At 43.4% G+C, this 461,373-nt stretch carries 362 protein-coding genes, 3 tRNA genes, 1 other RNA gene and 3 pseudogenes; 189 read left to right on the forward strand and 180 right to left on the reverse strand.

Translation table 11 applies throughout. The features are described 5' to 3' along the window. Nucleotides 1–348: 348 nt before the first annotated feature. Both AC58CZ_RS05105 and murU read left to right on the forward strand, forming a co-directional pair. Complete coding sequence (locus AC58CZ_RS05105) at nucleotides 349–1,464, forward strand: phosphotransferase (RefSeq protein WP_494223861.1); 1,116 nt, start codon at nucleotides 349–351, stop codon at nucleotides 1,462–1,464. 49 nt (nucleotides 1,465–1,513) lie between these two features. Continuing rightward, the gene (gene murU / locus AC58CZ_RS05110; RefSeq protein ID WP_494223860.1) at nucleotides 1,514–2,257 is read left to right on the forward strand and encodes an N-acetylmuramate alpha-1-phosphate uridylyltransferase MurU; all 744 of its coding nucleotides are present in this window, start codon (nucleotides 1,514–1,516) and stop codon (nucleotides 2,255–2,257) included. A 178-nt stretch (nucleotides 2,258–2,435) separates the two neighbouring features. Here murU and AC58CZ_RS05115 read toward each other — a convergent pair whose 3' ends face one another. From AC58CZ_RS05115 to AC58CZ_RS05145, 7 genes are all read right to left on the reverse strand, one after another. Then, a complete protein-coding gene (locus tag AC58CZ_RS05115) occupies nucleotides 2,436–2,567 on the reverse strand; it encodes a hypothetical protein (protein WP_263281220.1) in 132 nt (43 codons plus the stop codon). A 44-nt stretch (nucleotides 2,568–2,611) separates the two neighbouring features. After that, on the reverse strand, nucleotides 2,612–3,628 hold the full coding sequence (cydB, locus tag AC58CZ_RS05120) for a cytochrome d ubiquinol oxidase subunit II (RefSeq protein WP_494223859.1): 1,017 nt from the start codon (nucleotides 3,626–3,628) through the stop codon (nucleotides 2,612–2,614). Further along, nucleotides 3,628–5,127, reverse strand: a complete 1,500-nt coding sequence (locus AC58CZ_RS05125) for a cytochrome ubiquinol oxidase subunit I (protein WP_494223858.1) — start codon at nucleotides 5,125–5,127, stop codon at nucleotides 3,628–3,630. The genes cydB and AC58CZ_RS05125 overlap by 1 nt, the downstream gene beginning before the upstream one ends. Before the next feature lie 452 nt (nucleotides 5,128–5,579). Beyond that, entirely contained in the window at nucleotides 5,580–8,051 is a 2,472-nt protein-coding gene (locus tag AC58CZ_RS05130; protein WP_494223857.1) for an esterase/lipase family protein, read from the reverse strand. A 385-nt stretch (nucleotides 8,052–8,436) separates the two neighbouring features. Next, nucleotides 8,437–9,615, reverse strand: a complete 1,179-nt coding sequence (locus AC58CZ_RS05135; protein ID WP_494223856.1) for a tetratricopeptide repeat protein — start codon at nucleotides 9,613–9,615, stop codon at nucleotides 8,437–8,439. A gap of 198 nt (nucleotides 9,616–9,813) precedes the next feature. Beyond that, the gene (gene coq7 / locus AC58CZ_RS05140; RefSeq protein WP_494223961.1) at nucleotides 9,814–10,452 is read right to left on the reverse strand and encodes a 2-polyprenyl-3-methyl-6-methoxy-1,4-benzoquinone monooxygenase; all 639 of its coding nucleotides are present in this window, start codon (nucleotides 10,450–10,452) and stop codon (nucleotides 9,814–9,816) included. A gap of 189 nt (nucleotides 10,453–10,641) precedes the next feature. Next, nucleotides 10,642–11,973 (reverse strand): MFS transporter, encoded by a 1,332-nt coding sequence (locus tag AC58CZ_RS05145; protein WP_494223855.1) that lies wholly within the window; start codon nucleotides 11,971–11,973, stop codon nucleotides 10,642–10,644. Between the two features lie 455 nt (nucleotides 11,974–12,428). Here AC58CZ_RS05145 and AC58CZ_RS05150 point away from each other — a divergent pair, with 455 nt between their 5' ends. Both AC58CZ_RS05150 and AC58CZ_RS05155 read left to right on the forward strand, forming a co-directional pair. After that, complete coding sequence (locus AC58CZ_RS05150; protein ID WP_494223854.1) at nucleotides 12,429–15,860, forward strand: BamA/TamA family outer membrane protein; 3,432 nt, start codon at nucleotides 12,429–12,431, stop codon at nucleotides 15,858–15,860. A 100-nt stretch (nucleotides 15,861–15,960) separates the two neighbouring features. Then, nucleotides 15,961–20,955 carry a translocation/assembly module TamB domain-containing protein gene (locus AC58CZ_RS05155; RefSeq protein WP_494223853.1) on the forward strand — a complete coding sequence of 1,665 codons (4,995 nt, stop codon included), beginning with the start codon at nucleotides 15,961–15,963 and terminating at the stop codon, nucleotides 20,953–20,955. A gap of 133 nt (nucleotides 20,956–21,088) precedes the next feature. Here the strand turns inward: AC58CZ_RS05155 and hemP are convergent, their stop codons facing one another. Continuing rightward, nucleotides 21,089–21,247, reverse strand: a complete 159-nt coding sequence (gene hemP / locus AC58CZ_RS05160) for a hemin uptake protein HemP (RefSeq protein ID WP_379542873.1) — start codon at nucleotides 21,245–21,247, stop codon at nucleotides 21,089–21,091. Nucleotides 21,248–21,576: 329 nt separating this feature from the next. Here hemP and AC58CZ_RS05165 point away from each other — a divergent pair, with 329 nt between their 5' ends. The 19 genes from AC58CZ_RS05165 to AC58CZ_RS05255 all read left to right on the forward strand — a co-directional run bounded on the left by AC58CZ_RS05165 (nucleotide 21,577) and on the right by AC58CZ_RS05255 (nucleotide 44,327). Continuing rightward, nucleotides 21,577–22,689, forward strand: coding sequence for an NUDIX domain-containing protein (locus AC58CZ_RS05165; RefSeq protein ID WP_494223852.1), 1,113 nt, complete (start codon nucleotides 21,577–21,579; stop codon nucleotides 22,687–22,689). A gap of 433 nt (nucleotides 22,690–23,122) precedes the next feature. Continuing rightward, nucleotides 23,123–24,316 (forward strand): lipocalin family protein, encoded by a 1,194-nt coding sequence (locus AC58CZ_RS05170; protein ID WP_494223851.1) that lies wholly within the window; start codon nucleotides 23,123–23,125, stop codon nucleotides 24,314–24,316. Between the two features lie 343 nt (nucleotides 24,317–24,659). Continuing rightward, nucleotides 24,660–26,102: a glyceraldehyde-3-phosphate dehydrogenase gene (locus AC58CZ_RS05175; protein ID WP_494223850.1), complete on the forward strand. Its 1,443-nt coding sequence runs from the start codon at nucleotides 24,660–24,662 to the stop codon at nucleotides 26,100–26,102. Between the two features lie 288 nt (nucleotides 26,103–26,390). After that, nucleotides 26,391–27,593 (forward strand): Obg family GTPase CgtA, encoded by a 1,203-nt coding sequence (cgtA, locus tag AC58CZ_RS05180; RefSeq protein ID WP_494223849.1) that lies wholly within the window; start codon nucleotides 26,391–26,393, stop codon nucleotides 27,591–27,593. 78 nt (nucleotides 27,594–27,671) lie between these two features. Beyond that, entirely contained in the window at nucleotides 27,672–28,844 is a 1,173-nt protein-coding gene (proB, locus tag AC58CZ_RS05185) for a glutamate 5-kinase (RefSeq protein ID WP_058024204.1), read from the forward strand. Nucleotides 28,845–28,973: 129 nt separating this feature from the next. Next, nucleotides 28,974–30,110, forward strand: a complete 1,137-nt coding sequence (gene hemE / locus AC58CZ_RS05190; RefSeq protein WP_494223848.1) for a uroporphyrinogen decarboxylase — start codon at nucleotides 28,974–28,976, stop codon at nucleotides 30,108–30,110. A 155-nt stretch (nucleotides 30,111–30,265) separates the two neighbouring features. Beyond that, on the forward strand, nucleotides 30,266–31,333 hold the full coding sequence (argC, locus tag AC58CZ_RS05195; RefSeq protein ID WP_494223847.1) for an N-acetyl-gamma-glutamyl-phosphate reductase: 1,068 nt from the start codon (nucleotides 30,266–30,268) through the stop codon (nucleotides 31,331–31,333). A 103-nt stretch (nucleotides 31,334–31,436) separates the two neighbouring features. Further along, on the forward strand, nucleotides 31,437–32,303 hold the full coding sequence (locus AC58CZ_RS05200) for a hypothetical protein (protein WP_494223846.1): 867 nt from the start codon (nucleotides 31,437–31,439) through the stop codon (nucleotides 32,301–32,303). Between the two features lie 160 nt (nucleotides 32,304–32,463). Then, nucleotides 32,464–32,859, forward strand: a complete 396-nt coding sequence (locus AC58CZ_RS05205) for an ATP-dependent Clp protease adaptor ClpS (protein WP_083328960.1) — start codon at nucleotides 32,464–32,466, stop codon at nucleotides 32,857–32,859. Nucleotides 32,860–33,486: 627 nt separating this feature from the next. Continuing rightward, on the forward strand, nucleotides 33,487–36,033 hold the full coding sequence (clpA, locus tag AC58CZ_RS05210) for an ATP-dependent Clp protease ATP-binding subunit ClpA (protein WP_494223845.1): 2,547 nt from the start codon (nucleotides 33,487–33,489) through the stop codon (nucleotides 36,031–36,033). 168 nt (nucleotides 36,034–36,201) lie between these two features. Continuing rightward, entirely contained in the window at nucleotides 36,202–36,939 is a 738-nt protein-coding gene (locus tag AC58CZ_RS05215; protein WP_494223844.1) for a uracil-DNA glycosylase, read from the forward strand. An 81-nt stretch (nucleotides 36,940–37,020) separates the two neighbouring features. Further along, complete coding sequence (gene tadA / locus AC58CZ_RS05220; protein WP_494223960.1) at nucleotides 37,021–37,512, forward strand: tRNA adenosine(34) deaminase TadA; 492 nt, start codon at nucleotides 37,021–37,023, stop codon at nucleotides 37,510–37,512. A 188-nt stretch (nucleotides 37,513–37,700) separates the two neighbouring features. Then, on the forward strand, nucleotides 37,701–38,468 hold the full coding sequence (cmk, locus tag AC58CZ_RS05225) for a (d)CMP kinase (protein WP_494223843.1): 768 nt from the start codon (nucleotides 37,701–37,703) through the stop codon (nucleotides 38,466–38,468). A gap of 300 nt (nucleotides 38,469–38,768) precedes the next feature. Beyond that, nucleotides 38,769–40,457, forward strand: coding sequence for a 30S ribosomal protein S1 (gene rpsA, locus AC58CZ_RS05230; protein ID WP_058024196.1), 1,689 nt, complete (start codon nucleotides 38,769–38,771; stop codon nucleotides 40,455–40,457). Between the two features lie 324 nt (nucleotides 40,458–40,781). Then, on the forward strand, nucleotides 40,782–41,087 hold the full coding sequence (locus AC58CZ_RS05235; RefSeq protein ID WP_058024195.1) for an integration host factor subunit beta: 306 nt from the start codon (nucleotides 40,782–40,784) through the stop codon (nucleotides 41,085–41,087). 57 nt (nucleotides 41,088–41,144) lie between these two features. Then, complete coding sequence (locus tag AC58CZ_RS05240) at nucleotides 41,145–41,552, forward strand: lipopolysaccharide assembly protein LapA domain-containing protein (RefSeq protein ID WP_494223842.1); 408 nt, start codon at nucleotides 41,145–41,147, stop codon at nucleotides 41,550–41,552. Between the two features lie 73 nt (nucleotides 41,553–41,625). Further along, nucleotides 41,626–42,324 (forward strand): orotidine-5'-phosphate decarboxylase, encoded by a 699-nt coding sequence (gene pyrF, locus AC58CZ_RS05245; RefSeq protein ID WP_494223841.1) that lies wholly within the window; start codon nucleotides 41,626–41,628, stop codon nucleotides 42,322–42,324. 214 nt (nucleotides 42,325–42,538) lie between these two features. Then, nucleotides 42,539–43,336 carry a metallophosphoesterase gene (locus tag AC58CZ_RS05250; RefSeq protein ID WP_494223840.1) on the forward strand — a complete coding sequence of 266 codons (798 nt, stop codon included), beginning with the start codon at nucleotides 42,539–42,541 and terminating at the stop codon, nucleotides 43,334–43,336. 154 nt (nucleotides 43,337–43,490) lie between these two features. After that, the gene (locus AC58CZ_RS05255; protein WP_494223839.1) at nucleotides 43,491–44,327 is read left to right on the forward strand and encodes a histidine phosphatase family protein; all 837 of its coding nucleotides are present in this window, start codon (nucleotides 43,491–43,493) and stop codon (nucleotides 44,325–44,327) included. Nucleotides 44,328–44,469: 142 nt separating this feature from the next. On the opposite strand, the gene rpsT is transcribed toward AC58CZ_RS05255, so the two are convergent. After that, nucleotides 44,470–44,736 (reverse strand): 30S ribosomal protein S20, encoded by a 267-nt coding sequence (gene rpsT, locus AC58CZ_RS05260; protein WP_071003512.1) that lies wholly within the window; start codon nucleotides 44,734–44,736, stop codon nucleotides 44,470–44,472. 464 nt (nucleotides 44,737–45,200) lie between these two features. On the opposite strand from rpsT, the gene AC58CZ_RS05265 reads away from it, so the two are divergent. The 5 genes from AC58CZ_RS05265 (at nucleotide 45,201) to AC58CZ_RS05285 (ending at nucleotide 52,790) form a co-directional block, all read left to right on the forward strand. After that, on the forward strand, nucleotides 45,201–45,902 hold the full coding sequence (locus AC58CZ_RS05265) for an NAD-dependent epimerase/dehydratase family protein (protein WP_071003513.1): 702 nt from the start codon (nucleotides 45,201–45,203) through the stop codon (nucleotides 45,900–45,902). Nucleotides 45,903–45,998: 96 nt separating this feature from the next. Next, a complete protein-coding gene (rraA, locus tag AC58CZ_RS05270; protein WP_494223959.1) occupies nucleotides 45,999–46,514 on the forward strand; it encodes a ribonuclease E activity regulator RraA in 516 nt (171 codons plus the stop codon). Between the two features lie 206 nt (nucleotides 46,515–46,720). Next, complete coding sequence (gene mfd / locus AC58CZ_RS05275) at nucleotides 46,721–50,431, forward strand: transcription-repair coupling factor (protein ID WP_494223838.1); 3,711 nt, start codon at nucleotides 46,721–46,723, stop codon at nucleotides 50,429–50,431. Between the two features lie 168 nt (nucleotides 50,432–50,599). Continuing rightward, a complete protein-coding gene (locus AC58CZ_RS05280; RefSeq protein ID WP_057759208.1) occupies nucleotides 50,600–51,031 on the forward strand; it encodes an HIT domain-containing protein in 432 nt (143 codons plus the stop codon). Nucleotides 51,032–51,590: 559 nt separating this feature from the next. Further along, a complete protein-coding gene (locus AC58CZ_RS05285; RefSeq protein ID WP_494223837.1) occupies nucleotides 51,591–52,790 on the forward strand; it encodes an adenylate/guanylate cyclase domain-containing protein in 1,200 nt (399 codons plus the stop codon). 101 nt (nucleotides 52,791–52,891) lie between these two features. On the opposite strand, the gene fdx is transcribed toward AC58CZ_RS05285, so the two are convergent. The 8 genes from fdx to AC58CZ_RS05325 all read right to left on the reverse strand — a co-directional run bounded on the left by fdx (nucleotide 52,892) and on the right by AC58CZ_RS05325 (nucleotide 60,105). Further along, nucleotides 52,892–53,230, reverse strand: coding sequence for an ISC system 2Fe-2S type ferredoxin (fdx, locus tag AC58CZ_RS05290; protein WP_058024187.1), 339 nt, complete (start codon nucleotides 53,228–53,230; stop codon nucleotides 52,892–52,894). A gap of 86 nt (nucleotides 53,231–53,316) precedes the next feature. Next, entirely contained in the window at nucleotides 53,317–55,197 is a 1,881-nt protein-coding gene (gene hscA, locus AC58CZ_RS05295) for a Fe-S protein assembly chaperone HscA (protein WP_494223836.1), read from the reverse strand. Nucleotides 55,198–55,430: 233 nt separating this feature from the next. Next, nucleotides 55,431–56,000, reverse strand: coding sequence for a Fe-S protein assembly co-chaperone HscB (hscB, locus tag AC58CZ_RS05300; protein WP_494223835.1), 570 nt, complete (start codon nucleotides 55,998–56,000; stop codon nucleotides 55,431–55,433). A 135-nt stretch (nucleotides 56,001–56,135) separates the two neighbouring features. Then, a complete protein-coding gene (iscA, locus tag AC58CZ_RS05305) occupies nucleotides 56,136–56,456 on the reverse strand; it encodes an iron-sulfur cluster assembly protein IscA (RefSeq protein WP_058024184.1) in 321 nt (106 codons plus the stop codon). A gap of 223 nt (nucleotides 56,457–56,679) precedes the next feature. Further along, on the reverse strand, nucleotides 56,680–57,090 hold the full coding sequence (gene iscU, locus AC58CZ_RS05310; RefSeq protein WP_494223834.1) for a Fe-S cluster assembly scaffold IscU: 411 nt from the start codon (nucleotides 57,088–57,090) through the stop codon (nucleotides 56,680–56,682). A 168-nt stretch (nucleotides 57,091–57,258) separates the two neighbouring features. Then, the gene (locus AC58CZ_RS05315; RefSeq protein WP_494223833.1) at nucleotides 57,259–58,485 is read right to left on the reverse strand and encodes an IscS subfamily cysteine desulfurase; all 1,227 of its coding nucleotides are present in this window, start codon (nucleotides 58,483–58,485) and stop codon (nucleotides 57,259–57,261) included. Further along, the gene (locus AC58CZ_RS05320) at nucleotides 58,482–58,991 is read right to left on the reverse strand and encodes an Rrf2 family transcriptional regulator (protein WP_071003521.1); all 510 of its coding nucleotides are present in this window, start codon (nucleotides 58,989–58,991) and stop codon (nucleotides 58,482–58,484) included. The genes AC58CZ_RS05315 and AC58CZ_RS05320 overlap by 4 nt, the downstream gene beginning before the upstream one ends. A 469-nt stretch (nucleotides 58,992–59,460) precedes the next feature. Continuing rightward, nucleotides 59,461–60,105, reverse strand: a complete 645-nt coding sequence (locus AC58CZ_RS05325; RefSeq protein ID WP_494223832.1) for a hypothetical protein — start codon at nucleotides 60,103–60,105, stop codon at nucleotides 59,461–59,463. Between the two features lie 456 nt (nucleotides 60,106–60,561). On the opposite strand from AC58CZ_RS05325, the gene AC58CZ_RS05330 reads away from it, so the two are divergent. Both AC58CZ_RS05330 and AC58CZ_RS05335 read left to right on the forward strand, forming a co-directional pair. Next, nucleotides 60,562–60,882, forward strand: coding sequence for an HU family DNA-binding protein (locus AC58CZ_RS05330; protein WP_161808411.1), 321 nt, complete (start codon nucleotides 60,562–60,564; stop codon nucleotides 60,880–60,882). A 338-nt stretch (nucleotides 60,883–61,220) separates the two neighbouring features. Beyond that, nucleotides 61,221–63,095: a SurA N-terminal domain-containing protein gene (locus AC58CZ_RS05335; RefSeq protein ID WP_494223831.1), complete on the forward strand. Its 1,875-nt coding sequence runs from the start codon at nucleotides 61,221–61,223 to the stop codon at nucleotides 63,093–63,095. A 184-nt stretch (nucleotides 63,096–63,279) separates the two neighbouring features. Here the strand turns inward: AC58CZ_RS05335 and purH are convergent, their stop codons facing one another. The 6 genes from purH to mrcB form a co-directional block, all read right to left on the reverse strand. Further along, entirely contained in the window at nucleotides 63,280–64,860 is a 1,581-nt protein-coding gene (gene purH / locus AC58CZ_RS05340; RefSeq protein ID WP_494223830.1) for a bifunctional phosphoribosylaminoimidazolecarboxamide formyltransferase/IMP cyclohydrolase, read from the reverse strand. Between the two features lie 149 nt (nucleotides 64,861–65,009). Next, nucleotides 65,010–65,372 (reverse strand): DNA-binding transcriptional regulator Fis, encoded by a 363-nt coding sequence (gene fis, locus AC58CZ_RS05345; protein ID WP_494223829.1) that lies wholly within the window; start codon nucleotides 65,370–65,372, stop codon nucleotides 65,010–65,012. Nucleotides 65,373–65,520: 148 nt separating this feature from the next. After that, nucleotides 65,521–66,777: an MJ0042-type zinc finger domain-containing protein gene (locus AC58CZ_RS05350; RefSeq protein ID WP_494223828.1), complete on the reverse strand. Its 1,257-nt coding sequence runs from the start codon at nucleotides 66,775–66,777 to the stop codon at nucleotides 65,521–65,523. Between the two features lie 159 nt (nucleotides 66,778–66,936). After that, nucleotides 66,937–67,863 (reverse strand): 50S ribosomal protein L11 methyltransferase, encoded by a 927-nt coding sequence (prmA, locus tag AC58CZ_RS05355; RefSeq protein ID WP_071003526.1) that lies wholly within the window; start codon nucleotides 67,861–67,863, stop codon nucleotides 66,937–66,939. A 68-nt stretch (nucleotides 67,864–67,931) separates the two neighbouring features. Beyond that, the gene (locus tag AC58CZ_RS05360) at nucleotides 67,932–68,744 is read right to left on the reverse strand and encodes a tetratricopeptide repeat protein (protein ID WP_494223827.1); all 813 of its coding nucleotides are present in this window, start codon (nucleotides 68,742–68,744) and stop codon (nucleotides 67,932–67,934) included. A gap of 46 nt (nucleotides 68,745–68,790) precedes the next feature. Next, nucleotides 68,791–71,295, reverse strand: coding sequence for a penicillin-binding protein 1B (gene mrcB, locus AC58CZ_RS05365; protein WP_494223826.1), 2,505 nt, complete (start codon nucleotides 71,293–71,295; stop codon nucleotides 68,791–68,793). Between the two features lie 437 nt (nucleotides 71,296–71,732). Between mrcB and AC58CZ_RS05370 the strand changes: the two genes are divergently transcribed. After that, nucleotides 71,733–74,531, forward strand: coding sequence for a heavy metal translocating P-type ATPase metal-binding domain-containing protein (locus AC58CZ_RS05370; RefSeq protein WP_494223825.1), 2,799 nt, complete (start codon nucleotides 71,733–71,735; stop codon nucleotides 74,529–74,531). A 98-nt stretch (nucleotides 74,532–74,629) separates the two neighbouring features. On the opposite strand, the gene AC58CZ_RS05375 is transcribed toward AC58CZ_RS05370, so the two are convergent. Further along, on the reverse strand, nucleotides 74,630–75,352 hold the full coding sequence (locus tag AC58CZ_RS05375; protein WP_494223824.1) for a Bax inhibitor-1/YccA family membrane protein: 723 nt from the start codon (nucleotides 75,350–75,352) through the stop codon (nucleotides 74,630–74,632). 272 nt (nucleotides 75,353–75,624) lie between these two features. On the opposite strand from AC58CZ_RS05375, the gene AC58CZ_RS05380 reads away from it, so the two are divergent. After that, nucleotides 75,625–76,629, forward strand: a complete 1,005-nt coding sequence (locus AC58CZ_RS05380; protein ID WP_494223823.1) for an NAD(+) kinase — start codon at nucleotides 75,625–75,627, stop codon at nucleotides 76,627–76,629. Between the two features lie 83 nt (nucleotides 76,630–76,712). Further along, the gene (locus AC58CZ_RS05385) at nucleotides 76,713–77,024 is read left to right on the forward strand and encodes a YeaC family protein (RefSeq protein WP_423725548.1); all 312 of its coding nucleotides are present in this window, start codon (nucleotides 76,713–76,715) and stop codon (nucleotides 77,022–77,024) included. A gap of 81 nt (nucleotides 77,025–77,105) precedes the next feature. On the opposite strand, the gene AC58CZ_RS05390 is transcribed toward AC58CZ_RS05385, so the two are convergent. The 5 genes and pseudogenes from AC58CZ_RS05390 to AC58CZ_RS05410 form a co-directional block, all read right to left on the reverse strand. Then, nucleotides 77,106–77,480: a HopJ type III effector protein gene (locus AC58CZ_RS05390; protein ID WP_058024168.1), complete on the reverse strand. Its 375-nt coding sequence runs from the start codon at nucleotides 77,478–77,480 to the stop codon at nucleotides 77,106–77,108. A 164-nt stretch (nucleotides 77,481–77,644) separates the two neighbouring features. After that, nucleotides 77,645–77,812 (reverse strand): annotated as a pseudogene (gene csrA / locus AC58CZ_RS05395) (carbon storage regulator CsrA); the annotation flags it as partial. A 412-nt stretch (nucleotides 77,813–78,224) separates the two neighbouring features. Further along, nucleotides 78,225–79,511 (reverse strand): aspartate kinase, encoded by a 1,287-nt coding sequence (locus AC58CZ_RS05400; protein WP_058024167.1) that lies wholly within the window; start codon nucleotides 79,509–79,511, stop codon nucleotides 78,225–78,227. A 316-nt stretch (nucleotides 79,512–79,827) separates the two neighbouring features. Continuing rightward, a complete protein-coding gene (gene alaS, locus AC58CZ_RS05405; protein ID WP_494223822.1) occupies nucleotides 79,828–82,500 on the reverse strand; it encodes an alanine--tRNA ligase in 2,673 nt (890 codons plus the stop codon). A 146-nt stretch (nucleotides 82,501–82,646) separates the two neighbouring features. Beyond that, nucleotides 82,647–84,314 carry a DUF389 domain-containing protein gene (locus AC58CZ_RS05410; RefSeq protein WP_494223821.1) on the reverse strand — a complete coding sequence of 556 codons (1,668 nt, stop codon included), beginning with the start codon at nucleotides 84,312–84,314 and terminating at the stop codon, nucleotides 82,647–82,649. Between the two features lie 364 nt (nucleotides 84,315–84,678). Between AC58CZ_RS05410 and AC58CZ_RS05415 the strand changes: the two genes are divergently transcribed. Next, nucleotides 84,679–84,891, forward strand: a complete 213-nt coding sequence (locus tag AC58CZ_RS05415; protein WP_058024164.1) for a hypothetical protein — start codon at nucleotides 84,679–84,681, stop codon at nucleotides 84,889–84,891. A gap of 159 nt (nucleotides 84,892–85,050) precedes the next feature. On the opposite strand, the gene AC58CZ_RS05420 is transcribed toward AC58CZ_RS05415, so the two are convergent. Beyond that, nucleotides 85,051–86,454: a L,D-transpeptidase family protein gene (locus AC58CZ_RS05420; RefSeq protein ID WP_494223820.1), complete on the reverse strand. Its 1,404-nt coding sequence runs from the start codon at nucleotides 86,452–86,454 to the stop codon at nucleotides 85,051–85,053. A gap of 341 nt (nucleotides 86,455–86,795) precedes the next feature. Here AC58CZ_RS05420 and prmB point away from each other — a divergent pair, with 341 nt between their 5' ends. Next, nucleotides 86,796–87,971 carry a 50S ribosomal protein L3 N(5)-glutamine methyltransferase gene (gene prmB, locus AC58CZ_RS05425; protein ID WP_494223819.1) on the forward strand — a complete coding sequence of 392 codons (1,176 nt, stop codon included), beginning with the start codon at nucleotides 86,796–86,798 and terminating at the stop codon, nucleotides 87,969–87,971. Between the two features lie 103 nt (nucleotides 87,972–88,074). Continuing rightward, the gene (gene aroC, locus AC58CZ_RS05430; RefSeq protein ID WP_114700845.1) at nucleotides 88,075–89,178 is read left to right on the forward strand and encodes a chorismate synthase; all 1,104 of its coding nucleotides are present in this window, start codon (nucleotides 88,075–88,077) and stop codon (nucleotides 89,176–89,178) included. Between the two features lie 134 nt (nucleotides 89,179–89,312). Here the strand turns inward: aroC and AC58CZ_RS05435 are convergent, their stop codons facing one another. The 4 genes from AC58CZ_RS05435 to AC58CZ_RS05450 all read right to left on the reverse strand — a co-directional run bounded on the left by AC58CZ_RS05435 (nucleotide 89,313) and on the right by AC58CZ_RS05450 (nucleotide 93,809). Then, nucleotides 89,313–89,513 (reverse strand): hypothetical protein, encoded by a 201-nt coding sequence (locus AC58CZ_RS05435; protein WP_494223818.1) that lies wholly within the window; start codon nucleotides 89,511–89,513, stop codon nucleotides 89,313–89,315. Between the two features lie 130 nt (nucleotides 89,514–89,643). Further along, the gene (gene creC / locus AC58CZ_RS05440) at nucleotides 89,644–91,416 is read right to left on the reverse strand and encodes a two-component system sensor histidine kinase CreC (protein ID WP_494223817.1); all 1,773 of its coding nucleotides are present in this window, start codon (nucleotides 91,414–91,416) and stop codon (nucleotides 89,644–89,646) included. Nucleotides 91,417–91,432: 16 nt separating this feature from the next. Beyond that, nucleotides 91,433–92,212 (reverse strand): response regulator, encoded by a 780-nt coding sequence (locus tag AC58CZ_RS05445; RefSeq protein ID WP_494223816.1) that lies wholly within the window; start codon nucleotides 92,210–92,212, stop codon nucleotides 91,433–91,435. Nucleotides 92,213–92,438: 226 nt separating this feature from the next. After that, nucleotides 92,439–93,809 carry a glycerophosphodiester phosphodiesterase family protein gene (locus tag AC58CZ_RS05450; protein ID WP_494223815.1) on the reverse strand — a complete coding sequence of 457 codons (1,371 nt, stop codon included), beginning with the start codon at nucleotides 93,807–93,809 and terminating at the stop codon, nucleotides 92,439–92,441. Nucleotides 93,810–94,241: 432 nt separating this feature from the next. Between AC58CZ_RS05450 and AC58CZ_RS05455 the strand changes: the two genes are divergently transcribed. The 5 genes from AC58CZ_RS05455 (at nucleotide 94,242) to AC58CZ_RS05475 (ending at nucleotide 98,324) form a co-directional block, all read left to right on the forward strand. After that, nucleotides 94,242–94,913: a dienelactone hydrolase family protein gene (locus AC58CZ_RS05455; protein ID WP_494223814.1), complete on the forward strand. Its 672-nt coding sequence runs from the start codon at nucleotides 94,242–94,244 to the stop codon at nucleotides 94,911–94,913. Between the two features lie 85 nt (nucleotides 94,914–94,998). After that, nucleotides 94,999–95,357: a transfer-messenger RNA gene (gene ssrA, locus AC58CZ_RS05460) on the forward strand. A gap of 376 nt (nucleotides 95,358–95,733) precedes the next feature. After that, nucleotides 95,734–95,985 (forward strand): hypothetical protein, encoded by a 252-nt coding sequence (locus AC58CZ_RS05465; RefSeq protein ID WP_058024156.1) that lies wholly within the window; start codon nucleotides 95,734–95,736, stop codon nucleotides 95,983–95,985. Between the two features lie 76 nt (nucleotides 95,986–96,061). Next, nucleotides 96,062–96,307: a hypothetical protein gene (locus tag AC58CZ_RS05470; protein WP_494223813.1), complete on the forward strand. Its 246-nt coding sequence runs from the start codon at nucleotides 96,062–96,064 to the stop codon at nucleotides 96,305–96,307. Between the two features lie 388 nt (nucleotides 96,308–96,695). Beyond that, complete coding sequence (locus AC58CZ_RS05475) at nucleotides 96,696–98,324, forward strand: long-chain-fatty-acid--CoA ligase (RefSeq protein WP_494223812.1); 1,629 nt, start codon at nucleotides 96,696–96,698, stop codon at nucleotides 98,322–98,324. 425 nt (nucleotides 98,325–98,749) lie between these two features. Here AC58CZ_RS05475 and AC58CZ_RS05480 read toward each other — a convergent pair. Both AC58CZ_RS05480 and AC58CZ_RS05485 read right to left on the reverse strand, forming a co-directional pair. Continuing rightward, a pseudogene (locus AC58CZ_RS05480) lies at nucleotides 98,750–99,147 on the reverse strand (transposase); the annotation flags it as partial. A 128-nt stretch (nucleotides 99,148–99,275) separates the two neighbouring features. Continuing rightward, nucleotides 99,276–100,568, reverse strand: a complete 1,293-nt coding sequence (locus AC58CZ_RS05485; protein WP_494223811.1) for a hypothetical protein — start codon at nucleotides 100,566–100,568, stop codon at nucleotides 99,276–99,278. Between the two features lie 693 nt (nucleotides 100,569–101,261). Between AC58CZ_RS05485 and AC58CZ_RS05490 the strand changes: the two genes are divergently transcribed. From AC58CZ_RS05490 to AC58CZ_RS05515, 6 genes are all read left to right on the forward strand, one after another. After that, entirely contained in the window at nucleotides 101,262–102,176 is a 915-nt protein-coding gene (locus AC58CZ_RS05490) for a YagK/YfjJ domain-containing protein (protein WP_494223810.1), read from the forward strand. Between the two features lie 133 nt (nucleotides 102,177–102,309). After that, a complete protein-coding gene (locus AC58CZ_RS05495; protein ID WP_494223809.1) occupies nucleotides 102,310–102,597 on the forward strand; it encodes a hypothetical protein in 288 nt (95 codons plus the stop codon). Between the two features lie 47 nt (nucleotides 102,598–102,644). Continuing rightward, nucleotides 102,645–103,637 (forward strand): DUF932 domain-containing protein, encoded by a 993-nt coding sequence (locus AC58CZ_RS05500; protein ID WP_494223808.1) that lies wholly within the window; start codon nucleotides 102,645–102,647, stop codon nucleotides 103,635–103,637. Nucleotides 103,638–103,733: 96 nt separating this feature from the next. Further along, on the forward strand, nucleotides 103,734–104,846 hold the full coding sequence (locus AC58CZ_RS05505; RefSeq protein ID WP_494223807.1) for a lambda-exonuclease family protein: 1,113 nt from the start codon (nucleotides 103,734–103,736) through the stop codon (nucleotides 104,844–104,846). A 132-nt stretch (nucleotides 104,847–104,978) separates the two neighbouring features. After that, nucleotides 104,979–105,887, forward strand: a complete 909-nt coding sequence (locus AC58CZ_RS05510) for a recombination directionality factor (protein WP_494223806.1) — start codon at nucleotides 104,979–104,981, stop codon at nucleotides 105,885–105,887. A gap of 150 nt (nucleotides 105,888–106,037) precedes the next feature. Beyond that, on the forward strand, nucleotides 106,038–106,289 hold the full coding sequence (locus AC58CZ_RS05515) for a helix-turn-helix transcriptional regulator (RefSeq protein ID WP_227674238.1): 252 nt from the start codon (nucleotides 106,038–106,040) through the stop codon (nucleotides 106,287–106,289). 101 nt (nucleotides 106,290–106,390) lie between these two features. Here the strand turns inward: AC58CZ_RS05515 and AC58CZ_RS05520 are convergent, their stop codons facing one another. Both AC58CZ_RS05520 and AC58CZ_RS05525 read right to left on the reverse strand, forming a co-directional pair. Continuing rightward, nucleotides 106,391–106,573 carry a hypothetical protein gene (locus AC58CZ_RS05520; RefSeq protein WP_093068959.1) on the reverse strand — a complete coding sequence of 61 codons (183 nt, stop codon included), beginning with the start codon at nucleotides 106,571–106,573 and terminating at the stop codon, nucleotides 106,391–106,393. Nucleotides 106,574–106,688: 115 nt separating this feature from the next. Continuing rightward, complete coding sequence (locus AC58CZ_RS05525; protein ID WP_227674239.1) at nucleotides 106,689–107,114, reverse strand: hypothetical protein; 426 nt, start codon at nucleotides 107,112–107,114, stop codon at nucleotides 106,689–106,691. Between the two features lie 98 nt (nucleotides 107,115–107,212). On the opposite strand from AC58CZ_RS05525, the gene AC58CZ_RS05530 reads away from it, so the two are divergent. From AC58CZ_RS05530 to AC58CZ_RS05540, 3 genes are all read left to right on the forward strand, one after another. After that, nucleotides 107,213–107,875 (forward strand): SOS response-associated peptidase family protein, encoded by a 663-nt coding sequence (locus tag AC58CZ_RS05530; RefSeq protein WP_494223805.1) that lies wholly within the window; start codon nucleotides 107,213–107,215, stop codon nucleotides 107,873–107,875. A 182-nt stretch (nucleotides 107,876–108,057) separates the two neighbouring features. Further along, on the forward strand, nucleotides 108,058–109,368 hold the full coding sequence (locus AC58CZ_RS05535) for a Y-family DNA polymerase (RefSeq protein ID WP_497413140.1): 1,311 nt from the start codon (nucleotides 108,058–108,060) through the stop codon (nucleotides 109,366–109,368). Between the two features lie 16 nt (nucleotides 109,369–109,384). Next, on the forward strand, nucleotides 109,385–109,810 hold the full coding sequence (locus AC58CZ_RS05540) for a translesion error-prone DNA polymerase V autoproteolytic subunit (RefSeq protein ID WP_494223803.1): 426 nt from the start codon (nucleotides 109,385–109,387) through the stop codon (nucleotides 109,808–109,810). A 368-nt stretch (nucleotides 109,811–110,178) separates the two neighbouring features. On the opposite strand, the gene AC58CZ_RS05545 is transcribed toward AC58CZ_RS05540, so the two are convergent. Continuing rightward, nucleotides 110,179–111,198, reverse strand: a complete 1,020-nt coding sequence (locus AC58CZ_RS05545) for an AraC family transcriptional regulator (RefSeq protein WP_339340759.1) — start codon at nucleotides 111,196–111,198, stop codon at nucleotides 110,179–110,181. Between the two features lie 173 nt (nucleotides 111,199–111,371). On the opposite strand from AC58CZ_RS05545, the gene AC58CZ_RS05550 reads away from it, so the two are divergent. The 3 genes from AC58CZ_RS05550 to AC58CZ_RS05560 all read left to right on the forward strand — a co-directional run bounded on the left by AC58CZ_RS05550 (nucleotide 111,372) and on the right by AC58CZ_RS05560 (nucleotide 116,643). After that, nucleotides 111,372–112,805, forward strand: coding sequence for an aldehyde dehydrogenase family protein (locus AC58CZ_RS05550; protein ID WP_494223802.1), 1,434 nt, complete (start codon nucleotides 111,372–111,374; stop codon nucleotides 112,803–112,805). A 110-nt stretch (nucleotides 112,806–112,915) separates the two neighbouring features. Then, complete coding sequence (locus AC58CZ_RS05555) at nucleotides 112,916–114,676, forward strand: GMC oxidoreductase (RefSeq protein ID WP_093068975.1); 1,761 nt, start codon at nucleotides 112,916–112,918, stop codon at nucleotides 114,674–114,676. After that, nucleotides 114,676–116,643, forward strand: coding sequence for an alkyl sulfatase dimerization domain-containing protein (locus AC58CZ_RS05560; protein ID WP_494223801.1), 1,968 nt, complete (start codon nucleotides 114,676–114,678; stop codon nucleotides 116,641–116,643). Before AC58CZ_RS05555 ends, AC58CZ_RS05560 begins: the two co-directional genes overlap by 1 nt. Before the next feature lie 250 nt (nucleotides 116,644–116,893). Here AC58CZ_RS05560 and AC58CZ_RS05565 read toward each other — a convergent pair whose 3' ends face one another. From AC58CZ_RS05565 to AC58CZ_RS05635, 15 genes are all read right to left on the reverse strand, one after another. Further along, nucleotides 116,894–119,995, reverse strand: a complete 3,102-nt coding sequence (locus AC58CZ_RS05565) for a type I restriction endonuclease subunit R, EcoR124 family (RefSeq protein WP_494223800.1) — start codon at nucleotides 119,993–119,995, stop codon at nucleotides 116,894–116,896. Beyond that, nucleotides 119,988–121,160: an AAA family ATPase gene (locus AC58CZ_RS05570; protein ID WP_494223799.1), complete on the reverse strand. Its 1,173-nt coding sequence runs from the start codon at nucleotides 121,158–121,160 to the stop codon at nucleotides 119,988–119,990. The genes AC58CZ_RS05565 and AC58CZ_RS05570 overlap by 8 nt, the downstream gene beginning before the upstream one ends. A 1-nt stretch (nucleotide 121,161) precedes the next feature. After that, on the reverse strand, nucleotides 121,162–122,364 hold the full coding sequence (locus AC58CZ_RS05575) for a restriction endonuclease subunit S (protein WP_494223798.1): 1,203 nt from the start codon (nucleotides 122,362–122,364) through the stop codon (nucleotides 121,162–121,164). Further along, nucleotides 122,361–123,920 carry a type I restriction-modification system subunit M gene (locus AC58CZ_RS05580; RefSeq protein ID WP_494223797.1) on the reverse strand — a complete coding sequence of 520 codons (1,560 nt, stop codon included), beginning with the start codon at nucleotides 123,918–123,920 and terminating at the stop codon, nucleotides 122,361–122,363. The genes AC58CZ_RS05575 and AC58CZ_RS05580 overlap by 4 nt, the downstream gene beginning before the upstream one ends. A 251-nt stretch (nucleotides 123,921–124,171) precedes the next feature. Beyond that, the gene (locus AC58CZ_RS05585; protein WP_494223796.1) at nucleotides 124,172–125,536 is read right to left on the reverse strand and encodes a tyrosine-type recombinase/integrase; all 1,365 of its coding nucleotides are present in this window, start codon (nucleotides 125,534–125,536) and stop codon (nucleotides 124,172–124,174) included. A 164-nt stretch (nucleotides 125,537–125,700) separates the two neighbouring features. Next, nucleotides 125,701–125,787 (reverse strand) — tRNA-Leu (locus tag AC58CZ_RS05590). Nucleotides 125,788–125,911: 124 nt separating this feature from the next. Next, a tRNA-Cys gene (locus AC58CZ_RS05595) sits at nucleotides 125,912–125,985 on the reverse strand. Nucleotides 125,986–126,162: 177 nt separating this feature from the next. After that, nucleotides 126,163–126,297, reverse strand: a complete 135-nt coding sequence (locus AC58CZ_RS05600) for a putative transporter small subunit (protein WP_208855952.1) — start codon at nucleotides 126,295–126,297, stop codon at nucleotides 126,163–126,165. Nucleotides 126,298–126,391: 94 nt separating this feature from the next. Next, nucleotides 126,392–128,059: a sodium:solute symporter family transporter gene (locus tag AC58CZ_RS05605; RefSeq protein WP_494223795.1), complete on the reverse strand. Its 1,668-nt coding sequence runs from the start codon at nucleotides 128,057–128,059 to the stop codon at nucleotides 126,392–126,394. Between the two features lie 908 nt (nucleotides 128,060–128,967). Next, nucleotides 128,968–129,930 (reverse strand): formate dehydrogenase accessory sulfurtransferase FdhD, encoded by a 963-nt coding sequence (fdhD, locus tag AC58CZ_RS05610; RefSeq protein WP_494223794.1) that lies wholly within the window; start codon nucleotides 129,928–129,930, stop codon nucleotides 128,968–128,970. Nucleotides 129,931–130,020: 90 nt separating this feature from the next. Continuing rightward, nucleotides 130,021–132,351 (reverse strand): FdhF/YdeP family oxidoreductase, encoded by a 2,331-nt coding sequence (locus AC58CZ_RS05615; protein ID WP_494223793.1) that lies wholly within the window; start codon nucleotides 132,349–132,351, stop codon nucleotides 130,021–130,023. 188 nt (nucleotides 132,352–132,539) lie between these two features. Next, nucleotides 132,540–133,334: an ABC transporter ATP-binding protein gene (locus AC58CZ_RS05620; protein WP_286707739.1), complete on the reverse strand. Its 795-nt coding sequence runs from the start codon at nucleotides 133,332–133,334 to the stop codon at nucleotides 132,540–132,542. Nucleotides 133,335–133,398: 64 nt separating this feature from the next. Beyond that, nucleotides 133,399–134,298 (reverse strand): ABC transporter permease subunit, encoded by a 900-nt coding sequence (locus tag AC58CZ_RS05625; RefSeq protein ID WP_494223792.1) that lies wholly within the window; start codon nucleotides 134,296–134,298, stop codon nucleotides 133,399–133,401. Between the two features lie 442 nt (nucleotides 134,299–134,740). After that, nucleotides 134,741–135,772: an ABC transporter substrate binding protein gene (locus AC58CZ_RS05630; protein ID WP_494223791.1), complete on the reverse strand. Its 1,032-nt coding sequence runs from the start codon at nucleotides 135,770–135,772 to the stop codon at nucleotides 134,741–134,743. A gap of 133 nt (nucleotides 135,773–135,905) precedes the next feature. After that, the gene (locus AC58CZ_RS05635) at nucleotides 135,906–136,970 is read right to left on the reverse strand and encodes an ABC transporter substrate binding protein (protein ID WP_494223790.1); all 1,065 of its coding nucleotides are present in this window, start codon (nucleotides 136,968–136,970) and stop codon (nucleotides 135,906–135,908) included. A 737-nt stretch (nucleotides 136,971–137,707) separates the two neighbouring features. Here AC58CZ_RS05635 and AC58CZ_RS05640 point away from each other — a divergent pair. Then, entirely contained in the window at nucleotides 137,708–138,118 is a 411-nt protein-coding gene (locus AC58CZ_RS05640) for a hypothetical protein (RefSeq protein WP_071001267.1), read from the forward strand. Nucleotides 138,119–138,225: 107 nt separating this feature from the next. Here the strand turns inward: AC58CZ_RS05640 and metG are convergent, their stop codons facing one another. Both metG and AC58CZ_RS05650 read right to left on the reverse strand, forming a co-directional pair. Beyond that, nucleotides 138,226–140,325, reverse strand: a complete 2,100-nt coding sequence (metG, locus tag AC58CZ_RS05645; RefSeq protein ID WP_494223789.1) for a methionine--tRNA ligase — start codon at nucleotides 140,323–140,325, stop codon at nucleotides 138,226–138,228. A 363-nt stretch (nucleotides 140,326–140,688) separates the two neighbouring features. Continuing rightward, entirely contained in the window at nucleotides 140,689–142,104 is a 1,416-nt protein-coding gene (locus tag AC58CZ_RS05650) for a GntT/GntP/DsdX family permease (protein WP_494223788.1), read from the reverse strand. A gap of 391 nt (nucleotides 142,105–142,495) precedes the next feature. Between AC58CZ_RS05650 and AC58CZ_RS05655 the strand changes: the two genes are divergently transcribed. The 8 genes from AC58CZ_RS05655 (at nucleotide 142,496) to dcd (ending at nucleotide 150,179) form a co-directional block, all read left to right on the forward strand. Further along, nucleotides 142,496–143,836 carry a TIGR00366 family protein gene (locus AC58CZ_RS05655; protein ID WP_494223787.1) on the forward strand — a complete coding sequence of 447 codons (1,341 nt, stop codon included), beginning with the start codon at nucleotides 142,496–142,498 and terminating at the stop codon, nucleotides 143,834–143,836. Nucleotides 143,837–143,975: 139 nt separating this feature from the next. Continuing rightward, on the forward strand, nucleotides 143,976–144,689 hold the full coding sequence (locus tag AC58CZ_RS05660; protein ID WP_443524441.1) for a CoA transferase subunit A: 714 nt from the start codon (nucleotides 143,976–143,978) through the stop codon (nucleotides 144,687–144,689). Nucleotides 144,690–144,815: 126 nt separating this feature from the next. Continuing rightward, the gene (locus AC58CZ_RS05665; protein ID WP_494223786.1) at nucleotides 144,816–145,445 is read left to right on the forward strand and encodes a 3-oxoacid CoA-transferase subunit B; all 630 of its coding nucleotides are present in this window, start codon (nucleotides 144,816–144,818) and stop codon (nucleotides 145,443–145,445) included. A gap of 42 nt (nucleotides 145,446–145,487) precedes the next feature. Further along, nucleotides 145,488–146,288 (forward strand): 3-hydroxybutyrate dehydrogenase, encoded by an 801-nt coding sequence (locus AC58CZ_RS05670; protein WP_423609128.1) that lies wholly within the window; start codon nucleotides 145,488–145,490, stop codon nucleotides 146,286–146,288. Between the two features lie 303 nt (nucleotides 146,289–146,591). After that, complete coding sequence (gene apbC, locus AC58CZ_RS05675) at nucleotides 146,592–147,824, forward strand: iron-sulfur cluster carrier protein ApbC (RefSeq protein WP_212563670.1); 1,233 nt, start codon at nucleotides 146,592–146,594, stop codon at nucleotides 147,822–147,824. A gap of 170 nt (nucleotides 147,825–147,994) precedes the next feature. Beyond that, complete coding sequence (locus tag AC58CZ_RS05680; RefSeq protein WP_494223785.1) at nucleotides 147,995–148,342, forward strand: hypothetical protein; 348 nt, start codon at nucleotides 147,995–147,997, stop codon at nucleotides 148,340–148,342. Between the two features lie 27 nt (nucleotides 148,343–148,369). Beyond that, nucleotides 148,370–149,491: a DUF2804 family protein gene (locus AC58CZ_RS05685; protein WP_494223784.1), complete on the forward strand. Its 1,122-nt coding sequence runs from the start codon at nucleotides 148,370–148,372 to the stop codon at nucleotides 149,489–149,491. A gap of 112 nt (nucleotides 149,492–149,603) precedes the next feature. Further along, nucleotides 149,604–150,179, forward strand: coding sequence for a dCTP deaminase (dcd, locus tag AC58CZ_RS05690; RefSeq protein WP_186474772.1), 576 nt, complete (start codon nucleotides 149,604–149,606; stop codon nucleotides 150,177–150,179). Nucleotides 150,180–150,282: 103 nt separating this feature from the next. On the opposite strand, the gene AC58CZ_RS05695 is transcribed toward dcd, so the two are convergent. The 6 genes from AC58CZ_RS05695 to AC58CZ_RS05720 form a co-directional block, all read right to left on the reverse strand. Continuing rightward, nucleotides 150,283–150,717 carry a ClpXP protease specificity-enhancing factor gene (locus tag AC58CZ_RS05695; protein WP_186474771.1) on the reverse strand — a complete coding sequence of 145 codons (435 nt, stop codon included), beginning with the start codon at nucleotides 150,715–150,717 and terminating at the stop codon, nucleotides 150,283–150,285. 132 nt (nucleotides 150,718–150,849) lie between these two features. Then, nucleotides 150,850–151,464: a glutathione S-transferase N-terminal domain-containing protein gene (locus tag AC58CZ_RS05700; protein ID WP_058024136.1), complete on the reverse strand. Its 615-nt coding sequence runs from the start codon at nucleotides 151,462–151,464 to the stop codon at nucleotides 150,850–150,852. Nucleotides 151,465–151,661: 197 nt separating this feature from the next. Then, nucleotides 151,662–152,375, reverse strand: coding sequence for a cytochrome c1 (locus AC58CZ_RS05705; RefSeq protein WP_071001276.1), 714 nt, complete (start codon nucleotides 152,373–152,375; stop codon nucleotides 151,662–151,664). Beyond that, complete coding sequence (locus tag AC58CZ_RS05710; RefSeq protein WP_193006695.1) at nucleotides 152,375–153,580, reverse strand: cytochrome b; 1,206 nt, start codon at nucleotides 153,578–153,580, stop codon at nucleotides 152,375–152,377. The genes AC58CZ_RS05705 and AC58CZ_RS05710 overlap by 1 nt, the downstream gene beginning before the upstream one ends. Nucleotides 153,581–153,602: 22 nt before the next feature. Further along, nucleotides 153,603–154,187 (reverse strand): ubiquinol-cytochrome c reductase iron-sulfur subunit, encoded by a 585-nt coding sequence (gene petA / locus AC58CZ_RS05715; RefSeq protein WP_494223783.1) that lies wholly within the window; start codon nucleotides 154,185–154,187, stop codon nucleotides 153,603–153,605. A gap of 525 nt (nucleotides 154,188–154,712) precedes the next feature. Next, nucleotides 154,713–156,656 (reverse strand): ATP-binding cassette domain-containing protein, encoded by a 1,944-nt coding sequence (locus AC58CZ_RS05720; RefSeq protein WP_494223782.1) that lies wholly within the window; start codon nucleotides 156,654–156,656, stop codon nucleotides 154,713–154,715. 239 nt (nucleotides 156,657–156,895) lie between these two features. On the opposite strand from AC58CZ_RS05720, the gene AC58CZ_RS05725 reads away from it, so the two are divergent. From AC58CZ_RS05725 to AC58CZ_RS05735, 3 genes are all read left to right on the forward strand, one after another. Continuing rightward, nucleotides 156,896–157,153 carry a SlyX family protein gene (locus AC58CZ_RS05725; RefSeq protein ID WP_186474767.1) on the forward strand — a complete coding sequence of 86 codons (258 nt, stop codon included), beginning with the start codon at nucleotides 156,896–156,898 and terminating at the stop codon, nucleotides 157,151–157,153. Nucleotides 157,154–157,371: 218 nt separating this feature from the next. Then, nucleotides 157,372–158,583: an OmpP1/FadL family transporter gene (locus AC58CZ_RS05730; protein WP_277077339.1), complete on the forward strand. Its 1,212-nt coding sequence runs from the start codon at nucleotides 157,372–157,374 to the stop codon at nucleotides 158,581–158,583. 371 nt (nucleotides 158,584–158,954) lie between these two features. After that, nucleotides 158,955–160,379 carry an outer membrane protein transport protein gene (locus tag AC58CZ_RS05735; RefSeq protein ID WP_494223781.1) on the forward strand — a complete coding sequence of 475 codons (1,425 nt, stop codon included), beginning with the start codon at nucleotides 158,955–158,957 and terminating at the stop codon, nucleotides 160,377–160,379. A gap of 464 nt (nucleotides 160,380–160,843) precedes the next feature. Here the strand turns inward: AC58CZ_RS05735 and putP are convergent, their stop codons facing one another. Both putP and AC58CZ_RS05745 read right to left on the reverse strand, forming a co-directional pair. Continuing rightward, entirely contained in the window at nucleotides 160,844–162,343 is a 1,500-nt protein-coding gene (putP, locus tag AC58CZ_RS05740; protein ID WP_071001285.1) for a sodium/proline symporter PutP, read from the reverse strand. Between the two features lie 475 nt (nucleotides 162,344–162,818). Further along, on the reverse strand, nucleotides 162,819–163,691 hold the full coding sequence (locus tag AC58CZ_RS05745; protein WP_071001286.1) for a LysR family transcriptional regulator: 873 nt from the start codon (nucleotides 163,689–163,691) through the stop codon (nucleotides 162,819–162,821). 473 nt (nucleotides 163,692–164,164) lie between these two features. On the opposite strand from AC58CZ_RS05745, the gene leuC reads away from it, so the two are divergent. The 5 genes from leuC (at nucleotide 164,165) to AC58CZ_RS05770 (ending at nucleotide 169,953) form a co-directional block, all read left to right on the forward strand. After that, nucleotides 164,165–165,583 carry a 3-isopropylmalate dehydratase large subunit gene (gene leuC, locus AC58CZ_RS05750; RefSeq protein WP_186474764.1) on the forward strand — a complete coding sequence of 473 codons (1,419 nt, stop codon included), beginning with the start codon at nucleotides 164,165–164,167 and terminating at the stop codon, nucleotides 165,581–165,583. A 141-nt stretch (nucleotides 165,584–165,724) separates the two neighbouring features. Beyond that, on the forward strand, nucleotides 165,725–166,375 hold the full coding sequence (leuD, locus tag AC58CZ_RS05755; protein WP_071001288.1) for a 3-isopropylmalate dehydratase small subunit: 651 nt from the start codon (nucleotides 165,725–165,727) through the stop codon (nucleotides 166,373–166,375). Between the two features lie 155 nt (nucleotides 166,376–166,530). Then, the gene (locus tag AC58CZ_RS05760; RefSeq protein WP_494223780.1) at nucleotides 166,531–167,250 is read left to right on the forward strand and encodes a hypothetical protein; all 720 of its coding nucleotides are present in this window, start codon (nucleotides 166,531–166,533) and stop codon (nucleotides 167,248–167,250) included. A gap of 39 nt (nucleotides 167,251–167,289) precedes the next feature. Next, entirely contained in the window at nucleotides 167,290–168,393 is a 1,104-nt protein-coding gene (gene leuB / locus AC58CZ_RS05765; RefSeq protein WP_494223779.1) for a 3-isopropylmalate dehydrogenase, read from the forward strand. A gap of 294 nt (nucleotides 168,394–168,687) precedes the next feature. After that, nucleotides 168,688–169,953: a L,D-transpeptidase family protein gene (locus tag AC58CZ_RS05770; RefSeq protein ID WP_494223778.1), complete on the forward strand. Its 1,266-nt coding sequence runs from the start codon at nucleotides 168,688–168,690 to the stop codon at nucleotides 169,951–169,953. A gap of 256 nt (nucleotides 169,954–170,209) precedes the next feature. Here the strand turns inward: AC58CZ_RS05770 and infA are convergent, their stop codons facing one another. The 7 genes from infA to dinB all read right to left on the reverse strand — a co-directional run bounded on the left by infA (nucleotide 170,210) and on the right by dinB (nucleotide 178,811). Beyond that, nucleotides 170,210–170,431 carry a translation initiation factor IF-1 gene (gene infA, locus AC58CZ_RS05775; RefSeq protein ID WP_021814850.1) on the reverse strand — a complete coding sequence of 74 codons (222 nt, stop codon included), beginning with the start codon at nucleotides 170,429–170,431 and terminating at the stop codon, nucleotides 170,210–170,212. A gap of 121 nt (nucleotides 170,432–170,552) precedes the next feature. Continuing rightward, nucleotides 170,553–171,392 carry a tRNA pseudouridine(38-40) synthase TruA gene (gene truA / locus AC58CZ_RS05780; protein WP_494223777.1) on the reverse strand — a complete coding sequence of 280 codons (840 nt, stop codon included), beginning with the start codon at nucleotides 171,390–171,392 and terminating at the stop codon, nucleotides 170,553–170,555. A gap of 43 nt (nucleotides 171,393–171,435) precedes the next feature. Then, the gene (locus tag AC58CZ_RS05785) at nucleotides 171,436–172,521 is read right to left on the reverse strand and encodes an asparaginase domain-containing protein (protein WP_494223776.1); all 1,086 of its coding nucleotides are present in this window, start codon (nucleotides 172,519–172,521) and stop codon (nucleotides 171,436–171,438) included. Nucleotides 172,522–172,694: 173 nt separating this feature from the next. Beyond that, a complete protein-coding gene (locus AC58CZ_RS05790; protein WP_494223775.1) occupies nucleotides 172,695–174,377 on the reverse strand; it encodes a FimV/HubP family polar landmark protein in 1,683 nt (560 codons plus the stop codon). 51 nt (nucleotides 174,378–174,428) lie between these two features. Further along, the gene (locus AC58CZ_RS05795; RefSeq protein WP_494223774.1) at nucleotides 174,429–176,219 is read right to left on the reverse strand and encodes a FimV/HubP-related protein; all 1,791 of its coding nucleotides are present in this window, start codon (nucleotides 176,217–176,219) and stop codon (nucleotides 174,429–174,431) included. A gap of 113 nt (nucleotides 176,220–176,332) precedes the next feature. Then, on the reverse strand, nucleotides 176,333–177,535 hold the full coding sequence (gene queA / locus AC58CZ_RS05800) for a tRNA preQ1(34) S-adenosylmethionine ribosyltransferase-isomerase QueA (protein ID WP_494223773.1): 1,203 nt from the start codon (nucleotides 177,533–177,535) through the stop codon (nucleotides 176,333–176,335). Between the two features lie 190 nt (nucleotides 177,536–177,725). Further along, entirely contained in the window at nucleotides 177,726–178,811 is a 1,086-nt protein-coding gene (dinB, locus tag AC58CZ_RS05805; protein ID WP_494223772.1) for a DNA polymerase IV, read from the reverse strand. A gap of 507 nt (nucleotides 178,812–179,318) precedes the next feature. Here dinB and AC58CZ_RS05810 point away from each other — a divergent pair. Continuing rightward, nucleotides 179,319–179,564, forward strand: a complete 246-nt coding sequence (locus tag AC58CZ_RS05810) for a hypothetical protein (protein WP_058023809.1) — start codon at nucleotides 179,319–179,321, stop codon at nucleotides 179,562–179,564. A gap of 780 nt (nucleotides 179,565–180,344) precedes the next feature. Here the strand turns inward: AC58CZ_RS05810 and AC58CZ_RS05815 are convergent. After that, the gene (locus AC58CZ_RS05815; RefSeq protein ID WP_494223771.1) at nucleotides 180,345–181,244 is read right to left on the reverse strand and encodes a helix-turn-helix domain-containing protein; all 900 of its coding nucleotides are present in this window, start codon (nucleotides 181,242–181,244) and stop codon (nucleotides 180,345–180,347) included. Nucleotides 181,245–181,490: 246 nt separating this feature from the next. Between AC58CZ_RS05815 and AC58CZ_RS05820 the strand changes: the two genes are divergently transcribed. The 6 genes from AC58CZ_RS05820 to AC58CZ_RS05845 all read left to right on the forward strand — a co-directional run bounded on the left by AC58CZ_RS05820 (nucleotide 181,491) and on the right by AC58CZ_RS05845 (nucleotide 189,929). Beyond that, entirely contained in the window at nucleotides 181,491–181,754 is a 264-nt protein-coding gene (locus AC58CZ_RS05820) for a helix-turn-helix domain-containing protein (protein ID WP_201582887.1), read from the forward strand. A 56-nt stretch (nucleotides 181,755–181,810) separates the two neighbouring features. After that, the gene (locus AC58CZ_RS05825) at nucleotides 181,811–183,133 is read left to right on the forward strand and encodes a DUF1376 domain-containing protein (RefSeq protein WP_494223770.1); all 1,323 of its coding nucleotides are present in this window, start codon (nucleotides 181,811–181,813) and stop codon (nucleotides 183,131–183,133) included. Further along, complete coding sequence (locus AC58CZ_RS05830) at nucleotides 183,130–183,684, forward strand: hypothetical protein (RefSeq protein WP_201582891.1); 555 nt, start codon at nucleotides 183,130–183,132, stop codon at nucleotides 183,682–183,684. Before AC58CZ_RS05825 ends, AC58CZ_RS05830 begins: the two co-directional genes overlap by 4 nt. A gap of 2 nt (nucleotides 183,685–183,686) precedes the next feature. After that, nucleotides 183,687–186,005, forward strand: coding sequence for a hypothetical protein (locus AC58CZ_RS05835; RefSeq protein ID WP_494223769.1), 2,319 nt, complete (start codon nucleotides 183,687–183,689; stop codon nucleotides 186,003–186,005). Further along, the gene (locus tag AC58CZ_RS05840; RefSeq protein ID WP_494223768.1) at nucleotides 185,998–189,150 is read left to right on the forward strand and encodes a tyrosine-type recombinase/integrase; all 3,153 of its coding nucleotides are present in this window, start codon (nucleotides 185,998–186,000) and stop codon (nucleotides 189,148–189,150) included. The genes AC58CZ_RS05835 and AC58CZ_RS05840 overlap by 8 nt, the downstream gene beginning before the upstream one ends. Nucleotides 189,151–189,458: 308 nt before the next feature. After that, complete coding sequence (locus AC58CZ_RS05845) at nucleotides 189,459–189,929, forward strand: hypothetical protein (protein ID WP_201582897.1); 471 nt, start codon at nucleotides 189,459–189,461, stop codon at nucleotides 189,927–189,929. Nucleotides 189,930–190,052: 123 nt separating this feature from the next. Here the strand turns inward: AC58CZ_RS05845 and AC58CZ_RS05850 are convergent, their stop codons facing one another. Together AC58CZ_RS05850 and AC58CZ_RS05855 are read right to left on the reverse strand one after the other, a co-directional pair. Further along, nucleotides 190,053–190,661 (reverse strand): Nmad2 family putative nucleotide modification protein, encoded by a 609-nt coding sequence (locus AC58CZ_RS05850; RefSeq protein ID WP_494223767.1) that lies wholly within the window; start codon nucleotides 190,659–190,661, stop codon nucleotides 190,053–190,055. Between the two features lie 2 nt (nucleotides 190,662–190,663). Continuing rightward, nucleotides 190,664–191,149, reverse strand: a complete 486-nt coding sequence (locus AC58CZ_RS05855; protein ID WP_201582902.1) for a TIR domain-containing protein — start codon at nucleotides 191,147–191,149, stop codon at nucleotides 190,664–190,666. 175 nt (nucleotides 191,150–191,324) lie between these two features. Between AC58CZ_RS05855 and AC58CZ_RS05860 the strand changes: the two genes are divergently transcribed. Continuing rightward, a complete protein-coding gene (locus tag AC58CZ_RS05860) occupies nucleotides 191,325–191,951 on the forward strand; it encodes a dCTP deaminase domain-containing protein (protein WP_494223766.1) in 627 nt (208 codons plus the stop codon). 13 nt (nucleotides 191,952–191,964) lie between these two features. Here AC58CZ_RS05860 and AC58CZ_RS05865 read toward each other — a convergent pair whose 3' ends face one another. Together AC58CZ_RS05865 and AC58CZ_RS05870 are read right to left on the reverse strand one after the other, a co-directional pair. Then, nucleotides 191,965–192,969, reverse strand: coding sequence for a nucleotide kinase domain-containing protein (locus AC58CZ_RS05865; protein WP_494223765.1), 1,005 nt, complete (start codon nucleotides 192,967–192,969; stop codon nucleotides 191,965–191,967). 60 nt (nucleotides 192,970–193,029) lie between these two features. Further along, nucleotides 193,030–194,160, reverse strand: coding sequence for a MazG C-terminal domain-containing protein (locus AC58CZ_RS05870; RefSeq protein WP_201582907.1), 1,131 nt, complete (start codon nucleotides 194,158–194,160; stop codon nucleotides 193,030–193,032). Between the two features lie 144 nt (nucleotides 194,161–194,304). Here AC58CZ_RS05870 and AC58CZ_RS05875 point away from each other — a divergent pair, with 144 nt between their 5' ends. Further along, the gene (locus tag AC58CZ_RS05875; RefSeq protein ID WP_201582909.1) at nucleotides 194,305–194,901 is read left to right on the forward strand and encodes a TIR domain-containing protein; all 597 of its coding nucleotides are present in this window, start codon (nucleotides 194,305–194,307) and stop codon (nucleotides 194,899–194,901) included. A gap of 33 nt (nucleotides 194,902–194,934) precedes the next feature. Further along, nucleotides 194,935–196,986 carry a TIR domain-containing protein gene (locus tag AC58CZ_RS05880; RefSeq protein ID WP_494223764.1) on the forward strand — a complete coding sequence of 684 codons (2,052 nt, stop codon included), beginning with the start codon at nucleotides 194,935–194,937 and terminating at the stop codon, nucleotides 196,984–196,986. A gap of 198 nt (nucleotides 196,987–197,184) precedes the next feature. Here the strand turns inward: AC58CZ_RS05880 and AC58CZ_RS05885 are convergent, their stop codons facing one another. Further along, nucleotides 197,185–198,738: an ATP-binding protein gene (locus tag AC58CZ_RS05885; protein ID WP_284719440.1), complete on the reverse strand. Its 1,554-nt coding sequence runs from the start codon at nucleotides 198,736–198,738 to the stop codon at nucleotides 197,185–197,187. Next, nucleotides 198,728–199,462 carry a heavy metal response regulator transcription factor gene (locus tag AC58CZ_RS05890; protein ID WP_025645672.1) on the reverse strand — a complete coding sequence of 245 codons (735 nt, stop codon included), beginning with the start codon at nucleotides 199,460–199,462 and terminating at the stop codon, nucleotides 198,728–198,730. Before AC58CZ_RS05890 ends, AC58CZ_RS05885 begins: the two co-directional genes overlap by 11 nt. A 227-nt stretch (nucleotides 199,463–199,689) precedes the next feature. On the opposite strand from AC58CZ_RS05890, the gene AC58CZ_RS05895 reads away from it, so the two are divergent. From AC58CZ_RS05895 to AC58CZ_RS05960, 14 genes are all read left to right on the forward strand, one after another. Next, nucleotides 199,690–200,016: a hypothetical protein gene (locus AC58CZ_RS05895; RefSeq protein WP_071001784.1), complete on the forward strand. Its 327-nt coding sequence runs from the start codon at nucleotides 199,690–199,692 to the stop codon at nucleotides 200,014–200,016. A 134-nt stretch (nucleotides 200,017–200,150) separates the two neighbouring features. After that, entirely contained in the window at nucleotides 200,151–200,429 is a 279-nt protein-coding gene (locus AC58CZ_RS05900) for a hypothetical protein (RefSeq protein ID WP_071001783.1), read from the forward strand. 125 nt (nucleotides 200,430–200,554) lie between these two features. Then, on the forward strand, nucleotides 200,555–201,124 hold the full coding sequence (locus tag AC58CZ_RS05905) for a c-type cytochrome (RefSeq protein WP_199508202.1): 570 nt from the start codon (nucleotides 200,555–200,557) through the stop codon (nucleotides 201,122–201,124). 139 nt (nucleotides 201,125–201,263) lie between these two features. Further along, complete coding sequence (locus tag AC58CZ_RS05910) at nucleotides 201,264–201,893, forward strand: DUF411 domain-containing protein (RefSeq protein ID WP_071001781.1); 630 nt, start codon at nucleotides 201,264–201,266, stop codon at nucleotides 201,891–201,893. A 67-nt stretch (nucleotides 201,894–201,960) separates the two neighbouring features. Further along, on the forward strand, nucleotides 201,961–203,658 hold the full coding sequence (locus tag AC58CZ_RS05915; protein ID WP_296237446.1) for a copper resistance system multicopper oxidase: 1,698 nt from the start codon (nucleotides 201,961–201,963) through the stop codon (nucleotides 203,656–203,658). 22 nt (nucleotides 203,659–203,680) lie between these two features. After that, nucleotides 203,681–204,739, forward strand: coding sequence for a copper resistance protein B (locus AC58CZ_RS05920; RefSeq protein WP_497413141.1), 1,059 nt, complete (start codon nucleotides 203,681–203,683; stop codon nucleotides 204,737–204,739). A gap of 57 nt (nucleotides 204,740–204,796) precedes the next feature. Further along, nucleotides 204,797–205,261, forward strand: coding sequence for a DUF305 domain-containing protein (locus AC58CZ_RS05925; RefSeq protein WP_226945083.1), 465 nt, complete (start codon nucleotides 204,797–204,799; stop codon nucleotides 205,259–205,261). Nucleotides 205,262–205,551: 290 nt separating this feature from the next. Continuing rightward, nucleotides 205,552–208,188, forward strand: coding sequence for a copper-transporting P-type ATPase (locus tag AC58CZ_RS05930; protein ID WP_198334101.1), 2,637 nt, complete (start codon nucleotides 205,552–205,554; stop codon nucleotides 208,186–208,188). An 84-nt stretch (nucleotides 208,189–208,272) separates the two neighbouring features. Then, the gene (gene tatA, locus AC58CZ_RS05935; protein WP_494223762.1) at nucleotides 208,273–208,587 is read left to right on the forward strand and encodes a Sec-independent protein translocase subunit TatA; all 315 of its coding nucleotides are present in this window, start codon (nucleotides 208,273–208,275) and stop codon (nucleotides 208,585–208,587) included. Nucleotides 208,588–208,646: 59 nt separating this feature from the next. Continuing rightward, entirely contained in the window at nucleotides 208,647–209,033 is a 387-nt protein-coding gene (gene tatB, locus AC58CZ_RS05940) for a Sec-independent protein translocase protein TatB (protein WP_494223761.1), read from the forward strand. Next, complete coding sequence (tatC, locus tag AC58CZ_RS05945) at nucleotides 209,030–209,863, forward strand: twin-arginine translocase subunit TatC (RefSeq protein WP_198336786.1); 834 nt, start codon at nucleotides 209,030–209,032, stop codon at nucleotides 209,861–209,863. Before tatB ends, tatC begins: the two co-directional genes overlap by 4 nt. Before the next feature lie 175 nt (nucleotides 209,864–210,038). Further along, entirely contained in the window at nucleotides 210,039–211,331 is a 1,293-nt protein-coding gene (locus AC58CZ_RS05950) for an ATP-grasp domain-containing protein (RefSeq protein ID WP_494223760.1), read from the forward strand. Between the two features lie 104 nt (nucleotides 211,332–211,435). Next, nucleotides 211,436–214,789: a DEAD/DEAH box helicase family protein gene (locus AC58CZ_RS05955; protein WP_494223759.1), complete on the forward strand. Its 3,354-nt coding sequence runs from the start codon at nucleotides 211,436–211,438 to the stop codon at nucleotides 214,787–214,789. Between the two features lie 98 nt (nucleotides 214,790–214,887). Beyond that, the gene (locus AC58CZ_RS05960) at nucleotides 214,888–216,102 is read left to right on the forward strand and encodes a competence protein CoiA (RefSeq protein ID WP_201582950.1); all 1,215 of its coding nucleotides are present in this window, start codon (nucleotides 214,888–214,890) and stop codon (nucleotides 216,100–216,102) included. Between the two features lie 97 nt (nucleotides 216,103–216,199). Here the strand turns inward: AC58CZ_RS05960 and AC58CZ_RS05965 are convergent, their stop codons facing one another. The 4 genes from AC58CZ_RS05965 to AC58CZ_RS05980 all read right to left on the reverse strand — a co-directional run bounded on the left by AC58CZ_RS05965 (nucleotide 216,200) and on the right by AC58CZ_RS05980 (nucleotide 219,052). After that, on the reverse strand, nucleotides 216,200–216,514 hold the full coding sequence (locus AC58CZ_RS05965) for a hypothetical protein (RefSeq protein ID WP_201582951.1): 315 nt from the start codon (nucleotides 216,512–216,514) through the stop codon (nucleotides 216,200–216,202). Nucleotides 216,515–216,593: 79 nt separating this feature from the next. Then, on the reverse strand, nucleotides 216,594–217,871 hold the full coding sequence (locus AC58CZ_RS05970) for a site-specific integrase (protein WP_296237495.1): 1,278 nt from the start codon (nucleotides 217,869–217,871) through the stop codon (nucleotides 216,594–216,596). Nucleotides 217,872–218,053: 182 nt separating this feature from the next. Beyond that, nucleotides 218,054–218,140, reverse strand: a tRNA-Leu gene (locus tag AC58CZ_RS05975). Nucleotides 218,141–218,278: 138 nt separating this feature from the next. Then, nucleotides 218,279–219,052 (reverse strand): ferredoxin--NADP reductase, encoded by a 774-nt coding sequence (locus AC58CZ_RS05980; protein ID WP_427647947.1) that lies wholly within the window; start codon nucleotides 219,050–219,052, stop codon nucleotides 218,279–218,281. 427 nt (nucleotides 219,053–219,479) lie between these two features. Here AC58CZ_RS05980 and tsaA point away from each other — a divergent pair, with 427 nt between their 5' ends. From tsaA to gspK, 8 genes are all read left to right on the forward strand, one after another. Continuing rightward, the gene (gene tsaA / locus AC58CZ_RS05985) at nucleotides 219,480–220,337 is read left to right on the forward strand and encodes a tRNA (N6-threonylcarbamoyladenosine(37)-N6)-methyltransferase TrmO (RefSeq protein ID WP_494223758.1); all 858 of its coding nucleotides are present in this window, start codon (nucleotides 219,480–219,482) and stop codon (nucleotides 220,335–220,337) included. 58 nt (nucleotides 220,338–220,395) lie between these two features. Beyond that, nucleotides 220,396–222,183, forward strand: a complete 1,788-nt coding sequence (gene tfpB / locus AC58CZ_RS05990) for a type IV pilus assembly ATPase TfpB (protein WP_494223757.1) — start codon at nucleotides 220,396–220,398, stop codon at nucleotides 222,181–222,183. Between the two features lie 174 nt (nucleotides 222,184–222,357). Then, a complete protein-coding gene (locus AC58CZ_RS05995; RefSeq protein ID WP_494223756.1) occupies nucleotides 222,358–223,146 on the forward strand; it encodes a YchF/TatD family DNA exonuclease in 789 nt (262 codons plus the stop codon). Nucleotides 223,147–223,380: 234 nt separating this feature from the next. Continuing rightward, complete coding sequence (locus tag AC58CZ_RS06000) at nucleotides 223,381–224,064, forward strand: TetR/AcrR family transcriptional regulator (RefSeq protein ID WP_201599651.1); 684 nt, start codon at nucleotides 223,381–223,383, stop codon at nucleotides 224,062–224,064. A gap of 166 nt (nucleotides 224,065–224,230) precedes the next feature. Then, nucleotides 224,231–225,055: a prepilin-type N-terminal cleavage/methylation domain-containing protein gene (locus AC58CZ_RS06005; RefSeq protein WP_494223755.1), complete on the forward strand. Its 825-nt coding sequence runs from the start codon at nucleotides 224,231–224,233 to the stop codon at nucleotides 225,053–225,055. Further along, nucleotides 225,055–225,558: a type II secretion system minor pseudopilin GspI gene (gspI, locus tag AC58CZ_RS06010; RefSeq protein WP_227517161.1), complete on the forward strand. Its 504-nt coding sequence runs from the start codon at nucleotides 225,055–225,057 to the stop codon at nucleotides 225,556–225,558. Before AC58CZ_RS06005 ends, gspI begins: the two co-directional genes overlap by 1 nt. Before the next feature lie 2 nt (nucleotides 225,559–225,560). Beyond that, the gene (gspJ, locus tag AC58CZ_RS06015) at nucleotides 225,561–226,409 is read left to right on the forward strand and encodes a type II secretion system minor pseudopilin GspJ (protein WP_494223958.1); all 849 of its coding nucleotides are present in this window, start codon (nucleotides 225,561–225,563) and stop codon (nucleotides 226,407–226,409) included. Nucleotides 226,410–226,457: 48 nt separating this feature from the next. Next, nucleotides 226,458–227,504, forward strand: coding sequence for a type II secretion system minor pseudopilin GspK (gene gspK / locus AC58CZ_RS06020; RefSeq protein WP_494223754.1), 1,047 nt, complete (start codon nucleotides 226,458–226,460; stop codon nucleotides 227,502–227,504). A gap of 21 nt (nucleotides 227,505–227,525) precedes the next feature. Here gspK and AC58CZ_RS06025 read toward each other — a convergent pair whose 3' ends face one another. The 4 genes from AC58CZ_RS06025 to ychF form a co-directional block, all read right to left on the reverse strand. Further along, nucleotides 227,526–228,206, reverse strand: a complete 681-nt coding sequence (locus AC58CZ_RS06025; RefSeq protein WP_058023818.1) for a TetR family transcriptional regulator — start codon at nucleotides 228,204–228,206, stop codon at nucleotides 227,526–227,528. Nucleotides 228,207–228,594: 388 nt separating this feature from the next. Beyond that, nucleotides 228,595–230,010, reverse strand: a complete 1,416-nt coding sequence (locus AC58CZ_RS06030; protein ID WP_494224324.1) for a deoxyguanosinetriphosphate triphosphohydrolase — start codon at nucleotides 230,008–230,010, stop codon at nucleotides 228,595–228,597. Between the two features lie 78 nt (nucleotides 230,011–230,088). Continuing rightward, complete coding sequence (locus AC58CZ_RS06035; protein WP_494224325.1) at nucleotides 230,089–230,625, reverse strand: hypothetical protein; 537 nt, start codon at nucleotides 230,623–230,625, stop codon at nucleotides 230,089–230,091. Nucleotides 230,626–230,810: 185 nt separating this feature from the next. Further along, on the reverse strand, nucleotides 230,811–231,902 hold the full coding sequence (gene ychF, locus AC58CZ_RS06040) for a redox-regulated ATPase YchF (protein ID WP_071001307.1): 1,092 nt from the start codon (nucleotides 231,900–231,902) through the stop codon (nucleotides 230,811–230,813). Nucleotides 231,903–232,347: 445 nt separating this feature from the next. On the opposite strand from ychF, the gene AC58CZ_RS06045 reads away from it, so the two are divergent. The 3 genes from AC58CZ_RS06045 (at nucleotide 232,348) to AC58CZ_RS06055 (ending at nucleotide 236,451) form a co-directional block, all read left to right on the forward strand. Continuing rightward, the gene (locus tag AC58CZ_RS06045; protein WP_494224326.1) at nucleotides 232,348–234,546 is read left to right on the forward strand and encodes a UvrD-helicase domain-containing protein; all 2,199 of its coding nucleotides are present in this window, start codon (nucleotides 232,348–232,350) and stop codon (nucleotides 234,544–234,546) included. Nucleotides 234,547–234,810: 264 nt separating this feature from the next. Next, nucleotides 234,811–236,058: an FAD-dependent oxidoreductase gene (locus tag AC58CZ_RS06050; protein ID WP_494224327.1), complete on the forward strand. Its 1,248-nt coding sequence runs from the start codon at nucleotides 234,811–234,813 to the stop codon at nucleotides 236,056–236,058. Between the two features lie 54 nt (nucleotides 236,059–236,112). Beyond that, nucleotides 236,113–236,451, forward strand: a complete 339-nt coding sequence (locus AC58CZ_RS06055; protein ID WP_055124581.1) for a RidA family protein — start codon at nucleotides 236,113–236,115, stop codon at nucleotides 236,449–236,451. A 118-nt stretch (nucleotides 236,452–236,569) separates the two neighbouring features. Here the strand turns inward: AC58CZ_RS06055 and AC58CZ_RS06060 are convergent, their stop codons facing one another. After that, nucleotides 236,570–236,716 carry a hypothetical protein gene (locus AC58CZ_RS06060; protein WP_494224328.1) on the reverse strand — a complete coding sequence of 49 codons (147 nt, stop codon included), beginning with the start codon at nucleotides 236,714–236,716 and terminating at the stop codon, nucleotides 236,570–236,572. Nucleotides 236,717–236,953: 237 nt separating this feature from the next. After that, nucleotides 236,954–237,454: a lactoylglutathione lyase family protein gene (locus AC58CZ_RS06065; protein ID WP_494224329.1), complete on the reverse strand. Its 501-nt coding sequence runs from the start codon at nucleotides 237,452–237,454 to the stop codon at nucleotides 236,954–236,956. A gap of 107 nt (nucleotides 237,455–237,561) precedes the next feature. On the opposite strand from AC58CZ_RS06065, the gene AC58CZ_RS06070 reads away from it, so the two are divergent. Beyond that, a complete protein-coding gene (locus AC58CZ_RS06070; protein ID WP_494224330.1) occupies nucleotides 237,562–238,431 on the forward strand; it encodes a LysR substrate-binding domain-containing protein in 870 nt (289 codons plus the stop codon). 66 nt (nucleotides 238,432–238,497) lie between these two features. Here the strand turns inward: AC58CZ_RS06070 and AC58CZ_RS06075 are convergent, their stop codons facing one another. The 8 genes from AC58CZ_RS06075 to ppsA form a co-directional block, all read right to left on the reverse strand. Next, on the reverse strand, nucleotides 238,498–239,634 hold the full coding sequence (locus tag AC58CZ_RS06075; protein WP_494224331.1) for a glycerate kinase: 1,137 nt from the start codon (nucleotides 239,632–239,634) through the stop codon (nucleotides 238,498–238,500). Nucleotides 239,635–239,746: 112 nt separating this feature from the next. Beyond that, nucleotides 239,747–241,105 carry a GntP family permease gene (locus AC58CZ_RS06080; RefSeq protein ID WP_143506589.1) on the reverse strand — a complete coding sequence of 453 codons (1,359 nt, stop codon included), beginning with the start codon at nucleotides 241,103–241,105 and terminating at the stop codon, nucleotides 239,747–239,749. 332 nt (nucleotides 241,106–241,437) lie between these two features. Next, entirely contained in the window at nucleotides 241,438–241,677 is a 240-nt protein-coding gene (locus tag AC58CZ_RS06085; protein ID WP_494224332.1) for a hypothetical protein, read from the reverse strand. A gap of 321 nt (nucleotides 241,678–241,998) precedes the next feature. Next, nucleotides 241,999–242,505, reverse strand: a complete 507-nt coding sequence (gene rplI / locus AC58CZ_RS06090; RefSeq protein WP_494224333.1) for a 50S ribosomal protein L9 — start codon at nucleotides 242,503–242,505, stop codon at nucleotides 241,999–242,001. Nucleotides 242,506–242,525: 20 nt separating this feature from the next. Continuing rightward, complete coding sequence (gene rpsR / locus AC58CZ_RS06095) at nucleotides 242,526–242,756, reverse strand: 30S ribosomal protein S18 (RefSeq protein ID WP_010198808.1); 231 nt, start codon at nucleotides 242,754–242,756, stop codon at nucleotides 242,526–242,528. Nucleotides 242,757–242,772: 16 nt separating this feature from the next. Continuing rightward, the gene (gene rpsF / locus AC58CZ_RS06100; RefSeq protein WP_058023829.1) at nucleotides 242,773–243,177 is read right to left on the reverse strand and encodes a 30S ribosomal protein S6; all 405 of its coding nucleotides are present in this window, start codon (nucleotides 243,175–243,177) and stop codon (nucleotides 242,773–242,775) included. Between the two features lie 284 nt (nucleotides 243,178–243,461). Then, nucleotides 243,462–244,430 (reverse strand): RDD family protein, encoded by a 969-nt coding sequence (locus tag AC58CZ_RS06105; protein ID WP_494224334.1) that lies wholly within the window; start codon nucleotides 244,428–244,430, stop codon nucleotides 243,462–243,464. Nucleotides 244,431–244,556: 126 nt separating this feature from the next. Continuing rightward, complete coding sequence (gene ppsA, locus AC58CZ_RS06110) at nucleotides 244,557–246,938, reverse strand: phosphoenolpyruvate synthase (protein WP_494224335.1); 2,382 nt, start codon at nucleotides 246,936–246,938, stop codon at nucleotides 244,557–244,559. A gap of 596 nt (nucleotides 246,939–247,534) precedes the next feature. Here ppsA and ppsR point away from each other — a divergent pair. Then, nucleotides 247,535–248,431, forward strand: a complete 897-nt coding sequence (gene ppsR / locus AC58CZ_RS06115) for a posphoenolpyruvate synthetase regulatory kinase/phosphorylase PpsR (RefSeq protein ID WP_075107362.1) — start codon at nucleotides 247,535–247,537, stop codon at nucleotides 248,429–248,431. 158 nt (nucleotides 248,432–248,589) lie between these two features. Next, a complete protein-coding gene (sthA, locus tag AC58CZ_RS06120; RefSeq protein WP_494224336.1) occupies nucleotides 248,590–250,239 on the forward strand; it encodes a Si-specific NAD(P)(+) transhydrogenase in 1,650 nt (549 codons plus the stop codon). 109 nt (nucleotides 250,240–250,348) lie between these two features. Here sthA and AC58CZ_RS06125 read toward each other — a convergent pair whose 3' ends face one another. From AC58CZ_RS06125 to AC58CZ_RS06145, 5 genes are all read right to left on the reverse strand, one after another. Next, nucleotides 250,349–251,533, reverse strand: a complete 1,185-nt coding sequence (locus AC58CZ_RS06125) for an ABC transporter permease (protein WP_494224337.1) — start codon at nucleotides 251,531–251,533, stop codon at nucleotides 250,349–250,351. Continuing rightward, nucleotides 251,533–252,843, reverse strand: a complete 1,311-nt coding sequence (locus AC58CZ_RS06130; RefSeq protein ID WP_494224338.1) for an ABC transporter permease — start codon at nucleotides 252,841–252,843, stop codon at nucleotides 251,533–251,535. Before AC58CZ_RS06130 ends, AC58CZ_RS06125 begins: the two co-directional genes overlap by 1 nt. A gap of 3 nt (nucleotides 252,844–252,846) precedes the next feature. Next, a complete protein-coding gene (locus AC58CZ_RS06135) occupies nucleotides 252,847–254,046 on the reverse strand; it encodes an HlyD family secretion protein (protein ID WP_494224339.1) in 1,200 nt (399 codons plus the stop codon). 48 nt (nucleotides 254,047–254,094) lie between these two features. After that, complete coding sequence (locus AC58CZ_RS06140; protein WP_423609172.1) at nucleotides 254,095–254,961, reverse strand: YihY/virulence factor BrkB family protein; 867 nt, start codon at nucleotides 254,959–254,961, stop codon at nucleotides 254,095–254,097. Nucleotides 254,962–255,127: 166 nt separating this feature from the next. Next, complete coding sequence (locus AC58CZ_RS06145) at nucleotides 255,128–256,795, reverse strand: TolC family protein (RefSeq protein ID WP_494224340.1); 1,668 nt, start codon at nucleotides 256,793–256,795, stop codon at nucleotides 255,128–255,130. A gap of 806 nt (nucleotides 256,796–257,601) precedes the next feature. Here AC58CZ_RS06145 and glpK point away from each other — a divergent pair. From glpK to AC58CZ_RS06165, 4 genes are all read left to right on the forward strand, one after another. Further along, a complete protein-coding gene (glpK, locus tag AC58CZ_RS06150) occupies nucleotides 257,602–259,248 on the forward strand; it encodes a glycerol kinase GlpK (protein ID WP_494224341.1) in 1,647 nt (548 codons plus the stop codon). Between the two features lie 248 nt (nucleotides 259,249–259,496). Continuing rightward, the gene (locus tag AC58CZ_RS06155; RefSeq protein WP_071001334.1) at nucleotides 259,497–260,009 is read left to right on the forward strand and encodes a hypothetical protein; all 513 of its coding nucleotides are present in this window, start codon (nucleotides 259,497–259,499) and stop codon (nucleotides 260,007–260,009) included. A 298-nt stretch (nucleotides 260,010–260,307) separates the two neighbouring features. Then, nucleotides 260,308–261,327, forward strand: a complete 1,020-nt coding sequence (locus tag AC58CZ_RS06160; protein ID WP_494224342.1) for an endonuclease/exonuclease/phosphatase family protein — start codon at nucleotides 260,308–260,310, stop codon at nucleotides 261,325–261,327. A 237-nt stretch (nucleotides 261,328–261,564) separates the two neighbouring features. Further along, a complete protein-coding gene (locus AC58CZ_RS06165; RefSeq protein WP_071001337.1) occupies nucleotides 261,565–262,257 on the forward strand; it encodes a TetR/AcrR family transcriptional regulator in 693 nt (230 codons plus the stop codon). 73 nt (nucleotides 262,258–262,330) lie between these two features. Here the strand turns inward: AC58CZ_RS06165 and AC58CZ_RS06170 are convergent, their stop codons facing one another. From AC58CZ_RS06170 to AC58CZ_RS06190, 5 genes are all read right to left on the reverse strand, one after another. Further along, on the reverse strand, nucleotides 262,331–263,116 hold the full coding sequence (locus tag AC58CZ_RS06170) for a hypothetical protein (protein WP_494224343.1): 786 nt from the start codon (nucleotides 263,114–263,116) through the stop codon (nucleotides 262,331–262,333). Nucleotides 263,117–263,239: 123 nt separating this feature from the next. Next, the gene (locus AC58CZ_RS06175) at nucleotides 263,240–268,576 is read right to left on the reverse strand and encodes a hypothetical protein (RefSeq protein WP_494224344.1); all 5,337 of its coding nucleotides are present in this window, start codon (nucleotides 268,574–268,576) and stop codon (nucleotides 263,240–263,242) included. A 139-nt stretch (nucleotides 268,577–268,715) separates the two neighbouring features. Beyond that, entirely contained in the window at nucleotides 268,716–270,821 is a 2,106-nt protein-coding gene (locus AC58CZ_RS06180; RefSeq protein WP_494224345.1) for a beta strand repeat-containing protein, read from the reverse strand. Nucleotides 270,822–270,887: 66 nt separating this feature from the next. Then, on the reverse strand, nucleotides 270,888–271,352 hold the full coding sequence (locus AC58CZ_RS06185; protein ID WP_494224346.1) for a hypothetical protein: 465 nt from the start codon (nucleotides 271,350–271,352) through the stop codon (nucleotides 270,888–270,890). A 268-nt stretch (nucleotides 271,353–271,620) separates the two neighbouring features. Beyond that, on the reverse strand, nucleotides 271,621–273,147 hold the full coding sequence (locus AC58CZ_RS06190; RefSeq protein WP_494224347.1) for a hypothetical protein: 1,527 nt from the start codon (nucleotides 273,145–273,147) through the stop codon (nucleotides 271,621–271,623). A gap of 668 nt (nucleotides 273,148–273,815) precedes the next feature. Here AC58CZ_RS06190 and aceE point away from each other — a divergent pair. Both aceE and AC58CZ_RS06200 read left to right on the forward strand, forming a co-directional pair. After that, nucleotides 273,816–276,629 carry a pyruvate dehydrogenase (acetyl-transferring), homodimeric type gene (gene aceE, locus AC58CZ_RS06195; RefSeq protein WP_494224348.1) on the forward strand — a complete coding sequence of 938 codons (2,814 nt, stop codon included), beginning with the start codon at nucleotides 273,816–273,818 and terminating at the stop codon, nucleotides 276,627–276,629. Between the two features lie 25 nt (nucleotides 276,630–276,654). Next, on the forward strand, nucleotides 276,655–278,352 hold the full coding sequence (locus AC58CZ_RS06200; protein WP_494224349.1) for a 2-oxo acid dehydrogenase subunit E2: 1,698 nt from the start codon (nucleotides 276,655–276,657) through the stop codon (nucleotides 278,350–278,352). Nucleotides 278,353–278,514: 162 nt separating this feature from the next. On the opposite strand, the gene AC58CZ_RS06205 is transcribed toward AC58CZ_RS06200, so the two are convergent. Beyond that, complete coding sequence (locus AC58CZ_RS06205) at nucleotides 278,515–279,141, reverse strand: OmpW family outer membrane protein (RefSeq protein WP_494224350.1); 627 nt, start codon at nucleotides 279,139–279,141, stop codon at nucleotides 278,515–278,517. A 487-nt stretch (nucleotides 279,142–279,628) separates the two neighbouring features. Between AC58CZ_RS06205 and AC58CZ_RS06210 the strand changes: the two genes are divergently transcribed. Further along, nucleotides 279,629–279,856 (forward strand): hypothetical protein, encoded by a 228-nt coding sequence (locus AC58CZ_RS06210; RefSeq protein ID WP_143506625.1) that lies wholly within the window; start codon nucleotides 279,629–279,631, stop codon nucleotides 279,854–279,856. Between the two features lie 189 nt (nucleotides 279,857–280,045). After that, nucleotides 280,046–281,029, forward strand: coding sequence for an ion transporter (locus AC58CZ_RS06215; protein ID WP_494224351.1), 984 nt, complete (start codon nucleotides 280,046–280,048; stop codon nucleotides 281,027–281,029). Between the two features lie 133 nt (nucleotides 281,030–281,162). On the opposite strand, the gene AC58CZ_RS06220 is transcribed toward AC58CZ_RS06215, so the two are convergent. The 3 genes from AC58CZ_RS06220 to AC58CZ_RS06230 all read right to left on the reverse strand — a co-directional run bounded on the left by AC58CZ_RS06220 (nucleotide 281,163) and on the right by AC58CZ_RS06230 (nucleotide 285,907). Continuing rightward, the gene (locus AC58CZ_RS06220) at nucleotides 281,163–281,810 is read right to left on the reverse strand and encodes a TerD family protein (RefSeq protein WP_277077880.1); all 648 of its coding nucleotides are present in this window, start codon (nucleotides 281,808–281,810) and stop codon (nucleotides 281,163–281,165) included. Nucleotides 281,811–281,860: 50 nt separating this feature from the next. Continuing rightward, nucleotides 281,861–282,988: a WYL domain-containing protein gene (locus AC58CZ_RS06225; RefSeq protein WP_494224352.1), complete on the reverse strand. Its 1,128-nt coding sequence runs from the start codon at nucleotides 282,986–282,988 to the stop codon at nucleotides 281,861–281,863. A gap of 183 nt (nucleotides 282,989–283,171) precedes the next feature. After that, the gene (locus AC58CZ_RS06230; RefSeq protein ID WP_494224353.1) at nucleotides 283,172–285,907 is read right to left on the reverse strand and encodes an AAA family ATPase; all 2,736 of its coding nucleotides are present in this window, start codon (nucleotides 285,905–285,907) and stop codon (nucleotides 283,172–283,174) included. A gap of 688 nt (nucleotides 285,908–286,595) precedes the next feature. On the opposite strand from AC58CZ_RS06230, the gene rsmG reads away from it, so the two are divergent. From rsmG to AC58CZ_RS06280, 10 genes are all read left to right on the forward strand, one after another. Then, nucleotides 286,596–287,312 carry a 16S rRNA (guanine(527)-N(7))-methyltransferase RsmG gene (gene rsmG / locus AC58CZ_RS06235; protein WP_494224354.1) on the forward strand — a complete coding sequence of 239 codons (717 nt, stop codon included), beginning with the start codon at nucleotides 286,596–286,598 and terminating at the stop codon, nucleotides 287,310–287,312. Nucleotides 287,313–287,584: 272 nt separating this feature from the next. Next, a complete protein-coding gene (locus tag AC58CZ_RS06240) occupies nucleotides 287,585–288,364 on the forward strand; it encodes an AAA family ATPase (RefSeq protein WP_494224355.1) in 780 nt (259 codons plus the stop codon). 104 nt (nucleotides 288,365–288,468) lie between these two features. Next, complete coding sequence (locus AC58CZ_RS06245) at nucleotides 288,469–289,611, forward strand: ParB/RepB/Spo0J family partition protein (RefSeq protein WP_494224356.1); 1,143 nt, start codon at nucleotides 288,469–288,471, stop codon at nucleotides 289,609–289,611. A 101-nt stretch (nucleotides 289,612–289,712) separates the two neighbouring features. Then, nucleotides 289,713–290,426 carry a MotA/TolQ/ExbB proton channel family protein gene (locus AC58CZ_RS06250; RefSeq protein WP_494224357.1) on the forward strand — a complete coding sequence of 238 codons (714 nt, stop codon included), beginning with the start codon at nucleotides 289,713–289,715 and terminating at the stop codon, nucleotides 290,424–290,426. Nucleotides 290,427–290,496: 70 nt separating this feature from the next. After that, nucleotides 290,497–290,928 carry an ExbD/TolR family protein gene (locus AC58CZ_RS06255; protein ID WP_058024949.1) on the forward strand — a complete coding sequence of 144 codons (432 nt, stop codon included), beginning with the start codon at nucleotides 290,497–290,499 and terminating at the stop codon, nucleotides 290,926–290,928. A gap of 76 nt (nucleotides 290,929–291,004) precedes the next feature. Beyond that, a complete protein-coding gene (gene msbA, locus AC58CZ_RS06260) occupies nucleotides 291,005–292,792 on the forward strand; it encodes a lipid A export permease/ATP-binding protein MsbA (RefSeq protein WP_494224358.1) in 1,788 nt (595 codons plus the stop codon). A gap of 66 nt (nucleotides 292,793–292,858) precedes the next feature. Then, on the forward strand, nucleotides 292,859–293,980 hold the full coding sequence (gene lpxK, locus AC58CZ_RS06265; RefSeq protein ID WP_494224359.1) for a tetraacyldisaccharide 4'-kinase: 1,122 nt from the start codon (nucleotides 292,859–292,861) through the stop codon (nucleotides 293,978–293,980). A 45-nt stretch (nucleotides 293,981–294,025) separates the two neighbouring features. Beyond that, the gene (gene kdsB, locus AC58CZ_RS06270) at nucleotides 294,026–294,838 is read left to right on the forward strand and encodes a 3-deoxy-manno-octulosonate cytidylyltransferase (RefSeq protein WP_494224360.1); all 813 of its coding nucleotides are present in this window, start codon (nucleotides 294,026–294,028) and stop codon (nucleotides 294,836–294,838) included. An 86-nt stretch (nucleotides 294,839–294,924) separates the two neighbouring features. Then, nucleotides 294,925–296,055: a DNA polymerase III delta subunit-related protein gene (locus tag AC58CZ_RS06275; RefSeq protein WP_494224361.1), complete on the forward strand. Its 1,131-nt coding sequence runs from the start codon at nucleotides 294,925–294,927 to the stop codon at nucleotides 296,053–296,055. Nucleotides 296,056–296,172: 117 nt separating this feature from the next. Then, nucleotides 296,173–296,520, forward strand: a complete 348-nt coding sequence (locus tag AC58CZ_RS06280) for a PilZ domain-containing protein (protein WP_058024954.1) — start codon at nucleotides 296,173–296,175, stop codon at nucleotides 296,518–296,520. Nucleotides 296,521–296,649: 129 nt separating this feature from the next. On the opposite strand, the gene ppk2 is transcribed toward AC58CZ_RS06280, so the two are convergent. Both ppk2 and AC58CZ_RS06290 read right to left on the reverse strand, forming a co-directional pair. Further along, nucleotides 296,650–297,747 (reverse strand): polyphosphate kinase 2, encoded by a 1,098-nt coding sequence (gene ppk2 / locus AC58CZ_RS06285; RefSeq protein WP_494224362.1) that lies wholly within the window; start codon nucleotides 297,745–297,747, stop codon nucleotides 296,650–296,652. Between the two features lie 184 nt (nucleotides 297,748–297,931). After that, on the reverse strand, nucleotides 297,932–299,560 hold the full coding sequence (locus AC58CZ_RS06290) for an acetyl-CoA C-acetyltransferase (RefSeq protein ID WP_494224363.1): 1,629 nt from the start codon (nucleotides 299,558–299,560) through the stop codon (nucleotides 297,932–297,934). Nucleotides 299,561–300,143: 583 nt separating this feature from the next. On the opposite strand from AC58CZ_RS06290, the gene AC58CZ_RS06295 reads away from it, so the two are divergent. From AC58CZ_RS06295 to AC58CZ_RS06310, 4 genes are all read left to right on the forward strand, one after another. After that, nucleotides 300,144–301,544 (forward strand): 3-oxoacyl-ACP reductase, encoded by a 1,401-nt coding sequence (locus AC58CZ_RS06295; RefSeq protein ID WP_494224364.1) that lies wholly within the window; start codon nucleotides 300,144–300,146, stop codon nucleotides 301,542–301,544. A gap of 306 nt (nucleotides 301,545–301,850) precedes the next feature. Then, nucleotides 301,851–302,762, forward strand: coding sequence for a MaoC/PaaZ C-terminal domain-containing protein (locus tag AC58CZ_RS06300; protein ID WP_494224365.1), 912 nt, complete (start codon nucleotides 301,851–301,853; stop codon nucleotides 302,760–302,762). A gap of 129 nt (nucleotides 302,763–302,891) precedes the next feature. Continuing rightward, nucleotides 302,892–303,416 (forward strand): protein tyrosine phosphatase family protein, encoded by a 525-nt coding sequence (locus tag AC58CZ_RS06305; RefSeq protein ID WP_494224464.1) that lies wholly within the window; start codon nucleotides 302,892–302,894, stop codon nucleotides 303,414–303,416. Between the two features lie 211 nt (nucleotides 303,417–303,627). Next, nucleotides 303,628–305,016 carry a serine hydrolase gene (locus AC58CZ_RS06310; RefSeq protein WP_494224366.1) on the forward strand — a complete coding sequence of 463 codons (1,389 nt, stop codon included), beginning with the start codon at nucleotides 303,628–303,630 and terminating at the stop codon, nucleotides 305,014–305,016. A 60-nt stretch (nucleotides 305,017–305,076) separates the two neighbouring features. Here AC58CZ_RS06310 and AC58CZ_RS06315 read toward each other — a convergent pair whose 3' ends face one another. From AC58CZ_RS06315 to AC58CZ_RS06325, 3 genes are all read right to left on the reverse strand, one after another. After that, nucleotides 305,077–306,324 (reverse strand): cation:proton antiporter domain-containing protein, encoded by a 1,248-nt coding sequence (locus AC58CZ_RS06315; protein WP_494224367.1) that lies wholly within the window; start codon nucleotides 306,322–306,324, stop codon nucleotides 305,077–305,079. A gap of 255 nt (nucleotides 306,325–306,579) precedes the next feature. Further along, on the reverse strand, nucleotides 306,580–308,466 hold the full coding sequence (gene ilvD / locus AC58CZ_RS06320; protein ID WP_212563651.1) for a dihydroxy-acid dehydratase: 1,887 nt from the start codon (nucleotides 308,464–308,466) through the stop codon (nucleotides 306,580–306,582). A 191-nt stretch (nucleotides 308,467–308,657) separates the two neighbouring features. Beyond that, nucleotides 308,658–309,413 carry a hypothetical protein gene (locus AC58CZ_RS06325; RefSeq protein ID WP_494224368.1) on the reverse strand — a complete coding sequence of 252 codons (756 nt, stop codon included), beginning with the start codon at nucleotides 309,411–309,413 and terminating at the stop codon, nucleotides 308,658–308,660. Between the two features lie 223 nt (nucleotides 309,414–309,636). Here AC58CZ_RS06325 and AC58CZ_RS06330 point away from each other — a divergent pair, with 223 nt between their 5' ends. From AC58CZ_RS06330 to dusB, 3 genes are all read left to right on the forward strand, one after another. After that, nucleotides 309,637–310,080 carry an HIT family protein gene (locus AC58CZ_RS06330; protein ID WP_186474719.1) on the forward strand — a complete coding sequence of 148 codons (444 nt, stop codon included), beginning with the start codon at nucleotides 309,637–309,639 and terminating at the stop codon, nucleotides 310,078–310,080. A 334-nt stretch (nucleotides 310,081–310,414) separates the two neighbouring features. After that, nucleotides 310,415–312,460, forward strand: coding sequence for a BCCT family transporter (locus tag AC58CZ_RS06335; protein WP_494224369.1), 2,046 nt, complete (start codon nucleotides 310,415–310,417; stop codon nucleotides 312,458–312,460). A gap of 121 nt (nucleotides 312,461–312,581) precedes the next feature. After that, nucleotides 312,582–313,613 (forward strand): tRNA dihydrouridine synthase DusB, encoded by a 1,032-nt coding sequence (gene dusB, locus AC58CZ_RS06340; RefSeq protein WP_083499640.1) that lies wholly within the window; start codon nucleotides 312,582–312,584, stop codon nucleotides 313,611–313,613. A gap of 76 nt (nucleotides 313,614–313,689) precedes the next feature. On the opposite strand, the gene AC58CZ_RS06345 is transcribed toward dusB, so the two are convergent. Continuing rightward, the gene (locus AC58CZ_RS06345; RefSeq protein WP_494224370.1) at nucleotides 313,690–314,097 is read right to left on the reverse strand and encodes a DUF1622 domain-containing protein; all 408 of its coding nucleotides are present in this window, start codon (nucleotides 314,095–314,097) and stop codon (nucleotides 313,690–313,692) included. A 199-nt stretch (nucleotides 314,098–314,296) separates the two neighbouring features. On the opposite strand from AC58CZ_RS06345, the gene AC58CZ_RS06350 reads away from it, so the two are divergent. Continuing rightward, nucleotides 314,297–315,184, forward strand: coding sequence for an SDR family NAD(P)-dependent oxidoreductase (locus AC58CZ_RS06350; protein ID WP_494224371.1), 888 nt, complete (start codon nucleotides 314,297–314,299; stop codon nucleotides 315,182–315,184). A 335-nt stretch (nucleotides 315,185–315,519) separates the two neighbouring features. Here AC58CZ_RS06350 and AC58CZ_RS06355 read toward each other — a convergent pair whose 3' ends face one another. Further along, complete coding sequence (locus tag AC58CZ_RS06355; protein ID WP_494224372.1) at nucleotides 315,520–316,023, reverse strand: hypothetical protein; 504 nt, start codon at nucleotides 316,021–316,023, stop codon at nucleotides 315,520–315,522. A gap of 169 nt (nucleotides 316,024–316,192) precedes the next feature. Between AC58CZ_RS06355 and AC58CZ_RS06360 the strand changes: the two genes are divergently transcribed. After that, a complete protein-coding gene (locus AC58CZ_RS06360; RefSeq protein WP_494224373.1) occupies nucleotides 316,193–316,849 on the forward strand; it encodes a tetratricopeptide repeat protein in 657 nt (218 codons plus the stop codon). 172 nt (nucleotides 316,850–317,021) lie between these two features. Here AC58CZ_RS06360 and AC58CZ_RS06365 read toward each other — a convergent pair whose 3' ends face one another. The 3 genes from AC58CZ_RS06365 to lipB form a co-directional block, all read right to left on the reverse strand. Next, entirely contained in the window at nucleotides 317,022–317,489 is a 468-nt protein-coding gene (locus AC58CZ_RS06365; protein WP_301450387.1) for a hypothetical protein, read from the reverse strand. A 178-nt stretch (nucleotides 317,490–317,667) separates the two neighbouring features. After that, entirely contained in the window at nucleotides 317,668–318,198 is a 531-nt protein-coding gene (locus AC58CZ_RS06370) for an inorganic diphosphatase (RefSeq protein ID WP_075106090.1), read from the reverse strand. Nucleotides 318,199–318,391: 193 nt separating this feature from the next. Continuing rightward, nucleotides 318,392–319,246: a lipoyl(octanoyl) transferase LipB gene (gene lipB, locus AC58CZ_RS06375; protein WP_494224374.1), complete on the reverse strand. Its 855-nt coding sequence runs from the start codon at nucleotides 319,244–319,246 to the stop codon at nucleotides 318,392–318,394. A gap of 395 nt (nucleotides 319,247–319,641) precedes the next feature. Here lipB and AC58CZ_RS06380 point away from each other — a divergent pair, with 395 nt between their 5' ends. The 5 genes from AC58CZ_RS06380 (at nucleotide 319,642) to pncB (ending at nucleotide 327,945) form a co-directional block, all read left to right on the forward strand. After that, entirely contained in the window at nucleotides 319,642–321,126 is a 1,485-nt protein-coding gene (locus AC58CZ_RS06380; protein WP_494224375.1) for an aldehyde dehydrogenase family protein, read from the forward strand. A gap of 346 nt (nucleotides 321,127–321,472) precedes the next feature. Next, a complete protein-coding gene (locus AC58CZ_RS06385) occupies nucleotides 321,473–323,404 on the forward strand; it encodes a glycine betaine ABC transporter substrate-binding protein (RefSeq protein ID WP_494224376.1) in 1,932 nt (643 codons plus the stop codon). Between the two features lie 63 nt (nucleotides 323,405–323,467). Beyond that, nucleotides 323,468–324,361, forward strand: coding sequence for an ATP-binding cassette domain-containing protein (locus AC58CZ_RS06390; RefSeq protein WP_494224377.1), 894 nt, complete (start codon nucleotides 323,468–323,470; stop codon nucleotides 324,359–324,361). A gap of 316 nt (nucleotides 324,362–324,677) precedes the next feature. Beyond that, nucleotides 324,678–326,423: a bifunctional peptide-methionine (S)-S-oxide reductase MsrA/peptide-methionine (R)-S-oxide reductase MsrB gene (gene msrAB / locus AC58CZ_RS06395; RefSeq protein ID WP_494224465.1), complete on the forward strand. Its 1,746-nt coding sequence runs from the start codon at nucleotides 324,678–324,680 to the stop codon at nucleotides 326,421–326,423. A 295-nt stretch (nucleotides 326,424–326,718) separates the two neighbouring features. Further along, a complete protein-coding gene (pncB, locus tag AC58CZ_RS06400; protein WP_186474708.1) occupies nucleotides 326,719–327,945 on the forward strand; it encodes a nicotinate phosphoribosyltransferase in 1,227 nt (408 codons plus the stop codon). Between the two features lies 1 nt (nucleotide 327,946). On the opposite strand, the gene xseB is transcribed toward pncB, so the two are convergent. From xseB to AC58CZ_RS06415, 3 genes are all read right to left on the reverse strand, one after another. Beyond that, nucleotides 327,947–328,192 carry an exodeoxyribonuclease VII small subunit gene (gene xseB, locus AC58CZ_RS06405; RefSeq protein ID WP_071001376.1) on the reverse strand — a complete coding sequence of 82 codons (246 nt, stop codon included), beginning with the start codon at nucleotides 328,190–328,192 and terminating at the stop codon, nucleotides 327,947–327,949. Between the two features lie 58 nt (nucleotides 328,193–328,250). Next, on the reverse strand, nucleotides 328,251–329,783 hold the full coding sequence (gene xseA, locus AC58CZ_RS06410) for an exodeoxyribonuclease VII large subunit (protein WP_494224378.1): 1,533 nt from the start codon (nucleotides 329,781–329,783) through the stop codon (nucleotides 328,251–328,253). A 213-nt stretch (nucleotides 329,784–329,996) separates the two neighbouring features. Next, nucleotides 329,997–330,365: a hypothetical protein gene (locus tag AC58CZ_RS06415; protein WP_071001377.1), complete on the reverse strand. Its 369-nt coding sequence runs from the start codon at nucleotides 330,363–330,365 to the stop codon at nucleotides 329,997–329,999. Nucleotides 330,366–330,655: 290 nt separating this feature from the next. Between AC58CZ_RS06415 and AC58CZ_RS06420 the strand changes: the two genes are divergently transcribed. From AC58CZ_RS06420 to purF, 11 genes are all read left to right on the forward strand, one after another. Beyond that, complete coding sequence (locus AC58CZ_RS06420; RefSeq protein WP_494224379.1) at nucleotides 330,656–331,306, forward strand: alpha/beta fold hydrolase; 651 nt, start codon at nucleotides 330,656–330,658, stop codon at nucleotides 331,304–331,306. Between the two features lie 90 nt (nucleotides 331,307–331,396). Further along, nucleotides 331,397–332,503, forward strand: coding sequence for a cell division protein ZapE (zapE, locus tag AC58CZ_RS06425; RefSeq protein WP_494224380.1), 1,107 nt, complete (start codon nucleotides 331,397–331,399; stop codon nucleotides 332,501–332,503). A gap of 89 nt (nucleotides 332,504–332,592) precedes the next feature. Further along, nucleotides 332,593–333,252: a nitroreductase family protein gene (locus AC58CZ_RS06430; protein ID WP_494224381.1), complete on the forward strand. Its 660-nt coding sequence runs from the start codon at nucleotides 332,593–332,595 to the stop codon at nucleotides 333,250–333,252. Between the two features lie 123 nt (nucleotides 333,253–333,375). Next, nucleotides 333,376–334,692: an NAD(P)H-dependent glycerol-3-phosphate dehydrogenase gene (locus AC58CZ_RS06435; RefSeq protein WP_075106101.1), complete on the forward strand. Its 1,317-nt coding sequence runs from the start codon at nucleotides 333,376–333,378 to the stop codon at nucleotides 334,690–334,692. Nucleotides 334,693–334,752: 60 nt separating this feature from the next. After that, the gene (locus AC58CZ_RS06440; RefSeq protein WP_494224382.1) at nucleotides 334,753–335,211 is read left to right on the forward strand and encodes a histidine phosphatase family protein; all 459 of its coding nucleotides are present in this window, start codon (nucleotides 334,753–334,755) and stop codon (nucleotides 335,209–335,211) included. Nucleotides 335,212–335,371: 160 nt separating this feature from the next. Continuing rightward, nucleotides 335,372–336,667 carry a type II secretion system protein GspL gene (gspL, locus tag AC58CZ_RS06445; RefSeq protein ID WP_494224383.1) on the forward strand — a complete coding sequence of 432 codons (1,296 nt, stop codon included), beginning with the start codon at nucleotides 335,372–335,374 and terminating at the stop codon, nucleotides 336,665–336,667. 33 nt (nucleotides 336,668–336,700) lie between these two features. Then, a complete protein-coding gene (locus AC58CZ_RS06450) occupies nucleotides 336,701–337,270 on the forward strand; it encodes a type II secretion system protein M (protein ID WP_186474699.1) in 570 nt (189 codons plus the stop codon). Between the two features lie 281 nt (nucleotides 337,271–337,551). Further along, on the forward strand, nucleotides 337,552–337,953 hold the full coding sequence (locus AC58CZ_RS06455) for a DUF4870 family protein (protein WP_494224384.1): 402 nt from the start codon (nucleotides 337,552–337,554) through the stop codon (nucleotides 337,951–337,953). 224 nt (nucleotides 337,954–338,177) lie between these two features. Beyond that, nucleotides 338,178–339,212: a quinone-dependent dihydroorotate dehydrogenase gene (locus AC58CZ_RS06460; protein WP_058024983.1), complete on the forward strand. Its 1,035-nt coding sequence runs from the start codon at nucleotides 338,178–338,180 to the stop codon at nucleotides 339,210–339,212. Nucleotides 339,213–339,242: 30 nt separating this feature from the next. Continuing rightward, nucleotides 339,243–339,740, forward strand: coding sequence for a CvpA family protein (locus AC58CZ_RS06465; protein ID WP_075106103.1), 498 nt, complete (start codon nucleotides 339,243–339,245; stop codon nucleotides 339,738–339,740). 206 nt (nucleotides 339,741–339,946) lie between these two features. Next, nucleotides 339,947–341,482, forward strand: coding sequence for an amidophosphoribosyltransferase (purF, locus tag AC58CZ_RS06470; protein ID WP_093070936.1), 1,536 nt, complete (start codon nucleotides 339,947–339,949; stop codon nucleotides 341,480–341,482). 122 nt (nucleotides 341,483–341,604) lie between these two features. Here the strand turns inward: purF and AC58CZ_RS06475 are convergent, their stop codons facing one another. The 6 genes from AC58CZ_RS06475 to yajC form a co-directional block, all read right to left on the reverse strand. After that, nucleotides 341,605–341,964 (reverse strand): AzlD domain-containing protein, encoded by a 360-nt coding sequence (locus AC58CZ_RS06475; RefSeq protein ID WP_093070939.1) that lies wholly within the window; start codon nucleotides 341,962–341,964, stop codon nucleotides 341,605–341,607. Continuing rightward, the gene (locus AC58CZ_RS06480; protein ID WP_494224385.1) at nucleotides 341,954–342,685 is read right to left on the reverse strand and encodes an AzlC family ABC transporter permease; all 732 of its coding nucleotides are present in this window, start codon (nucleotides 342,683–342,685) and stop codon (nucleotides 341,954–341,956) included. The genes AC58CZ_RS06475 and AC58CZ_RS06480 overlap by 11 nt, the downstream gene beginning before the upstream one ends. A 141-nt stretch (nucleotides 342,686–342,826) precedes the next feature. After that, entirely contained in the window at nucleotides 342,827–344,236 is a 1,410-nt protein-coding gene (locus AC58CZ_RS06485) for an MATE family efflux transporter (RefSeq protein WP_494224386.1), read from the reverse strand. Nucleotides 344,237–344,470: 234 nt separating this feature from the next. After that, nucleotides 344,471–345,733 (reverse strand): protein translocase subunit SecF, encoded by a 1,263-nt coding sequence (secF, locus tag AC58CZ_RS06490; protein ID WP_494224387.1) that lies wholly within the window; start codon nucleotides 345,731–345,733, stop codon nucleotides 344,471–344,473. A gap of 9 nt (nucleotides 345,734–345,742) precedes the next feature. Beyond that, on the reverse strand, nucleotides 345,743–347,620 hold the full coding sequence (gene secD, locus AC58CZ_RS06495) for a protein translocase subunit SecD (protein WP_494224388.1): 1,878 nt from the start codon (nucleotides 347,618–347,620) through the stop codon (nucleotides 345,743–345,745). A 390-nt stretch (nucleotides 347,621–348,010) separates the two neighbouring features. Beyond that, a complete protein-coding gene (gene yajC / locus AC58CZ_RS06500) occupies nucleotides 348,011–348,340 on the reverse strand; it encodes a preprotein translocase subunit YajC (protein ID WP_494224389.1) in 330 nt (109 codons plus the stop codon). A gap of 499 nt (nucleotides 348,341–348,839) precedes the next feature. Here yajC and AC58CZ_RS06505 point away from each other — a divergent pair, with 499 nt between their 5' ends. The 3 genes from AC58CZ_RS06505 to AC58CZ_RS06515 all read left to right on the forward strand — a co-directional run bounded on the left by AC58CZ_RS06505 (nucleotide 348,840) and on the right by AC58CZ_RS06515 (nucleotide 354,076). Continuing rightward, entirely contained in the window at nucleotides 348,840–350,135 is a 1,296-nt protein-coding gene (locus AC58CZ_RS06505; protein WP_075106108.1) for a hemolysin family protein, read from the forward strand. 322 nt (nucleotides 350,136–350,457) lie between these two features. After that, nucleotides 350,458–350,925, forward strand: coding sequence for a nuclear transport factor 2 family protein (locus tag AC58CZ_RS06510; RefSeq protein ID WP_227511612.1), 468 nt, complete (start codon nucleotides 350,458–350,460; stop codon nucleotides 350,923–350,925). Between the two features lie 145 nt (nucleotides 350,926–351,070). Next, entirely contained in the window at nucleotides 351,071–354,076 is a 3,006-nt protein-coding gene (locus AC58CZ_RS06515) for a LysM peptidoglycan-binding domain-containing protein (protein WP_494224390.1), read from the forward strand. A gap of 152 nt (nucleotides 354,077–354,228) precedes the next feature. Here AC58CZ_RS06515 and AC58CZ_RS06520 read toward each other — a convergent pair whose 3' ends face one another. Both AC58CZ_RS06520 and AC58CZ_RS06525 read right to left on the reverse strand, forming a co-directional pair. Continuing rightward, complete coding sequence (locus tag AC58CZ_RS06520) at nucleotides 354,229–355,434, reverse strand: transglycosylase SLT domain-containing protein (protein ID WP_223332941.1); 1,206 nt, start codon at nucleotides 355,432–355,434, stop codon at nucleotides 354,229–354,231. Nucleotides 355,435–356,432: 998 nt separating this feature from the next. Next, nucleotides 356,433–357,269 (reverse strand): Nif3-like dinuclear metal center hexameric protein, encoded by an 837-nt coding sequence (locus tag AC58CZ_RS06525; protein ID WP_494224391.1) that lies wholly within the window; start codon nucleotides 357,267–357,269, stop codon nucleotides 356,433–356,435. 368 nt (nucleotides 357,270–357,637) lie between these two features. On the opposite strand from AC58CZ_RS06525, the gene AC58CZ_RS06530 reads away from it, so the two are divergent. Further along, a complete protein-coding gene (locus tag AC58CZ_RS06530; RefSeq protein ID WP_494224392.1) occupies nucleotides 357,638–358,969 on the forward strand; it encodes a trypsin-like peptidase domain-containing protein in 1,332 nt (443 codons plus the stop codon). 119 nt (nucleotides 358,970–359,088) lie between these two features. Here the strand turns inward: AC58CZ_RS06530 and yfaE are convergent, their stop codons facing one another. The 8 genes from yfaE to AC58CZ_RS06570 form a co-directional block, all read right to left on the reverse strand. Then, the gene (gene yfaE / locus AC58CZ_RS06535) at nucleotides 359,089–359,358 is read right to left on the reverse strand and encodes a class I ribonucleotide reductase maintenance protein YfaE (protein ID WP_494224393.1); all 270 of its coding nucleotides are present in this window, start codon (nucleotides 359,356–359,358) and stop codon (nucleotides 359,089–359,091) included. Nucleotides 359,359–359,464: 106 nt separating this feature from the next. Then, nucleotides 359,465–360,598 (reverse strand): class Ia ribonucleoside-diphosphate reductase subunit beta, encoded by a 1,134-nt coding sequence (gene nrdB, locus AC58CZ_RS06540; protein ID WP_494224394.1) that lies wholly within the window; start codon nucleotides 360,596–360,598, stop codon nucleotides 359,465–359,467. Nucleotides 360,599–360,684: 86 nt separating this feature from the next. Further along, on the reverse strand, nucleotides 360,685–361,056 hold the full coding sequence (locus AC58CZ_RS06545) for a hypothetical protein (RefSeq protein ID WP_494224395.1): 372 nt from the start codon (nucleotides 361,054–361,056) through the stop codon (nucleotides 360,685–360,687). Nucleotides 361,057–361,273: 217 nt separating this feature from the next. After that, a complete protein-coding gene (locus AC58CZ_RS06550) occupies nucleotides 361,274–361,948 on the reverse strand; it encodes a hypothetical protein (protein WP_494224396.1) in 675 nt (224 codons plus the stop codon). 143 nt (nucleotides 361,949–362,091) lie between these two features. After that, complete coding sequence (locus AC58CZ_RS06555) at nucleotides 362,092–362,859, reverse strand: DUF1883 domain-containing protein (protein WP_494224397.1); 768 nt, start codon at nucleotides 362,857–362,859, stop codon at nucleotides 362,092–362,094. Nucleotides 362,860–363,007: 148 nt separating this feature from the next. Further along, nucleotides 363,008–365,284, reverse strand: a complete 2,277-nt coding sequence (gene nrdA / locus AC58CZ_RS06560; RefSeq protein ID WP_494224398.1) for a class 1a ribonucleoside-diphosphate reductase subunit alpha — start codon at nucleotides 365,282–365,284, stop codon at nucleotides 363,008–363,010. 499 nt (nucleotides 365,285–365,783) lie between these two features. Beyond that, nucleotides 365,784–366,104: a DUF493 family protein gene (locus tag AC58CZ_RS06565; RefSeq protein ID WP_494224466.1), complete on the reverse strand. Its 321-nt coding sequence runs from the start codon at nucleotides 366,102–366,104 to the stop codon at nucleotides 365,784–365,786. A gap of 246 nt (nucleotides 366,105–366,350) precedes the next feature. Beyond that, on the reverse strand, nucleotides 366,351–367,277 hold the full coding sequence (locus tag AC58CZ_RS06570) for a bestrophin family protein (protein WP_494224399.1): 927 nt from the start codon (nucleotides 367,275–367,277) through the stop codon (nucleotides 366,351–366,353). 493 nt (nucleotides 367,278–367,770) lie between these two features. On the opposite strand from AC58CZ_RS06570, the pseudogene AC58CZ_RS06575 reads away from it, so the two are divergent. Continuing rightward, nucleotides 367,771–367,983: pseudogene (locus AC58CZ_RS06575) on the forward strand (STAS domain-containing protein); the annotation flags it as partial. A 68-nt stretch (nucleotides 367,984–368,051) separates the two neighbouring features. On the opposite strand, the gene rpoD reads toward AC58CZ_RS06575, so the two are convergent. The 3 genes from rpoD to AC58CZ_RS06590 form a co-directional block, all read right to left on the reverse strand. Beyond that, nucleotides 368,052–369,977, reverse strand: a complete 1,926-nt coding sequence (rpoD, locus tag AC58CZ_RS06580) for an RNA polymerase sigma factor RpoD (protein ID WP_075106119.1) — start codon at nucleotides 369,975–369,977, stop codon at nucleotides 368,052–368,054. A 529-nt stretch (nucleotides 369,978–370,506) separates the two neighbouring features. Then, nucleotides 370,507–372,711, reverse strand: coding sequence for a CHC2 zinc finger domain-containing protein (locus AC58CZ_RS06585; protein ID WP_494224400.1), 2,205 nt, complete (start codon nucleotides 372,709–372,711; stop codon nucleotides 370,507–370,509). Nucleotides 372,712–372,850: 139 nt separating this feature from the next. Then, a complete protein-coding gene (locus AC58CZ_RS06590) occupies nucleotides 372,851–374,032 on the reverse strand; it encodes an outer membrane protein assembly factor BamD (protein WP_494224401.1) in 1,182 nt (393 codons plus the stop codon). 728 nt (nucleotides 374,033–374,760) lie between these two features. On the opposite strand from AC58CZ_RS06590, the gene AC58CZ_RS06595 reads away from it, so the two are divergent. The 7 genes from AC58CZ_RS06595 (at nucleotide 374,761) to guaD (ending at nucleotide 385,639) form a co-directional block, all read left to right on the forward strand. Further along, nucleotides 374,761–376,002, forward strand: coding sequence for an RluA family pseudouridine synthase (locus AC58CZ_RS06595; protein ID WP_494224402.1), 1,242 nt, complete (start codon nucleotides 374,761–374,763; stop codon nucleotides 376,000–376,002). A gap of 114 nt (nucleotides 376,003–376,116) precedes the next feature. After that, complete coding sequence (locus AC58CZ_RS06600) at nucleotides 376,117–377,112, forward strand: laccase domain-containing protein (RefSeq protein ID WP_494224403.1); 996 nt, start codon at nucleotides 376,117–376,119, stop codon at nucleotides 377,110–377,112. A gap of 103 nt (nucleotides 377,113–377,215) precedes the next feature. Then, nucleotides 377,216–377,827, forward strand: a complete 612-nt coding sequence (locus tag AC58CZ_RS06605; protein ID WP_071001407.1) for a flavodoxin family protein — start codon at nucleotides 377,216–377,218, stop codon at nucleotides 377,825–377,827. Nucleotides 377,828–378,699: 872 nt separating this feature from the next. Then, entirely contained in the window at nucleotides 378,700–380,388 is a 1,689-nt protein-coding gene (locus AC58CZ_RS06610) for an FAD binding domain-containing protein (protein ID WP_494224404.1), read from the forward strand. A 97-nt stretch (nucleotides 380,389–380,485) separates the two neighbouring features. Then, nucleotides 380,486–383,059 carry a xanthine dehydrogenase molybdopterin binding subunit gene (gene xdhB / locus AC58CZ_RS06615; protein ID WP_494224405.1) on the forward strand — a complete coding sequence of 858 codons (2,574 nt, stop codon included), beginning with the start codon at nucleotides 380,486–380,488 and terminating at the stop codon, nucleotides 383,057–383,059. Continuing rightward, nucleotides 383,052–384,071, forward strand: a complete 1,020-nt coding sequence (locus AC58CZ_RS06620) for an XdhC family protein (protein WP_494224406.1) — start codon at nucleotides 383,052–383,054, stop codon at nucleotides 384,069–384,071. The genes xdhB and AC58CZ_RS06620 overlap by 8 nt, the downstream gene beginning before the upstream one ends. Nucleotides 384,072–384,208: 137 nt before the next feature. Next, nucleotides 384,209–385,639 (forward strand): guanine deaminase, encoded by a 1,431-nt coding sequence (gene guaD / locus AC58CZ_RS06625; protein ID WP_494224407.1) that lies wholly within the window; start codon nucleotides 384,209–384,211, stop codon nucleotides 385,637–385,639. A 162-nt stretch (nucleotides 385,640–385,801) separates the two neighbouring features. On the opposite strand, the gene AC58CZ_RS06630 is transcribed toward guaD, so the two are convergent. The 6 genes from AC58CZ_RS06630 to uraD form a co-directional block, all read right to left on the reverse strand. Then, nucleotides 385,802–386,329 carry an ureidoglycolate lyase gene (locus tag AC58CZ_RS06630; protein WP_494224408.1) on the reverse strand — a complete coding sequence of 176 codons (528 nt, stop codon included), beginning with the start codon at nucleotides 386,327–386,329 and terminating at the stop codon, nucleotides 385,802–385,804. Beyond that, nucleotides 386,329–387,447, reverse strand: coding sequence for an allantoicase (alc, locus tag AC58CZ_RS06635; RefSeq protein WP_494224409.1), 1,119 nt, complete (start codon nucleotides 387,445–387,447; stop codon nucleotides 386,329–386,331). Before alc ends, AC58CZ_RS06630 begins: the two co-directional genes overlap by 1 nt. A gap of 103 nt (nucleotides 387,448–387,550) precedes the next feature. After that, entirely contained in the window at nucleotides 387,551–388,531 is a 981-nt protein-coding gene (puuE, locus tag AC58CZ_RS06640) for an allantoinase PuuE (protein ID WP_494224410.1), read from the reverse strand. A gap of 82 nt (nucleotides 388,532–388,613) precedes the next feature. Continuing rightward, nucleotides 388,614–389,948: a urate hydroxylase PuuD gene (locus AC58CZ_RS06645; RefSeq protein WP_494224411.1), complete on the reverse strand. Its 1,335-nt coding sequence runs from the start codon at nucleotides 389,946–389,948 to the stop codon at nucleotides 388,614–388,616. Between the two features lie 93 nt (nucleotides 389,949–390,041). Further along, nucleotides 390,042–390,410: a hydroxyisourate hydrolase gene (uraH, locus tag AC58CZ_RS06650; RefSeq protein ID WP_427617527.1), complete on the reverse strand. Its 369-nt coding sequence runs from the start codon at nucleotides 390,408–390,410 to the stop codon at nucleotides 390,042–390,044. Nucleotides 390,411–390,527: 117 nt separating this feature from the next. Next, nucleotides 390,528–391,049 (reverse strand): 2-oxo-4-hydroxy-4-carboxy-5-ureidoimidazoline decarboxylase, encoded by a 522-nt coding sequence (gene uraD, locus AC58CZ_RS06655; RefSeq protein WP_494224412.1) that lies wholly within the window; start codon nucleotides 391,047–391,049, stop codon nucleotides 390,528–390,530. 467 nt (nucleotides 391,050–391,516) lie between these two features. Here uraD and AC58CZ_RS06660 point away from each other — a divergent pair, with 467 nt between their 5' ends. Next, complete coding sequence (locus tag AC58CZ_RS06660) at nucleotides 391,517–392,182, forward strand: TetR family transcriptional regulator C-terminal domain-containing protein (RefSeq protein ID WP_494224413.1); 666 nt, start codon at nucleotides 391,517–391,519, stop codon at nucleotides 392,180–392,182. A 106-nt stretch (nucleotides 392,183–392,288) separates the two neighbouring features. Here the strand turns inward: AC58CZ_RS06660 and AC58CZ_RS06665 are convergent, their stop codons facing one another. From AC58CZ_RS06665 to tolQ, 5 genes are all read right to left on the reverse strand, one after another. Beyond that, the gene (locus tag AC58CZ_RS06665; protein ID WP_423608543.1) at nucleotides 392,289–393,695 is read right to left on the reverse strand and encodes a nucleobase:cation symporter-2 family protein; all 1,407 of its coding nucleotides are present in this window, start codon (nucleotides 393,693–393,695) and stop codon (nucleotides 392,289–392,291) included. 489 nt (nucleotides 393,696–394,184) lie between these two features. After that, on the reverse strand, nucleotides 394,185–395,477 hold the full coding sequence (locus tag AC58CZ_RS06670) for a translocation protein TolB (RefSeq protein ID WP_494224414.1): 1,293 nt from the start codon (nucleotides 395,475–395,477) through the stop codon (nucleotides 394,185–394,187). Between the two features lie 133 nt (nucleotides 395,478–395,610). After that, entirely contained in the window at nucleotides 395,611–396,636 is a 1,026-nt protein-coding gene (locus AC58CZ_RS06675; RefSeq protein ID WP_494224415.1) for a cell envelope integrity TolA family protein, read from the reverse strand. 57 nt (nucleotides 396,637–396,693) lie between these two features. Beyond that, a complete protein-coding gene (tolR, locus tag AC58CZ_RS06680) occupies nucleotides 396,694–397,155 on the reverse strand; it encodes a protein TolR (protein ID WP_494224416.1) in 462 nt (153 codons plus the stop codon). After that, nucleotides 397,152–397,874 (reverse strand): protein TolQ, encoded by a 723-nt coding sequence (gene tolQ / locus AC58CZ_RS06685; protein ID WP_494224417.1) that lies wholly within the window; start codon nucleotides 397,872–397,874, stop codon nucleotides 397,152–397,154. The genes tolR and tolQ overlap by 4 nt, the downstream gene beginning before the upstream one ends. A gap of 547 nt (nucleotides 397,875–398,421) precedes the next feature. Here tolQ and AC58CZ_RS06690 point away from each other — a divergent pair. The 3 genes from AC58CZ_RS06690 to AC58CZ_RS06700 all read left to right on the forward strand — a co-directional run bounded on the left by AC58CZ_RS06690 (nucleotide 398,422) and on the right by AC58CZ_RS06700 (nucleotide 404,379). Then, a complete protein-coding gene (locus AC58CZ_RS06690) occupies nucleotides 398,422–399,717 on the forward strand; it encodes an NCS2 family permease (RefSeq protein WP_093069039.1) in 1,296 nt (431 codons plus the stop codon). Nucleotides 399,718–400,426: 709 nt separating this feature from the next. Beyond that, on the forward strand, nucleotides 400,427–403,675 hold the full coding sequence (putA, locus tag AC58CZ_RS06695) for a bifunctional proline dehydrogenase/L-glutamate gamma-semialdehyde dehydrogenase PutA (protein ID WP_494224418.1): 3,249 nt from the start codon (nucleotides 400,427–400,429) through the stop codon (nucleotides 403,673–403,675). An 11-nt stretch (nucleotides 403,676–403,686) separates the two neighbouring features. Then, nucleotides 403,687–404,379, forward strand: coding sequence for a 1-pyrroline-5-carboxylate dehydrogenase (locus AC58CZ_RS06700; protein ID WP_494224419.1), 693 nt, complete (start codon nucleotides 403,687–403,689; stop codon nucleotides 404,377–404,379). A 189-nt stretch (nucleotides 404,380–404,568) separates the two neighbouring features. Here AC58CZ_RS06700 and AC58CZ_RS06705 read toward each other — a convergent pair whose 3' ends face one another. Beyond that, nucleotides 404,569–405,741, reverse strand: coding sequence for a JmjC domain-containing protein (locus tag AC58CZ_RS06705; RefSeq protein WP_494224420.1), 1,173 nt, complete (start codon nucleotides 405,739–405,741; stop codon nucleotides 404,569–404,571). A gap of 130 nt (nucleotides 405,742–405,871) precedes the next feature. Here AC58CZ_RS06705 and AC58CZ_RS06710 point away from each other — a divergent pair, with 130 nt between their 5' ends. Further along, on the forward strand, nucleotides 405,872–406,057 hold the full coding sequence (locus tag AC58CZ_RS06710) for an NF038104 family lipoprotein (RefSeq protein ID WP_494224421.1): 186 nt from the start codon (nucleotides 405,872–405,874) through the stop codon (nucleotides 406,055–406,057). Between the two features lie 4 nt (nucleotides 406,058–406,061). Here AC58CZ_RS06710 and AC58CZ_RS06715 read toward each other — a convergent pair whose 3' ends face one another. From AC58CZ_RS06715 to mnmA, 3 genes are all read right to left on the reverse strand, one after another. Further along, nucleotides 406,062–406,703 (reverse strand): DUF2238 domain-containing protein, encoded by a 642-nt coding sequence (locus tag AC58CZ_RS06715; protein WP_494224422.1) that lies wholly within the window; start codon nucleotides 406,701–406,703, stop codon nucleotides 406,062–406,064. A gap of 31 nt (nucleotides 406,704–406,734) precedes the next feature. After that, nucleotides 406,735–408,126, reverse strand: coding sequence for an adenylosuccinate lyase (gene purB, locus AC58CZ_RS06720; RefSeq protein WP_494224423.1), 1,392 nt, complete (start codon nucleotides 408,124–408,126; stop codon nucleotides 406,735–406,737). 213 nt (nucleotides 408,127–408,339) lie between these two features. Then, on the reverse strand, nucleotides 408,340–409,566 hold the full coding sequence (gene mnmA / locus AC58CZ_RS06725) for a tRNA 2-thiouridine(34) synthase MnmA (RefSeq protein ID WP_494224424.1): 1,227 nt from the start codon (nucleotides 409,564–409,566) through the stop codon (nucleotides 408,340–408,342). 260 nt (nucleotides 409,567–409,826) lie between these two features. Here mnmA and ispF point away from each other — a divergent pair, with 260 nt between their 5' ends. The 5 genes from ispF to AC58CZ_RS06750 all read left to right on the forward strand — a co-directional run bounded on the left by ispF (nucleotide 409,827) and on the right by AC58CZ_RS06750 (nucleotide 414,968). Further along, nucleotides 409,827–410,330: a 2-C-methyl-D-erythritol 2,4-cyclodiphosphate synthase gene (gene ispF, locus AC58CZ_RS06730; protein WP_134292172.1), complete on the forward strand. Its 504-nt coding sequence runs from the start codon at nucleotides 409,827–409,829 to the stop codon at nucleotides 410,328–410,330. Between the two features lie 116 nt (nucleotides 410,331–410,446). Further along, nucleotides 410,447–410,797: a Grx4 family monothiol glutaredoxin gene (grxD, locus tag AC58CZ_RS06735; RefSeq protein WP_071001428.1), complete on the forward strand. Its 351-nt coding sequence runs from the start codon at nucleotides 410,447–410,449 to the stop codon at nucleotides 410,795–410,797. 279 nt (nucleotides 410,798–411,076) lie between these two features. Beyond that, on the forward strand, nucleotides 411,077–411,616 hold the full coding sequence (locus AC58CZ_RS06740) for a hypothetical protein (protein ID WP_075106145.1): 540 nt from the start codon (nucleotides 411,077–411,079) through the stop codon (nucleotides 411,614–411,616). Between the two features lie 260 nt (nucleotides 411,617–411,876). Continuing rightward, nucleotides 411,877–413,772, forward strand: coding sequence for a tRNA uridine-5-carboxymethylaminomethyl(34) synthesis enzyme MnmG (gene mnmG, locus AC58CZ_RS06745; RefSeq protein ID WP_494224425.1), 1,896 nt, complete (start codon nucleotides 411,877–411,879; stop codon nucleotides 413,770–413,772). Between the two features lie 236 nt (nucleotides 413,773–414,008). Next, the gene (locus tag AC58CZ_RS06750; RefSeq protein ID WP_494224426.1) at nucleotides 414,009–414,968 is read left to right on the forward strand and encodes an AEC family transporter; all 960 of its coding nucleotides are present in this window, start codon (nucleotides 414,009–414,011) and stop codon (nucleotides 414,966–414,968) included. Between the two features lie 97 nt (nucleotides 414,969–415,065). Here AC58CZ_RS06750 and AC58CZ_RS06755 read toward each other — a convergent pair whose 3' ends face one another. The 5 genes from AC58CZ_RS06755 to katG form a co-directional block, all read right to left on the reverse strand. Next, the gene (locus AC58CZ_RS06755; RefSeq protein WP_186474658.1) at nucleotides 415,066–415,236 is read right to left on the reverse strand and encodes a hypothetical protein; all 171 of its coding nucleotides are present in this window, start codon (nucleotides 415,234–415,236) and stop codon (nucleotides 415,066–415,068) included. Nucleotides 415,237–415,266: 30 nt separating this feature from the next. After that, complete coding sequence (locus AC58CZ_RS06760) at nucleotides 415,267–416,286, reverse strand: MsnO8 family LLM class oxidoreductase (RefSeq protein WP_494224427.1); 1,020 nt, start codon at nucleotides 416,284–416,286, stop codon at nucleotides 415,267–415,269. Nucleotides 416,287–416,566: 280 nt separating this feature from the next. After that, a complete protein-coding gene (locus AC58CZ_RS06765) occupies nucleotides 416,567–419,107 on the reverse strand; it encodes a membrane-bound PQQ-dependent dehydrogenase, glucose/quinate/shikimate family (RefSeq protein WP_494224428.1) in 2,541 nt (846 codons plus the stop codon). A 192-nt stretch (nucleotides 419,108–419,299) separates the two neighbouring features. Beyond that, a complete protein-coding gene (locus tag AC58CZ_RS06770; RefSeq protein ID WP_071001434.1) occupies nucleotides 419,300–420,229 on the reverse strand; it encodes a LysR substrate-binding domain-containing protein in 930 nt (309 codons plus the stop codon). 354 nt (nucleotides 420,230–420,583) lie between these two features. After that, entirely contained in the window at nucleotides 420,584–422,776 is a 2,193-nt protein-coding gene (gene katG / locus AC58CZ_RS06775) for a catalase/peroxidase HPI (protein WP_494224467.1), read from the reverse strand. 766 nt (nucleotides 422,777–423,542) lie between these two features. Here katG and AC58CZ_RS06780 point away from each other — a divergent pair. From AC58CZ_RS06780 to AC58CZ_RS06800, 5 genes are all read left to right on the forward strand, one after another. Beyond that, nucleotides 423,543–425,168: an AmpG family muropeptide MFS transporter gene (locus tag AC58CZ_RS06780; RefSeq protein WP_494224429.1), complete on the forward strand. Its 1,626-nt coding sequence runs from the start codon at nucleotides 423,543–423,545 to the stop codon at nucleotides 425,166–425,168. A gap of 48 nt (nucleotides 425,169–425,216) precedes the next feature. Further along, nucleotides 425,217–426,089, forward strand: a complete 873-nt coding sequence (gene prmC, locus AC58CZ_RS06785) for a peptide chain release factor N(5)-glutamine methyltransferase (protein WP_494224430.1) — start codon at nucleotides 425,217–425,219, stop codon at nucleotides 426,087–426,089. Nucleotides 426,090–426,134: 45 nt separating this feature from the next. Further along, a complete protein-coding gene (locus AC58CZ_RS06790) occupies nucleotides 426,135–426,926 on the forward strand; it encodes a ThiF family adenylyltransferase (protein ID WP_494224431.1) in 792 nt (263 codons plus the stop codon). A gap of 81 nt (nucleotides 426,927–427,007) precedes the next feature. Then, the gene (locus AC58CZ_RS06795) at nucleotides 427,008–428,351 is read left to right on the forward strand and encodes an AarF/UbiB family protein (protein WP_494224432.1); all 1,344 of its coding nucleotides are present in this window, start codon (nucleotides 427,008–427,010) and stop codon (nucleotides 428,349–428,351) included. Between the two features lie 126 nt (nucleotides 428,352–428,477). After that, nucleotides 428,478–429,734 (forward strand): YbfB/YjiJ family MFS transporter, encoded by a 1,257-nt coding sequence (locus AC58CZ_RS06800; RefSeq protein ID WP_494224433.1) that lies wholly within the window; start codon nucleotides 428,478–428,480, stop codon nucleotides 429,732–429,734. Nucleotides 429,735–429,756: 22 nt separating this feature from the next. On the opposite strand, the gene AC58CZ_RS06805 is transcribed toward AC58CZ_RS06800, so the two are convergent. Further along, nucleotides 429,757–430,245, reverse strand: coding sequence for an Lrp/AsnC family transcriptional regulator (locus tag AC58CZ_RS06805; protein WP_058023877.1), 489 nt, complete (start codon nucleotides 430,243–430,245; stop codon nucleotides 429,757–429,759). A gap of 221 nt (nucleotides 430,246–430,466) precedes the next feature. Between AC58CZ_RS06805 and leuA the strand changes: the two genes are divergently transcribed. Both leuA and AC58CZ_RS06815 read left to right on the forward strand, forming a co-directional pair. After that, the gene (leuA, locus tag AC58CZ_RS06810; protein ID WP_494224434.1) at nucleotides 430,467–432,251 is read left to right on the forward strand and encodes a 2-isopropylmalate synthase; all 1,785 of its coding nucleotides are present in this window, start codon (nucleotides 430,467–430,469) and stop codon (nucleotides 432,249–432,251) included. A 307-nt stretch (nucleotides 432,252–432,558) separates the two neighbouring features. Further along, a complete protein-coding gene (locus AC58CZ_RS06815) occupies nucleotides 432,559–433,179 on the forward strand; it encodes a hypothetical protein (protein WP_494224435.1) in 621 nt (206 codons plus the stop codon). Between the two features lie 194 nt (nucleotides 433,180–433,373). On the opposite strand, the gene accC is transcribed toward AC58CZ_RS06815, so the two are convergent. From accC to AC58CZ_RS06835, 4 genes are all read right to left on the reverse strand, one after another. Then, a complete protein-coding gene (gene accC, locus AC58CZ_RS06820; RefSeq protein WP_301450186.1) occupies nucleotides 433,374–434,735 on the reverse strand; it encodes an acetyl-CoA carboxylase biotin carboxylase subunit in 1,362 nt (453 codons plus the stop codon). A gap of 125 nt (nucleotides 434,736–434,860) precedes the next feature. After that, a complete protein-coding gene (gene accB, locus AC58CZ_RS06825; RefSeq protein WP_075106157.1) occupies nucleotides 434,861–435,289 on the reverse strand; it encodes an acetyl-CoA carboxylase biotin carboxyl carrier protein in 429 nt (142 codons plus the stop codon). A gap of 240 nt (nucleotides 435,290–435,529) precedes the next feature. Further along, a complete protein-coding gene (locus AC58CZ_RS06830; RefSeq protein WP_494224436.1) occupies nucleotides 435,530–436,897 on the reverse strand; it encodes an MATE family efflux transporter in 1,368 nt (455 codons plus the stop codon). A 354-nt stretch (nucleotides 436,898–437,251) separates the two neighbouring features. Next, nucleotides 437,252–437,740 carry an EVE domain-containing protein gene (locus tag AC58CZ_RS06835; RefSeq protein WP_494224437.1) on the reverse strand — a complete coding sequence of 163 codons (489 nt, stop codon included), beginning with the start codon at nucleotides 437,738–437,740 and terminating at the stop codon, nucleotides 437,252–437,254. 508 nt (nucleotides 437,741–438,248) lie between these two features. Between AC58CZ_RS06835 and hemW the strand changes: the two genes are divergently transcribed. Then, on the forward strand, nucleotides 438,249–439,514 hold the full coding sequence (hemW, locus tag AC58CZ_RS06840) for a radical SAM family heme chaperone HemW (RefSeq protein ID WP_494224468.1): 1,266 nt from the start codon (nucleotides 438,249–438,251) through the stop codon (nucleotides 439,512–439,514). 108 nt (nucleotides 439,515–439,622) lie between these two features. Here the strand turns inward: hemW and AC58CZ_RS06845 are convergent, their stop codons facing one another. Further along, nucleotides 439,623–439,763, reverse strand: coding sequence for an entericidin A/B family lipoprotein (locus AC58CZ_RS06845; RefSeq protein ID WP_058023870.1), 141 nt, complete (start codon nucleotides 439,761–439,763; stop codon nucleotides 439,623–439,625). Nucleotides 439,764–440,024: 261 nt separating this feature from the next. Here AC58CZ_RS06845 and AC58CZ_RS06850 point away from each other — a divergent pair, with 261 nt between their 5' ends. Next, a complete protein-coding gene (locus tag AC58CZ_RS06850; RefSeq protein WP_494224438.1) occupies nucleotides 440,025–440,585 on the forward strand; it encodes a TrmH family RNA methyltransferase in 561 nt (186 codons plus the stop codon). Between the two features lie 79 nt (nucleotides 440,586–440,664). Here the strand turns inward: AC58CZ_RS06850 and AC58CZ_RS06855 are convergent, their stop codons facing one another. From AC58CZ_RS06855 to tusD, 4 genes are read right to left on the reverse strand one after another with little or no spacing between them, the layout of a single operon-like run. After that, nucleotides 440,665–441,024, reverse strand: a complete 360-nt coding sequence (locus AC58CZ_RS06855; protein WP_102092846.1) for a TusE/DsrC/DsvC family sulfur relay protein — start codon at nucleotides 441,022–441,024, stop codon at nucleotides 440,665–440,667. Then, the gene (locus AC58CZ_RS06860; RefSeq protein ID WP_134292185.1) at nucleotides 441,021–441,350 is read right to left on the reverse strand and encodes a hypothetical protein; all 330 of its coding nucleotides are present in this window, start codon (nucleotides 441,348–441,350) and stop codon (nucleotides 441,021–441,023) included. Before AC58CZ_RS06860 ends, AC58CZ_RS06855 begins: the two co-directional genes overlap by 4 nt. Before the next feature lie 53 nt (nucleotides 441,351–441,403). After that, nucleotides 441,404–441,727 carry a hypothetical protein gene (locus AC58CZ_RS06865; protein ID WP_494224439.1) on the reverse strand — a complete coding sequence of 108 codons (324 nt, stop codon included), beginning with the start codon at nucleotides 441,725–441,727 and terminating at the stop codon, nucleotides 441,404–441,406. 52 nt (nucleotides 441,728–441,779) lie between these two features. After that, entirely contained in the window at nucleotides 441,780–442,244 is a 465-nt protein-coding gene (gene tusD, locus AC58CZ_RS06870) for a sulfurtransferase complex subunit TusD (RefSeq protein WP_058023865.1), read from the reverse strand. Nucleotides 442,245–442,643: 399 nt separating this feature from the next. Between tusD and glnE the strand changes: the two genes are divergently transcribed. From glnE to AC58CZ_RS06900, 6 genes are all read left to right on the forward strand, one after another. Next, entirely contained in the window at nucleotides 442,644–445,508 is a 2,865-nt protein-coding gene (gene glnE, locus AC58CZ_RS06875; protein WP_494224440.1) for a bifunctional [glutamate--ammonia ligase]-adenylyl-L-tyrosine phosphorylase/[glutamate--ammonia-ligase] adenylyltransferase, read from the forward strand. 310 nt (nucleotides 445,509–445,818) lie between these two features. Beyond that, nucleotides 445,819–446,748, forward strand: a complete 930-nt coding sequence (locus tag AC58CZ_RS06880; protein ID WP_494224441.1) for a branched-chain amino acid transaminase — start codon at nucleotides 445,819–445,821, stop codon at nucleotides 446,746–446,748. 107 nt (nucleotides 446,749–446,855) lie between these two features. After that, a complete protein-coding gene (locus AC58CZ_RS06885) occupies nucleotides 446,856–447,695 on the forward strand; it encodes a glycosyl transferase (RefSeq protein WP_494224442.1) in 840 nt (279 codons plus the stop codon). Nucleotides 447,696–447,768: 73 nt separating this feature from the next. Continuing rightward, nucleotides 447,769–448,635 carry a glycosyltransferase gene (locus AC58CZ_RS06890; protein WP_494224443.1) on the forward strand — a complete coding sequence of 289 codons (867 nt, stop codon included), beginning with the start codon at nucleotides 447,769–447,771 and terminating at the stop codon, nucleotides 448,633–448,635. Between the two features lie 65 nt (nucleotides 448,636–448,700). Further along, nucleotides 448,701–449,780, forward strand: coding sequence for a glycosyltransferase (locus AC58CZ_RS06895; protein WP_494224444.1), 1,080 nt, complete (start codon nucleotides 448,701–448,703; stop codon nucleotides 449,778–449,780). A gap of 65 nt (nucleotides 449,781–449,845) precedes the next feature. Then, nucleotides 449,846–450,955: a glycosyltransferase gene (locus AC58CZ_RS06900; protein WP_238063347.1), complete on the forward strand. Its 1,110-nt coding sequence runs from the start codon at nucleotides 449,846–449,848 to the stop codon at nucleotides 450,953–450,955. A 66-nt stretch (nucleotides 450,956–451,021) separates the two neighbouring features. Here AC58CZ_RS06900 and AC58CZ_RS06905 read toward each other — a convergent pair whose 3' ends face one another. The 4 genes from AC58CZ_RS06905 to AC58CZ_RS06920 all read right to left on the reverse strand — a co-directional run bounded on the left by AC58CZ_RS06905 (nucleotide 451,022) and on the right by AC58CZ_RS06920 (nucleotide 455,137). Next, nucleotides 451,022–451,789 carry a hypothetical protein gene (locus AC58CZ_RS06905; protein ID WP_494224445.1) on the reverse strand — a complete coding sequence of 256 codons (768 nt, stop codon included), beginning with the start codon at nucleotides 451,787–451,789 and terminating at the stop codon, nucleotides 451,022–451,024. A gap of 83 nt (nucleotides 451,790–451,872) precedes the next feature. Further along, nucleotides 451,873–452,886, reverse strand: a complete 1,014-nt coding sequence (locus AC58CZ_RS06910; protein WP_494224446.1) for an NAD-dependent epimerase/dehydratase family protein — start codon at nucleotides 452,884–452,886, stop codon at nucleotides 451,873–451,875. Further along, nucleotides 452,886–454,052 (reverse strand): nucleotide sugar dehydrogenase, encoded by a 1,167-nt coding sequence (locus AC58CZ_RS06915; protein WP_494224447.1) that lies wholly within the window; start codon nucleotides 454,050–454,052, stop codon nucleotides 452,886–452,888. Before AC58CZ_RS06915 ends, AC58CZ_RS06910 begins: the two co-directional genes overlap by 1 nt. Before the next feature lie 83 nt (nucleotides 454,053–454,135). Continuing rightward, nucleotides 454,136–455,137 (reverse strand): stealth family protein, encoded by a 1,002-nt coding sequence (locus AC58CZ_RS06920; RefSeq protein WP_494224448.1) that lies wholly within the window; start codon nucleotides 455,135–455,137, stop codon nucleotides 454,136–454,138. 289 nt (nucleotides 455,138–455,426) lie between these two features. Between AC58CZ_RS06920 and AC58CZ_RS06925 the strand changes: the two genes are divergently transcribed. Then, entirely contained in the window at nucleotides 455,427–456,548 is a 1,122-nt protein-coding gene (locus AC58CZ_RS06925) for a glycosyltransferase (RefSeq protein WP_494224449.1), read from the forward strand. Between the two features lie 10 nt (nucleotides 456,549–456,558). On the opposite strand, the gene AC58CZ_RS06930 is transcribed toward AC58CZ_RS06925, so the two are convergent. The 4 genes from AC58CZ_RS06930 to aspS form a co-directional block, all read right to left on the reverse strand. Next, nucleotides 456,559–457,416 (reverse strand): WaaZ-like lipopolysaccharide core biosynthesis protein, encoded by an 858-nt coding sequence (locus tag AC58CZ_RS06930; protein ID WP_494224450.1) that lies wholly within the window; start codon nucleotides 457,414–457,416, stop codon nucleotides 456,559–456,561. 105 nt (nucleotides 457,417–457,521) lie between these two features. After that, complete coding sequence (locus AC58CZ_RS06935; protein WP_423725428.1) at nucleotides 457,522–458,316, reverse strand: glycosyltransferase; 795 nt, start codon at nucleotides 458,314–458,316, stop codon at nucleotides 457,522–457,524. 130 nt (nucleotides 458,317–458,446) lie between these two features. Then, on the reverse strand, nucleotides 458,447–459,427 hold the full coding sequence (locus AC58CZ_RS06940; protein ID WP_494224451.1) for an LpxL/LpxP family acyltransferase: 981 nt from the start codon (nucleotides 459,425–459,427) through the stop codon (nucleotides 458,447–458,449). Nucleotides 459,428–459,494: 67 nt separating this feature from the next. Then, on the reverse strand, nucleotides 459,495–461,321 hold the full coding sequence (gene aspS / locus AC58CZ_RS06945) for an aspartate--tRNA ligase (RefSeq protein WP_494224469.1): 1,827 nt from the start codon (nucleotides 461,319–461,321) through the stop codon (nucleotides 459,495–459,497). Nucleotides 461,322–461,373: the final 52 nt, after the last annotated feature.

Below are 461,373 nucleotides of genomic sequence, written 5' to 3' on the forward strand. Positions count from 1 at the left end.
TTGCGATACTGAATTGCATAGTCGTATTATTCAACAAGACAGAGTTGTTAATGAACGGCTAAAAAATCACTCATCGATAGCGTCATCTCAAGAATTTGGCTGTTTTACATATAATGACGACTAATCATAGTCAAAAAAAACCAAATCAGCTACACTATTTACCAAAATTTATAATATAGCCAAGCTACTTTTAAATGAGCTAAAAATTTCAGCTTATCGTTAAATTACTGAATGATATCTTGATATGTCTACTAACGCAGTTGTTGCGGCTTAAGATATGACCATTTTAGCAAGTATTTGCCTGACTTATCACTACTTTAATTATTTATGATTTATATTTAACCTGTGATGCCCATTATGACTGATAAAACCACTATAGAGCCTGACATGACCGATAACAATAACGACAATCGCCAACAACAACTCGAGCATTGGTTGCAGCAAGTATTTGTAGACAAGCCCTTTGATCTAGACAGTTTACCGGGTGATGCGAGTGCGCGCCGCTATCATCGCATTCAATTGCTAGAGGCTGATGGGTCAGGAGATACGCGTTATATCGTCATGGATTCTGCTGATGAGCAGGATGCCATGCGGCAGTTCATCAATGTTGCCAAGCTCATGTCGCCTGCAATCAATGTGCCGACGCTCATCGCACAAAATCTAGAAAAAGGTTTTTTGGTGCTACAAGACTTTGGTGCAGTAGAGTTTGCTCATTTGCTGAATGATGCAACACCAGAGCAAATCAATGACTATTATCAACTTGCCATGCAGACGTTAGTAGCGCTGCAAACGGTACCAGTCGAGACTGCAAAATCTCAGTATCAGCTCCCAGATTACGATACGGCGTTATTAGATCGCGAAATGAACCTGTTTAGTGAGTGGTTTATCCCTTATATCGGCGTAGAGCTGAATGAGGAGGTGTGGGAAAACTTAAAATCGGCACTCATCAATGAAATCCTGCTACAGCCACAAGTCATTGTGCATCGCGACTATCATAGTCGTAACCTCATGCAAGACCAAGCGGACACATCGCGCTTAGGTGTGATTGATTTTCAGGATGCCGTCATCGGCTCTTATGCTTATGATTTAGTATCATTGGTACGCGATGCTTATGTTGAATGGCCAGAGCACCAAGTATCTGCATGGATTAACGACTTTTGGCAGCTACAAAAGCAACAATTGCTAACCACAGCCGATAATGTGGTTCAGCTTGAAAACGACGTTAATGTAATGGGCGTACAGCGTCATTTAAAAGTACTAGGGATTTTTATTCGATTATCTGAACGCGATGGCAAAGATCGCTATTTGGGTGATATTCCCAAAGTCATGCGTGATTTAATTATTGAATTAAACTGGCTGGCTGAACAAGGTAATGACGCGATCAAGCATGCCGTCCTACCTTTTAATCAATGGCTAAAAGATGCTATTCTACCTGCATACAAAGGTAAGTTTGCTTCAGCCTAGATGATGCTTAATCAAATCGATAAACTAAATAATAAAAATAGGAGTAAGCATGTCTAACTCGACGATTACACAAGCCATGATTTTGGCTGCTGGTAAGGGCACACGTCTGCGACCATTGACATTAGAAACGCCCAAGCCTTTGGTCGAAGTGGGCGGTCAGCCACTTATTGTCTGGCATATTAAGGCACTACAAGCCGCAGGTATTACCGATATCACGATCAATGCGTCATGGCTGGCGGATAAGCTGATGGATACCTTGGGCGACGGTGCGCAATATGGAGTCAAACTACATTGGTCAGTAGAAGGTGATGAGCCGTTAGAGACGGCAGGTGGCATTTTTCAGGCATTACAGTCAGGCAAGCTGCGAGACGAGCCATTTATTCTAGTCAACTCTGATGTTTGGACGACCTATGATTTTGCTCAGTTGCGAGACTATACATTAGGCGCGGATCAGCGCGCGCACCTGTTGTTGATTGACAATCCAGAGCACAATGATGGTGGTGATTTCGCTATTAATAACGGTCTTGCCAGCGAGCAGCCAGTTGGCGATGCGGACAAGTTTACTTTCGCTGGTATTAGCGTGATGTCTCCTACGTTGGTAGAGGGATTGGTATCAGGACAACCTGCCGCATTGGCGCCACTACTTAAGCAAGCGATGATCAAATTCCAGATTACTGCTGAAGTGATTACTGATAACTGGATCGACGTCGGTACAGCCGAGCGCTTGGCACAAGTGAATGAATTTATTGAAAAAAACGATATCGATAATCATCAAGGTCGAATAAATTCATAAGATAAGCAAAAATACACTGGTAAACACAAAAAAGCAGCGTTGATCGTTCAACGCTGCTTTTTTACACAGATGATTTCTATATCTTGTTCAATCTTTACTAATAGAAATGAAGAGTGAATACAAGGGCTGGTAAATTGAGCGCGTAGCACATAGGTAACGACATTGTCTGATAACCGTGTTAAACGCCCATTGCCAGCTTAATCAATTGGGCAATCGTAAAGATCGTCAAAAATCCTGCGGCATATAAGCCCAGAAACCAAGCCCATTGTCTTTGCTTTTTACTCAAATGTTTTTTACTGAGATTTTTCATAAAGACCTCTTATCTAACTACTAGCTGCTTGTCATTTACAATGACTAGTACATATGTTCGTGATCAGTTTTACCCTTGAACACATAGTATGCATAAGCAGTATAACTTAAGATGATAGGTAACATGATTACCGCACCCACCAGCATAAATGATAGCGATGTATCGGCAGCCGCCGCTTCATGTAGCGTCATCTGATAGGGCACAATATAAGGGAAAATCGCCACACACACCCCAATATAGCCCATCAAAAATAGCGCGACAGTCAATAAGAAAGGACGATATTCACGCTCTGTGGTCAAATCTTTACGCATGATAAAGAACAATATGAGAGCAATAATCGGCATCGGCGCTAAGTAAGGCAAGCGTGCTAGTGTGAACCAATTCTCAAGCGCTTCAATGTCTGAGAAGTACATAAAGATCGTCACGATAATCATTGCGACAACCAGCGCTGACAATAACCACCCTGAGATTTTTCTTGCCCAAACCTGCAAGTCATGCTCCGTTTTTAAGATCAGCCACGTCGAGCCTAATAGCGCATAACCAATGATGACCGCAATACCACTAACAATCGAAAAGGTCGTGAGCCAGTCAAAGGGGCCACCCGTGAACAGACGGTTACTGGCGTCAAGACCATGTACCAACGAGCCAAGCATCACCCCTTGAAAGAAGGCTGCAGTGATTGAACCGACAAAAAACAAAGAGTCCCATATGTAGCGATGCGTGCTAGATTTGAAACGAAACTCAAACGCCACGCCACGCAAGATCAGACCAACCAGCATCAAAAACACAGGCAAGTACAGCCCTGTCATGATGATGCCGTAAGCGACTGGGAAAGCTGCGAATAGACCGCCGCCACCCAATACCAGCCACGTCTCGTTACCATCCCAGAATGGGGCGATAGAGTTCATCATGCGACTACGGTTTTTGTCTGAGCCTGCAAACGGAAATAAAATACCACAGCCTAAATCAAAGCCATCAAGCAGGACATAAACGAAGACTGCAAGCGCAATCAATCCACCCCAAATTAAGGGTAAGTCTAATACATCACCGAAATTAAACATTAGCGTAACCCTCCATCATCGATGTCATCTGCTGGTGTGTCGATATCTTGCTTGGTCGTGTGACCAGCAGGATCATTATCTCCGCTCAGCGTACGACCTTGACCTTCGGTTACTGAATGCTCGTAGAAATTGTCTTCGGCAGGATCGGTATAAGGTTTTGGCCCTTGACCAATCAAGCGCAAGATATAAAAGCTACCTGCACCAAAAACAAAGGTATAGACGATAATAAAGCCGATCAATGTAGTGGCAACCTGTTGGGCTGCTAAGGGTGACATACTTTCAGCTGTACGGATTACACCATAGACTGTCCATGGCTGACGCCCTGTTTCGGTGACAAACCAACCGGCAAGTAGCGCGATAAAGCCAAGCGGCGTCATCATCATCCATGCACGGTGGAACAGCTTGCTGTCAGGATTGAACTGCTGTTTTTTGAAGTATTTATAGACACTAAATAGACCCACAAGCACCATTAACATACCAATGCCAACCATAATACGGAAGGCCCAAAACACAATAATAACGTGTGGTTGGTCTTCTGGTGCCCAGTTTTTGAGACCCTTCACTTCACCATCTAACGAATGGGTGAGGATCAAACCTGTGACATAAGGGATTTTTACTTCGTATTTATTGGTTTGATTTTCTTGATCAGGAATCGCAAAGAGACGTAATGCTGCCCCGCGCTCATCTTCCCAGATACCTTCCATGGCTGCGACTTTGGCAGGCTGATGCTCAAGCGTATTTAGCCCGTGCTCATCACCGATTAATACCTGCGCAGGTGCCACAAAAATCGCCATGATCATCGCCATGCCCAACATCACGCGGCCATGTTTTCGGTGTTCGATGTGCTTTTTGGATTGTAGATAATAAGCACCAATACCACCAACCACAAAAGCAGTCGTCAAGAAAGCAGCGGTCATCATGTGTGCGTAGCGGTAGGGAAATGAGGGATTAAAAATAATCTCAAGCCAGTTGGTTGGATAAAGCAGACCATCAGCACCGACCATGAAGCCTTGCGGCGTCTGCATAAAGCTGTTGGCGGCCAAGATCCAAAACCCTGAGATCAACGTACCGATAGCGACGGTTGCAGTGGCGACAAAGTGCATGCGCTTACTAACGCGGCCCCAACCGAAGAGCATGATACCCAAAAAGGAAGCTTCTAAGAAAAATGCAGTCAGTACTTCATAAGCGAGTAGTGGGCCTAAGACGTTACCCGCCTTATCTGAAAAGACTGCCCAGTTGGTCCCAAACTGGTAAGACATTACCACCCCTGAAACCACACCCATACCAAACACCACGGCAAATATTTTTACCCAGTGTTTGTAAACTTCCGCAAAAACAGGATTGCCTGTTCTTAACCAGCGAAACTCAAGTACGGTCAGCCAGCTGGCAAGTCCAATAGAAAAAGCGGGAAAGACAATATGAAAGGAGACAACAAAAGCAAACTGGATACGCGCAAGCGTCAGCGCATCCATTTGATCGATCATAAACGTAGCAAACATAAATGGTTACTCTTATCTGTTAGCTTCATAGCGCTGTCTTCCGTACAACGCTCAAGTAACTGTCCGTAACGGTACATAAATCAAGGTGACAATGATTACGGGCAATGGCTCTTAGTGGCGTAAAACTTTAACGACATCAGGCATAAATTGTGGCTAAGGTTACGACTCACTGTTTAGCTGAATTGAATAATTTATGTCCCTATAAACTCATATACTACAGGTATGTGCTATGCATATATTATGCGCTTCCCTAGATAGTGACGCAACCCGTGCGGTTAGACAGCTGCATACCTAGGAGTCAGAAAAACAATCATAAAACACCCTTGAAAATAAAATTAACTTTATGAATAACAATGACTTGGGAATAGCGAGTATTTTTTCATAAAACATCTGTTCTGTTTATTACTTGCTTTCCCATGCATTAAAATGTTCCCCAATAACAAAAACATACATCATTCTTGTAACTGTTTATGCAAAATCCGTCGCAGTGTCAAAATAGTTTGTGGATTGGTTTGTATACTATGACCGCCATTGATAACTGTTTCAGAGGCGGCGCCATCTAGGTGAGCACTGGTATAGGGAACAATGCCGTCTGATAAACGTTGGGTTAGGGCCTGACTGATATTTTTATCAACAGTGACGGCAGCGACCAGTGGCTCAGGAGGCAGCTCTGATGTGTCATCTGACACGCTGACACTTGCGCGCTCGTCTTTAGCATCTTCTTCTAGCGCTTGCGATAAATCAATTTTGGCACCGTCAGGCTGTGCTTGAGCCAGTCCTTTGGTGATATCAGCATCATTGTTGGCAATAATTGAATGATAAGTCACACGGCTATTAATCGTTAGGTCTTTGGTTAATTCGATAAAAGAAGATTTGTCACTGAGCTGACTGGCACCGTTTTGCAAATACAAAGCGCCCAACGGGTTTTGTGCCAGATCGCCTTGCGTGGCAATCGTTGCCAAGTTGTCAGTCACTGTTTTTACCAAACCGACTGGCAGATAGACAATGCGGCGTAGCGCCCGCGTAAACCAGCGATCGGCATAATCTGTGCCACGAAATGGCGCAGACAAAAATACGGCAGTGTCTACTTGGGGCAATGAGTGAAGCTCAAACCGTTTTCTTAATTCCTTTTCGCCAAAAGACTGTTTGAGGGCGTCGCGTATTTGCCGCTTTTCACTGTTTGAGAGAATGTCTTGGTCATCCAGTCGGTCTAAGTCTTCAACCAGATTTTCATCGGATAGCATCATACGCGCGATGAGCGCGCCCATACTGTGGCTGACAATCACGCTATTTTTGCTGGCGCGATTTTGTCCTGTTGGGTCCGTCTGCTCGTAGGTAGTATTGATTAATTGCTGAATCTGATAGCGGTTTTCTAAAATAGGCAAATTGGTTGGATAAAATATTTGCCAAACCTGGTAATTGTCGCGCAGTTTGTCATCATTGAGAATATCGTTGGTGAGATTGACCCATGTGGCTGGGCTAGAGGCCAAACCATGTAGCATAATGATGACACGCTTGTCAGGGTCATAAGGTTCGAGCATAAACAGTTTGGGTAGACGAGCATCTGGCTGGCGCGTGATGAGGTTCAAATAACCCACACTATCCAACTGGTTTTCTGCCAGCCACATTCCATAACCTGCTGAGAAATTGGCTGCTAACGGATAGTTATCGTTAAGAATATTGACGGTTTCAGTTTGATATGGATTGTATAGATGGATATCGAGCTGGCGACTGCTCAGCACATCCAGTACGCTATCACCACTTGGTTTGATCAAGCCAGTCAGCAGTAGATGACCAGTAGGATAAATGCGTGAGCTTGGCTCGCTATCCTTTGTATTGTCACTTTCATTGGCGAAGCGACCCGATAGTGATGATGATAATAATTGGCGAATCGTGGTGGTATAGCGATCATCGAGAGACGCAACTAAGCTGATACCTAAACCGGGACGTTTGCTAACAGAGTTCAGCCCAGAGAGACGTAGCTCGTAAGTAGAAACTAAGTCAGCAAGCGCAGAGTCTTGCTTATGAGCATTTTGCAAATAGTTGTTTTCATTGGGCAAATAGATGCCGAGGTCATAATCATCTACTTGTACTTTCATGACTTTGACTTGGTCAATCGCTTTACCTTTTAGCGGGGCTCGGTTGGCAATCGCTGCTTGATCGCTACTATCGCGCCTAGCAGAAGGGATGGTTAAGTATTCTACTTTTTTGCCATTCATCAATTTATCTGAGTTTTCGGTCGATCGATAAAGCTGCGTGATGACATCATTGCTGGCAGCGTTATAGATATCTTGGGTCTGAATATCGTTGTCAGTTGGGATGCGGGTTTGCGTGTGAGCACTACTATAGCTTTCATCAGCACCCTCAAAATCATGAGTCAGACTGTCATAAAACAAATAAGTATAGCTATATTTAATCGCATCAAACAGTCTGTCCTGATAATTGTTTAAGCAAAGGTCGGTCTCTTCTTGCTGCGTTTTGGCATCGTCGTCGCTCAAAGGCGCATTGGCATAGTATGGGTCAAGTGGTGGACGGGCAAGTGCATTGCGGCAGTTTTGTGAGTCAGCAAGCTGGCGCGCTTTTGCGTAGTGCAGTTCTGCAAAAATTGCCAGTGCAGGTCGATAGTGTTTATTTAAAATACTGTCCGTGAGCTGAGTCAAGCACAAGTCGAATTGCTGCATACAAGCTTGCTCATTAAGACCTGCCGATAGCAAGGCAGATGCCGTATCGCTACTTAATTGATTATCAGTGACGATATTACCGCGCTGTGCTGAGATGGTCTTGGCCGATGCTTGTTTTTCCACCGAGACGACACTACAGGCTGGTAACAGCATTGCCGCTGTCAATAATACGACTGAGGCGATAGGTCGCATTTTTTTATTGGCTTGCGTTACCGTGTTTTTGCTAGGGCTAGCAGAAGTCATAAGTCAGTCCGGTAAAAAAGTAGTTATGAGAAAATCAGCAATGGAAGTACTTTTGGTTATGGTAGAGTTTAGCGTAACTTTTGATATTAGACTATTTTATTTGAAAGGTTATAACCAAGCGCTATATATCGAATGACTTTTTCAAGTGATGGTTATTGTTTTTAGATACACTTAAATTTTTGGTTAAAAAGGGCATTTATTTAGACAAAGAAAAAAGAGGTAAAGTAGAAAAAGATGAGGCTCTGTGCAGGCAGGTTTCTATTAGGCACAAAAAAGCCAGACACAAAAAAGCGCCTTTGCTTTATATTCATAAAAACAAAGGCGCTAAGTATTCTAAGGCTACAAAATTATTTGTTTATCTTTAGTATAGACAAACAGTGCCAATTTAGGCACCTGGTTTGACATTGATATCTGGTGCAGGGATGTCCCAAATGTAGAATTTGCCATCTTCCACCAGTTTGATTTGTTGAGGAATCACGGTGTTGTTAGGGTATTTTTCTTCAAGACGACGTAGGCGCTCTAGGGCGCTGGCACGGCGATCACTGAGTAGATCTGACTGTGCCAAGCTTTGCTCTGCTTCGGTATAACCTAGCGATACGGCGCGGTCTAGATATTTTTGGCCTTCTTTAAACCCGCCACCTTCTGATAACATCATGCCATATAAGAAGTTGGCTTCACCGCTATCTGGTTGAATTTTGATGGCACGGTCAACATACTGCCCGCCGCGTACCGTGTAGTCTGAGCCCAAGTCCAGATTACGGCCCATACCATTGAGTTTGGCTGCACGAATTAATACATCGTAAGACGCATTTGGTGATTTGGCATAAGGCTCGATCCAATCAGCCAATACTTTGATTTTTTCGCGAGTATAATGGCGCTGAGTGCGGTTAGGGAAGTTTGGTGGATAGTGACGAGCATTCGGTGAGACGTCTGCGATGAAATCATCAAGCAAGCTGACATCAAGTTTATCAGTACCTAGGCCTTTTTGTTGTGGGATCAAGACGGTTTTAATAAAGCTCACATCTGAAAGCTGTACTTGTGGCGTTGGAATATTTGAGAGCTGACCACTGCGCAGATCAATACCAGTCGCAGTCATCGGGCCTGGCTCATACACGCGTGTGGTACCGCTGAACACAGGGGCGTTAGCTGGATTCATCATTTGCGATGCCGGTGGCTGAGCGGCGCTGACAGGTACACGATTTGGTTGAGTACTGTTTGATTGCATCATCTGCGTTGCCTGTGCCGTGCTCAAAGGCGTACGGTTAGGCTGAGTGTTGCTTGACGGCATCATTGGCTGAGTATTAACTGACTGAGCGCTATTAGCAGGCGTAGCATCTGTTGTGCTTTGAGCTGTGCTGGTCGTTGCACCTGGCCTTGCTAGACGAATCACGCGTTTACTGGAATCTATAGCGCTCGGTACAGCAGGTGCTGATGTAGCAGCAGTGTCAGCTTCTGCAGCATTCACAGGCGCAGAAAGCATCATTGCACAGGCGGCCGCGAGCGCAGTCAAGGTTGCAAGCTTTGGCGACTTGGAAGACGCGCTATTAGAGAGAGTTGCTTTCATAAAAATCATTACCTTATTTAGTCGTTATTTATTTATTAATCGGTTGATAATCAGGATATATGTTTGCTGCAAAATCGTACAAATTTTTAATACCCTAGCAAATTAAGCTTTGCGCTATCTGTGGTAGGATTGTTACTCGCTAGCGCTGAGCAAATCGAGTATTGCTCGTCATCTCAGACATCAAATTGCTATTTGCCTTTATAAATGATAAGCGGTCGCCTTCATACGGTTGGCCATCCAGCGCATTGTCTGACGCACAGGGGACGACAGTGCCGTCCCGCCATTTGCTAGTGCCAGCTCGCGATGATGTTGCTCTTCGATATCCATTTGTGCCAGTATTTCTCTTGAGCGTTGATCATGTTCGGGTAGTTGATTGATATGATCTTGCAGGTGCTCGCTAACTTGTGCTTCTGTCTCCGCGACAAACCCCAAACTAAACTCATTTGAGATGGCGCCTGCGACTGCACCTAGGCCAAAAGACATCCCATACCAAAGCGGGGTAAACACACTCGCATGGCTACCCAGCTCATTTAAGCGCGTCTCGCACCAGACCAGATGATCGACTTCTTCTTCAGCAGAGTTTTGCATGGCTTGCTTGACGCCACTGTCTTTGGCAGCAAATGCTTGTCCATGGTAGAGACCTTGCGCGCACACTTCACCGGTATGATTGATACGCATCAGCCCTGCGACATGGCGCGCCTCTGTGATAGTCAGTTCAGGAATCTCGTCACTACTCACTGGCAATGGGCGCGTACTGGGGTTTGAGTTTGGCACGACAGCTCGTAATGCTTTGTCGACCCCAAGCAATAGCTGATCGATTTTGGATAAAGGACGCAGGGCCATGGTTCACTCCTGATGGCGTTAAATTCTATCAATAAAATAAGACTAGTGACTGCTCTAGGATAATAATCCTGTGCACAGCTCTTATGTACATTACTATAGCAAACAATCCAAATTATCGGCATCAATATTATTACCTTGATAACCTATCGATTGCTATCGTTATTTGAGCTCAATATGGCTCATTTATATAACCACTTCATCATTGGTTTGGATAACCGCCTGTTTAATATGCCTATTTAGCTTAAGGTATAAGAAGATACCAAAAACAATATTGAGCACACCTGTTACCAAAAATAGCTGCGGTAGACTTAGCCCTAATGCATTTAAGATGACAATCGCAAAAATCGCTGATGTGACCATAAATATCGCATTGAATATATTGTTGGCACCCACGATACGCGCGCGATGGCTCTTCGGCGCATAGGCCTGCATTGAGGCATATAAAGGCACAATATATAAACCGCCACTGAATCCCAATAAGAACAAATCAGCAAAAACGCGCCAGCTCCCACTGACACCGAATAAATCACTGATGCCAAGCAATGTGTCATTATTCACATTTATGTTTAGGCTTGAAAGTGAAAAGTACAAATCAATAGCAAAGATACTCAATCCAGCAATACCAAAAGGCAATAGGCGCAGGCTGACTTGGTTTTTGGTCAATGATTTGCATAGGAGCGAACCTATCGATACCCCTACTGAAAATAGCGTCAATAGAAAAATCACCACCGACTCATCACCGTGCAAAATGACTTTGCTGAACTCTGGCACTTGAGTCAAAAACGTCGCCCCATAGAACCAAAACCAGCTGTTGCCAAGAATGACAAAAAACAAGAATGGCAGAGAGTAGAGATAGCGTACCGTAGACAAGCTGATGGTGATAATATTCCAGTTAATCTTAAGATCAGGCTGCATGGCTGGCATGTTAGGGATATAGCGCGCTGCCAGATAACCCAGCACAGCAACGACCAATACGGTAGCGCTAATCCAATATAAGGAGTGTGACAGCTGAGTTAAGATACCAGCGACAATCATACCAACAAGAATGGCTAGAGAAGTGCCCATTTGAAACAGACCGTTGGCACCGACCAGCTCATCTTCTTTCATCGCCTGTGGTAGATAGGCGTACTTAATCGGTCCAAAAAAGGTCGAATGCGTGCCCATCAAAAACAACGCGACAAATAAAAGGGTGTACCATTCAAAAACAAAACCAACCGCAGCGATTGCCATGATGACCAGCTCAAGCACTTTGATAAACTGCGTGAGCTTAGATTTTTCATACTTATCAGCGATTTGTCCTGCCAACGCCGAAAACAAAAAGTAGGGCAATATGAATAACATCGCGGCCAAATTGTTTAAAATACTGACTTCGACGCCCAATTGACTGGCAGCGGTATAAGTCAGAACCAGTATGAGTGCTTGTTTAAAGATATTGTCATTAAACGCACCCAAAAACTGGGTGAAAAACATGGCGCTAAAACGGCGGCGCTTAAATAGCTGAAACTGATTGGACATGAACGTTCCTACAGATGAGACGCGGCTGATAAAGTAAGAAGAGGCGCTGAACGCAGCTTATAATGCGATAGCAATCATCAATATTATCAAAAACTTATCGAAATACAGCATAGGTTTTATCAATATTAAGCCGTATAATAGCAAGGCTTAGGTAAAAATACATGAAACCTGCGCTATGATTTCATAATTAACTAAGTTATGATTTGTAAATTTTATATGGTTGCATTAAAAGGTGCGAGCGACGGTAAAGGTGAAGGCTTGCTATCAATTAAGACAGTTTGTATGGTGTCACCCATCGAGTGCTGAGATTTAATATGCGCTAGAGACTTCCATCATGACAAGCAACGTAGTAAACCATTAATTTCAGCCCACTGCTATAAGTTTATTCACCGGTCAGACTTGGCGATCATCAATCGTTAATAATAGTATGCCGCGTGAAGGGATAGGACGTAAACATGACCCAGCCGCCTTCAACTCGAGCACGCAACATATTAATGAGGCAGCGTGACAGCGTGAGTATTCAGAATGATATCAGCATCCAAAGCACTCATGTCGGTACTCCCCGTATTCACTTTAAGCGCTCAGCGCTCTGTACCGCGCTAGCTACTAGTCTAGTCAGTGTCGCACCTGCGGCATTGGCTGAGACAACCAACACAAATATCACCAATCCATCGACCAGCAATCAAGTCGCTAAGACTCAATCAGCTAACAATCAAACGGCCAATAATACATCAGGCACACTATCAGACGATGATACCCAGCTCGATGCTGCCCTAGATGCACTACGTCTAAAAAAGGCAGTAGAGCAAGGTATTATTGATCAGTCGGTCTTGGATGACTATAGCGAGCAAAATTTGGGCATCAAAAAATCTGATGCTAACTTGTCATCGTCTCAGAATGACAGTGCCCGAAATAATAATCAGAATAGTGGCCTGCAAGATTCAAATCGTTTCGACGAGGATATGTACGCAGAAGGCATGCAGGCAGATCTATCTAACGATGATTTGTTGCAGCAAGCAGCTGCCATACAGCAGCAAGGCTATCAGATGATGACGCCTGAGCAAATTGACCATGAGTTGGCGGCGCTCGATTTACAAAATGCTCAAGATATCGACAGCATTAATAACAACAGTGCCTTTGATGCGCCAATTGCCACATTGAACGACACAGCGCCGCCCATCGGCTTAGATGTTGACTTAGATGCGACCAACTTGCCTATGCCTAGCAATCTTGACACACTGGGTAGAAGTGAGGCCGCAGCAGAACAGGCAGCCACAGCTGAAATTATGTCACGTCCCATTAACGTGAGTGACTCTGTCAGTAGTGGCAATGTCAATGCGGCAAATGGCATTAATGATGAGATAATAGCAGGTAATAGCGATATAACCGATGGCGGTAACATGCCCTCAGATGTGATTGATCCTGAAGACTACCTACCGGATTATCAGAATGATACTCAGGCCGTCAATCAAAGCATCGAGCAAGCTGACCAGTCAAAACCACTTGCACGTAATAAAAGCAACATTGTCAAGCGTCTCTATAATCGCTTTTTCAATGGTGGTGTGATGGCTTTACCAAGTGTGGAGACCACAGTTTATATACAACAAGCTGGCGCCGAAGACACGGCTAATGGTCAACCAAAACTCATCAAAGCTGACGACGATATTCAGCCAATGAAGAATATTAAAGCGGCCCTCGATGATACGACAGTGCAGTCGGTCATTGATTTTACCGCAGCGCTACCACGTTTGCGTCAAACGGCATTGGATGCTGCCAAAGCAGTGGGTTATTATGATGTCACTCTCAGCCTGCGTCAGCCTACGCGTGATACGATCAATGTGGTGATCGAAGAGCTGGGCGAGCCTGTTATTGTAGACAGCCGTATCGTTGATATCCGCGGTGAGGGCGGTGAGCAAGCAGAGTTTGTCGCGCTTGAAAAAGACTTACCGCCGCAAGAAGGGGATGTCTTTAATCATCGTGTCTACAAGAGTAGCAAAGCGGCGCTTGAGTCTTTGAGTAATACTTATGGATATTTTGATCAGTATTGGTTGAACAAATCTGTCGATATTATCTTACCAGACAACAAAGCGGATATGTCTTTGGTCTACAACACAGGCGACCGCTACGAGTTTGATGATGTTGTTTTCTTTACCTATGACAAAGAAACCAACACGCTGACACAAGACCCTGACAAACTCCCAGTAGAATTGTCCTTATTGCAGCAGTTGTATGAGTTTGCGCCGGGCGATCCTTTCTATCGTCCGTCAGTGACAAAGTTTAGTAATGACTTATCAGCGACTCGCTATTTCAACACTGTCAACGTTGAATCAATATTACCGCCAGATGACCGTAGTGAGACAAGTACACTGGCATTTGACAACGCGCCTGCCAATAGCAATGCTATATTGGATGAGGATGTTGATAATGATGGCATCTCAGATATGACTGGAGATAATGCTACTCTAGCAGCATCCAATAATCGTTTGGCTAGTACAGAAGATACGGGTAGTAGTACTGGCGTAGAGCGTGAAAGTGCGCTTGGCAATGGTAGTGGAGAGACGGTCAATGAAGCTGATATTGCTGCTATCGAGTTTGAGGTTGATGAAGAAACGCTTGATAAGCTACAAGCCGTTAAGCAAAAAGCAGAGCGTCTAAGCCGCCTGCCGGATGACCGCGTGTTGGATGAAAAAGACCAAGAAGCGGATAACTTATTAGGCAAAATTAGTGATTCAATTAGCAATGTTGCCAAAAAAATATTCCCTGATGAAGAAAATCTACTGGCTGATGAAAACTTTGTGCCGCCAACTTTAGCAGGGCGTAAAACACCGCAAGACGTTGCCACAAGCAAAAAAGTACCGTTGTATGTCTTTGTATACGCTGATAAGCCGCGTGATGCTCAGGTTGGTTTGGGTTATGGTACTGACACAGGCGTGCGAGCAACCGCCAAGATCGATTATAATTTGCTTAACCGTCAGGGCTATCAAGCAGGCGCAGAAACCGAAGTGTCTAGAATCAGCAAAAATGTCGCTGTCTACGCGAGCCGCCCTTGGAATCACCCACTCAATGATAAATTAGATGGGCGTCTAACTTATGAAGAAGAGGTCATTGACCAAGGCAAAGGTAATTTTGATTTGTCTACCACCACATTAAAAGCCGCTCTGGCCCGCAACATCCGTCGTGACAATGGCTGGAATCGTAGCTACTCTGTACGGTATCGTTTGGATGAGCTAGAAACGGGCGTTGACGGCGCCGCGCGTGATGATTTACCTATCCGCTTTACTTCCTCAAATCCTAAGCAGCAAGCATTGCTGTTTGGCTATGGTATGAATAAAACCGACACGGATAGTGCGACCAATCCAACGCGCGGTATGCGTCAGTATTATTCGATTGAAGCAGGTGCTGACAAAGCGCTGAGTGATACTGATTTGGCCATCGTGCGTGCTGGCGTGAGTGGACTTTATAGCTTTGGCGATGACGAAAAACATCAAGTGCTTGGTAGTTTGAATGGTGGTTATATTTGGGCAGATGATTTCTATGATGTGCCTTACAAATTGCGCTTTTTCGCAGGTGGCGACCAAAGCATCCGTGGCTATGATTACGAGAGCTTATCGCCACTAAATGATAAAGGCTATCTGACAGGCGGGCAAGTACTAGCGGTTGGTAGTGCAGAGTATAACTATGAGTTCAAACCGGGCTTTCGTGGCGCATTTTTTACCGATGTTGGTAATGCGTACGACAAAGACTTTGATGCTGAAACCAAAGTTGGCGTCGGCGTCGGTGTGCGCTGGGCCTCTCCTGTCGGAATGGTGCGTGTCGATGTCGCTGCAGGGGTGACAGAAGACAATATTCCTGTGCGATTACATTTCTTTATTGGCTCGCCATTGTAAAAGCTTACTTCCTACATATGAACACAGATCGCTTGAACCGTTTTATTCATTACTTATCGTACCGATTGCTGGTCATTACTTTTTAACGTAGTTGAGTGTCATGCAGACAAAAAATACCCCGCCTAACAATGCACCAGATGAAGACCCAGCACAGCGCGATGCTCGTGCCGTTAGGCGCTGGTATCCGCTATCATTTTTACTCAAGCTACTGGTACTGATTATTATCGTACTAGCGATTATGTTTGCGATATTTTTTTATGCTGCAGGCACGGACTCTGGCACCAAGTTTATTTTAGAAAAAATCAGTGCTGAGACGGGTATCGATTTCAAATATGGGCGCGGTAATTTGCGTGACGGTATTTGGGTGACAGATATCGATATTAAAGCCACTGAAGACCTTGAGGTATTAGTAGACAAAGCTTATGTCAAGATAGGCTGGCGTGCGGTATTTGCAAAAGAAGTACATCTAAGCGATGCTGACATTCAAACCATCGAGATCCTCAATAAAAAACCACCGACTGGTGAACCGTTTGATTATAAAACCCTAAAGTTACCAGTCAATCTACGTTTCGATCACGCAAAAATCAATAAAATTATTTATAAACAAGTAACCAAAGATCCTATTGTCATCAACAATACTACGGCTCGCGATCTCACATGGGTTGGCAGTACAGTGACGGTCGGTCGCGGCAGCTTGCAATATGCTGATATTGTAAAAGTCAGTGCCTTACAAGGTGAGGCAGATTTACAAGGCGACTACCCACTGGATCTGAGCGCGATTGTAGAGGTGAGTGCGCTTGAAAAAGCTTATATCGATCCATTGAATATCACGGCAACAGGCTCGCTAAAACGTACGGTTGGGCAGGTGCGTAGCCGCTATAACGACAGCGACGTTAGCGGCGATTTTGTGGTTCAAGGCCTAGATGCAGGCGCACCGTTTCAGGCAAAACTGAAGTGGGATGATATTTTGGTCCCTTATGCAGACGACCAAAATATTCATCTAAAAAGCGGTATGGCTACGGCATCAGGCGTTATCTCTGAGATAAGGCTGCGCATCAATACAGAGCTGACCTCTAAAGATATTCCTTCGGGACATTATCAAGGGCGCGGCGTCATTGCAGACAGTCAATTGCGTATTGACCGCTTAGAAGCCGACGTTCCCTCTGGACGTTTGCTGCTTCAGGGCATCTTAGGCTGGAAAGAGAGCTTTAATGCGACAGTGCGTGCGGCTGGTAGTAACTTTGACATTCGACGTGCGATTCCTGATGAGTATGCTGATTTTAAAGCGTATGCTCCGCAAACGCTCAATGGTAGATTATCGTTACGTTATCAGCAGCAAAACAGTACAGGTAATACAGAGATTGATGTAGACCTACGTCAGCGTGATGGCGAATATGTCAATGCCAACCTAGTGCGCGGCAAGACGTCTGCTAAATCTCAACAGACAGCGCCTTGGTATATTGATGCAAGATGGAAAAACTTGACCCGCCGTGATGTGCCTAATATTGGTAACATCAATAGTCCGCGTGGTCAGGCCGATGTGATCGTCCGTGGTTCAAACCTATCCGTTGATGCCAATGCAGTGATCAATGAGCTCAATGCGGCGCCCAAAGGCAACTATGATGTGCGCTTGCGTAAAGCAGGTGACGTCATTGATATCAACCGCCTCAATTATGATGGCATCGTAGGCGACCTATCAGGAACTGGGCAGATTCGGCTAGCAAATAAAAACCGCCCACTGACGTGGAAAATCGATGCAGTGACCAAAGGTTTATTGCCTAAAGAGTACCGTAGTGACTTACCACTTGAGCGTCTAAGAGGGCGTGTGAGTGCTCGTGGTCGCCTGTTAAATATCACCAAAAATGGCGTTAGCGGTCAGCGCCATGTGATTACTGTCAATAATACCGACTTACAGGCACAGCTTGATGCCACGCAAAACGGTCGCGCGATCGGTATAACAGGTAGCGGTGATGCCAGTGTCGATATCGTGGGTGGTGAGTTGTCTGTATTTGACGCACGTTTTGATGGTCAGATCGATACAGCAGATGTACCAAAAGGTCGTCTATCAATCGACGCAGCGGGTACGCCAAAATTAATTAGTATCCGTAAATTGAATTATGATGGCGAAGCTGGTGCGGTGAATGCCAAAGGTGTCATTGACTTGCGCAATAACATCGGCTGGACCGTCGATGGTCGCTTTGACAACTTTAATTTGGGTTACTTTTTACCTAATAACCCAGCAATCATCACAGGTGATCTAAAAACCAGTGGCGAGTGGCAGGCTGCGCCTAAAAACAGCCCAAATACCGCAGGTAAATTACAGCGTTTTGCTGTGAATTTCGATGGGGTTTTGGATGCCGAGCAGTTACCAGCAGGTAAGCTGAATATTAACGCGAGCGGCGATAGTCAGCTGATCCGTATCAACCGTCTGCGGCATGTGGGCGCGGCAGGTAGTATTGATGCCAAAGGAACGGTTGATGTGCGTCAAGGCATTGCATGGGACATTAGTGCCGTGATGGATCGCTTCAATATCGGCTATTTCCTAAAAGATACCCCAAGCCGTATCACGGGTACCATCGATACGGATGGACGTTGGGGCGATACGCAGCAGACCGTCAATATCAGACAAGTCAATCTGAGCGGTATGCTAAAAGGACAGCCGCTCAGTGCCAAAGGTAGTTTGGCTGCAAAACTGCGCTTGCCAAAAGACTTAGCCAGCTATTTCAAACGTCTACAAACACAAGATGCCCAAGCACAGTATAAGCAAGTGAATGCATTGATCGATAGTTTAAATGCTGACAACTTGATACTACGCTGGGGTGACAACTATGTCACTGCTAATGGCAATGCCAAACAGCTACAGACCAAAATCAATATCACAAGCTTAGATCAACTGTCAGATAAGCTTGCTGGCAAAGTAACTGGTGGAGCGACTTTGTCTCAACCAGCAGGTCAGGCACTACCGACGATCTATATCGACTTGGTGGGTGAGCGAATTGCATTACCGGGCTTTATTTTGCGTCAAGGTCGTATACGTGGCAAGTTGGTTAATCTAGCCAATAGTCCAAGCCAGCTTATCGTCAGCGCTGAAGGTCTGGATGCTGCGGGACAAAGCTTCGATAGTGTAAAAGCCTCCTTTAATGGGACTGAGCAATCTCATATCGTTGATCTAAATGTAGCCAATCAGCAGCTTGATGTTGGCGCTAGGCTTAAAGGTGGGTTTGATCGCGACAAGCTTCGTTGGTCAGGGGTCATCGGTAAAGGCCGCGTTAAATCCAGATACGCTACCTTAAATCAATTACAGCCAGCACAGCTGATTGTGAATTTGCCTAATAATCAAAATGGCAATAATACAGATCTCAAAGTACAGTTGGCTGCATATTGTTGGCAAGCCACGGACCAAACGGGCAAGCTATGCTTACGCAAGAACTTAGTGGCTTCTCCAGCCAGTGGTGAAGTCGATGTGGCATTGCAGAATTTAGATACGTCGCTATTCTCAGTATTTTTACCAAAGGATATTGATTGGCACGGCAAGATTAATGGTAAAGCCATTGTCGGTTGGCAACGTGGTCGTCCGCCAACTATTAACACGACACTCTATTCAGACAATGGCAAAATCGGCTTGATTCAAGACGGGGATAGCACGCCTGTGACACTGCCTTATAAGCGTGTTTCACTAATCGCCTTGTCGGTGCCAGAAGGTCTCAAGCTGCGTACCGACATCAATACGGGTCGCGGTGCTCGCGGTTATGCTGAAGTCGTTGTTGATCCTTACAAAACACCGAAACCAATCTCTGGTGCACTCGTGTTAAATGAGCTTGATTTGGCGATATTTAAGCCTTTCTTCCCAGGTATGAGAGTACTAAAAGGCAACGTTACAATGGCAGGAGGACTGGGCGGTACGCTAGATAAGCCGCAGTTCTATGGTGATGTGAAACTCTCTGATGGCCGTATCGCTATGCTGGATTTGCCAGTGAATCTGACCAATGTCAATACACAGGCCAAAATTCGGGGTACGCAAGCGACTATCGATGGTACGTTCAAAAGCGGCACAGGAACAGGCACACTGACCGGTACGGTCAATTGGCAGCAAAAGCTACAAGCCAAATTGAGTATCGTTGGTGAAGGATTGGTTGTGACGCAGCCGCCACTACTCGTGGCTGAGATCAATCCTGATATCGACATCATCGTACGCCCAACGGATCGCTATGTGGATATTAAAGGCGCTATCAGCGTGCCAATCGCTACCATTCGTCCACCAGAGGCCAGCGAAGACATTGTGACTCAATCAGAAGATGTGGTAGTGCTGGATCGGCGTTTGATCGGCAACATCGATGAGGTATTGGCAATATCAAAACCTTGGTCTATCAATGCCGATATCGGTGTTGATTTGGGTGATGATATCAATTTCCGTGGTTTTGGTGCCGTTATTCCATTGGCTGGTGCAATTAACATCAACCAAAATGGCACGGGCATCATGCGTGCCAAAGGAGTGGTTCAAGTATCACGTCGTACCAATATCAATGCTTTTGGTCAAAGCCTAGAGCTAAATTATGGTCAAGTGCGTTTTAATGGCGATGTCATGAAGCCTAGCTTGAGTATTGAAGCGGCAAAAACCATCAACGGTAAAACAGTGGGTCTACGCGTAAAAGGCAATACCGAAAACCCCAACATCATCGTCTTTAATAATGCAGGATTGACCCAGCAGCAAGCGATGAATGCGCTGGTGACAGGGCGAATCGATAATAAGAGCGCCACTCAAATCAGTGAGCAAGGGTTCAAATCACAAGTGACCAATAACCTAGCCGCTGCTGGACTAAGCTTTGGTCTGAGTGGTACGCGCAGTCTGACCAATCAAATCGGACAGGCCTTTGGTTTACAGAGCTTGACGGTGGATGCCTCAGGTAGTAGTGAAGATACCAATGTCAATGTCACCGGTTACGTGACCCCTGACTTGTATATCCGCTACGGCGTGGGTGTCTTTAATGCTCAAAATAGCTTATCTGTTCGCTATCAATTGACTCGTCGTATTTACGTAGAAGCCAGCTCGGCTGCTGAAAATGCGGTAGACGTGGTCTATAGTTGGCAATTCTAACGCTCTTACTTGACCGAGTGGGTGTCTGATTAGCGGTATGGATTGAGACGGATTCTTATAATTATTGCTTTACAAAAAAAACGCCTTCATTACGAGGCGTTTTTTTTGTAAAAAATGTAGTCTATTCATACAGTTATTTGGTCAGAATCAATCGGTTGTTACGAGTCAAACGTAGTCGATACTCTTCGCCTTGATGCTCGATACGTACTTCTTTGGTCAGGGCAAATAGATGCTGCGACTGTAGCGTTGGCAGACGGTTTTCACGGCAGTTTAGATAACGAGAGATAACCATACTCATGGTAAATTCCTTTTGATAAGAAGTGGCTTAATAAATTAGCTATGTACTAATGAACCTTAACGATAATAATTATCATTTAGATTGAATGAATTTGCAAGGTAATTGATAAAATAAAATGCAGTTATTGTGTAAATTTATCTAAGGCTACTGTCACAAAGTGAGAATAGGGGGGCTTTCTCCTTGTAGAAACACAGAATTTATAAGATGCATAAAAACGATAGGGACCATAAAGACAGTCGCCACGTTATTACAGCTGCCAAGTTATATACGCAGAATCAGGCGATTAAAAAGTCATAATGAAGAGAGAAGCGAAAGGTAGAGTTATGCCAAATGAGATGAGCGGCCAATCAAAAACGAAAAACATCACCACCGTCAATGTTGCGGTTGCGGTTATTCATTATGAAGTCAAGTATTTGCTTGGATTCCGAGATGCAGCTCAGCATCAAGGCAGTCGCTATGAATTTGTAGGCGGCAAAATAGAGGCTGATGAGTCAGCAGAGCAGGCATTGATTCGGGAGGTTGCTGAAGAAACAGGTATTAGTATTGCTCAAAATATTATCGTCAAGCTTGGGCGTTTGCATCATGACTACGGTGATAAGCAAGTGAGTTTGCAGGTGTATAAAATTGAGCTAAACGCACAGCAGTATGAGCAGCACAAAGACTGTGAATATGGCCTAGAGGGGCAGGCAATGACTTGGGCTGATAAGTCTAAGTTACTAGCAGGAGAGTATCATCTGCCCGCTGCCAATAAAACTATTTTGGAGTGGCTAAAGCTTCCTACAAAAATAGCGATTACGTATCCACTTGCGCATTTTTCTGCCCAGCCAAATTCAGCAGCAGCATGGGTGCACTATCATCGAGAACAGTTGGCAACAGAGTCTTGGGTTTATATCCGACTAAAAGCATCTGAGTTAGAATATATTGCCCAGCAGCTAATGGATGTGCGTCCAGATATTCTAGCGATTTTGCCGTACGACAATGACTGTCAGCGCTCCAAGACGACAATTACAGAGGCAATGATAGAAGCAAAAACGACTGGTTCGATTGTCGCTAGACACCTGACGCATTCGGTATTAATGGCATGGTTCAATGGTACTCAAGATATTACAGAGTCTGAGCAATTGGCCGACATCTCGAGTGAGCATCCACTAATAGTCAGCTGTCATGATATTGCCAGCATTCTTGCCGCTAATAAACTTGCGAGTATGCGCATACAGCAGCAGTTGTCGCCAGTGATTGGCGCTTTTTTGTCTCCTGTACTTACAACTCAGACGCATCCTGACACGGTGCCACTTGGCTGGGAGGCGTGGTCAGCTTTGGCACAGTTAGCTGACATGCCAGTCATTGGTCTGGGCGGCTTGGCACCTGTCATGATTGACCAGACATTAGCGCACGGCGGTGTCAGTGTCGCAGGCATTCGTCAGTTCCACGAATAAAAAACTAGAAAATGAGTGCTCATTAAGCAGCAATATCATTCACTTGACTATGTTTGCTTATTAAGATAGGTAAGTATAAATAACTGATTTTTAAGTTATTTATCCAGTCAGTAACTATGTGATTATGATGTGTGCATACCAATGCATAAACCCATCGTTATTTACAAACCGTTGCGTTTCCCTACATTGCACCACTGTTTTAATAGTCCAGCTGACCTTAATATATATTGCATATCTACAGCGCATTGATTCTGGTTTTTATCAGTAAATTAACTATTAACGCATCTATCAAAACTTATAATAAAAAAGAGCGTTTGTAGCAGTAGAGTTTGGGTCGATAATTAACTCTGAAACTCAGGCTCATTATAAAATCAATTCGGATAAATGATGCAGATAAAGTATTTTAACAGTCACTATTAATAACGGTATCCCTATGAAAACCAATAAGTTACCTGAGTCAGCATGGACTGACTCACAGGCAGCTGGTTCTCAATCTCAGCAGACTATACAGTCAAACAGCTATAACAATGGTCGTCATGCGCAACAAGCAATAAATGCCAGTAATGATGCAAACTATAGCCATAAAAAACTGAGCAATGAAAACCTAAAAAGCGAATATTCACATCATCTGGCAGAAGCTATGCCTTCACAAGACAGCTATTTTGGATACAAAAGCGCCGACAAAAGCCTTACTAAGGCAAAAGAGTCCGCTATGAGTAACAGTAAAAACAGTCAACATCTGAAAAATAGTGATAAAGAACAATTCAACATTGCTAATGGATACAAGCGATCAGCAACATTGAATAAAGACGAGCCGCTAATCTCTGAGCTTGTAGATGACCAAGCAAGTAATTTGCAAGACAGCACCAAGAAAATCCTTCATACTTCATCAACCACTATCAACTCGTCATACAAAGACATACCGGAGCGTATATTTATGAATGGACTTATCAAGCATACAGGTATTGCGTTAGCGATCATCATACCGCTGGCGGCATTTTCAGCCTATGCTGCAACGCCGCCCATTAATATGGCTACTACCAGTAATATGCAAGATAATGTGATGAGCGAGAAGATTACGACCGATATGCTATCAGTTAAGCCAAGCGATATTATCTATAAGCCTGCAAGCACACCAACGACAGTAGACAGTGTAGATCTCAATGAATACGCTGGGACATGGTATGAGATTGGACGTCTACCTATGTATTTCCAGCGTAAATGTGCAGGCGATGTCACGGCAAACTATACGCAAAAGACCGATGGGTCAGGCATTGTCGTCACTAACAAATGCGTGAGCGAGGGTGGTTCAGGTATTACGGCAGAAGGTTTGGCTAAGCCAGTCGATGAAAATGGTAGCAAACTAAAAGTGACGTTTTTACCGAAGTGGATTCGCTGGATCCCAGTCGGCCGTGCTGATTATTGGGTACTAGCACGTGATGCAGATTATAAAACTGCGCTAGTAGGGACACCTGATAAAAAATACTTATGGCTCCTAGCACGGTCGCCGAATATCAGTCAGGAAACGTATACTAAATATCGTCAGGTTGCTCAGCAGCAAGGATATGATTTGAAAGAGTTTACATTGACGTCGCAGAGCAGCCAAACAGTGAATCTAGCACCATAATAGATATAATGAAAATTATTGCTTCAATTAATTAAGTACTATGGTAATTATCATGTAAACGACGTCCTAATAAGGCAGCATATATGGCTGCCTTTATTTTTATCCTTATTTATATATGAGTCTGTATATGACGACAAAACCTATTATGCACACTAGCTAATCGGTTATTACTGGCAAAATGAGGCATTTTAGGCTAAAATCTAGGCGATTTGAATACTCTGACGTCAAGAACTGATATTGATAGTGGTTGATTATCCTATTACAGTCACCACCTAGAGCATACACGACCTATCTTATTTATATCTCTTCATATTTTATCGATCATACATTACTGACCATAAGGATGTTTCTCGTGAGCAACGCTGATACCTTACGCCAATTACATCAAGACCACTTAAAAAACTACAACAATCAAGAGCAACAAGCCATTGAGCTTATGGGGCTATTGAGCAAGCTCTATAATGAGCAAGACGTACAAGTGACTTTGTTTGGCGAAACGCTAGACGCTACTTCAGTTGGTCAAATACTTGGACTACATCAAAAAGCAGCATTACGCGACAACGATGCCAACGCTATCGATATCGCTGACACGTTGGCAATGGTAAAAGTCATCGCCGAAAACAAAGAGATTCAAGCGACTCGTATCGACGTTGGCCAATTGATTGCTAATGATACCGATGTACAAGCCGCTCTACAGTCTATAAACAACGCTGGTGCCGTGAATGGCGCAACGGACGTTGTACTATATGGCTTTGGTCGTATCGGTCGTATTTTGACTCGTCTGCTATTGTCACAAGCATCAAGCGCAAAAGGTTTGCAGCTAAAGGCAATCGTCGTACGTCCAGCCGCTGCTGGTGACTTGGCTAAGCGTATCTCATTGCTTGAGCGCGACTCAATTCATGGTAGATTCTTAGGTGGCATCAGTATCGATGAAGACAATAACGGCATGATCGTTAATGGTCGTTTCGTACAAGTCATCTATGCCAAAGACCCAAGCGAAATCGATTATACTGCTTATGGTATTGACAATGCGCTAGTTATCGATAACACCGGTATTTGGAAAGACGAAGCGGGCCTTGGTAAGCACCTACAGTCTACTGGCGTGAAAAAAGTACTCCTAACAGCACCTGCTGGTGGCGATATCAAAAACGTCGTTTATGGTGTGAATAACGACACCGTTGGTGATGACACAATCGTGAGTGCTGCGAGTTGTACGACCAATGCCATTACCCCGACCTTAAACGTACTAAACGACGAATACGGTATCGTAAACGGTCATGTAGAGACTATTCACTCATTTACCAATGATCAGAACTTGGTTGATAACTATCACAAAGCAGACCGCCGTGGTCGTAGTGCGGTGATGAACATGGTTATCACCAGTACTGGCGCAGCAAAAGCCGTTGGTAAAGCATTACCAGAATTGAACGGTAAGCTAACGGGTAATGCTATCCGTGTACCGACACCAAATGTCAGCCTAGCAATCTTGAACTTGAATCTAAAGACCGCACCAGCAAGCGCTGATGCGTTGAATGAGTTCTTGCGTAAGATTGCTAACAGCAGCACGTGGCAGTCGCAAATTGCTTATACCGATTCTACAGAAGCCGTATCTACTGACTTTGTTGGTACGACCCATGTTGGTATCGTTGATGCCCAAGCGACTATTTTGACTGACAACCAAGCTATTGTTTATGTTTGGTATGATAATGAAGTCGGTTATAGTACTCAGGTATTGCGTTTGGCGACGCAGATGGCAGGAATCAGCTACGCTCAGATTCCAGCATAGATTACTAAATACAGTAGCGCAATAACGTTATACTAAGCCTCTCAAAGCATGGTCACTTTAAAGATTATGCTGCAATAGACTCTACTTTGCATAGCTTGGTATCACTTTAACTGTCATACTTAAACACCCGATAGTCCGATTGATTATCGGGTGTTATTGTCATAATGGGCATGACGTAACATAGCTTCTATAGATTGCTCATTTTGTCAGAACGATATAGCAAAACCTCAAAATACAACCGCTGGTTGTCACCAGTCATAGACTGGATTGTAAATTAAGGAACGTAAGATGCGATTTATTGATGAAGCCGTCGTAACGGTAAAAGCAGGTGACGGTGGTAACGGAATCGCCAGTTTTCGCCGAGAAAAATATGTGCCACGTGGTGGACCTGATGGTGGCGATGGCGGTAAAGGCGGTGACGTCTATGTCATTGCAGAGGACAACACCAACACTCTAGTTGACTATCGCTATACCCGTCGTCATGATGCCATGCGCGCTGAAAACGGTCATAGCAGAAACTGCTCAGGCAAAGGATCAGATGATTTGTATTTACCAGTACCAGTTGGTACAACGGTCGTGGATACCGAAACTGATGAAGTACTCGGTGATTTGATTGAGATTGGCCAGACGCTATTGGTCGCTAAAGGTGGTGACGGTGGTCTGGGTAATACCCATTTCAAAAGCTCAACCAACCAAGCACCACGTAAAGCCACGTCTGGTTTTGAGGGTGAGTTAAAAGTTCTTAAGTTTGAGCTAAAAGTTGTGGCTGATGTTGGCTTGATTGGTTTGCCTAATGCTGGTAAATCGACCTTTATCCGTCAAGTCTCTGCTGCTAGACCAAAAGTGGCTGATTATCCGTTTACCACGCTAGTACCAAACTTGGGTGTGGTCGATATTGGTCGTCATCGTTCGTTCGTGATGGCAGATATTCCTGGTCTTATTGAAGGCGCATCAGAAGGCGCAGGACTTGGTATTCGCTTCTTAAAACATGTTGCGCGTACGCGTCGTCTGTTACACTTAGTTGATGTCAAGCCTGTTGATGGTAGCGACCCGGTCGAGAACGCCCGCGTTATCCTAAATGAGCTTGAGCGTTTTTCACCTGAATTGGCCAACTTACCGCAAATTTTGGTATTAAACAAAATCGATCAGGTCAATGATGAAGACTTGAACGCGCTTTGTACACACATCGTGGCAGAGCTTGGTTGGACAGGTATGGTTTTCCGTACAGCAACGCTGACTGGTGAAGGTGTTGATGCAGTAAAATATCATTTAATGAATGATATTGAACTTGAGCGCGAGCGTGAAATAGAAGATCCTATATTCGCTGAAGCACAAAAAGAACGTTTTGAGCGTTTAGAAGCCGAAGTGCGTCTAAACACTGAAGCACAGCGTGAAGCATATCGTGCAGCTCGTAAAGCCGCGCGTGAAGGCTTAGATTTGTCCGATTTGGATGATGACGACGATGGTGTTGAGGTAATGTACGTTCCTTAAGCTAGTATGCTTAAGCGGTTATACTTGAATTGTGAATTTAATCCCTACAATCAATTGATATGAAAAAAAGGAGTTTATATGGCAGATGACATAGCAAACACGACCGAAGAAGCAAGATTTGTTAAACAATCTCGCAACTTTGATATTCAGCGCGTTATTGTCAAGATTGGCTCATCATTATTGACAAATAATGGTCGAGGGTTGGATCGTACTGCCATATATGAGTGGGCAAAGCAGATTGCTAAGCTGCACAAAAAAGGTGTTGAAGTGCTGCTGGTATCGTCAGGTGCCGTTGCTGAAGGTGTGGTACGTATGGACCTTGAGGAACGCCCTAAAAAACTGGCAGCATTACAAGCCTGCGCTTCTATTGGTCAAATGGGACTGATTGAAACATGGTGGTCAGCACTGATTCAGCATGGAATTCAAAGCTCACAGCTCTTATTGACTCATGATGACTTGTCCAATCGTAGCCGTTATCTCAATACTACAGGCGCGCTCACGCAACTATTAGAATGGCGTGTGCTACCGGTCATTAACGAAAATGACACCATTACCATTGATGAGATTAAATTTGGCGATAATGACACGTTAGGTGCGATGGCAGCCGCGATGGTTAATGCAGATTTGTACATTATTTTAACGGATCAAGAAGGTGTGTTCACTGATAACCCACGTGACAATCCTGATGCCAAGATGATTCGTCAAGAACGTGCCATGGCCGATTATTTATTTGATATTGCAGGTGACGGTGGCAAGCTTGGGCGCGGTGGTATGTTAACTAAAATTCGTGCTGGTCGTCTTGCAGCAATGGGTGGTTGTCCTACTGTGATTGTGAGCGGTGCTATCGATGATGTGATCACTCGTGTTGTCTCAGGTGAGGCAGTCGGTACACTACTGACGACTAATGAAGAAGATAAAATCATCGCTCGGAAACAATGGCTTGCTGCGCATTTGCGTATGTCAGGTAGCTTGGTCGTTGATGCAGGTGCCGCAAAAGCATTGACTGAGCATAACAGAAGCCTGCTACCTGTGGGCGTTGTAGAAGTTCGTGGCGGCTTTGATGAAGGTGATGTGGTAGAAATTGTTCATCAAGATACAGGCGAGCGTATAGCCGTTGGGCAAGTAAACTTCTCATCGCATGAGGCGCACCGTGTTGCCCGTGAGCGTACAGAGAAGTTTGACAAAATCTTCGGTAGTAACGAAGACCGTGTGGTGATGGTGCATCGTGACAATCTTGCGATAACTGTATAACGTATTCATGATATAGCACGGCTGTTTTTTATAGCTTATAAATATTTATTGTTATTTTATTCAACCTATTTTATCCAGCACAGTATCTATTTATAAATATGGATACTATGTTGTTTTGGAGATTTGTACATGAGTGCTTCAGACAAGAATGACTCGATTCACCAGCAATTTGCACCACTAAAAAATGACAGGCTGCTACGTGCATTACGCTTTGAGCCCATCGATACCACGCCAGTTTGGATGATGCGCCAAGCTGGTCGTTACTTACCAGAGTACAAAGCCACTCGTGCTGAAGCCGGCGACTTTATGAGCCTGTGCAAAGATACAGATCGTGCTACTGAAGTGACGCTCCAACCGTTACGTCGTTATGACTTAGATGCCGCGATCTTATTTAGTGACATTTTGACCATTCCTGATGCCATGGGATTGGGTTTGTATTTTGAGACTGGCGAAGGTCCTAAGTTTAAGCATCCGATTCGCAAGCAGGCTGATCTTGATAGATTGCCAGTACTTGAGCCTAATGATTCTCTTGACTATGTAATGCGCGCCGTGACCAGCATTCGCAAAGCGCTAAATGGTCAAGTGCCTTTATTTGGGTTTTCTGGTAGTCCATGGACGCTCGCTACATATATGATAGAAGGTGGTAGTTCAAAGGATTATCGTTATACCAAAGGCTTTTTGTATAGCGATCCCAGCTTTTTACATCAGTTATTAGACAAGCTTGCGACTTCGGTCATTGACTATCTCGATGCACAAATTGTGGCCGGAGCTCAGATCGTACAAATATTTGACAGTTGGGGCGGGGCGCTTGGTCATCGTCAATTTATCGAGTTTTCGCACAATTACAACAAGCGTATCGTGGCTGAACTAAAGCAACGCCATCCACAAGTACCAGTGGTATTATTTACCAAAGGTGGCGGGTTATGGCTTGATATTCAGGCTGATAGCGAAGCTGACGCTTTAGGTCTCGACTGGACGATGCCGCTTGACCGCGCGCGTCAAGTACTGACTGAGAGCCAGCGTGAGTTGACCAAAAAGCATAAGAAGCTACAAAGCAGCAAAGCCATTCAAGGCAATTTAGATCCGGCAACGTTATACGGATCACCCGCCACTATCCGCTCTGAAGTGAATGCGATGCTTGATCGCGCCTATGCTAATGGCGAAAAAACTGGCTACATTGCAAACTTAGGTCATGGTATTACCCAGTGGGTGAATCCTGACAATGCCAAAGTCTTTGTTGATGCGGTACATGACTACAAGATCTAAAAGCCACGGTATTCAAAGCTATGGTATTCAAAGCCATAATATTCAGAGACGGTAGGATTGACAGACTGGTTTTATGTCTATATGGCTTTGTAAGCTAGATAAAAATATAGAATTTATTAGATATAATGAGTGCTTACTAAGAATAAGGATAATTTATGATTTCAGCAGCGATTGTCGGTGGTACAGGTTACACAGGTATTGAGCTTATTCGCTTACTATCTGCTCACCCTGAAGTGTCTATTGATTTGCTAACCTCGCGTAGCGAAGCTGGCACTCGCGCTGATGAAATCTTCCCAAGCTTACGCGGTATCTCAGATATTGTTTTTAGCGACTTAGGTGACAGTACGCTTGGGGCATTGCAAAAATGTGATGTTGTATTTTTTGCGACGCCGCATGGTGTTGCGATGAAGCAAGCAGAAGCGCTGACCCAAGCTGGCGTAAAAGTCATCGATTTGGCAGCTGATTTTCGCCTGCAATCATTGACGGAGTTTGAGCACTGGTACAAACAATCTCATGCTTGTCCTGATCTGTTGAAGACAGCAGTTTACGGTTTGCCTGAAATCAATCGTGATAAGCTTGCCAGCGCTTTATTGGTCGGTAACCCTGGCTGCTATCCGACTACTGCGATTTTGGGTTTAAAACCTGTTATCGAAGCACAAAATGAGCAAGCAGAAAGACTAGTCGAGTCTCGTATTGTCATTGATGCCAAATCTGGTGTATCGGGTGCTGGTCGTCAAGCGTCACTGGCACTTAATTATGCGGAAACTACGGATAATTTTAAAGCCTATAGCGTTGAAGGTCATCGCCATTTGCCAGAGATTGAACAGGGTGTGGCGCAGTTACTAGACAGTCAGTTTACACATCGCATTCGCTTTTTACCGCACTTAGTGCCTATGATACGCGGTATGCTGAGCTCAATTCACATGGAGCTGACCGATGCAGGTGCGGCTATCGATTGGCAGCAAGTGTTTGAGGACAGCTATGCATCAGAAGGTTTTGTTGATGTCATGCCAAAAGGTGTTTATCCAGACACGCGCAGTGTGCGTGCTAGTAATCGTCTACGTATCGCAGTACATCAAGATAACGAGCGTGCTGAGCTGACGGTCATTGTGGTGCAAGACAATTTGGTAAAAGGTGCCGCAGGGCAAGCTGTCCAGAATATGAATGTGATGTTCGGCTTTGATGAGTCGATGGGACTCAATTTTGCACCTATCGTACCTTAATGCTGGCTTTTTTGTCGCTAAGTCATTCATATTTATGGTACTAGGTATTGATTATAAATTCCGCTATAATAACTTGCCTTTACTCTTAAGAGATACCATCTAAATGCATGTTAAGCTTGAACGACGCTTTTTTTTAAAGTCATCACGTCTATCGTGTCAAGATTCTGTTCTATATGGTTTGGCGTGCAAAACGCATTCCGATAAAAATAGTAATGGTTTTATAAGTGATATCGGTAGCACTCAACGAGGCGCGTCTACATTAGTATTGGCTTTATTTGTAGTAGTGATATTAGTGACTGCCGTGGCTGGATTGCTATTCGGACATAAGCTGGGCTATCAGCGTGGTTTTCATTCGATGGAAACGCAAGCCCAGCAAGCGATTATCGATGGTACAGAAGCGACAAAAGCGCTAGAAGATTTGCGTCTTAGTAATAAAATCGCGACCAATCAAGCCGCGACAGCCAAGCAAGAGCTGGCCATAAGTCTCGCAAATCTAAAAGAGCTGCGTGAAAACCAGCAATCATTGACAGTAGAAAACAGGCAGGTCTCACAGCTTAATGAGATATATGCTGATGTGATTGCTGAGAAAGGTGGCATGCCGCTACAAATATTGGGCGCTAAGATTGAGCCGCTGCCCGAAAATGCTTTTGAGTATGGTTTTGATATTGGTATGCTCAGTAGCGACGGTCAAGCCAAACGACTCCAGCCAACCTTGACGTTACTCAATAATGATGACTTTGTAGAAGTGCCCTTAGATCCTGCAAGCTATGCGATCGAAGGTATTGTTCGTATACGCGGTCGTTTTATGATGCCCTCAGGTTTTAAACCTTTACAAGCAAAATTGAGCTTGCAAGCAGGTGGCCAAACAGTAGAGCAATTGTACGATTGGAAGCTCGGTGATAAGGTTGATAACATGCTACCATCACTTTTAGACTTGCCAGAAGTTGATGAAAGCCCGATTGTTCCCTAGTAAATACAAGTCTTAATAAATACCAAACAGCGATGATATAGTTGAAAACAAAGCACCATGTCTATATATAGTCATAGTGCTTGATATTTCATCGCCTGCCTAGCTAACCTCTCTTATTCCAAACTTACCTTATAATTATACTTTGATTATGATGAAAAAAATGATATTACAAGCTACGCCAACGGTTGCTGATTGGCATTTTCCAAATATGCCTGCCCATCGCGCACAGGACGGTGACACAGAAGGTGAAACGTCACCGCAAGCAGATGTGCTGGTTGCTGAGCCAGAAATTGCTAAACCGCCTATGTATGCGGTGGTTATGTATAATGACAATTACACGCCAATGGAGTTTGTCGTCTATATTTTGCAGTCAGAGTTCCGCCATAGTATGGACTCTGCGGTCGAAATTATGCTAACGATTCACAATAGTAGCAAAGGTATTGCTGGTATTTATCCCAAGGATATCGCTGAGACCAAGGCCAAAAAAGTAAATAGTCTGGCACATCGTGAGGGCTATCCACTATTAACCCAAATTGAGCCACATCAAGGCGAGTAAAAGGATAGCAAGACACTATATCTTATTCTCACATCAGCTCTCACTGCCATACCTAATCGTTTTTTGTTCTCATCCAGTCGTTATAGCAGCTCACTCTCAAAGTGAGCTAAGCCAGCTATTTTTACAGCCTCGCTTTAGATACCCATATTTGATTAAGCATGTCAGTGAGTATATCGCTCTTATAGTCTTGATTTTATTGTGATATATCCTTATATACTAACTAGGCTTCTCAATAATTTTTACAACCTTTCGATCACTCGTTATTAATATCCTCGTTCATCTACTTACCTTTTATCCACATTAGCTCTTTAAGCTTCTCGTCGCTCTCACATTCTTCGTTATGTACTCGTAGTATGCTTTGATACACTTTAGTCTGCGTTAATAGATTGACTCTGTCGAAGTATCGTGTTGATATAAAGAAAAGCGACTATGAATTATCACAATCACTGCTAACTGATAGATAGATTACAGCATTCGTCACACAGTCTATGGTCCAAATGATATATCCATGATTTTTTAATTATACGAATCTTACCCTTGAACAATCGATCTATCGCCCTGATTTACTTACTAACTCATTCATAAAACTATCAATTATAAAGATAGATATAACCGTAGGAAGTTGTTATGTTAAGTCGTCATCTTGAAGTTTCTCTACGTTTAGCAATGACGCTTGCGCGCCAAAAATCGCATGAGTATCTTACTGTTGAACATTTATTATTGGCGCTATTAGAAAATACTCACGCTGCCAATACCCTGACTGCCTGTAATGCCAATATATCGGCACTGCGTACTGAGCTTGAAGCTTATATTAATAAGCACACGCCAACCGTCGATGTAGACACGGAGCAGTCACCGCAGCCAACGCAAAGCTTTGATCGTATTTTGCAACGCGCTATTTTTCATGTGCAGTCTATAGGCGGTGGTCGATTGGTAGAAGGCTCTGATATTTTGGTTTCTATGTTCTCAGAGCATGATACTTATGCCGTTTATCTGCTCAAAAAACAAGGTATTAGCCGTCTTGAGCTGACCCAATATTTATCACATGGTCAAGACAAAGAAGAGCCATCTGAGCAACGTGCTTCTATGACTGGTGAGCGCCGCAGTGCGTCTGAAAAAACCAGCAAAGATCCACTGGTTGAGTTTGCAACCAATTTAAATCAGCGTGCTGCTGAAGGCGAAACAGACCCATTGATTGGACGCGCTTCTGAAATTGAACGTGCCGCTCAAGTTTTATGCCGCCGCCGCAAAAACAATCCATTATTAGTGGGTGAGCCTGGCGTTGGTAAAACCTCTATCGCCGAAGGTTTGGCGTGGTTGATTATCAATGATAAGGCGCCCAAGCCACTTAATGGTTGCGTGATTTATAGCCTTGATATCGGCTCGCTTATTGCTGGGACGAAATATCGTGGTGATTTTGAAAAGCGTATGAAGTCATTGCTTGATGCGCTGAAGAAAAAGCCCAATGCTATTTTATTTATTGATGAGATTCATATGATCATTGGCGCAGGGTCGTCAATGAGCAGCAATATGGACGTATCTAACCTTATCAAACCTGCCTTGGCTAATGGTGAGCTGCGCTGCATTGGTTCAACGACCTTTACTGAATATCGTCAAGTGTTTGAAAAAGACCATGCACTATCGCGTCGTTTCCAAAAAATCGATGTAAGAGAGCCAAGTGTGGATGATACCGTCGATATCTTGCGTGGCCTCAAGCCTCGCTATGAGGAATTCCACAATGTTGAATATACAGATGAAGCTTTGGTCACGGCAGTACAATTATCAGCCAAGCACATACACGAGCGTTTTTTACCTGATAAAGCCATTGATGTGATTGATGAAGCAGGTGCATATAAGCGTTTAGGCGTCGTTCCTGATGTAGAGGATATTGAAGCTGAAGAGAGCTTTATTGCAGATTTAGAGCAAGACTTTGATGTACAGATTGATGCTGATGTCGAAGGTATCGATAGCGATGCAGACAGTGATAATGAGATGCAAGACGAAGCAGAGACGGCAAAGGCAAACGACCGTGCTCAGTCTGCCGATGGCCTAAAATCTGCTAAAGCGCAAAAGCCACCGATGAAAATCGATGTTGCTGATATCGAAGCCATTATCGCTAAACTGGCACGCATTCCGCCCAAATCGGTATCGAGTGATGACAAGAGCATTCTTGAGCACTTGGATCGTGATCTTAAGCACTTAGTGTTTGGTCAAGATGAAGCGATTGCCACGCTTGCTGATGCAATTAAGCTGTCTCGTGCAGGACTAAAAGCACCAGATAAACCGATTGGCTCGTTTATGTTTGCAGGGCCGACAGGGGTGGGTAAAACGGAGGTCTCTCGTCAGCTGGCCAATCTATTAGGCGTAGAGCTGGTACGCTTTGATATGTCAGAGTACATGGAAGCGCATACGGCATCACGTCTGATCGGTGCGCCTCCGGGCTACGTTGGTTACGATCAAGGTGGATTGTTGACTGAAAAGATCAATCAACATCCGCATTGCGTACTGCTACTTGATGAGATTGAAAAAGCGCATCCTGATGTCTTCAACTTGCTATTGCAGGTGATGGATCATGGTACATTAACTGATAACAATGGCCGTGTTGCTATCTTTAAGCAAGTCATTATTATTATGACGACGAACGTTGGTGCTGATAGTATCAGTCGCTCTTCTATGGGCTTTACTCAGCAAGATCATAGCCGCGACAACACTGAGGCGCTCAAGCGCGTCTTTACGCCAGAGTTCCGAAATCGTCTAGACGCGATTATTCAGTTCAATCCACTAGATACTTCAGTGGTTGTGTCAGTTGTTGACAAGTTCTTGGTTGAGCTACAAGTACAGCTTGATGATAAGCAAGTGACGTTAGAGATTGATGATGATGTGCGTGATTATCTGGCTGATAAAGGATACGATCGCCTTATGGGTGCACGTCCAATGCAGCGCCTGATTCAGGATGAGATCAAAAAGCCACTGGCAAGTATGATTTTATTCGGTGACTTGGTAAATGGGGGCGTTGTTCATTTGACTTTAGCCCCTAAAGCCGACAATACGCAAGACGATGATACAGTGAAGTTAGATAAATCTTCGCAAAAAGGTTCACCGGATAGTCGGATTGTTTTGACTGTGGTCGAGACTCATGAGCCACGTTCAGACTCTGAGTCAGTGGCTAGCTAAAACATTTAGTTTGAATATAAGAGTAACGGCTATCGTAACATTACGGTAGCCGTTTTTTTGTTGCTATAATTCATCAACAAAGCTCATACGGTTTTTTGTTACTATTAGTCTTTAAAATAAGCCAATCACTGAGCTATCATTTCATAACAAATATAAAAAGGATGTACTATGGAGCTGTTTGACGAGCAGACAACCAAAACACCAGAGCAAAAACAAGCCATTTTAGACAATGTCCGTCTGCCAGAGGACTGGAAGGCGGCATTAGCAGATGAGTTAACGTCCGAAAATATGGACAATCTACGCGCATTTTTGAAAGAAGCTTATCAGTCAGGGGATAGCATTTATCCGCCCGCGCCGTTGATGTTTAATGCGCTTAATCTCACGCCTTTATCGCAAGTTAAAGTGGTGATTTTAGGTCAGGACCCTTATCATGGGCCAGGGCAGGCCATGGGATTGTCATTCTCTGTTCCTAAAGCGATTCCTAAGCCGCCATCATTAAACAACTTGCTTAAGGAGATGGCAGATGACATCGGTATCGCACCCTCAAAACATGGTGACCTAACTTACTGGGCGCAGCAAGGTGTTTTGCTACTAAACAGCTCACTAACTGTGCGAGAAGGCGAGCCAAACAGTCATCAAAATAGAGGCTGGGAGCAGTTTACCGATGCAGTCATTGACGCGGTCAACGAGCAGACAGAACATACCGTATTTATTTTGTGGGGCAGTAAAGCACAAAAGAAAGGTAAGTATATCGATACCGACAAACATCTTATTTTGACCGCCGTGCATCCTTCGCCGTTGGCTGCGAACCGCGGTGGATTTTTTGGGACAAAGCCATTTTCTAAAACCAATGACTACTTGTTGCAGTATGGTCAAACGCCCATTGACTGGCAGCTACCGCAATAAATGCTAAATACTATGAATACAGGTTTAGCATCTTATTTTTTAGCGCTGAGCGAACTTGAGGGTATACCATTTGCATCCCTTATGTTTTGGACACTGCAAGATGGTAAATGGATGCAAGAAGCGCTTAGACTAGCAAGCCAAGGCGCTAAACTGGGTGAAGTGCCAGTAGGCGCTATATTGGTGCATGATCAGCAGATCATTGGTCAAGGGTTCAATCAACCGATTGGCTGTCATGATGCGACGGCACATGCTGAGATAGTTGCGTTAAGAGAGGCCTGTCAGCGTCTACAAAATTATCGTCTGCCACTACAGACAACTTTGTACGTGACACTAGAGCCTTGTACGATGTGTATTGGCGCGCTCATTCACGCACGTGTTGATAGGCTAGTATATGCGACGAGTGAGCCACGTGCTGGCATGGTAGGCAGCCAGATGGACTTATCAATGCAGCCTTTTTATAATCATAATATCCAAGTTCATAGAGGATTGTGCAGTGAGCATAGTAGTCAATTGCTAAAGACGTTTTTTCGTGAGCGTAGGCGATTAGCGAAACAGAATAAAAACAGCGTTTAATCCAAAATGATTAATAAATAAGATATCAGTTTGGGCGCTAGTGGTAGCGATGATTTTTTGCTATAATATCGCCCTATTTGGTAGCGAATTTTTTAGCCTGCTATCAAGCATTTGATATACCAGTAAATATTGCTTCATTGCTACTGCATGACAGCTATACGGGTAACAACTATTATTGAGTAAGTATTATGACCGTCTCCGTATCTGATAACGATCTACTCAATAAAAACGATAGTGTAAACCATTCAGCACGCTATCCGGTTATCTGTATCGATGGGCCTAGTGGCGCTGGTAAAGGTACGGTCACATGGCGTTTAGCTCAAGTGTTGGGCTATCAGCTATTAGACTCTGGGGCGCTATATAGAATCGTAGGACTCAAAGCATTCGAAGCTGGATTGATCACAGCAGATGCCAGCCATCCAATCGATGAGTCGGCGGTCTTAGCGCTTACTAAGAGCTTAAAGATAGCTTTTGTCCCAAATAATGAGTCAGGGCGCGTAGATATCATCGTAAATGGACAAGCGGTAGGTGATCAGGTACGTAACGAGACCGTAGGCGGCTATGCGTCGCAGATCGCAGTATTTCCAAAAGTTCGTGAGGCTTTGCTCACATTACAACAGGATATGGCGACACGTTCAGGACTCGTCGCTGATGGTCGCGATATGGGGACGGTTGTATTCCCAGATGCGGATGTGAAAGTATATTTGACGGCGAGCGCGGAAGCGCGTGCTGAGCGCCGCGTGACCCAGCTAGTTAACGCTGGGCAAGCAGCAGATTTTGACTCGATTTTGGCGACGATTAAAGAACGTGATGATCGTGATGAGAACCGTAGCACCGCACCATCGAAACCTGCAGCAGATGCTTTGTTACTTGATAGCTCAATGCTCGATGCTGATGCGGTTTACGAGCAAGTAAAAAGACATTGCCAAGATCAAGGGCTGTTTTTTAATAGTTAATAAAAACAACATATTAAGTACTAAAAAATTTCCTATAGTCCCTATTTTTAATGTAGAATTGTACAGTTGGAAGTTAGTGTTTTTTAACGATTAATTATTTATTAGGTTGGGTTGATAAAATTTTGTTTGATAGAATAAAGTAAGACAGTTGTTGTTAGTAAGTTTAAATATGCGCTTATTAACAACAAACGTTTTTATATATGATTGCATAAGATATAAAACCAGTATTCTCGTTTTATGCAATCATAAATTTGATCCGTACTGTGCTGGACAGGATACGGCTATACAAAGGTAGACATAATGGAATCATTTGCTGAACTATTTGAAGCGAGCATCGAAGAAACAGGCCTAGATATCGAGCGTGGCTCGGTGATTAACGGTACTGTTGTGGCCATCGATAGCGATTGGATCACAGTAGATACTGGTCTGAAATCTGAAGGTATCGTCGCTCGTGAAGAGTTTTTAAGCGAAGAAGGCGAACTTGAAGTTGAAGTTGGCGATAGTGTTGATGTCGTAGTTGAAGCGGTTGATAACGGCATGGGTCAAACCTTGCTGTCACGTGAAAAAGCTAAGCGTGTTGAAACTTGGAACTTCCTTGAAAAAATTGCTGACAATGATGAGATCGTAAAAGGTATCATCTCAAGCAAAGTTAAAGGCGGTTTCACTGTAGATATCGGTTCAGTACGCGCGTTCTTACCAGGTTCATTGGTAGATGTACGTCCTATCCGTGATACGACTCATCTTGAAGGCAAAGAGCTAGAATTCAAAGTCATCAAACTTGATCAAAAGCGTAATAACGTTGTTGTTAGCCGCCGTGCAGTTATGGAAGCTGAAAACTCAGCTGAGCGCGAAGAGCTATTGAACAAGCTTGAAGAAGGCATCGAGATCGAAGGTATCGTTAAGAACCTTACTGATTACGGCGCGTTCGTTGATCTAGGTGGTATCGATGGTCTATTGCACATCACTGACATGGCATGGCGCCGTATCAAGCATCCATCTGAAGTTGTTGAAGTTGGTCAAGACCTAAAAGTTAAAGTATTGAAGTTTGACCGTGAACGCAATCGCGTAAGCCTGGGTCTAAAACAACTTGGTACTGATCCTTGGGACAACGTTAGCGGTACTTACCCAGTGGGTAGTGTTGTTAAAGCTCGCGTAACCAACTTGACTGATTATGGTTGTTTCGCTGAGATTTCTGAAGGTATTGAAGGTCTAGTACACGTATCAGAAATGGATCACACCAACAAAAACATCCACCCATCTAAAGTAGTTCAAGTGGGCGATGAAGTTGAAGTAATGATCCTTGATATCGATGAAGAACGTCGTCGTATTAGCCTAGGTATCAAACAGACTCTAGCTAACCCATGGGATGAGTTTGATAAGAAACATGAGCGCGGTGATAAAATCACTGGTACGATCAAATCAATCACTGACTTCGGTATCTTTATCGGTCTAGACGGTGGTATCGATGGTCTGGTTCATTTATCTGATATCTCTTGGAACGAAACTGGCGAAGATGCTATCCGTAACTACAACAAAGGCGACACCGTTGAAGCAATGGTATTGTCTGTAGATGCAGAAGCTAACCGTATCAGCCTGGGTGTTAAGCAGTTGAGCTCTGACCCATTCAACGAATACCTAGTCGCTAATGACCGCGGTGCTATCGTTAATGGTAAAGTGAAAGAAGTAGACGCTAAAGGCGCTACTATTGAGCTTGCTGACGAAGTTGAAGCTTATCTACGCGCTTCTGAAATTCAACGTGACCGCGTTGAAGATGCAACTAAGCATCTGTCTGTTGGTGATGACGTTGAAGCAAAAATCATCAGTGTTGATCGTAAAACACGCAACATCAACTTGTCTATCAAAGCGAAAGACGAAGCTGAAGAGCGTCAAGCGATTAAAGATCTTGGTAGCACGAACACAACTGCCGCTGCAGGTTCTGATGCACAGCCAAAAACGATTGGTGATTTGATCAAAGAGCAAATGCAGTAAGTTGTAAGTTATTGATATAAAAGTAATATAAAAAAAGCGACTTCGGTCGCTTTTTTTATGGTTAAGTTTTGATATTTGTATTAATAGGTAAGGTTTTTGGCTAAATAAGGAAACTCTTATTCCTATTTTCCTCAATATCCGCTATCATTTGCAACATTGAGTAACGAGATGTGAGCGACAGTGTATTTAGAGTTGCGATATGACTCTTGTAAATAGACTATTATTGATTTAGCTATTATTGATTTAGCTATTAGAGTATTCTGTTGATAATACTGTTTTGACTTATTATCAGTTTATCCATCAATCAACAAGGCAAGCGTAATAATGCAGCAAGCGATTAACAAATCCGAATTTATCAGTAATTTGAGTGCGAATTGTGACAACATGGCAGATACCATCGTTGATGACGCCGTTCGCGAAATATTAAATTTGATGACCCATACTTTAGCCAATGATGGCCGAGTCGAGGTTCGTGGGTTTGGCAGTTTTTGTCTACATCATCGCCGCGCTCGTGTCGGACGCAATCCTAAAACGGGGGAGAGCGTACCAGTTCCTGCTAAAGCGATTCCACACTTTAAGCCAGGTAAAGCATTACGTGAAGCAGTCAATGATAAAGTAGCACACAGCTAATATTCATTAATGATTGACTGACTAAAAACTATCATTCCAACCTGAGGTAATTGTCTCATGCGCTTTTTATTATTCGTATTGCTGTTTTTGAGCTTTGCTTACTCGCTTGGTCTGGTATTGGCAAATAATACCGAGGTCGGGGTCAATTTACTGTTTTCGCAAGCACCTACAATGAATTTGGGGCTACTGCTCATTCTATGTCTAATACTCGGCATCATTATTGGTATTCTATTATCATTGCTTATATTCCGCGTACTACAGAATAAGTGGGAAATCTCACGTTTGCAAAAGGCAAATGCAAATCTACAAGAGCAATTGAATCAAGCCAATGTGGTGATTGACCGTCAGGCCAGTGCGCCAACCGTAGATGAGGCTGTCTATGGTGCTAGATCGATTGATATGCAAGACAATACAGACACACATATAAATGAAGGTGGTACGTTGTCTAAGCGCAAACGAGATTAAATTGCTCGGCCATAGAAATGGTTGTTGATTTTGAAAATACAGTGCTCTAATAATTCTGATATGCGGCAAAACCATGAATAATATGATTAACTCTCCCGTCATTGTTGCTTTAGACAATATGACTCTGCAAGCATCGTTGGCATTAGCGGATCAATTGGATCCAGCGTTATGCCGGCTCAAAGTAGGTAAAGAGCTATTTACGCGCTGTGGTCCCGATATTGTAAAGGCACTGCATCAGCGTAACTTTGAGGTATTCTTAGACCTGAAGTTTCACGATATTCCTAACACTACTGCTCAAGCGGTACTAGCTGCTGCCGAGCTTGGTGTATGGATGGTCAATGTTCATGCTAGTGCAGGTCTAGAGGCTATGTCTTTGGCAAAACAGCGTTTAATAGATAAAGACCTTAATACATTACTCATCGCGGTGACTGTATTGACCTCTATGGACAGTGACGCATTGATGCAAACGGGTATCACTGATAGCTTAGACGTACAGGTGAGCCGATTGGCACAATTGACCAAGCAAGCTGGGTTAGATGGGGTAGTGTGCTCTGCTCAAGAAGCGAAAACGCTTAAAGCGTTATGCGGTCAAGATTTTAAATTGGTCACGCCAGGCATTCGACTAGCAGACGACAATGCTGATGATCAAAAGCGTATCTGTACGCCAAGTCAAGCATTGTTAGATGGTTCTGATTATTTGGTGATTGGACGCTCAATCACTCAAGCCAAAAACCCTGCCGAGAAGCTAAATAGAATATTACAAAGCATTTAAGTTTTAATAGCAATACAATAAAAAAGACAGCCTAAATCGCTGTCTTTTTTTACTTTTTTCAGACAGAAAAAAGCTGTTACACTACCTGAGAGGTTTTATAAGTAGGCTGATCTGCAACCAATTATGCAGTCTATTAAAAGGAGTGCTGGCCTATTAAAATACGCTAACGTTACCGATTGGCTGATAATGATACTATTGGACGATATTGAATTATATGAAATTACAAATACTAAGTGACTTACATATTGATAGTTATGCACGCCAGTCACACCCTATTGGGCATATTCCTAAAACTGACGCAGATATCGTGTTAGTAGCGGGAGACACCGCCAACAGCGATAGAGGGATGCCGTGGTTACAAGAGCAGGCAGCACGCTTACAAATTCCTCTGATCACGATCTCAGGTAATCACGAATATTTTGACGAAGATGTGCTAAGTTTTGACCAAAAGTTGGCGACTTGGGACAATTATGATGCTGCCTCTAACAAAGGGGTTTGTGTCTTACAGTGCCAGCATATTGATATTGGTGATATACGAATCTTAGGTTGCACACTGTGGACGGATTATCAGTATCATGCCAATGAAGATACTATGGCTGCTGCTAGGCATTTTATGCGTGATTATAAGCAGATATATGCAGGTAAAGAGATGTTCTCACCTGAAGTTTCCATGCAAATTCACTCAGAGCATCGTCAGTGGTTGCAGCAAGCACTAATCACAACGAAAGAATTGGGTAAAAAAACCGTGGTGATGAGCCATCATAGTGTCAGTGCATTATCGGTGTCTGAAAAATATGCTAATTCACCAAGCAATGCTGCCTTTGTCAGTGACTTGTCTGGATGGATGCATGAGGACTGGGCACCAACGCTATGGGTACATGGTCATACCCATGAAGCATTCGATTATCGATTAGGTAATACGCGAGTGATTGTCAATCCTAGGGCTTACCCTAACGAGATTAGCAGTACGGCGTTGGCATTTGCGTGGGATAAAGTTATTGATATCGGTTAGTTGAGGATCTATGTAGATAAGCCATGTTACTTATCTTCGCTTAGTTCTTTTAAAAACAAGCTCACTCCTTGTATGACAAGATATTTACAAGATATAGTGCAACTAGACTTGTCAGTTGTTCATTCCTATCAAAAAATCTGCTACGCTTGCTACTATGAGTAAATATCTTAATAGTACCTTATCAAAAGTCTCTGCTGACAAGCTTGCGAGTCACACACCAAGTGCGCCTGCGCCTTCACATCTGCCAGATAGTATGATTTCTTCGGTCAGACTATTACCTGAAAATGAGCGGCTGATTTTATTTACCAGACACTCTTTGCGTGAGCGTTCTGACGGCAATGGTTTTGCCAGCTATCAGTTGCCGCTGACGCCTAAAGGCCGCGTACTAGCTAAGTCTTGGGGTCGTTGGTTAGCAGGTCACCTCCCATACTCACTCGATGTTGATAGCATCTCAAGCCCCATTAAACGCTGTATTGATACGGCGCAGCTCATGCAGGAAGGAGCAGGTCTAAAGCGTGATATTACGCATCAGTCACTGCTGGTTGAGCCTGGTAGCCTCGTTACTGAACCTGAAATAGCGAACCCAATATTTAAAGAGATTGGTGTACTCAATTTTATCAATCGCTTTTTGCAAGGCAATCTTGAAGGCACCAAAAATGCTTATCAAGGTGGCCTTGATATTCTCTCGCTCTTTTATCAAAACCAGCCGCAGCATGGGCATCTAATGCTGGCTGTCAGTCATGATACTTTGTTGTCTGCATTCTTAGCCGTGATGTTCGATGTGGAAGAGATCGATTGGAATGATTGGCCAAAAATGATGGAAGGGGTGTTTTTGTGGTTTGATGATAAACCTTTTGATCAGGCAAATGCGCATTTTATCTGGCGTGGTAAAGTATATACACGTCCGATTAGTTCATTGTTGAATGGGTATCGTGCAGCAGGGTATCACCCAAGTAAACTGCTATTACCACCAGGGGTGCAATGGACATAAGATTTCATCAAAAAATGGTAATGACGATCCACTAGATATATATCGAGTAGGCATAAAAAAACCTTGCCCCAGTATCAGAACCAGTAGCAAGGTTTTAGTCATTATGCTATAGAAGCATAATGCGGTCTAGACAATACAAATCTTAAGCTTGTAGGCCTTTGATTGTTTTGTTTAGGCGGCTCTTACGACGAGCAGCTTTATTCTTATGAATAATACCTTTGTCAGCCATACGATCAATAACTGGTACCGCTCTGTTGTAAGCTTCGGTAGCCGCGTCATAATCTTTAGCTTCGATAGCCGCATCAACACGTTTTAAGTAAGTACGAACCATAGAGCGTTGTGACGCAGAGTTCTGACGACGTTTGGTGTTTTGACGGGCGCGTTTACGAGCTTGTGCAGTATTAGCCACGCGTATCTCCTTGATAAAGACAGATAAAAATATGAATGTTGATTGCAATAATGGGTTTAACAATCATCGGTGACGAGCAGCCGTCTCGTCAAACATGATGTCGATGTCTAATATTAAAGTATCTAATATTAATGGATCATCGCAAGCGCCAGAACTGTTTGGAATAATTAAACAGCGTTGACGTGTAAAGCCGGTTATTTTAGCAAATTATTGCACTAAGGACAATATATTTGATTATCAATACCCAAAGAAGTAACGTAAACTTATAGAGGTGGACTCAATAGGGCATCTAATGCCCTGTCAGATACCAAAAGACATAGACAGCGGTTAAAATCTCTTACAATATATCATACATAATAGCGTCAGTTATTCATGAACTTAGGTATGATATCCTAATGGTAGGCCTTGATATAGGTTACTTTTCATCAATATAGAACCTCTAACGTTATATAAGTGGATAGGGTATGCAGCGAAAAGCAATTGTGATTGGCGCAACAGGATTGGTAGGGCAGCATTTGGTAAAACAGCTGAGTGAGCTCTATGATACATTGATTGTGATCGCTCGGCGCCCGCCACGTTATATTAATGCCAGCATGCGTTTTTATCAGGTTAATGACTTTGATAATCTCTCTGAAGTGTTTGCGAGCGTTGGTGCGGATCGAACGACAGATGCCTTTAGTTGTCTTGGCACCACCAAAAAACAAGCGGGCAGTGATGAGGCTTTTCGAAAGATAGACCATGATTACAATGTTAACTTTGCTAAGCTATGCCGTGATAAAGGGGTAGAAAACTTTTTTCTACTTTCATCCATGAATGCCGATATTGACAGCCGCTTTTTGTACAATCGAGTCAAGGCAGAGACGGAGCAATCTATTACGGCACTAGGCTTTGGTCAACTGGTGATATTTCGACCGTCGTTATTACTAGGCAAGCATAAAGGGCGTCCACTCGAGAGCATTGGTCAAAAAGCTTTTAAGCTTATCTCGCCTTTAGTCTCAGAGTCACTCTCATTACATCCTATCTCGGCTAAGCGCGTCGCTAGTGCAATGGCGATGAGTGCTCATGACATTTATCATCGTCGTAAATACCGTACAGAACCCCAGATTGAACATACAGAGATCATTGAAAATAAGAAGATGCTTGCAATGACTCGCGTGAAAAAATAAAGTATTATTTTTGAGTCAAGACTACAGCCAAGTATGACCATGTATTACAAGATCAAGCAGCTTAATCACTCATAATAAGGAGTAAAAAGGATGGAGATGAATAAAGAGAACTTTGTCACATGTGATTTACTGGACGCCAATCCTGTGTCGCAAGTATGTCTACCAAATATTGAAGGTAAGGCATTTCGTCATTTTGGTGCAAAAGATAAATTCTGCGGTGAAATCGTGACGGTGAAGTGCTTTGAAGACAATAGCCGCGTCAAATCACTATTGAATAGTGATGGCAAAGACAAAGCTGGCGATGGTAAGGTGTTGGTCGTCGATGGTGGCGGCTCTATGCGCTGTGCCTTGCTCGGCGATATGATTGCACAGTCGGCCATCGACAATGGCTGGGCAGGTGTTATCGTATATGGCTGTGTCCGAGATGTTGATGACATGGCAGCGATGGATCTTGGTGTGATGGCACTTGGTTGCATCCCGCGCAAATCAACTCGCCGTGATGAAGGTCAAACGGATATCGAAATCCGCTTTGGTGATTTGACATTGAACTCGGGAATGTTTGTCTATGCTGACAACAATGGCATTATCGCTAGTGATAAACCGTTAATTTGAACTTGGTTTAACCAGTGTGAATGAGAACCTCAGCTTATCAGTTGGGGTTTTTTATGTAATGATAGTTAAAGCTTAATAATCGTTATCAATCCTCGATCATGAATGAGTGAACTTTTACGTGACAAACCGTTACGGCATAAGTTTTGGTAATTGCTCAAATATTCGTATAATAGCTTTCTGACTTCTTAACTGTGATCCTATTCTTTATGCCTATCACTGCTTTGACTGACGCGTTTGATCCCATTAACCAGCAGTTGTTCCCCATCCAAAATGCCGAGCGGCGTTGGCTTGCGCCTGTCCATGGTGCGGTCAGTAGCTTATGGCTGGCAAGCTTGGTTCAAACGCCTATGTGGAATGTTGCCAAGCGCCTAAAGGTCGTGGTGGCACGTGACCAAAACCAACTCAATCAGATAGAGACCGAGCTGGCATTTTGCGGTGTGGATGCCTACGTATTCCCTGACTGGGAGACACTGACATATGATGAGCTGTCTCCGCACCAAGACATCGTTAGTGAACGCATCAATCTATTGACAGATATGCCGAGATCAGGCGTGCTACTCATCTCAATACAGACATTGATGCAACGCGTCGCACCGCCCAGTTGGTTGATCGGACAGCATTTTGATTTGAGCGTTGGTGATCGATTCGATATCAATACGCAACGTGGGCTTTTGGCAAAGGCGGGTTATAGAGCGGTTGATAATGTCTTTGAGCCCGGTGAGTTCGCTGTACGTGGCAGCATTATCGATATCTTTGCTATGGGTCAGCCTTTTCCGCTGCGTTTAGACTTATTTGACGATGAAATTGAGACGATTCGTTTTTTTCATCCGCAAACCCAGCGCACGTTGACCGCTGATGACCTCAAAGCGATGTTGACAGGCAATGATACCAGCATGGGCAAAGAGTCACTGTCGCTGCTGCACAAATTGCCAGATATCTCTAAACCTATCGAACAGTTCCAAATATTACCAGCAAAGGAGTTTCCGCTGGATGAAGGGCGAGAGACATTTCGCACGAATTTTGCGGCGATGTTCCCTAATGCCAGTAGCCGCAAGTCTGAGTTGCATAAAGATGTAATGGCAGGTATCGCGAGTAGCGGACTGGAGTATTATCAGCCACTATTTTTTGACTTAAAAGATTGGCAAGAAGAAAGTACATTGTTTTCTTATTTGCCAAGCGATGCGTTGTTTATCACGGATGAGCTGATCCACGAAAAACAGGCGGACTATTGGTCACAAATCCAGCGCCGCTATGAAGAGCGTCGCCATGATATTGACAAGCCTATCGTCGAACCTGCGCTCTTATACTTATTATCCAACGCACTTAACGAGCAGCTCAATCAATATCCACGAGTGATATTAAGTGCTCGTGATGAGTTGGCTACGACAAATGACGTTGTAGCAAAAGAAGGTAAAGATTCATCTCAGCCGCAACTGCCATTAACGCCTACTAAGCAGCAAGGGTTGGTGACATTAAGCGCCGAAGAACCGCCAGAGCTGGCAGTCAATCATCAGAAATCTGAGCCATTAACGGCATTGCTCGACTTTTTAAACGTTCAACAACAAACAGCAACGCCAGTACTAGTTGTGGCAGAGACTGCTGGCCGTCGTGAGATTCTTATCGAGCTGTTTAAGGGTAAGATTGATATCAAAGCATATGATAGCTTTGAAGCATTTTTAGCAGCAGATAAGACGAGCGCTATGAATAATGCTCGACTACCACATGTCGGTCTGACTGTGGCACCAATTGAGCGCGGCGTATACGTGCCTGAACGTTTGGTGTTGATTAGTGAAACGCAGCTGTTTGGTCGTCAAGTCTTGCAGACGCGTCGTCGTCGCCAAAGCGGTGTATCAGAGGAGTTCTTGGTTAAGAGCGTCACTGAGATAACAGATGGCAGCCCAGTCGTTCATATCGAGCATGGTATTGGTCGTTATAACGGCCTAATCACGCTAGATGTGGGCGATGGTGAGCAAGAGTTCATTCATTTAAAATATGACGATGATGCCAGTATCTATGTGCCAGTCGCCAATCTACAAATGATCAGTCGCTATAGTGGCGGCGATCCAGCGTTAGCGCCATTACATAAGATCGGCAGTGGCAAATGGGATAGAGCCAAACAAAAGGCCTTGGAGCAAATTCACGATGTTGCCGCAGAGCTGCTCAATATGCAAGCGCGTCGTGAGGCCAAAGTTGGTATTCATTTTAAAATAGATCCGTCGCAATACGAGCTGTTTGCCAGTCAGTTTGCGTTTGAAGAGACCGCTGACCAAGCCAATGCCATTCATGCGGTTATGGAAGATATGAGACAAAACCAGCCAATGGATCGCCTCATCTGCGGTGATGTTGGCTTTGGTAAAACAGAAGTAGCGATGCGAGCGGCCTTTATTGCCGTCAGTGCTGGCTATCAAGTGGCTGTGTTGGTACCTACTACCTTGCTTGCTGGACAACACGAAGACAATTTCCGCGATCGATTTGCTGATTGGCCAGTGCGTATTGAGAGCCTGTCTCGCTTTGGTGGTAAAAAGCATCAAGACATGGTCTTGACGGACTTGGCTGATGGCAAAGTCGATATTGTGATCGGTACTCATAAACTATTGCAGCCTGACGTGAAGTTTGCAAATCTTGGGCTAATGATTGTCGATGAGGAGCACCGCTTTGGAGTACGTCATAAAGAGCGTATCAAGGCGATTCAGACAGATGTAGACAGTATGTCTATGACCGCGACGCCTATCCCTAGAACGCTTAATATGGCGCTCTCAGGCATGCGTGATATGTCAATCATTGCCACACCGCCTGCACGCCGGTTGGCTATTAAAACCTTTGTCATGCAAAAGACAGATGCCTTGATGAAAGAAGCTATCTTGCGCGAGCTATTACGTGGTGGGCAGGTTTATCTGCTCCACAATGATGTGGCTAGTATTGAGCGTATGGCAGAGACTATTCGTGACCTCGTACCAGAAGCGCGAGTAGGGGTCGCCCATGGGCAGATGCAAGAGCGCCAGCTTGAGCAAATCATGCAGCAGTTTTATCATAAAAAATTCAACGTGTTGGTGTGCTCTACTATTATTGAGACAGGTATCGACGTACCGAATGCCAATACTATTATCATTGAGCGTGCGGATAAGTTTGGTCTGGCGCAACTGCATCAGCTACGAGGCCGAGTAGGTCGCAGTCATCATCAGGCATATTGTTACCTATTGGTGCCTTCTCTCAAAGGTCTCAAAGGCGATGCCAAGCGTCGTCTACATGCAATTGAACGCGCCAATACACTGGGCGCAGGTTTTATGCTGGCGAGTGAAGATCTAGAGATTCGCGGTGCAGGTGAGATACTGGGTAAGCAGCAAAGTGGTAATATGCAGGCGATTGGCTTTAGCTTATATATGGATATGCTGGAGCGTGCAACTAAGGCGATCAAGGCCGGTAAAGAGCCTGACTTGAATACGCCACTATCGCTAACCAGTGAGATTAACTTGCATAGCTCTGCTCTTATTCCAGAAGACTATCTACATGACGTACATCAGCGCCTATTGTTTTACAAACGTATAAGTAATACAGATGATAAAGAAGCGTTGACGGATATTCGTACCGAAATGTTAGACCGTTTCGGTGCATTGCCAGACCAGACCAAGCAGCTATTTGCCATTCACGGACTACGCTTGCAAGCAGAACCATTGAAGATCAACAAAATCGATGCCAATAGTAATAGTATGACGTTGGAGTTTGCACCTGATACCCCCGTCGATGCCTTGGCGATTATTAAGCTGATTCAGTCAGATGGGCAGCATTATCGTATGAATGGGGCATCTGGTATTCGTTATCAACATAGCGAGAAGTTGGCAACGCCTCAACAGCGAGTCTCTGTTATCCAAGATCTTCTACGTTATTTTAGTGAGCATATGGTGACAGAAGCTGCCTAGAGTCGATCAGTGAGAGCCATCATCGGGGTTGCTAAGACAATCAACACAAACGCAATAGTGTATGGTGCTATTTTATCGCAGGGATAACTGATAAAATAACCGGATTGCTTCTTCTTCGATATTTTTTACGTACTTTTATTTGCATTAAACAACAAGAGAACCGTCATTATGTTCCAACTTCATCATAAACTTGCTGCTGATAGTTTCTTAGTGGGTGATTTTCCATTATCTACTTGCCGTTTGATCAATGACTGTCAATTCCCTTGGTTGATATTAGTACCGCGCGTATCGGGTATCAAAGAGCTTTATGAGTTGTCTGAGGCAGACCAAACGCAGTTCTTGCGTGAGTCAAGCTGGTTATCGAGTCAGCTAGCCAAAACCTTTCAAGCAGATAAAATGAATGTGGCCGCGCTTGGTAATCAAGTCCCGCAGCTTCATTTTCATCATATTGTTCGTTATCAAAATGATATGCAATGGCCAAATCCAGTATGGGGAGTTCCTGCGGTTCCTTATACCAAAGAAGTCTTGGCACAAATGCAGCAGACGTTAATGATGGCGCTACGTGGTCATCATCAAATGCCTTTTGATTGGCAGATGTAATCCGTTTTTAACTTTGAATTGCTTTACCTCATCTATAAAGCATTATTTATGAAGCCTCTCTCATAAACTATTGCGACAGAAAAAAGCCAGATACTCGTCATATCTGGCTTTTTTCTGTAACAATCAAACATTGTCAGTTGTTTATCCAGAAGATTTGTCATCTTGATAAATGATAGATGGTATTTTTTTAGCTACCACTGACCTAGGTTTCATTTAATTTAGAAAGTATAATATATTTTTGTAATTATTTATCATTAAGATAGGTGATTTGCGTGTGTTGTTCTTATATATCTTTATCTCTCTGATAGCTTATCTCATTTAAGTGAAATTCAATATGCCTTTTATAGGGATGTTAAAGCCAAAACTATTGTCAAAAGGTAGTGGAATCTGTCAATTCGACTATCCAGAAGTTTTTGTTTTAATTCTTACTGTCATATTACTCGCCCCGCATTACAATTTTCGTCCTACCTCAATGGCATTATTGGTTGTCGTTCTATTACCTAGCCTAATGATTCTGATTTATAACTATCGACGCCAAACCAGTCTTTGGACGTCTAATATGGTCGTTATTTTATTTGCGGTCGTTATTGGGTCAATACAGTTTTGTACGGTGATATCGCTCAGTTTGGTAGCCTTAATCGGCGTACGTATGATCGTCAGTGGTGTCGATAACGGTCTAAGATTATTTACTGTAGCATTGGTGACATCTATTGTCTTTTATTATGTCAGTACAATACTAGACAACGAAGGATTGAACTGTAATGAAGGTTGGGTGCCTCCCACCGTATTGCTAGCAAGCATAATGGTTATTTTGTATCAGTTTCGCAGTACGTATCAAGAGTATATTGGTTATAAAGAAAGTGCCTCTAAAGCCGGAGGACGTTTGAGTACCATGGTGTCGGTCATCAATAAGTTGACTCGCTTTGTACCACCGCAAATTTGGGAGCCAATTGTTAGATCTGATAGCCCTGTTAGTGTGTCGAAGAAACGTGCCAAGCTGACTATTATGTTTTCAGATATTGTGGGCTTTACCGATCTGTCTGATAGCCTGAGTCCTGACAACTTGGCTGATATTTTGAACACTTATATGCATTGTATGACATTAATTGCTGACAGACATGGTGCCGTACTTGATAAATTTATTGGTGATGGCATGGTGTGCTTTTTCGGTGAGCCTAATAGCCGTGGCTCACGTCAAGATGCTCTGGATTGCGTGGCAATGGCGATAGATATGCGCCGCGAGATGCGTACATTGCGTCAAAAATGGCGGCTGATGGGGTTTGAGGGGTTATATATACGTATTGGTATCACAACTGGTTATTGCCACGTGGGCAATTTTGGTAGCAACAATCGTCTTAGTTACACACTGATTGGTAAAGAGGCTAATCTGGCGTCAAGACTCGAATCGAATGCTGGCAAAGATGAGATATTGGTCAGTGAAAGCACTTATGATTATGTTTGCCATAACTATGAGTGTCAACATGTTGGAGCGCTTCAGCTAAAAGGCTTTGATGACAAGGTAAATGCATGGCAAGTACTTGACCCTGATGCTAATAAAGGTCATTTGTCTAAATGGGTAGATCACACCTTGCCAGGGTTTAACTTGCATCTAAATTTTAAAGACATGAAAGACAATGACTATCAAGATATCAGGAGTCGTCTAAACTTTGCGCTTGAGCGTATCGAACAAGAAGAAGAAAAGTTGGCACAGAGCATCGCTGAAGAAAGCAAACGTCATAGTGCTAACAAAAAGTCATGATTTGGGAAGTCATATCGTGAAATATTGAATATAAAAAAACCAGCTATTATATTTTAATAGCTGGCTTTTTTGTAACTTATAAGTAGTTTGTACTGATCATATTAATGATTTTCTTTTGCATGATTCAATGTGTATTTTGGAACCTCGATGGTTAGATCTTCATCATCAAGCATGACCTGACAAGACAGACGTGAGTCAGGCTCTAAGCCCCAAGCACGATCAAGTAGATCAGCTTCTACATCATCCATCTCATCTAGACTATTGAACCCTTTGCGTACGACAACGTGACAAGTAGTGCAAGCTTTTGACATCTCACAGGCATGCTCAATTTTAATGCCTTTTTCTAACAACGCTTTGCACAAATTCTGACCAGCTTGTAGCTCAACTTCTGCGCCCTCTGGGCAGATTTCGTGATGGGGTAGTACGGTAACTTTTGGCATAAATTATTTGTCCAATGCTAATCAATCTAAAAAATAAGAGAAAGTAGCTTAGTATCATAACTAAGCTATCATTTTGAGTATGGATTTTACCAATCTTGTGCGCTGGTACCTGCCATGCTGGTTTGAACGCTTTGATTCATAATGCGAGCAGCAAAGGCATCACTATGCGGCTTAAGCTGTGCTTGCTGTGCTTCGATAAGTGCCAAGTCATTAGTGCTAAGAGCAGAATGCAGGGCTTGTATGTGCTCCGCTAAAGTGTGCTGCTCATCAGAAGAAAGCAGTGCTGCAAACTCGTTCAGCGCAGATTCTAAAGCCAACACTTCACGCTCGGCTTCTACTTTTGTTTCGATTAAAGAGCGTGCGTTTTTATCTTCCTCTGCATGTTTAAATCCGGCAACAAGCAACTGCTCTTTTTGCTCATCAGACAAACCATAAGAAGGCACGATCTCGATCTTGCTTTCTGTTTTGGTCGTGGTTTCTTGTGCACTAACAGTCAGCTGACCATTGGCATCGATACTAAAAGTGACCTCGATACGAGCAAACCCAGCTTTCATTGGCGGAATACCGTACAGCTCAAAGCGGCCAAGCGAGCGACAGTTTTCTACTGTTTCGCGCTCACCTTGCACGACGTGTATCACCATGCCTGTTTGACCATCTTGATAGGTGGTAAACACTTGACGTTTTTTGACAGGGATAGGCGTGTTGCGTGGGATGAGTACTTCAACCAAACCACCCATGGTCTCAAGACCTAATGATAATGGCGTTACGTCCAATAACAACAAATTGTTGTTACTATCACCATTCACCAGTTGATGAGCAGTTTGAGCAGCACCTAAGGCAACAACCTCATCTGGATTCAAACGGCAAAGAGGCTGCTTGGCAAAAAATTCAGTCACGACTTGTTGTATGGCAGGCATACGCGTTGAGCCGCCTACTAAGATCACTTCGTCTAAATCTGTAGCAGTCAGCTTGGCATCACGCAGGACTTGTTCACATACGCTTAACGTGCGACGACTAACAGGTTCTACGATAGTAAGGATGTCTTCACGGCGCAATACACCTTGATAAGACTGACCATTGACAGTGACGTTGATATCCACTTGCTCAGCATCAGTCAACGCTTGCTTGTAAGCTTTAGCTTCTTGTGCGAGTACTGATTTGTCATGCAGGTTTACGTCTTTTGGATCTATATTTAACTGTTTAATGATCCAGTTGGTAATCAGACGATCAATATCATCGCCGCCCAGTGCGCTATTACCGCCAGTTGCCAATACTTCAAAGACACCATCATTCAACTTTAGAATAGATACATCAAAAGTACCGCCGCCCAAATCATAAATAAGATAGTAATTTTCTTTATTGTTGTTTTCTGATGATTGGTCAAGACCGTAAGCGACCGCCGCCGCCGTTGGTTCATTCAATAGACGAAGTACGTTGATACCAGCCGCTTGCGCAGCATCTTTAGTGGCTTGGCGCTGTGCCTCATCAAAATAAGCTGGCACAGTAATGACGGCACCCTCAATGCTGTCTGCAGGCAGTGCGCTCGCTGCACGTTGCTCAAGCGCGGCTAATATACGCGCTGATACTTCGACAGGTGACACTTCACCTTGAGCCGTGACAAATGCTGGCATATCATCTGTACTACCAGACAACTCATAAGGATGCGAGAATTTAATATCCGCTTGGCTACGACCCATAAAACGCTTAGCCGAGACGATCGTATTTTTTGGATCGTCTGCTAAATGCGCTAGGGCATCATAGCCGACCGATGGATTACCTGTCGCTGGATAATAAACCACAGAAGGCAGCAAGGTATCTGATGCTGCGCCTGCTTCTAAGACTTGCGCCTTGCCTGAACGTACTACAGCGACCAGTGAGCGTGTCGTACCAAGGTCAATACCTAGGCCAAAACGATGTTGATGAGGTTGAGCGCTTTGATTGGGTTCGGCAATTTGCATTAAAGACATAAGAATAACTCAGAGATAAAATGAATAAGTGTAATGAGGCAAATATGGCATGTTCAGTATGACTGCTTAACCGCTATCTCTTTATTCTCAAAATAGAGGGATTTGGCAGTTAAGCATGCTCAAAATCAGAGATTGTACGGTATAGTTGATACTAATTTAACCAAATATTTAGAATCTAGCTTTCAAGATATTTAGAATCTAGCTTTCAAGTAAGATACATCATGCACAGCTATCTAGACGTATAGGTCATCGTCATCTGAATGTGCAGCAGTGGCGATTTCATCAAGCCCCGTTGTAACATCAGCATTCAATTTGACCAAAAACTTCAATTTCTGTGTCGCATCAATCGCCGTTGGCCAATCTTGCTCTTGGTAAGCAGTTTCAAAACGTTGAGACTGGTTTGCCAAGCGCTCTGTAATCTGAGGATGTAGCTGCTGCAAGGCTAAAAGGTCTTTGCCTACAATAGCGTCATCTAAATCCATACGCATGTCCATCGCATCTTCTAAAAAATCCAAGTCTGCGATGGAGTGTTCTAGATTTTGCGCTTGATCGGCCATACCTAGTAGGTAACCAGCACGGCTATCAGGTGCACTCAATGTTTGGTAGGCTTGATTGATGACGGCAGAATACTGCTCTGCTTGCTTGGTATCTGCTAGATTCTTTGCAACATTATCAGGATGATAACGTTTTTGTAGCAGACGTAGATGCTGATCGAGACTGTCTTGATTGACTTCAAATTGTACAGGTTGCTCAAATAGGGCAAAGAAGTTATCAAATTGTGTTTCTGGAATCGTATCTGTCATATCTTACGCCTTGCTTTTTTATTTGTTTTTAAAGTCTTAATCTGGTGCTTCAGCTAAATATATTAGTGCATTGATATCTTTTGTATTGATTCATCACAATGGGTGCATCAACCTGAAAGTCAGTTGATTAAACCATTAGACAGTAAAAGACTCACCGCAGCCACATTCACCTTTTTGGTTAGGGTTAGTGAACTTGAAACCTTCGTTTAGACCTTCTTTTTCATAATCCATCAACAGGCCATCTAAATAGACCAAGCTTTTAGGATCAATAAAAATGCTAACGCCGCGGCTTTCATAGCGCGTGTCATTTTCATCAGGTATATCTACAAACTCTAAAACATAAGCAAGGCCTGAGCAACCCGCTGTACGGATACCAACTCGAATACCTTCACCTTTGCCGCGATTGTCCAAAAAGTCTCGAACATGCTGAGCGGCGCGTTCTGTCATTTCAATCATGCCAACTCCCATTGACTATTAATCGTAAATATCAATAAATAAACTATGTAAACTGGCAAGCGAAATTACGAGTTTGCCAAAATAATATGCTAATAGTTTTTAGAAAATAAAAGGTGACAATTACATAAGTGTCATTGTCACCTTTTTAGCGTTAGTAGCTATTTGATGTATTACTACTTTAGCATTGCTAACAAAACACAGCGCAGACGCTAGTAGGTTTGGCTTAGATAGTGGCTTCTTCTGCCGCTGTTGCTACGCCATGCTTACCTTTATAGTCGCTAATAGCGGCTTTAATGGCATCTTCTGCAAGTACAGAGCAATGCACTTTTACTGGTGGTAACGCTAGTTCTTTAGCGATATCGTTGTTTTTGATTTCGCCAGCTTGATCCAAGCTTTTGCCTTTTAGCCACTCAGTAACGAGCGAGCTTGAAGCAATTGCTGAACCGCAGCCATAAGTTTTAAAGCGTGCATCTTCGATAATACCGTTATCGTCGACTTGGATTTGTAGACGCATTACATCGCCACAGGCTGGGGCACCGACCATACCGGTACCAACGTTTTTGGCGTTTTTGTCAAGATTACCAACGTTGCGTGGGTTTTCGTAATGATCAATAACTTGGTCACTATAGGCCATGGGGTTTTCTCCTAGTTAGATGATGAGTAGTCGCGTATTAACTTTAAATATCTAACTACTCATCGATAATTGGGGTCAAACATTTAGTTAATAAAAACTGGATTTATAATTGTCTGATCAATCGTTTAATAAATATATTTGAAGCTGTATTACTGTCTGTGCTTGATTTTAGTGCTCAGCCCATTCAACTGAATTCAAATCAACACCTTCTTGGTACATATCCCAAAGTGGTGATAGGGCACGTAGTTTATCAACAGCTTCATGCAGTTGCTTGATAACAGTGTCGATGTCTTCTTCAGTCGTATAACGACCAAAGCTGAAGCGGATTGAGCTATGCGCCAATTCGTCTGGGCGACCGATAGCACGTAGTACATATGATGGCTCAAGCGTCGCTGATGTACAGGCTGACCCTGATGATACCGCTAAGTCTTTTAGCGACATCATCAATGACTCACCTTCAACAAAGTTAAAGCTGATGTTCACAATGTTTGGTACGCTGTTCTCAAGATCGCCGTTTAGGTAGATCTCTTCGATATCTTGTAGACCATCCCAGAGTTTTTGACGCAGTTTTGCAACATGGGCATGATCTGCTTCAAAGCTCTCATTGGCTAAAGCAAACGCTGCGCCAAGACCAACGATCTGATGCGTAGGTAATGTACCTGAACGCATACCGCGCTCATGACCACCGCCGTGTTGCTCAGCTTTTAAACGAATACGTGGCTTACGGCGAACAAATAAGGCACCGATACCTTTAGGACCGTACGCTTTATGACCTGAGAAACTCATCAAATCAATCTTCATTTCTTCAAGATTGATTTTTACTTTACCAACAGACTGTGCACCATCAACATGGAAAACCACACCGGCTTCACGAGTGATTTCACCAATCGCCGTCACATCTGTGATCGTACCAAGCTCGTTATTTACCATCATAAGCGATACCAAAATAGTATCCTCACGTAGGGCTACTTTTACCTGCTCTGGCAAGATAAGACCTGTGCTTGGTTGCGGCTCAAGATACGTAATTTCAAAACCTTCTTGCTCAAGCTCACGGCACGTATCTAGCACGGCTTTGTGCTCAATTTTGCTGGTGATGATGTGTTTACCACGAGACTGATAAAAGTGAGCTGCGCCTTTAATGGCTAGGTTGTCAGATTCAGTTGCACCAGAAGTAAAGACGATTTCGCGTGGATCAGCGTTGATGACTTCAGAAACTTGTCCGCGAGCAGTTTCTACGGCTTCTTCTGCTTGCCAGCCATAGCCGTGCGAGCGCGAGGCTGGATTACCAAAGATGCCATCTACTGTCAGATATTCGCTCATCTTAGCAGCTACTGATTTGGCAACTGGTGTGGTGGCGGCATAATCTAAGTATATAAGGTTGTTATGTTGGCTCATGCTGGGTTTGCCTCGCTGTTCGATAGAGTAATGGTATTGATGTCTTTTATGGAAATATCTTTTGTAGAGGTGTGCTGACGTTCTGATACTGACTGCACATTTTCCATATCTAATAATTGCGCTAATGTTATATTTTTCAAGTACTGTTCAATATGATTTGATAGTGCACACCATAGGTCATGGGTCAGGCACATTGTACCACCTTGGCAGTCACCGCGTCCTTCACACTGCATCGCATTAACGGATTCATCGACAGCAGATATGATGCTCATCACATCTATCTCGTTCAATGGCTTGGCTAGGTTATAACCACCAGCTGCACCGCGAATACTGGTCACAAGGCCACGTTTGCGTAGCTTGGAGAATAACTGTTCGAGGTAGGAGATAGAAATTGACTGCCGTTTAGCGATATCAGATAGAGATACTGCGCTCTCTTGTTGACTGGTCTGTAATGCCAAGTCTAGTAAAGCAGTAACGGCATATCTGCCTCGAGTAGTTAAACGCATGTGTTATCTCCAAACTTTTATGTCATTTTTATTTAATAACGATCTTGGAAAGGGATAGATACAGTCAATAATAGATCAATATAAAAGCTGTCAATCATATCCGTTCAAGTTGTGTCTTATCGTTATTAAACAACAGATGGTTAACCCGATGTGTGCAACGATTAGGTCAATTATACTTAATCCTGAGTAATTTGGTCAAGATTAAAGTGTGATTAAATGGTTAATCGAGCTTATCGCTATGATTGATAAAAACAATGGTGGTTAAAAAGGGGGGATAAATGGGAAAACAGGTGGGATGTGATATATAAACGACAGATGTAGGGGCGCTGAATACAGATTATAGTTATATGGTGTGACTCATATACTGTGATCCATATGAATAGTCGCTAAGCGTGCAACACCTATGGTAAATGTCACACACTTATCTATGACTGGTAGCACCGTTAAATAAAACCAAATCTAGCACCAATTAATTCATTAAGAGGGCTATGATCGAGACTACCGCGACGACCAATGCTACTACGGTCACAATCATAAAGGTTTTTTGTTTGCTCTGTAATTCTTTAACCGTGGTTTCAAGCTCACGGTTTTTGATGGTCAAAGTATTGATTTGGGCCTGCTGTTCTTTGATACGCTCTTTATAATGGTCTTTCTTTTCCGCCATTTCAGCATCGGTCGGTTTGGTTTTACCTTTACCACCTTTGATTTTTCTGATCAGACCCTGAATCAGGCTACCAAGACCAAGCTGCATAATGAATTGTTTGACCAATTGCACTTGGACAGACTCTCCGCGCATCTGTAATTTTTCGGTCGTCTCTCTATCGTGAGTGGTGATGGCATTAATCACTTGAATGCTATAAGCATTGATAACGACATCAGGTTCGCTACGACCAACAGGCAACTCGGCATCCAAGAGTACGCCTTTGGTACTAAAGGTGGCAAAAACCTCAACATGAGGCAAATATAAGCGCAACGCTACGACCGTACCTTGCTTGGCAAGTGGATAAGCGGCTTTACGTAGTTCAGGATCCAAACGTAACAATAGTGTCAGCGCCGACTCGATGAACACCAGAATAATATTAAGAAGAGAGTGAGACAACGTAGAACGCTTCATGTAAATAATCCATTTTTTTATTTAGCAAATCAAAGTTATTTAATAAACTTAAGTTTATTTTTATCCGAAATTTGCAGTGGTATTTTGCTTATAGTAACGCCTTTATAATAAAAAGTAACGCTAGTTTCTGTCAGTGGTAAAATTATTACAGTACAATCTAGCAGTTGATAAAGATATTAAAATTTATGACTGGTAATGCACAGACACCTACTGACAACTGTTTTAAAGAGTAAACAAATAAGTTGATTCATTGTTTGAATGAGGACAGTTTGCCTGTATATAGGTTGCAGATGTTTTGCGTAACATTGGGTGTCAAATAAGTAGTTGATGGCACAAAAAGATGTAAAATCGCTTGCACTCCTTATGCTGCCTTGATATAAAGACGATAACAAAGCGAAACCTGTTAATACGCCAGTCAGGTAGTTTTTATTGCGTAAGTACCACGAGAGCGTTACAATGCTTGGCGTGAGCGTTTATTACCCCCTTAAACTTGAAGGAAATTTTATGAATAAGTCAGAATTAATTGATAGCATCGCAGACAAAAGTGGTCTAAATAAGACTCAAGCTGGTGATGCTTTGAATGCTGTTATGGAAAGTGTTGGCGAAGCTTTAGAAGCTGGCGATAGCATCTCTTTGGTTGGTTTCGGTACTTTTAGCGTAAAAGACCGCAAAGCACGTACTGGCCGTAACCCTAAGACTGGTGAAGAGCTAAGCATCCCTGCAAGCAAAGTACCAAGCTTCAAAGCTGGTAAAAACCTAAAAGAGCGTTTGAACTAAGCCACTCTATGGTAGATGGTCGCTTTGGCTGATGTCATAAGCTAAGCACTGAAAAAGCACCTAAATATTAGGTGCTTTTTTTTGTCGCTATAGTTTATCTCATACAACGTGAATATTTTGAGTATATACGAAAAATCACGTATCATAGGGCGCGCGATAGATGCGTTGTTTAAATAAGGTATTGTCACTGAACCTTGTTTTCCCTAATAAAATGTACACGTTCTTCCTCTTACCATTGCCGGCTTAAATAGCATTGATATTAGCAGGTCGCACTCAACAGCTCCTAACAGTATTACAATGGTTTTTCATCAATATAGGTTAATAAAGCAGAGATAACTATGGATAAATTGCGCGATTTCTTAAAAAGCTGGCCAGGTCGCATTTTATTGATTTTATGCCTATCGCCACTGGCTCTATTGGGTGTCGAAAGCTATTTTGGCGGCGGGGTTGATCCCAACCAAATCGCTCAGGTGGGTGAGGCAAGCGTAGGGTTGTCCGAGTATCAGACTGCCGTCAATAACCGTCGTAGCGAAATACTAGAGCAAGTTGATGATGCCAGTTTATTGAATGAAGACGTACTGCACGAGCAGGTACTAAAAGGTCTGATTGACCGTACATTACTAGAGCAGCAAGCAGGTAAGCTTGGTATGACAGTCTCTGATGACACGATCAATCGTTTGCTGCGTGAAGAAGAAATATTCAAAGATGCTGATGGAAACTTTTCTAACGATCAGTTTGCAAACTTTTTGCGTCAGCGTGGCATGACCAAAAATCAGTTGTTTGCAGAGTTTCGCAATCAGTTAAGCTTGGATCAATTGAATGCGAGCATCGTTGGTACAGCCGTCTATCCAATGCAGGCAGTTAGCCAATTGATCGACTTGCAACTAGAATCACGCAACGTCTGGGTACATCGTTTTGATTGGCAGGACTATGCTGATCAGGTCAAACTGAGCAAAAATGATATTCAAGCATATTATGATGCCAATAAAGACACGCTAAAAAGCGCGGCAATGGTCAACTTGGCTTATATTCAGCTTAGCCCGCAGACCATCAAAGTCGATGATGTGACAACAGAAGAGTTGCAGCAGCAGTACGAAGCGTATAAGCAAAGTCTGGCTGCTGATGATGAGCGTAGAGTGAGTCAAATACTGTTAACAGGTGATGATGCTAAGGCAAGAGCAGATAAAGTTAAAGCTCGCTTGGCTAAAGGTGAGTCTTTTGCTGCTGTGGCCAAAGCAGAATCGGATGATCCTTCAGGAGAAACAGGCGGTGACATTGGTCGCTTTAATCCGTCAGTATTTGGTGGTGACGCCGATGCTGTTGAAAAAGCACTAGAAGGCTTGAGCGTTGGAGATGTGACAGCCCCTATCAAGACCAGCTTTGGCTATCAGATATTCACAGTCACCGAAGATAATGGCAAAAAGATTCCAAGTCTCGAGAGTATGCGTGCAGAGCTGACGGCTAAGGCAAAAGAGTACAAGCGTCAAGAAATCTACGCGGATAAAGTAACCTCGATTAATGATTTGGCAGCAGATGGCTTTAGTATCGAAGATATTGCGCAGCAAGAGAATGTCACGCTAAAACGTATCAAAGATTATCGTAAAGAAAATAACAAATCAGTATTATCGCAACCAGCAGTGATCAAACAGGCCTTTGACGAATTTACGATTCAAGATCAGGCCGTGACGGCAGGTATAGAAGTTGGTAACGGTACGGTATGGGTACAACCAAGCAACTATCGTCCTACGACCACACTGAGCTTATCTAGTGCAACGCCAAGAATCACTCAGATATTGCGTCAGCAAAAAGCCACAGCCTTGGCGCTAAAAGAAGCGAAAGCTGTCGCTGCTGGTATCAAAACGCCAGCTGATATTGCTAAGCAGTCAGTAAGTTTGCAATCTTTGGGTGAGATCAATCGTCAAACAACGTTGCTAACTGATAAAGAGCGTGGATTGGCCTTTAGCAAGCAAGCTGCCAATGATGGCGTAGTCGCGCTCGCTAGTAAGACTGAAGCAGGTGCAACGCTATTGGTTGGTGATCGCATCAAGACTGAGCAGCAGTCACCACTATCTGATATGCAAAGAGCGCAAACGGCCAGCATCATTCGTGACAATTTAGGTCAAGATCAGCTGCAAGACTACTTAGATTATTTACGTATGGTCTATCAAGTTGAGATTAACGAAGCCAACATGGCAAATGCACAAGGGCGCTAAGCGTTCGCTGTATGGTTACTCTTAATTATTAAACGCAAAAAAGCCACTGTAGCGATGCAGTGGCTTTTTTATTGGGTAATACTTTAACTGTAGTGACCACGAATACGATAGAAGCTGAAAATTAGTTGCAGTAATAAATACAATTGCTGCGACTAATTCCAGTCTTAAACTAATAGATGATTGTTTAGTGGCGGAAATGACGCATGCCAGTGAATACCATCGCAATACCGTGCTCATTAGCGGCTGCAATGGTCTCATCATCACGCATAGAACCACCTGGCTGAATGATGGCTGAGATACCCACTTCAGCAGCATTATCGATGCCATCACGGAATGGGAAGAAGGCATCTGAGGCCATAACGGCACCTTCAGTGGCCAGCCCAGCATGCTCTGCTTTGATAGCAGCGATACGTGCTGAGTTAACGCGGCTCATTTGACCTGCACCAACACCGATAGTACGTTGACCTTTCGCATAAACAATGGCATTCGATTTGACGTATTTTGCCACGTTCCAGCTGAACAACAGATCTGCCACTTGCGCTTCAGTTGGTTGTACGTCAGTGACGACTTTTAGATCGTTTGCCGTAATCAAACCAAGGTCTTGCTCTTGTACGAGTAGGCCGCCATTGACGCGTTTGTAATCAAGCTGACTATCACGCTGATCTGGTGCTGGTAGTTCACCACATATTAATACGCGTACGTTTTTCTTAGTAGCAGTCGCTTCAAGTACACCCTCTTCAATGCTGGGTGCAATGATGACTTCTACAAATTGATTATCGATAATGGCTTTTGCAGTAGCAAGCGTCAGTGGACGGTTGAAGGCGATAATGCCGCCAAAAGATGACTCAGGATCGGTGCTAAAAGCAGTGCGATAAGCAGCTACTTGGTCATTATCTACCGCGACACCGCAAGGATTGGCATGCTTAACGATAACGCAAGCTGGTGCAGTAAAGGCTTTAACACACTCAAGGGCTGCGTCAGTATCAGCGATATTATTGTATGATAGCGCCTTACCTTGCAGTTGCTTAGCCGTTGCAATAGAAGCTTGCTGGCTTTTTAAAGGATGATTTTCAGTGTAGAAAGCAGCGTTTTGATGTGGGTTTTCGCCATAGCGAAGATCTTGCGCTTTTTCTAGCTGTACATTGAATGTACGTGGGAAGTTTTCTGGCTCTTGCGTCTCATTGACACGGCTGCCTAGGAAGTTGGCAATCATACCATCGTACTGCGCAGTATGCTCAAAGGCCTTCACTGCCAAATCGTAACGCAAGGCAGTGGTCAGTTCAGTACCACCGTTTAAAGCAGTCAGTACGCGGTCATAATCAGCAGGATCGGTCACGATGCCGACATGAGCGTGGTTCTTTGCGGCTGAGCGTACCATGGTAGGACCACCGATATCGATATTTTCGATAGCATCGTTCATCGTCACGTCAGCACGCGCAATCGTTTCAGCAAATGGATATAAATTCACAACAACCAAGTCAATACGCTCGATTGCGTGCTCATTCATGACAGCATCGTCTGTACCACGACGTCCCAAGATACCACCATGAATTTTAGGATGCAGGGTCTTAACACGGCCATCCATCATCTCAGGAAAGCCCGTATAGTCAGACACTTCCGTCACAGCGACATTATTTTCTGTAAGTAATCGATAGGTACCGCCAGTAGAGAGTAAGCCAAAACCTGCTTTAATAAGGCCTTGAGCAAACTCAACGATATTGGATTTATCAGAGACCGAGAGTAGGGCAAGTGGGGTTGTACTCATAAAAAATCTTCCATAAAAAAAGCCTGACGTAAACGTCTGGCAAGGTGATGATGGCAACAACGGTAGACTATATCGCGATAGATAAAGCCATGCACATTGAATTGCCATGCATGATGATTAGTAATAATGGGTGAGCACATATAGCAGTGCTACATTAAGTCGTAAGTTTTGAGTTTTTTGCGTAAAGTGCCACGATTGAGGCCTAAGATTTGTGCACACTTGGTTTGATTGCCGCGAGTTTTTTCTAGAACCACTGACAATAGAGGCTCTTCGACTTGCTTTAAGATAAGCTCGTACAAGTCGGTAGGCATCTCATCACCTAGCATAGCGAAATACTGGCGAACGACGCGCTCAACCTGTACACGTAAAGGCTGCTGTGCGCTACTCGCAGCACTTTCTAACGGGAACTCAACATCGTGAGCGACATGGTGATGATCTTCTTTATTATAGTCGGCAGGATGCTCAGAGCTCTTAGCAAAATGATGAGCATGATGCTGTGCATGAGGTGCCATAAGATAATATCCTTGAAATGAAAAAAGAGTCAAACCATAAGATGTCAGAATAATAGTATATCAAATTAATATCGTCTAGCGCTGACAGATTGACGGCTATCTTAAAGGCAGCGATATGTCAGGCTCATTCTATTGCTAAAAATAGCATTCAATAAAGTGGTGTCATCGTAATTTCGCGAATTTGTGCATTGTCAATGGGTATGGTAAATAGTAGTTGTCTGTTATTACTAGCAGCTAGCTGACTTGGCTTACCCAATAAATAGTCGTCAGGCGCTGCTATAAACTCTCCAATGAGGTTGTCTGTCCCATAAACACTGACTTTTATATTTGGATAGAGCTGTGCTTTTGTGCTTTGGTTGTTCAATATCGCGCTGATATCGCTAAATGTACCTGTGGTTTTAATTTGACTTGACCGATGACTTGGATTGGTAATAGTCAAAGCTGTCAGATCAGCGCTTGGTAAGCTACAAGCCGCAATAGAGCATACCGTTTGGAGGCGCTGCGCATTGGCAGGGTTTTTGACTAACGTCTCTAGGTTAAACATAACATACTGCGCGGCAAGTAATAGTGCTAATACTAAGCATCCAAGTATCCAGAGAATAGATGCAATTGAATGTGTTGTGGCTGTTGGCGCAAACTGTGCTTGCGCCTTGTTTGCACGTTCTGTAACAGAATTTTCTTCGTCCCTAAGAGGTATACCCATATCTATCAGTAGTTGTGATAAATCTGTGCTATCTACTGATTTGGCTTCGCGTTTATTTTGTTCCTCAAGAAGTGCTTCTAGCCATGAGTCATCAGCTGTGTCGTTGATGCTCGCATGAATGTCATTGGCAGCAGTTGAGCTCAGTACTTCTTGAGCCATTGATGAATGTTCTGTTGTAGTATGCTCGGTAGGGGATGCTACAAATTGCTCTTGGCTTTTATTATTGGTTTTAGAAAGTGTGTTTGTCGAGTTGTCAGTTGCCGTCGCAGAATTGGTATCGCTCACTTGCGTCAACCAAGCATCCATGCTGTCTAGTGAGTCGTATTCTACAATGCTGTCTTCTGGCTCATCGATATCCATATCATCATAGATTAAGTCATCATGAATCAATATATCAGCTGAACGTTTTTTATGGAGTGAGGACTTTGCAGTATTTGATATATTAGATGCTTGATTACGACTATTGGTGGAGCTTTCAGGTCGATTACTCAGCTTGGATTGCGCATTTTGATGTGATGTAGCAGTATGTTGAGTGGAGGAGCTGTTGGGGGTATCAGGGGTTACGATAAGGTGTTGATTGACCGAAAAACTTTTTTGGCACTGAGTACAGTTAATAGTAGCATTGGCTTTATTTAGTTGATTCTGTTGCACTTTAAAGCAAGCTTGGCAATGAGGGCACTGGGTTTTCATTGGGGTGGTCATAGGGTCGAATCCAAAAAAGTATGGTTATCTATACCGCTTAGCCACTCACCAACAGCTACCATGCTTTTTGAAATTCTATAAATCATGAGCAACGACAGAGTGGCGCCAAACCTGTGACGTTTGACTGCCCTCTATCGTAACAGATGTAATTAAATGTTGCTAGCTAGTAAATGTACCAGATAAACGCTGCCAATGCTGGTCCTCTTGCGCGGTAAAGGCATGCTTTGGATCGAGTGCAAAATAGGGTTGATAAGCTTCCATGACTTGTTCAGTCTGTGACTCGATTAAACCTGCCAATACGATGCGACCTTTCGATGCAATCAATGTCGAAAAGTAAGGTGCTAAGCCAATTAAGGGTTTGGCCAAAATATTGGCGACAATCACTTCTACAGGCAAAACATCATGTTGTGAGCAGTAATCTGTGAACTCTTCGGGCAAGAACGCTTGCAGACGGTCACCGACATGATTACGCACTGCATTTTGATTGGTTGCGAGTACAGCTTGTGGATCGATATCGACTGCATACACTTGGCGTGCACCTAATAATAGAGCGGCGATACCCAAGATGCCTGAGCCGCAGCCATAGTCGATGACCACTTTATCTGTCAGGTCTTGCTCTGTTAACCAGTCAAGACAAAGACGAGTCGTGGCATGATAGCCAGTACCGAAAGCTAAGCCTGGATCCATAATGATATTGGTCGCCTCTGGGTTGGGCGGTGTGAGCCAGTCTGGCACAATCCACAAGTCATTAGCGCATTCGATAGGATGGTAGTTACTCATCCATTCGCGCTCCCAATCCTTGTCATCAACAGCCGTTAGCCAGATACGAGTAGCCTGTACTTGTGCGGCAATTTCATGACTCAGCTGCTCAACTGCTTGACGGCTACCATCATCAGTGGTGGCATCAAATAGCCCTGTCAGTATGACTTCATCCCATAGCGGTGACTCACCGGGAAGTGGTTCAAACAAAGGCTGATCACCTGCATCATCTAAGGCAATAGCTAGTGCGCCAGCTTCTAATAAAAGCGCTTCAGCCAAATCGACGTTTGATTTTTCACATTGTAAATGCAGTTGTTGCCATGCCATAACGATAACCCTAAGCTAAAAAAAATAAATGTATGTTTTGGATAAATGATAACTGTAGTGAGCGGTTATTAGCGTAAAGCTCGTCTTGCTTCACTAACGACGCGTGAGTTACCTTGAGCTTGCCCTGATTGTAAAATGATTTGCCACAGCGCTCGTCTGCGACTGGCATTTTTAGAAACACTAAGGCCACGACGTGCCATCGCTTCTGCCTTACGAGGTTGGTTCTTTTTCAATGCCACTTGCGCCAGATAAAAATATACGGCAGACGACTTGGGGGCCAAGCGCTGTGCACGGGTAAAGCTGTTTTCAGCATTCGTTAATTGTCCTGATTTCAGTTGATTAACGCCTACCTGCATCAAGTTACGAAATGCAGGCAAGTTACTGTTATTACTTGCTGATTGTTGAGAGCGTTGCTGTGAGTTTTTTCTTGCCTGCTCTAGTAGATCATTGTGTGACGGTACGGCCGGCTCAGAGATGATATAGTCATTGCGCGATGGTATGGCAATACCCAGATTAGGCTCTGTCACCACTGGAGTAGGCGGCTCAAATACAGGCGTTTCTTGGGTCAATGGGTTCGGCGACTCGAGCTTTTCGGGTGGAGTATAAGGCTCAATAGGGTATTCGTTCTCATCATCTGCTTCAACGATGGGTGCCTGAGTCACAGTGGTGGTCGATGTCACTGGCGGCTGTGATGATGGGGTTGTTTGAATAGGCGTTGTTTTCATCGCAGCTGAGCTATCTGGCGCAGTCTGGCATGCGCTGAGGCTTAGCATACTACAAACAATGCCACCTACAACTAGAGTATTCACTGACGCAAATTTTTTCTGCCACCAAGACATTGTTTGTGTCACAGAGGCAGACTGCTGTAGAAATGAGACCATATTGAGACCTTTTTTAAATATCAGACGCTACATATTAAAAATAATGTTAAAACCATTCAATAGCACGGTCATACCATGTGTCAGCACGATTTTGACCTTCATTACTTTGTCCATTACTGTCTTCTGAATCACCAGCATCAACTGTTTCACCATTTGGGATATCTAAACCTTCGCGACGACGTTGGTCATTGATTGAACTCTGCTGATTTTGGAATTGCGATTGCTCACGAGCACGATCTTGTTGATACAAGCTAAGCGCGCAGCTACTGGCTTCCTCTGGTAAATGTGCTGACATGACAGGTAAGTAGCGAGCATTGGCACAACGTTCGTTAGACAGCTTGCCTGAGTTGTTCTCGAGCCACAACCATTCGATACCTTCTGGCTCTGGTAGCGCCACTGGAGTGAGTTTGAGGCGTTTCATATAATCGACCCAAACCGGTAGAGCACCAGTACCACCACTCAAGCCAATGGGCTTGTTGTCATCACGACCAACCCAAACAACACTGACGTAGTTGCCACTGTAGCCTGCAAACCAAGCATCACGGTAGTCGTTTGTCGTGCCCGTTTTGCCGGCGAGATTCAGATTGCTGCCAAGTGATTGAGCCCGTCTGGCGCTACCGTTTGACACCACTTGTTGTAGCGCATAGTTGGTCAAAAAGTTGGTCTCAGGTGGAATACTGCGCTGAGTATTGAGTCCGGTACGCTGCAAAATACGACCGCGATCATCAATAACCGTGCGAATACTATGAATAGGCGTGCGGAAACCGCCAGTCGCAAAGACTTGGTAAATACCTAACATGTCCATCGGGCTCAGATTGACAGACCCTAATAGCGCCGATGGGTATGCTGGTATTTCTTCTTTAACCCCCATGCGTTTTAGCTGTTTGGCAAAAGTATCAACCCCAAATTCCATACCTAAGCGTACCGCCGCTTGGTTATAAGATTGCGACAGTCCTGTGGTCAGTGGTACATAGCCATGATCACGGTTGTCATAATTCTTAGGACTCCAATCGGTACCATCATTCAGATTGACTGTGATAGGTGAGTCATCCACCGAGCTTGCTAAGTTATAACGACCACTCTCAAGCGCGGTCATATAAATGATTGGCTTCAATAAAGAGCCGACTTGACGCTTGGCATCGACAGCACGGTTAAAGCCCGTGAACTCACTGCCACTACCGACGACAGACACCAATTCGCCAGTTTCAGGGTTGGCACTGACGAGCGCGCCTTGTAAGTCTTTGGTTTTGCTACCGCTACGGCGCAGCTCGCCCAGTTTTCTATCAACCGCCTTATCTGCTGCCAACTGAGCAATAGGGTCTAGGGTACTAATGATGATTAGACCTTCATTTTTGAGATCATCAGAGTAATAGACATCATTGAGCTCACGTTTGACGATGTCCAAAAAGTCAGGGAACTGGCTCTTGCCCTCAGCAGGCTTGTCCACGATACCGAGCGGCTGTTTTAGGGCTTTGTCATAGTCTTCTTGACTTAGCGTGCCCATTGCGAGCATGTTACCAAGCACCACGTCACGACGAGCTTTTGAATCATTTGGATTACGACGTGGGTTGTAAATACTTGGGCCTTTTGCCATACCAACTAGCATGGCTTGCTGATCTATACGCAGCTCGTTAAGTGGTTTATCAAAATAGAACTGTGAGGCCAAACCAAAACCATTGATAGAGCGATTGCCGTTTTGACCCAGATAAATTTCGTTCAAATAAGTCTGTAAAATTTCATCTTTACTATAATGCAGCTCAAGCAGTACCGCCATCAACGCCTCATTGGCTTTGCGTTTGAGGGTGCGATCAGAGTTGAGGTAAAAGTTTTTGATCAGCTGCTGGGTGATGGTCGAGCCACCTTGTCTAGCACCACCAGTAAAGTTATTGATTACGGCACGGGCGATACCGCGTATCGAGACGCCTTTATGCTCATAAAACGCGCGATCCTCAGTGGCAATCAATGCATCAATCAGTGGCTGAGGCACGTCATCTAAAGAGACAACCATTCGATCTTCGTTACTGTCTGGATAGATACCACCGATACTCACTGGCTCTAGACGAATGATGCCACTTTTGGCAGGTAAGGTGCTTTGAATAGAGTCAACTTTATTGCCAGCAAGGGTCATTTTGATGACTTGCTCAGCATCTATATCGCTTGAGCTATAGGTAAAGCCGCGCGTATGGATAAAATAAGTATTACCCGATCTATGATAAGTGCCAGTACGATCATAAGACTTGTTGCTTTGATAATTAAGCAACTCTAGCCACGTTTTCATCGTATCTCTATCGATATTGGCACCCTGATATAGCTCAAGTGGCTGTGAGTACACTTTAGCTGGAATGTCCCAGCGCTTGCCTTCAAACTTATGGGTAATGGTGCGATCAAGCTTGACCAAATACAGTGCAAATAGCACCATGCCAGCGATGATGGTAATTAAGAGAAGACTACTAAATACCAAGCCGCGCTGCTGTGAAGGTAAGGCATTCATAGCAGGCTTAGATGATGGTGATAGCTTGGTATTTGGTAACTTAAAATTGGATTTTTGCACGGATGTCGCACCATTTTTGGATAAAAAACTGCCTCATAATGACGCAAATTGACAAATTTTTCAATCTATCATCGTTAGCGAGGGCATTCATTGGTATTAGACCATAAGCAATGGTACTGCCTAGGGTGATTGCTTGTAGTATAATCTCTACTAAAATACTGATACTTGTAATCAAGTATCAGCATCTTTCAATTGGGTTAATAAACGCCATGTAAGATAACAATCTATGATAAGTACCATGATGTATTTTGTATGAATCCGCCGTTGCTAGTTATTTGCTATTAGCCATTTGTTATCAATATTGTGCTACTAACAATAGTGATATTCATGTGATGAAAAGTGGCTCTGTTGCACGACGTACAGTACAGTCAATCAGAGCAAGTTTGCCTTAAATGAATGCATTTTGAGCAAGCCTGTCAAAGGAAGTAAGCGCGACTATGTCTAGTATCCCATCATCAGTATCATCTGCTACCAATCATCCTTATAAAGACAACTCCATCACTGATGGCTTGGTGCTACCCCTTGCTGATCACTGCTTCCATTGCGGTGATCCAGTGCCTCAGCCGCCGTTTCATACTGAGATTCTAGGCAAGTCGCGTGAGATGTGTTGTATGGGCTGTCAGCTGGCAGCTCAGAGCATCGTAGAGGCTGGTCTTGAGCAATATTATCTTGACCGTTCGGAGATTAACCGTACAGCAAGCTTACCGACCCAGCTGACGCGTCTTGAGGTATATGATCATGACGAGATAAAGTCGCAGTTCGTATATGCGCAAGATGGGCTGTCGGTGGCGGAGCTGTCTGTTAATAATTTGCGCTGTGCGGCCTGCACATGGTTGATTGAGTCGCGTCTCGATGAGCTAGAAGGCATTAGTAAGTGTCAGGTGAATTTGACCAACCAGCGTATGCGGGTCATTTGGCATGAAGATAAGTTACCGATTAGCCGCATTTTAGCGGTCATCAATGAGATTGGCTATGATGCCAAGCCTTATCGGCAAGATACCCATGAAGCCATGCTGGCGCGTCATAACAACCAAATGCTATTGCGTCTTGGTATCGCGGCACTCGGTTCAATGCAGGCAATGATGTATGCCGTTGCGCTTTATTTTGGTGAATATAGCGACATGTTGATATTTCAGCGTGACTTTTTGCGTTGGGTGTCTTTATTTGTTAGTACGCCTGTTTTCTTTTATGCCGGTATTCCTTTCTTTACCTCCGCATGGTCAGCGATTCGTGCGCGCCAGGTCAATATGGATGTGCCTGTTAGCCTTGCTTTGATTATCACATTCTTTGCCAGTCTATACGCCACAATCACTGGACAAGGGGAGACATACTATGACTCGGTTAGCATGTTTATTTTCTTTTTGCTGGCAGGACGCTATATCGAGCACAATGCCCGTCTAAAAGCCGCGACCATGGCCAATGATCTGGTCGTGGTAGAGCCTGTACTGGTACAAAAAGTGGCTGAAGATAAAACAGCGGCAGAGCGCATCTTGCAGCAGCTCAAAGACCATGAATCTCAGCAAAGTGACAACGCTGAAGGTGGGGCTCAACAGGCATCAGGTGCGACGGCAGACACCATGCCTAACTTTATGAAGGGTATGGATACCAACGTCTATCAGTTCACGTTACGTATTGCTCAAGATTGGCAGCAGTCACGTCATCAACAGAATGTGACAGCACAGTTAGCAGGTGATGCAGCATCAAAGCAAATGGTGACGGCGCATAGCTTGCAAGTGGGTGATATTATTTTGGTTGAAGCGGGTTCGGAGATTATCAGTGATGGTATTTTGTTAAGTCCTACTGCAACAGTCTCGCAAAGCCTACTGACAGGTGAGGGCGATTTGATTATCAAATCCCAAGGCGATTATATTGTCGGCGGCGCACAAAACGATAGCCAGCCGTTTGAGATGTTGGTGACGGCATTACCAAAAGACAGTCAAATAGGGCTGATTGATAGACTGATGAACCGCGCCATGAGCGAAAAGCCCAAACTTGCACAGCAAGCAGATAAACTGGCACGTTGGTTTGTGGCGCGTATCTTAGTGCTATCAGTTTTAGTGTTTGTTGGCTGGTATATCGTTGACCCAAGCCAAGCTATTTGGGCAACGGTGGCAGTATTGGTTGCTACTTGTCCGTGTGCACTATCGTTGGCGACGCCAATTGCTTTGACTGTCTCGACCAATCGTCTGGCAAGCTATGGTTTTTTGACGACGCGCGGGCATACGCTGCAAACATTGGCTGAAATTACACATGTTGCTTTTGATAAAACAGGTACGCTTACTTATGGGAAGCCAAATTTATTAAATATTGAGATAATCGAGCCAGTAAACCAGACTGATTCTGATAACTTAGCATCAACAACACAAAAAGATAAACTATTGGCAATCGCAGCTGCCCTAGAAGTAGGGAGTCGTCATCCGATTGCACACGCGCTGCTTACCGCTGCCTATCAGTTACATCTGCCACCGACGAGGGCCATGCAGCATTATCCCGCAGGCGGGGTGGAAGCCATGATTGATGGCATGGTATATCGCATTGGTCATGTGAATTTTGCGTTAGATAAAACCAGTGGCAGTGCCAATGAGGTCAATACGAACAATGATTTGAACATTGATTTGGTAGCTCAGCGTGCCAGCTCAGTGGTTGTCTTATCGAGCCAGAAACCTGATACAAAGGAATGGCAAGCACTTGCATGTTTTTATTTCAATGATAAAGTGCGAGACAGCACGCAGGCTATGCTTGATACACTAAAAGGGCTAGGCATTGAGTCTGTGATGTTGACGGGTGACCCAAGCCCGCAAGCGCTCGTGATGGCTGAGAATTTAGGGATACAGTCAGCTTATAATGGTCTATCACCGACTGATAAAGTCAATCATATTCAGCAGTTGCAATCTAAAGGCGCTGTCGTACTGATGGTGGGTGATGGCATCAATGATGCACCAGTGTTAGCAGCGGCTGATGTGTCCACCTCGATTGCTGGTGCCGCAGATTTGGCACAAGTATCTAGCGACAGCATTATTTTGAATGGACAGATCGAAGCCATCACTGCTGCCAAACGTATCTCTGATAAAACCGAACGTATTATCAAGCAAAACTTCCGCTGGGCCTTGGCTTATAATAGTATCGTGCTGATACCAGCGGCTTTAGGGTATGTACCACCTTGGCTTGCTGCCATCGGCATGTCACTTAGCTCATTGTTTGTGGTGTTAAACGCGCTACGCCTAAAACGGGCTTAGTTGAACTATAGCTCTCAAAGTTTGCCCATAAAAAACCGCCTGCAACTATCAATAGCTCAGGCGGTTTTTTTATACAGATTTACTATCGAATTATTTGATTAGTCTTGTAGATAGCTGAGCAGACGCATAAATTCGATATACATCCAGACTAGCGTGGCAAGAATACCAATGCTGAACAACCATTCGTAGTCTTCTGAGATACCCATAGCAACACCGCGATCGATATTGTCAAAATCCAATAACAGCGTAAAAGAAGCAATAACAATCACAAACAAGCTAAAGCCGATAGCGATAGCACCACCTTCAAACAAAAACGGCAAAGTTGAGCTAAATACTAAAGACAGTACCCACTGTGCTACATAAACTAGCATGATAGCGATAACGGCTGAGGTCACGATAGAACGGAACTTTTCAGTAACCTTTACCAAACCTGAGCGATACAGTCCTAGCATGACTGCTGCTGTGACGAAGGTCGCACACATTGCCGTGACTGGTACCGTTGGGTACATCCTCATAAAGAACAGTGAAATACCGCCCAAAAAGATACCTTCTAGCAAGGCATAAGGCACCGCCAACGTCTTTGCTTTTTGTGGCTTAAAGGTGATAAAAAGAGCAAGAACAAACGCAGCAATCATGCTACCAAAGGCCGCCATCGTAATAAAACCTTGCGATAAACCTGCCATAAGCGAATAAAAGAAAAAGCCCACACCAGTAATCGCTGATAACCCAAGTAACAGGCTGGTCTTTTGAATAACGCCTTTGACCGTCATTGGATTACCGCCGATCGCAAGTTCTGCGCGACTGACAATAGGATTGGCCATACATAAGTCCTTAATAATAAAATATAAAAATAGAGATGCTGCTACTTTAGCAAAACCGCCGTTATTGTCAACTGTGTTTGCGTGACAGCCGTTACAGCTCAACCTAGTAGTCTCAAAACCTAAGCAGACAAGCAAGCATGAGTAAGGCATCTGATATATTTTATATGGGGCCAGTTACGACAGTTAACAACGATAATTCATAAACATGCTAGTCTAAGCGCGCATTTATCGCTATTATTACCCTGTACTTCACCGTTATACCGAGTCGTTTTATGGAAAACTCAGCGCAGTCAGCAAGATTGCCACACTTACACGAGTCAGAGCTGTTCCACGCTATCAAAAATCCTGCTTTTAGGCGTATTGGTTTGATGGGCCGTGCTGGTAAACGCAGCGTCACGCGAAGTCTGGTACAGATTGCGCAAACCATCAATGAGATGAACTTGACGTTGATCATGGATGTACAAACAGCCAACTTACCAACGCTTAACCTCACAGAAATAGAAAGAGTCAAAATCGTTAAACGTGGCTTGATTGGTGAGATTTGTGATTTGGTCATCGTTGTTGGTGGTGATGGGTCGATATTGCATGCTGCTGAAGCATTGGCACGCTACCGTGTCCCAGTATTAGGGGTTAACCGTGGTCGTCTCGGGTTCTTGGCAGATGTAAAGCCCAACGAAGCGGCTTTTAAATTACGCCAAGTATTGATGGGCGATTATCAGCTGGATCATCGGTTTTTATTGACGATGGAGATAAGAGAAGGGCGCAAAATCATTCATGAAGACATGGCGCTAAACGACATCGTATTGCACGCTGGTAAATCGGTACATATGATCGATTTTCAGATGAAGATTGATGGACATGATGTTTATAGGCAGCATAGTGATGGCCTGATAGCAGCGACACCGACTGGTTCAACCGCTTATGCTCTATCTGGTGGTGGCCCCATCATCCATCCAAGTATGGATGCCATCTGTCTGGTGCCCATGCACCCACATACGTTATCTAGTCGCCCGATTGTTGTCAGTGGTAATAGTGAGGTCTGTATTCGTATTCACGAAGACAATCGCACGCAGCCGATGGTCAGCGCAGATGGCAAACCAAGCGTACCGCTTGAGCAAGAGCAGCGCTTATATATTCGTAAGCACCCTGATAAGCTCACTTTACTGCATCCGCCTGGATTTGACTTTTATGAAGCCTGTCGTACCAAGCTGCACTGGAACGTACATGCCGAAGAATTCAGTCTGGATGTCGATGATGATATTATAGATGTTGAATGAGTGTATCTATTAGAGCATGTTTTCAAATCGTCCAATAGCCATCAAAAAATATGATGAAAAAATAGTAGTGGAGAGTAGGCAAGATGGATAAACAAACAATACTAGCGAGTCTAACACCGGAAGTGGTTGATAAATTCCGCATGGCGATTGAGTTAGGTAAGTGGCCTGATGGTCGCAAAATTACCGCTGAGCAGCGAGAAACTTGCATGCAAGCAGTGATGGTATGGGAGCACGAGCACCTACCACCTGCTGAGCGTACGGGTTATATCCACAAACCAGTGAAAGAGAATGGCGCTATCGTTGGCGATGAATGTGACGTCGAGCACGAACATCATTATCCTAATATGCCGAACCCGAAAGGGGCGGTACAACCTGTAAAGTTTCGTAATAAATAGGACTATAAACAGCCAATAAAAAAGCCACGCTCATTAGCGTGGCTTTTTTTACTTTATTAATTATTCAATCACGACACATATTTAAATTGCAGTTGTGTCGACACTAGGACGAACCGTTAGCGGATTTTTTTGCATTAAAAATCCTTGCCAGCCCCAATGCAAAAAGTTGCGAATATTAGCATGGTCAGTACCGTTAGGCGTTGCTTGCACTTTGGCATAATGTTCGCCGAATAGCTTTAGCGTGTCCAGTTGATTCAAACCGTGATGCTTAGCGAACCCAAAAATCTTTGCACTACCTTCATTTTCGCCAGCTGCATTATGTACCATACCGTTGACAAATGGGGCAGGAGAATAGCGATAAAAATCATCGATAAAGCTGATGACATCATTGAATCCAATGGCTTTTTTATTCAAACCATTAAGTAGAGCCGATACATCTGATTGGCGGATACTCATAAATAAATGACCTCAGAGCAGTTTAAAAAATAAAAAATATAATGCTTATGTATGCTCATTAGTCGTTGAGCATTAAGTATTATAGATTAGCGATTGAAGTAGTCTTCGTCATCGAACGACGGCGAAAAATTGCCTTGCTCAAGATGTTGCATTTGCGACTGTACAGAGCGCTCATGCTGGATACGTTGATAAATCTCTTCGCGGTGTACGGCAATATCTTTAGGTGCATTCACACCGATACGTACTTGATTGCCCTTGACGCCCAATACCGTCACACTGACTTCATCGCCGATCATTAGCGTTTCGCCCACACGGCGTGTCAAAATTAACATGCGTCACACTCCTTATGTCGCATTAACAGATTATTACTCATCAGATTACTTCTCAATTGCAGAACATCACCGCAGCACTCAGTAAGTAATATATCAACAATTACCATACTCGACATTGTGCAAACCACGGCAATGATAGGTAGATTCATTTAGCCCAAATGAAAGCCCCATTATAGGTGGCATAACAGATACTGTCACGGTTTTTCACAAAACTATTAGGTAAATGCTCATTTCAACTATGCTAAAAAATAAAATAGGATCTAAAAAGATCCTATTTTATTTAAGTACTGTTTTTATTTGGAGGCTATTTGTTTAAACGAAACGCTATTTATTTACATACGATGCAAAGTTGTCAATAGCGGTTAATAGATAACCATCAATGCTAAAGCTGTATTTTAACAGTTTTTTGGCATTATAGCCCAGCGATTTTGCTCTCGCCGTCTTCACGGTCAAGACCAAAGGCAGTATGCAATGATTTGACCGCTTTTTCTAAGTGTTGGTCTTGAATCAAAACAGACACTTTGATTTCGCTGGTCGATATCATTTGGATATTGATATTGTTCTCAGCCAATGTTTGGAACATGAGGCTGGCAACCCCTGCGTGTGAGCGCATACCAACACCAACTAGTGAGACTTTGACCACTTCGCTGTTGCCTGATATTTCTTTGGCACCAATCTCGTCTTTGACTTCCTCGTTAAGCACTTTTAGCGTCTTGTCCAAGTCAGTACGATTGACGGTGAAAGTAAAGTCAGTGGTACCATTATCCGAAAGGTTTTGGACAATCATATCGATTTCGATATTGGCGCGGCCAATTGGGCTTAAGATAGCAGAGGCGATACCAGGATGATCGGGTACACCGCGCACTAAGATTTTTGCTTCGTCTCGGTTGAATGCGATACCTGAGATGATTGCCTGTTCCATATTGTCTCCTTCGTCTATCGTAATTAGGGTGCCCACGTTGTTTTGAAACTCTTGGTCAAAGCTACCGTCAGTGTTTTCATCAAAGCTAGATAGGACGCGTAGGGGTACGCCGTATTTGCCAGCGAATTCTACTGAGCGAATCTGTAGGATTTTGGAGCCAAGACTTGCCATCTCAAGCATTTCTTCAAAGGTGATTTTTTCAAGCTTTTTGGCTTTTGAGGTCACGCGAGGGTCAGTGGTATAAACGCCATCGACATCAGTATAAATTTGACATTCATCAGCACCCAAAGCCGCTGCAATCGCAACGCCTGTCGTATCAGAACCGCCGCGCCCCAATGTGGTTGCATTGCCTTCTTCATCAATACCTTGAAAGCCTGCCACAATGACGATATTGCCGGCATCTAGCTGCTCGCGTATGTTTTTATCATCGATGCTTTCGATACGGGCTTTATTATGGGCGTTATCGGTTTTGATCGCAACTTGACGACCAGTCATTGAACGCGCACCAATACCAAGCTCTTTTATCGCCATCGCGAGTAGTGAGATAGAAACCTGCTCACCGGTTGAGACCATCTGATCGTATTCACGTGGGTCAGGGTTGTTACTGATTTGGCGTGCTAGATCAATCAAACGGTTGGTTTCGCCGCTCATGGCTGAGACCACGACCACGACTTGATGACCATTGTCATGCCAGCGTTTGACGCGTTTGGCGACGTTTTTGATGCGGTCGATACTGCCCATCGAGGTGCCGCCGTATTTCTGTACTATTAACGCCATAAAAATCTACCTATTATTCATTAATGACCTTTTATTATCATGGATCAGTCTCAATGCGACACGTGTCCATGCGTGTATAGATAAAGCCAGATTGTAAGAGTTATGCCCTATATGTGTCTTTCGTTTATTGGTACTGCATCAACTGTCATGAATGAGCAATATTGTCAAACGTTGACCTTTATACCATATCTACCGCATAACTTTAAGTATCAGTACCGCTTAGATGTATGGCGATTGGTTATAGTTGCTATAACCAATCACGTATCTTATACCCAGTAAACCAGAGTAAGGCGCTGAGTTACTGGGCTTTTTATGATTAGCTAAGCTGGGTTTCAATCCAAGCAGGTAGGGCATTGATGACCGCAGTACTGTTATCAGACTTTGGTGCGCCGCCCTGTGCGTAGTCAGGTTTACCGCCACCTTTACCACCAAGCTCACTGGCTAAATGACGAATGATATCACCCGCTTTGATTTTAGCAGTAACAGATTTTGCGACACTCGCGGCTAGTGCTAATTGGTCATCTTTATCACCAATCAATACAATCACACTATCAGGCAGTTTTGATTTGATATCATCCATCAGCGTGCGGATGGATTTACCATCGATACCGCTTAAGGTGCTGAGAAGTACGGGCGTATCTGCAATAGTCTGCACATCATCGAGTAAGTTGGCTGCTTGAGCGCTGGCGATTTTTTGCTCTAAGCGCTCAAGCTGTTTTTCAAGCTCACGTTGCTTATCTGCCATGGTACGCACACGCTGGGCAACTTCAGGACGTTTGACCTTTAGCTGGCTTGCCAACTCGCTTAGTTGCTGCTCGCTTTGCTGAATGTTTTTGACCGCGTTCATGCCCGTGACGGCTTCAATACGGCGAATCCCCGCAGCGATACCTGACTCGCTGGTGATTTTTAGCATACCGATATCACCAGTGCGCTGTACATGTAAACCGCCGCAAAGCTCGATAGAGAAAGGCTTGCGCTGACCATCGACGATACGATCTGTACCCATGGTTAGTACGCGAACGTCAGTGCCGTACTTTTCGCCAAATAATGCCATCGCGCCTTGATTCATGGCTTCATCAATCGACATGTGTTCAATACGAGCAGGAGTGTTGGCTTGTATTTGCTCATTGACGAGACGCTCTACTCGCATGATTTCAGCAGCACTGACAGGCTTGTCATAAGCAAAGTCAAAACGCAGTACGTCGCTTGAGACTAATGAGCCTTTCTGCGTGACTTCATCACCCAAGACTTCTCTTAGCGCTGCATGTAATAGGTGAGTGGCAGAGTGGTTTTTGGCACTGGCGGCACGGATACTTGAGAGTACTTTGGCGTCAGCTATTTGTTTGGGGTTGATATCACCCATGGTCACCACACCATAATGAATAATGGCTTGACCTGATTTTTTGGTATCTTGTACTTCAAAGACACCTGATTCGGTACGGATTTCACCAAGCTCACCCACTTGACCGCCGCCTTCGGCGTAAAATGGCGTACGATCAAGTACCACAACGCCTTCTGTGCCTTCAGTTAAGCTATCTGCTGGGTTGCCATCTTGGTAAAGCGCGTCGATGGTCACGTCTTCTTCTTCAAGCTGCTCATAACCAACAAAGACGGTTGGCGTCTCGACTTGGATGACGCTGCTGTAATCGACATCGAACTTACCTGCATCACGAGCACGTTCACGTTGTGCTTGCATGTGCTCATCAAACTCCGCTTCATCGATGACAATACCGCGCTCACGCGTGATATCCGCGGTCAAATCGATCGGGAAGCCATAGGTGTCGTAGAGTTTAAAGGCCGCTTCGCCAGATAGCGTATCGCCATCTTTTAGACCTTCAAGCTCGCTGGCAAGCAAACGCAGACCTTGTGCCAATGTTTTGGCAAACTGCGCTTCTTCTTTTTGAATCGCATTTTCGATCACGTTTTGTTTTTCTACTAGCTCTGGATAAGCACTGCCCATTTCAGCCACGAGTGGCTCAACCATTTTATAGAAAAACTCACTATCAGCGCCAAGCTTGTTGCCATGACGTACCGCACGGCGAATGATACGGCGCAATACATAGCCACGACCTTCATTACTCGGCGTGACGCCATCAGCAATCAAAAAGGCCACAGCACGGATATGGTCAGCGATGACTTTTAGTGAAGACTGCTGTTCATTGTCAATCTCTAAGATCTCAGCTGCCGCATCCATTAAATGGGTAAACAGATCGATCTCATAGTTACCATGGACGCCTTGCATGATAGCGCTAATACGCTCAAGCCCCATGCCAGTATCGACACTGGGCGCAGGTAGCGGCAATAGCGTGCCGTCTTTTTGGCGATTGAACTGCATAAAGACGCAGTTCCAAATCTCGATGTAGCGATCGCCATCTTCTTCTGGCGTACCGGGCAAGCCGCCTTCGATCTCAGCGCCATGGTCATAAAACACTTCGGTGCAAGGGCCACAAGGACCGGTGTCGCCCATGGTCCAAAAATTGTCTGAGGCGTACGGTGCCCCTTTGTTATCACCGATACGAATGATGCGCTCACTTGGCAGACCAATGGTTTTGTGCCAAATGTCAAAGGCTTCGTCATCAGTCTCATAAATGGTGACATACAGACGATCTTTATCAATCGCGAGCCACTGATCTGAGGTCAAAAACTCCCAGATATACTCGATACCTGCTTGCTTGAAGTAATCGCCAAACGAGAAGTTACCAAGCATCTCAAAAAACGTATGATGGCGGGCAGTGTAGCCAACATTGTCCAAGTCATTGTGCTTACCACCAGCACGGACACATTTCTGCGAGGTCACAGCACGTGTGTAGTCACGTGGCTCCATGCCCAAAAAGGTTTCTTTAAACTGATTCATGCCGGCATTGGTGAATAACAATGTCGGATCATTATGCGGAATCAAGCTAGACGATGAAACTTGAGTGTGCTGCTTGCTTATAAAAAAATCGATAAAGGCTTGGCGAATATCGGCTGAGCGAAATGGCTGGCTCACAGCGGCTCCTTACTGACGGATAGAATTGAGTAAATGACATAAAATAATTTTGCAAGCGATTTTAGCACAAACGCCTAAGCTCTTGGTACAAGAGTTACAACTGCTCGTTATAGTCCATTCATGATTTGCCGCTCATATAGGGTGCATCATGGTGAATTGGTCAAAATTGCCGCATCAGTCTCATCAAGCTTGTCTTTGATTAATGGATCAGACTCAATGACCTGCACTGGCAAGTAGCGCAATTGCAATTTAATAGGCAAGTATTTGGGGAAGTTTTCTGCCATATCTTTGGTAATCACATCCTCGATCTGCTGTACATCTTGTGAATTTGGACTGGTCTCACCGCGTACCACGGCACGAATGATTTGAAACGCATTATTCTTATCAAATTGTATGTTGGTTAGTACGTTACCTTGATCGATAAAATGTTCATTAATTGCTTCTTTGACATTGTTTTCAAAGGTCTGCTGCTTGGCATTGCTATTGAGGTTTAGAGTAAGATAAATGCCCAAGCCGACCAGTAACAATAGTGTGACGGCATTTCGACGGAAAAATATCAAATAGGTGCCCGATTCATAATCATCATCGACCAAGCGCCTGAAGCCTAAAAACCACAGTACCATGGCATTAGTAAACTGAATGGCAATGATGTTGGTCAGGGCCAATAAGGCAGCACCTAGCCCCATCTGTATCTCGCCATTGGCAAATAAAATGCCACTGGCCGCGAGTGGCGGCACCAAGGCGGTGGCTACAGCAACCCCAACAACGGCGACGGACAGGTGCGGAGACACCATCGCATATGCACCAGCCGTACCGCCAGCCAGTGCAATCATCAAGTCCATAGACGTGGGCTGGGTACGAGACAAAATCTCATTGGTCAGCGGTTGACCTTGATGCAATAGACCCACCACAAAGCCGACCAATATCACCAAAAATACCCCCGCTAACACGGTGAGCAACGACTTACGCAACAGTGGCATACGGTAGTCAATAATCGCTAGGGCGACACCTGTAATCGGACCGAGCATCATGGCGACCAACATCGCGCCAATAACCACTGCGGCTGAATTGGTCACCAAGCCATAACTGGCAATAATGGCTGATAGCGTATTCATTACAAAGTACATTTTACTTGGTAGGGCGTTCGCCTCAATGGTTACGCGGACTTCGGGATAGTCTATCTTTTGATCGCTAAACTGCTCGGCAACGAATTGCTTGTAGGATTCTAGCTTGGCTTCTTTCTCCTCTTTGACGGCCTCTTCCTCTTCTTTTTTCTCGTTGTTATCGTCTTCTATCTCTTCTTCATTTGATTTGGCAGGCATGGACGGTATCAGATCAGAGTCTTCTGCCTCTTCGATGGCAGGATCATTCGCATGAATACTGTGATCAATGGCGATAGGCTCGACCGGTTGACTGACATGATTATTAGGTGCTTCAGAATCAGCATTGGAATTAGACTTAGCATCTAACGTTTCCTGCGCCATCTCTGACTGAGTTTGGGAGTCCTTAATCTGGTCTTCTGATGACACACTGGCTTGCGTTTGTGAGGCCGATTCAGTCAATTCAGTATCAGTTGTATCTACTGTGGCAATGACCACATCAGGTTCTGGTGAGGTGATGACAACTTTTGGTTCGGCGGCCTGCGCTTCTTCACTTCCTGCCCTTTTATGCTCGTCAGAATGCTGCGCATCATCGCTCGCGCCGTTGATATTTTTGTCAGAGTCGGATGTATTCTCTGTGATATCGTCGGTTTTGCGTACCATTGTGGCGGCATCTGGTTTTTTCGGTTCTAACGTATTATCAGAAGAGGTCATAGCAATTGTGCTTTATTAGTCAGATGAAATAAAACCATTATTGTAATGAAAAATCAGCGACAAGCTGTCTTTTTTTTGTGCAAAAGCAAAGTGCTAGACATGACATTGGGCAAAATAGAAAGAGGTATCTTAGTAAGGGTATGATCGAGGGGCTGAATGTAAAGTGGAATCGGAGTAAAAATTTATAGGAAATGAGTATTAATGAAGATAGCGAAATATGAGTGAGAAATACCCTTATATTAACATGGGTTTTAGAATAAGTCAGCCAAAATGTATGAGGCTGGCGTCTATATTAAATACTTACCTTTAGTAGGGATATGGCGTATAAAGTAACTATACCCACACATAAAGTAAGGATTAAGTCATGAACTGGCCATTATTTGCTGTCATTTACATCATAGCAGGCACTGTCACCACAGGGATTGTCATCATCGGTACGCTCATTATGGGTTTCGATGAGATCGCGCATATGCAAATAGCGGTCGCAGTGGGTGCAGCGGCGTCTATTCCCATCACCATGTTCTTTGCCAAAAAAATCGGCAGCATCACTGGTAACGAAGATGGTCATAAAGTATAACGGATGATCAGATCTTGGCTTGATGCTCAGATGATGTTGGTTTTAGTAGTAAAAACGCTAAAGCGTCGCCAAACGTAAAAAAGACCTCAATAGTGAGGTCTTTTTTGGTAGTAAGTGCTGACTTGATAATAAATGCTGATAGCGATATAGGTTAAAGCGTTATTTAAGCTCAACGGTTGCGCCATTTTCGATATTGGCATAAACCTCAAGCACATCCCAGTTGGTCAAGCGGATACAGCCATGTGAGGCTTGGCGACTGATACCTTCAGGTTTTGGTGAGCCATGTAGGCCATATGACGGTTTAGATAAGCCCATCCATACCACACCGACTGGATTGTTTGGTCCTGGTGGCAACATATGCACTTTTTTCTGAGCGCCTTCACCGACTGTGGCTTTATACCACGGCATTTTGACTTTATTGACAATCTTATAAGTACCATGTGGTGACGGCGTGTCATCACTACCAACGGTCGTTGGGTAAGTCGCTACCAGTTGGTTACCATCATAAGCATATAACGTTTTATCAGCTTTGTTAGCGACCACGCGGTTGATTCGCTTGTTTAACGCACCACGGGTATTCAGTACAGTGATGGTCTCACCAGCTTTGTATTCTTTGTTCTTATTGAGTTTATCCAAGTAGCGCACATCCATATGGAAGCGCTCACCAAGCATCTCTTTGATATCTTGATAATACAGCCCTTTCATTTTTGACTTGGCTTCTGCGCCAGCAGGTGTGGTCGCAAAATTGGTATTGATATCATCATCAGTCAACGTATAAGTGACGAGCACAGGCTTGGTCGCAGGAATGTTCTTAACCAAGGCATCCCACGTTTTTTGATCCATTTTGCCAGTCGTTGGCAGGCCTTTCATTGCTTGGAAGTTAGTAAGGGCCTTTTTACTGTTCATCCCCCAGCCACCATCGATAGGACCAGGGGAGGCATGGTTCCAATCGAGCAACGCTTGCATTTTGATCGTCATGGCTGAGTTGACTTTCATGTTAGGCGACCAGACAGCGTTATTGACTTGTTGCGCGTAATTTGACAAGTTTAATGTGGTATATCTCTTACCATCTTTGTCTTCGATATTTTTGATGGTTGGATCATCACTGAAGTCTTGACGCTTTTCACTCTCCGGTAACTCAAAGGCGAGTGGATCAGATGAGTCGATAGAGGAGACATCGCTGGGTGCAGCGACCGCTTGGCCTTCGCTGATATCATCAGTGCTATCAGATTGCTCATCTTTGAGGGTCAACTCAGCAGCGCTCATGTTGTCAGCAGCAGGTGCTGGCGTGCTATTTTGATCGTCTTGCTTAGTGTTGATCAGCTGGTTCATGCTATCAACGGGTTCTGCGTTCTCTGTATTTAACTGTACAGTAGCAGCACCATCTGAGCGACTACGATTTTCTTGCACATTAAGGCTCACCTTTTGAGCAAGGCCTGGCATGGCGTTTGCCGTTCTTACTGGCAATGTGCGAGTATTATCGGCAGTGGCGGCAAGTGCGCCAACGCTGGCACTCATGGCAGCGATAGATATAGCAGTAATAATAGGCTTTATTTTCATCATATTGAATCACTTGTGGTTGCTACTAATGCGGCTATTATGCGCATAATTTGGTTGCTTCGCAAACTTTTGGTCTATCTTTTTGCATTTAGAGTGGGTTAAACGTCAACTGCTGACGTATTCGCTACAGTTGAGTAATATTTTAGCCAAAATGTGTACGGCGACAGGCAGGCTGCTTACGCAAACTCCTCATTATTTTCACTATTTTTTGTTTTAGTAAAAACGACAGTGATTGGCGCTATTTGGCGTTTACGTCTATAATGTATGATTAATTTTTTCATTAATAGATCGATTGTTAGCAAAAAGCCATTTAACCCGCTAATAGTTAATCCATAAGGTGCGATATGTCAGAAGACCAAACAATGAGTGCAGAAGAGTTTCAAAACCAATACTTCAGTGATGATGAGTCTAAGGGCTTAGAAGGTGAGATGGAGTATGATCTAGAAACTGGACTTCTTGGTGAGGATGGCGAACTTGCTAACTTACATGCCGAGTTAGAAGAAGCACGCGAGCAGCTAGTGAGTATTCGCGACTTTATTCGTTTTTCCGTCACACAATTGCGTAACTATGATGTGGTTGTCGCGCAAGGCACGACCGATGAGTTTGCAGAAGCCTCAGCCATTGTGTTGCATTCGTTGTCTTTAGATTGGTCAGCCAATGAGCAAATTTTAGACTGCCGTTTGACCACGTCAGAGAAGCAGGCAGTGCTAGGACTATTAGAAGAGCGCATCGCTGAACGTAAGCCGCTGAGCTATCTGATTAACTTGTCATACTTCTGTGATTTGCCTTTTTATGTGGATGAGCGCGTGCTTATCCCGCGCTCGCCAATCGCAGAGTTGATTCGTCAGCAGTTCCATCCGTATTTTGATGTGACTGAACTCGCCAAACCACTGGGTGTCAGCCCGAACGAAAAGTCAGCGGTATTTTATGATCATGGCTTGGATGTGAAGCAGTTGTCGCAGCCTGAGCGTATCTTAGACTTGTGTACTGGCTCTGGTTGTATCGCAATCGCGCTTGCTACCCGTTTCGTTGATGCCTTGGTCGATGCTGTCGATATCGATAAAGGCGCGCTGGACGTGGCAATGGTCAATGTCGATCATCATGACCTTGGCCATCAAGTGAACGTAATCGAGTCTGATTTGTTTGCCAAGATACCTGCTGAGAACCAGTATGAGCTTATCGTCACCAATCCACCGTATGTCGATGCGGCTATCATGGCAGATTTGCCACCTGAGTTTTTATATGAGCCTGAGCATGCATTAGCCGCGGGTCAAGACGGCTTGGATTTGGTACATCGTATTTTATTTGAAGCGTCAGATTACCTTAGCCCAGATGGTTTGCTGGTCTGTGAAGTGGGCGACAGCGAATGGGCATTAAAGCAAGCCTATCCTGAGATTCAGTTTGATTGGTTGAAGTTTGCACATGGCGGACATGGGGTTTTTGCGATTACTTATGATGAATTGGTAGCCAATCGTCAACTGTTTGCCGCTTATGTTCAGCTATTAGATAGCATGCAATAGCTGAGTGTGGGTCACAAAATCGATCATATAAAAACTGATCAGCGATAATCATAAAAGGTTGGTCGAACAACCATCAGTCGCGTTTACTTGTTTAAGGACAATTATGGCAGGCAATAGTATTGGGCAGGTTTTTACGGTCACCACTTGCGGTGAGTCACATGGCGCAGGACTGATGGCCATCGTTGATGGCGTACCACCAGGTTTAGCATTATCGGCAGACGATTTACAAGTAGATCTGGATCGTCGCAAACCGGGTACGTCTAAGTATTCAACCCAGCGCCGTGAGTCTGATGAAGTTGAGATTATCTCTGGCGTATTTGAAGGCAAAACCACAGGGACGTCTATCGGTCTATTGATTCGCAATACCAATCAAAAATCAAAAGACTATAGCGATATTAAAGACACCTTCCGTCCTGGACATGCCGATTATACTTATAGCATGAAATACGGCTTTCGTGATTATCGCGGTGGTGGTCGCTCGTCAGCGCGTGAGACGGCTATGCGAGTGGCTGCTGGTGCTATCGCTAAGAAGTACTTACAAGAACGGCTGGGCGTACAAATTCGTGGTCATGTGACCCAAATCGGCAATGAGCATAGCAATGTACTAGACCCGAACCAGATCGATTGGGAATTTGTCAATAGTAATCCGTTCTTCTGCGCAGACAAAGAAGCGATTGGCCGTTTTGAGACCTTGATTGACAACTTGCGCCGCGAAGGCACCAGTTGCGGTGCACGCCTTGATATCATTGCGAGCGGTGTACCCGTAGGTCTGGGCGAGCCAGTATTTGATCGTTTAGATGCCGATATCGCTCATGCGATGATGAGTATCAATGCGGTCAAAGGGGTTGAGATTGGCGATGGTATGGCAGTGGCAGGTCAATTTGGACATAGCGCTCGTGATGAGCTGACCCCAGATGGGTTTGCAGCCAATCATGCGGGCGGTGTCTTGGGCGGTATCTCATCAGGACAAGATATCCGTGTCAGTATCGCGCTAAAACCAACGTCTAGCATCACAACTGCAGGTAAAAGTATCAACACCCAAGGTGAAGCAGTCGATATGCTGACCAAAGGTCGTCATGATCCTTGCGTCGGTGTGCGTGCCACGCCTATTGCCGAAGCGATGCTAGCGATTGTAGTGCTCGATCACTATCTGCGTCACCGTGGTCAGAACGCGGATGTGAAGCCGCCAGTACAATCGATTACTTAGTATTTTTGCTCTAAAGTAATCAGCCCTTTGTTGTTTCCAGTAGTTTGATACTAGAAATGATAAAGGGCTTTTTTATGTCCCAATAAAATACAGGTGTTACCTAAAAACAATCAACGTGCTGAGCGAGCAAGATATCAGGCTGCCAATCGATATTCATCAATAGCTACACATTGCTGATGCCGAAACACCAGTAATAATTGCTGACTAGGAATCGCTAGCCAATGTCCAAACTCAATACTACCGACACCTTGGCTGGATAGTATCTGCACGCATTGATGACGACTGAGGCCGATTAGGTGCTTGATCATAGGATCATCAGTTAATTGACGTGACATAAATGTTCTCCTTCTAATCTGCTTTACGAATTTGATGGTTCAATAGATCTTAGTGCTATCGTAAAATAAAGAAGTAGAAATCCTGTGCAGTCATGATGGAAAATTGATGAACTGTTATCAATGCTTATTCTTAAGCTAGTGGCAGGGTAATACTAACCATCACACCAGAACGCTGATTTTTACCAGTATCAGTTTTATCAGCGCCAATTTTATTATCATTAGCATGGATATTATCAATAGTTACCTGACCGCCATGATGCTCAATGACTTGCTTCACTAAAGTGAGTCCAAGACCGGTACCTTTTTTGAGAATACTATCGGACTGTTTTGAGTCAGCTTTGTGATGTGCTGAACCTGTATCTAGCGTATAGGTTGTATTCTGATTTTTCACTTGCTGAACAGAATGGCTTTGATGAGATAGGCTAAAATAACGCTCAAAAGCTTTTTCAATAGCATAATCAGGCAATAGCTTTCCATCATTAAATATATCGATGATTACCGTTCGCGCTGTGCTGTGCAACGAGATATCAACAGTGTTATCAGCAAAATGAATGGCATTATCCAGCACATTTTGTAAGACTTGTACCAACCAAAATTGGTCAGCAAACACACTGGTAGAGGCCAATAATTCTGCTGGTAAGTTTGTAGTGTTTGTCATGTGCTGATCATCGATGTATATATCGATAGGTTGTAGATTCTGCTGTTGCTGCTTAGCGGTATTGTCTTTTATTAGACTCTGTAATAATGGCAGTAGCGGCGTTAGCTGACGATTGAGCTTAAAAGTAGGCTGTTCAACTTTCGCAAGTAACAGTAGTCTGTCGATGAGCTGCTGCATTTTGATGCTTTGCTCACCAACCGTCTCAATGAGCATCTGCCGATCATCCTGATCAAGCATATGACCATCTAGTCCATCATCTTCTAACAGCTCACTACTGGCGCGAATGGCGGTTAAAGGGCTTTTTAACTCGTGAGTGAGCGTATGCACATAATCGGTGACATAAGCACGATTCTCTAGTCGATGCTTCATAGTCTCAATGGTATCTGTCAGGCTGTTTAGCTCATGACCCAGATAAAAATAGGGTTTTTTGGTGTCTTCTGCCAGCGCACTGGTATATTGAGTCACCAAGGTAATACTTTGCTTGAGCCACCATGCGATGAGACCTGCTAAAATGAGGGCAGCCGTGCTGATAAATAGCACTGTGATCAGCATGCGGTTACGTGTGTCGTCCAAATAAGGTAGCACGCTGGCGACAGGTTTGCCGACGCTGACCACGCCGATAATCTTGCCAGACATATTCTTTATTGGCTGTGCGACATACATGACCGATCCATCACGCTGCTGGTTATCCCGCAGCGTACTTCTGGCACCGTACTGACCTCTTAATGTGAGATAGACATCATTCCAGCGCCCATAGTTTTGCCCTTCATTATTGTCAGGTTGGGGTAGCGAATCATAAATGACCCTGCCGCTGCTGTCTGTTACATATACCCGAAAGCTGCTATAGCTTTTGGTTTGATAGACGGGACCTAAATTATCGTTAATCGCTGGTATGCCTACAAAGGCTGCATCAAGTTGCGCTTGATAAGCCTCATCGTATAGTTGCCCTGTAGATAATGGTATCTGGAGACTGGCCGCAAGTAACTTACTGGTGTCTAGGAGCGTGTCTTCGATGACTTGCTGCGCGGTTGGCTTGACGTAGCCAAACAACTGGGTAAATACAACCACGCCGCAAATGATGAGTACCAAAGCAACTGCAAGCCAAATCCTAAAAAATATACTTAAATTGAGCAGTCGTTTACGTTTAGGAGTTTGCTGCACAGTACCAATGGGATGCAATTTGGCATACCAATTGTTTTGGTCGTTATGAGTATCGCTCTCAGCATTATTGGCATTATGATTCATAAATTAGCAGCTATTATTAAGCTGGACATAATGCGTATCCCAGTCCACGATGTGTATGAATGACTTCAATACTCGTATCAACAGTCGCAAGTTGCTTACGAATCGACTTGATATGGCTGTCTATCGTGCGTGCTAGGCGATGATCAGGATAATCACTAACTGCGTTAAGCAGCTGCTCACGGCTAAAGACTTGATTCGGTGCTTGTAATAATGTGAGTAAAATTTTGCGCTCAGTATTACTAAGTTCCAGCTTTTGCTCTTGCCACGTTAATGAATAATTAAGCGGTTGATAGTGCCAAACGCCAGATTGGCTTTCAAACGTTAATGCTTGTCCTGATAGATTATTCGAGGAGGTGCTTTCAGTGCTGTCATTTGAATTTGGGGTATGAGAGCCTGACTGTTGAATCAGCTGTTCACGTCGCCAAATGGCTTTTAGGCGTGCGACCAATTCACGTGGACTAAAGGGTTTGGCGCAATAATCATCGCCACCCATCTCCAACCCCAAAATACGATCGACCTCATCGCTACGTGCAGTCAAAAATACAATAGGCAAGTCTTTTAAGGCGTCGATATCAGGTGTATGACGTATTTGTTGGCACAGACTCAGACCATCACCATCTGGCAGACCGACATCCATAATGATCGCCGATAGATCTTGTGCTTCATGACTATGCAGCATGGGTAACACACTACTGGCATTATCCAACCAAGTCATCTGCCAGCCTTCGCGCTTGCAGGTAACCTTGAGTGACATGGCAATCGCAGGATCATCTTCTACCAGTAAAATATGGGTCATAGTCTCTACATCATCTTATAATCTTAGTAAATTATCGTAGCACAAAACAGCAGACTGCTCTTGCTGCTACGAGTCAAATGGTGTGAAAAATTAATGGAAAAGTAGGGTGCGAAATAGATGGTTTGCGGTGTAATTATTTCAATACATTCAACAAAAAGGCCAGCTCAATGGATAAGCTAGCCTCGGTAATACAAACTAAGCGTGATTATCTATTAATAGACTAAATCTATTTAAGACCTTTGCAATTGGCATAGTAGCTCACCGTAGCGGGCCAATCTGAAAAAATGCCTTGGACACCGACATCCTGCGCTAGTACGTCAATATAATTCATCATATCACCATCATTGTTGATAGCATCTCCAAGACCGCTATAGTACCAATCGCCACCATCGGTTAATGGTCCTGAACGCTCTATCGACCACGTAATGATTTTTAGACCATTGGCTTTGGCTTGTTTTGCGTATTCTGATGGTTGCATATTTCCCTTACCATCAGTAGTGACTAACAACCAAAGTGCTGGAGCAATGGTATTGATACCGCGTGCTTTGATATCAGCCAATGAATGCCTCCAAGTGCTTGCGTCGTTTTTATTAAAGGTTTTATTGTCAGCGGTCTCATTGCTGTCATCAATAAGGTAAACGGCATTAGCCCCATAAGCTGGCTCGTTTTTGATCCAGTAATCCAGATCTTCTATATTAAATGACTGGGCAAATACATCACTTGCAGGCACGCCCGCTGCCTTATAAGTATCTATCAGCTGTTGGCGATAATCGTCTAAACGATAGCCATTAAACGGCATGGTCACTACAGGTGCTTTTAGCTCAGGCGTGTGCTTCATGCCTAGCTTACGAGCCAATGCGATATGCTCTTTTAACGTCAACACCTTACCATTTTGTGAATACAAGTCCGTTCGCCACGGTGCGGTTGCATTCATATACTCGCTAATACTGGTTGCTTTTTTATTGGCAGCATCCATCTTACCCGTCAAGGTTTTAAACTGAGCGGCACTGATATCTGAGGTACGGCATTCGATACTATCGGCATTAGTAAGTTTGCCTTTAGCATCCAATATGGGCGGTACAGTGCATTGCTTGGCTAGCGGCGTGGTTAAAATATTAGTAGTGGTGTGTAAATCGTTTTGGGCATGACGACAGACAAGCTCTCCATCATTGGTAAAAGCGACATCACATTCCAAGATTCCAGCACCCATTTGTGCTGCCGCCACGTAGCTATCATAAGTATGTTCAGGTAGCTGTAATGGCGCACCTCGATGTGCAATAGAGAAATCAGTCTTACTTGGTAGTTGCCCTTTGCACGCCTGTAACTCTTCTTTTAATGGTCCCTCGTCCATATCATTTATCAGGTAAAACGGACGCACTCCATAGGTATATGCGACAGGTGAGGACGGTTGTGGCTGTGATTGCAGTTGCGCTGTTGATGAAGAGGCTTTTGATGTGAGCATTGAGCGGCTATCAGTAGTGCAGCCTACTATCAATAATGAGCTGATCAGCGTTAAAGGTAAGGCGAGATGAGTCTTATTAACCTTAGTCGGCGTCTGCTTACTCAGCTCAAGCGCTGATTTATTAGAAATTGTCATGTAAAATGTTCCTGCAAAATTATAAAAAATCCCATCGGACGTAGGGATAGGAATCAAAAGATTAACGTTTGACTATTGGTTGTTGTTTGCTAAAAGTAACTAGAGGTCATGACATACTTGTATGAGCTTAGCTTTGTAAGAACTTAACATTAATGCAGATACAATTGTAGGCACATGTACTAAAGAATAGACAGTTGACAGTATTTGAGCTTGATAGTACTGGGCTTATCGGTCATAAAATTTTACGTGCCTTCTTATACTGTTCTCATTTTTGCTATTGTCCATTTAGTGCCTCACTATTGATTAGTACCTCGCTATTGACCATATTCTCAAACTAACAGATGATATTGACCATATAATGACACATACATTATTTTGACAAAAAACATAGAAATGCTTAGGGCATATCTCACTACATTATTAAGGATAACTATGAGTAACTATTTAGACGCCGTCGTCGTTGAGCATAATCCCTCTCAAAAAAAGATAGATCGCGCGGTGATTTGGCTACACGGCTTAGGTGCTAGCGGTCATGATTTTGAGCCAGTGGTACCGCAGCTTGGCTTGGCTGATGATATGGCAGTACGTTTTATCTTTCCGCATGCACCTAAACGCCCAGTCACAGTAAATGGCGGCATGGTGATGCCAGCATGGTACGACATCATAGAGATGAGTCTGGAGCGAAAAGTAGATGTGGCTCAGATTGAAGAGTCTGCTCAGCAGATACAAGATTTGATTAGCCGTGAGATTGAGCGCGGCGTATCACCAGAGCACATCGTTATTGCCGGATTTTCGCAGGGCGGGGCGGTGGCGTATCACGTGGCACTTGGTTACCCAGAGCGCTTAGCTGGCTTGATGACGCTCTCTACCTACTTAGCGACCAATGACAATATTGAGTATAGTGCCGCGAACAAAGACATGCCGATTCTGATTGAGCATGGTACGCATGATCCAGTCGTGCCTGTCATCCTAGGTGAGCAAGCACATCAGCTATTATCAGCAAAAGACTATAATGTGTCTTATAATACGTATCCGATGGCACATCAAGTCTGTATGCCGCAGATTCAAAATATTGGTCAGTGGTTAAATACCGTTTTGGCGTAAATTATTAAGCTGTAACGTAATGTAATGCAAGTCTACTATAGGTTGAAAACTTGCCTAATTTTCCTATATAATAAGCGACCTTATTGGGGATGTTCTGGCTTCGACGCTGGTGGTGAAACTCAATGATGCATGTCGAGAGTGTATGTCCTCTCGTTAATCAAACATATATTGTTATAGTCGCAAACGACGAAACTTACGCTCTAGCAGCTTAAACCCTGCTTACTGCGCTGCCGATTACCTATAGTTGGTTAGCCCAGTTGAAGCGTCCGCATATAGGTTCGCCACAAGGGATTGTCTCAATCGCTTGGGTTCAAAAGTAGAGAATCGTCCAATCCATCCTGACTGTCGGATCGGTGCGGACTAAAATTAAAGACAGAAACTAAACATGTAGATTCATGAGCGTAATGCTGGCGGACGCGGGTTCAACTCCCGCCATCTCCACCAAATATTGATAAAGGGCTGACCGTCATAGATTGTCAGCCCTTTATTTTGCGTGCTTTTTGACTTTTTCTTACCTTATAAAGTGATGGCTAACATATAGGATGTTGGGGTTATTGTTGGTATTGAAGCTTTTCCAGCTGTTCAATATTAACAAAAAATACTCTGATATCCTTGACCTATATCACGTTACGTAGCATAGATTTCACCATGAAATATCTCGTGCTTATCATCGTCATAATTAGCTAAAACGCTACTCAAGGCAAGCTAGAATTGCTTTTCAGTATGTCTATTTGTAACCTTCAAGTCGAAGAAATATATTGTAGAAAGTGAATTTATCTGTAAAGTATAAAAATAACAGACTAAAAATGAGGGATTAGACATGCTTATCGAACTACAGGGTAGTAGATTGACTCAGGCAATATTAGAGCGGGATGATAATCAGGTATGGTGTGCTGTGAGCAATGTCAGTGACGATCATGCTATGACAGCTATCGATAATGGTTATTACGAATTATTAGTGTCTATCGTGTCTTTGGGTGATGATGGCTTTGTTTGTGATAAAGGCCATCTATGGCAGTACGCTGTACCCGTTAAAAAGGTCGAGCTTACTCAAGATGACGTAGGCTTATAGTTGAACGAACACGGATGTAACCTGATTGTTTGCCTAAATTGCCTAAATAATCATCTTCATTGTAGGAGTCAGTGGTATGGATAGTGGAATGATGGGGAGTAAATTGACGCGCTCAATGCTTGAAAGTGGGCATCAAGAAATATGGTGTGCCGTGAGTGATGTGAGCGATGAAGACGCTATGGAAGATCAAGTAGGAAACGACTTTACAGCGTGTATCGTAGATTTTAGGGACGGGCAGTTTTATTGCACCGCAGATAATGGTTGGTTTCATGCAGTACCGATTGAGGTACGTGCACTAACGCAAAGTGAAGTTGGTTTTTAAAAAAACTTATCAAAGTATTTAGGGCGTGTCCCTAGTTCTTGCTATCCCACCACGAACAAAAAACCGATCATTTAATTTGATCGGTTTTTTTGCATTATGTGGTATTGCTCAAAGTACCTAAGAAATTTGATGAGTTTAGAGCAATTCAACGATTTTTTATTGATGATTAATGTAGTTAGCTGTTTGGTAAATTAGTAGGAAAAGGAAAAATAGAGTATTAGCAGCAATATATAAATAATGAACAGCCGTTTATTTTAATGGAGGGCGATCATAATATTATCTTGTCTTGACACACAATTCTGATTATTCTTAATTGTGGTTTATTTTTAGTATTAGAGGATACATGAATAAAAATAAGCGAACTTTTAACAACGACAGGGAATGTACTATGTTAGGAAAAATGATGTATCAGCCATTGCTGATCAGTGGTCTAATCGAACACGCTGCCCGCTATCATGGCGATACGGCAGTTTTGTCCAAAGAAGTCGATGGACAAATGACTCATACTGATTGGCTTACGATTTCGAATAACTCAAAACGGTTGGCCAATGCCTTAGCTGCCCTCGGACTTAAATCATCAGAGCGCTTAGCCACATTGGCTTGGAACAATCGCCGTCACTTAGAAGCTTGGTATGCGATTTCAGGCAGTGGCATGGTTTGCCACACTATCAATCCACGTCTATTTCCTGAGCAGCTTAGTTACATTATCAATGATGCTGATGACCGCGTGCTATTTTTTGATGTCACATTCCTACCGCTTATCATGGCGATTAAAGAAGATATTAAAGGGATTGAGCACTTTATCTGCTTGAGTGCTCGAGAGGACAGTGTCGTCGCAAAACTGCCTGAGGTATTATTCTTTGATGAGTTATTAGCAGAGCATAATGCTGACTTTGATTGGCCTCAGTTTGATGAAGCCACTGCCAGCTCGCTTTGCTATACCTCAGGAACGACAGGCAATCCTAAAGGGATTTTATATACGCACCGCTCTTCTGTGCTTCATGCGATGGCATTGTGTATGCCGGACGTATCGGGTTTATCTGCGCAAGACGTCCTACTCCCTGTAGTACCGATGTTCCATGTCAACGCGTGGGGAACCCCTTATGCGGCTGCATTAACTGGCTGCTCTCTGATGCTCCCAGGTCCCAATCTGGATGGTGATAGCTTAGTATCTCTCATTGATGATTATAAGGTGACGGTTGCGTTAGGCGTTCCCACGATTTGGCAAAGCCTATTGACCGCCGCTAAAGCCAGAGGCAGTAAGCTTGATAGTATGACGCGGACCATTGTCGGTGGCGCCGCTTGTCCACCATCAGTGATTAAAACGTTTAGAGAAGACTTTAATTGCGATGCGGTACACGGCTGGGGTATGACGGAGACCAGTCCACTTGGAACGATGAATCAAATAAAAGCTAAGCATAAATCACTGAGTAAAGATGAGATTGACGAGCTACGTAACTCTCAAGGACGTCCACCGTATGGTGTTCAGTTACGTCTCATAGACACTGATGAGCCACTTAAGCCAGTCAAAGAGGATGGAGTGTCTCAGGGCCGCTTGCAGATCAAAGGTCACTGGATTATCAACGATTATTATACAGAGAATCCTGATGCCATTACAGAAGATGGCTGGTTTGACACGGGTGATATTGCAACCATTGATGCTGATGGTTATATGAATATTCGTGACCGATCAAAAGATTTAATTAAGTCTGGTGGAGAATGGATCTCCTCAGTAGAGCTTGAAAATATCGCTGCCGGCCATCCACAGATAAAAATGGCAGCTGCTATCGCCGCAAAACATAAAAAATGGGGAGAACGTCCGGTACTGATTGTGGTAAAAGAAGAGAATGCAGAACTCGATGAGTCACAAGTGCTAAGTTTTTATGAAGATAAAATTGCTAGCTGGCAGATACCTGACAAAGTTATTTTTGTAGAGAACATCTTACTAAACGGTGCCGGAAAAATGGTGAAAAAAGACTTGCGTGATGAGTATGGTGATGCGCTATTAGAGATGTGATGGCATGTTCTTAGACCATAATATCAGCATCATCTTAAAAGGCTCAAGTATGACAATGACATAGGTTTTGCTAAGTGTAGTGGTGCAAGTCAGAATATTTAAAGGGCTCTTTAAATGTTTTCTGACTTGTACCGCAACTCTAATTGCTATGGCAATGGCGCATGGAAAATTAATGGACGGTGTTTTTGAATAAACTTCGATAGAGCAGGACAGTATAGAACGCCAGATACAGCAAAGCCCCTGATATCAGGGGCTTTGGCTACTCTATAAGATAGTATAGAACTATGTAATGGTACCCGGAGCCGGAACGATATTTTATGGATAAGTATTTGATTTATATAATTATTTTATTAATATAATATTCTGGTATACTTGAGAGTATACTTAACATTATAGTTTGAATTTTACACTGTTTATAAGTAACACATTATGTGTAAGACACACAGCTGAACCTGAGCATTGGGGTAGACGGTGTTAATAGCATCAGGGAAGCCCTTAAACCATCGACACAGGTAATAAGGATATCTTGCACTCCGCGGCTTTGTAGTTCCGTGAGAACGCTCAGCCAGGACTTAACATCCTCATTCTCTGATAGCCACATGTCAGGCAGCTCTTTTGTAGCGTTAAGAGCGACACCTAGCGCTAGATAGCCTGTGTAACTGCGGACGGACTTTTTAGTGTGACCGTTGCGCTTATTGGGCCTGTCCGCTTTCTAATGTTTGGGATAGCCGAGATGGTCTTCCATCTCAGCTGCTAGGGCAGTATCAATAAATGATTGCTTGAGCTACTTCTTGAAGTCTTCAGTGTCATCAAAGCTATTCATGTTACCAGCCACCTGTTCGGTCAGTTTCTTGATATCAGCTTGCTTGGTCGTTGTTTATTTTCCTGTTGGGGAATTATAAGCAGTTACATAGTTTTTAGGAAATTTCCGATTCACAAGCAATATTAATTTTAGTCTCTACTTTTTTCTTTGTATTTTAGTGACTCTGAATGTAACCTGCCACTTTGATTAGTCACTCGGGCAGTAGGTGTTGCTCTAGATTTGAGTGGTATTCGTCTCTTACTTTGGTTAATTGCTGAAGTTGACTTCGTATGAGTAGTGTCTGCACCAGAAGTAGATCCTGAGGTTTTATCTTTGCCTTTTACATTATTATCTTCATTAGAAGTATGTTGGTCTAACTCTTGAGCACCTTCTAAGCAATTAGCTGTATAATTTTCATAAGCATCTTCAATAAACTTGTTCACTAGTTTATTTGTTGCGACCTTATTGTACTTAACAAGCTCTTTTAATTTAGACTGGTTCTTCTTATAGATCTTGATATTGCCGTTACTAGCTTGAACTTTAGAGTCATAGTTTTTTCGACCATCCCAAGCTTTTTTCATTTTGTATAGTGTATAGCTTCTTAAAGAAAAGCCTTTGTTGTTTTTCGTTCCTATTTGAGGAGTTTCTATATTCGAAAGTGTATCTAGATGAGCAAGTATTAGATCATATTTGTCTTCAATATTTTCAGGAAAAAATATTCCTTGAAGAATTATAGGTCGATCTTTATCGTTATCTAAGTAGCTATATGCCCATTCAATTTGATCAATATTAGATGCATCAAGCCATTTTAACTCCTTATCTTGAGTACGCCCTTTTAGGTACGTGGATTTAAATGATAACAAGAATGAAACTCGCCAATCCCCATCTTTTGATATTTTTTCCGAATAGAGCAGATCAGTATTTACATTGCTATTAAACTTAATAATATCATAGCGTAGTAAATTAGTTATTCCATCTATCAGCTCATACCTACCTTTATAAGCTTCGGCATTCAATAAATGACTAACCAGACTTGTCAAGAAAAGCGAGCAACGCAGATCATTTTTAAACCACTCAAGATACTTCTCAGGTATTTGATTTTTAGCTTTACATTCAATTAAAAAGTTGTATCTTCCAATAGGGCTCGGCCAATTAATGAGATGACTGATCAGTATATTCTTATAGTCATCATCATCATAATCTAAATTTTCCAAACTATTGCCTGATAAAATATTATCTATGAACAGTAGCGATCTTGCGTCATGAACGCTCAGACCATTCAAGCTTTTGAGGAAATTTTCAATTGTTCTCCTGTCAGATTTTACCTCCTTAATATGTTCATCTGTGACTAATTTTAATACTTGTGATTGACTGTACAACATTGAAGCTTGATCAAATGGATAGTTCTGATTGTTATACATACTAGTTGACTGTTCGTTCACCGTGTCGTTCCCTCATAAATTATTATGGAAAAAATATGGTACAAAACGTAGTTGTTATTAGTTCTATACTATATTTATTATAGTTTATTTCTAGCAAAAAATCCATGTAGCCCATAATTTAGAAGCTATAAGCAGCATATAGTTAATATATAATTATTTGTAACTAAAGTCTATGTTTTTATTGTATATAAAACGATAGGACGACTAGTGCTGCAATGGGTATTGCCAGTCTATACTGAATTGGCATAAATGGAGCTAAGCTACTATTGTGTTAGAATTGGCTTGAGGTAATAATGAGTAGTCTTAATCGAAAGTGCTGGAAAAATATCGAAAGTATGCTTATAGACTCTAGTCTTAACGCAGAGTTTATAGCTTTACTAACTTGGAGTCTCTACCTATATTCAAGATGTTAAAGTGAAAAATTGTTCAGGTTGATTGGTGTTACCGTTTAGCTAACTCCATCATGACCATCCGCCTATAGTACAAAGCGATTTCTAGCTGCTCAACTAGTCATCCTTCAATGCCAGTTGAAAATAGCTGCACTACGGCAGCTCATGCTTAGTAGGTTATTTATATTATTATCTAATTAAGTAACCCGTTTCATTAATGCTGAGAGCCTACCTCTCAGCGATCATTATTATAAAAATACAGACCCACCTTACCCTATGAATTCAAATCCATAGGAATACCATAATGTCTTACTCACACCTTAACCAACCATTAGTCGTTGCAAAAGTACACAGTTTAGTTATAAGCGTATTAGCGAACGCTATTACATTTAATAAGACCATGAGTAAATTGAACGAGATTTATTTCTCGTTCATGACTCACCTTAATTCTGAGCTATTTTATTCACAACCGATTGTCGCATTTATTTATAGCACCAATGCTATTGTTGGTGATGATTATCCAGAAAACGTTATTTGGAATCATGATAAAACCCAACGATTTATCACTACGCTGTCATGCTATAAGAATGATATTGACAATGAGCGTCTAGCGTTCATTTATCAGGAGAGACAAAACCAAGAAAAGTTAGGTCACTATGCTAATAATCTTATTAGCCATTATTCAAGGCTTTTATTTGTACGTATAGATTTAAAGTACGCGCAAGCTACTAGCCATCTTGTGAATATTGAGGACTTCAATTGTCATATGAGGAATCTTCGGGATCTTATCGGTAATAAGAAAACGTGCTTTAAGCACTTGCAAGGCAATGCTTGGGCTATTGAACAAGGAGAGAGCAATGGTGGACTACACTGTCATCTACTGCTTATGTACGATGGAGCAAAACGACAGAACGACTGGCATCTTGCTAAAGAGGTCGGTAAGAAGTGGAAGATGATTACTGGTGGACTAGGAGAGTACTATAGCTATCACGATACAGAGCGTAAGCAGAACTATGCACGAAACGGCAAATTAGGTATTGGCATGATTCATCAAAATAATGCTCAGGAGGTTGAAAACGCAGTACGATCAGCTCTTTATTTAACGGAGCCAAATAAATATGAGCAGCGATTGAAATTATGGCTACCAAATATGCGTACTTTCGGTCATGGTGTTTATCGTACGAAAAAACGTAGAGGCTTACCGCCCATATCAAAATAATTTCAAATATATAGTATTCCAATGAAATAAGGCAAGGAGCCACTTCTAATTTGTCTATTAACCTTAATCCATCTTAATTAAAGGTCTGCTTAATCGCAGACCTTTTTTTATGCGCAAAATAATAGGAGTCATCATGCAAACAATTTGTCCTCACTGCCATTCATCGCGAGTAACGAAAAACATTAATGTTGATAGCCCCTTTAGTATTATCGAGCAGCTATGCTCGTCAACGACTTTATCGGGACTTGGCGCTAGCGTCTGTAAGTACTACAAGGTAAATCCTGCTATCGGAATAATCGCAGGTAGTGCTATTGCTTCAGCGATTAGCTTAGCTAGAGATAAGCTACAGCCACCTCTTTTAGTTGTCGCTACTAAACCTAGCTATTTATGTAATACCTGTCTAAAAACATTCACTATCTAACTCTCTTATTGAACTACCAACTCAATCAATTTAAAAGGAATACTCTTATGGCACATTTAATCGAAAACATGGCGTACGTCGGCGACACCCCTTGGCACGGCCTTGGTAACCAGCTTCCTAAGAATCAGCCTATCGAGGTCTGGGCACGTGAGGCCGGTATGGACTGGCGTATTGAATCGTCCGATGTCAGCTACATGGCAAACAACGATAAAGGGCAAAGCTTGATCATGCCCTTTGATACCAATAAGGTCTTATATCGCTCAGATACGCTTGAGCCGTTATCGGTAGTCAGTCAACGCTACCAAGAAGTACAACCGCGTGAGATCTTGGAGTTCTACCGCGACTTAACAGAGCATTCACACTTTGAGCTTGAAACAGCGGGCATCTTAAAGGGTGGCCGTAAGATGTGGGCTCTCGCTCGTACTGGTCAGTCTATGACTTTAAAAGGCGGCGACGTGAGTAATGGCTACCTGCTCTTAGCAACGGCTTGTGACGGAACGCTAGCAACCACAGCGCAGTTCACCAATATACGTGTGGTGTGTAATAACACTCTAGCGGTAAGCCTTGCTGATGGTAGTGGCGGTATGGTGAAAGTACCGCATTCTACATCCTTTGATGCCGATCGCGTCAAGCAGCAGCTAGGTGTCTCAGTCAAGCAGTGGAACGAGCACATGTATGAGATGAAGCAGCTGACCCAGCGCCGCGTTACTCAAGCAGAAGCGGCGAACTATCTGAATCGAGTCTTTAACGATCAAGATAACGACATCATTTTGTTTAACAGCGCTAAGAAAGAAAAGGACGCCGTGCCGAATGCTCGCGCTATGAATCAGGTGATGAATATGTTTAACGGTCAAGGTCGCGGAGCGGATCTCGACTCAGCACGTGATACCGCTTATGGCCTGCTGTCTGCTATGACCGAGTATGTGGATCATGAGCGCCGTGCTATGTCTACCGATCACAGACTAGACTCTGCTTGGTTTGGCGCAGGCGCTAAGCTTAAAGACAAGAGCCTAGAGGAAGCCTTTAGTCTTATTGCCTAAAGTCTATTGGTACACTTAATAATTAGACCACGCCTAAGCGCGTGGTTTTTTTATGCCTGTTATTTCATTTCAATCAATTTATCGAAGGAGTTCACTATGAACATGATCGGATTAAACACCAGCACACCAGTAAGGCGCACTAAGCGTTTAAGCGCTAAGGTTACAGCGCCTGTAACTGACAAAGCTAAGAGTGAAAATAAGCGGATCGATTCCTCTGCTACTGAGTCTAATACAACGCTAACCCCTAAGCGCCTAGTTAGTACTAAAGACTTAAGCCATGACGAGTGGCTTGAGGTACGTAAGCAAGGCATAGGCAGTAGTGATGCCGCCGCTGCTTGCGGTATTCATCCTTACTTGTCTATGCTAGAGCTATGGCTGATTAAGACGGGACGTATGACCTCAGACTTAAATGAGAGCTTAGAGGGATATGCGCCACTGTATTGGGGTAACACCTTAGAGCCTATGGTGGCTAAATACTACCAAGAAAAGACAGGCAATAAGGTACGCCGCGTCAATGCTATCTTGCAACACCCTGAGGCTGACAAAGCCTTTATGCTTGCCAATCTTGACTATGCAGTGACAGGTAGCGAGGAAGTGCAAGTACTTGAATGCAAAACCGCTGGAGAGCATGGCGCGAAGTTATGGCGAGACGGCGTGCCGCTATACGTGACTTGCCAAGTACAGCATCAACTAGCAGTGACAGGCAAACAAGCTGCTCATATCTGTGTGCTGCTATGCGGACACGAAGCGAAGATCTACAAGGTTGAGCGTGATGAGCGCTTGATTGCATCGATTACCCAGCAAGAGCGTCTGTTCTGGCAGTACGTAGAAACGGACACACCGCCAACCCCTGATCATAGCGAGTCGGCAGCCAAAGCGCTTAAGCTGCTTTATCCAACGCCTAAGCCCTCAAGTAAGGTTGATCTACGAGAGGACAAAGGCGCTAACAAGCTGTTCGATAAATTGCTTGGCTATCGCGCGTCAATGGAAGATCTTGAGCAGCGTCATGATCAAGTGAAGCATCAACTGCAAACGCTGATCAAAGACAATGAAGTCGCTGTATTCAATCAAGGCGCGATCTCGTGGAAGCGCTCTAAAGACAGCATTGGCCTCGATAGTAAAGCAGTCGTTAAGGCGCATCCTGAGCTATTAGCCAAGTTTAGTAAAACCAAGCAAGGCAGTCGCCGCTTTGTGGTCTTGACTGACTAAACGTTAATTCGACTAATTCATTGACCGCTTACTAAATAAACCTACTAACCAAAGCACATGCATAAACGCCCACCCTTACAGGTGGGCTTTTTATTTGCTTTACCCGTTCTATTAAGCACAAGGAATACCACTATGATTAAAGGTCTAACCATCACCCCGCCCGTACTCGGTCGTATTAGCATTGGACGTGTCATCAACAAAGATGGCAAGCGTCTGCCTGCGAAAGACGATCAATTCACCATTACCAGCCAAGTGCAGAATAAAGACGGCTGGATCAATCATCCCTTAGACGAGGTGCTACGTAAAAGTAAAACCGATAAGCTTCGTCAAATACCCGTACGTATGTTGTTCAATGATCCTGAGCTTAATTTGCGAGCAGAATATACCCTGTTCGATAGGCAAACAGGCAGGCCGCTGTGTGTCGGTGATGGTGAACAGTGCCAACGTCGAACCAACAATGGTGTGGAGCAGCTGCCGTGTCCATCGCCTGATCGCTGTCCCTTAGCTCAAGGCGGAGCCTGTAAACCATACGGTCGTCTGTATGTGAATCTAAGTGAAGACGATGAGCTTGGCACTTTTGTCTTTCGCACCACTGGCTTTAATAGTATTCGTACGCTTGCGGCAAGGCTGCGCTACTTTGCCGCCGTGTCCGGTAACAAGCTGTCATGTTTACCATTGCAATTGACGCTACGTGGTAAAAGCACGACACAAAGCTATCGTACGCCGATCTACTTTGTGGATTTAACGCTGCGCGATGGGGTAACGCTTAAGGAGGCGGTATCAGATGCGCAAGCGATTGATCATGAGCTGATTGAACACGGCTTTGATCAAGCGGCTCTAGAGACTACAGCAAAGCAAGGCTACGTCGATTCATGCTTTGAGATCGATAGCGATGGCTTACTAGATGTTGCTGAAGAGTTTTATCCAATGAATACCGACCAAAGTGATAGTCAAATACAGAGTACTAATGATCACCTATCTACTCATGATGTGACCAGCATTGAGAGAGGGCTACGACAAAGTGTGACAGTGGTGAGCTAGCTGAAAGCCACGGCATAAAAAAGGAGCTGATCCGTCAGCTCTTTTTAATGTGTCAGCCAGATACTGGACAGCATAGGACGCCGTAAAAAAATATAGGACTCGCTAAGTATATGAGAGGAGATGCTCTCATTCACTTATAAGGAGAAAATCATGGACAATTTAAATTCAACACTACCAGTAATCGAGCCATGCAATCATATTCCCCAGCTTTTAAGCATTAAAGATGTCAGTAACTACACTGGTCTTAGTCGTTCTACGATTTATGAGCTGGTCAACGAAGAATCCAATCGCTATGATCCAAGCTTTCCTAAAAAGGTAAAGCTTACTGAGGTGAGGGTAGTGTGGGTAGCAAGTGAGATTGCAGAGTGGATTAATGAAAAAATTAGTGAAAGAGTTTCTTGATATTTTAGTTTAAGTAGGTGAGTCAAGATCACCTACTTTTTTTATAGATTGTAAGAATATTTATACCAGACCTTGGTGACGAGCTATAACCGAAGAATTTTTTACCATTTTGGATATTTTTGATTGCTATCAACAAATGCACTATCTGGTATATCTTCTTCTGAATCGCTATCAAAACGTCCCTGTTTAGCTTTTTCTTGAGCTATATCGTTTCTCTTTTGTTGTTCATGATCATCAAGCTCTTCATTATCGATGTCATCAATAGAATTCTTAAAATTACTCATACCGTTCTACTTTTAAATGTTAATGAAAGTATAGTATCGATTGATCTCATTATTATTTCAAGAATTTTATTTCTAGATGTAATTGAATAGCTTTTGTAGAGTAGGTTAGGTACTGTTAGTGATAGTCTGCTCTATTTAAAAGCTCTTTTTGCTCATCACACACCCTAAGACCGATCTGTATCGCTTCGCTCAGATCAGCGCCTTCTTTAATTGAGTAAGGTACATTGGGCTCAAGTCCGGCTTGCTTTAACGAATCTGATGCTGCCTTATTAAGCGGCGTACCTATATAAGACTCATCCGTGAGATTTTCAGGCAAAAAGAATACCTGACGCCCAATACCTGCGTGAGGTTGACCACAAACAATTTCACCGTACTCAACGGTAAATGGATAAGGCTTATCGTTATCTACTGGCCAAGAAGAGTCTCTCACCGAAATGAATCCTGCACCATAGAGCTCGCCATTTGGTTCTGGTGCAGGAGTACAACCAACTTGCCCCATTAAAGACAAAGCAAACGCAAAAAGTGTTATCTTATAATGCATGCTATACCATCTTTATTTTATTGAATGAGCTGTCACTATACCTAAATTCAACCAAATAATATCGGCTTTTAAATTAAAGCTTTAAAAGGTATCACTAAATGTGCGCCAACTTCCAGCCTATAAGCGGCAATCAAGCCAAGCTATTCACCAGTCATCAGCTCGACTTTGACTTCAAAGAAGATGTCTATCCAAACTATGATACGCCTTTGCTATTTGCCAACGTTGATGATGAACAGATGCAATGGCGACAAGCACGCTTTGGTATGGTGCCAAAATGGGCAGATAGTCTTAACATCACGCGCTACACCTATAACGCGAGAAATGAGACGGTACATACCAAGCCAAGCTTTCGTGATGCATGGTTAGGTAGTCAGTTTGCTCTCATACCAGTACAGACTATCTTTGAGCCGAAATACGTAGATGGTCAAGTACAGCGCTGGGGTATTCAGCGAGCTGATCAAGCGCCCTTTACGATAGCCGCAATCTATCAAGCAGCTAAAATAGAGGGCGAGATTATCCGCTCAATGTCACTACTGACTATCAATGCTGATGACCATCCGTTCATGTCACAGTTTCATAAGCCTGACGATGAGAAGCGATCTATTGTCGTTATTGCGCCTGAGAAGCATATGGACTGGCTACACTGTCATCATAGTCAAGCTCACAAGTTCTTGCAGCCCATGAGTGATCAGTTCACCGCAAAGCTTATGCTTCGTCAAACTGGCAAACTTCAAACTCAGCAGCAAAACACTCTATTCTAATCCTTCAAATATCACCCACTGTCGCCACTCTTCAAAACCCTCACGACAACCATCGTCGTCTATAGTTTATGTGCTCTTGAATTTTCAAGCACGCTATCTCTACAATCAAAGGCATCTCTGATCACGTAAATACTCGTGGTTGGTTATGCTTTTTTTTATGCCATCCACCTACTGAGACCACCATGTATGCGCTTGTTGATTGCAATAACTTTTATGCCAACTGTGAGAAGCTTTTTCGCCCTGATCTAAGAGACAAGCCTGTGGTTGTGCTCTCTAACAATGATGGCTGCGTGGTGGCGCGCTCCAGTGAGGCAAAACAGCTTGGTATCAAGATGGGTGTGCCGTACTTTAAGGTCAAAGAGTTTTGTGCGCAGAACGACGTTACCGTCTTTAGTTCAAACTACACTTTATATGCCGATATGTCTCACAGAGTCATGAGCACCCTCGAGAAACTGTGTCCTACCGTTGAAGTCTATTCTATCGATGAGGCTTTTTTATATTTAGCCGATTATCCTACTGCGATGACTGATCTTGATAGCTATGGGCGTAAGCTCAAAAGCATCGTTGAGCAGTACACCGGCATTCCAGTATGTGTGGGTATGGGCAGTACTAAGACCATGGCGAAGCTTGCCAATTACGCTGCTAAAAAACACCCCGCTACTAAAGGCGTCTGCGTGCTAGATAATCTTCGATGGATCAGACGTATCATGCAGATCACCGATGTCGGTGAGGTATGGGGCGTGGGTCGTCGTTACAAGGTCAGACTCAATAAGATAGGTATTCATACGGTTTATCAGCTCGCCGTCTGTGAGCCTGCGAAAATAAGACAGCACTTCGGGGTGGTACTCGAGCGCACCTGCTTAGAGCTTAATGGTCAAAGCTGTCTTGGTATTGAGGCAGTAGAGGCTAAGAAGCAGATCATCTCCTCCCGTTCTTTCTCCACTCGCATTAGCTGCCCTGATGAGCTGAGTCAAGCAGTCTGTAGTCATGCGGCAAAAGCAGCCAGCAAACTACGTAAACAAGACAGCGTTTGTCATTACTTAAGCGTCTTTGCTAAGAATAGTCCGTTTAGTCAGACAGAGAGTTATACCTCTATATCCGGACAATGTCAGTTTATAACCCCAACCGCTGATACCAGAGTGATGGTAGCCGCTGCTCGGCAGATACTGACTCAGATCTTTGCCAAGGACATACGCTACGCTAAAGCTGGCGTCATGCTGTTTGATATCTGCCAGCACCATGAAGTACAGCCTGACTTGTTTGCAGACGATAGTAGCGACAATCAAACCAACCAACAAAGCACATCCAAGAGCGCAGAGGTTATTGCCGTTATGGATCAGCTTAATAAAAGATATGGTCAAAACAGTAATCAGCAGTCTGCTGTGTTTATCGCAAGCGAAGGTATAAAAGATAAGCAGTCATGGCGGATGAGCCGAGACATGCTATCGCCTTGCTATACCACAAATATTAACCAAATACCCAAAGTAGATTAAACCACAGGTGGACTCAATGACGGTTAAGATAATAGGAAGGCTCACTGATGAAGGTGAGACGGTATTGCTCTCGCTTTATAGCGATAGAGTTAAAGCAGGCTTTCCAAGCCCAGCAACAGACTATGTGCAAAACCGCATTGATCTAAACACACTACTTATTCATAGCCCAACGACAACCTACTTGGTAGAGGTGGAAGGCGACAGCATGATTGATATTGGTATCTACCCCAATGATATCTTGATTGTAGATCGCTCATTAAGCGCTAGAAACAAAGATATTGTGATTGCACTAGTCGATGACGGCTTTACCGCCAAACAGCTGATACTCGGTGAGCATATTATCTTACGAGCCCATAATGAGAATTATGCAGATATCATGGTGAAAGGATCGCTTGAGCTGTTTGGGGTGGTGGTGAGTAGTGTTAGGCGGTTTAAGAGGTGAGGTCTATGCAAACAATAATACGACTAATACAGTCTCTCTAATATCTCGTAATGGGAAACTTTAATAGATCTGAGATCTGATCTTTATGTTTTTTAATAGAGCACAATTTAAACAAATGATAGTGTGGATAGCTAGCGAAATAGCATCATGGATTAATGAAAAAATTGAAGCAAGATCTGCTCAGTCAGTGGATAGCCGTATTACCTAAAAGTGAGACGGATAGTAATTTAATGTATTTATTCATTATATCAATAGCGCTAACTTACTTTTTGTCAGTGATATTTGTAACAATTTTTTAAAGTTGATAGATAAGACTTAAGACACTCAGTTAGCTTAGCAGTCTAACTAAAGGATTAAGCTATAATGGACTACGTTACTAACTCCTTAGAACTATTCATCCATTCTGTTGGCGTCATACCGAACCAAGTTTTAAATTGTCGGCTAAATATAGAGAGCTCAGCGTAACCCAACTGATAAGCGACATCCGTTAAGCTAATACTGTCAGTACTCATGATTCTTAAGGCTTCTTTTTTTCTTACCTCTTCTAACAACTCTCTATAAGTTGTCCCTTCGCTTTTCAGCTGGCGTTGGACTTTTTTTGGGTGCTGTCCTACGCATAATGCAACGTTTGCCATACTACAATCAGCAGTAGCCAGTAGCATCTTCATAGAGCTTTCTATTAAAAACATGCCGCCGCGCGCAGTGGTATTACTTTCATTCTCTAACTGCTGCACAATAAGCTGATTTACCAAATCGTCTTCAGAGTAGTAGGGTTTATAGCTTAAATAAACAGTAGAAAAATATATCGCATTCTTTTCGCTATTGAATTCGACCGGGCACCGTAATATGTCGATCAATAACTGTTTTGATTGAGGCGATGGATTTTGTTTTAATTTTATTTTTTCTGGACGCCATGTTGGGCTAATTAAATCTGTTAGAACATTGCAAATCAAACATATAGACAGCTGTGATTTCTGCGCTCTATCTATATTCTGTGTGTTTTGACGTACGACATCAAGCTCGCACAATTTATCAGAGACCTCATTTACTTGAAAGATAAAACTTTCAGCATGAATATAAATATATTTTTGTGCCACAAGTAAAGCTTGCGCTATGTCTCGTTGTTTGGACATATAGACACCAATTAATCCTATCGTCTGGATACTCTGCTTAGCCCCAAGCTTTAAACCGAAGCACTCCTCATTACAGACAATACCTGCTAGCTCTAATAAATTAGTATATCTATCATGATCAATCAGAGAGTTTGGTTCGCGTATCATAGACGGTTTAAAGCCTACTTTATCTAAAATATTTATAGGATCCTGTCCATAGCTACGGACCAATTCTTCAAAACCATTTAGACCTGCCACTCTGATGTAACTACCCATACTATTCTCAATTTTGTCTCAAATTATTAAATCAATGTCCTACATAATCAATTTTTTGTCCTAAAATGTCAAGAAGTTATGAGAAAACCTTGTTAAAGTAAAATGTATAAAGATTCAATTTAGCTATTAAAGCCTTGTGAATCATCATGATAGCAGTGGAAAAGGGATTTTTTATGAAAACCAACTTTGATTTTATAGACTTAGAGGATCAACTACACGGCTGCCTACAACAGCAGAAAAACTATGCAGAAGCACAAGGTATCGAAAGTATTGCGGTTAGAAAAGAATATTTGTTGAGTTTAAAAGCTATCATTAACGATCACCGTGAAGCTTTGATTGAGGCTATCAATCAAGACTATGGTAATCGTTCAAGACATGAGACCTTGTTAGCCGAAATTATTACCGCAACAGATGATATAAATAGCAGTATCAAAAATCTAAAAAAATGGACGAAGGTACAAAAGCGTAAAGTAGATATGAGTATGTACTTTGGCGCAAAAAACCGTCTGATTCCGCAGCCTTTAGGGGTGGTAGGTTTAATCGTGCCATGGAACTTTCCTATCAATTTACTATTTTCTCAGCTGTCAGCCGTTTTTGCCGCAGGTAATAAAGCAATGGTGAAACTGTCTGAGAACTCACGTCACCTAGCCGCTTTATTGATTCAATTGATTCCACAGTATTTTGAACCTGAAAAATTACAGATCTTTGATGAAACGGGCGGGGTAGGTGTTGCTTTTTCTAAGCTGCCTTTCGATCATCTGATGTTTACAGGCTCTGGCGCGACTGGTAAAAAAGTCATGGCAGCAGCGGCAGAGAATTTAACAGCAGTTACTTTAGAGCTAGGTGGCAAATCACCTGCAGTTATTGATCCCAATTATTCTTTGGCAAAAGCAGTCGAGCGCATCATGTTCGTCAAGCAGTTCAATGCGGGACAAATCTGTACCAATATTGATTATTTATTTGTACATGAGTCACAAAAAAATCGCTTTATCCAAGCGACTAGCGAATGGGTGGCACAGCATGTCCCTGATATTCATCATAAAGACTATACCTCAATCATTGATGATCGCGCGTTTCAGCGTTTGGTTCATTGCGTAGAGGAAGCGCAAAATAAGGGCGCCACAGTAATCAATTTAAATAATCAACAAGCGGATGCCGCAGCCCGTAAATTTCCGCTGACTTTGATTTTTGATAGTACTGATGCGATGGAAATAGACACTCGAGAAACCTTTGGACCGATTTTGATGGTTAAGACTTATGACCAACCTGAAGAAGTCGTTCGTTACATCGCTCAGCGCGATCGTCCATTGGCGTTCTATCCATTTAGTAAAGATAAAGCTTTAGTGAATTACTATATCAATCATGTGATGTCTGGCGGCGTGTCGGTAAATGATGCTTTATTTCATGTAGGACAGCACGATTTGCCGTTTGGCGGGGTTGGCGCTAGCGGTATGGGGCATTATCACGGTTATGAAGGGTTTTTGAACTTCTCAAAGATGCGGCCTGTGTTTTATCAAGCTAATTTCTCAAGCTTAAAATTTTTGGCGCCGCCCTACGGCAATTTCGCTGATCGAGTACTGAACTTTTTGGCTCGTGTTAAATCCTAATTTTTAACCGCAGCGCTCGACTATAGTCCTATATTTTAAACTTCAAATCGTTAAAAAAGTATCTGTATGAGCTGAATGATAAAACGCAAACTATTAAAGGAGTTAATAGCATGTTAAATAAGGATATTCAATCACAGTCAGAACCACATTTTGACTTTGATCAAATTATTATTGGTTCAGGTTTTGGTGGTTCGGTCAGTGCACTGCGCCTAAGTGAGAAAGGTAATAGTGTACTAATCCTTGAAAAAGGAATACGTCGTGAAGATAAGGACTTTCCAAAAACCAATCTCGATACCAAAAACTATCTGTGGGTACCTGAATTAGGTATGCAAGGGACGCTGCAGATGAGTTTTACTAACAAAGTCACTGTCGTACATGGCGTCGGCGTTGGCGGCGGATCACAGATTTATGCCAATGTACATTTTATTCCTGATGATGAAGTTTTTAACTCGAAAGCTTGGACGCGGCTGCGTAGCGATTGGAAAGAGACACTATTGCCGTATTATGGATTGGCACAGCGGATGCTTGGCACGGCCAAAAACACGTATACCAACATTGCTGATGACACCTTACAAGAAGTCGCCCAAGAGATGGGCTACGGTGATAGCTACAAGACAGTCAATACTGGGGTGTTTTTTCCGCTACCAGACGGTGAGAGAGGCAAGATTGTAAAAGACCCTTACTTCAACGGCGATGGTCCAGATCGCCGGACCTGTCAATATTGTGGCAACTGTATCATTGGCTGTCGATATAATTCTAAAAATACTTTGATGAAGAACTATTTGTATTTTGCTGAGCGTAACGGGGTTGAGATACGCCCTAGCTCTGAAGTTGTCAAAATCACCCCGTTAAGCTCTGATGGTAGTGATGGCTATGAGCTTATCGTAAAAGAAACACTGGGTAAAAAAGTACGCCAGTATAAATTACGCAGCCGAGGTGTCGTGGTATCTGGCGGAGTCATGGGGACGGTGCCGCTATTACTCAAAATGCGCGATAAGTATAAAACGCTGCCCAATATTTCATCTGAATTAGGGCAGGAGATTCGTACCAATTCTGAGACCTTAACCACTGCCAATGATACCCGTGAAAAAGTGGACGATGGGGTCGCTATTAGCTCATTTATATCCGTCGATGACAACACCAATATGGAGGTCAATCGTTTTCGAGAAGGCTCAGATGGTACTTGGTTATATGCGCCTTATGTGCCGATGGTCACAGGACCCAGATTCATAAGAATTTTGAAGTTCTTTATAAATACTTTAATCCATCCATTAAAGACGGGCAGAATGCTGCGCCCCAAAGGTAAAGCTCGTAGTTCTATTTTGTTTTTAGTGATGCAAAAGTCTGAGGCTTTTATTCATTTAGAATGGCGGCGCAAATGGTATCGCTTTTTTAAAAATGGCATTACGGCAGTGCAAAAAGCCGATGACGAGCCGTTGACTGTCTCTTTTCCATCAGCTGAAAAAGCCACCCGACTATACGCCAAAAAGCTAGGCGGGGAGCCGGGCTCTGCACTAAGCGAGGTGTTACTAGGGACGCCTATGACAGCGCACGTCATGAGTGGCGTCGCTATGGGTACCGATGCATCTAATGGCGTGGTAGATTTCTCCGGGGAAGTGTTCGGATATAAGAACTTGCGAGTGCTCGATGGATCGATCATTCCAGGGAATTTAGGGGTTAACCCCTCTTTGACCATTACTGCCTTGACGGAGTTTGCTATGAGTCAGATTCCTGTATTTTCGGCAGAAAAAGCCTCTAAAATTAAGCCTATCGATTTCAATGAACCGCTTGCAGGACAAGTCTCTCATATCAAAGGAATAGGAGATTTAGCAAGTGATTTAAATCAGATAAAAGAAAAGGAGTTCGTATAATGATTAAGAAAATTTTGGTAGCCGCAGTTTCGGGCATATTACTAGTAGGAGCAGCACAAGCAGATGATCTTTTGAGCAGTAAGCCTGCGAGTAAATTTACCATGCAGCAGAACTATGCCGTATTGTCACAACTGCCTTTTAATGATAAACAGGATTTTGAGTTTGCTGCCAAAGGCTTGATTGCAAAGCCTAAGTCGAAACAAATAAAAAATGCAAAAGGCGAGATTGTCTGGGATTTAGCAAAATTTGATTTTTTAAATCAAGATAAATTTATAGCTTCAATTAATCCAAGCTTACAACGCCAAGCTCAGCTCAATATGAATTATGGCTTATTTAAAGTCACGGATCGGATTTATCAAGTTCGTGGTTTTGATCTGACTAACATTACCTATATTAAAGGTGATACAGGTTGGATTATTTTTGATCCGCTAACCGTACCAGAGTCTGCAAAAGCCGCTCATGCTTTGGTGACTAAGTATTTAGGTGAGCGTCCCGTCAAAGCCGTGGTATATAGCCATGCTCATGTTGATCACTTTGGCGGCGTAAAAGGCGTCATCAGTCAAGAGCAAGTCGATAATGGTGAAGTACAAGTCATTGCCCCGCGTGATTTTATGGAGCACGTGGTAAAAGAGACGGTACTTGCAGGTAATGCGATGGCGCGGCGTAGCTCGTATCAATATGGCATTATGATGCCTAAGAATAAGTATGGCGTGGTAGATGGTGCATTAGGTAAAGGAGTACCTACGGGTTTAGTTGGTTTGATTACGCCAACTTATATTGTAGAAAAAGATCAGGAGACTTTAAACATTGATGGGGTGGAAATGGTATTTGAAAACGCCCCAAATACCGAGTCACCATCAGAGATGATCACTTGGTTTCCGCAGCTCAAAACCTTATGGATGGCTGAAAACACGGTCGCTGGTATGCACAACCTGTATACCATTCGCGGAGCACAGGCTCGTGATGCTGCGACGTGGAGTAAGAGCATCAATCAAGCGCTACAAACTTATGGTGTCAAAGCAGATGTACTGATGGCTTCTCATCATTGGCCGCGGTGGGGCAAAAACAATATTGTAAAGTATCTAGAAAAGCAGCGTGATATGTATGGCTACCTACATGATCAAAGCCTACATCTGGCTAATAAGGGCGTAACGATTAATGAGATTCATGATCAGTTTAAAATGCCTGAAGCCTTAGATCAAGAATGGTATAACCGTGGTTATCATGGCTCAGTCAGTCACAATGTACGCGGAGTAGTGAACAAGTATATTGGTTACTACGATGGCAATCCAGCTACCCTGAATAAACTTAGCCCAGATGAAGCAGGTAAAAATTATGTTGCGTTAGCAGGCGGTAGTGAAGCTTTATTAAAACAAGCAAAAGCCGCTTTTGATCGTGGTGAGTACCGGTGGGTGGCAGAGCTGATGAATCATTTAGTATTTGCAGAGCCTGACAACATAAAAGCTAAGGCACTGCAGGCAGATACTTTGGAACAACTCGGCTATCAAGCTGAAAACGCAGGCTGGAGAAATGCCTACTTAGCTGCTGCTTATGAATTACGTAATGGCGTTCCTACAAACGTAAAAACCACTACTGCTGGTCCCGATCTAATCACCGCTATGGATACTGAGCTAGTATTTGATTACATGGGTGTGCGCCTAAATGCGGAGCGCGCGCTCGGCAAAGATTTTAAGATTAATGTGGTACTGCCAGATCGCAATGAAAAGATTGCTCTTGAATTAAAAAACTCGCACTTAAATGTGATGGCCGATACGCAAGCTTCCGATGCTGGTTTGACACTCACCTTAAACCGTGAAGATTTGAATACCTTACTGACTAAAACTGGCACGTTCGAATCGTTAATGAAGCGAGGAAAAGTGCAGCATCAAGGCGATTTGAGGTTGATTCAGCAGTTCTTTGGGATGCTAGATGATTTTGAGTATGGGTTTAATCTTGCTACACCTTGATATTAAGGAAATATGCATCAGAGTATCAAAAGCTTTATTAATTAGATGATAAAAAGCCATCAGATGGTAAGGTGTTTTTTAACACAAATTATCTGATGGTTTTATGTATTGTTAATAAAGTATTGCTGTAGAGAAGTGCCTCATACTCGTGTATATAGCTTCGATCGAATGAGGATGAAGGGTTGCTTTTTGGGAGTGCCAGATTATTTAAAAGATAATGAATTGGATAATTGAGACAGTTATACCCTCACTAAACCTGACCGCCCACGCCTTTAAACTTCTCAACTAAAGCCACGATCCTCTGAAATACGCTTTGCTTCTTGGTTAGGTATTGGGGATTCAGTGGGCTAAGTTTTGGCAAAATAGCATTCAGCTCTGTCCCGTTTTCGCTAGGGTATTCTCGCTTTAGGGAAGCACTGATATAACGTTTAGCGGCAGCTTGATTGAGATTTTCATCAACGATTAGCTCTTCAACTTCGCGTTGCTGCTCAGCTTGCGCAAAAGTAAAGAAAGACTCAATGATGCTAGATTTGTCGGGAATCTTATCTAAATTAGTTTGATTAATAAAGTCGACGACTAAGCTCTCTTTAGCGCGGTTGCCAATACTAGCGCGAATAAGACGCCGTACTTCCTCGACAAGCGCGGCTTTATCCTTAGTTTTTTTGTTATGCTCAAAGATTAGTTCTAAGATATAATCAAGATTAATCTCTTGCGACTTGAGCAAATCGACTTCGAAAACTACCTCATCCCAATCAATATTAGACTCTTGTTGCTCATTGCCTGATTTTTCACGGCGTATCCAATCGCGAATATCATTATAGGTTGAGCGGTAATCCTGCACCGTGCGCTCAGTAGGCACCTTGATGGCTTGCATAGCCATTAAGTCGTCATCCTCAAGATAATGATCCGCTTTGAATGCTTCTACGGCAGTAGCGTCGTTCATGTCTAGGTCTTGCAAGGCCTTTAGACTCTCGAACTCGTCATAGTTTTGTAGGATATTCTCAACACGCAGATACTCACCAAATAACTTGGCGAAGTCCTTTTTATCTTTTTCTTTGACGATTTCATCAGGGTCAGGGAAGCGTTGTTCTAGCTCTTTGACCACTTCAAGATAGCCACGTCGTGCCTTGCCAGTGACTAAATCGGTAAAGCCTGCCATGTATTCTTTATAGCTTTTCTCTAGTACCACGTTTTTGGTATTGTTATTACCGAATAGAGTAATAGCGTCAATAGTCGCTTTTTCTAAATCGCGAAAGGTGACAATATTGCCAAAGGTTTTCGTGGCATCATAAATTCGATTAGTGCGTGAAAAGGCTTGCATCAAGCCATGATAGCGCAAGTTTTTATCGACGAATAAGGTGTTTAGTGTTGGCGCATCAAAGCCTGTCAAAAACATACCGACGACAATAAGTAAGTCTACTTCTCCGCTTTTGACTCGCTGCGCCAGATCGCGGTAGTAGTTCTGAAAGGACTTACTGTCGACGCCGTAGTTGGTCTTAAACAGCGCGTTATAGTCGTTAATGGCAGCACTCAAAAACTCTTTAGCGCTACTATCCATAGCTGATAGCTCAAAGCTTTCATCGACTATCTCACCGACAGCTTGCTGCTCTTCATTAGCGGCAAAAGAGAAGATCGTAGCGATCTTAAGCGGTTTGGCGCTGTCCTGTTGCAATTTATTTAGCATTTCATAATAGGACTTTGCAGCATCGACACTACTGACAGCAAACATGGCATTGAAGCCTTTGCCATTGCCTTGTAGACGATGAGTCTTTTGCCTAAATTTCTTTAGTAGATACTCAGAAATCTCTCTGATACGTTCAGGATGTAGCAGTAACTGCTTGTTTTCGCTTGCGGTTAGCTTTTGTTCATCGGTCTCGCTCTCGATAGCTGTGAACTGTGGGCGCACGTCGTTATAGTCGACTTTGAATTTGAGCACCTTTTCATCACGGATAGCATCGGTGATGACATAAGAGTGCAGCTCACGTCCGAATACGCTAGCGGTAGTCTCCGAACCTAAAGCGTTCTGTGGAAAGATAGGTGTGCCAGTAAAGCCAAACTGATAGAACTTCTTGAACTTTTTCTTTAGGTTTTTTTGTGCTTCACCAAATTGGCTACGGTGCGCTTCATCAAAAATAAAGACTACTTGCTTATTATAGATAGGCAAGTCGCTCTCGCTCTTGATGAGGTTATTGAGCTTTTGGATGGTGGTGACGATGATTTTATTATCGTCCTTGTCCAGATTGCGCTTGAGCCCTGCGGTGCTATCCGATCCGTTGACGCTATCAGGGGAGAAGCGCTGATACTCCTTCATGGTCTGATAATCAAGGTCTTTACGATCTACCACAAAGAAGACTTTTTCGATAAAATCAAGCTCAGTCGCTAGCCGCGCCGCTTTAAAGCTGGTCAAGGTCTTGCCGGAGCCTGTGGTATGCCAGATATAGCCGCCGCTCTCAAGCGTGCTCCATTTTTTGGCTTGATAGCTGCTATTAATCTTCCAGAGGATGCGCTCGGTGGCGGCGATCTGATAAGGGCGCATCACCAATAAGGTGTTACTGATATCGAATACCGAATACTTAAGCAGCACGTTTAGTAGCGTGGTCTTTTGAAAAAAGGTCGCGGTAAAGTCCTTGATGTCTTTGATCAAGGCGTTATCAGACTTCGCCCAATTCATGGTAAAGTCAAAGCTGTTTTTATCGCGTTTGGTGGTATTGGCAAAGTAGCGCGTGTCGGTGCCGTTTGAGATCACAAACAGTTGCAAGTATTTAAATAAGGAGTTATCGCTATTGAAGCTCTCTTTGCTATAGCGGTGTACTTGGTTAAATGCTTCACGAATGGCAATACCGCGCTTTTTTAGCTCGACTTGTACCAGCGGCAGACCGTTGACAAGGATAGTGACGTCGTAGCGATTGGCGTGGGTGCCGGTCTGCGCGAACTGTTTGATCACTTGCACTTTATTATTGGCAATGTGGGTTTTATCGAACAGATAGATGTTTTGGATACGCCCATCATCAAAGACAAAGTCATAAACATAGTCATCATGGACTTTGCGGGTCTTATCGGTGCTGTTATCGCTAGGATTATCAAGATATTCGAGCAAAAACCGCTGCCATTCGTCATCACTGAACGTGACGTTATTAAGGCGCTGTAATTGCGCGCGGACATTGATGAGCATTGCGTTTTGGGTGGTCAGCTCGGGCAAATACTCATAGCCTTGAGCCCGCAAGTCTTTTATCAGCTCGCGCTCTAGTTCATTTTCGCTTTGATAGGCTTCGCTGACTTGCTGGGCTTTGCTGTACTTATCGAGGACAATGTAATTATTCGATTCGGCGATAGTATTATTATAATTAACCATTTTGCTCTTCCTGTTGCCAGTAGCCGTATTGATTTAAATTGTCAAGCAGCAATTTCACCATAGCTTTTTCTGGTGTGGTTGGCTCTGCCATTTCTTCATTTGATAATGTATTATGTGGATAGAAATTCATAATTCTATTAGCATAAGCTTTTTTATCACCGGGCAACAGATCAGACCATCTATTATAGCCAAGAAAATTAGCCGTTTTTTCGTACAAGTTACGCAGCAGTGCGAAATGATAGCGTTGTACACTATTATCTTTCGTTGCCTGATCTATTAAATTCTTAATATGAAGATGGTATGAAAAACTTTGATTAGAATCACCATGTTTTGTTTCGAGTTCGAATTTTCCATCATCTAATCGACTAAGGATGTAGCCAGATTTTGCTTTAATTTCGTTATACAAAACGTTATAGAAAAGAGGGTTGTGAGTGGAGATTATAAATTTAATATTAGACTCGCTGGATTTAATCAGGCGTCCTAAATTGACAGCCAGTTGTATCAAATGATTTTCATCTAACGAACTAACTGGGTCATCTATAAATATATATTCTAATTGATTAAACTCATCTGTCACACGATCAGTTAATTCTGCTACGTTTAATACGCTGATTACTTGATCTAGTAAGGTATAAAAAACACTCCAAATGAAATTGCTTTCTTCCCCTTTGGATATTTTGAGATTACCTAAATGATCATTGTTACCACGCTCAAGAGAGAAAGTCACCTCTGAAAATGCTTTAACAGTGATGTCTCGACCATCTTTTTTAGTAATGTACTCCTCATTAAAACGTGGCGTTAATTTATCATTTGTATAGCGTTGAAAGTGCTTGATTATATTACCGTCTTCGCCTAAGTCACTAAGCAACGCTATTAACCAATGAGTATAAGTGTTAGGCTGAATTTTTAGCTTGGGTTCGGTGTCACCTTCCAAATCGTTATCCCAATAAAAAAGATCTTCAGTAAAAGCATTGTAATAAAGAATTTTTTTACGAGCCAATTCTACTTGTTCTTCATTATTTACCTCAATAATTTTAGGTACGATCAGCTCTTTAAACTCTTTTGAAAGGCGTGTTTTACCAGTGCCATTAAACGCATAAATCAGCTGTACTTTTTTATCAGAGTCTTTAAGCATCTGGGCGATTTCTGTTAATGATTGACTCATATTAGACGTCCTCGGGCTTTGGGAAGCTTAATAAAAGCTCGCGGTAATACTCATACTGCTGCTGACGTAATTCAATCTCACGCGGTAAGCCTGCGGTTAAGGAGGTGGTTAAAGTGTCAAATTTATCTAAGATATTGACGATGCGCTCTTTTTCTTTGAGAGAAGGATTAGGAATACTAATACTGTTCAAGTTTTTCTGATTAAGTTTAGGCTGAGCTGCTCCTGAAATGTACGGAGTTAGATCAATACTATTTAGATAATACTCAACGTATTTTCTTTCTGCGTATGTTTCAAACTCAAGTACATGAGCATGATTATTGACCCAATTTTTTCCACTAATACTGAATGCTATAGGAGTGCTTCTAGCCAATAAATTTGCACCATCTTCTGATACTAATAAATAGTCGCCATCAAATATATAATCTTTAACGTAATCAACGATACCTGATGCTCCATAATATGGAATATCACCAGCTTCTCGTAAGCTACTAGTTATAGGTTTGCGTTTAGAGTCATGGTTCTCGGCAAGCTCACCTAAATTTGTGTTTTTAACTTCACTATCTTTGAACGTAAATAATTGTCCACGATAGTAGACATATTGCTTTACACGTGCCAATAATTCTGCGGTAAGCTCTGCGGTAAGGGTGGTAAATGTATCCAAAATTTGCACCACTTTATTTTGGACGGTGAGAGGAGGAATTGGAATAGGGATATGAAGCACGTCATGCATACTTGGATGTTTAATTCCAGATCCACGATAAAATGAAGAAATTAGTTCAATTTGACTTGATAGATAATAGTAAAGAAATTTATTGCTAAGAATTTCTTTATTATTTGATGTTGCGATACGATTGTCTGTAGTTACGAACTTACCTTTATAATATTGAACAACTGGATTACCACCCCAAGGAATTGCTATTATTTCACCCTCACTCATCTTATCTTTTACAAGTTCTTCACTAGTCCAAATATCTGACAAATTTGTAGTCAAAAGCTTAACGTCACCATTTTCTAAAGCTAAAGATTTTAAGTCTTTTGCTAAGAAATATTGATATTTTATAACCTCTGGTTGTTTTTCTCGTTCAACTGCATTAAATTTTTTATCCCAAATAGTAACTTGCCAAAGGGGCTTCCATTCAACTTTATTACCAGTATGCAAGTCCATGTTGTTTAGCAATTTCTCTAAATAAGTTAATTCACTCATGCTTGAGACTCCGACCCTTCTATTTCTGCAACGATCACATCAATATCCTTACGCAATTGATCTATCTTGGCCACGGTGGTTTTTAGCTCAGCATTGAGGGTATCGATGTCGATGACTTCGCGCGTGTCCTCAGCTTCGATATAAGCGCTGACGGACAGATTATAGTCATTATCAGCGATAGCGCTATTATCGATACTAGCGGCGAGATAGTCGGTATTTTCCTTACTATCGAACAGTTGCATGATCTGCGTGATATGCTCATCAGTTAAGACATTGGTATTAGTCTCTGATTTAAACAGCTTACTAGCATTGATAAACTGAGTTTTGCTATCGGTTTTATGCTTCGACAGCACCAAGATATTGACCGCGATAGAGGTGCCAAAGAATAAATTTGACGCTAGTGAAATCACCGTCTCGACATAGTTATTATCGACTAAATACTCCCGAATCTTTTTCTCTGCACCGCCGCGATAAAATATACCGGGGAAGCAGACAATCGCCGCGCGGCCTTTGCTCGATAGATAGCTGAGCACATGCAGCACAAAAGCAAAATCGGCCTTGGACTTGGGCGCGAGCACCCCAGCAGGCGCAAAACGCTCATCATTGATCAAGGTTGGATCATCGCCGCCGATCCACTTGACCGAGTAGGGCGGATTGGAGACGATCGCATCAAAGGGCTTATCATCACCAAAGTGCGGATTGAGTAGGGTATTGCCAAGAGTGATATTGAACTTGTCGTAATTGATGTTATGCAAAAACATATTCATCCGCGCCAAGTTATAGGTGGTGTGATTGATCTCTTGCCCAAAAAACCCCTCCTCGATGATATGGGCGTCAAAATGCTTTTTGGCTTGCAGTAGGAGCGAGCCTGAGCCTGCCGCTGGGTCGTAGATCTTATTGACGGTTTCTTGCTTATGCATCGCTAATTGTGCGATGAGCTTAGAGACGTTTTGTGGCGTAAAAAACTCACCGCCAGACTTGCCTGCGTTGGCTGCATAATTAGAGATCAAAAACTCATAGGCATCACCGAATAGATCGATTTGATTATCCGCGAACTTATTGAAGCTGAGCTTTTCTACCCCTTTTAGCACCTTTGCAAGTCGCGTATTCTTATCCGCTACTGTATTGCCTAGTCTATTACTAGTGGTATCAAAGTCAGCAAACAAACCCTTGATATCAGACTCAGAAGGATAACCATTGGCTGAGTTTTCAATATCAGCGAAGATAGCTGCTAGATCGGTATTGAGGTTATCATTTTTATGGGCATTGGCAGCGATAGTTGTAAACAGTTGGCTTGGGTAAATAAAATAGCCTTTGGTCTTAATCGCATCATCTTTGATCAGCTCAATGCGTTCATCATCATCAGCGAATGACGCGTAATCAATACTGTCATCATCGCCTTCGATATAGTTAATAAAGTTTTCACTAATAAAACGATAGAACAGTGTGCCCAACACGTACTGCTTAAAATCCCAGCCATCGACTGAGCCACGTACGTCATTGGCGATTTGCCATATCTGGCGTTGAAGTTCGGCACGTTGTTGAGTACTGGTCATCGAAAGTCCTATAAATAACAAATTAATAAGGCAGATAGCATACTATCCGGCTACTCGTTTTGACACCACTTTTTGCATTTGACAATTAATCTATAAGTAATGACATTATGCAACTGCATTTACATAGAAGATTTAGGTTCTAAAACTTCGTTTGTATTACTGTTAAGTTCATTAGATTCAAATAATCAATTAAGAGTACAGGTCAAAAAAGGTTTTTAGTAAATAGTATATTATTGAATAAATTTAAATACCTAGTCTGGTTTACTAGCTTCAAGCAAGTCCAAAACCTTATCCTCGCCAAGTTGATCAATCAACGCTTGCAGCTGGGCTGTGGGATCAGCATAGTCTTTCGCATCGGCTCTAAACGATGGGGTATCTCTACCTTCTCTGAGCGCATCTAAGTAGTCCGCCCAGTTTTGCATCATCTCACTGCGATCGTCAATGTACTCGAATCGTCCATAAGCCGTGCCATTAGGGTCTTTAGTCGTATGACCTAATGCCATCTCTACAAGCACAAGCGGATACTTTAACTGCTCTTGTAGGATGGTCTTCGCTGTCGCTCGAAAGCCATGAGCACAGTGTACATCCTGGTAGCCCAAATCTTTTAATCGCTTATTCGCCGTCGCATCAGAAATAATCTGATGCTTTTTTGCCGTCTGACTAAAAAACACATAAGGAGTATGACCATTGATCTTTTGCTGTTCACGCAAGATTGCTACTGCCTGACGAGGTAGGGGAACCACCATATCCTTGACCATGTTCACTTTACCTTGTCCCTTTAGCGGCTTTAGTGTCCACCTGCCAGCATCAAGATCAATATCAGCCCACCGCATACGCCTGAGATCACCATTACGCACAAATAGTAATGCTAATAGCCTAAGCGAGTTTATCGTGTTTGGTTCACCTTCTATAGTTTCTATATCACGTAGCAGCTTAGCAAGCTCTTTAGGCTTAGTGATCGCAGGGCGATGACCGTAGCTTGACTTAGCCAACTGACTTTTAATTAATGCCGCAGGATTGCTCGTACAGAAGCCACGAGCACCCGCATATACAAATACGTCACTAGCGATACCTGCGCAGCGTTCAGCCTTGTCTGTAGGCTTGCCAGCCTTATTTAATGAGTTCGCTTGGATGTCTAACAGTACTTCAAGCATTCTAGGTGAGCTGATCTCGCTGATAGGCTCATCACCTATGTATGAGCAAATCAGCTCAAGCCGACCTCTTTTGCGAATAAGCGTATTGCTCTTTTGAGTCTGATCTAAACTATCAAAATACTCCCATGCAAAATGATTAAAGCTTTTTTTAGTTTTATTAACAAGTCTTTTCTTTTCTTCTTCACGATATGTTTTGGGATCAATACCTTTGCTTAGAAGTTCTTCATACTCACGCCATATTTCACAAGCACGAGCATACGAGATACTTGGATATATACCGATGGATATAATACTTTGCTTAGGATTTGAAGGAGGGTAGTAGCGGTACATCCATGACTTAGTTTCAGTAGGACGTACCATTAAGAATAGCTTAGGATGGTTTTTAACAGCAACGAAGTACTTCTTGTCTTCAGGCTTATGACTGCTGATGCTTCGATCTGAACTTATCGCTTTTCTTTCCATAACCTAGATCTCCATGAGTACACTCAAAACTCAGTATACTTGACAGTATACTCAAAGTGCATGGATTAGGAAAGATTCATAAGACAGTATAGGATGCCAGATACAACAAAGCCCCTGATATCAGGGGCTTTAGCTATTCTATAAGATAGTATAGAACTATATAATGGTACCCGGAGCCGGACTTGAACCGGCACGCTATTGCTAGCGAGGGATTTTAAATCCCTTGTGTCTACCAATTTCACCACCCGGGCAAAACTTGTATTATCTAACATGTAAACTAGCTGATAGACCATCTAGTTACTAGATAAGTGGTCGCTATTATAATCAGTTGAGATAATAATGCAAGCCAAAATTAACGTAAAGTTAATAAATAATTGGAGGCTGGAGTCGGAATCGAACCGGCGTTAACGGAGTTGCAGTCCGCTGCATGACCACTCTGCCATCCAGCCAATCAAGGTGGACTATATTAGCAAAAATAATTTAAATTACAAGTCATTTTTTGGCTAAAAATAGCTTATTTGCTCACTTGTGCTGATTTTAGTGCTTTTTTATGAGTTTTTTGCGTATTCAGGCTCATCAGCGAGCCGGACTCACTGATGAGAGTACTGATCATTGAGTGTGTACTTTTATAATATCTCTTCGTTATTACGTTTGGCTCGTTTGATATCGCGATAAGTCGCGGTACAAATCAATACCAGCACGCCGAGCGTAATGGCTGGCCAAATTAAAATATATAAGCCGTAGATAAAGACGTTGTCCATGATATCTCCTTATAGTATTTATGAAGGGTTGCCTGTGCAGCTGGTCACATATTGACCAACTGCCAAACCCGCAAGCGGTGCTCGCTACCTGTGTTTATGAAAGCTCAGAGGTCGATGCCTTGGCTTTTTCATCATAATCGCCGACACGTTGATTGATTAAAGCAAAATCAAAGTGTTCATCACCCATGAGGCTAACGATGATACAAACGATGGTGCTAGCACCATAGGCCGTTAGTGAGGCCAGTAGTACCATGTACTGACGTAAGAAGCCTGTGGCAAAAATAAGCATCAGTATCAGCGTGATCGCTGCCGCTACCATGCCGATTTTACGACCCAAAAAGCCAAAGACCATCAGTCCAATCACGACTGCGGCGCCCACACTGGCCAGTATTTCAAAGAAAAGGGCAGTAAAGCCTGTCATCGGTAGCAGCTCAAAGCGTACCACACAGAATAGCAGCAGGCCGATGATGACCGCCGAGGTAAAGGCGGTATTGGTCACGCGGTTCCAAAACACACTGGCGATGACCGGAAAAACAATCGCGCCCCACAGCGCCCCTACAAAGACTAACATCACCAAAATATCTAGCTTAAAGCTGGCAAAGATCAGTCCAGCAGCGGTGGCGATAATCATCGTGCTACGACCAACGAGCATCATTGTTTTAGGCTTGACGCGGCCTTTGGCAATGTTTTTGCCATACACATCCGCCATCATAATGGTCGATAAGGCCGACAAATCCGAGTCGGCTGTCGATGATAGTGAGCCAATGACCAAGATAAAGAACAAGGCGATAAATACAGGGTGCAAGTAAGTGCTGACCATTTGCGGAATCAGATTATTCATATCGCCATTTAGCGGCTCGATACCGATGGTCAAAGCCATCAATCCGATCATACCAAGACCGATGACGATGCCAGCATAGCCGACCGTGGCGGTAATAAAGGTCTGTTTAATCTTAGTCTTATCGATCGCAAACAAGCGCTGCGTGATGGTTTGGTTACCAATCGCATAAGCAAGTACAGCGACAAAATAGGGCGCTCCTTGCTGAAAAAACGCTTCGGATGAAAAGAAATCCTGCTGTTCAAGCGTGAGGTTAGCGAGGCCATCGACCATGACTTGCGGCCCACCCATCGCAAACAGTACCGCTGGAATAATGACAATACCGATGGCCATCAAAGCGACCAATTGCGCAAAGTCTGTAAAGACGGAAGCGCGAAACCCTGAGGTTAGGGTGTAGCTTAGCACCCCGATACCTGCAATCATGACCCCCGTCTGAAACGATAATGGCGATAATACCGACACCAACGCCCCAGCTGCAGTAAAGTTGACCATCAAGCTAATTAAGCTGCCCATAAGGTTGGATATGGCTAAAATTAATTGGCTTGATGAGCCATGGCGGGCGTGGATAAGCTCACCTAAGGTATGACCATCGGGTGCAAGCTCACGAAAGCGCATACCAAAAGGATAGATGAATAAGATCATCAGCGCGCCCCAAAAGCCGTAATGTATCGGCCCTGATACGCCATACTTGTAGCCAGAGGTCGCCGCCGCATAAAACGATGCCGCCCAAATCCAAGTAGCGGTCATACTAGCAGCACCCATGCCAAAGCCGACGCCATGGCCTGCCACCATAAATCCTGAAGTGGTTTCTTTGTCTTTTTTGATCAGCAATGACAACAAATACGTGCCGCCATAAAACGCTAACAACAATAAAATAATGGTTAACGATGAAAATTGGAACAGTGACTCAGTTTTCAAATTCATACCTCGCGATTATTTTACATAAATAAAAGTTTAATAGTATACTTTATCCAAAACTGTTAAGAATATAATAAAGCCCATAAAATGCTTATGTAGAGGCATCACACAGTGCTAACAATTGGCCGTCATAAAAAGCGGTCAGCGCCGACCCAAATGCAGCGCGCTGGCGCACTTAGTGTTTTAAGAGTAGAGCCTGCAACCTGTAAATGACAACTGCCCATTGACATCATGCCGGTTACTCACTGTTGTACGTCATTTGAGAAAATCACATGCAACAGTGAGCCACGTCTCACAAAAATCGCAGGGCAGTCCTCAGCATGCGTCTGTTGATGGATAGTCCATCACGCTGTCAAGTGGTCATACTTGATAGTAGCTGGCTGCTATAGAGCGCTGACAAGGCAGGTATCTACAGCAAAATTATGGATAAGCACTCAGTCATCTGCTGATGACGGTGCTAAGTGTAGACAGCTTTATCGGCTAATATGTATAGCCGGCTGAAATACACCCAAGCATGAGCGAATTTTTGCCCATGATTAGGTAATTGACGCATTACCTGTAGTTAAGTATCAAACACGCTACAGCCCTGATGCGTCGCATCATAGGCTCAGTATTTATAAATAAAACTACAGCTATGTTAACTATGTGTAACATACTCGTGCACTAAGGGTACCCTATTCTGCCGTGAAGCTCAAATCTATCGGTCAGTTATCTGTAATAAATGACCAAAAGGCAGAGGCAGACCTCAAGAAAAATGGCATTGACAAATGGGGTTTATGAAAAGGTGTTTGTGAGGGTATCAATAAGGCTAACGTATTGAATGGTGGCAGTATTGAATGATCAATGTGAGGGTATCAAAGTAAACGAATCGATGATAACGACAGGATTTAGAAAATGTGGTTAGGCAATACTCATCAAATACCAGTGTAGTAGGTGACTCTATTGTCACGCAAAAACCCAGCCAGCCCCAAACCATAGCGCTGGGCGACCCGTACGGCCGTACTGGTGGGCGCAGACATGCCAACGAGCCAAGGGATACGCCCCCGAATCGATTTTTGTACCAACTCAATCGATAATCGTGAGGTCATGAGTACGCAATCAACCTCTACTTTTTGTCGCAGTTGCCAGCCAATCAGTTTGTCTAGTGCATTGTGACGGCCTACGTCCTCAAACAAGTACAACTGCTGATTGTATATCGTCGCTGCGGCATGCACAGCTCCTGTCAGTTGGTGTGTATGCTGTGCGGAATCTACTTGCTGACGTAGTGCTAATAGATACTCAAGGCTTGGCATGGTTGCTTTAGAACCATGTATGTTTGCTTGTGAGTAGTGGCTCAAGTCGGGCAATGCCTGTGTCAGGCCCGTAATACCGCACATGCCGCAGCCTGTACGCCCCGCCAGTTGACGCTTTTGTGCTTGGATACGCTGATGGCAGCGCTGGTTTAGCACCAGCTCTACGACATAGATATCATAATCTTGGAATTGCTCTAAGCGTTGCTCAATGGAGGCGGATTCAAGATCCCCATCGTTTAAGGATTGAGCAAACTTTTGGTAGATGGCAATATCCGTAAGATGTGTCACTTCCCAATCAAGCAACTCATAACTGTGCTGAATCAAACCCTCGCTAAATAAGAACCCAACAGCCAAATACTCTAGTTGGTAAGGGCTGGCCATCAGTACCGCATAATGAATCCCATTAATAACGATTGATACCGCTGCCTCTACTGCCAAACTGGTGGTTTGAGACTCAATACAGCTTTGAGGTATATCGGCTCCATGAGCCTTGTCCGATGGATAATAATGCTTCTGCGCTAAATGTTTGCGAGCGAGCATTGTCTCGGTTGCGCCATTATCATTATCCTCAGATATCTCAGTCATAACTACTCTAGTTTCAGTTGTCTCTGCCATCATAGCCATTTTGCTAGAGGACTCACTTTGCTCAAAATTACTTTCAGTGATCATCACCACTTATACAGGTTCGGCTGTCTGAACACTTGTATTCACACGCTCTAAGATCACGGTCGTCGATTTGTATGCTGGGATATGAGAGTCTGGCGCATGGGTATCCAAATCAAACAGGTCGTTACATTCAGGATAATAGGCGGCGACGGCATTGGCGGCGATATCCATCTCAGTCAATATGAGAGGCCCTAGTACGCGCGGCTTGTTTTTATGCGCTGTGTGGCTTGAGCTGCTGGCGTGCCGCGATACCATCACCTGATCTCCTTTTTGCCAGCCTAGGCGGCTGATTTCATCTGGATGCATGAATAGCACATCGCGGCGATTAGTCTGGCGATAGCGGTCTTTAAACCCGAATATCATGGTATTAAATTGATCGTGACTACGGACACTGGTCAATTGCCAAACCTTTTGCGTTGTGTCCTCATGATCAATGTCATGTGTATCTGCCATTTGGGCAGCGACATAAGTGATAGGGTATTGTGGTACTTCAAACTGAGCTTTGCCACTCTCGGTATTCCATACACGATGACGCGCTGCATGATACAAATGAAACCCGCGCTCATTGGTACGAATGCGCTGATTGAAGTCTTCAAAACCGTTAATAGCTTGGGCGATATAGTCTCGAATGAGATCAAAATCTTCGCTCATGGCAAGCCAAGGAATAGAGGAGTCAGCACCAAGTACATGTGTCGCAAGCTCCGCTATAATCTTTGCCTCAGACTTTAAGGTATCACTCACAGGTTTAAGCTTACCTTGGGTTGGAACTATCTGACACATTGAATCTTCAATCGTTGCAAACTGCTCACCTTTTGTTGTCAGGATACGCTCAGTACGCCCTAGACAAGGCAGAATGATGTTGTTTGCCCCAGGATATAGCATCGTTTCATTGAGCTTGGTACCGACAAATATATTGAGTTTAGTGGTGGTTAATGCTTGTTGAATAGCGCTCGTATCAGGGGCGGCCACGGCATAGTTACCGCCCATACCCATAAACACTTTTAATTCACCTTTGATAAGGGCTTTGGCGCCTGTGACGACATCATAGCCATGCTCTTTTGGCATAGGACGCTCAAAGACGCGCTCTAGACTGTCTAATAAGGTTTTACTCGGGCGTTCATGGATACCCATGGTACGATCGCCCTGAACGTTAGAGTGACCACGAACAGGGGAGGCGCCCGCACCATCAATACCAATCATACCCATTAGCAGCAATAAATTGGTAATCATCGCAACATTGTCATCGCCTTGCACATGCTGGGTGATACCCATGCCCCAAGTGCAAATGGTCGCTGAACTATCAGCCACTAGTCCCGCTAAGCTGATAATATCGGACTGAGAAATACCGCAGCCAAGTGTGATATCTTCCCAAGTTTGCGCTGTTAGCCATTGTTTTAGCGGCTCAAACCCTGAGGTGTGAGTGGTAATAAAATCATGGTTGATTCTATCATTTTCAATCAACCATTTAGCAATACCCGTCAATAGCGCTGCATCACCGCCGATTTGAATTTGAATGACATCATCGACCATATCAGCGCTTTGACCGGCAGCCATATGCATTGGTTTTTGCGGATTTCTAAATCTACTCAAGCCTTGCTCGCGCATCGGATTAATCGAGATGATGCGGCACCCTTGCTCATGCGCGTGGGCGAGCATCTCGAGCATGCGCGGGTGATTGGTCGCTGGATTTTGTCCAAACATCAATATCAGCTTGGCCTGCTCAAAATCCTCTAGCATGACTGTCGCTTTACCGATACCTAACTGTTTGCTGAGCATGACGGACGTTGGTTCATGACACATATTAGAGCAATCAGGCAAATTATTGGTGCCAAAACAGCGCACAAATAACTGATATAAGAAGGCAGGCTCGTTGGTCACGCGCCCTGATGTATAAAATAGCGCTTCATTGGGTGAGTCAAGCTTTCCAAGCTGCTCAGCGATTAGACTATAAGCCGCTTCCCAAGGAATAGGGACATAGCGATCTTGCGCGGCATCATAATAGACAGGCTCTGATAAACGACCACTATGCTCAAGTTCGTAGCCAGACCATCCTTGTAACTCGGTCACGGTATGCCTTGCAAAAAAATCGGCGTCAGCTTTGTGCGTCATGGTCTCACTAGCAATGACCTTGATTCCGTTCTCACAGACATCAATGGTCTTGTGTGATTTATGGTCAGGCCATGCACAGCCAGGGCAGTCAAATCCGCCCTGAGGTTGATTGCTTTTTAGGACACTAAGGCTGCCTCGCAAAAATGTCTGATAGTCCATCAGTTTTTGAGTCGATGAGATCAGCGCAGGCCACCCAGCAGCAGGATGAGAGTAAATAGGAATTTTGCGCATGACAGACCTCATCGATAAATGGCGGCATAATGGTGGTGTTTCATCACTATATAATGCCCACTGTGCCGTGTGTAGCAGTAGTAACCATAGATAACAAAAAACCTTCAAGAAACATCAATTTTCTCGAAGGTTTTAGGAGCAGCTAAAACAGTTATATCTGCTACATAAAATTCATAAGTTGGAAAATATTAGCTCAAAATTAAGCTATCGTCTTCAACCTTTTCACCACGTGTTTGCTCAAACATATCTAATAGATCATGCACGGTCATGCCCTTGCGAATATCTCCAGATACATCCAAGACCACTTGCCCTTGGTGTAGCATCACGGTGCGCGTACCATGTGCCAATGCTTGTTGCATAGAGTGCGTCACCATCATGGTGGTGAGCCTATTGTCCGTGACGATTTTATCTGTCAATTCTAAAACAAAGGCGGCAGTTTTTGGATCAAGGGCCGCAGTATGCTCATCGAGCAACAAAATCTTAGAGGGCTGTAGCGATGCCATCAGCAGGCTCACCGCTTGACGTTGACCACCAGAGAGCAACCCCATACGGTCTGTCAGGCGATTTTCTAGTCCCAGTTTTAACACAGACAGTTTTTCACGGAACAAGTCACGGTTGTTTTGATTTAGTGCAAACTTCAAACCGCGCTTGCCGCCACGTTTATAGGCCAAGGCCATGTTTTCTTCAATGGTCAGCGCTTCACAAGTACCTGCCATCGGATCCTGAAAGACACGAGCGACCCAGTGTGCACGTTGATGGGCGGATTTTTTGGTGACATCAATGCCATTTAGCAAGATTGAGCCACTATCGACGCGCGTGGTACCGCTGACGGCGTTCAAAAAAGTCGATTTACCTGCACCATTGGTACCAATAACAGTGACGAACTCACCATCAGCGATATTCAAACTAATACCACGTAGGGCAGGGTTTTCGATAGGTGTGCCTGGATTAAAGGTCAACTGTAAATCGGTGGCTTGCATCATAATCGTTATTCCTTATTGTCTCTTCGGGCAAAGCAAGTGCTGTTGATACTTGCTTAAACTGTCATTAGGCGCGAACTTTGCGTGATAAAAACTTCGTTTTCGCTTTTGGTAAGACCAAAGCCAGTACCACGAGTAACGCGGTAATTAAGTTCAAATCTTGCGGGCCAAAGCCGATACTACGCAGCGTATCGCTCGATAGTGCGACCTGAATAAACAGCTTGTACAATACTGCACCGACCACAACCGCAAAGGTAATTAACCAAATACGCTTGGCAGGAATGATGGTCTCACCAATGATGACTGCTGCTAGACCGATGACGATGGTGCCGATACCGATAGAGATGTCAGCGCCGCCTTGGGTCTGGACAAATAGCGCACCTGCCAAGGCAATCAAACCGTTAGAGATCGCCATACCGATGATGGTCATCCATGAGGTATTAATACCTTGTGCTTGTGCCATTCTCAAGTTTGAGCCAGTAGCACGCATTGATAAACCAGTTTCGGTACTATAAAACCAGTTTAAAAATATCATAGCAATCGCCACGACGATCCCGATAATCAGACAGCGCATCCAATAACCATTGCCATTAGTCACTAAGGTACTAAATACCGTCGTTTCACCAAGTAGCGGTAGGTTTGGGGCGCCCATGATGCGTAGGTTGACAGAATATAGGGCCACCATCACCAAGATACTGGCAAGCAGCTGTAAGATGCCAAGTTTGACATGCAGCCATGCGGTGACGATACCAGCGACTGACCCTGCTAGCATACCAAAAGCACAGGCGAGCCACGGATTGACACCCGCAACGATAGAGATGCCAGTGACCGCGCCGCCCAGCGGAAAGCTACCGTCAGCCGTCAAGTCAGGAAAGTCAAGCGTACGAAATGAGATCAGCACACCAAGTGCGACGAGGCCATAGATCAGACCACTTTCAAGCGCACCAAAAAAAGCAATTAAAGACATAAGAGATCAGTAAGTCATAACTCAGTGTCTAGCGTATGGAACCAAGATAGGTGAGTGGCAAGCGCCAAAACCATCTAAATGCTAAACAGCTAAGCGGTGAATTTAACAGATTAAGCAATCTGCGGTTAGGGTAAACCAAAACAGGTCACGATTAACAACGATCATAAGTTACCTTGGTTTAAAGCTATAGTTCGAGCCATGGCAATATTTAATGCAGCAAAAATGTATTTTACTTAACAAATAGTAGATAAGCCATAAGCTAACTACAGCAATATATGAAACAAGCTATTTAAATGAGTTCTGCTGAAACAAGAAGCCCAGCTTACTGACTCATAGCTGGGTTTCTTGTCGAACATTTAGCATGACAGCACAAAAGCGCAATCACTGATTCATACTATGATTTTGCTCATGGCTGCTATGGTAAGCCAAATACAAAGGTGCGTTATTCTACCACTTCTTTTGCTTTATCGATAACCGCTTGTGACAAAGTAATGCCTTCTTCTTCAGCATGTTTTGGGCTGACATACAGGTTAAGCGCTTGTGGGGTGTAAACAGGGATAGCGCCTGCTTTTTCACCATTCAAGATACGAACAACGATTTTACCCGTTTCACGGCCAAGCTCATAATAATCTACGCCTAATGCTGCAACCGCACCGCGCTCAACTGAGCTGGTATCTGAGGCGATCAGTGGAATCTTGCTTTCTTTGGCGATTTGATAGAGTGACTCGTAAGCGGATACCACGTTATTGTCTGTTGAGGTGTAGATCATATCGACCTTACCTTCTAGGCTGCGTGCTGCCATTGCGATGTCATTACTACGCTGTGCTGGTGCTTCAAGCACGTTAATGCCTTGAGGGGTCAATTTCTCTTTTAGATTTTGTAAGATAATCGTTGAGTTGACTTCACCTGGGCTATAGACATAACCGACATTTTTTAATGATGGAATGATTTGATGCATCAAGTCGATTTGTGGCTCGTACGGTAGGGCATCTGATGCGCCTGTAACATTGGTGCCAGAGCCGTCCAAACTTGGCACTAGCTTGGCAGCGACTGGATCAGTCACCGCAGAGAATACCAGTGGAATGCTGCTAGTAGAAGCGGCAACAGACTGTGCAGATGGTGTCGCGATAGCGACGATTACATCTGGATCATCAGCGACGAACTGTTTGGCAATCTGTCCGGCAGTCGCTGTATTGCCCTGTGCGCTTTGGAAGTTGACGGTTAGGTTTTCACCGTCTTTGAATCCTGCTTCGTTTAATTCGTCGATCACGCCTTTGCGAACATCATCAAGCGCTGGATGTTCAACGATAGCAGTGATAGCAACAGTTTTCATTGCGGTGGCAGTATCGCCAGTAGCCGCAGTATCAGTCGTGCTAGTATCTTGGGCTGATTGATTACAACCCGTTAAGATAGCAGTGCATACACCGCCTAGTAGTAACGCTTTGCCAAAATTAAAACGATTTTGATACAACATGGTTCTGACTCCTAAAAGTAATAATGTGTCCGTACATTATTTAATAGATGGGTAAAAGGGTAAAGCGAGCCACTTATGATGGCTACAGGGTATTTTTCAGTATTACTATTCAGCACTATTTATTTTATTCGTGCTATTTGTTATCAGTGCTTTGCGCTTGTTCATCAACATTGATGCCATTTTTTAGCAACTCTGCTGGCAAACTAACGCCTTGCGTTTTGGCATGCTTAGGGCTGATATATAAGGTTAAATCGTTCATGACGGCAGGTTCAATGGTATTGATCGCCTCGCCATTTAATACGCGGCACACCATCTTGCCTGTGGTACGACCAAAGTCATAATCATTGACACCAAGAGCAGCTGCCGCGCCGCGCTTCACGCTAAACTCATCAGACGCGACAATCGGTAATTTTAATTCATTCGCGGCTTGGGTCATGGCCTCAAAAGCAGAAGCAACATTATTGTCAAATGAGGTATAGATGATATCTGCGCGTCCTTGCAAGCTACGCGTTGCCATGCCGATATCGGTTGGACGATTGGCAGGGATATCTAACAATGTCAGACCTCGTGCTGGTAGCGCTTGTTTTAGGCTATCACGCAATGACACTGAGTTTGCTTCGCCTGGGCTGTAAACGTAGCCGATCGTTTTCATCTCAGGCTTTATTTGCTGCAATAAGTCTAACTGCGGCTCTAGAGGTAGCTGACTCGATAACCCCGTCAAATTGCTTTGAAAAGGCTTGCCATCTTCATTGATGAGCTTAGCGCCTAGTGGGTCTGATACGGCCGTATAAATGATAGGAATAGTAGTGGTCGCAGCGACAATCGACTGGGCCGATGGCGTCGAGATAGCGACGATGGCGTCCGGATTGTCTCCTGCAAACTGCTTAGCAATCTGTCCTGCTGTCGCTGTATTGCCCTGTGCACTTTGGAAGTTGACCGTTAGGTTTTGGCCTTCGACATACCCATTGTCTGCCAGCTCATCAATAATACCGCGGCGCATATCATCCAATGATGGATGCTCAACGATTTGGGTAATCGCAATAGATTTGGCAGGTTTTTCTGCATCTGCAGCAGAGCTATTTTCAGTAGTGGCGGCTGTGTCAGTAGAGGAGTTCGAGCAGCCTATCAGGCCAAGTGTGCTAATGGCACTAAGAGCAACGCCATATAGGCTTAAGCGTAGAGTAGAAGCAATAGTCATTATTAGGATAACTCATAGGTTATATCAATCATAAAAACCAAGCGAGGACTGCCAGATTGATCAAGCCTACTAATAGCAATGCTCAAATGATCTGTTTGGTTCTCTTTGGTTCTAAAAAAGATATTGGAGAATGCAGATTAGCCGAGTCAATGCTATGTTGATGCCAAAATAGCAGGCTAACCATTAAATAAAGTAATCGTTCCGTCGATTATTATGTTCATATTATGACAGCAATGTAAGTTATCGCAATAAAAAATTAAAGCGCATTCGTCATAGGCGTACTTAGTAAGACTATTAGGCATTGTCGTAACCACTGTCATAAATGTGGTTTTGAGTATTTAACCATAAGAATTAGCCTCTTAAGGCATTGTCTTATCCAATACACAGACAGGCAAAAAGCATACAAGCTAGCAACGCATCTATTACGAACCGACTTCATAATTAACGTAAGCTAATGTTTATATAAAAATTTTTTATATGAGAAGTAGGGTGCGTCCAAAATCCATATCATTACTATGTTGACGTGTTGAATATATAGTAAAGCCCAAATAAAACTGATATAGCATCACAAACACACTCGATTAAATACTATTTTCCTTGCTTGCTGTGACTTCGTCTCCAGAGGCTGCGAAAAATAGCCTTTAATCTCGTTGTGTCATTTTTAAATTGACTTGACTATACAACGCACTCAAATATCTCATTACTATTATTCAAACGCATATTTTAAGGATAACATTATGAATACAGCTAATTTAAAGTTATTGACCATCGCTGGCATTACGGCAAGCTCATTGATTTGCCTGCCTGCTATGGCAAAAGACAATCATGGTAATGGGCACGGTCATGGAAATGGCAAGGGTAACTCTGCTCACATTAGTAAAGATTACAACCATAACAATTATCAAAATAATGGCAATGCCCACCCTAATATTAATGCGTATCGCAATGCTAGCCCTAACGCGTCATTCAAGCGTGACCTTGATAAATACGGTTATAGAGTAGTCGGCAAGATTGACAGAAGGGATTATGATCGTTCTGTTATTTTAGACCGTTATGATGACCGTTACGTACGTATCCGTACGCCAGACAATAAGATTGTGACAGTAATTAATAACACGTTGGAAATTATTGATGTTTTGAGTAGATAACAGCGAGATTTAATCTTTTAAGTCACCCATAAAAAAACGGTCTATTTAGACCGTTTTTTTCGTTCTTTCTTTAATTATCACTTACACCACTACTTAAGTTAATATTTTTATGCGAGTACATCACCAATGACACAGTTGTCAGGTAGCGTAACGACCGTTAGCTGAGTTTTTGGATCGCCTGATGACAAAATCATGCCCTCAGAGATGCCAAATTTCATCTTTCGCGGGGCAAGGTTGGTCACGCAAATGACCTTCTTACCCGTCAGTTGCTCAGGCTCATAGAACTTACGAATGCCGCTAAACACGTTGCGTGGCTTTTCTTCACCAACATCTAGTGTGAACTGTAGCAGCTTGTCCGCGCCTTCTACATGGTTACACTCTAAAACGTGTGCGACTTTCATCTCAACTTTGGCAAAGTCTTCGATACCAATATAATCCGTTTGCTCGGCATCAGTATTAGCGTCTATTGCAGGTGATTTGTCTTTTGCGGCAGGCTTGTTATTTTCGGTCACAGCAGGCGCATCAGCTTGAGCTAATGATGCTTTAGAATCTTCTACCATGGCTTCAATATCTTTTTCTTCGATACGTTGCATCAGTGGCTTGAATTTATTGATTTTATGGCCTAATAACCACCCATTACGACTGGCAAAGCTTAAATCGTCAATGTTCAAAAACTCTTTCGCATTTGCTGTCAGCTCAGGCAATACTGGTGCCAGATAGACCATCAACTGACGGAAGATGTTGATAGCGACCGAGCAGACGTCTTGAACTTCTTGCTCAGTGCCTTCCAGTTTCGCGAGCGACCATGGCTTTTTGGCATCGATATATTCGTTGGCTTTATCCGCACACTGCATGATGAGGCGCATAGCACGTGAGAATTCACGATTCTCGTAAGCAGCAGCAATCTCATCGCCCGTTTTGGTAATGTCTTCTAATAGGCGCGGTTCAGCGCAAGTCTCAGACAGTATACCGTCGTACTTTTTAACCAGGAATCCTGCACTACGACTAGCGATATTGACCACTTTACCCACCAAGTCAGAGTTGACCTTTTGCATAAAGTCTTCTAAATCAAGGTTGATATCTTCGACTTTGTCAGACAGTTTGCTGGCGAAGTAATAACGCAGATATTCAGGGTGTAAGTGCTCAGCATATGTCTCGGCCTTGATAAAAGTACCGCGTGACTTACTCATTTTTTCGCCATTGACCATCAAGAAGCCATGGGCAAAGACGCCTGTTGGCGTGCGCAATTCGCTACCAGCTAGCATGGCAGGCCAAAACAGTGCATGGAAATACACGATGTCTTTACCGATGAAGTGATAAACTTCAGTTTTGTGCTCGTTTTCTTGTGCCCAGTAGCGGTCAAAATCAAGCGCTTGGTCTGTTCCCGCACGCTTATCACATAGGTTTTTAAAGCTTGCCATGTAGCCAACTGGCGCATCAAGCCAGACATAAAAATATTTGTCTGGCTCATCGCTTGGGGTATCTGGAATCTGAAAACCGAAATAGGGCGCATCGCGCGAGATATCCCAGCTAGTAAGTCCTGCATCAAACCATTCTTGCAATTTATTAGCCACTGAGGTTTGCAAGCGATTGTCACTGCGCGTCCAGTCCTGTAAGAACTGCTCAAACTCTGGCAAATCAAAGAAATAATGCTTAGAAGTTTTAAGGACAGGCGTTGCATCAGACAATGTTGAATGCGGGTTCTTTAGATCTGTTGCATCGTAAGTGGTGCCGCAGACTTCACAGTTATCACCATATTGATCTGGTGAGTCACACTCTGGACAAGTACCTTTGACAAAACGATCGGCTAAAAACAATTGCTTTTCAGGATCAAATAGCTGCTCGACATCTTTTGTACTGATATGACCAGCCTCATTGAGACGACGATAAATCAGCTCAGAGAACTGTTTGTTTTCTTCTGAATGAGTGCTGTGGTAGTTATCAAAATTGATCAGGAACTTTGCAAAATCCGCTTCGTGTGAGGCTTTGACTGAGGCAATTTGCTCCTCTGGCGTGACGCCATTGGCTTCTGCTTTGAGCATGATGGCTGTACCGTGCGCGTCATCGGCACAGACATAAGTGACCTGATGGCCTTGCGCCTTCATCGCACGTACCCAGATGTCTGTCTGAATATATTCTACAAGATGCCCCAAATGGATGTCGCCATTGGCGTAGGGCAGCGCACTGGTTACTAAAATCTCACGCACTTTTATCACCTATATTTTTGTATAAATGGGTTGGTTATCGAACATCTTAAGCGGCTCATCGCTCATAGATGCGACATCGTTAATGCTAAAAACTTCTAAAAATAATAAAAAATCAAAAAGTGTGCCTATGATACCGTAATTCAGATAATTTTGTGATATTCCTTGGTAATTACTTCTCATTTGGCAAGCATTTATTAGCCATGAACGATAGGTTTACACCGCATGTTGATGGTCATAAACCAGCCATAAAAAAACCACCAAGCAGTGTGCTAAGTGGGTTTTTTATTTATCCATTATTCACTTAGATACCAGTAGTCAATAATAAATGGCTAAGTGAATAAATGATTAAATGACTAAGCTAGCTTAGAATGAACCAAACATCGTCCCTAAGATAATCACAGCAACCACAGCAACCAATGGAATGACCATCGTCACCATCGCCAAGTTCAAATAAGACTGTTTATGGGTCAAACCACAAATCGCTAGCAAGGTAATGACAGCGCCACTGTGTGGAAGCGTATCAAGACCACCTGCCGCCATAACGGCTACGCGGTGCATTAGCTCAGGGTCGATACCCGCATTGACGGCCATTCTTAGATAGTCTTCACCCAAGGTCGACAGCGCAATACTCAAACCACCAGACGATGAGCCTGTGATACCAGCAAGCGTGGTCATCGCGACGGCTTCTGAGATCAGAGGGTTGTCAGGGGTAAGGTTTAAAATGCTATCACGAATGATAAGGAAGCCTGCGAGCGACGCGATAACTGCGCCATAACCCACTTCTGATGCAGTATTAAAAATCGGCAGCATAGAATCATAAGTACCACGGTTGATGGTTTTTTGTAGGTTATTCCAATGTCCGATGCGGAGCAGAATTAACACCACACAAGCGACGACCAACGAGATAATAATGGACCATAACCCGAGCGAACCTGCAATATTCAACTCTGGGAATTGAGTTTTTAGGCTACTGAAATTTATCGATGGGAAAACCACATAGGTCAATATAGCGTTCAAGCCAATGACCAATATCAGCGGAATCATGGCAACGGTGAATGAAGTGTGATGAGTGTTTAATATATCAGCTTCTTTTGCAGCCGCTCCAACGCCGCCTACATCCTCTTCATCATGCTGACCATAACCTTCCCCCGCTGCATTGGCTTTGTTGGCACGTGACTGAAGCCACAACCAACCACAGATAAACATGATCGTACCGCCAATGATACCCAAAATAGGCGCGGCAAATACGTTGGTGTTGTAGTAAGGAATTGGAATAGCGTTTTGGATGGCTGGCGTGCCTGGCAGTGCAGTCATGGTAAATGTAAATGACCCTAGGGCAATCGCTGCTGGAATCAAACGTTTTGGGATATCGGCTGCTCTGAACAAGTCCTTGGCAATAGGATAAATGGCAAACGCCACCACAAACAGTGATACCCCGCCATAGGTCAAAATAGCACAGACCAAGATCACCGCGAGAATGGCCTTGCTGGCACCGAGCTTTTCGACGACGGTATTGGCGATGGCAGTTGCCGCACCAGAGTCGGCCATCAAACGCCCAAACAATGCCCCTAGCAAGAATATAGGGAAGAATTTGAGTAAGAACCCACTTAACGCGCCCATAAAGACATCGGTATAAGCGGGGATGGTGTTTAAAAAATCACCTGATAGTAAGACTGCTAGCGTCGCCATAATCGGTGCTAAGATCAGCACAGAATAACCGCGATAAGCAAAAAACATGAGTAATAATAGGGTAATGACAATCGCAAATGTACTAAACATGATAGCCCTCCTTGGCAAAATTAAGACAGCGTGTATGTCGCGCTTATCGATGTAGGTCAATAAAATTAATCAAAATATGTAATTTTTGATTTTTTATCAAATATTAATCTTAGAATAATATGATATTGACTTGCCTCATACCTCGCTACTGTACTGTCTCATTCGTTCTTAGTGTTATTGTCTTCTCGCTGCGAGAATTATATGTTAAGTTAGCATAAGTATTTTATACATGATATACCGATATAATATGTATTATTATAAATAAAAATATAAAGTATAATGTTTAATATGAGCCGCGCTTATCAAATGGAAGTTTATTGACAATAAGCGCTAACCATAAAAACTGGTCATAAATCTCATCACAAACAGCAAATTTACAAGGAATGTGAATATGTTTAGTGTCATCACTAACGTGAGCGTACAGCTGGTCAATCGCTATCTACCATCTCCGTTTGTCTTTTCAATTGTTTTAACCCTCATTGCGTTCGCGGTTGGCTTGGCTATTACTGGTCAAGATATGATTGCGATGGCAGGACACTGGGGTAATGGACTGTGGTCGTTACATAGCTTTGCGATGCAAATGGCGCTGATTTTGGTCACAGGTTACGCGTTTGCCAGTGCACCCTTTATTCAACGGTTATTGGACAATCTTGCCAGCAGAGTTCATTCTCCTACGACCGCCATTATCGTATCGACCCTAGTTGGGTTGGTCAGTTCGTGGATAAACTGGGGTTTTGGTCTGATTATCGGGGCTATTTTCGCCAAAGCACTAGCAAAGAAAGTCGCCAATGTTGATTATCCTTTACTCGTTGCTGCGGCTTATTCAGGTTTTGTGATTTGGCATGGCGGCTTCTCAGGCTCGATACCTTTGACGCTTAGTTCGGGTGGCGATACGCTACTGACGCTATCTGGCAATACGATGACCGAAGCAGTGCCTTTATCTCAGACTGTATTCGCAGGCTATAACTTACTGATTGTAGGTTTACTCATTATTATCTTGCCGATGCTAAACCGCTTTATGCATCCCAAAAATCCTACCGTGATTGATCCTAAATTAATCAAAGAAGAGATCTACGTCGCGCCCCAAAGAAATACACCTGCGCAAAAGCTCGATGATAGCCGTATAATCGCCGTGATATTGCTGGCGTTGGCACTGATGTACTATATCAGCGAGTTTGGCAACAACGGCTTTAATCTAGGGTTAAACATTGTCATTGGGCTATTCTTATTCATTGGTTTGTTATCGCATGGCACGCTAGAGCGCTATTATCGCGCCGTACACTCAGGCATCGGCGGTATCACAGGCATTGTACTGCTGTTCCCTTTCTATGGCGGCATCATGGGAATTATGACGGGTGCAAATGCGGATGGCATCTCCATCAGTACGCAAGTCACCGAGTTTTTTGTCAATTCCGCTTCCGCAGACAGTTTCCCGATTTTTGCATTTCTAAGTGCTGGCCTAGTGAATGTTTTTGTACCATCGGGCGGTGGACAGTTTGCTGTGCAAGGCCCTGTTATGATTCCAGCTGGCATTGAGCTGGGTGTCAGCCCAGCCATCACTGCGATGGCGATTGCATGGGGGGACGCGTGGACCAATATGATTCAACCGTTTTGGGCCTTGCCATTGTTGGGTATCGCAGGTTTAGATGCACGCGCTATCATGGGCTACTGCCTGATCGTGCTTGCCGTATCTGGTGCAGTCATAATGGGCGTGTTTTGGTTGGTGGTATAAGGTTGTAATGTTCAAAAGAAATAAGAGTCGTAAAATAAAATGCGTGAAAAGTAATTATCAAATGGATATTTGATATAGCTAATTCAGAATGAGCTTTACACGGATTAAAAAATATAAATGATAATCATAGGAGATAAGCATGAGTCAATCAAAAGTATATAACAGTGCTGAAGAGGCACTAAGCGGTATTGTTAAAGATGGGCAAACACTCGCTATCGGTGGTTTTGGTCTATGCGGCATTCCAGAAGCATTGATCGAAGCACTACGTGATAGTGGCGTTAAAGAGTTGACCTGTATCAGCAACAACGCTGGCGTCGATGATTTTGGACTTGGTCTGCTACTACAGACCCGCCAAATCAAGAAAATGATTTCATCATACGTTGGTGAAAACAAAGAGTTCGAACGCCAGTACTTGGCAGGCGAGTTAGAAGTTGAGCTAACCCCGCAAGGTACATTGGCCGAAAAGCTACGCTCAGGTGGTGCGGGTATTCCTGCATTCTATACAGCGACTGGTGTGGGCACATTAGTTGCCGAAGGTAAAGAAACGCGTGATTTTGATGGTCGTACTTATGTATTAGAGCATTCACTGCGTGCGGATGTGGCACTCATCAAAGCACAGAAGGCCGATAAAGCCGGTAACTTGATATTTAATAAGACCGCTCGCAACTTCAACCCAGACTGCGCGATGGCGGGAAAAATCACCATCGTCGAAGTCGAAGAAATCGTCGAGACAGGCACGTTTGATCCAGATGAAGTGCATCTACCAGGTATTTTTGTGCAACGTATTGTATTGAATGCTAGCCCTGAAAAACGTATCGAAAAAACCACGACTAAAGCGGTAGAAGGCGCTTAGATAAAATCATGATTGAGACTTATCGTCAGTTTTTAGATTGATAATAACTTAGATAGCTAATTGTTTAGATAACTAACGATTTAGATGAATAGCAATAGAATATCGTAAAAAAATAAGGAAATCAGCATGGCATGGACAAGAGAACAAATGGCGCAGCGCGCGGCAAAAGAGCTACAAGACGGCTATTATGTCAACTTAGGCATTGGTCTACCAACGCTAGTCGCTAACTATATTCCTGAGGGCGTAGACGTATGGCTACAATCAGAGAACGGCTTGCTGGGTATTGGTGAGTTCCCTACATTAGATGCCGTCGATGCAGACTTGATTAATGCGGGCAAGCAAACCGTGACCGCAGAAGCAGGGGCCAGTTATTTTAGTAGTTCAGAGTCCTTTTCGATGATTCGCGGTGGTCATGTCAACTTAGCGATATTAGGCGCCATGGAAGTCTCAGAACAAGGTGACCTTGCTAACTGGATGATTCCCAAAAAGATGGTCAAAGGCATGGGCGGTGCGATGGATTTGGTCGCAGGCGTACAGCGTGTGATTGTATTGATGGAACAGGTCAATAAGCATGGCGATCCAAAAATCTTAGCCAACTGTGAGCTACCATTGACGGGTAAGGGCGTGGTTGATCGTATCATCACTGAGCTTGCCGTATTAGACGTTACTGACAGTGGCCTAAAATTGGTTGAATTAGCAGATGGTGTTAGCTTTGACGAGCTACAAGAAAAAACGCCAGTTAGCATTGCTAAATAGGATTTATCTCCTAATATTTATAGATCATAATAAGGAACCTATATGTCCACCCAATTACAGCAGGATTTGACAGGTAAAGTGGCATTAATCACGGGCTCTGCAAGTGGTATCGGTCGTGATATCGCTGAGACTTATGCAAAAGCAGGCGCTATGGTTGGTATTGCCGATATCAATCTTGAAGCAGCACAGCAAACGGTTGATGCCATTGAAGCAGATGGCGGGCGTGCTCTTGCGATTGCGATGGATGTGACCTCTGAAGATGCGGTAAACGAAGGTGTACAGAAATTGGTTGATACCTTTGGCGCTATTGATATTTTGGTGTCTAATGCTGGTATCCAAATTATCGATCCTATCCATAAAATGACGTTTGATGACTGGAAAAAAATGCTCGCTATTCACTTAGATGGCGCTTTTTTGACCACTAAAGCCGCGATTAAGCACATGTATAAAGGCAATAAGGGCGGCACGGTCATCTACATGGGCTCAGTACATTCGCATGAAGCGTCACTTTATAAAGCACCTTACGTCACTGCCAAGCACGGCCTGCTAGGACTGTGCCGCGTATTGGCCAAAGAAGGTGCTGAGCATAATGTGCGCGCACATGTGATTTGTCCCGGGTTTGTCAAAACGCCTTTGGTCGAAAAACAAATACCGCAGCAAGCAAGCGAGAAAGGCATTAGTGAAGAATCTGTCGTTAATGACATTATGCTAGTAAATACTGTCGATAAAGAGTTTACGACGGTAGAGGATATTGCTCAGTTGGCACTATTCTTAGCGGCGTTTCCCAGTAATGTATTTACAGGACAATCTATCGTTGCCAGTCATGGCTGGTTTATGAATTAATTGCCCCATACTGCGTTACAAATCTCGCTAAGGCATCTGCATTATCGTCGCTTTATGCCTTGTCTGGAACAATTTTAGCGATCAGCAATGCCTATTTGCGAATGTTCAACACGCCCTAATAGAACAAACCACAATGTCAGACCTACTGGCGTTGTGGTTTTTTTATGCGTCCAATTCAGCTACACTGTCACGATAAAAGGTTTGGCTAAAATGGTCACTGGTTTTATCGTTTGCTCAATAGGAGACGATATGAATTAAGCCATGTACCAAACTCATCCACTTGTATAGGCAATAATAATAGCTATGTTCAACTTTATGAAGAAAAAAACTACCAAAACCGAAACACCGCAGCAGCAGGCAGAACGTGATAGTGCCGTTGATAAAGTATTGCTTGGGTATGAGATAGGAACAGTCAGTATTGCGACGATGGTCACAGGACTTGAGCGTGACGGCGAGGCGCTGACGCTAGACTTGCGCCTGCCACAAGACAGCAACCCTGAAGCTGTCCAACAAGAGCTTGGTCAGCTGCTGCATCCGCATGGCATTACCACGATTCATATGAATGTGCGCCTGCCTGCTCCAGAAAAAGGGTCAGGTTCAAGCTTACCAAAGCAGATGCCAAAGACAACCAATGCGATGGAGTCCCAGCCTTCATCTGGCGTTAATAACAACGTGAGTAATGCCAATAACGCTAACGCTGAGCCGCCAATTACCAAAGCAGCACCTACGCAAGCTTCATTAGCTGCGCATCCTCGTATCCGCCATATTATTGTTGTGGCATCAGGTAAGGGCGGCGTTGGCAAATCAACGACGACTGTGAACATCGCACTGGCATTACAAAAGCTGGGTAACCGCGTGGGCGTGCTTGATGCGGATATATATGGGCCTAGTATGCCGACAATGCTAGGTGTTGCCGATGTGAAGCCGCAATTAGAAAACGAGCAGTTCGTTCCGGTTGATGCGCATGGAATAGCGATGCTCTCCATCGGTAGTTTGCTCGATGGGGAGAACACACCAGTTGCGTGGCGTGGGCCAAAGGCGACGGGTGCGCTGATGCAGCTTTATAATCAAACCAACTGGCCACAGCTAGATTACTTGGTGATTGACATGCCGCCAGGTACGGGCGATATACAGCTGACCTTAGCACAGCGTATCCCAGTGACAGGCGCTGTCATCGTCACGACGCCGCAGCACGTTGCACTACTTGATGCGCAGAAAGGTATTGAGATGTTTAACAAAACCAGTATTCCTGTGCTTGGTGTTGTTGAAAACATGGCGCTGCACACTTGTAGTAACTGCAACCATACCGAAGCGATTTTTGGTACTGGCGGTGGTGAGATTATCGCTGAGCAGTATCAGGTGCCGCTATTAGGGCAACTACCACTTGCCAGTGGTATCCGCGCCCAAGTCGATAAAGGGGAGCCAAGTGTATTGGCTGATGATGAGTTTGCGAATTACTATATCAATATAGCCAAAAACATCGAGACTAATATTGATAAATTTGCTAAGCCTGTTGATGATAAACGTATATTTTAATCGTTTATGATGATTGTTTATCAATAACAAATTAGCCTAAGCAAATATAAAGTTAAAAGCACTTTTATTCTAACAAAGAAGCAAGGAAGCTTTGTGAGGTATCTATTTATCAAAGTCATTTAGAGGCTGCGCCCAAGCAGTACACGTTATTAAAAATGCTGCGTCCGCCCATGTATGAAATTGAGCTATCAAATAACCAACTGATTGGCGTTTGCTACTATAAAGATGGTAGTAGCAAGCGCTATCAAGTCAATGCAACCTTTAGTAATAGGCGAATGGTGATTGCCGATTTTTTGTCAGCAGTAGAGGCGATGGCGGCTTTATTGTTAAAGTTTCCCAAGCATCCTTTTGGGACAAATGGTTTTGCCGTAGCAAATGTGACGCAGGAGCTGGTCGATGGACTCACTGCAATAGAGGTCAAAGCCATTACAGAAGCTATTTGGGCCGCATCAAGGCAAGCAAAAAGAACAGTGATAAGTACCGAAGTAAGCTATCAAGGACAAGTGATTAGTCAGTAATAAATGCAAGACAAGGATGTCATAGCAATGCATGGACCTATTAAAAGCGACAAGGTAGATAATGTAGCTTACGCAAATATCATTTCTACCGATATAAAGCCACAAGCTATCGAACAGCTCATCCAAAATGGTCAGCCGCAATTGGGGGTGTTCTCGCAAGTTAAACAAATCAATTATCTCGATTATTACAGTCCGCTAATCTCGCAAAAACCATTATCAAACTGGCGTAAAGACTTCAAGGTCAATCAATTCTGTTTTGTCCAAATCATCGAGCCGCCTTTTAGAGTATGTCTCGCACTGGCAACGATTAAGATTGCCACTAGTGCTTTTGTTTATGTTTACAATGAAAAGACTGCACAATTAGAGATTGGGGAAGCCTTGCAGCCAGTTACGCGCCGCAGTGAATTTAAAGGCGATCATTATCAAGGGCAGATGTCTTTTACCCATAGCAAGCTTAGCCTAACGCTAGATTTTATCCCAGAGCAGGTAAGTATAGAGCTTGATAGCCAATATCTAGCAGTCCATGCAAAATTAGAGCGTCAGCAGCAGCCGCTTGCGATATGTACGCCAACAGGCAGACGCGGTTGGACGTTTACCCAAAAAGAGCCGTTGAGCGCTGCTAGCGGCGAGATAATTATCAAATCGGGTGCACAGATAACCGCTGATAGTCAGCAGCAAATACTTGAATTGAGCAAGACAACAAGAGCCAATCTAGATTGGACACTGGGTTATATGCGTCATGAGACCAATTGGTTTTGGACTTGTATCAACAGCTACCTAGCAGATGGTAGGCATTTTTTATTGAATCTCTCTATGGGTGTCAATGAGACAGGTCTAAGTGAGAATGCTTGTTGGCTCGATGGCGAGATTTTTTATCTGCCGCCTGTATTATTTGAGCGTAAAGATAAGAATGACTCTTCTGCCAATACTTGGCACATTTATCATCGAAGCTTAGGCTGGAGCAGTGTCGATATCGATTTAACTTTCACGCCGATTAGAGTCTACAAAAAAACAGACAATTTCGGCATTGTCGCCAGCATCTTTGAGCAGTGGCTAGGGGAGTACAGCGGCGAGATACGCTTAGCTGGGCAAGTGCTACGCTTGGATAAGGTAATGGGACTAGCGGAAGATCACTTTGCAAAATGGTAATATCTGACTCAAGCTGAATAGCGAGTGGATACTTTTATCTCGCGTAAAACCTATAAATTGAGCCATCAATTCCGTATAATCATCGCTATTAAAAATTTGCTAAGGAATAACAATGTCTATTAAGTCTGACCGCTGGATTCGTAAAATGGCCGAAGAGCACGGCATGATCGAGCCATACGAGCCAGGTCAAGTGCGCTTCAATGATGCAGGCGAGCGTTTGGTGAGCTACGGTACCTCAAGCTACGGTTACGATGTACGCTGTGCGCCTGAATTCAAAGTCTTTACCAACGTCCATTCAGTCGTTGTTGATCCTAAAAACTTCGATGATAAAAGCTTTATCGATATCGTCGGTGATGAGTGTATCATTCCGCCAAACTCGTTTGCCTTAGCACGTACGATGGAATATTTCCGTATTCCACGCGACGTACTGACTATTTGCCTAGGCAAGTCGACTTACGCACGTTGCGGTATTATCGTCAATGTCACGCCGCTAGAGCCTGAGTGGGAAGGTCATGTGACACTTGAATTTAGTAACACTACCAATCTACCAGCTCGTATTTATGCAGGTGAAGGCGTGGCACAAATGCTGTTTTTCCAAAGCGATAGCGACGATGTCTGCGAGACCAGCTACAAGGATCGCGGCGGTAAATACCAAGGTCAGCGCGGCGTGACCTTGCCGAGAACCTAGTTAAAGATAAAGTCTCAAGTCTTTGAGCAGCCAATAAAAAGCCAGTTATATCAAATATGACTGGCTTTTTATTATGTGAAAAATAATCAGTTTGAATGGCTGATTACTTCAGCACTTTTAAGCCCGCTTTGTTATCGCGTTTAGGTCTAGTCGCAGCTTTTGGTTTATTCGCTACCGCGCTAGCCTCTTCTTCAGGCTCATAGTTATCGTACTCGTTAGGATCAAAAAACATCCCTTGCGAGTTTTCTTTAGCATAGATGCCAAGTACCGCTTGCAAGGGTACCCAAATTTCTTGTGAGACGCCGCCGAAGCGCGCACTAAAATGAATATAGTCATTTTCCATACTCATATTGCCTGTAGCACGGCTGGCGATGTTTAATACGATACGACCATCTTGCACGTGCTCGGTTGGAATCTGTACGTTATCAGCAGTAGCATCGACCATCAGATAAGGCGTCAAGGCGTTGTCTTCTATCCATTGATATAGTGCACGTACCATATAAGGACGGGTAGGTGTAATAGAGGTGGTTTCGCTCATCTAATGATTTCCTATACTAATGATGTTCAATAATGAAAAGATATTTTATTTGGCAAATTATCGCACAATAATTGCAAGTCAATTTCTGTTATATTGGTACTTATTCTAAGGCAGCTTCTTATACTTGTCTAATCAACGTACGCTTTTTTGGAAGCTACTACGCTCAAACACTCTCGTTTGATATTCAAATAGCGGACGGCTGATAGCACGTGGTAGCTCAATCCCCATTTCATCCAATCGCCATAATAGGGGTGCTAATAACACGTCACACCAACCAAACTCATCAGCCATAAAATAAGGCTTATGAGCGAACAGCGGCGACAGAGTAATCAATGAATCACTGAGTTGTTTTTTGGCAACGGCAGCCTGTGCTTTATTAAAACTATCTGGATGCGTGAGGAGGCGCTTGCCAAGTACGAGCCAATCACGCTGAATGCGCCAAGCCAATTGGCGAAACTGTGCACGTTCCTGCGGTGTCTCAGGGAGCAGTTTATTTGTGTGATAACGCTCTTCAAGATATTCAAAAATAACATTAATCTCATAAAGCGCAATCTCACGCTGCTGCAATACAGGTAAGGTATGATAGGGATTAAGCTCAGTCAAATCTTCAGGGCGCTCGGAATGCAGACGAGACAAATAGTAAGCAAGCTTTTTTTCTTCAAGTAATAGGCGTACCACATGACTGTCGTAGCCGTCATCAGCATATAAAATTAGCTGACTACTTGGAATGTCATTCGCATCAATCATGAAAGCCTAATGTTAAGAGTGAAGGTTGTCATCGTAAACAAACTCGCAACGTTTATCAAGGTAGTGTACGTAAACATTAGCGCTGAGTGGCTTATTTTCCGGCTTATCTGGTATTTCAGCTTAATGTCAAAGCACAAAAAAAGGCACTACCGAAGTAGTGCCTTTTTTAATTATCAGAACTGTCTGCTAATTATTACTTATTTGACGTCTTTCCAGAATTCTTTGTTCAACAAGTAAACTGGGATGAGTAGTACTAACAAGAATAAAATAACAAAGAAACCAATTACTTGACGGTCGTGACGAGCAGGCTCACCCATCCAAGCCATAAAGTTGACTAAGTCACCAACTTCAGATTCAAATTCTTCTTGGCTTAGCTCTTCTTGCATATTATGCAATACGTGGGGCATAGCAGCATTGGCCAGTACTAAGTTGTTAGCGCCCCAAGGACGACTTGGATCTTCGTAAAACGATAGTAGGTAAGTATATACCCAGTCATCGCCACGCAGTCTTGTCTCAAGTGATAAATCAGGAGGCGCTGCGCCAAACCAAGACGCTTGAACCTCAGGGTCGATCTCAGCAGTAATATGGTCACCGATTTGATCGGTGGTAACCATCAAATACTTTTCAACCAACTCAGGCGGTATCTCTAAATCTTGTGCAATACGCGAATGACGAACATATTTGGCTGAGTGACACCCAGCGCAGTAGTTCATAAAAATCTTCGCGCCATTTTGTAGCGAGCCCTTATTGGTAAAATCAATAGGCGCTGTACTACAAGCCAAATGCTCATCAACACCTTCAGCATTAGTAAACGTACCACAACCACTGCCTTCAGCCATTGCTGTACCAGCAGTCAAGGTCAATGCCGCGCCTAAGCCTAGACCAGCTAGGGATTTGATTAGCGTGCTCATTAGTGACCTCCGGTAACGCGTTCTGGTGGCTGTTTACACTTCTCAATGGCAGTATAGAACGGCATCAGTAAGAAGAACAAGAAATATAGAATCGTGAATACACGAGCCATAATAGTCGCAGTTGGCGTTGCAGGTGTTGCACCTAAGTAGCCTAGTACCACAAAGCTAATAGCAAATACAGTTAGTGCAATCTTAGACAAGATACCTTTGTAGCGTATTGAGCGTACAGGTGATCTGTCGAGCCACGGTATCAAGAATAGTACAGCGATGGCCGCACCCATGGCGATGACACCGCCCAGCTTATCAGGAACAGCACGCAAGATAGCGTAGAAAGGCGTGTAGTACCATACTGGTGCAATATGCGCTGGTGTTTTCAGTGAGTTCGCTGTCTCAAAGTTTGGTGGCTCAAGGAAGAAACCGCCGCCTTCTGGGAAGAAGAATACCACTGCAAAGAAACAGATAAAGAATACTACAATACCCACCATATCATGCACAGTGTAGTATGGATGGAATTCGATACCGTCTAATGGTACGCCATTTTTGTCTTTTAGCTTCTTAATATCGATACCATCAGGGTTGTTAGAACCTACATGGTGCAATGCGACAATGTGCATGAAGACCAAGCCCACAAGGACCAATGGAATAGCGACAACGTGTAGCGCAAAGAAGCGGTTTAGGGTAATACCAGAGATGATATAGTCACCACGTACCCATTCAGCAAGACCGTCACCAATTACCGGCAGCGCTGCAGGTAGGTTTAAGATAACCTGTGCACCCCAGAATGACATGTTGCCCCACGGTAGTAGGTAACCGAAGAAACCTTCAGCCATCAATGCTAGGTAAATACCCATACCGATGAGCCAAATAAGCTCACGAGGTTTTTGATATGAGCCGTAGAGCAGTGCTCTAAACATATGCAAATACACCACGACAAAGAACGCTGAGGCGCCAGTCGAGTGCATATAACGGATGAGCCAACCGCCTTTGACATCACGCATGATGTATTCTACAGACGCAAATGCGCCCTCGGCACTAGGGTTGTACATCATCGTCAGCCAAATACCGGTCACCAACTGGTTGACCAATACGATCATTGACAATACGCCAAAGAAGTACCAAAAGTTAAAGTTCTTTGGTGCGTAGTACTTTGACATGTGGTATTCGTAGGTTTCAGTCGCTGGAAAACGCGCGTCCACCCAGTGCATTAACTTTTTACCTATACTCATGTTAAGCCTCCCCAACCGTCAAAATGGTACCATCCATACCATATTCTGGGATGGGTAGATTCAGCGGTGCAGGAACGCCACTATATACGCGGCCTGCTAAGTCATATTTTGACCCGTGGCACGGACAGAAAAACCCGCCGTACCAATCATTGCCACCTAAATCCACCGCGCCCACATCAGGACGGTAGTTTGGTGCACAGCCCAAGTGCGTACATACGCCCTCAACCACCAAGATCGATGGATCGATAGAGCGGTTGGTATTTTTGCAGTATTCAGGTTGTACCGATGCTGCAGATTCAGGATCTGACAGTAATGGTGTTACAGATTCCAACCCTGCGACCATGTCTTCTGTGCGTTTAACGACATAAATAGGTTTGCCACGGTATTTGACAACAATCATTTGTCCATCTTCGATAGCACTAATATCTTGGGTTACTGCAGCCCCTGCAGCCTCAGCTTTAGCGCTTGGGTACCAAGAACGGACAAAAGGTGTCGCCACGGCAGCTACCCCAGCTGCACCAATCGCGGCAGTTGAGGCAATAAGAACTCTACGGCGTTGTACATTAACGCCTTCGGCTTGGCTCATTAATACTTCCTCCAGGTGAATGAAATGGGATTATCCCACACTGGGTTTGTGGCTTAGAAAATATACAATATCAAGCCACTTTAGCTGTGCCTAATTTTGCTAATTGTTACTATTCTAAGCTATTTCGGTGATAAAATAAATTATTGCGTTAAAAATAAAGCAACCTTAATAGGGCATATTAGGGGGTTGAATATGACAACCATATTAAAACAGTCGGATTATCAATGTTTAACGCCAACTTTGCTTTTATAGGGATTGTAATTGTCATGACCTTATAATTAATAAGGATTTCTCAGCAATAGCGAATGATACTTGAAATTACGAAAATGTTCACTAACTTTCACCATCTCACTACTGGATAAAACGTCATAAAACGAATATCACCACTCTATATATAATAAAGTGGTGATGCTTTCAGAATAATTAATAATGCTTTATCAGACTATCAGAAACTTGTTTATCGAAATACGCAATGCAAAGTACATATGCGATATTCTAATAAATGTGGCTAGAGAAGTGCCATTATTAGTCTTCAAGCTCGCTCCAACGCTCAAGCTTACTCATCATTTCATCTTCGATTGTCAATAAACGCTCACTTGCGGCTGTCGCTGCATCAAAGTCGGTATTAAACCAAGAGCCATCAGCCAATTTTTCTTGTAGTTGAGTTTGTTCGGCTTCGAGTGCGGCGATTTCTTTTGGTAAGTTATCCAATTCACGCTGCTCATTATAATTCAGCTTTTTGGCTGCTTTTTTAGGCTTGGTATCTGCGCTAGATTTATTTGCCGCTTTTTTGCTGACCGCATTATTGGCAGGTGTTTTTGCGGCACGTGCTGCCTCTTCTCGGGTTTTTTGCACCAAATACTCTTGGTAGCCGCCGACATACTCTTTGACGATGCCATTGCCATTTTCATCCGTGTCAAATACCCAGGTGGAGGTGACCACATTGTCCATAAATGAGCGGTCATGACTGATCAGCAAGATGGTACCGTTAAAGCTGCTGACCGACTCTTCTAATAGCTCAAGTGTCGCCATATCCAAATCGTTGGTCGGCTCATCGAGTACCAAAATATTAGCAGGTTTTAATAATTGCTTAGCAAGTAATACGCGGTTGCGTTCACCACCTGACAGTGCTTTGACAGGGGTACGTGCACGCTCTGGTGCAAATAAGAAGTCTTGTAAATAGCTCATGATATGTGTCTTGCGACCGCCAACTTCGACAAAATCCGAGCCTTCTGAGACGTTTTGCGCGACGCTTGCCTCAAGGTCGAGCTGATCGCGCAGCTGATCAAAAAACGCGATTTTTAGATTGGTGCCTAGTTCAACACTACCCGTTTTAGTGACTTCATCGTCAGACATGTCGAGTAGGGCTTTGATAAGGGTGGTTTTACCAGCACCGTTAGGGCCGACAATACCGATTTTGTCGCCGCGCATAATAGTGGTCGTAAAGTTGTCAACCAGTACATTACCCTCATATTCAAGGTGCAGGTTTTTGACTTTACAAACGAGCTTGCCGCTTTTTTCGCCTTGACCCATCGTGATGTTTACATTACCCACTTGCTCACGGCGTTCGCGGCGCTCTTCACGCAATGCTTTTAGTTCACGGACGCGGCCTTCGTTACGGGTACGACGGGCTTTGATACCTTGGCGAATCCAGACTTCTTCTTGCGCCAGTTTTTTATCAAAATTGGCATTGTTTTTTTCCTCAGCAAGTAGCTGCTGCTCTTTTAGCTCTTGATAACGAGCGTAGCCTTTGGCGCCTTGGGTGACGTCATAGCTGGTCAATTGACCACGGTCAAGCTCTACAATACGAGTCGCAAGCTTATCAACGAATGCTCTATCGTGGGTGACAAACAGTAGAGTTAGACCTTGCCAATCGAGCAAGAAGCGCTCTAACCACTCAATACTATCAACGTCTAGATGGTTGGTTGGCTCATCAAGTAAGAGTACATCAGGTTTGGTGACCAGCGCACGAGCAAGTAATACGCGGCGCTTACGACCACCAGAGAGTGATGACAAATCATCTTTCGGATCAAGTCCCATGGTGGTGATCAGACGCATGGCATCACGCTCTAAGTCCCAGCCATGGACGGCGTCTATATCATGCTGCAAGGTCGCCATGTGCTCGCAAGCGTCCATGTCGCCATTGGCACACATCTCCACTTGCTTATTATAGTTAATGAGCAAGTCAGCTGTGCGGCGGCTACCACCCATGACGATATCAAGTATGCGTCCGCTCGACTCGGGGACGTCTTGCTCAAGCATCGCAACACGCATACTGCTGTTGGTGATGATCTCACCACTATCTGGCTGCAATGAGCCATTAATCAGTTTGAATAAGGTGGATTTACCTTCGCCATTGCGGCCAATCAAACACACACGCTCGCCTGAATTGATAGAAAAATCAATACCATCAAGAACAGGCGCGACGCCAAACGCTAAGTGAATGTCTTTTAAATGAATCAGTGCCATAGAGTATCTTAAGCTTATATAATAGTGAGGTAGGGGTTGTTGCAAAATTGCCAGCAGTATAACATGCCACCGCGCAACTGTAGTGCGAGTAAATCGTTTTATCAGTACTATTTATAGCTTTTATTCATAGTGGCTATTTTTGATTAGTATGATGGGTTTAATGGTGCCACTTAGGTTTTGCCACCTATTTTACTTGCTAAACCTTCCCACCTTATATTTACGATACTTTAGAGAAAAATATGAATCAATCTAATAACAAAGATGCTGCTGCGAGCATACAAGACGACTTGCAAACCCAAGTAATTGATTTGCAAATGAATGTAGCGCACCTTGAGATTACAGTAGAGAGACTTGATGAGGTGATTGCACGTCAAGATAAAGATATTCAGACATTACAGCGTCAGCTACAACTGATTTATAAGCAAATAGAAAATCAAGACCCAGAGAGTGGTATTGCCCCATTTGATGTGATGGCGGATAAACCACCACATTATTAAAAATAATAGTAAGTAAGGTAACCAGTAGTAAATGGACGCAATATGTGTATTTTTAGATAAAGGTACCCTTTGGTGACTTAATAGTCATAATATGGAAATAATGTATTTTGGCAGTTGTTTTAGTGTTAAAAAATCTTTACTATCTTCCACCTCGGATGCTGCTTACTTAAGAGAATTAAGTAAAGCAGTAAAACAATGCGGATGTTTGGAGATGTAAAATGCGCGCCACCTTTCACTTAAAAACTCTTGCAGTAGCTGTTGCTGCTCTATCTGTCGCTAGCGCTGCTAGTGCTGCTGGTCTTGATCGCTCAGGTCAAGATGTCACCGCATTCCTACAAGATGGCACTTATGCTGAAGCTGTCTATACCTATATCGATGCGGACGTGACGGGTAAAGATACTTCAGGTAATAAGATTGATGATATCGCAGAGTCTTATGACTTTTTCCGTTATGGCGTAAAAACAGACATTAACGACACGTTTAGTGTTGGCGTCTTATATGATGAGCCTTTTGGCGCAGCCGCTGACTATACTGGTGATAATAACTTTGTAAATGCAAACGGTGAGGGTACTAACGTAGAAGTACGTACAGAGAGTATTACTGGTATCCTTGGTGCGAAGTTTGGTCAAAATAAAAACTTCCAAGTATACGGTGGCCCAGTTGCTCAGCGCGTAAAGGCAGATGTAAAGCTACGCGGTCCTGCTTATGAAGCTGCGAACGGTTACACTACGAATATTAATGCTGATCAAGATTACGGTTATATCGCAGGCGTAGCTTATAGCAAGCCTGAAATTGCGTTAAAAGCATCATTAACATACCGATCGGAAATCGAACATAACGCTCAAGCATCTGAAATTTATCCTGTTGTAGGTTCTGGTCTTATACCAGCTCCTGTGGTTTCTGCACTTGGCCTGTCAACAAACAGAGTTGATAGCATTGAAATAACTACGCCTGAATCAGTGAACTTTGATTTTCAAACTGGCATCAACCCTACAACCCTAGCGACTGCAAAAGTACGTTGGGTACCATGGAGTGATTTTGCTATCGTACCATCACTATATAACGATGTTAGCAAGATTTCGACTCAGGATGATAAGGGGTTAGCGTTAGTTAGCTATGATGACGACCAATGGCAAGTAGAGCTAGGATTGGCTAAGCGTGTCGCGCCAGCACTTGCTATCAGTGGTACTGTTGGTTGGGACAGTGGTGCAGGTAACCCAGTCACCTCATTAGGTCCTATCGAAGGCTATTATAGCGCTGGTCTTGGCGCGAAATATAATGTGACCGAAAACTGGGCGATATCTGCTGGCGGTAAATACTTATGGTTCGGTGATGCCAAAGGTCAAATCCCAACTAAGACGATCGTTAGTGATTTCGAAAGTAACGATGGTTTTGTATTGGGTGTAAAACTATCTTACCAAGCTCAGTAAATCACAAATAAATTATGTGATACTGTTTGCTACTAATATAAAAAAGCGATCCTTTAAGGGTCGCTTTTTTATTATGTGTTTTTAGAAATCACATGTAACAGACTATAGGTAAAAATATTTATTTTATGACTATAGACCTCACCGTAAAAATCACACTAAGGATAAAAAGTAAACCACAGCATTTTATTTATATCTTATATGTACTGTCCAGTCATAATTGAGAAATAAAGCACTTTAAATGTTGTTTTAGTGTCAAAAAGACATTAGTATTCAACCTAGGACAAAACTTTAGTAATATCAATATCGAGCATAGCAATGCTACATAATGGTTATTAAAGTATTAATACAACAAGGATCGTTGGAGATATATAATGCGCACTACCTTTCATTTGAAATCCCTTGCAGTAGCTATTGCTACTCTCTCTGTTGCTAGCGTAACCAATGCTGCTGGTCTTGATCGTTCAGGTCAAGATGTCACTGCCTTTTTTCAAGATGGCACTTACGCTGAAGCGGTCTATACTTATATTGACGCTGATGTAAGCGGCTACGATAGTGCGAATGTCAATCCTGGCCAAAATGACTATGAGCGCGGCAATAAAACGGGCGACATTGCTGAATCTTATGACTTCTTCCGCTATGGCGTAAAAACTGATATCAACGACACGTTCAGTGTGGGTGTACTATATGATGAGCCTTTTGGTGCTGCTGCTGAATATACCCAAAGTAACTTTGTCTCACAAGGAGATGTCGACGCTTCTATTGCTTCTATTACTAATGGTGCAGCGCCAAGTCTGGCAGCGGCACAGGGTGCAATCGGTGCTCTGGCTGCAGGAGAAACAGCGGGTGTTTTGACTCCAGAACAGCAGGCTCAGTTAGACGGATTGCGTGGAGCAGTAGCAGTAGCACAAGCTGAAGCAGGTAATGCAGGCGAAAATACTAATGTAGAAGTCCGTAGCCAAAGCTTGACTGGTATTCTGGGAATGAAATTCGGTGCCAATAAAAACTTCCAAATTTATGGTGGTCCAGTTGCTCAGCGTATCCAATCTGAAACCAAATTGCGTGGCTTAGCTTATGGACCTGCTACTGGCTATACGTCAAACAGCAATCCTGATATGGATTATGGTTATATCGCAGGTATTGCCTATAGCAAGCCTGAAATTGCTCTAAAGGCTGCTTTGACTTATCGTTCTGAGATTGACCATGATATAGAAATATCCGAGTCCTATCCTTTAGTAGCAATTAGAGCTATAGCAGCAGGAGCTACTCCAGAACAAGCAGCAGCAGCAGCAAATAGAGACAGTACATACGAAATTACCACGCCTAAATCAGTCAATTTTGATTTCCAGACTGGTATTAATCCTACAACTCTAGCAACGGCAAAAGTGCGTTGGGTACCGTGGAGCGATTTTGTCATCACACCACCACTTTATAACGACACTAGTAAAATAAGTTATGGTCCTGATGGCTTAAACTTGGTTGAATACGATGATGACCAATGGCAAGTGGAGCTAGGATTGGCTAAGCGTGTTGCACCAGCACTTGCTATCAGTGGTACGGTTGGTTGGGATAGTGGTGCCGGTGATCCAACAACGTCGTTAGGTCCTGTCGATGGCTATTACAGCGTCGGTCTTGGTGCCAAATACAACGTGACGGAAAACTGGGCCGTGTCGGCTGGTGGTAAATACTTATGGTTCGGTGATGCAAAAGGTCGTCTACCTAGTGGAAAAATCGTTGGTGATTTCCAAGATAATGATGGTTATATTGCTGGTTTGAAGATTTCTTATCAAGGAAAGTAGCTTCCTTATATAACTGTTGGATAATAAAAAGCGGCCTATCATAGGTCGCTTTTTTATTGATTCCAATATTTTGAAGTGAATAAAAACTCTTAGATATGGAAAGATATTTAGAGTGTTTTACAGAGAGTAAATTAATAACTGATAGCTACAACCTACTTACTACTCATATGTTGTTATACGTGTGATATCTGCCTTCCAGTTGATTGAATGGTAAGCAATGTATCCATTGTCGCTACCTATATGATATTTAGCTGTCCATATAGGTAGGGGCGTGTTTAGATAGATTCATTTGGCAATAGTACATAGCTATTCTATTAAGAGTAGATACTCATAATAGAAGGTTGGAGCAGCCTTCCTACTTATAATAGTAGCTACTTACATCATAATTAATAGCTACCAATAAAAAACCTCGCCATTAGTGGCGAGGTTTTTTTATAGTGATAAGGTAAAGTTACTGTATAAACCTACTTGTTCAGGTTCAATTCCATCTCTTTGTATTTAGCGGCGACTGATTCTCTTGGACCGCCCGTCATGATACTGACTACAAAAATAGCGATGGTACTTAAGATAAAGCCTGGAACAATAGCATATAACCAGCTATTTAGTGCCATACCATCTATTTGGAAAGGACCATAGATCCATAAGATAACCGTCAATGCACCCACAACCATACCGGCAACAGCACCATTACGGTTCATGCGGCGCCATGTGAGACTGAAAATAACCAACGGCCCAAACGCTGCACCAAATCCTGCCCATGCGTTTGATACTAGGTTCAATACTGAGCTGTCTGGATCAGAAGCTAACAAGATAGCAACAATAGCGACCACGACAACTGAGATACGTCCAACCAATACTTGACGAGCTTCTGGTGCATCTCTGTCAAAGAATAGTTTATAAACGTCTTTGGTTAATGAGCTTGATACTACCAATAGCTGCGATGAGATGGTACTCATGATGGCCGCTAAAATCGCTGCTAATAGGAAACCTGAAACCAACGGGTGGAATAGGAACTGAGTGAATACTAAAAAGATAGTCTCAGGATCATCTAACGTCATAGCTGTCTTTTGTACATAAGCACGACCAGCAAAACCAGTCATGAGCGCACCAATAAGACTGACAATCATCCAGCTCATACCGATATTACGTGCAGTAGGCACATCTCGTACTGAGCGGATTGCCATAAAACGCACAATAATATGAGGCTGACCAAAATATCCTAAACCCCATGCCATGAGTGAAATGATACCGATGATACTCATACCGCTAGTAATATTTAGTAGGCTTGGATCAATGTTTCTAACGGCTTCAGTCGTGGCTGAAACACCGCCAAGATCTGTAAAGGCAACGAGAGGTACAATGACCATCGCAAACAGCATGATGATACCCTGAACAAAGTCAGTCATCGATACTGCTAAGAAACCACCGAATAGCGTGTAACCGACAACGACGCCAGCAGTCACCCAAAGTCCTGTGGTGTAAGATAGGTTAAGTGAGCTTTCAAAAAGCTTACCACCGCCTACGAGACTTGCCGCTGTGTAGACAGTAAAGAATAAAATGATAACCAAAGCGGAGATTACACGCAGCATATGCGATTTATCTTCGAAGCGGTTGGCAAAATAGTCAGGTAAAGTAATCGCATTATCAGCGACTTCGGTATAAACACGAAGACGCGGTGCTACGATGATATAGTTTAAGAAGGCACCAAGGGTCAAACCAAGTGCGATCCAAATACTCACCACACCATCTGCATACATATAGCCTGGTAGTCCGAGTAGCAACCAACCTGACATGTCCGATGCGCCTGCTGAAAGTGCAGTAACTGCTGGACCTAGATTACGTCCTCCTAAAAGATAACCCTCGGTATCATTGGCTTGCTTAAAATAAGCATAAACACCAATTCCAATCATCACTAAAAAATAGGCGCCAAGTGATATAAGCACGCCACTAGAAACTCCGTTCATATAAGTTATCCTTAACCAACATCGTTGGCTTTAATTATTTTTTAACTATAAAAGTTCTGTCATAAAAGACGATGCCTCAAACAAAATATCTCAAACAATGTTTAAAGACAAAAAAAGCCATTAATTAAGACATAATGGCTTTTTTCAGTATCTTTTGTAGTTTTATATGATTGATGTCGTTATATGGCTAGCACTCATATAGAGATAGAGAACAATGGGAACCTCGCATTCCACTTATCTGCTGTTATTGCTCGCATCTGCTATTTATATATGAGTATTAGCAACCTACCTAACCAATCAGCGAAACCATTAAACCTACTGTTAACCATCATATCTTACTAGAAGTATTCAATATATGACTATCAGTGTCCTTGTGGTAAATTTTTGTTATTAAAACAACGTCAAGCATATTATAACGTATGAGAGTCACAAATGCGAATAGCTTAAATACCTAAATTGTTGTATTGGGATGTTTTTACTCAATCGGCGCCAGCAAATCTAGTAGTGCGGTTACGCTACTAGATTGTGTTAGCTTCGGATTGATAACCACACCTAAATAGCGTTGTAACTCGATGTTGTCTGCCATATCGATACGTTCCAAATCTTGACTGACCATAGTTTGCGGAAGGACTGACCAACCCAGTCCAACAGAAACCAGCATCCGAATAGATTCAAGCGGATTAGTACTCATCGTGGCATAAGGTTTTAGGTTATGCTTAGCAAACTCAGCCAAAGTAATCTGACTGGTAAAGGTATTGGCAGACGGTAGAATAGCAGGATAGCGTGCTAACTGCTCTAAAGTGACATTAGATTTGGTCGCTAGAGGTGATAGTGTCCCTGTCATAAAATAAAGTGGATCTGACCAAAGCGTGTGATAGGTCAGGCGTTTATCGTATACAGGCGGTAGCGTGACAAACGCCAATGACAGATCGCCGTCTAGTACTGCTTTGTGGGCCTTTTCTGAGTCAACAAAATGAACTTCTAACTGAACAGCAGGATAAGTCTGAATAAAATGCTTAAGCACGGGTGCTAGATGATGTAAACCAATATGATGGCTTGTGCCAATTACAAGCTTGCCAGAAACGATATGCTGAGAATGCTGCAAGTTAATCTTGAAGTTCTCATAATCTTCCAACCAGCGTTTGGCGTGTGGCAGCATCTCAATAGCAGCCTGCGTGGGTACAATCCCGCGGCCTACAGTATCAAATAAAGTAATGTTAAACTCATCTTCTAAGTTTTTGATGCGCTTACTGACGGCAGGCTGAGTGATGAACAGCTTTTCTGCGGCACCTGAAATACTGCCAGTGTGCATAACGGTAACGAATGTCGTCAAGTTTGTGGTGTTCAAACGGATTTCCTTAGCTATTTTATGAGCTATAAATAAAAGTGGGCTGAGCCAATGATAACGTATTAAAAATAAAAGTTTGCATCTGGTTAAAAATCATCAATTATTATTATAGGATTTGCCTGCTATAATCACAAGATATCAAGGCGTATTGTCACATATTTATTCTTTTAAGTTGATTATTTGCAGTCTCAAGCGTGTTTTAGGCGCTGCTTATAGCCATAAATCTAAAATTATTAATGAATAATATTTATACTACACAAAATATAGCAATTCTAGAATATATATTTCAATATCATTGATTAGGTAGAAGTTATTGCAAAATGATGCTCTCACACAAATCATAAAGAGCTATCATGCAGTTAAATACGACATTATAGATAAATCTAATCGTTAATTGAACAAACAGAACCTTAGCTTACCAACAGGTGAGCAAGCGAAAATCAAGTCAGTAGTAATTAATAAAGGATAGCATCATGGCCGGTCAAACTTTATATGACAAACTTTGGAATGCTCATGAAGTCACCAAGCGTGACGACGGTTCGAGCTTAATTTATATCGATCGCCATCTGTTGCATGAAGTGACGAGTCCACAAGCGTTTGAAGGGTTGGAGCTTGCCAATAGAGCACCATGGCGTTTGTCTGCCAATATCGCCAGTCCTGACCACAATGTGCCAACAGTCACCAAAGAGCGCTCAGCAGGTGTCCCTGGTATTAAAGACAAGGTATCACGTCTGCAGGTTGTCACATTGGATGAGAACTGCACCAAATTTGATATCGCAGAATTTACAATCAACGATGCGCGTCAAGGAATTTTGCATGTCGTTGGTCCTGAGCAAGGTCTTGTGTTGCCAGGTATGACCGTTGTTTGCGGTGATTCGCATACAGCGACACATGGCGCACTTGGTTGCTTGGCACATGGTATCGGCACTTCTGAAGTTGAGCACGTATTGGCAACGCAGTGCTTGATCCAAAAGAAATCAAAAAATATGCAAATCCGCGTCACTGGTCAACTTGGTGCGGGCGTGACATCAAAAGACGTCGTGCTGGCCATTATTGCGAAGATCGGTACGGCAGGCGGAACTGGACATGCGATTGAATTTGCAGGTCAAGTGTTTGAAGACATGAGTATGGAAGGTCGTATGACTGTCTGTAACATGGCAATTGAGGCTGGTGCTCGCGTAGGTATGGTGGCTGTTGATGATACGACGATAGACTATGTTAAAGGTCGCCCGTACGCGCCAAACGAGTCACAGTGGCCACAAGCTGAAGCCTACTGGCGTACATTATATTCAGATGATGACGCAGTATTTGATACCGTGGTTGAGATCGATGGTAGCCAAATAGCACCGCAAGTATCTTGGGGTACCTCGCCTGAGATGGTCGTTGATATCACACAATCAGTACCAACACCTGACCAAGCCATTGATGAGGCGCAAGAAGAGGGTTGGTTACGCGCTTATACCTATATGGGTTTAGAAGCTGGTCAGAAAATCACGGACATTCAGCTTGATCGTATATTTATTGGCTCATGTACCAATTCGCGTATCGAAGATTTGCGGGACGCTGCAGCAGTTATCAAAGGACGCAAAGTGGCTGATAATATCAAAGAAGCCATCGTTGTTGCAGGTTCTGGACAAGTAAAACTACAAGCAGAGGCTGAAGGTTTAGATGCTTTGTTTACCGAAGCGGGTTTTGAATGGCGCGAGCCGGGTTGTTCAATGTGTCTTGCCATGAATGCTGACAAACTTGAGCCGCAAGAGCATTGTGCATCGACGTCTAATCGTAATTTCGAAGGTCGTCAGGGTAATGGTGGTCGTACGCATTTGGTCAGTCCAGCAATGGCAGCTGCAGCAGCGTTGGCAGGTCATTTTGTAGACGTTCGTACGTTTTAAGACTGATAATAAGTAGCTGACATCATGCTTATATCAACGATAAATATATGAGGATGGTGTCAAAACGGTAAAAATTTATTTACTGTTTAATGCGCTTATCAAGATTGTCAGCCAGCAAAAATATAATTGATAGGAAATTTTATGCAAGCTTATAACACCCAAACCGGTATCGTTTGCCCACTTGATCGCGCAAACGTCGATACCGATCAAATTATCGCAAAACAGTTTTTGAAGTCTATTAAACGTACAGGCTTTGGCGTGAATTTATTTGATGATTGGCGCTATCTTGATGAAGGATATCCAGGCCAAGACCCCAGCACACGTGTTATCAATCCAGACTTTGTATTGAATAAACCCCGCTATCAAGGCGCTACTATATTGCTAGCACGCAGAAACTTTGGCTGTGGCTCTAGTCGTGAGCATGCACCTTGGGCACTTTCTGAGTATGGCTTTCGTACGGTTATCGCACCAAGCTTTGCTGATATCTTTTACAATAACTGCTTTAAAAATGGCATGTTACCGATTGTACTAGATGAAGCAATTGTGGATACTTTAATGAAGGCGACTGTTGCTAATGAAGGCTATGAGCTGACGGCAGATCTTGAGCGTCAGGTAGTCATTACGCCAACAGGCGAAGAGTATGCCTTTGAAGTCGATGCTTTTCGCAAACATTGCTTGTTAAATGGGCTAGATGATATCGGTTTAACCTTGCAGCAAAGCGATGCTATCAAAGACTACGAGCATAAAATGATGCAAAAAACGCCGTGGATCTTTAACGACGTACGCGCTTAGGTAAGGATTTTATGATGCCTTGCTCACAAAACTGCTGGCCAGTCGCAACGCATCGTTGAGTTATGGCGGTGAACTGGCTAAAATGAAGGGTAGTTTTTGACACATTTTATTATCTTCCTTATAAATTATCTTTCTGATAAACAGTAGCCGCCATTATGAATAAAAAACGTTATGCTCTATCGACAAGTACGATTGTTGCTGCAAGCTTATTTTTGTCAGGCTGCCAGCTATTGACGGGCTATCAAAAAATAGATGAGGCAGAAAGTGCTAAAGCGTGGGTAGGTAAGATCCAACCCGTTACTGGCGAAGTAAATATCGCGTGCGTGGGTACTTACCACTGTGAAATCGTGCAAATAGATAAGACACTGGTTATTTCTCCTGATAATCATGAGCCAGTTAATCCTCAGATTGTAGAGGTTTTACCAAGTTATAAAGGCACTGCAACGCCCCAAATGAGCATAGAGATGACACCGCTCATGAGTAAAAACTCTATAAAGATAGTGCCATTAGCCGCATCTGGTATGCCAGGGTTGACCAACTATTACGCACGGGTGATGCCTGCAAAACGTGAAGTCCATGTCAATTTTTATCCAGAGAATAACATGGGATATGTTGAGCGTTTTGCGATGATTCATGATTTTGCGGACGCAGGTACTTATCAGCTGCGCGCTTATCAAAAGAAAAGCAGTGAAAAATCTGGCAGTTTATTGGATACAGCGTCGCCTGAGCCTCTATGTATTGATCTATTACAAGGTAATAAGGTGCAGCGTCGATTCTGTAAACAGATAGGGTCTGAGCACCAAGGTGAGTTTGTAGAGACAGGCATGGTCAGAGCAGTGACGTCAGCATCTAAACCTAAAACGACCACAGCGTAATAAAAATTAATTGATAAAAATATATCCAAAAGGATTAGTATGGCAACGATTTTAACATTAGCGGGCGATGGTATTGGCCCTGAAATCATGACTCAAGCCATCGACGTGCTCAAAGCCGTCAATGAGAAGTTTTCACTTGATTTGACATTAGAGTCTGGATTGATTGGTGGTGTGGCTATTGATGCCACAGGTGAGCCTTTACCTGATGAAACATTAGCGCGTGCACGTGCAGCAGATGCTGTATTATTAGGCGCTGTCGGTGGCCCTAAATGGGATACGATTGAACGTAGTAAGCGCCCTGAGCGCGGTCTGCTTAAAATCCGTGGTGAGCTGGGTTTGTTTGCCAATTTACGTGTGGCAAAGCTTTATCCGCAGCTAGCCAATGCGTCAAGTATCAAGCCTGAAATTATATCTGGTTTAGATTTGCTGATTGTTCGCGAACTGACAGGTGGCATTTATTTTGGCGAGCCACGTGGTATTCGCACATTAGAAAATGGTGAGCAGCAAGGCTATAACACGATGGTGTATAGCACCAGTGAGATTCAGCGTATCGGTAAAGTTGCTTTTGAGTTAGCAAAAACCCGTGCCCAAGCCGCAGGTACAGCTGCCAAGGTATGTTCAGTAGACAAAGCCAACGTCTTAGAAGTGACTGAGCTGTGGAAACAAACAATGATTCAGATGCAGCAAGCAGAGTATAGCGATGTGGCGTTATCCCACATGTATGCTGACAATGCTTGTATGCAGTTGATCAAAGATCCTAAGCAGTTTGATGTCATGGTAACAGGCAATATGTTTGGTGATATCTTATCTGATGAAGCGGCAATGTTGACCGGTTCTATTGGTATGTTGCCATCAGCGAGCTTGGATGAGTCTGGCAAAGGTATGTATGAGCCATGTCATGGTTCTGCGCCTGATATCGCTGGGCAAGATAAAGCCAATCCATTGGCGACTATTTTGTCTGTCGCTATGATGCTGCGTTATACCTTTAAGCAAGAGGAAGCCGCACAAGCGATCGAGCAAGCAGTCAGTGATGTGCTTGATGATGGTCTGCGTACGCTTGATATTTTAGACAGCAGTGAGGTTGGACTCAAGCAAGTGGGCTGTCAAGAGATGGGGCAAGCGGTATTGGCTAAACTGGTATAAGTCAGCTAATCTAATGTAGACCATTTTAAGGTAGTTTTTACAGTTTAATCTCGTTCATTTTATACCCATAAGTTGCTGAGCAATTTATGGGTTTTTTCTGTTATATGGTATTGAGTCATGCCTTATTGTAAACGGATCAGTGTGTTTGTTCACCCTCTTAACAAATGCACAGTAGGAAGAGTCAGTTATTAACATAAAGCTGTTAGGGAATAATGGCAAGACTATGGCAATATATTTCTATAATAAATTTTTCGATATTTTTCGATATATGGTAATTATTTAGGGAGTTTTTTTATGTCTCAATTACTTAAGGTTAGCAGCCTTGTTATAGCGATGGGTACAGCGTCCGCATTATTAGTAGGTTGTAGTAGCAATGCTAATAATAGCGCACAAACGGCTAATGACAGCAAGTCGTCTAATAGTGGTATGACAGGCACTACAACAGATAATAATAACAATGCAGGAACCGAAGCAAAGATAAGTACTAGTAGCAACCAATCTACTAGTAACCAAACTAATAGCAACAGTATCGATGCTGATACGATGGACAGCACGATGACTGATAGTAACGATATTAGTCCAGTAACCAATGGTGTTAGTCAGCAAATAGAGGGTAATAGCAAAGCCGCAAATTCGCTAAATGAATTACTAACCAAAATTGAATACAGTACAGAAAATCTATCAGAAACTGCTAAAAAGGTAAATGAAGCAACATGGAAAGCTGATACCAAAATTGATCGTAATGTTGGCACCAAATTACAAGCGCTACTGAACTGGAATCATAGTGGTGTGGGTGCAGTGGATGGCTATTGGGGCAAAAACACGCGTAAAGCCATGCAAGCTTTTCAAAAAGCTCAAGGATTACCAGTAACTGAAGCGGTCAATGAAGAGACGTGGCAAGCATTGACTAAGAACTCTACGCTTACTTCACAGCCTGTATTGGTCAGTTATCAGCTGACAGATGCTGATGTGAATGTCAAAACTACCCAAATTCCTGCTAGTGCTGAAGCCAAAGCCAAGCTAGATGGTATGTATTATGAAAGCGTCCTTGAAGCCTTGGGCGAAAAATTTCATATCAGTCGTGATTATCTCAAATCGCTTAACCCAAATGCCAGCTTTAAAAGTGGCGAAACCATCATTGTCTATAACCCAGGAAACCCTAATACAACACCAGTGAGCCGAGTGGTCGCTGATAAAGACACGCAAACCCTATATGCATACGATGACAGTGACAATCTGGTTGCCAGCTATCCAACCACAGTAGGTAGCACAGCAACACCTTCACCAACGGGTACGCATGAAGTCAAAGTCAAAATTCACGAGCCAAATTATACCTATACTAGCGATAATGGCAAAAAATCTATTATCCCGCCAGGCCCTAACAATCCCGTTGGTGTGGTATGGATTGGCCTTAGCAAACCATCGTATGGCATTCATGGATCACCCGATCCTGAACGTATCAGTCGTCAGGCATCAGCAGGTTGTGTTCGCCTCACTAACTGGGATGCACTGAGCCTATTAGGTGTTATCAAGAACGATGCCACTGTCGAGTTCAAATAACTCATCGTTTAATTATTTCATAAAACGCAGACAAAAAAATACCGCTGAAATTTAGCGGTATTTTTTATGGTAAAACAAACAGCGAACACGAAATAGCTAAAACAGTGATAGGCAATAATGAGCAGGTTAGCGTTTTCATTATTATTATCAGTCAAACCACTCAAGCGTCTATATCAGCTATCAGCGATAAAGTAGCTATTTGGTTATTGGCTGTATTTTTATAAATACTTTTATAACCATATGAGTTGGCGAATATTTAGTTTTTACCACGGTAAGTAATACGACCTTTAGATAGGTCATAAGGGGTCATTTCAACCTTAACTTTATCACCTGTCAAGATACGAATATAGTGCTTACGCATCTTACCTGAGATGTGTGCAATGATTTCGTGTCCGTTTTCTAAACGAACTTTGAACAAAGTGTTAGGAAGGGTATCAATGACTTCGCCTTCAAATTCGATAATATCGTCTTTTGCCATAATTTGTATCAATCAATTAAAAATAAGCCCATATTATACGTAAGTTAGCAGATTAAAGCAATACAGAACCTGGTTTTGACTTGACAGCATGTAAGTGATATGTATGCTAATTTACACTGATTTAATCAGGTAAGTTTAACCAAATCGGTGTGAGGGGTGCCTGCGGCAATAGGCGCTGGAAATGCTCAGGATAATAGGCATTGATGAAATACAAGCCATCCCCTGAGGCCGTAGGCGGCGCAATTGTCCGATCCTCTTTGCTCAAGATGTTTAAAAAGTCTGCTGGCTCTAACTCATGTCTGCCAATCGCGTATAGCGTACCCATCAAGTTACGAACCATGTGATGCAAAAATCCATCTGCCTGTATATCGAACACTATAAACTGACCATGAGCGAAAAGGTCGGCATGACTGACGGTACGTACTGGCTGATTGGACTGACAGGCTGCCGCACGGTAGCTGCTAAAATTGTGAGTACCAACGATATCGGCAGCTGCCTTTTGCATCGCTGCTAGGTCTAAAGGCTCATAGATATGGGTAACCTGATGATTGAGTATCGCAGGGCGCTGCGCTTGATTAAGGGTGATATAACGATAACGACGAGCAATCGCACTAAAACGCGCATGGAAATCAGCTGGCATCGGCTGAATCCAGCGCAAAGCAATATCGTCAGGTAGTAGGCTATTGACACCGCGTAACCAGTTATGAGTAGGGCGATACGCATGCGTCGTAAAATGAGCAATCATATTGCTGGCATGGACACTAGCATCAGTACGTCCAGCGGCGATGACTTCGACGGATTCATTGGCGACCTTGCCGATAGCGGTTTCTAGTGCTTCTTGTACACCCAGCACTTCTCGTTGCCGCTGCCAACCATGATAGTGCGTACCCAAAAACTCAATCGCAATCGCCAAAGTATAGGTTGGTGAACGTTCAGGTTCGATAGTTTCGATCTTAGACATTTTGGTTTCTAAGCTTATAAAGTTGGAATTAATTAAAGAGCATTTATCGCTTTTTGATGCTTGTGCCAGGCTGACTGACATTATTCAACCAGCGCTGTCGACGTCTTGCTGGACTGTCATAGCGCAGTAGCAACCATAACAACCGTGCATAAATAGCAGGGATGGTTAAGCGTCCACCAGCAATAACGTGGTAGTCATATTGCCAACTGCCTGCCGCGTAGCTGTCGCTCACACCGCCAAACGGACATTGACTGGCAGATATCACCATGTGTCCATGCTCGTGAACCAGATCAAGCGTCTTTGCTAGTGCAGCCGAATAGGGAATATTCCCCGCGCCAAATCCTAATAGGATAATGCCACAAGGCGGCTGTGATAATAACGCTTGTAGTTGATCATTGAGCACCTGAACATCATTAGGTAAGCAGTATAAAGCATGGATCTTGGCCTGCTCAGCACTTGCTTTGATATTGGGTAGTAAGTCTTGCTGATCATCAAGCCAATGCTGCCTACGGGTATCTGAGAGATTTCTTATATAACTATTGGCTGGATACGCTGCTCGAGAATGCCCAGTAAATGCCATAAGGTCATGACTGTGAATTTTTTGCACCGTTTGTGCAGGCCACGATTCGCCGCCAAAGCTAATCTTGACACCTGATTCACCAGCCGTAGCTAGTTTTAATGAGTCGTTAAGGTTGCCCCAAGCGTCGCTATGAGCATCGATATCGTAGGAGTGAATCACTTCACTATCTAATAACGGCCGCATACTTCCAGTGACCACAATACAAATATCGCTACCGGCAAACGCTTCTGCTAAAAATGCACCTAAATAACTCAACGTGTCAGTGCCACTAATCAGGACAAAGCGTCTATCACCTTGATTATAAGCATTCAGTAATAGCTGATAAAAATGTACAAAATCAACTGGCGTAAGCTGGCTGCTGTCTTTAATCAGCGTGTTGTCTAGCCATGAAATTTCTGGTGAACCAGTCGTATTGCCTTGCTCAGCCAATAGTTTTTGTAGAGTTGGCAAAAAGATATCTGCCGATAGCGGCGCTAGAGGTTTGCCATAGCTACCAAAGGTGCCACCAGCATAGATTAATTGAATGGGGTCAGACATAGTTTTGGTCATAAAAGAAGATGGCATAGTATCAACACAGTAAACAATTATGAAAAAAGAAGCGCCAGAGCGTTTATTAGTGACAGGTTGAGAGGTCAGTAATAGATAGTATCAGAATTAAATGCAAAAAATCAGCAAGCCTCCGATAATAAGAGATACTTGCTGATAGGCATTTAAACGACTGATTATGCTGTGCGCTCAAGTAATAGTTGTGCTTGTTGTTTCTGCTCACTATTACCCTGAGCGATCACTTCATTAAGCAAACGTTTGGCACTGTCATATTCGCCTAATTGTAAATACTGATTGGCTAAATCTAGCGTCACTTGATTGCTATCTAATGATTTTACAAAGTCAAAATCTGCGGCAAAGCGCGATGAAAAATCTTCTGCTGATTCAACCGCTTCATGACTGATATCTGTTTCAAGTTCTGCTGGTGCAACGGTAGAGGCTGGGGGAGTCGCTACAGAAGGGTCTAATGAAGAGCCAGTTTCTATGATATCGAAGTCATCAGCTATAGGCGTGTCATCATCAAATCTTAACGACGTAACTGGCGTGGTATCTGATGCTTCAAAAGCATCAATGTCGGTGTCATCGTTGATCAGTTGTTCTTCAAAACTTAAGTTTGCAACGCTATCATCTTCGAGAGTACTACTGTCATTATCAGCGTTTTCAAAGTCAATATCTTCCAAAACAAAGCCATCAATATCGTTACTTACGTCAGTAGTAGATGGCTCATTAATCGCGAAAGTGTTAACGGCATCAATGTCGTCTGATTCGTCCAGATCGTCTAAAGATAAAGTAAAGTCATCTTCAATGTTTTGGACAGCATTGCTAGAAGCTTCTTCTTCATTTTTATTAACAGAAGCATCTTTATTTGCATCGGCTGCTAAATCATCAAAATCTAAGATGAAGTCGTCTTCTAACACTAATGCTTCGCTTTCACTGTCTTGAACATCTGATACGTCAGAATTTTCAATTAAAGTGTTTTCTGCAGGTGATTCAAAATCGAACTCAAAGTCACTAAGGTCGTTGTCTTCTATGACCTCATCATTCTTGGCCTCGTTATTTTCGATGGTATCAGTATAGTCGCTTGTAGAAATATGAAGGCTATCATCATCTGTGGCCAATGATGTAACAGGAGTCTCATCAGTAGCATTTGACTCATTGAAATCATCTTCTAAGTCACTGAGCGTCAGATCAAAGCTATCGTCTACGTTTTCAGTAGGCTCACTTGAAAACACTGGGCTATCGATAGGTTCATCTATTACAGCATCATTACTATCTTCAATAACAGGACGAGCAGATATGTTAGCTGTATCATCGGCTTGATTAGTAGTAGATAAATCGAAATCTAGAGCATCAAAACCATCGTGATTTTTTTCTGTTGTTGCCTCGTCTTTTACCATTTTTGGTGTCGTTACTGGACTTTGCTCTCCAATATATAAATCTTTTAATTCATCAGCAAGCGTAATAGTTTTTGCGTCATTATGCGCTTTAATAGTGTCATAAACATTATTGAAGTTTTCAGGTTGATTCAACGTAGCATACAAGCCCAGTAACTTAAGAGACAGCTGACTATCGTTAGGCTTCTCACTGAGGCCACGATTGATGGTTTCAATGGCTTTGTCATAGCGCTGCTGATCTATAAAACGCTGTGCAATCGTAATGTGATCAAACTTATTGCTATCAGTTTGAGCGCTTTGAACAGGCGTACCATGATCTACTGTCGACGTGGTAGCAGCAGTACTTCTTCCTAAGCTTGCAGGCGGCGGTGCACTTTGCTTTTGTGCTTTATTTTTGCGCAATAAAAAACCAGCGACTAACAGGATAAGCACCAATCCGGCGATGATATATAGCATATTGTCCATAGTTGTTCCTACTCCTAAGATCACAGCATATTGCGTTGATCCGTTAGGCAATTATTGATTGCGTAGTTTTTTGAGACGAGCTTGTAGCTCAGCCAGTTTTTGATTTTGTAATTGGAGCTTTTTCGTATAGTTGTCAAGCGCGCTGCTGGTTTTTGACAAGCGCTGAGCTTGCGAGGCAGTCTCTTGTCTTGATGCTTTTAGCGCTGCTAATATATCGGTGCTTAGACCATTGCCTTTATCTGCCGCTGATTTCGCCTGAGTGCCATCTGCATTACCATTATGACCAGGGGCAAGGACAGAAAACTGTGCTTGTGACAGTTTCTGTGTTTTAGTGGTAGTCGGTTTCTTAGGTACGCTGGCCGCCTGTACTGTCTCAGACGACTTTTTGGGTGCTGTTTGCGCTGACTTTTTTACCACAGGCGTATTTGCTCTACGACTGTATTGTCTTTGGGCATTAATGGCATCCTCTAAATGTTGCTGTGAAGGGATGACATCGTAGCTGGGTAGGCGAAGCTTAGCATCAGCTTTTAACTGATCAGCATCTTTGTTGATAAAAGCATCAGGATTCTGTGACTGAATCTGTTTCATTACTGTTGGCGTATCGAGATTATTCTCGCGCGCTATCTGCTCCGCGATCACCCACAAGCTATCATTGCGTTGCACCTGATATTGAGTGGTCGCATTCCTCGTTACTTTATTGCTAGCTGTACTTGGATTATTCATAGTTTTGGATGGTACAGGTGATGCTATATTAGCAGGTATATTGCTGCCTTGAGCTGCGGCGATAACACGATTGTCTGAGTCGATTGCACTTTTTGAGTCATCTCTCGCTTTAGTGGTTGTTGCTTTGACAGGTGAGCTTGCCATGAGGTCAGAGTCTGCTTTACTGCTTGGTTGTATTTGGCGCGTCACTTGTATGTTTAGGATATCAAGCTGCTTGTCAGTACTTGGCTTATCCGCCGCAACTACGTTGTTATGAGCGCGCGCCTCAGTACCGCCTTTATCATCAGGTGTCATTGTACCGCTACTACTACTTGCTACACTTAATGCACTGTTATCCGAAGTGTTCACCGAGCTTTGGCTGTTACCAATAGCAGTTGAATGACCGGTATTATTTTTTATATCAGCATTGCTGTTTAAGCGACCATTATTGAGACGGCTAGGTGTATAAGTAAGACTGTTGACCTGTGAGGTAGCCGTCACTGTTGGCGCCTGAATATTAGGTGCTGGTGATGTAGAAGCCAACAATTCAGTCGCTGGTTTGCTTGGTTTTGATAACTTGGGCGAGGATATAGCAGGGGCCGACATCAGTGGCGGCGGCGCGCCTTTTCTGACCGTCAAAGGCATGGCATTACTTGCAGAAATGCTAGGCAAATTTGGCTTCTTGGCACCTGTGGCGATATTCTTACCAGTATTGATAGGTACACTATCTTTTAATGGCATCAGTAGCGTTTTTGGTACCATATTTTGCCGACCATTATCATTAATCGCTAAAACGACATCAGCAAAAGGCTTAGACACAGGCTGTGATGTGGTAATAAACACCTGACCGCTGGTCGCCGAAGTAGGCTGAAAACGCACTGTCATAGAGTCAGTCGGGGTCAAACCCATTTGCTGGTAAATGGTCGAGTTTGCCAAACTGGCAGAAAAGTCAGCTGCGCGAATATTACTGACGACGATGCTCGCTACTAAAGGCTCATGCTGGGCCGAAGTGACTACCGTCTTACCAATGGTTGCTGCTTGTACGCTCGGCACTAACACGGCGGACCCTACAGAACAAAATAGTGCCATCGATACCGCGCGATGTACAGTAGTCAAGCGACGAGATAGATGACAAGACATGAGCAGCCCTTTAGTATAAATAAGTTGTCTTTGCTGTTATAACAAAATACCGTTTAGTTTACCAGTTTATTTCACAACTGTTGTGTCCGATGCACAAAATGTCTTTGTAGTGTTCACTGAGCTTTTTTATCTAGTAGCATGGCATCGCCATAACTAAAGAATCGATACTGTTTTTCGATAGCATGTTGATAGGCGTGTTCAATAGATGCCTTACCTGCGAATGCTGATACTAGCATTAGTAGTGTCGATTTAGGTAAGTGGAAATTGGTCAATAACCGATCGATAACGCCGAATTTGAACCCAGGGTAAATAAATATATCTGTATCGCCTGACCAACTAGAGAGTGCCTGACCGTCAATGACAGTTTTTTGATAAGCCGTTTCGAGAACACGCGTCACTGTGGTACCAATCGCAATAACCTTTTTACCATTCGCGTGCGTTTGATTGATGAGGTCTGCCGTGGTCTGCGGCAAATGCGCGTATTCACTATGCATGGTGTGATTGAGTAGGTTATCTGTTTTGACGGGAGCAAAAGTACCCGCCCCAACGTGCAATGTGACAAAAGCGGTGTTGATACCTTTCTCGTCAAGCTTGCTCAGTACGGATTCATCGAAGTGTAAGCTTGCCGTTGGTGCAGCCACGCTGGCGAGCTTGGCAGGATCATGAAAAACGGTTTGATAACGAGTGTTGTCAGTGTCATCAGCATGGCGCTCAAAGTAGGGCGGGATAGGCAGTTCACCATAAAGCTCTAGATGCGGCAATATCGGCGCATCAAACGCCAAAATGAATAAGTTGTCTTGGCGACCAATCATCGTAGCGCTCATATGACCATCGGCAAGTTGTAAGCGTTGACCAAGCTTGAGCGCTTTGCTGGCTTTTACATGGCAAAGGGCAATATGCTCTTGATTAACTGCTTCATCATTGGTGTCTTTTAGATGCAGTGGCACTTCATCCAAGTCCGAGATACCAACTAGGCGTTCAATCAGTACTTCAAGTTTACCGCCAGTATCCTTTTGACCAAATAAGCGTGCTTTCATCACCTTGGTATCATTAAAGACAATCAGATCTCCAGCCTCTAATAAGTGAGGCAACTCAGAAAACAAACGATCTTCTACACGAGTGTCATTTATTTGAGTACGAGCTGGCAAGTATAAAAGTTTTGAAGCAGAGCGCTGCGCTAATGGGTAGCGTGCAATCAGACTGTCTGGCAGCTCATAGTCATAATCTTCAACGCTCAGATAATCTAAGACGTCGTTGTTTTTGTCGGTATCAGTTGGCGCGTCAGTATCAGCAGAGTCAATGTGAGAGTCGGTCATAATCAGTCTTTGAATGGGTTGGGATTTTGGCACAATTGTAGCAGAAATACCTTTGTGAGAGGATACTTTGCTCAGCAGTAATCATGTATAAGATATGCTTCAAACCTATAAATAGCCTAAGTAAATATTATAGGCTATGTCAACTTACAAAGAAGTTTTTAAAAGAAGTTTTTATCAGTTGTAGACTAATTTACTCGAATAGATTTAGTTGAGGCAGTAACTGAGCGGCAGGTGCTAACGAAGAAAAAGTCACACCAACTAGCCGAATAGGCAGCTGGCGTGGAATATCCAAGAATAGCTTGTCCAGCCAATAATGTGCAGACTCAGCGCTATCAAACGTCGTAGAAAGCGTGTGTGAGCGAGTGATTTGAGTAAAGTCTGAATATTTGATTTTTAGAGTAATGGTATGAGCGACTAACTGCTTTTGGTGCATTTGATTAAAGGCATCGGCGTTTTGCTCATATATTTGGGTGAGTAGCGCGTCATCATCATTTAGATTATCTTTGAATGTGGTCTCTGAACCAACAGACTTGTGCGTGCGTTCAGACTTTACAGGGCGCGCATCGCGGCCATGAGCAATATCATGATAAAACTGCCCACGCTTACCAAATTCTTGTACCAATACCTCAGCGGGCAATCGCCTCAGATCAGCGCCATTATCAACCCCCATCGCATGCAAGCGTCTTGCCGTTGCTTTACCAATACCATGAAACCGCTCAATGGGTAGGGTACTAATAAAGTGATCCGCCTCTTGTGGCGTGATGATGGCTGTACCATTAGGCTTATTAATGTCAGAGGCAATCTTGGCTAGCATCTTGTTGAACGAGACACCAGCAGAGGCTGTCAGACCCGTATGCGCCAAGATTTGCGCACGCAGCCAGTTGGCCATCAATGTCGCTGAGCCTTTATGTACAGACAATCCTGTAACATCGAGATAAGCTTCATCCAAGGACAGTGGCTCGACGCGGGGCGTTAAGCTATGCATAATTTTGCGAATATCGTCACTAACCGCTCGATAGACATCAAAGCGCGGTCGTACAAATATGACATTGGGGCAACGTTTGCGAGCTTCATAGCAAGACATGGCTGAGCGCACACCAAATTGCCGCACCTCATAGCTGGCAGCAGCAACCACACCGCGACCATTTGGATCGCCGCCAACCACCAATGGTTTACCACGCAGCTCAGGAAAATCACGCTGCTCTACACTGGCATAAAACGCATCCATATCGATATGAATGATTTTACGGGAGTTCAATTGAGTAGAATCTGTCATATTCAATATTTTACCTGAATTAATGGCTTTTCTATTATCAATTGTTAGAGACCAAAGTAGCTTTTCCGTAAATTTTTGACTAGACCGCAATAATATTTAACTATTGGTATATATCGGTAATTAAATATAGTGTAATATTATGTACAGCAAACAATACAGCTTTATAAACCTTATGCTAATTTTAGCGAACAGTTGTTTTCTATCAGCATCTTTTATTAAGAGGTTTGTTAAGTTATTTTATTTTAATAAACCGTCTATCTTAATAGAGCTGCCATTCATCGTAAATTTGATAGACATTTATTATAGTTGGCAGATTAAAGTTTTAAACTATAAGTATTCACAGTAATAGGCACGGTAACAAGAGTAGTTAACGCCTCATATATTTTTAGTACTGTAAAAAGACGTTGTTTGTAGCGCTCATACCAAACTTGTGCATTGAGTACTGGTAGATTAGCTCTTTAAAAAAATATCGTTACTAGAGAGTTCAAAACGACCAAGGAGCAGAAAATGAATAACGAATTGAAAGGGAGTGATTTAACACGGGCAATGCTAGCACGCGGCGAAAAACGAATATGGTGTGCAGTTTGCGATGACAGCGACGAGCAAGCTATGATGGATCATTGTGGTAATGACTTTACCGCGTATATTGTGTCGTTTCGTAATGGGTCTTTTTATTGCAGTGCTGGCATGCCATGGAGCTATGCTGTACCGATTAAGATAAGTGTTGTTAGAGAATCTGAAGTAGCGATGTAAACAAAGAATATCACAGATATAAAAGTAACAGACACAAAAAAACCTCCGAAAAGGGAGGTTAGATTGTACTGCTATATGGTACCAGTGGTCGGACTCGAACCGACACGCTTTTAAAGGCAACGGATTTTGAATCCTTTGGCTATCTTAAATAACTAGATATACTTAACGATAATAAGCAATGATTAGAGGTAAAATATATTTATAAACAATGACTTAGGTTTAAATCAACTATGTTTAGCTATAACTAAAAAGATGTAACAATATTTTTCGAGTATCAAATAAGTATCAAAATTACTTTTAAAAATTGGTTTATTTAACTGATTTTAGATCTCGTCATTAATTTCAATATGGTGAAGCACATTTATATGACGGACTTCGATTCAGTTAGGAGTATCAAAAAAGTTATCATCACATTGTGCAAAATGTTGAATTGTATAGATTGTAACAATCAAATCTTGGCTCAATCGTTTATTCCTAATTATCACACTGAATGCGCAGCATATCGAATCAGCTGCCATACATTTATTTGCGGCTTAGCCGATAAGCTCTATAGCACATAATTATTTATCCTATGTTAGATATAAGCAGTCGTTAGTAGTCCAGATGCATTTAATGTCACTGACCCACTCCTTATTCGTGCAATTGTCATCAAACTAATAATTTAGCGCGTTTGGATAGTCGAGCTTATTATTTGCTTATGCTTCCTAAAGGTGCAGATGACCTTTTTTTAATATTTAGCACTCTTCATAAGTAGCTTTAAGATCACGTTAAGACATTTCTTTACCAAGGATCCATATTAGTCCAAGCATAAACGTAACCGAGAACCTCTAAGCTATCTATTTTAGATTTAGAAATTTTCTCATCTGGATATTCCTTGTTCTTACATTGTAGTACCAGACCACCATCAGACTGACTAAATAGTGCTCTTACCCCGTAAAAACTATTCCTTCTTATTAAGTAAAACTTGCCATTTTTTATAGTGCGTTTAGTTAAATCTACTGAGCACTGTGCACCAACACTAATTAGTGGCTCCATCGAACTATCTTCTTGATTATAAAATAAGGTCTTATTTAAGTTAGTATTCGTTCTTCTAGCAATCTCAGATTGCAATCTTAATGTCTCTTCTACATATTTAAAATCTTCTATAAACATACTTAAATTGGAGTATTTCTTTATCTGTTCCAATATTGACCTATTTTCAATAAAATCATCCGCTCTTTCCTCCCATTCTAGCCACTCTTCATACTCTTCTATTTCACGCTCTTGTTCAGCAGAAAGCTGATATTGTTGTTCAATTTTTTCATGCTCACTAAATATTTTAGTTTCAAACTCTTCCTGTAAAAATCGAATGCTATATGGAAGATCAGGTTCTAAACCGAGCTCTGCAATGTAATGATCCCTCATACTTTCTTCGTAAGCGTTCATATAGTCCATAGCGTCGTCAATATCTTCATAAGAACTGTAAGGATATTCACCGTTTAGTATCCAATACTCAGAAGTTTCTAATACTTCAGAGAGGCGGCGAAGATACTCCCCACTTGGACAGGCTTTAGCATTTAGCCATTTAGATACGCTCGATTTGGAAATTCCTATAGCTTTTACAACATCAACTTGCTTTAAGCCTTTAGAGTCCATTAAATCTTTAATTCTCTCAGCCACTTTATCAAGATCCATACTCATAAATAATCCATTGCTGTTGTTAAAAGTTTCTTTTGATAATACAGTATAAAATAATTAAAGGAAACTTTATATAATATAAATTCTTTTAATGTAACTTTATGTTATAAAGTAACTATTTTTATAATTTAAACCTATCAATAGAAATAAAATAAACACAATTTATACAAATAAAGAACTATCATAAGCTAAAGTCTTCTTATGAGCTATATCTACCTTCATTAGACAACAACTAAATGAGTGAATGCTATGAGTAAAAAAAGTTGGTCAGAATATACAGATGATGAAAAAGAGGTGTTAAGACAAAAAGTTATCGAAGCTGCTCCAGAAACTCCTTTTCCTCCTGAATTTGCCGCCGCCTATATTGGCAAGTCGTTGCACACATTACAACATATGCGCTGTCATCAATCAGACGCTATTACTTATAGCAAAGCTGGCAGGCATGTTTTATATCGTAAAAAACATCTTGATGAATATCTTGATGTCTGCCAAAGGTCATGTACATCAAATTAAATGTTTGTGAAAAGTATTAGTAAATTCAGGACAAATTATATTTAAGGATATTAATGATGAGGAATTCAAAAAATACACCAATTAGCTCTAGTGCCATGCATTATGTTAATCATAATTTCGGTGACTGGGAGCTTGAAACTCGCCATATGACGCGTATAGAGAAAAGCATATATTTAGATATGCGTACGAATTATTTAAAAGATGGTAAGCCGTTTACTTCTGATGTAGATCTATTGGCGCACAGGTTATCTTGTAACAGTGATAATGAAAGAAAGGCCTTAGAAATAATTTTAAAAGATAAATTTAAATTGGATAAACGTACTAAATCTTATAAACACACTGCGTGGGAAACTACTCTAAAAAATTATAGGGCTCGCAACTGGGAAAATAGTACAAACGATACAACAGGCAGTAGTGATGTCACGACTGATGATAGTAACACTATCTCAAACACTCCCTTAACTGATGCTCAAAGAAAAGCCAAGTCACGTGATGCTGAAAAGATAATGCGTCAGCAGTTATCAGACATAGGTGTAGATAGCACAGGCACTAAAGGCATGACTAAGTTGCGAAAATTATTTGACATACATCAGCATAAAATTAACTCAAACAACAATAACATTGCAACGTGTCACTCTGAGAGTCACGCAATAGTCACGCAAAAAGAAGCTATAACTATAAAACATGAACTAGAAAACAGAAAACAAGAAACATTTGAGAGAGAGGCGCACTCACAAGGTTCTTCTATTGTGTGCTCAGATGTTCAAACTGATTTTGTTGAGCAAAATGATACTAACCATGATTTATCCACTAGCGGTTATGATGGTATTGAAAAATGGCAAGCACCCTCAAAGAGCGTTATGCAAGTTGATCTATCTCAGGCAAGTGTGAAATTAGAAATGACAGATAATGAGTATAAGTTACACGTTGAAGATTTTAAAACTTATTACGCAGAGAAGGCTCAGAACGGCAAGCCTTTAGAAAGTGAAGGTATTCGTAAGCTAAGACTACGCCAATGGTTACAACGTGTTGCAGATCGCCAACGCACTACTAAAGAGCAGACTGATAAACGCTTCAATATCGATGATGAAGACTGGGAAAATGAGAGAAGTAGCAAATCAAATAAGAATGATAGCAGAGAGAGTACGACTGATGTTTATCACCCAAGTCATAAAAATTCATCAACTTCTAAAGTTAAAGCCAACTCTAAAATTAATGTAGTTCTTAACGGATTATGGAAATCAACTTTACCTAAAATGTCAGTTGATGAAACCTACTCATATATAGAACAGCATCACATGCCAGGCGAGTCGAAGGATGAGACGTATGATCGATTGATAACTGAAATACAAAAAGAAAATAAATTTGAGACAGTATGAAAACTACAAACTTAAAACCGAATCAAAAGCTTATTAATTTAAATAGAGACAAATTGCTTATACATCCGCAAGCTGAGCAAGCTTTAATAATTTGGCAAAGACTCAGGCTCAGCTCATCTTCTGTAAGCATTAGATATCTAGATAAGTTTTATTGCCCGCCTATTAGAGTGATCAAAAACAGTAGTGATACATTATTTTTTATTAATGATTTTAAGAGAGTTGATGAGATATTAAGACTGCAAAGTACGGACAGTTATCCATGTCTCATCACACCAGAAAGTATTAAAGATATTCAAATGCTGGCATGGGCTGAGGTAGTGCAACTCGTCAACCTAAAAAATATTAATCACCCTGACTTATTTAAGGCGCTTCAGCAGAAAGCGCCCAGCTCAGTTATTTGTAAATTGATGCGCATAGATGTTTTATCCGTTGAGTCGTATTGTAAATTTGCAGGTATTAAAAAGGCAAACTTTGAGTATCAACAATGTAGAAAAGCTATTGAGAACGATGTGATAGGTATTCCAAAAAACATGGATTGGCTGGCGAACTAATTATGATGAATTTAAATAAGAATGAGCTAAAAACAGTTCTTAATAAGTTAATACCTGAAGGTTCACCTGACAGTCTAAAAATACAAAATTTGATCATTTACGTTTTGGGCTTTAGACCAAATTTTGCTTTGAATATAAACTTCGCTATAGATGTGTTTGAGGTTAATTTTACAGAAAGTGAATGCTTTGACATAGCAACTATTATTATTAAAGAGCAGAAAACTGAAGAATGGGCTGTAACATACATGCTCGTACTGTTTTATAAAAGATATGGAACGGTAGATAGCAAAAACAGTGCTTGGCAGTTTATGAGTGTTTACCTGCAAATAATTATAAGAATCACAATGCGTGGGGATAATCACTTTGCTAAGGTCAGTCAGTTAGGTGTTAGAGTCAGAATGGGATTGAATGCAAACAATCCACAATCTGAGCTAATAAATCAGCTTATTGATATACATGCCCAGCGGAGTTCATTAGAAAATGTATTAGATGCTATTTGCCAGTATGAGGTTTTAACTAAGCAGTCAGAAGCCTCAAGTAAGGTTGTTAATAAAAAGCTGGCAGGAAAGATTGGTCGTATTAGGCTCGCTTACGAGGTCGTAGCGGAAGATAAGGCGTTTATTGGCAAGACTTATTCTAAGTCTGATGACACTGACAATAATAGTGTTGGTTTAAACAAGGTTTTTCTTGATAGTGATGATGAACCACTTAGAGCCACTATATTTGGAATAAGTCACCAAAACGATAATGTGTCCTCCAATGAAAATTTAGCTGATGATGATCCAGAGAAGCTTTTAGATAACGATTTTAAGCCTTCTAGATATACTGCTAAGTCTGCTGAACTGCAGCAATGGAAAATTAAAAATAACTTTCGTCACACTAGGCGCAATCAATTTGGCTTTCCAACAAGTTTGCGGCAGCTAAGTTTACTGAGTATTCAAATATTGTTTGATAGAGTCTGGCAACTTTCAATGGTTACGGATGATGATAGTCGTTTTGGCTATGTAGTTATCTTAATGTCATTGCTTAGTGGACGTAAGATCCAAGAAGTCATTAATGAAATTGGTAAAGAGAAAAGCCAACGCACATGGCTCAGCAGTAAAAAAAGGATAGATGAAAGCTACTATGCTTTAAAGATCGTAGTAAACGTCACTATGAATCGCAGAAGTCATCTAATACAACATCGTCAAAGCATTGATAACGAATTTATACTTCTTTTACCTCCTCAGTTGCATTCCATTATAGAAAAAATAGTCAATATCGAAAATACAGATATATCTGAAATATTAAAAGACCTACAAGAACAATTAGACCTGCCTGCACTCAGTTATCAACACATAAATTCAGCTCTATATTTCATCATAAAAAATAAGTTAAATGAGCCATTGCACGCTGATTTAATCACTGGTGTTGACGTTAGACATAGCTCGCCTCTTTACTACACAAGCATTGATTCTAATAGTATTGAGAATACATATAGAAGTGCCATTTTGTTGATGGGCAAGCATTGTCCTAATGTGATTCAAGCAAAGCTTCGTCAAGACTACAAATCTAAATCAGAAAATATAGAGCGTCAGAGTTATATCGGTAGTGAGATGGCTTTAAACAAACTAACATGTCAAAAGTTCTTTGCAGAACTAGCGAATGGAGCCGAAAGTTTTAATGGACGCCTTGAGCGAAACTTAAGTATTCGAAAGGATCGTTATATAGAGCAGTTTAATGCCTATGGTATTTGGCTATGGCATATTATCATGATTCAGACAGGTATAAGACCTGTTGTACATGCGCCAGGTGTGTTAAATCAGCTTGATTTTATAGCAGGGTTGTTTTGGGTCTCTGATAAAGAAGAGCGTCAAGGACAAGAGCAGGGAAGACTCATACCTTTAAGCAAATTTTTGATTATAGCGATACAAAATTATATTGAATATATAAAAGAATTTGCTTCACTGCATAACGTTATATATTCCTCTGAGCAGTTTCCTATAGATGATATTTTAAACTCTCGCCAACCTCTTATTCAAATATTTAGTAAAAACCCTAAGGGATTTTCAGGCATTACACCTAGCAAAGTTCGCTATCAATTAAAGAGATTCTTTAGTCATCAAGACAATTGGCTGAGACACCAGTTGCGATCAATGTTAGTAAATAGAGCGCCAGAGCACTTGATATGCGCTCTTTACGGTCATGAACACCCTGATCAGGAGGCGATGCATCCAATGTCTTCATTATCAATTAATGAGCTAAAGGGAATAAGTAACTATTTGGATGAAATTGCTTGTGAACTTAATCTGAAACAAGTTGAGGTAACTGTACATGTCTGATCTAGTTGCACATAAGCTAAGAGCCGAGAATCGTAATAGCGCTCATGAAGACATTAAAAATAAAGCTAAAAGCCTTGTTGAATCTTATATGAGCGCTAACCCGCTATGTAAAGACACAGATCTATTTGATTATTACCAAGAGATAAATATCATTTTAGAAATCAACTTCGACACCCCTCTTAGTTTTCAGCTGGCACGTCAAGGATTCTTAGAAGTTATTCGTATGTACAACAAGAGTCATAAAGCTCATTTAGATGAGCCAGTTGTTCCTATCTTAGCAGAGAGAGACAGCTTGAGCATTGGTTATGATTGGTTCGTACGGGGGTCAAAAGTTAGTCAAGCCAGCCGAGAAATGATAGAAATATGGCAAAGGAAGATGAAGTTCACTACCAATGATTTGGTTGAGTCAGCAATATTCTGCAGCATTGTCTACGGTGGTCTTAATGATATTGAGGTATTAAAAGCATTTTACGAATGGCTTTTGGCTGAACGCGAAGTCTATAGAATAGATTTACCTAGTGAAGGTGATACGGTAGGTGTTGAGAGTGTGCCGATTATTCTATTAGTTATTGACGATGATAGTTATGGGTGTTGGGAGTCATCTAGTAGAAACTCAAGTGATACGTCTGACAGCGAATTAAAACGCTATGTTGAGTATGTTCCAGATGACATGACGCTATGCTTTTTATACGCACTAAAAGATGGAATTGTTAAAAAGGGACTTACTAAATCGTTTGATACATTAATTAATGATATTAGTAAAAAGCTTACACTGAAAAATAAAGATAAAACAAAGCCATACCTCTCACACCTGATCAAATACGCCAACTATCATTGGAGGCAATTAGAAGGCGCTAATATTGACAATGCATTAGCTACAATTAGACAAGGTAGGATTAAAACTACAGGCCTACCTAAGAATAAGCTGCTTAATTACAACAGAGAAAAAATCAACTCTAATATTAAACAACTTCAATGGGATGAGCTTTTTGAACTAGATTATTCTAAGCCTATAAATGCAAATAGAGAAAATATGAGTTATCCTGCGCTTAGTAAAAATCTAATAAGAGCAATTCAGGAAGAACTCAAAAATACTAGAGCAAATGCCATAGAGGGTATAGAGCAGTTACAGAATGAGTTTCCTCAACCAAACGCACAGCGCATACTAGGATGGGTACGTCAGTTATTAGATGATAAAAGTATAAACCAAGAGAGCATAAGCAAGTATGTGGGCTGTATAGGGCGTGATTGGTTGATGCTGACAATCGGTGAGAATATAGACAAATGGGACGGCGAAGATTTTGAGATTATTTATGAGCAAATTATTCAGAGCAAAACTAGGGATGGTCGAAAAAAATCAGTCATAAATAAAGACTCTAATTTTGATGACAAGCTAGTAGGTAGTAATGATCGTTCGTACATGAATAAGCTTAAAGATGGTCAAGGGTTTACGTATGGTCGTTTGAGAGCTTTTCATGATTACCAGCGTGAGTGTCATGATGCACCCTATGTATATTTTTCGTGGCATCATAATAGGCAAGTCGTCAAAGCTAATATCATCTCTCCTCGCATTTATCGTGCTATGAAAGTGTACATTGAAGAATCAGAGTTAGAGATCAAGCAAGAAAGAGTTTGTTTAGTGGTTCTGAGTCTTGCCTATAGAACAGGGCTACGGATAAAAGAGCTCATTGGTATTAGAGTTTCAGATATTGCAGATATTTATACTGATAATTATAACCAAGAGATTGATGAGCCTAAGATTTGGATAAGACCAAATCGTTATCGTAGGCTTAAAAGTAGCAGTGCAAGTCGTATAATACCTATTAACTGCCTTTTAAAAAAAGATGAAATGGATTTGTTTATCGAGCTTTTTGAGCATCAAAAACGATTGAAACGGAAGTACTTGTTCTCACAAGGTTCAGGTAAACAGCCATTACCGAGTACGTTCTTTAGTAATATGATGAAGTTAATTTGGGATAGATTGCTTGGAGAGCATGACTTTACTTTTCATAGCTTTAGACATACAGCCATAAGCCAACTGACTTTAGTGCTAGGTAAGTCTTCATTAGCATCAATAATGACAGATTATGATGCTAAGCAGCGTGAGACTATTATTGAGGGTATCCTTGGCTATCATAAAGCACAAGGATCATGGTTTGGGCTGGCAAGTTTTGCAGGGCACTTAACGTGTGATACGACGTTTGAGCACTACATTCATACTGCCCACCTGCAGACAGGAATACAGTTAGCTGATGCTAAGTTACAACTACCTTATACAGTTTTTCAGCAAATTACAGATTTAAAATATCAGACTATACATAGACAAAAAAGAGATGCTTACGACGCAGGTACTAAAAAAGTGAGGCTTAGACTATTAAGATCTTATCTGGTTAAAAGCTTAGTAACTAGTAAGAATCCTCTATTTGTTGATAGTCTTAATATTTCTATAAATACGCCAATCATAGAATCTAATAGATTAGCATCGCAATCTATTTTTATTCATCAAAAATATTCGGATGTGATTGCCTATTTAGAAGAGCTACAGAAACTTAGCTTAGAAAAGCGGGATATATCGCTGCCCGAGGTTGCTATAAGACATGGCATTAATATAGTTGAAGCTAGACAGTTATATGATAATGCAAGTCAGGTTTTTGCTAACAATAAGAAACTATTATTAAGCTCACCGAATGGTAGCAAAAATCAAGAGTTATTAGTTAGAGCCTTAGAAAAGGCGTACCAGATGTCTATTCATGAACCCGATCAACTAAAAATGTTTGTTGAAATATTTGTAGCGAAACAGAGTCTAAAAACATCATCTATCCATTTTGGGATTAAATCTAATCAGAAAAAAATGTTAGAGCAGTTCTTAGAGATAGGATGTAAACTCATTAACGCACAACACTGGCAAATTAGAGCTTCAAGTGAAAACGAAGTAACTCAACTAAAACGATGTTTGAAGCTAGATAGTCAGATACGTACTGGAAATCGTCAAAATTTTCATGGTTATGAGCTCAGGGTAGTACAGAAAAAAACTAAGCGATCGGACAAGAATTTGGCTATATCTGAGACTTATTATGCTTCATCAGGTGTGCTGAAGTATCTTGGATATTTATTGAGTGTGCTGATTTATATAGAACGTTGGTGACTTCATCTATATCAAGAAAAATAGAGGCTAGATATACACTGGCTTTGTTATTAATATATTTGCTCATGCTATTGTGGGCTAGAAGCCATCTAAGCATATGAATATCGGTAACCCTTCTAAACCTAAGACGCTATTACGATAATTTAAATAGGTTAAACTTAATGGTGCTATTTAAATAACTAGCCTTCGATATAGTCAGAACTTTTTACTTGTGAAAATGCTTTTATTATCTACTGTTTAGTCAGTATTTTGTGCTTATTAATGACAGTTATAATAAATATTAACATCAAATACAAAGGAATAGCTACATGAAGTGGAGTGAATTACTAGACAATTGGAGCCTTAGCTCACTAAGCTTAACAACTGGCTTTTTAAATATGGAGTGGCAACCTAATGAAAAGGATAAACAGTGTGCTTGGGAATTATACGTAGAATTACTGACAAGCATTGCTACACAACCATTAGAAGACAATCATGGAGACGAATTAGCTGCTCTGAAAAATATCTACTCTTTATTTCAGACAACACGAAGTATTCTAAAAACTGATGGAAGGCACTGCAAAGAATTTACTAAAATTTCAGTAATAGTACTGAATCAAGTTGTGCGACCATTCACTGCAAAATGGCATAAGCGCACTAGCTCTTGTGAACTGTCTTCAGAGCTTCGTCAAGAGTTCAGGGTAGATTTAAGTGATCTACAGGAAATTCTAATTAATTACACAAGATTATTAGCTGAGATGGCTGGCGTGGAGGATTTAACTAGAATGGAAAAAGACTAGTTCTCATACAAGCTTATTTACATTACTTCAGTTTGGTATGTGCGTTTTAATGATAAGTTTTAAAGTCATAATTTACTGGGATTTTATCATTTAACGCACACATCTATATTGTTAGACGGCATATTAAGGGTGGTCTTTCCAGTTGACAGGATCGCCATGTATACCTGATTTATAACTATCTTTTAGCCATAAAACAAAGGATTCTCGTACTTCTTGTGGTATTGTCTTATATTTCATATCACGGCCTTCATTACAAACACCCTTGAGTTCTTCTGGTATTTTAGGCGCATTTTCACCGAAGTAATAAAATTCCTGAGAAACGAGAACATACTTTCCACCTATATCTCTTTTCATATGGTTTTCGTTAGTAACTCCTTGATCTAACGAATGAGCCGAGTCTTCTTGAATCCATTCTTTATTATTAGCGTCTTGATGGTATATATTATCGCCATACATTTTAACTAAAATACCTTCAATTATAGGCTTTTTGCTTTCAAACCTTTCATCTTCCCAATATTCATTAAACGTAAGCTTTTCCTCAATTTTCATTGCATAAATAAGATGATTAGTATTACCTAGAGATTCACTTCCTGTACCTATAACCCAGTCACCAAATGACAATTCTTTATTGCGTCTGATAGAAGACTTGCAGACAGCTAGTGTACAAAAATCATGAAAAGGATTAGGTGCTAGACCTAAATCGTGTTCAACTTTATAAGAAAAAATATTCATATCTAACAGCTCACTCTTTCAATTTTATATATGGGTTCACTTTTGGTTCCATCTGGATTTTCGAACGATGCTTTATCACTTGCAATCGCATTACCTATATCATCAGTTGAATTCCATCCTATAATTGAGTCAGCATACTTTTCCAAATTTTTAGGAAGCTTAGTATCAACCGCGCACCCATGTTTGTAAACACCAATAACTTTTTTGCCCATCGATACGGCTTGTTTAATCTCATAATCTACCCATGGTCGTGTATGCGTCCTTTTGCCAACCAAACAAACAAACGTTCCTGACCATGCAATTTTCTCTTTTAACATTCTTTTAATAGATCTATCACTGTCGGTGCTTTTTTTATTGTTATGCTTGGTACTGTCTATGGAACTATTTCGAATATCATGACCTGCATCTCTTAAACGTTGTTTTAGTCTCTGTACATTATCGTCGTCTTTACCATAGTGACTTATAAAAATATTGCTTTTTTTGCCCATACTAACCTCTTGGAATGATAAACATGTAAACCCAAATATATATCTTAATATATAACTCTATAAGCCCAATTTCTTGTTACATTGAATAGCACATTAACTGCGTAGTTAAAAATTATATATTGAACTTAAGCTGTATTCAATGGATAAATGTTCATCATTTTAGAATGAGGAAATTATGAGTTTTTTAGGTGAAAAAGAGTTAAAAGAGCAAATAAAATTAATTATTCCTCAGTATAGGCCAAAGTTTATAGACAGTAATAAATATGAGCTATGCTTAGGCGCTTCTTATTGTGCTTCTGATAGCAAATTTCGGGTTCTACAAGCTGAAGATAACCAAATAGTTGTTAATCCTGGTGAGTTCTATTTTTTAGAAACTTATGAAACAGTCGAGATGCCTAATGATGTTATGGGCTTTATATCCATAAAGGCTAGCATTAAGTTCAAGGGGTTAGTAAATGTATCAGGGTTTCATGTAGACCCTCACTTTAGAGGGAAGATTGTGTTTTCAGTACTTAATGCTGGCCCTAGTCCGATAAACCTAACGATAGAAGAGCCATTGTTTCAGATATGGTTTGCTAAATTAACTAGTGCTTCTGAAAGTTATAATGGTAAGCATCAGAACCAAACTGGTGTTAATGGGAAGCTACTTAATGATCATATGAGCGGAAGCGATAATGCATCTCTTGGCGATTTGCAGAAACAAATTAAAGATTTAGATAATAAGTACGAAAAGGTATTAGTATTAGCAAGTGTATTAGTAGTTGGTATACTTAGTTTGGTTTTCAAAGCATACCTTAGCTAGATAAATAAAATATTTAGAATAATGTAGGGTGTTTTTTTGTAGCTGGCATGCTTGGCTTATCTATTTTATGGTTAATATGCCATTTAGGAGGAAAAAATAACTCTAACGGTTTAGGTGTTTCCTTATACTGTTGCTTAATACGTTTATTCTGAACTTGTAAATCTGGCATTTTTACTCTCAAAAGCTTATCTGTCTCACAAAAACAGTTTTGTAAATCTATGAGAGTAGGTGATCTTCCAAAAAGCGTAGTAAAGTCATTGTATCCAAACTGAGATTGGTAATATTCGAAATTATCTTGGGTAAATTTGATAATGTCTTCATTACTATATTTTGAAGAAGAGGTATTACCGAAGCATTTTTTAATACCTCTAATAGCACCGATGCCCGCCTTTACAAATGAGTCCTCACTAAAGTTAATTACATCTGAGTAATTCATATCAATAGCATATTGATACGCTAGAAAGTCACCGATAAAAGAACAGCATCTGAGGTAATTAAAAGTATCTGACAAAGACTTTGCATCGATAATTTTATCAAAAACAGACTGACCAATTAATTCGTCTTTAACCATCTGTAGCCATTTCTCGTGCTTAAAGTCGAGATGGTTATATAAAGAATGTGTGCCTGTCATCATATAAGCATTATTAAAGATAGGGCCATTTTCCTTACGTTTTAGTAAAGCGTTATTAATATCCCTCAAATTAAAATTTTCCAAAGAAATTTTACCAAATTCGCTCTCAAGGTACTCCCATGTCTCAGGCTTGTTAAATATTTTGAATACAATGATTCTAAGTAAAACATCTTTGTCAGAAAAATTATCATCTGAATAAATAACATTCTTGATTAGGTATTGACTGACTCTATCCATTGCCCTATAAACATTAGTAAATTTGTAAGACTGTAGGGTAGGGTCTTGGGTTAGAGGGTAGTTATCTTCGTATTTATTCCAAAATATATTCATTCTTTCTTGAATAAAGTAAAAATAATATTTGAAAACCTCTTCGTTTGGTTTGATCATAATCATTGCAACTTTATTACGGTCATTTATTTGATGTAGATGGAGCAGCTATTTTTTTTATTAATCATTAAGCTTCCTAAAATCAAGTGTTCTCTCTCTACGATTACCTATTATAATCCCACCTTTATTATCAACAACTTGATTAAATACTTTATATCCTTGGATAATAGCTTTTACCCATAACTGTAATGGACAGCTTTCAACCTCATACCCTCTGACAAAAATCTGAATAGTCTTTAATAAATCATATGAAATACTGCTCTCTTTAGTAAAATCAATATCCCTTTGCTTTGATATGGAAAATAACCAAGCACTCAAACCCTCTTCAATCACGATTGGTCTACCACTATCTTGTGTTTCATCAATAGAAGGGTCACTTTTCCTCTTATGTTTAATCAAGGCTCTAAATGTAGGTGACCAGTGTAGTATGGCAGCAAATGCCAGATGAAATACATCATGGTATTTGTAATTATCATCCTCTTGATGGTTATCATTTAAAGCACTTCCGATAAATACATCATTCCATTTGAGGTAAGCCTTACCATTCGGTTTTTCAATAATATAGACCTCGAACTCTACTGGTAACTGCTCGTCTTTACTGAAATTACTGTCAAACGATAGCAAAGGTAAATTAAGTTCGTCAATTGGTACAAATCTATTCCTAATTTTAAAAGTATTGTGTTCAACAATATTTAACAAATCAAGATTTAAAAAACTCATTACTTTTGAGTATATATTTAAAAAGTCTTTAGCTTTTTCTACAGTGGCCTTTTTGCTAAGAGATGTTGTATGGCTTATTAATTCACTAAATAACGACTCAGTATCTTTACTGTTTGTATTAGATTTAACTTTTACAAACGGTTGGTTCCTTATCCCTGATATAACGATTGTACTTCCATCTCGATCATATGGATCAGTATCGTTTGTTAACTCATAGAGATCAATATTTTTTACAATAGTTATGAGTGTGAAATACCAAAAAATATCTCCCATCTCTTCGACGACTAATTCGTTCGAATGATCATTTGAGTCATTGTTAAGCAACTTCTTTTTTAGTAAGGATACTAAACTACCTACTTCACTGAATAAACCCATCTGTGCACCGAAAAGAGCTTTATCAGAAGTGAATTTATTAGTTTCTTTAACAAGCTCAATATAGTTACTTAGAGAAATGCTGTTAACTCTAGTCATGTCAGCCTCACCTTTTTCAGAAAGTAGATAATCGTCTAGTTATTGATAAATTCATGCTATCCTAATGAACGAATTCGTACCCGTAGGTACGTTTTATATGACAGTACATAGAGTAATCATATCAAGAAGGAGATTAATAACCATATGTTACGTAATATACCAAAGCACAAAGTATTCGTCAGCTTCCATCACGCTGATGGTGATTATCGAGAAGAGTTTGAAAATGCCTTCTCGGATGATGTTAAAACCTTTGTTTCTCGCTCAGTTCAAGATGGAGATATTGATCCTAATAATAAAACTGAAACCACTCGTCAGGCGATTAGAGATAGGTTCATATCTCAAAGCTCAGTTACCGTTGTATTGATTGGTCAAGATACGTGGAAAAGAAAGCATGTTGATTGGGAGATAGGCTACAGCATTAAGAAGACGAGTCAGAATACACGTTCAGGACTTATCGGTATACTATTGCCTAGCTATGATAAATGCAATAGCTATGGATGTTCTACTGAAATTACAGATGATGGTGTAGAGTACACCCCTTGCAATATTCCACCAAGACTTTACGATAATATACAGGCTGGTTATTCAAAATTATACTCATGTCCTATAAATCATCAAGAATTGATGGCTTGGATTCATGAAGCTTTCCAGAAGAGAGATAGCACACTCTATTTGCCAAACAATTCTCGTCCTTATTTCAGAGAAAATCGTAGAGAGTATCAAAATTACTGGCAAGCTTAAAATTTAATCAAAGCTATCTTGGAGCTTTATACAATGACTACTACTCAGAACTTACCACCTCTTGCCGTTCACTTTATTTGGCATCCGTCCGACAATAAGGTCATTTTAAGTGTTATTAGTGAGTTCCGTAGGTATATTACTCGCGATACAGATAGACCATTTTCACGGGAAATCAATATACCTACCTTTCTCTATAGCTCTAGGAGTCCAAGTGACCCACCGAAAAACACTCCGCCTAAGCTTGGTAATAAAAATGTTATCTTCGTATTCACTAGTGGGCAAACTTTAACCGAACCATTATGGGTAGACTATTTTAACAGACTAAACGGTAGCACTAACTATTTTATTGTACCAGTTGCTATTGACGAAGCTGGCATGAAGCATAGTTACTCTGATGCTCTTAAAAATTATAATTTCATTAGAGCGCATAATTGGCCTCATGATTACCGTATAGAAAGTGGTATTTTAGAGCTTTCACATGAGCTGTATCGTTATGGTCTGAATGATATTGATTCTGATGAGGTTGGAAAAGAGACATCAATAAAGTTATTCCTAAGCCATGCAAAAAAAGGCGATACAGGATTGAATCACGCTCAAGAAATTAAGAGTTTTATTGATAATAGTAATATGAATAGGTTTTTCGATGCCAATGAAATATCGCCAGGTTTTAAATTCGATGAGGAGATAGAAAGTCATCTTAAAAATTCTACAATGATAGCTATTGTGAGTGATGCCTATTCTTCTAGATATTGGTGTCAGCGCGAGGTTTTGACTGCTAAATCAGAGTATAGACCTATAGTAGTGGTTAATAGTCTTGAGGATTACGAAGATAGAATTTTCCCTTCTATCGGTAATGTACCCTGTGTACACGTTACCGCTGAACCTTTAACGCACAAAGATATATTACGCATTCTAATTGCATCCTTATTAGAAACTGTCCGTTTCAAATATGCTGAAGCGTCATTGAAATTTTATCAATCTCAGGGATGGATCGACTCAAAAGCTTTTATTCTTTGTCGTCCTCCTGAAGTACAACAAGTAGTAGAGATTCTGTCTAAGAATGAAAGTTCCTCAATAGACTCCAGTAGATTGCATCTTTGTTATCCTGAACCACCTCTATATGAAGAAGAAACTATATGGACAGACTATCTTAATATAACAGTGTCTACTCCTTTGTGGTCAAGTGACGAAGTGCAAACCGATAAATATAATGTTGGAATCTCTATTTCAGATTATCTTGAAGATGGTTATGAGGAACATCATCAGCACACAGATGAGTTACAAAGACTCTCTCAAGATTTGGCGAGACACATTTTATCTCGCAATCATACTCTAATCTATGGGGGAGACTTGAGAGAAAATGGTTTTACAGAGTTTGTTCTTGAAGAAGCATCAGTATTAAAAGAGCGCTTAAAATCTGATCAATTTCACGTTGAAAATCACTTAGCGTGGCCTTTGTACTTAACTCCAGCCAGTAAAGAATTTAGTATTAAGTATTATGGTTTATTAGATATTGTCAAACATGAAGTACCAGATGATATAGATTCTATATTAAAGAATAAAGAAATTTTTCTTAAACCTGACTGTCCAGAAAACCAATATATATGGTCGCGTTGCTTAACGACTATGAGGAAAGAATCGATAGAGAGTTCAGATGTCAGAATTTTTGCAGGAGGTAAGTTAGAGGGATACTTAGGTAAGATGCCTGGAGTACTAGAAGAGTTTCTGATAGCTATCGACTTAAATAAACCGATATATTTGGCTGGAGGTCTGGGTGGACTTTGTCAAAAACTGTGTGACAGTATTCTAAATAATGAAATAAGCGAAGAATTTACTGAAGAGTGGCAGATAAGTCATAATGCGAGATATATCGAACTTCAACAGATTGCAAAAAGTAATTCTTTTGAGGCTGATTACGAACAGGTAAAAACGTTAATTCTAGGTTTATCGGTTGAAAAATTGTCTTTAAGATCTGGTTTAAGTAAAGAAGACTACAATCGCTTGATGACGACGCCTTTTGTTGACGAAGTTGTTCATTTGATACTTAAAGGGTTAAACCAGTTAGAAGGCAAACCCCAATATTAAGCACACCACCTAAGTAAAATGATAAATACAAACCCCCATATCAACAACATCACCTAAGAAAATTAGACTTCACACTTTAGCCCTATACGCTATATAAGTAATAGCATATATGGCTTTTTTGACTTATCAAAATAGAATAGACCTATAGTAGGTCTATATATTATTAATATTTTGAACACTAGGATATTGAGGTGTATGCTACTTAGCAATCAATAATCCTACAGTAACTTCAAAACAATACTCATCTTTGATAGTGATATTGACCGTCCCTTTATGAGCATTAGCAATAGCCTGAACGATAGATAAACCCAAACCTGAGCCTGAGTGGTGCTGGCTAGTTTTATCATGACGATAAAAGCGCTCAAACAATCGATCTGCTTCGCTTTGGTTTAACGGTTTTTCTAGAAGATTAGTAAAAGTTATCTCTAGCCAAGATTGCTTCGCGGTTTGAGTGTTACTTTGATCGTCTTCAAGCATCTTATAAGTATTAACGGAAGTATTTGGAGTGTTGACAGTGGCTGATATTGTGATGACACTATTACTAGCGGCGTAGTAGATCGCGTTTGATAGCAGATTAGCAAATAGCCTTTGCAATAAACCTTCATCGCCTAATACTGCCTTAAAATCTCCTAATTTTACAAAAGTTATTTCACGATCCTCGGCAATCATTTCAAAGTAATCTAACAGCTTATTGATTAGGACCTCAGTATCTACAGTAGTCACTTGCGAATCACTCAGTCCTTTTTGGGTTTTTGCTAGCAGTAGCATGTTGTTAATCATCGCCGATAATTGCTCTAAGGTGTCATGTTGCTGATGTAATTGTTCGACATATTCCTCTTCCTCTCTAGGCTTATTTAACATGACTTGCGTTTGCGTAATCAGCGTCGCTATTGGCGTGCGTAGCTCATGCGCGATATTGTCTGAAAATCGCGACAACGACTCAAAATTGCTTTCAAGCTTAGCCATCATCGAGTTATAGGATTCTGCTAAAGGTCTTAGCTCTAATGGCATATCACTAACTATTACTCTTTCGCTCAATCTTTCAGGATGAATACCTTTCATCCTTTGCACGATAGTGGATAAAGGGGCAAAACCCCAATACACGCTTAAGGCTGCTATTGAAACCAACAGTAGTGTGATGGCAAATAGGATCAGACTAAGTTGACGGTTAAACTGTAATAAATACTGATGATGCACGTCAATGGGTAAGGCGATAAGGGCAAGCATGTCATCGTCTCCAATAACCATAGCTCGATAACGTCTGTCTTTAATATTTATTACAAACTGTCTGTCATCATGATTTTGCTGTAATGATAATAGGTTAAAGTCGGCACTTAATTCATTAGCAAAGTTTTTGGGAGTACTAGATAGCAATCGCCCCTCTTTATCAGCAATGATAGTTTTTAGATCGTAATCTAGCGCTGATGAATGCAGGTGATCATCATTTTCTGTGGCTATTGTAGGAAGTAGATTTGAAGAAGCTTTCGAGCTTAGCGGTTGTTGAGTGTTTGATGGACTTTGAGGCTTAGGTAGTGTCTGAGAGGCTATTTGGTTATCCGCCTCTGTTACGCGCTTACGTAGATTAAAGGCTGCGTGGGTAATGATTTCAGCATCCATTTGCTCAAAATGGCCTTTAACAGAGTGCTGTACCCAGATATAGATTATCAACTGCGATAAAACGACAAATATCGTCAATAAAAACACAGTTCGCCATAGTAAGGGTAAGCGTCGATTGTCCAATCTATTTATCATATTGGCTATCTTCCGTTTCGCTGGCAGCTTTATTACTAGCTGAAACGTCGACAGCATCTAATCGGTAGCCCATGCCACGCACAGTATGAATTAGCTTGGTATCAAACTCATCGTCTATTTTTATACGCAGACGTCTTATTGCCACATCAATCACATTAGTATCGTTATCAAAGTTCATATCCCATACTTGTGAAGCAATGATTGAGCGTGGTAATACTTCACCGCGGCGCTCTAATAGAAACTGTAATAGGGAGAACTCTTTTGCGGTTAGTTTAATGGGCGTGTCTCCTCTATGTACAGTGCGCTTGGCAATGTCCATTTTGAGATCCGCTATTTGCATGAGCGTACTTTTATAGTCGGCTTGATTGGCGCGTCGTAATAAGCTTTTTATCCTGACTATTAACTCTGCAAAGGCAAAAGGTTTGGTCAGATAATCATCACCGCCAATCTCAATCCCCTTGATTTTGTCATCTAAATCATCTTTTGCGGTTAGAAATAACACTGGCGTATGCTTGCCAGCCGCTCGGTAATTACGTACTAGCTCAAAACCGCTAACATCAGGCAGCATAACATCCATGAGTATCACGCTAAACTCTTCAGTCATCATAGCATGGTAGCCATCTAAACCTGTCAGCTGATGATCAACAATGAAGCCTGCTTCACTTAAGCCTTTTTTTACATATTCGCCGAGTTTTAATTCATCTTCTACTAGTAGTACTTTCATAGTAATCCTTCAATATAATTATGATTTTATAATACCCAAATCAATATAAATGACAAAACGGACTGGTATCTGACAAAGATGTCATGCGCTCGTCATCAAATGGTCAGTCTTCGTTTGTTAATCTATACCTATAGTACATAGCGGCTCATTCTTGATACGAGTAGCTACTATGAATTATTACTACAGGTAATTAGTTTCAATATTTAATAATTTATTAAGGATGTTATATGAAAAGCTATCGTTCATTCAAAAAAGTGGTGCTGCTATCCGCTTCGATGCTTATCGGTATATCAGCAGCTAATGCGCATACTACCAATCTAAGCACTTCAATTATCGATAATTGCGATAACTTAACTACGTTTGCCAGAAATCTAGATCACAATAACGCGCAGATGTCTGATGCTCAAATGAAAAGCTATGTTGATGCACGAGTCGCTTGCGAAGTTCAGCATCAAAATCAACATCTGCAGTCTGAAAAGTATTTTATAAAAAAATATGGTAGCGATCGTGATAGAAATGCTGATGCCATACTAAATGAATACGTGCCGGATTAAAATATAAAAGTAGCAAGATGACAATATTGTCATCTCTCTGTCATCTCTCTGTCAGAATCAATAAGTTATGCTTTAGACTGAATTAATATCCTAAAGCTTTATGTACCCTCAACTAAATCAATTAAGGATTAACCATGTCACTCTTTAAATCAAAGTCTTTACCTAAAGCAATCGTAGCCACTGCCGTCGCTCTAGTCGTTTCAACCTCAGCTATGGCGCATGATCCAAAAATGCATGCGCAAAAAGATCAAATGAACTGTGAAAAAATGCAAAAGCATATGCAAATGATGCAAAAAATGGATCATAGCAAAATGGATATGAACGATCCTGCCATGAAAGCGATGATGGCTAACATGGGTAAAATGAAGCAAATGTATCAAAAGCACTGCGTAACAGATAAAAGTGACTCTTAAACATTGATTTTATAAATCCTTTATTACTGCTAGATAGTTTCATCAATCAGTAATAAGGGTTTGTAGGAAATATTTGTAGACGCTAAGAGTAGGGTATTAAAGAAAATGGATTATAGGATAAACCCATGAAGTTTTTACTAGGAGTACTTTTCACTGTCGTGGTCGCTATTGTTGGTGTCTTTACTGTGGTTATGAGTGGTGTCATTAATATTGGCGCTGATCAAGGACATAGTCCATTGGTTTATAATTTCTTGGAGACGGCTCGCACCCGTTCAATAGCCTACGCTAGCAAGGACATTATTGTTCCAGATTTAGAAAAAGTAGAGATGATTAGCTCAGGCGGTGCCGATTACAAAGATATGTGCGCAGGCTGCCATTTGTCTCCTGGGGTAGAGAGCACTGATTTTAGTGAGAGCCTATACCCTAAGCCACCTAATTTCACTAATGCGCAAGTAGTTGATCGTTATAAAACGGATGCAGGAGCTCAGCAAAGTTTTTGGGCGATTAAGCACGGTATTATGGCATCAGGCATGCCAGCATGGGGTGCTTCTCATGACGACGATAGAATGTGGGCAATGGTCGCTTTTATTAGATCACTACCTGAGTTAAATGAGAATCAGTATACCATGCTAACCACTAGACTGGATGATGACATGATGGATATGTCAGAAGGTGGAGCTGGAATGCAGCATTAATTCTTCCATATTCCTTTATAAAAGCGCAGTGCTAAATAGTGCTGCCTTTTGGGATTTAAACTTTGCCTATACTACACTTAGTTATAGGGTATAAATCTTTAGAAGGTTCAACAGATAAGCAGACGCTTAGGAGTAAGTTATGAGACGCTATATAAATATAATGGGCAATGGACATAAAAAGGTATCAGCTTCTGCTCTTTTACTAGTAGCAACGTCAACAGTAATGGCTTGTAGTCAGCCCGATACTAGTGTTTCAAATTCTACTCAAACTGAGCCAGCGTTTGCCACCAAAAGTGCTCAAATAGAGCAACCACAACCGCAAATGATGTCTGTCAGTGCTAATTCAGGTACTGGGTCGACAATTCTACAAAACGTCTCGGCTACAGTTTACAAAGATGCTAATTGTGGCTGCTGCAAAGAATGGGTAGGCTATGCCGAAGGTCATGGTCTAAGCGCAACTGCGCAAGACGTTACAGATTTATCTTTATTTAAAGAGCGTTACGGTGTCCCGCAGCAAATGCGCTCTTGTCATACCACCGTCACTACTAATGGTTATGTTTTTGAAGGTCACGTTCCTGCCAAATACATGGCACAGTTTCTAGCGAATCCGCCAACTGATTCCATCGGTCTTGCGGTACCGAGTATGCCAGTTGGTAGTCCGGGCATGGAATATCAAGATAAATTTATGCCCTATAAAGTCATGCAATTGAACAAGGATGGCAGCACTCAAGTGTATGCGGCTATTGAGTCGCCAGCGCAGCAGATGTAGTTCTATTAATAAGTTATCAGATATATAAGTTCAACTCTCATTTCATGGATTAACTTAGGTCAATATTATGAATAAAAACAGATTTAACCGCAGGCGTTTTTTGACAGGGTCATCCACCTTGCTCGGCGCGTCGATGCTATCCACACTACCGACGATGGCTAATAGTGCTTTAACTAAAAGCCAAAATGTTGTAGTCAATAGTGATAGAGCCGATCACATTGTACCTATACTAACGGGTAATGAATTTGATCTTTATGTCAGTGAGAAGATGATAACGGTCAACGGCAAGTCAAGCATGGCAACGCTGATAAATGACTCACTGCCGGCACCAACGCTTAAGATGCAAGAAGGCGATACGGTCACCATTCGAGTCCATAATCAGCTGAATGAGTCGACCTCTATTCACTGGCATGGCCTCTTAGTGCCGTTTGAGATGGATGGCGTACCGGGTATCAGCTTTGATGGTATTCCTGCGGGTAGCACCTTCACGTACAAATTTAAACTGACACAGTCAGGCACTTATTGGTATCACTCGCATACTGGCTTCCAAGAGCAGACCGGTATGCGGGGGGCTATTGTGATTGAACCTAAAGGGCGCGAACGCTACCCTATCGAGGAAGATCACGTTATCCTGCTTAGTGATTGGACGCATCGCGATCCGCATAATCTGCTAAAACTGCTTAAGCAGCGTGCTGACTTTGATAATTACCATTTGCCAGATTTTAAAAAACTGTTATCTGATATTGCAGCAACGGATTTAGAAGCCGCTTATGATAAGCGTAAAATGTGGAACCAGATGCGCATGATGCCGACTGATTTTACTGATTTATCTGGTGAGACCACGTTTACTTATCTTATGAATGGTAAAACGACAGCGGCTAACTGGTCGCAATTGGTCAAAGCCGGTCAGCCGGTCAAACTACGCTTTATCAATGGCTCCGCGCAGACCATATTTGATGTGCGCATTCCAGGGCTCAAAATAAAAGTGGTCGGCACCGATGGTAATGATGTCGCGCCCGTTGATGTCGATGATTTTCGCATCGGTGTGGCTGAGACTTATGACGTCATCGTCACCCCAACCCGTGACGCGCATACCATATTTGCCCAAAACATAGATCGGTCAGGCTATGTTGCGACAACGCTTGCTACCAAAAAAGGCGCTCGTGCGGCAACGCCTGCTATGGACAAAATCGAATGGCTGACGATGGCCGACATGATGGGCGCCATGGGATCGAATGGCTATAACGCTAAACATGCCAAAACAGAATATGACTTTAAGTCCGATATGCGCGTCGATAGTCCACGGATGAATCTCGATGATCCGGGTATTAATTTGCGTAACATTGATAGAAAGGTTTTGAATTATAGTCAGTTGCGCTCTGTCGGCGATGAGATAATGGCAGAGCAGCGCAAACCTACCAGAGAGATTGAAATACATCTGACAGGTAATATGGAGCGCTATATCTGGGCGTTAGACGGTATTATGTTTAAGGACGCACCGCCTGTTAATATCAAACCGGGCGAGCGTGTGCGTATTACCTTAGTCAATGACACTATGATGAACCACCCTATGCATCTGCATGGTATGTGGAGCGATTTGCGCGCGCCTGATGGCGATTTTCAAGTTCGCAAACATACGATAATGGTGCAGCCAGCGCAAAAGATTAGTTTCGATGTCACAGGTGAGGCGGGGCGCTGGGCTTGGCATTGCCATCTGCTGTATCACATGGAAGCGGGCATGTTTCGAGAAGTTGCCGTCATTTAACCCTTTAAATATGAGCCTTATTATGAAAATGTATAAAGTAGGTCTACCGTTTATTGGCATATCATCTTTGCTGTTATTACTGTCACCTGTAGCAAATGCCGCTGACATGCCCGATATGGATCACGGCAACATGGATATGTCGAATATGGACATGTCGAACATGGATCACAGTGGCATGGATATGTCAGATATGGACATGTCGAATATGGATCATAGTGGCATGGATATGTCGAATATGGACATGTCGAACATGGATCACAGTGGCATGGATATGTCAGATATGGACATGTCGAATATGGATCATAGTGGCATGGACATGTCAGGTATGGATCATAGCAGTATGAATATGGATATGTCTGGAATGCAAGGCGGCGAACCACCTCCTAATGCTCGTAGTCCCGACTACTCAAATGGTGTTGACTATGGACAGTATGGTAAACCGGTAATGATGGGTAGCTTACCGTTATGGGGTGTGTCAGTAGAAACTTTGGGCTATCAGTTTGAGAATGACCAAATCGATTTTGAAGCTGAAGGCTGGTACGGTACTGATAGTAATCGTGTCACTCTACGCAGTGAAGGTAGTGCTCAAACTAACGATGATAAAGAGATCGATAGTCTAAGCTCACTCGCTTATTGGAAGCCGCTCGGTATCTTCTGGAATGGAGAAGCGGGTATTGCTTATAATACTGAAAACGATAAGTCCGCAATCATGGCAGGCATTGCTGGTACGGCGCCGTACTTCGTTGAGACTGACGCAAGAGCTTATCTATATACTGATGGTCAAGTCCAGCTTGATCTTGGGGCAGCGTACGAGTGGCGCTTAGATCAGCGTTGGGTGGTCAGACCAGAGCTGGAGCTGACTGCCTTTAGTAAAGATGATACCGATAACGGTATTACTAAAGGATTTAATGAGTTTGAAGCTGAAGTTAGGCTGGCTTATGAGACATTCAGTCGTCAGCTAGCGCCTTATGTTGGTTTCAGCTACGAGAGCGCCTTGGGTGATGCGCGAGACTTACGTCGTCAAGAGGACGAAGACGTTGATTCTAATAGTCTGACTGCTGGTGTGATGTTTTGGTTCTAAGATTGTACATTGTGAGTTGATAAAGGAATTAATAACATATTTTTATAGGGGGATAATATGAATAACAACAAAAATCAGATGAATCCATATGTGAAATTTACCCTAATGATTTTAACATCCACAGTGGTGATGTTTATCATGATGTATTTCAATACGTATCAGTGGGATCACATCTACTTTAGTGAAACCCGCGCCTATATGGCTCTATACATGGGTGCTGTAATGGCCATAATTATGCTCGCCTTTATGACTAATATGTATAAAAAGACCAAAATAAACTTGATGGTTTATGGGGTTAGCGTAGTTTTATTTGCCTTTGGTCTTTGGGGTGTACGCTCGCAACAAACGGTCGACCAAGTTGACTGGATGCAAGCGATGATTCCGCATCACTCTATTGCTATCTTAACTAGTGAGCGTGCTGATATTGAAGACCCACGTGTACGTCAATTGGCTGATGAAATTATCGAAGCCCAAAGACGTGAAATCGGTGAAATGCAGCAGCTGATTGATGACTTGGAGTAAGTACTAAAAAGTAAGGAGTAATTCTTGTGATGCATGGCATGATGAATGGATCAATGATGCAGGGTATGGGTTAGGGCATGATGATTATCTGCGTCGTCATCGCGCTATTGTTTCTCGCTCTATTAGTATTAGCTGTTATGGCTCTTTTTAAGTATTTGCGTAAACCAAATTAAGTTTTGATAGTTGCTTAAATCCTATACTTAGTTGTCAATAATTAATCTGTTAACACTAACATAATAATAATCATTAAATATTAAAGTTAGAAGTTAAAAGTAAGGGAGTAATAGACGATGTCAAAATCTGTAAAAGATGGTCAGTACGACAAAGTACCCAAAAATTATCAAGGTACAGTCTATATCTGCCCCATGCATCCTGAGGTTCGTGATGTTGAAGCTAGTGATTGTCCGATATGCGGCATGTTTCTTAAACATGAAGACGAAGTAGCTAACTCAAGCGATGATAAAGACAACCATACACAGGGTCACAGCGCCAATTCAACTAATAACAGCAACGCCGAAGCAAAAGTCATCGAGGGCAGCAATTACAATAAAGTGCCAGCAGATTATGATGGTACGATTTACATTTGTCCTATGCACTCCGAGGTTAGAGATACTGAAAAAAGCGACTGTCCAATATGCGGTATGTTTCTTAAACCTGAAAATGAGGTCGCTGGTTTAAGAGATGATCAAGCAAGCAACAATGAAGACATTCATGCGCATTGTCATGGAAATCATACTAAAAGCGGCGAAGTAAAATCAGTCAAAGGCGGCAAATACGATAAAGTACCCGCTAATTATGATGGTACGGTCTATACCTGTCCTATGCATCCTGAAGTCAGAGACGTTGAGAATAGTGGCTGTCCGATTTGCGGTATGGGGTTAGAGCCCGAAACGATTACTGTCGGTGAAGAGGATACCTCAGAGCTCGATGATATGATACGTCGGTTCTGGATCTGTACGGTTTTGACTATCCCACTATTCTTGTATGCCATGAGCGATATGGTTGGGATTAATCTGCACACTATCGGTGAGTATGATATCTCATCACAAGTAGCGCAGTGGATACAACTGGCGCTCGCAACTCCTGTTGTCGTTTGGGGCGCAGCGCCATTCTTCGTGCGCGGTTGGCAGTCGATAAAAAGCCGCAACCTTAATATGTTCACTTTAATTGCCATAGGTGTTGGCGCCGCTTATGGATTTAGTATTGTGGCAACTTTCTTTCCTGATATTTTCCCCAATAGCTTTAGAGACTCGGCGGGTCAAGTTGGGGTTTATTATGAAGCTGCCGCAGTTATCACTACTTTAGTGCTGTTAGGCCAAGTGTTGGAGTTAAAAGCCAGAAGTCAAACTTCAGGCGCGATTCGAGCGTTACTTGAGCTGGCTCCGCCAACCGCGAGGCGAGTGGATAAAAACGGCGCTGAGGTAGAAGTTCCTTTAGAAGAAGTGGTCAGTGGCGATAAACTGCGCGTCAAACCCGGCGAAAAACTACCCGTAGATGGCACCGTCATCGAGGGTAGTAGTAATGTTGATGAGTCGATGGTCACGGGTGAGCCGCTTGCTGTTGCTAAAGTGACTGGCGATCCGGTTACTGGTGGTACTGTTAATGGTACGGGCACTTTATTAATCGAAGCGGTCAATGTCGGCGACGATACCGTATTATCCAAAATCGTACAAATGGTCGCTGAAGCTCAGCGTAGCCGTGCGCCAATACAAAAAATAGTCGACCAAGTAGCGGGTTGGTTTGTGCCGATTGTACTTATCTGTTCAGTTATAACCTTTATCGTTTGGGCAATTTTTGGACCCACTCCCGCGATGGCGTTCGCGATAGTTAACGCTATCGCGGTACTCATTATAGCTTGCCCTTGTGCGCTTGGATTGGCGACGCCCATGTCCATTATGGTTGGCACTGGCAAAGGCGCGCAAAATGGCGTCCTTATCAAAAATGCTGAAGCGCTTGAGAGTATGGAAAAAGTCGATACTATCGTCGTTGATAAAACAGGAACGCTGACGGCTGGTAAGCCTGAGCTGACCGCGATCGACGCGCTGGCAGGGCAGGATAAAGATGAGTTTTTGGCCTTAGTAGCCGCAGTAGAGACTGCTAGCGAACACCCTTTAGCAGAAGCTATCGTTAGAGCGGCTGAGGACAAAGCACTTATTATTCCCAAAGCTACTGACTTTAATTCAACAACGGGTGAAGGCGTACAAGCTACAGTTAATGGCAAACAAGTCGCTATTGGTAACTCAAAACTAATGCAAAGCTTAAACAGTTTCGATAGTGAATTATTAAGCAAAGCTGATATTCGTCGAAAAGATGGCGAAACGGTGATGTTTGTCGCTATAGACGGTAGGGCTGCTGGGATAATATCAGTTGCTGATCCCATCAAACCCAGCACTGCCGATGCCATAAAACTGCTACATGACGCGGGTCTAAAAGTTGTCATGCTAACGGGTGATAATGAAAAAACTGCACAAGCAGTCGCTAATAAATTAGGCATTGATGAAGTCCATGCCGATGTGTCACCAGAAGATAAAAACCGTATTGTCAAAGAGATGCAAGATAGCGGTAAATTGGTCGCTATGGCAGGCGATGGCATCAATGACGCACCAGCGCTAGCACAGGCTAATGTCGGTATCGCTATGGGTACTGGGACCGATGTGGCGATGGAAAGCGCCAGCATTACTTTGGTTAAAGGCGATCTGATGGGCATTGCCAAAGCCTATAAGCTCAGCCATTCAACCATGCGTAATATTAGACAGAATTTGTTCTTTGCCTTTATCTATAACGCTATTGGCGTACCGATAGCTGCAGGTGTGCTTTATCCTGCCTTTGGTTTACTACTAAGCCCGATGATAGCAGCAGCGGCGATGAGCTTATCGTCAGTATCGGTGATTGGTAATGCGCTTAGATTACGTCGGCTAGATTTGTAATGTAAATGTTATAAATTGACCACTAAAGCTAAAGCACAACGACGAGTATAGAGCATTTTAAAAACTAGGAATAAGGATAATATTATGGGTAGCTTTTCTATTACGCATTGGCTGATTTTATTAGTAGTCGTAGTAGTGGTGTTTGGTACTGCCAAGCTTAAAAATGCGGGTAAAGATTTAGGCGGTGCGGTAAAGGGCTTTAAAGAAGCGGTCAAAGATGAAGAAACTGAACATGCCTGCAAGAATCGAGCACTTAGCCATGAAGCCACTACTTCAACTGTAAATAATGATTTGAATACTAACAGCTTAAGTACTAATAGCCTAAATACTAGGGGCAGCACTCAGGCTGATGATTTAGAAGTTAGGCCTGTTATCGCTGATGATAACAACAAAGTGTAGAGCTTGAGGTATTTCGCTAACCGTATTTAATAATCTACTAACTAATATATTTGCCCATTATGTTTGATATTGGATTTTCCGAATTACTGTTATTTGGAGTCATCGCTTTAATTGTCTTGGGCCCAGAAAAACTACCACAAGCTGCACGTACCGCTGGGCAATGGTATGCCAAATTGCGTCGCACGATTTCAACCTTACAGTCTGATATAGAGTCTGAGCTTGATTTGGCTGAGACACGAAAACAGATGCAAAATGAGCTGGCAAAGATTCGTCAGACTGAGACAGACATGCGGCGTGAGTTAGCCGAGATGCGCGGTAGTATGGATAAGTTTGAAAACTCGCAAAACCAAAGCTTAGATACTTCCTATCAGTCAAACACTCCTCAGCAGCAAAATCATCAGCCAGATACTTCCTCTTCTTCAGCTATAGAGAAGGGGGATAAATGAGCTTATTTAAGCGCCAAAAAAGTCGCCAAAGAAAGTTAGCAAATACAGATGCTAAGGCGTCAGATGCTACCCATAATGTTGAGACTGATAATGTGCTGAATGCGCTTAGCGACATGCCTATTACTGAGCATTTGATTGAATTACGCAAGCATCTCATCAAAATATGCGTAGCCGTTTTGATCGTCTTCTTAGCATTGGTAGGGTTTTCGCGTGAGCTCTACAATCTTTTATCAGACCCTCTGGTTGCGCAGCTGCCTGCGAATTCGACTATGATTGCTACTGATATTACCTCGAACTTTATGGCACCTATTCGCTTGACGATTTTCGTTGCTGCCTTTGTAGTGATGCCGTATATTCTGTATCAAATTTGGTCATTTATAGCGCCTGGATTATATAAAAAAGAGAAAAAAATCACTATTCCAGTGCTGATATCTTCGATATTCCTATTTTATTCTGGTGTCGCTTTTGCCTACTTTGTGGTACTCAAAGGCGTATTGAAGTTCTTTATTTTATTCGCTCCGCAAAACGTTATACCTATGACCGATATCGACAGTTATTTAAGCTTTGCGCTAAAGTTATTTATGGTATTTGGACTCACTTTTGAGATTCCAGTGGTTACTTTATTATTGATAATGGTCGGTATCATATCCACTCAGAGTCTAGAGAGTAAGCGCCGATATATCATCGTCGGTTGTTTTGCTGTGTCAGCGGTAGTCACACCGCCCGATGGGGTGTCAATGCTATTGCTCGCGATTCCAATGTGGCTACTGTTCGAGTTAGGTTTGTTTTTAGCGAAAGTACTCATTAAAGAAGAGCGTAAAACCGTATAACCTTGCAAAGTAGCTAATTTATAAACTAGATATATTGCAAATTAAGTATCTTGCAAAATGACTATTTCGTAAAGTAACTATAAAAATAACCTTATCTTAAACATTTAAGACACTTTTTTTATTTTGGCTGTCCCCTAAACCCTATCAGTACATTCAACTTAGTAATGAGATTTAAATGGAATCCCTAATTAATAATAAAAACAAAACGAATGATAATCTGGCAAATCAGCTTAATCAAGAGTGCTATTGCCGTACTTTAGATCGTAAAGCGCTTAATAACAGCCTGCAAGATCAATTAGTAAACACAAGAGATAATCCACTAGGAGCCAATGAGCTTAATAAGCTGTTTTCAGCGACACCGGTGTTTGTCCCTAAGACAGAGATAGAAGAAATGGTGCGAATCATCGCAGCTATTGAGTCGACTGCTAGACTACCGTCATATCAACAGCAAGTACTGTCGTGGGCACCCAATATCGCGGCTTTCGATCCGGGGCCAATAGGGGCCTTTATGGGTTATGACTTTCACTTAGGGAGCGATGACCCCAAGCTTATTGAGATCAATACCAATGCTGGAGGCGCATTTTTAAACGTAGCACTTGCCCGCGCACAAAAACACTGCTGTCGCCCCTCAGAGCAAAGTGTTGCTACTACTAAAATGCTTGATGGGTTTGAAGAAGCGGTCGCTAATATGTTCATACAAGAATGGCAGCGACAATCGGCAACTAGCATGCCCAATCGCATTGCTATTGTGGATAATGAGCCCAAAAGCCAGTTCATGTATTTGGAGTTTCAGCTGGCCTGCCAACTACTTCAAGCTAAAGGCATTGATACCGTTATACTCGATCCGTCTGAGCTTAACTATGCTGATGGTGTACTGACAGCTCATAGCAAGCCCATTGATATGATCTATAATCGGTTAGTCGATTTCGCCTTTGAAAACCCCAACCACGCCGTGCTTAAAAGTGCCTATTTAGAGGGTGCGGTAGTAGTAACCCCCAATCCGCATGCCCATGCTATATTCGCTAATAAGCGCAACCTGACTTTACTATCCGATACGCAAACTTTGCAGTCGTGGGGACTAGGTGATGATGATGCAGAATATCTAAAAAAGTCAGTACCAACTACCAGAATGGTTACAAAAGAGGATGCAGCAGAATTATGGCGTACTCGGAGACAATTGTTTTTTAAGCCAGTAGCTGGTTATGGTAGTAAGGGCGTTTACCGTGGCAGCAAGATTACCCGCCGCGTATTCGAGACTATTTTAGATGAAAGCTATATTGCGCAGACCTTTATCCCTGCTACAGAGCGATCAATAAAGATTGATGATGTGGTGACGACTAGAAAGGTAGATATACGTCTTTATACCTATGCAGGACAGCTGCTACTAACTGCTGGGCGTATCTATCAAGGCCAAGCGACTAACTTTCGCACACCAGGGGGTGGCTTTGCGCCTGTTTTTCAAGTCTGAACATAGCATGAACATGTAGCTTTGGCTTCTTAAGTAACGTTTACTAGTTTAATTATTCTGCATACCAACTTATCAATAAAACATCATGCTGAATTGGAAAGATGATGACCCAAACCAACACTGCTACTAATGCGCATAACATCACTTACGAATCTGTCTTTCAAGCAGATATAATTAGTCAAATGCAAGCGCAGGGTTGGAAGCTTGGTCGCTCAGCTCATTATCAACGTGAGACCGCGCTGTATGAGCAAGACGCGCTCGACTTCGTCCATAGTACCCAGCCTGAGCAGTGGGATAAATTTTGTAAGGTTTATCCTATCAATAGTGAACGTCATTTCATTAGCGCCTTAGTCAAGCAGCTGGGTAAAGCTGATGTCAATGCTACCGATGGCGCTTCGCGTACTTATGGCACCTTAGGCGTCTTGCGTCATGGGCTGAAGATTCGTAATGCTCGCTTTAGCCTTTGCCAGTTCAAGCCTGATCACAATCTTAATCCAGATATTACGGCACGCTACAAGCGTAACATCTGCCGTCTGGTACCCGAGCTGGTTTATAGTCCACATATCAAAGTTGATGCTGATGCCAATAGCGACTCGCCAGACCTAAAAACAGACCCCAAAGTTGCCAAACGCAATCGCATCGATATGGTGCTCTTTATTAACGGTTTACCCGTAGTGACCATGGAGCTCAAGTCCGAGTTTAAGCAATCCGTAGATAGCGCCATTAGTCAGTATAAACGTACCCGCCTGCCAAAAGACACTGACACGGGCAAGCCTGAGCCGCTACTTAGCTTTAAGCGTGGGGCTTTAGTACACTTTGCCGTTAGCCAATATGAAGTCTATATGACCACACGGCTGGCAGGCGAGAATAGCTATTTCTTACCGTTTAATAAAGGCACTAGTGAGGGCGGCGCTGGTAATGATGTGCCAGACGATAGCAGTCGTTATGCCACCGACTACCTATGGAATGAGGTGCTGACCCCTGAGCACTTATTAGCTATTCTGGGTCGCTTCGTGCATTTGCAAATTGAAACAGTAGAGGACTGGGAAGGGCGTAAGTCCAAAAAAGAAACGCTCATATTTCCGCGTTATCATCAGTGGGAAGTCGTCACAAAATTAGTCAATGCGGCTATCAATGAAGGGGCAGGGCAAAGCTCTGAGCAACGCTACCTTATTCAGCATAGTGCAGGCTCTGGTAAGTCCAATTCTATCGCTTGGACCGCCCATCAGCTCTCAACCCTGCATAATAGTGATGGCGCAAAGCACTTTCATTCGGTCATCGTTATCACCGATCGTACAGTGCTCGATGACCAGCTACAAGATACTATCTATCAGTTTGAACATGCCGATGGTGTAGTCGGTCGAATCAATAATAAAGAGGGCGACGGCTCCAAGTCAGAAAAGCTAGCGGCAGCACTAGAGAACTCGCAGCCGATCATAATTGTCACCATTCAGACCTTTCCCTACGTATTAAGAGCAATTGAGAACTCAGCCGTACTAAAAGAGCGGCGCTACGCTATTATCGCTGATGAAGCCCATTCCTCGCAGACAGGTGCTACTGCGCGTAAGCTCAAAGAAGTGTTGGCCTCTGGTACAGTGAATGAAAGTGCTACTATTAGCTCGGATGGCGTTATTGCAGATAATATTGAAATTCATGACCAGCCTTTATCGAGCGAAGATATGCTCGATAGTGTCATCGCTGCCCGTCGTAGTAGCCCTAATCTGAGCTATTACGCGTTTACCGCTACCCCAAAACCTAAGACTATAGAGCTGTTTGGGCGTCTGCCTAATCCTGAGCTGCCGCCATCTAAGCAAAATATTCCAGAGTCCTATCATGTCTACTCGATGCGTCAAGCGATAGAAGAAGGCTTTATCTTAGACGTATTGAAGAACTACACCAATTATAAAGTGGTCTATCAGTTGACCCAAAAGCTTGCCGCTGAAGACAAAGAAGTTGATACTCGCCGCGCGACTATTAAGCTTAATAACTGGGTACGCTTGCATGATCATAACATCGCGCAAAAGGTCAAAGTCATCATTGAGCATTTTAATGAAAACATCAAAGGATTGCTCGGCGGGCAGGCCAAAGCGATGGTGGTGACCGGCTCGCGTAAAGAGGCAGTACGCTACAAGCTCGCCTTTGATCGTTATATCAGTGAGCAAGGCTATCAGCGTATCAATGCCATGGTAGCCTTTTCAGGTGAAGTGAGCTTTCATGCTAATGATCCCGATAGCAGTGCTTTGCTTGAGCAAAAATTTACCGAGCAGACTATGAACCCCAATCTAAAAAGTCGAGACATGCGCAAAGCCTTTGATAGCGATGACTATCAAGTGATGCTAGTGGCTAACAAATTTCAGACAGGATTTGATCAGCCCAAACTTTGCGCTATGTATGTCGACAAAAAGTTAGGCGGCGTAGACTGCGTACAGACGCTCTCACGTTTAAACCGTACCTATGCGGGCAAGTCGGAGAGTGGTACCTTTGTGCTCGACTTCTTTAATGATCCAGAAGATATATTAGAGGCATTTCAGCCGTATTATAAAAATGCCACACTAGATGAAGTATCCGATCCTGATACTGTTTTCGAGCTATATGACAAGCTAGTAGCCAGCAAAATATTTCATTGGGCTGAGGTTGAGCAGTTGGTCATTGCCTTTTATGCTTCGAGTAAGTCTAACGCGGCTATTAGCAATATTTGCAAGCCTGCCGTTGAGCGTTGGCAAAAGCGCTATCAAGAAGCCCGCACGCAAGCCGCGCAAGCTAAGATACTGCTTGATCTTAGCAAGGCTACAGCAGATGCTGTGCTAATTGCCAATGCCGAAACCGATTATAAAGGCTATAAGACAGAGCAAGACGCGCTTGAGATCTTTAAAAAGGATCTGGCTACTTTTACCCGTCAGTACGAATTTATGTCGCAGATTGTCGATTATGATAATAAGGATCTGGAGAAGCTAAGTCTCTATGCTCGCCATCTGCAACCTATGCTACGTGAGAGACTCGATGACGATGAAGAGGTGGATCTTAGTAATATCGTTATGAGCCACTACCGCTTGTCTAAGCTACGTCAGCAAGACCTCAAACTGCAAGAAGATAGTGTCAATCCACTGAAGCCTGGGAGCGGTGGTACTGGTAAGGCTAAAGACAAACAAGAGGACTGGCTATCGAAAATAGTCGCTAGGTTAAATGAGCTATTCGATACTGAAAATTTGACCGATAGCGATTTAATTAATTACTCGCAAACCATCTGGGATAAAGTCAATGAAAATCAAATTGTAATGAAGCAGATCGCTAATAACACTGCCGATAAAGCGATGCTTGGCGATTTTCCAAACGCTACATTAGACGCCATCTTTGATAGCCAAGACGCTTATCAAGATATTACCAAACAATTACTATCAGACCCTAAGCGCTTGAGTCAATTCACGCGGTTTTTACTGGATACGAAGGTAAAGGCTTAGGAGAAGGTGAACCCTAATTATGCGCGATCATCTTATAAAGCATGAATATATATAAGAATGTATTGCTAGATCAAAAGTCAAAATAACTAAGGGTCAATATGGCTTTTATTTGTATAAAGAATGATGAAAAAATCTATAGTTTTATGTATAGCCTAAAAGACTGGATAGCGTTAAAAGAAGATAAAACGTCCAGTTTCAATATGGCTTGCTGTGGCAATCGAGCAATACTAAAGACAAGTAAGCTAGGTACGCAGTTCTTCGCCCATAAGACAAAACCTAAAGACTCTAACTGCTCGACTGGTGGTGAAACTGCCGAACACATGCATATCAAATATCTTGTTATGAAAGAATTAGATAGAAATGGTTGGAATGTAGCAGTCGAAAAAAGAGGGGTTACCCCTAGTGGTGAGGAATGGATAGCAGATATCTACGCAGAAAAAGGTAAAGCTAAGATTGCCATTGAAGTGCAATGGAGCCCTCAAACTTTTATAGAAACAAAATGCAGACAAGAAAAATATGCTCAATCAGATGTAAGGTGTGCGTGGTTGCTTAGAAGTGGCTCAATTAAAGATACCAACGCAATTACAGGCGATTATGCTTATAGTACGAAAGATATACCTGTATTCTCTATTTATAGAAATAAGACGCAGGACAATCAAGCTTATATGATTTATAACGTGAATAAGCTAGACAGCAACAGTAGTCGGTACAACCACCGTTCATTTAAGCCTATTACGCTACCATTAGAGAATTTTATACAAAGATTGGTGTCACAAGGCCTAGTTTTTATACCTTATGAGCGATTCACCTCTACAAAGTTTAGATTTAAATCCAACGGTATCACTGAGATGACTTTAGGGGTGAGTAAAGACTCTTGCGCTAAATGTGGTTACTCCAATCCGATAATTTCTGAGGTGAGATATAAAGAAGACTATAAAGTACGTTCTAAGAAAATAAAAAATTGTAGCGATAAAGAGCTTAGAATTATTAATACACATTTTTCTAAGAATTATGTTTTTTCACCCATAAAAAAGGTGCGTAGTGAAATACTTAACAAAGTTTTTATAGTCAACACTTGTGTTGAATGTGGTTTTGTCATAGATAGAGATGGTCAATATAGTACCTATTTAAAAAAATTTTTCACTAAGCCGCTTTTTATAAAGCATTTAGGTCTTAATACAGAAAAATTCTATACTTCGAATACAACTCTTAATACGGAATGTGTTTACCTTGTAAACAACAGTTTCAAAATCAAATATAACGAGAGTTTTGAGTTTGGTAAATGGGTTACTAGAGATAGTGAACCAGTTTAATCAGAATAATTGGCATATATGATTGTTTATAAAAAATCATATAATGTAATTTACTACTGTAGATTTTGCAATAATTACTATATAAGTTTGAAAGCAATCAAACGTAATCCTTTTGCCATACTGCGTTTTTGCAAACCATACAACACCAACTATCTTGAGCACGCATATATAGGATATCTGCTGGCATCTCTACCGGGCAAGCACTTGCACAGTACTCACAGAGCACATCATCTAAACAAGCGTAACATTGAGCAATCGTCTCAAACAATAGATTTGAGCTGATTCTATATTTCTGACATATCATTTGTACATGTTCAAGATAATCCTCCTTATGATCATATGCCCAATAATCAACACAGATTTTTTGATCTCTACTATTCTGTGTCATACCAAATTCAAGTTTGATACCCATAGTATGTCTCCTAATCAAAATGTCATTACATGTTCTATCGATTAGTTAGTTGTACAGAACTTTAAAAAATTATATGAAGTTATGTCTGTAAGAGACTCTTAATCACCTCATCTTGAGTCATTCCTATATGCTTGCAATAAAAAGCTTCAATCTCATCTAAAGCTTCACGTAATTGTCGCTGTGATACCTGTATGTAATGTAGTGTCACATCATCACTAGATTTAGCCTCACGATGATTGAGCAGTCTCTTTAACACTGGATAGGTTACATTAAGACTATTAGCGACAGTGCCAAATGTACGACGCAAATCGTGAGGCGTAATGTGCAAGCCAGCTTTGTTTGATATTGAATGATAACTACCGCTCAAATCTTTAACGTGGTCGCTATTTCTTTTCAAATCACTCGGAAATACCCAACGCTCTCCATTGCTCAATCTATAGCGTTCACTAAGTATGGCTTGAAGTATTTTTCCAGTAGGCATATGGTAATCAGAACCATTTTTAGTGGCTTTAAAAACGATACGAGCAGCGTCAAGATCTACATCTTCCCATCTTAGTGTCTGCGCTTCATTTAAGCGAACTCCAGCAAACATAAAAAGCAGTAAAAGATCACGAGCATTATTGCTATAAGATGCTTGTTTGAAAGAACTACCGTCACGGTGTTCAATCAAAGTTCTAAAATATACTCCTAAATACTCTTCTTCAACATGACGAGTACGAGGTTTAATTTTGTTCCAATCATTTTTGGCATTCAGTATTCGAATGGGTTGATCCTTTATTATGTACTCCTCATCGTCATCTAAGAAGCTATCTTGACAATAATTCCATACTGATCGAAGAGCTCGCATAGTAGCATTCGCTTGAGCTGGACTAGATTTGCTGATTTCCTTATGTTTTTCACTTATCATAGTTTTAGTTATATCGTTTAACGATATATCAAGCCAGTCATCGAGTCGACCAAGTATTTGCTGATCATAAGTTTCAATAGTACGGCTGGCAAGATTTGGCTTCATAGATTTAAAGTAGGTATATGCTTCATTAAGTGTCGGTATATCAGAATCTTGAATGTCTTTTAACTTTGGAGTAGCGTGATAACCATCGTAAACATCAAGTCCCTTTTTTATGTTGACCATCATCGTGCTCGCTTTTTCACGAGCTTCAGTCAAAGTGATTAGATGTGTTTCTTCAACTTCGTCACGATAGAGCTTACCATTGATGCGTTTATGAAGCGTGTATCTCTTAGATTGCTTACCCACACGAAGTGCAAAACCCGTTAATACTTCATCCATGTAGATGTCTGTACCATTTGAAGCATATGCAACTGAATCGATAAACTTCTTACTAAGCTTAACTTTCATAATTCATCCGTCACGCCGCAGTTATTATATTAATAGCACTATAATACGTGAACATGCAGATGTATTAAAGTATCAAGATAGTATCAAAATTTTATTTTACGCTGTTATTACTCGACCAATTTATAAATAATTCACGCAATAAAAAACCCTCACAATCTATAGACTGTAAGGGTTTCGTATAGTGGTACCAGTGGTCGGACTCGAACCGACACGCTTTTAAAGGCAACGGATTTTGAATCCGTCATGTCTACCAATTCCATCACACTGGCATGTTAGAAGATAATGTCTATTAAATAAATATTATCGAATTGGGCTACAGGGTTAACTCTGTATAGGCTGCGTATTATAGCAGCCTATTTTTGATCGTCAAGACTTATTTAAAATAATTTTCGATCAATTCAACATTTTTATCCTACAAAGGCACGTTCAACTGCGTAATCTGCTTGCACACCCATGCGCGGTGAAACGGTTAGGCCAAAGTCATCCAAAATGGCTGACACTTCGGCGTTGAATGGCATGCTGCCACATAACATGACGCGGTCGTCGTCTTTATTCATCGGTGGTAAACCGATGTCTTCGAATAATTTACCTGATTTCATCAAGTCTGTGACTCGGCCTTGGTTTCTAAACTCTTCACGAGTGACAGTCGGGTAGTAGATGAACTTTTCGCGGAACCATTCACCAAAGATTTCATCATTCGGCAGCTCATTTTCGAACATATCGCGATAAGCCAAATCATCAACGTGGCGGACACCATGAACCAAAATAACTTTGTCAAAACGCTCATATACTTCAGGATCACGTGCCAATGCCAAGAAAGGGGCAAGTCCGGTACCTGTTGAGAGCATGTATAAATGTTTGCCAGGTAATAAATCATCTAATACCAACGTACCTGTTGGCTTTTTGCTGACCAATAGCTCATCGCCAACTTTGATGTGCTGCAAACGTGATGTTAAAGGGCCGTCTTGAACTTTGATGGAGAAAAACTCTAACTGGTCTTCGTAGTTAGGACTAGCAATCGAATAGGCACGCAACAGTGGCCTACCATCGACAACAAGACCAATCATCGCAAATTCGCCATTACGAAAGCGTAGGCCATCGTCACGAGTGGTTTTGATACTAAATAGAGAGTCATTCCAATGATGAACCTCTGTGACCGTTTCGGTGCGAAGTTTTGACATAAAGTCCTCGTTAATTAATAAGTGGTTATCGCTGTCGTTAGGCTTAAATACGTATTAAATCAAAATTTTCAATGATAGATTAAAAAATATAAAAACCTATCAGTATTCTAATAGTTATCGAAAAAGCTGAATGTTAAAACGTACCTACCGTAAAATTCAATAATAAGGTTTATCTATCAGCCGATAGGGCTGTAGACTATTTTTTGTGCATGTTAAATCATCAGTATTGATAAGAGGAGTTACAAATAAGCCAAATGTAAAAGACTCTCATCAAAAAATTTCTTGCACATGATATCAAACTTTAAAGTAAAAATCCGTCTAGCTGCTACCCACCAGCATGATAAAATGGAATATCGTTAGTGAGTAATTTTGTATCATTTGGCCAAATTGTCTAAAAAGAACCGTTTTTTATTACTGGAGCTGCTCTATGTCTGATGACAATATGTCTTTAGATAACTCTCACCACGTCCCAATCATTGGCTACCATCGTGCGCCGCTTTCACAAAAATTTGGGGCGCCGCGTCAGCCAAATTTGGTCTCATTGACCAGCGTGATTGAAATGCTAGCGCCCTACGATACACCGGCGGCGTTTGAGGGTTTAGAAGACTTTAGCCATATATGGGTCAGCTGGCAGTTTCATCATAATTATCGAGATAAAGACAATAATCAAGCCAATAGTAGCTTTCGGGCGCAAGTGCGGCCACCAAGATTGGGCGGTAATCAAAAGATTGGCGTATTTGCCAGTCGCAGTATGTATCGTCCATCAGAGCTAGGACTGTCCGTTGTCAAACTTGAGCGTATTGAGATAGTACAAGGCCGTGTGCTACTTATCATCAAGGGTGCTGATATGATAGATGGCACGCCAATTATCGATATAAAGCCGTACGTAGCTTATAGCGACGTGCTTCTGGATGCAAAAAGTGGATTTGCGCCAATTGCTCCAGTATTGTTAGATGTGGTGATGACAGAGGCGGCTTACGAACAATTTATGCTGCTAGCAAGCGTAGGAGAGCCTGCTGAAATCAGTAATAATGATGCAAGCCATAGCTCTATAAAGAGTGTACCGAAAAGTGCTACAGTTGCTTCGATGGTCGAGCACATACAAAGTCAATTGCTAATCTCTGATATCGATGCTATCAAAGCGCTAATTGCGCAAGATCCAAGGCCTGCATACCGCCGCAGAGAGAAAGAAACCTCATTTATCATGCGCTATAAGTCTGTTGATGTGAGCTTTTGGCTGATAGACTCAGGACAGTTGCAAATAACAGCGGTAGTGGCAATATAAGTGATATGAATCGATAGCATGTTTGTCAACGTACCCCAAACAATAAAAGAAGAAAAATATGGCTGCTCAGAATTATTCGATAGTGATTGATTTACGCTGGTGCCTAGATGAGTTATTGGCAGATAAAGTCATCGATCAACGTGGCTATAATTTGGTAATCACCAGCCGCCGAAACAAAGCGCAGCATCCATTGCTGACGATTAGTGAGTTTGGCTTGCCAAATGGCCATGCCCTCGATAGTAACTCTGATAATAAGTTGACGCTGGCATGGCTAAATCAGTGGCTAGCGGCCAAAGCAGACATGCCACTCGTTCGTATTGATCCATTAAAAGTTGACGTCCCGGCAGTGACGCAGCTGATGTCTTTTGAATATGCTCGCTCACAGTATATTTTGCCCATTGAGGTCACTTTAGATGAAGTGGTCATCGGGACAGATCAGCCTTTTTATACCGATTGGCACTCAAATATCGAAAAGCTAATCAAGTCAAAAAGCTATCGCACGGTCTATATCAATCCTGAGCAAATCAATCGCTACCGCCAAGAGTTCTATCAAGTCACGCAAGCAATAGCAGGGGCAAATAGTGTTCACAAACGTGCTGCGGCTGATGTTACTAATGTCGAAGCATTGCTGCAATTAGGCGATAATACCAACCCTGATGCCAATGACCAGCATATCGTCAGAGTCGTTGATTGGCTCTTACAATATGCTTTTGAGCAGCGTGCCAGTGATATCCATTTGGAGCCGCGCCGTGAGACGGGAAAAGTGCGTTTTCGTATTGATGGCGTGCTGCATACTGTGTACGAGATGCCACTCGCGATTATCGTGGCAGTGACGGCACGTATTAAAATCTTAGGGCGTCTGAACGTTGCAGAAAAACGTAAGCCGCAAGATGGTCGACTAAAAACGCGTACGCCAAAGGGGTTAGAGACTGAGCTGCGTCTATCGACTATGCCCACCGCTTTTGGAGAAAAGCTGGTCATGCGGGTTTTTGACCCTGAAGTGCTCGTGCGCTCGTTCGCGCAGCTTGGTCTGTCGGGTAAGCAGCTTGAGACGTGGCATGAGCTGACCGCAAATCCCAACGGTATTATTTTGGTCACTGGACCGACGGGATCAGGTAAAACGACGACTCTTTATAGCACGCTCAAGCAGCTTGCCACTGAGCAGGTGAATGTCTGTACGATTGAAGATCCTATCGAAATGATTGAGCCTGCATTCAACCAAATGCAGGTGAGTCCAGGAATTGATTTGTACTTTGCGGATGGTATTCGCTCCCTGATGCGTCAGGATCCTGACATCATTATGGTTGGGGAGATTCGGGATGCAGAAACCGCTAACATGGCAGTACAAGCCTCACTGACGGGGCACTTGGTACTCTCGACCTTGCATACCAATGACGCACCAAGTTCTATTACACGCTTGCACGATCTGGGTATTCAGCCTTTTTTAACCTCAGCGACTATATTAGGGGTCATGGCACAGCGCTTGCTACGAACGCTATGTCCGCACTGCAAAAAAGCAGTAGAGGTGACGCCGGACAGCGAAATAGCCATTCAGTGGCAAGAGTTGGTACAACCTTGGCGCGCGCCAGTACCCACACAGATTTATACCGCGCAAGGCTGCGAGCACTGTCGACATACTGGCTATCAAGGACGAGTCGGACTCTATGAGATTATGCCTTTATCCAATGAGTTAAAAAAATTGGTCGCTGCCGATGCCAATTTAGACGTACTTAAGCAACAGGCATACCGCGAAGGGGTGCAGCCTCTACGTCTATCAGGTGCAAAACGCATTAGTGAAGGGGTGACAACGATAGAAGAGGTGATGCGTGTGGTGCCGCTACATTAGTATGAGGCATTTACAAACCAGATTATCAACAATAGCCACACCTAAATATTGCTGTGTTTGACTATAGCGATATTTTCTCGACTTGAAAATATAAGTCTTTAGAGCAATCAACACACTAACGAATGTTAAATTCCAATAACTTTTACTGATACTGTTCCAATAACGAGATTATTTATGTTTACAGATACACATTGCCACCTCAACCGCTTAGATCTAACCAAATATGATGGCCAGTTGTCCGGCGCGATTGACGCCATGAAAACGGCTAATGTCACTCGCGCGATGGCGATCATGTGTGATTTTGCTGAATATGATGAGATTGCTGATATTGTCAGCACTTATAATGATGAGACTTTAAACCTAGGTATGAGCGTCGGTATTCATCCTTGTGAAGACATTGGTATATTACAATCAGCGACAGTCGAGCGTCTGATAGAAACGGCCAAAGCGGATCATGTGTGGGCAATTGGAGAGACAGGACTCGATTATTACTGGTCAACAGAAAACAAAAAAGCGCAGCAAGCCAGCCTTGCGCGTCATATTCATGCCAGTCAGCAACTAAAAAAGCCACTCGTCATCCATATGCGTGATGCCAAAGAAGACACGATTGATATTCTAAAAAGTGAAGGTGCGGAGCATGGCATCATTCATTGTTTTACTGAAGATTGGGAGACAGCGAAGCGCGCGCTAGATCTAGGATTTTATATCTCATTCTCAGGTATCGTGAGTTTTAAGAGTGCACAAGACATCAAGGATGCTGCTCAAAAAATGCCGAGAGACAGAATGCTCATCGAGACAGACAGTCCATACTTGGCGCCAGTCCCCAAACGCGGTAGACCAAACGAGCCTGCATATGTTCCCTACGTGGCAAACTGTATCGCAGACATGTATGGATGTAGTAGCGAGGAAGTCGGTGCACTGACGGCAAAAAACTTTGAAAATTTACTGGCACAGTATCATTAAAATGGTTATGCTATGACCACTCAGTCATTTATTTGATAGTCTTGTGGTTCAATCCCCTTAGGTATGTATCACACTAAATATAGCCACCTGATTATCAATGACTATTTAGCAAACATAAGCATATTTCCTTTTGTGGTCCTCGAGCAGTCTTGGTACAATCTCATACTTTCATTGCCGATGTACTGCCGTAAATGATGGTTGTATGCTTAATCTTGTCATGTTTTAGGAGAGATTATGAGTCGTCAGCATCAGTTTAAGGCACGAGAAGAAAATATCTTAGCGATGGCAGAGCAATTGCTACTTGAGTCAGGCGATGGTGATATTACTTTGGACAGTTTGGCAGATCAGCTCGACTTGGCTAAAGGCACGCTATATAAGCATTTTTCTAGCAAAGATGAGCTTTATCTGCGTATTATTATCCGCTACGAAGAGCAGCTATTTGATATCAACCGTATTGATGACTGCCCATCGGCAGGCGTTGCCCGCATGATTTTTCAACAGCTATTTAATCCGCAAAAAGCCATGCTATTGAATCAAATCGAAGAGCGTCTGGCAGCATCGGTCACTGGTCTGAATCGCTTATTTGGCGAGTTGTATGATATTCGTCGCCAGCGTATGAAGCGCTTGATTGATATTATCAGTGCTTATCTGAAAGACGAGCATAGTAGTCTGAGTACTCGCGATTATTTATCTTCTATTTGGGCGATGGGTCAAGGCGGTGCGGGTCTACTAAACTCAAGCTTTTATCAGCGTTATTTGGGTCGACGTGATACCTTGCGCTACGCCTTTGTTCAGCAAATGCTAGAATTGCCCAGTCACTATCCTGCTGAAGAAGATGAAGTCATGGATGAAGATATGCAAGAATTAGTAGAGCAGATCGATACTGAATCAGAAGAGCATCGCAATACCAATTATTAGAATGTCGACTGATTTTCGATATCATTGATTATTTAGTGTTACGTGTTGTCATACCTGATATGGCAGCACGTCAAAATCTATCTTTCAATGTATCTTTCTTAGCGTTCATAAAAATGAACGTTATCACCCTATATACAAAACTGAATTACAGGCTTATAGGTGCAATATGCCGGTCACTGTCAAGACTCAGTCCAGCTCAGCGGCCAATTGCCCTTTAGCCATCGTCGGTCAAACGCCTTGTTCAAACCGCTTTGGTATTTTAGCTACATCGTCTGATTGTAGTTGTCTCTCTCTATCAAGTAATGCATGTCCCTCACAACATACCTCATCGATAAGCAGTCATAAGCAAAGTGGTTTTACGCTGGTTGAAATCGTGGTAGTGGTGGTGATTCTATCTATATTTGCCGGCATGATGAGTCTGTCTGTCGGCAGTAGTGACTCTCGCAAAAACCGCGCCTTTTATGAACACTTCACTGATTCACTGAGCTACGTCCGTTTGCTATCAGTTGAGCGTATGCAGCCGATGGGCTTACGTTTGCAGGCAGATAAGCAGGGACAGGTAGTGCCTGTAATCGTTACCTTATCGAATCCTTATATTGCCTATCAAACGGCTGATATTTCAGTAGGTAACAGGGACAGCCAGCCAAAGAACGCAATGGAGCTGTCTGCTGATTTGAGCAGTCTGTCAGACTCTACTGGAGAGACTCAGCCAACACCGAGCTGGGAGGTTGAATCAGAGGTTAGCTTGCCTGAGCTGCCCGCTGGCGTGAGTATCAGAGTGCAGAGCTTGGATGCTAGTAATTCAACGAGTACAGGACAGACGCAAACGCTACAGCCTTGGTTTAGTGATCAAAGCGTGCCGCAGGTACTATGGTTTGGTACGGGTCAAGCGACGCCTGTCACCATCGAAGTAATTCACGATTCGCGTCTGGTGGGTGAGGTGATTACGATAATGCCCGATGGTAGTATGATGATAGGGCAGGGATTATAGTGAATAAGTTGTCCAAATATTCTGCGACGAAGGCTCAGCCTACGTCTCTCAAATCTATATCACTTAAGTCTGGGCGCGAGAGTGGTTTTACCTTGATTGAGGTAATGGTTGCCTTAGCCATTCTGGCAGTAGTGGCCGTCGCGGCGAGCCGTGCTAGCAGTGCGTATTTGAAATCGGTTGATATATTGCGCACCCGCACGCTTGCTCATTTTGTCGCACAAAATGCCGCTGCTGATTTGCGTATTCAAGACACATGGTTGACTGCCAACCGTACCCAAACGATTAATGCTCAAGGGCGTGACTGGCAAATAGTCATGACTGTCGGTGATGCCATCACACCTGCACTAAAACAAGTAAATATCGCAGTGGCGCCTATCATAGACGGACAGGCAGGCACGTCGGTCACTGATATTAGTGTCATGCTAAGCAATGCCGACCAAGATACGGGCAGTTTAGATTTAAGTAGTGAAAGTAGTATCGGACAAGCAGGGGGTGGCTTGTGAGTATGAAACTACAGCGCGGGTTTACGCTGCTTGAGCTGATGGTTGCTATGGCGATATTTGCCATGTTGGCAGTCGCAGGCTGGCAAGTATTTGACAGTGTCAACCGCGCGCGAGCGCGAGCACAGTTCCATGCTGATAATTTGGCCGTACTACAGTATGCCTATCTACAACTACAGCAAGACATGGCACAAGTGATTCCTTATCAAGCGCTTAATACTCAAAATAATAGTACGCCAACTAACAGTACAAACGACAGTACAAGTAATAGTAACCAAGCAGGCGAGCAAAAAAATGAGATAGCACCTGAGCCTTTTATGAGGGTAGATGGTGAGCATGTCAGCTTTGTACGCTTTGCTGATCCTGATCCACGTTATCAAAGCAGCACTAGTCTCCAGCATATTGAATATATTTTTGTAGATGAGCGCCTGATACGTCGTCAATATACCAGTCTTGAAGATGGGCGCGATAGCGTCAGTTTAGACAGTGTGTTATTAGAAGGTGTTACTGCTGGGCGTTGGCAAGCCTATTTGCCAGAGCTGAGCACCAAATTTCCAAGCGATGACGTCAATAATAGTAGCAATACAAATATAGCATTGGGGCAAGCAGCGGGTGCTAACCCCGATGTTGTTTTGCTACCGAAAGGAATTGCCGTCAACTTTACTTATCAAGACATGCCTATTACTTGGCAGTGGGCCCTAGCGCCACAACCAATACCCCGTAGTAGCGCAAAGGCTGCTAACAGCAACGATAGTAATAATGATAATAGCAGCGACAATAATAATGGTAGTGATAGTAACAACAGTAATAGCGGTAGTAATACAGATAATAGCAATGTGGGAAACAGTAATTGAGAAGGTAGTATTTAACATGCATCACTTGCTCAGCAACATAAGCTCTCTATGACAATGAAAGCAAACTCTCAGCGCGGTGTGGCGCTGCTTACTATCTTACTATTGGTGGTGAGTATCACGGTCGTGGCAGGGGCGATGCTTGCTAGCCAAAAAGTTGCGATTAGGCGCAGCGGATTATTGTTTGATCAAAATCAGCTATTGCAAGACATCGATGCCGGTCAGCAGCTGGCAGTGACGATGATTCGTGCTGATAGCAAGCTTAACGATACCGATAGTGAGCAAGATATCTGGGCACAGCCGATACCGTCGTACACATTAGCGAATCATAGTATCAGCATCGAGCTGCGTGATGAGGCGGGTCGTTTTAATATCAATAACTTGTACCAAGGTGGCACGGTTGATACTGCTGCGCTAGAAGTGTTCCAACGTCTCTTAACACAGTTGAATTTAGAACCAGATATTGCTATTGCCGTCCTCGATTGGCAAGATACGGACAGTGAAGTTTATCTAGATGGCGGTGATGAAAGTGCGGTATATTCTCAGCAACTAAACCGTTCAGTAGATGGCACACTACCAAACCAGCCTTTTGTTAGCGTTGATCAGTTACAAGAGGTTCGAGGGGTGAGTGCAGAGGTGTTAGCGACACTACGACCTTATCTGACGGCTGTTCCTTATTACTTACCTATCAATATTAATACTGCGAGCCCCGCATTGCTTGCCGCACTGATCGATGGTGCCACCAGACAGCAGATGCAAGGGATAGTCGACACGCGCAGTAAGCAAGTGCTCACGTCTATCGATGAGCTATGGCAACTGCCAATTTTGAGTGGCTTAGATGAAAAGCAGCGGGCCGCATTGACGCCTTTGTTGGCAGTTGATAGCCAAGCCTTTATGGCGCTTATTACCGCGAGTGATAATGCAACTGTTGGTCAGGCAAGACAGCGCTTTGCTACCGTATTAATTGGTAAAAACGCAGCGAACGACAGTCAAGCCACAAACGACACTAGTAGTAACAGCAGCGATATCACTAGCGAAAAGCCCAAGGAAGTCAAAGTGGTCACGCAGCGACTATGGGCGTTTCGTCCTAGCTTTTGATGAATGGTAATGCGCTTTTTATTAATCTCTCAAGCGGGTCTCTTCACTAGATTTCCAGTTGTAAGCACCATAAAATAGCATCTGCGCTTGGCGAGTGCAGTTATGTAGCATCAACTGTTTATTCTCTTCGATGACATTTAGATCGATTTCGTCATCGTGATCTTCAGTGTAGGTCAATTCTAACCAGTCGATAATCCAAGAAAAGAACATATTTACGCCAGCCTCAGCCAATAGACGACGGTCATAATCATTGATATGGGTAAATGCTGGCTGTAATGCCAGATCATCTGCCAAGCTTTGGGCATGTTTTTTAACCAGTTCATTGATGGCTTTTCGCACAGATTCCGAGCCACCGTAGCGCTCACTGACCAAAAACTGCCAGTAGTAAGGCTGATCGCTGACCATATATAAGAACAACTGAATGCTTTTGGCTATCTGACGATCAAAGCTACGCTTGCGTCCAATTTGTAGGCTATCGCTGAGTGTGGCGAGCGTACCACCCAACTCTTCGATGACCAAGGCGCGACCGAGCGACTCCATATCATCAAAATGGCGATAAAACGCAGTCGGCACAACGCCAACCTCACGCGTGACTTGTCTGAGACTAATAGAGCTAAAAGATTGCCCTGTCATACATAGATCGAGTACGGCATTAAAAAAGGCGTGCCGAGTTTGAAGTTTTTTTTGTTCGCGACTGCTCATAATGTTTCAAAATTATCCGATAGAGGTTTATCATACTCATTTCAGCGCACAAATACGACCAAAATGCACAATTCGTGCTAATTTACTAAACCTGCACTAGGGCGTGTTGAACATTCGCAAATAGGCACTGCTGATCGCTAAAATTGTTCCAGACAAGGCACAAAGCGACGATAATGCAGATGCCTTAGCGAGATTTGTAACGCAGTATGGGGCAATTTTAGCATCAGCCCCAACGATAAAAAGCAGGGGACAGGACTCTTTTTTGCCGCTTCATTGTTAAAAATAAGCGCTTAGAATGACTAAACTTATTATTTTTAACATCGAATCGCCTAAAAAATAGTCGCTGTCAGTGCCATGGTCGAATGTTCAACACGCCCTAATTAATCTTTTAAACCACCGTACCCCAATGACCTTGCAATTCTTGCGCCAATCGATAGGCTTCATGGTCATTCATGCCTGTTATAAAATCTAAAATATTCAATATATTGTGATAAATATTGTCTGATAATGCGCGGCGATGCTCATCTAAGTGTGGCTGTAGTAATCTTAACAGACTCTGTTGCTCAAACGACATAGATGCAGCAGTTTCTACTGCCTCAGTCCCCGTCCAAGCCAGTGGTACAAAGGCATCCATTAGACGATGCAAGCATTGATTGGCCATTAGCTCCATTCTTACTTTGTTTGGATGATTAAATATTTTTTCGCGGGCCAATTGCTTGGCCTGCAAGATGCCAGTTTGTACAGTGGTGTCGCAATGGGCAAACAAGCTGTCTTGGAGCGTACCTGCCAGCAAGTCTTCACTATTGGCCACAAAAGCATCGGTGATCGTATTGACCAAGCGCATCATGGCGCGTGATCGCAAAGAGGCCAGACTCTGCCTGACTGACATATGCACAGGCAGGCTGACGCTATCAGGATGCTCGCCAATCAGCTCGTAAAATATCGTGGCAACCTCACTATAGGTTAGCATATTCAGATTAATACCATCTTCTAAATCTATCAGCGCATAACAGATATCATCTGCCGCTTCTAACAGATACGCCAACGGATGGCGTGCAAAGCCATCGTGATGTGTTGAGCGCGGCAAATGCAAACATGCTGCCAGCTCCTCTAACTGAGAGGTCTCGCTATAAAAGCAGCCGAATTTCTGTACATTATGGGCGTTGTCATTTGCATCATTGCTGTGAGTGGCACGCCAAGGATATTTCATAAAAGCGCCTAGCGTTGCGCAGGTAAGACGCATACCGCCTTTATCGGGATGGTGCTCATTGCGCACCAGTAACCGAAACCCTTGTGCATTGCCTTCGTAGGCCAGTAAGTCCAGTCGCTCGTTGCTGCTTAATTTTTGCAAAATCGCTTGAGGATCAGGCTGCCGAAACCAGTCACGAATGGCGTACTCTCCAGCATGACCAAACGGCGGATTACCAATATCATGAGCGAGGCAGGCTGCTTGTACAATTACGCCAATATCAGATGGCGAGACTCCTGTTAGTAAGCCATTGCCTAGCTTATCATGGAGCTTTTCTGCGGTCATCATCCCTAAAGAGCGTCCAATAGAGGAGACCTCAAGCGAATGGGTCAGGCGAGTATGGATACCCAGCTGATTGGTCAATGGATGAACTTGGGTTTTTTGATTCAACTGCCTAAACGAGTGAGAGAATACCAGTCTGTCATAGTCTTTGTGAAACTGTGAGCGAGTACTTGTATTAGCGCCGTATTTTTTGGCAGCGCCAAGACGCTGTGAGTTGAGAAGATGAGACCATTGCGCAGTAGAAGAAGACAAAGAGGTTGGGGTACTTAGCATATTGGAACATCCGAAACCAAGGGAGCCTCTAGCATAACAAAATAGCGCCCTTGGTACAGCCACTAAGCGCCATGGCAATTAAGATTTATGACAATCAAAAATTACCTCTTCCTCGTCGATAGGCACATTACTATTTAGTGTTTTGTTTAGCAAGGTTGCGTTGTCACCATCCACTTGCCATATAATGCCATGAGTGTCATCTAATCCAATATCACTTGTGTATATGGTTTTGTCAGTAAGGGCGTCGCTACCAGAGGCAGCTGTCAAATCGTATTCGATACCGTCAATAAGTAGGTGCGCAGTCTGCGGTGTGGCATCGGTATGATAGTAGACGCCGATAGTAGCAGTAGGCTCACAAGAGAATGGTGTGCTGTTGCTAGCGTGCTCAGAATGGTCGTGACCCTCATGATCGTGTCCTTCGTGAACATCCATGTCATTATGACTTTCATGGTCATGTCCTTCATGATCGTGTTCCATATCATCATGGGCTTCGTGATCATGCCCCTCATGGGCATGTTCATCGTGCTCTGCGTGACTGTCTACGGTTGTCACGTCTTCAGATGCTGCTGGCTCACCGTCTGTTTTTGGCTGGCAGCCTAACAATGAAACTGTCATAACACTGCCTACTATAGCAGCACTTGCAAATTTGGAAAAAGAGAAAAAGTCAGTCAAAGTATAAGCCCTCAAATAAGCAAAATAAGATATGTTATAATATAACAAAAGGATAATAAAATAAAGCCGATGCTGGAAAATATCCAACATCGGCTGATTAGCTATCAGGCAGTATTGACTAGCTAAAGCTACACGTTAAATCTAAAATGCATGACATCGCCATCTTGAACGATGTAAGTTTTGCCTTCCAGACGTGACTTACCAGCGGCAGCAGCGCCTTTTTCACCGTTGTATTCGATGAAATCATCATAAGCGATGACTTCAGCACGAATAAAGCCGCGCTCAAAGTCCGTATGAATCACGCCAGCGGCTTGCGGGGCAGTAGCGCCAATTGCAACGGTCCATGCACGTACTTCTTTGACACCAGCGGTGAAGTAAGTCTGCATATCAAGTAAGTCATAACCACCGCGAATCACTTGATCAAGACCAGCCTCTTCCATGTCCATTTCAGCCAAAAAGTCTTTTTTGTCCTCTTCATCTAGCTGGGCAATTTCAGCTTCGATTTGGTTGCATAGAGGAATGACGATAGATTCTTCGCCAGTCGCGTAATCACGAACAGCGTCGAGATAGGGGTTGTTTTCAAAACCATCTTCAGCAACGTTAGCAATATACATGGTTGGCTTTAGGGTGATGAGGCCGTAGCTACGGATGAGTTTTTTCTCATCAGCGTCTAGATTGGCCGCGCGCGCCGCTTTGCCTTCTGCTAATAATGGTTCAATCTTTTTGAACACATCCAGCATGGCGCTAGCGTCTTTGTCACCGCCTTTGGCTTTTTTGGTCAAGTTCAGTATCGCGCGTTCAACCGCTTCCAAATCTGCCAATGCCAACTCGGTATTGATGGTTTCGATATCGTCAATCGGGCTAACGCGACCATCGACGTGTACCACGTTGTCATCATCAAAACAGCGTACGACATGAGCAATCGCATCAGTTTCGCGGATGTTGGCGAGGAACTGGTTGCCCATGCCTTCGCCTTTTGACGCGCCTGCCACCAAACCTGCGATGTCTACAAACTCCATCGTCGTTGGCAATACGCGCTCAGGATTAACGATATCCGCCAGTTTCTTTAGGCGTGGATCGGGTACTGGTACGATACCGGTGTTGGGATCTTTGGTACAAAACGGAAAGTTTTCAGCGGCGATACCCGCTTTGGTCAACGCATTAAACAAGGTGGATTTACCCACGTTTGGTAGGCCGACGATGCCGCAATTAAAACCCATAACAGTCTCTCAATGTATTAATAAAATAGTTGGTGCTGAGCTAATATAAGACTTGATATTTAGTCAGGATAAAACTGAGTTCATCTAAAGCTCAGCTTGTTTGAAATATCAGTCAAATAGACAATCAAAATTGGGCACATTGTAGCAAATTTACGGGAATAGGGGTGAGGTTGTTACTTTATATGCTAAGGTTTTTACTCAGCGTTGTTGGGTGTTTTTCTACTAAGGCTCAGATAGGTTAAACGCTGAAAATTGAATACAATGGGTTGCTTCTTATTTAGATAAGTGGTGTTCAATTTGGTATTCAGTATTTTTTGCTATAGTAAGTTATCATAGATAAATAGTGGCATCAGGCTCACAAACAGTAAGTGCAATCTGCTGGCTGGATTAATTTTTTTCAAACAATCAGCTCGCTCCAAAACAAAATGTAAGGCAATATCCAATAATGACAACCTCGATTTTTGACACACGCCGCTATAAGTATCCACAAAATTTCCTTGAGATGAAGCCAAAACTTGCTCGACTTGAGCAGGCCATCAAAAAGCTAGAGGCAAACCTCATTGATGCTAATGTTCAAGCAAATACGAAGCTGTTGACTCAAAGGTTGGATAGTCATTTAGGATTGAAGGTCGACTATGCCAGTGAGCTCAATCCCGATCAGCTCATGGCTGCCACCACTATCGAAGGTAAAGTGTTGGTGATTGCGGGTGCAGGATCGGGTAAAACCAAGACTTTGACCTATCGCACCAGCTATTTACTAGAAAATGGCGTGTCGCCCAAAGAGATTTTGCTACTAACCTTTACTCGTAAAGCGGCAAATGAAATCAAAGATCGCGCTAAATCTTTGCTGGCAAGTAGTCTTTCAAATCAAGAGCTATCTGATGACGCATTGGCTGAAGAAAAATTACCAACAGATAAAGCATTAAACAGTATCACCAGTGGCACCTTTCACTCATTTTGCAATATGCTGCTGCGCCAATACTCTGGTCTGCTCGGTATCAATCCACGATTTACGATTTTAGATACTGGCGATAGTGAGGATGCTATCGACTTGGTACATAAAGAAAAAAAGTATCCTACCCAAACCAAAACCCAAGCCTTTCCGCGCAAAAAAACATTGCAAAATATCATTTCAACCTCTAGAAACAGACGCATTCCTATTCGCGACCTAATAGAAAGTAGCTATCCTGATATCGCCGTACATATTCCTATCATCGAGCAATTAGCAATTGATTTTCATGAGTATAAGCGCGCCAATCACTTATACGATTTTGACGACATTATCAGTCAAGTGGTACGTCATCTAAAAGCCAACGACACCTTTAGGCAGCGACTTCAAAACACGTATCGTTATGTCATGGTTGATGAATATCAAGACACCAATATTCCGCAAAAGCAGCTAATTGACTTAATATGTGAGCCTGATTCGGTGTCACTAATGGTCGTTGGCGATGACAATCAAAGCATCTATGCCTTTCGCGGTGCTAATTACGAAAATATTTTGCTATTTGGTGAGACGTATCCCAATGCCAAACTTATCAAGCTTGAGCAAAATTATCGCAGTACGCCGTCAGTTTTAACCTATATCAACGCGTTGTCAGCGCAAATCACGCTAGGCTATCAAAAGCAGCTGTATTCTGATGCGCCAATAGCAGGCGACAAGCCAATATTTCGACGACTCAGCGATGAGACAAAAGAAGCGAGTTATATCACTGATAAGATAGTCGCGCTAAAGCCTGAGTATGATTATAACGACTTTGCGGTATTGTGCCGCACGTCTTTTCAGTCCAATTATGTACAGCTAGAATTTATGGCGCGCAATATTCCCTTCATCGTGGTGGGCGGTATCAAGTTTATTGAAAGACGCCATATCAAAGACGTGTTGGCTTTTGTCAAAGTTCTCTATAACCCGAACGATACGATTGCTTGGCATCGTATTTTAACTTTGTTTAAAGGGGTAGGAGCAGTCACGGCGACGCGCTTAACCCAAGCCATCACCGCTGACAATAATGCGTTTGAGTCGCTACTGGCAGCATCGTTTGCCAAAAAAAGCGATCAGCTAAAGCCTCTATATCACACGCTTACCAAGGCCCAGCAAGCAGAAACGGTTGAGGCAGCCATTGAGCATATTCTTGAGTTTTATATCCCTGTGTTAAAGTTGATAGAAGACAACTGGCGTGAGCGTAGCGAGGACTTTCGGGTGCTAAAGAATTTAGCGACAGAGCACACGAGCCTCGATAGCTTTTTAGAAAATCTTGCGCTCGATCCGCCCAATGACTCAGTCGCGGTCATGGAAAGCTCTGAAGATGGACCAAGTAATGATAAAGTCACGATCTCAACCATTCATAGTGCTAAGGGGCTTGAATGGCCAGTGGTGTTCGTCAATTCATTGGTCGATGGCATCACGCCGCATCATCGTTCATTAGATGACTTTGAAGCATTAGAAGAAGAGCGTAAGCTGTTCTATGTGGCCTGTAGTCGTGCAAAAACGCAGCTGTATTTGACCGCGCCGAATTACTTCTCTAGTTACTCTGGATACTTTGATATGGCCTCACGCTTTATTGCGGAGCTATCGGCTGACGAGGTAACAGTAGAGACGGTAAAATCGCCTATCAAGAAAAATGATGACCCAATATGGTGGTGATTTTTTGAGGATATTGATGGTATCTATCATACTGGGTTTTAGTGTGTATTTTGCGGATTTTGGTCGTCCAATAATGGCTTGATACGCCAACTATTCCTTTTGAAAATGACCTACAAATAAAGGTATAGCCAAAAGTATTTAATAGTAAAAATATTTTTCAAATAAGGGTTTAATATTGAGCACAATGCGTTACTATGACCACCTAATTTGGTAAGACCTTTATATTTGATACTCTGTATTAACACCCTAAGAAAAGGATAGGTTATGCGCTACGAAGTGATCGTTATCGGTGCAGGTATGGTTGGCACGTCAATCGCGTGGCATCTACAAAAAAATAACTCAAACGTATTACTCTTAGACAAGAAATTGCCAGGGTCAGAGACCTCATATGGTAATGCCGGCTTGATTCAGCGCGAAGCGATTCATACGCATCCTTTTCCTCGTCAGCTGACAGAGATGATCCGAGTATTACCAAACCAAGGTACTGATATTCGTTATCGTATTCCAGCTATTCTGCGTTATCACCAAGCGCTGCTACAGTACTGGAAATACTCAACGCCTGCGTCTGTCAAAAAAATCGAATCTGAGTGGCAGACGTTGATTGAGCATTGTACCAGTGAGCACCAAACCATGATTAGCGCTTCTGGTGCTGATGAGCTCATTACTCGTGATGGTTGGTTACAATTGCATCGCTCAGAAGAGACTTTCAAAGAAGCGCAAGCATCCGCCATTGATGCACGTAATCAAGGGGTTGAGCACAATGTACTAAACCTTGAACAACTAAAAGCAATGGAGCCTCGCGCCAATTTTGACGGTTTCGTTGGTGCTATTCATTGGTTGAATTCATGGCAGGTATCAAACCCAAGCTCGCTTGTAAAAGCCTATGCAAAAAACTTCCAAGACATGCAAGGTGCGATCAAAGAAAATGACGTCAAAGAAATCGTCAAAGAGGCGGATGGCTGGAAAATCATCACTGATAAAGATACCTATTATAGTGATAAATTGGTCATCGCAGCAGGCCCTTGGTCGAATGATTTGATCAGACCACTTGGTTACAATCTGCCATTGTTCCCAATGCGTGGCTATCATCAGCATTTCAAAGTGACAGAAAAGAACACAATCCATCACAGTATGTTTGATATGGACAAAGGCTTTGTCATGGGGCCAATGCAGCAGGGTATCCGTATCACTACGGGCGCTGAGATGACTACCATGAATGCGCCAAAGAATTTTGGTCAATTACAAACGGTATTGAAGCTTGCAAGAAAAATTTTGCCATTAGAAGATGCGGTTGAGAGTGAAGCATGGGCAGGATCGCGTCCTTGTATGCCTGACATGAAGCCCGTCATCGGTCCTGCTGATAAGCATGACAAGCTCTGGTTTGCATTTGGTCACAGCCATCAAGGCTTCACTTTAGGGCCAATGACAGGGCGTCTGGTTGAAGAGATGATTCACGATAAGCCTGCATTGGTCGATCTTGCACCATTTAGTGCCCAGCGTTTTTCTAACTAAGCGCGACTTGACTGACTAAACACAGATTCAAATTAATAAAAAGGTATAGACATGATTAAGAAGCTACATAGCAATCAGCGCATGAGCAAAACGGTAATCCATAACCAGACGATCTATTTGTGTGGTCAGGTCGGTAATGCAGAAGACGATATCAAAGCACAAACGTTGACGTGTTTGGAAAAAATCCAAACGTTGCTAGAAGAAGTGGGCAGCGACAAATCAAAGCTACTATCAGTCACCGTTTGGATCAAAGACATGGCGGATTTTGCTGCTATGAATGAAGTCTATGACCAGTGGTTTGAAGGCATACAGCCACCAGCGCGTGCATGTGGCGAATCAGCGCTTGCACGCCCTGAGCTATTGGTTGAGATGATCGCTATCGCTGCTGAGTAATAAACGGCTCGCAGTACCTGTAGTATATGTATTAAATAGAAATAAAGAAGGCCATGATAGCGATATCATGGCCTTTTCTATACTTTGTAATAAACTGATTTAATTATTGATATGACTACTAGCAACCTCTCCATACTGCTTGGCGCTTTTCAATAAAAGCATCAATCCCTTCACCCACATCGTCTGCCATCATATTGCAAGTCATTACCTCACTGGCATAGTCATAAGCGTCTTCGACACTCATATCCAGCTGCTTATAAAACATACAGAAGGTCATCTCTATCTAGAGTGGTGCCTAATTGAGTCATTTATCATCCTTGATAATGGGTTGGTTTATAGTTTTATATATAGCTGACTAAATAGTAGCATGGCTCATATTCTATACAATAGATGGAGCACATAGAAAGCGCATAAAAAAATAGCGCACTCAGGTGACGAGTACGCTATTGGTTTTTCAGTTAAATATAAGCTAAATTCATACTAAGCTGTATTTATACTGAACCTAGTATGCGCCTTCGCTATAGATAAGCTCGTAGCTATGGCTATATATCTCGACGATGTTACCGAACGGGTCTTCCATATAGATCATGCGATATGGCTTTTCGCCAGGGTAGTAGTAGCGTGGTTTTTCCATACGTTTTTTGCCGCCTGCGGCAACCATACGCTCAGCCAGCGCTTCAACGTTTGGATCTTGGACGCAGAAGTGAAAAATACCTGTTTTCCAATATTCAAAATTATTTTCAGGGTTTTCCTGATTTTTAAATTCAAAAATCTCAACACCGATACGGTCAGCAGTGGAGAGGTGAGCGATCCGAAAGCGGCCCCAACCAGCACCGAATACTTCAGTACACATCTCACCAATCGGGCTGTCATCTTCAACAATCTCAGTAGGCTCCATGATGGTGTACCAACCCATCACTTCAGTATAAAATTTTACAGCAGCATCTAAGTCAGGGACTGACAGACCGATGTGCGAAAAGCTTCGTGGATAAACGTTGTTCATAGCTTGTGCTCCTGTTTACTGCATACTTGTTTAACGTGAGGCCAGTATACAAACGCACTGTCATTATGTAAAATTATCAAATATTATAAAAATAAGTATGAAACGTAATGATTAATGTCACATGGCTACGAACTTTTTGTACGCTTGCCGAAGTTGGGCACTTTACTCGCACGGCTGAACGTCTATATATGACACAGTCCGGTGTGAGCCAACATATAAGTAAGCTAGAAGAGCAGCTGGACACAGATTTGTTAATTCGACAAGGAAAGCAGTTCTCATTGACCAAGGCAGGTGAGCAGCTCTATAAAGAAGCAGGCGAGATATTGCAGCGATTATCAAATTTAGAGCAGCGCATCGGTGAAGATCCGCCTTACGAAGGGCTAGTACGGTTGATGTCACCGGGTAGTGTGGGACTTAAGCTATATCCGCAGCTTTTGACATTACAACAACAGCACCCAAAGCTAGTGATTGATTATCGCTTTGCCCCCAATGCTGATATTGAGCAGGCATTGGCAAATCACGAGATCGATATTGGTTTTATGACGGATATCTCAGATGATGAAACGATTAGCTGCAAGCCTATGGCTCAAGAAGCATTGATACTAGTGACACCTGCGACTACAGTAGAGCCGAGCTGGGAGCAGCTTATGGCACTGGGATTTATCGATCATCCGGATGGTGCCCATCATGCAGGCATGCTACTGACTGCCAATTACGAGCAATTCCAGCATATCAATGATTTTGAGAAAAAAGGCTTCTCTAATCAGATTGGTCTAATTTTAGAGCCCGTCAGCAGGGGAATAGGTTTTACTGTCTTGCCAGCACATGCAGTTGCTGCTTATCCAAAGCCTGAGCTGATTAATAGTCATCATTTACCAGTTGCTGTTAGCGAAACGCTATATCTGGCAGTCAGACGACAACAGGCGCCCGCCAATAGAATGCATACGGTCATTAACGAAGTAAAAAAATGGCTATAGATATGTTGAGAGTGATAAATGTAATAACTGTGCATTTAGTGAAGAAGGTTTATTGATAGATTGCGACTATTTTAAAGTCTGCCCAAGTTTGATACTTGCAGCGATATTAGCAGCAGTGGTTTCAATGTTGTTGTAAGCGGAGCCTAATACGTTATCGATCGTATCTACTTTTTGGATACTTGGCATCACAACATTGAACTGACTGGTCTGAGCAGGTTTTAGTCCATCGACACTGCCGCAGATAGCGATAACAGGTGTGCGGCTAGCCTTAGCGATTTGGCTGATACCACCAGCTACTTTACCCATGGCGGTTTGTGCATCGAGCTTGCCTTCACCTGTGATGACAAGATCAGCCTCTGCGATATGCTGTGACAGGTGAGCCACTTCGGCAACCGTATCAAAGCCTGACTTTAGCTGAGCTTTAAAGAACGTCATCATCGCATAGCCAAGACCGCCTGCCGCGCCTGCGCCTTCAACATGCTGACAGTCTTCATAGCCATGCTGTCCACATATGGTCGCGAAGTGACTGAGTGCCTTGTCCAAGATATTGACTTGCTCCGGACAAGCACCTTTTTGCGGGCCAAACACGGCGCTGGCCCCAAGCAGACCACAGAGCGGATTGGTCACATCACAAGCAACCTCAAATACTGTGTCTGATATCTTTGCGTGAAGGCTAGTGTTATCGAGTTTGTGCAGGCTGGCAAGTGCGCCACCACCATGAGTGAGCAGACTGTCATTGATATCATGAAAGGTGATCCCGAGGGCCATTAGCATGCCAAGACCTGCATCGTTGGTTGCGCTACCGCCCAGACCGATGATGATGCGTTTAGCCCCTTCCTCCAAAGCATCAGCGATCAGCTCCCCAACGCCATAAGTGCTAGCAACGATAGGATTACGCTCATCGGCTGTTAGTAGGTGCAATCCGCAGGCTTGGGCAACTTCAATAACCGCCGTCGCGTCAGGTAATAACAGATACTTTGCCGTAATCGGTCTCATCAACGGGTCATGCACTCTGACTTCTTTCCAGCGTCCGCCCAATACATAAGACAATACTGCTGAGGTACCTTCACCGCCATCGGCCATTGGCAACAGCTTATAGTCAGCATCTGGAAATACTTGACTAAAGCCAGATTGAATAGCATGGCAAACATCGAGTGCTTCTAAACTTTCTTTAAACGAGTCAGGGGCGATCAAAATTTTCATACGGCTCTCTTTGAATATCTTAATGACACGATCATCGCGACAGTGTCGTGTTTTAAAACGTTTACTTAGCAATAATCAAATAAACGTATGTATACGTACCCAATCTCATGAACTAGATAAACACTAGGGTTAACAACCAGATAAATACGATGCTAGTCACCCCTTGGATACCAGTGGCCATTGAGTGCGCTTTATAAGCTTGCGCCACACTCATGCGACTGAACTGACTCACAATCCAGAAGAAGCTATCATTGGCGTGAGAGATCGTCATGGCACCGGCACCAATTGCCATCACACAGAATACACGACCAAGCTCACTGTCCAAGCCAATTTGGTTCAATAGTGGGGCAACCATTGCAGAGGTTGTGACCAATGCGACCGTGGTTGAGCCTTGTGCTGTTTTTAGCGCAGCAGAGACGATAAATGGCATAAAAATACCCAACCCTAAGGCAGATAACGTTGAACCTAGATAATCGCCAATTGGTGTGACTTTTAGCATGGCACCAAATGCGCCACCAGCACCAGTGATCAGTAGGATAGGGGCTGCTACTACCAAACCTTGCGAGATACTATCGCTGATTTGCTGCGTTTTTTGCTCTGAATCAATCAATAAAAACGATAAAAACAAACCAATCAACAATGCAGTCAATGGGTTACCGATGAATATTAAAATCTCTGCTAGTGTACCACTACCGAACGGCGCACTTGGGAAATTGGCAACCGACGACAGGCAGATTAATATGATAGGCACAATAATCGGTAAAAACGCCATTGTTGCTGAAGGCAGTTTGCTGTAGTCATCGCGTGTTTTTATGCCTTCAGGTAGGGTCGCTGCTTGAGCATCTGTGGCATTGATATTATCAGGCGTAGCGTTAAGAAAGCGATTCGACCACCACCAACCAGCCAGTACAGCAACTGCAGTCACGACCACACCAACCATGATGACCAAACCTAAGTTTGACTCTAGACCTAAGTTACCTGCCGCCGCGATTGGGCCTGGCGTAGGCGGGACAAAGGTGTGGGTAGCGTATAGACCAGTAGCCAAGGCAATACTCATCGCGACACTTGATACATGTAAGCGCTCAGCCAAAGACTCTTTTAGAGAGTTCAAGATAATATAGCCAGAGTCACAAAATACAGGCACCGAAACCACTGCACCGACGATAGACATGGTCAAAGTAGGGAAGCGTGGCCCCAATACTTTGATGACTGACTCTGCCATTACAATAGCCGCACCCGTTTTTTCGAGGATTAAGCCAATAATCGTACCAAATACAATCACAAGACCGATATAGCCTAAAATACCACCGAAACCATCAGAGATCGTTTTTGCGACCGTATTGAGTGGTACTTGATAAAATAGCGCGACCAAAAAAGCGGACAAAATCAACACTAAAAAAGGATGCCACTTCAATTTTGCGGTAGCGAAAATAATAAAAAGAATGGTCAGCACAAGCCAAAATACAATCATCACTGTCTCAATATGGTTTATATCTTAATGAGTTATTCACGCAAACAGGCATCAATAACGATACGAAATTTTGAAGGGGCATATTTTATAGTAAATAGGGGTGACTAGGAAACACATTTGTCAAAGAGATGCTGTTCGTTATGGCGATATGAACATTTTCTGATGAGAGTAGTGGCATTCTTATGCCTGCAGAGTTATCGCTTTTTCGATTTTCAGACCGCATTTGACCAAGGTTTTTCACTAAAAAAAGACTGACCACTATAGATGGCCAGTCTTTTATAAGGTATCGCTTATTTTTTTTGTTCAAGATGAGTTTTTATATAAACTCCAATCTAAGCAATCTTATCGAAGAACGCTTTATTGTCAGTAGCTATCGTAGAATCGAAGCTTACGTAAATACCTTTATCATCTAGCGTTGCATACCAGTGATCATCATCGCCGCTGGTCAGTATCTGAAAGTATTTGTCATTTACGATTCTACCTACCGTATAAATCTCTCCCTCTGAATAAAAGTCGTTGCCCTTGATACAAAGTAGTTTATCGTCAGTGTTTATTCCATCAGTGTTGGTCATATTAAAGTACTCTATTAACGAAAAGTATAAAAATAGAGCATGAACTCTACTCGTTATGGCGAATACAATTATATAGACAGTATCTTGTTGGTTGGTATAGCGTTTTTAATTGAGTTGTTGCAATTAGTTACTGCAAGATATCATGCTGACAAATAGTATTGAATACAGCTTTTAGTAATCGATTGATACTTACAAGGCATCAAGAAAACTCTGATGTAATGCGAAAGTATTACGATCATATGTATAAAATATCGACATAAAAAAAGCCAGCAACACAAGGTCACTGGCTTTTTTATAGACTGAGTCTAATTATCTAGAAGATTACTCTTCAGAATAATCTTCGTCAGCTTCTTCTTCGTCAGCTGAATCTTCGTTGTTACCATCTTCAGAAAGAATAGTAACCAAGATGCTAGCAGTAACGTCATGGTGTAGCTGAATATCAACATTGTATTCGCCAACTTGACGTAGTGTGCCTTCAGGTAGCTTGATTTCAGCACGGTCTACTTCTAGACCTGAGTTAGTCAATGCTTCAGCGATATCGCGAGTACCGATAGAGCCAAATAGCTTGCCTTCGTCACCTGATTTCGCACGCATGATAACATTAACGTCAGTTAGTGCATCAGCACGCTCTCGAGCAGTAGCGATCTCTTTTGCTTCTTCAGCTTCAAGCTCAGCACGACGTGCTTCGAACTTTTCAATGTTAGCTTTAGTCGCAGGTAGAGCGCGGCCTTGAGGGATAAGAAAGTTACGACCGTAACCTGGTTTTACATCGACAGTTTCACCGAGTTTACCAAGGTTGACGATACGCTGTAACAAAATAATTTGCATGAGTCATTCCTAGTTAGCGGTTAACCTTGATGGTTATCAGTGTATGGAAGTAGCGATAAATAACGAGCTTGCTTGATAGCAGTCGCTAGTTGACGCTGATATTTAGTAGACGTACCGGTAATACGGCTTGGTACGATTTTGCCATTATCACTAATGTACTGTTTTAGCAATTCAACATCTTTATAGTCGATGTGAGTGATGCCTTCAGCAGTGAAACGGCAGAATTTGCGACGGCGATAGAAACGTGCCATGAGTATTCTCCTTTAATTAGTCTTCACTGTTGTCGTTGTCGTCATTATCGTTTTCACGATTGTCTGGACGACGAGTAGTTGCTTTGCGTGCGCGTTTTTCATCGGCATTCTTGGCTAACTGCGACTCTTCAGTGACAGCTTCGTCACGGCGCATAACTAGACTACGAATGATCGCGTCGTTATAGCGGAATAATTCTTCAAGTTCAGCCAAAGTCTCGCCGTCAGTTTCGATGTTGAAAAGAACGTAATGAGCTTTGTGAATCTTGTTGATTGGATAAGCCAATTGACGGCGGCCCCAATCTTCAAGGCGATGGATAGCACCACCGTTGTCTTGAACCAACTTGATATAGCGTTCAACCATGCCGACCACTTGGTCGCTTTGGTCTGGGTGTACAAGTAACACCAGTTCGTAATGTCGCATTATGACTCCTTACGGATTAGTAGCTATTAACCCTATGTTAATAGCAAGGAGATTTATAAGGTAAGCCCACGTTCTTAAAAATATAGTAAGAAATAAGCTTAGTTTATAAAGCGCCGTATTATAACAGTACTTGGCGCTTAACACAAAGGGTAATCACCAAGCGGCTGGCAATAAAGTTTCGAAATAATATAATTATTGTGTTTACTCAATAAAAAAAGCCGCAATAGTACGCAGCTTTTTTAAGTATAACGAGCTATAAAACCAATAACCAAATTAAAATACTGTTACTCAGATTGTGATTTCTTTACCAGTTGGCTACTGTCTGCTTTGACCACTAAGGTTTTGGCAAGTTTGTCATGCCAACCAATATTTTCAGGGCTCTTTGATGCCATGTAATAATGGATAGCAATAATCACAAAACCCAAAAAGCTAGTAAACGAAAACAGTAAATTATAGATAATAAACAACAGTAACGTACGTGTACCGACCAGCTTGATAAACGAGGGTAGACGATGTGTGGTCTGATCCACAACCCGAATACCAGTGATTACTTTGCCTAGGGATTGACCACGCATGGTAATAAATACCAGCTGCAGTGCAAACAAGCCAAAAACCATGACTTGCGACATCATGAGCGTACTGCTTGGAATGCTTTCCATCAACGACATTGAATATTGATAGGCAGCGTCCATATCTTGGATGTTTTGAAACTTGGTATAGTCCACATCCATTTTGGTCAATGCCATTACTAATGGCAATATGGCCAATACATACAGTAGCCCATTAAGCGCGGTTGCCAATATGCGTGACATAATTGGCGCAAGTACCACATCACCAATGACTTTATCATTGTCTGCGACCGTCTTTTTGAGAGCAGTTTTGTTTAATGAGACATTGTTGTGCGGCGTTTGATGACGATTGGTCGTCATATCGGCCTTCACATTTTTAGAACGTTCAGGCTTGCCATATAGTCTATCTAATGATACTGAATTATTATCTTTAGTATTGCTGGTATCTTCAGGGAAGACGGTCACATTATTGATAATAGAATCATTCGCATCAGGAGTAGTAGCACCAGTCGGTCGATAAACCGTTTGATTATTGGTCACATTTCCTACGCGCTGCCACTGATCTAAGCCTTCATGCCAAATTAAATCATCAAGCAATACTTCGCCTGATGCCAGCATGATATTAAGCTGCTCCAGATTGTATGGACCAGCTTGTACGTTATTTCGAGCAAGGAAAATCTGCATAATTGCCTGCATAGTTAGTCATGTCTTAAGACATTATATTAGGGTCTATTTGAAAAAATCAAATAGACCCTAATAGTGGTATCTTTAATGACTGTGTGAGTTACCGTTGCGACTGAACGTAACGGTCTACTTTTCTTCACCAGCTAGGAAGAACCAAGTATCTAGCACAGAATCAGGGTTCAATGATACCGAGCTGATACCTTGTTCCATTAACCAGAACGCTAGATCTGGATGGTCTGATGGGCCCTGACCACAGATGCCAACATATTTGTTTTGCTTACGGCAAGCGTCGATAGCCATAGTGAGCAATTTCTTAACAGCAGTGTCACGCTCATCAAATAGATGTGAGACGATACCTGAGTCACGATCAAGACCAAGCGTTAACTGAGTCAAATCGTTAGAGCCGATTGAGAAACCATCGAAGTACTCTAGGAACTCTTCTGCTAATAGCGCGTTGGTTGGTAGCTCACACATCATGATGATGCGTAGACCATTTTCACCGCGTTTTAGACCATTTTTCTCAAGTAACTCGATTACTTGCGCTGCTTCGCCAGTGGTGCGGACGAATGGAATCATAATCTCAACGTTGGTTAAGCCCATCTCATCACGAACACGTTTTAGCGCTTTACACTCAAGCTCAAAACAGTCACGGAAGTTGTCAGAGACATAACGGCTAGCGCCGCGGAAACCAAGCATTGGGTTCTCTTCTGATGGCTCGTACAGCTTACCACCAAGCAAGTTAGCATATTCGTTTGATTTGAAATCTGACATACGAACAATAACTGGCTGATCCATAAAGGCAACGGCTAGGGTTGAGATACCTTCAACCAATTTATCAACATAAAAGTCAACAGGTGAAGCATAGCCTGCGATACGCTCTTGAATGGCTTGTGAGATCTCACGTGGCAAGCTGTTCATGTTTAGCAGCGCTTTTGGATGCACACCGATCATACGGTTGATAATGAACTCTAAACGCGCAAGACCAATACCTTCGTTTGGCATTTGAGTGAATGAGAAGGCGCGATCAGGGTTACCAACGTTCATCATGACTTTGAATGCAAGCTCTGGCATAGACTCAACCGAGTTGGTCTGCACTTCAAAATCAATCTGGCTTTCATAAATAAAACCAGTGTCGCCTTCAGCACAAGACGCAGTCACTTCTTGACCGTCAATTAATAGTTCAGTGGCGTTACCACAACCAACGATGGCGGGCACACCTAACTCACGCGCGATAATGGCTGCGTGACACGTACGACCACCACGGTTGGTGATGATGGCAGAAGCGCGCTTCATGACTGGTTCCCAATCTGGATCAGTCATGTCTGATACAAGAACATCGCCTTCTTCTACTTTGTCCATCTCGTTTAGGTGAGTAACGATACGGACTTTACCCGAACCGATGCGCTGACCGATTGAACGACCTTCACACAATACTTTTGCGCCAGTCGTGTCGATGACATAACGCTCCATGACATTGCTGTCTTGGCGACTCTTAACGGTTTCAGGACGTGCTTGAACGATAAAGATTTCACCGCTGTCACCGTCTTTTGCCCATTCGATATCCATCGCGTGGCCATAATGCTGCTCGATCGTGACCGCTTGCTTGGCAAGAGAGGTCAGCTCTTCGGTAGTCAAAGAGAACTGCATGCGATCTTGTTTTTCAACATCGACCGTTTTCACTGATTTTGCAGTGCTGCCTTCATCACCATAAACCATTTTCTTGTGCTTGCTGCCTAGGTTACGGCGAATAACGGCAGGCTTACCATCAGCGAGCAGACGTTTTGAGATGTAGAATTCGTCTGGGTTGACCGCACCTTGTACAACCATTTCGCCAAGGCCATAGCTTGAGGTGATGAACACGACTTGATCAAAACCGCTTTCGGTATCAAGCGTGAACATAACACCAGCAGCACCAGTCTCTGAGCGCACCATACGCTGTACGGCAGCAGACAATGCCACGCCTTCGTGCTCAAAACCTTTGTGTACACGGTAAGAGATTGCACGGTCGTTATATAGCGAGGCAAATACTTCTTTAATAGCAATTAGGACGTTATCAATACCGCGAATGTTCAAGAAGGTTTCTTGTTGACCAGCAAATGACGCATCTGGCAAATCTTCAGCAGTCGCAGAAGAGCGTACAGCAACAGCGATGTCTTCGCCGCCGCTCATGGTTTCGAACGCTTGACGTACTTCTTGCTCAAGATCTTTTGGCAGTTCTTGCTCGATAATCCACGTGCGGATTTTTTTACCAGTCGCCGCAAGCTTATTGACATCATTGACATCCAATGTGTTTAGCTCGTTGTTGATTTTTTCTAATAAGCCTGTTTCTGTCAAAAAGCGATTGAATGCGTTTGATGTGGTGGCAAAGCCGCCTGGAACACTAACGCCTAAATCAGAAAGATGGCTGATCATCTCGCCAAGTGAGGCATTCTTGCCACCAACCATTTCGATGTCGTCTTTTCCTAGCTGATCAAGATTGATTACAAGTGCTGTAGATTGCGCTGCCATGATAACTCCAGAAAATAAGGTTATTTAGTAAAGATTATAACGGTGAATTATACCGCCATATTAGGAGGAATTCGAGGGGTTTTACCAAAAAACTTGTTAAAAATACACAAATTGTAGGATTTGCTACACAGAGTAAGGCCAGTCTAATCAAGTTTCGTATTTACTTAGATGAAAAATCTCATTGCTAGTGACGATGTTATGCGCTTTCAAAAGCCAATTACTGCATAAAATAGACGTATTCAAATAAGCCATATTTAGAGTATTTCTATAATTTATGTTTCAATCTTATGTTTATATATAGGAAATGCCATAAAAAACGCCTTGATGAGAGGTGGATTGGCTATGACGTCAAGATGAAAAACAATGTGGGTGCTAAGTGTACGCCTGTAACATTGATTTCTATTAAGAAGCTAATATGCGTATAATGTAGCGGATAGATAAGTGATGCATATGGCTATATAAATATGCAATAGCAGCGCTGCCATCGTTCTGCATTTAAAAGAGATAAGGCAGCCAAAGTTAGATAATTGCTATTAGATCAATACTAAAAATGAAATGAAGATCATTATTGAGTTTTCAACCGAGGTGTCAACGTTATGTACTCAAGCAATCCATCTGAACAAGTCAAGCCCACTATCCAAAATCGTCATGCGCTAAACTTGGACAGCTCACAAGCCATCAGAACGGCATTTTTTATCTCAGATGGCACCGCAATTACGGCTGAGACCCTCGGACGCGCTATTTTGAGTCAGTTTGCCTCGGTCCCTTTTGAGACAAGAGTGTTGCCATACGTCGATAGCTTAGAGCGTGCCGATGATGCCGTAGAGCAAATCAACATGGCGTATCAACGTGATGGGTCGTTGCCGTTGGTGTTTGATACGATCGTCAATCCAGAGATTCGTGAAAAAATCAATTCAGCACACAGCTGTAATTTGGATATGTACGAAGGGTTGATTGGCCGCGTTGCAGAAGAGACTGGCGTAGAGCCAGACGGTCATTCAGGCCATGCGCATGATGATGTTGATTCTGAGACGTATAAAGAGCGTATCGACGCAGTCCATTTCGCCTTAGACAATGATGATGGCGCACGTACTCGTCATTATAATGCTGCCGATATTATCTTGGTAGGGGTATCACGCTCGGGCAAAACACCGACGTCACTATATCTTGCGTTACAATTCGGTATTCGCGCCGCCAATTATCCTCTGACCGAAGATGATTTGTACGACAATCAACTACCAAAAGCGCTGCGTGACCATAAAGACAAACTGTTTGGTTTGCTCATTGATACCGATCGCTTGGTAAAAATACGCCAAGAGCGCCGTGCGGGCAGTCGTTACTCAAGTTATCAGCAATGCCAGCAAGAACAGCGCGCGATACAGGGAATTTATATCACGCACGGTATCCCAAGCTTGGATGTATCAGAGATGTCTGTTGAAGAAATTGCAACGCGTATATTACAGATGACAGGTCTTAAACGCCGCATTGGGTAATGGACTATTAATTTTATAATATGTAATTGTCATCAAGTTTGTAAAAAGTATATTCATGCCTTATGGTGAGTACAACTTTATTAAGCTGCTTGGATATTAAAAATATTAACTCGTGCACATAGATATTAATAGAGCAAACAATACATAAAGAGGACATGATGGTAAGTAAGAACATAAGTGACGCAACCAATGATACTGGTAAAGACGTCCATACTGAAGTATCGAATAAATCTAATGGTCGTTCGCCCAATCCTGAGCATACTGAAGGTAAAGACACAAAACATAAAATCGAGCAGACTCATGAGCAGGTCACTGAAGATATCATGCATTACCCTGATCTCATCAACCCGCTTGATGACACTCGTATTGATATCAAATCTGGATTTACCAAAGATTCTCGTCGACTAAAAAGTGACGATCACGAGTATGAGTATGATGCGGTGGTTTTAGGTGCAGGTCCTGCTGGTGAAGCCGCTGCCATGAAGCTGACCAAATCTGGTAAAAGAGTGGTCGTCGTCGATCCGCGTGATCAAGTAGGAGGTAACTCTACTCACGTTGGTACAATTCCTAGTAAAGCATTGCGCCAATCAGTATTTAACTTAATTAACTTCCGTCGCGACCCGATGTTTACCAAAGCGATGGAGTATAAGCAAGTTCCGCTAAATGAAGTATTGGCTAAGGCGCGTCAAGTAATCCGTCGTCAAGTCAGTACGCATACCCGTTTTTATGAGCGCAACCGTATCGAAGTTATTCAAGGTTGGGCAAGTTTTATTGACGCTCATACGCTGCGCATTGAAGTCGACGACAATGTCTACGAAACTATTACTTTCAATAAAGCCATCATTACTGTCGGTAGTCGTCCTTACCGTCCTGATATTTTAGACTTTAAACATCCACGCGTTTTTGACTCAGATAAAATCTTGCAAATGGATTATGTCGTCAAAAAAATCATCATCTATGGTGCAGGGGTGATTGGCTGTGAGTATGCGTCTATCTTTACGGGTCTTGGCTACAAGGTTGATCTAATCAATAACCAAGATCAGCTGCTCAACTACTTGGACAGCGAAATCAGTGATGCGATCGCGCATGACTTTAGACAGTTCGGTGTGCTTATCCGTAGTAATGAAGAGATTGATCATCTTGAGACTCATGATGATTATGTGGTCTTGCACTTAAAGAGCGGCAAGCGCATCAAATCTGATGCCATTCTTTGGTCAAATGGTCGCTCAGGTAACACCGAAGGCCTGAATTTAGAAGCCATTGGACTAAAAGCAAATGGCCGTGGTCAGTTAAAAGTAGATGATACTTACTGTACGGACGTCGACAATATTTATGCTGCTGGCGATGTCATCGGTTGGCCATCATTAGCCTCTGCTGCCTATGATCAAGGTCGCTGTGCTGCTGCCTTTATGGTCGGTGATAGTGATGCCGAGCCAGTATCTAGTGTCCCAACTGGTATCTATACCATTCCTGAAATCTCTTGTATCGGTAAAACAGAGCAGGAGCTAACGGATGAGAAAGTTCCGTATGAAGTGGGTCAAGCGTTCTTCAAACATCTGGCACGTGCCCAAATCATTGGTGAACGCTCGGGCGTATTAAAGATATTGTTCCATCGTGATACGTTAGAAATTTTAGGCATTCATTGCTACGGCAACCACGCTTCAGAGATTATTCATATCGGTCAAGCAGTGATGAAGTGCAAAAGCAACAATACGCTTGAGTATTTTGTCAATACGACTTTTAACTATCCAACGATGGCAGAAGCGTATCGTGTGGCTGCGCTTAACGGTTTGAACCGAGTATTTTAATGTTTAAAAATGACTCAAAGTGAAAGTGTCATATGTATAAAAAAGCGCCTGCTAATATTAGCAGGCGCTTTTTTATGCTCATAGATTTAATTAATGTGAAGATTTATAATTAGGCTTTTTTTTGCGGAATACGCTTGCGTAAAAATAGCAATAAAACAAAATAGAGCAACCACAAGCCTGCCAATGCATAAAACCCTATGGCGACTTGAGAGATACTTGCACCCATTTGGTTAAGCTGTACAGAGGTGTTGATCGCAGGGGTAGTTGGTACGATCCAGCGTATTACTTGCAAAACTTGGGGCAACTGGTCGGCTGGCCAAGGGTAGCCGCTTAAGAAGAATATCGGTAGGGAGATAAAGATTAAGATCTGCATACTGCGCTCACGCTGCCGGAACCATAGCCCAAGTACACAGCCGAGCGTTGCGACTGTCGGACAAAACAGTGCTAAAAACAATAGCGTTCCGAGCATATTTTGCCCACGTGGATAATGATGCAGCTCAAAAGTCCAGCCATAATAAAAACAGCCAATGATAAAGCTTAGCGTGCTCAGCGCTGTGATACGTCCGAGCCAACCGCGTACACTCGCAGCATGACGCCGCTGCTCATACCAAGTGCCAATCAGCATGGCGGTTGCCATCAATAGTGTCTGTTGTAAGATAATGACGGAGACGGCTGGTACGACGTAGGCACCGTAGCCTTCAGTTTGATTATAAAGTGGCATGATTTGTAGTGGTACTGCTTGAGCGCTCCGTGCTGCGGTGGGTGCATAAGCGCCTTTCGCGATATTTTTCTTTACCTTGATCCCCGCTGATACAGTACCAACTGCTTTAGAGAATCCCAGTTGGACGTTCTTATTTAAAATAAAGTAGCCGCCATTGCCGAGGACGCTAACATACGCTTGCTGTCCTGACATGACTTGTTCTTCAAGGCCGCTTGGAATCACCATATAGCCTGCAATTTGATCGGACCATATGGCTTCTTTGGCCGCTTGTTCATTGATAAAGTGCTCAGTATCTAGATATGGACTGGCACTTGCATAACGGGCGAGCGTGCGCGACAAGTTACTATTGTCATGATCAACAATACCCACTGGTACATGGTTGACTACTTCAGTTGAGTAGGGCCAAGGATAGAAAAACCCATAGATAATCGGGGCAATAATCAGCATCAAAAGTACGCCTTTATCCCCAAAAACGTCTTTGAACGTTTGAGAGAAGCTTGCCCAAAAAGTCTGCGCAGTTAAAGAAGTGGTGGCTTTAGCGTTGTTTTGCTTGGTATTTAAAGGTGATGACATCAGCGTGCTCCCCAGCGTTCAGGATGCGCCAATGCGCGTTTGGTCAATAGGGCTGTCAGTAGCATGGCGATGATAGTGGCAAGCGCCAGACCGTAGACAATAGGCACAGAGATAGCAATAGGCGCTTGCATTTGTAACTGGGCAATATGTAGCTTGAGGTAATGTGTCAGTGGCAATGCATTTGACCAGTATTGCGCGCTATCACTAATCGCAATATAAGGAAAGGTCACACCAGCAAAGGCATAAGAAGGCGCTGAAATAAAACCAGTGGTTGACAAACCCATACGCAGTGAAAAGGAGTTCAAAGTAAAAATAGCACCAAGCCAGAATGACAGTATCATCAAACACAATAGGCCGATATATACTGCGATGATTGACCCAATGCTTATATTTTGGTTCGACGTTACAAGCCACAATACCAAAGCCGACCATAAGCTATAGGCCAATATTGGCCAAAAATACTTACCCAATAGACCGGATAGCAATACTGATATACTCACCGAATTGGGCATTTTTGAGTCTGATGATGGTGCAGTGTTGTTGGTGCTATCTTGTGTGGTGTTTAACGCAGCTGCTTTTTTAGAGGATTTAACCAAGGCTAAGTCAGGTGTACCTGTACTGATAAAGCGATACCAGTGACCAATATTTTTATCGCGCAGCTCGCGACCAATGGTGGTTGCCCCGACGACCATCGCTAATATATGTAGTAGTGCAGGTATGACGGTCGATGCCAAAAACTGCTGATAATTGGTTGCAGCATTGAACAAACTAATACGCTGGATACTGATAGGCGAGTAAGCAGTCATGGCTTGCGACGGCCCTACGCCTTGCTTTACCAATCGCTTGATCTCTACCCCTGCGGATAAGGTGCTAGCGACTGCTTGGACAGCCGTTTGAATAATGCCAGAATGCGTACCGTACTGGGCGTTTACTTGTAGGATTAAAGGGGCAGGCTTGCTAGATAAAATATTACGCGAAAAATCCTCAGGAATGATGACAACCGCATAAATATCGCGTTGCAAGATCGCAGCCTCTGCATCCGCTGGTGAATAATAAAGCTGTCTAACCGTAAGCGTAGGACTGGCTTCTAAGTAACGTACGGTAGTATTGGCAACAGCACTATTGTCTTGATCGATCACTCCAATGGGTAAGTCAGTAATCTGAGTCTGTGAAAATATCCACCAAATCAGCAGCACTGTGGCTAGTGGTATCCACACCACCATGCTTAAGTCCCAATGGTTTTTGGCTAAAAAACGGCGCTCGTAAGCGGCGCTACGTAAAAAAGCCTCACTTAACTTAGTCAAGTGCATGGCCTACTCTTGGTTCTGATTGATAGGATTAATATGCACAACCACACTCATTCCTGAGCGAATGCGAGTATCAGGCGTGGATGGTCGTGCTTTGACCTCAAAGGTACGCACATCAAAACCATCATCATTGTTGGTCGGTCGCCAAGTGGCAAAATCAGATAAGGTCGATGTCGCATAAACAGTAAACTGTTTATTATAAGGCTTATCTGCTGATGATAATGCGGGAATAGTACCTGTAAATGTCTGACCGATAGCGAACTGGTTTAAATACGACTCAGTGACATTGAGCACTACCCATTGGTCATTGGTATCCACCAACGTCAGCAAAGGAACGCCTTGACCGATGACTTCTCCAGCACTAACGATGACATTGTCCACAACACCAGCGATAGGGCTCTTTAGATTGGCCTCTTCTTTTGCTGCCAGTGCTTCATCTAGCTGGGCATCAACTTGTGCGACTTGAGCGGTAGCCGCTGATTTGTCTTCACTGCGAGCACCTTCTAATGCCAAATCATATTGCAAACGTGCGGCTTCAGTTTGGTCTTGAGTGGCTAGGTATTGGGCATAAGCCTCATCGCGTTTTTGCCGTGCCATCAATCCTTCTTCATACAGACGATTGACACGCTGATAGGTGTTTTCTGCCAAATCAGACGCGGCTTTATTGGCTTGCCAAGCGGCTTTGGCTTGAGCGATCTCTTGCGGGCGTGCCCCGTTTTCTGCTTTGTCCAATTGACTTTGTGCGATTTGCTTACCAGCACGTGCTTGATTGATCTTGGCGTTAATCTCAGGCGAATCCATCTCAATGAGTTGCTGACCCACCGTAACCGTATCACCTTCTGTCACCATAATGTTAGCAATGCGGCCTGCTACCTTTGCAGCGATAGAGGTTTGCTGCATTTGCATTTGCCCTTGGAGGGTAATGACTTCTGGTTCATTATGCTGATTGCTTTTATATAAACCGTATGCAATTGCGCCAAGAACACCTAATACAAACAGTACGAGCAATATCTTTTTCATACGAGCAGATTTATCAGCTTTTGCGTTGCCACGACTATAAGCGGGTACAGATTGCTCTGGAACGTCAGACTCACTAGATACATTTTCTACTGGATCGACGGAGGCTTTTGTATCTTGAGAGGTCACTGACTCGTTTGAATCAACTGATTTATTTGAGTTGTCTGATTCGTTTGGAAATTCAGTCATGACGGTGTGATTCCTAAAGCAGCAAAGTTGAGAACAAAGGATTTATGATTAGTACACTCGAACAGCATAAGGTTTGGCATTGTCTATGGCTTCAGAATTAAAAATCGCACCAAAAGCGACGATAAAGGCTGAATAATACAGCCAAAGCATAATGACCACCGCCGCTGATAGCGCCCCAAATTCAGCACTATAGTTGTTGAAGTTTTGCACATAAATCGAAAACAGTACGGACAATATAATCCAAAGAATGGTCGCGAGCGTTGCTCCTGGAACCAGTTTTTTTAGTGCAACGGCATCGCGATTTGGCGCGAGACGATAGAGACTTAAAAAGCTTAAAAAGATAATACCCGCCAATACAGGCCATCTGGCCCACAGTGCAACCGTTTCAGCCACTTGAGGGAAGGGGAAGTAATTCGCTGCTACAGGGATAATAGCAATAGAAGACACCGCTATTATCAAGACGACTACTGCACCAAAGGTCAGGCTCACTGCTCGAATCGTGCCTTGTATAAAGCTGCGCTCTTGGGTGATATGAAAAGCGAGATTGACAAGGGCAATTAAAGATTTGATGCCTTTGGAACCAGCATAAAGGGCAAGTAAGGTCGATATGATCAGGCTAAATGTCAGCGTGGATTTGGTATTAGAGACCAACTCGCTCAGGCGCGAATTGAGGACTTCGTACACTGTATCAGGTATAAACGGACGCAAAATGGAGATATGCTCCTGCATCTCAACGGGTGAAAATACGAGACCATAAATCAGCACAAATACCGCCATTGCTGGAAAGATGGATAAAAAACCAAAAAATCCGACACTGGCGCAATGTGCCCAAACATTAGTGGTATTCGCAATAGGCCACGTTTGTAGCAAAGTTTGTAGCCAATTATTTATCGATTTGGACGTTGGTTTTTTCATAAAACAGTGATTCACTATAGTAATAGTATGGTTTATTGAGCGTTATTTTTTGATAGCGTCATCCTGATTTGGTATATATCTTCGCTCATTAGCCTTATAACACTTAAAAGTTAAAACGATGACATAGCGCTTATTCGTATACTTTATAAGCTTTCATATACAATCATCATTCAGTGTACAAAGTCGGCAGCTGGATATCAGCGGCATTAAGATAAGCGTTAAAAGCAAGCGGCGTACCGCAGCTTTGCATGAGTGCGGCCAATGACTGTACATAACTGTTGGCAGCTTGCGCTTGCTCAGTACGTGCTTTGAGCGATTGCGTTTGTGCTTGTACCACATCGACTGTGGTATTCACGCCTTCTTGCAATCCTAAGCGGCGCAATCTTAACACTTCTGCAGCCAAATCAACGTTACTTTGTAGCGCTTGATAGCGTGATTGAGCATTATTAACATCGTGCCAGTTTTTTTCTACCAGCAGTAGCAGGTTGTCGCTGACTTCAATCTCAGAAAGATCTGCCTGACGTATTTGAGCATTGCTTGATGCCAATGACGCGGTTTTATCCAGTCCGCCCCATAGCTTCCAACTGGCAGAGATACCAGCGACCCAGCTTGGATCTTTTTCGAGCTGACCATAACCATATAGCAAGACTGTCGGCTTGTAGCCAGTATCTGATAATGCATGCAACTGCTGAGCCTGCGCGCGTTTGGCGGCGACCTTTTGTAATCCTGGATGATTATTCAGTGCCAAATCCTGAAAATAGCTAACATCCGGTAGGGGACGGCTAGAGACAAATAATGGCGTCGTCGGCTTAATACGATAATCAGTACGTAGCAATCGCTGTAGCGCAATCATGGCTAAGCGCGCATCGTTATTGGCATTGACGGATTCGCTTTTGGCATCGGCAAGCGCAGACTGTGCTTCTAGTCTATCGACACGCGAAATAAAGCCTTCTTCAAACAAGCGTTCTGCCATATGATCCGTTTGCTGCAAGGTATCGTAAGCATCCTCACGTAAGTAAGCGGCAATGATCGCCAATTGGGCCTTAAAATACCGTTCAATTAACGTATTATAGAGCTCGTTTTTATCAAGGATGCTATCGGCGACTGCTTCTTGTGTGCGTGCATCTGAAGCGCCAGTCAATGCGTCCGTACGTCCAGCAGTATAAATAGGCCAGACCACACCAAGACCTGCGCCCGTCGTCGATCCTGAGCGCTTAATATTATAAGAGTCTGGAATTCGCTCACCGACCAACTCCCCAAAGTTTGGTAAATCTGGCAGGTCTGCAATCGGAGGAATCGCGTTATCGACGGTATTATTTACTCCGTTGACGATACCGTTTCTAAGAGACGATAGATCTATATCCTCATCAAGATGGTAAGCACTGGTAGAGACGCGCGCAAATACGAGGGGGTTGTCGATGGTTCTGAGGGCGTCAGTTTGGTATTCGCTGGCAGCGATGGCTGCTTGATTGGCCGCTATTTTGGGCGAGACTTGAACCAAAAGCTTTTGCGCTTGTTCTAGGCTTAAAAAGCTAGAGACTTCTAATGGATAGCTATTATCCACGGCTTTGTGTGTGATTGGATCGATAAGGGTGTTTAATGCACTGTGCTCAGCATGAGTCTCTGCTAATGTATGACTAGGTGTCATTGCTGTCTGAGCTGTCTGATTATTAATCTGACCATCGGCATCCACAATTTTTGTCACAGTCACCGGTGTCATGTCATCTGATGATTCTATATTATCTGAGCCCGTGCTCGCATAAGTCACTATAGGGCCGCTCATGAGTGCAACTGTCATCATAGCAGTCGGTAGCGCTGATAAAGTGAATTTCATAAGTCACATAAGCCATTAATTAGAATGTAAGGTATTATAAAATAACGGACAGCATTAATAGATTTTATCGCTCAGAATATAAAGCGGTCATACTATTATAAACGATTTGCTAGTAAGCGAATAAATGATGCTGAAATAAAGTATTTGTACTGAAATATCAGAATGCTTTTTAATAAAGTGCGTGTTAATACGAAAGCGCTAAAAACGTATCATTCAAAATAAGGCGTACACTGTATAGCCACAATGGTGACGGGTCAATGCTCAGTATTCTGCTATTCTCTATTGTGTCATCCCTAGCGGTATGATAGAGGTTTGAGCTGTTTTTTAAATATTCGTTTATAAGTAACATCATAGCGAATAAGACGTCTTAGAGTTAACCAATTTAAATTAACGTGCTGTTATTTTTATCATTAGGGCGTGTTGAACATTCGACCATGGCACTGACAGCGACTATTTTTTTAGGCGATTCGATGTTAAAAATAATAAGTTTAGTCATTCTAAGCGCTTATTTTTAACGATGAAGCGGCAAAAAAGAGTCCTGTCCCCTGCTTTTTATCGTTGGGGCTGATGCTAAAATTGCCCCATACTGCGTTACAAATCTCGCTAAGGCATCTGCATTATCATCGCTTTGTGCCTTGTCTGGAACAATTTTAGCGATCAGCAGTGCCTATTTGCGAATGTTCAACACGCCCTAAATAATTTGGCCAATCATTTATAAAATATGCAGTGATTGATTAACAGTAAATAATGAATAGCCACTGGTTTTTATCAAATAGAACCAACAATATCAGTAGAGGGTATGCGTAATGGCAGGATATATTTTGGCGTTAGATCAAGGGACAACGTCGAGTCGAGCGATATTATACGATGATCATGCACGGCCTATTAAGATGGCACAACAGCCAACGACGCTGCAAACGCCAAAAGCGGGATTTGTTGAGCAAGACGCACAGCAAATCTGGCAAACTCAGATTAGCTGTGCGCATGATGTTATCAATCAGGCAGGGTTGCTTGCTACTGATGTCACCAGTATCGCGATTACCAATCAACGCGAGTCTATTGTCATGTGGGACAAGCAAACAGGGAAACCGCTTGCACCCGCTATCATTTGGCAAGACAGGCGCACGGCAAACTATTGCAAGACACTCGATGCTGAAAGCGCTGATAACAGCATGAATAAAAGTGTCAATCAAGATATCAATCAAGGCGCCAATCACAATGATATTAACAATGACCTTCAATATGATATGGCAGCGCAAGTACAACGCATCACAGGTCTGCGCTTAGATCCGTACTTCAGTGCCAGTAAAATTGCTTGGCTGCTCGAAAATAATCCCAAACTCAGCGTACGTGCTAGTAAAGGTGAGATAGCAGTTGGCACCATCGATAGCTGGCTGATTTACAAGCTAACTGGCGGCGAGCATGTCATCGACGTGACCAATGCTTCTCGTACTTTGCTATTTGATATTCATAAATTGGCTTGGTCAGAGACGCTTTGCGATCGGTTTGCCATTCCTATGACTATATTGCCTAAGGTACTGCCATCTGACGGTGATTTTGGCAAAACCAAAAAAGGCCTATTTGCAAAACAAATACCCATTCAAGCCGTGCTCGGCGATCAGCAGGCCTCGCTTTTTGGGCAAGGCTGTCTCGATGCTGGCATGGCCAAAAATACTTATGGCACAGGGTGCTTTATGCTGATGAACATTGGTCAGCAGCCAAAACTGAGCGAGCACAAGCTGCTAACCACCATCGCATGGCAGCGAAAAATATCGCCAACTCGTCCAGACAATTTATCATTTGATCAAATCTTACAGTCAGGTAAGCGAATGCTACAGCCACCCAAAAAAGAAGTTACCTATGCCTTGGAGGGTAGTGTTTTTATGGCAGGAGCTATCATCCAATGGCTACGTGACAATTTGGGTATGATTCAACAAAGTAGCGATGTTGAAGATTTAGCTCGACAAGTAGACAGTAGCGAAGATGTGGTGCTATTACCTGCTTTTACTGGATTGGGTGCGCCTTACTGGCGTTCTGATATCAGTGCTAGCATCACTGGTATGAGTCGCGGTACTACTAAAGCCCATATTGCCCGTGCTGCGTTGGAAGCAGTTGCCTACCAGACTTATGATGTACTCGTCGCCATGCAAAAAGACAGCCCTCATCCCTTGACTGAGCTCAGAGTAGATGGCGGCGCGGCAAATAATGATTTGCTGATGCAATTTCAGGCAGATTTGCTAGATGTTCCGGTGCTACGTCCAAGAGACACAGAGATTACGGCAAAGGGTGCAGCACTACTCGCTGGTTTAAAGACTGGGCTTTACGATGAATCAACCATGAAAGCCTCATGGCAAGTGGATCGTGTTTTTGAGCCAAGCATGTCGATTGATGCTCGTGAGCAACACCTTGATAAATGGCAACGTGCCATCGCAAGGTCATTAATGCAGATATAGAGTTGATTTTTATAGAAATTTTATCGTTATCATAGGTTTATAATTACTCAAAATATGAGTTCACTGTACACAAACGTGATAAAGATACAGGCTGTAACGCAATGCAATCGTAATACGGACACAGTTTACATAATCAGGCTATCTGTCTCTACCTATAAGTTTCTATACTTCAGTTGGATTTAGCAATATCGCTAATCTTTTAGCAAATAAATAATTCAACAAATAATAAATAATTTAGGGACAATACTATGAGTAACCATGACGCTATCGACCGCAGTGAAGTAAAAAACATGTCTAAAGAGACAAAAGAAGATTTGAATGCAGACATTATCACGGGTGAGCCAGGCTCACATCCAGTAGGTACAGGTATTGGCGGTGTAGGTGGTGCAGCAGCAGGTGCAGCCATCGGTACTATGGCAGGTCCACTAGGCACGCTTATTGGTGGTGCAATCGGTGCAGTTGTTGGTGGCGGCGCAGGTCATGCAGCAGCTGAAGCCATTGATCCAACCCATGAGGAAGCTTACTGGCGTGCAGAGTATGCCAATGCTGATTACTACAAAGAAGGTTACGAGTTTGATCGCGATCTACACCCAGCGTATGCGGTAGGTTATGCAAATCGCGCTCGCTATCCAGTAGATGCACGTTTTGAAGATCATGAAGCCGACTTAGAGCGTTCATGGAATGAAGTGAAAGGCGATTCTCGTTTGGCGTGGGATGAAGCGCGTCTAGCATCACGTGACGCATGGCATCGTGTATCGTAGTACGTGTTTTACAAGAAAGTCAGATGTTAAAAAGACTTATGAATATGACTACTGTTTACTCAATGACTTTAATAGATAGCTAACTTAACAGGCGAGCTGTCTCTTAAAAAAGCTGACAATAGATTACTATTTCGTTGCTGAAAATAGATTGATTGTACGATTGGTTCTATTAATGACTTTGACTAGCAGTATGTATGTTATTTTAAAACTCCCAAAGTCAACCTTTGGGAGTTTTTTTGGCATAAAATTTGCTATGAATCTATATGTATGAATATAATATAAGAAAAACAGGGGACTTATGACTAATAATGACGGTAGTAAACAGTTTTATATTGCCACAGCTAATTTATTGAACTTTGCTAACCCTAATCGCATTTATTATGAGAATGCCCCAGCTTATGATAATAAAGCCTATGAGCATAAGCGACGTGGTCTGACAGATCTGCTGGCTAAAGCACACGCTGATATCATTGCCGTACAAGAAGTATGGGATAGTAATGCACTAGAAGCACTAGCTGTCGCACTAGGATTCAAACCAGAGCAGGTGGTTATTCCGCTTGCAAGCAATGACACTGCAAGTCCATATACTCAAGGTAGAGGCGCACAGAATACACCAGCCGTTGGTATTATTAGTCGATTTGAGCAATTAGAGACGACCTTATTAGAAGAGATTGCACCAAAAGCTGTGATTGATATCCCCGATATCGGGCCTCATCAGCGTTTTAATCGTCCACCTTTGATATTGCGTGTTGACGCATATGGTCAACCAATAACGATCATCACGGCGCATCTAAAAAGTAAACGTGCGTTTTTCTTACGTGACGAAAATGGTAACCTATTAGAAGACATGGATGATCCAAATATCCGTATTCGTGCCAAGCTTCGTAGTTTGTGCATGCGCGCTGCAGAGGCGGCATCTATTCGTATGTCGATCATGGAACGTTTGCATCACACGCGTGAGCCATTGATACTGCTTGGCGACATGAATGATGTGACTGGTAGCGTAACGACCCAGCTGATGACTGAGACTGGCGAGGTTAATTATGATAAAAGTATGCGTGATGTTGCACTTTTTGATGCCGCTCGTATTCAAGCTCGCTATGGTTGGATGAAAGATGTGGCTTACACCCATATTCATCAAGGTATGCCAGAAGTGATCGATCAGTTATTTGTTTCAGAAGAGTTCTTACCTGATAGCAAGTTTTCGCTCGGTCAGGTTGAAAGAGTTGATTATTTCAATGACCATCTTAAGTGGGATTATTCAGATAGGGTGACTGATCATGGTATTATAAGAGCGAAAATTAAACTGAATGATTAACTTCATAAAATTAGATAGTTAACTCTAGTAGAGTGTTAATCGATACATTAACTTTTAACCCATTCATGTCCCTTGCTTGATAGTGTACAAGCGTTTATGATGCCTCCTCATTGAGGTTAGTAGCGATAACGTTGGCTCTACATTTTAGCCACTCGTTGATTTTCCAGTGATTTAGGACGAATGCTACTTAATGAAGATTGTATTTATGAAATAGGACGTAACATTAAGAGATTTACAATGAGTGATAACAAAGACGAAAAAATTGAAGATGTGTTAGTAGATTCGGAGTTGGCAAAAAAACTTGTACCAAACAAGTTTAAATTTACCAGTCAGCAGGGCCGCGCACGTCGTCAAAAACTTTTGGCTGGTGCCAAAAAGTTGAGTGAAACACAAGCTATTAATGATATTACTCTAGCAGCTGTGTGTGAAGAAGCAGGCATACCAAGAGCTTCTGCTTATCATTTCTTCCCTAACATTGAAGCAATATTTTTAGCATTGCGCTTTTTGAATGCGATTGAAATATTAGAGATGGTAGAAACCGTTGATATCGGCAACTACGATAGATGGCAAGGATATCTAACCGCGCTGATTGATCAGTGCGTGACGATCTTCCATAACGATGAGACCAAAGCCAAACTCATTTATGACACCAATACGCCTGATTTTGAAGGTGATGAATTTGGCGAAGATATGGACCATCAAATTGTTGACTTGGTCTATAAGCGTTTATCAGAGCGTTATGAGATGCCAAATTTTGAGGATATCCAAAACACGTTATTGATTGCTTATAGTATTGTTAATGCGATATTTACCTTGTCTTATCGTCGTCATCAGACCATTACGGATGACTATATTCAAGAAGCAAATACAGCATTTATCGCGTACTTACGCTGCTATCTGCCAGAAAAACTACCACGTAAAAACCGCTAACTTTATCTATAGTAGACACAAAAAAGCCGACAAATCTGTCGGCTTTTTTACCTCTGTTATTTAGTAAGGCGCTTTAATTATTAGGCGTTAGATCTTGTCCGCGGCAGATATCATCACTGGCATCTAAAGGCGCATACTGCTTGTAGTAGCTGACGATAAATTGCTCTAAGGCCACGTTAGTCTGTGAATCATGAGCATTCACGTAAGCTTCGCGTGCTTGCTCAAGCCAGCGATCTGCCATACGAAAATGTATGCCTGATTCACGCCACCCTCGCTTACATTGATTGGTCGCCGCCCAAATTAACGCCACTTCACTAAATGCCATCTCACGTGGCGCTGACTCTATACCGCCACTGTCTTTTAGCGCACTCAGCGTCGCCCACAGATCAGGTCGCATTAGAGCAGAGGTAGTAGGGATATCTTGCTGTAGTTTGATGCTTTGCGCTGTATCGTTCTTTAGCGATTGTAAGATAGACTCTGCCGTTTCTGCCGCAACTACGCCCGCAGCTGAGCGGTTATTCATACTGTCTTGATGGATCGCATAAGTAAGCCATGCTTGTGCTTTGTAAGCGAGGTACTGCTGATGAGCGGTTTTGTCTTTTTGCTGATAGGGCTGTAGTTGCTCTACCATACAGTTGAGTACACGTTGCTGCGTGCTTTGATATTTATAAGAAGGGGCTTGAGCCTGAATATCATCACGACAGTCTACAGCACTATTCGCATCAACGATTTGAGCCGTGTTGTTAGCGATGCTATCTTGTGCTGATGCAAGGGATACGACACTCAAAAGTAACAGTGCCGAGAGTGCAGTATGTACTGGTTGTTTATAAGCAGTGGTTTTAATGGCAGCTTTAAACATGATGCAAACCTTATCTGAAGGTAATGAGTGTGGGTATTTACCATTATTAGGGCTGACTCTGCGACTCCTGTCTAATCGCTTATTATATTGCCAGTAGACAGGAGTTAAGACGCTATCATTAGTTTACAAGGTAGTCGTATTAACTTGCGTAGAGTCACTGTTTAAACGATTGTTCTTACGTGGGTCTTCACGCTTGAATAGATTTTCATCAAACTTAAAGCGCAATCTAAAGTAAGCCCCTTCTTGAGTACTGTCGTCATAGGCGATGTCTTCATCTTCAAAGCCCATAAAATTGTAGCCAAGTGACAACCAAAGGTTGGTCATTGGGCTATAGCCCACTTCAGCACCTAACATATAAGACAAATCATCTGCTTGCTTATTCCAGTAAGTACCCGCTTGCAAACCAACATCCCAATGTTCGCTAATATCGTACAGACCGCGACCATAAACGGCATGAGCAGTATTGTCACTGGTAATATTGTCTGCTTCATATTCTGTATACTTACCCGCATAGCGACCAGACAAGGTTAAGGCACGCGTTGGATGGTAGTTACCATTCCATGACCAGACAGTGGTGTCTTTTTGATAGGTATCATCAGCCGTGTTATTGTCATCTAAACGATACTCAAGCTTTGCAAGCATGTCTAGTTGATTGCTGTCGTAATCACGATAAGCGGCACCAAGTTGGAAACGATTAATCGTGCGATCACCATCATTATAGTCGATGCGTGAATAGGTATCTTTGGCAAGTAAGGTAATCTCATCGGTATAACGATAGGCAATACCTGCGTTACCAAGTAAGGTGTCGCTTGTTTCCCCCCAACGTTTCTCAACACGTCCTGATGCTTTGTAGTTTTCTTTGGCAAGATACTCAACGCCAAAACCTGCCGCAGTGGCGGTGTTGTTCTCTTCGCCTTCTAATGACTCAACGCGCTCAAACAACGTATTTAGAGTCAGGCCTTTTTGTACATACCACTTGTTTTTCAGACCGATAGCGGCTTCCGCTTCACGCGCACTGATCGCGTCACGCATGCGGTATTCGCTATACACTTTACCGTCTTTCATATAATTGACGTCAAAGCCAACAACGGTACGTTGACGCTCATCAGTATCATCAAGACCATAGCTACCAGACAGGCTATTGATCAAATCATGACGTGCATACAGACGACCCAAGCCACCGATTGGCGTCTCACCACCGATGGACGTCGCGTTACGTGAGCTATTTTCGATATCTTGCTCATACTCTGCAAACACCAAGCTATTATTTAGCTTGGGTAGGCGAGAAGTGATACGGGCACGAACCGTTGTGCCTTCGATGTCTTTGTCCGCATCACTAACGCCGTTCAATGCTGATTGGTTGATAATGTCGTCATTGAACAGCGTGTCATCAGTAACATCTATCACATCTGTGGCTGCTTGGTTATTGCGTGAGGCAGCAGTCGCGTCTTGTTTGTAGTAACGCACACCGATTTCACCAACGACATTTTCACTCAAACGTTGCTCGATACTGGCTTGTACGCCTTCACGACTCGCCTCAGTAGTATGATCCTTGGTACGCACACCTTCTAATTTCAACGCTGTTTTTTTGTCGTTAAATGTATGGATGACTTCTACGCCAGACTCCGTACGCCCAGCAGTAAGTGGTGATGCACCAGTGACAAATCCTTCATCTGCATCATTGTAATAAGCCTTGGCACGCGTGTCTTTCTTATTATCAAAGTCAAGCTCAACACGTAAGGCGTTGCCCTCAACATTATTATCGTCTAATTCTGTGGTGTTGATCTGATTACTTGGCTGAAAATTAGGGTTCTCAGCTTTGTTCATTGCGTATTCAGCGACCAGCTTTAGCTTATCGTTGAACTTGATAACGCTATTGACACTAGCAAGCTCTTCTTTGTTCAATGGGTCGTCGCTATTGATATAGCTACCACCGATAGAGACTTTATTAGTCAGTTGCTGTTTGGCAGCGATACCACCAACCAAATAGTCCTCACCACCTTCGTCGACTTCTACTGTGACACGAATGTAGATAGGATTGCCTTCGAGATCTTGACTCGCAATCGGTGATTTCAAAAATAAGCTGCGGCTAATCGGGTCTATCTCATAATCAGCAAAACGAGTTAGCGTCTCACGACTGATAATAAGACCGGGATTATTGGCATCACGAGTGATAACTTCGACGATTTCAGAGTTTTCTAGTACCGCGTCAAAGTTCTCCGCCAATGGGTAGGGACCTGAAATACCTAAACCGCGAGTCTCATTAACGCGCTGGCTAGTACTGGTCTCTGCCAAAAATGCAGTCACGCGAGTATTATTATCTTCAAATTGCGCCTTTAGACCAGTCAATGTACGGTTGTATTGACCCAGTTCAATGCCTTCATCATTGTCAATTTGTGTTTTTAGGTCGCCATACATAGCAAACGAGCGACCTTTGTCTAGACGCACATAGAGCTTACTGGTTGATTGCGCATCAAAGCCTTTGGCCGATGAGTCACCATAGACAGGATAGTATTCGCCAGGCTCGATATCACGGAATAATCGCTCGCCTTTTTTGTCACTGTCATAAGCCAGCGTCAGCAAGTAATCTCCGCGCACTTTGCCTTTCAAGAACATCGCCGCACGACCAGTGGCTGAATAATCATCATTGCCTGAGATTTCATGCAGCTCTTGCTCGAACGCGCCTTGTGCGTCTGTGATATTGCTGCCATCAAAGTCTTTGAGCGAGATAGCACCCTCGACGATACCCACAGCAATGAGTGGACGCAGCTTAGCCGTGAACTGTAGTGGGATAATTTGTTTACTACTACCAGTATCAATTACCAACTCACCTTTGCCTGGTGCGCTTGGCGCGATGACTGGTATCAATAGCTCACCACCTGATACAGTAATTTGGGTACCGGCTTGATCTTGGCTGCTGTCTTTCAGATTGATACGACCGATATTAGTATCAAGTGTAAGAGAAGTAGTGCCGATATAGGGGCGATTGTCGCGATCTTTTAGACTAATAACAACCTGATATTCGCTGATACCATCTGCTGGGACTAGTTGTGCTTGCGTACGATAATCAATCGCTTGCAGACTATCAGGTGTCAATACGGTGATGGTCTGCTCGGCAATAGTTTTGCCATTGATGTCAGTTGCCACACCACGTAACGTATTGCTTCCGCGTTTTAGGTCAACCGCATAATAGTCAAAAGCCATTACATTTTGCTTTTCTTGCTCAGCAGTTTTACCGATTTGCTGCTCTGATATCGCTTTGCCATTGGCGTATAGAGTAAATATTGAACCAAGTGGTGCTTGTACCTGTACCATCTGCTTGTAAGTACTGAGCTGTTGACCTTCATTTAGGTTAATGAAGGTGACATTATTGTTAGCCACTTCTTTTAGATATTCTTCGAGCTCTTTTTCTACTGGAGGTGCAACCGTTGTCACGGCCATGTCTACACGATTGGTCGCATCCCCAATCATATCGTTGACAATAGCAGAATCACAGTTGTTACCAAGGTCTAGGTCGCCATTGATATTGCAGCCACTTGCATCGACATTATCAGTCGTGTCGGCATCGTAGTTTGGCTCTAATGTTAGCGCTGTTTTTACCGCTTGCTCTAGCGTATCATTCTTAGCACTCACTGATTTGCTACGAGCGATTAGCTCGGCGTTCAGACGCTCAGTACTATCGCCCATGCCGCCCACAATCGCAAAATCTGCACGATGTAGCTCGCCATATTTCAAATCGACAAAACGGCTGCCAGCATCACCCGCATTACGGTTGCTTTGGGTGACCAGCTCTGTTTCTCTAGGGATCGTCGTGCTATCTACTTTTAGTACGTGTGTTTTGGCACTGACCCCATAAAAGTTGTATTTACCTTCAGGATCAGTAACGATGAAGTTGCCGTTCTCCATATATATACGGACACCAGCAACCCCAAGCTCGCCGTCTTCTTTTTGCTGAATACCATCACGGTTGATATCGTGATAGACTTTACCAATGATGATGCCGTCAGTATTCATGACGCCGCGTTCTACGTCGATTTTCCACTGTGCTTCTCTTGATACTAAGCTTTGGCCTTGCTCATTGTTAGCAACTGCGATTGCGCGGTTGATACCATCACCACCTAGTGATGAAGCACCAACAAGCACACGATAAGTAATTTTTTTACTTTCGCCATTTGCCATATTGCCTAAGTTCAATACTTGATATTTACCATCAGCTTTAAACTCGGTGGTCTGTGCTTGATTGATATCAATATCAGTCGTTGGACTAACACGTACACTATTCTCAACGTAGTCAAAACCACGCGGTAAGGCATCTTTTAGTTGTACATCGTAAGCAGTAGACTTGCCGCTATTTTTGATTTCGATGGTATAGCTGACATAATCGCCGAGTTCAGCACTTTTTAAGTCACTTTCCTTTGTAACAACTAAAGCTGGGTTGTCATCGACGATATTAATTTGTGAGCTCAGGTCACTGATACGCACGGTGAAGTCAGACGCATTTGGCAATTCATCAGCATCAATGCCAACCGAAGGGGCGATACAAGCATCTAAACTGACAGTCAATGTGTCGCTGTTCAACGTTTGGATAAGCTTATCGTCAATAGCGTTAGCGTTATTTTGAGTGGCTGCTGATAGCTGATATTTACCTGTGTTATTACCAGTTTCTATAGCTTTAAGTGAATAGCTATCTCCAGTTTTCGGTGATTTGATGGTTACCCATACTTGATCAGGCTTGTCAGTTTGTACATTACATTGCGCATAGCTGGCACTGACATAAACGTCATCATTAATTTGTGAAATCGTTTTGCTTTCATCAAATTTAGGAGTGGTGAATTTGATACCAGATTCGATAATGACTAAACTATCGGTCGCACTCACGCTGGTCACTGACGGGTCTTCTAAGACAACTGCACCAATCTTAATGTCAGCAGTATCTCCATCCTTACCATTAGCATCTGATAGAGCTTGCACAATAAACTGAATGTTTTCACTCTGACCAAGCTTGATTTGGGCACTCATGTTATCAAGAATCAGTTGTGTATCACCACTATCGACAATGCCGTTTTTATTCAAGTCTTGATAAACTTTCAAATTAGATAGAGTTGGCGATACATCAAGCGTCAGCTCAACAGTCTGACTACTATAGCTAGTATTACTAAGAACATTAACCCAATTCACCAATGTGTTGGGTGCAACAGTACGCACAGGTTGCTGAGTTAAGTTAATACCATATTCAGATAAGGCAGAGGCTTTGACTTGAACTTGGTTTGAAATGCTATTCTGTTTGATAGAATTGACGTCATAAGAAGCATTAGCGATATTGTTGATAGTTTGTACGAGAGTGGTGGGCGCAGCAAACGCCATATTTGATTGCATAAGCAACATTGCAGCCGTCAGCGCAGAGATCTTCGCTGTATGCAACGTAATACGATTAGACGGTGTCATTAAAGATTTAGTCATATGTCGCTTATCCAATAAAACATAAAAGGGTCGGATAGTAATTCTCCAGCTTGGCTCATCAAAATCAATTAGGTCAAGCTGGAGCGTTAGTCTATAAGCGTCTTGTGAAGCTTATAGACTTTGAAATGTTAAATATCAATTAACGAGCGTTTTTAATTTTGATTTTAAAAGTCAAGGTGCCAACGCCCTGAGGAACTAGGGTATAGTTAGTACCAAGAACTGCAGTACTGGTAGTACTAGCTATGCCTGCAGTAGATGAGGCAGTCGCAGAAGTAGCAGGTGAACCAGCTACTAAATCCGCACCAGCTGAAAAGTTAGACAACAAATCCGAAATGGTTAAAGCGTTAAGATTAAAACCTAACGCTGCTGAAGAAGTATTAGTCGCCTGAATACGATAGATAACACACTGATCAGGTTTCGCCTCGACCGCAGTCTGAATAAAGGTACTTGCAGCAACCGTACCTGAACAAGTCGCATCTAATGCTTGAGACTTCACTAAAGTTAAGCCTCTAACGTTAGTCGTATCAGTCACTGTAGTAGCAGCAGGTGCATTAATACCAGCAGGCGTTAGCGTTACAACAGAAGTTTCAGTGCTACCAACAGCTGCAGCATCAGCAACAGTTGCAGGAGCAGCTACATTGCCCGACGACACATTGTAGTTGATTTCTAATGTACCACCAGGTGCAATACCATTTGGAAATTGAGCGGTTGGTAGTGTAGTGCTATTAAGAGTATATGTATTACCACCAGCAACGGTAGGTTGCAGCGTTATAGTAACCGGAGCGCCATTACCAGGCGGCGTATAAGTAGCACTAACAGGACCAGTAACAGGTCTGACAGCCCCATTATTGCCACCATCAGCAATAGTGAAAGTCAATGGGTTAGTATTGGTACCTTCACCATCTTGACCGCTGTTAGTAATGAGAGTTGAATGAGTCGCTTGACTAGCAGTACCTGAGGCAGGGGGAACTTCTCTAGTCGTTGGATTGCTCACCACAACCGCTCGTCTGGTAAAGCTAGTCACACCAGGACTATCTATACCAGCACCGTTACCTTCACCCGCATCATCAGGTATTCTAGTAACACCTATAGTGCCATCTGTACTATCCAAAATATCATAGTCAGTACCAAGTACAGGATTAGCAGGTAGCGGGCTAACCGGACCGACAAACTTATCGTAGACTTCTGCGTTGTTAGTTACTGAACTATTAGCAGATGTAAACTGATCTCTATCGACGTTAACCGTGAAAGTAATCGTGCGACTTGCGCCAACAGCTAAGTTCGCTACGGCAACATTAATAGCTTGTCGAGTACCAACAGTAGAAATCGTAGCGGTACCAGCACCACCAGTTACGGTCACGTCTGATGCTGTGCCATTAGGTAAACTCAAACCTACAGGAAGGACATCTCTGATAACAATATCAGTCGCAGCAGCACTATAGTCAGTAGTCGCGTTAGTGACTACGATACTATAAGCAATCTGTGGGTTGGCGACTGTCAAATCGACAGTACTGGTCGCTGTTTTTACAATTTTGAAGGTAGGCAATCTCACGATAGTTTGGTTTTCGTTCACCAATGTCGCACCAGCTGCATTATTAGCAGTAAAGAAAGTACTGGTCGCTGTTAATGTGCCTACACCTTTGTCATTACCGTTACGATCGTCTGGCGTAGCTGCTTCGTAGCTTAAGTTAGCTCTAGTACCTGGCTGTAGTCTAATAGTACCGCCATTAGCTAGGGTACCTGTCTGCGCTTGAGTTCCTAAAGCGGTGACTTGAGCAGAAGTTAGAGGAGTGCCATCTGCTTGTACAATAGTAAACGTAACAGGCGCAGTACCTAAAGGGTAGTCTGGAGTAGCCGTTACTAGTGATGAGTCATTACCTGTGGTGTTAATGGTATAAGTATCCGTCACGTTACCCGTGTTGGTTAAATTATGAGTAAAGGTAGTTGTACCACCTGGCGTAGCAGTCTGATTGATAGCAGTATCGTCACCAATACTACCATCATCAACAGTCGATGTGAGTGCAAAGTTAGCCGTTTCGCTAACGTTAACGGTTACTGTGTTAGAGGTTACAGATGGCTGACTGACGCCAGCAATACTGTAGCTTGCAGTTGCTACGTTATTAATTGGCGCAGCGCCTGCTGTTACAGCGGCAGCTGGGGTCGCTGCATTAGCGCCAGTAGACACACCCATTACTGCGGCGACGCCGACAGCTAGCAGGCTATAGTTAAAAGTGTTTGATTTCATATAATGCTCCAGAGTTAAGATTAAAAATTGAAACGTTAAAAGCGTGAAGGTTTAATGTCTATTGAATTAATTAACGGTGGTATTGAGAGCAACAGCTGCTGACTTTTTAGCTGGCAATAACTTAATATTCCAACGCAGAGTGCGGTATTCAGAATATGGAATCTTGACCATCTTGCCATCGACTTTACGCATAAGTGGTATATCAGCGTAATTCTCACCATCGATACTGGCTTGTGCACTTGCAGGCATCGCATCGCCAGTAAATGTCATATTGGCAGGAATAGGTAGCGTCACCATTAAATCGTTAATATCTTTATTGATGGTATTGGTATAATTCGCTTTATACTGAATCACAGTACCTGCCGGTGCGGTGCGTACTGGCTTATAGACTGTTTTACCTTCCGCATTCTTTATGACTTGATTGGCTGTTAGTTCCATTTTTAGAGCATCATCAGCATGTGCTATATTTAGTAAAGAGCTAGAAGCTATAGTAGCTAATAGAATATTGCGTAGAATCTTGAAACGTTTCATATAAAATCCTTTCTTATACCGTTACTATCATTGGGATACTGAGGCTTTGGGCTACCGTGAAACTGTCTATCATTTGCTATCAGGGTCGTCTATAAAAAGCACACATTCCCTTTTAAGCTATTGTAACGTAATCGATACAATTATCAATTATAAAGATGACAAATGGTATTTCAAGATGACCAAACGGTAAAAGCCCTGTCTAAGAAGACAGGGCTTTTTTGTATTAGAAAAGGAAATAGTAATAATCTAGAGTTGCAATAGATAATAGCTACTGAGTGTTCGCTGTAGTGCCATATTTGGTATTAAAATAAAAGTTGCGGTTTGATCTGGCGTTTAGGGTAAAGGGATTGGTTATTACTGTACCGTTATTACCGATAGCCACACTATTAGAAGCATAGTCGGTTGTACTGGCTACTGGATTGGCTAAGGTTGAGGTAACCGCTGCGCCATCACTTTTGCTTTGCAGTTTATCCTGCATCACAAAGTTATTAATGGGGACATTAGCGCGATTAGTGGCGGTAATGCGATAAGCAATACACTGACCAGGGGTAAGGGCATTTCCATTATTAGCACTTTCGCTAAAGCCTTTTCTAAGGTCTGTTTCACCTACACGATTGAGAGTAGGATCGGTATAAGGGATGGTAGAAGGACAGTTATTAACGTATTGAGCTTTTCTAAGGACTAAGGCGGCGTTTTCTGCAATGACACGACCAAAGTTCCTGTTGGGATAGTTGTAGGTGGTGGTTGCAAATGCAGTATTGATATTGTCTGTCGTGGTTCGGATCGGGTAAGAACTGCCTGTTCTACTCTCTATAAGGCATATGTTTCTATTACTACCAAAGGTTGAGAGAGGGACACTAAATTGAAACTGACCGATAGTCGCGCCGCTACTATTAACAGTTTGTGTAGCATAAGTGAGAGGGTTGTTACTATCGCAACTAGCTAGTCTGACAGTACTACCGCTGATCCCCGTCTCTTGGGGCGGATTAAAAACACCATTGAAGTAGTTGGTATTATTATAAGTCCCAGAAGTGAAGTTGGCATTAGTAGCGCTCGCTTGCGCTGCTGTGATACCACCATTATCGTCAAATACCGTACCAGAAAATATATATTGAGGAACGTAGCAGTAATTATCTACGCGAAAATCAATCTCTTGATTAGTTGTAGTGGAAAGACGACCAGTATTAGTATAGCGAACTTTTACCGATGATACGGGCTGAGAGAACTGTACCGATCCTTGACATTGCGTACCTAAATCTTTAGCTGGGCAGTTAGCTGTACTAGTTGTATATAATCCTTGAAAGTAGGCAATGTTTGAACCTACTATTGTTTGGAAAGTGCCTTCAATAGTAGTACCTGCTTGGGTGACACCTGTAATTTGAACGTAATCATCGAAAGTATTACCATTACTATTAGCATAATCAACATCAAAAGCACTTAACGCAACGTTGGTCAAGTAGATTGGTTGCATGGTAATGCTATTACGAAAATCTAGACGGATATCTGTAAAGGCCGAGGTGTTAGGGAACGTTCTTCTGACATTGATGGCTCTGACTCCTTGAGCCTCAATAACACCAAAGTTACCCAATATGGTGTTCGAGCTCGACTCTGTAGTATTCATTTTAATCTGTAAGGGAATGCTGCCTGATGCGTTGCCTGCGATGTTGACATAATTATCAGTATTCACTGCTGAGACTAGGTTAGTGTAGTCTGCGTTTGTCAGGCTGCTTTGAGAAGCACCAGTACTACAAACTGCTCCAGGATTTGGTGCAAGCGCATGAGATGAGATGCTCATCAATGACAATATTACAAACCCCATCAAATTCAGTATTTGAGATTGATACTTACTAAAAGAAAAAACGTTCGTTATATTCGAGGATGTTTTAGCTTTATACATGTCACTATTCCTAAGAATCAAGGTTGCTCAATCGATATGGAACTTAACTATATTTATACAAATATACCAGTATGAGATAATAATAAGCAATTTATGTTAAATCCAGAGTAAAGTTCCTAATGGTCGATTTAGCATGACAGGAAGTATATTTTGGTTACGGAGTTACACGTAACTGTCTTTTAGGTAAAGAGACACACTATTTTTATTATCATTTTTAAAAAAACTAATCATTATTTATTTAAAAAATACTTGTTATTTATCCATTTCTCTACAGCCATAAACAATTGCCTCGCAAACGCTTATAATAGAGTGTCAAAATCATTCATGACTGAATATACAGGGACAACAGTATGATCTGTTTTGTAGTTTCGTCCATTTGACGCATATGTCAATTCTCAGTGGCACTATTTTGTATAATCTAGCTGTATCTCACCGTATGAAACAAGGGAATGCTTGGACATAGCAAGGAAGTCATAAGTAAACCAATATCTCACTTCACACCAGTATTTAACAAAGCCTTACCGTCTAGATAGGTAGGTATGACTGATATAAAAGGATCGACAACAATGAATTATTACAAGGATGCTGATAGCACCGAAACCAAAGAGTGGCTACAAGCCTTTGAGTCTGTGATCAAACATGCAGATAAGGATCGCGCTCAGTTTCTTCTAAAAGCCTTATACAATATGGCGGTGCAAGAAGGGCTACCATTTAATAGATTGGATACCGCGTATATTAATAGTATCGCTGTTGAAGATGAGCCAATGTATCCAGGCGATCTTGGTATGGAGCGTAAAATTCGTGCGTTGATTCGTTATAACGCTTTGGCAATGGTCATGCGTGCCAACAAAAACGATGATGATTTGGGTGGTCACTTGGCGTCATTTGCCTCTAGTGCCACGCTTTATGAAACAGGATTCAACCATTTTTTCCGTGCGGCAAGCGATCACTTCGGTGGGGACATGATTTATTATCAAGGTCACTCAGCGCCAGGTATCTATGCACGTTCTTATTTAGAAGGTCGTCTAACCGAAGATCAGCTTGATAACTTCCGCCGTGAAGTGGGTGGTAAAGGCTTATCAAGCTATCCTCATCCATATTTGATGCCTGACTATTGGCAGTTCCCAACGGTATCAATGGGCTTAGGTCCGATCATGTCGATCTATCATGCTCACGTGCATCGTTACATGGAAAACCGTGGCTTGCTCGAAAAAGAAGGCCGTAAGATTTGGGCATTCTTAGGTGATGGTGAGACGGATGAGCCAGAAAGCTTGGGCGCAATCTCTCTTGCTGGTCGTGAGAAGCTGGACAATCTAATTTGGGTTGTTAACTGTAATCTACAGCGTCTTGATGGCCCAGTCCGTGGTAATGGGAAAATTATTCAAGAGCTAGAGTCGGTATTCCGCGGTGCTGGCTGGCGTGTGATTAAAGTCATTTGGGGTGGTAAATGGGATAGCCTGCTTGCCAATGATGATACTGGCGTGCTCAAACATCGTATGGAAGAAGTGGTCGATGGTGAATACCAGCTATATGAAGCGCGTACGCCTGAATTTACTCGCAAAGAATTCTTTGGTAAATATCCTGAATTAAAAGAAATGGCAGATGCATTGACTGATAAAGACATTGCACGCCTAAACCGTGGTGGTCATGATCCACAAAAAGTGTACGCTGCGTTTAGCGAAGCGATGAAAACCAAAGGTCAGCCAACGGTCGTACTGGTCAAAACTGTCAAAGGCTATGGTTTGTCCAGCACAACACAAGCGGTCAATAAATCGCATCAAATCAAGAAACTTGATCAAGAGGCGCTTGTGTATTTCCGTGATCGCTTTGATTTGCCATTTACCGATGAGCAATTAGAGACCCTACCATTCTACCGTCCTGAAGAAGGTTCGGCAGAGATGAAGTATCTAAAAGGTCGCCGTGAAGCATTGGGTGGTCATCTGCCAAACCGCCGTAGTGGCCATATTCCGCTGAACATCCCTGAGCTGTCGATATTTGATCGCGTATTAAAGGGTAGTAACGGCAAAGAACAATCAACGACGATGGTATTTGTACGTCTGTTATCAGCCATGCTGAAAAACAAAGACATCCAAGATCGCGTGGTACCAATCGTACCAGACGAAGCGCGTACCTTTGGTTTAGAAGGTATGTTCCGTCAATTGGGTATTTACTCTGCGGTCGGACAAAAATATACGCCAGAAGATAGCGAAGCATTGATGGGCTATAAAGAAGCCATCGATGGCCATATGTTAGAAGAAGGTATCAACGAAGCGGGTGCGATGAGTACATGGATTGCCTTGGCAACCAGTTACTCTGTGAATGCGCTACCAATGATTCCGATGTACATCTATTACTCGATGTTTGGCTTCCAGCGCATAGGTGACTTGGCGTGGGCAGCAGGTGACTGTCAGGCACAAGGCTTCTTATTAGGGGCTACTGCGGGTCGTACGACTTTGAATGGTGAAGGCTTGCAGCATCAAGATGGCCATTCGCAGATTTTGTTTAACACCGTACCGAACTGCGTGAGCTATGACCCTTGCTATGGTTATGAGCTAGCTGTTGTCGTACATGATGGCCTACGCCGGATGTACGGAGAAGGCGAGCGCGTTTATTATTACCTAACGCTAATGAACGAAAACTACGACCAGCCTGCCATGCCAGAAGGAAGCGAGGAAGGTATCAAGCGCGGTATGTATTTACTTGAAGACAACGGCTCAACTCAGGTACAGCTATTGGGTTCAGGCGTGATTCTACGTGAAGTACAAAAAGCGGCTCAGATCCTAAAAGATGAGTTCAATATCACATCAAACGTTTGGAGTGTCACCAGCTTCAACGAGCTGACTCGTGATGGTATGGTTTGTGATGACTACAACCGTCTACATCCAATGGATGAAGAAAAAGTGCCATGGGTCACTGAGCAATTAGCACCGCACGAAGGTATCGTAGTTGCAGCGACTGACTACATGCGCAACTACTCAGAGCAAATTCGTGCTTGGTTACCAGACAATCGTCCTTATACCACACTTGGCACAGATGGCTATGGTCGCTCTGATACTCGCGAGAACCTACGCAGCTTCTTTAACGTTGATGCGGCTCACATCGTTGTTGCTACGCTTAAGCGCTTAGCGGATGAGGGTGAAGTCGAGATGCGTTTGGTAAAAGATGCGATTTCAAGTTTAGGCATTGATGCGGATCAGCCACCTGCATGGCACCAACAGTCTTATTATGATCATTCTCCAGATGCACCTGCACCAGGCAAAGTCAACCCAAGTCCTGTGCCTGAGTTCGTTGCTGAAGACGATGAAGATATCAGCAATGAAGGCCGCGCCGAAGATCAAGCAGATGCGCCCTTGCTCAATGACGGTGATGTCAAAGAATAATAATCATAAGACTAGGAGATAAAACATGGACATTAAAGCCCCCGATTTGGGTGTCGATAGTGCTGAAGTCAGCGAAATTATGGTAGCAGTGGGTGATGTCATCGCAAAAGATGACAACATCGTTTTGTTAGAGTCTGACAAAGCGTCAGTTGAAGTACCAAGCTCTGCTGCTGGTAAAGTCACCAAAATCAATGTCGCCATCGGCGATCAAGTCAGCGAAGGCATGGTATTGATCGAAGTAGAGAGTGCTGACGTAAGCGATGATAATGACGATACTGCCGAAGAAGTAACTGATTCAGAACAAGCAGACGATAATAATGAAGACGCATCTGTTGAAGATGATGCAGATGCAGAAGAAGCGACTGATGATGCTGGCGAAGGCGCATCGACTACCCATGCACTGCCAGATATAGGCGTTGATGAAGCGCAAGTGGCTGAAATTATGGTAAGTGTAGGCGACACGGTCAGTGCCGATGAGTCTATCCTACTGATTGAGTCAGACAAAGCCTCAGTCGAAGTGCCTGCACCAGAAGCAGGCGTAGTCGAAAAAATCTTGGTTAATGCTGGTGACACTGTTGCCAACGGTCAAGACTTTATCGTTATTAAAGCGGCAGGTACTCCTAAGGCAAAACCGAAAGCGGATACTGCTAAAACTGAATATAAAGCGGACAAGCCTGCACCGAAAACTGAAAGCAAGTCACAGCCAGCCCCAACAGGCGAACCAAAGCAAGCGCCTGCACCGACCTCAACTGCTGCACCTGCAGGTAAAAAATTGAGCGAAGCGGAAGTCAATAAAAAGTTGGTTGATGTATATGCAGGTCCTGCTGTACGTAAATTGGCTCGTCAGCTTGGCGTCGATATCACACAGGTAAATGGTTCAGCATTAAACGATCGCATTCTAAAAGAAGATCTGTTTGCGCATGTTAAAAACCGTTTGACCACCCAACAAGCCGCACCAGCTGCTCAGGGTGCTGTTAGCTCAGGTCTGCCAAAACTACCTGATATGAGCAACGTTGAAATCTGGGGCGAAACAGAAACCCAAGATTTAAGCCGCTTGCAAAAAGTGTCAATCCCGCAGCTGAACTACAATACCTATCTACCGCAAGTGACACAGTTTGATTTGTCTGATATCACCGAAACTGAAAAACTACGCGGTGAGCTAAAGGGTGACATGAAGGCGCAAGGTATTGGCCTGACTATTTTGGCCTTTATTGTTAAAGCAACTGCTTACGCCTTGACCCAGCACCCACGCTTTAACAGTCATTTGAGTGATGACAATACGCAAGTGATTTTGCGTAAGAGTGTTAACATGGGTATTGCGGTTGCGACTGATGACGGCCTAGTGGTTCCTGTGATTAAAAATGCACAGGACAAAGGCATCAAGCAGATCGCCATCGAAATTGGTGAGTTGGCAGGCAAAGCACGTGATAAAAAGCTCACTACTAAAGACATGCAAGGTGCAAGCTTTACCATATCAAGCCAAGGTATCTTGGGCGGTACAGCATTCACGCCACTGGTCAACTGGCCACAAGTGGGGATCTTGGGCGCATCAGAAGCGACTATGCAGCCTGTTTGGAACGCGGCTAAGCAGACTTTTGAGCCGCGCTTGATGCTGCCATTGTCATTGTCTTATGACCACCGCGTCATCAATGGTGCGGATGCAGCGGTATTCACTCGCTATGTTGCTACATTGCTTGCTGATCCACGCCGTATTTTGCTATAGCTGATACGCTACGCTAAAAACTAAAACCAAAAAAAGACTGCCTAAGGGTGGTCTTTTTTTTGAGCAGTACTGTATTTGAAATAAGCAAATGTTAGCCAAAAAAAAGCCAGCGTCAGCGCTGGCTTTTTATACTTAGATCATCGAGTTTAATACGATTTGTGATTAAAACTGTTTAACAAATGCAACGCCATATACCCAAGGGCTGATATCGATTTCACCGATGTCACTGCCATCTAAAGTAGCATCTGTTTTGATGTCCATATAACGCGCATCGATACGGAAAGCTTCAGTTGGAGCGAAAGGAATGTCTAAACCGACATGACCAGCCACACCAACGCTATCATCAAGATCTAAATCACCACCAGTAGAGATTCTTTCTTTAAAAAAGGTCGTATAGTTCACGCCAACACCAATGAATGGCTTGATATTCATTGGCATGTTGTCAGAGTCAAAGTGATATTGCACAGAAAGAGTCGGTGGTAAATGTTGGGTTTTACCTGTTAAAACTTGTGTGCCATCCGCACTGTTTAGATCAAAATCATGATGAAATGGAAGTGCTGCGAGTAGCTCAACACCGACATTGTTGGCAATGAAGTACTCACCACTAATAGTTGGCTGTATATCGCCGTCAACATCAACAGACAAACCATTATCTAGAGTGCCATTATCACTTTTAGGGTCAACATAATGTGCACCAGCCGCAATAGACCATGTACCAGCAGGTACAGCAAAGGCAGAAGTCATGGTAAGAGCAGTGGCAGCAGCTAAAACTAGGGATTGTAGTTTCATGATTTGATTCCTTAATATATTAAAAGGTTATCAGTGCTAATGAGGGATGACATTGCACACTGATACATAATGTTATAATGGATGATAAAGCGGTAACATTATGACTCTATTATAGTATAAAACCACAATTACTGTAAGGTTTTAATTGTGCTTTACTAAGTTTTATTTAATTAATTATAGTAAAGGCGATAACGGTATAATTATTTTGATTATTTAAAAAAATTGATTATTGTGAGTTAGGGTATAAGCCTGTTGTGATACTCTGAAAATGGGTAGATAAGAATTATAGTCAATCCACTAAAAAAGCGTTACAGCGTTAACCTCGCTTGAAGTATTACTTATACATATGCACTCGGTTGCCTTGTACCACTCTTAAATTGGATCAACTATATATTGATTATTGCTAATGTCTGAACGGTAGAATTGGAAATAAATGGTGACGGCTTACTGAATTGATATTCATGATTTGATAAGAGGCGTACGTATTATGCTCGGTTATTGTAGCAACTCCCCACTACGTTGTAAGAACGCCCGTTCTACCAAAATATTGAATCAGGTAGATTCTTGTTGCCCTGAGTGCCATTTATTTTTAGTACCTGCTCAAGACATCAGCCAGCAATTGCCCGCTGATGAGCAGTTTTTACGATTATCAGTAGTAGGCACCGCATTGGTGCTATTGATAGCAGTCTATCTTTATTATCTACATGGGACATAATAGCGGCTGCTGATGAACAGGCGATAAGCCAATGCCATGCTGGGTCATGTCAAATAGTTGATATTTTCGTATTGATGAAAGCGCATTAAATAAAGCGTGTGCTCTTGATGATAGAGCGCTTGAACACCTTGCAAGGCAGTTAATTTATTTTATTTATATAATACCGGTATTTCACCGAATAGGGATGGCATGCTACTCAAATCTATAAGGCGCTTGCGTCATTTTGTTTATGATACGTTGCAAAATGATGAACATGACACTTTATTTAGCCGCTATATTGATTATTTTCTCATATTTTTGATTATGACCAATGTGGCAGCTGTGATTGCTGAGTCAGTTGACAGCTGGTACTACCCTTATCAAAATTATTTTACTTGGTTTGAAAACTTCTCTATTGTGATCTTTTCTATTGAATATTTGCTGCGACTATGGAGTGTTGCTGAAGCCAAACCGGATAATACAACGTGGAAACAGCGTTGGGATTGGGTGAGAAGTCCTTCCGCACTCATTGACTTGGTAGCCATTGTTCCAGCCTTCTTAAACTTCTTCGTCAATATCGATTTGCGTTTCTTACGTATTTTGCGTTTGTTTCGTATTCTCAAACTGACGCGTTATTTTGCGTCCATGCGTATTTTGCTGGTGGTCATCAGTAAAGAGCGCGGTTCGTTTCAAGCGGTTATTTTTATATTGATTATTATGATTGTGACTGCCTCGAGTGGCATTTATTTGGTCGAAAATCATGCGCAGCCAGAAGAGTTTGAGTCAATACCCAAGGCGATGTGGTGGGCTGTAGTAACGCTCACGACCGTGGGTTATGGGGATGTCACACCAATCACTAATGCTGGCAAGATATTGGGTGCTATTATTACGATATTGGGTGTGGGTTTGGCGGCACTGCCCGCAGGTATTTTGGCAACGGGTCTGGCAAATGAATTGGCGCAGCGCCGTGAAGAGCTGGAGCAGCATTTTCGTGAGCAGCTGATCGATAGTGATTTTGATTTGGTACAAAATCAGATGATGATTGACAAGATTCGCCGAGAGCTAGGATTAGATAAAGAGCAAGCACAAAATATTGTACTGCAAGTGCTACGTGAGCAAGAGCTTGAGCGGCGCGAAAGAGAAGTAGAAGTGCGTCAAAAGAATTTTTGCCCGCATTGCGGCGAGGCTTTATAGCTTAGTATCTATCAGGCAATCATAGAAATTTATGCTTAAGATTTCTAGAAACAAGTATATTTGTCAGGAAACATAAAAGGGTACTGTGTGGTTGAGACGCAGTACCCTTTTTAGATTTTATGATCGACTGACGCTATATTCCTTGAGGAATCGGTAGCGCCCGTGCCAATTCATGCGCAACTTCTTGCGCCGCTTTTGAGAGATCTTCTGCGCTCAGTGGTAAATTTTGTAGGGTTAAATGCCAGTCATCAACGGATCGGCGCAAATGAGCCACCCAAAGCGTTTTACAATCACGTGGGAGCTGCTTTAGGTTGACTTCAAAACAGCGGTTACCCTCATCATCACTCAAATGAATCTCACCTTTTTTGACCCTAGAGAGTGAGTGCCCATGATAGGAGTTGGCAATCAAAGCGATATGAGTGATATGTAAGGGAATTTCTTCTAGCTCTAGTCTGATTTGTTCTTGATCAAGCGGAGCCAAATACATGGCTTGCTCTCCGCGATCCTTACCGTTTAGACTGTCTCCTTGGTGCTTGACGGATTCAGCTTTGTCACGTAATTGTTTGAACCAGACAATATCACTAATGATGCAATTGTCATCATATAATACACAAGCCAAGTCGATATCTACCGCGCTTTTGTCCTTTTTAAAACGCTTCAACAACCCTTTTGGCTCGATCTTAGTAAATTCATAGTTGAGCGCAAAAAATAACGTTCCCGTATCCAAGCCCAGTCCTCTTAAACTGTCGGAAAGCAGCGGTGATGGGGCAGCGGTTGGCATAATATTCCTTTTTTAATTTTTAGTGGTTAACGATTAGTGTCATTCGAGTGTTATTCGTTGTTTGTCATTGCAGGTTGGTCCAATACCGCTTGATAAAGGAGTGCAGGCTTGGCGTCTAACAGTCCACTGCCAAAACCACGTAACCACCAGACCAGCTGTGAGGTCAAATTAACGGTCGCTTTTATTGTTAGGGTGTCGTCGTCGTTTGATGTGACGATTTGATCATCACTCAGCTTGCTCTCAGTGAGGCTTCGGCCTGCTTTTTGGGTAAATTTTAGCTCAACGGCTGTGTTTTTACCACGCTCAGCCAGCTCACCGAATAACGGATGACTAAAGCCCATACTGCCTTCATCCAAATACGTATCGAGCTGAAAGTTATCTGGTGTCTGTGCTGCGCTCTCTAAAATCTCGACTCTATCAAATCGATGCAGCGCAAAAGTGCGGATGGTGGATTTTGGGTCATCGGTACGAGTCGCCAGCAGATAAATAATCACGCCACGCTGAATGATAGCAATAGGATTTAGGGTGTATTCACTGGCCTCTGACTTATTGCTGCGAGTGTAGCAAGCATTAATTTGCAGCTGATAAAACAATGCATGGTAAATGTTGTCTTTGCTATCTAAATCTATATCTGGGGCAATAAGTGGCTGGGTAGCAGGCTCGATACGTACACGGTCTATCCATGAATGCGTGACTTTACTATTTTTGAGCTGTCGTCTTGCTAGATCAAACCACGGGAATAGCTCATCTAAAATCACAGGTGGCAATAGCTGAGTGAGATTGGCCTCGACCATATTAAAAGCAACTGCTTGTGATAGATTCATATGCGGCAAGCTTTGCAGCGGCGCATCTTCTTTCCAGCGCCAACCTTGTGGATTGGCGTTGTTTTTTTCGATAGGAAAGCGTTTGGCCAATGCGTTCAAATCACGTTGCACGGTACGCAGACTAATGTCAAAACCGGCCATCATGAGCTGTTCATAAATATGTGTCGTACCTACCCAGCGATTGCGCTGTAGCTGTGACAGTACTTGCCATTGACGAGCCGTTGTCGCTGCCCCGTGACGATTATCTTGGGTCTCTTTTAACACATCATTTTCTGCCGCCTCTATTGCAACTGCTTGCTCATCAGAATCTGACTGAGCTTGGATGTTCTCGGCGTTAGTAGAATGTACAGTCATTAAAAAATACCCTTTATAAAGTCACAGGTTATTGTTCTACAGATTTTGGCTGGTTGTTTATCATCTCAGAAAAGTATCAAAGCGTCTAGGGACGTTCGTATACATTTAGGCGCCGTCTAAGCGCCGTCTAAACATGGTTTAGACACGTCCTAATTATCATTTTGGTGTGTTGTTATTGACACTTTAAGCTTTACTGTGCTCACGGTTATCAGTGACATCACTATCGCTATTTTCGCCTTTACGTTTTTCTTTTTCTATTTTGTCCTCTTTTTTTTGGCGCTTAGCTTTGCGTTTTTTCTTCTCTTTCTTTTTTGACTTTTTATCATCTACCTCATCATCGCCGTCTTGGTTCTCATCCCATAACATCAGACGATTTAGGACTTTGCCAAATAGGGTGTCTTTGCGGTAGCGACCTTTTTTATTCATGGTATCGATGGGTAGGCCTGTCATCAAGGTCAATGCTTCACTCAAGGTATAAACGCCATAAATATGGAAGTCGCCGTCTTTTACCGCAGCAATGATATCGTCGCGTAGCATGAGTTGTTTGACATTGGCCATTGGAATGACCACGCCTTGAGCGCCCGTCAACTCTTGCTCACGGCACGCATCAAAAAAGCCGGCGATTTTGGCATTGATACCACCAACCGCTTGTACTTCGCCCAGCTGATTCATAGAACCAGTAATGGCAAAGGATTGATCAATAGGGACATTTGCTAAAGCGGATAGTAGCGCACAACCTTCGCTAACGGTGGCACTATCACCATCGATATGGGCGTAGCTTTGTTCAAACGCGAGCGAAGCGCTGAAGTTTAGCGCATGGTGTTGGCTAAATAACGCACGCAAATAACTGGTCATGATTAACATACCTTTAGCGTGCAAGCTACCACCCAAGTCTACATCACGCTCGATATCAAGGATTTCACCTGCGCCGATATTTGGCTGGATGACCGCAGTGAGGCGCGCTGGCATGCCAAACTCACTATCAGCATAGCTGACGACGGTCAGGGCGTTGACTTGCCCAACTGCACTGCCTTGAGTTTGAATCAGCTGCTGGCCGTTTTTGAGCTCGTCCCAGTATAGATCGCGCAAATATCCTGAGCGCTCATCCATGTCATCGATTGCCTGAATGACATGATCTGCTGTCACCATTGTCTCATCATTTAAACGAGCGTGACGGTTTGATTCATGCAACAGTTTAATCAACAAATCACTGTGTAGGCTTAAACGGTCCTGCTCTTCAGCTTGCAAGCTTAAATGCTCAAGTAACGTGGCTTGCGCGCTACTATCGAATGGATAGAGATCAGCATAATCGATGATGTCTGCCATTTTCGCTACCAGTGCCAATTCATGCTCGCTGGTGCGCGTCACATCATCATGAAAGTCCGCGCGAACTTTGAACACCGCATCAAACTCAGGCTCAAGCTCAAGCAGCTCATAATATAAGTCTGCTTCACCTAATAAGATCACTTTGATATCAAGATCAATGGGCGCTGGTGATAAAGACAAGCTACCTGTTAGCGTTAGCATTTGCTCAAGGCTTGAGAGCTTAATTTTGCGTGACTGTAGCGCACGCTTTAGACCTTGCCATGCATAAGGATGCTCAAGTAAATGGCTGGCTTCTAGCAGCAGGTAGCCGCCATTGGCGCGGTGTAGGGCACCTGCGCGAATCATACTGACATCAGTCGTTACTGTCCCTAATTGGGTAATTTGCTCAACATGACCTAATAAGTTTAGATGGGTTGGTAAGTCTTCAAAGACAACAGGCGCGCCACTGTCTGGTGCGTGACTGACAATGACATTGACCGCGTAACGGCTGGGTGTTGTGGTCAATACAGCCGTCACAAACTCTTCGTCATCGCCGTTAACGATACGCTCTACATGAGTAACCATATCGGCAAATATGGCTTTGAGATAGTCAACCACAAGTGGGTGCGTGGCAAATTGCTCATAAACAGGCGCGAACAAAGGCTGTAGTGCACGGCGTGCGATACTGCGATGCAGTGATTCTATCGCATCGTTGGCTTCGTCTTCTAACTGCTCCAACGCAATGGTTAGTTGACTGAGGCGCTTTTGCATATGGTTTTTCTGTACAAAGTTATTTAACTCAGCCTCGTACTCACTGTTACCATACTCAGAATTTTGAGCGTTGTTTTGCTCTTCATCATGGTTAGTCTTATCGTTGCTCAATATATTGGCTTTTTCGTTATCATTTCTTGGCGACGAATTTGCACTGTTGCTAGATGGTTCTGAAGCCTTTACAGGGTCGCTACTAATGTCTGTCGTCAGCTGACTGGGATGGACGAAAACTGCCTTGTTATCAAACGAGCGAAACGTCAAGGCAAGGTCATACTGTTTGCCTTCAGCATTCAGCGCATCATAGGCATGACTCTCTTTTTGATGCGTATTATTTTTAATCGCTTCGATTTTACTTTGGTATTGGTCGCTACGAAAGCGTTGGCTTAGTCGCTTTTTTGCCTGTTGCCACAAGTTATTGACCTGCTGTTGTAGCAAGGCGGCTTGCCCTGCAGGTAGACGCAGAGCCAGTGGCGTACGCGGATCGGTAAAATTGTGCACATAAACCCAATCATCAGGCGTTGGTGCGTCGGCGGCAATACGGGCCAACAGGCGACTGATGACAGTACGCTTACCCAAGCCGTTCTCGCCAGCAGCAAACACATGATAGCCACTTGCTTTGATGTCTAGCGCAGTATGCAAGGCTTTGAGCGCACGTTGTTGACCGAAGCCAACATCTAAGTCAGGCGCAGTACGTGTGTCGGCAGGCAGCTCATCAGGGTCGCTATAGCGTTTTAGTTGCTCAGCCGAAATACGGCAGCTTTTTTGAACCTCAGTAAAAATAGGATTTGGGGCGTTAGATATTACTGGTTTATCGTCTTGTGAGTCAGCGGTAGGTGGTACCATATTATTAGCGTCTTTTGATATTTGAGATATAGGGGTATAAGGTTGTTCGGTCATAGGTTTTTGAGAGATCGTTTTAAAGGTATTGAAAGAGTATGAGGGATAATATATTTATTCTGGTCATGCGCGCATTGAATTTTTTATAATTAATAGGGCGTGTTGAACATTCGCAAATAGGCACTGCTGATCGCTAAAATTGTTCCAGACAAGGCACAAAGCGACGGTAATGCAGATGCCTTAGCGAGATTTGTAACGCAGTATGGGGCAATTTTAGCATCAGCCCCAACGATAAAAGCAGGGGACAGGACTCTTTTTTGCCGCTTCATCGTTAAAAATAAGCGCTTAGAGTAACTAAACTTATTATTTTTAACATCGAATCGCCTAAAAAATAGTCGCTGTCAGTGCCATGGTCGAATGTTCAACACGCCCTAATGACATCTTACAAGATATAGTCGCATTTTAGCGAAGTCATTAAACGCAGTTTGTATCATATTTACAGGAATCTTTGATCATGATAAACGAAAAATAAAGAAACTAGGCAAGGCGTTTTATGCTGTTAACGCAGAATAACGCGTCATGAACGGTGCAGATAGTATAAGATGTCCCACATTGGCGCAATCTGCAACTATTCAATGAGCAGACTGCATGATAAAATAGGCGGTTCACATGTCAAAACTGGATAACTCGTTGTATGTCAGCTTCCGCTAAAACCTCTTCGTCGTCTACTAGCACGGGTAATATCAATATTGATCCGACTGGCTTTGTGAAGCTTGGCTCACAATTGCCAAAGCTGGCCAGTATCTTAGCCCAAGCCGTAAATGAGCTAAGTCTATCACTAAGTGAGAAACAGCAGCGCACGTTATTATTATACTTAGACCAGCTTTTGTTGTGGAATAAAGCGTATAATCTGACCGCCATCACCGATCCAGAAGAAGCGCTGATCAAACATGTGATTGATTGCTTGTCTATTATAACGCATTTGCCGACAGGGTCGCTGCTTGATATCGGTACAGGTGCAGGGTTGCCTGCAGTGATTATTGCGATTTGTCAGCCTGAGCGCTCGTGTACAGCCCTTGATAGTAATCAAAAAAAGATTCGCTTTATTAAGCAGATCAGCAGTGAGCTTGGCTTACGTAATATGCAACCGATCGCTTCGCGTATTGAAGCGCACGAAGCCAGCTATGATGTGGTGACTTCTAGAGCGTTTGCCAGTTTGATAGATTTTGTTGAAGTAGCGCAGCCGAGGTTGGCAGATGGCGGTTATTTGTGTGCTATGAAAGGCAAAGCGCCAAGCGATGAAGAGCTAAAAGCGCTTGATAGTGATTGGCACATTAAGACGATTAAGCTGACAGTGCCGTGTCTGCATGATAGTCGTCATTTGATTGAAATGTCTGCTAAAAATGCCTGAAAGGTAGATACTTCTCAGTCATGAAACAGCAGTCGTTTTTTGTGAAACGCAGTTTACGTTTGTACCTAAATGGCATAGTATTTAAAAGGCACTGAAAATATACAAACGAAAATTGGGTAACTTATAAAAGAAAGTTTTTTATAAATGGCTGCCTTTCATGAAGCGCTGATTTAGTAGCACTGCATAAGCATATAAGATTGAGCGGCAAATTCTGCGTCAAATAAATGAAAAGAAAAAGTCAGTAACAGACCTTAATAAAATTGAGTGAGTGTATGGAAATCATAGCAATTGCGAATCAAAAAGGCGGCGTGGGCAAAACCACGACGGCGGTAAACTTGACCGCCAGTTTAGCTGCTAAGCGCAAGCACGTACTACTGATTGACTTAGACCCACAGGGCAATGCAACCAGCGGTACGGGTGTCGACAAAAACGAGCTGACGCTTACCATAGCCGATGTTTTACTGGATGGTGTAGCGCTGTCAGAAGCCATTGTGACCAGTCCGGCAGGGTTTGATGTGATCGGTGCCAATCGTGATTTGGCTGGTATGGACATCACGTTGATGAGTAAAACGGACAGTCACGAGCTGTTCAAAACGGCGATGAAAAATCTGGTTGATGCGCAGAAATCCTCGCAACAGCCCCCATACGATTATGTGATTATAGACTGTGCACCCAGTTTGAACCTACTGACGATTAATGCCTTGGTTGCAACTGATAGTGTGATTATCCCAATGCAGTGTGAATATTATGCATTAGAGGGATTAGCAGATTTATCGCAGACGATTGAGCGTCTTACTGAATTAAACCCTAAGTTATACATTCGCGGTGTTGTGAGAACGCTGTTTGATGCGCGTAACACGCTTGCCCGTGATGTGTCTGCTGAATTAGAAGCGCACTTTGGCGATATTATGTATAAGACTCATATCCCAAGAAATATTCGCCTAGCAGAAGCACCCGCGCATGGTCTACCAGTGATTGCTTATGAGAGATGGTCAAAAGGCGCGCGCGCCTATCAAAAACTGGCCGCTGAAGTGATGAAGCAAAGTAGCTAGTTTTTCTATAAAAGCTTTCGAACAATAAAGCACTTAACATTGTATTTAGTAAGCCGCAGCAGTAATCAATTGGCTTTTATTTTAGCGTTAGAGGATAGGTAATCATGGCGAAGAAAAGAGGGTTGGCTGCCAATCGAGGCTTAGATGCCTTATTAGGGTCAATCAAGAAAGAAAAGCAAATCACCGCCTCTGCCTTGCAAGATGATATGGCTGCACGCGATGTGGCCGTGCCAGCTGAAACGCTAGATACCAACATGCCTGTGAAAACTGCACCCGTCGATGCGGCTGCGCCCAAAGCCAGTAAAAAATCGGCTGCAAAATCCACTAATAATGACACTACTGTCAGTAATAGTACTCGTTCATCACGTGTGACAAGCAAGACGGCTATCAACAAAACGCGTGGTAATAGCACAGACGTAAACGCTTCAGAGGATCAAATCAGCCTCGTGCAGATCGATGTCACGCGTCTACAAGCAGGTAAGTATCAACCGCGCCGTGACATGAGTGAAACGGCACTGGCAGAATTGGCATCTTCTATTGAGCAGCATGGCGTGATGCAGCCCATCGTTATCCGCCCATTGCTCGCCAATGAAGATAAGAGTGAAGCATTTGTCACTCATGAGATTATCGCTGGCGAACGTCGCTGGCGCGCGGCAAAAATGGCGGGCAAGTCGGTTATTCCAGCGATTGAGCGTGCGTTATCTGATGAGCTTGCTATTGCACTGGCCTTAATTGAAAATATCCAGCGTGAAGATCTATCGGTGATCGAGCAGGCAGCCGCGTTGCAGCGCTTTCATACAGAGTTTGGTATGAGCCATGCGATGATTGCTGAAGTGGTGGGCAAGGCGCGTACAACGGTATCGAATTTACTACGCCTAAATCAATTGCATGATACGGTAAAAGATCATTTGGCAAATAGCGCACTAGACATGGGCCACGCTCGAACGCTTTTAGCATTGTCTTCTGAGCAGCAGCCAATCATTGCACAAAAAATCATCGATGGCGGTATGACGGTGCGAGAAGCTGAAAAGCTGGTCAAATCGATCTTGCACCCTGCGCCCAAAACCAACCGTGTCGAACAAGCACAGTCTCGTGACGAAGAGCGTCTCACGCAAAGATTGACAGATATGTTGGGTGCTGAAGTCAAGCTTAAGCACAAAAAAGACGGGCAGGGTAGTGTTGAGATCTTTTTTCACAGTCAAGACCAGTTAGCTGCTTTGATTAAACACATAGAAGCACAGGCTTAAGACAATACGCAAGCTAGTAGGACTGATTTATTAGTAACGACTATTTACGTATAAATCCATCTACGTAACAACTGTTTTTAAAAATATGGAAGAGAGCAAATATGTGGGAGTTAGTAAAGGCAGGCGGCTGGCTAATGACACCTATTGTCGTCTGCTCTATATTGGCATTGGTTATCATTATTGAGCGTAGTCATACATTGCAATTTAGCAAGACTGTGCCTAGCAGACTGCGTGAGCAGCTCATCACTCGCCTACGCGAAAATGGCGATATCGGCCGTACACAATTGATGAATGTCAAAGAGAAGACGGCGCTTGGTGATATTTTGGCAACGGGGCTGCTCTATCGTCAGTACGGCCTAGAGTCTATGACCATGCATATGCAAAATCGTGCTAGCGTACAAGTCCACCAGCTAGAAAAAAATATCAATATGTTGGGTACAATTGGTGCCATTGCGCCATTGCTTGGATTATTAGGTACGGTATTAGGTATTATTTCTTCATTCTTAGCGATTACTGATGGTGCGATGCAAGATCCAACAATGCTTGCTGCTGGTGTGTCACAAGCACTAATTACCACGGCTGCTGGTATGATCGTCGCCATCCCAGCGCTTGTCGCGTATCGATACTTTCAGCGGCGTATCATCGACATCAATGCACAGTTCGAGACTCAAGCAGGGCTGATGATTCAAGAGCTATACGACTACCAATTGCTCGACAATGCTAACGCAGCGGCCCCTGCTAATAGTACGACCACTATTGATGAGCGTGCTCCTGACCGGTTAAATATAGATAAAACCAATGTGGCGACAATATAATTGTCATATTTTCTACTAAGTTTGATGCTCAAAGTACGTTCGTAATAGCAGGTAAATAGAAGAGATTCATATGCGTTTTAGAAAACCGACTGTTGAGCCGCTTGAAATTAATCTGACGCCGATGATTGATTGTTTATTGTTTTTAATCGTCTTTCTGCTACTGGCTACTTCCTTCAATCATTTTAGTCGTTTAAATATTATCCTTCCTGAAGCAGAAGGTGTCGCGCAGACAGAGCAAAAAAATAGTATAGAAGTGGCTGTGCAAGAAGATGGCAGTTACTTGGTGAATGGTATCACGCTTGCTAGTAGTAACGAGGCTGAACTGACCAGCATGTTGCAGCAAGAAGCAGGAAGCAATCGCGATATGCTATTTGTCATCGCAGCGGATGCCAACGCTACCCATCAATCTGTCGTACGGGTGATGGATGTTGCTGGTAAACTCGGATTTTTGAACCTAAATATCAGCACCGTTGTCCCACTTGGTCAAACTTTGCCGCAATAATATTTGCCGCATCATTACTATAAACTGTGTATCAAGCACAGCCCATTCATGTCATGACACCTACATTGAGGCTTTTATGAGCCAAGCTTATACACCTGACTCTACAAAACCTTCTGCTAAAAAACCTTCAGCAGCCCCGTCTAGTCCGCCAAAAAGTAAAACTTTACTGCGTCTATTAAAATATCTAAAACCGTATTGGTGGGCTTTACTACTGACTGTTTTGGGCTTTGCTATCAACGCAGGGACTGAGATTTGGATTGCCAAGCTGTTGCAATACATTACTGATGCCATTAACCAAAGTGATCGAAGCAAACAGGCGTTATTTCCATTACTCATCATTGCGCTATTTTTCGTACGCGGTTTGGGCAGTTTTTTGGGTAACTATTACTCGGCTTTGGTCTCACGTAATTTGGTTTATGAGCTGCGGGTCGAGGTTTTTAATAAACTACTGCGCTTGCCAAGTTCATTCTATTTGGCCAATCCTGCTGGTACGATCTCATCCAAGTTGATATTTGATGTTGAGCAAGTCACTGCTGCCAGTACAGACTCAATGAAGACCTTGCTGCGTGATGGTTTGACGGTTGTGGCATTGATAGGGTTTTTGCTTTATAGCAACTGGCGCTTGACTCTAATCCTATTTGTCGTATTGCCACCAATACTATGGCTCATTCGCATTGCCTCCAAGCGTTATCTTAAGCTCTCTAAAGGTATCCAAAAAACGATGGGTAGTGTCAGTCATATTACCAATGAGGTCATCAGTGGCTATCAGGTGGTAAAGAATTATGGCGGACAAGCATATGAAGCCGAGCGCTTTGATAAGACTTCAAAAAAGAACTTACGTCAAGGCATGAAGGTGGTCGTCACCAATAGCATCAATACCCCAGCGGTGCAGCTGCTGATGGCGATAGCGATGTCGGTGGTGGTATGGCTTGCATTGAGACCTTCAGTTATTAGCGGTATTTCAGCAGGTGAGTTTATCTCTTATATTGCGGCAGCCGGTCTGCTCAGTAAGCCCGTCCGTTCATTGACTGATATCAATCAAAAATTGCAAAAAGGCATTGCTGCTGGTGAGTCGATTTTTGCATTACTTGACGAGCCAGAAGAAGAAGACACAGGCACTATCAGCAAGGCGTTATCTGGTCAGATGTCTTTGGATAATATCAGTTTGGTATATCCAGATTCGACAGTTGCTCTACGTGATTTTACGTTAAATATAAAAGCAGGCGAGACGGTTGCATTGGTAGGACGAAGCGGAGCAGGCAAGTCCTCCTTAGTGAATCTTTTAACGCGTACTCTGGAGACATCTTCTGGGCAAATTACTTTAGACAATATACCAATTGAAGATATCAAATTAGAAAGTCTGCGTGCGCAAATTGCCATGGTGAATCAGCAAGTCGTACTATTTAATACGACAGTATTTAATAACATTGCTTATGGCGGCTTGGCTAATAAGAGCCAAGCTGAAGTCGAGGAGGCTGCAAAAGCGGCTTTCGCGCATGACTTTATCATGAAAATGCCAAACGGCTACCAAAGCGAAATTGGGGCCGAAGGGCTTCAGTTGTCTGGCGGACAGCGTCAACGACTATCTATTGCTCGTGCGCTGTTAAAAGATGCTCCGATTCTGATTTTGGATGAAGCCACCAGTGCGCTTGATAATGAGTCAGAGTATTATATTCAGCAAGCGCTCGATAACGTCATGAAAAACCGTACGACGCTAGTGATTGCGCACCGCTTAACGACTATTGAATCTGCGGATCGTATTGCTGTGATGGATGGTGGTCAGATAGTTGAGCTTGGTACCCATAATGAGCTGATGCAGCTGCAAGGCCATTATGCGCAAATGTATGCTCGAGACTTTGAGTAGAATAGATTTATTTGATAAAGCGTCAACGCCTAAGCAGCGAATCGATAGGATACATGGCAATTATTCATGAGTATTGAGACGATAATTACTAATGCATGGCAACGTAAGGCCGCTTGGTTATGGCTGTTGCTACCTATTAGCTGGCTTTATGGACTGATCACCTTGCTTCGTCGTCACGCTTATAAAGTTGGGCTGCTATCAAGTTATCGCGCACCTATACCTGTCATGGTCATTGGTAATATCAGTGTGGGTGGTAGCGGCAAAACACCGTTAATTATCGCCTTGGTCAATCACTTGCAAAAACGAGGCATAAAAGTCGGCGTCATCAGTCGTGGTTATGGTGGTGATACGAGCCAAATGCCAGCATTGGTTAATGCCACCAGTTTGCCTAACGTAGTAGGCGACGAGCCATGTTTGATTGTTCATATGACAGGCGTTGCCATGGCGGTATGTCCCAATCGTCAGCAAGCAATTACTACCTTGTTGGATGCTGAACCTGATTTGCAATTGATTATCGCTGACGATGGTTTGCAACATTATGCGCTCAAGCGGGATATAGAGTGGATTGTGGTAGATGCCGCGCGAGGGTTTGGTAATGAGCAATTATTGCCAACCGGATTTTTGCGTGAGCCAATGTCACGACTAGAAGGTGCTCATGTGATTTATCATGAAAAACCAAATACAGACTCGGCTAAAAGTAGTAATAAGCCACAGAGCTCTGAGCGCTTGACCATGCGTTTGCAAGCTGATGAATTGCAGCGTTTATGGAGTCCTCAATCACCTATTAAGCAAATAGATAATGTCATTCCTGCTAGCAATAGTAGAGTACACGCAGTCAGTGGTATCGGCTATCCACAGCGTTTTTTTGATACGTTAGAGTCTCTTGGTTTTGACGTGATGGGGCATCCTTATCCTGATCACTATGACTTTAGTTTGGCTGAGCTTTTACAATACAGCGATTATCCTATCGTCGTTACCAGTAAAGATGCGGTAAAAATAAAAGCATTGCTGTCAGACTATACGGCGGAGCAAGCATCAAGTGATGAGTATGCACAGCTCGTTAGCAGGTTGTGGGTTTTGCCTGTGACGGCCGTATTATCCGATAACTGTTATGATCATCTAAACCAGCAATTAAAAGCTTTGGGTATTGAGGCTGACTCTGATGTTGGTACAAAAACGCCATCATAGATAATAGTCAATACGTCAAACTGACACAATTTTTAGGAATAAACCATGTCGCTTGTCACTACACCTGCCAAAACCCATATTGTGATTCCTGCACGCTTTAAGAGTACACGGTTACCCGGTAAGCCATTATTGAGCATTCATGGCAAACCGATGATACTTTGGGTGTCTGAAAAGGCAAAGACAGCAACCTTCGCTGACGATATGTGTATTGCGACTGATGATGAGCAAATTGCAAAGGTCTGTATCGATGCCGGTTTTGATGTCGTGATGACAAGTAGCGAGCATGCGTCAGGCACTGACCGCTTGGCGGAAGTGGCGGCTATTAAAGGCTGGGCTGAGCATGATATTGTGGTCAATATGCAGGGTGATGAGCCTCTTGTGCCGCCCTTACTGCTTGAGCAGGTACAGGCGCTTTTGGTAGCGGATGAGGCTAGCGTCATGGCGACACTCTGTGAGCCTATCAATGATTACGATACGTTCCAGCGAGCTTCTGTGGTAAAGGTAGTCAGCCAACATACGAACAATCTACAGCGCGCGCTTTATTTTAGTCGAGCACCGATTCCTTGTGATCGTGATATCGTATTGGCGGATGACAATCAAAGACAGCCACCAAAAAATGCGTATCGTCATTTGGGCTTATACGCCTATCGCGTTAGTCTATTACAGCAGTTTGTGCATTGGCCACAGACGCCACTTGAGCTGCTCGAGAGTCTGGAGCAGCTACGGGTATTAGAAAACGGTAAGCTTATCGCCATTGCAGAAGCTGCTTGTCAACTGCCGGCTGGTGTCGATACACAAGAAGATCTAGACCGTTTAAATGCCATGAGCTTAGCTGATTTTCAAAACCCCGCTAAATAATGGTTTGAGCAAGCGCACGCACATTATCCAGAGTATCGTTAGCGTGCCGCATCCTAAATATCTAAAAACGTGATAGAGCCATTGTTATGAATGATCTGACAGCAAATGTAGGCACGCAAGAGCGTTCAGACAGTATCTATTTTGCGCCCTTATTGCCATGGCAACAGACATTGTGGTCGCAATTGACGCAGCGAGTATTGACTCAGCAGTCCTTGCCGCATGCATTGCTCGCTGCTGGTATGCAGGGAATGGGTAAACGCGCCTTTGTATGGCGGTTGGTGGCTTGGCTATTATGCCGCGAGCATGATACGAATCCACTAGGCGCATGCGGCGCGTGTGAAAGTTGTCAATGGCTCAAGTCGGGTACTCACCCAAGCTTGCAAGTGCTGCCAATCGTGAGTATGCCAATCAATGCGGATAGCGACACCCTCCAAGACAAATCAAGCAGCGCAAAAGACAAAAAAGCCACCAAGAGCACCAGCAACAGCGCGCTTAAAATCAAAGTGGATGACATTCGTGCCTTGCAGCCTTTTATCTATCAAGGCGGGCAAGGGATGCGCATCTGTGTGTTAGATCATGCGGAGCAAATGACCGTCGCCGCTGCCAATGCGTTACTCAAAACCTTGGAGGAGCCGCAAGCGCAAGTTCATCTATTTTTAATCAGTGACACGCCTGCTCAGCTGCTTCCGACCATCAAGAGCCGTGTACAACAGCTGGCATTACAGACTATTGAGCCCGCTGTTGCTATCGATTATGTGACAAAAGCGCTCGGTCATACCATCAATCGTGAAGCCGTCAGTAAGGTGGCGATTGAGCAGTTGATACAATTAGCAAATGGCGCACCTCTCGCTGCGGTAGCATTGGCACAGGCACCGTGGTACAGCAAACGTGCACTGTGGCTGACCACATGGCAGGCACTGCGAAGTGGTAAACGTAGTAGCGTAGCGGCAAGTGATTATTGGCAAAAACAGCTGAGTATTAAAGAGTTTATTCAACTGTCTGAACGGATGCTCCTAGACATAAAGCGCATCTGCCTAGGACTGAGTGAATTACAAACAGATATCAACCTATCAGAAGCATTAGCCTCTTATCAACCCGATGCTCTCAAACTAGAAGTATTCGGCGATAGTTTGCAGCAGACCAAAGTTGCACTGCAACAAAATGTGCAAGAAAAATTTGCTTATGATAAGCTAATGCAAGAATTGGCCTGCTTGTAGGAGTGGTGACATAGCCTTTGTGAGCTATTGGAACTTATTGATATAAATCGCTTTTGTTTATATTCTCACAATCATTTATAAAAATATATTTGACCCAATTGATAAAGGAAGCTGATTATGGCAATGCCAGGACGCGGCGGGATTTTAACCTGCCATATTGAGACTATCGAAACGTTGTATGCCAGCTATCTGTCTTTTGTGAATAATGGCGCTTTGTTTGTGCCCTCTGATCAGCCGCAGCAATTGGGTAATGAAGTTTTTATTGCTGTTACACTGCCCAACTCTAGTGAGCGTTTGCCAATGAATGGTAAGGTTGTTTGGATCAACTCCAAAACGCAGAGCGGTCGACCAGCAGGCTTTGCTGTGCAAATTGGTAGTGATATCGCAGGACAACGAATCAAGAACGAAGTTGAGCGTTTATTGGCTGGTAAAATAGATAGCCTGCAATCCACTTATACCATGTAGCCCATACCACTTAACCCAAAAACCTAGGCGTCTTTATCGATGGTCATCATGGCTATATTGTATGATTAATAAAAAAGCCTTATAACTGTATAAGGCTTTTTTTAGGACGTATATCTGTATCCGTGAGTGCTAGTAGCGCGGCGGTACGTACATATCATCAGGAATAGGCTCGCGGTAGTATTCGTCATCACGTTTGCGACTGGGCAATTCAACTTCCTCACGAGGTATCTCTTTATAAGGAATCTGGTCGAGCAGATGTGCAATACAGTTGAGCCTAGCGCGCTTCTTATTGTTGCCTTCAACCACCCACCATGGGGCCTCAGGGATATGAGTGCGCTCAAACATGGTCTCTTTTGCTTTGGTATAATCCTCCCAGCGCCTACGGGATTGTAAGTCCATCGGCGAGAGTTTCCACTGTTTTAGCGGATCGTATATTCGGCTCATAAAGCGTGCATGCTGCTCATCGTCAGTAATAGAAAACCAGTATTTCACCAAGCGAATGCCTGATCGCACAAGCATGCGTTCAAACTCTGGCACTGACTGGAAAAACTCCTCATATTGCGCATCAGTACAAAAGCCCATGACGCGCTCGACACCGCCGCGATTGTACCAACTGCGATCAAACAAAACGATCTCACCTGCGGCTGGTAAGTGTGCCACATAGCGCTGAAAATACCACTGGGTTTGCTCGCGTTCAGTAGGAGCAGGTAAGGCGGCAACACGGCACACGCGTGGATTTAGCCTTTGGGTAATACGTTTGATAGCGCCCCCTTTACCCGCAGAATCTCGCCCTTCAAAGATAACGACGATACGCTCACCATTTGCGACCACCCAGTCTTGCAGCTTGATAAGTTCTCGCTGCAATCGTACCAACTCATGGAAATAAGTACGTCGATCCAGTTTTTCTTGCTCACTCATCTCACGACCATTGAAGCGAAAGTCACGTGCATAGTCATCTATTTCGTTTTCTAGCTCTTCATCGTAGGTATCGATAAGGTCTTGATGCATTTTTCGACGCAGCTCATCGTCTAGAATGTCTTTTTCGATGCGCTCAGCCAAGATGGCTTGTTCTCGGTTGTATTGATCTAATTGCTCCTGGGTGGTGAGTGATTGAAAGTCTGTGGTTGTAATGGGTTTTGTCGTTACCAATTTATCAGAGCCAAAAATGATTTGTCTCATTTTTCTTAATAGAAACTTTTTCTTAAGTAGAAATTCTGTCTTACCCATAAATATTACCTTTGTTTGGCGTGTCAGCTTTTTTAAGAGGTTACTATCTAGGTCGGTTCTATCATAGCAAAGTACAGACAATAAAAAATGCCCTTTAAATAGTTAAAGGGCATTTTTTATGAGAATAGATGAGCTGATAAAAATGATGAATCAAGTACTCATTTTCATTCGTTACTTACCGAACTTATTTTTCTAAGATGCAAGTCACGCCTTGACCACCAGCGGCGCAAATAGAAATTAGCGCACGGCCTGAGCCCTTTTGATCAAGTAGTTTTGCAGCGGTGGCTAGGATACGACCACCGGTCGCGGCAAATGGATGGCCTGCTGCTAGTGATGAGCCATTCACGTTTAGCTTGCTGCGATCGATCGAGCCTAGTGGCGCATCAAGACCTAGGCGCTCTTCACAGAATGTCTCATCTTCCCAAGCGGCGAGTGTCGATAGCACTTGTGAGGCAAACGCTTCATGAATCTCATAGAAATCAAAATCTTGTAGCGTGAGTCCAGCGCGCTCAAGCATACGTGGTACCGCATAAGCGGGTGCCATGAGTAAGCCTTCGGTAGTACCAGATTTACCGATAAAGTCTACCGCCGCTGTCTCTTGGTGCACGATATAAGCCAGTGGTTTTAGACCATGCTCTTTTGCCCATTCATCAGTACCCAATAGGACACAAGATGCGCCATCAGTCAGTGGCGTTGAGTTGGCAGCAGTCATCGTTGGATTGGCGTTCTTTTTGCCAAATACTGGCTTTAGCTTACCCAGTTTCTCTAGCGTGGTGTCTGGACGTAAGTTGTTATCACGAGTCAGACCTTTGTATGGGGTGATCAAGTCATCAAAGAAACCTTCGTCATAAGCGCGTGCTAGGTTTTTGTGACTGTTAAAGGCAAGCTCGTCTTGAGCTTCACGAGTGATGTTCCACTCAAGTGCTGTAATCGCTTGATGCTCGCCCATCGATAGACCAGTACGCGGCTCGCCATTTTGCGGTGAGTCAATCAAGTCTTTTGGATTTAGACCCATCAATGCCTTTAGGCGTTGCTTGTTGTCTTTGGCGGCACCAAGCTTGATCAGTACTTTACGCAGACCATCACCAATAGCGATAGGCGCATCTGAGGTAGTATCTACGCCGCCTGTGATGGCTGAATCGATAACACCCAGTGCGATTTTGTTCGCAGAAGCAAAGGTCGCTTGTAGGCCAGTTCCGCACGCTTGTGAGATATCATAGGCTGGTGTATGTGGGTTCAGCGCTGTGTTCAATGTTGCTTCGCGAGTCAGGTTGATATCGCGGCTTAGCTTCATAACGGCACCAGCGACCACTTCACCGATGACTTCGTCTTGTAAGTTGTAGCGCTCAACCAAGCCGTCTAGAGCCGCAGTCAACATATCTGTATTGCTGACGTCAGCGTATGAGCCATTTGAGCGAGCAAATGGAATACGGTTACCACCTAAGATTGCCACACGATTTTGGTTTGTAGCAGGTTTGGTTGTACTCGCTTTTTTAGTTGCAGTCGCTGGTTTTTTAGCTGCTGTGGTTTCTACTTTTTCATCATCTGGTTGTTTGCTAGTGGTATTTTTAGTCTCTGAGTCGTTGGTATCAGTTCCTTTAGCGTCAGATTTTTTAGTAGCTGGCGCTTCTTTTTTTGTGTTTTCAGCTTGTGTGCTATCAGCCTTGGTATCGTTGGCCTTAGTATCAGCTTTAACGTCAGCAGTTTTAGCAGTTTCATTGTTTTCAGCAATTTCTTGTGGTTTTGCATCGCTGGCTTTAACAACAGTGCTTTCGACAACTGGACTATCAGGGTGGTTATTTTTATTACTCATAATATTATCCTTAAAAAGTATGGGCAGAAAAGTTGAAGGGTAAAAATAAAAAAAGTGGCAAAGTCATGTTAAGCAAAAATCAAATATTATCATTTACCAGCTAGTATCGCTGTGTATGATAAGTCGTTTTGTGCTCGTTTAATGTATATCTTTAGCAAACGATGTGTCGCTTGTATAAGTTCAATGACAGCTTTAAGCGTACTGGTTAAGGCGCTGATAGACTGGCGAGTACCAACAAGTATCAGATAGTAGCATTGCATAACGATATGTTTGATAATATATTGTTATCAATAATTATGTTTGCCATAACTTATACGTCAGATTTTAACATGTTATGATGGTCAGCAAGTGGGTAAAAAGTCGTCAGCTTGTATACTGACTTGTTTACAGATTGTTGTAGACATTGTCTGTTTTTGGACATGTTTTTAATGGCAGTGTATAGTTTGGCAGTGTATAGTTAGGCCAGTTTTAAAATGATTTACCAAATATCAATAATTACAATGTTGATGAGTCTATATAATAGGCGTATTACATTTAGTGTTTACTATTATTTAAACCATTCATTATTTATAGGGAATATATTATGTCAGACCGTTATGGTGATTTTGTTCAATCTTCTATTGGTAAAAAAGTCGCAAAGAATTTAGGTTTGCCAATGCCAGCGACGCTTGATCGTTTTGAAAGCGGTGAGCGTTTGGTTCGTGGCAGTGTACTAGTTGGCCGTGCTAATGGTGAGGACAAAAGCATTAGTGAATCTGTTGCACGTATTTTGTTAGATGTGCATGCTGATGTATATGTAAACAGCAGTGATGATGTTAAAGACGCCCTTGCTGATGTAGGCGTTGAAGCAAAAGCCAATACAGGTGGTGACGATCAGTTCAAAGTATTGCTTTTTGATGCAAGTAATATCAGCAATGCAGATCAGCTAAAAGAAGTGTACGAGTTTTTTCATAGCGTTGCGCGCCGCGTAGAAAAGTCAGGCCGTGTGATCGTTATTGGTCGTACGCCAGAGGACATCACTGATATCGAAACTGCCATGGCACAACGTGCACTTGAAGGCTTTGTAAAATCAGTAGGTAAAGAGTTCAAGCGCGGCATTACAGCTCAGCTTATCTATGTAGAAACAGGTGCTGAGCAAAACCTAGACTCGACCTTGCGCTTTTTCACTTCAGCACGTTCGGCTTATGTCTCAGGACAAGTGGTACGCGTGAGCAAAGGCGACTCAGTTGATGTCGATTGGAATCAGCCTCTAGGCGGTAAAACGATGCTAGTGACGGGCGCAAGTCGCGGTATTGGCGAAGCAATTGCTCGCGTATTAGCTCGTGAGGGCGCACATGTAATCTGTCTTGACGTACCGCAGCAGCAAGCTGACCTACAAAAAGTTGCTAGCGAAATCAGTGGCTCTGTATTGACAGTAGACATCACTAGCGATGACGCTGGTGCAGAAATCGCAGATGCGGCGCAAAAGCGAGGTGGTCTGGATTCAGTCATTCATAATGCTGGCGTGACACGTGATAAGACATTGGCCAGAATGGATGAGAAAAAGTGGGACATGGTCATCGATATTAACTTGGGCAGCATTGCTAGGCTGAATCGCTACTTGCTCGATAATGATGTGCTAAAAGAAAACGCCCGTATCGTATGTGTGTCATCTATTTCAGGTATCGCTGGTAACATGGGTCAGACCAATTATGCCACTTCTAAAGCGGGTGTTATTGGCTTGGTTAATGCGACTGCTAAGCAGTTAGAAGACAACGCAAAAGGCATGACCATCAATGCAGTAGCACCAGGGTTTATCGAAACACAAATGACGGAAGCGATTCCGTTTGCTATTCGCGAAGCTGGTCGTCGTATGAATTCAATGAGCCAAGGTGGTTTACCAGTTGACGTGGCTGAGACCATTGCATGGTTGGCTTCACCTGCTTCGGGTGGCCTAAATGGCAACACAGTTCGTGTTTGTGGTCAAAGCTTACTTGGCGCATAATACTGATTTGTTGGTGAGACGATGTGGCAAATGAGGAGAAGGTAGCGTGATGGTATTATCCCTTGTTTTTGATTTGCCTCACATATGCTTACGAAATATTTGCTGATAAATTGTAATAAAGCTGCCCACGGGTGGCTTTTTTATGATAAAAACACAAGAGCCATCAGCCAAACTATTTTTTGCTACTAAAAATACTTGCAAAATTGATTGAATATAGTACTCATTGATAATAGGTATCAGTCAATGACTGCTTAATGTCTTTAGATACGTTAAAAATCTTGTTCAAGCCACATTTAGGATTTACTTATGTCAGACACCCATTATGACGCGTTGCCAAAAGCGCACACTACCTATGCCAATATTGTCAAAAGCTTACTACCGATTGGTAACAGTGGCAAAGTCAGTAAAGATCAATTGCCACAGGCCACCTATTACGTCGATGATTTGCATATCGATCATGATAATCTAAACGACTATCGTAAAATTTGTGGCTTTGCTGATAATGGTAAAGTTCCAGCGACGTACTTTTCAGTACTATCACAGACTCTACAGATGAATATGATGGTCAAAGAGCCGTTTCCATTTGCGATGTTGGGTCTGGTACACGTAGACAATAGCGTCACGCAGCATCGTCCTATCGGTGAGCGCGAAACGGTGTCCATGTCGGTCACTTTTGATAACTTGCGTGACCATGCTCAAGGTCAGCAATTTGACTTTGTCACCACGGTCAAAGCAGAGGACAAAGTAATTTGGGAAGGAACGTCAACTTACCTATCACGCAGCAAAAAAACGGCCAGCAGTAAAGATAAAAAAAGCACGCCGCGTCCAGTTGCTGTGAAGCCAGAAGTAGGTAAAAAAGACGTACACAGTATTTTTGAAGTGCCAGAAGATATCGGTCGCCGTTATGCTTTTGTGTCAGGTGACTTTAACCTGATTCATTTGCATCCACTATCAGCGCGCGCGTTTGGCTTCCCTAAAGCAATTGCACACGGCATGTGGTCAAAAGCTAAGTGTCTTGCTCTAATGGATGAGCTGCCTGATGCTTATACCGTTGATGTTTCTTTCAAGTTACCGATCTTTTTGCCAGCAGAAGTGGAGCTTATTGCGCAGCCAATCGCTCAGCTTGAAAGTGTCGGCGATACCTGTGATTTTGGCTTATATAGCTCCAAAAACAGTAAGCCACATTTGGCGGGTGTCGTGACGTTAAATAGCAAGTAGCAAGCATTGTACGACGTATTCAAACCTATATCTTAATAGCCATATTTAACCAACACGTTTATCATTATGACTGCACAAAACATGAATTCACAAAATAGCGCGACAAGTACGGATCAAGCTGACAGATCAATGACTATTGATACAGTAGCTGCTAATGACAACGCTGTCACTGATATCCCAAGTGATGACCATAGCGATTCTGACAATGGTGTTGATTTGTCCGCTGTCTTTGAGCCTTATTTTCGTCCGGATGCCAATACTATTGTGTGCGGCGCGTTAAATGAGGAAAAAGTCGCCGCTCTAGCAAAAGCTGGCGTTGAGTTGGTGATTAATTTGCAGCTAGAGGATGAGTTAAGCTTTAATGAATCAGCTGCCGTTGAGCGCGCAGGAATGAGCTACGAGCACCTGCCTATTAATGGCGCTGAAGAGCTAAAGCAGCTTAAGATATTGGCGTTCGATAATATATTGCGTCAGTATCATGGTAAAAAGATGGCTATGCACTGCGGTTCAGGCAACAGGGTAGGGGCTGCCATTGCACTACGCGCAGGCTGGTTGCGTGGGCGCAAGATGGATACAGCTATGGAGCGTGGACGTAGTCACGGCTTGACCAAGCTTGAACAAGAAGTCCATAATCGCTTGCTAGTACCGCGCTAAATTATCATAATAATTGAAGCATAAAAAGGCGACCGATAGGTGGCCTTTTTTATTGGTTATCAATGCATTTATACTGATCTCCAATATCTCTATAACGCATGCACCCAACTGATTTTAATACTAGGACAGTTCACAATACTGGAGCAAGGTAGCAATGATGGACGTCAATAAGCAAAGCAATGATCAAAATAATAAAAATATCGATACATCTATGAGCATAGATCTACAATGCCGCTTACAGCAGTTATTGACAGATTTACAACTTGATGACGCGCCAGCTGGTGGTGCTGTGGTTGTGTATCAGGCAGGCGAGTGTATTGCGCAGGCAAGTACAGGTATGGCGCGTCTAGATGCGTCATGGCAGTCTGATACGCTTGCCATCAATTTTTCTACTGGTAAAGGCGTTTTAGCGACATTAGTGCATGTATTGGTGTCACAGCAGCTGCTTGGTTATGACGTGCCTATTGCTCACTATTGGCCAGCGTTTGCTGCAACAGGTAAAGACAGCATTACCTTGCGACAGGTGATGTCACATCAGGCGGATTTGTTTTCGATCACCAGTATCGATGTCGATAGTGACACGGTGCTCGATTGGCGCGTTATGCTGAGTCATATTGAAGGAATGCCTATCACAGCACCTGAGGACGCCGCCGCATATGACAGCGCTTATAGCGCGTTGGTATATGGTTGGGTACTTGGCGGTGTGATAGAAGCCGTGACACATATGTCATTAGCCGAAGCATTACGCCAGTATCTAACCGAGCCTTTAGGTATTGCAGACAGTTGCTATTTTGGTGTGCCAGATAGCAAAGTAGATCAAGTAGCAAAGCTTGCCAAAGACTTTGAGTCATCAAATGAGGATAGCGTACAACTGCGTAACAAGCGCCAAAAACCAACCTTAAAATCCGACTCACCAAGCACCTTGCGTACTTATGCAAGTCTGCCTAGCTATCATTGTTGGCAACAGAAAATGCTAAATGATAAGCGTGCAGCTGAAACGCAAAGTAGCCTTAATGACGATCTAGACAACAAAAATATTGATAACATACAACCTATATTAAATACTGCGCGTATTAATAGCCTGTATTTCAATACCAGCCAGCTCAATCTAAAAAACTATAAGGCAGCGCTCATTCCTGCCGGAAAACAAGCACTTGATTATCATAATCGCAAGACACTACAGGCAATCATTCCCGCTGCTAATGGCGTCGCTTCAGCGGATGCGCTAGCTATTATTTATGCCATGTTGGCCAATGGTGGGGTTTGGCAAGGGCAGACGCTAATTGATAGTGCTACGTTTAAGCAACTCTCCACAACTCAAGTCACAGGCCTAGATGCCGTCATGCCAGCGCCTATGCAGTGGCGATTGGGCTACCACAGATTATTCAGTATATGTAGTAAAGACACTATCGATAATAGCATTGATCCAGCACTATCAGGGTTTGGGCACATGGGATATAACGGCTCAGTCGCTTGGTGTGATCCTACGCGCCAACTGTCATTTGCCTTTATCCATAACTTTGATACCACCATGCTCAATGATATCCGTCAGTTCGCATTGGCAGAAGCGGTTTTGAGCTGGGTTGATGAAGCGCGCTGATAAAGGTAGTTCTATAAATGAACTCACTTTATCAATCACAATGGCAGCATAAATGATTAATTAATGATGCTTTTTTGGTGTCATTTTAAGTAGCCTTGTTGCGCTTAGACCATGGATGAAGATGGATGTTAGAATCACAATCGAGCAGACAATCCACAATTTGAGTGCATCATCCTCAGCAAAGAAATCTGTGTTGAGCGCATAAGACAGATAGTACAAAGTACCAATACCGCGTATACCTAGTGCTGAAATTGCGTATTTTTCAGTACGGGGTAAATGAAGTCCTGATAACGCGATAAATCCGCCAATTGGGCGTATGAGTAGTAGGAAAGTAAAACTGACGACATACACACGCCATGTTAGCTCAACACCAGCTTGCAAACCTTGACCCAAGAACATACCAAAAACAACCAGTACTAACGACATCAACAAACCTTCTGATTGCTCAGCAAAATCGTGTAGTTTTTGATGATAAGTGTGCTCACATTCTGAACGCCTAAATGCAAATGCAGCGACGAAGACAGCGATAAAACCATAGCTGTGCACATACTCTGCGACACCATATGCCACCAAAGTCAGAGCAATAACTACATATCCTTGCGATATCGTGGTCTCACGGGTGTGTTTAGAAAATACTACTTTGGCCATCGCCTTACCAACCAGCACACCAACCAATACCCCTGCGCCAATCTTCCACAAAACATCATGGGTGAACCATGACCACAGCATCTCACTGGTAAAAGCGTTTCCTTCACTAAAAGCTTCCGCAATTTTAATCGCCAAGTAAACAAAAGGAAAAGCCAATCCGTCGTTTAACCCTGCTTCTGAAGTCAACGTAAAGCGAGGTGTGTCTTCTCTTCCTGTATTAGGGGGGCCCACCTGAATACTAGAAGCCAGAACAGGATCGGTAGGTGCTAATACCGCACCCAGCAAAATAGCAGCGCCAAGGCTCAAGCCAAAGGCATAATAGCCTAACCCTGCCATCGCAAAAATACCGATGGGCATCGTAATGAGTAAGAGCCTAACAGTCGGTCGCCACAGCTGCCAAGAGAAATCAGTATCAATTTTGATACCCGCACCAACCAATGAGACTAAAATGACAATTTCAGTCAGTTTTTCGATGATTATTCCATTATTGATAGGGTCCAAAAACGATAGAGACGTCCACCAGTAACCCATCATTAGACCGAAACTCACCTGTAGCATAGGCAATGATATCGAGGTGCGTTTAAAGATAACAGGAAACAATGCCCCTAATAAAAAGGCGATACCGCAGATTAATAAAAATAAATTGTAGTTTTCAATCATAAGGTTTTCGCACGTTGTTATATTTTAAGGATTTGTTTTGAGAGGTTGGCTTTCGATATTGATAATGGTTGGTATGGATGTTTAATATCTACCCTGCAATATGACTTATCATGCCGATAAAAAAGAATTATTACCGAAAAAAATAGTTATCAGAACGACAGATACGTTGTTTTTTGGTGAAAAAAAGCCTGCATGGCGCAGGCTTGATAGATTTTTATAAATAAGTTATGAAAACGAAGGGTTTAGATAGAGTTCTTAGCGCTCAACTTGGCTTACGTCGCGCACAGCGCCAGTGTCCGCACTGGTCGTCATTGCAGCATAAGCACGTAATGCCGGCGAGACATGACGATCACGACTGACGGGTTTCCATGCGTCGCGACCGCGTGCTTCCATAGCTTCTCGGCGTGCGGCTAAGTCTGCATCACTGACTTGCATGTTGATAGTACGATTTGGAATGTCGATGTGAATGCTATCACCTTCTTCAACCAGACCAATGGCACCGCCTTCAGCAGCTTCTGGGCTAGCATGACCGATTGATAGACCGGATGTGCCACCAGAAAAACGACCATCAGTGAGTAGGGCGCATTCTTTACCCAAACCTTTTGACTTCAGATACGTCGTTGGATAGAGCATCTCTTGCATACCAGGGCCACCTTTAGGGCCCTCATAGCGGATGATGACCACATCGCCTGCAACGATTTTGTCGTCTAAAACTGCCGCGACAGCCGCATCTTGTGATTCAAAAATACGTGCGCGACCGGTAAAGGTTAAGATACTCTCATCGACACCAGCGGTTTTGACCACGCAGCCACGCTCGGCAATATTGCCATACAGTACAGCCAATCCACCATCTGCAGAGTAGGCGTGTTCGGCACTACGGATACAACCTGACTCACGGTTGACGTCAAGGTTTGACCACTCTTTTGATTGTGAAAACGCCTCGGTGGTGCGAACGCCACCCGGTGCAGCAAGGAAGCGCGCGCGTGCCTCATGGTTATCATGATTCATGATATCCCACTTATCAATCGCTTCTTTCATTGTCGTACTATGGATAGTCGGTACGTCAGTTTTCAACAATCCCGCACGATCAAGTTCAGCCAACAAGGCAAAGACCCCGCCCGCACGATGCACGTCTTCCATATGGAATTTTTGTGAGGCAGGGGCTACTTTTGCTAGGCATGGCACACCGCGGCTTAGACGGTCAATATCAGCCATTTTAAAATCAATCTCAGCTTCATTGGCCGCAGCAAGTAGATGCAAGATGGTATTGGTTGAACCCCCCATGGCAATATCTAAGCTCATTGCGTTCTCAAAAGCGGCTTTGGTCGCGATTGAGCGTGGTAATACTGAATCATCATCTTGCTCGTAGCGACGTTTCGCAAGCGAGACAATAGTGCGTCCCGCTTCCAAAAACAGCTCACGGCGTAGTGAATGAGTAGCGAGTAGTGAGCCATTACCCGGTAGGGCCAAGCCTAACGCTTCGGTCAAGCAGTTCATCGAGTTGGCTGTGAACATCCCAGAGCACGAGCCGCAAGTCGGGCAGGCTGAGGCTTCGATAGTGGCCACATCCTCATCACTGATGCTGTCATCAGCTGCGTCCATCATTGCATCAACGAGGTCAAGCTTACGAACGGCACTGTTATCATTACTATCGGTATTGTGGCTCTTACCGACGGTACTGGCTAGGATTTTGCCCGCTTCCATTGGGCCACCTGAAATAAATACCACAGGTATGTTAAGACGCATTGCCGCCATCAGCATACCGGGGGTGATTTTGTCACAGTTAGAAATACAAACTAGCGCATCTGCACAGTGAGCATTGACCATATACTCGACAGAATCAGCGATCAAATCACGGCTTGGTAGCGAGTACAACATACCGCTATGGCCCATCGCAATACCATCATCGACCGCAATGGTATTGAACTCTTTTGCAACGCCGCCTGCTTGCTCAATCTCACGGGCGACCAGTTGTCCAAGATCTTTTAGATGCACATGGCCGGGTACAAACTGGGTAAAAGAGTTAGCAATCGCAATGATTGGCTTGCCAAAGTCGCCGTCAGTCATGCCAGTGGCACGCCATAATGCGCGCGCGCCTGCCATATTACGACCGCCGGTAGAGGTTTTTGAGCGATAATCCATGTGATATTCCTTACTAATAGGCGAGATTTTTTTGAGTTTGAACTCGCAAGTGTGATGCTTATAGTTTGCTTTTTATCTGATATGAAGACTAGTGAATAATACTAAGTCTTTACCATACCATTAGATATGAATAATTGAAAATAGCTTAGTAATGGTAATGGGTTTAATATGATAAAAATAGAGTTAAGGCACTATTCAATGCGAGATAAAATCGCCTTATCGAACCAAGGTAGTTCAGCTTTATCGGCTTCTAGCTTCATAATAACTGCCAGCGCATGGGTGGCCAAAAGCTGTTGATAGTCACCACTTGCCTCAATCGTCAATAGCGATTCGGCAGGTAGCTCTTGCGCATTAGGGCTTTGCTCGTCAATACTGATTAATATCTGCTTATTATTTTTATAAAGGACGTCTACACGACCAAAAAATTGCCAGTCTTCAAAAGCGGCAATAATAGCGTCGGCGGCATCCTTAGTATAGATTTGCTGCGTCTTTTTGCCCGTATTGGTCCAATGCAGACGAACGGCTAACTGCAATGCCTCACTAAACACCACCAATGAGCCCATAATTTTTACATGCCAAGGACTGGTCAGCAGCTCCTCGTCAATGCCAATTAACTTGGCAGCTTCGTGAGCTGACATAGGTGTATTGAATTGAAGCAGTAATTCAGGTGTAAGCGGATGCGACTGCTTGACGGCATCGTCTAAGCTATCATAATGATATAGAAAAGGCAGTGGCAAATCTTGCGTGACGGTCTTTTTGATGATTTTACAGTTGTGTATCTGCCAGCCAATCGCCTTGTCAGTCAAAGCTTCTGCTAAGATGATAGCGTTTGGATCGATAGTTTTAGTACCGCTTTTACTCTCAATATCAGAGTGTTCTTCCTTATTATCAAGGGTTATAGCAGTATTATCCATATCTGTTTGAGTTGGCAAAGTAGACGAATCCATAAACATAGCGTTATTAAGATAGAGGGTTAATATAACATTTTAAGGGCATGGCCCGCCAATAAATTAGTGGGATAAGCTAGGGAGTGTACAGCTTGATTTTATCAACCACGGAAATGATAGCAACTTGTACTAAACTTATATTTCGTCCACTATATGACAAGCGCTCTAAACCATTTTAAAAGCTGTTAAGCATCCAACAATCAAATAATCAAAGGAAAAAATAATGACTGAAGTAAATCAAAAGACTGCTTATGACGACAATAATATCTTTGCCAAAATGTTAGATGGTGATATTCCTTGTCATAAAGTCTATGAAGACGACAAAACCCTTGCTTTTATGGATATCATGCCGCAAGCCGAAGGTCATGTATTGGTAATACCCAAGCAAAAAGCGGTAGATTTGGTAGATCTTGAGCCAGAGTATGCCGCTGCTGTCCTGATGACTTCTAAAAAGGTTGTGCAAGCACAGCGTCAAGTGTTTGAGCGTGAAGGCGTTATTCAGATGCAGTTGAATGGCTCACAAGCCGGTCAAACGGTTTTTCATTACCATGTGCATTTGATTCCATCGAGTATTCATGAGTTAGGACGTCATGCAGTAACACAGGCTGATCAAGGTGAGCTTGCAGATATTGCTCAGCGACTTGCTACAGCTATTAGTGCTGCCTGATATCGAGGCATAAATTGCTAGGATGATAGGTATATAAGGATGATAGGTATATAAGATTGAAGGGCAACTAACAAGTTGCCTTTTTTATTGCCTAGTAATCATTGTGTAATAAACGTTAAGTTATTGTTGTAAACACGCGTTTATCTTGGGATTTGGCTAAAGTTTATGTTACATAGTATTCCCATCTATACAGAATGCGTCGGTATTATTGCTAACGTGCTGTTGTAATATTAATGACAACTATTGTTTGTAGATTGATATCTACTATGTTGATGAGTATCAGGGATATGATTCTTTATCACTTATTTTTACGGATTTGAGGATACCACTGCTTATGAGTAACGGTTCACGCTCTACCATTTTATTGCCGGTTTTTATACCTGCAGCGGTCATTATGCTGCTGCTAGTCATCGGTACTGCGATCGATCCTGAGGCAGCGGGTGCTCTGTTCAGTGATGTGCTTAGTTTTACGACTGAGACATTCGGCTGGTTTTATATGCTGGCAGTGGCCCTGTTTTTGATGTTTATTATTGTACTGGCGTTTTCGTCTTATGGCAGTATCAAGCTGGGCCCTGATCATGCTGAGGCGGAATACGGATTCCTTGAATGGTTTGCCATGCTGTTTTCGGCAGGCTACGGGATTGCGCTACTATTTTATGGAGTAGCGGAACCAGTGATGCATTTTTCTAGTCCGCCAATGTCTGATCCTCAGACCATTGCGGCGGCAAAAGAGGCGATGCAAATTGCGTATTTCCATTGGGGTTTTCATATTTGGGCGATTTATGGTGTTGTTGGTTTATCACTGGCGTATTTTGCGTTTCGTCATGGTCTACCATTATCAATACGTTCGACACTGTATCCGATTATTGGTGACAGGATTCATGGCCCTATCGGTCATACGGTCGATGTGTTTGCGATATTGGGTACGATGTTCGGTATTGCTACCAGTCTTGGTCTGTCAGTATCGCAAATCAATGCAGGTCTAAACTACTTGTTACCTGATATTATCCCCGTGAATACTACCATACAGGTCGTGGCGATTGCATTAGTGACATCGGCAGCACTGGTGTCCGTATTGGCAGGGATGGACAAAGGGGTAAAACGCTTGTCTATTCTAAATATGGTATTGGCAACCGCGTTGATGGTGTTTGTATTTGTAGTAGGGCCGACGATCTTTATCCTAAATGCCTTTATGGAAAATACGGGTAGTTATTTGGGTAATATCGTTGAGCGTACCTTTAGCTTACAAGCGTACGAGAATAGCGATTGGATCGGTAGCTGGACCTTATTTATCTTTGCATGGACGATTGCATGGGCCCCCTTTGTCGGTCTGTTTATTGCCAAGATTAGCCGTGGTCGTACCATCCGTGAGTTTGTACTCGGTGTGATGTTGGTGCCAACGTTCTTTACGTTCTTCTGGTTTTCTGTATTTGGTGATACTGCCCTACATATGATTATGGTCGATGGCTATAACTCACTCATCAGCGAGGTACAAAACAACCAAGCGATTGCTTTATTTAAATTATTAGAGCGGTTACCGTTTACCGAATTTGTATCGTCATTGACTATTTTGTTGATTATTACCTTTTTTGTGACGTCATCAGATTCTGGCTCATTGGTGATCGACTCGCTAGCAGCTGGCGGGCGTAGTGATACGCCATGGTGGCAGCGCAGTTTTTGGGTAGTGACTGAAGGGGCTGTTGCCGCGGTGCTTTTGATTGCAGGTGGTCTCACAGCGCTACAAACGGCAGCAATCGTTAGTGCTCTACCATTTGCGATTATCATTCTGATCTCCATGTTCGGTATGTGGCGCGCATTGCGTATCGAGGGACATCGTAATCAAAGCCTTGATCAAAATAATAAACTACCGCCGCACTTACTTAAACCGTCTGCATGGCGTGAGCGTATTGATTATATGACCGACAAGCCGACGCGTGAAAAGGTGCTAAACTACATCAAAGAAGTGGTGATGCCTTCGATGATGGAAGTGTCGTCTAAATTTGCAGAAACCGGCTGGACGACTGAGGTCAATTATGATGCAGCCAATAACCGTGCCGTGCTTGAGTTGCAGCGTGGCGATGATGTCGAGTTTTGGTATGAAGTGCGCTTGTCTGAACATGAAGCGCCTGATTATTATACTGAAAGCAGCGCCGACACCTTGCCGCAAGAGCACCATCATCGCGCTGAGGTGTATCTGCGCCGTGGTGGTCAGACCTATGACTTATACGGCTATAAGTCTGAATCGGTGATCAATGATATCATCGATCAGTTCGAGAAGTATTTACACTTCTTGAATGTGTCACCTGATAGCCTACCGTGGCGCATGCAAGCGCATGATGATGACATCACGCTAGAGCAGGGCAGTGTGCTTGATAAATAATGAATAGAATGTATCAAAAATGAGTAATGCTTATGCAAGCTATTCACGTTAATCGCTTGCAATAAATGTAAGAATCCTTAGAATGACGGCTTGTTTTCCTTACAAATCAAGCCGTTTTTTTATGTCTATTGATTCTCCTGTGTTACCTTCATCCTCGACTTTGTCCGACCATCCATTGTTGCAGCCCTTAAATATAGGTGGTCTGACGATTGAAAACCGTTTGATGGTCGCACCGATGGCGGGCGTGACGGACAATCCTTTTCGCCGATTGTGCAAATCATTTGGCGCAGGTCATGCGGTCAGCGAGATGATCATCGCTGATACGGCACTTTATGCACGCAAAAAATCCCTATATCGTGCCAATTTCGACAATGAGATTGCGCCTATTTCTGCACAGATAGCAGGCGCAGAGCCAGACAAATTGGCTGAAGCGGCTCGTTATCAAATCGATAATGGCGCGCAGATTATCGATATCAATATGGGCTGTCCGGCCAAAAAAGTCTGCCGTAAGCTGGCAGGCTCAGCGCTGCTGCAAGATGAGGATCTAGTAGCAAGATTGCTTGACGCTGCAGTCAATGCTGTTGATGCGCCTGTGACATTAAAGACACGATTGGGGTTTGAAAACGGTCGTGAAAACATCCTGCGAGTCGCCAAGCGGGCAGAGCAAGCAGGTATTGCCGCGATTGCGATTCATGGGCGTACGCGCGAGGATATGTATACGGGCGAGGCGCGTTATGAGTTAATACGCGAAGTCAAAGACAGCATTAGCATTCCTGTCATTGCGAATGGCGATATCGATAGCGCGCAAAAAGCGCAGCATGTTTATGAGCTGACAGGCTGTGATGCGGTGATGATTGGGCGAGCCGCGCAAGGGCAGCCGTGGATATTTCGTGATATTGAGCATTTTTTGCGCACAGGTGACGTGCTTGATGCCCCAAGTGTGAGCGAGATTAAGGAAGTTGTACTGGCGCATTTGCAAGAGCTGTATGACTTTTACGGCGAGTACTCTGGCTGCCGTATCGCCCGCAAGCATATTGCGTGGTATACGACAGGCATCCCCAACTCCAACGCTTTTCGGCAAGCGATGTATGGCGAGGAGAGTACAGCAGGGCAGTTCCGCGTGGTTGAGCGTTTTTTGCAGACGCATGAGTAGTAATGATCTGTACAGTTTCATCACGCTTATCATAAGCATAAATCACTGATACGTCTTTTAATCCTGTTGATTAAAGCTATATTTTATCAACAGGTGTGGCTTCATTAAAAGGCATAGCATCAGGGTTTTTCTCAGATGTTGGCTTTTCTTTTTGCCAAGGAAATCGGCCTTCTAGCTCAACTTGTAGTGATAAACTCAAAAACGTACGAATAAGCACGATAATACCCAATACTAAGACGCTGCGTAATGTCGGCTCTGTCACCACTGTTGCCATAATGTCTGCGGCAATCAGTACCTCAAGTCCCAAAAGAATGGATTTGCCAACGGTCTGCCTGCTCTCTACATAGGTATTATGGTTCAGGCCGCCCGATATCCGAAATGCTTTGTAAAAGGCAAAGAGGAGTCCAAAGAACATAATCAAGACACCAATGACTTCGACTATCTTGGCAATCAAGTCAATATAGTGGGTTAGGTTTCCGATCAAAATAACGTCTCCTCTGTATCAGTCAGCAAAAAGTATGGCGCTAAGTATCGTCACTATTATATGATGATATATCACTATAAACCTCTAAAACCGTCAAGTTAACTATCAGCTATTGGTGTTTTGTTCACTGTATGCGATATTTTTTTGCTATGCTGTAAACGAATATTCATTGGCATAGGACAGACAAAAAGGACTTTTTATGGCTAATCCCTCGAAAAAAGCAATAACAAAAGCAGTAAAAGGCAAGAATATTATCATTACGGGTGCATCAAGTGGTATTGGCGAGCGTACGGCTTTTTTGTTAAGTGAGTGCGGGGCGCATGTTATTTTGTTGGCGCGTACTGAAGACAAACTAAAAACCGTCAAAGAAAATATTGAAATATTGGGTGGCAGGGCCAGTTATTATCCATGTGACCTCACCAATATGGATGAGATTGAAAAGACCAGCGAACAAATTCTTGCTGATTTTAAACATGTGGATGTATTGGTCAATAATGCTGGTCGTTCGATTCGCCGTTCAGTCCATGAGTCGGTCAACCGTTTTCATGACTTTGAGCGCACGATGGAGATTAATTACTTTGGTGCTGTTAAAACTATTTTGGGTTTCTTGCCGACGATGATTAGCCGCCAAACAGGTCAAGTCGTCAATATCTCTTCGATTGGTGTATTGGCAAACAGTCCTCGCTTTGCCGCGTATGTGGCGTCAAAATCTGCACTAGATGCGTTTAGTCGTTGCTTAGCCGCGGAAGTCAAAGGCGATAATATCAAGGTCACCAATATCTTTATGCCCTTGGTACGTACCCCTATGATTGCCCCCACCAAGCTATACCGTTATATGCCAGCTTTGATGCCTGATGAAGCTGCATTAATGGTCGCAAAAGCGATTGTCCATAAGCCAAACAGTATTGCCAGTAATATGGGCAAATTCGCCTCAGCCACTTATTCGTTGGTGCCAGCATTTAACGTCGGTATTCAATCAATTGGTTATCGTATCTTCCCAAGTTCGACGGCGGCGCAAACGACTGATAGCAAGCCTAACTTTGCTCAGCGTGCCTTTGCTAGAATTCTTCCTGGTGAGCATCACTAAGATGGGTTTATTCTTAATTATTACGAAAACAAAAAAAGGATACGATGGTATCCTTTTTTAATGCCCTATCTATTTGTATTAATGTTCCTATAATATAGATAGGTAAGGCGTTAGTAGCCTTTTGTTCTTAGCAATCTGCTTCGGTTAAAGTTTATTTGCCATAATGTAGCTGTATAGGAATAAGAGTGGTTCCCTAGTGAGGGCTTGAACATAAGGCTGTAGGCTAGTGGTAGCGATTGTTGGAGTTGTTGGAGTGACAGCAGTGTACTTCATGGCGTACTGTTTGAGCGATTCAAGATTATTTAAGTATGATGGTATCTATACTCAAATATTTATCACTTGAAGTTATAATTATAGACACGTACTACCCCAATAGTAGCATCAGGATTATCTATCACTTCTTCGCCACCAGCTAAAAAGAATATTCCATCAATGAATTGTCCTTTATCATCCGCTAAATAGTGCGCATCTTCTGTATCATCCAAAACTAACGCATGGTCTATATCTCCGATACGACTGCCAATTTTGATACCACCATCAAAGATTTCGCCTTGATAACCTTTACCAACTTGAATGAAGATAAGCGTACCCTGCTCAGAAAAACCAAGTTGTAGATCAGGACTATTAAAGAAAATTGCGTATTCGTTACCGTACGATGAACCCCATTTATATAGTAAGACTCCTTCATTATTGTTTACTAAATCAACATTCCAAGGAACTTTATTTCCATCTACAATCTGATCGACATAATGCAAAAAGCTTTGCAATTTTTCACCTAGTGCGAACCCTGCTAAGGATTTGCCAATCTCTGCTTTAGCATGTAAATCCAGATGAGCCATTTATTTAGTTAACCTTATATTGATTAATAAGCTTTACAAGCCCAAAAATAGTATTAAATCGCGATCGATGCGCTATACAGCCATAGAACTGCTAGCGTTAGATATGAGTTTAATGGCTATAAATCGATGGTATGATTAACGAATAAACCACAGTTAGTGACGCGACTCTATGATCTTTCCTAAATCCAAAATGACAACTGCCTTTCTTTTTCTTTTATCCTCACTATTTCTGCTGATAGGTTGCCAACAAATTCAAAGTGCAACTAATCAACAAGCTTCTCAGACGCAATTAAGTCATAAGGAAAAAAGTGACGTTACAAAACTACAAAAATTAGCCGAACAAGGTGATGTAGAAGCTCAGTTTGAGCTCGCTGAGAAATATAGAGAAGGTACAGAAATAAATCTAGATACTGTAAAAGCAGTCTATTGGTACACAAAAGCAGCCGACCAAGGAAATGTAGCGGCTCAGTCTAACTTAGGCGTGATATACGGTTTAGGTTATGGCGTATGTCAAAATACTATGAAAGCAGTCTATTGGTATACAAAAGCAGCCAATCAAGGAGATGTAGCGGCTCAGTTTACTTTAGGTGATTTGTACCACAAAGGTTCTAGTGTGCCTCAAGATTATAATAAAGCAATTTATTGGTACAAAAAAGCAGCTAGTCAAGACTATCCGTTTGCTCAATATGCTATAGCCACTATGTACGAAAAAGGTCAGGGCGTACGTCAAGATTATGCTATTGCTAAAGAATGGTATGACAAAGCATGTGATATTGGATTTCAATCATCAGGTTGCGATGAATATAAGACTAATTATAGTAAATAGTTTTGAATACAGAAGAATTGATTTAGATTAGTCTTCCTGAGGTATACCTCAACGGAACCAGCTATTTCACTCTTCAAACCTATTATCCAGCCTCTGAGTAACAATACTCGCAGGCTACAGTATCAGCGATAAACGGTTCTATAAAAAAAAGTATCGCGATCCAGTACTTTATTTAACCAAACACTCGCCACAATATCCAAAATATACCTATCATCAAGACAGCGATGACAAGCAACCGTTTTAGCCAATAAGGGAGTAAAGGTTTTTTATAGCCCAAGTCATTGAGTTGACTGTCGACACCCGCTTGTAAGCTTTTAAACCCTTGCCCTGGCTGAGTAGATTTAACACGGTTTTTTACCAATGGACCAGGCTCATCTTCGACCTCTTGCTCTCTATCGAAACTAATGGCTTGATTGGGGATACCTTGTTTGCTGGCGATGGTATTGAGCTTTTGCTGTTGTTTTACTTTGAGTGCAGTCTCATAGGCATCAATCCTAGTTTTGGCTTCATCCATACTGATGTTTTCGTCGGCCGCCAAGGTTTTGATGGCCATCACCAAGTTGTTTTTTTCGACCATCATAATGACGTCTTTTGGCAACTTTGTACTGACTGGCTTTTTGCTAGGGTCGGGGTTAAACATGGCTGTCCTTATTACGGCGTATGCGTGTGAATGAGTAATCGCGTTTATTATAACCATTTTACATATAGAGTATTCAAGTTACACACAGAGTATTCAAGCAAAAAAATACCGCGATCACATTGCGATCGCGGTATTTTGGTATTTATCTATGATTAGCATTTATGCCAATTTTAATAAATTATAGGTCTTTCCAGCGTTGGATAGATTCTTTGATGACTTCTTTCGCTTCGCTCACATCACCCCAAGATTCAACCACAGTAGTGCCCGCTTTTTTCAGGTCTTTATAGTGGCTGAAATGGAACTCTAGTTGGTTGATGAGCTGCTTTGGTAGGTCTTCTAGGCTGTTGTAAGCATTACCTGTGTCACGGTCGTCAGCAGGGACGACAACGATTTTGTCATCGACTTCGCCATCATCAACAAACTTCATGACACCGATGACTTTGGCCTTTAAAAAGATGCCAGTCGGTAGTGGCTGTTCAGTCAAAATCAATGCATCTAGCTCATCACCATCTTCGTCAAGCGTTTGCGGGATGAAACCATAGTTACATGGCTTAGCAAAAATCTGTGGGTCAATACGATCAAGCTCAAATACGGCCAATTCGCGATTCCACTCAATTTTATGGCTGCTACCAGCTGGGATCTCTACGACTACGTTGATGATACCGCCGTCTACGTCGCCTGCGTCCAAAATTTTATTAAAATCTGCCATGAAATACTCCAATTTGCTTTTGTTTTAGAGGTTTGAATGATTGATGTAGCTAGGGATACTGCAAAATCTTTGCCGCACCCGATTTGTACTGGGTGCGATTATAACAAGTTTGGTCTAAATTTTCTCTTAATGCTTAAGTCTAAGCGTGCAAGATATTATGCAAAAAAAGATTATGCAAAAATGGACTCAAAACTCACTTTGGCGCTATTGCTCGTAATTCAATCAGTCCAGCATGACGCTTGGCGATATTATCGATAAGTTTTTGAGTAACTATCTTGTAGTTTAATGCGTCGCTGATTTGTTGAGTCGTTTGTGTTTCTGACTCTTTTTGCTCTGAATCTGTCTGCATGGCCACAAAATCAGACAAGCGCAACATCTGCATCCCCGCATAACCGCAAGGATTGATAGCATTAAATGCTGACAAATCACAGTCTAAGTTAATTGCGATACCATGATAGCTAAAGCCATGCTTAATCTTGAAGCCCAACGACGCTATTTTTCCAAGCATAATCTTATTATCAGGAGATGGGTCATCTAGCGAGTTGCTATTAGCATTGCTACTGTCATCCGCTACAGTGGGGTCAGAATACATATAAACGCCAGGTGCATCACGGCGGGCATGGGCACTGATATTGTCACGACTAGATGGCGAGCTATGCAGACAGTCATTAACGACGTCTTCGATCGCTTGTTCAGCATGGGAGACCAGATGGCGTACACTCCAGCCCAAACTGTTTAAGTCAAACAACCAGTAAAGTACCAGCTGTCCGTGACCATGCCAAGTTACCTGACCACCGCGGTCGGTCTTGATGATAGGCGTGTCGGTGCGCTGCAATATGTGTTCTTCTTTGCCTGCTTGTCCAAGCGTATAAACATCGTTGTGATCAACGATCCATAACTCATCAGGCGTGCGCAGTCCTTGCTGTTTTTTTAGATCGATACGTTCGAGAGTACGTGACAGCATGGCATCGAGAGTGGGAACATAATCGGCTGCTGACAGAGATTTACTGATCAGCATGTCATTGAGCGGTTGTGTGTCGTTTTGCATGAGCGTGTCTGTCTTATGATTGTCCAGTGTAAAGGCGGAGGATGCCGATGGCTAGTGTAGCAGTTTTGGCAGGTATCGCTCAAAGATTATATGCTATCACGCAGTCTAAGAGACAGTTAAATACTAAGGGTGAAAAGTCATGAAGGATCCATAAAAATATTTATATATCATTGAGTTAGCTGATAGGTAGACAACACTAGTACAGACGCACTAGTCAACCAAAGAAGCTGTTCATTGCGCAGTCAATGCGCTACATTAAAGTTTGATAAGCAAAACCGAATAAAATGTACGGTCAGGGCATATAACGGATGCGCGCGTCTGACTAACAAAGTAACACCATAATTCAATAAACATAGTGACCATGTGACATCATATGAGCACGACAAGGAAGATAAATGACAGATAGCAACCAACACGCCCATGAGCAGGCACCAACCGATGCAGGTTTTGCGTTGCAGCGTATGCCTGAAGCACTGAGTACCGCAAAAACCATCGATGAGATGAAATCTCAATTCTCACGCCTGCAAACATTGAGCCGTACGCGGCCGATCAATGATTGGGGTACTCGTGAGACTCAGCTAGATAATTTAGAAGTGATGCTGAGCGACAATCAAGAAAGCTTTGCAAAAGCAATCAGCGCAGACTTTGGATATCGTAGCCAATCAGAGACTCAGTTTGCCGAGCTGTTTCCAAGCTTTACGGGTATAAGTCATGCCAAAAAGCACGGCAAAAAATGGATGAAAACGTATCGTGCGCCTATTTCACCTCTATATATGCCCGCTCACAACGAGATTCAGCCGCAGCCATTGGGGGTGGTCGGTATCATGGTGCCTTGGAATTATCCTTTATTTTTGGCGATTGGTCCGATGATTGATGCAATCACCGCGGGTAATCGAATCATGATCAAAATGAGCGAAGCTGCGCCGCAGTTTGCTCAGACATTTGCTGATGCCATTTCTCGTTATTTTTCGCCAGATATGATCTGCGTGGTACTGGGCGAGGTTGATATTGCTGCTGCCTTTAGTGAGTTACCATTTGACCACTTGCTATACACGGGTTCGACTGCTGTAGGCAAAAAGGTAATGGCTGCCGCCGCGCCTAACTTGACACCAGTGACGCTTGAGCTTGGCGGTAAGTCACCAGTAATTGTATTGGATGATGCCAATCTAGAGTCGGTGGTCAACCGTGTCATGATGGGTAAAACACTAAATGCAGGTCAGACGTGTATTGCCCCAGATTATGTATTGATTCAGCGTCAATATCATGACCAGTTTATTCTTTTGGCAAAAGAGTGGATGGCCAAGCATTATCCCAGTATCGAAAACAATCCAGACTATTCACGCATTATCAATGGTGAGCAGTTTAAACGGGTCAAGGGTTACCTAGACGCGCTAACAGGTATTGAGATACACGCACTGACTGCAGTTGAGCCCAATATCGAAACGCGTCTAATGCCACCTGTGATTGTGAGCGAGCCTGCGCCTGATAGCGATCTGATGCAAAATGAGATTTTTGCCCCGATTTTGCCGCTGATACATTATGAGACACTCGACGATGCGATTTCTTTCGTCAACGCGCGTCCACGTCCATTAGCGCTGTATGTCTTTAGCGACAACCACAGCTATATCGAAAACGTGCGTAACAATACCGTCTCTGGTGGTCTATGTATCAATGAAGTGATCATGCATGTCGCCCAGCATGACTTGCCATTTGGTGGGGTCGGTGACTCTGGTACAGGCGCATACCATGGCAAAGCGGGCTTTGAGCGCTTGAGCCATATGAAACCTATCTTTGTACAGACTAAGCTAAATGGTCTCAATTTCTTATTGCCGCCTTATGGTGGACTGTTTAAAAAGGCGATGGCATTGTTTTTGAAATAATTGCTCTATGGGAGTTATTCAAAAATTGATTTTGAACTCTCTTCATTCGATACCTATATCTATAGCATCTATCAAAATAGGTGCTATTTTTTTGTCAAAAAATCAAAGGTTAGCATTGGGAAAAGATTTATCAATGATAGCGTTTATATCTGCAAGGCATGAGGTTCAATCATCTCAGCAATCGACAAATAAGCATTTGTTATTACTCCTATAAGTCGTTACACTTTGTAGTAAGTCTAAACAACAGTGAATGATTCATAGATGTTGTGAGTTAATATGGCATCGTGATGCTCTGTGGTTGTGATACTTCTTTCATGCCAGTACAAAACAATAAATAGGACAGAATATGCGCCAATGGATTGCATTAAGTTTACTGTGTATGAGCGCGTTGTTGCTGCCTTTATCAGCATCCGCAGCTTGTGAGTCACCGATCAAGTTTGGCGCACTGACGTGGGAGAGCGGACAGTTTACCTCTGGGGTACTTAAGTACATTACTGAAGAGGGTTACGGTTGTACGGTAGAGGAAGTGCCAGGAGCAGGACCTGCGCTTGAGACCGCATTGTCTCAAAACGATATTCAGATCATCGGTGAGCAGTGGATTGGACGCTCACCAATCATGGAAGATGCCATCGAGCAGAACAAAGTGGCCGTCATTGGCGATACACTCAAAGGCGGCGCAACCCAAGGGTGGTATGTCCCAAAATATGTATTAGAAGAAAACCCAGGGCTACGTCGTTATCAAGACTTGCCCAAATATGCTGATCTATTCAAAGACCCTGAAGATCCGAGCAAGTCTCGCTTTATGAACTGTCCCTCTGGCTGGACCTGTGAGATTTTTAATACGCGTCTGTTAAAAAATACGGGGCTTGATAGTATTTTTAATAATGCTCATCCCGGTACGGGCGCTGCGCTCGATGCCGAAATCGCCTCTGCTTTTGAGCAGCATAAGCCACTATTGTTTTACTACTGGCAGCCTACGGGCCTAATGGCAAAGTATGACTTTGCTGCTTTAGAGTTCCCAGATCACGAAGATGCCTGCTGGCAAGACCTATTACTCGCTGACGGCACGTCTGATTGCGTGTCTGGTTTTCCCGTATCGCCTCTTGGTATTGCCGTATCTACCCCATTTATCGAATCTAACCCTGAGCTGGCAGAGGTCTTCAAAAAGATACAGTTTACGCCTGATGAGCTGAACGGCGCTATCTTGGAGATGAGTGAGGGTAAGCGTAGTGGCGATGAGCAGGCGTTGGTATTTTTGCGTGATAACCCAGACGTTTGGCGCGGTTGGTTGTCTGAGGAAGCTGCTACCAATCTTGCGACTAAGCTCGGCATTAGCTTAAACGGTGCTGCTATCACTGCTGATACAGCTGCCTCTCGTAGTGATCAGTCAGCACTTTCATCCAGCTTTCCTTCGTGGTCGCTTGAGACCCCGCTCAACAATGCCTTATCAAGCGTCGTCCAAAACTACGGAGACGTATTTCGCACTATTAGCACAGTGACACTTACGTACTTGCTCTTACCCATTGAGCGATTATTAACGATTATTCCGCCTTGGCTGATTATCGCCTTGGTGGCTGTACTGGCGTGGTTTGGTGTACGCAAGATTTGGTTTGCGTTGGCATGCGGCGCGGGGCTGTTTTTGATTGGTGCTTTTGGGTTATGGGGGGCGTTGATTGATAGCTTGGCTCTGCTTATCGTATCGGTGCTCGTTACAGTAGTGATTGGTATTCCTATCGGGATTGCCATGTCGGGTAGCAAGCTGCTGCGCAAGACTGTGACGCCAGTACTCGATGTGATGCAGACGATGCCAAGCTTTGTGTATCTCATACCGGTACTAATGCTGTTTGGTATTGGTAAAGTGCCTGCACTTTTTGCAACGGTTATTTATGCGCTGCCACCACTGATTCGCCTGACGACGTTGGGCATTACGCAAGTTAATCATGAAATGGTCGAAGCAGGACGCTCTTTTGGTAGTACGCATTTACAGCTACTCATTTGGATTAAACTGCCACAGGCGTTGCCCAGTATCATGGCGGGTATCAACCAAGCGGTGATGATGTCGCTTGCGATGGTGGTACTGGCGTCGATGATTGGTGCCCCAGGCCTTGGTGAAGATGTATTGCAATCTATCCAAACGCTCAATATTGGGCAAGGCTTACAAGCAGGTACGGCTATTGTTATTGTTGCCATTATCATTGACCGCATCACTCAAGCCTTTGGTCAAGGAAAGCGCGCTCGTCAAAAAACGATCAAAGCAGGCAGGCGTCCGATTGGGTAGAAACTTGTCCAGTAGTCAATGAGTAAAGCCAGCATAAAAATCAAGCAAATAGCGAGAGTCACGATGAATCATATCCAGCTAAAAAATATCAGTAAAATCTATAATGCCAATAGCACGCAAGCCCAGTCTGCATTGACGTTACTGGCTGAGGGTATGGATAGTGTTGCGGTCAAAGAACAAACCGGCTACTCGGTGGGGCTCTACGATATCAACTTGGATATCAAGGCAGGAGAGCTACATTGCATCATGGGATTGTCAGGCTCTGGTAAGTCGACCTTGATACGTCATCTCAACCGCTTGATTGATCCAACCAGCGGCGAGATATGGGTTAATACGACGGTCAGTACTAAAATGCACGCCAAGGATAATCCGCAGGCAAACACTGTGCTAGTAGACAAACGCCCATCTAACGCTATCAATATTTTAGAACTCAATGATAAACAGTTGCAGCACTACCGGCAGCAAACAGTCAGTATGGTTTTTCAGCATTTCGGCTTAGTTCCACACATGACCGTGATTCAAAACGTCGCTTATGGTCTGCGTGTCCGAAAAATGAGTGTGAGCGAGCGTCATGAGATCGCACGTTACTGGCTCAATGAAGTGGGGCTTACCAATTTAGAGCACAGCTACCCTGATGAGCTATCTGGCGGGATGCAGCAGCGAGTTGGTCTGGCTCGAGCCTTAGCAACGGACAATCCCATCTTACTAATGGATGAGGCGTTCTCTGCGCTTGATCCCCTCATTCGTGCCCAGTTGCAGGATCAACTGCTTGCATTGCAAGATCGACTCAATAAAACCATTGTTTTTATCACCCATGATATTGACGAGGCAGTCAAAGTCGGTCAGCGCATCAGTATCCTAAATGGCGGACGCTTAATACAGACTGGAACGCCAAGCGACTTACGGCACAATCCTGCCGATGACTATGTTGAGCAATTTATGAGTGCAAAGGCGTGATATGCACTGATTATTGTATTGAAACGCCCTCTATATCAGCACTCTTACTACCCTGTTAAATAAGTGTAGCTATCAACAGCTTACTATTAAAGTAGGCTCCAGTAGCGTTGTATACTATTAAGATGAACTAATGCGTCTCAACAATCAGAATCACTGTCTCTCCACCATTTTTCAAAGTCTTATCTCTTTAACTTGAGTTCCCTCATCATAGAATTTTGAGCTATTTATCGCTCATGGTTGCCAAAACTCGCACCATTCGTAACAAGGACATGTCATGTCATATAAAAACAATCAAAAAAATAGTAATCATGAAGAAATTAAGAAACCTCGCTCACCAAGCTGGCTAAAAAATGTTAGCGCCTTTAGCATGACAACAGTGCTAAGTGCAGGCATATTAGTCGCCTGTGGTCAGATGAGCAATGCAGAAAGCAGCGCAAGCAGTAGTACCAAATCAGGTAGTCAAAATACTGGTGTCACCAGCTCGCGTGACATGTTGCCCTCTGATATGCTCAAACAAATGCAAGCATTGCCGCAGCTAACAAAGGGCTTAGGCGACACAGGTGCGGCAGTGATTGATCCTAATAAGCCTACTTTAGTAAAATTTTGGGCGAGCTGGTGCCCGTTATGTTTGGGTACATTAGAGGAGACTGAGACGTGGCGCACTGATCCCAAGTTTTCAGGCTTAAATGTAGTGACAGTCGCCAGCCCCGGTCATCTTAATGAAAAAGCTGATGGTGAGTTTAGTAATTGGTATGCGGGCGTACAATCTGACTACCCAAACTTGCCTGTCTTGACTGACCCTTCAGGTGAACTCATCAATAAGCTTGGCGTGCAAGTTTATCCGAGCTGGGCTATCCTTGATAAAAATGGCAATCTGGTACACTTGGTAAAAGGTAATATATCAGCAGAGCAGGCTTACGCGCTTGCCGAAAATGCAGATAATGGCTTCGCTGAGCTCAAAGCAGGTAATGCTAAACCTGCCAATGCACAAGCATCAGACAACAACAAAATCGAAACCATCAAGCAAAAAGATGGCGTGTATTACAATGAGACAGGCAAACCAATCAACACCCGCTCAATCTACCTTGCAGGGGGCTGTTTTTGGGGCGTTGAAGCTTATATGGAGCGTGTCGACGGCGTTGTTGATGCCGTATCAGGTTACGCCAATGGCGATACAGCCAACCCAAGCTATGAGCAGGTCATTCGTGGCTCGGGGCATGCAGAAACCGTAAAAGTCACCTATGATGCGGATAAAACAGACCTCGATACCATCTTAAAATACTATTTCCGAGTGGTTGATCCAACGAGCTTAAATAAGCAAGGTAATGATCGCGGTGTGCAGTATCGCTCAGGTGTGTATTACACTGACAAAGAAGATAAAGCCGTGATTGATGCTGCGCTCAAGCGTGTACAAAGCAAGTACGAGCAAAAAGTCGTGGTCGAAAATAAGCCCTTAGATAATTTCTATTTGGCTGAGATGTATCATCAAGATTATCTGGCAAAAAATCCAAATGGCTATTGTCATATTGATTTGAGTCTTGCTGATGATAAGCCTGAAGGGGCAGCTCGCACCAAACTTGCGCCAGTTGAGACTATTGCTGAGACGTTAGATCCCAAGCGCTATGCTAAATTTGACAAAGATGCGCTAAAGAATACGTTGACCAAAGCGCAATACAATATCACGCAAGAGGCTGGGACGGAGCGCGCCTTTAGTCATGAATATGATGATTTATTTGTACCAGGGATTTATGTCGACGTGGTGAGCGGTGAGCCGCTGTTTTTGTCGACTGATAAATATCAGTCAGGGTGCGGCTGGCCAAGCTTTACCAAGCCTATTGATATGCAAGTGATTACTCAGCATCAAGATACGGCATTCAATATGGTACGTACTGAGGTGCGCTCGCGCGTAGCAGATTCACATCTGGGTCATGTATTTCCTGATGGTCCAAAAGACCGTGGCGGGCTGCGTTATTGTATCAATGGCGGGGCGCTACAGTTCATCCCAGTCGATGTGATGCCGCAATCGGGCTATGCACCATTGGTAAAACTGGTGAAATCATAGTCGTTTTATTGCCACCTTTGAATAAATAAAAAAGACGTTAAGTTCACTCTTAGCGTCTTTTTTGTACCATGTACTGTTAGATATTCGATGATCATTTTCGCTAGTTGTACGAATTTTGCTGCAATCTCATGCGAACTCTGACATCAATACCAAACTTCGTTATACTGGATGGTTTATGGATGACGCATACTTTATGGGTGTCTATTATCCAGATGTTATTTATTATTCAGACATAAGGTCGCTTGGTTGATTCGGTGACACTTGTTTCTCATTTCTGCACTTTTAAGGCCATAGCATGACTGCTACTTATTCACCTATTATTACCTCACTGCTTGATAATGATTTGTACAAATTTACGATGTTGCAAGCCATGTTGCATCAATTTCCGCAGACGCATGGGGTCTACCGTTTTCGCTGCCGCAATAATAAAGACACCGCTTATCCACTCGCCAATATCAAAAAAGATCTAGAGCAGCAACTAGACAGCCTATGTGAACTGCGCTTTTTGCCAGATGAGCTGGACTACCTACGTGGTTTGCGCTTTATGCGCTCAGACTTTGTGGATTATCTAGAATTATTTAAGTTAAAACGCCGCTTTATTACCGTCAGTATCGATGAGAAAGGCCGTTTGTCTATCGACATCGAAGGACCGATGATACAGGCGATGTTCTTTGAGGTGTTTGTATTGGCTATCGTCAATGAGCTATATTTTAATGCGTTATCTGACGATAGCGTGATTGTAGAAGGACAGCGCCGCCTTGATGAAAAAGTGGCATTGCTGCATCAATATGCGGCAGAGCAGAAAAAAGAAGATCGTAATACGCCGCCGTTTATCGTCGCTGATTTTGGGACGCGTCGACGCTTTAGTAAACGCTGGCAGGCGCATGTAGTAGAGACATTATACAAGGCTGCGCCAAAAATCGTAGGCGGTACTTCTAATGTATATCTGGCAAAGCAGCTTGGCATGACGCCGATAGGCACGATGGCACATGAGTTTATGCAAGCCTTTCAGGCATTGGATGTACGTCTGCGCGATTCGCAAAAAGCAGCGCTTGAAGCATGGGTGCATGAATATCGCGGTGATTTGGGTATTGCATTGACAGACGTGGTTGGTATGGATGCGTTCTTGCGCGACTTTGATTTGTATTTTGCCAAGCTCTTTGATGGGCTGCGTCACGATAGTGGCGACCCTTACATCTGGGGTGATAAGGCAGTGGCACATTATGAAAAGCTGAAAATAGATCCAAAGACAAAGATTTTGACTTTCAGTGATGGGCTGGATTTAGAAAAGGCTTGGGAGCTGCATCAATACTTCAAAGACCGTATCAGAACCAGCTTTGGCATTGGCACCAACTTGACCAATGACATGGGCATCACACCGATTAATATCGTGCTCAAATTAGTAGAGTGCAATGGTCAGCCAGTGGCCAAGCTGTCTGATAGCCCAGGCAAGACCATGATCAATAATGACACGTATCTTGCCTATCTACGCCAAGTCTTTGAAGTTGATGAGCCTGAATAAACTAACTGTCCGTGCTGCTAGTAGATTTTTCTTCGGCGAAGGCCGCATCCAATGCTTGCTGTACCGCGTTAATACGGGTTTCGCAAACGCGATAAGCCGCAATAGATTCTTCAACCGTGGTCATCAGATTATCAATATCAGGCTCGTCTTGTTGCTGTAATTCGGCCGCATTGGTTTTTAAAATATCATAAGCCGCCTTAAAGGTTTTTGGGGCGGCTTTTTTGCGTCTGCGAGTAGGGGTGGTCATAAAATTTCCTAATTGTTAAAGGTAAGTAGATAAGTAGTTGTTAGATATTATTATATGATTAAATGGGCATGTCTGAGGTTTCAGTCGCTTTCTTGTCGATATTGACATCGATAATCTGCGCTTTTGCATTGCCATCTTTTAAAATGATATTGACAGTTTGCTCAGGAGACAGTTGGGTGCTGCTCGTGAGCGTTTGGTTGCCATTTGCGTTTGTGAGCATGGCATAGCCTTGTTTGAGCACGCGAGACGGGCGATGTAATAGCACAATATCACGTAGATGTTCGCTATCACGCTGTGCTTGTATGACTTGCTGCTGCACGTTTTGCATAATCGATTCTTGATGAGTTTTGCTATTGGTCGCGGCTTTCGTCAGTTGTTGACGTGCCAAGGTTTGCGTTTGTGTATATCGCTCAGCCGTCAGTCTAGCGGCTTGCTTTACTTGACGCTGGGTACTTTGTTGAATGCTGCGCCACGCATAATCACTGTCTTTTTGTAGGGATGTGAGCTGGCCGATAGTTTGCGACTGTATTTGGCTCAACTGGCGTGTGCTTTGTTGTTCCGCCGTATTGAGTTGGCGCTGAGCGGCTTGTTTGATTTGCGCTTGATATTGTAGCGTCTGAGTGACGAGCTGGGCTAAATGGCTATGGATAGCAGCAATCACTTTTGAGGGCGTGTCAAAGCTGGTGTGCGCCACTTCATCTAAGATCACCTTGTCGCGTTCATGACCGATACCCACCCAGACAGGCACAGGCTGCTCAGCAACCAACGCTGCCAGCTCATAATCATTAAGATAAGCCAAATCACCAACCGCACCGCCGCCGCGAATAATCACCAATAAATCAGGCAAACGCTGATAAGTGTCATAAAACTGCTGCTGAGCACTAACGATGGCTTGGCGTATCTCAGCGGGCGCATGATTGCCCTGAAAAGTCGCATTATGGTAGTGGAAATGACAAGCACCTGTACTGGCTAAGCGATCCGCATCTGCTTGAAAGTCACCCAATCCAGCCGCCTTTTCAGGCGCGATGACTAGCACATGCTCGATATCAAAAGGGGTAGGCAGCTGCTGATTGAGGTGTAATAGCCCTTCGCCTGTTAAGCGATCAACCATTTCTGCATACTGCCGTGCCAAGTCGCCTAGGGTATAGCTGGGATCGATATCCTCAATCGTGATTGAAAAACCGTACTGGGCATGGAATCCTGCCGATACTTTAAGGAGTACGGTCAAGTCACGCTCAAGCGGCATACCCGTTGCGCGCTCAAACTTGGCTAATACACGAGCCGCTTTAAATCGCCAAAGGTTGCCGCGGCAGCTGGCGACCACTTTGCCATCATCGTCTTTTTCTGCCAATTCAAAGTAATAGTGACCACCTTTGCTCGACAGGTTACGGATTTCAGCTTTGACCCATACCCGGTGGTCAAAGGTCTGTTTGATGACCATTTCAACCGCGGATAAGTAATCACTCAGGCGTAGGACCGTATCCTCTAAATGGTCTTCTTGCTCAGCGAGCTCGGCCTCTAGAGTGGCCAAATCTTTGGCAGGCGCGAGTACTTTGGCCTGTTTGATATTTGAAAGGTTAGGTTTGCGCATGATATAAGACCAAAGATAATGAAAATATAAAGACTGATGAGGATGTGCTGAATACGATAGCGGATAGTTTAACCCAAAAGGGCGCGCACAAAAAGCAAAGCCAACAAGCTTTGATTGATATATCATCCATATCGCGGCTTGTTGGCTATTTCATAAATCACAGTATGTCAGGTGATGCTAGAGAAACGCAAATGGCGTCGCTCATTTAGAGAGTTACTGGCAACGAAAATTGATCTTGTACTCATAATCATCATTGCGTGACAAATCTGGCGTGCCCGTGCCAAAGATTGAGCCGACCACGGAACCCACTTGCCCAACCATACGGCCAGTACGTTCATTTAAGATACCATTATATTTGACATTGTCATCAACGATAATGACTTGTTTGCTTCGACAGGTTTTTTGCGCACTATCAATTGCATTTTGCTGCGCTTTGACTTTGGTATCAGCGATTCCCGTGGTTTCATAAATAGAGTTGGCACGTTGAATCACTGGTGATGATGGCGTGCTTTGACAAGCGCTTAAAACGAGCGCACTGGCCAATATTGCACCTAAACTGGCAGTTTTGTTAAAGGTATTCATAAATAATTCCTAATGTATATAAACAGGGCGTCTTAGCGGTAGGCAAAGCTTCATGAATGTAGCGCATCTAGATATTACCTGTCTAGACGCTTATTGTGTGCGGTATTACAGCAGTATTACCTATCCAATTTATGACAAAAAAAGCGTGCTTAAATAAATCATATACTCAGCTGCTGGGCATCAACTTTGGCCTAACATAAAACAAGTCGCACCCGTACACAGCAAATCACTTGAAATAAAAATCATATCTAGGATAATTGAGCCATTCATTTTTATTAATAAGTAATACTATGCAATTGATTCCTGCTCCTGCTGGTGTGCTCGAGGTCGACGCACTATGGCAAAATGACAATCCTAACGACCCAAATACAGATACCGTCGCGCTGCTGTGTCATCCCAATCCGTTGTTCGATGGGACAATGAACAATAAAGTGGTCACGACTATGTACCGCTTTGCCCGTGACAATGGTATGCATGTGGTGCGCTTTAACTTTCGCGGTGTTGGCCAATCGACAGGCGAGCATGATTATGCGGAAGGTGAAGTGGTCGATGCAATGACCGTGCTACAATGGATAGCTGAACAAACCAATGCCCGCAAGCTATGGCTGGGCGGTTTTTCTTTTGGTGGTTATGTCACTGCCCGCGTAGCTGAGCAAGTACTTGAAGCCGCGCATATATGGGGGTTGGATGATTTTGACGTGTCAAAAATCGCGCTTATCGCACCCTCAGTTGAAAAAAATGACAGTACTGATATCAATTTACCCGCTGATAAAACCTTTGAGATTTATGGCAATGCGGACGAAGTAATCGCGCCTAAAAATATGCAGGCATTTGCAGATCGCTTAGGAGTTGCAGTAAGCGTCGTCGATGGTGCTGGGCATTTTTTTCATGGCCGATTATCAGAGCTCAAAAAGTTATTAGAAACACATAGTAATACGTAGTTTTAACCTTAACCGATAATTCATGTTTTAGAGTAGCACTTAGCCACTCCAATATTTTGATATTTATTTAATCCAACGATGAGTCGTATTATGAGTTTATCTCCATTGCAACGTTACGAGAAAGCCGTCAGTACCGATGAGTTTACTCGGGATGAGCAGCAATTTCAGGCCATGAGCTATCTTGATGAGATATACCATCAGCTCATCAATAGCGCACCGCAAAAGAAAGGGTTCTTTGGGTTTTTAAAATCTAAGCCTGCCGCGCCAACTGGATTATATATGTGGGGCGGTGTCGGTCGCGGCAAGACGTGGATGATGGATATGTTTTATGACTCATTGACCATTGAGCGCAAAATGCGTCTGCATTTCCATCATTTTATGCAGCGTGTTCATCAGGAGTTGAATAAGCTTCAAGGCGAAAGTGATCCACTCGAAAAAGTCGCCGATATTATTTATAAAGAAGCGGTCGTTATCTGTTTTGATGAGTTTTTTGTGTCTAACGTCTCTGATGCGATGATTTTGGGTGATTTATTTACGATGCTGTTTAATCGCGGTATCACTTTGGTTGCCACCTCAAACATCGAGCCCTCTGGTTTATACAAAGATGGTTTGCACCGCGACCGTTTTCTACCCGCCATTGCAGAGGTTGAGAGCCATACGACAGTAATGAATATCGACTCCGGTGTTGATTATCGTCTGCGCGTGCTTCAGCAAGCAGAGTTGTACGAATCACCAATGACCAAAGCCAACCATCACTGGCTCGCCAACCGCTTTGCCAGCTTGTCTAATAATCAAAAAATCAGCAATGACCCGATTACTATCAATGGCCGCGAGATCCCAATCAACGCGCGTACCGAAGATATCTTGTTTTGCGATTTTCGACATCTTTGCATGGCTCCGCGCTCGGCATCTGATTTTATTGAACTTGCAAAACAATTCAGCACGGTATTAGTTGATTCAGTACCCGCTTTAGATGATGATTTGCGTGATCCAACGCGCCGTTTTATTTATCTGGTCGATGAGTTTTATGATCGCCGTGTAAAACTGTTGGTACGCGCAGAGCAATCGATTTTGGACTTGTATCAAGGGGAAAAGCTAGCGTTTGAGATTGAGCGTACCCGTTCACGTTTGCTTGAGATGCAATCAGAGGACTATTTGCGCATGGATCACCGCGTCGAAGACACGGCCTCTGCATAACTAATATGGTCACGATCATATCAAAAAAGCATTCACATCAATGATCAATAATAAAACGACAAATAGATAATAATAAATAAGGATAGACAATGACGACTATAGATGAGAATAACCAAGAACCACAGGATGAAAAGCTGCACGTTAAAAACATCGCGGCACATGATATCTCAGCCAGTAGCGATGAGCTGATTGGTTGGATTAATTCAAGACGCAGCATGGGCAATTTGGATACACCAGCGCCAACGCGGGATCAAATCGAGTCTGCTATTGGGTGTGCAGCGACAGCGCCCGATCACAAAAAACTGCGTCCATGGCGCTTTATTGTGACCCAAGGGGAGGCACGTCACGAGTTAGGTAATGCTTTGGTAGCCGCAGCAAAAGAAAAAGCGCTCAAAGATGGCGAAGAGCTGTCTGAGAAAACCATCAAAAAAACCCATACCATGCCGCTCCGAGCACCTGTTATCATAACGGTCGTGACGCAAATGCAAGAACATAAAAAAGTGCCACCTTTTGAGCAAATGCTAAGTGCAGGTGCTGCTGTGCAAAATTTGATACTGGCACTCAAAGCTCAGGGATTTAGTACAGTTTGGCGTACTGGGCTGTTATGTAATGAGCCTGCGGTAAAAGCTTATTTTGATGTGGGTCCAGATGATTATGTGACCGCTTTTGTTTATACTGGCACTAGTCCAAAAGATGAGTCTAAACGCAAACCTATTGATATCGAGCCGTTAGTACGCTTCGAGTCGTAATTTGACTCAGTGCTGTCTCTTGGTAAAATTATTACCTCAAAAAGACCACGAGCCCGAGTATCGGAAATATCTGAGAACAGTAGCTCCTATTGAGAATAAGTCAGTCAACATGGATAAAAGAACATGACAAGTCCTAACGATAGCAATCAAGATAATAACAGCGCTGATGATGAGACGATGAATAAAGCGTCTGAAAAACAAAGTGGTATGCTGGCAAGTATCTTAGAGCGTGCAAGTAAGTCAGGCATCGGCCGTAAAAAATCAACGCGCAGTCCAGTTGAGTCAGCAGTCGCAAAAGACATGGCAGAGATTCACAGCAACCCTACCAAGCTGCGTTTGGCGTTTTTAGGTGGTGGTAGCTTTGGTACGGCAATGGCAAACTTGGCTGCGCGTAATGGCTGTGATGCTACGCTGTGGGTACGTAATAAACGTACGGTAAAAGCGATGGCAAAAACTCAAACCAATAAAAAATATCTGCCTGGCTACAAGCTTGATGACCGTTTGAAATACAGTCATGATTTGGCGGCTACCGTCAAAGACAAAGATATTATCTTTATCGCCGTGCCGGGATTGGCTTTTCGCGAAACGGTAAAAAACATTGCGCCTTTGATCAGTGGGCAGTCTATCGTATCGTTGACCAAAGGAATGGAGAAAGATACCTTTGCCATGATGAGCGACATTATTAAAGAAGTGTTGCCTGAAGTGAATTTCGGTGTTATGTCAGGGCCAAACCTTGCCATAGAAATCATGAAAAACATGCCGTCTGCCACGGTGATTGCAAGTGAGTCTGAGCCATTGCGTCATGCGGTACAAGCGGCCTTACACAGTGCCTTCTTTAGAGTGTTCGCGAGTGATGATGTACGCGGTGTCGAGCTTGGCGGCGCGCTCAAAAACATCTATGCCATCGCCATGGGTATGGCAGCTGCTTATGAAGTGGGTGAAAATACCAAAGCAATGATCCTTACTCGTGCCTTGGCAGAAATGAGTCGTTTCGGTGTTGAAGAGGGGGCCAACCCGCTAACCTTTTTAGGTTTGTCAGGAGTGGGGGATTTATATGCCACTTGTAGCTCAGAGTTAAGCCGCAACTATCGTATTGGTAATATGCTCGGTCGCGGCATGAGTATTGATGCTGCCGTCAAAAAACTGGGTCAAACTGCTGAAGGGGTCAATACGATTCAGCAAGTCCACGAAAAAGCCACTAAAGCGGGCATCTATATGCCTATCACCCATGCGCTCTATGCGGTCATTTATGAAGATAAAGCAGCATTAGGCGTGGCACTACATTTGATGGAAGCGGGATTCCGTAGTGATGTTGAGTTTGTGATGGCGCATGATCATAGCAATGCTGCGCTTACCGCTCATATGAAAAACTCAAGTAACAGCGCTAAAGACAATACCAAAGACGACGCCAAAAGTAAAAATAGCGATGCTGATAAGTAAGATATTTTATTAAAAGGTACTATTGAGAGACAGTGCTAACTCCGCGCACCAAGGAAGGTTATGAAAATTATATTAGTACGTCATGGTCAAGCCGAAGATGAGACGCGTCCGGATAGTGCGCGTCAGCTGACTGACTTTGGTCAACAGCAAGCGGCACAGACGGCAGAGTATGTGACCACACACTATCATCCAGATTGTTTTATCGTCAGTCCTTATGATAGGGCGCAGCAGACGCTGGCTGCATTCCAGTCACGAATGCCAAACGTACTTTCAACAGTACAAGATAATATCACGCCCTTTGATGATGCCCGTGAGGCTTTAATTGATATTGCGAATATTGATGCAGAATGTCTGGTCGTTGTTTGTCATATGTCAATCGTCGCTTATATCGCAGGCTTGTTGACTGGTGATTATCCTGAGTCATTCTCTTTGGCAGAAGCCAGAGTATTTGAAATGGAGTTTGTTATGACTGGGATGGCCACTGAAGTGGATCGTTTTGTACCTGATCAACCATACTAGGCTGACTTAGCCATTTCTTAGATAGGGTGAATTCAGAGTGAGGCAATCATGCCAATTAAGCGACTGGCTCAGCAGATAAAATGACTCAATCCTTTCTAAATAGTAGCACTGCTTCATCACAGTACTTTTATAACCGCAGCAATAATCGAGGACACGTTTAGTGTTACATGTTTGGTTACGAGCGCAGCATAGTCCGCTAGCTGTCTGGCGCGAAGATGTACAGCAATGGCAGACGGTTGATGGTTGGCAACAGTTACAAACTATCTATGGTCATCATAAATCGAATGGCCAAAAGGCAATTTGTTTATATTTCCCCTCAAGTCATGTATTGCAAGTAGACACAGCGCTTAATAATGCTCAGCTCAAGCAGCTGGGTAATAGTGGTAAGCAGTATTTGTTTGAAGAAACCTCCCTAACGCCAGTTGAGCAATTGGTTATTCGTCAGTTGAGCCATGCTGATACGACGCAGCTGTACGCATTGGCACAAAGCGATATTGAGGCATGGCAGCAAAGTGCTCAGCTCGTGGGTATGAATATAGTGGCACTACTGCCAGATTTCCTATTACTGCTGCCGCCAGAAGAAGGTGCAGGTCAGCAAGTGACATTATATCAAGACGAGCAGACTCTGCTATTGCGCCAGTCATTGCGCCAAGGTATGGCTGTCAGCTATTTGCCGTTGATCTTTGAGCGCTTTCCGCATTTAAGCGAAGTGATGTTGCTGACTTCTATTGAAGCCAATAGCCTTGCTATCAGTGATTCAGCCACTAATGAAATGGATAGTATGGGTATCAATGATATCCCAGCAACATCAGCGACTACCAGTTCTATGGCGCAAACTAAAGCGCTGATCGCTGATCACCAGCTGTTATTAACGAGCTTGCCCACGACACCAGCGCCCATTGACAACCCAGAACTTCATGCGCTGAACTTCTTTATCAAATCAACCGACTCACAGTTATCACCGTATTTACGGGTAGCAATGATGGTTGCGTTATCGGCCTTAGTGCTACAGATGGCAACCGATGGGGTGCAGTGGTACCAGTATAATGAGGCAACAGCTGCTACCAAGACTGAAATAGCAGCGCAATATCAATCTTGGTTCACTGATGAGCCCCTCAGCACTCGAACCAAGCTCCAAGTACAATTACAGCCAAAACTGCTTAGCGACAGCCAGGCACCTGCATCACACATGGCAGCGCTGTCAAAGATATCACCCTTAATCAAACAATCTTCACTGCGTGCGCAGACGCTAGTGATGCAGCCATCTGCACTCAGTTTTACGCTCATTGCACCTGATCGTAGTAGTTTGGATCAATTCACGAGCACGCTAGTAGAGCAAGGTTTGAATGCCAAGCTTGCGCAAGTGAGTAGTAATGATCAAGGTCAATTTAGTGCTCAGGTCACTGTGGATGTGGTGGAAAACAGCGATACGGCGAACACTCCGGCAGCATCATAATTCATCAGTGTATTGGTAAGAAAAGGTCAAAACATGAAACGATTACAGCGCCGTACCAAACGCAGTGCAGCTGTCTCTGCAACCAATACTAAGACGCACGCATTCTCTGAGCGTATGAGCAGTTACCAAAATATGCTATCAACGCGCTGGCAAGCATTACCGCCACGCGATCAGCTAGCGTTAGCTATATTATCCGTATTTTTGTTGGTGTTTATCGGCGGTTATGGTGGTTATAGCATTCATCAAGCGGCAAAAGAGAGCGAAAATGATTATCAGGAACAAGTGGCTGATTATTTTTGGTTGCGGGCGCAAGCAGGTAATATCGATAGTAATGCATTAAGTGCTGGCAATAACGCTAATGGAGAGGCTGACATGCCGCCTGCCAATCGAATTAGTGCGCTGCTAAATACTACAGGAATTACAGATGCTCAGGTCGTTGCGGCTGGTGATTCGGTGCAGTTAAGCTTTATCCACCCCAGTCAAGCTGTCGTAAGTACCGCTCTTGGCAAGTTAGAGCAGCAAGGTTGGCAGTTCACGCAGTTATCCATGCAGCAAGACCTAACGAATAAATCTATCCAAGTGCAAGCCACTGTCACTTTATAACTCGATACTGTTTAGTGGCAGGTATGGGCTTAATAGTAGAATATGAGTAACAGAACATGATATGTTCCAATCCAATTTATTAGTAACTCGCTTTTCAAATGGCATTTTGAGTTAGATGTCATTGAAAAGCCTTTTATCTGTCACCATTAAATGTTTATTAGCCCCTGCTAACGATAGATATTTAGCGTAAAGCACTTTCTTCATAACGATACTGATGAGCATAGCTTTCAGCAGACAAGATTACTGACCAGCAAGGACAACGCAAACCAATGAGTGACAGTATGAGCAACGATAAGCGCCGTTCTTTAACCATTTACAATCACATCACTTATTTCTTATATGTGATTAGCTATTTTACCGCTGGTCTGCTGTGGATCGTGCCGATTGTGATGAATTATGCCAAGCGCCGCGATGCTGATGGTACATGGTTATCCACGCATTTTGATTGGCAAATCAAAACGTTTTGGTACAGTATTGTTTGGTTTATTATTGGTATTGTCATCACAGCTTTTGCTTTAGGTGGTTTTGGTGTGAGTATGCTAGCTGATAGTGGCAATATCGCTATTGGTTCGACGTTACTGGCTGGCTTTGGTCTGTTGATTGTGACATTCACCTTTATCTGGCATTTATATCGAATCATACGTGGTTGGATTGCACTCACTGACGGCCGCCCAGTGCCTTGATATAATATACTAGTTGTCTTTCGCTGTTGATTCAGTTGAGCTTAAAAGACGGTGAATTATTATGGCTATTTAATAAATGCTTATATGCGCTGACGGTGGGTTAAATGTGGAAATTTACCGTGTGAAACTTTGCGCTTGTTTCTGTTAAGCTGATATAATCGCTCCGCCTGATTTCATTCATATTCTTTATCCACTATTTCTTTCGAGCAGGGTTTGCCATCACTATGTCTTATGCCTTACTTCGTCCTTTTTTGTTTAATATGGATCCCGAACACGCCCATGAGATGACGCTATCTTTATTGGATAAAGCACATAAAGCGCGTGTTTTAGGCTTGGCGTATGGTCAGTCAATGCAGCCTACTGACTGTATGGGATTACAGTTCTCTAATCCAGTGGGTCTGGCAGCAGGACTGGATAAAAACGGTGACTATATTGACGCGCTGGCTGAGCTGGGTTTTGGTTTTATAGAAGTAGGTACGGTCACGCCAAGACCGCAAGCAGGCAACGATAGGCCAAGACTGTTTAGAATCAAGCAAGCAGACGCCATCATCAACCGTATGGGTTTTAACAATGAAGGCGTTGATTATCTGATCGATAATGTCAAACGCTGCAAATACAAAGGCAATATCGGTATCAATATCGGCAAAAATGCGGACACGCCGGTAGAGCAAGCCGCAGACGATTATGTGTATTGCTTAGAGCGTGTGTACCCACATGCCTCATATATCACGGTCAATATCTCATCACCAAACACCAAAAACTTACGTGACTTGCAAAGTGGTGAGGCCCTGACCCAGCTGATGGATACGATTAAAAACCGTCACAGTCAACTAGCCACCGAATATGGTTTTTATGTGCCATTGGTGCTCAAGGTTGCACCTGATCTAGAGCCACTGCAAGTTGACTACATCTCACAGCAATTATTAGACTTTGAAATTGACGGTTTGATTGCAACCAATACGACACTGAGCCGCGTGGGTGTCGAAGACTTACGTGATGGTGATCAAATGGGCGGCTTGTCAGGTCGTCCGGTGAGCCACATTAGTACCCAGATTTTACAACAGTTCTCTGATCAGCTAGATGGTAAAGTTGCTTTGATAGGTGTGGGCGGTATCGATAGTGGTGCCAAAGCCGTCAAAAAAATCGAAGCAGGTGCAGACATGGTACAGCTCTATACAGGTCTTATATATAGAGGACCTGGGCTAGTACAGTCTTGTATTCAAGCAATCGGTGGTTATTATGATGCCATGGAAAGCTAGTCAAGTGAATAAAATGGTGAGGCGCAAGATATGAGCGGTCTAGATATTGTGATTGCTATTGTTGTCTTGATTGGTTTGTGGCGCGGCTTTCAAGTTGGCCTGATCAAAACAGCTGTGGGCTTAGTAGGCTGGTTTATCGCTCTTATCGCTGCGACCCGGCTCGCAGGATCGGTGTCGCCTCAATTATCTGGTATCGTGCAAAGCCCAGTGCTACAAATGGCGATGGCCTTTTTGCTGGTGGTAATTGTGATATTGGCAGTTATGCACTTGGTGGCTTTTGTATTCTCAGGTGTGCTCAAGACACTGCGTCTGGGCGTGGTCGATAAAATGGCGGGCGGGGTGCTTGGTGCTGCCAAAAATGTACTCATGGTATTGGTTGTGTTAAGTGTGACTGCGCCACTACTAGTACAAATGCCGCAATGGCAAACCTCAGTCCTTGCCCCTGAGCTGCTACCTTATGCACCTATGGGGAAAGCATTGGTATCAGATGTGTTGGGCATGGCTTGGGATCAAGTCAATCAGTCGTAATTTTCTATTGTTCTAATTCTTTTTATACTTCTAAACGTTTGCATGTGTTACTGATCATTGAAAACAGATGATCAAAAATTATCATGAAGTTTCTTGCAAAATCATCAGGTTAGCGGTGGACGACAGTGCGTGATTTTAGCCACATACTGTCAGCAGTTTTGCCGTTATTGTCGTACTAATGTATGAGTTAAATAGGATATAGCTATATGTGTGGAGTCATTGGAGTTGCAGCTCATGAGCCAGTCAATCAGATACTTTATGACGGTTTAACGATGCTACAGCATCGCGGGCAAGATGCAGCGGGTATTGTTACTTTGCAAGATGGTCGACTTTACCTACGTAAAGAAAACGGTATGGTACGTGACGTATTTATGAATCGTCACATGATGAAGCTGGTCGGTAAGTTTGGTATCGGTCACGTTCGTTACCCAACTGCTGGTACTTCTAGTAGCGCTGAAGCCCAGCCATTTTATGTTAACTCACCTTATGGTATCACGCTTGCGCATAATGGCAACTTGACCAATGCTGAGAGTTTGGCAAAGTCTTTATATATCGAAGATCGTCGCCACCTCAATACCGATTCAGATTCTGAAGTGCTGCTGAACGTACTCGCACATGAGATGCAAAATCTAGGTAAGACGCATCCAACAGCCGATGACATCTTTGAAGCGGTAAAAGCCGTTTATAGACGCTGTGAAGGGGCTTATGGCGTTGTGGCCTTGATTACTGGTCATGGATTACTAGCGTTCCGCGATCCAAACGGTATTCGTCCGCTTATCTTTGGTAAGCGCATGGCAGAAAACGGCGGCACCGAATATATGGTCGCCTCTGAATCAGTCGCATTGACAGGTTCTGGCTTCACTATCGTTCGTGATGTAAAACCAGGCGAAGCTATTTTTATTGATTTGAACCATAAGCTACATACGTATCAATGCGTAGCGCCAAAAGAATATACGCCTTGTATCTTTGAATATGTGTACTTTGCCCGTCCAGATTCTATTATGGATAATATCTCAGTTTATAAATCACGCCTACGTATGGGTGAAAAATTGGCTGACAAAATCCTTGCAGAGTGGGGCGAAGATCATGACATTGACGTGGTCATCCCGATTCCAGATACGTCACGTACCTCAGCGATGGAGCTGGCGCTAAAAATGAACGTCAAGTACCGTGAAGGGTTTATGAAAAACCGCTATATCGGTCGTACGTTTATCATGCCAGGTCAACAGCAGCGCAAAAAGTCCGTTCGTCAAAAGCTAAGCGCGGTGCCGTTAGAGTTTAAAGGCAAAAACGTACTATTGGTTGATGATTCAATCGTTCGTGGTACGACGTGTCATGAGATCATTCAAATGGCGCGTGATGCAGGTGCTAATAAAGTGTTTTTTGCGAGTGCCGCGCCACCAGTCAAGTTTCCAAACGTATACGGCATTGACATGCCAGTGCGTACCGAGCTGATTGCCTCAGGCAATAGTGTTGAGGAAGTACGTGAGATCATTGGTGCTGACCGTCTGATCTTCCAAGACCTAGATGATTTGATCGATGCCGTCAAAGATACCAAGCACAGCAGAGTCGAAGGGTTTGATTGTGCTGTATTTAATGGCTGCTACATTACTGGCCAGATCAATGAAGCGTATCTTGACCATCTGCAAGAGCAGCGTAATGATACGGCCAAGACTGGTAAAAAAGGCGTGCAGATAGTGGCTGATACCCCAGTCGATATGATGGGTGTTGAAGAGCTTTAAGCCAGATAGCAATAAATATATTGCTTGAAAATAAAAAGCTGGATTCTATTAAGAGTCCAGCTTTTTTTTTCCAAAAATACCAGTAAAATCAATACTGAATGTTGGTATAAGGTTAGCTGCTGTTAAGTCAAAAAGTTGGTAAATATCCAGACAAAACCATTGATCGCGGCAATACCAACGACCATGCTAACCAAGAGCTGGCGGCTAATATGGTAAATAAAGAGTACCAGTACAAGTGCGCAAACCTGTGCCATTAACAGATGTAGCTCAGGATCACTCAAGGCAATATCCACTGGCAAGTTCTGATATGACAGACTGGTTAAGATAAGTAGCACCATCACTGACAACGGTAAGCTCTCATTCAGTCGATGTAGCCAAGGCGTATCTAAAACTTTTCTAGGGATTAATGCTGGTAACGCACGAGTGATGAACGTCACTGCCGCCATCGCAAGCGTCGCAAAAATAAGATAACTACTGGTCATAAGATTCTCCTATTTCATGACGCTGCATCCAAAATCCACGTACCAAAATCATCAACATACAGATAGTGATAGCCACCAACAATAACCAATCGCTAGTGAATAAAGACGCGACAATCAAGCCAATGACAGCGATGCCAATGGGGAAATAACGTTTAATACTTTGAAATTGCTCATAAGCCAAAATTGCAAACAGACAAACCAAGGCAAAATCCAAATGTGGAATTAAGTCACTAAGCGTACTTCCAATTATCACGCCGATGGCACTCGCGAGCACCCACCAGCTTTGGTTAAATAAGCTAATAGGGAGTATGAGTGCTTGTCGTGCCTTGTTTGGCAAACTGGTCATGACTGAAAAGGTCTCGTCAGTCAGGGCAAATAAGCAATACGTTTTTGCCAGTTTATGTTTTGGTAGATATTGCAATAGTGGTATACCATAAAACACGTGACGTAAATTAATGGCAGCGATATTGGTCGCGATATTACCGATCGGCAGACCAGCGCTTAGCATTGGCAAACAAGCATATTGAGCCGCTCCAGCATAGAGCACAATGCTGAGCATAACCGTTGCCCATACAGGAATACCAGCAACTTGTGCCAGTACACCAAAGGCAATGCCAGCAGGCAGATATCCCATCGCAACGGGTAAGCTTTTTTTGAAGCCCTCAGCCCAATCGTGAGTGCGTTCTTGTTGATGACTGAGTTCGTTTGAATGAGTGGTCACATGGCATCCTAAATTTTCTTACACTGTTTTTATAAACGGATTGTTTTACACTTAAAAATAAACACTGTATTGCGTCAAAACGGTATGTGATGGCTGTATGATAAATGACTGCGTGATCATTGGCTGTACAATAAAAAGTGTTTAAGCCTCTGGCTGTAGCTTCTCATAACTACCTGATTGATGAGCACGGTACAAAAATCCGCCTAAGATAATTAGCCTCAATAGCAGTAAGCACCATACACTCAGCCAAATACCGGTCATATCCCATTGCTGATAAAGCAGCCAGCTCAACGGAAAGAAAATAGCAGCTAGTATCAGTGCAGCATTACGAATCACATTGCCTGCTGTCAAACCAAAAAATATACCATCTAACCAGTAGGCTCCAACACCCACGAGGGGTAACAATACGGCATATAGGTGGTACTCATAGGCGAGGGCAAACACCGATTCAATATTGGTCATAAAATCTAGATAACTTGGCATTGCAAGCCACCAGATAGCGCTCAGCAGGATTGCTAGGCCATAACTGACAATGCCCGTGCGTTTTATGATCATCAAAAAACGTGGCCAGTCACGCCGACCAGCAGCTTGTCCGCTCAAGGTCTCAGCAGAGACAGCAACGCCATCAAGTGCAAAAGCTGAGATGCTCAATACCTGTAGTAAAATGGCATTGGCGGCCAATATCACATCGCCACTTTGAGCCGATAGCCGAGTAATCCAAGCAAAGCTCAACGTTAAAATAAGAGTACGGACAAAAATATCTTTATTTAAAGAAAATAGCCTAAGCATTTTATTTTTTGTAAAATGCTGCTTATCTGCTCTGAGTAAAGCTGTCCATGATACCTTTAAGTGATGGCGGCTTAGTGATAACGCTAATAACACACCTAACCAAAACGCAATGGTCGTACTCAATGCCACACCAACCAAGCCCATATTCATAATGAACACAAAAAATAAAGTCAGCACGATATTGATCAGAGCAATAAATCCCTGCTGATACAGCATATATCGTGTCTTGCTTTGCCCTGCAAACCAACCAATAAACGCAAAATTCATCAGCTCAGCGATCACTCCCCAAAATCGCACATCCAAATAGGTTTTGGCAGCAAGACCACTTTCAGGATTGGCTGATAACACTTGTAACCCAACATCGATCAGCCACGGTTTGGCCAGTAGCAAAACTGCGCCGATTAAGAAGGCTAATAACAACGCGCGCTGTAAAATAGACAGTAACGGTGACACTGTTGTCGCAGTGCGGTCGTTGTTATCAGCATGACTGGCCAGCTGTCCTAAAGCTTGCGCGGATAGACCAGAGGAGGCGTATTGTAAAAAGTTAAAGCTAACGAGCAACAAGGACAACAGCTGTATTGCCAAACCCATGCCAGCCAGTTTGGCCGTCTCATTCATATTACCGACAATCGCTGTGTCGATCACACTTTGCAATGGCATGGCGAGATTAGCCAATAGGACAGGTAGGGCAATGGCAATGATACGCTTATAGCTGGTATCGATAGGCGGCATGACGTTGGATGCTGAGGTATTGGCTGGCATTGGTGGCTCGTTTATACTGAGGCGATAAAGAGGGCAATATATTATTTGATTTTGGCAAAGCAGCAATGCAACGCATTTGATAAGTGAAGCAAAATTGCTATAAAGACAAAAGCACCTAGACTCATTATTCATAAGTCAGGTGCTCTTGTCGAAACATTATTACTATTTCATCAGCGATAATACAAAGACTAACCGTACGCTACATAAGTGTACTACGTCCTCTAATATACCTTACTAGACGTTGTCTTGCTCAAACATTTTTGGATCATTGAAGGTGACAATCTCTTCTTCAAACTCTGGTTTCACTTTCACAATAAAGTCATCACGTGATAGACCCATGCGTAATGGAATCGAGCTTGCAATATAGGTCGATGAATACGTACCTGCAAGTAGACCAATAAATAGCGCGACTGAGAACCAGTATAATCCTTCACCGCCTAGGAACAACATGGCCAATACGACCAATAGGACCGTTGAGATGGTCATGATGGTACGGCGTAGGGTTTCGGTCAAAGACAAGTCAATCGTCTGCTCTGGGGTAATACCACGGACACGGCGGAAGTTTTCGCGGATACGGTCATAAACAACAATCGTATCGTTCAATGAATAACCAATCAACGCCAATACAGCAGCTAATACCGTTAAGTCAAAAGGGAAGCCAAATAGCGCAAATACACCAATGGTCACCACTGCATCGTGAAATAGCGATAATACGGCACCTAACGATAGTTTGAACTGGAAACGTAAGGCAACATAACCAAGCATAGATACTAATGCTAGCACGAGTGCCATGACTGAGTTGAGGTAAATCTCATTACCCACTTGGCTACCAATGATATTGACGTTACTGATAGTAGCGGTATTGTTAGGTAGTGCTAATGCTTGAGTTAGGTCAGTATTCAGCCCATCCACGTTATCAGACTGGGGCGGTAGTCGTACCAGTAGCTCTTCACGTGTACCGAGATATTGAACGACAGCATCATCAAAACCATTGTCTGCCAGTGCTTGTACAACGGCAACTTGCTCAACAGGCTGCTCATAACGAATGTCCGCTGAGACACCGCCCGTAAAATCAAGACCCAAGTTCAGACCGTTGACTGCAATAGCAATGATACTACCGATCACCATAAATAAAGATAGCAGCGCCATTGGCTTTTCTATCTTCATAAAGGGAATGATGCGCTGATTACCAACGGCTTTGATACCGCCCTCAGCCATGGCTGCGGCATCATCAGCCGCGTCACTTGCTGCTAGGTTAGGATCAACAGCAGTAGAGAGGGCTTGATTGTCTTTACTAACTTGGTCTTTACCACCACGACGGCTGCTGCTCTTACCGGATTTGACCGTAGTTGGGTTATTGGTTTTAGTATTGCTACCTTTCCCATCACGGCGTGGTTTTTTGCGGCGGCGGGTACTTGCAGTAGTCGCATCACCGTTCGAGCCATTTCGATCAGGATTATTCTGCTGTTCTAAAGGGTTATTATTTTCGATCGCCATAATGTTCTCCTAACCGATGCTCAGACTTTTGATGGATTTACGCTTACCATAAGCAATTTGTACCAGTGCACGCGTCACCAAAATAGCGGTGAACAGTGAGCTGACAATACCAATAGCTAGCGTAACCGCAAAGCCTTTAATCGGACCCGTACCAATCGCAAATAGGATAAACGCGACCAATAAGGTTGTGATGTTGGCATCAAAAATACTACTAAATGCACGGTCAAAGCCCGCCACGATGGCGGATTTTGGCCGTACCCCATTGGCAATCTCTTCTCGTATCCGCTCAAAGATCAGTACGTTAGCATCAACCGCCATACCAATGGTCAAGACGATACCAGCAATACCAGGTAGCGTCAGTGACGAACCCAAAATTGACATAATCGCAATAATGATAATAACGTTCACTGCCAATGCCACGTTGGCAATCACACCGAACAGGCGATAGAAAATAATCATAAATGCAAAGACTAATAGATAGCCGACCTGCGTAGAGAATAGGCCTTTATCGATATTTTCTTGACCCAATGATGGGCCAATGGTGCGTTCTTCTACAAAGTACATTGGTGCGGCAAGTGCACCTGAGCGCAGTAGTAGCGCAAGCTCAGCGGCTTCAGCTGTGCTATCAAGACCAGTAATACGGAATGATGAACCCAGTACTGCTTGAATATTGGCGCGATTGATGACTTTGGTTTCAGCGTAAGGCGTACGTACTTCAGTTGTCTCACCAGTCGCTGGATCTTCTTCGTAAGTGATTCTTTGCTTGTTTTCAATGAACAATACAGCCATCTGTTTGCCAACAGCGGTGCGAGTGGCGTTTTGCATCAGCTTGCCGCCAGCACTGTCCAAGGTAATGCTTACTTCCGGTAGACCACTTTCATCTAGGCCAGTCTGTGCATTGGTCACTTTATCGCCCGTGACGATCGCTTGGCGATCTAGCAATACTGGTGGACCATCGAGTGTCTCAAATGGGAATGCTTCAGTACCTGCTGGAGGAATACCGCCTGTGTAGGTATCAGCGTCTTCTGCCACCATACGGAACTCAAGGTTGGCAGTACGACCAAGAACACGTTTCGCTTCAGCAGTGTCTTGTACGCCTGGCAGCTCGACCACGATACGGCTGGACCCTTGAGATTGTACCAATGCTTCTGTCACACCCAGCTCGGCAATACGGTTACGCAAGGTTGTCAAGTTTTGATTGACCGCGTAACTATTGATTTCGTCAAGCGTGGCATCGTTGTATGACAATACCAATGCAGGACCTTGATCATCAATAGAAGACTGCAAATTGAAGGTATTGCTCATCGAGCCTTGCAAGATGTTTTGCGCACGATTACGCGTATCTGTATCAGCAAAATGTAATACAACGCCGCGGTCTTCGGTTTTTATGCCTTTAATCGCCACTCGCTCAGCGCGTAACTCGCGTCGCATATCACGACTGGCGCTGTTCAAACGTTGTTCAAGCGCTTTGTCCATATCGACTTCTAGTACAAAACGGACACCACCGCGTAAATCAAGGCCAAGTTTCATCGGTCTGGCACCGATATCACGCAGCCACTGCGGGGTCGTTTGTGCTAAGTTGAGAGCGACCACATAGTCCTCACCCAAGTTCTGACGTAGTACTTCTTGCGCTTTTAGCTGATCGACTGGGTTGTTAAGACGTACCAGTGCACTGTTGCCCTCAAATGTACCATTATGATTCTCTAGACCTGCCTCTTCGAGTAAACTTTGAGACTGGGTCAAGATACCTTCAGACAATTGCGTACCGGCTGCTGCGCTCGTAATCTGCACGGCAGGTTCGTCAGGGTATAAGTTAGGAGCAGCATATAGACCGGCAATGATGAGCACGACGGCAATAAGTAAGTATTTCCAAGCGGGATATTGCATAATCACTTCTTTAAGTTGATAAACGACTGGCGACGTGAGCCACAAGTTAGCAGATGGGAAGTTAGCGACAGCAATGGTCGACTACCATATTGAGCAGGCTCCATTGCGATCATCCGCGGTGATAGTAAAACATAAAACAGTAAAGCAAATAATACAGACGTATCTTTATCGAGTCACCAAAAATATCATTGGTGAAACAGGCAAAGTCAATATATCTACAGGATAGGCTAGCTTATATAACAGCCGTACCTTACTATCTTAATAGCGACTACCTTAATAGCGAAAAATGACCGTAAATGATATACGGTCATTATTTGGTCGTTACACCCAGTGGTGATACGACCATTAAATTACTACCGATAAAGCTCAGTAATAATTAAACGTTTTCGATTAAACGCTTTCGATTGTGCCAGCAGGCAATACTGAAATAACAGAAGCACGTTGCACTTTGACATCCGTGTTGTTATTTAAGCTCACAACTGCATAGTCGCCTTCTATCGCTTTGATACGGCCCATTAAGCCACCAGCAAAAATAATCTCGCTGCCAACCGTCAATGCATTGACCATGGCACGGTGCTCTTTGGTACGCTTAGACTGCGGGCGAATGACCAAAAAGTAAAAAATGGCAAAAAAAGCAACAGGAAGTAAAATCTGACCGAATAGCGATCCAGCACCAGCGGCTTCTGGTGCAGCATGGGCAGCTTGAATAAATAAGCTCATAATGTCTCTCAGTGGTTCATAGATAATAATAAAATTAGACGCATAGTAACAAAAAATCCCAGACTTGGTAACTGTTAATCATAGGCTGAGCGTGTTTTTGTTGATGTAATGGCAGAGAATAAGCCACCGGATAGCAGGATAATATTTTTGCTATATCAAATGTATGATGCCAAAATGATCAATATCATATGCCATTGAGCCAAATAATATTGAGGCAATACCAAACAATAAAAGTCATCAAAAAATAAAAACTTAAAAATAGTGACTTATTGTGAAAAGATATCATCAATGCTACTATCAAATGGCAATGACTGCCTGCATTTAGTATGCTATTTATCAAAGCACTATTTTAGCTTTGAGACGGTGTCTAAATCAGCATTGAGCCGTTATGACTATTGATCAGTAGATATCTGATATCACCTCGATAATGTATATGATTGGCTCGTTATATCATCTTCCTTTTTCTCTTTTTAGGTTACCCAACTTGTTCACCACTTTTATGTTTGTACCTCGTTTATGTCGTCCGCGTGCTCATCGTGAAGACGCATCTGCAGAGCCTCCCCCGAGAATGACGACTAGTTCTCGATTTGGTTATACCTTCTTTGCCGTGCTTTGTGCGTTGGCGCTGATGTTGCCGCATTCTGTGTGGGCGGCGGGCGCTGCATCGCCAACCGCCGTGGCAGCCGCACCAACTGCCCTAAACGTGGGACTATTGATATTTTTTGTGGCTGTTGCTATCGGTATCTCATTTGTGTGCTCTTTATCAGAGGCCGCATTACTGAGCATGACACCATCCTATATTGCAGATGTACAAGAAACCAACCCCAAAAAAGCGGATATGCTAAAGAGCCTAAAGGTCGACAATATCGATCAATCACTGGCAGCTATCTTGACCTTGAATACCGTTGCTCACACGTTGGGTTCTATCGGAGCGGGTGCCCAAGCCACCATTGTATTTGGTAGCGCATGGTTTGGATTGTTCTCAGCCATTATGACACTGGCTATTTTGTTCCTGTCTGAGATTATTCCAAAAACACTAGGCACTGTCTATTGGCGTCAGCTAAGTGGTATGGTGGCGTACTTTGTCCGCGGTATCATTATGATTTTATACCCACTTATTTGGGTATCAGAGCGTTTGACGAAGTTATTAGTACGCGGTAAAGAACCGCAAACGTTCAGCCGTCGTGAGTTTGCAGCCCTTGCTAGCATCGGTGAAGAATCGGGTCAAATCGATCCACTAGAGTCGCGCATCATTCGCAATCTACTAGCATTCGGCGCGATCAAAGTTGAAGACATCATGACGCCGCGCTCAGTGATGCTCGCATTTGAAGAAAACAAAACAGTGGCTGAGTTATTGGTTGATCGTCCAAAGCTCACGTTTTCTCGATTGCCCATTTATGATGGTGATCTAGATAACATTACTGGTTTTGTTTTAAAAACTGACATGCTATTGGCAAAAGTCAACCATGCCACGCACAAGCCTTTGACGCAGTTCAAAAGAGACATCACGTTTGTATTCTCTAAAATGAAACTGTTTGATCTGTTGGAGCTCATGCTAAAAAATCGTATTCATATCGCAATTACGGTTGGCGAATATGGTGAAGTCAAAGGGTTGGTCACATTAGAAGATGTCTTTGAGACATTGTTAGGTCTTGAGATTGTCGATGAAATAGATCGCGTGGAAGACATGCAAGCTTTGGCTCGACAAATGATGGACAGACGCGTAGAGCGTTTGGGTATGAAACTCAGTGATGATGAGCAGTATGAAGACAGCAATAGCGAAAACAAATTCTAGCGTTATCGATTGATTGAGTGCTATTGCTATTATCACGACCAAAGTTGTTGAAATCAGAGGATATAAGAACCTTCGATTCAAAGAACGGCTTTTGTGAGCATCCTGTGCTTTTATATTCGCAATAATTACACAGGGTGTCACACGGCTGTGAGAATTCAATGATAGGCTCGGCCTATTATATGAGTACGCTTACACCAATATACTGCTAAACTAGATGTTATAAAAACGCTCACTGTCAATATATGACAACAACCAATATATGACAATAACGAAAGTAGCATCGCTAAGGACTATCATGAAACGACTATGGGGAAAGAGCTTAATGACTCTATTACTGAAGGGCGCTAGTATAACTGCGATAGTAGCAGTGGCCAGCACAGTGAGTATCAGTGCGCAAGCTGCCACCATGACCGAAGCTTTGGTGCAAAACTATGCCGCAGCAATGAAATCATCTGCAAATAGTCAGAGTATCAATCAAGTCGCGCGTCTGGTATCTGACGATGCATTGATTTCATTATCTAGAAAAGGTAAATCTACCAGCTTAGACAAAGATGCATATTTGAAGCTGCTGCAAAACAGCTGGAATGATACGTCCAATTATCGCTACGATATCTCTGTAGATAACATTGTTATTACAGGAGATCAGGCAAAAGCCAATGTAACGACAAATGAGAGCTGGACGAAAGACGGTCAGCAAACATCATTTGTTACGACATCTCGTGTAACGCTGACGGTATCTACTGGTAACGCTGTATTATTACGTGCAGTATCACAAGTAGCTATTAACTAGATACTGGTCAATACAATCTATTAGATACTAATAAAAATGATTATTAGTGTCTTTTATATTAGGCTGGTCTTTACTTTACGTTGCATACTATACTATCTCTCAACTTTGTCTTATCACTTTCTGTCGTTAGGAAACTTCCAATATCATGTCTACTGTGCTATCAAAATCTCGCTCGTTTGTTGCGTTACCATTGACGCTTGCGGTATCAACTTTACTCATCAGTGCGTGTAGCAACACCTCAACAGTAAAAAATAAAGGTGCAACCAATAGCTCAGCTATTATTACCAAGCGTCCTGCTAATCAAGGGGCGACTACGAGCAGTGCAGATTACTCAACTGCGTTTTTGGATGCAGAGAGCTTGGATGAATTGGCAGATCTATTAGAAGCCACTGACATGACGATGGTGGAGGGCAACCAGCTTGCTATTCAGCAGTATGGTGATCTATGGAATCGTTTGCGTGCCGGCTATCGTATGAACGGTGGTAAGCCGATTTATAATCAGCGTATCGAAGGGCAAAAGAGTTGGTTTACCAGCAGACAAGACTATCTAAACCGTTTGACGGCGCGTGCCAGTCGCTACATTTACCATACGGTACGAGAGGCTGAGCGCCGCAACATTCCAACAGAGCTGGCGTTGTTACCAGTTATCGAAAGCTCGTACGATCCAAGTGGTACCAGTAGTGCAGCAGCGGCAGGCCTATGGCAGTTTATCCCAAGTACAGGTCGTATCTATGGTCTGAATCAGAGCAGTACCTACGATGGTCGCCGTGACGTTATCGAATCAACGCGCGCCGCTTATGACTTTTTGACCGCGCTACACAATCAGTTTGGTAGCTGGGAGCTGGCGCTAGCCGCCTACAACGCAGGACCTGGTCGTATCCAAAAAGCGATTGATGCCAATGCCGCACGTGGACTACCAACAGACTACTGGTCACTACAACTACCAACTGAAACCATGAATTATGTGCCGCGCTTTTTGGCAGTAGCCGAAATCGTGGCCAAGCCTGAACAGTATGGCGTATATCTACCAGCTATCGCTAACCGTCAGCATTTCCGTAGTGTGCCGGTCAACTACGGTGTGAGCTTGTCTGAAGTATCACAGCTTACAGGCGTGAGTTATGATGAGTTAGAGCGACTCAACACGGCATTGACTTCAGGTCGTGTGGATTCCTCTGGTCCACAGCGCGTTATTATTCCTAACGATGTTAGCTTGAACGCTGATGCCAAACTGAGTCTATTGCGTGGTAATGGCACAAGCAATGTATTGGCTTTTAGCAATACAAGCACCCCAACTACAACGACACCAAGCTACAATAGCAAGCCATACACTTCATCGTCATTGCCATCCAGCAGTAGCGCATTGGCTGATTATGCTGCCAGCGCAAGCGTCCCTCAGCAAACAACGAGCTATATCTCACCGTCCGCTCAAACGACTAGCAGCTCTGTCTATAATGGTAATGCCTCAGTACGTACTGAGCCGCCAATAACCAATGCAGAAACCAAAAAGATCAATGCTGAGCTCAAGAGCAGCAACAGTCTACCGACTACCTCAGCTCAAATTACTCAGAATAATACGATTGTTCAAGAGCCACCGCTTAGCAAAGAAGAGCGCGACTTCATTGCCAACCAAATCCGTAGCAATACCTCTGAGACCAACGTTATTAACGCGGATGGTAATATCAACCTATCAGCCGTACAGACGCAGCAGTCTATCTTAGAAGCAAGCGGTGAAGAGAAAAAGCTGAGCTTTGCTAAAACGTCAGTTAGTAAACCAAAACCACAAGGTACACGTACCACTTATACGGTCAAACGTGGCGATACTCTATCGAATATCGCGAGCCGTGCAGGGGTAAATTGGCGTGATATCGCAGAATGGAACCAAATAGATGCCAGTGCCAACTTACTATCTGGCAGCACGTTGTATCTATACAATGCCAAAACTATCGAGCCGCTAAGCGCTGCCAGTAACCCAGCCGCCAATCAGCCTGAAAGCTATGTTGTACAAGGTGGCGACACGCTTATTGGTACGGCCAACCGTTTTGGTTTATCGGTCACACAGCTTGCCAGCTACAATAATCTCAGTAGCCGTGCTGATCTACTCAGAGGACAAAAGCTCTGGCTAGTACCTGGTAAGGTAAAAGCGCCCGCCACAACACCTGCGGCACCATCTACCAGACCAAGTAAATCAAGTACTGCGACTAAGAACTATAAAGTAAAACCGGGTGACGGTCTGATTGCATTAGCGCGTCAATTTAACGTATCGACAGACACGTTAGCTAGCCTGAACGGTATCAATAGCACAAGCTCACTGTATGTGGGTCAAACACTAAAAGTACCTGCTAGTGTTAATTTCGATGCAGCAAGCACCACAGGCTCTAGTAGTGCTAGTAATACAAGCTCAGTAGCGACCACTAGTTATAAAGTAAAATCAGGTGATACCTTGATCGGCATTGCAAATAGCTTGGGTGTTAGTGCAGCAGAGATCGCTGCTGTAAACAGTAACTTTGATGCAAGAGCGCGCTTACAACGTGGGCAAACGATTAAAGTACCGGTTTCAAAAGAGTTAGTTGATCGCCAACTGAATGATAAAGCCGTCAGCTATAAAGTAAAATCAGGTGATACGCTAACCGGTGTCGCCAAACGCTATAATATCGGCTTGAGCGATTTAGCTTCAGCAAATAACCTGAGCACGACGTCTAACTTGATATTAGGTCGTACTATTACTATTCCTGCGGGCGGTAGCGTGGCAAGCTCTTCGGCTTCTACAAGCTCTTCGGCTTCTAATAGTAGTCAAAGCAACAGTAATCAAAGCAGTAGCAGTCAGAGTAGTAGCAGCGGTAAAAAGCTAGGAAATACTGAAAATTACAAAGTCAAATCTGGCGATGGCTTGATTGCCTTAGCTCGTCAGTTTGGTATCTCTGTAGAGGATTTGGCAGCGACCAATGACTTGGCAACAAACGCTCAACTGCAGCGTGGACAGACCCTAAAAGTGCCAAAAGCGACGGTGAGCTACACGGTTGGCTCAGGCGATAGCTTGATTGGTTTAGCTCGTAAATATGGTGTATCAACCCAAGAATTGGCTGAGATGAATAATATCGCTGCTGATACTATGTTGCAACGTGGTCAGCGTCTGACGGTACCCAATCGTTAAGCAATAACGTATTATCGAATGATGTATATATAAATATCGCCCACATAAATGGTAACGCATAAAAAAGCTGCTCTATATAAGAGCAGCTTTCTTTACGTAAAAATTAGGTATCTTAAGATATCTGATATCTGATATCTAATGGAGTCTATTAACTAGACAGTTTGAGTTTTGATAGACTCAAGATAGCTTCTGATGTTGCTAACATAGTGCATTGCTTGGCCATAACGGCTGTTTGATGCTTTGTTGTCCGCCAAGTACGCATAAACGTTCGCCCAGCTCTTGTCGTCAATGCCTTGGGCGCGTAATTTACGCTGAATGCTTTTCACCGCATTTGGACCCATATTATAACCAGCAAGTGCAAACCAGACGCGATCAGTCTTAGGTACATCCGCGAAATCTGCTTTCATTTGCTCTAGATAACGAGCACCGCCGCCGATACTTTGATAAGGATCAACGCGATCTGACACGCCCATAGCCTTTGCAGTGTTATTGGTCAGCATCATAAGGCCGCGTACGCCAGTCGGAGATACCGCATTGGCATCAAGATGTGACTCTTGATAACCCATAGCAACCAACAATTCCCAATCATGATTGTAATTGCGCGCTTGCTCTTCAAACGAAGACTGATAATCAGGCAGTTTTTCTGTCAGTGTTTTTTGGAAATGATCCTGACTATAAGCGTCTTTTAGCAAATTCTGATTGTAGAACGCCGCTAGTTTCTGTGTGTTTTTTAGCTTGATGCTATCGCACAAGAAGTAACTGGCTTTTTTGGACAGTGGATCATTAGGTGAGCTGAACGTCCAGCTGACTTTTGGATGCAGACCGTTTTTAGTCAAGCTTGAGTCGTAGCCACAGCTAACATTAATAGATGATAGATTGAGCTGGCTTTTTAGTTTGGTACTAGCCGTGGTCAACGCCATATCAGCGTCACCTGATCTCAAGGCTTTGAGTGCAGCCTCTTCATTGGCATAGGCTTTTAGATTGATATCCACACCAAGCTCGTCTGCATAGGTGCGCACGAGATCAAAACCAAAGCCATGTTGGAAGCCATCAGTGGCAAAATAAGTACTATCACCTGGGACAGCGGCAATGGTCAAAGTGTTTTGCAGCATGACATTGGCATAGGCTGATACCTTTGTATTCATTGTCGTTAGGCTCTGTGCAGGCAAAGAGAGCAGAGCAATACTGGATACTTGTGCCAGCTTCTTGGTTCTGGCAAAACGACCCGACGCAGTAGGGGTAGATGAAACGATGTTACTTTTGGTGTTAAGTAGGCGTTTAGATGGACGTAGTAAATGAGAAATACGACGTTTGGCACCTTGCGCAGATCCTTTGACACGATAAGTAATACGTTGCATGGATGTCTCCTGATTTTAGCCATCCTTCTTACCGCAAAAACGCGTAAAATACATGCACATCATTTGGCATGTATCAATACAGCATTTCAGACGACATCATACTTTTGAATAAAATAAGTGTCAGTCATCCTGCTTGATTATAGCGCCACTAGCATGCTCTCTCTAAGAGTTAGCGATGTGAATTTTGGGTTAGCCAATGATCATTGCCTGATTTTGCGCGCCATTTTGAGGGTTTAAAACCGGCTTATCAAAATTTGGGCGTACGATTACACGAAGGATGTAAATCAGATGATTCCTTCATCGATCATTCATTATGGCTAATGGCCAAACAACTATATATCAAACATAGGTAAGGTCATGAGTAAGTTATTGAGACAACGATATAGTCAAAAAAAAAATATCATCATTTACTATTTGAGCAAATAAAGCCATTTTCTTTGACTATCTTGGTTCTATGAGCTAGCGATACCGTAAATGATTGGTAATAAATTTGCTAGCTCATAAGTTGTCTAGCGATGAGGGTAAGCGTCTTAACCAAATTTGATAGGTGAAAATATCCGCTATCAAATCAGTTGAGCAAACTGTCACCGCGACACTAAAAATAAACGCACGATGCTACTACGATATATAGTGGGCTATCGTGCTTTAGTCAGCAGCGCTCCAAAGTCATGTTGCTTATAGTGCGCAGCAAACTCTTGGATAACCACCAATATCATTATAGTGCCATAACCGGAAGCTGTAATAATGGGAAGTTTCATGACAAAACGTTCTTTCTTACAGGTAGTAATATGCGGATATCGCTTGCATTATTCAAGTAGAGTTAAGAAAAAAGCGATAAAACTTAACAATTGAGATATAAACGGTTAAATGTCGCTATATTATGGGCGTAATATTCACAAACTCATTAATGAGTTTTGCGATAATGGCTATAACAACGCCCATAGTCTTTATTAATCGTCTCGAGTTCTGTCCTAATGATGGCCACTATATTGGCTATCTTATGCTGGATTTTCAATATCAACAAAGGTTACTGGCAGTCCAAACTCTTGGGCAAGCATCTCTCCTAGTGCTTTAATACCGCCGCGCTCTGTTGCGTGATGACCACAAGCAAAGTAATCAATACCCAGCTCACGAGCGATATGCGTGGTACGCTCAGAGATTTCACCAGAGATATAGGCGTCACAGCCCATTATGGCAGCCTGTTCGATCATATCTTGGGCACCGCCTGTACAAATACCGACACGTTTGATCACTCTCTCGCTATTGGCAGTCGTTTCCGCATTATTATCAGCATAATGCTCATAATTAGCTGAAATATATAGTGGCGTGCGGCCAAGCGCTTCGGTGATCTTTGCGATGAGGCTATCAGCACTCTGTGGTGTGCAAGTGGCGATATTGCCAACAGGATGTGATTCGTTGGGGTAGAGTGCGCCAGTAATGGTCATATCTAGTACGTCTGCTAGTTTGGCATTGTTGCCAATCACGGGGTGTGCATCGAGCGGTAAATGATAGCCAATCATAGAGATACCATGCTGCATCAATTTACGGATACGTCGGCCTTTCATACCAGTGATAGGCGCAGGTTCACCTTTCCAAAAGTAGCCATGATGCACCATAATCGCATCGGCATTGTCAGCGATAGCCGCATCAATCAGCGCCTCGCACGCTGTCACGCCTGTAATGATACGCTGTATGGGTGTTCCGCCATCTACTTGTAAGCCATTTGGCGCATAGTCTTTAAACACACTGGCAGATAAATACTCGTCACAAAACTGTGTTAAGGCTTGTGCGCTGATACTGTTGGTCGAAGGTTCAGTAGTCGTGTTTTGGGTCATTAGGTTTCCTTATTATTATTGCCTTGCAGTAATGCATTGTCATTCAAATATAGTGCTTCAAAAAAGTTGTTTGAAGACGGAGACTCATAAAAGATAAATAATTGACCATTATCTATCGCAAATGTCTGACAGCAGTGATTTTAGCATGGCATTGTAAGAGAGTAGACAAGATGGATAACTGAAATGGTACACGATACGTTACTATTTCACGGCATTGCGGTTATAATTTATACATGTGAGTCTGCCTAGCTCTGGCTATTAATTGCCTAATCAAGAAATTACCTAATCAAGCCATGATGATTGAATAATCGCAGTCTTCTCACCTTATTTCTCACTGTCCGTCTGCATTAAATTTATAGAGGTTCTATATGTCGTCATCCCAGAACACCAATAACACCCGTAACAAGGTTTCTTTATTAAAATGGTTGCCTTGGGTCTTATTGCTGCTAGTGTTAGTAGCGTTTATCTGGTTGTTCACAAGTATGAAGTCATCATCGGAGGCCACGTGGGAGCCGCCGAGAACCCCGCCAGCCGAGCAGCAAGCGTCAGACCCAGTTGCGGATACACCAGCGCCCATCTCTTCTTATCATAATGCAGTTGCGCGTGCGTCGCAGTCGGTTGTCAATATCTACACCACACAAACGATGACAGAGCATCCTTATATGGATGATCCCGTATTGCGCCGGTTTTTTGAATATCATGGTGGCCCATCACAAGATCAGGGCAATACCAATCTAGGCTCTGGTGTGATCGTATCAGAAGATGGCTATATCGTGACCAATGCGCATGTCATCGAAAAAGCGGATGAGATCACGGTTGCGTTCAATGATGGACGCAAGAGCCGCGCCAAAATCATCGGTACAGACCCTGATAGTGATCTAGCAGTGATTAAGGTTGAGATGACAGGATTGACGCCGCTTGGTTTCCGCGAAAATCCGATACGTGTAGGCGATTTGGCATTGGCAATTGGTAATCCATTTGGGGTTGGTCAGACCGTGACGCAAGGGATTATCTCAGCAACTGGACGTACTGGATTGGGGGTCAATAAGTTTGAAGACTTCATCCAGACGGATGCGGCGATCAATCCAGGTAACTCAGGTGGCGCGCTGGTTGATGCTCGTGGTGAGCTAGTCGGTATCAATACGGTGATCTTCTCGCGCTCTGGTGGCTCGATGGGTATTGGCTTTGCGATTCCTACATCATTGGTCGAGCAAGTGATGAACGCGCTGATCAAAGATGGTCGCGTCAGTCGTGGTTGGCTCGGTATCGAAATTCAGTCACAGCTACGTGACCCAACGCAGCTTGAGACCTCAACGGGCGTGGAAGTGCTAAACGTCATCGAAGGCAGTCCTGCTGCCAAGAGTGGTTTGCGCGTTGGCGATATCATCTTAACCATCGATGGTGTCGAGATGACCGATGCCAATACCTTGATCCAATATGTCGCTCGTAAGCCGCCAACGACTGAGCTGAATGCACAAATATTGCGCCAAGGCAAAAACGCTCAAGTAAAAATAATGCTAGAGGAGCGTCCAGTGCAAGAGCCCATCGAGCGTCCTGTCGTACTACAGGGTGAGAGCATGGATGGGATGGGTGGCAGTATCCAAGGTGATCAGCAAGCACCGATGATGTCAGAGGCAGAGCGTGATCGCATGCGCGAAGAGCTAATGAAACTGTTTGAGCAAGATTCTGTAGCACAATAAAGTGTGTTGCTAAATTACACAAAAAAGCGCGCTCCTTTTAGAAAAGGGGCGCGCTTTTTTATTGAGTTAAATTTTATCAAAGCTAATGTTCAGGCCAGTCTTTAGTCCTCACTATCCTGCTAAGGCTTTTCAATCAGCTCATGGTTGATATAGATGACACCCCGCACGCGGCAACAGCAAGGCAGGATTTCATCCTCTTCAATCATGGCAAGGGGGTCAAATGGATAATCGACCGTATGCGAGCTAGCAATACGCTTGACTCGGCAGCTACCACAGTAGCCTTCGCGGCATTGATAGTTGACATCGTGTCCGGTGCGTAGCAGTCCATCTAGTAGACTCTCGTCGTCATGTAGATAGAACTGCTTTTTACTGGTCATTACCCAAGTCATCGCTCATCCTATTGGGATATCTGTGCTATTACTATCCCTACTATTAACCGATAAAATGATTACAGATCAAGCCTTTATAACTTAAAACCTTTATAGCTCTGAGCTCTTACAATTCAAAGTCATCAAAGTCGCTGTCTGATAAGTCAGAGTCAATCTGACCAACCAAGTACGAGCTAATCTCAGTCTCTTGCGGTGCGACCTGCACATTATCAGACGACAACCACGTGTTGATCCACGGGATTGGGTTTGATTTTGAGTTCGGGAACGCCGCTGGCAAGCCGACGGTTTCCATACGCAAGTTAGTGATGTATTCGATGTATTGGCACAGAATGTCTTTGTTTAGACCGATCATTGAGCCGTCTTTGAACAGATAGCCTGCCCACTCTTTTTCTTGCTCAGCTGCCTTGCGGAAGATCTCAATACTTTCATCGAAACACTCTGCAGCAATCTCGACCATCTCAGGATCGTCACGACCATTACGCATGAGGTTCAGCATATGCTGCGTACCTGTCAAATGGAGCGCTTCGTCACGAGCGATGAGCTTGATGATTTTGGCATTACCTTCCATCAATTTGCGCTCAGCAAAGGCAAACGAGCAAGCAAACGACACATAGAAACGAATCGCTTCTAGGACGTTGACCGCCATGATGCATAGATACATTTGCTTTTTCAGTGATCGCAAATCAACCGTCACTTGCTCGCCATTGATATTATGCGTACCTGGACCGTATAAGCTATATAGCTGCGAGTTGCGATACAGCTCATCATAGTATTGAGCGATATCAGAGGCACGACCTAAGATGTGCTCGTTTTGCATAATGTCATCAAAGATAATGTTTGGGTCATTAACGATATTACGAATGATATGGGTATAGCTGCGCGAGTGAATAGTCTCGCTAAACGACCATGTCTCAATCCACGTCTCAAGCTCAGGGATAGACACTAGCGGTAGTAGCACCACGTTTGGGCTGCGGCCTTGGATAGAGTCGAGTAGAGTCTGATACTTGAGGTTGCTCAAAAATATGTGCTGCTCATGCGAGGACAGATTGCTAAAGTCGATACGGTCGCGTGAGACATCGACTTCTTCTGGACGCCAAAAGAATGACAGCTGCTTTTCAATCAATTGCTCAAAGATCGGGTGCTTTTGTTGGTCATAGCGCGCCACGTTGACGGGCTGACCAAAGAACATCGGCTCTGTTAGCGCATTGTTTGGCGTTTGCGAAAAAATCGAGTAAGTCATGGGACTGCCTTTATCATTGATATGGTTATGAAATTATATAAATTGGATATGATTATATTATAAATTTTGGTCAATGGCTTTTTGGGTTAAAGGTTCTCTAGCGATATCTGTGAGGGCTCTTTGCCATCGTTCATATAGGCTTTGAATATCTCGCTCAGTTCACTATCATCGAGTGCTTCTAATTCATCCAGTGCGCTTTTACGTAGGGTACTCACATCAGACGCTTCTGCTACTGTTTTTGTGTCTTTTTTAGCCGCGCGCGATGCTGGTTTTTTGGCTGCTTTTGCCACGCTTTTTTTGGCGACGGCTGCCTTTGGTGCTTCATCCATCTCTAACTGCTGACGCACCGCTGCAATATCAACCTCGACTTGTACGATATGCGAGCCACCATCGTTTAGGTCTGAAAATACGTTTGGGATAAACAAACCACCGTCTTTGATGATTGCGGTATATTGCACATGACCTCCGTTTTTGGGTATTAGTTTGCAGTTAGGTATTTTTGTTGGGTGTTATCTATATGACCCAAATCACGTTTTACGATTTTGGCCGTGTAGGTTGCGGTTGAGCAAACAGATCTAATAGATTTTTACTTAGAAGGGAAGTTTCTAAATAAAAATTCCTGTTGCTTGCTATTTTTGGATGTAGAAATCTATACCCAACTTACAATCAAGATTTTTATAAATGTTCATTACTATAAATGTAAAATGCCGCTTCACTACTGGATAAACAAAAACCATATATCTGCTGCCCAATTAAAACGTTAGGTGTATTTTCGTTTTCGAGCAAGTCGTCACAAAAAAAAGTCACTCTTTTATAAAATGGAGGTCCAGTACGATTCTGTATAGCAAAAGATCTTTCTCTTATAGTATGTACAGTTGTGCTTGCAGATATACGATCGGTTATTTCGCTACAAATTTTAGATTCAGTAACTTTATTAGAGAAACTATCATAAGGATAAAATATATCAGGAATAACGATAGAGTCATCGTAGCTAAAAACTGTAATTGAATATATTGAAATCTTGTCAGAGGTTGTAACTTTAAATAGAGCGTTATCCATGATATAAAGATCTGTAGTATAAGATATACGGTCGTCAAAATCTTCATCTTTGAAAATAGAGTAGTCGTGGTAAGTTTTGTCAGGTAAACCAAGAAGTTGTTCTGCTTTTAAATAGTTTTTTTCAGGAAATAATGATTCAATTATTTCGTTAGTTAACTTACGTTTTTCTATAAAAAATCTTCTCTTAATTTCTTTTATAGCATATATTATAGCAGCAAGAATTATCCCACCAATGACAGTAATCATTACGCCACTAATAAATGATTCGTTTATCAATGAAAGTATATTCATGAGGCTACAATATGTCTCTTATTTGGAAAGTTCCGAAGCATTCTATGCTAATACTATACAAAAACCGAATAACATAGTTAATTTGGTATAGAAGCGACACAGTGAGATTGAAAATTATTTATCAACTACCGACTGAATTAAAACTATTTTCTAGACTCTATTAAATCTGCAATTTCAAATGCGATTTCGTCAATCGTATGGGTAGCAGTACTTCTAGCTACTTTATCAGCCAAAGAAGGGCTAAAATCTATTACTTGTTGTTTTGTAATATTGTGCCAAATAGGAAGCATGATTTGTTCTTCGGAAACTGCACGAGTCACAATTCCGTCTAATTCATAATTAGTCCACCCCTTTTTCAAAAAAGCTGGAGATAATACAACTAAACCAACTTTACTATTTGCAAGTCCTGCATCTATCTTTTGACGTAAACTATCGCCGATTCTTAAAGTTTGTTCGTCAAACCAAACTTTCAGGCCTTTATCCTGTAAAGATTGAGCTAGGCTTCTAACAATCTCATCTTTATCTTCAGAAGCATGCGATATAAATACATCGTAAGTTACTTTATCAACGTTTGCCGACGGAGGCATATTATCTCTTACTAAGCTAGGAACTTCACGCAAAGATCTTTCTTGTATTTCAGGTAAAGCTTGAGGCAATACTTTAACGGAAGCTTTCGTACTGCCTTGTAAACCTTGCATATCAACTACAAGGTGCCAACGACCAGATGAAGGTATAGCTAAATTAATTGGAGTTTTCCTAGCTAGCCCTCCATGATATGTGTGCTTTCTTCCGTTTTTATAATTTGCAAAATTTGAGCTGTTCATTAGACGAACATTGGCTCCACTGGTAAGAGAGATCTGGACTACTTCACCTTTTGATCTCGTACCTAAATCAGAGTGGATAAAGTTCATAAAGTTACTTCCTGTAAATGAATATCAATTAAACTATCCGTAGTATTTTCATCATTCAAGCTAATATTTTTATTGAAAAGCGAGCTTAACCCAAAAGCCAAACCCGCCATCCATCAGAAACTCTCTTCAGAGAGATTCTTTTTCAAACCTAGATCTTACACGCGCCGCCAGCACAATCATCTTCCATATCCGCTTGCGCGTCATTGGCACCATCACGAGTGTTATGGTAGTACAGCGTCTTCACACCCATTTTATAAGCGTTTAATAAGTCTTTTAGCAATATCTTCATCGGTACACGGCCACCTGAATAACGAACTGGATCGTAGTTGGTATTGGCAGAGATACTTTGATCGACGAATTTTTGCATGATAGCGACCAGCTTTAGGTAACCGTCATTGTTTGGCATTTGCCATAGGAGCTCGTACTGATCTTTTAGGGTAGCAATCTCAGGCACGACTTGCTTTAAGATGCCATCTTTTGAGGCTTTGATAGAGACCAGACCACGTGGTGGCTCGATACCGTTGGTCGCGTTGGCGATCTGGCTTGAGGTCTCAGATGGCATCAAGGCGGTTAGGGTAGAGTTGCGTAGACCGTGCTCAGTGATATCCCTACGTAGCGTTTCCCAATCGAGATGTAGCGGCTCTTGGCAGATTTTGTCCAAGTCGGCTTTGTACGTATCAATCGGCAAGATACCTTGTGAGTACGTGGTCTCATTGAATGCAGGGCACGCGCCTTGCTCTTTTGCCAATTTGTTTGACGCTTTTAGGAGATAGTACTGTAGTGCTTCAAACGTCTGATGGGTCAGACCAAGCGCGCTGTCGTCAGAGTAGCGTGCGCCATTCTTAGCCAAGTAGTAAGCATAGTTAATCACGCCCACACCGAGTGTACGGCGACGCATACTGCCATTTTCAGCAGCTTTGACCGGATAGTCTTGATAGTCGAGTAGGGCATCAAGCGCACGGACGATTAGCTCGGCTGGCTCTTCGATGTCGCTGACGCTCTCGACTTTACCCAAGTTGACCGCTGATAGCGTACAAAGGGCGATTTCGCCTTCTTCGTCATTGATGTTATCCAGTGGCTTGGTCGGTAGCGCGATTTCCATACATAGGTTTGACTGGCGAATCGGCGCAATGGCCGCGTCAAATGGGCTATGGGTGTTGCAATGATCGACGTTTTGGATATAGATACGACCCGTACTGGCACGCTCTTGCATCATTAGGCTGAACAAATCAGCAGCTGGGATTTGACGGCTACGGATGTTAGGATCATTTTCGTATTTGGTATATAGCGCTTCGAATTTGTCTTGGTCTTCAAAGAACGCATCATATAGGCCTGGCGTGTCACTTGGTGAAAATAGCGAGATGTCTTGACCTTTGATGAGGCGCGTGTACATCGTTTTGTTCAATTGTACGCCGTAGTCCATATGACGGACACGGTTGTCTTCGACGCCGCGGTTGTTTTTGAGTACCAGTAATGACTCAACTTCCAAATGCCATAATGGGTAAAATAGGGTCGCAGCACCGCCACGTACGCCACCTTGTGAGCAGCATTTCACCGCCGTTTGGAACAGTTTGTAGAATGGGATACAGCCAGTATGCTGCGCTTCACCGCCACGGATCGGGCTACCAAGGGCACGGATACGACCTGCGTTGATGCCGATACCAGCGCGCTGTGACACGTAGCGTACGATGGCGCTGGTGGTCGCGTTGATTGAGTCTAGGCTATCACCACATTCGATCAGTACGCACGAGCTGAACTGACGCGATGGCGTACGCACACCTGACATGATCGGCGTCGGTAGTGAGATTTTGAATTCTGAGGTCGCATCATAGAAGCGTTTGACGAAATCAAGTCGATCTGACTTGTCGTATTGGCTAAACAGACACATACCAACCAGCATATAAAGGAACTGCGGGCTCTCGTACACGGTCTTCGTGACACGGTCTTGTACTAGGTATTTCCCTGCCATTTGCTCAACCGCTGCATAAGCCAAATTCATATCGCGCCAGTGATCCAGATACTCTTCTAATTCATCAAATTCAGCACGGCTATAGTCCGCTAGGATATGCTCATCATATTTGCCAGCGTCGGTGAGCGTTTTGACATGGTCATACAGGTGCGGCGGCTCAAACTGGTTATAAGCAATCTTACGCAGATGGAAGATCGCCAAGCGCGCGGCGAGATATTGATAGTCAGGCGTGGTCTCAGAGATGAGGTCGGCGGCTGATTTGATGATGGTTTCGTGAATATCACGAGTCTTGATACCTTCATAAAACTGGATGTGCGACTTTAGCTCAACTTGCGACACAGAGACGTTGTCCAATCCATCCGCCGCCCACGCTATTACCTTATGAATTTTGTCTAAATTAATAGGCTCTAAACGTCCATCACGCTTGGTTACTTGGATTTTATCAATATGTGTCATGTTGGCCTCTATTTTGATTGCTTATAGTGATGCTGCGCGCCAAAGGAGCGGCAGACATTCTTTATGACGCGATTGTAGTCGATGGTAGCAGTAGTTTTTTGGCAACAAGCAGCCACTACCCATAGTGATAGCAAAAATCACTGAGTACTACATATAGCGTGTTTGTTAATTGGTAGACACAATATAGCGGGAAAATTTTGAAAATACTATATTGATTTTAGGATAAAACTATGTTGCTACAAGGTTGTAGACGGTCCAAATTTTGGCAAAGGACGATGGGATAAGGGTTAGACGCAAATGCGGTCAATCATAAATTTTTTGTAAAAATAGTGCGGCCGTTTGCTTTTTATTTTCTCAGTGATTGTCGCCTGATAACCATCATCATGGCGGCAATAATGCGGGCGCAGATTGTACATCAAACCACAAAAAATCGCCACCCATATGTTATTACTAGCGAGTGACGACTTGGACCAAAAGGCGCTAAACCTGTCTGAACGATTTACAAAACCATCCGAACCGTCTTGGCGTTATCAAGCGCGGCATAAAGTGTATTGACTTGATCAGCGGCTGTTAGGTACAGATTGACCCGTGCTGAATGAAAGCGACCTGTTCTAGAAGGTTTCACTTCAATAGAGGCCAAATCAAAATCAGGGAATTGGCTACCCAAGATCAGCTTGATTTCATTAAGCAGGCTCTCGTGTTCACCTTCATGACCAATGATGCTGAGTGGGTAGTTCATTGGGAACTCCCAAAGCTCTGGGTTTTGAATGTCTGTTTTTTTGCCTTTCAGAACGCCTTTATTTGGCGTCAAATCAGTGATTTTCACTGATGGCTGATTGCTGGTTGGGTTATTTACATTGTTGTCGACGTTGTCGTTGTTATTTTTTGAATCATCACTCATGATATGAGCCTCGCTTTTATAGATAATATTTTTGAATAAATCAGCTGGTTAGAGTAGAGATTTTACCTACAGTACCTTTGTCTGCTATTTATAGTGGCGTGCGGTAGATTATTCAAGTTACGTTTGCCGCTCGTTTATTGTATGGCGCTTAGATGACGGCAATATTTACGGCAAATAACCATCAATAGGCATAATATCAGTCGGCAGATTGGTTTCTCCCAGCGCTTCTCGCAGATTGATCTCGATAGTGCGGGACAATGCCGTCAATGGAAGTTGGTTGGCTGCCAAACCAAACGGCTCTTCTAGCTCTTCACTCAATGCATCTAACCCAAAAAAGGTATAAGCAATCACGGCACAAACCAAGGGCGTTGCCCAACCAAGCGAGGCGACCAAGCCAAAAGGCAGCATGATGCAATACAAGTAGGTCGTACGATGTACCAGCAGCATATAAGCAAAAGGTAGCGGTGTGTTATGAATGCGCTCGCAGGCTGCCAAGACAATCGTCATAGAGGTCAGGCGCTCATCCATGTTTTGGATGACTTGCTCTGAGACCAGTCCTTGACGCCGAATATCGCCGAGATGCTTACCCATGAGGCGCATTATATAATCAGGTACATTTTTCGCTTGGCGCATACGATCATGATGTATGGATGCGACAAAGGGATCAATGTCCGCCCAAGGTGGCGTACCACGCAGCCTGTGGCGCACCGCATGTGCAAAAGCAATGGTCAGATATACCATGGTGCGCTGAGTCTCACGACCATGCTCGTTGTCATCATCTATAAAGGATAGGACTTGGCGCGTTAAGCTGCGAGCATCATATACCAACTGGCCCCATAGCATCCGTGCTTCCCACCAACGCTGATAGCTGGCATTATTTCGAAATCCCAAAAACAGCGATAATGCGATGCCCAATAAGGTAAAAGTGGCGATACCATAATAAGGAAAAGAGTCAGGAATCCAGTGTTGAATAATGGTAATGGCTGTACTAAGGATGGTAACCAATAGCAGCTGCGGATATATTTTTGGAATGATTGAACCGCGAAGGGCGAAAAATATCTTAAACGGGTGGGGTGTTTGCCGGACAATCATGTCAGTTTCCTAGCGATGAAATCTGTGAGCGTAGTATTGCAGGTGCCGTATGATTCTAATACAGAATCAAGATCTGTAAAGCCCAAAAGACTATAAATTTATTCAAACTAAGAAGTAGGATGGTCACTTAAGCTCGGTAATTGGGATAGCCAAAAAGTTAAATCCTCGCCTATTCTTTTCCTCAGCAGAACGTATGACTGAATCCTTTGATATTAGGGCGTGCTGAACATTCGACCATGGCACTGACAGCGACTATTTTTTAGGCGATTCGATGTTAAAAATAATAAGTTTAGTCATTCTAAGCGCTTATTTTTAACGATGAAGCGGCAAAAAAGAGTCCTGTCCCCTGCTTTTATCGTTGGGTCTGATGCTAAAATTGCCCCATACTGCGTTACAAATCTCGCTAAGGCATCTGCATTATCGTCGCTTTGTGCCTTGTCTGGAACAATTTTAGCGATCAGCAGTGCCTATTTGCGAATGTTCAACACGCCCTAAAGAGTCTGTCTCTAAAGTAGTTATTGACGTGTCACGAGCACATTTTTGGGATATGACAGCAATCGCTGCGATTGATAAAGTCATTATCAAATTTCGCCGTGAAGGCACTGAGGTAGAGCTTATTGGTTTGAACGAGGCAAGCCAGACGATGATAGACAATTTCGGTGTGCATGACAAACCAGATGCTGAGCAAAATTTAGGCGCGCATTGATAACATAGTTTAACAAACACAAAAAAGCCGAGATAAACTCGGCTTTTTTTATTTAGCTTCATTGAATATTAGTCATTTTCTAAGAAAGAACGTAAATGCTCAGAACGTGAGGGATGACGCAGTTTACGCAACGCTTTTGCCTCAATCTGACGGATACGTTCACGGGTAACATCGAACTGCTTACCAACTTCTTCTAAAGTATGATCCGTTGGCATGTCGATACCGAAACGCATTTTTAGGACACGGGCTTCACGCTCAGTTAGATTACCGAGTACATCACGAGTGGCTTCTTGTAGTCCAGCAGACGTTGCATCGTCGACAGGGCTTGAGATCGTACCATCTTCTATGAAGTCACCTAGGTGTGAATCTTCATCATCACCGATAGGCGTCTCCATAGAGATAGGCTCTTTGGCAATCTTGAGCACCTTACGGACTTTGACTTCGTCCATCTCTAAACGCTCGCCTAATTCCTCAGGCGTTGGCTCGCGGCCCATTTCTTGTAGCAGCTGACGTGAGACACGGTTGATCTTGTTGATCGTCTCAATCATATGCACAGGGATACGAATGGTACGCGCTTGGTCAGCGATAGAGCGCGTGATTGCCTGACGAATCCACCATGTGGCATACGTTGAGAACTTATAACCACGGCGATATTCAAACTTATCAACGGCTTTCATCAGACCGATATTACCTTCTTGGATCAGATCCAAGAACTGTAGGCCACGGTTGGTGTATTTTTTGGCAATAGAGATAACCAGACGTAAGTTGGCCTCAACCATTTCTTTTTTCGCGCGGCGAGCTTTTGCTTCACCAACGGCCATACGACGTGCCACGTCTTTCATGTCGTGGATTTTCATATCGAGCTGCTGCTCATAATCACGAATACGGCGCTGAAGTAAAATAACGTCATCGGTGACTTTTTCTAGCGTACCCGCAAATGCAGGCTTACCTTTGATACGCTCAATGAGCCAATCGACATTGGTTTCATTGCTAGGGAAGGTCTTACGGAACTCTTCACGTGGCATACGACCACGGCGAATCACCAAACGCATGATTTGACGCTCTTGCTTACGCACGTCGTCGTAGACATCATGCATGATCGCCATGACTTGGTCTGACAAGCGATTATTGAGCTTTAGCATCATAAAGCGTTCAGCAAGTAACGCGTACGCAGTATCCGCCTGCACGCTACCACGACCATAATCAAGCAGCGCTTGCTTGGCTTTGATAAATAGATGCTCGATCTCTTCTAGACGCAAACGTACTTCTTCTGGGTCAAGACCGCTGGTTTCTTCTTCAGCTTCTTCTTCCACGTCGTCTTCGTCTTCATCTTCGTCATCATCAAGTGCGGCTGCCTTGGCATTCACTTTAGCTTTGATGATAGGCGGGTTTTCTTTTTCTTCTTTGATGCGCTCACGCTCTTCTTTTGCCGCATCTTTGGCTTCTTGGGCAGCGATTTTATCTTCTTCGGTTTCAGGATCTAAGAAACCAGTGATGACGTCAGATAGCTTTTTTTCGCCATCTTGTACTTTTTGGTATTCATCAAGGACGAACTGTACGGTGCCAGGCCAATATGCCATGGCATGCTGTACATCACGAATACCTTCTTCGATACGCTTAGCAATGGAGATCTCACCTTCACGGGTAAGAAGATCAACTGTACCCATCTCACGCATATACATACGGACAGGGTCAGTGGTACGACCAGGCTCAGTCTCAACAGAGGCGAGTACCGCCGCTGCCTCATCTGCTGCCATGTCATCATCACTTGAATCATCGTTCATCAAGATGTCATCGGCATCAGGGGCAGACTCAAAGATTTTGATACCAACATCGGTTAGCATCTGCACAATATCTTCGATCTGATCGCTTTCGGTAATAGAGTCGGGCAGCTGGTCATTCACCTCAGCATAGGTAAGATACCCTTGCTCTTTGCCCATTTGGATTAAGGTGGCCAGTTGAGATGTGGACTTAGAAACTGACTTATCGTTCATAAATACTCGCTTACTTGCATCGGACATTTTTATATTGTGACTCGCTATCGCTCTCTCTTTGCGTTGATCTTATCAATGGATTGATCAAAATATGGCGTAGAGGTTGTCAATAATATCAAAAATGAGTTGATATGAATAAAGGCTCAAAACACTACAATAACAATGCTAAAAAACAGCTAAAAATTAGAAAAGCTAAAAAGACTTCAATACAGTACCTAAAAAAATATAGTACTTAAAATTTAATACTCAAAATAGTATCTAAAAGCAGATACGTAAAATAATACCTAAAATTTGTGCTTAAAGATGCATGCTCACAATCATTAACCAAGCAGTGCTGTCAATATACAGCGACACAGTTTAACACAGACCGCAGTCGTCAAGCACGAGCTAGTGATAGCTACCGACCATTTTTTGCCGTTTATTTGCCATCAGCTAAATGATTTAGGAGTGACTCATGCTACTGGGCATAATCATTAGTAGTGGGGGCAGTGGCTAGAATTTTAAAGGGGCATGATTTGATAATTAAACATTAAGACTGAACGGTGACCATCTGTGCCGATTGCTCTGCCTGCTGTGCCCGTAGCCAATCGTTCAATAATTGGGTTTGTTTACGGACGATCGCAAGCTTAATATGATCAGGGTTTTTTATCAGCTCTTGTATTTTTTTCTTCATATTGCGCTCAAGCAGCTGACTGACTAGCTCTTCGATCAGGCCATCAAGCCCCAAAATACTACGTGCGGTTAGCGCTTTATAAAAGCCGCCCCAATTACGGCTCAGCATCTCTTGGGTCGCAGGCTTCACATTTGATAAGATAAAATGCGCTGCTGCGTTGGCATCTTTTGGCAAATAATTAAGACAGCGTTTGATAGTGCTCACGATGTCAAGCAGAGCCACGTCTTGCAGGTCTTCCCAAGCAAGCGGACGCAGCGTATCGGCTGAAGCTTTTTGTTTGATATGCGCAGGTAGGTGTAAGCCATTAATACCAGACTGTTGCCAAATCGATTCGATAGGGTCATCAATGAGTGCGCGCGGCTGAAACAAAAAGCAAAGCTGCAATTGCTGACTGATGGTCATATCACCATCAAAGTCTAGCAGCGCATCTTTGGCCTCGACATTTTGACTGCGCCTGCCGCCAAGCTTTTGATAAATGTCATTGTTGAGCAAATAGCGAAAGCTACTGCCTTTTGGCAAAGCGGTCGTCAATGAGCGTACTTGCGACATGAGCTTGGCTTTACCTTCAGCCAGACTCATGTCATAGCGCTCACTTAAGTACGCAAAAATATACTGTGATAACGGCATGGCTTGGCTGATTTGCTCACGCATGGCATCGCTGCCATGACTCTTGATAAACGTATCAGGATCATGATTGTTAGGCAGGGTCAAAAACCGCAACTCTTTATCATCAGCAAGCACAGGTAAGGCAACTTCAAGCGTACGCCAAGCGGCTTTTTGTCCGGCACTGTCGCCATCAAAACTCAAAGTCAGCGTTGGATTGAGTGTCAATAGCCGCGATATTTGGCTTTCATTGATTGCCGTACCCATCGAGGCGACCGCCCCATAGATACCGGCTTGGTAAAGCGCGATAACATCCATATAGCCTTCGACCACCAGCCAGTCGTTGGCACGCTGCTGCCTTGATTCGTAATAGCCATAGAGTACGTGCTGCTTATGAAAGACAGGCGAGTCTGAGGAGTTGATGTATTTTGGCTTGACCTCATCGTCGAGCGCCCGACCACCAAAACCAATGGTGCGACCTTGGTTGTCACGAATAGGAAAAATAACCCGATCACGCAGCAGATCGTAGTCACGGCCAGACTCTGATTGGCGCACGAGCCCTAGTGCCTTAAGTCCTTCAATATCTTGTGGAAACTGGTGCTCAAGATGCTGCCAGCCAAATGGCGCATAGCCAAGACCAAAAGTCTCAAAAGTCTCTTCAGTGAGTCCGCGTGACAAAAAGTATTGCTTGGCATGAGGGTGAGTGTGTAGATTATGCTGATAGAACTGCTGAATTTGCTCTAGCAATTCGTACAAATTGCCATCTTGATCAGCGTTCTGATCAATGCTAGCCATACCTGCAGCGTTATCTGTCAGCCACACTGGCGGATAGCCACCAACGTCCGCATGGTTTGAAGAATACGGCTCTGATGGATACGAGTCCATTGAATAAGATGCTGACTCGTAAGCCTCTAGCGGCGGGAAATTATCGTAACCCTGAGCGTCATCATAACTTGACTGGTCTATGTGATTTTGGTCGCTTTGGTCAACATTATTTTGATGACTGGCTTGACGGTTGTTTTGATAGTTATTTCGATAGCTGTCTTGGTTTGTGCCGTTTTGATTTACTTTGCTGTGCTCTATCGTTGGGCTAGGTACATTGTGAACTGGCGGCGGTGCAATAGGTTTTGGCGTACGGCGTTGATAGCTGACGTTCTGTTGCTCTTCTTTTGGTACTTCAATGCCTGTTTGTTTAGAGAGCTCATTGACTGCTTCGATAAAGGTGAGATTCTCGTAATCGCGCAAAAAACTGATGGCATTACCGCCAACCCCGCAACCAAAACAGTGATAGATATTTTTTTGTGGATTGACATAAAAAGAAGGCGATTTTTCACCGTGAAAAGGGCAGCAGCCTTTATATTCACTACCAGCGCGTTTAAGCGTGGTGTGTTTGCCAATGATGCTGATCAGGTCAGCTTGGCTATTGAGTTGTTCAAGAATATGGTTAGGAATGCTCATACAAAAAACAGTTTACCATAGGTCGATTATGTTGGGGCAGAGGTAATAAGGTACTGCTAGAAAAATAAGGCCAACGTAATGTTGACCTTATTATCAATGAATACAGACTGTGTTAGCTAGGCTAAAAGACCTCACATAATCAATTATTATCCATATCACTCACACTGTCGTCATTTAGCGTAGTGCGACGTGTTGGATTGGTATTTAGTGGATCGACGTTGGCTTCTCGTGCAGTCGAGCCAGTGCTTGATTGGCTGGTCACACGCTCAGCTGACGCTTCAGGCAGACCTAGGCCTACGCTGATACCATTACGTGCAGCCGCATTGTTGGCGACTGGAGTGTTGGCAGGCGTTGTGTTTGTCCCTGCTAGTCTCAACTGGGCTGCGTTGCCAATCATTTGGGTTTTGGTCGCGCCATTATATTCGCCCGTTGCCACTGAGTTGTCAGTTGTGCTTGAACGACCAAGCTGTCCAAAGGTAATCTTATTGAGCCAAGAGCGATCACGTTTGGTGCTCAGTTTCACGCTGCCATTACTAGTCAGCATGTTTGGATAGTTGATTTGCAATAGGGTTTTGTACTCATTTGCCAAATCTGTTAGACCAAGTTTTTCGTGGCTATAGGCTAGGACAGCAATGGCATCTGGTACTGACTCACTCAGTGGATAGTACTGGAAGACCCATTTGGCACGGTTGACAGCTGCCACATAAGCTTCACGCTCGATATACCAGTTGGCTGCGCTCATCTCGCTTTGGGCAAACTGATTATAGATAAATGTCATGCGCTGGGCGGCATCTGGTGCATAGGGACTATTTGGGTATTTGCTAATAAGTTCTTGGAAATTGGCAAAGGCAATACGTAGATACGCAGTGTCACGCTCCGCTTGGTTTAATTTAAACAGCTTCAAACTCTCAGACGAGCCTTCCATATTGGCAACGCCGCGTACATAGTAAGCATAGCTGACTTGGGGATTAGAAGGATATAGACGGATGAATTGCTCGGCACTCGCTGCTGCCATCTCGTATTTATCGCCTTGATACTGTGCGTACATCATATCAAGTAATGCCTGTTCGGCGTATTGCCCAGTTGGGTAAAAGGTACGCAAATTAGTCAGTTCTTCAACACCTTGGACATAGCGGCCTTTATCGATTTGAGCGATGGCATCGTTATAGTAACCTTGCTCTGACTTTTCCGCGGTTTCTACCGCGTCGACATCTTTGGCGCCAGTGAGGTTTTTGAATGTCTGGCAACCTACTAGATTGACGCTAAGCGCAAGTAAGGTGATTGAGGACAGTTTGATAAACGTATTGCCAACAGCTTGCATACTTCTTCTCCGACACAAGACGCATAATAGCAGCAGTGCTATCATGCTATATAAAAGGTTAGTGATAAAAAACGATGCTGAGTATTCAGCGATGCACAAGCAACACGTTTTTCATCGAATGCAGTTTTTGTTATGACGTATTGTACTGGTAGATTGGGTCTGATACATAGAGCTTTTATAGTAAGCCTGTAATAGATCAAATGCATTTAATCATATTCAAACGGTTTAAATGGCAAACACTGTCAATAAAACCCAATGGTATTTTTATACTGTATTTAAATATGGCATAGGAATACAGTGCCATAGCATACAGCAAAACATGGCTATACTTTATAGAATAACGTTTGCTTCGTCTATTTTTTCGCTATCTATATTTTATAGGCAGTTTAACATGAGCGGCTATCACGAGCGATATCGAATATCGCTGGCAGGAACAAATATACAGTAAATTACAGCAATGTTATGTTCTAGAGAGCTAAGCAGTAAAGCTTGGCATCTCAGAAGCGCTCAAAAATTCACAGATAGCATGCACTTTTATAGGGCTTGGACGCGTGACATGATACACTAGGGCGGTATTGTCTCCGCTTTTTTGACCTGCATAGCTTTTATTATTTGCTAGAAGTCACAAAACGACAATTTTTTATTATTTTATCTTTGAATGAAGTCACCTAACAAAATATAGTTAGTAACTTTACATAGTTAGCAACTTTGCTAGGTACCAATCCGCTATGAATAATGATGCCATGACTACCCATTTATCACCGAATCAATCGCTAGAGACTGATTCATCAGCACAAGAGTCACCAATGCCAAATAACGTTTTAAATAATGACGAGCCTGACAATCAAGAAATGATGGATGAGCAGGAAATAATGGACGAGCACACTGATGCTCTTGATAATGACGACTTGCTCGAAGAAGATAGCGATATTGATGAAGCACTTGACGATGGCGACATGGATGAAGGCGACGACGATGAAGCGCCAGTAGCAGGTCAAGCGATACCAGTGGTGGTAGATATAACGCATATTGTCACAGAAGATGAGTCTGGCCTACGTATTGATAAAGTCGCTTCACAGGTGTTTGCAGACTTTTCGCGCGTGCAATTACAAGGTTGGATCACGGATGGTAGCTTACTTTATAACGGCAGTGTGCAAAAACCAAAGGTTCGTGTCAAAGCAGGTGATGTGCTACATCTATCGACGACGTTGCAGCAGCATAGTGAAGATCAACCAGAAAATATCGATATCGATGTGGTCTATGAAGATGACGACGTACTGGTGATCAACAAGCCTGTCGGTATGGTGGTGCATCCGGGCGCTGGCAATCAGACAGGCACTTTGGTCAATGCTTTGCTATATCATTATCCGCAGCAGCATCACTTGCCGCGTGCAGGGTTGGTACACCGTATTGACAAAGACACCTCTGGATTACTACTCATCGGTAAAACCAAACCGGCTCAAATGGCGCTGATGGAGCAACTAAAAGACAAATCTGTTTATCGTCATTATCAGTGTGTGGTAGCAGGCGATCAAGCAAGCTTGCTGCGTCATCGCCGTATTGATGCGCCGATAGGGCGACATCGTACTCAGCGTACCAAAATGACAGTCATGACTGCCGGCCGTGAAGCGGTAACCCATCTATTAAATGTCACGCCACTGAATGACAACTACTGCCTGCTAGATGTCGGACTTGAGACCGGACGTACGCACCAGATTCGCGTGCATCTGAGCCATGTGACCCATCCGCTAGTCGGGGACCGTGTCTATGGTGGTCGTCGTCAACTGCGAGCAGGTTTGACAGAAGCACAGCGCCAAGCCATCAGCAACTTCCCGCGCCAAGCATTGCATGCTTATACTCTTGGGTTTGTGCATCCGGTAACTGGTGAGGATATTGAAGTGACAACACCTTTGCCAGAAGACATGCAACAGCTAATAGCCGTATTAAGCGACGGCTATGATGACGAGTAAACGCTATTGAGAAAAGCGGCTGTCTAAAGGTGTTTACGACAATTGCCAAGTTTATAGTAGTGATTTAGTGATGCCAATTTTTAGACAGTCAGTAGATAAAAGGATGGGGCAGTCGTGACAAACAAGCTTCCGATAATAGATAATTTTCCAATGACCATGCTCGCGCAAATGGATGACGTGGCTGTTTTCCAAACGGCTGCTTTTGCGCCGAATAATATTGACGGACCTGCTACCGCAAGCCAGCAAATAGGGCTTGACAGTCAAGCAAACCATCAAGCAAATTATGGCGCGCTAAATCTAGGCCTGCATGTCAACGATGATGCGGCAAAGGTATTAGATAATCGTATGAGTCTGTTGACTGCGTTTAATACACAGATGGCAAGTGAGTCATCACAAACTGAGCAACATACTGCTATTCACAGCTTACATTGGGTCAGTCAGATTCATGGTAAACAGATCCATGATATTGATACGACGCCTCTGAGCATGACACCTATGGCGGCTGACGCCATAATTAGCAAGCAAAGTGGTCGTGGACTGGCGATCATGACGGCAGATTGTGTGCCGATTGTGTTGTATCAACCCTTAAGCGGTAAAATCGCCGCCATTCATGCAGGTTGGCAAGGATTGGCGTGCGGCGTGATTCGAGAGACTGCTCAGCGCTTTACAGATGCAGGCGCCGTACAGGCTTGGATTGGGGTGTGTATCAGTCAGGCCAACTATGAAGTTGGTCATCAGGTCCGTGACCAATTATTGGCTGGTTGCTTAGATAATCAATTACTAACGGCGTCAGATAGTGATAATTTTGACAGTTTATACGTAATGGGCTCAGATAGTGGTCTTGAAAATCATAGCGATACTCAGTATTTACATAAGACAGTTGATAAACTATCGAATTGCGCTACAGTGCACACGGATAAAGTTAAGCTAAACTTACCAAAACTGGCCGCTGATCAATTAACAGCCGCTGGCGTGTCGATAGATAATAAAGAACCTATCAGCTGTAGCTATGCAGATCGGCATTACTATTCTTATCGTCGTCAAACGCATATGCAGCAGCCTGCAACGGGAAGAATGGCGCTCGTGATTGTGCGCCGCGCTGCTACGTAAATGTCAGCTCACAACTAACAAACCTATTGAGTGCGCTGGGTCGTCTTGCACTTGTACACTATATTATTTTTATTTAACCATTATTGTCATTATTAGAGTCTGTATGAATACAACTAGCGAATCCTCAAAAATATCTCCTGATAGTACGCCTAACGTATCGATTGCTGTTATTTTTCATAGCAACTACGGTCATACTAAGCGTGTCGCTGAAGCGATTGTACAAGGCGCGCATCAGCAATTACCAGAGGCCCAAGCAAAAGCGGTTGATATTCATGATATCGATTGGGATTACTTAGATCAGGCAGATCTATTGGTTTTCGGTAGCGCGGTATATATGGGCAGCGTCACCGCTGAATTCAAAACCTTTATGGATGAAACCTCAAAGCGTTGGTACAACCGCACGTGGGAAGGCAAATGGGCCGCAGCGTTTGCCAACTCAGGCGGTCTGAGCGGTGATAAACTTGCCGTGTTGCAGCAAATTTCTCTATATGCCATGCAGCATGGTATGAATTGGATTGGTCTGCCGCTTATGCCGACGGGTCATGAGGCGCACGATCTCAACCGTCTATCTAGCTTCTTAGGTTTGATGACGCAATCTCTTGACGGACCACCTGAAGAAACGCCAGGGAAAGGAGATATTGATACCGCTATTTGGTTTGGTGATCATTTGGCTAAAACCATCATTAAACATCAGCCAGCGGATAGTAAGCGTTAGATAACACAGTAGGTGACAGGCTACTCCAGTAAAAAAGCAGACACTATTGATGTCTGCTTTTTTTATGTCAATGTTATGGAGTAACCAGATTAGTCGGTACAGGCTTAACAGGAATAGGGCTATCAACAAATTGGAAATGTTGACAACCAGTCAGCATTAGCGACGCTATCAGCAGACAAATAGAGGTAAGTGACTTCATAATAGTATCTCAGAGACGATATATTACCCAATAATATATCTTGTATGTCTATCTATCGTTAGAAGCGATGACAGTTAAAAGTAAGGTTTACTTTTAGGTATTATATATGAAAACAGGTCGGTTATATAACCTTAAAAAGGTACAAAGACTTGGCTTTGTTTTTAAAGAAATTATTTATTCAGTCATGACGTAACTTGTCTACTATGCGTTTGTATTAGCTATATCAATGACTAACATGACGAGTCTTATAAACTATCTCTGCTGTTAGGATTGATAGCGGTTATCAGATAGCGGCTTGAGGGTCAATCATTTAGCAGTATCGACAGATGTTTGAATGGGTTGTGTTATAAATAAGAATAGTGATAATATGTTGAAAGCTGACCAAATAGTCAGGTATATAGCAGTACTAATTCTTGGCAAAAGCTCCTGATAATTACTGCTATTTATGGTCGATTTATTTGCTATAAAAGAGTGTGCGATATCCTACTCATCGACATCCTGCAAATGCGACATAGAATAAATAGTAAGTATATTAAAAACTAAAAACGTACTTGCCGATAAACTTACTTGAGCGGTTGCAGCAAAATATAGATTAAGCGTTTACCTTTCGTACTCAAACCACTAATGCTTCTCAGTCTTATACTCACTTTCATTATTTTAGCCGAGCCTTGCTATGATTAGTTTTTATCTCAATGGAAAATACCATGAGCTAACCCAGCTTAACCCCAATACGACAGTGCTTGAGTATCTACGATTGCATGAAGGCCAAACGGATACGAAGGAAGGCTGCGGCAGTGGTGACTGCGGTGCTTGTACGGTAATGGTTCAGCGCCTGCCTAGCACTAACCAGCAAACGCTTAATGATGAAAATGGCAACGAAAAAAATGCTACGCCTCCATTCTATACGATCAACTCCTGTATTACGCTAGTGTCGCTGATGGACGGTCATCACCTGATGACAGCGTCCTACTTGGCGGACAATCCTGAGCATCATCCAGAGCGCGCTATGCTGCATCCAGCACAGCAGGCGATGGTTGAATGTCACGGTTCACAGTGTGGTTTTTGTACCCCTGGGTTTGTCATGTCACTTGCTTGCGTTTACGAAAACAATCGTATGCAGACAAGTTCAGAAGCAGCAAGTCAGAGTGATGCTAAGCAGTTGAGCTATGATGAAGTGGTTGCGTCAATATCGGGCAATTTATGTCGCTGTACAGGCTATCGTCCGATTATCGAGGCAGGCCTACTGATGAGCGAAATCGGTCAGAAAAGAGAGGCAGAGCAGTCGGTGGTGAAAGACTTGACTATCAGTCTCGCAACAGACGCGATGGGTAGTACAAAGGAATCAGCAGTATCTGCAAATGCGCCAGCTGAAGCCGAGTCGGACAATGTAGAGTCAACAGCTATTGCCCCTGCACTCAATGATGCTGGGCGACGGTTATATATACCCAAGTCACTAGACGAGCTTAATCAAATATTAGCAGCTAATCCGCAGGCGACGATCTGGGCAGGTGGTACGGATTTGGGATTGAGTGTAACCCAGCATTTGGTTGATCACGAGATCATTATTCAGCTCTCAGGTATTGAGGCGCTAAAGTCTTGGTCGCTATCAGATGCAACTAATGACATATCGACTGACGAACAAACTCAAAGCCAGTCACTAGTGCTAGGGGCTGGCATGAGTTACAAGCAAATGCTCCCTGTGCTTGAGCAGTATTTTCCACGCTTTGCGCAAGTGTTTGAGCGCATTGCCTCTCCGCAAATTCGTAATATGGGCACCATCGGCGGTAATATCGCCAACGCTTCTCCAATTGGTGATTTGCCACCGATTCTCTTGGCGTTAGATGCGTCAATTCATTTGCGTCATTGCGCGCCGAATCGTGAAGAGTCAAGTCATGCGCCTTATACGGATGAAATCATACCGTTATCAGCATTTTTCTTAGATTATAAAAAGACCAAGTTGCAAGCAGGCAGTTATATTGTCGCTATTCATATTCCTTTGATGCAAGATCATCAGCATTTATTTATTCATAAGATTAGCAAACGCTACGAAGATGATATCTCAGCGTGCTTGCTTGCGGCGCGGCTTGATGTGTCAGCAGATGGTGCAATTATCGACAATGTAAAGCTTGGGCTCGGCGGCATGGCAGCGATACCACTGCTTGCAGTGCACTGTCAGCAAGCGCTTATTGGTCAAGCTACTGATGTTGCAAGTTTTGAGCAGGCGGCACAGGTGCTATCTGCAGATGTCACACCAATGACGGATGTCAGAGCCAGCCGTGAATATCGCTCACATGTGGTGCAGCGTCTACTCGTGAAGTGCGGTAAACAATTGGTAGCAGAGATGCAGGCTGAGAGCGCTTGACTGTCAGCGTGATTGAGTATCAATACTGCTTCATGAGTGTATTTGTCAGAAATAAAAAAGCGCATCAGTAAATGCGTACTAATAGAAGAGATTTGCTATGAGCCATCATTCGTCTTTATTTGACAGTTATAGTATCCGCCGCGTGCGTCCGCCAAAAAATAAGATCGGCACGTCAGCCAAACACGACAGTGCGATCACCCATGTGATGGGTACGGCAACTTATGTGGATGATATTACCAAACCACAAGGCACGCTACATCTGGCAGTGGGCAAAAGTAGTCACGCCCATGCACGGGTATTGAGTATGGATTTGAGTGCTGTCAGAGAGGCTGATGGGGTTGTTGATGTTTTAAGTTTTAAAGATTTACCGGCGCAGACGGATATCGGTGCGGTGTTTGATGGTGAGCCATTGATGGTGAACGACATCACAGAGTATGTCGGTCAGACGCTATTTGTGGTGGTGGCGACCAGCCATCGCGCTGCCAAAAAAGCCGCCACCAAGGCAGTAGTAGAATATGAGCCATTGCCAGCGGTACTTAGTATTGATAAAGCGCTAGAGCAAGAGTTATTTGTGCGTCCGAGTCATTTTATGAAGCGCGGTGATGCGGCGACGGCACTTGAGAGTGCACCGATTCGCATTGAAGGCCATATTCATATGCGCGGGCAAGAGCACTTTTATCTCGAAGGGCAAGTGTCTTATGTGGTGCCGTGTGACGATGGCGGACTAGAAGTGTACACGTCTTCACAGCATCCAAGTGAAGTGCAGCAGCTCGTCGCCGAAGTGACGGATTTGCCCTTTCATGCGGTAAACACAGTCGTACGCCGTATGGGTGGTGGTTTTGGTGGTAAAGAAACGCAAGCCGCGGCATGGGCGTGTCTGTGCGGTATCGTTGCCAAGCGCCATAACGTTCCTGTCAGTATGCGGTTAGATCGCCAAGATGACATGATAGTGACTGGTAAACGTCATGAGTTTGCCAATCGTTATAAGGTTGGCTTAGATAAGTCTGGGCGTATATTGGGCGTCGATATGCAATTGGCAGGTCTGTGTGGTTATGCGCCAGACCTATCTGATGCCATCGTCGATAGAGCGATGTTCCACTGTGATAATGCCTATTATTATCCAGCGGCCCATGTGGCGGGTCATCGCTGTAAGACGCATACGGTATCTAACACGGCCTATCGAGGATTTGGTGGCCCACAAGGGCTAATGACCGCTGAATATATGATGGACCATATTGCCTATACCTTGGGGCAGGATCCGCTGCAAGTGCGCTTAGCAAACTTATATCAAGATGGTCAAAGCACCCATTACGGTCAGACCATTGAGCATTTCGATTTAGCAAACATCATGACCAAACTGGCAGCGGATTGCGATTACGACAAGCGCCGTCAGCAAATTATAGAATTCAATCAAAAAGCCGCCGCTGAAGGTAGTGACAAGCGTTTAGGTATCGCGCTAACGCCCGTAAAATTTGGTATTTCATTTACGGTGCAGACGCTCAATCAGGCGGGTGCGCTGGTACACGTTTATACCGATGGCAGCATCCATCTCAACCACGGTGGTACGGAGATGGGGCAGGGTTTATATATTAAAATCGCCCAAATTGTCGCCAATGAGTTCGATGTGGATCTAGATACAGTAAAAGTGTCAGCGACTCGTACGGATAAAGTACCTAATACTTCACCAACTGCCGCGTCATCAGGTACCGATATCAACGGTAAAGCGGCGCAAAATGCCTGTCTAAGCATCAAAGCACGCATTGTTGAATTTGCTGCTGAGCATTTTGAGGTGTCACAAGAAGACATACGCTTTGAACAAAACCACGTCTATATCGGCGATAAACAGACACTAACCTTTGCTGAAATGATTCAGCTGTCGTATCAAAATCGCATCAGCCTATCGTCTACTGGCTACTATAAAACGCCGAAGATATTTTATGATCGCTCCAAAGCATGGGGGCGTCCGTTCTTCTACTTTGCCTTGGGTGCAGCTTGTGCTGAGGTTGAGATTGATACACTGACAGGTGAGTACAAAGTGCTGCGCTGTGATGTGCTGCATGATGCAGGACAATCGATCAACCCTGCCATTGACATCGGTCAGATTGAGGGCGGTTTTGTGCAAGGTATGGGCTGGCTCACAGCAGAAGAGCTGATCTGGAATGATAAAGGAAAGCTTGCATCCGATAGTCCTGCCAATTATAAAATTCCAACGGCGCATGACTTGCCTAAGCAGTGGAATGTGAAACTATACGATCGCAAAAACGAAGAACAAACTATCTATAATTCTAAAGCCGTTGGTGAGCCGCCGTTTATGCTGGCTGCCAGTGTCTGGTGCGCTCTCAATAACGCGGTGGCTAGCCTTGGAGACTACAAAAAAAATCCAGAGCTGACCATGCCTGCGACCCCAGAAGCTGTATTAAAAGCAGTTATGCGTATGGAAGGTTCGTCTTGGGATCTAGAGACCAAGGCGGACAAGGATACGATGGATAGCCTTGTTGAAGGTGTAGAAGAAAAGGGCGATCTCTATAACGACAAAGTCATGCCGCAAGATGTGCGTCATGCCAAAGATATCGATCCAAAAGAGGTAGCCGGCAAACAGACCGATGAGCAGCCAGAGGCGATAGAGCACCCAAATGTCGCAGGGGCAAGGGGTCCTGCGCACAGTGAGTGAGTCATTGGTTCCACCAGACATCTGGTATGAAGGTCTAGCGCGATATCAGCAGCGCGGCATGGCTCATGTGTTGGCAACGGTCGTGGCTGTGAATGGTTCGGCCCCGCGTGCACTACAGGCAAAGATGATTATCACGCAGGATGGTATCGTAGATACGCTGGGCGGCGGCGGTCTAGAGCACGATGTGATTACTACTGCTCGTCAGCTATTAAGTGGCGAGATATCCACCACGGTATCCAAACAAGTCAAACCAAAAATTTCTGAAGCTAATGAGACAAGCGCGTCAGCTCCTTCTGAAGCGGTACGCCGAGACGCGGTTTATACCAAGCATTACCCGTTGGGTGCGAAATTGGCCCAATGCTGCGGCGGTAGCGTCACTGTTATGTTCGAATGCTTTAACGTGACGCCGCCGATGTCAGTACTGGTATTTGGAGCAGGTCATGTGGCCTCAGCGCTCATGACCATCCTTGCTGAACTACCATGTCAGGTAGATTGGGTAGACCGTCGCCCAGAGATGTTTGAGCGTTACTTAATGGATAAAACCAACTCCAGTAAAACGTGCCAAGCAGACAACAGTGCTTACCAAAACCCCACACCGAATCAATCACAACTCTATCAGCTACCAAGGCATATCCGTCCACATGTTGATGAGGAGCCTGTAGATTTTGTGCGTCCATTTATCGAGCAGGGTGGTCAGCGTTTTATTTTGGTTATGACGCATGACCATAGTGTGGATTTTGAGCTGGTGCGCGCAGCATTAGATACTGTTTCTGATATCTGCTTAGCTGATAGTAAGCGCTCAGATATCTCATTACCTTATATTGGCTGTATTGCCTCATCCACCAAAGCCAAGCGTTTTAGAGACCGTTTGATTCAGCGTGGCTATAGTGAGCAACTAGTCAATCAGCTCACCATGCCAATCGGATTACCCATCGGCGGCAAAGAGCCAATGGCGGTGGCCGTGTCTATCGTGGCACAGCTACTACAGCAGTATCATCAGGCTGAACACTGATTTTTTTATACTCAATATAGCCCCATTTTAGCATTGTTATTTTCCGTCGAATTATTAAACGCTCAGCACTATTTATTAAAATGTTCAGCATTATTTATTAACATGTTCCGCATTACCAAGCCATGTGAGACCATCCAATGACCCTACATATTTATCAAGCTCATTTATTACATTATATTAGCGAAGATGACCTTGCTAAGCGTACGGCTGCTGAATTATCCGATACTAGAATTCCTGAATTTTTCGTCAATCTGACCGTTGATAAAGATACAACGTTGCTTCCAGTAATTGCAGGCGTGCGTGTTTACCCTGAGTATATTGCCGACGGTGCACTTGTTATTGATGATGAGACTGGACTGATTATTAATTATGGCAGTCGAGAGGCGATGCTAGCAAATTATGTGCTGACCGCTACTAATGACAGTCAAGAACCAGTACAGATTCATGACCATCGGCACAAACTCATCATGCCGGGTTTTATCGATACCCATGTGCACTATCCGCAGGTAGATATGATTGCCGCTTATGGTGAGCAACTGCTCGACTGGCTCAATAATTATACCTTTGTGACGGAAGCCAACTTTGGTGATCCAAAAATAGCGCATGATACCGCGCAGTTTTTTTTGAACCAATTACTTGCCAATGGCACGACCAGTGCGATGGTTTTTGCGACCAGTCATCCATTATCTGCCGAGGCGTTTTTTGCTGAAAGCCATAGGCTCAATACGCGTATGATCACGGGTAATGTCTTGATGGACCAAAATGCGCCTGAGGCGCTATGTGTGCCTGCTGAGCAAAGTATCCGTGACACTCAAAATATCATTGATAATTGGCATGAGCGCGGGCGTCAGCATGTGGCCATTACCCCGCGCTTTGCGATTACGTCGAGCCCTACACAATTACGTCTGGCAGGTGAGTTGTATGCCAGCCATGACAGTGTGTATTTGCAAACGCATCTGGCAGAAAACCGTGATGAGGTGGCTTTTGTGCAGGAGCTGTATCCCAATCATAAAGGCTACCTCGACGTCTATGATGATATGGGATTACTGGGCCGCCGTACCACCTTGGCGCATGGTATCTACCTTGAGACACCAGAATACGAGCGTCTACGCGCGACTGGCACGCAGATATCACATTGTCCAACGTCCAATCTGTTTTTGGGTAGTGGACTGTTCAATTTACCAAAGACCTTAAGTTATACCGGTGTTAGTATCGCCACCGACGTTGGAGCAGGGACGAGCTTATCGATGCTCACGACGTTATCAGAGGCGTACAAAGTCCAGCAACTACAAAGTAATCAATTATCAGCACACCAAGGGTTGTATCAGATCACTTTGGGCAATGCGCAGTCGCTACTATTGGATGATAAGATTGGTAACTTTATGCCCAATAAAGAAGCGGACTTTGTCGTGATTGACATGAAGGCCACAGCACTGTTAGAGCGGCGTATGGCGCAGACCAAAACCCTTGAAGAGCAGTTATTTGTGCTGATGATGCTGGGTGATGATAGAGTGATTGAGGAGACGATAATTGCCGGTCAGAGCCGCTATCGAAAATCTGCGGACTGATAAACTGGCGAAAAACATGAGTCACAAAAAAGCCCCGTTTATATATCATAAACGGGGCTTTTATCGGTTTGATCTGTTTCTTTTGTTCTGTGCTTATGAGATAGCTTGGCGGCTTTTTTTCTAACTGACATTTTCTAACTGACGTCTTCTAACTGACGTCTTCTAACTGACGTCTTCTAACTCAATAAGCACACCCCATTCCGTAATATCTATCTCATGGCAGTTATTACCTTCGCCATTGATACGATCAATCACCAAAAAATCACTGTCGCGTCCAAGCGCCAATAGCGGATGATGCCAGACGTTGGCATCATACTGTACGCCTTGATGAGACTTGGCATAAAACACGGCCAGATCGTCTGCCGACTGCGGCGGCGTACCTGCTTTGGCAACGACGATGACATAATCCTGACCTTCCATCGAGACAAATGCTTGTGTGCCAAACGGATGATACTCCATGACGGAGAGGGCAATCGGATTCTCACGTTTTTTGGCTCGAAAGATACTCATACCGACAGTGCCACCCTCAAGCTGACTCGCAGCAAGCGCATGATGGCGAACCGCATAGCCATTATTGATCTCATAAGTATTGTCAGCGGTTTGCTCCTCCTCACTATAGCGCTCGATAACCGAGCCGTAAGGGGCAAAGTTGGCTTTGGTCAGAGGCTGAGCGGTTAAGATAACACTCATTATTTAACCTCTGTATTATCAGTAGTACTAACATGATCTGCCACTTTGCCAAACACGCGCACGCGGCTGATACCGCCATCGGGGAAGATGTTGACTCGAATATGCGTGATAGGCTGGTCTATCAGGAGCTTGTCGTTACCAAAGGTATGGACATCATCCGCATTGGTTTTCTGCGGCTTAAGCAACGTATCCCAAAACATACTTTGAGTGACCAAGGTTTGCTCTGGGGTATTTGGCGAGTAGACGGCTTGAATGGATACTTTATCAGGGTAGTTGCCTTTAAAATGAGCGGTATCGATTTCGATAGAATCCACGATACCTGCTTGACCTAAGGCAATAATGCACCAGTCATTGCCTGGCTCACGGCGGCGACGCGTCTCCCAGCCATCCCCCATATTGGGCGCTTTGGTCGGTAACAGTAGATTGCTGGCGGCACCAAAATGTGCGTCGTTACTGGCGATTGCACGACCGCCATTTAACGCGCCTGCCAAGTCGAGCATCTCACCTTGATCGTTGAGGCTCGCATCAAGTTGGATATCACCATAGACACGCAATCGAGCCACGCCGCCATCTGGGTAAATATTCAAACGGATATGGGTGACCGCTTGCTCGTTATCAGTTTCGATAAACTCATGATTGTGTCCTTGTAGCGGCGTCATATCCACTAGCGCCTGCCAGTTTTTACTGTCCCAGTCTTTTTTACTGAGACTAGTAAGCTCAGTTTCATCTTGCTGTAGTAGCTCTGGCGCGTATAAAGCATCGACACTGGCAGAAGAGGGGAAGTTACCCGTAAAGTGACTGGTATCAATATCGAGACCCGCGATTTTGGTTGGACGCGCCAGCTGAATGACTAAATAATCATAGCCCAAATGACGCTTACGGCGCGTCTCCCAGCCGTCCATCCATTTACCGTTATCATCAAATTTGCCGACCACAAAAATAGGCGCATCAGGATTTAGGATACGGCTTTTATCCGCAAAAAAGTCATCGGTCGCAAACAACGCTTTGGCACCCAAACGACTGTCAGCCACGTTAGATTTTTTAGTAAAGGCTGGCAGGCTCTCAGGCAGATTGTTTGCTGAGATGATTTGTCCGACTTCTGAAGTGTTTTGACTCATTATGATTCCTTTTGTTTAATATTAGGTTTAATTGATCGTGTGCCGCTTGTTTTATTTATTCGACACACTGCGATGTATTCAATGAGCGAGGCAATGGCAAAAGCTACATCCAGTTGGCTGTATTGTCTGGTGTTGCTGGATGGTTGTCGTACCAGTGCTTCGCGATCTCATCACGGCGGCATATCCACACGTCAGGCTTATTGGTGATGTATTGCAAAAACTGTTTTAGCGCCTTGATACGTCCTGCCCGTCCGATAATACGGCAATGCAAACCGATGGTCAGCATTTTTGGGGTTTCTGCGCCTTCTTCATACAGGGTGTCAAAGCTGTCTTTGAGGTATTGATAAAATGGCTCGGCATGGGTAAACCCCGGGCTAGAAGAAAAGCGCATGTCATTGGTCTCTAAACTATAAGGGATGACCAAATGCGGCTTGCGTGTGATTGTATTGCCATCTTGGGCTTTGACATTGAGCCAGTAGGGCAGCTCATCGCCATAGGAGTCAGAGTCATAGTGATAGCCACCTTGTTCGACGACCAGCTCGCGCGTGTTTGGGCTATCGCGTCCCGTGTACCAACCGAGCGGCTGCTTGCCGAGCATGCGCTCAAATATGTTAGTAGCACGGCGGATGTGCTCACGTTCCGTCTCGCGATACATATATTGATAAGTAATCCAGCGTAGACCGTGACTGGCAATCTCATGACCGTCTTCTAATACGCGCTCGATAATATGCGGGGTTTTTTCGGCAGCGGCAGCACAAGTAAAAGTGGTGATAGGAGCGCCGTACTCTTTAAACACATCCAACACCCGCCACACACCAACACGGCTGCCGTATTCAAATGCTGACTCGATAGACTGGTGACGGTTGTTAAATTCAGGCGTACCCAAGATATCCGACAAAAAGCGCTCGGACTGTCCATCGCCATGGATGACGCTATTTTCTGCCCCTTCTTCGATATTCAAGACAAACTGTACGGCGATTTTTGCACCGCCTGGCCAATTGGCTTTTGGTGGCTTGCCACCGTAGCCTTTTAGGTCGCGGGGATACGTACTCAGATCAAAATCACTGATGATTTTTTTGCTCATTGTTTATGTTCCTATATCTCGTAGAGCCTTAAATATTTAATTGAATATTGCTCGCCAAGGAAAGTTTTCTATTGATAACAACCTACAAGGATGATGCGTACGCTACAAGCTGCTGACGTTCTGTATCTGTTAACTGAGTGATATTACCAAGTGGCATATAGCCAGTTTGTACCGCAGTAACGATTTTTGCTTTGTGTGTTTTTAGGTCTTCTGGTGTTTGCAAAATGATACCGGCTGGAGGCGCGGCGAAACCTTGCTGTGTGGGCTGCACCGCATGACAAGTGCTACAGCGCGTATGTACAACATCCATCATAGCGTCATCTGCTGATGCGCTCACTGGTACGGCTTCAGCAGCAGTGGCGGCATTATTGCTAACACTGCTATTATTGACGTTATCAGTATTGGTATTAGTATTAGTAGTCGCGCTTGTAGCTGTTGGGGTGCTATTAGTTGTCGTAGGTGTTACGGAGGCAGTAGTAGGCATTGCAGGCGCTGGATCAATTGGTTCAGGTCGCATCCAGATAATTAATAATACCGTCAGTATGGCTGGGATAACCAAGTAGCGTGGTTTTTTATGCCCTAAATGTTTTTGGTTAAAATAATGACGTGCCATTGCAGTGATAACGCCAACAAACACCAAGACCAACCAACCTTTTTCATGAGCATACATCATCGGATAGTGGTTGCTAATCATGGTAAAGATGAGCGGCAGGGTAAAGTAGTTATTCATCAGTGAGCGGTTTTTGGCTTGCAGTGCCAATTCAGCGACTTCTTTGCCCGGTTTTTCACCGCGCCGCACACAGTCAACGAGTGCGCGCTGCGCTGGCATAATACCGAAGAATACGTTACCGACCATGACCGTGCCCAAGATAGCACCGATATGAATGAATGAGGCGCGATCACTAAACAGCTGATAAGAGCCCCAACTCGCGATAACCAGCAAAATAAAAATCAGGGTGCTAAAAATAAAGGCGTTTTTGCCCAAATGACTGCGCACAATGACTTCATAAATAAAGTAACTACCAAATAAAAACAGCAAGCTTGTCGCAATGGCACCGATACTGGTAAAAGGCACTTTGCTTGGATCGATCAGATAGGCAGTTGCATTGGCATAATAGACGATCGACATCATCGCCGCACCCGTCAGCCACGTGGTATACGCTTCCCACTTAAACCAATGTAGCGTCTTTGGCATTTCCTCTGGTTCGAGCTTGTATTTGGCAATCTCATAAAACCCGCCGCCATGCACAGCCCAAAGATCACCTGAGATGCCTTTGTCTGCTTTCCACTGTGGCGGCTTGCGTAGGCTCAGATCCAGCCACACAAAATAAAACGATGCACCAATCCATGCCACCCCTGCGATAACATGAAACCAGCGAAAAAATAAACTCAACCATTCGAGAAGATAGGCGCCCATGCGGTAAGTGTCCTTTAATATGACAGTGTCTAAATAAAATGGCTATGAGCAGATAGCGACTTTCGCTCACAGTTTTTTGATAATAAGGGTCGGTTATGAGCCGCGGTAGGTACTATAACCATGCGCACTCAGAAGTAATGGCACGTGATAGTGGCTTGCGTCTTTTATCACAAAGTCGATGACTACCTGCGGATAGAATGCCGTCAACTGCTGGGCGTCAAAATATGCCTGAGTATCAAACGTCACGGTATAGCGCCCCGTATCTAGCTGACGCTCAGTGCCATCAATGCTTGACTCAAACTGCCAAGCATCTGGTGTCACGCGACCATCGCTATTGGTCGTCCCATGCGCAAGCAGTATCGTGTCACCGCTGTCTGGTATGCGGTGTAGGCGGACGGCGATATCAGCAGCAGGCGTGCCAAGGTGTGTGTCTAAGATATGTGACGATAAGGTGGCAGACATAAGGCTTCCTTTGTATTTAGTAAAGACGTAAATAGAGTAATGATGCTAGCGTATTTGATAAGTAGAACGTCGGACAAACATTGATAGTAATAATGTGGTTTGATAGCTGTTGATCATCTAAGCATTACCTAATAGTTTGCGCAGACGTAAACGTGTGATTTTATTTTGTTCTGCGGCGGCATTGACCAGCTCTGTGGCACGGTCGTTTGGCAGGCGTGCTAATAGCAGATCGAGCATTTGCGCCGCGCTTTTGCCGGTTGCAAAGACAATAAAAATAAAACCAAATTTATCAAGATAATCTTGATTGCCTTTAGCGAGCGCTTCGAGTACATCGTCTGCTGCATCGTTAGCGCCAGACTGCTCATGTGCGGCGCTATCTTGTGTATTGCGATATTTCTCTTTTAAAGAAGCCACATTACCGATTTGTGGATGTCCATCGAACGCTTCTAGCAAGTTGGCCTCATTGGTTTGCACGTCATGCCAGATAGCATCGCTATTCGCTAAGAGCGCATCGAAATCTGCAAAAGGACGCGCATTGGCAAGCTTATTTGCCCAAACGCTACTGGTACAGCAGATTAAAAGCTGAGCAATGGCTACTTCCTGAGACAAATCATTAAATTGCGCTAAGGTTAAGCTCATGGTGATATCCTTTTTGTTGATATGACAGCCCATTATGTGGACTGGATAACTATTGTTTAATAAAGGTTTATACATGGTGGTTTTTTGCTTAGACTTAGCGATAGCAATCGATGTTTTTATGGTTCATTTTTTAGTTTTTCGACGTTTGCATTTTTATTTAAGCAAACCCACAGTGCGTATTTAAGTTGCTAGCTTTCTAATCATGATAAATTGACGATACAGAACGTATTTTTTGAGGAAATACTAATAGTTGAGCCGCAAAATGACATGGCAGTATAGTTTTGGTCGTAATACGTGTGATTTATAATTACCATTCTGCTAAAACCTGACTAATTGGTCAACTGTTTTATGAGAATTTTTTGTTTGGTGGTTCTTACTGCGAAAATCTGTGCATTGATATATAAAAACATTCAAAAATATAGCGACTATTTTGTCGAACCAGCCACTTGGAGTGAGATACCATTGTTATGACTCAAGATAATCAGAAAGAGGATATCCTGACTATTGATGCGCCATCGCATCGTAGTCAACAAGTTACGCGCGCGCACAATCAAGCGTTGATACTGGCAGCGGCTGAAGAGGAGTTCGTGCTCCAAAGCTATCGCGGCGCTACAATGCAAGGCATCGCTGATCGAGCAGGACTGCCTAAAGCCAACGTTCACTATTATTTTAAAAACAAAAAAAACCTATATATGGCGGTGCTACGCTCGATTATTGAAGAGTGGAATGACGGCTTGGTGACGATGACAGTGGACAGCGATCCAAAAACCGTCATTGAAAAATTTGTCCGTACAAAGCTGCATCAAGCTTTTGTCAATCCTAGTCGTCATAAGTTGTTTGCCATTGAAGTCATTGGCGGTGCGCCTCACTTGCACGAATTTATGTCAACAACGATGAAAGACTGGGTAAATGATAAAGCGCAAGTCATGAAAGAGTGGCATAAGCAAGGCAAGATTGGGATTACAGATCCCCTGCAACTACTAATTTTGATATGGGCGACGACCCAGCGTTACGCTGAATTTGAGATTGAAATTGTCGGCCTGATGGACAAAACAGCTTATGACGCAGAAGATGAAGCGCGCGCAGCAGATTTTCTAGTGCCTTTTATTTTACGAGGCTGTGGACTTGAATGATTATATACAGTTAAGTCATTGTGATTAAGGGATCATAGAGGACGAGGTGCACAAACAAATTTTATGGCACCTCGTTTTACTTTTAGACAGGGCTAAACATTCAAATTTATGCCACTTTTTGCGCTGTTTTTAAGCCATCTTCGGCATGTTGTTCAGCCGTATCAAATTCCACACCGTAGTTTTTTGGTAGGATCATATCAAGCGTGATTGCCACAATACCGGACATCGTCACCGCTGAGCCAAAGATGTTTTGGAAAAATTGCGGCGTCTGTGAGAGTACGTCAGGAACGAATGCAATACCCGTTGCTAATCCTAGTGACGTGGCGATAATCAAGACATTACGATGGGTAAAATCCACGGTGGATAGTATACGAATACCCGCAGTTGCGACAGTGGCAAACATCAGTAGCGTGACCCCGCCTACGACAGGCTTGGGCAGCTGCGTGAAAATCGCACCAAGGATAGGAAATAGACCCATCAGGCACAAGATACCGCCAACATAAAAACCAACATAGCGACTGGCAATACCTGTCATTTGAATCACGCCGTTATTTTGGCTAAAGGTTGTCACAGGAAAAGTGTTGAATACAGCCGCAATCAGCGAGTTGACACCATCACCCAACACACCACCTTTAATGCGCTTCTCATAGAGCGGGCCTTTGATCGGTTCGCCTGAAATCATCGAGGTAGCGGTCAAATCACCCGAGGTCTCAATACTGGTGATGATGTACATAAAGGCAATGGGAATAAATGCCTGCCAATCAAAACCAAAACCATATTTAAAGGGAATGGGAACGGTGAAAAAATCCGCTTCAGACACCAATGAAAAATCAATGCGCCCCATAAATACGGCAGCGAGCAAGCCTAACATCAGACCGATAAAGATAGCACTTGAGCGAATAACCTTATTGTTAATAATGCTAATGAGCACCACACTGACGAGTACGCCACCACCTAAGAGTAGGTTTGGAATACTACCGAAATCCTCAGCACCAAACCCACCTGCCAAATCAGTGAGACCTACCTTTGTTAGGGACAAACCAATCGTGACAATCACACAGCCAGTAACAATAGGGCTCATAAATGATTTGAGTTTGGTGATAAATTGACTCAAAAATATCTCAACAAATGCGCCGAGAAACGACACACCAAAGATAACGGATAAAATCTCTTCAGGACTACCACCGCGGTTTTTTACTACAAATCCTGCTGTCAATACTGCCGCCAAAAAACCAAAACTGGTGCCTTGCAGTGCCATAAGACCAGAGCCAATTGGCCCTACTTTTCGAGTTTGAATAAAAGTCGCTACCCCAGATACGATCAACGACATGCTAAGAAGATAAGGAATATGTTCCCCTAGGCCTAAAGTGCCACCGATGATTAATGAAGGGGTAATAATACCAACGAAAGCAGCAAGTACGTGCTGTATGGCACCTAAGAATGCTTTGATAGGGTTGGGGCGGTCGTGCAGTCTATATAATAAATCAGTATTTGCTGGAACGTTTTCACTCATGGTGGTTTCCTCCTAGAATAACTGCTTAGCACCCAATTAACTGTATATATCAGACAACGTAACAAATCATTAGATAAAAATTAAAACCCAATCCTTAACCTATTTTTTATCGATTCAAATAATAGGGGTAAGTTCCCGACCTTAAAATAGACAACAGCAATAGTTTATATTTGTTGGCCAATATCTAAATAACCTGACCAATTAGTCAGACCTATTTAGGATATAGGTAAAATGAAAGTTAATGCAATGTTTTTTTTGGTACTAACCGGTTTACGGGTTTATTACTAACAATAAGGAAGAAAAATGAGTTCGAATGAAGGGTGCCTAAGAAGAGTGCATAAGACGGCGGGCAGGTTTTACTAAGTAGGTTTTATCATTTTTCTTCTAGCAGCTTATGACACAAAAAAGCCTCAATCATAATGAATATGATTGAGGCTTTTTGTATGAGCAGATTCTAACGTTGTGATTCAGTTGCCTAAGTTGCCTAAATTAGTTTGGACTTGATGACCATACGGGTGAGCGGATGATGCCTTGTCCTGATTTGCCGAACGCTTCGCCACCATTCAATGATTTAATCGTTAGTACACCTTTGCCGCCTTGGGTTGACGCATAGACCACGCGCTTGCCATTGGGTGAGAAGCTTGGGGCTTCATCGATACCCGTATTACCAAGGTTGGTCGTCACCGCACCATTGCTATTCATAATCGCGGCTGAGCGTCCACTTAAAAAGGCGATTTGTGTTCCGTCGCTGCTAAACTGCGGGCTAGTCGCATAGCCACCATTTGATACTTTGGTGGTGCGTCCCGAGCCAAACTCATAACGATAGACTTGTGGTTTATTGAATCCAGTTTTGTCACTGACAAATACAAATGACTTGCCATCAGGAGCGTAGCTTGGCTGCACCTCACTGCTTGGCAAATTAGTGAGGCGTTTAGGCGTACCGCCGCTTGCGCTTATCTCATAGATATCGGCGCTACCCTCAAAACTACTAGAAAATAGGATTTTGCTGCCATCAGGAGAGAATGACGGACTCAAGTTACTACCAGAAAAAGGCGTTAGCACACTGGCGCCGCCGCCACTGACGTTTTGAATGTAGATGACGGGATATGATTTTTCACGTTGTACCGAGTAGGCAATGCGATTGCCGTCAGGTGACCATGCTGGTGAGAAGATAGACCCTGCTACCTCAGTGATGGTTTTGGCGTTTTCACCATCAGCATCCATCACTTTTAGACGAGAGACTTTTTGTTTGCCAGTGCCTGTTTCTTCTATATAAGCAATACGCCCTGAGAAATCCCCTGGAATGCCCGTAATCAGCTCATAGACTTTATCTGCGATGACGTGACCGGCGTAGCGCATGCTTTCTCTGTTATTGTCAGCGGTTAGGCTTTGCTTGCCTTCTATCACGCGACCAGATTTGACATCGATGACCTCATAATCGGTGACGATTTTGCCGCGATTGGTACGAGTGCTGCCGACGACCAAATAAGGTATGCCCATACTTTGCCATACTGGCAGTGTGCCTGCCAGCTCGCTACTGCTGCGTGGCTGCTGCGGTAGGTTTTGGCTAGTGATTTTTAGTTCTGTATTATTCAAATCATTTAAAATAATAGGGGACAAAACAGAATCGCCTGCGAATGGTACAAACGCGACTTGGTTTTGTTGGACAGGAATCTCATAGTCCAATTCTAATACGACAGGGGCTGCGAGCACGTTTTGCGAGATAAGTAATGCTGAACTACCCGCAAGTAAAGAGGCTAGTAGTTTTTTATGAGTATACATGGGTCAATGGCGCTCCTAAAATTAATATGATAGTCATTTTTATAGTCGATGAGGCAAGTATTTAGATGAAAAAACGATGCGATAAAAGCCGCTTAACATCACGTTATCAATAATACAAGACGCTAGCAACTGATTAATTGCTACCTTTAAACTGTATAGTAAAGGTAGGATATTTTGGGTCATCAGTATCGATTGGTAGGCTACCTGTGTTGAGCACTGCTTGTCTGGCAGCTTCATTGACGACGCTATCAGGACCAGATGCGGTGACATTGACCACGTCACCATTGGCATTAACGGTGATGGTTAAGGTGGCACGCTGGGTAGAGCCTTTCGCTGCGGTAGGCGGCGTATAGTTGCGCTTGATTAGATTGATGATTTCACTATTGCTGGCACCGCGACTACCACTTGAGGCAGAGCGACTACTACCTTTAGAAGTACTAGAAGTTGAGGTGTCGCCGGAGATGGTTGATTGACCATCTGAGAGACTAAAGGTTCGGCCTGCATTGCCAGAGCCATCGGTATCAATCTGTATATTACGATCGTTAGCCGTGGGGCGTCTGATCTTGGGTGGGTTGTTTTGCTTTTGACGAAAATCTCCGAGCCTTTTTTGCTCTTCGATCATCTGCTCTCTTTTGTCTTGCTCTACTTGATCAAGCTCCTCTATCGCGGATTCGTCTAGCTGCGCTGCCCACTCAGCCATTCTGCGCTCATATTCTTGGTTTTGCTCGCGCAGGCGTTGATGTTGCTCTTCAGTCATAAGCATAGGCTGACTGGCAGGCTCGTCAGATCGCGTAAACACAGGGACACGCTGAGAGTTCGGCTGGCTTGGATTTTGAGCGCTTGAGCTACTACTACTTGAGGTTTCTTGTTGAGCGCTACTGGCTGAGTCGCTGGTGCTGCTGTCCATTTGCATGGCGCTGGCTGCTGCACGATTGGCCAATATCTGTCCTTGCATTTCAGCGAGCTGCTCAGGAGATACCATGACCGTCTCGATGCTACCAGCAGTCTCAACCTCAGTGGTCTGATAGTTATAAACCAGTATGCCGATTATAAGACCATGTGCTAGCAAACTGAGTAACGTAGGCAGTGTTAGCCCGTTGCCTTCAGGTTCGGTGGGGACATAGACGGCAGGCGCATTATGCATGGTATGGATACTCATGAACGTGGTTTATCGGATTGGCTGCTATGATGTGACATACCTATATAGAAGGTATAGCTATTGGAGTGATGGCGTCGGTAGAGGCGCACCAGTCAATAACCCTACTTTTTCAATACCTGCCTGCTGCAAAGTTGCCATGAGCGTCATGATAGCGCCATATTGGTTATTTTGATCAGCATTAATCATCACTTGCAATGGCTCAGTGTTGGTATTACCGCTCTGAGACTGTAAGTTGGATAAAGTGTTAATTAGCTCAGGCTCACTAATAGGTAAGTCGATATTATTTTCATAACTGATAAAAATCTCGCCCCTGTCAGTCAATGAGACAATGACGGGCAACTGGCTCTGACTCATGGTATTGGTTTGCTCTTTTGGCAAATCAACATCGACACCCGTAATGAGCATGGGTGCGGTCACCATAAATATCACCAATAGCACCAGCATAACGTCGATGTAGGGAACGACATTCATCTCTGCATTCAGCGCTTTTTTCTCACGGCGATAGGGGTTTGGTTTCATAGCCCATTCACCTGAGTGGCACTCACTTGCGTCTCTCTAGCAACGGGGATTTGCACACTGGTCTCGCGCTGTAGCATGCCTGTCATCTCGTCACAGAACAGTGCTCGTGAATCATAAAGACGGCTAGATTTTGCCGTAAAGTGATTGTATGCCAATACAGCAGGAATAGCGGCAAACAAGCCCATGGCTGTCGCAATCAGCGCCTCAGCAATACCAGGCGCGACAGAGGCTAGGGTGGCTTGCTCGGTTTGCGACAGTCCCAAAAACGCGTTCATGATGCCCCAAACGGTTCCAAACAGTCCAATGTAAGGAGCCACCGAGCCGATACTCGCTAGCGTCGTCAGTCCTGACTCGAGTAATTGCTGTTGACGGCCCAAGCCGACGCGCAGTTTACGTTCAACACCGTCGATGATGTCATCTTTAGGTTGACGTTTTTTATGCATTCTCAGGTACTCTGAAAATCCCACATAAAAAATCTGCTCAAGTCCTTGGCGATCAGGTGAGCCTTGTACGCCTTGATACAGCTTTGCTAAATCTTCGCCTGACCAAAACCAAGTCTCAAATTGTTGATCAAAGTTTTTGGCTTTACCGAGCCGTGCACTCATACGGAAAATAATGACCCAACTGAACAAAGAGGCTAATAGCAATAACGCCATCACAATCTGTACCAATAGACTGGCTTGGGTAATAAGATCAATAATATTTAATGATTCAGGCATGTAATGGACTCACGGATAATTGACAACAGCTGGTTTAAATAAAGACATCCAAACCAAACGAACCCTAAAAATAATAAGCATACTTTATCGTTGAATCTTAATCGCAGTAAAGATCTCGGCAATCGGGTTTAGTAAGAGACTATTTGAGACCACGCTCAACCACTGAGACATCAACATAATAACCTGTTAGTTTACTTCTAAATGAAAGAAACGTCATTATTAATGTGTTAACCAGACAAAAAGTACGATACATCAAATATTTTAACAATATGGTGGCAACTCATTACTAATATACATAAATGATTTGAGCTAGAGACTATAAGAAAATTAAAATTTGTATAGACTTTTTATCGTTATAAAAGTGATATTTTTAATTGCTTTTTTATACGAGTTAGACATTATCAGCGATTGAGTTTGTAAGACAACTCGTCTAATATGTTACGCTTTGTTACTACATTATTCTTACTGCGGCATCGCCATTTTGCTGAGGTCATGTTTAGTTTTAGGTAGTGGTGATTTTTTATTAGCCAGTTGGGGGCGAACACTTATGAATGCAATTGAACGCTATTTTGGGATTAATGGTGACAATACCACGATCAAAACAGAAATCGTCGCTGGTATAACCACGTTTTTGACGATGGCTTATATTATCTTTGTTAACCCTAATGTCTTAGCCGATGCAGGTATGGACAAAGGGGCCGTATTTGTCGCAACCTGTGTGGCCGCAGCAGTCGGTTGTTTCATCATGGGTATCTATGCCCGACTACCAGTGGCACTAGCGCCAGGCATGGGACTTAATGCTTTCTTCACCTATGGCGTGGTCTTAGGTATGGGGTATGCATGGCAAACCGCGCTGGGTGCGGTGTTTTTGTCAGGTTGTATCTTTGTTCTATTAAGCCTCTTTAAGATTCGTGAGGCAATCATCAATGCGATTCCAAACTCTCTCAAAAACGGCGTGGTCGCTGGTATTGGTGCATTCTTGGCTTTTATTGCTTTGCAGAGTGCAGGTATCATCGTCAATCATGATGCGACCTTGGTTGCTCTTGGTGATATGACGTCATTTGGTCCTGTATTGGCATCTCTAGGTTTTGTCGTCATTATTGGTCTGTCTTATAAAAGAGTCCCAGGTGCGGTAACCATTGGTATTTTGCTGGTTGCTCTGATTAGTTTGCTAATGGGCTATACACAGTTTACCGGTATCATATCTGCACCGCCTTCAATCGCGCCGACACTGATGCAGCTCGATATCGCTGGCGCATTTGATGTTGGTATGATCAGTGTGATCTTCGCTTTCTTATTTGTGGACTTATTTGATACTGCAGGTACGCTAATTGCAACCACTAGCCAAGCAAAGTTGACTGACAAAGATGGCAATATTCCTAATATGGGCAAGGCGCTATTAGCAGACTCAACAGCGACAGTTGCAGGCTCTTTACTTGGTACGTCATCGACAACCAGTTATATCGAAAGTATCTCTGGTATTGCCTCAGGTGGCCGTACAGGATTGATGGCAGTCACTGTTGGTGTGTTATTTTTACTAAGCATTTTCTTTTCTCCATTAGCCGGTATGATCCCAGCCTACGCGACGGCCGGTGCCATATTTTATGTTGCCGTACTGATGATGGGCACCCTAAAAGACATCGACTGGAGCGACTTAACAGAAGCGGCGCCTGTTGTAGTTGTATTGCTGTTCACGCCGCTGACATACTCTATCGCTGATGGCATCGCACTTGGTTTTATCACCTTTACCGCGGTCAAAGCGATCTCTGGTAAGTTCGCTGATATCAGCATTGCTGTATGGCTTTTGACTCTTGTGCTATTGGTTAAAATTATCTTCTTATAAGGCGTATCGCGCTAGGTATGAGACCTAACAATACAACCCTCTTTATCACTTGATGGTAAAGAGGGTTTTTATTATTTGGAGATGGTACTTAGCTTACTAGTGAGCCCAAAATTGGTACGATTAAAACTCAAAATTTTGGTAATAATTAATCGGTAATAGTAAACTAAAAAATATAACCAAAGCGTCATGACTGAAAAATTTCTTGTAAATATTTGTTTTTTAAAGAAAAATTTATTTTTAAAAATAAAAAAAAGCGTTAGTTTGAATTTTTTTTTCATGATATTATAGCCGAGTTAAGCGCATCACCTCAATCAACGCCGTAGAGGTTTTTCTTACAGTGAATTTGCACATTTAAGATGGTATGTTTGGGCTTGTTTAAGTGATTTTTTATCACTTCATTCAAGCGATATTTGTCCATCACACTCCTTTCACTACTAACAAGAAGAAGGCACTAATGCCGCTTAATTTTTCGTTGTTGCCTTTGTATTGTTAACGTAGCCCGTTTAACAGTGGAACGACCTACTTAACCATCTCCAGCATGTGCTGGATTTTCTAGTTTTGTGATGGCGCCGTTTGGTCTTTTGATTATTGCTGTGAATATCCCTCCATAACCTCTATTTTGATAGCGGTTACGAGCAGTTATGCAGGACGATCAGACTTCCTAGAGCACCATTTATTATGGTTTTTAAACGATAGTTATGGAGTTGTTATGAACCCAGTAGACCAGTTTACCCCGCAAGAGCCGATTTTGTTCAATCCTGTTGATATGCTGTCGCCAGAGTATCTTGCCCAGCCAATAGAAGAGTTATATAAGCGTATTTCGCCACTATATAGCGTTGATGAACAGCGTTGGTTGGCTGATTTATTGCCACTTGCCAAGCCTAGTGCAGAGGAGCGTGATGCTGCCGCTGAGCAGACACGCAGGCTGGTTGAGCATGTGCGTAACGATGGCAAAGCCGTCAAGATGGTTGACTCATTATTGCTTGAGTATAGCCTTGATACCCAAGAAGGTATCTTGCTCATGAGTTTGGCAGAAGCGTTGATTCGAGTGCCGGATAATTATACTGCTGATGCATTGATTCATGACAAAATGAGTGTGGCAGATTGGAAAAAGCACATCAAAAATGACAATGGTTTCATGGTCAATGCCTCTACTTGGGGCATGATGATGACAGGCCGTGTCGTCAGTATTGATAGCAGCACTACTGCATCAGGTTTCTTGGATCGCATGACCAAAAAGATGGGTGAGCCTGTCATTCGTAGTGCCATGCAAAAAGCCATGCGTATCATGGGTCATCAGTTTGTATTGGGCGAAACCATCGAAGACGCCAATAAAAACAGCCAGCCATATCGTAATAAAGGTTATACCTATTCATTCGATATGCTAGGTGAAGCGGCTATCACGCATAGAGATGCTGAAAAATACTTCAATGACTACTTGCATGCGATCAAAGCGACGGCCAACGTCAAAGTCAAAGAAGGTATGCCTAAGCCATCAGTATCTATCAAATTGTCTGCGCTGCATCCTCGCTATGAAGCGACACAAGAAGCTCAGGTCATGGGTCTATTGCGTCAACGCTGCTTGCTCCTTATTGAAGCGGCACGCGAGGTCAATGTTGATCTTAGTATTGATGCCGAAGAAGCGGATCGTCTTGAGATTTCTTTAAAACTGTTTGAGTCTCTATACCGTGATAACTCAACAGCTGGTTGGGATGGCCTAGGTATCGTTGTACAAGGTTATTCTAAACGTGCTATCGCTGTATTGGCTTGGCTTGCTCGTTTGTCTTCTGAAGTAGGCGATCGCATTCCAGTACGTCTGGTAAAAGGCGCTTATTGGGATACTGAGATCAAACTTGCTCAGCAAAAAGGTCTATCAGGCTATCCAGTTTGGACACGCAAAGAAGGTACAGATACCGCATATCTTGCTAGTGCGCGTTTCTTATTATCAGACCATCTGCGCGGTCTTATCTGGCCACAGTTTGCAACGCATAATGCGCACACGCTTTCTTCAATCATGACCATGAGTCAGCATAAAGAGTTTGAATTCCAGCGTTTGCACGGTATGGGTGATGCACTTTATGACCATATTTTGCAAGCTTATGAGATTCCTGTACGTATCTATGCACCAGTTGGCGCGCACAAAGACTTGCTACCATATTTGGTACGTCGTTTGTTAGAGAACGGTGCCAACAGCTCGTTTGTCCATCAGTTATTAGACAAGTCGTATCCGATTGAAAAACTAACTGTGCATCCATATGACAAGCTACTTGCCAACCCAACCTTGCACAACCCAGATATCCCGCTACCACTAGAGATTTATGGTTCGCGCCGTGCAAGTTTTGGCCCCAACATATTTGTAGAGTCACAGTGGTTGCCGTTTAAAGCAGCTATTGATAGCCATCTCAATAAAAAATGGTCAGCGACACCTATCATCAACGGCCAAGCAATTAATGAATATGAAGTAGATGGCGTCACCCATCAGCTTGATGCGCAGCCTGTACTTGCGCCTTGGAATCATGACGTAAGCGCTGGTGAAGTCAAATATGCCAATGCAGCGTTGGCGCGCCAAGCGATTGATGTCGCTGTCGCTGGTCAAAGTACGTGGCAAAACGTAGCCGTGGCCAAACGTGCAGCAATCTTGCGTAAAATCGCTGAGCTATTTGAAGAAAACTACGCTGAGCTAATGGCACTATGCCAAGTCGAAGCTGGTAAGACTATGCAAGACAGCATCGATGAAATCAAAGAAGCCGTTGATTTCTGTCGTTTTTACGCTGATGAAGCAGAGCGCCTAGACGATGTCGTGCATGAGTTTACAGATTTGTCTGGTAAGCAATCGCGTCAAGTTTATAAACCACGTGGCACTTTTGTGTGTATTAGCCCATGGAACTTCCCATTGGCTATTTATACGGGTCAAATCGTGGCGGCACTGGCAGCAGGTAATACGGTAGTCGCTAAGCCTGCCGAGCAAACCAGCTTGATTGCGCATTTTGGTGCGCAACTCATGTATCAAGCGGGTGTACCAGCAGAAGCACTACAATTGGTGACAGGTGCCGGTGATGTGGGCGGAGCGCTAACGGCTGCTGATAACATAGCAGGTGTGATATTTACTGGCTCAACCCAAACTGCTCAGCGTATCAATCAAAGCTTGAATGATCATGCACAAGCGAGTGGCGAGTTGCCTGTATTTATCGCTGAGACTGGCGGTCAGAACGCGATGATTGTTGATTCAACAGCACTACCAGAGCAAGTCGTTAAAGACGCTGTTCTATCTGCATTTGGTTCAGCAGGTCAGCGTTGTTCAGCTTGTCGTATACTATGTGTACAGGAAGAGATGGCTGATGATTTGATCGAGCTGTTACAAGGCAATATGGCTGAGCTTTCTGTTGGCAATCCACTATACGCTGCCACAGATGTGGGTCCTGTGATTGATGCTGATGCCAAAAATGGTTTAGAGGCGCATATCGCCCGTATGGACGCTGAGCCAACCGCTACTATCTTGGCTCAAACACCAATGAGCTCAAGCTCGGTTGTCAGCCAAGAAAACTCTACCTTTGTATTGCCAACCGCAATCGAGGTAAGCAGTATTGATGTGATTGGTGGTGAGCACTTTGGTCCAATCCTGCACGTATTGCGCTATCAAGCACGTGATCTGAATAAGCTGATTGACGCTATCAACAACACAGGCTTTGGTTTGACGATGGGCATCCATAGCCGTATCGAAAAAACTGTTGAGCATATCGAGCGCCGTGCTTTTGTAGGCAACACTTATATCAACCGTAACCAAATCGGCGCGGTCGTAAACGTCCAGCCATTCGGTGGTTGTGGCCTGTCTGGTACTGGCCCGAAAGCAGGTGGCCCGCACTATGTTGCACGTCTGATGCAGCTTAGCTCAGAATCAAATGGCAGCAACCAAGCAAATGCTAACACCCAAACAACCACTCAAACAGAACTCGCATAAGGAGTAGCAACATGGCGACTGAATTCAAAAAAAATCATGCCCAGGTTTGTGAATCTTGGCGACTACTTGGCGCAGTTAACCGCGCAACGTACCTAGAGGCGGCAATTCCAAAGTTGTCTCTATTGACTGGTGATGCCAACAAAGCAAAGCGTTTATTCAATCACCTATTGAGCGCGGCTCCTAGTTTGGATGAGACGCATCGTATGACTGGTGCGACAGGTGAGTCAAACGACTTGTACGTCACTGGTCGTGGTAAGACAATGGTCATTGGTGGCGAATCAGCCAGAGCAATGGCAGTGCTAGGGCAACTGATAGCCGCATTATTGACTGGTAATGAAGTCATACTGCATTGCCCAAGCCAAGATGAGATGTGCAATGAAGCCGCTAAAATCCTGTACGATACGGGTATTAGCGAAGATGTATTGAGCGTGGCTAATGACTCGCAAACCATCACGCTTTTATACATTGATCGTCTTGCTCAGGTGGCCGTTTCTGGTAACCACAGCGAAGTACAAGCCATCAGTCAAGAGCTTGCTAAGACAGATGGTATTTTGACTCAAGTCATCAGTGTCACTGATATGGAAGGACTGTCTGAGATGCTAACGCCTGATTATCTGCATCGTTTTGTCACTGAGCGTGTTAAGACGATTAACACCACAGCAATCGGTGGTAACGCGAGCTTGCTTGAGCTTGGTACAGAGTAATAGTATTAACGACCAACACGTTTAGTGTTTATAGTGGTTTTAATAAATACTAAGCGGCGTTTGATACATCATTATGAGTATTGAACGAGTAATTGTGTAATATGCATAAGAAAAAACCGCTATCTGAGTAATTATCAGATAGCGGTTTTTTTATTGTGCATTATTCAGCTAAAATTTGATGATTATGTTTTATTCAGTCATATTGACCCATATCCAACCATTTTCTAACCATTCGCTTAAGTCGTCAGCTGCAACGTCTGCCACATCATCATATCTCAATGATTCACCATCAGCCAAGCGCATTAATACTGCGATAGCGACTTCATCAAGCCCATCGAGACGCTGTCCGTTGGCATATAGAGTGATGCCATCACGGGTTTGATTATAGAGCAGACGATTGCTATAGTCCGCTTGCAATAGCGCACCCCCAGACAATGCTTTCATGAGCGCTTCAGTATCCAGTGTTTCCTCTGGCATCAGCGCATCGTATTGGCGCTTACTCACCACCTCAGAGACTGCTTGACGAATCATATCATCACCGCGCTCAGATTGTAGCATCTCTAGCAATTGCGCTTTGATCGCCGCGATGCTGTCCGCTTGCAGTTCACCTGAGTTCTGTAGCGTTTGTGGCAGTAGCATAGGGATGAATAACTGACTGTCATTGGTTGCAATATCTGCCACACTGTCGATGATTTGCATTAAATTTGGACGACGACATCCAAACGAGAAAGTCAGACAGTCATCTTGTGCCACCCCAAAGTGCGATAATTTAGGCGGTACATAAAGCACATCACCCGCTTCTAGTATCTCATCAAAGATAAGCTCACCCATATCGTCAAACAAGCGAATAGGCTCATCAGCAACAAACTCTGTCTGCTCATCACAGAATTTGCCCAACTGCCAGCGCCGTGAACCATAGCCTTGTGCCAAAAATACATCGTAGTCGTCATAATGTTTACCGACCGACCCACCTGCTGGCGCGTAGGAAACCATAATATCGTCACGCTGCCACTGCGGAATAAAGTCAAATGCTTGCCACAACTGACCGAGCTCTGGTGACCACTGTTCAAGGTTTTGTACCAATACGGTCCATTGCTCTGGTAGGTTTTCAAAATCAGTCTCGCTCAGTGGGCTTTTTTTGAGTTGCCACTGTGCCTGACCTTCTTTTTTACTGGCTGCTTGGGTTAGCAAGCGTGCGCTAGCATCTTCTTCAAGGGCAAGACCAATCATATCATCTGGCTCAAACATATCGATCAGCTGCGGTAAGCCTTGCTTGATGAGTAAGGGTTTCTTTTGCCAGTATTCAGCCAAAAACTGCTCAGGCGTAATAGAGTCGGGTAGACAAAGAGGAATAGAATTCATGGGTAAATCCATATTGTAAATGCGTATGAGATTGATAGTAAGAGAGGCTTTATGGAAAGGTTTTAATCGTTTATGATGATCACCTATCTGATGGCTATCATCAGAGCAGCCACTGAATCGTAGGAAAGTTATGAAAAAATTACATTTTGTTGTCATTATTGCCAGTATGTTTTTCTTGCAAGCTTGTGTCCATAAAATCGTCACCGTGCCTGCCAAAATCGCCTACAAAACCACCAAAGGTGTGGTCAAAGGCACTGTCGCTGTTGGTAAAGCCATCATACCAGGTGACAGTGATGATGATAAAAAGGACGATTAGTCACTTAATTAGATACCACTTGGTTTTGACGAGTTTGAAATAGCATAATACCAGCCGAAATTAGCCCACCGAGTAATGCTAAAGCCATATCTTTGTGGGCATCCCAAACATCACCCTGCTGACCGTTATACGCTTCAGCAGCTTCTGGTGATAACGTCATTGCAATGCTCCATTCGAGTAATTCGTAGAGCAGACTTGATGACATATTAATCATGAGAGCAAGTGCGATGAGTAGTTTGACAGATTGAACGTTAAAGATAGTCTTTGAGACATCTGCCATCGGATTGAACAGTAAAACCCCGTAGCTAAAATGGACAAGACGATCGTACATATTGCGCTGCCAGCCAAATAACTCATCTAAACGTATACCGAATAGTTGCTGCGTCCAGTCATTGTAGGGCACATAAGAGTATAGATAACGCGCACCGATAATATGAATGAGTAAAAATAGTGACGCGAGCACATAGGAGCGTGAGCTAACATAGCGATAGCGACAAGCACCTAGCATTATTAATGCCAAAAAAAGCAGCGTACCGAGCTGATGTAACAGGTAGCTCGACCACTCTAGAGGCTCAATGCTTGCCAGTACCATAACGATGAATACCGCAATTGTACTAGCAAGCACAGACTTATTATCCTGATGCATAGTGCTCGATGGCTGCTATTAATCGTTAAAATTACAGCTTGGCAATCCACTCTTTAATAGCGCGTGCTTGTTCAGCGGCATTACCGATATAAGTAGCAGGCGTCAATGCACGTAGGCGTTCTTTATCCGCATCGCTAACAGCCGATAGCTCATCGCTTTCAACAAAGGTTAGCATGGCTTCACGAGTCATGGCATTACCGCGAGTCAAGGCTTTTAGTTTTTCATACGGGTTTTCAACACGGTAGCGACGCATGACCGTTTGAATCGGTTCTGCCAACACTTCTTGCGCTTGATTCAAGTCGTCATTTAAACGCTGTGCATTTAGCTCAAGTTTACCTACACCTTTTAGGCATGCATCAAAAGCAATCATGCTCTGTGCTAGGCCAACACCGATATTACGTAATACGGTAGAGTCTGACAAATCACGCTGCATACGTGAAATCGGTAACTTCTCACCCAAATGGGCCAGCATAGCGTTGGCAACGCCCAAGTTGCCTTCAGAGTTTTCAAAGTCAATCGGATTAACTTTATGCGGCATGGTAGAAGAGCCAACTTCACCGTCTTTTAGGCGCTGTTTAAAATAGCCTAAGCTGATATATTGCCAAATATCACGGTTAAAATCGATCAAGATGGTATTGAAACGCTTAACAGCATCAAACAACTCAGCGATATAGTCATGTGGCTCAATTTGAGTCGTATAAGGGTTAAAGGTTAACTCTAGACGCTGATTGATAAATGCTTCAGCATGACTCTGCCAGTCGACGTCAGGATACGCTGAAAAATGCGCATTGTAATTGCCAACGGCGCCGTTGATTTTACCCAATAACTCTACTTGATTGATTTGCTTGATTTGACGAGCAAGGCGGTAGGCCACGTTTGCCATCTCTTTACCCAATGTCGTTGGACTGGCTGTCTGACCATGTGTACGTGATAGCATTGGTTGATCAGCATGAGCAATCGCTAAGTCAACGATGCTATCAGTCACTTGCTGCATTTTGGCAACGACAAGCTTGCAGCTGTCTTTGAGCATCAATGCATACGATAGGTTATTGATATCTTCACTGGTACAGGCAAAGTGAATAAACTCAAGAGAATCAATTAAAGCATCCTGACCCCGGAACTTGTCCTTGATAAAGTACTCAACCGCTTTTACATCATGATTGGTCGTCGCTTCGATGTCTTTGATCGCTTGGGCATCGGCTTCACTAAAATCATCAACGATTGCATTCAAAAAAGCGTTGGTCTGGTCATCAAATGCTGCTAATTCACCAATTGCACTGTTGTCAGCTAAAGACTGCAACCAGCGAATCTCTACCGTAACGCGAGCTTTGATTAGACCAAATTCAGATAAATAAGGACGTAAGCTGTCAGCCTTTGATGCGTAACGACCATCAATTGGAGAGAGAGCGGTAAGTGGGGTCATGGTTGTGCCTCAGTAGTTATGAAATAAAAAACTGCAAGAGTCTAGATAAAAAATTACCATATAAAAAACGGCGTCGAAATCGTTGCGCGTAATATAGCAGAAATATGATATTAAAAAAGCGGTCTATGCAAATAAAGCGATGTTGACCCTCGTCAAAATAAATCTATTTACTGCATCAACATCTGTGCTTTAAGTTGGGTGTTAGGAAGGCAATTAAAATCCACATGGTGCATCGATAGATTCAATCACGCCGCCGCCTAGACATACCTCGTCGATATAAAATACCGCTGACTGACCAGGAGTGACAGCGCGCTGCGGCTCATCAAATACCACTCGAACCTCACTGCCATCAGCATTGGTCGCAAACACGCGGCACGCTTGATCAGGCTGGCGATAGCGAGACTTCTCCATACAGGCTAAGCCTTCGTCGCTAAACACATCCGCAGGTGGTAAACCATTAACCCAATCGAGTTTATAGGCTTTTAGCTCGTTGCTCATTAGCATGGGATGTTCATGCCCTTGACCGACGATTAAACGATTTTTCTCTAAGTCTTTTGCCAATACAAACCACGGCTCCTCGGGACGGTCTTTGACACCGCCAATGCCGATGCCGCCGCGCTGACCCAATGTGTAATACATGAGGCCATCATGAGTACCGATGACTTTATTGTCATCAGTAAGTATCTCGCCTTTTTGGGCAGGCAAGTACTGTTGTAGGAAATCTTTAAAACGGCGCTCACCAATAAAGCAAATACCCGTAGAGTCTTTTTTCTTAGCCGTCGCTAGGTCGTGCTGTTCAGCAATCTGACGTACCACTGGCTTTTCAAGCTCGCCAACTGGAAATAGCGTTTTAGCGATTTTGTCACCGCCAACCGCATGCAAAAAGTAACTTTGGTCTTTATTATTATCAAGACCGCGTAAGAGCTGCGCAACCTCGTCACCTTCGGCATTGATATAGTTCACACTGCGGCGTGTATAGTGACCGGTCGCGATATAATCTGCACCAAGCGTCAACGCATAGTCTAAAAACGCCTTAAACTTAATTTCTTTGTTGCACAAGATATCAGGGTTTGGGGTGCGTCCTGCTTTATATTCTGCCAAAAAGTGCTCGAATACGCGATCCCAATATTCCATCGCAAAGTTGGCCGTGTGCAGTTTGATGCCAATTTTGTCACATACGGCTTGCGCGTCTGCGAGGTCATCCATTGCTGTACAGTATTCGGTGCCGTCATCTTCTTCCCAGTTCTTCATAAACAGCCCTTCAACCTTGAAGCCTGCCTGCTGAAGTAATACGGCTGATACAGAAGAATCGACCCCACCTGACATACCGACGATCACATGCTTGGTGCTAGGATTTTCGACATCAGCAAGTGTTAAAGGGCGATGAGCATTAAAAGACTCAGAAACGGGTGTGCTTGAAGTATCTTGTATGGCTGACATAAAACGGCTCAACTATTTATACGTTATCCAAAGCAAACAGTGACGCCAAAAATTATGCATTTACTACAATACGTAGCCTCAGCACAACAACGTCAGCTTGTCTTTTGGATCTGGTATTATGATAAAATAAACGTCATATTATACCAGTTAATTGAAACTGGTGGCGACCGATGGTGACTGGCTACTCGTAAAACCACTTTGAAAATTCAGATAGTGGTTTTGAATTATTTTAATCACCTTTAACTCATCTTGGAATAATAATGATAAAAATTGGTCAAGGTATCGATGTTCATGCTTTTCATAATAATGGTCAGCAGCAACAATATGTCATTCTAGCGGGCGTGCCGATTGAGCATTCTCATAGTTTGCTCGCACACTCTGATGGGGATGTGGTCTTGCATGCATTGGCTGATGCGCTGCTGGGCGCACTTGCACTTGGCGATATTGGGCAGCATTTTCCTGATACCGATGCGGCACATGCTGGATTGGATTCAAGGATTTTGCTGCGTTATGTTTATAGTAAAGTGCAAGAGGCTGGTTATAGTCTAGGCAATGCTGATATTACGGTGATGTGTGAACGTCCAAAGCTGGCACCGCACAACAAAGCGATGCGCGCTAATATCGCTAGTGACTTGCAAACGGATATTAGCAATATCAGTGTGAAAGCGACCACGACTGAAAAATTGGGATTTACGGGTCGTCAAGAGGGCATCATGGCCAATGCCGTGGTATTATTAGTCCCTAATGCTATCGAACCTATATAGATCGTAATTCGTGCTTGTAATACAGCGGCAGTCGCCCCATGTATGAGCCACGTCTTTACACAATTATTTTATATAAATCATCATTTTAATGAACCGCTTTATCAATAGGAGCTTTTATGAGTGAGCAAACCCCAAACACTACTGCAAACGACGTTGAACAATTGATCCGTGATCAAATCCGTGACAATAAAGTCATTATCTACATGAAAGGCACACCGCAATTTCCGCAGTGTGGTTTTTCAGCCCGCTCTATCGAAGTGTTGACTCAGATTGGTCGTCCATTTGCGTTTGTAAACATTTTAGAAAACCCAGAAATCCGTGCAACGTTGCCAAAAATTGCGAACTGGCCAACGTTCCCACAATTATGGATTGATGGCGAGTTGATGGGCGGATCAGACATCATCTTGCAAATGTATCAATCAGGCGAGCTAAAGCCATTGGTTGAAGCAAACAGCCCTGCTGCTTAATACTTAAAAGTGTGAATTGGATGTCTTTAATGTCCAATTAGTCTTTGTAAGATACGAGTGTAAGATACGAGCACAGCAAACCCAAGTAGTCATTAATGGCTATTTGGGTTTTTTTATTATTGCTATTAGTGTCACTAATACTCTATCTATTCTAGTCCCTACTAGTATTTCCACGCGCCTATGTCATTAGGCTTCGTTGTTTTTATGGGATTTACCCCCATCTAGTGTCCAAGATACCAGCGATATAAATAATAATTATCAGACAATTAAGAGAGCTTTATGAATAACCAAACCAGTGAACAGTTAAATGAGCAGAGAGAAGCGGCTGAGCAGGCGGCGATTGAAAAGCGTCGTGAGCGTTTAAAAAACGAATCTACGCGGATCATTGAGATTGCTAATAATGAGTCATACTCAGCACTGAAGTGTATTCATCAGCTTAGTGTGGCGGGCGGTGCAACTGAAGCGACCTATATCGCTATTGAACAGCGCATTGTTGTGGACCAAGATCCAGCAGGTGCTTATCACTTGGCATTGTTGGCTCAAAACACGCCAGATTTGCCAATCGATGCTCGTCAGCTTATCGAATTAGTAGTCAACAAGGGTGATAACCATCAGCGCTTGGCCTTGCTCAAAAACTTACCATTACCGCCAGTTGAGCTTATCAAAGCGCAGATTTTAGCGAGTGATGATGGTGAGGCGATTGGTCAAATGAATGCCTATCTACAGATAAACCCAGAAGGGTATGGTAGCCATCATATGCTGTCTAGCGGTCAATCGGATCAGATCGTACCCTTGAGCCGTGGAAACAGTAATAACTAAGAGATCATTACGAACTCAAAAGCTAACAACCAAAGTGATGCTGGCGTAAGTATCTTTGCGCTTAATTATAATAGTTTTTATCCTAGCGTTTTTTAAGCGTGAAAAAATTGTTATAATGATGGGTTATTCAACCAATTATGAACGACTTATCTGAGTCGTTATCTTTTTTATAAATTCGACTGACGTTTATTTGTCGATTGCCGTGTTCTTTACTAATAGAATATGACCATCGGCAGCGTTATGAGTCAAGTGAGGCACATATGCAATACCCAAAACATTACGATGTGATAGTAATCGGCGGTGGTCATGCTGGTACAGAAGCTGCTCTGGCGGCTGCACGTATGGGCGCTCAGACCTTATTGTTGACCCATAATATCGAGACGCTTGGTCAGATGAGCTGTAATCCCGCGATTGGCGGTATCGGCAAGTCGCATCTGGTACGTGAGATTGACGCATTAGGCGGCGCGATGGCGCTAGCAACGGACAAAGCAGGCATCCAGTTTCGTGTACTAAACAGCCGTAAAGGCGCTGCCGTGCGTGCCACACGTGCGCAAGCAGACCGTATCTTGTATAAAGCGGCTATTCGTCATACGTTAGAGAATCAACCAAACCTAGATATATTTCAGCAAGCCGCTGATGATATCTTAGTAGAGAATGGCCGTGCGACAGCTGTTGTGACCTCTACAGGTATTATTTTTAAGACCGAAACAGTCGTATTAACCTCAGGGACTTTCTTGGGCGGCGTCATTCATATTGGTCTAGAAAACTCAAATGGTGGCCGTGCAGGGGATCAGCCTTCTATCAAGCTCGCCGATCGCTTGCGTGAGCTGAACTTGCCAGTAGGGCGCCTAAAAACAGGTACACCAGCGCGTATCGATGCACGTAGCGTTGATTTTAGCGTGATGACGGTACAGCCGGGTGATACGCCGCTGCCTGTCATGAGCTATATGGGTGATGTCTCTATGCATCCTGAGCAGGTCAACTGCTATATCACACATACCAATGCGCGTACTCACGACATCATCCGTGAAAATCTTGATCGCTCACCGATGTTCTCTGGCAAAATCGAAGGCGTGGGCCCGCGTTATTGTCCATCTATCGAAGATAAAATTCATCGTTTTGCGGATAAAGATAGCCATCAGATATTTATTGAGCCAGAAGGCTTGACCACGCATGAGCTGTATCCAAACGGTATCTCAACGAGCTTGCCATTTGATGTGCAGTTAGACTTCATTCACAGTATGAAAGGCTTAGAGAAAGCGCATATTACTCGTCCAGGCTATGCCATCGAGTATGATTATTTCGATCCACAAAACCTAAAGCCCACGCTTGAGACCAAATCGATTGATCGTCTGTACTTTGCTGGTCAAATTAACGGTACGACTGGCTACGAAGAAGCGGGCGTGCAGGGTTTGCTAGCAGGGACCAATGCCGCATTGGTCACGACCAATAACAGCAAGTTTGACACGTGGACCCCGCGCCGTGATGAAGCGTATCTTGGCGTACTTGTGGATGATTTGATCACCCATGGTACGACCGAGCCTTATCGTATGTTTACGAGCCGCGCAGAATATCGTTTGCTGCTACGTGAAGACAATGCCGATCAGCGCTTGACTGAGACGGGTCGTAAGCTAGGTCTAGTAGACGATGTGCGCTGGCAGGCTTACCAAGAAAAAATGGAAGCGATCTCGACAGAGACGTCACGATTAAAAGATATGTGGGCCACGCCGACAAATACCTTGGGTCAGAAACTATCTGAGCAGACAGATGAGGTGCTCTCTAAAGAATCGACTGCCTTTGATTTGCTAAAGCGTCCGCAAATACATTTTGCTGATATCGCGGCTATTACTGACTCAACCGTTGATGCGCAAGTAGGAGAGCAGATCGAGATTTCTGTCAAATATGCCGGCTATATCGATCGTCAGCAAGAAGATATTGATCAAATGAAGCGCTTAGAAAACACGGCGCTACCGCTAGATTTTGATTATAGTGTGGTATCAGGGCTATCAAACGAGATTGTACAAAAACTCACGCAAGTTCGTCCTGCGACGCTTGCTCAGGCTGGACGTGTCAGCGGTGTCACACCTGCGGCCATACAGTTATTGGCGATGACGGTCAAAAAACATAAAAAAGCAAAGGCTGCGCTAGACTCGTAACAGCGATGCGATACACTTTTTTGTCATACATCACTTGTAGTGTAAAAGCCCGTAATACAGATTATTGCGGGCTTTTGTTTTGTTTTTTATGGTGATTATAAAAAGAAAAATGCATGCAAACTTGTCTTGCTTGCGACTTTGTCTTTATACTAGGTCGTAATATTTAAATACTATTTGTTAATTTATCACGTTGATGCTCATACCATGATGGGCTCGTCATCGAATTGAGCCTATTTATGATTGATGCCATTGTTTTTGCGATTACTATTGTCTTTCCCAACCTTGCCTTAATGTGGTTGGGTTTTTTTATGCAAAGTCGCGGCGAAACCAGCCAAGTTTTTATTGATCAGGCCTCAAGCTTTGTCTTTAATTACTGCTTGCCGTGTTTGCTATTTTTTAGTGTGGTTGATAGTAATGTCGATTATGGTCAGCAGATTAAGCTTATTTTTGTCGGTATATTAGTAACGTTTGTGCTGTTTATTGGCGCAGAGCTGTATGCCAAACGCTTCGTCAAACGTCCTGCTGATCAGGGCGTTTTTGTACAAGGTATTTTCCGTAGTAATATGGCGATTATTGGCCTTGCAACCGTTGCCAATGCTTATGGCGAGCGCGGCTTGAGTATTGGTGCCGTCTATATGGGCGTGGTGACCATTCTGTTTAATATTTTAGCGGTCATCACTTTGAGCCGTGTCTCCAAAAGTGTGGATGACACATTGATTAGCCGCAGCACGATGATACTCAAAAAAGTTTTTACCAACCCACTTATTTTGGCATTGCTATCAGCATTCGCTTATAAGGCATTGCCATTGCCACCGCTTACAGGCGTCATTCATACAACGGGTGATCTATTAGCAGCGGTTGCATTGCCGCTGGCACTGATTTGCGCTGGTGCTAGTATTGATTTGAAATCGATGCTGAGTGCCTCAGGGTTATCTATGCAGGCAAGTATTGGTCGGATTGTGATTGCACCCACCGTCGCCATTGCGATTGGTTTGGCATTTGGTTTATCAGGCGTCCATATGGGCGTGTTATTTTTGATGGTGGCATCACCAGCCGCAGCGGCCAGTTATGTCATGGCAAAAGCGATGGGGGGTAATGACATATTGGCGGCCAATATTTTGGCGTTTACGACGGTGGTTGGTATGTTTGGCATGGCGTTTGGTGCGGCAGCATTACGTGCGCTTGGTCTGATGTAGCTTATATAGTCAGTGCTTTGTTGGACATAGCGTCAACTGGTCGTTGTAATACTAAAAACTCCCTTTTTTCTATTTTGAAAAAAGGGGGTTTTTAATGTCAATTTATATTGTCTCGGTTACGCTTTTCTTCTCGACGTTGCTTACGCTTAGGACTGGTACGGTAGGTCAGATACCCACCGATAGCCATGACTGCAAGAAATGCCAAGATATACATAAATATCGACGAGCCAATCATAAGTGATGCACCGATAACCGCAGTTGCTTCCATGTCAAAAATCCAGTTAAGGTTTGGCAATAATTATGCAAGTGTCTCATTTGATTGTAAAGTAAATAAGTTTAGCTCCGGTGTAAGTTCAAGTGAACGAATACGCGCTGCTTGATTATGTACATTAGCGGTTACAATCAATTCATCTGGTTGATGGGTTGCCAAAAACGCAGCCAATTTTGGTTTGACCGTTTCGACAGAACCAATAAATGAGATGGAAAGTGCATTATCTACCATCATTTTTTCAGCTTGGCTCCAGATGCTGTCCATATCGTGTGTAGGTTTTGGCATCTGACCTGTCTCCCCGCGGCGCAAACGTACAAAACTCTGCTGTGCTGAGGTAAAGTGATATTCGGCAGTTTCGTCATCATCAGCGAGTAATAGATTTGCCGCCAGCATGACATAAGGCTTATCTAAATAGGCAGACGGCTTGAACTGCTCACGATAGGCTTTAATTGCTTGTCCTAGCATTTGCGGAGCAAAATGAGAGGCAAACACATAGGGCAGTCCTAAATGCGCAGCTAAGGTTGCGCCAAATAAAGATGAGCCTAATATCCAAATAGGGACGCCTGATCTGGCACCAGGAAATGCTTGTACAGGGCTGCCATCTGTATCATTGCCCAAGAAGTACATCAGTTCTTGGACATCTTGTGGAAAACGCTCGGCGTCTTTCATTTGGCGGCGCAGTGCCTGAAACGTCGCCCCATCAGTACCAGGGGCGCGTCCTAAACCCAAGTCAACACGGTCGCCATATAATGCTTGCAAAGTACCAAACTGCTCAGCAATTACCAAAGGCGCATGATTAGGTAGCATGACACCGCCCGCCCCAATACGGATGCGCTCGGTTTGGCTACCGATATGTGACAGCAGGACTGAGGTCGCTGCACTAGCGATACCTGGCATATTGTGATGTTCAGCCATCCAGTAACGGTTTAAGCCAGACTTCTCTGCTTGCTGCGCGGTTTGTACCGTTTGAGCAATACCTTCAGCGATGGTGTTGCCTTCAGGTACTGGTGCGAGATCTAAAAAAGATAAAGGGATTTTGTTATTCATAAATTATCCAGTAGAGTGATTAATTATTTTCTCTTGATATGCTTGTCACCATTACCGATTTCAAGCCGTGTTACAGAGTAGCAATAAATCGTAACAAAGCGCCATTAGTGGGTAGTAGGTATAGCTAGCAAAAGATAAGGCTGCTGATAAGCTTGCTATCAAATATATCTATATCAAAAGTATTTGTATAACAAAACCAGTCGCACATAAAAAAGCAGGTAACCGAAGTTACCTGCTTTTTTGAAATGACATTATGTAAATGGTAAGTTTTTTAAATCACTTATTTGGCTTGATCGCCAAGCTTATAAGCCACAACATAATCACCAATCTTCGTACCTACTGAACCATGTCCACCAGCTACCAATACCACCATCTGCTCACCTTTAGAGTTCAAGTAGGTCATAGGTGTAGCCTGACCACCTGCTGGAATACGAACATTCCATAGCACATCGCCATTCTTTAGATCATAAGCACGGAAGTTGTTTTCTGTTGCTGCTGACAAGAAGGCGACGCCACCTTTAGTGATGATAGGTCCGCCAATACCAGGCACCCCCAATTCAAACTTGATTGGAATAGGAGATAAGTCCTGTACAGTACCGTTTTTGCGCTGATAAGCAATCTCACCTGTGGCCAGATCAGCACCTGCGATCGTACCCCATGGTGGCTGCTGACAAGGTACACCAAGTGGTGATAAGAATGGTCCCATCTCTACCGCATAGTCTGCGCCTTCATTGGCATTCACACCTTGTTCACCTTTATTGGTCTCAACATCGCCAAGTGTGTCTTTAGGGATGAGTTTTGAGGTAAAGGCAAGGTAAGTTGGCATGCCGAACATCACGCCATTTTCAGGATCGACAGCGAGTCCGCCCCAGTTAAAGGTACCAAAGTTACCAGGATAGACTAACGTACCGTTGGTTGATGGCGGCGTGTAGCGACCGTCGTAGTTGAGTTTGTTGAACTCAATACGGCACATCATCTGATCGATGAGACTTGCGCCCCACATGTCTTTTTCTTTCAACATCGGCGGCGCAAAGCTCAAGCCAGAGTAAGGTTGCGTCGGAGCAGCATGTTCACCAGCAATGAGGTAGCCTTGCGGTGCATCACGCTCTTTGATAGGTACAATAGGCTCGCCTGTTGCACGGTTCAAGACGTAGACATCGCCTTGTTTGGTCGGTATAACCAACGCAGGTTGGACACCATTAGCGGTATTTAAGTCAAGCAATGTTGGCTGAGCAGGCGTATCCATATCCCAAAGATCATGATGGACAAACTGCTGTACCCAGCGCGCTTCACCTGTTTTAAGATCTAGTGCGACCACAGAGGTTGCATACTTTTCTTCAGCAGCATTACGATAGCTACCGAGCTGATCGGGCGTGCGATTGCCCATTGGGAAGTAGGCCAAGCCAAGCTCTTCATCAGCACTGGCAGTCGACCATGAGTTTGGCGAGCTGGTGCGATAGACTTGAGTTGGATCATTGACATCAAAAGGTGCTGTGTTGTCAGGATCGCCTGAATCCCAGTTCCACATAAGCTCGCCAGTATTCACGTCATAAGCACGGATCACACCAGAGGGTGAGTTCACATCATAGTTATCATTGACGGCACCAGCAACAATAATAACCCCACCTGCGACGACGGGTGCAGACGTTGAGTAGTAGTAGCCTGCTTGCGGGAATGGCATGTTGTGCATGAGGTCTAATGCACCATCTTCACCAAAGTCTTGACAGCGTTGTCCCGTTTTTGGATCTAATGCATATAGCTTGGCATCAGAGGTTGGAATAAAGATCTTGGCATCACATTGCTTAGATGCGTTTTCAAAGGTATTACCCGCGATTTTTTGTACCATTGTATCGCTAGTGGCAGCAGATTTGCGAGCGACGACGGACGTATCGTCAGTGGCGCTATTATTAGCTGACTCAACAGTAGCAACCGGAGCGGTATTATCCGTGCCAGCTTGACCAGCATAGTAAGATACACCGCGACAGGTTTGATGCTGACGTTGGAGGTTTTCGCCAACCTTAGGATCAAACTTCCACAGTGTCTCACCAGAGTCGGCATCTAATGCTAATACCCAGTTATGCGGCGTACACATATACAAGGCGTTGCCGATTTTTAATGGGGTTGCTTGATAAGTGGTTTCACCAACATCATTAGGACCTTTGACATCACCGGTTTGGATTTGCCAAGCGAGTTCTAAATCTTTGACATTATCAGTGTTGATCTGAGCCAGAGGAGAGTAGCGTTGTCCATAATCAGTACGACCATACGCGCTCCATTCTCCATCTGGTGTTTGTTCGCCATTTGATAATGGGTCGCCAAGGTTGGTAGAAGTGGCGTTTTGATCGCCGTCATCTTTGGCAGTTAAATCGAGCTCGCCCAATTTGTCGGTGGCATTATTGGCCATACTACCGAAAGAGAGCAGTGCGCCCACAACCACACTGGCCATTAGTCCCCAATAATAAAGAGGACTTTTCTTAACGTTGTTGGTGGTTGTTACTTGAGCGTGTTTCCCGTACATCTTCTTAGAGACCCACGGTAAAAGCATTAATAAACCAAATATTAGTGGGAAACCCAAGCGAGTTGCCAGCGCCCACCAATAAAATCCAGATTCCCACAGTGCCCAAACCATCGTTATGACGATGAAAAGAGCGTAGAGGCCGTAAGCGCTCCAGTGTTTTTTGAACAACAAAAAAGCGGTCGCAAGCATCGCTGCGCCAGCAAAAAGATAGTAAGGACTACCGCCTAAAGAGAGCAGATAAGCGCCGCCAATAATCAAGGGGACGGCAAAAACTGCCATAATGATCGCTACGAGTTTTTCCATGAGCGGTATCACCTGTTACATAGAAGCAAATGGACATGCAGTGATCGACACCCAGTACAATTAAATGTCTAGGCGTCCAGCAATACATGCAGAAATAAAACGTTGAATAACGTTCTAGACTGTATTTTATCACTTATACATAAGCTCGGTAAAGGTGGGGTAAGGTAAGACCAGCGGTTTAGACCCTTTGTTTTAGTTGTCGAATTGCTTCTGACACAGCTCCATAAAGGCACGACCGTACTGGCGGATTTCCGCATCATCACGCACCGCCATCCAACTGGTAAACCGTCCAAAATGATCGACGGGGATGGCGGTTAGGTTCTGATAATGACTCGGTTCAAATGCCATCTCGGCAATGATACCAATGCCTAAGCCAAGTCCTACATAGGTACTAATCACATCCGCATCAAGCGCGGCGAGTACGATATCTGGCTCTAGACCTGCTGCTTCAAAGGTATTATCAATCGCGCCGCGTCCAGTAAAGCCGCCGTGATAGGTCACAATGGGATAGCTGGCAAGGGTTGGCAAGTCGATAGAGTCTTGCTTGGCAAGTTCGTGATCGCTTGGCACGATGACACGATGCGTCCAGTCGTAATAGCGGTAGCATCTGAGATAGTTATTGTGAAGTAAGGACTCCGTTGCGATGCCGATATCAGCCTGACCACGAATCACCATCTGCGCGATGGTCTCAGGATCGGCTTGTTGCAAGATCAAATTGACTTTGGGAAAGCGATCTTTGAATTCTTTAACCACCTTCGGCAGCACATAGCGTGCCTGCGTGTGGGTCGTCGCAATGGTCAATGTGCCGATATTAGGATTATTAAAATCTAGGCTTAGATTTTCAATGGTACGAATCTCGGCAAAGATAGATTCGATATGTGGCATAAGCGCCGTACCCATGGTGGTCAGCCCTGTCAGACGCTTTCCTTGACGAATAAATACTTCGGTCTTCAGTTGGTTTTCAAGTGCCGCGATATGCTTTGACAAGCTCGATTGGCTGGTATGTAGCACCGTGGCTGCTTGACTTAAGTTATAGCCATTAATCACCGTATGCCAGACTGTTTCCAACTGTTTGAGCTGAATTTGCAAATGTCGCTGATTGACCACTACATCGATTGCCATCACTGAATCCTATTGTGTAACAATACAAACCTTACCTATATTTGAAAGATTTGTATATGAAAGTAAAAACTTACAAATGTGCCATAAGAGCGTAGTGTAAAACAAAGCTATTATTCTTGTATATAATAAATAGCTATCAATTTATGATAATTATGAATATAGGTTTTTTATAGTCCTCTTGCTTTTACGGTATTTCTTATAGTCGTTTGTTTTATTTAGATGGGGTGTGTAACTTAGAATATTTAAGACTGTTGAATATCTAAATTTTAGGCATAAAAAAACAGCTACCTTCTAAAAGGTAGCTGTTCATGATTGATAGACTTACTCACTGTTCATTAATCTAATCAATAATGCTTACTCAGCAACGTCATAACGATCCGCATTCATGACTTTACTCCAAGCGCTAACGAAATCACGAACGAATTTCTCTAAGTTATCATCCTGCGCATATAGCTCAGCATAAGCACGCAAGATAGAGTTTGAGCCAAATACTAAATCCACACGGCTGGCTTGCCATTTGGTATTACCAGTACTGCGCTCACGTATTTCGTAACTATTGACCGTGTTGCTTGGCTCGTCACCTGTTTTCACGGGATGCCACGTGTAGTTCATGTCGGTCAAGTTGACAAAGAAGTCATTGGTCAAGACCCCAGCACGGTCAGTGAAGACACCTTGTTGGCTTTGACCATGGTTGGTATCAAGGACGCGCATACCGCCAATCAATACTACCATCTCAGGCGCTGTCAATCCCATTAGCTGCGTGCGATCGAGCAGCATCTCTTCAGGAGAGACTGCATAGTCTTCTTTGACCCAGTTGCGATAGCCGTCATGCAAAGGCTCTAAGTCTGCAAAAGATTCGGTATCGGTCATTGCCGCTTCTGCATCACCGCGACCTGCGGTAAATGGTACCGTAACCTCTATGCCTGCATCATTCGCTGACTGCTCAATAGCAGTATTACCAGCAAGCACAATCAAATCGGCCAAGCTTACGTCTTTATCAAAATCAGACTGAATGCGGGTTAACGCCTCAAGCACACGTTGCAGCTGCTCTGGCTCATTGCCTGCCCAGTCCTTTTGCGGGGCTAAGCGGATACGTGCGCCATTTGCACCGCCGCGATAGTCTGATGCGCGGAATGTACGTGCGCTGTCCCATGCCGTAACGATCAACTCACGGCGGCTCAAATCACTGCCCAATATTTGCGATTTTAGCGTCGCAATGTCATCAGCATTCAAGTCTGTATTGCCTGCTGGAATAGGGTCCTGCCAGATAAAGTCTTCGCTCGGTACATCTGCCCCTAAGTAACGAGATTTAGGCCCTAGGTCACGGTGAGTTAGCTTGAACCATGCTTTGGCAAACACCTCATCAAAATACGCTGGGTCGTTATGGAATTTCTCTGAAATCTCGCGATAAACAGGATCTTTGATCAATGCCATGTCAGCATCAGTCATGATTGGATTACGGCGGACACTGGGATCATGAGCATCTAATGGACGGTCTTCTTCTTTAATATCTGTGGGCTCCCACTGCCATGCACCTGCTGGACTTTTGGTTAATGCCCAGTTGTGATTCAAGAGTAGCTCAAAATAGCCATGATCCCATTGGGTTGGATTGGTTGTCCACGCGCCTTCGATACCACTTGAGACGGTATCACCGGCATTGCCATTACCTTTAGGATTGCGCCAGCCTAGGCCTTGCTCTTTGACATCCGCCGCTTCTGGCTCGTCTTCTAGTGTGGTCGCATCGCCATTACCGTGACACTTACCAACGGTATGACCACCCGCGGTCAAGGCAACCGTTTCTTCATCATTCATTGACATACGCGCAAACGTCGTACGCATATCTTGAGCGGTTTTCAATGGGTCAGGGTTACCATCGACGCCTTCAGGGTTGACATAGATTAAGCCCATTTGTACCGCTGCTAGTGGGTTTTCGAGGGATGCACGGTCTTTATCGCTATCGTAGCGGTTTTTGGTCGGTGCCAGCCATTCGCGTTCAGAACCCCAGTAGATGTCTTTTTCTGGATGCCAAATATCAGCACGACCACCAGCAAAGCCTAGCGTTTTAAAGCCCATAGACTCGTAAGCCATGTTGCCTGCCAAAATCATCAAATCAGCCCATGACAGTTTGTTGCCGTACTTTTTCTTGATGGGCCATAGTAGGCGGCGCGCTTTGTCTAGGTTGGCGTTGTCCGGCCAGCTATTTAGTGGCGCAAAGCGTTGATTACCAGTATTAGAACCGCCGCGACCATCGGCACCGCGATATGTACCCGCTGAATGCCACGCCATACGAATCATCAAGCCACCATAATGACCCCAATCTGCTGGCCACCACTCTTGTGATTCCGTCATGAGGTTTTTCAAATCGGTTTTGACCGCTTCTAAATCAAGTTGTTTGAAAGCTTTAGCATAATCAAAGTCTGCTCCCATTGGGTCAGTCTTTTTGTCTTGCTGATGCAATATGTCTAGGTTCAAGCTATTCGGCCACCAGTCAGTCGCAGCAGAGGCGGTGGTAGTATGCGCTTGATGCATGACGGGACAGCCGCCCATGCTAGGACGCTGCGGTGCGTGTGTTTGATCAACGTTTTCACTATGAATCGTCGGTCCCTTATCATCACCTTGATCATAAGTTGTATTGGTTGCGGTATCGCCGTTACCTTGGTGGTTTATCGGGCAACCAGCGGTATCTTGCGTGGTGTTTTTGTCGGTTGGGGTGTTGGTTGAATCGGACATGGCAAAACTCCTAGGCTATGGTAATAGAAAGAACAAACCGTCAATTAAGATAATCATTGTTGATATAGAGAGCATAACGAAGCACTGTTTATTTATAAAACTAATATATAAAAATTATATGTTTTAAATTATTAATCATTAATTCTTGGTGTAGTACCTCATCCAGCTTGCTATTAACGCCATTGCTCTTGCTACTAGGTAGGACAGTAATAAGCCGATCAAGTTTGTATTGATCCTACTTCTATCTACATATTGCCGATAAATGAAAGCGTTGTTAGACATCTTTGATGAGAGTAAGTAGTAAGAAAACTAAGGACTGGTTTAACCATAGTGAAAGATTGCTATAATCTTAGTTACTGCAGCGAAATATAAGCCGTTATGAAAGTGCCAGAATCAATGAGTTAATGCAAAAACATCTAGTCAAGGTAGCGGTTCTCAAGTACCATAACTGAATTTTGTTGTAATGATCATATTGGTGCAACGTAGAGCAATTTTTATCGATCTCTTGATGGATAACTGATTCTAAAGATTGATAAAAATTGTGCGCAGTTGTGTTATTTGTCTCAATTGTTGGTGAGTTATTATGTCTGCTGTCAAATCTGTACCACCCAAACCTCCCATCGCCAAAAAATCATGGGGCGAGGCGGCGAAAGCCTATCTTGATCGGCGTGCTATGATCATGCTGTTTTTGGGTTTTGCAGCTGGTATTCCTATTTTGCTTATTTTCTCCAGCTTGTCGTTATGGCTTCGTGAGGCGGGATTTGATCGCAGTGTAGTGACGACCTTTAGTTGGGCGGCATTGGGATATTCGTTCAAGTTCATTTGGGCGCCCCTAGTAGATGCGGTGCCGCTACCGATATTGACTAGATTACTGGGCCGCCGTCGTAGCTGGATTCTGATCGCACAGCTCTTAATTATTTTGGCGATTTATATGATGGCCAGTATCAATCCGACCGATGAGAGCAGTTTGCACTATATGGCCATGGCAGCCGTGCTATTGGGCTTTTCATCCGCCACGCAAGATATTGTGGTCGATGCCTATCGTATTGAGCTTGCCCCTGCGAGTTTTCAGTCAGTATTGTCAGCGATGTATACCGCAGGCTACCGTTTAGGGATGATTTTTGCAGGCGCAGGTGCGCTCTATTTGGCAGATTATTTTGGTTCGACTGAAGAGTTTTATAGTTACGAAGCATGGCGCAATACTTATTGGATCATGGCAGCAGTGATGGGCGTAGGTGTGGTGACCACGCTGATAATTCGGGAGCCTGTGAGCGAGCAGATACGTATTGATCGTCCCGCCTCTGACTATGCCCGTTTGGTACTGGTATTTGTATTGTCGGTCGCCGCTTTTATCATCGCTTTTGTCAATGTTGGTGCGTTACTGCCAGAGACAGACAGTGTGATGTTTGCCTTTGTACTCGAAGTGGTTCACCTGTTAGCCAGCTTACTGGTGGCATCAGTTGTGGGTTACTTATCTGTCAAAGTGGGCGTGGTCAAACAAGAAATGGCTTATACCACTTGGGTCGAACCAGTCGTTGATTTTTTCCGTCGTTATGGCAAAAAAGCATTATTGCTACTGGCCTTGATTGGGTTATACCGCATTTCTGATATCGTCGCAGGGGTCATCTCGAATGTCTTTTATCAAGACATGGGGTTCAGTAAAACGGATATTGCCAATGCAGTGAAACTGGTTGGTGTCATCATGGTTATTGCAGGTGGCTTTTTGGGTGGTATTTTGGCTCAAAAACTGCGTATGATGCAGGCGATGATGGTCGGTGCCATACTGGCTTGTGTGACGAATCTATTATTTGTCCTGCTCACTTACCATCCTGGTAGCTTGCCGCATATGTATGTGGCTGTGATTTTTGATAATTTGGCAGCAGGCCTTGCCAGCGCTGTATTCATTGCTTTCTTGTCTGCCTTGACCTCGATTCGTTTTACCGCGGTACAGTATGCTATTTTCTCCTCATTAATGACGTTGCTACCTAAGGTGATGGGTGGTTACTCTGGGGCTATCGTTGACAATATGGGCTATCCGTTTTTCTTTATTTTCACCTTTGCGATTGGTATGCCAATTTTGATCTTAATCTACTTGGTCGATAAACATATTATTATTGGTGATAATGATGACATATATGGTGATGACAAACTAGCGAAAGCAAATCCAAACCTGACCGATACCAATGAGCCACCGCGCGCTTCAGAGTAGCATTGGCAGTACTTTTATCTTTATTTACGATATCTTTAAGAGTGACTTATGACCGCATTGACCATTCGTCAAATAAAGCAGCAAATTGGTCAACTGACGAATGGTGAGACAAATCGTCAGATACCATCGTTTTGGCCAACGGATTGGCTGCTATATGTTATTGATAAACCTTCACTATTTTTGATTACTGACGAAGATTATCAGCTGACAGAAAGTGAGCAAAGACGGTTTTATACTGGTATGGTTAAGATGCAAGAAGGGACGCCGCTCGCTTATTTGACGGGTCAGCAAGCATTTTGGTCGCTGAATTTTAGCGTCAATGAGCACACCTTGATCCCGAGACCCGATACCGAGGTATTGGTCGAGCAAGTATTGAATTGGATCAATGCTCAGCCAGTATCTAATCGTCATAAGCGCTTACTTGACTTGGGTACAGGCTCAGGTTGTATTGCTATCAGTCTCGCTCATGAATTAAAAAAAGACAATTGGCAAGTGGTCGCCGTTGATTTGTCGCTTGAGGCGCTCGATATTGCTCGGCATAATGCGGATTTTAATGGTGTCACTAATATTGAATTTATCCAAAGCAGTTGGTATCAAGCGTTACCTACTGAGGACGAATGTCGGTTTGATGTGATTGTCTCAAATCCGCCTTATATTGATGAGGCAGACGAGCATTTGGCGGGACTAACCGCTGAACCGATTAGTGCGCTGAGTGCACCCAATCATGGTTTGGCTGATATCGAGCATATTGTCCAGCAGGCACCGTCTTATTTGTGCAAAAAAGGACTGCTGGCTATCGAGCATGGCCATGACCAAGGGGTTGCGGTTCGACGGTTATTTTTGGAGAATGGTTTTGAGTCAGTACACACGGTACAAGATTATGGTGGTAATGATCGTGTCACAGTAGGGCAATATCCATAAATAGGCTTTATGGATAGACATTTTTAATCATAGGTTGCAAAAAATATGGTAGACGATTTGGCACAGCTATCTGATGATGAGCTGCTCCGTTATGCACGGCAAATACTACTCGACGGTTGGGATATGGATGCCCAGCTGCGATTAAAGTCAGCACGCGTGGTGATAATAGGGGCAGGCGGCCTTGGTTGTCCAGCGTCTGAGACACTGGTGCGTGCAGGGGTCGGTTATGTGCATCTGATCGATGATGATGCGATCGAGGCAAGCAATCTGCAACGGCAAACGCTGTTTTTGCCAGAAGATATCGGTCAGTCCAAAGCGCTGACAGCAGCGGCTATGCTGGCTCGCATCAATCCTTTGATAAAAGCTTACGGCACCGTGGCGCGGTTAGATGAAGACAACGCTTATGAGTTGCTCAATCTAGCCTCTGGTAAGCCAGACTTATTACTAGACTGTACGGATAATTTTGCGACTCGTGATGTCATTAATCGCATTAGCGTACGCTATCAAATTCCATTACTCTCTGCCTCGGCAATTGCGATGCAAGGGCAGCTGGCGCTGTTTGAGCCACATCTAGACACAGGTTGCTATCATTGCGTGTTTGGCGCGCTTATGCATGATGAGGTTGCCGATGAGCGTACCTGTGCCAATTCAGGTGTGCTTGCGAGTACCACTGCGGTTATGGGTAACCTGCAAGCCAATACCGCCTTGCAGTATCTGGGATTAACCAAAAATCCACTGACAAATAAACTGCTTATATGGGATGGTAGGCAGATGCAGCAGCGGCTGATGGGTTACAGAAAAGATCCAGAATGCCCAGTCTGTAGCAGCCCTTATTGAATACTATGTCTTTGATATATTTTTAGTCTATTTTCGAAATTATCTATTTTCAAATCCTTTCTATTACCATAGTTGTTTTTTATGAAAATTCATCGTCCGCATTTGTTAAAGCATACCTTTAATGTCGTCAACCGTGTTCGCCAAACCGCGAGTGTCGCAGGTCTGTCTGCGCTAAGAGTGGCAAAAGGGGAAAAACCTGATGCAATACTACTCAAAGAAACCTTTGAGCAGTTAGGCACGACTTATATCAAAATCGGTCAGTTTATCGCGAGTACACCCTCGCTGTTTCCACGTGATTATGTCACCGCTTTCCAGAGCTGCTTGGATCAAACCACGCCATTGTCTTATGCTTATATCGAGCAAGTGCTAAAAGAAGAGCTGGCGACTGATGGCATAAATCTTGATGACAAGTTTGAATATATTGACTCAGAGCCGCTAGCATCAGCCTCTATCGCTCAAGTGCATGCCGCACGTTTGCACAATGGTGATGAAGTGGTGCTAAAGGTACAAAAGCCTGGTGTCGAGACGATCATGCAGACCGATTTAGGCGTATTGCATGGCGTGACCAAGCTGCTTGAAATAGTGATGCCATCGATGAGATTCGCAAGTATCGCGCCAATCATCGATGAAATTCGCCTGCGTATGCTTGCTGAGACGGATTTTATCGCTGAAGCACAAAACATCCGCGATTTTCAGCAGTTCTTAGCCGTCTCAGGTAATACTCGGGTAGTGGCACCAACAGTGTATGACGATCTGACCACCAAGCGTGTATTGACGATGAGCCGCCTATATGGGGTTTCTATGGTTGATGAAACGCTCATGCGTCAGTATTGCAGCGATCCTGCGCAAATCATGGCAGATACGTTAAACACCTGGTTTGCCAGTCTTATGCTGTGCAATAGTTTTCATGCTGACCTGCATGCGGGTAACTTGATGCTATTAACCGATGGACGTATTGGTTTCTTAGACTTTGGTATTGTCGGTAAACTCAAAGCCGAGAGCTGGCGTGCATGCATGGGTATGATGCAAGCGATGCAAGACAGTGACTATCAAGCCATGGCACGTCATATGATTGACATGGAGATGACGCATGGTGGCAATAAAGTTGATGTGGTTGCATTAGGTAACGATCTAGAGCGCATGATGATAACGATCATGGCAGAAGATAAGACCTTTACCAGCGGTGTGCCTTTTAACAGTAAAGAGCAAGCTGACGAGCTCAACAAAATGATGCTTGAGATTGTCGAAGTTGGCAAACGTCATGGTATTCATTTCCCGCGTGATTTTGCCTTACTGACCAAGCAAATGTTATATTTTGATCGGTTTATGCGTACGCTAGCCCCTGACATGGATATGTTTAGCGATCAGCGTGTACAAATGCTAGGACAGGATACGATAGGGACAACCACGTTAGATGTATTGTAGGGTTTGTTTTTATTTTATGATGTCCCAATAGTACCAATAACTGTTTTACCCCTGCTAGTTTTATTATTGCTTTTAATTATCTAACACAAAGGATTGTGTGCTAATTGCCACAAAAATGGCGCTGTCATGATGACTGCTATTAAAAGCCGTGTCGCTCCTACCATCACCAATGAAGCGGCCATTGCCTGTATCGGTATGTACTGTTTGGCAGTTGTCATGGGCTATGGACGCTTTCTCTTTACCGCCACTCTACCTGATATTATGGTGCAATTGTCACTATCAACGACGATTGCTGGCTGGCTAGCATCAATCAACTATATCGGTTATTTTATCGGTGCCCTCATTGCTATGTTTGTGCCTCAGCGTGCGACATGGCAGGCGATGACGCTTTGGGCAATAATCAGTGTTGTCACAACAATGCTACTGGTTATACCAAATATGTCGCTCACGTTATGGTATATCATTCGCCTAATCGCAGGCATTGCAAGCGGGGTAGCGATGATATTGAGCTCATCGTTTGTGATTCAAAACCTGAGCCCCGAGCGCCGTTCTATACTCTCGGCCATCCATTATGCAGGCATTGGTGTTGGTATTAGTGCTTCTGCCATTGTGACGTGGTGGCTTCTAACATTGGGCTATCATTTTGATGTGATTTGGCTGGTTGCAGGCTGCACCAGTTTACCGCTGATATGGCTCCTCTACGCGATAAAACCCAAACCAGTAGATAGTTTGGAGTCACAGTTGACCGATTCGAAACAGCACGTCTCAGTGTATCAGAGCTATTTGAACTTCAAACGCTCTTTATATGAAGCGATTTCTGGACACCATAAAGCGCTTGCTTTGCTTTTTGTTAGTTATATATTGGCAGGATTTGGTTATATCAGCTCAGCAACTTTCCTGCCCGTTATGGCAGCGCAGCGCTTAACGACACAGACCTATGCTGGATTGATGATTTGGTTGGTGGTTGGTATTTTTGCGATGCTATCAAACCCGTTATGGGGCGCGCTTGCCAAACGTATCGGTGAGGTAAAAACCCTAATGGGTCTGACGGTATTACAAGCATTGGGTATGTGCTTGCCAATTTGGCTGGAGGGGGCAGTTGGGTTGTACGCCAATGCAGCGATATTGGGATTGACCTTTGTCGGTATGGTATCGATGACCCTCACGTTGTTTAAAAACATCAATCCTGCTTATTCTAATTTACTGATTGCATTGGCAACGCTCGCCTATGCGCTAGGGCAGTTCTTGGGACCTTTGGTGACGGTAGCATTGGCAGGAGAGGATGGCAATTTCAATGCAGGGTTACTGGTCGCTGCTATTGGATTGATGATTGGACTGATTTTGATAATAATGTTTCGTAGACAGTCACCAACGCTCGCTTAGCATTTTTAACGCCATGAGCGCTCTATACGACGCTACGGCTGAATACCTCTCGCAGCTCAAAACTGGTGTGGACTTGGGCAACGCCTTCAATACGATTGAGGCGATGCAATAAAAACTCCTCATAATGTGCCATATCACGCACTCTGACTTTAATCAGATAGTCTTCTGTACGTCCTGTGACAATACTACAGCTCACGACTTCCTCAAAACTCTGAACGCTACGCTCAAATTGCTCAAAACGCTCAGCCGTATGACGATCCATACTGACGGCGATAAACACGGCAAGCGGATAGCCCAGTTTTTGCGCATCGGTTTTGGTATGGTAGCCTGTGATGATATTAGCGTCTTCTAAGCGTTTAATACGGCGGGCACAAGGGGTGGCAGAGAGATTGACACGCTCAGCAAGCTCCGTGATACTCATACGTGCCTGCGTCTGTAACAAGCGCAATAATTGCTTATCGATGTCATCTATATCTATTGTGCCCGTACTTCCAAAATGACTTTCTGGCATTTTTAGCGCCTCGATAGTGAATTTAGTTGATTGTAACTACTAAATTGGGTTTTTTCACTAAAATAATAGAAAATAAAGTAAAAAATAGCAGGTTTCTATTCGCTAAACTTTGCTATTATTATGGTGTAACTACTCGTTACCTTGTATGATAAATACAATTCTAAACAACAGCTAATCATCTAGCTAAACATACAAATAACCATATCATCTAAGGATTGATTATGTCTGACCAAGCCACGCATACTGCAGCCACTGGGACTGCAAAGATCACACCAAAAAATGCCGCTTTTGACTTTCGTAAATACCGTCCATTTGCTTTTGCGCCATCGCTGCCAGATCGTACGTGGCCGAGCAAAACAATTGAGAAGTCGCCAATATGGGCAAGTGTGGATCTGCGTGATGGTAACCAGGCACTGATTGATCCAATGACGGTTGAACAAAAAATGCGCTTTTTTAAGACCTTAGTAGAGGTTGGCTTTAAAGAGATTGAGATTGGTTTTCCATCAGCGGCGCAGGTTGAATTTGACTTTACCCGTAAACTTATCGAAGAAAACCATGTGCCTGATGATGTGACGCTACAAGTATTGGTACAGGCGCGCGAGCATTTGATTGCCCGTACTTTTGAATCGCTAAAAGGCGTCAAACGCGCCGTCGTCCATGTCTACAACTCAACCAGCCGTGTGCAACGTGAAAAAGTCTATGCCAAAAACAAAGACGAAATTAAAGAAATTGCTATCACTGGCGCCAAACTATTGAAAGAGTATGCGGCCAAATACCCTGAGACTGAGTGGGTGTTTCAGTATTCGCCAGAGAGCTTTAGTCAAACAGAGACTGAGTACGCAGTAGAGGTTTGTGATGCGGTTTGTGATGTGTGGCAGCCACAACAAGGCCAAGAGGTGATTTTTAACTTGCCAGCGACTGTTGAAGCCTCTATGCCGAATGTCTTTGCGGATCAAGTAGAGTATTTCTGCCGCAATCTTCCTCAGCGTGAGCATGTCATTATTAGTCTTCATACTCATAATGACCGTGGCTGTGCTGTAGCCGCGGCCGAATTGGGTGTTTTGGCAGGTGCAGATCGTATCGAGGGCACGTTGCTTGGTAATGGCGAGCGTACAGGTAACATGGACATTATGGTCATGGCCATGAACTTGTTTAGCCAAGGTATCGATCCCGAGCTTGATTTTAGCAACATGAGTGAAATCGTACAGGTCGTGAGCGAGTGCAATAACTTACCGCTACACCCACGCCATCCTTATGTGGGTGAATTGGTCTTTACCGCCTTTAGCGGCTCACATCAAGATGCCATTAAGAAGTCACTCGATTACAATGAAAATCATCAGAGCGAAACGGACAACGTGTGGGATGTGGCATATTTGCCAATTGATCCTGCGCACATTGGTCGTAGCTATCAAGATGTAGTACGTATCAATAGCCAGTCGGGCAAAGGTGGTGTTGCGTATATCTTGCAGCGTAATTATGGCTTTAACCTACCACGTTGGATGCAGATTGACTTTAGCCGTGTGGTACAAAAGCAAGCGGAAGCGGTTGCCCGTGAATTACAAAATGATGAAATTTTACAGACCTTTGAGGATACCTACTTGCAGCAAGGTAAGTTTGAGTTACTAGATTATAGTGTCAGTAACAAAGGCGGTGAGGTGTATTTCAGCGGCCAAGTCCAGATGAATAACGACACCATTGATATCGATGGTACGGGTAATGGTCCATTATCATCGTTTATCGACGGTCTTGCACAGCATACGGGTAAATCATTGCATATTATTAACTATGCAGAGCATGCCATTAACCCGCATCATAATAGTGGTAACGGTATCGATGATGATACCAATAGTGATAATAAAACGAATGCAAATGCCGCCGCTTATATTCAGCTGAATGTAGATGGCGAAGTGTACTCTGGCATCGGTACATGTAGTAGCACGGTCTCAGCCATGCTAAAAGGGGCGTTATCAGCCTTTGCTCAAGCATTGAGTGTAGCAGCTGCTTAGTATTAGATAACTATATCGTAATACTTTACTGGTCTTGATTTCATAAATATATAACACCGTAGCTCCTTGTACTCAACAAGCAAAGCTACGGTGTCATTTTTTTATGAGTAGAAAGCGACTAGATTGTTTTTATGAGTAGAAAGCGACTAGATTATCGGGCATTATCTTACTTCAACGTCACTACTGACTAAGGTTTTGCTTATCGTTTGGATTAAGGTATTTTGCCCAATAGCATAATGTTACTTGTGTTTTTGGTGTCTACGACTTACGCTAATGTATATAAAATATTATAAATAAAAGGTTAATCATGGAACCTATATCATTTGCTTCATTTACATTAGCATCTATTCTGGCTTCATTGCCGGTGAATGGTGAGACGGTTACTGAGCCGACAATCACTACGCATATCAGTCCAGCCATTGCAGGACAATGGGAGATAGATTTAGACAGTTCTATCACCATGACCAAAGACGCAAAAGCTCAGCAAGCGGCATCATCGAATAGTCTGCAAAAAAACAGTTCAGAGCCTAAGATGGTAGCTGATATGGACGGTGGCATAATCACTCAAAGTGAAGCGCGCATACTAAACATTAAGCCGACTACCAGTAAAAACTTAATGGCGTCAGTCAACAAGTCGAATCAGTGCCGTGAGCTATATAATTTTGGTGCGGACAATGAGATGTGGGCGGTCAGTGGTAAAGAGTGGACATACGGTCGCTATCTAGTCACACATCGTGAAGAAGGACTGCCAGTTATCGCTATCAAAACGGTCTATGATAACAATGAAGTAGATTGCTCAGGCAACCAAGTGGATCAAAGTGACGAAGCGTTGATTGCGTTTTTATACCATGATGGCAATCAGATGCAGTGGTGTGCTGATCCTGAAGGTACAGAGTGCTTTATGACTTTTAATAGAGTATTGCCTTGATAGACAGTAGTACTTTAGAAGTAACGGCATAGCATTAACGGCATAGCATATTGTCAGTACCATCTCCCAAGTATCGATTATAAAAAAGCCGCTATATTGATAGCGGCTTTTTTTGTGGAAATTGATTTTTATGGGAAATGACCACTGTCCCAGTCAGTACGAGTAAGCAAACTACAGCTTAGCGCTGTTTTGATCTATGCCTCTTTCTCGGCTTTGTCTGTGCTCAGAAGCTCTCTTTCGAGATAATGAATGTTTTGCGCTTCTTTGGCAAAATTATCATCTGCCAAAATCACATCACGATGTAGCGGTATATTGGTTTTGATACCTTCAATGATCAACTCATCAAGTGCGTGTATGGTCTTAGCAACGGCTTGCTGGCGAGTCTGACCATGGCAGATAAGCTTACCAATGAGTGAATCATAGTAAGTCGGTATCTCATAGCCAGGGTATAGATGTGAATCGAATCGAACACCTGCGCCACTTGGCGCAAATAGTTGATTGACAGTACCAGGGCAAGGAACAAAAGTTGCTGGATCTTCAGCATTGATACGGCACTCAATCGCGTGGCCTTGGATTTCAATCTCACTTTGACGATAAGATAAACCATAGCCGGCTGCAATTTTTAGCTGTTCAACGACGACGTCGATACCAGTAATCATCTCGGTTACTGGATGTTCAACCTGTACGCGCGTATTCATCTCAATAAAGAAAAATTCATTATTTTCAAACAAAAACTCAAACGTACCAGCGCCGCGGTATTTCACAAGCTCACAGGCTTTCACACAGGCCTTCAAGATAGGTTCGCGGACATCATCTGGAATATCTGGCGCAGGCGCTTCTTCTAGTACCTTTTGATGACGACGCTGCAATGAGCAATCACGGTCATATAGGTGGATGGCATTACCATTACCATCACCCAGTACCTGTACTTCTACGTGGCGCGGGTTTTGTAGGTAGCGCTCCATATAGACAGTATCATCACCGAACCAAAGCTCAGCTTCTTGCTTCGCCGCTTGGACTTGACCGACCAGCTCGTCAAAGCGCTCAACGACGCGCATACCGCGTCCACCGCCGCCAGAAGCCGCTTTAATCAATAGCGGAAAACCGATATTGCGCGCTTGTTCTTCAGCATTGTGCAGCGTAACGGCACCCACAGAGCCAGGCACGGTTGGTACGCCTGCTTTTTTCATGGCGTTGATGGCAGAAACTTTATTGCCCATCAAGCGAATATGATCTGCATTAGGGCCAACGAAAGTCAATCCTGCTTCTTCTACGCGCTCAGCAAACTCAGCATTTTCAGACAAAAAACCATAACCCGGATGAATAGCATCCGCGCCAGTGATTTCAGCGGCAGTTAAGATAGTATTAATATCAAGATAACTTTGATTGGCATTAGGCTTACCAATACAAATTGCCTCATCAACAAAGCGCAGGTGCATCAAGTTGGCATCAGCAGTAGAGTAGACGCCTACCGTTTCGATACCTAGCGCTTTGCAAGCTCGAACGATACGCAGGGCAATCTCACCTCTATTGGCAATGAGCAATTTTTTTATCATGGGTTCATCCTTGTCGAAGCATCAGTTATTGACCAAGTTTTGATATCTAGCATCCTGTTATTTGACTTTGATGCGATACCTATATCAAAAACCAGCCATAATGAAATTAAGTATGGCAAATATCGTTACGCTTTATAACGTATGACAGGTTGGCCGAACTGTACGACTTCAGAATTATCTACCAAGATTTCGTCAACAATACCACTTTGAGTCGCTTCAAGAGGGTTCATAATTTTCATCGCTTCGATAATACCTAGAGTATCACCCGCTTGAACTTTTTGACCAACTTTTACAAATGGTGGATCATTAGGGCTTGGGGCTGAATAGAAAACACCAACCATTGGTGAGTTTTCGACGCTACCCGCTTTTTCCGCAGGTTTTCCTTCAGCAGCAATAGGCGCTGCGCTAGCAGTTGGTGCGGCCATCATGGCTGGTGCAGGCGCATCATAGTGACGAGTCAAGCTAATATGCTCATCGTCTGAACTGATTTCTAAATTAACCAGTTCACTTTCTTCCATAAGGGCGATGAGGGTGCGTATTTTTTCAATATCCATAGTTTTTATCTGACCTTGTACTAAATTCGAAAATAGTGTAACTAAATATTGTCTAATTAGTTGCTAATGATACCTAGATTCAGAGTAATGAGCAATCAATGTACAGTTGTTAACTGAGATTTTTTACATATTTTGACGTAAGCCATTTTTTCAGCAAGAAAACGTCTACGATTTATCATAGTCTATGTGACCATATATCGCTAGCAATGGTTATAAGAGGTGAGCTCAATTCAATTGGTTTTATCCCCATAGTAGCGTTAGGCGCTTTTGTTGATAGCGCAAACGAAGGGTCAATAGGATAGAAGATAAGAATAGGCCAGTGATTAATGCCATCCAAAAGCCTTGAGCGCCAACATCAGTGAAACGCACTAAATAGATGCCCAGTGGTAGGGCAACCAACCAATAGCAAAAAAGCGTGACCCACATTGGTATAGTGGTGTCTTGCATGCCGCGTAATATACCCGCGATATTGACCTGCCAGCCATCAAATAACTGATAGGCGAGGGCAAAGATAAGCAAGTGCATCGACTCCGCTCTGACCGCTGGATTATCGGTAAATGCTGCTGCCAACTCTGGTCTAAATAGCCATATACCAAGCATACAAGTGAGCGCAATCAATACGGTCCAGACAAGTCCAGTTGCTTGTACTTGACGTAAGGCTAAGAGGTTTTTTTGACCATAACGATTTGAGACCATAATGGTGAGTGCCATCGCAACAGATATCGGTATCATAAACAGCTGTGACGTCACTGATAACGCTACTTGATGTGAGGCTGTTGCAAGCTCTCCGAGCGGGCTGATAACAAGAGCGCCCAAACTAAATAAACTGGCCTCAAAAAAGATAGAGATACCAATAGGAATCCCCAATTTTAGAAGTTTTTTGATCTGTGTGCGATTTGGACTCGCAAATCCATAAAAAAAGCGAGTGCTGGCAAATTCCCGCCGCTTGGTGACGCTGGTATAAGCCGCCAGTAACAACACATTTATCCACAATACCAGTGCTGTTGCCACACCGCAGCCTGCGCCGCCCATCTCGGGCATACCAAATAAACCATGGATAAAAATATAGTTCAGAGGAATATCTGCGAGTAGACCGACAATGCTAATAACCGTCACTGGCTCAGGTCGACCAAGCGCTTCGCAATAACTGCGTAACACAGCATAGACAGCTAATGCAGGGAAACCAAAAGACACACCATGCAAATATTGTGTTGCTATAGGCTGAATATTCTCAGGCACACCCATGATGCCAAGGACATTGGGTGCCAAATTGACAACAATAAAACCAATAAGGCCAAGAGCGCCTGCTGTCCACAAAGACTGCTGAGTAATATGAGGAACATGGTGATGCTGATCTTGACCGACAGCCTCACCAATGAGAGGGGTAGTGGCAATCAACACACCTGTTGCTAACAAAAACAGCGGTAGCCAAATGCCAGATCCAACTGCCACAGCTGCCAAGTCAAGCGCAGATACTTGGCCTGCCATAATGGCATCGACAACCCCAAGCGCTGCTTGGCAAAACTGAGTAATCAAGATAGGTAGGGCGAGTACCCCTAAGCGTAAACTGTAGCTTTTAAAGTCTCTGAAAGATAATGGGAAAACCATGGTAAGCAACTTTTTATTCTTTGCGATAATTGTTATGAAAGTAGTAACGATGAATAAGCAAATACCGTCGTCAATTCAATATTGACACAGTATGAGAAGAGTCGTGCCGACGATGATACTCCGATAAATAATATGAGCAAGCTTATACAGACGAAGTCAGAAAATAAAAGTGAAGGCACTAAAATAAAAATAACCCGTCAATCCAAGCAGTAGATTGACAGGTCATATACACATAAGATGGTAAAGAAGCCAGACTATGATGTCAACGATTTAGAAGCGCTATATGAATACTCATCTTAGGCTTGTTTTACCTTGGTATTGATAATCAGTAAATTCAGTAGATAGAGGGTCGAGCTAATCGGTATGTTCTGGCAGTAGTTCGAGTGTCTCGGCCATGTTCATAATCGCGTGCCAGTGTTTGGGCTCTAATGGAATGACCGTTAATTGCTCGCAGCCCTTTCTCAGCAGTAATGAGTCCTCAAGTGCAGGCAAAAATTTCAGCTCTGATAACGGCAAAACCTCTGTAAAAGCTTGCTCAAAAGTGAGATCCACCATATACCAGCGTGGTTCTTCTTCGGTTGCAATAGGATCATAGTGACGATGCTCGGGGTGGAATTGAGTGGGGTCAGGGTAGCCCGCTTGACTGACTGTCATAATGCCAGCCACACCAGAGGGTCTTGCGCTAGAATGATAAAAGAACACTTTATCACCGACTTTCATATCATCACGCATAAAGTTGCGAGCGCGGTAGTTGCGGACACCATCCCAGCTATCTGTATCCAAACGTTGTAAATCGTGAATACCAAAAAACTTTGGGTTTGATTTCATTAGCCAATAAGCCATATGTCTTATCCTTTGCTTCATGTTTAAATTTAATATTATCAGGGTGGTTTTTTATTAACCAGCTTTCAAGCGCGCCGCAAATGTAACGGTTATATAGTGAATTCAGTATAAAAACGATACAGTGGGACTGGAATAAATTTTTCGCAGCCTCTGTCTGCGTAGGCACAGCACGCAAGGAAAATGTAGACCAGTTCCACCTTGATATATAATGTATCTGTTTTATTTAGGATTGACTATATTCTGAATACAGTGCTGCGCTTTGGATGCTGTACTGTTAATAGTCTCTTTATATACTGCCTGCAAGTTACCATGGTGAATAAGGGATTTGTGCGTGGCTTTGTTAATAGTTTTACGTCAGTTAGGCTTTTCTTTATATCATCTAGCCGTTATCCTAGCGATACTTTTGATACTGATCATTATTGCCCATTACACAATAAGTTTATTTATGTCCAAAATGAATGCTGATAGCTCGCCAAATAACCTTGATACGTTACAACTCACAGAAAAGATGACAGAGACTAGCGTTGTAGAGGTGACGAGCATTCCACTGTCGCTCTATATCCATATTCCGTGGTGTGTGAAAAAATGTCCTTACTGCGACTTCAACTCGCATGAGCTTCCTATAAACAGTCAGTTGTCTATGTATGATGATTATGTCGATGCGCTCCTTTTGGATGCGAATATGCAACAGTCATTGGCGCAAGGGCGTAAAATCAGCTCAATATTTATTGGCGGTGGCACACCATCACTATTGCCAATTGCTCAGTATCAGCGACTGTTCTCTGGTTTGCGGTCATGTTTTGAATTTGCAGAGGACATTGAGATTACGATGGAGGCCAATCCAGGGACACTCGAGCATGCACCATTTGCTCAGTATCTAGAGGTTGGTATCAATCGATTGTCTATCGGTGTGCAGAGTTTTGACGCTGATAAGCTCAAAGTGCTTGGACGTATCCATGATCCTGTACAAGCGTTATCAGCGATTCGTGCTGCTAAGGCTGCTGGATTTACGCGAGTCAATGTCGATCTCATGCATGGTCTGCCGCAGCAAACCATGAACGAAGCACTCAACGACATTCAAATGGCGCACGATGCTGGCGCAACGCATATCTCTTGGTATCAATTGACGATTGAGCCTAACACGGTGTTTTATCGTAGCCAGCCTATTTTACCTGATGAAGACAATTTGGCAGATATTGAACAAGCGGGGCAAGCGCTGTTGCAGCAACTGGGGTACAGCAATTATGAGGTGTCTGCGTGGGCGGGCGAGTCAGATAAGCCTTGCCGTCACAATATCAACTATTGGCAGTTTGGCGACTATCTAGCAATAGGTGCTGGTGCACATGGTAAAGTGACGATTGATTGCCACGCAGACAGGGATAATAAGCTGTCAAAGGAAAGTGATAAATCAGAAAACGATTTGTTAGCAGAATCTGGCATCTATCGTTTTAGCAAATCACGTTTGCCAAAAGATTATGTAGGAGATATAGAGACGGAAACATCCAAGAGCACTCAAAACGTACCAAAAATGGTTGGTTGGCAGGCAATCGATAGTGAAGAGTTAGTGAGTGAGTTTATGTTGAACGCATTACGCTTGCATAGCGGTGTTGCTTGGGCGTTGTTTGAGCAGAGAACAGGGCTTAAGCTTGAAAGCGTTACCACACAAGTAGACAAGTTGATTAAGCAAGGGCTACTGATAGATAGTAAAACTCAGTTACAACCAACATTGTTAGGTCAGCGTTATCTCAATCAGATATTGCGCGCTTTTTTATAGCATCTGATAAAGTGTATGTGCAGTAACTACTTAGGATAAAGAATTCGTGACCAAAAAAAAGGACTTACAAAATAGTAAGTCCCTCAAAAAATCTAAAAAAAGCAGACCTTAGATTTTATCTTGTACGTCTTGTGCGCCGCCAGTTACAGCATTTCCGGCGCTTGATACGTCTTGGCCAAGGCCTTTAAACGTGTTGCAACCAGTTAGAACAAACATAGCAGCTAAAGATGCGATGATTACTTTTTTCATAATAGTATCCTCAAAGATAAATGAATGGTTATAAATAACAACAGTGACGCTAAGTATCTTGCTCAAGCTTCACTGAAGGGGTATTGGATGAGACAGTCATACATAAATGCTATCGCGCTATCCATTACAGACATCATAATGAAACTTAAAAACGCTGCACAGTATCAAAATGTAATTATTGGCAGTAAACTGTAACTTTTAATTACCTATCGCTCATAAATTTAAATAATAGAGCATCGACTAGTTGTGGAGTAAACAAACATGACCATTCATATCGTGTTGGTCGCCCCAAAAATGCCGAGTAATACTGGCAATATCATTCGACTGTGTGCCAACAGCGGCGCGCAGCTGCATTTAGTCAGACCGTTAGGGTTTGAGCTTGATGACAAAAAACTACGCCGCGCCGGTTTGGATTATCATGAATACGCGCATTTGCAGGTTCATGAAGATTGGGCTGCAGCGAGGCAAGCCTTGCAATCAGCGGACTGCCATATTATCACCGCATTGACCACCAAACTGAGCAAACCATTCTATGATTATGATTTTGGCGGGCAAGCAGACAGTGAAAAACCTGACAATAAAACCATGCCCAATATCGCGCTGGTATTTGGTTCAGAGACAGCAGGACTGGCAGATGATATACGGGAAGATATCGGTGCTGATAATTGGTTGAGATTACCAATGTTGGCTGATTCGCGCAGTCTGAATTTATCCAATAGTGTCGCCATATGTTTGTATGAAATATGGCGACAGCAAGGATTTTTGGGTGATGAAGGACGAAGTGTCGGTTATGAAACGCTGACAGTCTACGATCCGAAATAGCGATATACCAAATGAGCCGATGATATGACTCATTCATCAGTGCTCACTTAGTAAGCAGCTACAGTTAAAAAAGACACTTTTATAGGCAATTGGGCGGCTTGGGTAGTCCAGCTAGACGATTGACATGGCGCGCAACCAATCCTGTATTAAATAGCTGTTGTAGTTTTTGATTGCTGATGTCGTGCTCAGGCAAAGTTTTCTGTAGCCATTTAATCAATGGGCGTGTCGCTGGCGCGTGGTTGAATTTGACAAAAAACGCGCGCACTTGCTGCAAAATCTGCAAATGCTCACTCGTTAGGCTGACATCTAGCGTGTCTGCTAGTTGTTGTGCGATATCAGGTGTCCAAATCGTATGGTCACACAAATGCCCATCTTGATCTAATGCAATATCGGTCGATGCTGTGGCAGTATGAGTTGTCGTAGAGGTATGAGTCGTCATAAGGCAATCGTCACCACTTTATCAAACTGGCTATCCTGAGATAGGCTAATCCATTCTTCATCCGTTAAAATATCAGTCAATTTGCTCTCTAAATTTAGCTTGCCAGCAGTGTTAACTGTCAGCTGCGATATATCATCCGCTAATGCATAAATACCTGCAATACTATCTATTTCACTATCATTCAAATAAGCATTGAGCCAGTCGATAAAAGCGGCTGTGGTACCAAGTAAGATAATACTGTCGCCAGTGCGCCAAGTGCGAGACATCTCTTCAGCACTGCGCCTGAGGGTATTCATCGTGCTGTGTAATTGATATAAAGTTGCCATGACAGTGTCCAAGTGTGTACTTTATTATTTTATAAGTTTGATGATATTGCCAATTAAAAAGTTAAAATCTGCTCAAAATCTTGCGAGCGGATCATTTCTGGCACCAGCATGAGCTGTGAAGTCAGATCTACTGGCATCATCCCAATCACCCAACCACTAAAGACATCATCAGGTAGCCAAGCCGCTGGCATGTCGTAAAGATCAAGCGACTGAATCATACCGTGCAAACGTGATTCAGGCTGCATCAATAAGCCAAAAACAGGTGCATCCAAGTACAGCTGCACTTCATGACCGAATGTCGCTAATGTCAGTGCCAGAGAGCAGCCTTCATAGCTTGCTGCTTCGGTGGGTGTATGCAGCTGGATTAATAATCTCATCATGTATTCCTAAATATGTTTATCGCAGGCTAATGTCGTAATGGATACGCTATCAAAACTGTATTAAGCGGCAGCCATCCTGCATCATCAGAGCGAGCTCACTGAGTCCCACCAACGTAAATCCTGTCGCCAGATTGTCACCATCAAGCTGATGGCGGGTACTGTTATCTGTGTCACTCACACCGCGGCTAAGAGCTGTGCTAACACAAACAGGCAGTGGCAACTGATATTGCTCAGCCAACATTTGCCATTCTTTGGTCAAATTCATTTGATCAGCGGACTGCCAGCGTAGCCGATTCGCCAGATGCGCCGAATCCCCATAAAAAAAGACATTGAGCAATGGCCGTTTGGTGATAGGATTGTCGATGTCTTCTTTATTGACGATATCGTCTGCATGACTATCGATATTATGATCAGCTGATGCGCTCTTAAGATACGCGCGTGCATAACGTAATGCTAAATGCGCTAATGGGTGACTAGGATCAGCGGTAATGAGTAGTAGCGGGGTAGTAGTCATAGGGGACAGTATCACATATTATAAATAAGCGTTTAGAGAGTGTTATAAGGGTGAGACAATATTATTGAAAGGCTATAAATGTTTTGTGTAAAGTAATCTAATCGATTTATAGTCGAACTTTAATATTTCTTAATACCATTGAGTCAAAACGCTATTTTTATTGAGTATAAAGGTGCGCTGCAATGAAGCTGTCTCAAAGCATTTTGATTAAAGACGTTTATGCTACCATAAAGCGACTCAAAGCAAATAGAGTCACTGTTACTAAACAGGGCTTTATGTTTTGTAATGATATATTGAGTATGTTCATCTGATGCTGTGACTGTCTCGTAAGAAAAAACAATAAACTTATGAGTTGGGTTCACGTAGTCTTACCATTCTATGTAAGGAGTTTTTGTCACTATGATACCTGCTATGCCCTCACGTATGAACAGTGGTACAGATTATCAGCCGACAGCAGAGCAACTGCAAGTACTGCAAACAGCCAGTGAGTTTGCTTATCAAATTTGGGAGAGCCGAACGGTTTCCTGCCAAACATTTTTGCGTAGCTACCCACTGAACAGTACGCTGACTCGTCAGCAAATCGATGATCTGATACAAGATTATACGCTAGATGAAAACTATCAACTCGCCGATGAAACGAAAGTCATGAGTGGCTTACGTAATTTGCGTAAGCTGTTAATGATGCGCTGGATTTGGCAAGATGCCTTGCAGATGATTAGTCTTGAGCAATTGACTGATGAGCTATCGGAGTTTGCAGGCGGTTGTATCTCCTTTGCCAAGGACTATACCTATCAGCATTTGATTGCTAAATACGGTGAACCAACCTTTATCAATGAACAAGGCAATGTGCAGATCGATGATATGGCCATCATGGCCATGGGTAAGCTTGGTGCTCAGGAACTGAATTTATCGAGCGATATTGACCTAATATTTGTACATCAAGCGCGCGGCGAAACCAATGGTGACAAGGCAAAGGGCACGCGTAGCATAGACAATAAACGTTTTATGACTCGTCTGGGTCAAGGGATTATTAAGCTGCTTGATAATAAAACCGCTGACGGCTTTGTCTTTCGGGTTGATATGCGCTTGCGTCCATGGGGTGATGGCAGTGATTTGGCCATCCATCTCTCAGCGTTACAGAAATATTTTGCGTTGCATGGACGCGCGTGGGAGCGTTTTGCTTGGCTAAAAGCACGAGTCGTTGGGCAGATAGATCAGCCATTTTATGATGCGATTCAGGCGCTAATCAAACCATTTGTCTTTCGCTATTATGTGGATTACAGCGCGTTTTCAGCACTCAGGGAGATGAAGTCGCTCATTCAAAATCAAGTTGCACAGCGTGAAGATCTAGACAATATTAAGCTTGGCGCGGGCGGTATCAGAGATATTGAGTTTATTGTACAAGCATTTCAGCTGATCTACGGTGGTCGGCATCCTCAGCTACAGGTAAAGCCTTGTTTGGAGGCGATGCAAGTGTTGCGTGAGCTTGGATATCTAGAGCAGATTACCTACGATAACTTACAAGCCGCGTATCGGTTTTTGCGTCGACTTGAGCATGCGATTCAAGCCATTAACGATCAGCAAACCCAAAGACTGCCGCATGATGCTTATTGGCAGCATAATCTTGCAGTGACGCTTGGGTTTAATGATTGGCAGGCATTACTGACCCAATTAAATGCTCATCGAGACAATGTTAATGTGCCATTTGAACGTATGGTGACAGAGCGTCAAGTACCTGACAATGATGATACTGATCTAGAGCCTGAGCATTTAGAAGCGCAAATTGCGCGTTTAAATGAGGTACTAACAAAAGAAAATCGCGAGTTATTGCAGAATTTTTGGCAATCAAAGATGGTTGCCAACCTCAGCGAGGAGGCCCGAGAGCGCTTAGATGATGCGTATCCTGTCATTGTCCACGCGCTATTAGCCCATCAAGAGCAGCAAAAACTTGCCAATGCTGCCTTACCGCGATTGATTGCATTGCTTGAAGCCATTTGCCGACGTTCAATCTACTTGGTCATGATTGCAGAAAACCCCAATGCAACGATTGAGCTGATTCCGATGCTATCGGCAAGCCCGTGGATTGCAAAAGAGTTGGCACAGTATCCTGTATTGTTAGACACCTTTTTACAGCAACACTATCGCCACCTGCCAGATAAGCCTGAGCTGCGTGACATCCTGCGCCAACAGCTATTGCGTGTCGAACCCAATGACGAAGAAGAGCTACTGAGTGTGCTGCGACTGTTCAAGAAAAACCAAGTGTTGGCTGTGGCTGCCAGTGATGTGTTAGCTGAGCGTCCAATCATGAAAGTCTCAGACTCATTGACCTATATTGCTGAGGTGGTACTAGAAGCCGCGCTAGAGCGAGCGTTTGCCGAAATCGTCAACCGCTATGGCTATCCTATCGGTCAAGATGGCGATCCAGTCACTGAGGCTGACTGCGGTTTTGCGATCATTGGCTACGGTAAACTGGGTGGTTTAGAGCTCTCGTATTCTTCCGACTTGGATTTGGTATTCTTACATAAGATAAAAGAGCGCGGCATGACCACTGGTGAAAAGTCAGTCAGTGGCATGAAGTTTGCCGCACGTCTTGTACAAAAGCTGATGAATTATCTCAATACCCAAACGCGAGATGGTAGGGCATATGAGATTGACATGCGTCTGCGTCCGTCGGGCAACGCTGGCATGATGGTGGTATCTTGTCATGCCTTTGAAACCTATCAAATGGACAAAGCGTGGTCATGGGAGCATCAAGCACTGGTGCGCGCTCGGGCGATTTGTGGTGACAGACGAGTGACTGCGCGCTTTTGTGACATTCGCCGAGATGTGCTGGCGCTGCCGCGGACGTTAGAGCAAGTACGCTCTGAGGTCACTAGCATGCGCATAAAAATGCAGAAGCACTTAGGCACCAGCCAGTGGCAACAGCAAGCGGGCAAGTTTCAACTCAAACAAGATGCAGGCGGTATTGTAGACATTGAATTCTTAGCGCAGTTTGCGGTATTGGCCTATTCACATGAGCATCCAAGCTTGACCAAATGGAGCGACAATGTCCGTATTTTTGAAGAAGTTGCTTCACTTGGTATTTGGGAGGAGCAAGTTTGTCAGGCATTAACAGATGCTTATCTTAGAATACGTGCTGCGACTCATCAACTGGCACTATCAGAGCAATCATTATTGGTCGATGAGTCGCTTTGGCAAGAAACACGCGCACTGGTACAAGCACAGTGGCAGCATCTAATGGGCGTAAAATCTAACGAAGAATAATTTTGAGATTTGTTTTTATTAAGGTCTTGCTGATAGCCAAAGAGGCGCTTAAACTGTAAGGCCTTATGATAATTAAAAACCGCAATTAAAAACTATAGGGTCTCAAACCAAAAGATTTCATTTGCCAACACGGCCAGTGATATAATCGGTCACACATCATTATAATACAGTCAAGTGTTCGTCATAATGAAGCTGTGCTTTAAGCAATAAAAATGAACGCTGCAGTGTTATCACACGATGTTGATCACTACTGTTAAATAAAACCTACCTAAAAAAAGTTAGACGTCAGTGCTAGCATAAGGACTATAAAATGAATATGGCAACACAAGATGGTAAGCTTTGGATGAATGGCACGATGATCGAACAGCCAGATGCCAACGTTCATGTGCTTACCCATAGCTTGCATTATGGCATGGCTGTGTTTGAAGGCGTGCGTGCTTATCAAACCGCTGATAATCGCACGGCTATTTTTCGCCTAAAGGAACACACCGAACGTCTCCTTGGTTCGGCAAAAATCTTTCAAATGGACGTGCCGTTTGATGCAGCCACGCTAGAGCAAGCACACAAAGATGTGGTCAAGCAAAATAACTTAGCAGAAGCCTATATTCGTCCGCTTATTTGGGTAGGTGCAGAAAAGCTGGGCTTATCTTCGCGTGATAACAGTATCAATGCCATGGTTGCAGCCTGGCACTGGGGAGCGTACCTCGGAGAAGACGGTATCAAAAACGGTATCCGTGTCAAAACCTCATCATTTACCCACCACATGACCAACGTGACCATGTGTAAGGCCAAGGCTTCGAGCAACTATCCCGTCTCTATCATGGCCAACCAAGAAGTCACTCGTAATGGTTATGACGAGGCCATCTTGATGGATCCGCAAGGGTATGTATGTCAAGGTGCTGGCGAGAACTTGTTTTTAGTCAAAGACGGCGTGCTACATACGCCAGATTTAGCGGGCGGTGCACTAGATGGTATTACTCGCCGTACTATCCTTCAGTTTGCCGCTGATCTCGGTATCAAAGTCGTTGAACGCCGTATCACTCGTGATGAGTTCTACTTAGCAGATGAGATCTTTATGACAGGCACCGCTGCTGAAGTGACACCTATCCGCGAATACGATGATCGTACCATCGGCAATGGCGGCCGCGGACCATTGACTGAGAAACTCCAAACCCTATACTTTGATGTGGTTCATGGTCGTAATGAGAAATATATGGACTGGTTAAGCTTTATTGACTAATAAAGTCGTTAGTTTAAAGACCAAAAAGGCTGAACATAATTGTTCAGTCTTTTTTGTGTTAAAATACTCAGCACAGTATTTATCTACAGTCATAGTGAGCCTTTTTCATGTTTAAAAAAGCTAAGAGCAAAAATAATAACGACGATATTAAACAAATCATCTGCATCAAATGGGGTACCAAATATGGTGCAGATTACGCCAATAAATTGTATGGCATGGTATCTCGCAATATTACGCCACCGTTTCGTTTCGTCTGTTTTACCGATGATACCACCGATGTACGTCCAGAAATCGAATGTCAAGAATTGCCACCATTAGATGTCACGATGCCAACCAACACACTTGGCAAGTGGCCAAAATCACGTTTGTGGGGTGAGAAGTTAGGTGATTTGACAGGGACAGTATTATTTGTAGATTTGGATGTGATTATAGTAGATAGCCTCGATCCTTTCTTTGAATACGGCGAGCCGGACGATGTTATTTTATCTTATAACCCAAGTAACCCGCTAGAGCGCCTCGGCCAGACTTCTTGCTTCCGCTTTCAGGTAGGGTCGCTTGTCTCACTACAAGAAAAATTCAAAGCTGATCCACAAGGCATCGCGGACAAATATCGTTTTGAGCAGCGCTTTGTGACGCGTAACGCCCCAGGCGGGGTTAAGTTATTTCCGAAAAAGTGGGTTGCGCATTTTAGACGCAAATGTCGTCAACCGTTCCCACTTAACTATATCAAAGAGCCAAAGATTCCTAAAGGTGCTCGAATTGTTATTTTCCCTGGCGACTTATATCCTACACATGCGATCGAAGGTAGATATAATAAAAATGCTGCTAACAATGCCAAAGATCACTTAAAAAGATTAGCTGAGCCCAAAAATCTAAAAAGACCACTACGTCACTTGCGTCATTTTATCTTGCCAGTAGGGTGGATCGAAAAGTACTGGAAAGAATAGGTCCCATTATATATTTGAGTATTATCGCATTGCATTAGCAAAGATAAACATTAGTCAGTGAACGGATAAAATTATGAATACAGAAGATACTATTAAAGTCTTTGTTGGTTGTGACCCAAATAACTGTGATCTAGAGCAGATGATGGTATTAGATTATAGTATTCATAAACATACCGGTGTACCCGTTGAGATAGTATGGATGCAGCTGTCACGTGATCCTAATAGCTATTGGTATTCTAATCCTGAGACTGGAGAGGGTTGGAATACCACTAAATGGTCAACGCCTTTTTCAGGCTTTCGCTGGGCAATTCCAGAGTACTGTCAATACTCTGGTCGTGCCATCTACATGGACGCTGATGTCATTATTTTAGATGATTTGGCAAAGCTGTGGCACCATCCTATTGAAGGACAGTCTGTTGTAGCTGCTAAGACTAATGCGGATATGACTCGGTTGTGTACATGCGTATGGGATTGCAAGGCGGCAAAAAACATTGTCCTACCAATTAAAAAACTCAGGAAAGATCCTAAAAGCCATAAAGAAATGATGGCTGTATTCAAAGATAATAATCAGCTCATTGAGCCTTATCAAGATAGTTACAACTGTATAGATGGCGAAAACTTAGCGTTAGAAGATATTAGGATTTTGCATTATTCAGATATGGGTACGCAGTTCAGTCATAAATATTCATTACCTAGAGTCAGTGAAGAAGGTATCGAGCACTGGTTTGACGGTGAAATAATGTCGCACCCGAGGCAGGATTTATCTGAGGTTTTTGATGAATATTATAACGAAGCACTTGCTGCTGGATACGATTTAGACAGTTATAGGGTGGAACCTTTCGGTCATTTTCCTAAAAAATCTCAAGAAAGGTATACCGGTAATAAGGTGACTCGTCCACACGCTTCTAAATCATTTTTTTCGAAGCTATTTAAACGCTAGTTTTTTAATGAAGCAATGATAAGCCTTTCTAAGAAGGTGAAAAATTACTCCATAGGTTATCGTGTATGAAGCAGCGTAAAAAAACAGTGTTACTCGTTATTAATTGTCTACAAGGCGGTGGTGCGGAACGTGTCGTATTAACATTGGGGCAAGGGTTTTATGAATTGGGCTATGAAGTACATATTCTAAGATTTAAGCCGTTAGTACAGTATGACTTAAGTCCGAATTTTAACTACCATGTACTTAAGTTTAAGCCGTATAAACTTATACCAGGGGCACAAAGACGTGACCAGATTTTTGCACGTGCTGTTGATAAATACGTGTCGAAAAATATCGGTCAGCCTGACATCATACTGTCCAACTTAGATCGTGCCGATAGTATTCTAAGTAATAGTAAACTGCCTAATATCACTTATATTATTCATAACACAGTATCACTACTCTATAAGTTTAATAAAAATCACGACGCTGAGCAGTTAAAGCAAAGAATGATAGATATATATGCCAAGCATCCTTGTGTGTGCGTCAGTGAAGGCGCTCAAAAAGATTTTGTTAAGAGCTTTGGTCATATTACGCCAACCACTGCCATTCATAATCCAATAGATAAAAACAGTATTCAACAACAAGCCGATGCTTTTGTCCCTGACTACCAAAACTATATTATCCATGTCGGTAGTTTCAAAGATGCCAAGCGTCATGATGTATTGGTAAATGCTTATGCAAAAACAGATCAATCTATGCCTTTACTGCTCTTGGGTCAAGGGAAGCATAAAAGTGAAACAGAGCGACTGGTAACAGAGTTAAGCCTAGAAGACAAAGTAATATTTTTAGGATTTCGTGATAATCCCTTCCCTTATATCAAAAATGCGCAGTTTAAAATACTGACCTCTGACTGGGAGGGTTTTGCTTTAGTTATTGCCGAAGCTCTTGTGCTAGGTACTCCTGTTATCAGTACCAACTGTCCATCAGGCCCAAGTGAATTATTACCAGAACGTAACTTAATGCCGATGGGCGATGTTGATGCCATTGCCGTAAAAATGCAGCAAGCGATGAGTAATCCGCAAGCGTTTAATGCGCCATTCGATGAAGCGCTGCTACCAGCCAAAATAGCAGAAAGATACGTAGAATTTACCCAAAATCTTTAGCTGGCAAAACAGTTGGGCCGCTACATCTCTAAGTCTAAATATTTATTTTTAAGAATACTTAATAAATGATTGATAATACTACAGAAAAAAAAGAAAATTCGAATAGTAAAGAAAAAGTGCTATTGGTTATTAACTGCTTGCAAGGTGGCGGTGCAGAGCGTTCGGTCTTGACGCTGGGACAAGGTTTTCACGAGTTAGGTTATGATGTCCATATTTTACGCTTCAAATCTAAAGTAGCTTATGAGCTCAATGATGATATTACTTATCATCAACTAGACCTAAATGATTATAACTCTATACCTACTAAAAGTCTTAGGTACTGGTATTTTGCAAAAGTATTAGACAGATACGTGCTTAAAGAGATTGGTACTCCAATATTGACGCTAGCGAATTTAGATAAAGCCGATATGGTCTTGCGCCATAGTAGTCTGCCCAATATCGCACACGTAATTAGAAATACTATTTCTAAAAAAATTGAATTGTTTAGAAGCCAAGGCAAAAAAGCAAATGATAAAAGATTAAGCAATATATATTCTCGGCATCCTTGTATATGTATTAGTAAAGGAGTCGAAAAAGACTTTCAAGCTACATTGGGTGTGATGAATACAACGACAATATACAACCCGATTGACCAAAGACAGATTGTGCAATTGGCATCAGAGTTTGAGCCAGAGTTTGACAGTTACATTATTCACGTTGGTAGTTTTAAGACTCAAAAAGCTCATGAAGTATTGATTAGAAGTTATGCAAAGACTCGGAAAACATTGCCACTTCTATTATTGGGTGAAGGTGTATTGCTGGCGTCAATGAAAGAGCTGGTTACTTCTTTAGGTTTGGATAACCGTGTACATTTTTTAGGTTTTCAAAAAAATCCATATCCTTATATCCAAAAAGCACAGTTTATGGTTTTGTCATCAGTCTTTGAGGGATTTGGACGGGTTATTGCTGAATCACTGGCTTTAGGGACACCTGTTATCAGTACAGACTGCCCATCGGGTCCAAGTGAGTTGCTACCACCACACAACCTCGTCCCTGTGGGAGATATTGATACATTAGCTAAGAAGATGGATGAAGCAATGGAGAAGGCTGACACATATCAGTCCTCGTTTGACAAAGAGTTATCACCAATTAATATTGCTCAACAATATATAGATTTTATGAGAACTAATGGTTAGACATTACTCGGTTGCAGCCTTGATAAAAGGTGTAGGGTGTAGTCGTGTAGTAATATATGAGATAGACTAATCCAACCACCATTTAGACCAATCATCTCTGTGCAACTGCCGTAGAGTAGCAAAAGCACTGTCATTATTCTGCAGTTTTTCAAACACTGCCAGTAACATGGTCGTGGCCAATTTATCAACTTTCTGAAATTTATTATAGCGTTTTCGCATATTTCTCAAGCTATCATCGGTGCCGATACGAAAATAAGTAAGACCATCGTACAGAGGCAAGTCACCAGCATAAAGCATATCGGTTTTTTCAGTTAGCAAAGGTATAGATTCAGCATTAGTGGATAACTGCAGAAAGTTTTTGGTTTCATAAGTACGTAAAGTATTCATTAGAGTTACGACATTCATTAAGATAGCTGCTCTATGAGTATTGTTTGAATGATCAATAAACGTATCGCAAGCAGAGACAATCCAGCGCAACGACAGATGTGTCAATAAATAGTCGCTCTCTGCTTCCCATAGTCTTTCAAATTCAGCGAATGTTTTATCTATTTTGTACTTACGGCGCATTAGTATAATAAGCGTGTTGTGATAAAAGCAGAGCTCAGACTCACCAAGCGATTTGTATTTCAAGTTATTCAAATGGATTTCTAAATCTGTGCTTTTACGCTCGTTAGTTAACGCTTCAATATCACACATTGATTCAGTAATGGTTGTTGCTTTCATCTCATCAAAGCTTCTATCATTATAGGTTTTGATAATCTTACCCGCATTCAATCTTTTTTCGCTTCGAAAGATCAATATCAATTTTCTCTGCCAACTTGAAGGTGTAGCCATGTTATCAAAATCCTTTAAAAATATATAAAGATATTAGCGCCTTAATCTCTATGATATAAGCCTTAAAGATCATTGTTATTTGTTTAAACTGAATAATATTGTCTATACCAATCGACAAATTGTTTGATACCTTCTTCGATACTCGTTTCAGGTCTGAATCCGATATCATCTACCAATTCATCTATGTCGGCGTAAGTAATCGGTACGTCGCCTGCTTGCATGGGCAATAAGTTTTCCTGTGCCTTTTTACCACAAGCATCTTCAATGGCAGTAATAAAACGGCGCAAAGTGACAGGCTGATTATTACCAATGTTGTAAATCTTGTAGGGGGCAGCTGCAGTCGTAATAGTAGAATGCTGGGGCAAAGGTGCTTTATTAATAATGCGAATGATACCGTTGACGATATCATCAATGTATGTAAAGTCACGCTGCATATCACCATTATTAAATACATTAATTGGCTCGCCAGCTAGAATTTTCTTTGTGAACGAAAAATATGCCATATCAGGTCGACCATAAGGACCATAAACAGTGAAGAACCTTAATCCTGTCGTAGGAATATTATATAAATGGCTATAGCTATGTGCCATAAGCTCGTTGGATTTTTTGGTGGCGGCATATAGGCTGATAGGAAAATCAACGCAGTCAGACGTTGTGAATGGCTGCTTAATATTCATACCGTAGACAGAGCTAGAGCTGGCATAGATCAGATGCTTGATATCATGATGACGGCAGCCTTCTAGAATATTAACAAAGCCAACCACATTTGAGTCGATATAGGCATTAGGGTTTTCGATAGAATAGCGCACACCTGCTTGGGCACCTAAATTAACAACCGTATCAAATTGATAGGTGGAAAAAAGCTCAGACATGGCTTCACGATCAGCAAGGTCTAACTTAATAAATGTAAAACTTTCTGGATCTGATATCTCACCTAATATTCTCAAACGCGCTTCTTTTAGATCTGTATCATAATAGTCGTTGATATTGTCGATACCAACGATACAGTAATCCCTAGCAGATAGATCTGTTTCTAGGATCGCCTTGATTAAATGAAAACCAATAAAACCCGCCGCCCCAGTGACCAGTATTTTCATTAATCGCTCCCAAATAGATCTCGCGTAAACACTTTATCCGCCACATCTTTTATCTCATCAGATAGGCGGTTTGCGACAATGACATCACTCATTGATTTAAAGGTGTCTAAATCTTGAATCACACGCGAATTAAAGAAATTGTCTTCTTTTAGCACAGGCTCGTAGACAACGACTTCTATACCTTTTGCCTTGATACGTTTCATGATGCCTTGTATGGCAGATGCTCTAAAGTTATCTGACCCACTTTTCATTACTAGGCGATGTATTCCCACGATTTTTGGCTGTCTTTCGATGATTTTATCGGCAATAAAGTCTTTGCGGGTTCTATTAGAATCGACAATGGCCTTTATTAGGTTGCTTGGCACTTCATCGTAATTTGCTAATAACTGCTTAGTATCTTTGGGCAGACAGTAGCCGCCATAGCCAAAGGAAGGGTTATTATAATGATTGCCAATACGAGGGTCTAAGCCAATCCCTTCGATGATTTGTTTGGTGTCGAGTCCAAACGTCTGAGCATAAGTATCAAGCTCATTAAAGTAGGCCACACGCATGGCCAAATAGGTATTAGAGAATAACTTAATCGCTTCAGCCTCAGTGGATTCTACAAATAAGAGGGGCACATCTTTTTTGATTGCGCCTTCAAGTAATAAATTGGCAAATATTCGAGCCTGCTCAGTCTGTGCGCCTACAATGATACGTGAAGGATAAAGATTGTCATGTAGTGCCTTACCTTCTCGCAAAAACTCAGGCGAAAAAATAATGCGATCAGTCGCATAACGTTCTTTGATACTGGTTGTGTAACCTACTGGCACTGTAGACTTAATAATAATGGTTGCTTGTTGATTCACTAACAGCACTTGCTCAATGACGGCTTCTACTGTGGAGGTATTGAAATAATTGGTCTTGGTATCATAATCAGTCGGCGTGGCAACGATGATGAAATCTGCACCTTTATAAGCTTCTTTGGCATCCAGCGTTGCAGAAAAATTGAGCTCTTTGTTCAATAAAAAATTGTCGATATCTGTATCTTCGATAGGGGATTGCTTATTATTTAGCAATTCTACCTTTTCAGCGACAATGTCGACAGCAACGACTTCATTATGCTGTGCTAACAGCATTGCATTCGATAAGCCTACGTAGCCTGTACCTACTACTGCTATTTTCATAATATATCCAAGTGATTTTTGAGCTTTTATTGGTTTAGATCAAGAGGAAGTGAAATTAATCACCATTCAATCTTAAACTAAATTTATTTATCGGTGCTTGCTATCAAAGAAGCAGGTAGATAAGCCAAGAATTTGTGCCTCATGGCTTGGCTGATTTTTTTATATAAGTCTGACTCAAGAAGATCCAAACTTTGAATACAGCCATATTTAATAGTTTTATCTTCTAAGGCAAGAATAAAATCTTCTACGCTACTCTCGTTTTTTAGATAGTTGATAGAGGTGTTAGGTTTTAAACTTGCTTCGCCTTTTTGAATTTTTAGATGATTCATTAGCGTTATAGGATTCACTTGGGCCACATCTCTAAATTTATATTTTATCTGCTCGGTCAATAATTGCGGATGATTCAACAAATGGGACTTTAAGATATTTTTATCGACAATATGAGGATAGTGATGAATTTCAAAAAACTGATTCATGCCCAGTATTTTAGCACTTAACATTTGCGCGATAGTATGCCTTGGCTGTATCGGTGTGCCAAACAATTTAAAGCGTGATTTTCGAAAATTGAGCTTGGCACTCAAAGCAGCACTTTTACGCCACTCACCATGAATGATTAGCTTCTCACTGTCTAAAAAGTCATCTATCGTCACTGGTTGATTAAAAAAGAAATCATCGTTCATATAGATAAAATAGTCAGACAATCCTTGGATATTCCAAATCATCGTCTCAATTGATCGAGTGTTGAAGGTCGGTAAAAATTCTTCATAACCCGAAAATATTTCCTTGTGATCGACAATACGTATTTTATCTGCTGCACAGATATTTTGCTTGGCAAATTCATCAATGAATGCAGGTTTTTGTTGGTCGGTGACCACATAAATATGACGGCAAAAAGGCACGTATTTGATGATAGAGGCAATATTATAGTATATCTCATCATCACTTGCGAAGCGGGTGGCAGTTATGGCATCTGACGCTACGGTGTTACTTGGCTTGTAGGACTCTCTTTTTTGTTTGAGTATAGGATCTGCGCCATCCACCCAAGCGATGACAACGTCTACTGTTTTCTCATCAAGTTGCTGCATGATTGATCCTGTTTTTTTTCAATAGGTGTCTTTAGTGGCTATACATTCTATTTAAATGTTGATTCTACTTAGATCAGCTATGATATTTATTGACACCTGTATTAGCAAGGGTTAACTGATTTATAAAATCAACAATATTCATGATTTTTTACGCGTCAGTTGATAAGCCTAGCTTATACTGTAGTGAATAAAAGTAGATGAGACTAGCATAAAGAACCAAAATCCTGCAATCATTGTGAACATGGATGCCTTGTATGACTATCATTCAAAAAACCAAGTTGAGATATCAATGCCCATCATTCTATTTATTTTAAAAGCGCTTGAAGGCCGCGGTGCTGAGCGGATGGTCACAACGTTAGCAAGCGCTTATGCAAAAATGGGTCATAGTGTTCATATTCTATGTCTAGAAGAAACACAGGATATGCCGCTAGATGCTGACGTTCACTATCATATCGTGCCATACGATGAGGTTTTTTCTGAGCAAGATATTGAGCCAAACTCTAAACAGGCACAGGCTTACGTGGCAGTCGCTAAGCGTATTGATGAGTATGTGCTTAGCCAAATAGGGAGGCCAAATCTGATATTGGCTAATATTTATAAAGTGAATTGGATTATGGCGTACAGCCAATTACCCAACATCGTGAATGTGCTGCATACAGCGCTATCTAAGCAGTTTCAACAGCAATTATCTAATCAGCCACTACAGACGATAAATCATTTACGTATGGTCTACGGCGCTCATCCGTGTAGCTGTGTCAGCGAGGGTGCACGCAAAGACTTAAACTCGCTTTTAGGAGACATCACACAAACGACGACCATCTATAATCCTTGTGATGCTGCTTGGATTCAGAGCCAAGCAGCACAAATACCGCGTATCGAATCGTTTGGCTTGAGAGACAAACACTATATGATTCATGTGGCGTCATTTGATACCATGAAGGGCCATCGAGATTTATTGCACGCTTATGCAAAGACAGCGCGGACATTGCCATTAGTATTGGTCGGTAAAGGCAAGCTTGAAGCAGAGATTAAAGCGCTAGCGTTTCAACTTAAGATTAGTGACTGTGTTAGGTTTTTGGGCTTTCAGAGTAATCCTTATCCGATCATTGCCTCAGCGGCATTGATGGTGCTCACCTCTAAGTTTGAGGGTTTTGGCTATGTCATTGTAGAGGCGCAAGCACTTGGCGTACCAGTAATCAGTACCGATTGTCCATTTGGTCCAAGAGAGCTGCTACCGACTGAAAACTTGGTAGCTGTCGGGGATATTGAGGGACTGGCGATGCTCATCGATCAAGCAGTAGACAATCTGACGAATTACATAGTGCCGCTAAATCAGCAGCTATTGCCAAATCATATCGCGCAGCAATATCTAAAGTTTGGTCTATTGGTAAAGCAAGGTGCTAGACAGTAGAGACGAGAGATTAGAGAGTATCAAATAGAGATTTGGAGACAGGAGAGTGATTGACGACATCGACACCGTGAGTCTTATAAGTTCTACCCAATAAGTTAAACGAAGGTACGATGCGCTCGTTCATGACTTTATTTAGCGTTGTTGGGACACGGTTGTGGTTGTTTTCATAAAACCGTGGTTGATCGCTATTGAGTAAGTCAATCCCGTATAGGTGAATGGTCGCTGCATGGCGTGAGAAAGCCAGCTGTGTGGCTACGTAAGCAACCGTACCCGCCTCGACAAATCCATGAGTGACATTGAGGGAGACGCCGATCTCAGTTGCGCTTTGACTGCTATCAATAACAAAATTCGGATGATTGATAAAGTAGGATAAAGGCATTTTCTTATTCAGGCGTTTTTTCTTAAATATGAGCTTATTGAATGATAGCTTATTTGATTTGACGCCCCATGGTCTGTCTACTGGATACAATACCCGCATGGCGTGATGATACGTACGCATGATATCAGGGCGAGTCGTGGCCATCGCTTCAAAGACGGCTAATGTTGCATACAAAGGTTGACCCGTATAATGCTGCCGTAGAATTTCAGGTTGATGATTGATAAAGCGCGCATCACTGATGACATAACCAGCAATATGATCGAAGGCGTGGTGCTCAGTAAGGCTGATACTACCGTTGACAAAAATAGTGGGCGTGTCTAATAGTTCTGACAACGATAGTTGTTGTACCGATGGGCCTGAGGCAATAATATTGACGTCTTGTCCAAGCAAGCTTTGCTCTGTTTCATTGGCATTAAAAGCATTAATAATGATGAGCTCGTTATTAATGTTGAACCCAGCGGTAGCAGGTAATCTTAAATATAACGCCATACTATTTTCCAGTCGTTGACCTCAAATAACTTGTATCCTAATGCATTGCCTTCAAATTGTTTGGACTATTGGTGAACTATATACACATGGTTCATGGCTATATATTTACTGCCAGTATTGCTTTAACCATGGGCTTGGTTTTACATGTCGATACCATTTACCGCCGCTACCGGCAATGGCATCGGGCGGGTTAATCTCGCCATGAAAGATGACGATTTTTGCATTATCTGGCAGTGTAGGTGTCCGCACAAAGTTAAAAGGGATGGGCGCGATACATTGATACTTGAAGCTCACGCACCATGTCTTATCCCAGTACTCTAGGTGATGATGCTCGCGCAAATAGTTAGAGAGGTAAGCCTGCTCATGGCGTACTTGGGTGCGAATGGTTTCAAAATTGCGCTCAAAGTTTGCCAGCAAATCAGGATAGGTATTCATGCCAATATTAAAGCGATACACGGAGCTATTGCCAATCATACGCCACGGCTTTTTCCAGTCGCGGATGATGACCACACTGTCTTCGTGCTTCGCTTGATAAGTGAAAAACGCATCAATATTATCGACAATCACAATATCAATATCTAAGAATAGTGCCACACCTTTTAAATCATATAGCTCAGGTTTAAAGGTCGTGAGCTTTTTCCAGCCACGTTCAGGACCTGCTGGTAGATCCATGTCAGGTATGGGATAACAAGCAATCGCAGGATCAATACCTGTGCTGTCATCAGTTAGGCAAACCATTTGAAAATCTAAGCTCAGATGACGGCTCACCATATTGTACAAACGATTGACGTATTCAGGACCGTATTTATCACCCCATTTCATACAAATGATATAACGCTGTTCAGCAGTATGGTTTTGTGTTGGTTCTATAGGTAAGGTTTTAGTTACGTCAGATGTCATAATGCACTCGTAGTGAGATAATAGTGAGGTAAATGAAGGGCTAATAAAAATTAGAGGGTACAGAACTTAGCCAATATTAGCATAACTGTGATTGATGATATGTCTAAATCAGTAAACTATAGTACAGTTATTACTTGCGATTATCGATGTTAGTGTCATCAGTAAAAGAACCACTTACATCGTTACCAGAACGACTTCCAGTAGCGTGATGAGACCGAATAAAGGCTGCTAAAGTGGCTTTATCTTTTCGGTAAGGATTGCCTAGATTTGGTATGCGCTTAAAACGTCGATAGCCCCACATATAGTGACTATAGTTGTCTTTAATCATATGCTCCATGGCTTGATTGAGTGCGTGAGTCGCTACTTCGGTATTGCGGTCATATAGCGCTGGATCGTCGAGCTTATAGCAGTAAATATCAAAACCGCGTCCATCATTACGACGAATACAAGACAAGCCAACTAAGGCACATTTGGTTTTGCTCGCCAGTTTTGAGGCAAGTGTACTGGTTAATGTTTTGATACCAAAGAAAGGAACGACTACGCCGCCTGACGGATCTGGGACGTGGTCTGGTAATACAATACTAAAGCCGCCTTGCTTGAGGGTTTTAAACACGGCTTTAACACCGCTACCATCGGTAGGCACCAAGGTTGCATTGAGACGCGCACGCCCTTGAAGAATAAACTCATTAGCGAATCTGCCGTCTACAGGCTTGTACATAATAGTTGGCGAACCAAACTGATTGAGCCACGCGTTCATCATCTCCCATGTACCGAGATGAGGGACGATAGCAAGCATGCCATTGGGATTGGCAAGACCTTCTAGTAGAATATCTTTATTATGGACGTCACGAATCTGGGCAATACTCCATTCAGGTGGCATTGCCCAGCTTTTGATAGATTCAATACTGGTCAGACATTGATGATAGATGATGTCTTTGGTCAGTGCGCGTTTTTGCGGCTCAGACAATTTGTCCGTAATCAGCGCCATATTGATATGAATGGTACGCATGATGCTGAGACTTGGTATCTTGACGATAACCCAAGCGACAAAACGTGCCAGCATCTGTAGTACAGACAATGGCACGAATTTAAAAACATGATACGGATTCATAACCACTCACATGGCGATGAATCGCGTAACAAGCACTGTAGACAGCAATAGTACATCATCAAATGTTTTATTGAGCAGGTTTGTTGGTGTCAGCCTGTGCTTTTTCACGCACACGGATACCAAGATCACGTAACTGTTTGCTATCCACTCCAGCAGGTGCTTGAGTTAGGGGGCACTCAGCAGTTTTGGTTTTTGGAAATGCGATCACATCACGGATAGAGTCAGCGCCTACCATAAGCATAATCAAGCGATCCAAACCAAACGCCAAGCCACCATGCGGCGGTGCACCAAATTTTAGGGCATCAAGTAAGAAGCCAAATTTGTCTTCTGCCTCTTGCTCGCCGATACCCAATGCCTCAAGGACGGCTTGCTGCATATCATAGGTATTGATACGTAAGCTACCACCACCAATCTCAGTGCCGTTCAACACCATGTCATAAGCGATAGATAGCGCAGACTCTGGGTTGTTTTTCAGCGCTTCAACAGAGCCTCTAGGCTTGGTAAATGGATGATGCATTGACGTCCATTGACCGTCATCGGTTTGCTCAAACATCGGGAAGTCAGTCACCCATAGCGGCGCCCACTCACAAGTTGTCATTTCAAGGTCTAGACCGATTTTCTGGCGTAATGCGCCGATTGCGTCATTCACGACACTGGCTTTATCTGCACCAAAGAAGATAATATCGCCATCTTCTGCAGCAGTACGCTCAATCAAATTCACAAGTACATCATCAGTCATATTTTTGATGATTGGTGATTGTAGGCCAGACTCTTTGTCCACACCATTGTTGATGAGGCTTGCGTCATTGACTTTGATATAAGCCAAGCCGCGTGCACCATAAATACCAACAAACTTGGTATAAGCATCGATTTGCTTACGGCTCAATGAAGCGCCACCAGGAATGCGAAGGGCAGCGACGCGACCTTTAGGATCGTTAGCGGGACCTGCAAATACTTTGAAATCAACGTCTTTCATCAAGTCTGCAACGTCAACCAGTTTCAATGGAATACGTAAATCAGGCTTGTCTGATGCATAGTCGCGCATTGCTTCAGCGTACGTCATGCGAGGGAATTGCTCGAACTCAACATCCATCATGGTCTTGAACAAATGCTTGATCAGACCCTCATTGATGTTCATGATCTCTTCTTCGTTCAAGAAAGATGTCTCGATATCGACCTGAGTGAACTCAGGCTGACGATCGGCACGTAAATCTTCATCACGGAAGCATTTCGCGATTTGATAATAACGGTCAAAACCTGACACCATCAATAACTGCTTAAATAACTGTGGTGATTGCGGCAGGGCAAAGAAGTTACCAGGACGGGTACGTGATGGTACAAGATAATCACGCGCACCTTCAGGCGTTGCACGAGTCAGAATAGGGGTCTCTACATCCAAGAAACCATGATCATCTAAATAACGACGAATCGCTGACGTTGCCTTGGCACGGAATACCATACGCTCTTGCATTTGCGGACGACGCATATCGAGATAGCGATATTTTAGACGTAAGTCTTCTGACACAGTCGTTTTTTCGTCATTCAATGGGAATGGCGGGGTTTCAGATTTGGCCAGTACTTCAATTTCTTTGCCCAATAGCTCAATTTGGCCACTGGTCATATTGTTATTTTCAGTACCTTCATAACGACGACGTACGCGGCCAGTGATTTTTAGTACGTATTCAGGACGTACCGCATCGGCCGTTGCAAAAGCTTCTGGTGTATCAGGATCGACAACCACCTGCAAGATACCCGCGCGGTCACGCATGTCTAAGAAAATCACGCCACCGTGATCGCGACGACGATGTACCCAGCCTACGATACTAATGGTTTGCTCAAGCAAGCTCTCGGTTACAGCTCCGCAATACTCGTCTCGGTATTCGCTTTGCGTCATAGTGCTTTGCGTCATAATATTGTTATCCAGTTATCAGCCCAATTCGAAGTAC

This window comes from Psychrobacter sp. CR212 (assembly GCF_059693765.1).

Bases quoted from the DNA above. Each gene is read 5' to 3' on its own strand.
- AC58CZ_RS05555 (WP_093068975.1), top strand. From the start codon at position 112,916: ATGTTAAATAAGGATATTCAATCACAGTCAGAACCACATTTTGACTTT.
- pncB (WP_186474708.1), top strand. From the start codon at position 326,719: ATGACTGCTACTTATTCACCTATTATTACCTCACTGCTTGATAATGAT.
- AC58CZ_RS05980 (WP_427647947.1), bottom strand. From the start codon at position 219,052: ATGTCAAAACTTCGCACCGAAACGGTCACAGAGGTTCATCATTGGAAT.
- AC58CZ_RS06670 (WP_494224414.1), bottom strand. From the start codon at position 395,477: ATGTATACTCATAAAAAACTACTAGCCTCTTTACTTGCGGGTAGTTCA.
- AC58CZ_RS06920 (WP_494224448.1), bottom strand. From the start codon at position 455,137: ATGCAGCAACTTGATGAGAAAACAGTAGACGTTGTCATCGCTTGGGTG.
- ppsA (WP_494224335.1), bottom strand. From the start codon at position 246,938: ATGGCAGCGCAATCTACAGCACTTGTAATCAATCTTGATCAGCTAGGA.
- proB (WP_058024204.1), top strand. From the start codon at position 27,672: ATGGCAGATGACATAGCAAACACGACCGAAGAAGCAAGATTTGTTAAA.
- secF (WP_494224387.1), bottom strand. From the start codon at position 345,733: ATGGCGATCGAAAATAATAACCCTTTAGAACAGCAGAATAATCCTGAT.
- AC58CZ_RS06355 (WP_494224372.1), bottom strand. From the start codon at position 316,023: ATGGCTCATCTGGATTTACATGCTAAAGCAGAGATTGGCAAATCCTTA.
- AC58CZ_RS05450 (WP_494223815.1), bottom strand. From the start codon at position 93,809: ATGACAATTTCTAATAAATCAGCGCTTGAGCTGAGTAAGCAGACGCCG.
- AC58CZ_RS06515 (WP_494224390.1), top strand. From the start codon at position 351,071: ATGTCTACTGTGCTATCAAAATCTCGCTCGTTTGTTGCGTTACCATTG.
- AC58CZ_RS05315 (WP_494223833.1), bottom strand. From the start codon at position 58,485: ATGAGCCAACATAACAACCTTATATACTTAGATTATGCCGCCACCACA.
- aroC (WP_114700845.1), top strand. From the start codon at position 88,075: ATGGCAGGCAATAGTATTGGGCAGGTTTTTACGGTCACCACTTGCGGT.
- AC58CZ_RS05570 (WP_494223799.1), bottom strand. From the start codon at position 121,160: ATGAGTCAATCATTAACAGAAATCGCCCAGATGCTTAAAGACTCTGAT.
- AC58CZ_RS06555 (WP_494224397.1), bottom strand. From the start codon at position 362,859: ATGAACTTTATCCACTCTGATTTAGGTACGAGATCAAAAGGTGAAGTA.
- AC58CZ_RS06290 (WP_494224363.1), bottom strand. From the start codon at position 299,560: ATGAGTAATAAAAATAACCACCCTGATAGTCCAGTTGTCGAAAGCACT.
- AC58CZ_RS05875 (WP_201582909.1), top strand. From the start codon at position 194,305: ATGTTACGTAATATACCAAAGCACAAAGTATTCGTCAGCTTCCATCAC.
- AC58CZ_RS05895 (WP_071001784.1), top strand. From the start codon at position 199,690: ATGAAAAGCTATCGTTCATTCAAAAAAGTGGTGCTGCTATCCGCTTCG.
- guaD (WP_494224407.1), top strand. From the start codon at position 384,209: ATGACCCTACATATTTATCAAGCTCATTTATTACATTATATTAGCGAA.
- AC58CZ_RS06880 (WP_494224441.1), top strand. From the start codon at position 445,819: ATGAATATGGCAACACAAGATGGTAAGCTTTGGATGAATGGCACGATG.
- dusB (WP_083499640.1), top strand. From the start codon at position 312,582: ATGTCTATTGATTCTCCTGTGTTACCTTCATCCTCGACTTTGTCCGAC.
- clpA (WP_494223845.1), top strand. From the start codon at position 33,487: ATGTTAAGTCGTCATCTTGAAGTTTCTCTACGTTTAGCAATGACGCTT.
- putP (WP_071001285.1), bottom strand. From the start codon at position 162,343: ATGAACGGAGTTTCTAGTGGCGTGCTTATATCACTTGGCGCCTATTTT.
- ispF (WP_134292172.1), top strand. From the start codon at position 409,827: ATGATAAAAATTGGTCAAGGTATCGATGTTCATGCTTTTCATAATAAT.
- AC58CZ_RS05850 (WP_494223767.1), bottom strand. From the start codon at position 190,661: ATGAATATTTTTTCTTATAAAGTTGAACACGATTTAGGTCTAGCACCT.
- AC58CZ_RS05250 (WP_494223840.1), top strand. From the start codon at position 42,539: ATGAAATTACAAATACTAAGTGACTTACATATTGATAGTTATGCACGC.
- AC58CZ_RS06935 (WP_423725428.1), bottom strand. From the start codon at position 458,316: ATGACATCTGACGTAACTAAAACCTTACCTATAGAACCAACACAAAAC.
- AC58CZ_RS06610 (WP_494224404.1), top strand. From the start codon at position 378,700: ATGATTAGTTTTTATCTCAATGGAAAATACCATGAGCTAACCCAGCTT.
- prmC (WP_494224430.1), top strand. From the start codon at position 425,217: ATGACCGCATTGACCATTCGTCAAATAAAGCAGCAAATTGGTCAACTG.
- AC58CZ_RS06360 (WP_494224373.1), top strand. From the start codon at position 316,193: ATGATCTTTCCTAAATCCAAAATGACAACTGCCTTTCTTTTTCTTTTA.
- AC58CZ_RS06160 (WP_494224342.1), top strand. From the start codon at position 260,308: ATGACTAATAATGACGGTAGTAAACAGTTTTATATTGCCACAGCTAAT.
- AC58CZ_RS05710 (WP_193006695.1), bottom strand. From the start codon at position 153,580: ATGCACTGGGTGGACGCGCGTTTTCCAGCGACTGAAACCTACGAATAC.
- AC58CZ_RS05785 (WP_494223776.1), bottom strand. From the start codon at position 172,521: ATGACCAAAACTATGTCTGACCCCATTCAATTAATCTATGCTGGTGGC.
- rpsR (WP_010198808.1), bottom strand. From the start codon at position 242,756: ATGGCACGTTTCTATCGCCGTCGCAAATTCTGCCGTTTCACTGCTGAA.
- accC (WP_301450186.1), bottom strand. From the start codon at position 434,735: ATGATAAAAAAATTGCTCATTGCCAATAGAGGTGAGATTGCCCTGCGT.
- AC58CZ_RS06255 (WP_058024949.1), top strand. From the start codon at position 290,497: ATGCGTTTTAGAAAACCGACTGTTGAGCCGCTTGAAATTAATCTGACG.
- AC58CZ_RS06105 (WP_494224334.1), bottom strand. From the start codon at position 244,430: ATGCAGATTTTCCTTGCTCGAAATAACGTACAAGCTGGTCCATACAAT.
- AC58CZ_RS05335 (WP_494223831.1), top strand. From the start codon at position 61,221: ATGGATAAATTGCGCGATTTCTTAAAAAGCTGGCCAGGTCGCATTTTA.
- AC58CZ_RS05725 (WP_186474767.1), top strand. From the start codon at position 156,896: ATGAATCAATCTAATAACAAAGATGCTGCTGCGAGCATACAAGACGAC.
- ppsR (WP_075107362.1), top strand. From the start codon at position 247,535: ATGTACTCAAGCAATCCATCTGAACAAGTCAAGCCCACTATCCAAAAT.
- AC58CZ_RS06710 (WP_494224421.1), top strand. From the start codon at position 405,872: ATGAAAAAATTACATTTTGTTGTCATTATTGCCAGTATGTTTTTCTTG.
- AC58CZ_RS06740 (WP_075106145.1), top strand. From the start codon at position 411,077: ATGAATAACCAAACCAGTGAACAGTTAAATGAGCAGAGAGAAGCGGCT.
- AC58CZ_RS05830 (WP_201582891.1), top strand. From the start codon at position 183,130: ATGAAAACTACAAACTTAAAACCGAATCAAAAGCTTATTAATTTAAAT.
- AC58CZ_RS05580 (WP_494223797.1), bottom strand. From the start codon at position 123,920: ATGACCAGTACTCAACAACGTGCCGAACTTCAACGCCAGATATGGCAA.
- AC58CZ_RS05510 (WP_494223806.1), top strand. From the start codon at position 104,979: ATGATTAAAGGTCTAACCATCACCCCGCCCGTACTCGGTCGTATTAGC.
- AC58CZ_RS06080 (WP_143506589.1), bottom strand. From the start codon at position 241,105: ATGATTGTATTTTGGCTTGTGCTGACCATTCTTTTTATTATTTTCGCT.
- AC58CZ_RS06790 (WP_494224431.1), top strand. From the start codon at position 426,135: ATGGTAGACGATTTGGCACAGCTATCTGATGATGAGCTGCTCCGTTAT.
- iscU (WP_494223834.1), bottom strand. From the start codon at position 57,090: ATGGCCTATAGTGACCAAGTTATTGATCATTACGAAAACCCACGCAAC.
- AC58CZ_RS05995 (WP_494223756.1), top strand. From the start codon at position 222,358: ATGTTTACAGATACACATTGCCACCTCAACCGCTTAGATCTAACCAAA.
- infA (WP_021814850.1), bottom strand. From the start codon at position 170,431: ATGGCAAAAGACGATATTATCGAATTTGAAGGCGAAGTCATTGATACC.
- AC58CZ_RS06330 (WP_186474719.1), top strand. From the start codon at position 309,637: ATGACTGAAGTAAATCAAAAGACTGCTTATGACGACAATAATATCTTT.
- AC58CZ_RS06370 (WP_075106090.1), bottom strand. From the start codon at position 318,198: ATGGCAGATTTTAATAAAATTTTGGACGCAGGCGACGTAGACGGCGGT.
- AC58CZ_RS06505 (WP_075106108.1), top strand. From the start codon at position 348,840: ATGTTTGTACCTCGTTTATGTCGTCCGCGTGCTCATCGTGAAGACGCA.
- tusD (WP_058023865.1), bottom strand. From the start codon at position 442,244: ATGACTACTACCCCGCTACTACTCATTACCGCTGATCCTAGTCACCCA.
- AC58CZ_RS06850 (WP_494224438.1), top strand. From the start codon at position 440,025: ATGACCATTCATATCGTGTTGGTCGCCCCAAAAATGCCGAGTAATACT.
- AC58CZ_RS06890 (WP_494224443.1), top strand. From the start codon at position 447,769: ATGAATACAGAAGATACTATTAAAGTCTTTGTTGGTTGTGACCCAAAT.
- AC58CZ_RS06475 (WP_093070939.1), bottom strand. From the start codon at position 341,964: ATGACCAGTAGTTATCTTATTTTTGCGACGCTTGCGATGGCGGCAGTG.
- AC58CZ_RS06085 (WP_494224332.1), bottom strand. From the start codon at position 241,677: ATGACCAACACTGATGGAATAAACACTGACGATAAACTACTTTGTATC.
- AC58CZ_RS06690 (WP_093069039.1), top strand. From the start codon at position 398,422: ATGAATGCAATTGAACGCTATTTTGGGATTAATGGTGACAATACCACG.
- AC58CZ_RS05530 (WP_494223805.1), top strand. From the start codon at position 107,213: ATGTGCGCCAACTTCCAGCCTATAAGCGGCAATCAAGCCAAGCTATTC.
- uraD (WP_494224412.1), bottom strand. From the start codon at position 391,049: ATGAGCTTAACCTTAGCGCAATTTAATGATTTGTCTCAGGAAGTAGCC.
- AC58CZ_RS06770 (WP_071001434.1), bottom strand. From the start codon at position 420,229: ATGGCAATCGATGTAGTGGTCAATCAGCGACATTTGCAAATTCAGCTC.
- AC58CZ_RS05420 (WP_494223820.1), bottom strand. From the start codon at position 86,454: ATGATGAAAATAAAGCCTATTATTACTGCTATATCTATCGCTGCCATG.
- AC58CZ_RS05625 (WP_494223792.1), bottom strand. From the start codon at position 134,298: ATGTCTTTAATTGCTTTTTTTGGTGCGCTTGAAAGTGGTCTGATCTAT.
- ychF (WP_071001307.1), bottom strand. From the start codon at position 231,902: ATGGGTTTTAATTGCGGCATCGTCGGCCTACCAAACGTGGGTAAATCC.
- AC58CZ_RS05150 (WP_494223854.1), top strand. From the start codon at position 12,429: ATGACCCAGCCGCCTTCAACTCGAGCACGCAACATATTAATGAGGCAG.
- AC58CZ_RS05550 (WP_494223802.1), top strand. From the start codon at position 111,372: ATGAAAACCAACTTTGATTTTATAGACTTAGAGGATCAACTACACGGC.
- AC58CZ_RS05705 (WP_071001276.1), bottom strand. From the start codon at position 152,375: ATGAGCACGCTAATCAAATCCCTAGCTGGTCTAGGCTTAGGCGCGGCA.
- AC58CZ_RS06170 (WP_494224343.1), bottom strand. From the start codon at position 263,116: ATGTTTAAAGCTGCCATTAAAACCACTGCTTATAAACAACCAGTACAT.
- tolQ (WP_494224417.1), bottom strand. From the start codon at position 397,874: ATGCCTGAATCATTAAATATTATTGATCTTATTACCCAAGCCAGTCTA.
- AC58CZ_RS05115 (WP_263281220.1), bottom strand. From the start codon at position 2,567: ATGAAAAATCTCAGTAAAAAACATTTGAGTAAAAAGCAAAGACAATGG.
- murU (WP_494223860.1), top strand. From the start codon at position 1,514: ATGTCTAACTCGACGATTACACAAGCCATGATTTTGGCTGCTGGTAAG.
- iscA (WP_058024184.1), bottom strand. From the start codon at position 56,456: ATGATTGAAATGACAGAACGCGCCGCTCAGCATGTTCGAGACTTTTTG.
- AC58CZ_RS05620 (WP_286707739.1), bottom strand. From the start codon at position 133,334: ATGATGCAAGCCACCGATTTACAGTTGACCTTTAATCCAGGCACACCT.
- AC58CZ_RS05845 (WP_201582897.1), top strand. From the start codon at position 189,459: ATGAAGTGGAGTGAATTACTAGACAATTGGAGCCTTAGCTCACTAAGC.
- AC58CZ_RS05505 (WP_494223807.1), top strand. From the start codon at position 103,734: ATGAACATGATCGGATTAAACACCAGCACACCAGTAAGGCGCACTAAG.
- AC58CZ_RS05640 (WP_071001267.1), top strand. From the start codon at position 137,708: ATGAATACAGCTAATTTAAAGTTATTGACCATCGCTGGCATTACGGCA.
- AC58CZ_RS05540 (WP_494223803.1), top strand. From the start codon at position 109,385: ATGACGGTTAAGATAATAGGAAGGCTCACTGATGAAGGTGAGACGGTA.
- AC58CZ_RS05910 (WP_071001781.1), top strand. From the start codon at position 201,264: ATGAGACGCTATATAAATATAATGGGCAATGGACATAAAAAGGTATCA.
- mfd (WP_494223838.1), top strand. From the start codon at position 46,721: ATGCCTATCACTGCTTTGACTGACGCGTTTGATCCCATTAACCAGCAG.
- AC58CZ_RS05325 (WP_494223832.1), bottom strand. From the start codon at position 60,105: ATGAAGCGTTCTACGTTGTCTCACTCTCTTCTTAATATTATTCTGGTG.
- AC58CZ_RS05135 (WP_494223856.1), bottom strand. From the start codon at position 9,615: ATGAAAGCAACTCTCTCTAATAGCGCGTCTTCCAAGTCGCCAAAGCTT.
- AC58CZ_RS05915 (WP_296237446.1), top strand. From the start codon at position 201,961: ATGAATAAAAACAGATTTAACCGCAGGCGTTTTTTGACAGGGTCATCC.
- xdhB (WP_494224405.1), top strand. From the start codon at position 380,486: ATGAGCCATCATTCGTCTTTATTTGACAGTTATAGTATCCGCCGCGTG.
- accB (WP_075106157.1), bottom strand. From the start codon at position 435,289: ATGGATATTGAAAAAATACGCACCCTCATCGCCCTTATGGAAGAAAGT.
- AC58CZ_RS05415 (WP_058024164.1), top strand. From the start codon at position 84,679: ATGAACTGGCCATTATTTGCTGTCATTTACATCATAGCAGGCACTGTC.
- AC58CZ_RS06415 (WP_071001377.1), bottom strand. From the start codon at position 330,365: ATGAATACCTTTAACAAAACTGCCAGTTTAGGTGCAATATTGGCCAGT.
- AC58CZ_RS06815 (WP_494224435.1), top strand. From the start codon at position 432,559: ATGGAACCTATATCATTTGCTTCATTTACATTAGCATCTATTCTGGCT.
- AC58CZ_RS06220 (WP_277077880.1), bottom strand. From the start codon at position 281,810: ATGCCAACCGCTGCCCCATCACCGCTGCTTTCCGACAGTTTAAGAGGA.
- hemW (WP_494224468.1), top strand. From the start codon at position 438,249: ATGACAGAGACTAGCGTTGTAGAGGTGACGAGCATTCCACTGTCGCTC.
- AC58CZ_RS06660 (WP_494224413.1), top strand. From the start codon at position 391,517: ATGACTCAAGATAATCAGAAAGAGGATATCCTGACTATTGATGCGCCA.
- AC58CZ_RS06765 (WP_494224428.1), bottom strand. From the start codon at position 419,107: ATGGAAAAACTCGTAGCGATCATTATGGCAGTTTTTGCCGTCCCCTTG.
- AC58CZ_RS05565 (WP_494223800.1), bottom strand. From the start codon at position 119,995: ATGGTTAATTATAATAATACTATCGCCGAATCGAATAATTACATTGTC.
- rplI (WP_494224333.1), bottom strand. From the start codon at position 242,505: ATGCAAATTATTTTGTTACAGCGTATCGTCAACCTTGGTAAACTCGGT.
- hemE (WP_494223848.1), top strand. From the start codon at position 28,974: ATGAGTGCTTCAGACAAGAATGACTCGATTCACCAGCAATTTGCACCA.
- AC58CZ_RS06225 (WP_494224352.1), bottom strand. From the start codon at position 282,988: ATGACTGTACATTCTACTAACGCCGAGAACATCCAAGCTCAGTCAGAT.
- AC58CZ_RS06835 (WP_494224437.1), bottom strand. From the start codon at position 437,740: ATGGCTTATTGGCTAATGAAATCAAACCCAAAGTTTTTTGGTATTCAC.
- AC58CZ_RS06800 (WP_494224433.1), top strand. From the start codon at position 428,478: ATGATGACTGCTATTAAAAGCCGTGTCGCTCCTACCATCACCAATGAA.
- AC58CZ_RS06450 (WP_186474699.1), top strand. From the start codon at position 336,701: ATGAAACGATTACAGCGCCGTACCAAACGCAGTGCAGCTGTCTCTGCA.
- AC58CZ_RS06135 (WP_494224339.1), bottom strand. From the start codon at position 254,046: ATGACTGAATTTCCAAACGAATCAGACAACTCAAATAAATCAGTTGAT.
- AC58CZ_RS05685 (WP_494223784.1), top strand. From the start codon at position 148,370: ATGCATGGACCTATTAAAAGCGACAAGGTAGATAATGTAGCTTACGCA.
- AC58CZ_RS06865 (WP_494224439.1), bottom strand. From the start codon at position 441,727: ATGAGATTATTAATCCAGCTGCATACACCCACCGAAGCAGCAAGCTAT.
- AC58CZ_RS05955 (WP_494223759.1), top strand. From the start codon at position 211,436: ATGACCCAAACCAACACTGCTACTAATGCGCATAACATCACTTACGAA.
- AC58CZ_RS05695 (WP_186474771.1), bottom strand. From the start codon at position 150,717: ATGAGCGAAACCACCTCTATTACACCTACCCGTCCTTATATGGTACGT.
- AC58CZ_RS06915 (WP_494224447.1), bottom strand. From the start codon at position 454,052: ATGAAAATAGCAGTAGTAGGTACAGGCTACGTAGGCTTATCGAATGCA.
- AC58CZ_RS06155 (WP_071001334.1), top strand. From the start codon at position 259,497: ATGAGTAACCATGACGCTATCGACCGCAGTGAAGTAAAAAACATGTCT.
- gspJ (WP_494223958.1), top strand. From the start codon at position 225,561: ATGAAACTACAGCGCGGGTTTACGCTGCTTGAGCTGATGGTTGCTATG.
- petA (WP_494223783.1), bottom strand. From the start codon at position 154,187: ATGAGCCAAGCCGAAGGCGTTAATGTACAACGCCGTAGAGTTCTTATT.
- AC58CZ_RS05820 (WP_201582887.1), top strand. From the start codon at position 181,491: ATGAGTAAAAAAAGTTGGTCAGAATATACAGATGATGAAAAAGAGGTG.
- AC58CZ_RS06485 (WP_494224386.1), bottom strand. From the start codon at position 344,236: ATGCCAGCCAATACCTCAGCATCCAACGTCATGCCGCCTATCGATACC.
- xseA (WP_494224378.1), bottom strand. From the start codon at position 329,783: ATGCGCAAACCTAACCTTTCAAATATCAAACAGGCCAAAGTACTCGCG.
- AC58CZ_RS06205 (WP_494224350.1), bottom strand. From the start codon at position 279,141: ATGAAACTACAATCCCTAGTTTTAGCTGCTGCCACTGCTCTTACCATG.
- tsaA (WP_494223758.1), top strand. From the start codon at position 219,480: ATGTCTGATGACAATATGTCTTTAGATAACTCTCACCACGTCCCAATC.
- AC58CZ_RS06300 (WP_494224365.1), top strand. From the start codon at position 301,851: ATGTCAGACACCCATTATGACGCGTTGCCAAAAGCGCACACTACCTAT.
- AC58CZ_RS05680 (WP_494223785.1), top strand. From the start codon at position 147,995: ATGTATGAAATTGAGCTATCAAATAACCAACTGATTGGCGTTTGCTAC.
- apbC (WP_212563670.1), top strand. From the start codon at position 146,592: ATGTTCAACTTTATGAAGAAAAAAACTACCAAAACCGAAACACCGCAG.
- truA (WP_494223777.1), bottom strand. From the start codon at position 171,392: ATGTCTAAGATCGAAACTATCGAACCTGAACGTTCACCAACCTATACT.
- AC58CZ_RS06060 (WP_494224328.1), bottom strand. From the start codon at position 236,716: ATGTTTTATAAGCAGCTGGATATGAGTGTCGAAGACGCTTATGACTAT.
- AC58CZ_RS06000 (WP_201599651.1), top strand. From the start codon at position 223,381: ATGAGTCGTCAGCATCAGTTTAAGGCACGAGAAGAAAATATCTTAGCG.
- hemP (WP_379542873.1), bottom strand. From the start codon at position 21,247: ATGGTTATCTCTCGTTATCTAAACTGCCGTGAAAACCGTCTGCCAACG.
- AC58CZ_RS05320 (WP_071003521.1), bottom strand. From the start codon at position 58,991: ATGCGTTTAACTACTCGAGGCAGATATGCCGTTACTGCTTTACTAGAC.
- AC58CZ_RS05835 (WP_494223769.1), top strand. From the start codon at position 183,687: ATGATGAATTTAAATAAGAATGAGCTAAAAACAGTTCTTAATAAGTTA.
- AC58CZ_RS05920 (WP_497413141.1), top strand. From the start codon at position 203,681: ATGAAAATGTATAAAGTAGGTCTACCGTTTATTGGCATATCATCTTTG.
- AC58CZ_RS06240 (WP_494224355.1), top strand. From the start codon at position 287,585: ATGGAAATCATAGCAATTGCGAATCAAAAAGGCGGCGTGGGCAAAACC.
- AC58CZ_RS05525 (WP_227674239.1), bottom strand. From the start codon at position 107,114: ATGCATTATAAGATAACACTTTTTGCGTTTGCTTTGTCTTTAATGGGG.
- AC58CZ_RS06175 (WP_494224344.1), bottom strand. From the start codon at position 268,576: ATGACTAAATCTTTAATGACACCGTCTAATCGTATTACGTTGCATACA.
- AC58CZ_RS06465 (WP_075106103.1), top strand. From the start codon at position 339,243: ATGAGCGGTCTAGATATTGTGATTGCTATTGTTGTCTTGATTGGTTTG.
- AC58CZ_RS05350 (WP_494223828.1), bottom strand. From the start codon at position 66,777: ATGACCACCCCAATGAAAACCCAGTGCCCTCATTGCCAAGCTTGCTTT.
- tatA (WP_494223762.1), top strand. From the start codon at position 208,273: ATGGGTAGCTTTTCTATTACGCATTGGCTGATTTTATTAGTAGTCGTA.
- kdsB (WP_494224360.1), top strand. From the start codon at position 294,026: ATGTCGCTTGTCACTACACCTGCCAAAACCCATATTGTGATTCCTGCA.
- AC58CZ_RS05410 (WP_494223821.1), bottom strand. From the start codon at position 84,314: ATGACCTCTTCTGATAATACGTTAGAACCGAAAAAACCAGATGCCGCC.
- glnE (WP_494224440.1), top strand. From the start codon at position 442,644: ATGATACCTGCTATGCCCTCACGTATGAACAGTGGTACAGATTATCAG.
- grxD (WP_071001428.1), top strand. From the start codon at position 410,447: ATGAGTGAGCAAACCCCAAACACTACTGCAAACGACGTTGAACAATTG.
- AC58CZ_RS05925 (WP_226945083.1), top strand. From the start codon at position 204,797: ATGAATAACAACAAAAATCAGATGAATCCATATGTGAAATTTACCCTA.
- AC58CZ_RS06230 (WP_494224353.1), bottom strand. From the start codon at position 285,907: ATGGTACCACCTACCGCTGACTCACAAGACGATAAACCAGTAATATCT.
- dinB (WP_494223772.1), bottom strand. From the start codon at position 178,811: ATGACAGATTCTACTCAATTGAACTCCCGTAAAATCATTCATATCGAT.
- AC58CZ_RS05280 (WP_057759208.1), top strand. From the start codon at position 50,600: ATGTTCCAACTTCATCATAAACTTGCTGCTGATAGTTTCTTAGTGGGT.
- AC58CZ_RS06795 (WP_494224432.1), top strand. From the start codon at position 427,008: ATGAAAATTCATCGTCCGCATTTGTTAAAGCATACCTTTAATGTCGTC.
- AC58CZ_RS06365 (WP_301450387.1), bottom strand. From the start codon at position 317,489: ATGTTTAACCCCGACCCTAGCAAAAAGCCAGTCAGTACAAAGTTGCCA.
- AC58CZ_RS05490 (WP_494223810.1), top strand. From the start codon at position 101,262: ATGTCTTACTCACACCTTAACCAACCATTAGTCGTTGCAAAAGTACAC.
- ilvD (WP_212563651.1), bottom strand. From the start codon at position 308,466: ATGGATTATCGCTCAAAAACCTCTACCGGCGGTCGTAATATGGCAGGC.
- AC58CZ_RS05255 (WP_494223839.1), top strand. From the start codon at position 43,491: ATGAGTAAATATCTTAATAGTACCTTATCAAAAGTCTCTGCTGACAAG.
- AC58CZ_RS05960 (WP_201582950.1), top strand. From the start codon at position 214,888: ATGGCTTTTATTTGTATAAAGAATGATGAAAAAATCTATAGTTTTATG.
- AC58CZ_RS05950 (WP_494223760.1), top strand. From the start codon at position 210,039: ATGGAATCCCTAATTAATAATAAAAACAAAACGAATGATAATCTGGCA.
- AC58CZ_RS05870 (WP_201582907.1), bottom strand. From the start codon at position 194,160: ATGACTAGAGTTAACAGCATTTCTCTAAGTAACTATATTGAGCTTGTT.
- fdx (WP_058024187.1), bottom strand. From the start codon at position 53,230: ATGCCAAAAGTTACCGTACTACCCCATCACGAAATCTGCCCAGAGGGC.
- AC58CZ_RS05770 (WP_494223778.1), top strand. From the start codon at position 168,688: ATGTCTCAATTACTTAAGGTTAGCAGCCTTGTTATAGCGATGGGTACA.
- AC58CZ_RS06145 (WP_494224340.1), bottom strand. From the start codon at position 256,795: ATGAAATTCACTTTATCAGCGCTACCGACTGCTATGATGACAGTTGCA.
- AC58CZ_RS05970 (WP_296237495.1), bottom strand. From the start codon at position 217,871: ATGAAAGTTAAGCTTAGTAAGAAGTTTATCGATTCAGTTGCATATGCT.
- leuB (WP_494223779.1), top strand. From the start codon at position 167,290: ATGGCAACGATTTTAACATTAGCGGGCGATGGTATTGGCCCTGAAATC.
- nrdA (WP_494224398.1), bottom strand. From the start codon at position 365,284: ATGACACATATTGATAAAATCCAAGTAACCAAGCGTGATGGACGTTTA.
- AC58CZ_RS05470 (WP_494223813.1), top strand. From the start codon at position 96,062: ATGGATAGTGGAATGATGGGGAGTAAATTGACGCGCTCAATGCTTGAA.
- aceE (WP_494224348.1), top strand. From the start codon at position 273,816: ATGAATTATTACAAGGATGCTGATAGCACCGAAACCAAAGAGTGGCTA.
- uraH (WP_427617527.1), bottom strand. From the start codon at position 390,410: ATGTCTGCCACCTTATCGTCACATATCTTAGACACACACCTTGGCACG.
- AC58CZ_RS06930 (WP_494224450.1), bottom strand. From the start codon at position 457,416: ATGGCGTTATATTTAAGATTACCTGCTACCGCTGGGTTCAACATTAAT.
- AC58CZ_RS05905 (WP_199508202.1), top strand. From the start codon at position 200,555: ATGAAGTTTTTACTAGGAGTACTTTTCACTGTCGTGGTCGCTATTGTT.
- AC58CZ_RS06435 (WP_075106101.1), top strand. From the start codon at position 333,376: ATGACAAGTCCTAACGATAGCAATCAAGATAATAACAGCGCTGATGAT.
- AC58CZ_RS05660 (WP_443524441.1), top strand. From the start codon at position 143,976: ATGAGTCAATCAAAAGTATATAACAGTGCTGAAGAGGCACTAAGCGGT.
- AC58CZ_RS05880 (WP_494223764.1), top strand. From the start codon at position 194,935: ATGACTACTACTCAGAACTTACCACCTCTTGCCGTTCACTTTATTTGG.
- AC58CZ_RS06075 (WP_494224331.1), bottom strand. From the start codon at position 239,634: ATGAAAATTTTGATCGCCCCTGACTCGTTTAAAGAAAGTTTAGAAGCA.
- lpxK (WP_494224359.1), top strand. From the start codon at position 292,859: ATGAGTATTGAGACGATAATTACTAATGCATGGCAACGTAAGGCCGCT.
- AC58CZ_RS06215 (WP_494224351.1), top strand. From the start codon at position 280,046: ATGCTACTCAAATCTATAAGGCGCTTGCGTCATTTTGTTTATGATACG.
- tadA (WP_494223960.1), top strand. From the start codon at position 37,021: ATGTTTTGGACACTGCAAGATGGTAAATGGATGCAAGAAGCGCTTAGA.
- AC58CZ_RS05860 (WP_494223766.1), top strand. From the start codon at position 191,325: ATGAGTTTTTTAGGTGAAAAAGAGTTAAAAGAGCAAATAAAATTAATT.
- AC58CZ_RS06910 (WP_494224446.1), bottom strand. From the start codon at position 452,886: ATGAAAATACTGGTCACTGGGGCGGCGGGTTTTATTGGTTTTCATTTA.
- AC58CZ_RS06940 (WP_494224451.1), bottom strand. From the start codon at position 459,427: ATGAATCCGTATCATGTTTTTAAATTCGTGCCATTGTCTGTACTACAG.
- AC58CZ_RS06035 (WP_494224325.1), bottom strand. From the start codon at position 230,625: ATGACAGTTTCATTGTTAGGCTGCCAGCCAAAAACAGACGGTGAGCCA.
- AC58CZ_RS06005 (WP_494223755.1), top strand. From the start codon at position 224,231: ATGCCGGTCACTGTCAAGACTCAGTCCAGCTCAGCGGCCAATTGCCCT.
- AC58CZ_RS05465 (WP_058024156.1), top strand. From the start codon at position 95,734: ATGCTTATCGAACTACAGGGTAGTAGATTGACTCAGGCAATATTAGAG.
- lipB (WP_494224374.1), bottom strand. From the start codon at position 319,246: ATGCAAAACGACACACAACCGCTCAATGACATGCTGATCAGTAAATCT.
- AC58CZ_RS06700 (WP_494224419.1), top strand. From the start codon at position 403,687: ATGGCGACTGAATTCAAAAAAAATCATGCCCAGGTTTGTGAATCTTGG.
- AC58CZ_RS06590 (WP_494224401.1), bottom strand. From the start codon at position 374,032: ATGCAAGCTGTTGGCAATACGTTTATCAAACTGTCCTCAATCACCTTA.
- hscB (WP_494223835.1), bottom strand. From the start codon at position 56,000: ATGACAGATACGATTCCAGAAACACAATTTGATAACTTCTTTGCCCTA.
- AC58CZ_RS06025 (WP_058023818.1), bottom strand. From the start codon at position 228,206: ATGAGCAGTCGCGAACAAAAAAAACTTCAAACTCGGCACGCCTTTTTT.
- AC58CZ_RS06250 (WP_494224357.1), top strand. From the start codon at position 289,713: ATGTGGGAGTTAGTAAAGGCAGGCGGCTGGCTAATGACACCTATTGTC.
- AC58CZ_RS05155 (WP_494223853.1), top strand. From the start codon at position 15,961: ATGCAGACAAAAAATACCCCGCCTAACAATGCACCAGATGAAGACCCA.
- gspK (WP_494223754.1), top strand. From the start codon at position 226,458: ATGACAATGAAAGCAAACTCTCAGCGCGGTGTGGCGCTGCTTACTATC.
- AC58CZ_RS05215 (WP_494223844.1), top strand. From the start codon at position 36,202: ATGGAGCTGTTTGACGAGCAGACAACCAAAACACCAGAGCAAAAACAA.
- AC58CZ_RS06185 (WP_494224346.1), bottom strand. From the start codon at position 271,352: ATGAAACGTTTCAAGATTCTACGCAATATTCTATTAGCTACTATAGCT.
- AC58CZ_RS06705 (WP_494224420.1), bottom strand. From the start codon at position 405,741: ATGAATTCTATTCCTCTTTGTCTACCCGACTCTATTACGCCTGAGCAG.
- xseB (WP_071001376.1), bottom strand. From the start codon at position 328,192: ATGACCACCCCTACTCGCAGACGCAAAAAAGCCGCCCCAAAAACCTTT.
- AC58CZ_RS06050 (WP_494224327.1), top strand. From the start codon at position 234,811: ATGCGCTACGAAGTGATCGTTATCGGTGCAGGTATGGTTGGCACGTCA.
- cydB (WP_494223859.1), bottom strand. From the start codon at position 3,628: ATGTTTAATTTCGGTGATGTATTAGACTTACCCTTAATTTGGGGTGGA.
- AC58CZ_RS05900 (WP_071001783.1), top strand. From the start codon at position 200,151: ATGTCACTCTTTAAATCAAAGTCTTTACCTAAAGCAATCGTAGCCACT.
- creC (WP_494223817.1), bottom strand. From the start codon at position 91,416: ATGAATCATAATGCCAATAATGCTGAGAGCGATACTCATAACGACCAA.
- AC58CZ_RS05165 (WP_494223852.1), top strand. From the start codon at position 21,577: ATGCCAAATGAGATGAGCGGCCAATCAAAAACGAAAAACATCACCACC.
- AC58CZ_RS05285 (WP_494223837.1), top strand. From the start codon at position 51,591: ATGGTCGTTATTTTATTTGCGGTCGTTATTGGGTCAATACAGTTTTGT.
- AC58CZ_RS05455 (WP_494223814.1), top strand. From the start codon at position 94,242: ATGAGTAACTATTTAGACGCCGTCGTCGTTGAGCATAATCCCTCTCAA.
- AC58CZ_RS06585 (WP_494224400.1), bottom strand. From the start codon at position 372,711: ATGAGCATTCCTAACCATATTCTTGAACAACTCAATAGCCAAGCTGAC.
- AC58CZ_RS05735 (WP_494223781.1), top strand. From the start codon at position 158,955: ATGCGCACTACCTTTCATTTGAAATCCCTTGCAGTAGCTATTGCTACT.
- prmB (WP_494223819.1), top strand. From the start codon at position 86,796: ATGTCAGAAGACCAAACAATGAGTGCAGAAGAGTTTCAAAACCAATAC.
- AC58CZ_RS06905 (WP_494224445.1), bottom strand. From the start codon at position 451,789: ATGGCTACACCTTCAAGTTGGCAGAGAAAATTGATATTGATCTTTCGA.
- AC58CZ_RS06760 (WP_494224427.1), bottom strand. From the start codon at position 416,286: ATGAATAACAAAATCCCTTTATCTTTTTTAGATCTCGCACCAGTACCT.
- AC58CZ_RS05475 (WP_494223812.1), top strand. From the start codon at position 96,696: ATGTTAGGAAAAATGATGTATCAGCCATTGCTGATCAGTGGTCTAATC.
- AC58CZ_RS05600 (WP_208855952.1), bottom strand. From the start codon at position 126,297: ATGGACAACGTCTTTATCTACGGCTTATATATTTTAATTTGGCCAGCC.
- purH (WP_494223830.1), bottom strand. From the start codon at position 64,860: ATGAGTACAACCCCACTTGCCCTACTCTCGGTCTCTGATAAATCCAAT.
- AC58CZ_RS05930 (WP_198334101.1), top strand. From the start codon at position 205,552: ATGTCAAAATCTGTAAAAGATGGTCAGTACGACAAAGTACCCAAAAAT.
- AC58CZ_RS06070 (WP_494224330.1), top strand. From the start codon at position 237,562: ATGATTAATGTCACATGGCTACGAACTTTTTGTACGCTTGCCGAAGTT.
- AC58CZ_RS05965 (WP_201582951.1), bottom strand. From the start codon at position 216,514: ATGGGTATCAAACTTGAATTTGGTATGACACAGAATAGTAGAGATCAA.
- AC58CZ_RS06030 (WP_494224324.1), bottom strand. From the start codon at position 230,010: ATGCTAAGTACCCCAACCTCTTTGTCTTCTTCTACTGCGCAATGGTCT.
- AC58CZ_RS06895 (WP_494224444.1), top strand. From the start codon at position 448,701: ATGAAGCAGCGTAAAAAAACAGTGTTACTCGTTATTAATTGTCTACAA.
- AC58CZ_RS05170 (WP_494223851.1), top strand. From the start codon at position 23,123: ATGAAAACCAATAAGTTACCTGAGTCAGCATGGACTGACTCACAGGCA.
- zapE (WP_494224380.1), top strand. From the start codon at position 331,397: ATGAGTTTATCTCCATTGCAACGTTACGAGAAAGCCGTCAGTACCGAT.
- AC58CZ_RS06065 (WP_494224329.1), bottom strand. From the start codon at position 237,454: ATGAACAACGTTTATCCACGAAGCTTTTCGCACATCGGTCTGTCAGTC.
- AC58CZ_RS05665 (WP_494223786.1), top strand. From the start codon at position 144,816: ATGGCATGGACAAGAGAACAAATGGCGCAGCGCGCGGCAAAAGAGCTA.
- putA (WP_494224418.1), top strand. From the start codon at position 400,427: ATGAACCCAGTAGACCAGTTTACCCCGCAAGAGCCGATTTTGTTCAAT.
- AC58CZ_RS05390 (WP_058024168.1), bottom strand. From the start codon at position 77,480: ATGAGTATCCGCCAATCAGATGTATCGGCTCTACTTAATGGTTTGAAT.
- AC58CZ_RS06665 (WP_423608543.1), bottom strand. From the start codon at position 393,695: ATGAGTGAAAACGTTCCAGCAAATACTGATTTATTATATAGACTGCAC.
- AC58CZ_RS06440 (WP_494224382.1), top strand. From the start codon at position 334,753: ATGAAAATTATATTAGTACGTCATGGTCAAGCCGAAGATGAGACGCGT.
- AC58CZ_RS05585 (WP_494223796.1), bottom strand. From the start codon at position 125,536: ATGGAAAGAAAAGCGATAAGTTCAGATCGAAGCATCAGCAGTCATAAG.
- AC58CZ_RS05145 (WP_494223855.1), bottom strand. From the start codon at position 11,973: ATGTCCAATCAGTTTCAGCTATTTAAGCGCCGCCGTTTTAGCGCCATG.
- AC58CZ_RS06925 (WP_494224449.1), top strand. From the start codon at position 455,427: ATGCCCATCATTCTATTTATTTTAAAAGCGCTTGAAGGCCGCGGTGCT.
- AC58CZ_RS06755 (WP_186474658.1), bottom strand. From the start codon at position 415,236: ATGGAAGCAACTGCGGTTATCGGTGCATCACTTATGATTGGCTCGTCG.
- AC58CZ_RS05635 (WP_494223790.1), bottom strand. From the start codon at position 136,970: ATGACTATTGCTTCTACTCTACGCTTAAGCCTATATGGCGTTGCTCTT.
- AC58CZ_RS06750 (WP_494224426.1), top strand. From the start codon at position 414,009: ATGATTGATGCCATTGTTTTTGCGATTACTATTGTCTTTCCCAACCTT.
- AC58CZ_RS06550 (WP_494224396.1), bottom strand. From the start codon at position 361,948: ATGAATATACTTTCATTGATAAACGAATCATTTATTAGTGGCGTAATG.
- AC58CZ_RS05515 (WP_227674238.1), top strand. From the start codon at position 106,038: ATGGACAATTTAAATTCAACACTACCAGTAATCGAGCCATGCAATCAT.
- AC58CZ_RS05575 (WP_494223798.1), bottom strand. From the start codon at position 122,364: ATGAGTGAATTAACTTATTTAGAGAAATTGCTAAACAACATGGACTTG.
- AC58CZ_RS06510 (WP_227511612.1), top strand. From the start codon at position 350,458: ATGACTCTATTACTGAAGGGCGCTAGTATAACTGCGATAGTAGCAGTG.
- AC58CZ_RS06315 (WP_494224367.1), bottom strand. From the start codon at position 306,324: ATGATTGAAAACTACAATTTATTTTTATTAATCTGCGGTATCGCCTTT.
- ppk2 (WP_494224362.1), bottom strand. From the start codon at position 297,747: ATGGGTAAGACAGAATTTCTACTTAAGAAAAAGTTTCTATTAAGAAAA.
- AC58CZ_RS05265 (WP_071003513.1), top strand. From the start codon at position 45,201: ATGCAGCGAAAAGCAATTGTGATTGGCGCAACAGGATTGGTAGGGCAG.
- rpsA (WP_058024196.1), top strand. From the start codon at position 38,769: ATGGAATCATTTGCTGAACTATTTGAAGCGAGCATCGAAGAAACAGGC.
- AC58CZ_RS05630 (WP_494223791.1), bottom strand. From the start codon at position 135,772: ATGTTGTATCAAAATCGTTTTAATTTTGGCAAAGCGTTACTACTAGGC.
- rraA (WP_494223959.1), top strand. From the start codon at position 45,999: ATGAATAAAGAGAACTTTGTCACATGTGATTTACTGGACGCCAATCCT.
- AC58CZ_RS06595 (WP_494224402.1), top strand. From the start codon at position 374,761: ATGAATAATGATGCCATGACTACCCATTTATCACCGAATCAATCGCTA.
- leuC (WP_186474764.1), top strand. From the start codon at position 164,165: ATGGCCGGTCAAACTTTATATGACAAACTTTGGAATGCTCATGAAGTC.
- AC58CZ_RS06780 (WP_494224429.1), top strand. From the start codon at position 423,543: ATGTCTGCTGTCAAATCTGTACCACCCAAACCTCCCATCGCCAAAAAA.
- AC58CZ_RS05560 (WP_494223801.1), top strand. From the start codon at position 114,676: ATGATTAAGAAAATTTTGGTAGCCGCAGTTTCGGGCATATTACTAGTA.
- AC58CZ_RS06385 (WP_494224376.1), top strand. From the start codon at position 321,473: ATGCGCCAATGGATTGCATTAAGTTTACTGTGTATGAGCGCGTTGTTG.
- AC58CZ_RS05865 (WP_494223765.1), bottom strand. From the start codon at position 192,969: ATGATCAAACCAAACGAAGAGGTTTTCAAATATTATTTTTACTTTATT.
- AC58CZ_RS05545 (WP_339340759.1), bottom strand. From the start codon at position 111,198: ATGGGTAGTTACATCAGAGTGGCAGGTCTAAATGGTTTTGAAGAATTG.
- AC58CZ_RS06310 (WP_494224366.1), top strand. From the start codon at position 303,628: ATGAGCATAGATCTACAATGCCGCTTACAGCAGTTATTGACAGATTTA.
- katG (WP_494224467.1), bottom strand. From the start codon at position 422,776: ATGGGCGGCTGTCCCGTCATGCATCAAGCGCATACTACCACCGCCTCT.
- tatB (WP_494223761.1), top strand. From the start codon at position 208,647: ATGTTTGATATTGGATTTTCCGAATTACTGTTATTTGGAGTCATCGCT.
- AC58CZ_RS06675 (WP_494224415.1), bottom strand. From the start codon at position 396,636: ATGAGTATCCATACCATGCATAATGCGCCTGCCGTCTATGTCCCCACC.
- AC58CZ_RS06630 (WP_494224408.1), bottom strand. From the start codon at position 386,329: ATGAGTGTTATCTTAACCGCTCAGCCTCTGACCAAAGCCAACTTTGCC.
- AC58CZ_RS05535 (WP_497413140.1), top strand. From the start codon at position 108,058: ATGTATGCGCTTGTTGATTGCAATAACTTTTATGCCAACTGTGAGAAG.
- AC58CZ_RS05400 (WP_058024167.1), bottom strand. From the start codon at position 79,511: ATGGCGTTAATAGTACAGAAATACGGCGGCACCTCGATGGGCAGTATC.
- cmk (WP_494223843.1), top strand. From the start codon at position 37,701: ATGACCGTCTCCGTATCTGATAACGATCTACTCAATAAAAACGATAGT.
- AC58CZ_RS05730 (WP_277077339.1), top strand. From the start codon at position 157,372: ATGCGCGCCACCTTTCACTTAAAAACTCTTGCAGTAGCTGTTGCTGCT.
- AC58CZ_RS05655 (WP_494223787.1), top strand. From the start codon at position 142,496: ATGTTTAGTGTCATCACTAACGTGAGCGTACAGCTGGTCAATCGCTAT.
- AC58CZ_RS05500 (WP_494223808.1), top strand. From the start codon at position 102,645: ATGGCACATTTAATCGAAAACATGGCGTACGTCGGCGACACCCCTTGG.
- AC58CZ_RS05790 (WP_494223775.1), bottom strand. From the start codon at position 174,377: ATGGACAATATGCTATATATCATCGCCGGATTGGTGCTTATCCTGTTA.
- tolR (WP_494224416.1), bottom strand. From the start codon at position 397,155: ATGAAACCAAACCCCTATCGCCGTGAGAAAAAAGCGCTGAATGCAGAG.
- AC58CZ_RS05240 (WP_494223842.1), top strand. From the start codon at position 41,145: ATGCGCTTTTTATTATTCGTATTGCTGTTTTTGAGCTTTGCTTACTCG.
- AC58CZ_RS05445 (WP_494223816.1), bottom strand. From the start codon at position 92,212: ATGACCCATATTTTACTGGTAGAAGATGATCCTGCGATTGCCATGTCA.
- leuA (WP_494224434.1), top strand. From the start codon at position 430,467: ATGTCTGACCAAGCCACGCATACTGCAGCCACTGGGACTGCAAAGATC.
- AC58CZ_RS05380 (WP_494223823.1), top strand. From the start codon at position 75,625: ATGGAAAACTCAGCGCAGTCAGCAAGATTGCCACACTTACACGAGTCA.
- AC58CZ_RS05855 (WP_201582902.1), bottom strand. From the start codon at position 191,149: ATGGGCAAAAAAAGCAATATTTTTATAAGTCACTATGGTAAAGACGAC.
- msbA (WP_494224358.1), top strand. From the start codon at position 291,005: ATGAGCCAAGCTTATACACCTGACTCTACAAAACCTTCTGCTAAAAAA.
- dcd (WP_186474772.1), top strand. From the start codon at position 149,604: ATGTCTATTAAGTCTGACCGCTGGATTCGTAAAATGGCCGAAGAGCAC.
- leuD (WP_071001288.1), top strand. From the start codon at position 165,725: ATGCAAGCTTATAACACCCAAACCGGTATCGTTTGCCCACTTGATCGC.
- AC58CZ_RS06165 (WP_071001337.1), top strand. From the start codon at position 261,565: ATGAGTGATAACAAAGACGAAAAAATTGAAGATGTGTTAGTAGATTCG.
- fis (WP_494223829.1), bottom strand. From the start codon at position 65,372: ATGGCACCTCATGCACAGCATCATGCTCATCATTTTGCTAAGAGCTCT.
- AC58CZ_RS05520 (WP_093068959.1), bottom strand. From the start codon at position 106,573: ATGAGTAATTTTAAGAATTCTATTGATGACATCGATAATGAAGAGCTT.
- purB (WP_494224423.1), bottom strand. From the start codon at position 408,126: ATGACCCCACTTACCGCTCTCTCTCCAATTGATGGTCGTTACGCATCA.
- secD (WP_494224388.1), bottom strand. From the start codon at position 347,620: ATGCAATATCCCGCTTGGAAATACTTACTTATTGCCGTCGTGCTCATC.
- AC58CZ_RS06275 (WP_494224361.1), top strand. From the start codon at position 294,925: ATGAATGATCTGACAGCAAATGTAGGCACGCAAGAGCGTTCAGACAGT.
- pyrF (WP_494223841.1), top strand. From the start codon at position 41,626: ATGAATAATATGATTAACTCTCCCGTCATTGTTGCTTTAGACAATATG.
- argC (WP_494223847.1), top strand. From the start codon at position 30,266: ATGATTTCAGCAGCGATTGTCGGTGGTACAGGTTACACAGGTATTGAG.
- AC58CZ_RS06805 (WP_058023877.1), bottom strand. From the start codon at position 430,245: ATGCCAGAAAGTCATTTTGGAAGTACGGGCACAATAGATATAGATGAC.
- AC58CZ_RS05125 (WP_494223858.1), bottom strand. From the start codon at position 5,127: ATGTTTGCTACGTTTATGATCGATCAAATGGATGCGCTGACGCTTGCG.
- AC58CZ_RS05650 (WP_494223788.1), bottom strand. From the start codon at position 142,104: ATGTTTAGTACATTTGCGATTGTCATTACCCTATTATTACTCATGTTT.
- aspS (WP_494224469.1), bottom strand. From the start codon at position 461,321: ATGACGCAAAGCGAATACCGAGACGAGTATTGCGGAGCTGTAACCGAG.
- rpoD (WP_075106119.1), bottom strand. From the start codon at position 369,977: ATGAACGATAAGTCAGTTTCTAAGTCCACATCTCAACTGGCCACCTTA.
- cgtA (WP_494223849.1), top strand. From the start codon at position 26,391: ATGCGATTTATTGATGAAGCCGTCGTAACGGTAAAAGCAGGTGACGGT.
- AC58CZ_RS06885 (WP_494224442.1), top strand. From the start codon at position 446,856: ATGTTTAAAAAAGCTAAGAGCAAAAATAATAACGACGATATTAAACAA.
- mnmA (WP_494224424.1), bottom strand. From the start codon at position 409,566: ATGTCAGCCATACAAGATACTTCAAGCACACCCGTTTCTGAGTCTTTT.
- AC58CZ_RS06900 (WP_238063347.1), top strand. From the start codon at position 449,846: ATGATTGATAATACTACAGAAAAAAAAGAAAATTCGAATAGTAAAGAA.
- AC58CZ_RS05825 (WP_494223770.1), top strand. From the start codon at position 181,811: ATGAGGAATTCAAAAAATACACCAATTAGCTCTAGTGCCATGCATTAT.
- rsmG (WP_494224354.1), top strand. From the start codon at position 286,596: ATGTCAGCTTCCGCTAAAACCTCTTCGTCGTCTACTAGCACGGGTAAT.
- AC58CZ_RS06455 (WP_494224384.1), top strand. From the start codon at position 337,552: ATGAGCAACGATAAGCGCCGTTCTTTAACCATTTACAATCACATCACT.
- AC58CZ_RS06380 (WP_494224375.1), top strand. From the start codon at position 319,642: ATGACAGATAGCAACCAACACGCCCATGAGCAGGCACCAACCGATGCA.
- AC58CZ_RS05105 (WP_494223861.1), top strand. From the start codon at position 349: ATGCCCATTATGACTGATAAAACCACTATAGAGCCTGACATGACCGAT.
- alc (WP_494224409.1), bottom strand. From the start codon at position 387,447: ATGAGTCAAAACACTTCAGAAGTCGGACAAATCATCTCAGCAAACAAT.
- AC58CZ_RS06295 (WP_494224364.1), top strand. From the start codon at position 300,144: ATGTCAGACCGTTATGGTGATTTTGTTCAATCTTCTATTGGTAAAAAA.
- AC58CZ_RS06830 (WP_494224436.1), bottom strand. From the start codon at position 436,897: ATGGTTTTCCCATTATCTTTCAGAGACTTTAAAAGCTACAGTTTACGC.
- AC58CZ_RS05360 (WP_494223827.1), bottom strand. From the start codon at position 68,744: ATGGTCTCATTTCTACAGCAGTCTGCCTCTGTGACACAAACAATGTCT.
- AC58CZ_RS05840 (WP_494223768.1), top strand. From the start codon at position 185,998: ATGTCTGATCTAGTTGCACATAAGCTAAGAGCCGAGAATCGTAATAGC.
- AC58CZ_RS05760 (WP_494223780.1), top strand. From the start codon at position 166,531: ATGAATAAAAAACGTTATGCTCTATCGACAAGTACGATTGTTGCTGCA.
- tfpB (WP_494223757.1), top strand. From the start codon at position 220,396: ATGGCTGCTCAGAATTATTCGATAGTGATTGATTTACGCTGGTGCCTA.
- AC58CZ_RS05815 (WP_494223771.1), bottom strand. From the start codon at position 181,244: ATGAGTATGGATCTTGATAAAGTGGCTGAGAGAATTAAAGATTTAATG.
- AC58CZ_RS06855 (WP_102092846.1), bottom strand. From the start codon at position 441,024: ATGACGACTCATACCTCTACGACAACTCATACTGCCACAGCATCGACC.
- rpsF (WP_058023829.1), bottom strand. From the start codon at position 243,177: ATGCGACATTACGAACTGGTGTTACTTGTACACCCAGACCAAAGCGAC.
- AC58CZ_RS06200 (WP_494224349.1), top strand. From the start codon at position 276,655: ATGGACATTAAAGCCCCCGATTTGGGTGTCGATAGTGCTGAAGTCAGC.
- AC58CZ_RS06645 (WP_494224411.1), bottom strand. From the start codon at position 389,948: ATGGGCGCCTATCTTCTCGAATGGTTGAGTTTATTTTTTCGCTGGTTT.
- AC58CZ_RS06325 (WP_494224368.1), bottom strand. From the start codon at position 309,413: ATGGATTCGTCTACTTTGCCAACTCAAACAGATATGGATAATACTGCT.
- AC58CZ_RS06570 (WP_494224399.1), bottom strand. From the start codon at position 367,277: ATGATTGTCCGGCAAACACCCCACCCGTTTAAGATATTTTTCGCCCTT.
- sthA (WP_494224336.1), top strand. From the start codon at position 248,590: ATGGTAAGTAAGAACATAAGTGACGCAACCAATGATACTGGTAAAGAC.
- AC58CZ_RS05130 (WP_494223857.1), bottom strand. From the start codon at position 8,051: ATGACTTCTGCTAGCCCTAGCAAAAACACGGTAACGCAAGCCAATAAA.
- AC58CZ_RS05205 (WP_083328960.1), top strand. From the start codon at position 32,464: ATGATATTACAAGCTACGCCAACGGTTGCTGATTGGCATTTTCCAAAT.
- tatC (WP_198336786.1), top strand. From the start codon at position 209,030: ATGAGCTTATTTAAGCGCCAAAAAAGTCGCCAAAGAAAGTTAGCAAAT.
- AC58CZ_RS06335 (WP_494224369.1), top strand. From the start codon at position 310,415: ATGAGTAACGGTTCACGCTCTACCATTTTATTGCCGGTTTTTATACCT.
- AC58CZ_RS06845 (WP_058023870.1), bottom strand. From the start codon at position 439,763: ATGAAAAAAGTAATCATCGCATCTTTAGCTGCTATGTTTGTTCTAACT.
- queA (WP_494223773.1), bottom strand. From the start codon at position 177,535: ATGACCGACTCTCACATTGACTCTGCTGATACTGACGCGCCAACTGAT.
- AC58CZ_RS06245 (WP_494224356.1), top strand. From the start codon at position 288,469: ATGGCGAAGAAAAGAGGGTTGGCTGCCAATCGAGGCTTAGATGCCTTA.
- AC58CZ_RS06130 (WP_494224338.1), bottom strand. From the start codon at position 252,843: ATGCACTTGACTAAGTTAAGTGAGGCTTTTTTACGTAGCGCCGCTTAC.
- nrdB (WP_494224394.1), bottom strand. From the start codon at position 360,598: ATGACTTACTCGATTTTTTCGCAAACGCCAAACAATGCGCTAACAGAG.
- AC58CZ_RS06420 (WP_494224379.1), top strand. From the start codon at position 330,656: ATGCAATTGATTCCTGCTCCTGCTGGTGTGCTCGAGGTCGACGCACTA.
- mnmG (WP_494224425.1), top strand. From the start codon at position 411,877: ATGCAATACCCAAAACATTACGATGTGATAGTAATCGGCGGTGGTCAT.
- AC58CZ_RS05200 (WP_494223846.1), top strand. From the start codon at position 31,437: ATGCATGTTAAGCTTGAACGACGCTTTTTTTTAAAGTCATCACGTCTA.
- puuE (WP_494224410.1), bottom strand. From the start codon at position 388,531: ATGAGCAAAAAAATCATCAGTGATTTTGATCTGAGTACGTATCCCCGC.
- AC58CZ_RS06140 (WP_423609172.1), bottom strand. From the start codon at position 254,961: ATGAAAAAACCAACGTCCAAATCGATAAATAATTGGCTACAAACTTTG.
- AC58CZ_RS06180 (WP_494224345.1), bottom strand. From the start codon at position 270,821: ATGAAATCAAACACTTTTAACTATAGCCTGCTAGCTGTCGGCGTCGCC.
- AC58CZ_RS05700 (WP_058024136.1), bottom strand. From the start codon at position 151,464: ATGATTGATGCGAATGACATTCCAAGTAGTCAGCTAATTTTATATGCT.
- AC58CZ_RS06460 (WP_058024983.1), top strand. From the start codon at position 338,178: ATGTCTTATGCCTTACTTCGTCCTTTTTTGTTTAATATGGATCCCGAA.
- AC58CZ_RS05175 (WP_494223850.1), top strand. From the start codon at position 24,660: ATGTTTCTCGTGAGCAACGCTGATACCTTACGCCAATTACATCAAGAC.
- AC58CZ_RS06190 (WP_494224347.1), bottom strand. From the start codon at position 273,147: ATGAGCATCTCATCTCATGCGCTTGCACCAAATCCTGGAGCAGTTTGT.
- AC58CZ_RS05435 (WP_494223818.1), bottom strand. From the start codon at position 89,513: ATGTCACGTCAATTAACTGATGATCCTATGATCAAGCACCTAATCGGC.
- AC58CZ_RS05720 (WP_494223782.1), bottom strand. From the start codon at position 156,656: ATGGCACTGATTCATTTAAAAGACATTCACTTAGCGTTTGGCGTCGCG.
- AC58CZ_RS05670 (WP_423609128.1), top strand. From the start codon at position 145,488: ATGTCCACCCAATTACAGCAGGATTTGACAGGTAAAGTGGCATTAATC.
- purF (WP_093070936.1), top strand. From the start codon at position 339,947: ATGTGTGGAGTCATTGGAGTTGCAGCTCATGAGCCAGTCAATCAGATA.
- yfaE (WP_494224393.1), bottom strand. From the start codon at position 359,358: ATGACTTGGGTAATGACCAGTAAAAAGCAGTTCTATCTACATGACGAC.
- AC58CZ_RS05885 (WP_284719440.1), bottom strand. From the start codon at position 198,738: ATGATAAATAGATTGGACAATCGACGCTTACCCTTACTATGGCGAACT.
- hscA (WP_494223836.1), bottom strand. From the start codon at position 55,197: ATGTCTTTAATGCAAATTGCCGAACCCAATCAAAGCGCTCAACCTCAT.
- prmA (WP_071003526.1), bottom strand. From the start codon at position 67,863: ATGGCATGGCAACAACTGCATTTACAATGTGAAAAATCAAACGTCGAT.
- fdhD (WP_494223794.1), bottom strand. From the start codon at position 129,930: ATGACTGAGATATCTGAGGATAATGATAATGGCGCAACCGAGACAATG.
- AC58CZ_RS05375 (WP_494223824.1), bottom strand. From the start codon at position 75,352: ATGGCCAATCCTATTGTCAGTCGCGCAGAACTTGCGATCGGCGGTAAT.
- AC58CZ_RS05615 (WP_494223793.1), bottom strand. From the start codon at position 132,351: ATGCGCAAAATTCCTATTTACTCTCATCCTGCTGCTGGGTGGCCTGCG.
- AC58CZ_RS06605 (WP_071001407.1), top strand. From the start codon at position 377,216: ATGAATACAACTAGCGAATCCTCAAAAATATCTCCTGATAGTACGCCT.
- AC58CZ_RS06430 (WP_494224381.1), top strand. From the start codon at position 332,593: ATGACGACTATAGATGAGAATAACCAAGAACCACAGGATGAAAAGCTG.
- AC58CZ_RS06860 (WP_134292185.1), bottom strand. From the start codon at position 441,350: ATGGCAACTTTATATCAATTACACAGCACGATGAATACCCTCAGGCGC.
- AC58CZ_RS05330 (WP_161808411.1), top strand. From the start codon at position 60,562: ATGCTTGGCGTGAGCGTTTATTACCCCCTTAAACTTGAAGGAAATTTT.
- yajC (WP_494224389.1), bottom strand. From the start codon at position 348,340: ATGAGCTTATTTATTCAAGCTGCCCATGCTGCACCAGAAGCCGCTGGT.
- AC58CZ_RS06305 (WP_494224464.1), top strand. From the start codon at position 302,892: ATGACTATTGATACAGTAGCTGCTAATGACAACGCTGTCACTGATATC.
- AC58CZ_RS05385 (WP_423725548.1), top strand. From the start codon at position 76,713: ATGGATAAACAAACAATACTAGCGAGTCTAACACCGGAAGTGGTTGAT.
- AC58CZ_RS06715 (WP_494224422.1), bottom strand. From the start codon at position 406,703: ATGCATCAGGATAATAAGTCTGTGCTTGCTAGTACAATTGCGGTATTC.
- AC58CZ_RS06525 (WP_494224391.1), bottom strand. From the start codon at position 357,269: ATGACCCAAAACACGACTACTGAACCTTCGACCAACAGTATCAGCGCA.
- AC58CZ_RS05235 (WP_058024195.1), top strand. From the start codon at position 40,782: ATGCAGCAAGCGATTAACAAATCCGAATTTATCAGTAATTTGAGTGCG.
- AC58CZ_RS06520 (WP_223332941.1), bottom strand. From the start codon at position 355,434: ATGCAACGTATTACTTATCGTGTCAAAGGATCTGCGCAAGGTGCCAAA.
- AC58CZ_RS06210 (WP_143506625.1), top strand. From the start codon at position 279,629: ATGCTCGGTTATTGTAGCAACTCCCCACTACGTTGTAAGAACGCCCGT.
- AC58CZ_RS05890 (WP_025645672.1), bottom strand. From the start codon at position 199,462: ATGAAAGTACTACTAGTAGAAGATGAATTAAAACTCGGCGAATATGTA.
- AC58CZ_RS06125 (WP_494224337.1), bottom strand. From the start codon at position 251,533: ATGTCATCACCTTTAAATACCAAGCAAAACAACGCTAAAGCCACCACT.
- AC58CZ_RS06390 (WP_494224377.1), top strand. From the start codon at position 323,468: ATGAATCATATCCAGCTAAAAAATATCAGTAAAATCTATAATGCCAAT.
- AC58CZ_RS05495 (WP_494223809.1), top strand. From the start codon at position 102,310: ATGCAAACAATTTGTCCTCACTGCCATTCATCGCGAGTAACGAAAAAC.
- AC58CZ_RS06350 (WP_494224371.1), top strand. From the start codon at position 314,297: ATGGCTAATCCCTCGAAAAAAGCAATAACAAAAGCAGTAAAAGGCAAG.
- glpK (WP_494224341.1), top strand. From the start codon at position 257,602: ATGGCAGGATATATTTTGGCGTTAGATCAAGGGACAACGTCGAGTCGA.
- AC58CZ_RS05795 (WP_494223774.1), bottom strand. From the start codon at position 176,219: ATGTCTTGTCATCTATCTCGTCGCTTGACTACTGTACATCGCGCGGTA.
- AC58CZ_RS06045 (WP_494224326.1), top strand. From the start codon at position 232,348: ATGACAACCTCGATTTTTGACACACGCCGCTATAAGTATCCACAAAAT.
- AC58CZ_RS05370 (WP_494223825.1), top strand. From the start codon at position 71,733: ATGTCTAGTATCCCATCATCAGTATCATCTGCTACCAATCATCCTTAT.
- AC58CZ_RS05605 (WP_494223795.1), bottom strand. From the start codon at position 128,059: ATGAATTTGAAAACTGAGTCACTGTTCCAATTTTCATCGTTAACCATT.
- AC58CZ_RS06280 (WP_058024954.1), top strand. From the start codon at position 296,173: ATGGCAATGCCAGGACGCGGCGGGATTTTAACCTGCCATATTGAGACT.
- AC58CZ_RS05810 (WP_058023809.1), top strand. From the start codon at position 179,319: ATGAATAACGAATTGAAAGGGAGTGATTTAACACGGGCAATGCTAGCA.
- AC58CZ_RS06530 (WP_494224392.1), top strand. From the start codon at position 357,638: ATGTCGTCATCCCAGAACACCAATAACACCCGTAACAAGGTTTCTTTA.